Genomic DNA, 455230 nt, shown 5'->3' with positions numbered 1-455230 from the left:
CTCTCGTTCCCGGCCGATGCCTGGCTCGCCTTCGTCGCCGGCCTCCGCGTCGGCGACTTCACCGCACGCCGCTGAGACCGGCCGCACGCATACGGCGTCGGCCCGCACCGGGCGGTGCGGGCCGGCGCTACGACCGACGCTCCGGCACTCCGGCGACGAGCAGCGCCACCACGCTCGCCGCGGCTCCCACCGCGACCACGGCCGGCCAGCCGCCTTGCGCCCAGGCGATCGAACCCGCCAGGGAGCCCAGGGCGATGCCCAGGAAGCGGAGGGTGAACCAGCAGGTGTTGAGGCGGCTGTGGAGCGCCGGGTCGAGGGTGAACAGGACGCCCTGGCAGACGACCTGGTTGCCCCAGGTGCCGACATCGAGCACGACGACCCCGGCCGTCAGCCAGAGGATCCCGCTCCCGCCGGGCAGCAGCAGCGCCCAGGCGGCGGCCGTGACGGCGACCGAGGCGAGCACGACGCGGCGGCGGCCGAAGCGGTCCGCCACGCGCCCGGCGGCCGTGGAGGCGAGCGCCCCGGCCACGGCGACCAGGCCGAACAGGCCGACGACGGTGGAGCCGTAGTGGTAACGCTGTTCGAGGAGGAAGGTCAGCGCGGTCCAGAAGGCGCCGAAGGAGACGCCGACCAGGCCGCCGGAGAGGGTGACGCGGCGGACCTGCGGACTGGTGGCGAAGAGCCGGGGCACCGAGGCCAGCAGCTCGCGGTACGGCAACGCCCGGGCGGGCGGGGCGGTGAGCGGCCCGGTCGGCAGTGCCCGACGCAGGACCAGGGTCAGCAGCACGGTGAGCACGCAGGAGCACCCGTACACGGCGCGCCAGCCCGCCGCTTCGGCGAGGGCCCCGGAGTACGTCCGGGAGGCCAGCACCCCGATCAGCAGGCCGGCCTGGACGGTGCCGACGGTCCGGCCGGGGTCCCGGCCACCGGCCAGGGCGACGGCCAGCGGCGCCACCAGTTGCGGGACCGGGGAGAGCAGGCCGAGCGCGAGGGCCGCGACGACCAGCAGACCCGCCGTCGGGGCGAGCGCGGAGGCCGCAAGGGCGACGGCCGAGGCCGCGCACAGGCCCAGGATCAGCCGCCGCCGGTCCCGGCTGTCGCCGAGGGGGACGAGGAGGGCGATGCCCGTGGCGTAGCCGATCTGGGTGGCGGTCGGCACGGCGCCGAGGCTCTCGGGCGGGACGCGCAGTTCGGCGGCGGCGCTGCCCAGCAGCGGCTGGCCGAGGTAGACGTTGGCGGCGGTCAGGGCGCTGGTCGCGGCGAGCAGCGCGGTGACCCGGCGCGGCGGGAGCCCGGGCCGCGGGACGCCACGCGTCCTGCGGGCGTCAGGGATGTCAGGGGCCGCCAGGGCCTCACGGTCGGATTCGATCACGGAAAGAGACGCTACGGAGACCCTCCCGTGGCAGGCTTTCGCCGATCCGCCGTCCCCTGTCGAGAGTGCGCCAATGCATGGCAAGAGCGAGAACCGCGACGACTACCAGCACGTGCCGCGCCCGCTGGCGGCGATGGCGCGCGACCTCCCCGACGGCCACCACATCCCGCCGCACCACCACCGCCGGGCCCAGCTGATCTACGGCACGAGCGGGGCGATCACCGTCGTCACCGACCGGGGGACGTGGGTGGTGCCGGCCACCCGGGGCGTCTGGGTCCCGGCCGGGGTCGTGCACGCGATGACCTGCACCGGGCCGGTGCGGATGCGCACCCTGTACCTCGAACCCGGCGCCGCGGCCGGACTGCCCGAGGTGCCGACGGTCGTCGCCGTGCCGCCGCTGCTGCGCGAACTCGTCGACGCCGCCACCCGCATCCCGCTCGACTACCGGGTCGACGGCCGCGACGGCCGCCTGGTCGACCTGCTGCTGCTCGAACTCGCTCCGCGGCCCGTCCCCGCCCTGCACCTCCCGGTGCCGACCGATCCGGTCCTGGACGGGCTGTGCGCGGCCGTCCGCGCCGACCCGGGGGCGCGCTGGACGACCACGACCGCCGCCGCCCGCGCCCACCTCAGTCCGCGCAGCCTCCAGCGCAGGTTCCCGGCCGCGACCGGGATGACCCTCACCCACTGGGTCCAGCAGGCCCGGCTGATCCACGCCGTCACCCTGCTGGCGGGGAACACCCCGGTCACCGCCGTCGCCTCCGCCCTCGGCTACGCCACGCCGAGCGCGTTCACCGCGATGTTCCACCGCGCCCTGGGCGTGCCCCCGAGCGGCTGGTTCGGCACCCGGGACCTCGCCGGAACGCCGGCCGACCCCTGAGCGCACCCGAGCACGCCCGGGCAGCGACGGGAGCAGCCGGGTGCGGGGCACCGGCGAGCCGCACTACCGGCCGACCCGGCCGACACGGTAGTCATGGGACTCCGGAAGCCGCAGCCATGGGACGGAGACCCCGCATGTCGACGACGGACCGGCCGATCGATCGCCAAATCCAGGAACTACGAGCCGAGTTGGCCCCTTCGCCCGAGGAGCTGCCGACCCTGGTGACGGAGTTCACGACGGGACGCGGACGGATCGGCACGCTCGGCGTGCTCGCCGCGCAGCAACGGCGGATCATCACCTCCGACCGCCGCAGCCTGCTGCTGCTCGCCACCCGCTGCGCGGACGAACCGCTGGGCACGTGGTTCGCCGGACTCGCCGACGGGGAGAGCGCGGCGCTTCGGACGCTGCCCGCCCTGGCCGCGGCCTGCGGGCCGGCGGCGAACGGTGAGCCACTGGCGGGCTGCCAGGCGTACCCCTCCTACCTCGCGTGGCTCGCGCTGAACGGTCGGCCGGGTCCGGTCGCGGCGGCACTGGTCGCCAACTTCACCGCCTGGGGCGGCTACTGCGCTTCGCTGGCGGGAGCGCTGCGACGGTTCCACGGGTTCGGGGAGGACGCCTGCGCCTTCTTCGACTTCTTCGCGCAACCGGCCGCCGAACTGGAGCGGGCGGCGGCCGAGGCACTCGGCCCAGTGGGTCTCACCGGCCCGGACCTGGCCGCCGCCCGCGAGTACGGCCGGCTGCTGCAGAGCTACGAGGCGCAGTTCTGGACCACGCTGGCCTGAAGCTCGCCGTCCGACCGTGATCCACTGACCCGCAGCCGTCTGTCGCCTCGCCACTCTCCCTGCGTGCTCCGGTGGGGCCGCTGTCGTGCGTAGTGGTCAGGGGCGAGGTGCGGGCCACAGTCGCAGGACGCCGTTGTCACCGGTGGAGGCGAGGAGTCCGTCCTTGGAGAACGCCACCGACCTGATGTCGCCGCTACGGCCGGTGAGGGGTTCGCCGTGGAGTTGGCGGGTGCCCGGGTCCCACAACCGCACCTTGCCGTCGTTACCGGCCGTGGCGAGCACGCGCTCCCTCGGGGAGTACGCCACCGACAGGACGGTACCGGTGTGGGCGGTGAGGCTCCGCTCCACCGAGACCCAGAAGGCCGCCGGCTCCGGGACCACCGGGCCCGGTGACAACACGACGAGCGTTTGCTCCGGGCCCATCACGGGCGGTTCCGGCGCGTCGGGCCGCTGAGCCCGGGGACGCGGCAGGGGTTTCAGCCCGGCGTTGACCCGGAGGCGTTCGACCTCCTGCCATTTGCCCGCCGCTGACCACCCCGGGGCCGGGGTGGTCAGCGGCGGTCGGTGATCAGCTGCCCGTCCGCTCGGACCCGGCGGGAATGTTGCGAACACGCCCCAGCGTCCCTGAGGCGGTCATGCCTGCCAGTGCGGCTTGCCGCTGACCATCCGGCAGGTGATCACCCGGCCGCCGGCCTCGTGGGTGGTGCGGCCGAGGTCGGCGTCGCGGCAGAACTGGCCGGCCTTGTAGCAGTTGCCCGCGTTGGACTTGATTTCGCAGTCACCGGCGGCCGCGGGCTTGGTCTCGGCCGGCGCCGGGTCGGCGGGCGGCTGGGCGGCGGGCGGCTGAGTGGTGGTCGCCTTGGGCTGGGTCGCGGCCTTGCTGGGCGTCGGCTGGGCCTTGGGCGGGGCGGCGGTCGGCACGACCGGCGCGGGCTCGGCGGCGGGCTTGGTCGGTTCGGGTACGACGGCGGTCGGCACGGGCGCCGGGGGCGGCGTCTGGACCGGTGCGGCCGCCGGGGTGGTGACGACCGGGGCAGCCGGAGCGGCCGGGGGCGGGGTGGTGACCGCGGCCGGGGTGGTGACCGCGACGGTGGCGGTGTCGGCCGCCGTCGGGTCACAGCCCGTGAGGGCGAGACCGACCGTGAAGACGAGTCCGGCGACAGCGGCGAGACCGCGACGACCGCCGCGCATCCGTGAAGGCATGGACGTGAACGCTCCGTTCCACTTGAAAGAGGATCGTGAGTCAATCAGTCCCATCACATGGTCTGTACATACTTCAAACACTTGTAAGCAGATCGAGACCTGGCGATCACGCAGCGTCGATCGAGCGGCCGGCCCGATCACGCACCGCCGAACCCGTGCCGCCCTCGCCGATCGGGCCGGTGGGCCGGTGGGCCGGCCGATCAGTCCGTCGGCGAGGAGCGGCGCTCGAACACCTCCGGCCGGGCGAGGTCGAGCGCCGTGGCGACGGCGCCCAGCAGGACCGCCTCCTCCCCGAGGCGGCTCGCGGCGAGCGTCGGCCGCATCGGTGTGAGCCGGTGGAGGGCCTGGCCGACGGGTTCCAGCAGGAGGTCCGCGCTCCCTCCTATGCCGCCGCCGAGGACGATCAGGTCCGGGTCGAGGACGGCCGACACCACGGCGAGCGCGTAGGCGAGCTGACCGGCCGCGCGGTGCACGGCGGCGGCGGCGAGCGGGTCCCCGGCACGGGCCCCGTCGAAGACCTGCTTGGCCGTCAGCGGTCCCGTCATGCCGAGGTCCAGCGCCGTCCGGACGACCGCCTCCGCCGCGGCGACCTGCTCGACGGTGCCGCCCGGGGTGCCGTCGGGGTGCGGCGGGAGCGGCACCATGCCCACCTCGCCGAGCGCGCCGTGGGCGCCGAGCAGCGGCTCGCCGTCCTTGACCAGGCCGACGCCGAGCCCCGTCCCGGCCACCAGGTAGGCGAACATCCGGCTGCCGCTCCCCCGCCCGGCGCCCAGGGTGTACTCGCCGAGCGCGGCCAGGTTGGCGTCGTTGCCGACGGTGATCGTGGTCTCCAGCCCGGCCGCGATCCGGTCGAACAGCCCGGGTCTGCCCCAGCCCGGCAGGCTGGTGGCGTACCGCACGCCGCGCCGTTCCTCGTCCCAGACGCCCGGGGTGGCGATCACGGCGTGAACGATGTCGGCCGCCGCGACCCCGGCCTCGGCGGTGGTCTCCCGGGCCGCGGCCACCACGGCGTCGGCCACCGCGTTCGCCGTCCGCCCCTTGTTCGGGATGTCGCGGCGGGCCACGATGTCCCCGGCGAGGTCGGCGACGGCGACCCGGAGCCGGGCCCGGCCGATGTCGACGCCGAGCACGTGCCCGGCGAGCGGGTCGGGCTCGTACAGGACGGCGGTCCGTCCTCGCTCGGGCACGAAGCGCCCGGCCTCGCGGGCCAGCCCGGCCTGTTCGAGGGCCGCCAGCGCGGCGGAGACGGTCGGCTTGGACAGACCTGTGTCACGGGCGAGCTGGGCCCGCGAGGAGGGGCCGCCGAGGCGCAGCCGTTCGAGCAGCAGCCATTCGTTGTTGCTGCGCAGCCGCTGCCGGTTCCACGGCTGCGCCGGCGTGGGGCCCGGCGGAACGGTGGTCGGCAGGTCGCGGCTCATCAGGTTCTCCGGTCTGGGGCGCTTCTTCCGGGCACGCCGGTCGGCGCCCCGGCCTGGACACCAGCCAGTATGACCCGTGGTCACACCGCTCACCGGAGGGGTTCCGTCCAGGGACTGGGCCGGGGCCGACGGAACGCATCGGAGCAGGACGGGAGGGGGAAGCGCGGCGGGAGCGGTACGGCCTCACACTCCTCTTGCCACTCTCAACTTATAACGCAAGGGGGGCCTTGCCGCAAGGCCCTGGTCCTGGCGCACAATCGTGCACCTGAACCCGGAACCAGCCCCCTGGGAGTTTTGCTCAGTGCACCAGCCTCAGTCGGACCAACGGATCGGATCCGCTGCCATGACCACCCCCACCACCAGCGTGTTCGACCTTCCCGACCGTCTCGCCGCCAAGGCGGACCCGGCCCTGGTCGGCCCGGACGAGCGGCACTTCGCGGCCGTCGCGGAGAGCCTGGAGCGGGCGATCGCCGAGGCGTCCGACAGTCTCGACGCCGCCCGCCGCGCACCCGGCGGTGCCGGCCGGGCCGCGATGGACCGGGACCTGGAGGTCCACCGGCTGACCGGCCGCCTGCGCGCCCTGCGCCGCTTCGGGCTGGACCTGTGCCTGGGGCGGATCGTCCCGGCGGACGGCACCGAGCCCGTGTACATCGGGCGCCTCGGCCTGACCGACCCCGAGGGCCGCCGGCTGCTGATCGACTGGCGCTCGCCCGCCGCCGAGCCGTTCTTCGGCGCGACCCACGCCGGCCCGATGGGCCTGGTCAGCCGCCGCCGCTACCGCTGGACCGGCGGGCGGATCACCGACTACTGGGACGAGGTGTTCGTCACCGAGGGGCTGGACGGGCACGCTGCCCTGGACGACCAGTCGGCGTTCATCGCCACCCTGGGTGGCAGCCGTACGGCGCAGATGCGGGACGTGCTGGCCACCATCCAGGCCGACCAGGACGCCATCGTCCGGGCCGGCTCGCGCGGCGCGCTGGTCGTCGACGGCGGCCCCGGCACGGGCAAGACCGTGGTCGCCCTGCACCGCTCCGCCTACCTGCTGTACTCCGACCCGCGGCTCGGGCACCGGCGCGGCGGCCTGCTGTTCGTCGGCCCGCACCAGCCCTACCTGGACTACGTCGGCGACGTGCTGCCCAGTCTCGGCGAGGAGGGGGTGCAGACCTGCACCGTGCGGGACCTGGTCGCCGAGGGCTCCGGCGCGGTGGCCGAGTCCGACCCGGAGGTGGCCCGGCTCAAGGCATCGGCGGACCTGGTGCGGGCGGTGGAGCCGGCCGTGCGGCTCTACGAGGAGCCGCCCACCGAGGGCATGACGGTCTCGACCGACTGGGGGGACCTCCGGCTGGACCCCGAGGACTGGGCCGAGGCGTTCGAGGCCCCCGACCCGGGCACCCCGCACAACGAGGCGCGCGAGCAGGTGTGGGCGGAGCTGGCGGAGATCCTGCTGACCAAGCTGAAGGGCGGCGAGGACGTCCCGGTCGAGCTGTTCCTGCGCTCGCTGCGGCGGGACCGGGAACTGGTCGAGACCCTGCACCGGGCCTGGCCGCTGCTGGAGGCCGCCGACCTGGTCGGCGACCTGTGGACGGTGCCCGCCTACCTGCGGATGTGCGCCCCCTCGCTCGCCCCCGAGGACGTCCGCCGGCTGCAGCGCGCCGAGCCGCAGGCGTGGACGGTGTCGGACCTGCCGATCCTGGACGCGGCCCGGCAGCGGCTCGGCGACCCGGCGGACGCCCGCCGCAAGCGCCGGGAGCAGGTCGCGCTGGCCGCCGAACGCGACCGGATGGCCGAGGTCATCACCCACCTCCTCGACGCCGACCACGACGGCGAGGGAGCCGTCGCCATGCTGCGCGGCCAGGACCTCAAGGGCACCCTGGTCGACGGGAGCTCGCTGCCCGCCGTCGACCCGGACCGGTTGGCCGGGCCGTTCTCGCACATCGTGGTGGACGAGGCGCAGGAGCTGACCGACGCCGAGTGGCAGATGCTGCTGCTGCGCTGCCCGTCCCGGAGCTTCACCATCGTCGGCGACCGGGCCCAGGCCCGGGACGGTTTCACCGAGTCCTGGCAGGAGCGGCTGGCCCGGATCGGTCTCGACCGCGCCGAGGTGGCCTCGCTGAGCGTCAACTACCGCACGCCGGAGGAGGTCATGGCGGAGGCCGAGCCGGTGATCCGGGCCGCCCTGCCGGACGCCAACGTCCCCACCTCGGTGCGCCGCAGCGGGGTGCCGGTCACCCACGGCCCGCTCGCGGACCTGGACGGTGTGCTGGCCGGCTGGCTGGAGGCGCACACCGAGGGCACGGCCTGCGTCATCGGTGACGCGGCCTTCGCGGCGGAGTTCGGCGCGACCTGCCGCGAGGAGTTCCGGGCGAGCGGCCGGATCCGGGCGCTGACGCCCCGGCTGGCGAAGGGGCTGGAGTTCGACCTGGTCGTCCTGGTCGACCCGGCGGGCTTCGGCGAGGGCGTCGGCGGCGCCGTGGACCGCTATGTCGCGATGACCCGGGCGACCCGGCAGCTGGTCGTGCTCACCGGGGAATGACCGGGGCGCGCGCCGGCGGCGGGGCGACGGTCGCCCCGCCGCCGTCACCGCCGCCGGGCGTCCGGAACCGCCGCGGCCGGGCTCAGGCCACCCAGCCGGCCGTGATGCCCTGAACGGCGGACCCGTCCAGGTCGGCGAGCTTGGCCCCGGCGAAGGCCCGGGCCCGGTCCGAGGTCTGGAGGCGGAACGGCGGCCGCTCGGCGGTGAGCGCGGTGACGATGCTCGCCGCGGCGTCCTCCGCGCTCTGCGCCTGGTCGAAGGCCGCCCGGGTGCGGGCCGCGTAGGCGTCCAGGGCGGGTGCGTACGGTCCGGCGGCGGCCAGCAGGGCCGGCAGGTCGATGCCCTGGCTGGCGACGAACTCGCTCGCCACCGCGCCCGGTTCGACGACGGCGACGGTGACGCCGACGGTCGCGGCGACCGGGGCGAGCGACTCCATGAAGCCCTCGACCGCGAACTTGGCCGCGCAGTACGCCTCGTTGAAGGGCTGGCCGACCACACCGCCGACACTGGTCACGGTGACGACCCGCCCGCCGCTCGCCCGCAGGTGCGGCAGCGCGGCCCGGGTCACCTCGACCACACCGAAGAAGTTGACCTCCATCACCTCGCGGACGGGGGCGAGCCCGTCCTGCTCGACGGTGCCGACGCGCCCGGCGCCCGCGTTGTTGACCACGGCGTCGAGCCGGCCGTGCCGGGCGAGGACGTCCGCCAGGCACCCGGCCACGGAGTCGGCGTCGGTGACGTCGAGCCGGGCGATCTCGATCCGGTCCGCGACCCCGGCCGCCTCGGCCGCCTCGGTCAGCGGGCCGGAGCGGCCGGTGTCGCGCATGGTGGCGACGACGCGGAGGCCGGCGCCGGCCGCGGCGACCGCGGCGGCCAGGCCGATGCCGCTGGAGGTGCCGGTGATGAGAACGATCCGGTCGCTGGTGGTCACGGGGACTCCTTGCCTGGCCGGAGCCGGGCCGTCGGAGAACGGCCGCGCCCCGGAGCGGGAACTTGTGTGCGTGCACACACACTATAGCAGGATGTGTGCGCGCACACGCAAAAAGGTAGGCTCACGGCATGTCGCACCGCACCGACCTCTCCCTGGGGGACCTCACCGCCCGCGACCACGCCTTCTACGGCCTGGTCTGGGCGGGCACCACCCTGAGCGCCCGGGTCGACCAGGCCCTCGCCCGGGCCCACGACCTGCCGCTCTCCTGGTTCGAGGTGATGCTCTGGCTGCGGGGCCAGACCGAACCCGTGGCCGCCTCCGACCTGGGCGCCAAGACCCTGCTCAGCCGCAGCCAGGTGTCCCGGGTCGCCGACGCCCTCCAGGCACGCGGCCTGGTCGAGCGCGCCCCCTCCCCCACCGACGCCCGCTCGGTGCGGATCGCCCTCACCCCCGAGGGACGACGGCTGTTCGCCGAGGCCGACGCCACCCGCCGGGCCGCCCTCGCCGAGGTCTTCGACGACCGCCTCGACGACGGCGACATCGCCGCGCTGGAGGCCGTCTGGGCCAAGCTCAAGCGACCCGCCGGGGCCTGAGCCCCTGGGGCCTGCCTCCTGGACCCCGGGGCGGGGACGCCGCGCCGGGGCACGCTCCACCGCGATCGTCCCATCGCGACGGCCCCACCGGCACCGCCCTACCGGAACCGCCCCGGCCGGTCAAGGACCCGCCACTCCCTGGGCGAGCCGCGCCGGGGCGCGTGATCATGGACCTATGCGGTTCCGGCACGGCGACGGAGGAGAGGGCGGCACCCCCACGGACGCGGACACCACCGCGCTCACGGCGGCGGCCGCGGCGCTCGCCGGGAGCGACCCGGACGCTACCCACAGCGACCGTCCCGACGTCCTGCGTGAACTGCTCGACGCCCTGCCGGCCGGCGTCGCCCTGCTCGACCCGGACCTGCGCTGGAGGTACCTCAACCCGGCCTTCACCGCCGTCACCGGCCTGCTCCGGACCGAGCTGCTGGACCGACCCGCCGCCGACACGGCCTTCGCCGACGCCGCCGACACCCTGCGCCGGGTCCTGGCCGACGGCCGCGACCGCGAGCGCGTCACCGGGGGCCCCGACGGCCCGGGCGCGCCCGTCCCGGTGGGCCTGCGGGTCCGCTACCGACCGCTCGCCACCGGCGGCCGCGTCACCGGCGTGATCGTGCTCGTCCTCGACGATCCCGACCCGGTCCAGGATCTGCGCCGCGAACTCACCCGGGCCCGGACCAGGCTCGCCCTCCTGGAGGCCGCCGCCGAACGGATCGGCACCACCCTCGACATCGACACAACCGGCGCCGAACTCGCCGCGTTCGCCGTACCCCGGCTGGCCGAGTTCGCCACCGTCGACGTCCTGCCTCCGGACACCGCCGCCCGGCCCGGCGGGGCACCGGGCCTGCGGTTCCACCGGGCCGGACTCGCCGCCTCGGCCGCGCTTCGCGCGGACGTCGGCGCGCTGGCCCGGCCGGGCGAGTCGGTGCGCCACCGGGAGGGATCGCCGGCGGCCCGCGCCCTGGCCGCCGGGGTAGCCGTGCTGCTCGCCCCACGCGATGCCGGGGAACTCGCCGCGGCGGCGCCCGATCCGGACACCGCGGCCGTCTTCCGCACTGTCGGGGTCACCTCGCTGCTGGTGCTGCCGCTCACCGCGCGCGGCCAGTTGGTCGGCCTGCTGACCCTGGCCCGCACCGGCGCCTCCCCCGGCTTCGACCCGGACGACGCGGTGCTGGTCGGCGACCTCGCTGCCCGGGCCGCGACCGGCATCGACAACGCCCGCCGCTACAGCCGCTCCCAGGGCATCGCCCTCGACCTCCAGCGCGCCCTGCTCAGCGAACCGGGCAACCCGCACCAGAACCTCGAACTCGCCTCCCGCTACCTGCCGTCCGGCAGCAGTTCGGTGGTCGGCGGCGACTGGTACGAGACCGTCCGGCTGCCGTTCGGGCGCACCCTGCTGGTCATGGGCGACGTGATGGGCCACGGCGTCGAGGCAGCCGTCGACATGAGCACCTACCGCTCCACGCTGCGCGACGTCGCGGGCATGGACCTGCCGCCGCACCGGATCCTGCGCCAGCTGGACACCGTCATCGCCGCCAACGAGTCCGCCCGCCCCGCGACCTGCCTGCTCGCGCTCGCCGACCCGGGCCGGAGCCGGTGGACCTTCTCCTGCGCCGGTCATCTCCCGCCCGCCCTGGTCGCGCCCGGCCGCCCCACCGAACTGCTGCGGATCCCGACCGGCCCGCCGCTGGGCACCGGGGTCGGCGGCTACGAGCAGACCACCCGGGCACTGCTGCCCGGCGAGACCCTGTTGCTCTACACGGACGGGCTGGTGGAACGGCGCGGCGAGGACATCGACGTCTCGCTGGCCCGGCTGGCCGCCCTGCGCCTGCCCGCCACCGGCCCGCTGGACGACCTGCTCGACGCCGCCCTGCACGCCCTCGGCCCGGCCTCCGGGCACCCCGCCGAGGACGACATCGCCGTCCTGGCGGCCCGGCCGAGGCACCGGCCGCCACCCCGGGGGTAGCGGGCCGGGGCGGCGGGGCGGCGGTCGCGGGCCGGAGGCAGCGGGCCGGAGGCAGCGGGCCCGCGCGGCGGCTTCGGAGAGGGCGGGGTCTCGGCTCAGACCTTGCCCAGCGCCTGCTCCAGGTCGGCCCAGAGGTCCTCGGGGTGCTCGATGCCGACGGCGACCCGGACCGTGCCGGGGCCGATCCCGGCGGCGGCCAACTCCTGGTCGGAGAGCTGCCGGTGCGAGGTGCTGGCCGGGTGCATGACGAGGGTGTGCACCCCGCCGAGCGAGGGCGCGAGCGAGGCGAGCCGGAGCGCGCCGACGAAGGCGCCCGCGGCCTCGCGTCCGCCGGCCAGGTCGAAGGCGAGCACCCCGCCCTGGCCGTCCGGCAGCAGTCGGCGGGCCAGCTCGTGGTCCGGGTGGCCCGGCAGTCCCGGGTGGTGCACCGCGGTGACCGCCGGGTGGGCGGCGAGCCGTCCGGCCAGGTCGAGCGCGGACTCGCAGTGCCGGCGCATCCGCAGGCCCAGGGTCTGCATCCCGCGCAGGGTCAGCCAGGCGGCGAACGGGTCCAGGGAGGCGCCGAGTTCGACACCGTGCTCCCAGACCCGGTGGTGCAGCGCGGCGTCCGCGAAGACGGCGATCCCGGCCAGCACGTCGGAGTGCCCGCCCAGGTACTTGGTGGCCGAGTGGAGCACGACGTCGGCCCCGTGCTCGATCGGTCGGCAGAGCAGCGGGGTGGTGAAGGTGTTGTCCACCACGCTCAGCACCCCGGCCTCCCGGGCGACGCCGATCAGGGCCGGCAGGTCGGTGACCCGCGCGGTCGGGTTGGAGACCGTCTCCAGGTACAGCAGCCGGGTGTTGGGCCGCAGCGCGGCCCGGACCTCCTCCGGGTCGTCGCCCCGGACGTGGGTGACCGCCACCCCCCAGCGCGCGGCCAGGTCGGCCAGGGCCGCGAACGTGCCGCCGTACAGGCTCTCCTGGGCGATCACATGATCCCCGGAGCGGAGCAGGGCGAGCAGCACGGTGTTGATCGCGCCCATCCCGGAGGAGGCGGCCAGCGCGCCGCTGCCGCCTTCCAGTCCGGCCACCGCGCGCTCCAGCGAGCGGACCGTCGGGTTGCCGAACCGGTTGTAGAGGAAGGCCCCGTCGGGCCCCCCGAAAGCGTCCGCGAGCGCCTCGCCGTCGGGGAACGCGAAGACGTGGCCCTGGTGGATCGGCACGCCCAGCGGCCGGCTCCCGACCACCTCCTCGACGGGCGGGTGGACGATCCGGCTCTCGGGACGCAGCCCGTGGTGGAAGTCGCTCATCCCCCCATCCTGGCCGGGTCCGCCGCCACCGGGCCAGGGCCAATTCCATCCCGGTGGCCCCGAATCCTCCCTCCGGCCACGGCCGCTGCTGCCCGTCCGTCCCTCCGCACCCCTGTTGCGGAGGGACGGACGGTGCTCGGACCCGGGGGCCGGTCCCGCCCCGGAGCCGGCCCGGGTCCCGGGTCCCGGGTCCCGGGTCCCAGGGTCCGGGGTCCGGGGTCCGGTGTCGCGTGTCAGCGGCGGCGGCCCCCGGGGCGCCCCGGTCCGCTCACAGCGGCTCGGGGACGCCGGGGGTCAGCAGGCGCAGCCGCCCGGCCAGGTCGGGGGCCGAGAAGGCCCCGGTGATGGCGGTCGGGTCCTCGCCGAGGTGCTCCCAGGACTCGTAGTGCACCGGGACCACGGTGCGGGCGCCCAGGACGCGGGCCAGCTCGGCCCCCTCCCGGGCGCTCATCGAGAACGCCCGGTCGCCGGTGGACGGGAAGTGGGCGTCGCCCAGATGGAGGAAGGCGGTGTCCACGGTGAAGCGTTCGGCGATGCCCGCCAGCGCGTCGTGGCGGACGGTGTCCCCGGAGAGGTACAGGGTGCCGCCCTCGTACTCGACCACGAAGCCGGTGACCGGGCCGGTGACCTCCTCGGTGCCGGGCGGCCCGTGCCGGGCGGGCGTGGCCGTGACGGTGACGGTCGTGCCCCCGGCGGTGATCCGGCGACTCTCCCAGGTCGCCAGCCCCTCGGCCGCTCCCCCGAGCCGTTCGGCGGCCTCGGGGGTGGTGAGCACGGTGGTGGCGCGGGCCAGGACGGTCCGGCCGGTCGGGTCGAGGTTGTCGGCGTGCTGGTCGTGGGAGAGGAGGACGAGGTCGATCGGCGGCAGGCGGTCGGCGGTGAGCGCCGGGCCGGCGGTCCGGCGCAGCGGGCGGGCCGCCGGATAGTCGGCCGGGCCCGGGTCGAGGGCCGGGTCGGTGAGAACGGTCAGGTCGCCGATCCGCAACAGGACGGTGGCGGTGCCCAGGTGGGCGGCGGTGACGGTGACCGGGGCGGCGGACGTGGTCGTGGTCGCGTTCGTGGTCACGTTCGTGCTGGGTGCTGGTTCGCTGTGGTCGGACATCTCTTTCCCCCGTGGTGCGTGCGGTGCGGCGGGGCGGACCGTCAGCCGCGGTCCGCGCGCTCGGCCTTGGCGTCGATCTTCTCCTGGAGCGCGGTCAGCAGGCCCTGGATCAGGCCGATGGTGATCTCGTCGGTGAGGTTGCCCTCCTCGTCGAAGCGCTCGTGCGCCCGGAAGACGATGACCTCGGGCTTCACCACCACATCGGTCTCGGTCCAGACGAAGACCTGACGGAGGGCCAGCTGCGCGCGGACGCTGCCGAAGTTGGTCGGCGCGGCGCCGAGGATGGCGGTCGGCTTGCGGTGCAGCGGCAGACCCTCGGTGCGGGTCCAGTCGGTGCTGATCCAGTCGATCGCGTTCTTGAGCACGCCGGGGATGGAGTAGTTGAACTCGGGGGTGGCGATCAGCAGGCCGTCGGCCTCGGCGACCCGTCGGCGCAGGTCCTGGACGACGGCCGGACGCAGCTCGGGGGTGTCGAGGTCCAGGTCGTACGGCGGGATCTCGCGCAGGCCCTCGTAGATCTCGATCTCCTGGCCGCCCGGGTTGAACTTCTGGGCGGCCTTCAGCAGGCGGGTGTTGTGCGAGTCGGCGCGCAGCGAGCCGGAGATGGCGAAGATCCTGGACGCGGTCATGAGGTGCTCCTCGGTGGTGATGTGACGGATCGTGATCCGACAGATGGTGATGTGACGGGTGGTGCGGTGGTGACTGTCGGGGTCGACACCGAGAAAACTAGACGGATCAGTTCATCCTGTCAACTGAACTGTTCAGTCTTGACACTGAACTGAATGGTGTAGTTCAGTTCTTTCCATGACCACGACCCCCGCACCCACCGCCCCGACCGCGACCACCACCCCGACCGCCGGCCGCTCCGTCGCCCGCGTCGTCTCCCCGTTCCACACCTTCGAGGGCGCCGGCTTCCCCGTCCGCCGCCCCTTCCCCACCGAGGACCTGCCCTTCCTCGACCCCTTCCTGATGGTCGACCAGGTCGGTCCGGTGGACCTCGCCCCCGGCGAGGCCAAGGGAGCTCCCCCGCACCCGCACCGCGGCTTCGAGACGATCCAGTACGTCATCGACGGGGACATCGCGAACGCCGACTCCCGGGGCCACCGGGCCGTGGTCCGCGGCGGTGGCGTCCAGTGGCTGACCGCCGGCTCGGGCATCGTCCACGAGGCCCTGCCCACCCCGGAGTTCCTCGCCGCCGGCGGCCGCCAGCACATGCTGCAGATCTGGGTGAACCTGCCCGCACGGCTCAAGGGCGTGCCGCCGCGCAGCCAGAACGCCGAGGCCGCCGACCTGCCGGTGGTCCGCACCGCCGAGGGCGCCGAACTGACCGTCCTCGCCGGAACCACCCACGGCTCGACCGCGCCCTTCGAGACCCACACCCCGCTCCTGGTGGTGCACGCGCGGCTCGCGGCCGGCGGCTCGGCCACGTTCACCGCGCCGGCCCACCACACCGCCGCGCTCCACACCCTGACCGGCCGGGCCGAGACCGCCGGGGTCGCGCTGCCCGACGGGCACCTCGCCGTGCTCGACCACGACGCCGGGAGCTTCACCGTCCGGGCCGTGGACGGGCCGGCCGAGGTGCTCGTCCTGGCCGGCGAGCCGATCGGCGAACCGGTCGCCCGCAGCGGGCCGTTCGTGATGAACACGGTCGCCGAGCTCCACCGGGCGCAGCAGGACTTCGCGCGCGGTCTGATGGGCCGGATGCCGGTATGAGCGCCCTGCCGGTCCGGCTGGCCCGTCCCGCCGCGCCCACCCGCCCGCGCGCCACCGCGCCCGCCGCTCCCACTCCTCCCGTTCCCGCTCCCGCCGCTCCGCGGTCCACCGCGCCGGCCCGACGGGCGCCGGGGGCGGCCGCCGCGGCGCTGCTGATCGCCGCCGCCGCGAGCGGAATCTCCGGGCCGAGCCTGGCCCTGCCCACCGCCGCCCACGCCCTGCGCGTCCCGACCGCCTCGGCGGCCTGGCTGATGACGGCCTACGGCCTCGGCCTGCTGGCCGGGACCCCGCTGCTGGCCGCGACCGCGGGACGGCGCGGCCCCGCCGCCCTGGTCCGGGCCGGCGCGGTCCTGGTCGCCCTCGGCGCCGCGATCGTGCTGGCCTCGCCCTCCGCCCTGCTGCCACTGGCCGCCGGGCGGGCGGTGGAGGCCGCCGGAGCGGCGGGGCTGACCGTCGCGGCCTTCCGGATCGCCGGCCGCGACCACTCGGGGCGCTCCACCGGACTGGTCGCGATCGGCAACGCGGCCGGCGGCACGCTCGGCCTGTTCGTCGGCGCGGGCGCCTCGCAGCTGCTCGGCTGGCGGGCCGCGCTGGTCATGCCGCTGCTCGCTCTCGCGGTTGTCCCCGCCGTGCTCCTCGCCGTGCTGCGTCCGACCGGGCAGGCCGGGCGGGTCGGGCGGACCCCTCGGCCCGATCGGCCCGGGAACATCCGGCCGGGGGCGCCCGGCGGTCGGTTCCGCGACGCCCTTCCGCTGGGTCTGCTGCGGCGGCCCGACTTCCGCCGCCCGGCACTGCTCATGCTCGCGCTGGCCACCGTCAACTTCGCCCTGGTGTACGGCGCCCCGCGCCGGGTGACCGCCCTCACCGGCTGGGGTCCGCTGCCCACCGGCGCCGCGGTCGCGTCGGTGGCGCTCGGCGGCGCGCTGCTCTCCTGGCAACTGGTGCGGCTCGCCCCGGCCCTGGGGACGGGACGGGTCCGGGTGCTGCTGGCGGCGGGTTCGACCGCGGCCGCCGTCGCGGCGGCCTTCGCACCGTGGCCCCCGGTCGTCCTGCTCGGCTCCGCGCTCAGCTCACTGGTCACGGCCGGCGGGCAGGGAGTGCTCACCGGCTCGGCGGTCGGCGGTCTCGCCCCGGAGCGGCAGGGCGGCGCGATCGGACTGTTCAACCTGGCCTTCCCGGCCGGCGTCGCCGCAGGTCCGGTGCTTGCGGGCTTTGCGGACCAAACGGTTCAGTTCCTATACTGAACGGTCCAATCACCCGGACCGGTCACTACCACCCCAAACGGTCGGTACCATCCCGTCGCAGTAGCCCACCCCCGCCAGGGAAGCCCCCTTTCCCACCCCGACGCAGGACGAAGGACGGACGCATGGGAGCCGAGCGCCAGGACGCCACGGACGAGTACGGGATGCCGATCATCCCGGCCCCGGGCGACGCCGCGGCCCGCAAGCGCCAGGCGATCATCGACGCCGCCCTCGCGGAGTTCCTCGCCGAGGGGTACTCGGCCGCCTCGATGGACGTCATCACCAACCGGTCCGGCGTCTCCAAGGCCACCATCTACAAGCATTTCGGCAGCAAGGAGCGCCTGTTCCTGGCCGTCGTCAGCGGGGTGCTGCCCAAGACCTACGCCGACCTGACGCCGCCCGCCCGCGCCCTCGCCACCGCCCCGGACCTGCGCACGGCCCTGGTCCGCCACTCCACCGAGCTCGCCCGCATCCTGCTGCGCCCCGAGATCATGCTGCTGCGCCGACTGGTGATCGGCGAGATCGACCGCTTCCCGCAGCTCGGCCAGCTCTGGTACCGGGTCACCTACGACATGAACAACGGCCCGCTGGTCGAGGTGCTCACGGACCTCACCGCCAAGGGCGAACTGCACGTGCCGGACCCGATGCTCGCCGTCCAGCAACTGGTGGCCACCACCGTCGGCATCCCGCAGCTGGTGCACACCTTCGCCCCCGCCACCCCGGTCGACGACGCCGAACTCGCCCGCACCATCGGGGCCGGCGTCGACCTCTTCCTCGCCCGCTACGGCCGTCCCCCCGGCTGGCACGGCCCGCTCTGAACCGGACCGCCGCCGGCCCCGGCCCCGGGAGGACCGGGGCGGAGACGGCGGCGGACACGTCACCAGGTACTCAGCGGTCGGCGTCCCCCGTGCGCCCGGTCGGCTCCGTCCGGTCCGTCCGCCCGGTCGACTCCGTCGGCTCCGTCGGCTCCGCAGGCTCGACCCGCTCTGCCCGGCGGCGCTGCCGGAGCACGAACGGAACGGCCGCGGCCATCAGAGCGGCCTCCGGCGCCGAAGGATCGGCCGGGCCCTCCCCGCCGCGCCCGCCGAGGCCGTCCGGCGCACCCGCCGCCGGGGCGCCCGTCGCGAGGCCCTTCTGGTCGAAGGTGTCCGGTACCGACAGGGTGTCCCAGCGCGACAGCGGCCAGGCGATCACGAACGCCCGGCCGATCACGTTCTTCACCGGGACGAACCCGCCGCCGGGCTCGTTGACGTGGAACCGCGAGTCGCGGGAGTCGTTGCGGTGGTCCCCCATCACCCACAGGTGGTCCTTGGGCACCGTCACCGTGCCCACCGGCGCGTCCCCGCACGGCGTCGCGCCCGGGTAGAGGTACGGTTCGTCCAGCGCCGCGCCGTTGACCTTGACCGGGCTGCCCTCCCGGCACTCGACGGTGTCACCGCCGACCGCGATCACCCGCTTGATGAGGTCCTTCTCGTTGTCGGAGGGCAGCAGGCCGACCGTGCCGAGCGCCGTCCGGATCCCCTCGACGAACGCGTTGCCCTTGACCCGGGGCGCCGAGTCCAGCCAACCGCCCGGATCCTTGAAGACCACCACCTCACCGCGCTCGGGCTCGGCACCGAACCACGGGGTCAACTTGTCGACCAGGACCCGGTCGTCCTTCTCCAGCGTGTGCTGCATCGAGCCCGAGGGGATGGAGAACGCCTGGACGAAGAAGGTCTTGATGCCCAGTGAGAGCAGCAGGGCGATCCCGATCAGGATCGGCAGCTCCTGCCAGAACGGGCGCTTCTTCCTCGCCTTCCCGCGCCCGCCCTTGCCGCCCTCGCTCGCACCGCCGTCCGGGCCACTGTCCGGGGCACCGTCCGGGCCGCCGTCCCGGGCGGTGTCGGCCCCTCTCCCGGTGTTCGCCTCCACGCCTCCAGCGGCGTCGCCGTCCCCGGTGGCCGTGGCCACCGCCTCCGGAACCTCCGCCTCGCCCGGCCCCCGGCCCTCACCACTGCCCTGACCCCTGCCCGCCGAACCGGCGGTCTCCTCCACGCTCATCCCTGACCCCCTCCGGACGGCCCGGCGGGCCCCGTGCGGGACCCCCCGTTGTCAGCTAACGATCGACGGTTCCCGCAACCGGGCCGGGCCGCAGTCGTCCGCCCCCGCCCGCCACCGACCCGTCAGAACGTACACCCCGGGCCCCGGCGCTACGACACCCCACCACCCAGCATGATCCGCGCGACCAGCTCCCGCCGGCTGGCCACACCCGCCTTGGCGAACACCGACTTCAGATGGTCCTGCACCGTGTACGGCTTCATCGCCAGCAGCCGTGACACGTCCCTGGTGTCGCACCCCCGCACCAGCAGCAGCGCCACCTCCTGCTCCCGCGCCGTCAGGCCGTACGCCGAGAGGTACAGCGGCATCGCGTCGGCGGGCGTCGCCGGCGCCGCCACCACCGTCACCAGGTCGTCGGCGGCACCCTTCATCGCCGAGCCGTGCAGCACGAACCAGCGGCCCGCCCGGTCCTGCACCCTGATCTTCGACTGCGGCACGGGCAGACCGTGGGCCACCCGGCGCGCCTGTTCGGCGGCCATCGCGACCGCCATGGGTACCCGCAGCGAGGTCCGGCTCGGGTCGGAGAGCCGGCTCAGCAGTTCCTCCGCCGGGCCGGAGATCGCGACCGGCCGGTTCCCCCGGCCGAGCACCACCACCGCCGGCCCCGCGTCCGCCGACCGGCCCGATCCGACGTCCGCCGACGGCACGTGACAGGCCCTCAGCGCATGGCCGAGGTGGCGCGCGGCGAGGTCCGCGAGCTCCCGGTGCCGGGCCAGGTAAGGCCCCCGGTCGGGCGCCCGCAGGAAGACCGCGCACCCCCACATCCCGCCGTGCGCGTCGAACACGGCCCGCAGCTCGTCCCCGAACCCCGCCGGCCGGATCTGCTCCCGGAACCGCACACTCTCCGTGAGCCGCCCCTTGGTCGCCCGGCTCAGCGTCTCCGCCCGCACCCCGCTGCGCCGGATCGCCGAGAACGTCGCCACGTCGTCCGCCCACACCTCCAGGCGCACCGCGTTCTCGAACCCCTCCAGACTGAGGTCGTCGCTCAGCACCGAGTTCACCAGCCCGGTCGCCGGATCCGCCGAGTGCCAGCAGACCGCGTCGTACTCCAGGACCCCCCGCAGCAACTCGTCCGCTCTGCGGAACACCCCCTCGGCCCCGAGCCCCGCCCCGGCGAGCTCCCGCAGCCCCTCGATCGCCTGTTGCGCCGCCACCCCACGTGCCGCACGTGATCCCATGCGCCGGAAACTAACACGCACACCGACCACCCGCCCATGCCCCGCCGGACGGATCCGCCCTCCACCTCCAGACGGTCCCCGCCCTCCCCCACCTCATCCTCCCGACGGTCGCCCGACCCCCGCCGACCGCCCCCGGGAACCGTCGGAGCGCGTTCGCTCCGACCGTCCGCGGCGGCGGGGGCGGTCGGGCGGCGCTACAGCCAGTTGCGGCGCTTGAAGATCAGGTAGAGGCTCGTGCAGACGAGGGCCATCAGGGCGATCGCGAAGGGGTAGCCGAAGGCCCACTTGAGTTCGGGCATGGTGGTGAAGTTCATGCCGTAGATGGTGCCGACCAGGGTCGGGGCGAAGAGGATGGCGGCCCAGGAGGAGATCTTCTTGATCTCGTCGTTCTGGACGTGGCTGGCCTCGGCGAGCTGCTTCATCTCCTCGTTCTGGCGCTGGGAGACGAGGGTGGCGTTGAGGGTGAGGATGTTCTGGAGCATCTGGCGGAAGCCGTCGACCCGTTCGGCCGCGTAGGTGGCGTGGTCGGCGACGTCGCGCAGGTAGCGGCGGAGTTCCTCGTCGGTGCCGTACTTCTCGAAGCCGGCCTCCAGACTCTGCATGATCTCCAGCAGCGGGCGGGTGGCGCGCTGGAACTCGATGACCTCGCGGGAGAGTTCGTAGATGCGCCGGGAGACCTGCGGGTCGCCGCCGAAGACCTCGGTCTCGATCTCGTCGATGTCGTGCTGGAGTCCGGCGATGACCGGGGCGTAGCCGTCCACCACCGCGTCCAGGACGGCGTAGAGCACGGCCTCGGGGCCCAGGGCCAGGAGTTCGGGGTCGGCCTCCAGGCGGCGGCGGACGGTGGAGAGGTCCGGGGCCTGGGAGTGGCGGACGGTGAGGACGAAGTCGGGGCCGACGAAGAGGTGGATCTCGCCGAAGTCGACCTCCTCCACGTCGTCCAGGTAGCGGGCGGCGCGCAGCACCACGAAGAGGGTGTCGCCGTAGCGCTCCAGCTTGGGGCGCTGGTGGGCCACGATGGCGTCCTCGACGGCCAGTTCGTGCAGGTTGAACCGCTCGGCGGCTTCCAGCAGCTGGGCCTCGGCCGGGCGGTAGAGCCCGATCCAGGCCATGGTTCCGGGCTTGCCGGGCAGTTCGCGGTAGACGCCGGCGAGGTCGGTGGCCGAGGCGAGCCGGTGCCCCTCGCGGTAGACGCCGGCGTCGACGACGGAGCGCTCCAGGCTCACGTGCTCGACCGGCTGGTCGGGGCGCGGGTCCATCGAGTGCTCGGGGGCGGGCTGGGCGGGCGTGGTGCCGCCACCCGGGTTGGTGGGACGGGAGAAGGGGAGCTTGCTCGCACGCACTGCGCGCACACGCCAGTCGGACATGACGGGGTACCTCCGCGGTTCGGGGGCCGCCGCACCGGACACAGCAGGTGGGGGGTGCGGGGCGGGCGGGAGGCGCCCGGCCGTCCTCCACCACGCACGGCGACCGGGCCGCGCGGCCGCGCCGGATCAGCGGCGGGCGGTGCGACGGCTGGGGTCGGGAGCCGTACGGGAGGAGGGGCGCCGGGTGCCGGGAGACGAGGTGAACGTCCTGGGGCGGGGCCTACTTCGACCCGGACTACTACTGCACTCCACCGCTCTCACCTCCTCGCCGTCGGGGCGCCCACGCGGGGTCGCCGTTGTCGGGCCGTCGGGAGGGTCCACACCGCCGGGCGGGCGCGCACGGGCGCCGCAGCGTCGGGTGGGCACCCCTTGATCTCGTCAGAGCTTTGGCACGCCACGGCGTAGCACCCGGGATGGTCCCGAGGGGTGCAGCCACTTGGGGTCACCCCTTAGGCCGGGGAGACCTGTCCTGACCCTGGGCGTCTCTCGACGTCGTGGGGTCAGTGGCCTGTGTCCATGGCGACGCCTCACCGAACGAGGTGCCTTCACAACCTCCACGAGTGTAGTACCCGGCGGAGGGGGGCTTCGACCAGGGGTACGGCCACGATTCGGCGCGGAGCGTGCGACGGTCGACGCGCGGGTCTCGCGGAGGGCTCGCGCGGACGGTCCGCGCCCCGGGCGCGCGCCGGTCCGGAACGACGTCAACTCGTCTGCGCCGGAGGCCGGTCGGGTTCGCCGCGGTGGCGACGCGGGCGTCAGGCCGTCGGCGCCAGGTGGGCGGCCACGTACGGCACGGCGACCGCCTCCAGGGCGCCGGGCGAGCCGAACGCCGGGTGGACGTTGACCTCGAAGACCGCCCCGCCGCTCTCCCCCGCGAGGTCGACCGCCGCGAACGGAAGCCCCACCGAACGGGTGGCCGCGACCGCCAGTTCCGCCAGCCCGGCGGGCAGCCGCTCGACCGGCAGCGGGGTGGACACGGCGCCCCGGGCGAGGTTGCACGGCTGGTCGGGGTCGTCCTGCACATGTTCGACGGCGCGGAGCGCCCGGTCGGCGAGCACGGTCACCCGGTACTGGTGGCGCCGGCCGTCCGCGGTGAAGTTGCGGGCGTCGGCGGCGAGCAGCCAGGCGGTACCGGCCTCGGCGTAGCGCTCGGCCGCCTCGGCGAGCTGGGCGCGGGTGGTGACGTGGAACACGTCCTGGCCGCTCATCCCGAGGGCCGGGCGGGCCCAGATGTCGCCGCCGAGCCGTTCGAACACCTCGACGGCCTCGGCCCGGGTGGGCCGGGAGAGGGTCACCGTGGGCATCTGGCGGACGCCGTCCCGGGCGAAGCACTCGACGGTGAGGCGCTTGTCGGTGGCCGCCCGCCAGCCGTCGGCGGCCGTGCCGAGCGAGCGGACCCGGTGTTCGCGCAGGAGCCGCTGGCAGTCGACGAGTTCGTGGCGGCGGTGCGGCGGTATCTCGTACAGGAGCACCGTCCGGACGGTCAACGCGATTCCCTCGGAGGGGACTTCGAGGGCGACCCCGTCGCCGGTGCCCCGTATCCGTCCGCCGCCGGCGGGGCCGTCCTCGCCGCCGGTCATGAAGTGCCGGGCGTCGAGCAGGAACGGCGCCTGCCCGGTCAGCCGTCGCACCGCGGTGGCCAGCGTCTCCCGGCTGCCCTCGGTCGAGCCGTGGTCGGTCATCAGAACGAGCTCGCTGCGCCCCATGACCCCATGGAACATGTCGCGGACATGTCCAGGCAAGGGCTTCCCGGCACCCGGGCGGGGAAGGTGCTCCGGGAGCATTCACGTACGCCCGAACAGCACCACGCGTTCACTCCGGCGCCATGTCACCGCCCCGTCGGCCGACCGCACCGGGAAAACCGTTTGGCACGCCCGGGCGGCCGCTGTTAGATTCCCGATGGCCGTGCGAGAGAACAAGGAGGTGGTACCCGTGAACGCTGTATCGACATGGGTGCTCCCTTCCGGAGTCATGGTCGGGCGATAGGTCGTCCGGGAGCGCCCTTCCAGGAGCACTCCCGAAAGGCACGACCATGCGATTCACCTCCGAGCAGCGCCTCGACGACGGCGTCCTCGAACGCGAATTCACCCTCGACGGAATTCCCGGCATCCTCTGGACGCCCGCGTCCGCGTCCCCCTCCGCGCCGGTCCCGCTGATCCTGATCGGCCACCCCGGCGGGCTGGAGCGGATGTACCCCCGGTTGCTGGACCGGGCCCGGCAGTCCGTCGCGGACGGCTTCGCCGCGGCCACCCTCGAACTCCCCGGCAGCGGCGAGCGGCCCCGTTCCGCCGTCACCGAACAGGCCCGCGCCGACCTGCGCCGGGCCATGACGGCCGGTGAACCGATCGGCGCCGAGATCGTCGACCGGCTCGTCCTCCCCCTGGTCGAACAGGCCGTCCCCGAGTGGCAGGCGGCCCTGGACGCCCTCCTGGCACTGCCCGGGGTCGGCGGCCCGGTCGGGTACTCGGGGGGAGTGATCGCCATCGGTACCCGGCTGGCCCTGGTCGAGCCGCGCATCGCGGCCGCCGTCCTGTTCGCGGGCAGCTTCGTACCGGCCGCCACGTTCGAGGAGGCCCGCCGGGTCACCGTCCCGCTGCACGTCCTGCTGCAGTGGGACGACGAGGGCAACGACCGGCAGGCGTCCCTGGACCTCTTCGACGCCTTCGGCTCCGCGGAGAAGACGCTGCACGCCAACCTCGGCGGGCACACCGGTGTCCCGAAGTTCGCGGGCGACGCCGCGGCGCAGTTCTTCGGCCGGCACCTGAGGTGAGGCCGGACCGTCGGGCCGCCCGCGGGCGCTGAGCGCGGCGCCCGAGGAACCGAGGGCTTGGGGTCTCAGGGCTTACGGGCCTCGACCAGGAACCGGGCGGAGTGGGCCACGAACGGCCCCTCCGCCCGGATCCGGGCGTCCAGTTCACGCAGCCGCTCCCGGTGGGCGTCGACGGTGAACCCGGGCACCATCCAGATCACCTTGCGCAGGAACCACACCACCGCGCCGATGTCCCGGAACTCGATCCGCAGCCGCTCCGCGCGCAGGTCGACCACGTCGAGACCGGCGGCCCGGGCGGCGTCCGCGTCGTCCTCCGGCCGCCGGGCCCGGCGCGCCTCCGGCTGCGGTCCGAGGAAGTACTCGACCAGTTCGAACACCGAGGCCGGCCCCACGTGCTGGGCCAGGTAGCTGCCGCCGGGGCGCAGCACCCGGGCGATCTCGGACCACCACACCGTCACCGGATGACGGCTGGTCACCAGGTCGAAGGACCCGTCGGCGAAGGGCAGCGGCGGCTCGTCCGGGTCGGCGACCAGGGCCGCGCCGAGCGGGTGCAGCAGGGCCGCAGCCTTGGCGACGTTCGGCGGCCACGCCTCGGTGGCGACCATCGTCCGCGGGAAGCTCGCGGCCACTCCCGCCAGTACCTCGCCGCCCCCGGTCTGCACGTCCAGCGCGGCCGACGCCTGTGCCAGCCGCTCGCCCAGCAGCCGCTGGTACCCCCAGGAGGGCCGCTCCTCGCTGGCCCGGCCGTCCAGCCAGGAGAAGTCCCAGCCGTCCACCGACGCCGCGGCCGCCTCCGCCGTCAGGTCCTCGAAGGTTCGCTCCATGCCGTTCATCCTCTCCCACCGGCCACCGGTTCGCCGCCGGGGCGGCTGCGGACCGGTGGGGCGTCGGGGCGGGTCAGTAGCCGGTGGTGCCGTCGAGCAGTTCGCGCAGGATGTCGAGGTGGCCGTTGTGGCGGGCGGTCTCCTCGGTGAGGTGGAGCAGGATCCAGCGCAGGTCCACGTGGAGGCCGTCGCGGATCGGCCGCTTCGCCCGGTCGGCCAGGTCGCTCGCGGCGACCAGTTCGCGGTAGCGGGCGCTCTGCTCGGCGTACTCGTCGAGCAACTGCGGCAGCGGGAAGTCGACGGCGATCCGCATCTCGCGGTCGGGGTCCTCCTCCGTCCAGGGGCCCTGGTCCTCCTCGCCGAGGAAGACCATCTGGAACCAGTAGTACTCGACCCAGCGGAGGTGGTTCACCACCCCGCTCAGGGTCATCAGCGGCGAGCCGGGCAGGAGTGCCTTGCGCGCGTTCTCCGGGGAGACGCCCTCGCACTTGGCGCGGGTGGTGTCGCGGGCGTAGTCGAGGAAGGTGGTCAGCTGCGTGCGCTCGTCCCAGGCGGGAGGCGTGTCGTCGATTCTCGTCATCGGAGGACAGCATTCCGAATCACCTGACCGCTGTCGACATGTTTACGGACCGGTCGCCCCCGGACCGCGTCCGGCCGTGGCGGGGCGGGCCGGGTCCTGGCGGCCCCCGGCGTACCGGCTGGCGGCCGTCCAGGCGGCGGTGACGGCGTCGTGGGCGCGGGCGGTCGCCTCGGCGGTGTCGGAGGGGAGGTGGAGCGGGGCGCCGAGGTGGACGTGCAGGCCGGGGCGGCGGAGCGGAGCGGTGGCGAGACCGGCGAGCTGCTTCGACGTCCCGCCCGAGGTGAGCCGGCGGGAGCCGGCCTGGCCGAGCGGCACGACGGGCGCGCCGGTGGCGTGCGCGAGCCGGGCCAGGCCGCTGCGGAAGGGGCCGGGCGGCAGTTCGCCGGAGTCCCGGCGGCGCGGCAGCCCGCCCTCGCCGTAGATCAGCACGACCCGCCCGGCCGCCAGTGCCCGGGCCGCCGCGTCGAGCGACTCCGCGGCCCGCGCCGTGCCCCGGTGGACGGCGATGTGCCCCTCGTGGCGCAGCAGCGACCCGAGCAGGGGGATCCGCCACAGACCGGCGGTGGCCAGCACGACCGGCCGGGCGCCGAGCCGGTGCAGGGCGGCGAGCACCACGACGGGGTCGGCGAGCGAGGTGTGGTTGGCCGCGACGATGCTGCCCGGCGCGACGGCGGGCACGACGGGGACGGCGTCGTCGGCGGGCTCGGGGCCGGGGACGGCGTCGTCGGCGGCGCCGGGCTCGGGGTCGGCGGTGATGCGGAGGCTGCCGAAGGCGGGCAGCAGGAGGGCGGCGGTGCGGCTCAGCATGGCGTGGGTCGTCCTCGGTGACGGTGGAGCGGGGTGCTGTCCGACAGTCTGCTCGGGTGCGCCGGACGGTGCCTGAGTACCCGTACTCAAGCCGGGAGCAGGGCTTCGGAAGGCCGTCTGCCGACCGTGTACGAACCATGTGACGGCCGTTCGGCGCGCGCTCGGCGCCGAACACGTCTAGGCTCGGTCGGATGAGGCGACTGGACGTCATCGACCAGGCATTGTTCCATCGGATCGCCGTGTCCGAGCACCCTTTCGGGGCCGGATCACGGGGCGGCGAACTGCTGCGCCGGGCCAGCCGCGCCGCCGACCACGGGAAACTGTGGTTCGGCACGGCCGCCGTGCTCGGGGCCATCGGCGGGCGGAGCGGACGGCGGGCGGCACTGCGCGGGGTCAGCGCGCTGGCACTCGCGTCCTTCACGGCCAATGTGGCCGCCAAGCAACTCACCCGGCGCCCGCGGCCCCTGCTCGACGCGGTTCCGGTCGCCCGGCGACTGCTGCGCCAGCCGATCACCACCTCCTTCCCCTCGGGGCATTCGGCCTCGGCGGCGGCCTTCGCGACGGCGGTGGCGATCGAGTCCCCGGTGGCCGCCGCCGTCGTGGCGCCGGTCGCGTTGGCCGTGGGGGCCTCCCGGGTGTACACCGGCGCGCACCACCCGAGCGACGTGCTGGCGGGCTTCGCGCTGGGCTCGGCCGTCGCCGCGCTGACGCTGCGCTGGTGGCCCCGTTCCTCGGACCTGCGGCCCGCCGCCGGGCCCGCGCGCCTCCCGGCCCCGGCCCTGCCCGAGGGTCAGGGCCTGTCGGTCGTGGTCAACTCCGGCTCCGGCAGCGGCGCGTTGGCGTCCTACGGCCCCGAGGAGACGGTCGCCGTGCTGCGCGACCTGTTGCCCCGGGCCGAGATCAGCCTCTGCGGGCCGGACGACGACCTGCCCGCCCTCCTCGCCGAGGCCGCCGACCGGGCCGAGGCCGCGGGCGGGGCGCTCGGGGTCTGCGGCGGAGACGGCAGCGTCAATCTGGCGGCCGGGCTGGCCGTGGAGCGGGGCCTGCCGCTGGCGGTCTTCCCCGGTGGCACGCTCAACCACTTCGCGGTGGATCTCGGCATCGAGGACTTCGAGGCGACGGCGACGGCCGTGATCGCCGGCAACGCGTGCGGGGTCGACCTCGGTCTGGCCGCCGACGGCACCGAGCAGCGCTACTTCCTCAATACCTTCAGCCTCGGTGTCTACCCCGAACTGGTGAAGCTGCGGGAGTCGCTGGAGGACCGGATGGGCAAGTGGCCGGCCCTCGCGGTGGCCACCGCGAAGGTGCTGGTGAACGGCGAGCCGGTCACCGTCCGGGCCGGCGGGCGGGACCGGCGGCTGTGGCTGCTGTTCGCGGGCAACGGCGCCTACGATCCGCCGGGCTTCGCCCCGACCCACCGGACCGGGCTCGCGGACGGCCTGCTGGACGTCCGGGTGGTCGACGCGGGCCGGCCGTTCGCGAGGACCAGGCTCGCCGCCGCGTTCCTCTCCGGCACGCTCGCCCGGTCCCGGGTGTACCACGCGGCCCGGCTCCGGGCGCTCGACCTGGAGGCGCTGGGGGACGCCGACCGGATGGCGGTCGACGGGGAGTCGGTTCCCGCGAAGGGACCGCTCCGGCTCGCCAAGTCCGGACGGGCGCTGACGGTCTACCGGCCCGCCGCGGACTGAACGCCGTCGCCGGCCGGTGGTCCGGTGGCCCGGTGGTCCGGTGGTCCGGTCAGCGACGGCGTGCTCGGCCTGCGCGCCGGGCCTGCGTGTCCGGCCTGCGTGTCCGGCCGGTCTGGTCATCCGGTCTGTTCAGCCGGTCTGTTCAGCCGGTGTGCAGGACCCGGAAGCGACCGGGGTCCGCCGGGTCGCGGTCGGCCACCTGGACCGGAGCCCAGACCCACTGCCACACGCCGGTGCCGGGCGCGCGGGAGAACCGGACCGGCCCCCGGGTGCCCTCGACCGCGACCTGCGGCCAGCCCGCCGCGATCCGGTCCCGGTCGGTGCCGTGCGAGCGCAGCAGTTCGGCGAGCACGGTGACGGTGTCGTAGCCCTCGAAGGCGACGAAGGAGGGCTCCTCCCCCAGCCGCTCCCGCAGCGCCGCCCCGACCCGGGTCCCGAGCGGGCCGAGGCGTTCGGGCAGGTAGCGCAGGAACGGGACCCCGGCGCCGTCCTCGCCCAGCAGCGCCGCCCAGTCGGCGAGTTCCGGCTGCCCCGCCGGAGCGCCGATCAGGACTCCGGCGAGGCGGTGGTCCCGGCGGACGGCGCGGACGATCGGCACCGCCGGGTCGGGGTGGCCGGCCAGGAGCAGGAGGGCGGTCGCGCCGTCGGCGGCGAGCCGATCGCAGACCTGCTCCGGGGTGAGGGTGCGCAGGTCGAGTTCGACCAGGGTGCCGCCGCGCGGCGTGATCCGATCGCGGAGGATGCCGGTCCCCGCCGCCCAGTAGACACTCGGGTCGGCCGCCACGGCGATGCGGTCGTGTCCGGCGCCGAGAAGGAAGTCGGCGTAGACGCGCCACCCGTGGGACTGTGCCGGGGCGAGGCGGGCGACCCGTTCGGACGGCCGGTCGGTGAGCGCGTCGAGCACCGCGGAGGAGCACAGGAAGGGGAGACCGAGGGCCTCGGCCCGGGCGGCCGCGGCCCGCGCGACCACGCTGTGGTACTCCCCCGCCAGGGCGGCCACCCCCAGGTGGACCAGTTCCTCCACGGCCTTCTCGGCCCGCCCGGGATCGGCGGCGGTGTCACGGACCACCAGCTCGACGGGCCGGCCGGCGATCCCCCCGGCCTCGTTGACCTCGCGGGCGGCCAGGTCGAGTCCGGCGAGCAGGTGCCGACCCGCCGCCGCCCAGCCGGGACGGGTCAACGGCACAAGGGTCCCGATCCGGACGGACCGCCCGTCGGCGGGCGCCGCCCCGTGCGGCCTGGGCTTCCGGTGCGCTTCTTCCGACCCCGCGAGGTCCGGTGATGTGCTCATGCGACGGTCTCTCCCCGTGGTCGTCCCGGCGGCTCATGATCGGGACCCGCAGCCTACCCACGGCCGGACCACGCTTCCGGGGCGCGGCTCCGGGGCGCCACTCCGGGACTCGGCGCCCGACCGGCCGGGGCCTGACGGACGGCCACCGCACGACGAAACCGCCCCGGCGACACGCAGGTCACCCCGTTCAGGTGACATTCCCCCCTTTCGCCCCGGATCGGTCCCTAGGGTTCGAAGCACCGTTTGCCCACGAAGGGATTTACGCCATGTACCGAACCGTCCGTACGTTCGCCGTCCTCATCGCCGCCGTCGGCGCCATTTCCGTCCCCACCCAGGCGTTCGCCGACGACACGGTGACCGTGCACACCACCACCATCACCGTCATCGGCACCGGCAACCAGCTCGCCGGCGGCGAGATCACCAACGTCGGCGGTGACGCCGTCATCGGCTCCTTCGACGGCATCGACGTCCACTGACCCGGTCCCTTCCTGTCCCCCGGTTCCACCACGGAACCGCACCGCCCGCGCCCGTCCCCGGCGCGGGCGGTGCCGTGTTCCCCGGCCCCGCCCCCTCCCGGCCCGTCCTCCCGCTCACGTCTCGCGCTGGGGCCGGTACTCCGCCTCGGTCGTGCCGAAGGTCCAGGCCACACCGGCGCGGGCGGTGCGCGTGTCCGGCGGCACCCGCAGCCAGTAGGTGCGGAAGGTGCCGTCCGGCTCGGCGGTCGAGTTGACCACCTCGACCATCACCACCGGCTCGTCGTCCGGCAGTTGGATCCGCCAGAGCACACCGGTCTCGTCCCGGTGCAGCGGCTCGGCGCCGGAGTCCGCGAGGTAGCGCTCGTAGCCGTAGTGCTCCAGCAGGACGCGGCGCAGCTCGGCGTTCTCCTCGGCGCGGATCCGCTCGGCGGTGACGGTGCCGAGCCCGGCCAGGAACTCTGCGGGGACGGGCATGCCCCGCCAGGCGTGGAGGGCGAAGCCGTCGGAGTATTCGAGGGCCGGTCCGTCGGCGCGGTCCAGGCGGCCGGCCTCGTCGCGGTGCAGGGCGATCGGGCGCTCGCTGATCAGTACCGTGTCCGCGTAGGGCCACCACCAGCCGGTGGCGCGCGCCACCTCGGCCAGCGCCGCGATCCCCGCACCGGCGGCGGCCATCCCGCCCGGCGGGCCGTCCGGCACCTCGCCCAGCACACCGGCGGCCTCGAAGGCGGCGAACCAGGGCGCGTCGTGCTGCCCCCGGACGGCGTCGAGCAGCGCGAGCCGGGCGGCGGTACGGCGCTCGCGGGGCGCCCACGCCTCGCCCGGCGGGTGGTCCCCGGTGGCCGGGTCGGGGGCGAGCCGGTCGAGCAGGGCGCCGCGGATCCGGTCGGCGAGGGCGTTCGTCACCGGGCCGAGCTCTCCGCCGGTCAGCGCCCAGAGCGGCGCCCAACCGACCACGCCGGTCCGCTCGACCGCCTGGCGGCGGACCGCGTCCCACGGCAGGGTCCTGACCGCCTCCCGGACGGTCGAGGCCCCGGCCGCGCGCAGCTCCAGAGCAGCCTCCGCCGCCGCCAGCGGCGAGCCGAACCACCTGATGCCGGTCGGTTCGGCCAGGCCGGCGGCCCGGTACGCGGACCGCACCGCGCGCTCGACGCCGACCCGGTCGGCCGGGCCGGTCGCGGCGGCGGTCGCCCGCCAGCGGGCCGTCACCTCTGCCGCCACCTCGGTCGACGCCGGTGCCGGCGCCACGGCCGGTGCCGTCTGTCCGGTCCCCATCCTCATCACCCTCTCCGTTCCCGGCCGCGCGCCCCGCCCGGCCATGGCGCGGACGCCGTACGCCCGCACCTTCTCGTGCTTCCCCGCCCCGTTTCCCGTCCCGCGCACCCGCCGGGCGCGCACCCGCGCACGGCCTCCGTCAGTCGGCGACGATCCGCACCGCGCCCGGCACGTACTCGCGCTGACGGACCACCCGGAACCAGCCCTTGGGCAGCGGTATCGCCGCGTGCTCCTCGTGCACCACCCGGCCGCCCTCCGGGAGGTGCAGCCACGCCGCGCCGAACGGACCCGCCTCGCGTCGCAGCTCCCCCGGCCCGACCACGGCGTGCGCGTGCCCGGTCACCTCGCCCAGGGCCAGCACCAGCCGACCCCGGGCATCCCTCGGCTGCCCGGCCAGCGAGGCCACCCGGGACGGGACCACCCCTTCCTCCACCGGTACCAACAGCACGTCACCCTGACGGAACATCAGCTCTCCCTCGTCGATTCGACGACGCATCGGATTCCCACACCACGGACCATAGGACAGGGGTCCGACAACGGCCCCGGTGCCCGAGTGACCCCGGTGGACGCCGGGACCGTCGGCGCTGTCGGGATCATCGGGACTGTCGGGACAGGTGGTTCGCGCCGGTCGACGGTCGCTGCGGCCGACGACGGGAAGCAGGAGCCGGAAGGGCCCGGGAAGAGCCGGCTGTTCCGCCCCGGAGACCGAGAGCCGGCTCCGGCGAGAACCGGACCGGACCGTGGTGGTCGGCGAGCTGGTACGCCTCGCTCAGGTGCACCAGAAGAGGAACGGCGTACAGGTGGGCGTCGGTCGCGGGGTGGGTGATCCGGACGGCGTGCCGGTGGCGGTGCCGCCACCGGTGGCCGGACCCGTGGGCGAGCCACCGGTCGACGGGGGCGGGCCCGGCGTCGAGGGCGTGGCCGGCGGCGGGGCGGTGACCGGCGGCGACGGGACGGCCGACGCGGTGGCGGGTCCTCCCTGCTCCGGCGAGCCTCCGCCGGTCGGCGCCGTGGCCCCGCCGCCCTTGACCGCCGAGGACGACGGCGCCGCCGGGCCGGACGCGGTGGGTGACCCGGAGGGCGACGCGGACGCCGTCCTGCTCGCGGACGGCCTGGTGGTCGACGGGCCCGGGGCCGGGGCCGTCACCACCGGGGCCGCGGTCATCGTCGGACCACCTCCCGCCGCCCCGGCGGTGACCGGGGCCGGCACGGCCGCCTCGGCCGGTACGTCCTCGGAGCCGTTCGCCACCAGCGTCGCCGCACCGAGGCCCACCACCGCGACACCGAGCACGGACACCACGATCCGTCCCGTCCGCCGACGCGCCCGCCGTGCCGTCCGGCGGCCCGGTCGGCTGCCGCCCGGGCCGACGCCGGGCGCGGCCGGTCCCGCCGCCGCCACCGGTTCCGGCAGCGGGCTCGCGGACGCCGGGGCGCGGTCCGGGCCGGTCGCGGGCGCCCCGCAGCCGGGGCAGGCCAGAGCGCCGTTCAGATGACGGCGGCAGGGCGCGCAGTAGTTCATAGGATCTTTCCCGTGCTGCCGGACGGCAGGCCCGCACCGGTCGGTGTCCTCCGCCGCCGGCCGCGCACGTTGTCGTCGTGCACATGCGGAGCCTAGGCAGCGCGAACGCACGGGTGCCATGCCTCCTTGTGAGGCTTCTGGAGAGATGCCGTGTCAGTCGGCCACGCACCACCCGCCCGGATCCGCCCCGGGAGCGGCCCGGGGCACCCCGGCGACAGGTCCCGGGCCGACCCGGGCGGGGAACTGTCGGTCCCGGCTGGTAGACAGTTGTTCGGTCCGCACCGACGCCCCAGGAGCAGCGCATGACGGTCAACAACCACATCGAGGACTTCCACGGCCTGCCGGTCCTCGACTTCGTCACCGCCGTCGACGCGGGCGACGAGCTGCCGGATCCGGGCGCCGTCGCCTGGAAGATCCGGACCGAGTTCGACGCCGCGGGGGAGTGGACCGCCCGATGGGGGCAGTTCCTCGACCGGGTGGACACCACCGCGGTCACGGCCGTGGTGATCGGCGACTGGTCGCACGACGGCCCGGTGAGCTTCGCCGGACCGCTGGCCGCCCTCCTGGGGGCGGCCGACCGCCTGCCCGCGCTGCGCGGCCTGTTCATCGGCGACATCACGTACGAGGAGAACGAGATCTCCTGGATCGAGATGGTCGACGTGACGCCGGTGCTGACGACCTTCCCGCTGCTCACCGAGCTGGTGGTGCGCGGTGCCTCCGGCGAGTACGCGGAGGGTGAGGGGCTGGCGCTCCAGCCACTGCGGCACGAGCACCTGCGGGCGCTGCGCTTCGAGTCGGGCGGCCTCCCGAAGGCGGTGCCGCGGGCGGTCGCGGCGAGCGAGCTGCCCGCGCTGGAGCGGCTGGAGTTCTGGCTCGGCGTGCACGCCTACGGCGGCAGCACCCGCCCGGCCGATCTGGATCCGTTCCTGGACGGTGGCCGGTTCCCCGCGCTGCGCCACCTCGGCCTGCAGAACAGCGAGTTCCAGGACGAGATCGCCGCCGCCGTCGCGCACGCCCCGGTGGTGGCCCGGCTGGAGTCGCTGAACCTGTCGATGGGCGTGTTCACCGACGAGGGCGCGACGGCGCTGCTCGACGGCCAGCCGCTCACCCACCTCAAGCGCCTCGACCTGCACCACCACTACCTCAGCGAGGGCATGCTGCGGCGGCTGCGCGAGGCCCTGCCCGGGGTCGAGCTCGACCTCTCCGAGGCGGGCAGGCCCGAGGAGCGGTGGCAGTACGTGGCGGTGGCCGAGTAGCCCGCCCGGCGGACGGCCGCACTGTCCGGCCCGTCCCCGTCCGGCCCGTCCTTGTTCAGCCCGTCCGACCGCGCCAGCACTCGCCGATTCCGCCGCCCAGGGGGCACCCGTGATCATCACCAGCACCACCGACCGCTTCCTCCACCTGCCGGTCGTCGACTTCTCGGTCGACCGGCCCCGCCGGCCCAACCGGGGTGACCGGATCGAGCTTCCCGAGCCGGGCACCGTCACCTGGCGGCTCGCCGTGGCGTACGGAGCGGAGGGCGGTTTCGACGCCCTCTGGTCCGCGTTCCTGGAGGCGGTCGACCCGGCCACCGTCCGCGGTCTGATCCTCGGCCCCTGGTGGATCCAGGACTACACCCCGGTGTCCGAGGCGCTCACCAGGATCGTCGCCGCCGCCGACCGGTTCCCCGCCCTGGAGGGCCTGTTCATCGCCGACGTCTCGTCCGAGGACTGCGAGATCTCCTGGCTGGAGATGTCCGACGTCACCCCGGTCCTGACGGCCTTCCCCGGACTGACCGACCTCGTGGTGCGCGGCGGCAACGGGCTGCGGCTCGAACCCTTCCGGCACGAGCGGCTGACCCACCTGCGGCTGGAGAGCGGAGGGCTGCCGGCCAAGGTGGTCCGGGCGGTCGCCGCGAGCGAGCTGCCCGCCCTGGAGAGCCTGGAGCTGTGGTTCGGCGTCGACGAGTACGGCGGTGACGCGACGATCGACGACATCGCGCCGCTGCTCACCGGCAGCCGGCTGCCGGCGCTGCGCCACCTCGGCCTGCAGAACAGCGAGTTCCAGGACGAGATCGCCGCCGCCGTCGCGCACGCCCCCGTGGTGGCGCAGCTCGGCACGCTCAGCCTGTCGATGGGCGTGCTGAGCGACGAGGGCGCGGCCGCGCTGCTCGACGGCCAGCCGCTCACCCATCTCAAGAGCCTCGACCTGCACCACCACTACCTCGGCGAGGCCATGCAGGAGCGGGTCCGGCAGGCCCTTCCGGGCGTGGACGTCGACCTCTCCGACGCCGAGGAGGAGGACGAGGACGAGGACGAGTGGCGCTACGTCGAGGTGTCCGAGTAGGCGCGGGCCGATGCTGACGACCCCGTGGGGCTCCGGCCGGGCTCCGGCCCGGGCCTGCCACCGCCTCCCGCCGGACGGGCGGCTGACCGTGCTCGGCAATCCCGGCCACCGCCGGGTGACGCTGTTCGCGGCCGCCGCCCGGGCCGCCGGGCTGCCCGAGCCCGCCGTCCTGCCCTGGATCGACCTGCTGCGCGGCACCCACCGGCTGTCCCCGGGCGCCGTGGTGCGGATCGACTCCCCGGGAGAGGACGCCGCGGTGGACGCGCTGCTGCGCGGCCCGGTGCTCGGCGCGGACTACGCGGCGACCCGGGTCGAGGGCGGCGCGGCCTGGTACGCCGGGGTGACGGCCGCGCTGCGCACGCTGGCCGCGACCCCGGGGGTCGGGCTGCTCGGTGATCCGGAGGAGATCGCCGTGATGTTCGACAAGCGGCGGACGCACGCCCTGCTGTCGGCGGCCGGGGTCCCGGTGCCGCGGGCCCTGACGGGCGCCGCCGTCGCCGGCTGGGAGGACCTCCGGGCCCGGCTGGACGCCGCCGGGCTGCGCCGGGTCTTCGTCAAACCGTCCCACGGCTCCTCCGCCTCGGGCGTGGTGGCGCTGGAGTTCGGGCCCCGCGGCCAGCTCCGGGCCACCACCTCGGTGAAGCTCGCCGACGGCCGGATGCACAATTCGCTGCGGGTCCGCCGTTACCAGGAGGAACGGCAGGTGGCGGAGCTGATCGACCGCCTCGCCCCGGACGGTCTGCACGTCGAGCAGTGGGTGCCGAAGGCCGCCCAGTCGGGCCGGTCGGCCGACCTGCGGGTCGTGGTGGTCGCCGGGCGGGCGACCCACGTGGTGGTCCGCACCAGCGACCGGCCGATGACCAACCTCCACCTCGGCGGTACCCGGGGCAGTCCGGAACTGGCCCGGGAGGCCGCCGGAGCGGCCTGGCCGGACCTGCTGGAGACGGCGGAGCGGGCGGCCGCCTGTTTCCCCGGCTCGCCGATGGTCGGCGTCGACGTCCTGCCGACCGCCGCCTGGCGGCGCGCGGTGGTCGGCGAGGTCAACGCCTTCGGGGACCTGCTGCCCCGGCTCACCGGCCTGCCGGACGGTCCGGCGGAGGGCCTCGACACCTACGCCGCCCAGCTCGCCGCACTCGGTGCCGCACCGGTCGCACCCTCCGGACCGGTCGCGCCAGCCGGACCGGGCCCGTTCCACCTCGCACCGCCGAACCACCCGAACCGCCCGAACCACCCACGTACGGAACAGTCCTGATGAGCCACCGCACCACCGTCAACGCCCCCGCGACCGACGCCGCCGCCCCGGGCTCGGCGCCGGACGCCTCCCCGGCTCCCGCCGCACCCGCCACGCCCGCCACGCCCGACATGAACGCCGTGGTGGGCAGCCACGACCTGTTGCTGGTCACCCTGGACACCCTGCGGTTCGACGTCGCCGAGGAGTTGGCCGCCGCCGGGCGGATCCCGCACCTGGCCGCCCACCTCCCCGGCGGGCGCTGGGAGCGGCGGCACTCCCCCGGCAGCTTCACCTACGCCGCCCACCAGGCGATCCTGGCCGGCTTCCTGCCGACGCCGGCCTCGCCCGACGGACCGCACCCGCGGCTGTTCGCCGCCCGGTTCGCCGGGTCGGAGAGCACCGCGCCGCGTACCTGGGTCTTCGACGCCCCCGACCTGCCGGGCGCGCTCGCCGCCGCCGGGTACCGGACGGTCTGCATCGGCGGCGTCGGGTTCTTCAACAAGCAGGGCCCGCTGGGCTCGGTGCTGCCCGGGCTGTTCCAGGAGAGCCACTGGACGGCGGAGATGGGCGTCCCCTCGCCGACCTCCTTCGAGGCACAGGTCGACCGGGCCGAGCGGGTGGCGGCCGAGCAGCCCGCCGGGCAGCCGCTGTTCCTGTTCGTCAACGTCCCCTCGCTGCACCAGCCGAACTGGTTCCACCTGCCCGGCGCGACCCGCGAGCACGGCGACAGCCGGGAGAGCCACGCCGCCGCGCTGGAGTACGTGGACGCCCACATCGGCCGGCTGTTCGCGGCGATGAGCGCGCGCCGGCCGTGCTTCGCGATCGTCTGCTCGGACCACGGCACGGCCTACGGCGAGGACGGCTACACCGGCCACCGGATCGGTCACGAGGTGGTCTGGACGGTGCCGTACGCCCATTTCACGCTGCCCGCGCCGGCCACCCCGGACACGCCGCCCGCCACGACCGCACCGGACGGCCCCGCCACGACCGCACCGACCGCACCCGCACCCGCACCGACCGCCGAGGAGACCGCATGACCACCGCCCCCGCCGCGCCGGCCGTCCTCCCGGTCCTCCTCCCGGACGGGGCCTCGGCCGCCTCCCCGTACCAGTCGTACGTGTACGCCTACCCGCACAAGACGGCGTACCGCGAGCTGCCGGACCGTCCACCGCTGCGGGAGCTGTGGGCGGGCGAGTCGCAGCACGCGCTCTCGCTCTATCTGCACATCCCGTTCTGCGAGGTGCGCTGCGGCTTCTGCAACCTGTTCACCCGGATCGGCGGCCCGGACGGACTGACCACCGCCTACCTGGACGCCCTCGACCGGCAGGCGGGCGCCGTCCGCGCGGCGCTGGACGAGGGGGCCGGGTTCGCGCTGGCCGCGTTCGGCGGCGGCACCCCGACGTATCTCAGCGCCGCCGAACTGGAGCGGCTCTGCGACATCGCCGAGCACCGGATGGGTGCCGACCTGCGGGCGATCCCGCTCTCGGTCGAGGCGTCGCCCGCCACGGCCACCGCCGACCGCCTCGCCGTGCTGGCCGAGCGCGGCACCACCCGGCTGAGCCTGGGCGTGCAGTCCTTCGTCGACGCGGAGGCCCGCTCGGCCGTCCGGCCGCAGAAGCGCGCCGAGGTCGAGGCGGCGCTGGGCCGGATCCGCGAGGCGGGGTTCCCGGTCCTCAACATCGATCTCATCTACGGCATCGACGGCCAGACCGAGGCGAGTTGGCTCCGGTCGCTGGACGCCGCACTCGCCTGGCGGCCCGAGGAACTGTACCTGTACCCGCTCTACGTCCGGCCGTTGACCGGGCTGGCCCGGCGCGGTGAGGCGGAGGGCCCCGACCGGTGGGACGCCCGGCGGCTCGCCCTCTACCGGGCCGGCCGCGACCACCTGCTCGCCCAGGGCTACGAGCAGGTGTCGATGCGGATGTTCCGCCGGGCGGCCGCGCCGCAGGCCGGGGTGAGCGAGTACGCCTGCCAGACGGACGGCATGGTCGGCCTCGGCTGCGGCGCCCGCTCCTACACCTCCCGTCTGCACTACTCCTTCGACTACGCGGTGGACGCGACGGAGGTGCGCCGCATCATCGACGACTACGTGGCGACCCCGGCGTTCGACCACGCCGTGGTCGGCCGGGCGATGACGCCGTCGGAGGCGCGGCGCCGCCACCTCGTGCAGTCGCTGCTCCAGGCGGAGGGGCTGGCACTCGCGGACTACCGGTACCGCTTCGGCAGCACCCCGGCCGAGGACTTCCCGGCCGAGTTCGCGGCCTTCGCCGCCCGCGGCTGGCTGGCGGAGGACACCCCCGACGCGGGCGCCACCACGGGCGGCACGAGCGACGGGAGCGGCGCGGCCGGTGCGGCCGCCGGTCCCGCGGATCGCGCCGAGCGGCTCAGGCTCTCGCCCGAGGGGCTGGCGCACTCGGACGCGGTCGGTCCGATGCTGTTCTCCCCCGAGGTCCGCGCGCTGATGGCGGAGTACGAGGCGAAGTGACCTTCCTCGGCATGCCCGCGTCCGGTCCCTCCCCGGTCCCGGCCTCGCCCCCGACGCCAGGACCGGGGCCGACGCCGGGACCGCTCGACCTCGGTCTGCTCTACCGCGGCCCGCTGGCCTCCTGCGACTACGACTGCCCGTACTGCCCGTTCGCCAAGCGGCGCGACACCCCCGGGCAACTCCGGGCCGACCGGGCCGCGTTGGAGCGGTTCACCGGCTGGGTGGCCGGCCGCGGCGGGTCCGGGGACACCCTCTCGGTGCTGTTCACCCCCTGGGGCGAGGGGCTGGTGCGGTCCTGGTACCGGCGGGCCATGGTCGAGCTGAGCCGGCTGCCGCACGTGCGCCGGGTCGCGATCCAGAGCAACCTCAGCTGCCGCACCGGCTGGCTGGCCGAGGCGGACCTCGACACCCTCGCGCTCTGGGTCACCTACCATCCCGGCCAGGTCGCGCACGAGCGCTTCCTCGCCAAGTGCCACGAGCTCGACGCGCTCGGCGTGCGGTACAGCGTCGGCGTGGTGGGGCAGCCGGAGCACCTCGCGGCGGCCCGGCGGCTGCGCTCCGAGCTTTCCCCGGCGGTCTATCTGTGGATCAACGCCGCCGAGGGCCGGAGTTACACCGATTCCGAGGCCGCCGACTGGACCGCCGTCGATCCGCACTTCGGGTACAGCAGACATGCCCACCCGAGCGCCGGCCGGGCCTGTCGCACCGGCGAGTCCGTGGTCTCGGTCGACGGCGACGGCACGGTCCGCCGCTGCCACTTCGTGCCCGAGGAACTGGGCAACCTCTACGACGGCTCCTACCGGGCCCGGCTCGGCCCGCGGCCCTGTCCGCTGCCGGTCTGCGACTGCCACATCGGCTACGTGCACCTGGAGACGCTGCCGCTGTACGACGTCTTCGCGGGCGGCGTGCTGGAGCGGATCCCGCACGCCCGGTGACGCCGCCGCCACACTGCGGGGTATCTCGGGCCGGGCCCGGCTCCGGCCTGGCCCGCTCCCGGTCGACGTACCTACGCTGGAGGGAGGAGGAGGCGATCAGCATGCTTGGAGACGCACCCCTGGTGGCGATCATTCCCGCCGCCGACGTGGCCCGGGCGAAGGCTTTCTACACCGACACCCTCGGCCTCAAGCTCAAGGACGCCGGCCCGCACGGCGATCTGACGTTCGAGTGCGGTGGCACCGAGTTCGGTATCTACGAGACACCGAGCGGTGGCCAGGCCGCCCACACCCTGGCCAGTTTCGAGGTCTCCGACCTGAACGCGGAGATGGCCGCGCTGCGCGGAAACGGCGTCGTGTTCGAGGAGTACGACATGCCCGGCCTGAAGACGGTCGACGGCGTCGTCGAGGACGAGGGCATGCGCGCGGCCTGGTTCAAGGACTGTGAGGGAAACATTCTCTGCCTGCACGAGCGCACCGCCGGCTGACCCGGCCCGACCGATCGTCCCGCTCGGTCGCTCGCACCGAACGGGACGATCGGACCGGACCGGACCGACACACGCCCCGGCCGGGCACCGCATCGCGCGGTGCCCGGCCGGGGAACGGAGGGGCGGGTGCCGCGGCGGGCGTCAGCCCTCGGCGGCCAGACCGGGAACGGCGGTGTCGAGCGCCTCGGTGACCTGGTCCAGCAGCACCCGCAGGGTGGCCAGCTGTTCGACCGGGAGCCCGGTCGCGACCAGCAGCCGGCGGGGCACCTGTCCGGCGCGCTCGCGCATCGCGGAGCCCTCGCCGGTGAGACTGACGGTGACCGAACGCTCGTCCTCCGGACTGCGCTTGCGCCGCACCAGGCCGGCCGCCTCCAGTCGCTTGAGCAGCGGGGAGAGGGTCCCCGAGTCCAGTCGGAGGTGTTCGCCGATCCGTTTCACGGGCAGTTCGCCGTGTTCCCAGAGCACGAGCATCACCAGGTACTGCGGATAGGTCAGGCCAAGATCCTTGAGCAACACCCGGTAGACACCGCCGAAGGCGCGGGAGGCCGCGTTCAGCGAGAAGCAGATCTGTCGGTCCAGGAGGAGCAGGTCGGCATCGTCGGGAAGGTCGGGCAGCACGGTCATGGGTCCATCGTAGCGACGACATGTGCACCATTCAGTTGTGCGCAATTGAATGGTGTGCTCTACTTGTTTCCGGAAGGCGGCCCGAGCGGGCCACCGGACCACGACTTCGCACGCAGGACCGAAGGGAACGGACCATGGACGCGCTCTACACCGCAGTCGCCACCGCCAACGGCCGGGAGGGCCGTGCCGTCAGCTCCGACGGGCAGCTCGACCTCGCCCTGGCGATGCCGCCCGCCCTCGGCGGCAGCGGTCAGGGCACCAACCCGGAGCAGCTGTTCGCCGCCGGCTACGCCGCCTGCTTCGCCAGCGCGCTGGGCCTGGTCGGCCGCCAGGCCAAGGTGGACACCGGCGACGTCTCGGTGGCCGCCGAGGTGTCGATCGGCAAGGACGCCGAGGGCTTCGGCCTCTCGGTCGTGCTGCGGGTCGAGCTGCCCGAGGCGCTCGCGGGCGAGACCGGCCAGCTGCTGGTGAAGAAGGCCCACGAGGTGTGCCCGTACTCCCGCGCCACCCGCGGCAACATCCCGGTCGAGCTCGTCGTCGAGTAGTCACCGGCCGGTCGGTCCCCGGCCGAGCGGTCGACTGCGGGCCGAACACCGAGGACGCCCCGTCGCGCGACCGCGCGGCGGGGCTCCGTCGCGTCAGCCCGGTCCACCGGTCGGCGGCGGGTAGGACCGACCGGGCGGCGGCGGGGGCGCATCCGGCGGACCCGGCGGGACCTGGGGCGGGGGCGACGGCGCGGCCGACGGACCGGCCCCCGGTGACCCCCCACTCCCCCGCAGGACCTCCAGGCGGTGCCGGTACTCCTCCGCGTCGATCTCGCCACGGGCGAACCGCTCCGCCAGGACCTGTTCCGCCGACGCCCAGGACGGCGGCGCTCCGCCCACCGGGCCGCCGGGGCCGCCCGCCCACCCGCCCTTGGGCGGCGGCGGACCGGCGATCCGCGACCTCCGGGTCAGCAGCACCGCGACGACCACCAGCGCCACCACGGCCAGCAGCAGTCCCAGCGCGAACAGACCCAGGCCCCAGGGCCCGATGCCATGGCCGTAGCCATGACCGTTCCAGTGCCTCATCACGACCTCCTCACCACCCCGGTCCATGGGCGGCCGCCGTGTCCGACGACCCGCCCCGGGGCGCTCGGCGCCTCACCACCATCGTGCGCCCAGGCCCGTCGGAGTGGCGTGAGGAGGGGATGAGGCGGGAGTGAAGAGGCATCGGCGCGCCGAAAGGCGGGGTCGGGGCCGAGGCTCACGGGAGGCGGGAGGCGGGGGAAGGCCGAGACACGGAAGAGCCGCCGAGCATACGCCGCCCCGAGGCCGCCGGAGCGGGAAAGCGCCCGGGGCCGGACCGGCCCGCGCCCGGCCGGGTAGCGTTCGCCCCATGAACCACCACCCACCGGCCGACGACCGCGAGCGCCTCGTCGCGGCCGGGGTGCTGCTCCGCTACGCGGACCACCGTCCCCACCCGGCACTGGGCCACTCCACCATCGGCTACGTCTCGACAGCGCTCTGGTACGAACTCACCGCGCTGGCCATCTCCCCCGACGCCGCGACCGCCACCGCCCAGGCGCTGCTCCGCGCCATCGCCGCCGACGCGGTGGACGCCGCTCTCTCACCCGGCAACGAGACCGCGCCGCGCGACGACCTCTATGTGACCCACCCCGCGTACATCGGCCCGCGCCGCCGCACGGTCTGGTTCCAGCGCTCCGGACCGCGCGGCCTGGTGACGGCGACGTTCCCGCCGTAGGGCGCGCCGTCCCGGCCACGCCGCCCCAGCGCCGATCACGCGCCGTCCGGACCGCCCCGCTCGATCCGCAGGCTGTGACAGCTCCAGCTGAGCAGGTCTGACCCGAAGATCGGCGGCCGGTCGTGGTAGGTGCCGTCCGCCACGGACAGGTTGACGATCAGGAAGGCGTGCCAGCCCGCGCCCACACCGCGCCGGTCGGCGTGGATCAGGGTGCCGTCGACGAACCAGTCGACCGAGTAGGCGCCGAAGACCGTCCGCAGGTCGAAGGTCGCGCCGGGGGCTATGCCGGCCTCGGCGCCGTGCCAGTAGCGGTAGCCGCCCAGGACGTGGTTGGAGATCTCCAGCAGGTCCGGATGGTCGGGGTGGTACTCGAAGACGTCGATCTCGTTGCCGCCGTCCCGCCAGGTCCAGATCGCCGGCCAGGCGCCGAGCTCGCGGGGCAGGGTGATGCGCGCGCTCAGCACGTCGCCGGTGCGGACCTGGAAGCCCTCGGGGCTGCCCTCGGTGGTCAGCAGATTGCACGTCCAGAGGTCGCCGCCGTGGCGCCGGACGGCGGTGAAGACCCCACCGGGGCAGTAGGCGCGACTCAGGAAGTCGAGTTTGTGGTCCCCCCGGTTGGTCGGCCCCATCCGGGGATAGGCGCTGCTGCGCCCCGCGATCCACTGGCTGGTCGATGTGAAGTCCGCGTCGAACACGACGGCCACGGCTGCCTCCCCGGTCACCGGCGGCGCGGCGGCCCTCTACCGCCGCACACGCAGGGTGATATGCCCGATACGCAGCGCAGTATTCGAAGCGGACGCTCCGGATCCAGCCGATCCCCCGATCGAACGGAGTGGCGACGGACGCCGGGCGCGGGCGTACCGGGTCAGCGGACCGGCGCAGGCGCGCCGCTCCCGCGCGCGCTGCCCTTGCGCGCGCCCCCCCCGTCGCGCCCGGCGGTGACCCCGCCGGGGCCCTCGGCGCCCCCATCGGCGCCGGTCCCGTCCGGTCCGGCCCCGTCCGCGCCGCCCGGAGAGTCGTCCTCCGGGCCCAGGCCACCGAAGGTGTCGGCACTCAACCGGTCGGTCACCGACACCACGCCGTCCACCGAACGGCAGAGGTTCAGCACGATCGGGACGAGGTGCGGCTCCGGCACCGTGCCGCTGAGCACCACCCGGCCCTGGTCGACCTCGACCCCGACCAGGGCCGGGCTCACGCCCTCGACCCGGCCGAGCACCTCCTCGACGATCTCCCGGCGGATCACCCGGTCCTCGCGGAGGAAGACCCGGAGCAGGTCCCCCCGGCTGACCATGGCGAACACCCGGCCGTCCTCGTCCAGCACCGGCAACCGCTTCACACCGTGCCGCCCCATCAGCCGGGCCGCCACGACGACGCTGGTCGAGGGAGTGATGCAGACGACCGGCCCGCTCATCAGATCGGCGGCGGTGACCGCGCCGTCCGGACCGGGCCTGGCGGCACCGGGCGGTGGCATCAACGTCCCCTGGTCCTCCTGGGCGGCCAGGGTGAGCAGCAGGTCCGCCTCGGAGACGATGCCGAGCGGCCGGCCGTCGTCGTCCACCACCGGCACGCCGGTGATGTCGTACTCGGCCAGCAGCGCGACGATCTCCCGGAAGCCGGTCTCGGGCATCACCCGGACCACGGGGCTGGTCATCACTGATTCGACGGTGGCATGCCGCACGCCGGTTCACCTCGTCCGCGAGCACCGTCCGGCCGGACCTCGGTCGTCCGGTCGGCTGTACCAGGAGCATCTCCCCCGACCGGCCGATCCGCCAGGGGCCAAGGGGCTGAATCACGGGGACCAACGGCCTCTGGCCCCGAACGCCGAGTTTACCGGCCCCGCACCGCCCGGGGGCGGGACCGGACCGGCGCCCGCCCCCGCCCCGATGGGCCGGACGGGGCGAACCGGCCGATCCGGGGTGCGCACCCCACCGGCGGTTCGGGTACGCCTTCCGGCCGGACCGCCCACCGCCGCCCCCGGGAGCCACCGTGACCGAACCCTCCAGCCCCGGCGACCCCGACCGCCCCACCGGACCCGACGCCCCGCACGACGACCGCCCCGACGCGCCGCACGACGACGGGCCCACCCCGCCCGGCGACCACCCGGCCGCCGGGCCGCTGCGCTGCCTGGTCACCGGGGCCACCGGCTACATCGGCGGACGGCTGGTGCCGGTCCTGCTCGACGCCGGCCACACCGTGCGCTGCCTGGTCCGCGCGCCGGACCGGCTGCGGGACCACCCCTGGCGGAGCCGGGTCGAGGTGGTCACCGGGGACGTCACCCGCCCCGAGAGCCTCCCCGACGCCTTCACGGACGTCGACGTCGCCTACTACCTGGTGCACTCGCTCGGCACCGGCCCCGGCTTCGAGGCCACCGACCGGGCCGCCGCCGAGGCGTTCGGGCGGGCGGCGGCCATGGCCGGGGTGCGCCGGATCGTCTACCTGGGCGGCCTCGCCCCCGCCGGGATCCCGGCGGGGCGGCTCTCGCCGCACCTGCGCTCACGGGTCGAGGTGGGCCGGGTGCTGCGGGCGAGCGGCGTGCCGACCGCGGAACTGCGGGCCGCGGTGATCATCGGCTCCGGCTCCGCCTCCTTCGAGATGCTGCGCCACCTCACCGAGCGGCTCCCGGTGATGGTGACCCCGCGCTGGGTGGACACCCGGATCCAGCCGATCGCCGTGCGCGACGTGCTGCGGCTGCTGGTCGGGGCCGCCACACTGCCGCCGGAGCTCGACCGCGCCTTCGACATCGGCGGCCCCGACGTGCTGACCTACCGACGGATGATGGAGCGGTACGCCGCGGTGGCCGGACTGCCGCGCCGGCTGATCCTCGCCGTGCCGGTCCTCACGCCCCGGCTCTCCAGTCTCTGGGTCGGCCTGGTCACCCCGGTGCCGGGGTCGATCGCCCGGCCGCTGGTGGAGTCGCTGCGGTACGAGGTGGTCCGCACCGAGCAGGACCTCGACCGCCTCCTGCCCGCACCGCCCGGCGGCGCGGTCGGCTTCGACGACGCCGTCCGGCTGGCGCTGCGGCGGATCCAGGACGCGGACGTCGCCACCCGGTGGTCCTCCGCCTCGCTGCCCGGCACCCCCAGCGACCCGCTGCCCACCGATCCGGAGTGGGCCGGTGGCAGCCTCTACCAGGACGTCCGGGAACTCCGGGTGGACGCCGACCCGGCCGCGCTGTGGCGGGTGGTGGAGGCGATCGGCGGCGACAACGGCTGGTACTCGTTCCCGCTCGGCTGGGCCGTGCGCGGGTGGGTGGACCGGCTGCTCGGCGGGGTCGGCCTGCGGCGCGGGAGGCGGGACCCGGCGCGGCTGCGGGTCGGCGACTCGCTCGACTTCTGGCGGGTGGAGGAGATCGAGCCCGGACGGCTGCTGCGGCTGCGCGCCGAGATGCGGCTGCCCGGCCCGGCCTGGCTGGAGCTGACCGTCGCCCCGGACGGCGCGGGCGGTGCCCGGTACCGGCAGCGGGCGCTGTTCCACCCGCGCGGGCTGGCCGGACACGCCTACTGGTGGTCGGTGGCGCCGTTCCACGCCGTCGTGTTCGGCGGGATGGCCCGGCGGATCACCGAGGAGGCCGCGCGCGGCAACGGGGTCGGGTCCGGGGGCGGTACGGCCTGAGCCGAGTGCGGAGCCGACCGGGCCGAGTGCGGACCGAGCCGGGGCGGCCCGGCCCGGACCACCGGTCGCGCGGGCACCGACCGGCCGCTTGTCCGTCCGTCCGGCGGCAGGTCGCCCCGCCGGTCAGCGGTCCCGGCGCAGGTCGGCCAGCTCACCGGTGATCCGGCCGAGGAAGCGCGCCACCGCGGCGAGTTCGGCGGAGGTGAACTCGGCCCGCACCGTCTCGGTGCGCCGGGCCACCGGAGCGAACCACTCCGCCGCCATCCGCCCGGCGCCCGGCAGGTAGTGCACCAGGACCAACCGTCGGTCGGCGGTGTCCCGGCTGCGGCGGATGTGCCCGGCCCGCTCCAGCCGGTCCAGCACGGCGGTGACCGCCCCCGAGGAGAGGCCCAGCTCCTCGCCGAGCCGCCCGGGCGTGATCCCGCCGCCGGACCGGCCGGGCTCCGGGGCGGCGCGCATGATCGCGAGCAGCGCCTGCACGTCGGTGGTGTGCAGGCCGCTGGCGCCGGCGAAGCCGTGGCCGAGCAGGTTCATCTCGGAGGCGAGGTCCTGGAGCAGCCGGCCGAGCGCCGGCCCCTCGGGCGGCGCCTGCCACTGCTCGTGCTGCTCCCCCTGCTCGGACAAGGCGTGTTCTCCGGTCGCGTACGGCGTCGATCCAACCCGTTCAGCCTAACGGCGCGGTGTCACTGCGCCACGCCGCCCGCCGCCCCGGACCCGGCCTCGGCCGACCCGGCCCCGGACCTGCCGTCCGCCGACACCGGGACCGCCCCCGGCGCCGCCACCGGGCGCGACGCCGCAGGCGGGGCGCCGCGGCCGGTCCGGGCGGGCCACCAGACCCGGTCGCCGAGGTCCCGGACCAGCGCGGGCACCAGCAGCGAACGGACCAGCAGGGTGTCCAGCAGCACCCCGAACGCCACGATGAAGGCGATCTGTGCGAGGAAGGCCAGCGGGATCACCCCGAGCGCGGCGAAGGTCGCGGCCAGCACCACGCCCGCCGAGGTGATCACCCCGCCGGTGGCGGTGAGCCCGCGCAGCACCCCCTCCCGGGTGCCGAGGCGCAGCGACTCCTCCCGGACCCTGGTCATCAGGAAGATGTTGTAGTCCACCCCGAGCGCGACCAGGAACACGTACCCGTACAGCGGCACCGAGGGATCCACCGCGGAGAACCCGAACACGTGCGGGAACACCACCGCGCTGACCCCGAGCGTGGCGAGGTAGGAGAGCGCGACGGTGGCGGCCAGCAGAAGCGGCGCGACCAGGGAGCGCAGCAGCAGGACCAGCACGGCCAGCACGCAGAGCAGCACCACGGGGGTGATCAGGCGCCGGTCGTGGGCGGCCGTGGTCCGGGTGTCGTCCTGCTGGGCGGTGTAGCCGCCGACCAGGGCTCCCGCCCCGGGCACGGCGTGCACCGCGTCCCGCAGCCGGTGGACGGTGGCGATGGCCGCGTCGCTGTCGGCCGGGTCGGTGAGCGTGGCCTCCAGCCGGACCCGGCCGTCCACGACCAGCGGCGCGGCGCCCGGGGCCCCGGCGGTGGTGGCGCGGACGGCGGCGACCCCGGGCACGGCGGCCGCGGCCGCGGTGACGGGAGCGGCGCTGTCGGCGGCGGCGATGATCACGGCGGGGTTGCCGCTGCCGCCGGGGAAGTGCGCGGAGAGCAGCCGTTGGCCGGCTGCCGAGGGCTGGGCCTTGACGAACAGTTCGCTCTGCGGGACACCGCCGGCGTCCAGGGTCGGGGCGAGGCCGGCGAGCGCCGCCAGGACCACCAGGCTGCCCGCCCACAGTGCGCGCGGGCGGCGGGCGACGAGCTCGGCCACCCGGGCCCAGACGGCGTGCACCGGGGCGTGCCCGTCGGCCGGGGGCCGGGCGGGCCAGTACGCGGCCCGGCCGGCCAGCACCAGTGCGGCGGGCAGGAAGGTGAGCGCGGAGAGCACGGCGCAGGCGATCCCGATCGCGCCGACCGGGCCGAGGGCGCGGTTGTTGGTGAGGTCGGAGAGCAGCAGGACGAGCAGGCCGAGGGCGACGGTGGCGCCGGAGGCGGCGATCGGTTCGACGGACTGCCGCCAGGCGGTGCGCATGGCGGCGAACCGGTCGCCGTGCAGGTGGAGTTCCTCCCGGAAGCGGGCGGAGAGCAGTAGGCCGTAGTCGGTGGCGGCGCCGATGACGAGGATCGACAGCAGGCCCTGGACCTGGCCGTCCACGGTGACCAGCCCGTGGTCGGCGAGCAGGTAGACCAGGGCGCACGCGATGCCGAGGGCGAAGACGGCGCCGAGGATCACCAGCAGCGGCAGCAGGACGGCCCGGTAGACGGCGAGCAGGATGAGCAGGACGACGCCGAGGGCGACGCCGAGCAGCAGGCCGTCGATGCCGGCGAACGCGCCGCCCAGGTCGGCCATGATCGCGGCGGGCCCGGCCAGGCCGACGGTGGTGCCGGGGACCTGTTCGGCGAGCCCGCGGACGGCGTCCACGGTGGCGCCGGTCTCCCGGCCGAGGTCGGAGCGCAGCTGGACGACGCCCTGTAGGGCCTGTCCGTCGGCGGCGGGCAGGGCGGGCGAGACCCGTCCGGTGGCGCCGGGCAGGGCGGCGGCGGCGCGCAGGGCCTGTTCGGCGGCGGCGCGCCCGGTGCCGTCGAGGGGGCCGCCGCGGCTCTCCCAGACGATGATCACGGGCACCGCGTCGTCGGCCCGGAAGTCGGCGCCGAGCAGGGCGGCCTCGGTGGACTCGGCACTGCGCGGCAGGAAGGCGGCGCGGTCGTTGGTGGCGACCTCGCCGAGCCGGCCCGCGTAGGAGCCGAAGGCGCCGCCGAGGCCGAGCCAGACGATCAGCAGTGCGAGCGGGACGAGCAGCCTGGCGCGGCGACGCCCGGTGGACGGACCTGCGGGTGCCGGGGTCGGCCGCACCGGGGCGGACGGCGGGGTGGCGTGGGGACGGTCAGCGGGCATGGTGGGGCACGCTCCGGGCCTGGGCGGGGTCGGGACAGCCCGGATCATATCTCTCGACGGTCAAGAGACTTCACCGGTGGAGGGATTCCGCGGCCGCGCCAGGAGTCCGGCCACCGAGATCGCGCCCCAGCCGACCGACACGGCGACGGCCATCACCCGGTGCCGGCGGGCCGGGAGGGCGGTGGCGAGCAGCGCGGCGTCGCCGAGGTCGGAGGCGATCCGCACGGCGGTCGCGGTGCGCAGGGCGGCGTCGTTCGGGGCGAGGGCCATCGCGAGGCCGCAGGCGGCGTCGCGGAAGGCCAGCGGGCGCAGGCAGGCGGCGACCGCCGCGGGCACCGAGCCGTCCGGAGCGGTGAGGCCGGACGGCGCGGCCAGCAGGGCGGGTCGGCGGGCGACGGCGATCCCGTAGACGGCGGTGGCGGCGCCGGTGAGTCGCAGCAGACGTCGGTGCATGGCGGTGGCCTCCTGGGTGGCGGGCGGACGGGTCGGATCCCGTCCCCGACAGTCAAGTGCCTCGGCGCCCGGAGGGCACCCGTCCGCGCCGTCGGTTCCGGGACGAAAGGCCGGGCCCCCGGCGCCACCCGGCTTCCGGCCCGCGCCGCTCCGGCGCTCCCGGCCCCCGGCCGGCCCGTCGGTACGGCCCTCCGGTACGACCCTCCGGCACGGCTGACCGGTACGGCCCGCCACCGGTCCGCACTTCCCGTCGTGGCACGCCGACGGCCCACCGGTACGGGACCGGTGGGCCGTCGACAGGTCGCCCGCAGGGAGCCGGCAGGGGCGGGGTCAGGAAACGCGCTTGATCTGCCAGGCGTTGTTGTTGAGGCTCGGCACGGCGGAGTACCGGCAGTTGCTGTTGTAGAACGCGGACAGCTGCACCCAGCCGGTCGGCTGGTAGGTCGAGGCGCAGACCGTGAGCGTGGTGCCGATCGGCAGGCCGGTGAGCTGCTTGATCTGCTTCTTGTTGGGGTTGAAGGTCGAGGAACAGCTGATGTCGTTCCACCACTGGACGTCGACCCACCCGGTCGGGGTGAGCTGGCTGCTGCACACGTTCAGGGTGTCGCCGGGGGCGGCGTGCGCACTGGTGGTGGTCATGGTGAGCGCGGCGGCGGCACAGCCTGCGGCCACGGCGAAGGCGCGAATACGGGACACGGAGCGGCTCCTCTCCACGGCGCGGGCGGTCCGCGCCGGCCACCCATTCCTATCGTCGGAACGACGGGTACGGACAGCGCCTTTCCGGTCCACCGCCCCGGATCGCCCGTCGCATTAGCGACGGTTGACAGTACGCCGTCGCACTTGTTCGCGGCATATGCGCCCGGACGGGGCGCCGGCACGGACGTCCGGGACGCCGGCACGGGCACCCGGGGCGTCAGTACACGCGCTTGATCTGCCAGGAGTTGTTGTTGAAGCTCGGCGAGACCGAGTACCGGCAGCTGCTGTTGTAGAACTCCGAGAGCTGCGTCCAGCCGGCCGGCGGCAGCGCCGAGGCGCAGACGGTGAGCGTGGTGCCGACCGGCAGACCGTCCGCCTGCTGGATCCGCTTCGCGTTGGGGCTGAAGCCGGATCCGCAGGCGTACTCGTTCCACCACTGGACGTCGACCCAGCCGCTCGGGGTCAGCTGACTGCCGCAGACGTTCCGGGTGTCGCCGGGGGCGGCGTCGGCGGTGGTGGCGGTCAGGGTGAGCGCGGCGGCGGCGCAGCCGACGGCCAGGGCCGCGGCACGGAAGCGGGACACGGGGGGCTCCTCTCCACGGCGCGGGCGGTCCGCGCCGGCCACCCATTCGTACCGGCGGAACGACGGGTACGGACAGCTTCTTTCCGGCCGGTCCGCCCGGGGCCCGCCGGGCCCACCCGCATCGCGACGAGGCCGCGATCCGGTTGGGCCCGAGCAGACTTGACGATGCGTCAGGAAACGCGGGTGATCTTCCAGGAGTTGTGGTTCAGGCTCGGCACGGCCGAGTAGCGGCAGCTCTGGCTGTAGAACTCGGAGACCTGGGTCCAGCCGGCCGGCGGCCACGCCGAGGCGCAGACGTTGAGGGTGGTGCCGATGGGCAGGCCGGCGACCTGCTCCATCGTCTTGCGGTTCGGGGTGAAGGTGCCGCCGCCGCAGCTGTAGTCGTTGGCCCAGGCGATGTCGACCCAGCCGGCGGGGGTGTACTGGTTGGCGCAGATCGACACGATGTCGCCCGGGGCGGCCTGGGCGACGGTCGCGGTGGTCGCGGCCAGGGTCAGGGCGGCGGCGGTACAGCCGAGGGCCAGTGCGGTGGCGCGGAGACGGGACACGGTGCGGCTCCTCTCGCGGCACGGACGTTCCGTGCCGGGCCCATTCCTACCGGCGCGCCAGGGCGCGCGAACAGGCGCTTTCCGGTCCGGTACGCCGGAGCGCGCGTCGCGTTCGCGCCTGTTGACAGTCCGTCGGCGCACTTCCCGGGAGCGCGAACGGCCCGTCCGGCCCCGGGAGTTCGGGGACGGACGGGCCGGTGCCCGGCGCGGGCGTCGGGCCTCAGGCGTCAGGCGTCAGGCGTCAGGCGTCAGGCGTCAGGCGGTGATCGGCTTCACGTCCAGCCGGATGTGGTCCACCGCCCAGAACCAGTTGTTCCCGGCGTCGAACATCCGGAACTTCAGCGTCACGCTCCGCGCGCCCGCCGGAACGGCGAACTGCTTGGTCACGAAGGCGTTCTGGACGTCGGCCCCGCGGTTGTCGTTGCCGGTGGCGTCCGAGCTGTAGTACACCAGCCGGGTCTCGGTGCCGTTGTCGAACACCGCCGTGACCGCGGCCTTCTGCGGGGCCTCCTGGCGGTAGTGCGAGTCGAAGCCCAGGTACAGGGTGGTGGCCCCGGCCGGGACGGGCACCGCGGGCGAGACCAGGGTCGAGTCGAACACGCCCTTCTTGGACGGCGCGCCGGTGTCGTCCCAGTCGTCCGGGTCGGCGACGGCCAGGATGCCGAGGCCCCGGGTGAAGTTGCCCCGGTCCTGGCCGGCCGGGTTGGACCACTCGCGCTTGGTGTGGAAGGTCCAGCCCTGGAGCCGGACGGTGCCCTGCGGCATGGCCGGCGCGTTGACCACCGACCAGCCCTGCGGCGCCTGCGGCGTCCAACCGACCACCCCGGCCACCGGCTGGAGCGCCCCGGCCAGCGACTCGAAGTCCTCGCCGAGCAGGTGGCCCGCCATCACCGGCGCGGTGCGGGCGGCGAGTTCGCCGTCGGCGACGGCGAAGCGGTTGCCGGCCAGCGCGCGGGCGGTGACCAGGACGCGGTGGGTGGCGCCGTCCGGCAGCTGGGCCGGCGGGGTGACGTCCCACTCGGCGGTGGCGCTCGCCCCGGCGGCCAGCGTGGCGGGCGGCGCGGTGACGGCGGCGACCGTCCAGCCGGCCGGGACGACCGGCTGGGCCTCGATCACGGTCAGCGCGTCGGTGGTGCTGAAGCGGGCGGTGACCCGGGCCGGGCGGCCGGGCAGCAGGATCGCCTCGTCGATGGTGGTGGAGGCGGCCTTGAGCGCGACGTCCACGGTCAGCGGGTCGGCCTGGCCCATCGCCGGGTCGGTGAGCAGGTGCTCGCCGTCCCACGGGAAGCGGCCGGCGATCCGGCGGCGGAAGCCGAGCTCGCCGCGCACGCCGACCGCGACGTCGTACCAGCCCTCGGGGCCGACATTGAGGTTGACGGTCTTGTCGTCGCCCGCGGCGACCCGGACCTCGCGCAGGCCGTCACCGTAGGCGAGGTCGCCGACCAGGAAGGTCTGGGCGGTGCGCGAGCGGTTGATCACGTCCACCTCCAGCACCTTGCCGTTGCGCTCCTCGGAGAGCGAGATCTCGTACGCGGCGTCGACGGTGCCGCGCAGGTGCCAGAGCGCGCCGTTGGGACCGTGCACCCGCAGGTCGTAGCCGTCCTGGCCGACCGTCCAGACGTCGGAGGTCCGGGACTTGGCGCCCACGGTGTAGTGGCGCGGCAGGGCGCCGGGGGCCGGGTAGACCGCGAGGACGGCGCCCTGCTTGCCCTGGTTGATGAAGTCGATCGTCAGCTGGTCGCCCTTGAGGCGCGGCTTGACGGTGAGGTCGTACGGCGCCGGGCGGGCGGCGCGGGTGCCGCGCGCCTGCTGCGGGAAGGACTGCGGGTTCGGGACCGTCGGCGCGGGCAGCTTGCCGGTGTCGACGACCTTCTGCCGGTTGCCGCTGGTGTCGGGGAGCCCGGGCCAGAGCGGGTCACGGCCGGAGAAGTCGAACACATTGGTGAGGTCGCCGCAGACGGAACGCCGCCAGGGGCTGATGTTGGGCTCCTGGACGCCGAAGCGCTGCTCCAGGAAGCGCAGCACCGAGGTGTGGTCGTAGACGCTGGAGTCGACGACGCCGCCCCGGGTCCACGGGGAGACGACGACCATCGGCACCCGGACGCCGAGGCCCATCGGGTACGGGCCGGAGACGACACTCTCGCCCGCGGGCAGGGTGTCGGACCAGCCGAGCGAGCCGTCGGCCGCCTTGACCCGGTACTTGCCGTCCTGGCTCACGACGCGGTGGTAGGTGGAGCCGCCCTTGCTCACCCGGACGACGACCTCGCCGTCCACCGGGACGGTGGACTTGCCGCGGCCGGCGGCCAGCGGCGGGACGGGCGGCAGCTGGTGGTCGAAGAAGCCGCCGTGCTCGTCGTAGTTGAGGATGAAGACGGTCTTCTCCCACACCTCGGGCTTGGCCGCGAGGGCGGCCAGCAGCCGGGCGGTGAGGTGCTCGCCGTTCGGCGGCGCGTAGTTGGCGTGCTCGGACAGCGCGGCGGGGGCGACGATCCAGGACACCTGCGGGAGGGTGTCGGCCTGGATGTCGGCGGCGAACGCCTCGACCAGGGCGTCGCCCATCGCGAACGGGTCGCCCTTCTTGGCCGGGTCGCCGACCGCGCGCATGCCGCGCTCGTACAGCGGCTCCCCGGGCTTGGCCTTGACGAAGGGGGCGAACCAGGCGAGCGCGTTGTCGTCGAAGTTGTCCAGCGCCTGGTAGGTGCGCCAGCTGACGCCGGCCTTCTCCAGGCGCTCGGCGTAGGTGGTCCACTCGTAGCCACCGGGGATCTCGGTGTTGTCGGTGACCGGGGTGTCCCGGACGGTGCCGCCGCTGGTGCCCGTCATCAGGTGCTCGCGGTTGGTGTTGGTGTTGCACTGCACCGACGCGTAGTAGGCGTCGCAGGTGGTGAACACCGAGGCGAGCGCGTGGTAGAAGGGCATGTCGGCGCTCTCGTAGTAGCCCTGGCCGAGCCAGCCGCTGGAGCGGCGGGTGACCGAGCCGTCGGCGAGACCGTCGTTCCACGCCTTCATCGAGTCGACGAAACCGAAGGCGGGGGCGCCCTGCTGGTACGCGTTGGTGTGCGCGGCGTTCATCGGGAACGGCAGGAGGTGGCCCTCCTTGCGGCTCGGGTCGGGCTGGTGGAAGACCGAGCGGCCGTTGACGCCCCGCACCGCCGTCCGGTCGCCGAAGCCGCGGACGCCGGCCTGGGTGCCGAAGTAGTGGTCGAAGGCGCGGTTCTCCTGCATGAACACGACGACGTGCTGGATGTCCGCCAGGCGGCCGGGGCGGGCCGGCGCGGCGAGCGCCTCGCGCACGCTGAGGGGGAGGGCGGACAGCACGGCGGCGGCGGCAGCGCCGCCGAGCAGGGTGCGGCGCGACAGTTCGGGCTTCGGACTCATCGGGGGTGACTCCTTGTACACAACGGGGGGCGCCTGGAGCTGTGGTCCAGACCCGTTATGTGTACGGGCCCCAGATGGACGGCAACGGGGGGTTCGATGGCGTACCGATGACGGACAGTGAACCCATAGCTGTACAGACAACTTGCCGTCGACGGGCGCCCGCGGCCGCCCGTCCCGCCCGGAGCGCCGCGGCCGCCGTCCCGGCGGTCCCGCCGGTCGCGCCAGACTCCCCGCGACGGAAGGTGGTTGACGAACCGTCGGCAGTCTCCGGCCAGGTCGTGGACAACCCTTGACGAGGCATGTGGTCTGTGGAAATCTCACGGCAGGTCCAGGCCAATGATCTTCGTACGGGGGTAGGGGATCGCATCGCCTGACGCTTCAGGGGGGAAACCTGGGAGTCGGGTCCGGCCGGGCCTCGGCGCCTGCCGACCGGTCCGCGGGGCGGGCCGGCCACCCTTCGGCAGCCGCGCCGTCCGACCGCGCCGTGTCGCGCCCGCGCCACCACGGCCACCGCTCGGACGGGTGCCCCGCAGCTCCGTCTCCGACTCCCGAATCGAGCACAGCATGTCCGACTCCACCGACCGGCCCGGCCCCTCCTCCGCCGCCGGGGACCCCGCGAGAGCGACGGACGCCGCACCGCCCGCCACCCCCGCCCAGCACGGCATCTGGCTCACCAGCAGGCTCACCCACGTCCCCGAGGTCTTCCACCTCGCGCTGCGGATCGGCTTCGACCGGGTCGACGCCGACGCGCTGGCCCGCGCCGTCGCCGCGACCGTCGCCCGGCACCCCGTGCTCGCCTCCGCGCTGGTCGAGCGGGACGGCGTGCTCCGTCCCGTCCCGGCCGGACGGGCACCCGCGCTCACCGTCCTGGAACCGGCCGGGGACCGGACCGCCGCCCCCGGCGATCCGCTCGGGGACCGGACCGGGGACCGGCCGGGGGATCCGCTCGGCGAATCGCTCGGCGACGCCCTCGTGGACGACTGCGCCGACGCCCGCGCCAAGCGGCTCGCCGAGGAACTCGCCCTGCCGTTCGACCTGGCCCGGGGACCGCTGGCCCGGTTCACCCTGGACCGGCGGGCCGACGGCGGCGCCGAGCTGCTGGTGGTGGCGCACCACGCCGTGTTCGACGGCAACTCCAAGGACGTGCTGGTCGCGGACCTCGCCGCCGGGTACGCCGCCGCGCTCACGGGGCGGCCGCCGACCGGGGACGTCACCGCCGCCGGGGCGGACGTCGGCCCCGGCGCGCGGGCCACGCCGCCCGACCCCGAACTCCTCGCCCGGGCCGCGGCGTTCCACGGACCCCGGTGGGCGGCCGCCACCACCCCGGTGCTCCCCAGCGGCCCCCGCGCCGTGACCGACGCCGGTCCCGGCGAGTCCGTCGCCTGGCGGCTCGACGCGACGGCAGGGGCCGCCCTCGCGGAGGCCGCCCGGACGGCCGGGGTCACCCGCTTCGAGTTCCTGCTCGCCGCCCTGCACGGACTGCTGCACCGCTACGGCGGCGAGGCCGTCCCAATCGCCGTCCCCTTCTCCACCCGGACACCCCGGCAGCGCGGCACCGTCGGCCTCTTCGTCAACGAGCTGCCGGTGTACGCCCCCGCCGGCCAGGACGGCGACACGCCGTTCGCGCGCTACGCCGCCGCCGTGCGCGCCGAGGTCCGGCTCGTCTCCGCGCACCGCGCCGTCCCGTTCGGCGGCGCGGTCCCCGGCCTGACCCCCCGGGCCGGGCTGGCCCCGGTCTCCTTCGGCTACCGCCGCCGCACCACCGCCGCCCCCGTCTTCCCCGGCAGCGCCGTTTCCGTCGACTGGGCCGTCTTCCCGCACGCGGCCCGCAACACCCTGCACCTCCAGGCCGTGGACGGCGCCGACGGGATCGACCTCTCGCTCCAGTACGACCCGGCCGTGCTCCCCGCCCCCACCGCGCGGCGGATCGCCGGGCACCTCTCCTCCCTGCTCGCCGCCGCCGTGACCGACCCCTCGACCCCGCTCGGCGACCTGCCCCTGCTCGACGAGGCCGAACGTCACCTCGTCACCACCGCCTGGAACGACACCGCCCGCGCCTACCCGGCCGACCGGACCGTGCTCGACCTGGTCCGCGAGCGCGCCACCGCCGCCCCCGACGCGCTCGCCGTGGTGGCCGGCCCGGAGCGGCTGACCTACCGGGAGCTGCTGCGGCGCGCCGACCGACTGGCCGGGGAGCTCACGGCGGCCGGCATCGGCCGGAACGACCTGGTCGGCCTGCACCTGGCCCGTACCGCCGACCTCCCGGCCGCGCTGCTCGCCGTGCACGCGGTCGGCGCCGGGTACCTCCCGCTCGACCCCGGGTACCCGGCCGAGCGGCTCGCCTTCGTGCTCGCCGACTCCGGCGCCGCCCTGCTGCTGGCCGACCGCGAACCGGCTCCCGAGGTGGCCGCCGCCGCGCGGGCGGTGCTCCGGCCGGGCGGGACCCCCACCGCCGACGGCACCGAGAGCGACACCACCGGCCCCGGCGCCGAAGCCGCCTCCCGCGCCGGGGCCGACGCCGGTCGACTGGCGTACGTCCTGTACACCTCCGGCTCCACCGGCCGCCCCAAGGGCGTCGAGATCGGCCACCGGGCGCTGGTCAACCTGCTCACGGCCTTCGCCGCGCGGCTCGGCTCCGGCCCCCGGGACGTCTGGCTCGGCCTCACCTCGCTCTCCTTCGACATCTCCGCCCTCGAACTGCTGCTGCCGCTGACCACCGGCGGCCGGCTCGTGCTGGCCCCCGACGGTCTGGCCGTGGACGGCCAGGGGCTGCGCGCGCTGGTCGAGCGTGAGGGTGTCACCCACGTCCAGGCGACGCCCTCGGGCTGGCGGGTCCTGCTCGGCGCCGGGCCGCTGCCGTCCGGGCTGACCGGCCTGGTCGGCGGGGAGGCCCTGCCGCTGCCGCTGGCCCGGCGGCTGCGGGCCGGCACCGACCGCCTGTTCAACGTCTACGGGCCGACCGAGACCACCGTCTGGTCCACCTGCGCCGAACTCCCGGCCGACCCGGAGGCCGTCCGGATCGGCCGGCCGATCGCCAACACCCGGGCCCTGGTGCTCGACCGACGCCGCCGGCCGCTGCCGATCGGCGTGCCCGGCGAACTCCACCTGGGCGGCGACGGACTCGCCGACGGCTACCTGGGCCGGGCGGAGCTGACCGCCGAGCGCTTCGTCGACGACCCCTTCGGCGCCCCCGGCGACCGGCTGTACCGCACCGGAGACCTGGTCGCCTGGAGCCCGGACGGCGAACTGGAGTTCCTCGGCCGGCTCGACGACCAGGTCAAGGTCCGCGGCCACCGGATCGAGCTGGGCGAGGTCGAGGCGGCACTGCTGACCCATCCGGCGGTCGCGGAGGCCGCCGCCGCGGTGCACCGCGACGAAGCCCTCCCGCCCGGGGCCGAGCCGGCCGGGGCCGAGGCCCCCGCGGGCGACGCCGAGCCGTTCGTCGCCGGCTATCTCGTCCCGGCCCCCGGCCAGGACGCTCCGGCCCCCGCCGAACTGCGCGCCTTCCTCCAGCGGCTGCTGCCCGGCGCGGCCGTCCCCCAGCGCTTCCTGGTGCTCGACCGGCTGCCGCTCACGCCCAACGGCAAGCTGGACCGGCGCGCCCTGCCCGTCCCGCCGGTGCCGGTCGAGGCCCCGGCCGGCCCCGCCGCCGGGCCGGAAGCCGAGGACGAGGTGCTCGCCGCCGTGCTCGCGGTCTGGTCCGAGGTGCTGCGGCTGCCCGGCCTCGGCCCCGAGGACGATCTCTTCGAGCTCGGCGGACACTCCCTGACGATCATTCAGATCACGGCCAGGATCCGGGACCTGCTGGGTGTCGAGCTGGACTTCGACGTCTTCTTCGCCACCCCGACCCCGCTCGGCATCGCCGCCGCCGTCCGCGAACTGCGGTGAGCCCCTGGTGGCGCGGCCGGACCCGCGCCACCGGGGGTTCCCTCCCCGCACCCGCTCCCCGCGCCCTCCTCCCTGCCCCGCGCCCCCTCCCCCGCGGCGGCCCGCCCCGTGGCGATACCGCCCGCCGGCACCGCAGCCGCCGCCCGACGTGCGCCGAATGGAACAACCCATGACCGACCTCCAGGACCCCGCGGCCGGGCTCTCCGCGACCAAACGCGCCCTGCTCGCCCAGCGCCTGCGCTCGGCCGCCGGCACCGCCGCCGCGGCGGACACCCCCGCGCCCCCGACCGAGGGCACCGGCCCGGCCACCACCGCCGCCGTCGCCACCGTCCCCGTCCGACCCCCCGGCAGCGCGGTTCCGCTCTCCAGCGGCCAGGAACGCCTCTGGTTCATGGACCAGTTCGCGCCCGGCTCCACCGCCTGGGCGCTGGCTCCGGCCCGCCGGCTGCGCGGCCCGCTGGACCGCGCCGCGCTCGACAGCGCGCTCACCGCCCTGCTCGCCCGGCACGAGGCGCTGCGGATGACCTTCCCCGCCACCCCCGAGGGCACCGCCGAGGTCCGGATCGCCGAACCCGGGCCGCTCGCGGCCGAGTTCGTCGACGCCACCGGCGACCCCGACCCGGCCGGGCGGGCTGCCCGCGAGGTCGGCGAGCGAGTGGCGCGACCGTTCGACCTGGCCGAGGGGCCACTGCTGCGCGCCCTGCTGGTGCGCACCGCGCCGGACGAGCACGTGCTCGCCCTCGTCATGCACCACATCGTCAGCGACGGCTGGTCGCTCGACATCCTGCACCGCGAACTCGACGCGCTGTACGCCCGCCACGCGCACGGCACCCCGGACCGGCTGCCCGAACTGCCGGTGCAGTTCGGCGACTACGCGGGCTGGCAGCGGGAGCGGCTGGCCGGGGAGGCGCTGGCGGGATCCCGCGCCTACTGGCGCGAGGAGCTGCGCGACGTCCCGGCCCTGGAACTGCCGACCGACCGGCCCCGGCCGCCGGTACTGACCTTCGAGGGGGCCGCCACCGAGTTCCACTGGAGCAGCGAACTCGGCCGCGGTGTCGCCGAGCTGGCCCGCGCCTCGGGCGCCTCGGGGTACATGGTGCTGATGGCGGCGCTGCAGACCCTGCTCGGCCGGCACGCCGGGCGGCGGGACTTCGCGATAGGTTCCGCGGTGGCCGGCCGCCTGCACCGGGAACTGGAGGGCGTGGTCGGCCTGTTCGTCAACATGCTGCCGATCCGGGCCCGCCTGGAGGGCGATCCGACCTTCGCCGAACTGCTGGGCCGGGTCCGCGGCACCACCCTCGACGCGTACACCCACCAGGAGGTGCCGTTCGAGCAGATGGTGGCCGATCTGGACATCGAGCGGGACGTCAGCCGCTCCGCCGTGTTCCAGGTCAGCTTCGCCTACCAGAACTACGGCGAGCGCGGCGCCGCGTCCGCCCCGGACGCCGCCGGCGCGCCGACCGCCGAGAGCTTCGGGCACGAGGCCGCCACCACCCGCACCGACCTCGCGTTCTACCTGCGGGAGAAGTCCGACGGCGGCCTCTACGGACTGCTCACCTACCGCACCGACCTGTTCGACGCCGCGACCGCGCGCCGACTGGTCGAACGCTTCGAACTCCTCCTCACCGCGGCGGTCGCCGACCCGGACCGGCCGGTCTCCCGACTGCCCCTGGCCACCCCCGGCGAGCGGCGGGACGTCCTGGAGCGCTGGGCCGTCGGGCCCGCGCTGCCCGACCCGGACGGCGCCCCGGCCACCCTGACCGCCCTGCTCGCCGCCACCGCCCGCGCCCACCCCGACCGAACCGCCCTGGAGGCCGAGGGCCGGACCGTCACCTACCGCGAGCTGGACGAGCGCGCCACCGGGCTCGCCCGCCGGCTGCGCGCGCTCGGCGTCGGCCCGGACGACCGGGTCGCCGTCTGCCTGGAGCAGTCGCCCGAGCTGGCGGTGGCCCTGCTCGGGGTGCTGAAGGCCGGCGGCGCCTACCTGCCGCTGGACCCGGAGCAGCCGCCCGCCCGGCTCGCCCACCTGGTCGCCGACGCCGGGGTCCGGGTCCTGCTCACCGAGACCGCCCTGCGCGACCGCTTCCCCGGCCACGAGGGCGCCGCGCTGCTGCTGGACACCGAACCGCCGGAGCGGGACGCCGAGCCGCTGCCGGAGCTCTCGGGACCGGACCACCTTGCCTACGTCATCTACACCTCCGGTTCCACCGGCACCCCCAAGGGCGTCGCCGTCCAGCACCGCCAGATCCTCAACTACCTGGCCGGGGTGGGGGAACGGCTGCGGATCGAGCCGGGCGCCGGCTACGGGCTGCTGCAGTCGCTGGCCTTCGACTTCAGCATGACGATGCTCTACCTCGCGCTCAGCACCGGCGGCCGGGTCCATCTGCTGCCGCGCCGGATCGCCGGGGCCGAACTCGCCGAGCGGATCGAGGCGCTGGACCTCGACCACCTCAAGATGACCCCCTCCCACCTGGCCGCGCTGAGCGCCGACGCCCCGATGGAGCGGCTGCTGCCGCGCCGGTCGCTGGTGCTCGGCGGCGAAGCCTCGGTCTGGCCGTGGGCCGCCGGCCTGGCCGCCCTCGGCCGGTGCGCGGTGTTCAACCACTACGGCCCGACCGAGGCCACCGTCGGCGTGACCGTGCACGAGGTGACCGCCGACGCCGCCGGACCGGGCAGCACCCCGATCGGGACCCCGCTCGCCGGAGCCCGCTGCCACGTCCTCGACGAGGCCGGGCAGCCGGTACCGCCGGGCGTCACCGGCGAGTTGTACCTCGGCGGCGACCGGCTGGCCCGCGGCTACCTGGGCCGGCCGGACCTCACCGCCGAGCGCTTCGTCGACGACCCCTTCGGCGCCCCCGGAGACCGCCTCTACCGCACCGGCGACCTGGCCCGCTGGCGCGCCGACGGCACGCTCGACTACCTGGGCCGGGCCGACGACCAGATCAAGGTGCGCGGCTACCGGGTGGAGCCGGGCGAGATCGAGGCCGCCCTCACCGCCCTGCCCGGGATCGGCCAGGCCGTCGTGCTGGCCCGGGGCGAGGGCCTGCGGCAGCTGCTGGTCGCCTACCTGGAGCGGACCGGCGACGTCCCCGTGCCCGCCGCGGCCGAACTGCGCGACACCCTGGGCGAGTCGCTGCCCGACTACATGGTCCCGGCCCGGTTCGTGGTGCTCGACCGGCTGCCCCTGCTCGCCCACGGCAAGGTCGACCGGCGGAACCTGCCCGAACCCGAGGAGCCCGCCGCGAGCGGGGAGTTCGTCGAACCCGAGGGCGAGGCCGAGGAGTTCCTCGCCAGCCTCTGGGCCGAACTGCTGGGCGTGCCCCGGGTCGGCGCCCAGGACGACTTCTTCGAACTCGGCGGACACTCGCTGCTGGCCACCCAGGTGGTCGCCAAGCTCCGCCGCGCCTTCCCCGAACTCCCCACCCCGGTCGGGGTGATGGACCTCTTCAAGTACCCCACGGTGCGCCGGCTCGCCGCCCTGGTCAGCGACCCGCACGCCGACCGGGGCCCACGCAGCCTGCTGCACCTGCTGACCCCGGCCGGCCGCCGGACCACCGCCAGCCTGGTGTGCACCCCGTACGGCGGCGGCAGCGCGCTCATCTACAAGCCGCTCGCCGACGCCCTGCCGGCCGACTGGGCCCTGCACTCGCTCGCCGTCCCCGGGCACGAACTGGGCGAGGAGGCCATGGACATCGACGAGGTCGCGGCCGGCTGCGCCCAGGAGATCCTGGACACCGTCGAGGGCCGGATCGTGCTGTACGGCCACTGCGGCGTCGGCGTCCGGCTGGCCGTCGAGATCGCCCGCCGGGTGGAGGCGGCCGGCCGCGAGATCGACGCCGTCCACCTCGGCGGGATCTTCCCGTTCGCCCGGCCGCGCGGGCGCGGCGCCGCCGTCGGAGAGTGGTGGGCCCGCACCGCCGACCGGATGCGCAGCGACCAGGGCATGATCAACGCCCTGGCGGCGGCCGGGCTGGACACCGACGAGGTCGGCACCGAGCAGCTGCGGCTGATGGTCGCCAACCGCCGGACCGGCACCCGGGAGGCCGAGCAGTACTTCACCCGGCTGTTCGAGAGCGAGGACGGCCGGATCGCCGCCCCGGTGTACGCGGTCTGCGGCGACCGGGACCCGGCCACCGAGTTCTACGAGGAGCGGTACCGGGAGTGGCACCGGCTCAGTGACACCACCGGCGTCGTCGTGCTCGACGAGGCCGGACACTTCTACCTCAAGTACCGGGCCGCCGAACTCGCCGAGATCGTCACCGGTGTGCACCGCTCGGTCGTCGACGGCGAGGAGGAACGGCACCGGCGTACCGAGGGCGCGACCTGGTGGCTGGCCGGGCTCTCCCGGGACGCCGCCGAGCCCGCGCCGGCCGCCGCCTCCCGCACGGTGCGCCCCACCATGCGCCGCTTCCTCGGGGTCGCCGCCGGCCAGCAGATCTCGATGATCGGCTCGGCGCTCACCGAGTTCGCCCTGCCGATCTGGATCTACCTGACCACCGGCTCGCTCGTCCAGTTCGGCCTGCTGGCCGCCTGCGGCCTCGTCCCCGGCATCCTCACCGCCCCGCTGGCCGGGGCACTGGTGGACCGGGGCGACCGGCGCCGGATCATGCTGTACGGCGATGTCGCGGCGGGCCTCACCCAGGCGGTGATGCTGCTGCTGTACCTGGCCGACTCGCTGGAGGTCTGGCACGCCTACGTGCTGATCGCGGTGCTGTCGACGGCGCTGACCTTCCAACGGCTGGCCTGGAACTCGGCCGTGCCGCAACTCGTCCCGAAGCGCTTCCTCGGCCGCGCCAACGGCGTCGTCCAGATGGCCTTCGGCCTCGCCCAGTTCCTGGTGCCGCTGTTCGCGGTCGGCCTGCTGTCGGCGATCGGCCTCGGCGGCATCCTCGCGATGGACGTGGCCAGCTACGTCGTCGCCACCGGCGTGACGCTGGCCGTGCGCTTCCCCGACATGATGGCGGCGCGGCGCCGGGAGAGCGTCGCCGCCGAGATCCGGGCCGGCTTCCGGCGGGCGCTCGGCAGCCGCAACTTCCGGGCGATGCTGCTGTTCTTCGCCATGCTCAACATCTTCCTGTCGCCGCTGTTCCTGCTCACCACCCCGCTGGTGCTGTCCTTCGCCCCGCTGGCCGCCGCCGGCTGGGTCTCGGTCGCCGCCGGGCTGGGCGCCGTCCTCGGCGGCCTGACCCTGCTGGTGTGGGGCGGGCCACGCCGACTGCGGCTGCGCGGCGTGCTGCTCGCCACCCTCGGCCTGGCGGCCGCCTGCCTGGTGACCGGGCTGCGGCCGAGCATCCTGCCGGTCGCGCTCGGCGCCTTCGGCATGGCGTACGGGCTGGCCCTGGTCAACGGCGTCTACGCGACGATCGTGCAGACCAAGGTGCCGCTGCGCTTCCACGGCCGGGTGATCGCCGTCAACACCATGGTCGCCTGGTCCACCCTGCCGGTGGGTTTCGCGCTGGTCGCACCGCTCGGGCCGCGTCTGGTCCAGCCCTGGGTGGACGCGGACGGCCCGCTGGCGGGCAGCGTCGGCCGGCTGATCGGCACCGGCGAGGGCCGCGGCATCGGCCTGCTGTACCTGCTGTTCGGGCTCGCCATGGCCCTGCTGGTGCTGGTCTGCCTCGCCGTGCCCGCCCTGCGGCACTTCGACCGCGACGTCCCGGACGCCGAGCCCGACGACCTGGTCGGCCTGGCCACCCTCGCGGCCCGCACCGGAGCCGCGGCCCCGGCCGCGCCGCCCGCCACCGCTCCCGTGCCCTCCGCCGTCCTCTCCACACCCGCAACAGCACCCGAACCCGCACCCGAACCCGCACCCCGCACCGGAACCGAGGCCGCCGCCCGATGACCACCACCGACCGGACCGCCGGCCCCGCCCGCCCCGTCGAGGCCGTCCACCCGCTCACCGAGGAGCAGCGCCGGCTCTGGTTCCTCCAGCAGCTCCACCCCGCCGACGCCGGCTTCAACATGTACCTGTGCCGCCGGTGGAGCGGCCCGCTCGACGTGGCCGCGCTGCGCGCCGCGATCGACCGGCTGACCGCCCGGCACGAGCCGCTGCGCACCCGCTTCGCGCTGGACGGCGAGGCACCGGTGCAGCTGGTCGAGCCCGCCGGGCCCGTCCCGCTCGATCTCGTCGCGCTGGCCCCGGGCGCCGGCGAGGCGGACTTCACCGCGGCCTGCCGGCCCGCCGTCAACGCGCCGTTCGACCTCGGCGGGCGTCCGCCGCTGCGCGCCGTCCTGGTCTCGGCCGGGCCGGGGGAGCACGCGCTCGCGCTGGTCGTCCACCACATCGTCTCGGACGGCTGGTCGTTCCGGATCCTCTGGCGCGAACTGCTCGCGCTCTACCGGGAGGCCCTGGGCGAGGCACCGGCCGCGCTCGCGCCGCTCGCCCTCCGCTACGGCGATGTCGCCCGCGCCGAACAGCAGCGCGCCGGGGCGGGCGGCACCGAGGCCGCGTTCCGCTACTGGGCGGAGAAGCTGGCCGGCACCGGCCGGCTGCGGCTGCCGCTCGACCGCCCCCGCCCGGCGGACCCCCGGCACCCGGCCGGGTTCGCCACCACCGCCCTCGGCCCGGAGCTCACCTCGGCCCTGGACGCCCTCGCCCGGCGCGAGCGCTGCACCCCGTTCATGGTGCTGCTCGCCGCCTACCAGTGCGTCCTGGCCCGCTGGACCGGCAGTGCCGACTTCGTGGTCGGCACCCCGCTCGCGGGCCGCACCGAAGCCGCCCAGGAGGAACTGGTCGGCTACTTCGCCCGCACCGGCGTGCTCCGCGCCGACCTCACCGGCGAACCCGACTTCCGTACCGTCCTGCACCGCGTCCGCACCGCCACCCTCGGCGCGCTGAGCCACCAGGACGTGCCGCTGGAGCGGCTCGCCACCCACCTGGGCCTGCCCGCCGAGGCCGGAGCGGCACCGCTCTACCAGGCGGTGTTCGTGCACCAGAGCCAGTACGACCTGGCCGACGGGGACGGCGGCGCCCCCCTGCCCGGCGGCGTCACCACCGCCTCCATGGACTCGGGCTTCGAGCGCGCCAAGACCGATCTGCTGCTGGACAGTTGGCGTACTCCGAACGGCGGGCTGACGCTCTCCTTCTGCTTCGACCGGGAGGTGCTCCAGACGGAGACGGTGGCGGCGCTCGGCACCCGCTGCCGCGCGCTGCTCACCGCCGCCGTCGCGGACGTGACGGTGCCGCTGCACGGTGACTGGCTGATCGGGCCGGACGAGCGGGCCGAACTCCTCGCCCTCGGCACCGGTCCGGCCGTGTACTCCGCCGCCCGCCCGGTGCTCGGCCGCTTCGCCGACCGGGTCGCCGCCGCGCCGGACGCGCCCGCCCTGGAGTGCGCCGGCCGAACCCTCTCCTACGCCGAACTCGACCGGCGCTCGGACGCGTTGGCCGCACGGCTGGGTGCCGTCGCGGGCCGGCTGGTCGCCGTCCGGGTGGCTCCCTCCTTCGAGCTGGTGACGGCCCTGCTGGCGATCTGGAAGGCCGGCGCGGGCTACCTGCCGCTCGACCCGGCGCACCCGGAGGAGCGGCGGCGGCTGATGCTGCGCGAGTCCGGGGCCGCCGTCCTGCTCACGGACGAGGACGGCTCCGGCCTCCGCGTCGTGCCCACCGCGGCCGCCCCGGGTACCGCCGAGGACCTCTCCGGGCTCGCCTACGTCCTGTTCACCTCCGGCTCCACCGGCACCCCCAAGGCCGTGGCCGTCGACCACGCCGCCCTGGCCGCCCGGGTCGACTGGATGGCCGGGCCCGACGGCTACCGGCTCACCCCCGGGGACCGGATCGTCCAGTTCGCCTCGGCCGGCTTCGACACCCACGCCGAGGAGCTGTGGCCCGCCCTCGCCTCCGGCGCGTGCGTGGTCCTGCTCCCCGGTGGCGGCCGCACTCTGCCCGAACTGCTGCGCGGCCCGCACGGCGCCTCCGTCACGGTCCTCGACCTGCCCACCGCCTACTGGGAGGAACTGGTCTCGCACGACGACCGCACGCCGTGGCCGGCCGCCCTGCGGCTGGTGGTGCTGGGCGGCTCCGAGGTCCGCGCCGAGGCGGTCGCCCGCTGGCGGGAGCGGCACGGCGACACCGTCCGGCTGGTCAACACCTACGGCCCGACCGAGGCCACCGTGATCGTCACCGCCACCGACCTCGGCGCCCCGGACGCCGCCCGCCGCCCGTCCCTGGGCCGCCCGCTGCCGGGCGTGCGGCTGTACGTGCTGGACGAGCGCGGCGCCCTGCTGCCGCGCGGCTCCGAGGGCGAGCTGCACATCGGCGGCACCGGCCTCGCCCGGGGCTACCTGGGCCGCCCCGACCTGACCGGCGCCGCCTTCCCCGACGACCCGTTCGGCGGCGGGCGGATGTACCGGACCGGCGACCGCGCCCGCTGGCGCGGCGACGGCACGCTCGACTACCTGGGCCGGGGTGACGAGCAGATCAAGCTGCGCGGCTACCGGATCGAACCGGCCGAGATCGAGTCCGCCCTGACCGCCCGTCCGGAGGTGGCCCGGGCGGCTGCCGTGGTGCGCGGCGGCCGCCGCCTGGTCGCGTACGCCGTCCCGGTCCCGGGCGCGGAGCCCGACGCCGCCGCGCTGCGCGAGCACCTCGTCCGGGGCCTGCCCGCCTACCTGGTCCCCGACACCGTCGTCCTGCTGGACACCCTTCCGCTGACCCTCAACGGCAAGCTCGACACGGCCGCCCTCCCCGAACCGGCCGCGGTCGGCGGGCCCCCGTACCTGGCGCCGCGGACCGACGCCGAGCAGCTGGTCGCCCAGCTGTGGCAGGAGGTCCTCGGGGTGCCGCGGGTCGGCGCCCTGGACGACTTCTTCGAACTCGGCGGTGACTCCCTGCTGGTCACCCGGGTGGTCGCCCGGATCCGCGCGGGTGTCGGCCTGGACGTCCCGATCCGCGACGCCTTCGAGCTCTCCACGGCGGCCGCGCTGGCGGCCCGGGTCGAGGAACTGCTCGTCGCCGAGATCGAGGCCCTGAGCGAGGACGAGGCCGCCGACCGCCTCGACGGCTGACCACCGCCGGGGTGCGGGCGCCTACCTGCGCGCCCGCGCCTCGGCGGCGGCCTTCAGGTCACCCAGCCAGGCGTCGAGTCCCGCCCGCAGGATCCCGGTCGCCAACGGCACGTTCGCGTCGACCTGCGGCCCGGTGTGGGTCTCCTCGGTGCTCACCCGCACCCCGCCGCGCACCTTGGTGAAGTTCCAGACGTGCACGCCGTCGATGTGCAGCCCCTCGCCGTCGGCCGGGCCGGTCCAGCGGACGCAGGCGCGGCCCTCGACCTGCCGCACGGTCGAGGTGATGTCCAGCGCCGTGGCCGGGATCCCGGCCTCGGGCGGGATCGGCGTCGTCCAGTGGAACGCCGACCCGGCCCGGAACCGCCCGTGGTCCAGCCGCTCGGCACCGCTGACGGCCCGCTGCCAGGACGGCCAGCGGGCGACGTCCGTCTGGAGCTTCCAGATCACGTCCAGCGGCGCGTCGATCACGGCATCGGTCCGGTAGCGGACCTGCGCGGCGGGGTCGACCCCGGCGCCCCGGCAGGTGAGGCCCTTGGCGGGCTGTGCCCCGGCGGGCACCGTGGCACCACCGAGCAGTGCGGCCACCAGCGGGACCGTGATCGCGGCGACCCGGATTCCGGCCTTGCGCATACCGAACATGATGTTTCCTTCCCTAGCCCTCGTTCTGCCTGTTAGAAGTTCTAACTCCAGTCGCCCCAAGAGTCAATAGCTTCCGTGATACCCTCTAACCAACGGATTCGAGAGGCGACCCCCACCATGGCGAAGAGCGACCCCACCACCCCCCGCGAGCGCTACCGCACCCAGGTCCGCGCCGAGGCGATGGAACGCGCCTGGGAACAGATCGCCACCGCCGGCGCCACCGCCATCTCCCTCAACGCGATCGCGAAGCAGATGGGCATGAGCGGCCCCGCCCTCTACCGCTACTTCGCCAACCGGGACGAGCTGATCACCGAACTCGTCCGCGAGGCGTACCGCAGCCTCGCCGACACCCTCCGCACGGCCGCCACCGACGGCGCCGACCTGGCCGGCCTCGCCCGCGCCCTGCGCACCTGGGCCCTCGCCGACCCGCAGCGCTACCTGCTGGTCTACGGCACGCCCGTGCCCGGCTACCAGGCCCCGGAGGACACCAGGGCGATCTCCCAGGAGATCGCGGTCACCCTGATCGACGCCTGCGCCGCGACCCTCCCCCCGGCCGCCCCCGGGTCGCCGCTCGCCATCCACCTCGCCGACCACCGCACCTGGGCCGCCGACCACCCCGCCCCGCCCGAGGCGCTCGCCCTCTTCCTCGCCTTCTGGACCCGCCTCCACGGCGTCCTGTCCCTGGAACTGGCCGGCCACTTCACCGGCATGAAGTTCGACCCCGAGATCCTCTTCGAGTCCGAACTCGCCACCCTGCTCGGCTGACTCGACCCACTCCTCCGGCGGCCGCCGGCCCGGACCGCTCCTGGCCCGGAAGCCGCGCCACGCCCGCAGTCGGGCGTGGCGCGGCTGTGGATCGCGGACGGTGCCCCCGGCTGTGCCCGACCGGGGGCATCCTGGCGAACGGACCGTCAGGTGATCGAGCCCTGTCGGGTGTACATCCCCCAGACGTTGTCGTCGAAATACGGGGTGTCGATCTCGACGCCGTCGTGCGCCCGGGTGACCCCGTTGACCGCCGTCTGCAGGGTGTTCGGATCCACCCACAGCCACGGTCCGCCGCTCGAACCCTCCCCCAGGGTCCGGCAGGGCAGGTCCAGCAGGATCGGGTAGAGGATCAGCCGCTCCAGCGTTCCCGCGCAGCTCACCTGGTGGGCGGCATCGTCGATGTTCGCCGGGTACCCGACGGCGGTGACGAAGGTCTCCTCACGCCGGTTCACCACCAGCCCGTTCCCGCCGGTGGCCTCGACCACCTTCTGCCCGTTGGCGTTGGGGTTGAGGGTGACCATCGCGACGTCCCACTCGGGAGGGTCGGACTCGTCCAGCCAGTTATTGAACACCCGGGCCTGCTTCCAGGTGAACATGCCGTACGGGTACGGAACGGTGCCGTCGTACGCGGGTACGTAGATCCAGTCGACCTTGAACCACTCCGCCTTATTGCCGTTCATCCGGCTGCCCTTGCCCGCGACGCAGTGCGCCGCCGTGATCACCATCATCTTCGAGGGGCTGTTGAGAGCGCTGGCCGTGCAGCTCTTGTTCACCTGCTCGACCGTGTTGAAGTAGAAGACCCGCCCCACCGTCCGGTCCACCGACCGGTTGACCGCGAAGCGGGCGGCCGCGGCGTCGATCTCGGCCCGGTCCGCGGCGTCGCCACCGGCGGCCTTCGCCTCCTCGGCGACGGTGGCCGCCATCCGCTCGGGCGTCCAGTACGCGCGGGCCGCCGCGTCGTCCGCCGCGCTCGTCTCCGAGGTCGACGTGCCGGCAGTCCGGTCGGGCCGGGGCGCAGCCGCGTCGGCGGCCCCGACCGTCCCCAGTCCCAGAGCGAGCGCCAGCGCGGCGCCGCCAAGAGTCCTCAGCAACTTCACTTCGTTCCCTCTTCCGTGTCCGTCGGGCGGCCGGGTGGCCGCCGTTCTGGCAGCGTGGCACCGGACCCGGGCGCGCCGCCTGAGTACGGATACTCAAAGAAAGCGCACGAACAGGCTTGGCGGGAAGAGGAATTCACATCTCTCAAGCCGACGCCGCGGCGGCTTCCCACCGCCGGGGCGACCGCTCGGCGGGACGGTCAGCGGGCGGTCAGTGAGTAGGCCGGCAGCGGCGTGTTGCCTTGGTGCTTCGCCAGGGACCGGAGCACGTCCCCCTGGCTCAGCACCAACTCCTTCACGGCACGGGGAAGTCGGTCCAGCCGGTGCGTGTCGTCGAGCAGCGTCGTGCAGGCGTCCACCTCCCAGTCGCCGTCCTGGAGGCCGGCCGTGTCGACGGCCCGCGGCCGGGCGGGGTTCCAGCCTGTCGCCGGGAGGGTCCGCAGCAGGCTCTCGCGCGAGAACGGCGTGCGCACGTTGCCCTCGCCCCGTGAGCCGCCCGCCTCGATCTGGCCCTGAATCAGAACGGCGAGCAGATGGGGCAGTTGTTCGTCCGATCGGGGTTCGAGGTCCCACTCGGCGAAGCACAGGTTCCGCGCCCAGCGGCGGACCCGGACGAGGGTGGCCGCGAGCTGGTCCAGCGAGCCGAAGTACCAGGAGCAGTGCGCCAGGACCACGTGGTCGAACCCGTCGTCGGGGAAGGTCACCGCCTCGTCGAGGACGTCCAGGCCGAAGCGGATGTCGATGCGGGAGCCCAGCGGCGTCGCCTTGAGGTGTTCCGCCGACTGTCCCAGGGTGACCGGGGCACCGTACGAGGGATCGGCGATGTCGACGGCGACCACCCGGCCCCGCGGGCCGACGGCCTCGGCGAGGACGGCCGTGGTGTCGCCCTGTCCGCAGCCGACCTCCAGGACCGACGCTCCGGCCGGGATGTCCCAGCCGGAGACCAGTGCGGCCCGGTAGCGGGTCTGGGCCGGCTGGATTCCGGGAGACACGTCGGAGGTGGCCATGGCGGCCGCGATCGAGGATGCCTTCGCCGTCAGTTCGGTCGCGCTCACGGGATCCTTCCGGTGCCGGGCCGTCCGCGGAGCGGCATCGGCCCGAGGTCTTCGGGTACGGGGAGCGAGGGCCCGTCGGTCCGTCCGTGACGACGAACCCCAGAGCCATCGCGGGCACCCTACGTCGGGATCGACGACTCTCCGGCGGAATTTCGGGGCGGGCCGTCCGCCCGCCGAGGCCCACCTGCCGTGAACACGGCTCGCCTCACCCTTGACGGGAGTCGGCCGGGTCCAGCAGGGTGTGGCCCACTCCCTCGCACCGCTGCCCCCATCGGTACTCCCCCACCCGGAGACGGCATGCGTGCACTCGTTCAGAACAGGCCCCGGCGGCGTGGCGGAATTTCCGTCGGGCTGGCCGTGGGTGCGCTCACGGCGGCGGCCGCGACCGTCGGGCTGGCCTCCGGGGCCGGCTTCGCCGCCGGGGCGGCGGACCCGTCGCCCAACGTCGATCTGGTCCTCAACGGGGGTTTCGACTCCTACCCGTGGATCTGGAAGTGCGACGGGAAGGTCTGGTCCAGCAGCATCCCGCACGACCACTACGTGACGGGGTCCCCGAGCGCCGACAACAACGCGCGGTGCTCGCAACGGGTGCGGGTGCTGCCGAACTCCAGCTACCTGCTGAACGCCACGGTGCGCGGGGCGTTCGCCTTCGTCGGCGCCACGGGGGCGGGCGGCGAGAACGCCTCGACCTGGTCGAGCGGGAGCGGCTGGAACAACCTGTCGGTGCAGGTGCGGACCGGGCCGGACACCACCGAGCTGACCGTGTACTTCCACGGCTGGTACGAGCAGGCGGCCTACGACGTGCGACGGGTGTCCTTCTCCGGCCCCGGGTACCCGCCGCACCCGTGCGGCGAGTCGGACAGCCCGTCGCCGACGGCGACCGGCGGCGGTCCCGGGTCGGCCTCCCCGTCCCCCACCTGCCAGCGCACCTACATCCCCTGACCGGACCCGAGGAGGTCACGGGGCGAGGCGGCGACGGCGAGCGCGCTGGCGGCAGGTGGCGCCGCAGTAGCGGGCCGGGCGGCCGGTGGCGTGGACGGTGAGAGCGGCTCCGCAGTCCTCACAGGCCGGGGCGGGGTGGGGGTTTCGGCTGTCACGCAACGAGCGGCTTTCCGTGACAGTCGGGCCGGACGGGCGGAGGCCGTCCAGGGTCAGCCGGACCAGCGCGAGGCCGGCCGCGCGGTCGTGCCGGGCCGTCAGCATCGCGGCGCACCCGACGGTGATGGCCACCACGTCGTCGGGGTCGAGGTCCGGCCGGACACCGCCGGCCCGCTGCGCGGCCCCGAGCAGCGCCGTCAGCAGCTGGTGCAGCCGCGCCACCGTGGCGGTCAGGAGCGGGCGCGGCCAGCTCGCGTCGGCCGACATGACGTCGCAGACGGTCACCCTGCTGTTGGAGGTGCCGATGACGTCCAGCAGGAAGCCGAAGAAGGCGTCGGTGGGAGCGGACCGGGCCATCCGCCGCTCGCCGGAGACGACGAGTTCGGCCAGCTGTTGGGTCATCACCGCCTCGACGAGGGCGTTCTTGCTCGGGAAGTGCCGGTACACGGTGCCGGCGCCGACGCCCGCCCGGCGGGCGATGTCCCCGAGCGGGACGTCGAGCCCCCGCTCGGCGAACGCCTCGGCCGCCGCCGCCAGCACCCGGGCCCGATTGCGGCGGGCGTCGCTCCGGTCGCCCGCGCCGATCACCGTCGTCATGTCACGAAACCCCTTGCGCCCCCGGAGTCAAACGGGTTGGAGTATCCCAGATCCCCGGCGCCGAAGCACAGGCCGGGACGAGGGAGGACGAGATGACCGAACACACCGAACACGCCGAACGCAAGGACACCGCCTGGAGCGTCGTCGCCGTGACCGGCGCGACCGGGAAGCAGGGCGGCGCGACGGCCCGGCGGCTGCTGGCCGCCGGGCGGCCGGTGCGCGCCCTGGTCCGGGACCCGGCCGCGCCCGCCGCCGTGGCGCTCGCGGAGGCCGGGGCCGAGCTGGCCGTCGCGGACCTCGACCGTCCGGCGAGCCTGGGCCCGGCCCTGGCCGGGGCCGGCGCGCTGTTCGTCGTCCCGCCGGTGGCCTACGGGTCGGCGGGCCTCGACGAGGAGTTGGAGTTCGGCCGCGGCCGGGCCCTGGCCGACGCCGCCGCCGACGCGGGGGTCCGCCAGGTGGTGTTCACCGGTGTCGCCCCGACCACGGGCAGCGCGTTCTCGGCGCCCGGGAAGCGCCGCACCGAGGAGTACCTGCGGCAGCGAATCGAACGGGTCACGGTGCTGCGGCCGGTGCGGTTCATGACCAACTATCTGGGCGTGGCCGGGATCGGCCTCGACGGGTTCACCGGCGGCGTCCACCGGCACCTCTTCCCGCCGGACGAACCGCTCCAGATGATCGCCCTGGAGGACATCGCCGAGTTCGCCGCCCTGGCCTTCGAGCAGCCGGAGCGGTTCGCCGGGCGGACGCTGGAACTGGCCGGTGACGCCCCGACCCCGGTCGAGGCCGTCGCCGCGATCGGCGCCGCGACCGGGCGGACGCTGCGCTACGAGCAGGTCGGCCACGACGAGGCCGCCGCGCTGCACCCCGGGTTCGCGGAGGTCCGTCGGCAGTGGGCCGAGGGTCACCGCTGGCGGGTCGACATCGAGGCGTTGCGGGCGGTCCACCCCGGTCTGCGCACCCTGGGCGACTGGCTCGCCGAGGGCGGCGCCGCCGCGCTGCGGACCCGGTTCGACGCCGCCGACGGCGAGGCGCGGGCGGCCTGACCGGCCATCAGGAGGCGTCGACCGTAACCTCCGGACCCGGTCCGGCCACCGGGGCGAGGACGTCGCGCAGTGCCTGGACGGCGCGGCGCCAGGCGGGACCGTCCTCGGTCTCGTCCCAGAGTTCGGCGAGTTCGGACTCCTCCGCCACGGTCCGGTCCAGGGCCGCCACGGCGAGCGGCCGCAGGTCGGCGGCGAGGACCGGGAGGGGCTCGCCGGGGCCGTAGGCGGTGGTCACCGGCTCGCCGCCGGGGCACTGGGCCGCGACGAGGGCGGCGGCGGCCAGCGCCCTCACGGCCTCGTCACTGTCCAGGTAGTCCTCGGCGCCCGCTTCGGCGGTCAGCGTCAGGGCGTGGCGGAGCAGACCCTCCCGCTCGCCCGGGGGCGCCTCGTCCAGGGCGCCGCAGTAGTCCGCGGCGGTGTCGTTGTCGAAGTGGCCGATGTCCCAGGTACCCATGACTATCTCCTTCGGTCGGGTCGTCGACATCGTGGCACCGACCACCGACAATCACGCCCGCCCACTCCCCGTCAGACCCCCGCGGCCTCCGCGAGGCGGGTCTCCAGGGCGGTGGCCAGGGCCTCGACGGCGGCCGGGGTGAAGGCGTGCTCGTTGTGGCGGAGCCAGCAGACCAGGGAACCGTCGGGCTGTTCGGTGGCGGCGAGTTCGGGGACGTGCCGGTCGCCGCCGGGTATCGGGTAGGGGACGGTGGCGCCGCGCGGGACCTCCCAGGCGGTGCAGGCGAGGCCGGGGAGCTGGGCCGGGGCGTTCCAGCTCTCGTAGCGGAGCCAGGCCGCGAACGGCACCAGTGGGCTGAACTCCGCGAAGGGGTACAGCTGGTGGTCCAGGGCGGCGGTGGCGGTGTCGCGGACGCGGGCGAGGAGTTCGGCGAAGCCGGGCGCGCCGGAGGCGTCGACCCGCAGCAGGAGCGACTGGACGAAACAGCCGACGGCCTGTTCGGCCTCGGGCGTGGTGCGGCCGGGGACGGGGGTCATCAGGACCAGGTCGTCCTGGCCGCTGAGCTCGGCGAGCAGGCCGAGCCAGACGGTGGCGAGGGCCTGGAAGGGGGTCGCCCCGGCCGCGGCGGCCCGGGTGCGGAGGGCGGCGGCCCGCTCGGCGGGGACGGTGAGCCGGTGGGCGGCGCTGAGCACCGTCTCGGTGTCGGCGCGGCCCGGGAAGGGGTGCACCGCCTCCGGCGCGCCGGCCAGGGTGCGGGCGAAGTGGGCGCGGGAGACCGGCCAGTTGGCGTTGGACCGGGTCACCAGTTCGCCGAGCGTGGGCATCGGCCGGGGCGGGGGCGCGGGGCGGCCGCGGCGCAGGGCCGAGTAGATGACGCCGAGGTCGCGCAGCAGCACGCCGACCGACCAGCCGTCGCCGACGATGTGGTGGACGGCGAGCAGCACCGCGTGGTCGTCGGGGCCCCGGCTGACCACCGCGAGGCCGGTCATCGGGCCCTCGCCGACGTCGGTGAGCCGGTCCCGGACCGCGATCAGCCGGGCCGACACCTCGTCGTCGCTCTCGCCCGGGGCGTCGACGAGGACGGCCTCCAGTTCGGGCTCGGCGTCGACGACGGCGCGCCGCACGCCCGGCAGCGCGCCGGGCACGGGCACGAAGCGGGTGCGCAGCGCGGGGTGGCGGCGCACCGCCTCCCGCAGGGCCTCGGTCAGCAGGCCCGGGTCCAGCGCCTCGGTGACGCGGAACATCACGGCGACGGCGCCGACATTGCGGCCCTCGGCCTCGGCCATCCAGCGCAGGAAGTTCTCCTGCTGGGAGGTGAGCGGGAGGTCGTGGGGCTGAGCGCGCAGTTCGCGCAGGAACGGGGAGAGCGCGGAGTCGTCGCCCGGGGGCGCGGCCCCGGCGGTCCTGGGCGCGGCGGTCACCCAGGCGGCCTGGGCGCGCAGCGAGGGGCGTTCGAAGACCAGGGCGGTGGTGGCGGTGACGCCGAACTCGGCGGAGACGGCGGCGGCGAGCTGGACGGCGCGGAAGGAGTCGCCGCCGAGGGCGAAGAACTCGTCCTCGACGGCCGCGACCGGCCGGCCGAGCACCTTGCGCCAGACGGCGGCGAGGGCGCGTTCGGTGCCGGTGCCGGGCGGGGTGCCGGCCGGCGCCTCGGCGGGGGTGTCGAAGCGGGCGCGCAGCTCGTGCTTGACGACCTTGCCGCTGGGGTTGCGGGGCAGCCGGTCGGTGAGCAGGATCCGGACCGGCAGTTCGGCGCGGCCGAGGCGGGCGGCGAGGAAGAGCCGCAGTTCGTCGAGGTCCAGGCCGCCTGCGGCGGGCACGACGGCGGCCACCGGCACGGCGCCCATGACGGGGTGCGGGAGGCCGAGCGCGGCGGCGTCGGCGACCTGCGGGTGGGCGTGCAGGACGTCCTCGATCCGCAGCGTGGAGACCTTGAGGGCACCGGACTTGATGATGTCGCTCTCCCGGTCGACCAGGTACAGGTAGCCGTCGGCGTCGAGCCGGCCTAGGTCTCCCATCCGTACCCAGCCGTCCCGGAAGACGGCGGCCGAGAGCTGGGGTCCGGCCGTGTAGCCGCGCGGGGGGCCCGGCTGGCGCAGCCAGACCTCGCCGACGGCTCCTGGCGCGACCGGCTGCCCGGCCTCGTCGAGCAGCCGCAGGTCGGCCGGGTTGGCGGGGCGGCCGACCGAGCCGGGCCGGCGGGCGTCGACGACGGCGGAGATCTGGGCGGGCGACGCCTCGGCGGAGGTGTAGGTGTTGACCAGGGTCGCGGTCGGCAGGGCCGCGCGCAGGGCGGTGGCGACGGGGGCGGGCAGGGCCGCGGCGGAGGAGCTGATCAGCAGGACGCTGCTCAGGTCGTGGCGCCCGGTCGCGCCGGAGTTGAGGAGTTCGACGGCCATCGAGGGCACCAGGAAGACGGTGCCGGCCCGGTGCTCGGCGACGGTCCGCGCGAACTCCTCGGCGTCGAAGCGCGGCAGGCAGATCGTGGCGGGCGCGGCGACCAGCGCGTTGACCAGTACCACCTGGGCCGCGTTGGTTCCGATCGGGAAGGCGTGCACGGCGTGCGCGGAGTGGGCGTAGGGGCGGGGGCGCGGGTCGAGCCGCTGGCCGGCGGTCAGGCTGGCGTGGGCGGCGTGCACGCCCTTGGGCGCGCCGGTGGTGCCGGAGGTGCCGATGACCTGGGCGAGGTCGCCGGGGGCGGGGCGGTGCGGCGGGTCCTGGGCCCCGTCGCCGTCCGCCTCCAGGTCGGCGAGCCGCAGGGTGCGGAGGCCGGCGGCGCGCTCGTCCTCGGCCTCGGGGGCGACGGCGAGGACGGCCCCGCTGTCGCCCGCCAGCCGCGCGGTGTCCTCGGCGCTCAGGTCCTCGCGGACGACGACGGCCGCCGCGCCCGCGTAGTGGGCGGCCAGGAAGGCCACCGCGTAGGCGTCCCAGGAGCGGTTGGGGAAGAGCAGCAGCACCCGCTGCCCCGGCCGGACGCCCGTCCGGGCGAGCCCGTGGGCGGCGCGCACGGCCCGTTCCCGCCACGTCCGGTAGTCGAGTGCGGGGCGGCCGGGGGCGATCAGCGCGGGCCGGTCGGGGTGGCGGGCCGCCCGGTCGTCGAGCAGGTCGGTCAGGGTGAGCGCGTCGGGCGTCGCGGGTGCCGGAGCGGTGGTGGCGGGAACGGCGCTGACGGTGGATCGGGTGCTGATGACGACTCCCGGAAGTGGCCAGGACGGGGCGCGGCCGATCGGCCGGACGGGTGGCTGGTCCAGACCGTAGCGGCTGGGCACCGCCCGCCGCCAGAGTCGTCCGCCCGCGGACCGCACCCGGTCGGACCGGCCGGACCGGTGGGACCGGCCGACGGGACGCCGCGCCGGAACGGGTCCGACCGGGGCGGCGGGCGCCGCCCGCGTCGCGGCGCCACCGCGAGGTCCGCGGGACTCGTCGGCGGACGGCCCCGGAGCGACAGCGGCAGCGGGGACGGCAGCGGCAGCGGCAGCGGCAGCGGGGAATGGTCCGGCGCGGTCGGGGCAGGCGGGGCCCGGACGGCCCGCACCCCGGCGGCCGTCGTCTGGACGTGCCGTGCCGCGCGGTTCGGGCGATCATGAGGGAACGTGCCTCGAAAGGTGGAATGCGATGTTCCAGCTCCTGTGGATTCTGCTCATCGGCTTCGTGCTCGGTGTGATCGCCAAGCTGATCCTGCGCGGCCCGCAGGCCATTCCGTGGTGGCTGACCATGCTGCTCGGCGCGGCCGGGGCCTGGTTGGGCAACGCGGTCGCCGGGTGGATCGGTGTCCGGCACACCTCCGGCATCGACTGGATCCGCCATCTGCTCCAGCTCGGCTTCGCCGTCCTCCTGATCGGCGTCGTCGCCCCCGCCTGGAGTTCCCGCCGGTCCAGGTGACCGGCGGCCCCGACGGCGGCCCCGGGCCCGGGCCCGGACGTGAGCACGGACCGCTCCCCGGCCCCGGGTCCGGGGAGCGGTCCGGCTCGACGGTGTTCGAAGCAGCGCGGCTAGACTCGCACGGCCGCCGCAGCCCGACGGCAGCGCCGCCGAACTCGCGAGGGAACAGAACATGGTCGAGGCCGCCCCGAAGGTCGTTGTGGTCGTGCCCACCTACAACGAGCGGGAGAACCTTCCGGTGCTCGCCGGCCTGCTGGCCGGGCTCGACCTGCCGAACCTGCACCTGCTGGTCGTCGACGACAACTCCCCCGACGGCACCGGCGAGGTGGCCGACAAGCTGGCCGCCGGGTCCGAGGGCCGGGTCCGGGTGCTGCACCGCACCGAGAAGGACGGCCTCGGCCGCGCCTACGTGGCCGGTATGGCCCGGGCCCTGGAGGACGGCGCGGACGTCGTGGTCCAGATGGACGCCGACCTGTCGCACCCGGCCGCCGTCCTGCCGCTGATGGTGGAGACCCTGCTGGCCGACGACACCGCCGTGGTGATCGGCTCCCGGTACGTGCCCGGCGGGTCCACCGCCGAGGAGTGGCCGTGGCACCGCAAGGCGCTCTCCTCCTGGGCCAACCTCTACGTGAACACCATCCTCGGCCTGGGCGTGCGCGACGCCACCGCCGGCTTCAAGGCGTGGAAGGCGCAGACCCTGCGGGCCATCGACCTGCCGACGGTGCACAGCAACGGGTACTCCTTCCAGGTCGAGCTGAACCACCGGGTGGTGCGTCAGGGGCTCACCATCAAGGAGGTGCCGATCCGTTTCGAGGAACGGGTCGAGGGCGCGTCCAAGATGAGCCTCGGGGTGCAGGTGGAGTCGGCGCTGGCGCCGTGGAAGCTGCTGCGCGAGGGGCGCGGCAAGCAGTAGCCGCCGCCCGCCCGGCCCGTCACCCGGACGGCCGTCCGGACCCGGGCCGGTTTCCCGGACGGGTCAGGACGGACGGAACCGGACCGGTGGGATCCGTGGGACGGGGAAGGAGGTGCGCATGGCCCTGCTACCGGACTCCGTGGTCGGCCTGCTGCGCCGCGCCGCCCGTGAACCCTTCGCCGTCCAGACCGCCCGGGCGACCGTCGCCGCCACCCTCTCCTACGTGGTGGCGACCTGGCTCAGCAGCGAACCGGCCCCCCTGACGGCCCCGCTCACCGCGCTGCTGGTCGTCCAGGTCACCGTCTACTCGACCCTCACCACCAGCATCCGCCGGGTGAACTCGGTGGTCGTCGGCGTGCTGATCGCGATCGGCTTCAGCGCCGTGGTCGGGCTCTCCTGGTGGAGCCTCGGGCTGATCATCCTGGCCTCGCTGGTGATCGGCCGGTTCGTCCGGGTGGACGAGTTCGTCCAGGAGGTCGCGATCAGCGCGATGCTGATCCTCGGCGTCACCAAACTCGCCTCCCAAGCCTGGGACCGGGTGCTGGAGACGCTGATCGGCGCGAGCGTCGGCCTGCTGTTCAACCTGCTGTTCGCCCCGCCGGTCTGGGTGGACACCGCGGGCGAGAAGATCGAGGACCTGGCCCGCCGGGCCCGGCAGCTGCTGCTCGACCTCGCCGACCAGCTGGGCCGGCCCACCCCCGTCGCGGACGCCGCCGAGCGCCTGCACGAGGCCCGCCGGCTCGACCAGGCGATCGCCGACGTCGACGCGGCGCTGCGCCAGGCCGAGGACAGCCTGCGCTTCAATCCCCGGATCAGCGAGGGCCTGCTCTCCCGGCTGGTGCTGCGCACCGGGCTGGACACGCTGGAGATCTGCGTGGTGGTGATCCGGGTCATCTCGCGCTCGCTCACCGACCTCGCCAAACGGCGCGGGCCCGGCGATCCGCTGGTGGCGCCGGACCTCGCGGTGGCGATGGAGGAGCTGCTCGCCCATGTCGGCGGCGCGCTGGTGAGCTTCGCCGTGCTGGTCACCACCCAGGTCAGCCGGAACGCCGAGGAGGCCGAGCAGCGGCTCGCCGCCGAGCTGACCGCCGCCTGGGCGAGCCGGGAGAACGTCGCCCGGCTGCTGCTGGAGCAGGTCCGCGCGGACCCGGAGAGCTGGCACCTGCTCGGTTCGCTGCTGACCGAGGTCGACCGGATCCTCGACGAACTGGACCTGGAGCACCGCTCCCGGCGGCTGATGGAGGAGCTGGACCGGGCGTCGGTGGCGGGCCGGGAGCGGTTCTCCCGGCTCGGCCGGCTGCGCCGCTGGCTCCGCGGCGAGCGCCCGGTCCTCGCCCGGGTCCGCCGCCGGCGCCGGAAGGACCCGACGGGCGCCCGGAGCTGAGCCCGCGACGGTGCCCGCGACAGGGGCTCACCCCCGCCGCCGTGCCTCAGCCCGCCGCGGCGTCCAGCAGCAGCTGGATGTCGATCCGGCGCATCTCCAGCATCGCCGCGGTGACCCGGGCGGCCTTGGCCCGGTCCGGGTCGGAGACCAGGTCGATCAGCACCTGCGGGGTGACCTGCCAGGACAGGCCCCAGCGGTCCTTGAGCCAGCCGCAGGGCCCCTCCTGGCCGCCGCCCTCCAGCAGCGCCGCCCAGAGCCGGTCCACCTCCGCCTGGTCGTCGCAGTGCACCTGGAGCGAGACCGCCTCGGTGAACGGGAAGAGCGGGCCGCCGTTGAGCGCCACGTACGGGTGACCGCCGAGTTCGAAGGCGACCGTCAGCACGGTGCCGGGCGTGCCCGGGCCGGCCTCGGTGCAGTGGGTGATGCCGGTGATCCGGGAGTCGGGGACGACCGAGGTGTAGTACCGGACGGCTTCCTCGGCCCGGTCGTCGAACCAGAGACAGGGTGTGATCTGCTGCATGGGCCGACGGTAGCCGCGGGCCCCGGTGTCCCCGGGCACGCCACGCCACGACCGGTGCGGCAGGACGCGCCGCGCCACGACCGGTGCTCCCCGGTCGTGGCGCGGCGCCCGGTATCCGGACTCAGTGCACCCAGCCCGCGTACCGGCGGGTGAAACGCTGACCGGTGGCGGCGGTGACCACCACGTCGTAGCGGCCCTGCTTGTCCAGCGGCCAGACGAGGTTGCTCTGCTTGCCCGGCCGGACCCAGACGGTCTGCGCGGTGCCCGCGAAGTCGTTCGGCACCGCGGTGAAGCAGACGTCGGTCATGCCGTCGTTGACGAGCTGGAGGGTGAGCCGCTTGGAGCCGGACAGGTCGGCGGTGACGATCGGCACCGCGATGTCGTTCTGTCCGGACGGCTGCTCGGCGCCGCCCTGGCCGTCGCGGACCACGGTGCCGGCGAAGCGGCGGACGAAGCCGTCCGGGCCGTGCACGGTGAAGTCGTAGCGGCCGTTGGTCCTCGCGGCCTCCCAGACGTACGTGGCCGAGGCGCCCGGGGCCACGGTGAACGGCGTTCCGGCGAAGGGCTGGACGATGTTCGGGTAGACCGTGTACGGGAAGGCCACCGAGCCGTCGTTGCTCATCGTGCAGGTGACCCGGCCGGTGAGACGGTCCACCTCCGCCTCGGCCCAGGGCTGGTAGGGCAGGTGGCGGTGCGGGCGGTCGCCCCGCTCGGGCACCGGCATGGCCTGGGCGCCGACGGCGGGCAGCTGCACGCCGGGGAGCTTGGTGCCCGCGTCGGCCTTCGCCATCAGGGCGTTGGTGTCCGGCAGTTGCGGGATCGACTGGTCCGGGGCGGCGAAGTCGAAGCAGCTGGTGAGGTCGCCGCAGACGGCGCGGCGCCAGGCGGAGATGTTGGGCTCGGCGACACCGGTGACCTGCTCCATGAAGCGCAGCACCGACGTGTGGTCGAACACCTGGGAGTTGACCCAGCCGCCGCGCGACCAGGGCGAGGCGACCCAGAGCGGGACGCGGTTGCCGAGACCGATGGCGCGGCCCTGGGTGAACTCCTCCGGGGTGCCCGGCTCGGGAGTGGGCGGCACCATGTGGTCGAAGTAGCCGTCGTTCTCGTCGTACATGACCAGGAAGACGGTGTGCCGCCACACGTCCGGGTTGGACATCAGCGACTGCAGGGCCTGGTTCACCCAGTGCGCGCCGTAGGCCGGTCCGGCCTCCGGGTGCTCGGAGAACAGGTACGGCGCGACCAGCCAGGAGACGGTCGGCAGGGTGCCGTCCTTGCAGTGGGCGTCGAAGGCCGCCGGGTCGAACTTGGTCATCGCGTTGATGTAACGCGGGTCGTCCTTCGGGAAGTCGTGGAACTGCTTGAAGTACGAGAGCGCGTTGTCGTCGTAGTCGCCGGTGCGGTCGTCCTTGCTGGGGTTGTGGTAGACCCGCCAGGTGACGCCCGCCGCCTGGAGGCGCTCGGCGTAGGTGGTCCAGTCGGCGACCGGGTTGTCGGTGACCGGGGTGTTGTCGATCCACGGGCCGGTGGTGCCGTCCCGGCCGGGGCCGGAGGTGCCGGTCCACAGGTAGAGCCGGTTGGGGTCGGTCGGCCCGGCCAGCGAGGTGAAGTAGGCGTCGCAGAGGGTGAAGGCGTCGGCGAGCGCGTACTGGTAGGGGATGTCCTCACGGGTGAAGTAGCCCATGGTGCGCTCGCCCTTGGCGGCGATCCACTTGTTCATCGCGCCGTTGTTGATGGCCTGGTGGCCGGTGGCCCAGTCGTGCGGCAGGCCGCCGGCGTTCTGCGCGTTGTACTTCGAGGTGTCCATCCGGTAGGGCAGCATCACGTTGCCGTCGCTGCGGCGCGGGTCGGGCTGGCGGAACACGTCGGTGCCGTCGGGGAACTGGAGCCCCTGCTTGTCGCCGAAGCCGCGCACGCCGTTGAGGGCGCCGAAGTAGTGGTCGAAGCTGCGGTTCTCCTGCATCAGCACCACGACGTGCTTGACGTCCTTGATGGTGCCGGTGAGGCGGGCCGGCGCGCCGGCGGGCTGGGTGGGCGCGGCCTGGGCCGGGGTGCCCTGGAGGCCGGTCAGGGCGGCGGCGCCGGCGGCCGCGGTGGCGCCGACGAAGGTGCGGCGGGAGAGCTCGGACATCGCGAACTGGCCTTTCAGAGCTGGAAGGTGGCGACCGCGGCGGCGGTGTCGGACGGCCACTGGTTGGCGGCGAGGGCGGCCGGGTCGGCGGCGGTGGCCGGCCAGTCGGCGACCAGGGTGTGCGCCTCGACGAGCCGCAGCTTCCCCCGGTACAGCACGTAGTCGGTCCGGTCCTGCGGCTCGGCCTTGCCGGCGGCGCGCTGCTTGCGGACCGGCGACCAGGTGGTGCCGGGCGCCTTCGCCGGGTCCCGGTTCTCCTCGCGGAAGGTGTCGGTGAGTCCGGCCGCCTGGAGAGCGGTGGTGACCGGCCAGGCGAGCGCGCCGGCGCCGCCGTGGGCCGCGGCGGTGGCGGCCGTCCAGTCGAGGTGCGAGGGCGAGGCCAGTCCGCCGGCGAGCACCACCGGGGCACCCGCGGCGGCGTCGGCCGTGACGGCGGCGGCCAGCGCCCGGGCCTGACGGAGCCGGACCGAGGCGTTCTCGGCGGCGAGGACCTGCGCGGCGGTGCGGCCGTCCTGGAGGGCGTACGGGCCGTAGTCGGACTCGTCGAGGTGCGCGGTCCAGACCCGGACGGCGCGGCCTCCGGGCAGCTGCACGGTCGCCGCGGCGGCGGGCAGTTCGGCGGTGGCCGGGGTGACGGCAGTCAGCGGGTAACGGCTGAGCAGGCCGACGCTGCCGGCGCTCTGGTGGGCGTACCAGCCGAGGGCGTCGGCCAGCGCCTGGGCCGCCTTGCCCGCGGTCTCCTGGAGCGCGAGCACGTCCAGGCCCTGGGCGAGCACGACCCGCAGCTGCTTCTCGGTGGCGTCGGTGAAGGCGGCACCGGCGTTGGCGAGGTTCCAGCTGGCGACCTTGAGGCGGGGCGCGGTGGCCGGGTCCACGACCGGGAGCAGCACGGTCACGGTGTCGGTGGCGCCGGCGCTGTCCTTGACGCCGACGACCAGGACCTCGGGGGTGCGCGGCGCGGCGCCGCCCGGCGCGGTGCCGGTGACGGTGCCGTCGGCGGCGACCGCGAGCCAGGACGGTCCGGAGACCTTGCGGAAGGCCGCGCTGCCGGCCGGGTTCCCGGCGGGGCGGGCCCAGAGGCCGCCGAGCTTGACGGTGACGGCCGCGCCGGGGGCGACGGGCGTGGCGGTGAAGGAGTCCACGACGGCGTGCGGGCGGACCACGGCCGGCTTGGGCCGGAAGGTGAACGGCTGGGTCCTGGCGAGGACGCCGTAGCCGTCCTTGGCGAGCAGGTACGCCGTGTACGGGCCGCCGGTCAGGGCGGAGGTGTCGAGCTGGACGTCGCCGTCGGCGGCCGGGGTGTACTTCCAGAGCAGGGAGCTGCCCGTGCCGGGCTGACGGTCCCCGTCGTAGATGCCGACCCAGTTCTTGGCGTCGGGGGCGTCGGTGGTCCAGTGGAAGGTGAGGCGGTCGCCCTCGACGGGGCTGCTCGACGACGTGATGGTCAGGGTGCTGCCGGTGGCCACGGATGTCCTGTCCGCCGCTCGGGCACCGGGCCGTCGGGGGGTGCCGGGCCGGGGCCGTCCGCGGCTGGTGACGGAGGCTTGGGAGGGTCGGCCCGTCGACAGTTGGCTGTACAACTGCGGGGCCGGGCCCATTCACCCGAAGGTCGGCGACCGGGACATGAACGAAGCGTGACGGGATGTCGGGCGGCGCGGGAAATGTGGGACGGGGGCGGCGCCGGGGCCGCTCCCGGAGCAGTGGCGCGGGCACACGACGCGGGCACACGGCGCGGGGACACGGCCCGGGGACGCCGACAGGACCGTCGGCAGGGGCGGCGACAGGAGCGGCGGGGCGGCGGTCCGTCAGGCGAGGGTGAGGAAGAGCTTCTCCAACTCGGCCTCGGTCATCGGCGCCGCGCCCTCCTCGGCACCGGCCAGGCACTGGCGCATGCCGCTCGCCACGATCTTGAAACCGGCCCGGTCGAGCGCCCTCGACACGGCGGCCAGCTGGGTCACCACGTCCTTGCAGTCCCGGCCGGCCTCGATCATGGCGATCACGCCCGCGAGCTGACCCTGGGCACGCCGCAGCCGGTTCAGGACGGCGCCCACGGCCTCCTCGTCCACCTGCATGTCCGGACCGCCCTCCACGTCGACCACCGGCCCTCCAGTGTACCCCGTGGGGTATCCGGACCTCGGTGGCCGACCGCTCCGGGCACCGGTCGGGACGGGCGCTCGGGTGGGCGCTCGGGTGGGCGCCGGGCGCCCGGCCCGGAGCCGGGCCCGGGCGGGCACCGGTGCCGGGCCCGGGCGGGCACCGGTGCCGGGCCGGGGTCAGCGCCGGGCCGGGGTCAGCGCCGGGCCGGGGTCAGCGCCGGGCCAGCCGCCGTTCCCCGCCCGCCCCGGTGACGTACTCCAGCTTGTAGTGCGCGAACACCTCGGGCTCGTCCTCGGCCGGCAGCACGTCGTCCACCCCGATCGAGGGCGCCTGCTTCACCAGCGCCTTGGGGAACGCCACTCGGAGGTATCCCGGCCCCAGCACCGCGCCGTCGAGCGGGACGAACACCAGCCTGCGCTTCACCGCCAGACCGACCGTGACCGTCACGAAGTACGGCTCGTCGCTGGCGGTCTCGACATAGACGGACTCCAGGGTGCCGATGCGGTGGTCCTTCTCGTCCACGACGGCCTGCCCCCGCCACTCCCTGATGTCGGCCGGAACGATCTCGGCTACGGCCACGTCAACCTCCCACTGTCGCTCCACGGCGGCACGCCTCGCTCGCGGGCGGCGCCCAGGACCCTCCCATCCTGCGCCTGTCCGCCCCGGCCCGCCCGCCGGGGCGGGAAACGGCGGGCGGGGCGAGGGAGCCGCCGCCACGAGAATCCACGGCGGGCGGTTTCACTGGATCAGGGAGGTGTGCGGGTGCTCCGGGGACTCCGGGCAGACGGAGAGCTGCTCGTCGTCCTCGACGACCTCCGGCGCGGGCGGCGAGGCGAGGAGGTCGGTCACCGCCGCCGCGGAGCGCCAGACGAGCGTGGTCGGCGGCTTGTAGTCCGGCTCGTGCTCGATCGGGCACCAGAACACCTGGAGGACGCGGCGGGGTGGTACGGGGGACATTCATGATCGCGATCGTGCCAGGAGCCTCCGACAACGGACGAACGGCCCCGAACCGCCCGCCGGGCGACGGCCGTTCCGGCCCAAGCCCTCGCAACGCGCCCATTGCGCACAAGCGGGGGTGAACCGACCTCACCCCACCACGGGCGTACCCGACCACCTACGCTGTCCGCCGACGGATCATCGGTTCGGCCGGGTGCGGAGGCGTGCGGACAGTGGTGGGCTACAACGAGATGTGGGAGCCGGGCGAGCCCGGCGTCCCCGCCGACCTCCGGCCGGAGATTCCGCACCCCGCGCGGATGTACGACTACTACTTGGGCGGCAAGGACAACTTCCCGTCCGACCGCGAGGCGGCCGAGCGGGCGCTGGCGGCCAACCCGGAGTTCAGATCCACCGCGCGCGCCAACCGGGGCTTCCTGAACCGGGCGGTGCGCCACGTGGCCGGACTCGGCATCGACCAGTTCCTCGACATCGGCACCGGCATCCCGACCGCCGGCAACACCCACGAGATCGCCCAGGCCGTCGATCCCGGCGCCCGGATCGTCTACGTCGACAACGACCCGATCGTGCTCGCCCACGCCCGGGCCCTGATGGGCGGCACCGCCGTCGGCCGGACCACCGTCATCCAGGCCGACCTGCGCGAGCCGCTCGACCTCCTCGCGGCCGCCGAGGCCGAGAAGCTGCTCGACTTCGAGAAGCCGATGGCCCTCGTCCTCGCCGCCGTGCTGCACTTCGTGCCGGACGAGAGCGGACCGTACGAGATCGTCCGCACCCTGCTGGACACGCTCGCGCCCGGCAGCCACCTGATCCTCTCGCACGGCACCGCCGACTTCATCCCCGCCGCGGTCCGCGACCGCGTGACCGGCGTCTACAGCAAGGCCACCGCCCCGCTGGTCGGCCGCAGCCGGGAACAGGTGACCGCTTTCCTCGACGGCCTGGACGTCCTCGACCCCGGGGTGGTCACCGTCCCGTTGTGGCGGCCGGAGGGCGACCCCGTCCCCGGCGCGGACCGGGTCAGCATGTACGGCGCGGTCGCCCACAAGCCCTGACGGCACGGCATGCCGCGGGTGGCGGCCCGGATCCGTCCGGCCGCCACCGCGGACCTCATCCCGCGGCCGCACCCACCGACGACCGGGGCGCGGGTTCGGACCGGTCGTACGGCAGTTCGCGCATCCGGCGCAGCGGTGAGCAGAGCACCGGCAGGACGGCCAGCAGCTCGCCCACGGCGCCGGCCCAGAGCGCCTGCCGGACACCGAGGCTCTGCCCCAGCACACCGCCGATCAGCGCGCCGACCGGCATCACGCCCCAGACCAGGAAGCGCACCGTCGCCGTCACCCGGCCCAGCAGCGGCTTCGGGCAGAGCCGCTGGCGGAAGGCGACCGAGGTGATCCTGAAGGTCATGAAGAGCACCCAGCCCAGGGCCTGGAGCAGGACGGCCAGTACGAAGCGGCCGTCGGCCCGGAACAGCGGCACCGCCAGCAACCAGAGCACGGCACTGCCCGCGACCGCCGCGCACATGGCCGGTCCCTGACCGAGCCGGGCGGTGAACCGCACCGTGAGCAGGCTGCCGACCAGGCCGCCGACGGCCTCCGCGGCGAAGACGAGCCCGCACAGGAACGGTGACAGGTGCAGTTCGCCCGCCAGGAGCACCACCAGCATCGAGGCACCGACCGTGCCGCACAGGTTGGAGACGGCCGCGGTGAAGGTGACCGCCCGCAGCAGCCGGTCACCGAGGACGAAGCGCAGGCCCTCCGCGATCTCCGTCCGCAGTCCCGCCCCCGGCCGGGTCGTCGGCCGGGTCGTCGGCCGGGCCCCGGAGCGCCGGATCCGGCCCAGCAGCAGTGCCGAGACGCCGAAGCTCAGCACATCCGCCGCCAGCGCGACCGGCGCCGTCAGCGCGCCGACCAGCGCACCGCCCACGCCCGGACCGCCGACCTGGACCGTGCTTCGGCCCGCCTCGATCCGGACGTTCGCCGCCACCAGTTGCTCGTCCGGCACCAGGTGCGCGAGGTAGCTGCCGTGCGCCACGTCGAAGAACGCGGTGCAGACCGACATTCCGAACGCCACCGCGTACAGCTGGGGCAGGGTCAGCACGCCCAGCCAGGAGGCCGCCGGGACGGAGAACAGCAGCACGGCCCGGACCACGTCCGCGGCGATCATCACCGGCCGCTGCCGCACCTGGTCCACCCAGGCGCCCGCGGGCAGTCCGATCAGCAGGAAGCCGAGGTACTCGAAGGCGACCAGCAGGCCCGCGTCGAACGGCGTGGCGTCCAGCGTGCCGACCGCCACCAGCGGAAGCGCGACCAGGGTGACGGCCGCGCCCGCCTGACTGACGGTGTCGGCGGCCCAGAACCGCCGGAAGTCGGCGTGCCGGAAGAGGCCGGTGGGAGGAGGAGTCATGTCCGCCAGCATCCTGAGCATGATCACCGTGCGGCCAGTGTTTTAGTCTGGGCGAAAACGTCGACCGGGGGTGCGGATGGGCGAGCTGCGGTTCGGGACGCACGACCTGGGCAATCTCAGATTCGCGATCTCCCCGCTCTGGGAGACCGCGGCCGGCGCTCGCGCCGTCACCGATCCCGGCCGGCACGTGGTGCACCTGCCCTGGCTCCGCCGGGCCCCGGCCCTGCCTCAGGACGGCGGCCCCGGTGGGCGGACCGCACCGCTGGCGGCGCTCGCCGGCCGGTTCGACGCGGTGGCGGGGCGGCTGCTGCCGGCTCCGCGCTGCCCGCTGGCCGAGATCGAGGAGGAGCTCTCCGCCCTGCTGGTCACCCCTCCCGAGCAGGTCCGGGATGCTCTCGCCACCGTGCCGCGGCCCGTGCCGACCGGCTTCGAACAACGCCTGGCCGAGGACCCGGAGCGCGTCCTGCCCGAGCTTGCCGAGGCCCTGCACTCCTGGTGGGAGGCGGCCGTCCGGCCGCACTGGCCGCGCATCCGCGCCGTCCTGGAGGCCGACATCGCCCACCGGACCCGGCTGCTCGCCGAGGACGGCATCCACGAGGTGCTGTCCTCGCTCCACCCCGCCCTGCACCGGGACGGGGACCTGCTGCGCTCGCCCGACCTCCCGGCGGACGGCGAGGACCTCGGCGGCACCGGACTCACCCTCACCGCGAGCGCCTTCGCCGACCGCTGCCGGGTGCTGACCGGCCGCCGGGGAACGCCGCCGGCCCTGGTCTACCCGGCCCGCGCCCTCGGGCTGCTCTGGGAGCGCCGGGAGAACACGGACGACGCGCTCGCCCGGCTGCTCGGCCGAAGCCGCGCCCGGCTGCTCGCCTGCACCGGCTCCCCGAGCACCACCACCCAGCTCGCCGCCCGCACCGGGCTCAGCCTGGGCGCGGTCTCCCAGCACCTCGCCGTCCTGCGCGACGCCGGTCTGGTCACCGGCCACCGCTACCGCCGCGAGGTCCACTACACCGCGACCGAGCTGGGCACGGCCCTGCTCACCCGGGCGTAGGACCGCGCCGGACGGCCGTGCCCCGGGCCGGCCGGCTTGTCGGTCCCGTCGGCTTATCGGCCCCGTCGGCTCGTCCGGCGGGCCGGGTCGTCCGGCGGGCCAGTCGTCGGGCGGGCGCCAGACCGTCAGGCCGGCTTGCTCGCGCGGATCGAGTACATCAGCGGGACCCGGGGCTGACCGGCCGGGAAGCGGAAGCCCCGGTCGCGCTCCAGGACCGGGAACCGCGGGAACAGCGTGAAGTCGTGCTCGTGCAGGAACTCGACCCGCAGGCCCTCCGCCACCAGGGCGCTGAGGACCTCGCCGATCCCGTGCTGCCACTCGACGGTCGTGGTGGCCGAGGACGACACCTCGCCGTCGGTGTAGGTGCTGGGGTCGTCCCAGACCGTGGCGTCGCGGTCGAAGTAGTCGTACTCCACCGTCCGGCCGTCGTCGCCCAGGGTGTCGCCGAAGGGGTGGAACTCCGCCAGGTAGAGGAAGCCGCCCGGGGCCACCAGGGACGCCGCGGTGCGGGCCCAGCGCTCGATGTCCGGGAGCCAGCACAGCGCGCCCAGGCCGGTGTAGACGATGTCGAAGGTCTGCCCGTCGAGCGCCGTCACCGCCTCGTACACGTCGGAGACGACGAAACGGGCCGTGTCCGCGCCGATCTTCCCGGCCAGCTCGGTGGCGGCCTCCACCGCCGGCGCGGAGAAGTCCAGGCCGGTCACGGTGGCGCCGTGCCGGGCCCAGGACAGGGTGTCCAGGCCGATGTGGCACTGGAGATGGAGCAGGGACTTGCCGCTGACGTCACCGACCTCGGCCAGCTCGAAACCGCGTAGTGCCTCGTCGCCGGACACGAAGCCGGGGAGGTCGTAGAAATCGCTGGCAGTGTGGACCGGGACGCGGCCGTCCCAGTTGGCGCGATTGGTCGCGAGCCAGTCCTCGGGGGCAGGGGTCTTCTTCATACCGACCACGCTGTCAGAGCCGGGAACGCCGCTCAAACGCTTTTCGCCACCGCCACCGCCACCGGCCGTCGGCGGCGGGGAGGTCGAGGACGGCGAGGAGGGGCGGGTCCAGCGGCCAGGGGAAGTCCGGGGCGTCACTGCCGTCGGCAGTGACGGCAGTGACGGCAGCGGCGGCGGCCAGGCGGAGGGCGCCGAGCAGGGGCGGCCCGTCCGGCGGGCCCGGCCGGGCGGCCGGGAGGCGGACCGCGAGCGCGTCCAGGGTGGCCCGGCGCAGCGGGTCGAGGCGGAACAGACCGCCGGTCAGGGCCAGCCGGGGCCCGGCCTGTCCGGTGGCCGCGGCGGCGGCGGTCGCGGTGACGGCGATCTCCTCGCCCGCGCGGCGGACCAGGCCCGCCGCGACCGGACAGCCGTCCTCGGCGGCCGCGACCACCGCCGGGGCGAACTCCGCGAGCAGCGCCGCCCGGTCCGGACGCGGCTGGAGGGCCGCCGGGAGACCGGCCACCGGACCGTAGTGCCGCTCGGCGGCGGCCAGCAGGACGGGCGAACCCCCGTTGCGCCCGTCCTGCGCCCGCAGCGCCGCCTCCAGCCCGGCCCGGCCGATCCAGGCACCGCCACCGCAGTCCCCGAGCAGCTGGCCCCAGCCGTCGGCGCGGCACCACGGTCCGCCCGGGCGGTGGCCGATCGCGACCAGCCCCGTCCCCCCGGCCACCACCACCCCGGCGGCGGTGCCCAACCCGCCCACGTAGGCCGTGATCGCGTCCCCCGCGAGCACCAGCCGCCGGGCCCCGGTGGCCCGGGCGAGCGGACCGGGCAGCCGGGCGGCCAGGTCCCGGCCGAGCAGGGCCATCCCGGTGGCGCCCACCGCGACCGCGCCGATCCCGGCCCCGCCGGGCAGGCCGCCGACCAGGGTGTCGAGCGCGGGCAGCAGTCGGTCGAGCAGCGCCCGCGCGTCCTGTCCGCCCGCCGAGGCGGACACCCGTGCGGCGGCGGCCGACTCGACCGTCCGCACCGCCGTCGGACCGACGGGCCGACCGGCGGGCACCGCCCCGACCCGGATCCCGGAGCCGCCGACGTCGGCCCCGACCACCCAGCACTCCCCCGCCGCCCGCTCCATCCAGCCTCCGCCCGCCGCGCCATCGACCGTCCACCCCATGGTGCCCCCGGCGGAGGGCGGAGAGCGGAGAGCGGCGTGACGGGAGGCCGGCGCGGACCCGGCCGTCCCTGCGGCCCCCGGTGGGGCGGGGGCCGCAGGGGGATCGGACGCGCGGCGGCTTCACGGAGCGGCGGCGTGAGAGAGCGACGGCGTGACGGAGCTGCGGCGTGACGGAGCGGTGGCTGCCCGGTGCCGCCCCGGCCGAGGGCCCCGCCGGTGATCGCCCCCTTCCTGATCACGTCGATCTCCTTCGCTGCCGCGGTGGTTCGGATCCGGTCGCTCCGGACCCGGTCGGCACTGATCCATGGAATCGCCCGCCGGGGGGCCGGGTCGAATGATTCGATGAGGATCGAATGCACGGGCGGAAGGGGATGCGGTGCTCCGGATCGAGTTGGACGCGCGGGCCCTGGCGAACACCCGGTTCGTGATCTCGCCGCTCCACACCGTCACCGACAGCCTGTGGCTGCTCCGTTCGGCCGCCGGAGCGGGCGGACGCGGCCCGGGCGGGCCCGGCGCGGGCGGACGCGGCCCGGGCGCGCTGGTCCGGGAAGCGGTCCGCGAACGGCGGCTGGCCCTGCTGGAGTGCTTCTTCACCGGGGCGTGGACGTACATCCCCGATTTCCTCAATCCCCAGCCCGAGCAGCACGAGGAGTCGCTCGAACGGGAACTGCACGCGGTCGCCACGGTCGCCCCGGAGCGGCTGGCCGGGGAGATCAGGACGATGCTCGTGGGCGACGCGGGGCTCGGCATCACCGGCGGCCGCGCGCCGCGCGCCCTGCTGCGGGCACTCGACCGGGGCGAGACCGCGTTCGCCGAACTGGTCGCGGCCGAGCTCCACCAGCTCTGGCAGTCCGCCGTCGGACCGCGCTGGGCCGGCCTGCGCGCCCGGATCGACGCGGACATCGCCCGGCGGGCCCAGCTCTCCGCCCGGCAGGGCCTGGCGAGCGTGCTCGCCGGACTGCACCCGCGCGTCCTCCACGACGACGAGGGCGTCCGGCTGCTCGTCGAGGCCAGGGCGGAGCTCCCGGCGACGGCGCTGTACCTCACCCCGACCGTCTTCAGCTCCGACCTGCACGTCTCGGTCGACCCGCTGCCCGGCGCCCGGCAACTGCGGCCGATGATCCTGTACCCGGCGTTCCCGGACCCCGGTGCCGGCCCGGAGCCGGCTTCGGCGTCGGCCTCGCCCGCCGGTGACCTGATCGGCGCCACCAGGGCCCGGATCCTGGCCGACCTGGACTCCCCCCGGAGCACCACCGAACTGGCCGACCGCCACCGGCTCGCGGCCGGCACCGTCTCCTACCACCTCGGTGTCCTGCACCGCGCGGGCCTGCTGGTGCGGACCAGGTCCGGACGCCGGGCCCTCTACCAGCAGACCCCCCGGGCCGGGGCGCTGCGCCCGGAGGGCTGATCAGGCGGCCGCGGCGGGGAGGCCCACGAGTTCGGCGGAGCCGCTGCGGTTGTGGCGTTCCTGCCACTGCTCCAGGGCGCTGCGGCAGGCGTGGTCGAGATGCCGCACCCCGGCGAGGTCGAGCCGGACCGGGCGGTCCGCCGGCAGGCCCTCCAGGGCTTCGAGGGTCTCCAGGAGCCGTGGCAGCCGGAGGAAGGTGGCGCTGCCGTGGAGGGTCACCCGGACCGCGCCGTCGGGCAGTTCGGCGACGACGACCTGGAGGTGGGAGGTGTCCCAGGCGCTCTTGAGCACGGCGAGGAGGAGGCCGAGCAGGACGCCTTCGAGCAGGTTGGTCAGCACGATGGCGATCGCGGTGACGGCGAGGATCGCGGCCTCACCCCGGTCGGCCCGCCAGAGCGGGCGCAGGGTGCGCAGCGGGACCAGCTTGGCGCCGGCGTGGACCAGGACGCCGGCCAGGGCGGCGAGCGGGATCACGGAGAGGGCGGCGGGGACCAGCGCGGCGAAGAGCAGCAGCCAGACTCCGTGGAGCACCCGGGACGCCTTGGTCCGGGCGCCGGCCTGGACGTTGGCCGCGCTGCGGACGATCACGGCGGTCATGGGCAGGGCGCCCAGCAGGCCGCAGACCGTGTTGCCGACACCCTGGGCGAGCAGTTCGCGGTCGTAGTCGGTGCGCGGGCCGTGGTGCAGCCGGTCGACGGCGGCGGCGCTGAACAGGCTCTCGGCAGAGGCGATCAGCGCGAAGGCGAACGCGGTGCCGAGCACGCCGATACTGCCGAGAGCGGCGAGGTCGGAGACGGCGGGCAGGTCGACGACGCCGGCGAGGCCGGCCACCTCGACCCGGGCGACGGGCAGGTCGAACAGGGCGGTGACGGCCGTCGCGGCGGCGACGGCGGCGAGCGGCGCGGGGACCGTCCGGACCCGGGCGGGCAGGCGCGGCCAGAGCAGCAGGACGGCGATCGTGCCGGCGCCGATCGCGGCGGCGGCGAGCGCCCGTCCGTCCCCGGCGATGTCGGCGGCGAGGCCGGGCAGCCCGGCGAGTTTGGCGGGGCCGCCGGTGGGGCCCTTGATGTCGGCCAGCGCGTAGAGCTGACCGGCGATCAGGATCAGGCCGATGCCGGCCAGCATGCCCTGGACCACCGAGACGGAGATCGCCCGGAACAGCCGGCCGAGGCGGGCGGCTCCCATGGCGAGCTGGAGCAGCCCGGCCGCGGCGGTGATCACGCCGAGGGTGGCGAGACCGTGCTCCTGGACGGCGGCGAGGACGAGGACGGTCAGCCCGGCGGCGGGGCCGGACACCTGGAGGCTGCTGCCGGGCATCAGCCCGGTCACCAGACCGCCGACGATGCCGGTGACCAGGCCGAGTTCGGCCGGTACGCCGGAGGCGACGGCGACGCCCACGCAGAGCGGGAGCGCCACCAGGAAGACGACGAGGGAAGCGGGGAGGTCGGAGCGCAGCGTGCTCAGCCGAAGCGCGGGACGACGAGTCATCGGGTCCTCGGGAGAGTGTCGGTTCGGACGGCGGTCGCGGGACATCGGGCCGCGAGTCATCGGACCGCGGGACATCGGGCCGGAGGGCGGCGGGGCGTGCGGCCGCTGATCGTGCGGCGGCCCGTGCGGATCGGGGCTCACAGCGGGAGGAACAGACCGCTGTCGGGCCGGTGTTCGAGCACCAGACCGGTGTGGATCTCGTAGAACCAGCCGCGCAGCCGGATCCGCCCCTCGCGCAGCCGCCGGGCGACGGCGGGATAGCCGCGCAGCCGGTCGAGCTGGGCGAGGACGTGCCGCTGCACGGGGCCGGCGACGGTCGGGTCGAAGACGTCGGCCGCGTCGGCGCGGAGCACGGTCGGGTCGGCGTGGCGGAGCCAGTCGCGGACGGCGGGCACCACGCTGAGGTCCTCGTCGCGGACCACGGCGCCGACGGCGCCGCAGTGCGAGTGGCCGCAGACGACGATGTCGCGCACGCCCAGCACTTCGACGGCGTACTCGACGGTGGCGGTCTCCCCCGAGGCCCCGTCGGCCCGGTAGACGGGGACGATGTTGCCCGCGGTGCGCAGCTCGAAGAGGTCGCCGGGGTCGGCGTTGGTGATCAGGGCCGGGACCACCCGGGAGTCGGAACAGGTGATGAACAGGGCCTGCGGGCTCTGGCCGGCGGCGAGACCGGTGAGTTCGCGGCCCGCGTCCCCGACCCGCTGCGGGAACGCCCGGGCCCGGTCGATGAGCGGTTCCATGGGAGTGGCTGCCTCCTTCGGTGACGTCAGGTGCTGCTCTGCTCACCTGACGTTGCGTCAAGAGCGAGTAAAACACGGGTATGGGGCAAGCAAAAGTGAGTTCTGGGCGCAGAGTGTGCCGATCCGGTTAACATCCTGTTGCCGCGAACGAAATGCCGTCCTCCGCTACGGAATTCGCAGGTCAACCGGTATCGAGCAGTCCGGTCGGCAGTCGGCGCGCAGAATTCTCCGTGCGCCCCTACGGCAGCTGCGCGCCCTCCCCGCACCCCCCGGGCTACCGCCGTCCGGGTGAACGGCGGCGACCCGGGAGGAGCACTCGGGGCCGCGGTGACGGCCGGTCAGCGCCGCAGCGTCGTGACGGTGAGGCCCGGGGCGGAACGGATCTCGGCCTCGGTGAACCGTTCGGTCACCCACTGCTTGCGGGCGTAGCGGCGGGTCTGGTCGGTGAAGTGCGGCGAGGTCGGGTCGGCCGACTCCCCGTAGGTGAGCAGGGTCCGGGTGCGCGGGCCCCGTTCGGTCAGCTCGGTGGCCATCAGGAAGGTCCCGCCGTGCGGGACGCTCCGGACGTCCGTCGGGTAGGTGCCGCCGCCCGCGCCCGAGTCCGGGGCGGCCGACAGCGCGTTGAAGCAGCCCAACTCCCCCGGGCAGCCGTGCAGCGGGATGCCCGCCCAGCGCTGCACCCGGCCGATCGGGGCGGCCACCGGCAGGCCCCGGGCCGCCAGATCGCGCACCGCGTCGGCGAGGGCCCGCTGCGCGTCCGGGTGGCCGGGGTCGATGCCGCGCGGGGTGGTCAGCGGCCGGGCCGGGTCGTAGGGAACGGTCTGCCAGGCCGTGCCGCGGGTCGCGGCGAGCCGCTCGCGGAACGCCTGCCAGAGAACCGTGCCGGGACTGTCGGCGTCCGCCCGGGTGTCCCAGGCCGCGAGCACGCCGCAGGCGGCCCGGACGTCGACCCGGGTACCGTCCCCGGCCGTGAGCACGGGGTGGGCGCGGCACAGGGCGACGGCGTCGTCCCGGTCGAGCTCGGCGCTCTGCACGCGGTTGCCGAACATGGTGGCCTGGAGCGAGGCGAGGGTGAAGCCGGGCGCGCCGAGGCCGTCGGTACCGGCCCGCCGGTCGGCGATCATGCGCAGACTCAACTGCGGCCGCTGGTCCAGCTCCCGGCCGGGGTTGTAGACGGCGGGCAGGCCCGCCATCGGGGCCTCCGCATTGGTCAGGTAGGGGCCGTTGTTGGCGTTGGCGACGTAGTCGGTCCGGGTCAGCGCCGGGTGACTGGCGGGGCCGAAGACGCCGGGCACCAGGGCGTCCGGGTCGCCGCCCAGGTCGCAGGCGGTCGTCGAGCCGTCCAGGACGCCGTCGACGATCGGGTCCGGGACGGCGCAGCGGGCGCGCAGCTCGTCGGTCACCCGCGGGACGGCGGAGGAGTCGGTGAACCAGGTGGTCCCGGTGGAGTCGACGGCCGTGGTGTACACCCACGGCGCGCCCTGGAAGGTGCGCTGGGCCTGCCGCAGCTGGTCGAGGTTCTGCGCCCGGCCGACCGCCATCCACTCGTCGACGGAGCGGAGGTTGTCGGCGTTGGCGTCGCGGAGGGTGTAGGCGTGGTCGGCGGTCCACCCCTCGGCGATGACGAAGCCGTGACGGGACCGGTAGACGGTGCGGTCGACGGTGGAGAGCGCGCCGTCGGCGGCCCGGACGGTGACCGGAACGGTCTGCCGCTCCATCCGCTCGACCCTGCCGTCCACCACGTAGGCGGTCGGGTCGCCGGGGACGAGGTTCAGCCGGTAGGCGGTGAGGTGGTCGGCGTAGCTGGTGGTGTGGCTCCAGGCGAGGCCCCGGGTGTGGCCGATCTGGAGCACGGGCAGGCCGTGCAGCCCGGCACCGGCGACGTCCAGGACGCCGGGGATGGTCAGCTGGGCCTGGTAGAACCGCAGGGATCCGGCCCACGGGAGATGGGGGTTGGCCAGCAGCAGGCCGTTGCCCTCGCGGGTGGCGTCCCGGCCGATCGCCCAGGCGTTGCTGCCGAGATCGGGGCTGTCGGCGGCGCGGGCCGGGCCCGGGCCGCCGAACGCGACGGGTCCGCCGGGCCGCGCGCCCGCTCCCGGGACGGCCGTGCCGACCGACCCGCGCGGGCTGCCCGCGAGGGTGTCGATGTCGAGGGCGATCCCCCAGACGTCCTCGGCGGTGATCGGCCCGACCCATCCCTTCCCCCGGCAGGACGGGTCCGACAGGCGGTCGGCACCGGTGTCGCGCAGATAGCGGTTGTAGCCCGCGACGTAGCCGTCCACCAGCGTCCGCGCCTGGCCGGTCGGCCCGAGCGGCGCCGGGGCGGCCAGCAGGCGCCGCACGGTGCCGGACCGCACCACGGCCTGCTGGTAGGTGTCGCTCACCAGGTTGGGCACGCCGTCGAGGTTCACGCCGTCGGCCCCGAACCACCGGGAGCGCTCGCCGCGCACACTGACCACCTGGTCGGCGAGCGCGCATACGTTGTCCTGTGCGAAGGCGTACCCGTAGCCGTAGCCGAGTCCGCCGTAGTCGTGCGCCAGGACGTGCGGGACACCGAACTCGGTGCGGCGGACCTTGGCCGTCCAGCCGCCGCCGTCGGCGGTGAGCTCGCCGCCGTCACCCGCGGCGGCCCGCGCCGATCCCGGCACCAGCCCGGCGAGCAGCACCGAGGCCAGGCCGAGGGCGAGCGTGGATCCGGTCAACCTCCTTGTTCGCCGGAGCGCCTGACGATCCTTCATTTCTCTTGACTCCGTCATGGCCCCACGCTGTCGCGCCGCCCGCCCGCCGGTCATCGCTCCCCGGGACGACCCGCCCGTCGGCCGCAGGTCCGAGACGAACACCCCTCACGGAGGGGGCACGCCCGGCCCGGACCATCCCCGTGGGGGACGAACCGCCGGACGGTCCCCGGCTCCACTCACGGGGACGGAGCGGCCGGTCGTTCGGGGAGCGTCCCGGTCCGATCCGGACCGCTCGCGGCGATGAACCGCAGGAGGCGTTCGTTGACCAGGTCGGGGCGCTCCAGGTTGAGGCCGTGGCCGGCCCGCCGGACGGTCTCGGCCCGGACGCCCGGGATCAGGGCGGTGACCCGCTCCAGCACCCGGCGGGGGCGGAGCAGGGCGCTGCGACTGCCGAGCAGGACGAGGACGGGCAGGCGGATCGAGCGCAGTTCCTCGTCGGTGAAGGGCCGGGCCGCCGGGCGGGTGTTCGGCTTGTAGGTCCGCATGCCCAGCATCAGCGGGGCGATCATCTCGGGCGGCGAGCTCAGGGCGGGATTGGCGAGCAGGCGCCCGACCGCGGGCCGGAGCGGACGCGGGACGAGCAGTCCGAACAGTCCGGCGACCATGTGCGCGTAGAACCGCGCGGGGACCTTCTCGATCCCGCCGGGATCCAGCGGTGCGACCGAGGCGAGGCGGTCGGGCGCGCGCACGGCCTGGTTGAGGGCCAGCCATCCGCCGTAGGAGAGGCCGACCAGGTGGACGCGCTCCAGCCCGAGTCCGGCGAGCACCTCCCCGAGCCAGGCAGCGTTCTCCTCGGGACCGGCCGCGACAGCGCGCTGCACGCTGCGGCCGGGGTCGTCCAGGGTGTCGATCGCGTAGACCGGGTGGTTCTCACCCAGGGCGGCGACCTGCGGATACCAGTTGGAGGCGTGTCCGGCGTGTCCGTGCAGGAGCACGACCGGCTCGCCGGTCCGGGCGCCGTAGCGGTGGACGTGGACGGTGCCGTAGGCGGTTTCGACGTCCAGTTCCTCGCGCGGCCCGGGCCACAGCTCCATGGCGCGGTCGTATGCCGCCAGGAACTTCCCGCGGGCTTCCTCGCTGACGAAATGTCCGATACTCGCTCTGGTCATGGCCCCTCCCGGACGCAGAACCGCAGAATTTGATGGTACGTTTGTACCATAAAAACGTTCGAGAGGAACCCGATGCCGAAGCTGGTCGACCATGACGAGCGCCGGGCCCGGATCATCGACGCCCTGCTCCGCACGGCCGCCGACACCGGGCTGCACGCCGTCACCATGCGGTCCGTCGCCGCCGGGGCGGGCATCTCTGTGCGGCTCGTGCAGTACTACTTCGACACCAAGGAGCAGTTGCTGCTCGCCGCGATGGACCGCCTGACGACACGGATGGGCGAGCGGGTCCGCGACCGGGTGCGCGCGGCCGGACCGTCACCGACTCCGCGCGACATCGTCGAAGCGGTCCTGCTCGAAGCCGTCCCCACCGACGAGGAGGGCCGGGTCTTCCACCTCGTCCACACCGAGTACGCGGTGCTCTCCCTCACCGACCCCGCCCTCGGCGGCCGGGACTTCCTCGTGGCACCCGACGAGATGGAAGCCTTCCTCGTCGGGCAGCTCGAAGCCGCCCAGCGGTCCGGCGAGGCCGACCCGCGGCTCGACGCCCGCCAGGAGGCCGCGATCCTCCTCGCCGCCTCGGCCGGCCTCGGCCTGAGCGTCCTGCTCGGCCAGCGCACGCCGGCCGAGGCGGTCGCGGCCCTCCGCTACCACCTCGGCCGGCTGTTCACCGGGGCGTGAGCCCGCCGGGGGCGCCCGCGGTCAGCCGTCGACGGCGGCCGGGACCGGGTCCGGGGCGCAGGTGAGGTCGCGGGGCGGGAGGGTGCCGGTGGTCAGGAAGAGGTCGGCGGCGGTGACCGCGCAGGACGGGGTGGAGCGGTCGTAGGCGCCGTGGTTGCCGCTGTCGACGGTGACCATGCGGGCGCGCCCGCCGAGGGTCGCGCGCATGGCCAGGGCGCCGACCAGGGGCGTGGCCGGATCGCGCTCGGTCTGGAGCAGCAGGATGTTCGCGGGCCCCCGGCCGGTGATCCGGACGGCGGGCTCGACCGGGGCCGGCCAGAACGCGCAGGGCCAGATGTTGGCGCCCATGCCGGCCACGATCGGGTTCCGCTGCCGGCTGTCGGCGACGGCCCGCCGGTAGTGGCCGAGGTCGCGCGGTGCCGGGGTGTCGCCGCAGAGCACGGCGGTGAGCGCGGCCACGTCGTTGTCGTCCGGGATGCCCGGGGTGCCCTTGGCCAGCCACCAGTACGGAACCGGGCCGGCGCCGTCGTCGGCGAGGAAGCGCCACCAGTCGGCGATCTCCTGGAACAGCGCGGTGTGGTAGGAGTCCAGCCGGTAGAGGGTGCGCCACAGGTTGCCGTTGACCGGCCCCGCCACCGGGTGGGTCACCGGGGTCCGGTCCAGTTTCGCGGCCAGGGCGAGGTAGCTGGCGCGGACGGCCGCCGGGGTGGCGCCGAAGCGCAGGGCGCTGTCGCGCTCGGCCGCCCAGCGGGCGAAGTCCTCGAAACGCAGCTCACCGGCGCGGTCCCAGGTGGCCAGCCGGTCCTGCCAGGTCGCATTGGGACTGACGTTGCCGTCCAGCACGAAGCGGTCGGCCCGCCCCGGGAACAGCTCGGCGTAAACGACGCCCAGGTAGGTGCCGTAGGACGCGGCGCGGTAGGAGATCCTCGGCTCACCGAGCGCGGCCCGGATCCGGTCCAGGTCGCGGGCCGTGTTCGCGGTGGTCAGACGGCGGATCCACTCGCCGTTGCGGGCCAGGCAGTCGCGCGCCAGGTCCCGGGCGAACCGCACGTTCGGGGCGATCGAGCCGTCCGGCGCGGGGAACGGGAAGACCAGCTCGTACGGCACCTCGGAGGCCGTCCGCCCGCAGCTGACCGGGGTGCTGCGGCCGACCCCGCGCGGGTCGAAGCCCACCAGGTCGTAGCGGTCCAGCACCTCCCGCGGGTAGCCGGACTCCTGGGCGCTCGGCAGGTGCAGGCTCGCCACCCCCGGGCCGCCGCCGTTGTGGACCAGGATCCCCCGGCGCAGCCCCGGCTTCGCGGTGGGGAGCCGGGACACCGCGATCCCGATGGTCCGCCCGCGCGGCTCGCGGTAGTCCAGCGGGACCTTCAGGGTGGTGCAGCGCAGCCGGGGGTCCACCGGGGCCCCGGACGGGTCGGCGGGGCAGTCGGTCCAGACCAGCGGGGCGGTCGGCTGCTTCGGTGCCGCTTCGGCGGCGCCGGCGCCGACGGTCACTGCGGCGAGGGCCAGGGCGAGGGCGAGGGCCAGGGCGGTGCCGACGGTTCTCAAGGGGCCGGTGGGTCGTAATCTCCTCAACATAGGTCTGGACCATAGGGATGACACCGCCGGGTGTCATCCCCCCGGAGCGGTACAAATCAGCGGCCACGGATCAGCGGTACGGGTGATCGGTACGGGTGAACGGTGCGGCCCGGCGGCGGGGATCACCCGTGCGGATCAGTCGTTCGGTCGGCCCGGGGCCGGGCGGGGCGTCCGGACCAGACCGGTCTGGTAGGCGAGGGCGACGAGTTGGGCGCGGTCGCGGGCGTCCAGCTTGGCCATCGCCCGGTGGATGTGGGTGCGCACCGTGAAGGGGCTGACGAACATCCGGGCGGCGATCTCCTCGTTGCCGAGCCCGGTGGCCGCCATCGCCATCACCTCGCGCTCCCGGGCGGTGAGCACGGCGAGACGCTCCGGGGTGGCCGCCGGGGGCCCGTCCGGGTCTGGCTGGGCGAGCAGGCGGTCGATGACGGCGCGGGTGGCGGCCGCCGACAGCAGCGGTTCGCCGGCCGCGACCCGGCGCAGGGCGGCCAGCAGTTCGGTGGGCTCGGCGTCCTTGCCCAGGAAGCCGCCGGCCCCGGCGCGCAGGGCCTGCGCGACGTAGTCGTCGATCTCGAAGGTGGTGAGGATCAGCACCCGCGTACCGGTGAGGTCGGGGTCGCCGCAGATGGCGGCGGTGGCGGAGAGGCCGTCGACCCCGGGCATCCGGATGTCCATCAGGACCACGTCGGGGCGGGTGGTCCGGGCCAGTTCGACCGCCTCCCGGCCGTCGGCGGCCTCGCCGACCACCTCCATGTCGTCCTCGGCGTCGATGAGGACGCGGAAGGCACCGCGCAACAGGGCCTGGTCGTCGGCGAGCAGTACTCGGATGGTCACGCGGGTTCCTCTCGGGCGGCTGTGCGCAGGGGCAGTTCGGCGGAGACCAGGAAACCGCCGCCGGGACGGCGGTCGGCGGTGAGGCGTCCGCCCACGGCGGCGGCGCGCTCGCGCATGCCGATCAGGCCGAAGCCGCCGCCGGCGGGGGCGGACGCGGGCCGGACCGGGCGCGGCGGGCGGTCGTTGGCGACGGTCAGCAGGAACCGGCCGCCGGAGTAGGTCAGGGTGACGTCGGCGGCGCTGCCCGCGGCGTGCTTGGCCACGTTGGTCAGGGACTCCTGGAGGATCCGGTACGCGGTGAGGTCGACGCCCGGGGAGAGCCGCTGCCGCTCCCCCTCGACCGTGAGCCGCACCGGCAGCCCCGCCCGTTCGAAGGCGTCGACGAGGTCGGGCAGCCGGTCCAGGCCGGGGGCCGGTTCGAGCGGGGCCTCCGGGTCGTCGGGGCGCCGCAGCAGGCCGACCGTGGCCTTGAGCTCGCGCAGCGCGGAGCCGGTGGCGTCGGTGAGATGGCTGAGCATCTCGCGGGCCTGGGCCGGGTTGCGGTCGAGCAGGTGGACGGCGATCCCGGCCTGGGCGTTGGCGAGCGCGATGTGGTGCGCGACGACGTCGTGCAGGTCGCGGGCGATCCGGATGCGTTCGTCGGCGACCCGGCGGCGGGCCTCCTCCTCCCGGGTGCGTTCGGCCCGTTCGGCGCGTTCCTCGATGGCGGCCAGGTGGGCCCGGCGGGTGCGGACCGAGTCGCCGATGGCGCCGGGCAGCAGGATCCAGGCGACGAAGCCGATCCGGGCGCCGATCGGGGCACCGGGCTCGGCGACGAACGTGGCTCCGGTGACCAGGGCGGCCGAGACGGCGGTGGCGACCCGCGCGGTGGTGCGGTCGGTGTGGACCGCGAGGAAGTAGAGCGCGACGATCAGCGGGGTGACCAGCCCGACGTTGAGCTGGGTCGCGACGAGGCAGATGGCCAGGGCGCCGGCGAAGGCGATCCCGAACAGCGCGCGGGGGTGGCGCCGGTGGAGGAAGACGGCGGCGCTGGTGACGACGGCCAGTGCCAGTGCCCGCGGGTTGGGCGCCAGGTGGTTGCCGAGGCGGTCGACGGTGGTGGTGCCGGCGGTGGCGGTGAAGACGCCGAGCACGAGCAGCGTGTCGAGCAGGCGGGGGTGGCGGCGGCGGAAGCGGCGCGGCCAGGTGTCGGTCATGCTCGGTTCTCCACGGGCCCGGACCGATCGGCGAGGGGTACGGGCGGTTGGGCGTGTACTGCGGACGCAGTACACGGTCGTTCGGTTCGACTACGGTCCGCCGGTGGCGTTCGCCTGCGGTTCGTACCATTTTGACCGGTCGGGCGCGGCGGCCGGAACGCGGGCCGCCCCGCCGCGGTCCCGGGGAGAGGGATCGCGGCGGGGCGGAGCACTCAGACGCCGACCGAGTGGCGGGCCGGTTCGGTACCGCTCCCGTCGCCGGGGGCGACGGGAAGCGGGGGCTCGGTCCGCAGGTTGGCGCCCTCGACGTCGATATCGGGGACGATCCGCTCCAGCGGGCGCGGCAGCCACCAGGCCCGGCGGCCGAGCAGCGCGAGGGCGGCCGGGACGATCGCCATCCGGACCACGAACGCGTCGAAGGCGACGGCGGCGGCCAGGCCGAAGCCCATCATCTTGATCATCGGCTCGTTCATGCCGATGAAGCCGGCGAAGACGCTGATCATGATGAGCGCGGCCGCCGTGACCACCCGGGCGTTGTACCGGAAGCCGGTGACCACGGCCTCGCCGGGCTCCTCGCCGTGCACGTACGCCTCGCGGATCCGGGTGACCAGGAACACCTCGTAGTCCATGGCCAGACCGAACACCACCCCGATCATGAAGATCGGCATCATGCTCATCACCGGGCCGGTCTGCTGGATGCCGATCAGCTCGGCCAGCCAGCCCCACTGGAAGACCGCGACGACGGCGCCGAGCGCGGCGGCCACCGAGAGCAGGAATCCGGCGGCGGCCTTGATCGGCACGAGCACCGAGCGGAAGACCACCAGCAGCAGCACCACGGCGAGGCCGACGACCACCGCCAGGTAGGGCAGCAACGCGTCGTTGAGCTTCTGCGAGACGTCGATGTTCATCGCCGTCGGACCGCTGACCAGGACGGTCGCACCGGTGGCCGACTTGAGGCCCGGTGCCTTGTCACGGATGGCGTGGACCAGGTCGGTGGTCGCCGCCTCGCTCGGCCCGGTGGTCGGCATGACGGTGACCAGCGCGGTGTCCCCGGCCTGGTTGAAGGCCCCCGGGGTGACGGCCAGTACGCCGGGCAGGCCCTTCACGGCGTCGCCCACCTGCTGGGCGGCGGCCTTCGGGTCGGGCGCGCCCTTGGCGTCGACCAGCAGGGTCAGCGGACCGTTGAAGCCGGGGCCGAAGCCCTCGGAGAGGTGGTCGTACGCGCGGCGCTGGGTGGTCGAGGTGGGCTTCGCCTCGTCGCCCGGCAGGCCGAGCCGCAGGTCGAGCGCGGGCAGGGCGAGCACACCGAGCCCGATCACACCGCCGACCAGGACGGCGACCGGGCGGCGCAGCACGAACCGGGCCCAGCGGGTACCGCCGTTGGGGCGACCGGCGGCGCCCGCCGCGGCGGCCCGCCGCGGGGAGCGGAGCTTGCGCGGCAGCACCCGCTGGCCCATGAAGCCCAGCAGTGCCGGGACGAGGGTGAGTGCGACCAGGACGGCGATCACCACGGTGCCGGCCGCCGCCAGGCCCATCTTGGCGAGCAGCGGGATCCCCACCACGGAGAGCCCGGCCAGCGCGATGATCACGGTGAGTCCCGCGAACACCACGGCCGATCCGGCCGTGCCGACGGCCCGCCCGGCGGCCTCCTTGGGCGCGTACCCGTCAAGCAGCTCGGCCCGGTAGCGGGAGACGATGAAGACCGCGTAGTCGATCCCGACGGCGAGGCCCAGCATCATCGCCAGGGTGCTGGTGGTGCTGGACAGGCCGAGCACGCTGCCGAGCCCGGTGATCAGCGCGATGCCGAGGCCGACGCCGATCACCGCGGTGAGCAGCGGGAGGCCGGCGGCCAGCAGCGAACCGAAGGTGATCACCAGGACCACGGCCGATATCGCCATGCCGATCGCCTCGGCGGATCCGCCCGCCTCGCCCCCGGCCATCAGGGCCGTACCGCCGATGTCCACGGTCAGACCGGCGTCCCGCGCGTGCTGGGCGGCCTGCTCCAGGGCGTCGGTGGCCCCGGTGGAGACCTTGCCGGGCTTGGCGTCGTAGCTGATCGTCGCGTACGCGGTGGTGCCGTCCTGGGACACCGCGCCGGTCTTGAACGGGCCGCTGGCCCCGACGACCTGCTCGCCGTGGGCGAGCTCGGCGACCGCGTTCTCGACCGTCTGCTGGTTGGCGGCGGCGGTGATCTTCTGGCCGGACGGCGCGACGAAGACGATCCGGGCCGAGGCGCCGTCGGACGTCGCGCCGGGGAAGCGCTCGTCCATGAGGTCGAACGCCTTCTGCGCCTCGGTGCCGGGCATGGCGAAGCCGTCGTCGGGAGCGGCGGGCGCCTTGGCGGCCAGCACCCCCACGGCGGCCAGCAGGGCGACCCAGAGCAGGGTCACCAGCCGGCGCCTGAGGAAGGACCATCGGCCCAGGCGGTAGAGGAAAGTGGCCACGGGAGAGCGGACTCCTTCGGATGTCGGGGGTCTGTGCGGTGTCGGGCGTCTGTGCGGTGTCGGGTCTGCGGTGTCGGGCGTGTGCTGTCGGGCGTGCGGTCGGGTTTCGGACGGCACGGGCCCGACAACAACAGGTCCGCCGGTCGGCGGGCGGGAGGTCGGTGACCGGGAACGCCGTCCGGCCGGCACGGCCAGGGGTTCCCGGAGCATGGCAATCCTGCGTCGGCGGGGGTCTCGTCGGCGTCGGCCCTGTGCAGGCATTCGGGGCTACTGCGGACGCAGCAGGACGACCCGGACGGCGTAGTGCCCGCGGCGCGACGCCGTCCGCCCGGCTCCGACCTGCGACCGAGGGGCGGCGGTCCGGCTCCGACCCGCGGCCGAGGGCCGGGTCACCCGGGCGGAGGCACGGACGGGCCGCGCCCCGGTGGGCGAAGTAGCGTGAGGTGCCTGGGCCGGACGTTCTGTGCCGGATTGTGCCGACCTGTCCGTCCAGACCCGTCCGTCGACGGTGACCGGAAGCCGCGGGCCCCGGAACACCGCCCGTCCGCAGCCCGTCCCGCAGCCGGAGGTGGCCCATGGGCGTTCCCGCCGCTCGCATCGTGTTCGACGAGAACGACCGCGCGACCGTCGCGGAGGCGGTGAGCGAGATGCTCGCCACCGGCGCGCTGACCCTCGGCCCCTGGACCGAGCGGTTCGAGCAGTCCTTCGCCGCCGAGCACGGCGCCACCCACGCCGTCGCCGTCGCCAGCGGCACCGCGGCGCTGGAGATCGTCCTGCGCGGCCTCGACGTCCGCGGCCGCGACGTGGTCGTCCCGGCCGTCACCTTCTACGCGACGGCCGGCGCGATCCTGCACGCCGGCGGCCGGCCGGTCTTCGCCGACGTCGACCCGGCGACGCTCGCGCTCGGCCCCGACACCCTGGCGGCCGCGCTCACCCCCGACACCGCCGCCGTGGTGCTGGTCCACATCGGCGGACTGATCACCCCCGAGGTCGACGCCCTGCGCGCGATCTGCGACGCCCGGGGCATCCCGCTGGTCGAGGACGCCGCCCACGCGCACGGCAGCAGCTACCTCGGACGCGCCGCCGGCACCTTCGGGGTGGCCGGGGCCTTCTCCTTCTACCCGACCAAGGTCACCACCAGCGGTGAGGGCGGCATGATCCTCACCGAGTCCGCCGAACTGCGCGACGAGGCCCGGATCCACCGCGACCAGGGCAAGGGTTCCTTCACCACCAACCACCACGTGCGGCTCGGCGCGTCCTGGCGGATGAGCGAGCCCAACGCCGCCATCGGCACCGTCCACCTCCGCCGGCTCAAGGAGTTCGTGGAGACCAGGCGCCGGGTCGCCCAGCGCTACGACGCGGCGCTCGGCGCGCTGGACGGCCTGACGCCCGTCACCGAGCCGGCCGGCTGCCGCGGCAACTACTACAAGTACGTCGCCCTGCTGCCGTCCGGGGTCGACCGCGCGGCGTTCAAACGGGCCGTCGCCGAGGAGTACGACGTCCGGCTGTCGGGCGAGGTCTACGACCTGCCGCTGCACCTGCAGCCGGTGCTCGCCCCGTACCGGCGGACGGCGCTGCCGGTCGCCGAGGACGTCTGCGCCCGGCAGATCTGCCTGCCGGTGCACTCCGACATGACCGAGGACGAGACCGAGCTGGTGATCGCGGCGGTGTCCGCCGTCCATCACCGCTTCACGGGCTGACGGACCGCGCCGGTCGGACGACCCGCGGCAGTCGAGAGAAAGGGAGAGAACCGTGCGGATAGCGGTCACCGGAGGATGCGGCTTCATCGGCTCACACGTCGTCGACCGGCTGCTCGCCGCCGGGCACGAGGTGCTCGCGGTGGACTCCACCGACAAGTACCTCAACCCCGACGCCGACCACGCGCGGATCGACATCCTCGACCTGCCCGCCCTCACCGGCGCCCTGGACGGCTGCGAGGTGGTGTTCCACCTGGCCGCGCAGGCCGACGTCGAACGGGTCGCCGCCGACCCGGTCGGCGCCGTGCGGGCCAACATCGACGGCACCGAGGCCGTCCTGGAGGCCGCCCGCCGCAACGACCTCAGCCGGACCGTCCTGGCCAGCACCGTCTGGGTGTACGGGGCGGCCCTCGGCGAGGCCGGGATGGAGGACGAGGAGCAGGAGCTCGACGAGCACGTGCCGATCGAGCTGGACCACAGCGGGCACCTCTACGTCGCCACCAAGCTGGCCGCCGAGATGCTCGTGCACAGCTACCGCCAGCTGTACGGACGGCACTTCACCATCCTGCGGTACGGCATCCCGTACGGGCCCCGGATGCGCGACGAGCTGGTCGTCGCCCGGTTCGTGCAGGCCGCGCTCGACGGGCGGCCGATCACCATCGCGGGCGACGGACGGCAGAGCCGCAACTTCGTCTACGTGGAGGACCTCGCCGACGCGCACGTCCGCGCCCTCTCCCCCGCCGCCGAGGACCAGACCTTCGCCCTGGAGGGCTCCACCCCGGTCTCGGTCCGCGACATCGCCGACACCGTCGACCGGCTGCTCGGACCGATCGCCATCGAGCACATCGAGGCCCGCACCGCCGACTACGCCGGGCGCCGGATCTCCGCCGCGCAGGCCAAGCGGCTGCTCGGCTGGTCTCCGCGCACCAACTTCGCCGACGGCGTGCGGCGGTACGCCGACTGGTACCGCTCCGAGGCCGCGCCCGGCTCCGGCCCCGCGGCCGGCCCCCGCCGGGGCGCCTGAACCGGGCCCGGGACGTGCCGCACGCGCTCCTGGTCTCCGGCTCGCTCGGCCAGGGCCACGACGTGATGGCCCGGGCCTGCGCGGACACGCTGGAGGCACGCGGCTGGACCACCAGCACGGTCGACGCGATGGCCCTGCTCGGGCAGCGCGCCGGCAACGCCGGGGAGGCGGTGTTCCGGCGGCTGCTGGAGCTGCCCGGCGTCTACGACGCGTTCCACTTCTCCGCCCTGCGCCCCGGCGCCCGGATCGCCCTGCTCGCCGACGCGGCGGCCCGGCGGCGGCTGGTCCCCGCCGTCCGGGCGCTGCTCGCGGAGCAGCGCCCGGAGCTGGTGGTCTCCGTGTTCGCCACCGCCACCTCCGCCGTCAACGAACTGCGCGGCGACCCGCCGGCCTTCCGGCACCTGGTGCTCTGCACCGACGTCACCCCGCACCGGCTCTGGGTGCAGGACGGCACGGACCTGTTCCTGGTCACCTCCGAGGTCGCCGCCTGCGGCGTCCGCCGCTACCGCCCGGACGCCCCGGTCGCCGTCCTGCCCGCACCGCTGCGGGCGCCGTTCTACCGACCTCCCTCGCGCGCCGGGGCCCGGGCCGAGCTGGGCGTGCCACCGGACGCGCGGTGCGTGCTGCTGATGTCCGGCGCCTGGGGCCTCGGCCCGCTCGCCCGCACCGCCGCCGAACTGGCCGACGCCGGACCGCACGTGCTCGCGGTGGCCGGCAGCAACACCGACCTCGAACGCCGCCTGCGCCGCGCCGCCGCTCGCCGGCCCCGGCTCCACCCCTTCGGCTGGACCGACCGGATCCCCGCCCTGATGGCCGCCGCCGACCTCGTCGTCACCAGCTCCGGCGACACCTGCAGTGAGGCCCGCGCCCTGGGCCGACGCCTCCTCCTCCTCGACGTCGTCCAGGGCCACGGCCGCGACAACCTCCAGCACGAACTGGAGTTGGGCCACGCCGACGTCGTCTCCGCCCGCCCGGCCGAGGTCGTCCGCTCCGCCCTCGCCGCCGCCGAACGCCCCGCCCCACCCCCCTCGCCGGGCGCCACCCCGGAGGGCTGGCGCACCGGCTTCACGGCAGCCCTCGCCGAAGTGGGCCTGGCCTGACACCACTGCGGGGCGCGAACAACCCGGGGTGGGCCGGGCCTTCCGCGGCTCATCGGCCGGGGTGGACGCCGTGGTCGCGGAGGGGGCCGAGGGTGAGGCCCCGGGTGCGGCAGTGGGTGGCGAGGAGGGGGAGGGCGGCGAGGGTGGCGCGCCAGGAGTCGGGGGCGGAGGTGCAGTCGGAGTCGTGCAGGAGGAGGGTGGCGCCGGGGGTGAGCTGGGCGCGGGCGGTGGCGAGGACGGAGGGGCCGGTGGCGCCGGGTTCCCAGTCGCGGCCCCAGGCCGTCCACAGGACGGTGCGCAGGCCGAGGCGGTGGGCGGCCAGGGCCTGGCCCGCGGCAAGGACGCCGTAGGGCGGGCGGTACCAGACCGGCGGGGTGCCGGTGAGGGCGGTCACGGCCTCGGTGGCGCGACGCAGTTCGCGCAGGTCGCGGGCGGGGGCCGGGTAGTACTGGCGGCGGTGGTGCCAGCCGTGGACGGCGACCTCGTGGCCGCGGGCGACCAGTTCGCGGCCCAGGTCCGGGGAGCGTTCGAGCATGGCGCCGAGGAGGAAGAAGGTGGCGCGGAGGCCGAGGGTGTCGAGGGCGTCGAGGATCGGCGGGGTGCCGCGCGGGTCCGGGCCGTCGTCGAAGGTGAGGGCGACGTGCCCCGGGGCGGTGCCGCGGCCGGCGGTGCGGCGGGCCAGCCGGCGCTCGACGGGCGGCAGGCGGACGGCGGCCGGGGCGAGGTGGAGCAGTTCGACGGCGGCCGCGGCGCCGAGCAGCGGACCGGTGCCCCTCGGGACCTTCACCCGAACCGTGCCGCCATCCGCCGGAAGAAGCCCGGGGCGGCGCCGTGGATCCGGGCCGGGAAGTCCAGCCAGTGCGGGAGGAAGGCCCGGTCTCGTTCGGTGGTGATCGCCGTGTGGACGAGGTCGGCCACCGCTTCGGCGGTGACGGGGCGGGGCCGTTCGCGCTGGTACTCGGTGCCGCGGGTGACGAAGAAGGGCGTCGCCACCGCTCCCGGGAGGATCAGGCGGACGCCGACGCCGGTGCCGCGCAGCTCGTACCAGAGGCTTTCGGCGAACATGGTCAGCCCGGCCTTGGTGGCGGCGTAGGCGGCCTCGTCGCGGACGCCGACCTGGCCGGCGATCGAGCCGAGCAGCACGATCCGGCCCCGGCCGCGCTCCAGCATGGCGGGCAGGAGCAGCCGGGCCAGCCGCAGCGGGGCGGCGAGGTTGACCTCCAGCATCCGGTCCAGGGTGTCGGTGGGGGTCTGCGCGAACGGGCCGCGCCAGCCGAGCCCGGCGCTGGCGATCAGGGCGTCCACCCGGCCGGTGGTGGCGAGGGCGGCTTCGGCGAGGCGCTGGGCGCCGTCGGGCTTGGCGAGGTCCGCGGGGAGCGGGCGGCCGCCGGTGCGGGCGGCGACGGCGTCGAGGCGGGGCTGGTCGGTACCGGAGAGCAGCAGTCGCCAGCCCGCGGTGGCGAGCCGGTCGGCGGTGGCGGTGCCGATGCCGGAGGAGGCGCCGGTCACGAGGGCGATCGGCGGGTTGTCGGCGGGGCGCCGCCGGGGCCTTCGGGACCGTCGGGAGCGTGGACGGGCGTCGTCCATGGCGGCCATGGCGTCCGTGCGGGCCGTGGCGTCCGTGGCGTCCGTGGTCATGGCACCTGCCGCTCTGTGCGCATCTTGCCGTCCGTTTTGTCCGGCAAATCACCTTTGCATGGCGGAGCCGTCCGGGCGACCGGGGTGCTGTCCGGGCCGCTCCGCGTCCGGAGCGGCCGGCGGGGACGGCGGGGACGGCGACGGCGGGGACGGCGACGGCGGGGACGGCGGGGAGAGCGGCGAGGGGCCCAGCTCGGACTCCACCTCGCCGAACCGGGACAGCACGAAGGTGCCGCCGACCGCCACCGCGAAGCCGGCCACCGCGCACCAGCCGTAGCCGGACCTGGCGGTGTCGCCGAGCGCCACCACCCCGACCAGCGCCGGGCCGAAGGTCTCCGACACCGTCCCCGCGGCCGTCACCGCGGTCACCGTGCCGCGCTGGAGCGCCAGCGCGTAGGCGAGGTAGCCGCCGAGACCGCCCAGAGCCAGCCCGTACGCGGCCGGGTCGGTGAACACGTCGAGCGGGCCGGAGACGTCGAGGACCCGGACGGCGAGGCTGGTGACACCGAAGCCGACACCCGCCAACAGGCCGAGGCCGACCGCCGCCGCGTTCCCGCCGCGACGGGCGAGGACGAGCGTGAGCAGCAGCATCAGCACGGTGGTGGCGAGCAGCGCCCAGTGGAACGCGGCGGCCGCGTGGTCGCGGCCCACCTGTCCGGAGCCGAGGGCCAGCAGGGTCAGTCCGACCACCACGGCGGCGATGCCCAGCAGGTCGGCGCGGTGCAGCCGGGCCCCGAGCAGCCGGGCGGCGGCGAGCGCGGTGACGGCGAGGCTGGCGTTGGTGACGGCCTGGACCAGGAACAGCGGCAGGGTGCGCAGGGCGACGACGCTCAGCGCGAAGCCCGCGATGTCCAGGCCGGTGCCGAGCAGGAACCGCCAGGACCGGAGCAGGGCGGCCAGCAGGCCGACCCGCACCCGGTCCGCGTGCGGCGCCTCCCGCGCGCCGCCCGCCTGGAACACCGAACCGAAGCCGAAGCAGACGGTCGCGACCAGGGCGGTGGTGAGTCCGAGCAGCATGGCCCTCCCGGCGTCGGGGCACCCCGGGGGCCGGGGTCCGTCCCCAGTCTCCGCCGGGCCCGGCCGGGCCGCAGCGGAGAAGCCGGGAGGAGGGGAGGGGAAGTGGAGAGGGAGAAGCCGTCCCTACTCCGCGAGAGCCTCCTCCGCCCGGCCGGAGCCCTCCGCGTCCGCGTCCAGGGTCGGCCAGGTGAGCAGCGGCAGCGGCCCGGGGTGGTGGTGGACGGCGTAGTGGTGCGGGGCCATCGCGGTCTCGCGGCCCGGGAGGGCGGCGACGACCGCGCGGTGGGCGTCGGCGGGGGTGAGGTCCCGGTCGGCGGTGGCGATCCGGGCGGTGAGGCGGCCCTCCCGGTGGCCGAGGTCGACCGCCGTGGCCCGCGCGCCGAGGGCGTCGGCGACCAGTGCGCGGACGGCCGCGAGGTCGATCCAGTCGGTGCCGACGCGCAGCCAGTCACCGGTGCGGGCGACCGGGCGCAGGCCGCTGAGCTCGGCCAGCCGGGCGAGCGGGAGCGGGCCCCCGGCGGCGGCCGCGAGGACGGCGGGGACGGCGCGGGCGAGGCGCTCGGCGTCGGCGCGCTCGAACACCTGGGGGCAGGCCAGCAGCACGAACTCCAGGCTGCCCGCGGTGCGCAGGATGTTGAACATGAGGCGCACCGGCAGCGGCTGGTCCGGCAGCCACTGGACCTCCGGGTCTGCGGTGGCGGCCGGGCGGGCGTCGGAGAGGGTGTCCGGGATGGCGAGGCTGAGGTCGTTGACGACGATCTGGCGGTTGAAGCGGGCGCCGCGCCGCTCGGCGACGTCCTCCACCAACTGCCAGACCTTGTCGGCGTTGAGCGTGCTGTGCCAGTAGCCGGTGAAGGAGGCGACCTTGGTGCGGCCGATCAGGGCGTCCAGGTCGTCGTCGGCGGAGACCGGGCCGACCTCCAGGGCGATCAGGGCGTCCTGGGCCAGGGTGCCGATGTGGTCGGCGAGGGCGGAGCGCTGGCGGTTCGCCGACAGGGCCGAGATCACCAGATCGGTGCGGGCGGCGCGGTGCGCGGCGAGGGCGGCGAAGACCGCGAAGAGGACGGCCGAGGGGCCCGCCGCGGTGCGGCGGCAGACCGCTTCGAGGTCGGCGGCGGCGGTCCGGGAACGCAGCAGCAGGGTGGCCATCCCGTCGGGCCGGCCGGTGCTCATGCCGTCGGCGGAGAAGGAGCTCGACGGTCCGGTGGTGAGGACCGCCTCCCAGTGCTTGAGCGCGGCCGCGGTCTTGCGGCGCCCCTGGGCGCTCTGCTCCAGGGCGGCCAGTTCGAGCGGAGTGCGGGAGCCGGACGGCGGCAGCTCGGTGCCGGTGGCCAGGGCCAGCCAGTCGCGGATCAGCAGGGTGACCGCGACGCCGTCGACCCCGGCGTGACAGCCCACCACGACCAGCCGGTGGACGAGTTCGCCCTCGGCGACGAGGGTGAAGCGCAGCCGCGGGGCGGCGGCCAGGTCGAACGGCAGGGCGACGTCGGCCCGGCCCACCTCCGCGGCGAGGGCGTCGACCTCGGCGCCCGTACGGTCGCCCACGGGAACCAGGGCGACGGTGAACTCGCCCTCGGCGCGCACCTCCTGGCGTTCGGGGAAGCCGTCCTCGCCGGGGCCGGGCGGGAACGCGGTGCGCAACGACTCGTGCCGCTCCAGCAGTTGGCGCAGGGCGTCGACGGCGGTGGCCACGGTGGTGCCCTCGGGGACGGGCCAGACCGACTCGCGGTTGATCTGTTCGGGCCGGTCGCGCCGGATGCAGCGGATCATGTTGTCCTGGCCGAGGGTGAGCGGGCCGGAGCCGCCTCCCACGCCCTGGAAGCGGGCCGTGATCAGGCCCCGGGTCTCGGTCACGTCGTGCGTCATCACGTCGAACGCGCCCTTCGGTTCGCAGGTCTGGGCGGGGTGCGGTCGGGACGCTACCAGCGGGCCGATCATGTGGTCCAGACCAGAAACCTGGGATACCCGCGGGCCTTTCGTGACGTACCCGAGACTTCGTCAACTACCTGACATGGCAGGTCAAACGGGTGGTGACCAGATCCGGTGGCGAACGACGGTCGGGCGGGCGCCGACCGCCGCCACCGCGGCCCGGAACGCGCCGGGGGCGGGCACGTCCTCGACCCGGCAGGGACCGGGGCCGAGCGCCCCGGGGTCGGCGAGCAGCACCGGCGACGGCCCGTCCAGCGGCAGCCCGAAGCCCTGCACCAGCCGCCCGCCGTACGCCTTGACGCACGCCTCGCGGCGGCACCACAGCACGGTGAACCGCCCGGCCGGGTCCGGGTCGGCGGCGACCGCCCCGGCCTCGCCGGCCGGGAAGTACCGCCGGGCCATCCGCACCGCGACCCGGGCGTCACGGACCTCCTCGACGTCCACCCCGACGGCGCGCTCCTCGGTGAACGCGACGGCGGCGAGGGCGCCGGAGGCGGAGTGGTTGACTGCGAGGCCCTCGATCCCGGGCTTGCCGTGCGGACCGTAGTGCCAGGCGAGTCGGGCGGGGTCGCGGCCGAGCCGGGCTCCGGCGAGCAGGCGGACGGCGCCGTGGGCGACGGCGAACCGTCGCCCGAAGCGCCGGTCCGGCCCGTCCGCGCGGGCACGTTCGACCGGGTCGAGCAACTCGCGCAGCGCGCGGACCACCGGCTCCGGCTGGTCGGTGGGGATCAGCCACACGTCGACGAGGTCGGCGCGGTCCGGCGGAGCGCCCGAACCGTGTTGACCGGCGGGGCTGTTGGAAGCGGCGGACGCGATGGAAGCGGCGGGCCCGGTGCCGGCCGGAGCCGCACCGGGGCCGATCATGACGGCGGGCCGGCGCGCAGGGTCAGAGTGGAGAGCACGCCGAGCCTCGGGTCGAGGTCGGCCAGCAGTACGGGTCGCCGTTCGGACCGCCAGGCGGGCAGCCGTTCGGCGAGCGCCGACCACAGTCCGGTGAACGGCTGCCCGGCGGGGGTGTGCACGGCGTCCGGACCCGGCACCTCCAGCCCGGCGGCGAGCAGGACGGCGACTTCCCCGCCCCGCGTCTCCTCCCTCAGCGCCTTCACCTGTCGGCGGACCTCCTCGGCGGCCGATTCGGCCGTCGCACCGCTTTCCTGATGAATCGTCAGTTCTTCTCCGGGCAAGGTCTCGCAGACCAGGACGACCGCGCAGTGGCGGTCCGGCAGGGTGACCGGTTCGGGCGGCCGGTGGTGCAGGGTGGTCTGCTCGGCGAGGACGACCACGGCGCGCCCGGCGACACCGGTCCGCTGGTACGCGAGCGCGGCGCGCAGTGCGGCGAACGCGCCCGCGGTGCCCTGGTCGCAGAGCGCGAGCGCGGTGGGCGTGCCGGCGCAGGAGCGGCTGAGCGCGAGCGAGGTGGGCGCGCCGGGCCGGACGTCGGGCGAGTCGAACGCCTGGATCAGCACGTCCGCCGGTTCGTCCGGCCCGAGCGCCTCGGCGAGCAGGCCGGCGGCCAGTTCCTCGTAGGCGTGCCCGACCCCTTCGGCCAGCAGGTCCTCGCGCAGCGGCAGGCCGTACGGGCGGACCAGGTCGGCGACGAAGACCCGGAGGTCGGGGTCGAGGGAGAGCTCGGAGCGGCCGTCGGCGTACCGCGTCAGCACCCGGGTGAGACCCGGGGCGGCGGACACCGGTCAGTCCTCGGCGATGACGTGCGAGGCGACGTAGTCGGCCAGGTTGGTGACCGAGCGCAGGTCGTCCTCGGTGATCTGCTCGACGTCGACCTGGATGTCGAGCGCCTCCTCGACCTCCAGGATCAGCTCGATGGTGCCGGCCGAGGTGAGGCCGAGGTCGTCGAAGAGGCAGGCGTTCTCGGGGATCTCGAACGGGTCCCGCTTGAGGACGCGCGGGATCAGCTCGCCGAGGCTGTGCAGGATCCGGACGCGCAGCTCGGTGTCGGTGGTCTGGACCACTTGGTCGGACATGGGTGGGACCGTCCCATCGTGCGTGGTGGAGTGGGGCGGAGCGGCCGGAGGACCGGCGCCCGGGGGAGAGAACAAGGACCGGGGAGGACGGACCGACGGCGGGTCGGCCGTCCGGCGTCAGTGCTCGACGACCATGGCGGAGAAGGTCGCTCCGATACCGGCGGCCGCGAGGAGGTAGCGGTCGCCCCGCTCCAGCAGTCCCCGCGTCGTGGCGGTGTGCAGATTGATGAGCCCGTCCGCAGCGAAACTGTGCCCCACCGACGTCACGTTGTCCAGCACCACCTTCCCGATCGGGAAGCCGATCCGGCGCGCGATCGTGCGCCAGGATGCCTGGTTGACGTTGTGCGGAAGCACCAGCGCCAGGTCGGAGAGGTCCAGACCTGCCTGGTCCAGGGCGGCCTCGATCGCCTCGACCATCACGTCCGGGTACTCCCGCTGGTAGCGGGCGAGCAGGTCCGGGTCCTCGGCCAGCCGGCCGTCGAACTCGGGGCGCTGGCGCACCGCGTAGGACAGCACCCGGTCACGTTCGCCGTCGGCGCTGACCAGACAGGCGGCCGCGCCCTCGGCGAAGATACCGGTCTCCGGCACCACCTGGGCGTCCTTGGTGAAGGTCTTCTCCCCGGCCAGCACCAGGGCCAGCGCCCGCGGGTCGGGATCTCCGGCGAGCAGGCGCCCGGCCAGGTCGACGGCCAGCAGGCCGACGGCGCAGGCGTGGTGGGTCACGGTGAAGCCCTGGGCGTGGCCCAGGCCGTAGCGGTGGAGCAGGTCGTGCAGGGGGTTGAGCGGGTACGGCACAGCCACCGGCATGCTGCGCGCGTGGATCACGAAACGGACGTCCCGTTCGCGTCCACGCAGCTCCGGAAGGGCGTCGACGGCGGCGTTGAGCAGGTCGGGCAGCTTCCCGTCCGGGTCCAGTCGCAGCTGGTCCAGGCCGTGGAAACGGCGGAAGAGTCTGAGTTGACGTGGGGTCAGGCCAAGTCGCTCGCCCACTGCCTCGATGGGCACAGTGTGGTGGGGGAGGTGGACGGCCACTGCCTCCAGTGCGGTCACGCGGGCTAGTATTCCCACGCCCGACGGGTCCGCACAAGTGATCTCGGGCGGTTGCGGCACACAAGTCCGCACAGCTCACCCCACGGAACGCGCACTCCCTGTGCCGCCGTCCCCCGCCCCCGCGTCGTCGAGCCGGTGGAGTCCCTGATGAATGATCGTGAACGTCCCGTCCCGGTACCGCCGGTCCGTCCGGCCCTGGTGGCACTGCTGGCGGAGGCCGCCCAGGCGCCGCCCGGCTGGGCCGCCGGCGTGACCGCGTCGTCCCGGCTGGACGGCGACCTGTTGCTGGACGAGACCGAGCTCGCCGCACTGGACGAGGGCCTGCGCCGGAGCTTCGGCCCGGCGGCGGACCTCGCCGCGCTGCGGGCCGGCCTGGACCTGGCCGCGCTGGAGGCCCTCACCGTCGCCGATATCGAGCGGCTGCTGCCCGCGGAGGACGCCCGATGAGCCGATTCCTGCTGGTGGTCCCGCCACTGACCGGGCATGTCAATCCGACCGTGGGCCTGGCCCGGGAGCTGGTGGCGCGCGGCCACGAGGTGGCCTGGACGGGCACCGAGTCGGCGCTGCGTCCGCTGCTCGGGCCGGACGCGACCGTGTTCGGCACCGGCACCCGGGCGTTCCGGGCGCAGGGCGGGCACGGACTGGCCGCCGTCCGCTCGCTCTGGGAGGGCTTCATCGTCCCGTACGCGCGGTTCACCACCAAGGCGCTGGACGCGGCGGTGCGGGAGTTCCGGCCGGACGCGCTGCTGGTGGACCAGCACACCCCGGCCGGAGCGCTGGTGGCGCACCGGCACCGGCTGCCCTGGGGCACTCTGGCGCCGGGGGCGATGGAGCTGGGGCGGCCGTTCCGGGGGCTGCCGCTGCTGGAGGAGTGGATGACCGGCCTGCTCCTGGGCCTGTGGCGGCGGGCCGGGCTGCCCGAGGAGGAGTACGTCGACCCGCGCTTCTCCCCCGCCCTGGTGCTCTCCTTCACCGGTCCGGCGCTCACCGGTCCGGAGTCCGCTCCCGCTCACCACGCCGCGGTCGGACCGGTGCTGACGGAGCGGCCGGCCGATCCGGCGTTCCCCTGGGACGAGCTGCTCCCGGGGCGCCGCCGGGTGCTGGTCACCATGGGCACCCTGTCCGGCGAGCTCGGCGCGGACTTCCTGGGCCGGGCGGTACGGGCGCTGGAGCTGTGCGGGCCGGACGTGCAGCCGGTGTTCGCGGCGCCGGGCGGGCTGCTGCCCGAGCTGCCCCCGCACGTGGTGGCGGTGGACCGGGCCCCGGTGCTGGAGCTGATGCGGCGCGGGGTGCTGGACGCGGTGCTCTGCCACGGCGGGATGAACACCGTCGGCGAGGCCCTGGTGCACGGACTGCCGCTGGTCACGGCGCCGATCCGGCACGACCAGCCGTTCGTGGCGGCCCAGGTGGCGGCCGCCGGGGCGGGACCGCGGGTGCCGTTCGCCCGGGTGACACCGGATCACCTGGCGGCGGCCCTGCGGAGCGTGCTGGACGAGCCCGGGTACCGGGCGGCGGCGGCCCGGGTCGGGGCGGAACTGCTCGCCGGCGGCGGGGCCGCGGCGGCGGCCGACCGGGTGGAGGCACTGGTCACACCGGGTGCCCCTCTGGCCAATCCATTGGTCTAGGCCATTGTTTCCGGGGTGCCGGAACCCCTAGGGTGGCGCGCAGCACCACTTCCCAGGTGTCCCGCGCGCCGTCTTCCGGCGCCCCGGCAACCCCATCCCCGCACGGGAGTTCTGGTTGATCGAGACCAAGGGGCTCAGAAAGTCCTACCCCTCCAAGAAACGCGGCCAGCCCCCCGTGGACGCCGTCCGAGGCATCGACCTCGACGTCGCTCCGGGTGAGATCTTCGGTTTCCTCGGCCCCAACGGCGCCGGGAAGACCACCACCCTGCGGATGCTCGCCACCCTGATCCGCCCCGACGGCGGCGAGGCCCGGATCGCCGGGGCCGACCTGTTCGCCGACCCCGCCGAGGTCCGCCGCCGGATCGGCTACGTCGCCCAGGGCGGCGGCACCACCGACGCCGTCACCGCGCGCGAGGAACTCGTGATGCAGGCGCGGCTGCACGGCACCGGCAAGGCCGAGGCCGTCCACCGCGCCGAGGAGGCGCTCGCCGCCTTCGAGCTCACCGAGTTCGCCGACCGGCCGTGCCGCACCTACTCCGGCGGCCAGCGCCGCCGGGTGGACATCGCGCTCGGCGTCATCCACTCCCCCAAGGTGCTGTTCCTGGACGAGCCCACGGTGGGCCTCGACCCGGCCAGCCGCGGCCACGTCTGGACCGAGATCCGGCGACTGCGCGGCGAGGGCATGACCGTCGTCGTCACCACGCACTACCTCGACGAGGCGGACGCGCTCTGCGACCGGGTCTCCATCGTCGACCACGGCGGCATCGTCGCCGAGGGCACTCCGGAGACCCTCAAGCGCGAGATATCCGGCGACGTCGTGCTCATCGGCCTCGGCGCCGGCGAGGCCGAGCGCGCCGCCAAGGCCCTGCGCGAGCAGCCCGGCCTGCCGGAGCTGCACCGCCTGGAACTGCGCGACGAGGACGGGCTCCGGCTCTACCTGGACGACGGCGCCGCCGCCGTCCCGCACCTGCTGCGCGCCCTCGACGGGGCGGGCGTCACCACCGGCACCGTGCAACTGCAACGCCCCAGCCTGGACGACGTGTTCCTGGCCCGCACGGGCCGCTCCATCGAGCAGTCCTGACCCTCACCTCCGATCATCCCCGAGGAGGGGCTCCGATGAAGCTCGCCCGCGACACCTGGCTGGTGTTCCAGCGCCAGTTGCTGCTGATGTGGCGAACCCCGGTCTGGATCGCCGTCGGCGTGGTCCAGCCGATCTTCTACCTGCTGCTGTTCGCACCACTGCTGAAGCAGGTGCTGGCGCCGATGGGCGCGACCACCTACGCCGAGGCGTACCAGATCTACGTGCCGGGCCTGTTGGCGGTGCTGTGCATCTTCGGCGGCCTGTACACCGGCTTCAGCCTGCTCGGCGAACTCAAGGCCGGCATCATCGAGCGGGCCCGGGTGACCCCGGTCAGCCGGCTCGCGCTGCTGCTCGGCCGGGCGCTGCGGGAGACCGTGGCGTTGCTCGTCCAGGCGGTGATCATCACGCTGATCGCGCTGCCGTTCGGCCTCCGGGTCGGCCCGCTGAACCTGCTGCTGGCCTTCCTGCTGATGGGCCTGCTCGCGCTGATGACCTCGGCGATCTCGTACGGGATCGCGCTGGTGCTGCCGGCCGACGAGGCGATGGCGCCGGTGGTGAACACCCTCGCCCAGCCGATCGCGCTGCTCTCGGGGGTGCTGCTGCCGCTGGCGCTGGCGCCGATGTGGCTGCAGACGATGGCCAAGTGGAACCCCTTCTACTGGGCCGTGGAGGGCATGCGCGCGCTGTTCTCGGGCCACGTCGGGGACAGCGTGGTCTGGCAGGGGCTGCTGGTGGTCGCCGTGATGACGGTGGCGGCCGTGTACTGGTCGGCCCGGCTGTTCTCGACCCGGGTGCGCTGAGCCCGGCCCCGGACGGACCGGCGGACGGGGAGAAGGACCAGCGGGAGGCGGGCGGGCCGGGCCGGAGGGGATCCGGTCCGCCCGCCTTCCGGTCTGTCCGGAGGCGGTTCGGAGGCGCCTCGGACGCTGTCCTGACGCACCGCCGACACCACTCCGGAGGCCGGCGGTCGGCACCGTCCGGCCGGTTGTGGGGCGGGTGTCGCGGCCCTATCGTCGGGACCGCCCGACCGTCCGTCCCCGCCCCAGGAGGAACCGTATGAGCCCCCGGTCCGAGAACAGCCCGGCCCCCGCACGACGTCGCGGCGCCCGCCTGGCCATCGCGGGCGGGGCCATCGCCGCGCTGCCGGTGGTCGGCCTGCTCGCCGCGGGCCCGGCCGCCGCCAAGCCGCCGGTCAAGGCCGCCGAGGTCGCGCCGGAGGTGGTGGCCGCGAAGCCGCCGACGAAGGCCGTCGCCGCCAAACCGCCGATGAAGGCCGTCGCCGCGAAGCCCCCGGTCAAGGCACTCGCCGCCAAGCCGCCGATGAAGGCGGTCCCGGCGAAGCCGCCGACGAAGGCCGTCGCCGCGAAGCCGCCCGTCAAGGCCCTGGCCGCCAAGCCCCCGATGAAGGCCGTCCCCGCCAGGCCGCCCGCCAAGGCCACCGCGAGCGACCCCCGGGCCGCCCTGGGCCGCTGACGCCCCGCCGGACCTCGCCGCGCACGACAGAACGGCGGTGCCCCTTCGTGCAAGGGGCACCGCCGTTGGTCGTGCGCGAGCCGCGTGCTAACCGGCCGTACCGCTCCCGGCCCGCAGGAATCCCGCCAGTCGGGCCACACCCTCCGCGATCCGCTCGGGCGTCAGCGAACTGATGGAGAGCCGCAGTCGGCGCTCCCCGCCCCCGGCCGGGTAGAACGGCGCCATCGGCGTCCACAGCACGCCGAAGTCCCGCGCGCACCGCTCCATCGCCGCCTCGTCGGCCGCGAACGCCACCGTGAGCACGGCGAAGAACCCGCCCTCCGGCAGGTTCCAGGACACGCCCAGGCGGTCCCGCTCGGCGGCCGGGAGCTGCCGTTCCAGCTCGGCCAGCAACGCGCCCATCGCGGCCGCGTAGTGGGCCGTCGCGGGGGCGTTGGCGGCCCGCAGCCGGCAGTCGTGGGTCAGCAGCATCCCGCCGATCACCGCCTGGCTGAGGGCCGGGGTGTTGACCGTCGTCATGCTCTTCAGCTTGGCGATCTCGTCGGCCAGCAGGGTGCGCCGGCCCCCCGGACCGACCACATCCTGGTCCGCGACCAGGTAGCCGAGCCGCGCGCCGGGGAAACAGGTCTTGGCGAAGGAACCCAGGTAGACGACCCGGCGGTCGCGGTCCAGCGCCTTCAGGGTGGGCCTGCTGCCGATGTCCCGGGCGAAGAAGCCGTACGGGTTGTCCTCGACGATCAGCAGGCCCTCCTCGGCGGCGGTCTCCAGCAGCCGGGCCCTGGCGGCCACCGGCATCGAGGTGCCGGAGGGGTTGGCGAAGTCCGGCACCACGTACAGGGCACGCGGGCGCCGGCCGGCGGCGCGGACCTCCCGCGCGGCGGCGCGGACGGCGGCCGGGTCCGGCCCGCCCTCCGGCCCCTCGGGAACCGGCACCGTGGTCAGGTCGAGCAGTCGCGCCGCCCCGGTGACGCCGACGTAGCAGGGCGAGCTGACCAACAGGACGTCGTCGGGGCCGGCGCAGAGCGCGCGCAGCGTCAGCAGCATGCCCTCCTGGGCACCGACGGTCAGCACCAGCGCCTCGGGGGCCACGGTGAGGCCCTCGTCGTGGGCCAGGGTGCGGGCGACGAGGTCGTTGATGATGCCCTTGGTCGGACCGTACTGGAACAGCGTGGTGCGGATCGCGTCGCGGCCGAGACCGGTGGCCGCCAGGTGGTCGAGGTAGGCGTCCAGGTAGGCCGGGACGTCCTCGGGCTCGAAGAAGCCCTCGTAGGGGCGGCCGGGGGCGAAGGAGATCGCCTGCGGGTAGCGGGTGGTGACCTCGTTCAGGAAGGTCATCGCGTCCAGCAGCGGGTCCGCGAGCGAGCCGTGCAGCTCCGCGAGCGGGAGGGTGACGGGCCCGGTGGCGGTCCCCGCGGACGGGCCGGACGGCGTGGCGGGGGCGGCGGCGGGGGCGCTCACGCGAGGGCCTCGCGCAGTCGCGCGGCCGCGTACGCCTGGGCCTCGGCGGCGCCGTCCAGGGTGCCGGTCATGGCGAAGAAGCCGTGCGGCATGCCCTCCCAGCGGCGCAGCTCGACCGGGACCCCGGCCGCGCGCAGCGCCTCGGCGTACTGCTCGCCCTCGTCGCGCAGCGGGTCGTACTCGGCGGTGACGACGGTGGCGGGCGGCAGGCCGGTCAGGTCCTCGGCCCGCAGCGGGGAGGCGTGCGGGTGCTCGCCGTCGGCCGGGTCGGCCAGGTAGTTGCCCCAGTACCAGGCGACCGAGCGGCGGTTGAACAGCGCCGGGTCGTCGTGCTCACGCAGCGACGGGGTGTCGGCGCGGGCGTCGGTGTTGGGGTAGACGAGCAGCTGGTGACGGAGCGCGGGGCCGCCCCGGTCGCGGGAGAGCAGGGCCAGCACGGCGGCGAGGTTGCCGCCCGCGCTGTCCCCGGCGACGGCGAGGCGCCCGGTGTCGAGGCCCAGTTCCTCCCCCTGGGCCGCGAGCCAGTCGGCCGCGGCGGCGCAGTCCTGGACGGCGGCGGGGAAGGGGTGCTCGGGGGCCAGCCGGTAGCCGACGGAGGCGGTGGCGCAGCCGACGGCGTTGGTCAGCGCGCGGCAGATCGCGTCGCTGGTGTCGGGCGAGCCGAGGGTCCAGCCGCCACCGAACAGGTAGAGCAGGACGGGCGGTCGGCTGCCGTCGGCGGGCGGCGCGGGGCGGTAGAGGCGGAGCGTGAGTTCGCCGCCGGGGCCGGGGAGGCGGTGCTCCTCGACGGACTCGACCGGCTCGGGCGTGCCCGCGGCGGCGCGGATGTCGGCGAGGTCGGCGGCGCGGGCCTCGGCCACGGTGAGGCGGTAGAGCGGGGGTGTGCCGGCGCTGGCGCGGCGGTCGCGCAGGGCCTGGGCCTGGGGGTGCAGGGGCATCGGGGTTCCTCGGGACGGCGGCCGGCCGCGGCGGCGGCCGGCGGTCGGAATGGGCAGCCGGGACGGCCTCGGGGTCGACGGCCGGTCCGGCCGTCGGTCGGCGGCCGCGGTGGCCGTCGGGCGGGCGGCCGTGGCGGCCGCCGGGTCAGCGGTCGGCCTCGACGTAGATGGTCTCGTCGGTCCGGAAGGCGGTGTCGAGGTCGGCGACGTCGCCGCGCACGCCCTCGCGGTAGGCGCAGTGGCGGATCCGCCGCTCCTCGAAGCCCGCCTCGGTGAGGACGTGCCGCAGCTCGTCCAGATCGTAGATCCACTGGTGGCCGTAGTAGCGGAAGATCTGGTTGACCAGGAACGCCGGTCGCTGCGGCATCGGCGGGCCGAAGCCCATGGTGGTGAGCCGGCGGTGGTGCTTGGCCAGGAAGCCGTCGCCCGTCGCGTAGCCGTTCAGGTAGCGGGCCAGGTCGGGGGTGGTGATGCGGAGGACGCCGCCGGGGCGCAGGATCCGGCGGGCCTCGCGCAGCCAGCCGATCGCGACCGGCATGGTGACGTGCTCGATCAGGTGCTCGGCGTACACCCAGTCGACGCTGGCGTCGGCGAAGGGCAGCGGGCGGGAGATGTCGAGCTGGGTGAACCAGCGGTCGCCGTCGACCCGGTAGAGCGTGCCGGGCTCGGTGGTGGCGTCGGGGCCGCGGAGCGCGGTGAGGTCGCTGCCGAGGCCGCCCGGGTGGGCGGTCCGGAAGGCCGCGAACTCGATCCCGGTGAGGCCCAGGGCGGTGAAGTCCTGGTGCTCGAAGGGGAGCCCGCCCTCGGCCGGTTCGAGGCTCCGGCACGTGGCGACGTCGGCGCTGAAGCGGTCGAGCTGCTCGGCGAGGCCGTCGGGGTCCTCCCAGTCCCAGCCGGGGAAGGCGTCCTGTCTGTTCATGGTCTCGGTCTTTCGGTCGCTGCGGTCGGGGCGGGGGTCGGGCTCGGGGCCGGCGTCCGGCGGTGGTCGCTCCGGTCGGTCGACGGGCCACTTGACAGGCCGTTTGACGGGCCGTTTGACGGGCCGATCGGTGGGCCACTTGACGGGCCACTTGACGGGGTGGTCGGCGAGCCGCCCGACGGGGTGGCCCGCGGGTCGGTCGGCGCGCGCACGGTCAGACCGGCCAGGGGGCGAGGGCGGTGCGGTCCAGGTCCGCGACCGAGGGTCGGCCCAGCAGGGCCATGGTGTGCTCCAGTTCGTCGCGCAGCAGGTCGAGGACCTGTCCGACGCCGGCCTCGCCGCCGGTGGCCAGACCCCAGAACACCGGACGGCCGACCAGGACGGCGCGCGCGCCCAGGGCGAGCGCGACGGCGATGTCGGCCCCGCTGCGCACGCCGCCGTCGAGCAGCGCCGGGATGTGCGGCGGCAGGGCGTCGACGACCTCGGGCAGTGCGGCGAGGGCGGGCAGCACACCGTCGAGTTGACGGCCGCCGTGGTTGGAGACCACGACCGCGTCCACGCCGTGGTCGGCGGCGCGGCGGGCGTCCTCGGCGGTCAGCACGCCCTTGAGGACCAGCGGCAGCCGGCTGCGTTCGCGCAGCCAGGCGAGATCGGCCCAGGTCAGGGTGGGATCGAACTGCTCCTTGGCGTGCTCGGCGATGCCCGAACTGCCCCGGCCGGCGTGGTGGCTGGCGGTCATCAGGGCGGGGTCGAGGTTGACCGCGCGGATCTCCGGCGGGACGGCGAAGCCGTTGCGCAGGTCGCGCAGCCGGCGGCCGATCCGGGGGGCGTCGACGGTGAGCAGCAGGGCCGCGTAGCCGGCCGCCTCGGCGCGTTCCACCAGGGCGGCCAGGGCCTCGCGCCGACGCAGCCAGTAGAGCTGCAGCCAGAGCGGCCCGGTGGCGGCCTCGGCGATGTCCTCCAGGGTGCGGCTGGCGAAGATTCCGGCGACGAGCAGGGCGCCGGCCTTTCCGGCCGCCCGGGCGGTCGCTGTTTCCCCGTCCGGATGGACCAACCGGTGGTAGGCCATCGGGGCAATTCCGACCGGGACTTGCAGCGTGGAGCCGAGCAGATCGACGGCCGGGGCGCACACGGAGACGTCGACGAGCGCGCGCGGGCGGAACGCATGGCGTCCGAACATTTCCCGGTTCGCCGCCAGCGTGCGTTCCGCGCCGCTGCCGCCTTCGACGAAGTCCCAGATTTCCGGGGAGAGTTGATCGCGCGCCGCGCGTTCGATCCCGGCCAGCGTGAGTGGTGCCACGGGCGTCCTCGTTCCCGGACCGGCCGCGTTCGGACCGGCCCACGGATCGGCAGCGTAGGAGGTCTGGACCTGATTGGTATAGACCTTGATTTGACCAATCGTCTGTGCAATCGTCTGGCAACGGAATTGGACGTATTGCCTGGTGCCGCCGACGGCCCGGGAAAACAGCGACCAAGTGTCCATGACAAATCTCCTCACGTGTGGAGTGGCGTTGACCGGCTTTTCCTCTTCTTCACCGGCGCCCTTCTCACCCCCGCACGCCGATGCTCCCGCCGACTGGGTCGACCGGGTGCTGCTGGCCGGCCCCGGGGGTGAGGAGTGCCTCCGTTTCGGCACACCCGTCGACCGCGACGCCCTGCGCGCGCTGATCACCGAGCAGACCGAACGACTGGCCTCGGCCGGACTCGGCCCGGGCGGCAGCGCCGCCCTGCGGCTGCCGCCCTCCCTGGGCTTCGTCGCCGTCCTCCTGGCCACCTGGCGACTGGGGGCCCAGGCGGTTCTGCTCGACCACCGGCTGACCGACCACGAGGTCGAGCGGGCGGTCGCCCGGCTGCGCCCGCAGGTCCTGGTCGGCTCCGCCGGACGGACCGCCGCCTCCGCCCTGCGCGGCTGGTCCCAGGTCGACCCGGTGGCCGTCGCCCGGCCCGACGGCCGACCCGCCGCGACCGGCCACGCACTGGTCCAGCTCAGCTCGGGCTCGACCGGGCCGGCCAAGGTCATCGCCCGCACCGCGAGCGACTTGATCCGTGAACTCGACTGCTACCGCCGACTGGTGGCCTTCCCCGGCGAGGGCGAGCGGGTGGTGCTGCTCTCCTCGGTGGTGCACGTGCTCGGCCTGGTCGGCGGGCTGCTCAACAGCCTGCACGCGCACGCCCCGCTCACCGTCCCGGACCGGATGACGGCGGCCGGCATCCTCGCCACCGTCGCCGCCGACGACCGCCCGACCACCGTGATCGGGGTGCCCTTCCACGCCGAGCTCCTGGCCGGCGCCAACGATCCGCCGCAACTCCCGCAGCTGCGGCGGATGGTGGTCGCCGGCGAACTGGTCCGACCGGGCCTGGCCGCGGCCTTCACCGACCGCTGGGGCGTGCCGCTCGGCACCATGTACGGGATGACCGAGCTCGGGGTGATCGCCACCGACCTGGACGGCACCCTGCACCCGGCCAAGCAGCCCGTGCACGGCATGGAACTGCGACTCGTCGACGGCGAACTGCAGTTGCGCACCGAAGCCTCGCCCTACCCCGGACTCGACGACCCGACCCGCTGGGCGGACGGCTGGCTGCACACCCGCGACGCCGCCACCGTCGACCCCGGTACCGGCCGGGTCACCGTACTCGGCCGACGGGACTCGCAGGTCTCGATCGGCGGCCTCAAGGTCGACCTCACCGAGGTCGAGCAGACCCTCGCCGCGCTGCCCACCGTCCGGGAGGCCGTCGTGGTCTTCGACGAGGGCGCGATCGAGGCGTACTTCTCCGCCGAGGACGGCGCCGACCCGGCCCTCGTCCAGGACGGGCTCGCCCGGCAGCTGGCCGCCTACAAGCGGCCGCGCCGGCTCGCCTTCCTCCCCCAGCTCCCCCGTACCGCCACCGGCAAGCTGCTGCGCGACCCGGCCGCCCTGCGCGCCGCCGCCGGCTGAACCGGGCGCGCCGCGACCCGGCGCGCCCGCCCGCCACCCCGCACCACCGGCCCGGGCCACGAACCCCGGCCGCCACGAACCACCCGGAAGGGCCGGGCGGGATTCCCCAATGGGCAGCCACGGCCTGCCCATTGAGCCCCGAGTCCGCCCCGACGGGCCGCTTTCCCCTCCCCGACGACCCCGTGCGCACCGCCTGCGCCCGGGCACAAGGAGCACACCATGCAGGACCGCATCCGCGCGTTCGTCCTCGCCGCACTGGCCGAGATGCAGTACGACGTCGAGGGCGTCACCGGCGACACCGACCTCGGCCCGGCCGGCCTGGACCTGGAGTCCCTCGCCCTCGCCGACCTCTCGGTCCAGGTCGAGGACGAGTTCGGGGTGAAGTTCGACCTCGACGAGATGGAGACCACCGCGCTGATGACGCTGGACCAGTTCACCGCCGATGTCGAGGCCCGGATCACCGCCGCCGCCGCCACCTCGGGCAGCCCGGCGTGACCGACCTCGCCCGCCCCGACCGGGCCGAGGTCCTGGAGATGCTCGCGGCGTTCGGGCAGCGCGCCGCCGAGGACGTGCCCGATGAACTCGGATCGCTCGAACTCACCTGGCTGATAGCCGAGTTCGAGCAGCGTTACGGCATCGAGCCGGATCTCGACGACGAGGCTTTCGAGGCCGTCCGGACAGTGGACGACGCCGTCACGGTGTTCCGCGCGGCCGTGCTCGCGGCCGGTGGGGACGGGGCCGACGCGCCTTCGGACAGCACCGGACCGGGCCGTACCGACTCCGCCGTCACCGCGGGAGCCGCGCGGCCATGAACCGCCCCGACCCGACCGCCGTCCGGCCCGTGGTGACCGGCGTCGGCGTGCTCAGCGCCGCCGGCGAAGGGACCACCGCGCTGGCCGAGGCCGTCGTGCACGGAAAGGCCGCGTTCGGCCCGGTCACCCGGTTCGACGTCTCCGCCCGCCGCACCACCCGCGCCGCGCTGCTGCCCGAACCGCGCCCGCTCGCCGACGCGGTGCTCGCCGCCGTCGACCAGGCTTGCCGCCGGGCCGGACTGGACCCGGCCGACCCCGACGGCGGCCCGCCCGTGCTGCTCGCCCTCCACAGCGACCGGCACACCCGGGCCACCCTCGCCGAGGTCTCCGCCGGGACCGCCGCCCGCTGGGGCGGCCCGGGAGTCCAACGGGCCTACACCGGCGCCTGCGTGGCGGCCGGCACCGCCGTCGCCGACGCCGCCGCGCTGATCGCCGCCGGCCGCCGCCGGCGGGTCCTGGTCGCCGCCGGGCACCTGGTCGAACCGGGCGTCTTCGCCGCCTTCGACGCCGGCCGGGCACTCGCCCGCGACGGCGAACTGCGCCCGTTCAGCGCCGGCCGCAGCGGCACCCTGCTCGGTGACGCGGCGGTCGCCGTGCTGATCGAGGCCGAACCGGAGGCAGAACGGCGCGGCGCCCCCGTGCTGGCCCGGCTGGCCGGCTGGGGCCGGGCCGGCGACGCCCACCACGTCTGCCGCCCCGAACCCGAGGGCGACGGCGTGGCACGGGCGATCGAGGCCGCGCTCGGCCGGGCCGGAATCGCGCCCGAGGAGGTCGACTACGTCAACGCCAACGGCACCGGCTCGACCCTCTCCGACCACGCCGAGGCACTCGCCCTGCGGCGGGTCTTCGGCGCGCACACCGACCGGCTGCCGGTCAGCTCCAGCAAGGCCGTGCACGGCCACGCCCTGGAAGCCTCGGCACTGCTCGAACTCGTGGTCACCATCGGTGCGTTGACCGACGGACTGCTGCCGGTCAACGCGGGCTGGCTGGGACCGGACCCGGAGATCGGCCTGGACCTCGTCCTGGACGGCCCGCGCGCCGCCCGGCCCCGCCACGCGCTCACCCTCAACTCCGCCTTCGGCGGGGCCAACACCGCACTCCTGGTGGCCGCCCGATGACCGCACTGCGCATCCTCGCCGAGGCCGCCTGGCCCGACCCCGAAGCCCCCGGGCCCGAGCAACTGCCGCCGCTGCCCGGCTTTTCCGCGTCCACCTTCAACCCGCTCGTCGCCGAGACCGCCGAACGCTGCCTGCGCGCCCGCCACGGCGCCGCCCCCGCGCCCGGCCGGACCGCGCTGCTGCTGGCCAGCGCGAGCGGCGACCTCGCCACCGCCCGCGCCATCGAGGAGGGCGCCGCCGACACCACCCGGCGGATGCCCCCGCTGCTGTTCTTCCAGTCCAACCCGAACGCCGTGCTCGGCCACATCGCCGCCCGCTGGGGCCTGACCGGTCCCGTGGTGGCGATCTGCCCGAGCCAGCCCCCGCCCCCCGGACGGGTCCCCCAGGACGCGCTGGACCTGGCGGAGCTGCTGCTCGCCGACGGCGACGCCGACCAGGTGCTCGTCATCGCCGCCGAGCAGGCCGGGCACACCGGGCGAACCGGGCAGGCCGACGAAGCCGACACCACCGACCGGGCCGTGGCCCTGCTGGTCAGCACCGGCTGACCCGGAACCCCGAACCGACCGGAGCACCGACCCGAACCCGCCGATCGCCCCAGCACCACCCCTGCCGCACCCAGCGGCGCGAGCGGTCCCCCGCCCGCCGCGTCCCGCCGCAGCACACACCGCCGCACCCGAACGCCCTGCACACCCCGCACGCCCCGTACCTCGGGAGGGATCCACTCCGTGAGCATCCGCAGTATCCGCACCCTGCTGGCGGACGACCCGGCCGTCGGCGCCGGAAACGTCCTCACCCGCCGTCTCGAACTCGGCCTCGGCCTCGACGAGCCGCTGCTGACCTTCGACACCCCGGTGGACGAGCACCCCGCCTGGCACGCGCTGACCCTCACCGAGCTGGACCGCGCCGTCCGCGCCCGGGCCGCCGCCCTGCACGCCCTCGGCATCGGCCGCCGCGACCCGGTCGTGGTGTACGCCGGCGACGCCGCCGACCAGGTCCTCGCCTTCCTCGCGCTGGCCCGGATCGGCGCCATCCCCGCGCTGCTCAACCCCAACCTGGACGGCGAGCGGGCCGCCCGCTACATCGCCAAGCTCGGCCCGGTCGGCGTCCTCGCCGACCCGCCGCACCTGGCCGCGCTGGCCGGCCACGAGACCGGCGCCCCCGCGCTTCCGGAGATCGCGACGCTCGGCGCCGGCGACCCGGGGGCCGCGCCCGCGCCGTACCGGCACTCGGCCGACGACCCGGTGGCGATCACCCACTCCTCCGGCACCACCGGACTGCCCAAGGCCGTGGTCCACTCGCACGCGAGCCTGTACGCGGCGATCCGCCACCGGGCCCGGCTGCCCCGCCCGCAGGGCCAGGAGCGGATGCTCAGCGCCCTGCCGGCCCCGCACGCCGCCACCCTGATCGCGGTCAACCTCTCGCTCGCCTCGCACACCCAGCTCGCCATGCTCTCCAGCCAGTCCGGCACCGGGGTGCTGGACGCGATCGAGCGGTGGCGCCCCAGCGGCGTGATCGGCTTCGCCGCCACCTGGGCCGAGCTCGCCCACCACGACCTCACGGCACGCGAGCTGGACTCGGTCGCGCTCTGGTGGAACACCGGCGACTGCGCCCACGAGGTGCACATCCGCCGCCTCGTCGCCGCCGGCAGCCGTGAGTCGGTGACCCGCGAGGGCCGGGTCCGGGTCCCGGGATCGCTGTTCGTCGACGGCCTCGGCTCCACCGAGATGGGCCACTCCCACTTCTTCATCACCCACGGCCCCGGCACCGAACGCTACGGCCGCTGCGTCGGCCGGCCGCACGCCTTCGTCGACTGCGAGCTGGTCGGCCCCGACGGCGAACCGCTCGGCCCCGGCGAGGTCGGCGAACTCGCCACCACCTCACCGACCCTGGCACTCGGCTACTGGAACGACTCGGCCACCACCTACCGCACCCGGCTGCGCGGCCGCTTCCTCACCGGCGACCTCATGTACCGGGACGAGGAGGGCTACTACTACCACGTCGACCGGGCCGTCGACTCGGTCGAACTCGGCGACGGGAAGCGGCTGTTCACCGCCATGTCGGAGGAACGGGTGCTGGCCGCCCACCCCGACGTGCTGGACTGCACCGTGGTCGCGGTCCGCGACGGCGACCGGGTGGTCACCGATGTGCTGCTGGTCCTCGCCGCCGGCGCCGACCCGGAAGCCGACCGGACCGCGAGCGTCACCGCCGCGCTGGACCCCGCCGCGGCGGCCACCGTCCGCCAGGTGCTCGTGGTCGGCGGGGACGACATCCCGCTCGGCCCGACCGGCAAGGTCCGCAAGGTCCTGCTGCGGCAGCGCTACCTCGACTCGGTCGCCGCCGCGCCCGCCGCCGCCCCGGTGGCCGCCCGATGAGCGCCGCCCGCCGCCCGGGCGCCGTGGTCACCGGCATCGGCCTGGTCACTCCGGTCGGCCGCAAACCCGCCGAGGTCTTCGACGCCCTCACCGCCGGCCGTTCCGGCATCCGCGCCGTCCCCGAGGGCCACGCCGCCCACGGCTGGCTGAACGCCGCCGGCATCGCCCCGGCGATCGACGGCCGCGAGGTGCTGCCGCCCACGGAGACCCGCTGCGTGGACCGCTTCGTGCTGCTCGCGCTGGCCGCCGCCGACGACGCCCTCGCCGACGCCGGCCTGGTCGTCGGCCGGGACTCCGACCCGCACCGCACCGCCGTGGTGCTGGCCACCGGCGGCGGCGGACTGGAGACCTTCGAGCAGCAGTCGCAGCGCCGGACCGAACGCGGCCGCCCCGGCGTCAGCCCGTACCTCCTGCCCGGCATGCTCTCCAACATGGCCACCGCCCGGATCGCCATCAAGCACGGAATCCGCGGCTTCAGCACGGCCATCGTCACCGCCTGCGCGGCCGGCGCCCAGGCCGTCGCCGAGGGCCTGCGCCTGATCCGGGCCGGCGACGCCGACGTGGTGGTGTGCGGCGGCACCGAATCCTCGCTGCACCCCACCATCGCCGCCGCCTTCACCAACGCCCGCGCGCTGGCCTCCGGTTGGGACGACCCGGCGCAGGCGAGCCGGCCGTTCGACAGCCGCCGCAACGGCTTCGTGCTGGGCGAGGGCAGCGCCGTCCTGATCCTGGAGAGCCCCGAGCACGCCGCCGCCCGCGGCGCCGCCGGCTACGCCGAACTCACCGGCTGGGGCGCCTCCACCGACGCCCACCACCCGACCATGCCGCGCCCCGACGGCGCGGGCGCCGCCGACGCGATGCGCGCCGCCATCGCCAACGCGGGCCTGGCCCCGGCCGACATCGGCTACGTCAACGCCCACGGCACCGGCACCAAGCTCGGCGACGTCGCCGAGACCGCCGCCCTGCGGTCCGTCTTCGCCGGACACACCCCGGCGGTCAGCTCCACCAAGGGCGCCACCGGTCATCTTCTGGGCGCCGCGGGCGCGTTGGAGGCAGCGGTCACCGCCCTGGCGGTGGCCCGGGGGACGCTGCCACCGACCGTCAACCTCACCGAGCCGGACCCGGCCTGCGACCTGGACCACGTCCGGGGCGCCGCCCGTACCGGCCCACTCACCGCGGCCCTGAGCAACGCCTTCGCCTTCGGCGGGCACAACCTCAGCCTGGTCTTCGAGCCCGCCTCCACCCCGTCCCTCCGCTGACGCCGCCCTGCGGCGCGGCGCGGACACCCGTGTGAGGGGTTGTCTCGTGGATCCTTGCCGGGGCCGCGGCGGTGGGGCACGCACCTCGCCGCGTTGTCGTCAGTCGCCAATGCTCCGCAGTGGCTCCCTCCTCCGCCTTGCGATGCACGCACCCCACCGCCGCGGCCTCACCCGACAAAATCCACGAGACAACCCCTAGCCACTCGCCAACTCGCGATCCCCCGGGGAGATCCCGTTGTCCATCCAGTCCATAGCCCACGTCGAGTACCACAGCGCCGACGCCGACGCCACCGCGTCGGAGCTCTGCGCCGACTACGGCTTCACCGCCGTCCCGCCCGAGCCCGAACAGCTCGCCGCGGCCGAGTCCGAGAACGCCCGCACCGTCCTGGTGCGCCAGGGCAGCATCCGGTTCCTGCTGCGCTCCGCCGCCGACCCGGCGCACCCGGTGGCCCGCTACGCCGCCCGGCACGGCGAGGGCGTCGCCGCCCTCGCGCTCTCCTGCCCCGACCCGCAGGCCGCCCTCGACCGCGCCGAGCGGCACGGCGCCCGCGTCCTGGACCGGGCCGGCGGCCTGGTCGCCGGCTTCGGCGACACCGCGCTGCGGTTCGTCCCCGAGGTGCCCGCCACGCCCGAGCCGGCCGAGGCGGGCCCCCGGCTGCTGGACGCGCTCGACCACGCCGCGATCTGCCTGCCGGCCGGTCAACTGGCCGACGCGGTGCGCTTCTGCGAGGCCGCGCTCGGCATGCACCGGATCTTCGGCGAGTACATCGAGGTCGGCGAGCAGGCGATGGACTCCAGCGTGGTGCAGAGCGCCTCCGGCGAGGTCACCTTCACCCTGATCGAGCCCGACACCAGCCGCCGCTCCGGCCAGATCGACACCTTCCTCGCCGACCACGACGGCGCCGGCGTCCAGCACCTCGCCTTCCGCACCGGGGACATCGCCACCGCCGTGCGCAGCGCCCGCGAGCGCGGCGTGGCCTTCCTGACCACGCCCGGCACCTACTACGACGCGCTCGCCGAGCGGCTCGGCGCCACCGCCATCCCGGTCGAGACCCTGCGCGAGCTGGACGTCCTGGTCGACCAGGACCACGGCGGGCAGCTGTTCCAGATCTTCGCCCGGTCCACCCACCCGCGCCGGACGTACTTCGTGGAGCTGATCGAGCGCCAGGGCGCCGGCACCTTCGGCACCGCCAACATCAAGGCCCTGTACGAGGCTGTCGAACGGCAGCGCGCCGCCGCCTCCGTCTGACCCCACCCGCACCACCCAGAAGAGGAGGCCCGACCCCCATGACCACCGCACCCGAGTTCCACCTCACCGAGGCCGAACGCGCCCTGCTGCCCACCCCCGAGGAGGTGGCCGGCTACCTGGAGCACGGCTGGTACCTGTCGAACCGGCTGTTCAGCGACGAGGAGCTGGACACCCTCCAGGCCGCCACCGAGCACTACTACACCGGCCACCGCGACCGCGAACTCCCGGTCCGTCCGCCGCGCCTGGCCGCCTGGGACGCCTCGCACGGCCCGGTCCAGCGGCACAACGACTACGTGCACTACGAGAGCGACGCGATCGGCGCGATCCTGCGCAAGCCGCTGCTCGGCGCCGTCGCCGCACTGCTCGCCGAGGCCGAGGAGACCCGGATCTTCCAGGCCACCCTCATCTACAAGCCCCCGGTGCCGGGCGAGCCCAGCAACCAGGTGCCGTGGCACTTCGACAAGCACTACTGGCAGACCTCCTCCTCGGACCGGATGCTGACCGCCTTCCTGCCGTTCCACGACTGCGGCGAGGAGAACGGCACCATCACCATGGTCGACGGCAGCCACCGGTGGAAGGAGCTGCCCTCCGGGGAGGACTCCACCCGGCACTTCGCCGAGCGCGACAACTCCGAGCTGGACTCCATCCTGGACGCCAACGCGGAGTACAACGGCACCACGGTCCGCAAGGTCCCGATGATCATCCCGCGCGGGCACGTCAGCTTCCACCACTGCCGCACGTACCACGGCAGCGGCCCCAACCTGGCCGACTACCCGCGCCGGGCGGTGTCGCTGCACCTCCAGGACGGCGGCAACGCCTACCAGGCCGCCACCCGCCCGGACGGCGGGACGGTGGTCTACAACCACGACGTGCTGGTCCGCCGCACCCCCGACGGCCGCCCCGACTACGCCGACCCGGACTTCTGCCCGACCGTCTGGCGGGGAGCGCTGTGACCCCTGCGGCTCCCGTCGGCACCGGGCCGGGAGCCTCGTCCGTCGGCACCGGGCCCGCCGACAGCGCGCCGACCGCCCGGCCCGCCGACGCCCCGCCCGCCGTGGCGGCGCTCGACACGCCGGAGCGGCGCTACCGGATGCTGCGGCTGATCCGTTCCTTCGAGGAGCGGGCCCTCGGCCTGGTCAAGTCCGGGGTGATCACCGGCGGCATCCACCCCTACATCGGGCAGGAGGCCGTCGCGGTCGGCGTCTGCGCCGCGCTCGGTGCCGGTGACCGGCTCGCCTCGACCCACCGGGGCCACGGCCACGTGCTGGCCCGGGGCCTCGACCCGGCCCGGATGCTGGCCGAACTCGCCGGGCGGGTCGGCGGCTCCAACCGGGGCCGGGGCGGCTCGATGCACGCCGCCGACCTCCGGCTGGGCATCCTCGGCGCCAACGGCATCGTCGGCGCCGGTGCCCCGATCGCGGTCGGCGCCGCCTGGGCCGACCGGCAGGCCGGCTCGCACGCGGTCGCGGTCGCGTTCTTCGGCGACGGCGCACTCAACCAGGGCGTGCTGCTGGAGTCGCTCAACCTGGCCGCGATGTGGCGGCTGCCGGTGCTCTTCGTGTGCGAGAACAACGGCTACGCCACCACCCTGCCCGCCGGCACCGCGGTGGCGGGCAGTGCGATCGGCCGGGCCGCCGCCTTCGGCATCCCGGCCACCGAGGTGGACGGCATGGACACCGAGGCGGTGCGGGCCGCCGCCGAGGAGGCCGTCGCCCGGGCCCGGAGCGGCGGCGGGCCGAGCTTCCTGGAATGCCGGACCTACCGGTTCGAGGGCCACCACACCATGGAACGGCTGATGAAGCTGCACTACCGCACCCCCGAGGAGGTGGCCGCCTGGCGCGAGCGCGACCCGCTCCCCCGGGCCGCCGCCGCGATCGACGCCGGGCGCGCCGCCGCCCTGGACGCCGAGGTCGACGCCGACCTCGCGGCGGCCGAGGAGTTCGCACTCGCCTCGCCGCACCCCGACCCGGCCGGCGCCGCCGACCACCTCTACGCCTCCGGCCTGCGTCCCCGGGCGGGGGCGGTCGTATGAGACTGTCGTACACCAAGGCCCTCAACCGGGCGCTGGCCGACGAGTTGGAGGCCGACCCCGCGGTCTGCGTCTTCGGCGAGGACATCGGCGCCGGGATGGCCGGGCCCACGCTCGGACTGCTGGACCGGTTCGGGTCGGAGCGGATCGTCGACACCCCGCTCTCCGAGCAGGCGTTCACGGCGATGGCGGTCGGCGCCGCACTGGCCGGGCGGCGGCCGGTGCTGGAGTTCCAGATCCCGTCCCTGCTCTTCCTGGTCTTCGAGCAACTCGTCAACCAGGCGCACAAGTTCTCGCTGATGAGCGGCGGGCAGGCGGGCGTCCCGCTCACCTGCGTCGTCCCCGGCTCCGGCTCCCGGAGCGGCTGGGCGGGCCAGCACTCGGACCACCCCTACAGTCTGTTCGCGCACTCGGGGGTGAAGACCGTCGTCCCGGCCACGCCGACCGACGCCTACGGGCTGCTCCGCTCGGCGATCCAGGACCCGGACCCGGTGGTGGTGTTCGCCCCGGCGGCGGCGCTGCCGGTCCGCGAGACCGTCACCTGGGACCTCGTCCCGGTGCCGCTCGGCCGGGCCCGGGTGCACCGCGCCGGTACCGATGTCACCCTGGTGGCCGTCGGACACCTGGTGCACGACGCGCTCGCGGTGGCCGAGGAACTCGCCGGTGAGATCTCGGTCGAGGTGTTCGACCCGCGCACGCTCTACCCGTTCGACTGGGCCGCGCTGGGCGAGTCGCTGGAGCGGACCGGGCGGCTGGTGGTGATCGACGACTCCAACCGCAGCTGCGGGATCGGCGCGGAGGTGCTGGCCACCGCCGCCGAGGAGTTCCGGCTCACCGCTCCGCCCCGTCGGATCACCCGGCCGGACGGCACGGTGCTGCCGTTCGCTCCCGTGCTGGACCGGGCCCTGCAGCCCGAGCGGGAGCAGCTTCGGCACGCGCTGCGCGCCGTCATGAAGTGAGCCACACGGCGAATCGGTATCGAACGTCGACGGGGGCGGCCACCACGGCCGCCCCCGTCGGCGTTCGGAGCACCCGGCCGGAGCACCCGTCCGGAGTGCCCGTTCGGGTACTCCGGACGGAGTGACCGGACGGAGTGACCGGACGGAGCCTCTGGACGGGTTGCCCGGATGGGGCCTCCGTGCGGAGCGACCGCTCGGAGGCCCGTCCGACCTGTCCGTCCGGAGTACCCGCTCAGAGCACCTTGGGCACGGCCGCGAGCAGCGCCGGCAGCGGGTCCGACGGGTCCCGGTAGCGGTGCAGGGCCGCCCGGCCGTCCGTCCCGCGCAGCCGCGCTGCCAGCCTGGCGGGGACCACCAGCGTGGTGAGCAGTCCGGTGCCGCCGAACCCCTCCACGCTCCAGGAGACCCACGGCAGCGGGTAGTTGGCGGTCGGACTGAAGAACACCGGCCGCTGCCCCTGGAAGCTGGCGTCGTAGAGGCCGAACCGGCTCCAGTTGGAGAAGCTGAACCGGCGGTGCTGCGGGTCGAAGCCCAGCGGCACGCACCCGGCCAGCCCCGCGCGGCCGAGCTCGGCCAGGAAACGGAGGTTGGACCGCAGGTTGAGGTGCTCCTCGGCGTAGTCCCGGACGGCGGTGCGCAGCGCCCCGGCGAGGGCGGCCGGGCCGTCGGCGGGCGTGTACGGCAGGTGGATGTCGCCGAGCAGATTGCCGATCAGGCTGTCCGAAAGGCCGAGCGGGCGGCGGACGTTGACCGGGACGGTGAGCCAGCGGGTCTCCTGGTCCGCGTCCAACTCCCTGACGGTGTGCACGACATGCGCGCAGACGGCGTCACCGGCGGAGACCTTGACCCCGGCCGCCGCGCCGAACTCCTCGCGCATCCTGGCGATCTCGTCGTCACCGAAGTACAGCTGCACGGTCCGGTTGGCGCGTGGTCCGGCCGCCACCTCGCGCTCCAGCAGCAGGCGTTCGTCCTCGCCGGGCACCCGGAAGCCGGGCTGCCCGCAGTCCTCGGCGGGCAGCACCCGGTCGAGCAGCGCGTCCTGGTCCTCGACGAGTTCGGCCACCGGCAGTTCCTCGCCCTCGACCGCCGCCGACCAGGCGCGCAGCAGCAGGGCGAAGCTCTGCAGGTCGCCGATCGCGTGGTGCCAGGAGCAGCCGAGCACGGTGCCGCCGTCGCCGGTGCGGGTGACCCGGACGCCGAACAGCGGCCCGTCGCCGGTCCGGGCGGCCCGGGCGTCCAGCGGGTCGACGTGCTGGGCGCCGGGCGCGGTGACCCGGCCCATCGACTCGGCGAGGGTGCCGTCGACCCGGTAACTCACCATCGGGACACCGGAGTCGTCGCAGACGGCCTCCAACACCCCGTCGACGGTGCGCAGTCGGCCGGCGAACACCGGGACGCGTTCCAGCGCCCGGGCCAGTCCGGCGGCGAGCCGCTCCTCGTCGAGGGTCCGGTCGAAGAAGAGGACGACCGAGACGGAGAGGTCGGCGAGCATGGTGTCGACGAGACCGCAGCGGAGCACCGTCCCGGGCGCGACGCCGGCTCTGACCGTTCGGGTGTCGCGCAACTGCGGCCAGACGCTCAATGGATCCATCCCGGGGCTCGCGTGGCGTGTCGTACGGAGTGCCCCGACGACCGTACAGATCTCCCCGAACGATAGGGCAGTAACCGGGCGACGATCCAGTGGTCCAGTCCAATTGCATGGTATCGGATTGGGTCGCGGGCCCCGCCCGGCCCGGACCCGGCCCCGACCCGGCGTGGCCGGGCCGCGCGGGCGCCACCGGACTAGACTCCGAACCATGGGAGAGCGCCCGGGCGCGCCCGCCGCGCCGCCCCTGGTCCTCGTCACCGACACGGATTCGCAGCTGCTCGATCCGCGCCGGGCGTACCACGTCGGCCGCGACCCGACCAGCGAGATCGTCCTCGACGACCCCCGGGTCTCCTGGCACCACGCCGTGCTGCGCGCCACCGACGGCCGGTGGCAGCTGGAGGACGTGGGCAGTACCAACGGCACCTTCGCCGACGGCCGCCGGATCCGGGCCGCGGAGATCGGAGCCGGCACCAGGCTGCGGTTCGGCAACGTGGCGGACGGGCCGTCCGCCACCTTCGCCGGCCTGCCCGCCGCCCCGGACCCCGGCCCCGCCGCTGCTGCCGCCGCTGGTCATGCCGCCCCCGAGCGGCCCTCGCTCGTCGCTCCCGGCCTCTCCGGCACCTTCCGCCGCCCCAGCGCCGTGCTGCGGCTGCCCGGCCGGACGGTGCGGATCGGCCGGGCCCCCGACAACGAGCTGGTGCTGGAGGACCTCGTGGTCTCCCGGCACCACGCCGAACTGCGCACCCTGCCCGACGGCGGCCACGAGATCGTCGACCTGGGCAGCCACAACGGCACCTACCTCAACGGCCGCCCGGTCCAGCGGGCACCGGTCGGCCCGGCGGACATCGTCGGCATCGGCCACTTCGCGCTCTGCCTCTCCGGCGACGAGCTGGTCGAGTACACCGACACCGGCGAGGTCTCGCTCAATGTGCAGAGCCTGGTGGTCCGGGTCGGCTCCGACCGCCGGGTACTGCTGGACGACGTCTCGTTCCCGCTCGCCGAGAAGGCCCTGCTCGCCGTGGCCGGCCCCAGCGGCGCCGGCAAGTCCACCCTGCTCAACGCCCTCACCGGGCTGCGTCCGGCCGACGAGGGCACCGTGCTCTACGACGGCCGCGACCTCTACCGTGACTACGCCGAGCTGCGCCGCCGGATCGGCCTGGTGCCGCAGGACGACATCCTGCACACCCAGCTCACCGTCCGCCGCGCCCTCTCCTACGCCGCCGAACTGCGCTTCCCCGGCGACACCGCCAAGGAGGAACGGGAGGCCAGGGTCTCCGAGGTGATCCACGAGCTCGGCCTCGACGCCCGGGCCGACCTGGTGATCTCCAGCCTCTCCGGCGGCCAGCGCAAACGCGTCAGCGTCGCCCTCGAACTGCTCACCAAGCCCTCGCTGCTCTTCCTCGACGAGCCCACCTCCGGCCTGGACCCGGGCATGGAGCGCTCGGTCATGCAGATGCTGCGCGGCCTGGCCGACGACGGACGCACCGTCGTCGTGGTCACCCACAGCGTGCTCAGCCTGGACGTCTGCGACCGGCTGCTGGTCCTCGCCCCCGGTGGTCGTACCGCCTACTACGGCCCGCCCGACGAGGCCCTGCCGTTCTTCGGCTTCACCGAGTGGCCGCAGGCTTTCGAGGCGTTCGAGAACGAGGACCACGAGGCTTGGCAGCGCCGGTTCCGGGAGTCGCCCCAGTACGAGCGGTACGTCGCCGCCGGGGCCCTGCCGCCCGCCCGGCCGGTCCCGGTGGCCGGCCCCGGGGCGGAGCGGGCCGCCGACAGCATCGGCCCGGAGCAGCCGCAGGGCTGGTTCGCCCAGCTGGGCACGCTGATCCGCCGCTACACCGCGGTGCTCGCCGCGGACCGGCTGTTCCTGACCGTGATGATCGCCCTGCCGTTCCTGATCGGCGTGATGTGCCGGGCGATGGCGGGCAGCCGCCTCTCCTCCGACAACGCGCTGAACTGTCTGCTCACGCTCTGCATCGGCGGCCTGCTCACCGGCTCGGCCAACGCGGTGCGCGAGATCGTCAAGGAACGGCCGATCTACCAGCGGGAACGCGTGGTCGGGCTGTCCAGATCGGCCTATCTGGTCTCCAAGGTGGTGGTGCTCGGCACGATCACGGTGACTCAGGCCGCCGTCCTGACCGTGGTCGGCCTGGCCGGGGTCGACCTGAGCCCGACCCTGGCCAACGGGGTCACGGTGCACAGCGGGGTACTGCTGCCACCCCTGGCCGAGCTGATCATCGCGGTGGCGCTGCTCTCCTTCTCCGCCATGATGCTCGGCCTGCTGGTGTCCGCGCTGGTCCGCAAGGAGGAGGCGACGATGCCGCTGCTGGTGCTGCTCTCCGTGGTGCAGATCGTGTTCAGCGGCGCCATGCTGAAGCTGCACGACGTTCCCGGCCTGGAACAGTTCTCCTGGCTGGTGCCGTCACGCTGGGGCCTGTCCGCGATGGCCCGCACCGTCGACCTGCACACCGTCCTGCCGACCGCGATCACCGCCGACCCGATGTTCCGGCAGGAGCGGGCCGGGTGGCTGCTGGCGCTGGCGCTGCTGCTCGCGCTCGCGCTGGTGCTGGCCCTGGCCGTGCTCGCCCTGCTGCGCCGGCAGGAACCGGCGATCATGCGGAAATGAGTCGGCGGACGTGAACCGGCCGACGTGAACCGGCCGACGTGAATCAGCGGAAGACCAGCGGAAGCGACCCTGCGGGAGTGGACCTGCCGATGGACGAGTTCGGGTTCCGCCCCACCCATGTGGCCCCGCCCGACGGCCTGCCCAGCTGGGCCGCCCCGGACCCGGCGCAACCCGCGTCCCCGCTGGACCCGCTGCTGCCGCTGCAACTGCTGGCCCGGGCCGGTGACTGGGCCCAGGTGCTCTGCTCCAACGGCTGGACCACCTGGGTCGACGGCCGGCTGCTGCTCTCCCTCCCCGGCGCGCCGCCCGCCGCCACCGGCCCGCCCGCCCGCACCGCCGACCCGCGCCCCGCCCTCGCCGAGGCGGAGGGCGCGCTGGCCCGCTACCGCGCCCTGCTGGAGGACCTCGCCGCCGGCGGCGTGGACCTGGAGACCTTCCGGGACCGGGCCCGCGGCCTGCGGATCGGGCTGGTCGTCGACGGCGAGCGGCTCTGGGTGTTCGACCCGGTGCACGACCGCTGGTGCTACTGCGACGGCCTCCAGCTCCACACCTACGCCGTCGGCGACCGGCCGCGCCACCCGGACAGCGGCACGCCCGACCGCGGGACACCGCACAGCGGCACGCCCGACGCCGGGACACCGGACGGCGGGCGGCCCCCGGACGCGGACGAGCCCACCCGGCTGGTGCAGCCATGAGCCGGCCCCCCGAGCCGCTCCCGGGCCCGGCCCCGGAGCCACCCGCCGAACCGTCCCCGCACCCGCTCACCTCGGTCGGGTCCACCGAAACCCCCGGGGCCGGCCCCACCGCGGCGGCCGCGCCCCCCGGTCCCGCCGACCCGGCGCCCGGCCCCCCGGCGGCGCCGGGCGCGGACCCCGAGGACGACTCCGCCCTCGCCCCGCCCAGCCTGCCGGCCGGCCTGGTCGGACGCCGGGTCGCCGGGTACCGGCTGGAGGCGGAGATCGGCCGCGGCGGCATGGCCGTCGTCTACCGGGCCAAGGACCTGCGGCTGGGCCGCACCGTCGCAGTCAAGCTGCTTGCCCCCGAACTGGCCCGCAACGAGGTGTTCCGGCGCCGTTTCATCCACGAGTCGCAGGTCGCCGCCGGGATCGACCACCCGCACATCATCCCGGTGTTCGAGGCGGGCGAGGCGGACGGCATCCTGTTCCTCGCGATGCGCTACGTCGAGCGCGGCGACCTGCGCGGCCTCATCTCCCGGGGCGGCCCCGTCACGGTCGAGCGGGCCGCCGGGCTCGCCCTGCAGATCGCCTCCGCACTGGACGCCGCCCACGACCACGAGCTGGTCCACCGGGACGTCAAGCCCGGCAATGTCCTCGTCGCTCCCGGCACCGACAGCGAGCATCCCGAACACCTCTACCTCGCCGACTTCGGCCTCACCAAGAAGTCCCTGTCGCTGAGCGGCCTGACCGGCGTCGGCCAGATCGTCGGCACCCTCGACTACGCCGCGCCCGAGCAGATCTCCGGCCGGCCGCTGGACGGCCGGTGCGACCAGTACGGCCTCGGCTGCGTCGTCTTCGAGCTGCTCTCCGGGGCGCCGCCGTTCCGCCGGGAGAGTGACCTGGCACTGCTCTGGGCCCACCTCAACGACCCGCCGCCCACCGTCCGCGAGCACCGCCCCGACCTGCCGCCCGCCGTCGACGAGGTGGTCGGCCGGGCCCTCGCGAAGTCCCCCGAGGAACGGTTCGCCAGCTGCCTGCAGTTCGTCGCCGAACTCCGGGCCGCGGCCGCCGGTCCCCCCGGCGCCCAGTGGGGCACCGCCGGCCCGCCGACCCAGGTCGTCCCCGCCCTCCCCAGCACCCCCGGCGTCCCCGACCCCCCGGCCTGGGCCCTCCCCGCCGTCCACCCACCCGGTCCGGGCCACGGGCGCTGACGCCCGGGCCGAACGGCGTCCGGCCGGTTGTCGGTGCGGCCTGGTTCGATGGCGTCGACGGCAACGGCGGGGCAGCGAGAACCGAGGAGAATCCGTGGGCACGTGGGGCAGTGGGAACTTCGAGAGCGACACCGCGCTGGACCACCTGTCGGCCGTCGTCGGCCGGCTGGTCGGCGAGGTGGCCGAGGCGATGGCCGGCGACCCGGTCGAGCTCGAACCCGACGAGTACTGGGGCGTCGCCGTGCCGTGCCAGCTGGAGCTGCTGCACGTGCTCGCCCAGGCCGGCCACGCCGGCGGCGAGCTGCCGCCGGCCGAGGTGGTGGAGGGGTGGCAGGAGACGTTCATGGCGGTCTGGGAGCGCACCATCGACGGCCTCGAGCCCAAGCCCGAGTACAAGGTAGAGCGCCGGAAGGTGCTGAACCGCACCTTCGAGCAACTGGCCGCCGCCGCGCGCCGCGGCGACAACTCCTAGCCGGCCGGTCCCGCCCGGCGGGGCAGGCGGGTCGCGGCGAGAGCGCCCAGGGCGCCCGTCAGCAGGCCCCAGCCGGCGGCGAGCGGGACGGTGATCCAGAGCACCGGGTCGAGCGTCAGCGTGCCGCCGGTCAGGGCGGCGGCCGGGCCGACCGGGCCCGCGTCCGGGCCGAGGACGGAGCCGAGCAGGTCGCCCAGTCCGCCCTCGCCGAGGCCGACCCCGAGGACCGAGAGGCCGTAGTCGGCGGAGATCCTGGTCCAGACGCCGACCAGCAGCATGGTGACGGCGGCGGCCGCCGCCAGCCGCACCGCGTGCTGCCACAGCCGGACCCCGAGCGGTGCGCGGTGCGCGGCGAACACCCCGGCGGCGAGCATCAGGACGGCGGCCGCCGGGAGCAACCACCAGGCGTAGGCGTTCTGTTCGGCGAGGGTGCCGAGGCTCACCGTGCCGTCCTGGCCGTCGCCGACGCGCAGCACGGCGGCCAGCGACTTGGGCACAGGCAGTCCGATCGCGCCGACCAGGTGGCCGTTCCACTCGCCGCCGAGGCCGACGCCGAAGGCGAGCCAGACCAGATTGGGCAGGGCGAGCAGGGCGACGGCGGCGACCTCGCGGGCGTTCCCGTTCACCACGGCGGTGACGACCGCGGCCACCACCCCCAGCGCCACGCACCCGAGCAGGACCAGCAGCATCGCGAACCCGGCCGGGCGGACGGCCTGTTGGAAGGGCACCAGGGAGCGCGGCAACGGCGCGCGACGGGAGACGGCGAAGGTCGCGGCCAGCACCACCAGCAGCCAGAGCAGCCCGAGGCCGAGGGTGGGCGCGGGCTCCGCGTGGAAGCCCACCTCGGGGTCGATCCCGAGCGCGCCGCCGAGCTGTTCGACCAGTCCGCCACCGAGCGGCACCGGGAAGGTGTGCCGGGCCGCGACGCAGAGCAGGGCGAGGGCGACCAGCCAGACCACCGCCGTCCGGGTGGCCCGGCCGAGCAGTTCCCGGCCGCCCGCGACCGCGCGGAACCGCAGTTGGCGCAGGAACACCTCGGCCACGGCCAGGGCGCCGACCAGGCTGACGGACAGCGGCATCGCGACGATCCCGGCATCGACGGAGGCGAAGAAGCCGGCCCCGCCGTCGAGGCCGACCGAGCCGCCGACCGCGAGAGTGAGGGTGGCGGCGAGCACGTACGGGAAGCCGCCGCCGGGCAGGTCGTTCGCTCCGGCCGCCCAGAGTCCGAGCGCGGCGACGGCCGCCATCGCGGCGAACCCGGCCACGACGACCGCCACCGCGTCCAGCCAGCCGCGCACGGCGCCGGGCGATCCGGCCGCCCCGGTGCGGGCGGGCCCGTTCGAACGGGCCTGCTGGTCCATGCGGGCCTCCCTGTCGGCTCGGTGTTCCCCTGCTGTCCCCCGGGGTGCTGCTCGCGGTGTTTCCCGTGCTGTCTCCGGCGCTGTCTCCGGCGCGGTCCCTCGTGCGTCCGGTTCCGGCCCCCACGCCTGCCACCAGGGTGGCCCAGGACCGGCCCGCCCGCCTGTCCGTCGCTTCGCCACCGTCGGTCCGGCCCGGCCCGGACGGTCCCCCGGCCCACGCGGTCCACCCGGTCCACGCGGTCCACCCACCGGCGGCCGCTGCCGACGGCCGCTGTTGCCCGCTGCTGTTGCGGCGGACGGACGCCCGGGGCAGAAATGGATGCCAGTGGCAGGAGCCTCCTGCGCCGGCCGGGTCGACCGGCCGCCTGCGAAACGGAGCCTCGATGAGTTCCCAACCGCCTTCGTCCGGGCCGCCCCTCGGCCCGCCCTCCGGACCGCCGTCCGGGCCGCTCTCCGGGCCGCCGTCGGGCGGCCGGTCCGGCCCGCCCGGTCCCCCGTCCGGCCCGGCCTCCGGCGGAGCCGGCGGACCCTCCGGTGGCGGCGGGCCAGGCGGCTCGTCCGGCTCGGGCGGGCCGTCCGGGGGGCGTCCGACGCCGTGGTGGCGCTCGGGGCGGAAGGCCGCGCTGGTGGCCGGCACCGCCGCGCTGGCCGTGGTGGCGGCCGTGCTGATCGTCAACAACAACAGCGGCGGCGGCGGCAGCAAGGACACCACGGTGCCGACCGCGAACGAGGTCGCGCTGCAGGGTCCGCAGGACCCGGGCCCGGCGCCGTTCACCCCCTCGGTGCAGACGGAGGCGGTGCAGGCCCCGGCCCCGGCGCCGTCCTCGGCGACCGCCACCCGAACGGCCGGTGCCACGGCCGGCGCGAGCGCCGGACTCCACAACGTCGAGGGGACGTCCGCGGGCGTCTACGGCGGGACGATGAACAAGCCGAGCTGCGACGTGGACCGGCTGATCTCGATGACCTCGACCGGCGACACCGGCCGGGCCTGGGCCTCGGCCCAGGGCATCGAGCAGTCCGCCGTCCCCGGCTACCTGCGCTCGCTGACCTCGGCCTACCTGCGGGTGGACACCCGGGTCACCAACCACAGCTACCAGGGCGGCGCGGCCGTCGCCTACCAGTCCGTGCTCCAGGCCGGCACCGCCGTACTGGTCGACGCGCAGGGCGTGCCGCGGGTGCGCTGCAGCTGCGGCAACCCCCTGAAGGCGCCGACGCTGGTCGCGGACGCCAAGTACGTCGGCAAGCCGTGGACGGGCTTCCAGCCGAGCACGCTGGTCATCGTGGTCGCGGCGCCCCGGCCGGTGACCGAGATCGTGCTGGTGGACATCGTCACCGGCGGTTGGTTCGCCCGGGTGACGGGGCAGATCAAGGTGGTCGACAAGGAGGTCCGGGAGCCGCGAGGTCCGCTGGCACCCGGCGTCCCGCCCGCGACCTCCTGGCCGTCCGCCTCGCCGAACCCGTCGACCTCGGGCTCCACCTCCGCCTCGACCTCGTCCTCGGCGCCCAGCTCGGGCGGCACCTCGACCTCGGGTTCGCCGTCCGGCTCGACCTCCGGTTCCACCGGGCCGTCCAGCAGCTCGGCGACCGCCTCCACCTCGGGCGCCACCTCCTCGGGCGCGACCTCGTCAGGTGCCACGTCCTCGGGTGCGAGCTCCTCCGGGGCCACGTCCTCGTCGGCCTCCACCGAGTCGGCGAGCTCGAAGCCGACGGTGACCAGCACCCCGGCCGCCACCACGACGACCACGAAGACGGCCGCGTCCACCACCTCGGCCCAGCAGCCGGCGACGGCCACGGCGACCTGCGCCACCACCTCGCCGTCCACCCTGCCGCCCTGCACCGCCCCCGGGGTGACCACCGGCTGACCTCGGCCGGGCCCCTCGGGCCGTCCCCCGCCCCGCCCACCGCACCGGTGGGCGGGGCGGTCAGGGCGTCAGGGGCTCCGCGACACAGGGCATCAGGGCATCAGGGCATCAGGGCATCAGGGCATCAGGGCATCATCTCGACGTCGTTCGGCCCCAGGACCCGGACACCCGCCTCCCGGCCGCCGGACCCCGCGTCAGCCGGTGATCGCGAGTTCCGCGACGACCGCCCGGTGATCGGTTCCGGGCACCCGGTGCTCGGCCACCGACACCGCGCGCAGCGCCTCCCCGTGCAGCACGTGGTCGATCTGGATCACCGGCCACAGACCGGAGAAGTAGGTGTCGGACTCCGGCCAGGTGGGTGCGACCCCGCGCCCCAACTCGGCGTGGCTGTCGGTGAGCCCGGTGTCGAGCAGGGCGCGCATCGGCGTGTGGTCGAGGGTCGCGTTGAAGTCCCCCAGCAGGACGGCGTTCCGGGTGGCCCCGGCCACCGCCGCCCGCAGTCCGTCGAAGTCCGCCGACCAGCGCCCGGAGTCACCCAGCGGATAGTAGGTGTGCACGGCGGTCAGCCGGACGGCCCGGCCACCGACGGTCACCTCGGCCGCGATCTGCTCCCGGGCGGCCTCCGAGGCCGAGCCGTCGAGCGGCGTCAGCGGGAGCCGCGAGTAGATCGCGGTGTCCCGCCCCGGCCGCAGTTCCCGGTGCGGCAACACGTCGGCGATCCCCGCGCGGTCCAGCCGAGCGATCGAGCCCGGTCCCAGTTCCTCCATCGCGAGGACGTCGACGCGCTGTTCGCGCACCAGCCGGACGATCTCGGCGGCATCGGCCTGCCCCACGAAGGCGTTGCTGGTGGCGACCCGCAGCCGGGGCGCGTCGGCGGCCGGCGCGGCACCCCCGTCCGGCACCAACCTCGGGACCAGCCAGAAGAGTTGCACCACCGCCAGGAGGCCGGCGACCGCCGCCGCCCACCACGAACGGAGCGCCAGCAGCACCCCGAGCGCGAGCACGCCGCCCAGGGCCGCGTACGGCAGCACCACGACGGCGAGCGCGAGCGGCGTCCCGTCGTCCCACCCACCGAAGCGGACCGCCACCAGCCCCGCCGACACCGCCGACACCACCCAGCCGGACCACTCCAGCACCCGTCGCCCCCACACCCACCAGCGTGCCCGCTCCACCGACTTCCCCACCCCTCGCTCCGGCCCCTCGCCTCTGCCTCAGGACGCCCCCGTCCGCGGAGCGGTTCCGGACCGCCGCGCGCACGGCGCCGTCCACCCGGAGCCCAGCGCGCCGAGCGCCGAGCACCGGACGTCGGGCGTCGGGCGTCGGGCGTCGGGCGTCGAGTACCGATCACCGAGTGCCGAACTCCGAACACCGAGTACTGAGCCATTGAGGTGATCATTTCTGCGTGTCCGGACATACCGGTCCGGAGGCCGGGCGAGGGTGGGGCCTGCTCCCGTCCCCTTGCCCGCTGTGAGGCCACCCGTGGTTCATCGACCTTCCCCGCGCCGCAAACGCCTGTACGCCCTGTGCGCGGCGGTCCCGCTGGCCGCGGGGCTCGCGACCCCGTTCGCCCTCGACCGGGCCTTCGCGGCGCCGGACCTGCCGCAGCGCCAGGCGGCGGTCCGCGGGGCCGGCACCCAGCGGCCGATCGGCCCCGACCCGGTGCTCGACCTGCTGACCCACGGCAACCTGACGATGGCCTCGAACTCCGTCCTGACCTGTGACGACAGCGACGGATCGGTCTGCAACGACACCGAGGGCACCAACAACGGCCGCACCAAGTACGTCAAAACCGACCCGACCGCGCCCGGGAACAACGCCTCCTCGGCCCAGCTGGTGATCCCGGCCGGGGCCGAGGTGCTCTCCGCCCGGTTGTACTGGCAGTTCAACCCGACCAACACCAGCACCGCCGGCGGCACCTCCGGGGACATCGACAAGGGCAACACGGTGTCCTGGAAGGTCCCGGGGGGCGCCTCCTACGAGCAGGTCACCGCCGACACCTACGACTGGTTCGACCAGCAGGTCGGCGGCAACCCTCCCGAGCCACTGCTGGCCGGCGCGGGCGTGAAGGACGTCACCGCCCGGGTGAAGGCCGCGGGCGCGGGCAGTTACACCGTCGCGGACATCCAGGCGTGCGCCGGGCGCTCCTCCGCGCAGAACTTCGGCGGCAACAACGTGGGCTGCTGGGGCGGCTGGTCGCTCGTGGTCGCCTACCAGGACCAGGCCGACCCGCTGCGCTACCTCCAGGTCTGGGACGGCTTCCAACTGCTGCGCGACCCCGACAACCTGGCGACGCTCACCCTCGCCGGCATCCGCACCCCGGCCACCGCCCCGCCCGCCACGATGGGCGTCACCGTCGGCGACGGTGACGTCCCGATCTCGGGCGACCAACTGCTGGTCGGCTCCACCATCGACGACCTGACGCTGCTGCCGATGCCCGGCCCGGCCGGTGTCGTCACCGACAACGCCTTCACCAGCCGGATCGACCGGGTCGCCGCAGACGGCACCGGCAGCAACATCACGACCCGCGACCCCGCGCCGGTCAACAACTACGGATACGACGCCCGCACGATCGACGTCACCGGCAGGATCCCCGCCGACGCCACCCAGGCCGTGCTCCGGATCAACGGCGCCGGCGACGCCCTGCACCCGCAGGCCGTCTGGCTCGCCGTCGACGCCCTCGAACCGGACCTGCAGATCACCAAGGCCAACACCCCGGCCGGCACCACCGACAACAACCCGCCCGGTGATGTCGCCCCCGGCGACGACATCACCTACACGTTCACCGTCGCCAATCGGCGCGCCGACGGCAGCACCGGCGACCTCGACACCGCGACCGGCGTCACCGTCACCGACCAGTTGCCCACCGGCACCGCCTTCGTCGCGGACTCCAACCTCTCCTGCTCCGCCGCCGGGCAGACCGTCACCTGCCGGGTCGCCGACCTCGCCCCGGGCGCGAGCACCACCGTCGCCTTCCGGGCCACCGTCGACCGGGCCGCCACCGCCGGAACCGTTCTGGACGACAGCGCCACCCTCACCTTCCGGGGCAACCAGACCCGGCGCGAACAGACCCGCACCAGCAACACCGTGCGCAACACCGTGATCGCCACCCCGGTCTACTCGATCGAGAAGACCGCCACCCCCACCTCCACCACCCCCGGCCGGACCGTCGACTACCGGATCGAGGTCACCAACACCGGCAACGTCGCCGCCCCCGGGGTCACCCTCGACGACAACCTCACGGACGTGCTCTCCCGGGCCTCGTACAACGGTGACGCCGCCACCGACCTGGGCACCGTCACCGTCACCGGCAGCACCCTGCACTGGACCGGCGACCTTCCGGTCGGCGGGAGCGCCACCATCACCTACTCGGTGACCGTGCACAGCTCGCTCACCAGCGACACCGCTCTCGACAACACCGTCACCTCCGCCACCTACCGCAACAACTGCCCGCCCGGTGAGGGCGACGCCCGTTGCCACGCCGACGTCACGGTGACCGTCCCCACGCCGTCACCGTCCCCGACGACCTCGCCCTCACCCACGGCGTCCCCTTCCCCGACGGCGTCCCCGACGGCATCGCCCAGCCCCAGCGCCTCGGCGTCACCCACGGCGACGCACAGCCACCGGCCGACCACCGGGCCGACGCACTCCCCCGGACCTGACGGGGAGCTGCCCAGCACCGGCTCCGGCGCGCTCCCGGTTCTCGCCTTCGGCGCGCTCGGCTGTCTGATGATCGGCCTGCTCGTCCTGCGCACCCGGGGCCGCCGGCACTAGGCTCCCGCACCGCCCCTCTCACAGACCGACAGCGAGCTCGTACCGGGCGCATGGGCCCGGTACGAGCTCGCTGTCCTGGAACGGCGCCTCGGGTTCAGTCCACGCAGGGGATGCCCCCGGCCTTCACCGCGGGGCCCTGCATGGGGAGGTCCGGGGTCGGCTCGGCGGTGGACCCGGTCGACGGGGCCTCCGGCGAGGCGGACGGGCTCGCGGTGAGGGGGGAGTGCGTGGAGCGGGGTGCGGCCGGGGTCGTCGTCCGGGTGGCGACGGGAACCGCGAACGCGGCCTTGGCCTTGGCCCCGGCCGTCGACGGCCCGGCCGAGGCGGGCGGTGCGGCGGGCGTGGTCGCCCCGGGCTGCTCGGCCGGGGCGGCCGGGGAAGCCTCCGGTGGGACCTCGTGGCCGAACAGCTGCTTGACGATGCGCCTGATCTGCCCCGGATCGACGGTGTTGACCTCCTGGCCGCCGATGTTCTTGAACCCGGTGATCGGCAGCGTGTTGAACTCCACGTTGCCGCCGGTCAGGTTGGGCGCCTGCTGGGCGAAGTCCAGGACGTTCCAACGGTCGTCGATGACCACGTCCTTCTTCACGGCGTCGAACAGCCGCTGGAGCCGTCCGAGGTCACCGACGACACCGTCCTGCTTCAACTTGTAGACGACGGAGGAGATGAACGCCTGCTGCCGGTGGGTCCGGTCCAGGTCGCCGTTCTTCAGGTGGTGGCGCTGGCGGACGAACGACAACGCCTGCCGGGCGTCGAGCGAGCTGACGCCCGCCGGGAGCCGCAGCCCCGTCCCGCCGCCCTCGTGGGTCGCCGTGCGGGAGACGATCGGGTCGTCGACCGGATTGTTGAGGCAGACCTGGATCGGCTCCACGGCCTTGGCGATGTCGTAGAAGCCGATCAGGTTCACCTCCGCGAAATGGTCGATCGGGATGTCCAGGAAAGCCTGGACGGTCTGGAGGGTCGCGGCCCGCCCCGCCTCCCGGCTCTGCCGCTCCAACTCCGGCTTGGACAGGCCCTTCCCGCTCAGCTTCTGCTCGGCGGTGCCCTTGGCGATGCCGTACGCCTCCTTGATCTTGTGCATCTTCCCGTCCGCGCCGACGGTCTGCACGTAGTCGTCGCGCGGGACGGACAGGGCCGTCACCCTGCCCCCGTTGGCCGGTATGTGCAGGACGATCAGCGCGTTGGTGTTGTACCCGCCGATCTCGCTGGAGCCGGCGTGCAGTTCCTCCTCGACGAACTCCTTGGGCAGGTCGTTGCCGTCCATGTCCTTGCGGCTGTCGAGGCCGATGAGCAACAGGTTGACGGACTGGTCGAGGTGCGGCGGCGCGTTCTTCCGGGCCTCCGCCAGCGCGCCCGACTTGACCATGCCGCCGTCGAGTTGCCGGTACTCGTACCAGACGAGGCCGCTCGCGCCGAGGACGGCCACCGAGAGGGTGCCGGCCAGGACCCGGCCGACGACGGTCAACGGCCCGGTGCGGGGCTCAGCCATGACGGTGCCTCCGGTCGGTGGTCGGCCCGGCGGCAGCGGCGGCGGCGCGGGCGCGGGCGCGGGTGGAAACGGGGGGCGGGGGTGGGACCTGGGCCTGCGCCGGAATCAGGGTCGGGGCCGGGGACGTGGCCGGGGACGTGCTGGGGCGCGAGGAACGGCCGGTGCGGGCCGACCGCGCAGACCGGGCCGCGAAGGCCGCTCGCCCGACGACGACCGACAGCGCCACCAGCACGGCCGCCGCCATCACCGGGAAGGCGTCGACCACCCAGCGCACGGCCGCCGAGGCGAGCGCCTTGCCCCCCGCGGCGTCGGCGGCCCAGGCGGTGCCGACCCTGGCGGCCAGGACGACGAGCGGCGCGGCGATGACGACCCACCAGCGCCCGGGGCGGGTGCAGCGGGCCGCCGCGAAACCGGTGCCGAGGACGGCGCCGAGGGCGAACAGCGGACCGCCGCCGTTCCCGGCCAGCTCGCCCGCGACCGCGCCGGCCAGCGGCAGCCCGGTCGCGGCCAGCAGGACCGTCGCCGTCCCCCCGGGGCGGGACGGCGGGAGCGCTCCGACCGCCCCTCTCGCGTGTTGTCCGGCCATGCCCCGCACCCCTTCCGCCGTGCCCGTCGATGAACTTCTACAATGCTGTAGAGGAAGATGTGAGCATACAACCCGCCCCGCGGAGCCACCCCGGCCCCACCCGCCACTCCGCTCCCACCGCACCCGTCCGCGGGCCTCCCGGGCGGGAAAACGGCAGGTCAGGGACGGCTAGGATGACCACGAACCGCGCGGAACGAACAGAAGGACCATCATGTTCGAACACCTCAAGAACCTCGCCGACAAGGCCACCGACCTCGCCCGCGAGCACAGCGGCGCCGTCACCCAGGGCCTGGACAAGGTCGCCGGGATCGTCGACGACAAGACGGACGGCAAGTACAGCGGCCACATCGACACCGCTACGGGCAAGGCCAAGGACTTCGTCAACGGCCTCGACGAGTCCAAGTAGCACCGGGGCGACGCGACCCGGCCCGGGCCGCAACGCCCCGGGCCGGACGGTGGCGCGTCAGACCGCGGCGGCCAGGCGCTCGATCCACCGGGCGCGCCACGCGAGCGCGTCCCGGACTCCCTCGGCGATGGTCCGGCGCGGCTCCCAGCCGAGCAGTTCCCGCGCCGCGGTCACGTCGCTGTAGCAGCCGAGCACGTCGCCGGGGCGCGGCTCCGCCTCCCGGACGTCCAGCTTCTCGCCGATCGCCTGCTCGAAGGCCGTGACCAGCTCGCGCACCGTGGTGCCGTCGCCGGTACCGATGTTGACGACCCGGTAGCGGTCCTCGCCCCCGGGCCGCACCACCTCGTCGAACCGGACCAGCGCGGCGACATGGGCGTCGGCGACGTCCTGGACATGGATGTAGTCCCGGATCCCCGAGCCGTCCCGGGTGTCCCAGTCGACACCGGTGATGGTGAACGGCGTGCCGTTGACGTGCGCCTCGATCAGCTTGCCGAGCGCATGGCTCGGCGCGAGGTCCTGGAGACCGGTCCGCAGTCGCGGGTCCGCGCCGATCGGGTTGAAGTAGCGCAGCGCGACGACCCGCGTCCCGTCGGCGTCCGCGCCCCGGGTCCAGTCCTGGAGCACCTGCTCCATCATCTGCTTGGTGCGGGCGTACGGGCTGCTCCCGTCGACGGGGCAGCTCTCGTCGACCCGGCCGGTCGGGGTGGGGCGGTAGATGGAGGCGGAGCTGCTGAAGACCACCCTGGTGCAGCCGTTGCGCTGGAGCGACTCCAACAGGTCGACGGTCTTGCCGACGTTCTCCCGGTAGTAGAACAGCGGCCGCGCCACCGACTCGGGGACGACGATCCGGGCGGCGCAGTGCAGCGTCGCGTCGATGTCGGGATGCTCCGCGAAGATCCGGTCGACCAGCGCCGCGTCCGCGATGTCACCCTGGTAGAACTCCCGGCCCTCGACGAACTCGGCCCGGCCCTTGGAGAGATCGTCCAGGACGACCGGGGTGATGCCCGCGTCCAGCAGCGCGGACGCCACGGTGCTTCCGATGAAGCCTGCCCCGCCGGTGATCAGTACCTTCCGCACGATCCGCCTGCTCCCTTGCCTCGGTACGGGCGCCCAGTGGCGCCCGTTGGCGGGGAGGACGAGCGGTTCGCACCCGGTGGTTCCCGCCGGGAGGCGGTCGCGGTGCCGCCGGAACACCCCGGCGGCGGGAACGGGCTCAGGGGCGGCGGTCGCGGCGGCGCAGCACGAGGCCGCCGACGAGCAGGGCGACGGCGGCGATCGCGGTGCCCACGGCGGCCCGGGTGGCGAGGCCGGACCCGTCGGATCCGGTGGGCCCGGTGGTGCTGCCGGCGGTGGCGGCTGTCGTCCGAGCCGCGGGCCCGCTCGGGGTCCCGGTCGCGGCCCCCGTCGTGGTCCCCGTCGCGGGACCGGCCGTGGGAGCTGCCGTGGGGCCGACCGTGGAGCCGCCCGTGCCCGGACCGGTTGGCGTCGGCAGCGTCGGGTCGGAGATCACCGCGGCCTCGACGTCGAGTTCCCGCTCGCCGTGCCCGAGCGAGGGGAACGCGCAGTCCACCGCGATCCGCCAGTGGCCGGCCGGCAGGAACTCACGCGTGGTGTAGGTGCCCGGCCGCCCCGGCACGGCGACCAGTCGCCACGGCCCGGCGGCACGGCCGTCGGCCGAGGTGGCGGAGAGCGTCCCGGCGAACTGATCGGTGACCGGGTCGCGGTCGTTCTCCCAGGTGGCAACGGTGGTGACGTGCCCGTTCTCCTGTCCGGACACCTCCAGGTGGACGGTGTCCCCGTGCGCGGCGGCGGGGACGGCGGCGGGGGCGAGCACGACCGCCCCGGCGAGGGCCAGGGCGGCGAGGGACTGACGGGTGCGGGGCATCGCGGGTCTTCCTCGTGGAGTGGAACGGGCCGGGTGCGGCCGCCGTTTCAGCGGCGGCCGCACCCGGCTCGGGGGTGTCCGGGGGTCGGGGGTCGACCCCCGGGCGTCAGGTGGTCTTCTGCAGGTTCCAGTGCTGGTACGCCTGGCCGTTCGGCTTCTGCAGCTCCAGCAGCCAACCGCCGTAGTACCAGCGCTTGCTGGCGCCGAGGACGAGGTCCGAGCCGTCGGTGGTCAGGACGACCGCACCGCCCGCGGCGGCGACCCGCCACTTCTGGCCGGCCGCGTCCGAGCACGGCCGCTGCGCGACGTACTGTCCGGCGACCGGGTTGCCGCCGAGCTGCAGGCACTTCTCCGAGCGGACGGACTTGATCCGCAGCGTGCCCGAGCCGGCGTCCTCGAAGGTCCACTTCTGGTTGGCGTAGCCGGTGCGCTGGTAGGCGATGGCCACCGTGCCGTCGTTGAGCGAGCTGCCCCAGAGGTCGGCGGCCTGGCCGGTGAGGCCGTTCAACAGGCTGTAGCGGGTGCCGGGCTGCGGCTTCCCGGCGTCGGCCGCGGTGCGGAAGGCCGCCGCGCGACCCGGCTTGGAGACCGTTCCTCCGGCGTCCCGGACGGCGACCGCGACGGAGTACGAGGTGTCGGGGGCGAGCCGGACCAGGCCGACCACGGTCGCCCGGACGGTGCCGATCGGCTGGCCGTTCAGCAGGACGTCGTAGCCGCTCGCGCCGTTGACCGCGGGCCAGCTCAACACGGCCGAGGTCTGAGTCACCTGACTGACCGTCATGGCCGGCCCGGTGCCGCCGCCGGTGGGCGAGGCGGTCGGGCCCGGGGTCGGCGTCGTCGAACCGGTGGGGCTCGGCGAACCGGTGGAGGTCGGGGTGCCGGTCGGCGTCGGGGTGCCGGTGCCGGTCGGCGAGCCGGTCGGGGTCGGGGTGGCCGTCGGCGAGGCGCCACCGGTGGCGGTCGGGCTCGCGGTGGGCGAACCGGTCGCGGTCGGTGTCCCGGTGGGCGTCGGGGTGCCGCCGGTCGCGGTCGGCGACGGGCCGCGGGTCGGTGTGGTCGTCGGCGGCTTCGTCGGGGTCGGCGAAGCGGTCGGGCTCCGGGTCGGGTCGGGGGTCGGCCCGGTGCCGCCGCCGGCGATCAGGAAGCGGTTGCTGGCGACGTTCCAGTGGGTGGCGAGGTAGCTGCCCGGCGCCGGGTCGGTGTGGTAGTAGTCGTCGTGCCGGCAGTCCAGGCGCATGTCACTGGCGTTGTCCGGGCAGACCGTGCGCATCGCCGGGTAGTACGGGGCGTCCGAGTAGCACATGATGTCCCACTCGTCGACGCAGTGGCCGCCCTTGCTGGAGTTGGGCGCGCTGTTGCTCACCGCGCCCAGGTTGTGGCCGAGTTCGTGCGCGGCGGTGTGGCCGCCCCAGCAGCCCGAGTCGGTCCGGCCGTACGAGGGACCGAAGTTGCTCAGGTTGTCCTGGCCGGGACGCTCGTCGCCGGCGAAGGTGCCGATGCCGCAGTACACCTTGGCGTCGGCGAAGATCATGTACTTGCGGTCCTTGCGATTGAGGCCCTGGGCCGCGATCGCACGGTTGCTGGTGTTGAAGTCGGCCATCTCCGCGTCGGACACCTGGATGTTCAACACCGAGGCGGAGCAGTCGGATTCGGTGACGAACCGGACGTGCCGGACCCCACCCGTCTCCTGGGCGCTCGCGTTGTAGATGACGTCGACGTCGGCCGCCCACTTCTTGAAGGAGGCCAGGTACTGGGCGAAGCGGTCGTTGCCCGGGGTGTGCGCGTAGACCACCTGGACCCGGTTGCCCACGCTGCCGTCACCCTCGCAGACGACGCCCTGGCCACCGGCGGCGGGCGCGGCGGCGGCAGCGGCCGGGTCACCGGCGGCGTCGGCCAGCAGCGTCTTCGTCGTGGCGTCCAGGATCGGCATCGATCCCTTCACCAGGTCGGCGGCGGCGGGCGGTTGGGCGTCGGCCGGAGGCGTCAGCGCGGCCGGCTGGGCGGCCGCGGCGGCCACCGGCGGGACGTCCTTGCGGATGTCCACGTCCTTCGGCGGCGCGTCCGGGCCGTGGCTGCACAGTTCGCCGCCGGTCACCTCCAGGGAGCCCGCGCAGCGGTCGCCGGCGGGCAGGTTCAGTCCGGCGTAGACCAGGCCGCGCTCGGGCTGGTCCTTGGGTATCTCGCTGATCGGCGCGGCCTTCTGGTCGCGCTTCGGCCCGGGTGCCTTGGTCGCGTTCTCGGCCGTGCCGGTCTCGCCCGTGCCGTCGTCGGCGATCGTGCCGGCCATGGCACCGCCCACTCCGTCGGCCGAACCCGCCACCGCGCTCGCCGCGGCGGTGTCGTGGACCGCGGACGAGTCCATGGCGGTGCTGATGCCCAGCGCCCCCGCGACCAGTCCGGCCGCGACCGCCAGGGATATCAGTGCCGTGCGCTTGCCCGTCCGTCGACGCCGCCGACGGCGGAGCTCCGTGCTCCGGTGCCCCATCGGGTGTCTCCTCTCCTCGTGCGAGGCTCCGACCACCGCTCGGGGTGATGGCCTGAACCTTCCGACACTCCGGAGACCGGCCCGGGCGGGCCGGATAACAAAAACCTCTTTTCGAAATTCGCGCGGGCGGACGAGGGGGTCCGGGACGGGATGCCCGGGGCACCCGGTGACGTGCCGTCGGCGCCTGCCGGACGTGGAGCGTCGGACGAGGGCCGTCGGACGTGGACCGTCGGCCGAGAGCCGTCGGACGTGGACCGTCGGGCGAGAGCCGTCGGACGTGGACCGTCGGCCGAGGGCCGTCCGGCGCGGCGTGGGCCGCCGACGAGGGGGCGGTCCGCGCACGCGTCGGGCGCGGCGGCGCGGGCGGAGCCCACGGGTCACGTGGGTCACACAGATCACGTGGGTCTCGTGGGTCACGCGGTCGGACCGGCCGGATCCGGCCGGTCCCCGGAGGTCGGCGCGGCGTCTCAGGCCGCGACGTCGAGCCGCTGCGCGGCGAAGCCGGGGCTGCCCTGCCGGTGCAGCCCGGCGAGACCCGCCGCGAGCCGCTGCGGATCCCCCGCCAGCCAGTACCGGAGGGCGGCCGACAGGGCCGCGCTCACCGGGCCGATCCGCAGCCCGGTCACCGCCGTGATCCGCTCCCCGACCAGCGGGAGCAGCTCGGCGACCGGCGCCGGCAGCCAGAGCGTGACCGCGCACGGCGCGGGCCGGGCCAGCACCCGCAGCAGTCGCAGCACACCCGCGTCCCCGACCCCCGACGCCGGCCCGGCTCCGGTCCCGGCTCCGGTCGCGGTCCCGGCTCCGGTCGCGGTCCCGGTCCCGGTCGCGGTCCCGGTCGCGGCTCCGGTCGCGGCCCCCGGAGCGACGGGGAGCACCGCCGGCTCCGGCCGGACGGCGAAGACCGGGAGGACGTGCAGACTGGGGACAACGTCGATCAGGCCGTCCGCCGCGACGTCGGACATGTCGGCGCCGTGGCCACGGGCGAGTTCACGCAGCAGGGTCCGCTCGGCGGCCGCGATCCTGACGGTCAGCATGACTTCTTCGCAGTCCATGGTCCCAGTTCCCGTCCAGAGCGTGAGGGTGTGCTCGTCCGTTGTCGGTCGTGTACCGGTCAGCCCTTACCGATCATTACCTGCCCGTCAGTAGGGGTCCGCTATCGGCGTGATCAAGCCATAGTGGCCGTCGTAGCGGCGGTACAGGATTCGGCCGCGCCCGTCGCCGGGGTCGGTGTGGAAGACGAAGGGCCAGCAGGTCAGCCAGAGTTGGCGGGCCGCCCCGAAGGTGTCCAGCCGGGGCGCCGGGTGCGCGCTCTCCGTCAGCGGCAGCCCCGAGCCGCCGAGCCGGGCGGCGGAGTGGGCCCGGACCAGCCGGAATCCCCCGTCGGCGGGCATCCGGTGGACCACGCAGTCCTGGCCGGTGAGCGCGTCCGAGAAGAGGTGGAACCGCCGGTCCAGGGCCAGCAGCTCGCGCACCGCCTGCTCGGGTGCGCACCGGGCGAGGAGTACCGACTTCCGCCGGACGATCCGCCGTTCGGCGAGCGGGCGCGGCGTGTACTGGGGGCGGTAGGAGCTCTCGTACGCCGTCGCGAGCCCGATGTCGCCCAGCTCGCGCAGTCGGACGGCGCGCCCGGCGAGGGTGCCGAGCGCCAGGTCGACCGCCTCCCGGACGGTGACCGCGGCCAGCTCCACCCGGACCCGTCCCACCCCCGCCAGGTCCAGCGCGGCCTGGGCGACGGCGGGCCTGGTCAGCGACCGGTCGCGCGGCCGGGTGAGCCGCAACCGGGCGGCGCGCGCGTCCGGCCCGAGGTCCGCGACCAGCTCCAGGCACCGGCTCCGGGCGTACTCCGCGTCCTCGCGGGGCAGTTCGCCCCGGATCTCCACCCGGAGGTCGGGGGCGGGCCGGTGGCGCAGACGGGTCATCAGGGGATCCTCCTCGGTTCGGCACCATGCTGACCCCCCGCGCACCCTCCCGCCGAGGGTCGAAAGGCCCTGCCCACCGGGCAGGACGGCCCGGGCGGAGCCGGGACGGCGCCGGGACGGTCCCCGCTCCGACGGCCTCGCCCGCGAGCGCCCGGCCGACCCCATCGGGACGCCACGCGTACACCTTGAGGACACTCCACCGATGGGGTGATCCACCCGGGTACGGCGCAACGCTCGCGGGACCGGCGCGTTTCCCATGGCGTGCGCCCTCTGGCAGCGGCGCGCGCGGGGTCCGCGTCGACAGGCCCCCGGAACCCGGCTGTCGCGGCGGCGGCTCCGGTGGTACCGCAGCGCCGGACCGTTCGACCGGTCCGACACGACACCCGACCGGTCGCGCCGGACCGTCCCACCGGTCCGCCCCCGGTCCATCTGGTGAGAGGTGATGTCATGATCCTGACGAACGAGACCCGCAGACCGCCCGCCCCGCCCAGAACCCCTGCGGCAGGGCCCCGCCGAGCGGTCGTTCCCCCGCTCGCCCCCGGCGCCCTGCCGGGGCTCGGACACGCCCCGGCCCTGCTGCGGGACCCGCTCGGCTTCCTCGGCTCCCTCTCCCGGTACGGCGACGTGGTCCGGATCCGCCTCGGCCCGCGCACGGTCTGCGTCGTCACCGACGCCGGACTCGTCCACACGCTGCTGGTCGCACTCGCCCACGACTGCCCGCGCGGAGCCGTCCAGGACACCCTCAGGACGGCCTTCGGCGACGGCCTGCTGATGTCCGAGGGCCGAGCCCACCGTGACCGCCGCCGGACCGTCCAGCCCGTCTTCGGTCCCGACCGGATGGCCGGATACCTGGCCGTCATGCACCGGGTCACCGAGGAGCGGGCCGACCGCTGGCGCCCCGGCCAGCTCCTCGACGTGGCCAAGGAGATGAACCATCTCGCGCTGGAGATCGTGACCCGCGCGCTGTTCGACGCCCGGCTGAGCGAGGACGCCACCCTCGCTTTCCACCGCGCCCTGCCCGACCTGGTGAAGGGGCAGATCGTCCAGTCCCTCTACCCGCATCCGGCGCTCGCCCGGCTGCCGCTGCCGGTCAACCGGCGCTTCGACGCGGCCGTCCGGGTGCTCAACCGGGTCGTCGACCAGGCCGTCAACGGCACCGCGCCCGGCGGCCGGTACGGCGGTCACGGTGGGCCCGGTGTTCACGGTGGGCCCGGTGGTCACAGCGGTCATGGCGGGCCCGGCGCCGGTGGATCCGGCGGCTGCCCGATGGCCGGGGGCGGAGGCGGCACCCGGCGCCCCACCCTGCCGGCCCTGCTGCGCGCCGCCGTCGACCCCGCCACCGGCCGGCCGCTCACCGAGGCGGACGTCCGGTCCGAGGCGATCACGATGTTCGGCGCCGGCACCGAGACCGTCTCCACCACGCTGACCTGGCTGTTCGACGAACTGGTCCGGCACCCCGGGGTCGAGGCCCGCGTCCTGGCCGAGCTGGACGAACACCTCCCGGCCGGGACGGTGCCCACCACGGAGGCCCTCGCCCGGCTCACCTACACCCGCGCCGTCACCCAGGAGGTCGTCCGGCTGCACGCGCCGAACGCCTTCCTGATGCGCACCGCGCGGGTCCCGGTCACGCTCGGCGCCTACCGGATCCCGGCCGGCACCGAGCTGCTCTACAGCCTCACCGCCGTCCACCGCGACCCGGCGCTATACCCGGACCCGCTCCGGTTCGACCCCGGCCGCTGGTACGACGCCGACGGGGCGGAGGGCGGGGGCACCGGCGGCACCGCCACGGCCCGCCAGGCGTTCCTCCCGTTCGGCGCCGGAAAGCACAAGTGCATCGGCGAGACCTTCGCCTGGGCCGAGTTGATCGTGGCGACCGCGGCCATCCTGCGCCGCTGGCGCCCGACGGCCGTCCCCCACGCGCGGGCCCGCGAGGTCGTCTGGACGACCGTCCAGGCCCAGGGCCTGCGGGTGCGACTCGAACCGCGCGGCGACGACCGGCCCCCGCACGCCCCCGGCGCGCGCCGCACCCCCGCGCCGGGCGGCCGGGACGACACGCCGGCCCGGTGCCTGCCGATCACCGGTCCGCGCCGGTCCACCCTGCTGCCCGCCCGGTCGACCGTCCTGCCCGGCCGCTCCGTTCCCGCCCGCTCCTACCCGGAGGCGCTGCACACCACCGCCCTGCGGACCGCCGCCCGGACGGTCGCCCGCACGGCGTCACGGACCGCTTCGCGCACGGCCGCCCTGCGCACCGCGAAGGCCCGGACCACGGACACGCGCACCTCGGACGCACGCACCGGGTCACGTGCCACGGACGCGCGCAGCGGGTCGCGCACCGCCGATTCACGGACCACCTCGCGCACCGCCGAACGCACGGGCCCGCGTCCCCGCAGCGGTGGCGGTGGTGGCGGCGAGGCACTCGCCCCGGGCGCGGGCACCGTCCGGTCCCCCACCTCCCCCCGGCGCCTCGTCCTGCTCGGGCCCACCACGGCCGTCCCCCGGCCCGCACCGTCCTCCCGCACCGCACCGACGCCCCGGCCGGGGCACACCGACGCGACCGCCTCCCCGCTGCTCCGACCGGGCACCGAGGCGGCCCGCACCCCGGCCGAACTGCGCGCCGCCACCGCCCGGCACGGCGACTGGGCGCTCGCCCACGGCCTGCTCGCCCCGGCCGACCTCAGCCGCTACCAGTCCTACGCGCTGCCCGAGTTGATCGGCCACGCCTACCCCCGCGCCCGCGGCGCGGAACTGGACCTGCTGGTCGACATCCTGGGCTGGTTCACCATCCTCGACGACCACTTCGACGGCCCGCCGGGTCGCGACCCCGCCCGGGCCCGCGCCATCGTCGGCCCCATGCTGGCCGTCACCACCGGCCGGCCCGTCCCGGTCGGCGGTCCGCACCCCCACCTGCTCGACGCCTGGCGGGAACTGTGGCAGCGCCAGACCGCCCCGATGTCACCGGAGTGGCGCCGGCGCAGCGCCGAGGAATGGCGCTCCTGCCTGGAGACCTTCCTCGCCGAAACCGCCCACCGGGCCGCGCGCACCCACCCCGACCTCGCCGAGACCGTCCGGCTGCGCCGCCACGCCAGCTGCCTCTATCCGTTCATGGGCATACTGGAGCACGTCCACGGCGGTGATGCCCCGGCCGCCCTGCACCGGGACCCCGCGCTGCACCGACTGCGCGCGAACACCGCCGACGTGGCGACCCTGATCAACGACCTCTACTCGGCCGACCGCGAGGAACGCCAACAGGTCGCGGCCTTCAACACCGTGCTCACCCTGCAACGGGTCCGCGGCTGCACCCGGGCCCGGGCGGTCCGGTCCGTCGGGACGAGGATCGCCCGGCTGACCTCGGAGAGCGAGGCCCTGCGCCGTCGGCTGCTGCTCAGCCACCCGGAGGGCGACTGGTACCTCCGCGGCACCCGGGAACTCGTCGCGGGCGTCCACGCCTGGACCAGCACCAGCCGCCGCTACCGCGGAGCGGACGCGGCGCGCTGACGCCGGGCGGTCCAGGTCACTTCCGGTCGCCGAGGGCGAAGAGCAGCAGGACGAAGCCGGCGAACAGGTGCGTGGCGAAGATGTAGATGCCCGCCCGGATCAGCATCGCCCGACGCCGCGCCTTCTCCTCCAGCGTCGCCCGCTCCCCCGGCACCGGGGCCCGGGAGGGGGACGGGGCCGTCGGGCTCACCGGGCCCACGGTCCCGTCGGGGCCGCTCGTGGTCCCGTCCGGGCTCATCGGTGGCCCGCCGGGGCCACCGGGGCCACGGGCGCGCGCAGTTCGCCGAGCAGCGCGTCCTGGTCGGCGATCAGCTCGGTCAGGATCCGTCGGGCGGCCCGCAGCAACTCGGCGACGTCCGGTGTGCCGAGGGCGTAGACGACGGTGTTGCCCTCACGGGTCGCGGTGACCAGCTGGGTCCGGCGCAGGACGGAGAGCTGCTGGGAGAGGTTGGAGGGCTCGATCCGGATCTCGGCCAGCAGCTCGCGCACCGGTCGTGGTCCGTCCTGGAGCAGTTCCAGGACACGGATGCGGACCGGGTGTCCGAGCGTGCGGAAGAACTCCGCCTTCGCCTGGTAGAGCGGAACCGGCATCGTCCGTTCTCTCCTGCGGATCGGGGAAGGGGCCGTTCGCCGCCTGGCGGCGTGAAGCATCATCCTTGCGGATGAAGATTTCTTCAAGTCGTCATCACCGAATCGGGAGAACAGCGTCGCCGACCGGCACTCGGCCGGACACCGCGAGGAACGGCGGTGGAGCAGCCGGTCGGCGACCGGCAACCGATCCGACGCGGTCGGACGGCCGGGGCACGGACGCACAACGTACGGCGCACGACACACGGCGCATGACACACAGCGCATGACACACGGCGCACGGCGCACGGCGCACGGCGCACGGAAGCAAAGCGGAGGGAAGGAAGAAGGAAGGAGGGAGCGGGCGGCCGGACGGCGAGGGGAAAGCGGTCGGACGACAGTGCGGGCCCGGGATCCCCGGACCCCGGGCCCGCACCGCCCTACCGGGCGCGCGTCATCAACACGGCACCGCGACGTCGACGGTCACCGGAACGGGACCCCACGGGTAGGCGGCGGCACTGAAGCTGCCGTGCACGATGGAGCCGCACGGAACGGTGCCACCGACGCCGCGCACCTGCACGGTGCTGGCGGTGAAGCGGGTGTAGCCGCTGATCGAGCCGAGCGACGCGCCGCCGACAACCTGGCCGGACAGGCCGGTGATCAGCTCGACGGTCTGCGGCCACGGGGTGCCGGGGCTCGGCGGGCCGGCCAGGCTGATCTGCCCGTACAGCTGGACGCTGTCGCCGGTGATCTCGGCGCACACCCGGGTCGACAGGCCGGCCTGCAGGCCGGAGGCGCCGCAGGTGGTGGTGGTGCCGATGATGCCCGTGGTGCTGGCCTGGGCAGCGCTCGCCTCGGCCGGCACGGCCAGCAGGGCCGCCGCGCCGACGATCCCGGCCGCGGTCAGGGTGAGTCGGTTCATCCGCATGTCCGCTCCTCCTCTTCTCTCTTTGATTGCAAGGAATCAGCTGGCCACATGTGACATTTCACATGTGGCATGTCGTAAGACTTTCATGCGATTCCAATGCAGAAAAGGACCAAGATCCGAACACCCGATGATCAGACTGGAAACTGGCCTTCAATGGCGTGATGTTCCGCCCTCGCTGGCTTGAATCACTACTCACCCAGCGGCAATCGGCCAACACTCAGCCGCTGGGCACTCTCGATCGCCATGTCCATGAATGCGAGAGCGTCGGCCCGCCGGATGAACGGGTTCGGATAGAGGGAACGGCGCCGCCCGCCGTCCCGGACCCGCAGGCACTCGTCGACGATCCGGTGCCACCGCTCGTCGAACACCGCCCGGGCGTACTCACCGGCCCCCCTCTTCGAGGCGATCCGCCCGGTGGCCAGCGTGTAGTGCGCGCGGCTCACCCCGAGCACACCGTGGGCCGGGCCGGCGCCTCCCAGAAGGGCCAGCCCCGACCGCGAGGCCAGCCGCGAGGAGCGGCGACGCCACGGACGCCAGTGCTCCTCCAGGCTCCCCGCAGTCCACACCGCCAGCTCCCCCGGCCCGGTGTCGATCATCAACTCCTGGGCCCGCGGACCACAGAGCGTGACGCCGTGGCGGGCCAGCGTGTGCCAGAGCACCGGGGTGCGGTCGGTTCTGACCCGGTGCCGGACCGTCCCCCCGAACACCTGCGGCCCCGGCGCCGCCTGCGCGGGCGGGCCCGCGAGCTCGTGCCAGGTCAGATACGGGCCGTCGAACGCGGGGCGCGGATAGCGGGCCGCCAGCCGGGCGTGGGCGCGCTCCAGCCCCGCGAGCTGCGCCGCCGTCACCGGATCGGCGGACACGGCCACGAAGTCGATGTCGCTCCGCGACGGGTGGAAGTCCCCCAGGGCGGTGGAACCGACCACGTAGAGGCCCTCGACCAGCCCGGGTGCAGCGGCGTCGACCAGGGTCAGGTAGGCGTCGGCGATCTCGTGTACGAGAGGGTGCACAGTCACGGCCGCAAGCCTGCCACCCGGATGACCCTCCGTGTCCGCTCGTTTCCGCTAAGGATCGGCGCGTGTTGGTCAGCCGTGCACCCTCTTCGCGCCACCCTCACCCCCTTTCGCGCCACCCCCTCGCCACCCTCGCCACCCGCGCCACCCCGGGCGGGGGCGGGCGGACAGCGACGGACGGGGGCGGACGGACACCCGGCGGGCGCCGGTGAGCGGGTGCCGGACGGCAGGTACCGGTGAGCGGGTGCCGGACGGCGGGTGAGGGGCGGGGCTCCGGGCTCAGACCTCAGGGGCGGCCGAGGGAGGCACGGAGGGTGTCCACCCGGCCGACCGCACCGCTGAACTCCGCGGCGTCCAGACGACCGCTGTCGAGAGCGACCGCGAGGGCCTCGGCGGCGGCGTCGCCCTGCTGGATGTCGCGGGCGGAGCAGAGCAGGAGGTCCATGCCCGCCCCGGCCGCGGCGACGGCACGGTCCCCGGTGTCACCGAAAGCGGTGAGAGCACCGGCCTCCAGGGCGTCGGTGACGGTCACCCCGCGGAACCCGAGGCGCCGGCGCAGCTCACCCTGGACGACCGCGCTCGACAGTCCGGCCGGACGGTCCGCGTCGAGAGCCGGGTAGACCGCCCAGGAGGCCATCACCAGCCGGACCCCGCCGGCGATGGCGGCACGGTAGGGTTCCTCGCCCCGCGCCCGGAGTTCGGCCAGCGGAACCGGCAGGACGACCGGCCGCTCGTCGGTGTTCTCCCCACGGGCCGCGGCGCCGAGGCCGGGGAAGTGCTTGGCGGTGGCGGCCACCCCCGACCGCTGCTGGGCGGTGAGGAACGCCGTGCCCAACTCGGCCACCAGGTCCGGCTTCCCCCCGTACGACCGCCCGAACTGGTCGATGAAGTTGTCCGGCGTGTCGAAGACGTCGAGCACCGGCGCGAGGTTGACGTTCAGGCCCGCCCCGGCCAGGGTGCCGGCCGCTCCCGCGCCCGCCCGGGCGGCCTCCCCGACCGGATCCGCGGCGGCCCGGGCCTCACCGGCCGGGCCGACCGGGGCTCCGGGCAGTCGGCGGACCTTCCCTCCCTCCTGGTCGGTCATCAGCAACAGCGGGGCACCGGACGGGGACTCCTTCGCTGCGGCCTTCAACAGCACTACCGCCGCGCCGAGTTGCTCGGGCGACGGGGCGTTCTCCTTGAACAGGATGACGCCCGCGGCGCGCCCCGCCCGGATGGTGTCGAGCAGCTCGGGCGGAGGGGTGTCGCCCGGGTAGGAGTAGACGATCCGACGGCCGGCGAGCCGGAGCGACGCGGTGGTGGGCACGGTCGCGGTCCTCTCGGTGGGAGTCTCGGTCCCCGGGTTGGTACCGGCCGGGCCGATGCCGGTAGCGGTACCGCTGATGGTGCCTGTACCTGTACCTGTGCCCGTGCCCGGGTCGGCCGAGTCGGTTTCCTGGCCCACCGACGTCGGCCGGTCGGGCGGCGCCGGTGCGGCCAGGGGACCGACCGGGCCGAGCGCGGCCGCCGGGCCCACCGCCGCCAGCAGCAGGGCCAGGAGCGCGAAGCGGAGCGGCCGACGGACCGGTCGACGGGTCCGTCGCGGTGGGCGCGGTGGGCGGGGCGTGGGGCGTCCACGGTCGGGTGTCGACATCCGGCCTCCCTCGGTCGATCGGGTCCGGGCCGGTCGGGCGAACCGGTCCCGCGGTGCGCCGGTGGCGCAGGACGTCCGGGGTTCGCCGACCGCCCGGGCCATCGGTCCGGGACGACGACGAACCGGGCCGGCGACCCGGTCGGGACACCTGTCCCGGACCGCCAGGATGCGGGATCCGTGCGCGGGAGTCGACGGTTCGACGGCGGACACGCCGCCGGTGCGCCGGGCGCCGTGCTGCGGTGCCGTGCCGCCACGGCGCCGTGCCGACGGCCGTGGCGACAGCCGTGGCGGGACACGGTGAAGCACGACTGCCGGACGAACCCTCTCCCTTGTCCCACGTGCCGGCGCGGACGAGTGACAGCAGCAGCCTCACCCCGGGAGCGGTGGTCCCGCCTCCCGGAGCAGCCGTCCGAGGACGGCGATGCCCTCCTCGATCTCGCCCGGTGCACCGGCCGCGTATCCGAGGACCAGCCCCGGCGGGTGCGGCAGCCGGGCGTGCCAGGACAGCGGGTGCAGCTTCACTCCGTGGGCCAGCGCCGCCGCCGCGAGCTCGGTGTCGGTACAGGGCAGGCCGCCCGGGAAGGTGAGCATGAGGTGCAGCCCGGCCGCCGCACCGTGGACCTCGGCACCGGGCAGATGGGCCGCGACAGCGGCGGTCGTCGCGTCACGTCGGCGCCGGTGACGGGTGCGCTGCAAGCGGAGGTGGCGCTCCAGCGCGCCCGATTCCATCAGATGGGCGAGGACCAGCTGCGGGAGCGCGGCGTTGCCGAGGTCGCTGAGCCGCTTGGCGTCGACCAGGGCGTCCCGGTAGCGGGTGGGGGCGAGCACCCAGCCGGTGCGCAGCGCGGGAGCGAGCAGCTTGGAGACGCTGCCCAGGTAGAGGACCTGCTCGGGGAGGGCGCCGCGCAGCGCCGGCACGGGCGGGCGGTCGTAGCGGTGCTCGGCGTCGTAGTCGTCCTCGATCACGAGCCCACCGTCGGCCGCCCACTGGAGCAGCTCCCGCCGGCGGGCACCACCGAGCACCACGCCGGTCGGGAACTGGTGCGCGGGCGTCATCAGTACGGCGCGGGCGCCGACGGCACGCAACGCGTCGACCCGGATTCCCTCGGCGTCGACGGGGACGGGCGGGGTCGCGGTGATCCGGTGGCCGAGGTGCTGCCGGGTGCCGAGGGAGCCCGGATCCTCGACGGCGACCACGTCGAGACCGTCCGCCCGGAGCACCTCGCCGACGAGGGCGAGCGCCTGGGCCGCCCCGGCCACGACGAGGATCTCCGCGGGGTCGGCGCGGATGCCGCGGTTGCGGGCCAGCCAGTCCGCGACGGCACGGCGCAGGGCGGGTGTGCCGCGCGGGTCGCCGTAGCCGAAGTCCGGTGCGGCGAGGTCGCGCAGGACGGCGCGTTCGGCGCGCAGCCAGGCGGCGCGGGGGAAGGCGGCGAGGTCGGGGACGCCGGGTGTGAGGTCGATCCGGGCGGGGGCGGTGCGCAGGGAGTCGAAGACGGTCGTGGCGGGTTCGCCGTCGAACGGCGAGGCGGGCGCGGGACCGGTGACGCCGACGGCTCCGGGGCGGGCGGCCCCCGGGCGGGCGCCCCTCGGGTGAATGGGCTCCGGGTGTACGGGCTCCGGGTGTACGGGCTCAGGACGGGCGGGCTCAGGACGGGCGGCCGTCAGTGGGGCCCGAAGGGACGGCGGGGTCTGCGCGGTCGGCGGCGCGGCCCCCGGGGCGAACTGGTCGACCACGACGGTGCCGCCCCGGCCCAGGCCCGCGATCCGCCCCTCCTCGGCCAGCCGCCGGTAGGCGTCGGTCACCACACCGCGGGAGACCCGCAGGTCGGTGGCGAGCACCCGGGTGGCGGGCAGTCGGCTGCCGACAGGGAGGCGGCCGTCACCGATCGCGTCGCGGAGCTGCCGCGCCAGCCAGTCGGCGAGCCCACCGGCGGGCGCCTGCCCGGGGTCGAGCTGGAGGAAGTCCGAACCCGCCGTTCTGGACCTGTCGATCGAATGATCATTGGACCTGTGCACCGGTCCATTGTGCCGAGAGGGTGAAGGCATGACGACCACCACAGCCTCCGCCGCCACCTCCACCACCCCCTCCGCCGTCGCCGCCCCTTCACCGTCCGACCCGGGCCCCTACGTGCACGGCTACTCCCCCACCGAGGCCCGCCGCTTGGGTGACCAGGCCGACGTCCTCGCCGGACTGCTGCACGCCGGCACGGCGTACCCGGCGGGCAGCCGGGTCCTGGAGGCCGGCTGCGGGGTCGGCGCCCAGACGGTGCACCTGCTGGAGTCCAGCCCGGGACTGCTGCTGACGGCCGCCGACGTCTCCGCCGACTCGCTGGCCCGGGCCCGGGCCCGGGTCGCGGAGCAGTTGCCGGAGGCCCAGGTCACCTGGCACCACGGTGATCTGCACCGGCTGCCCTTCCCCGACGGAGCGTTCGACCACCTCTTCGTCTGCTTCGTGCTGGAACACCTCGCCGACCCGGCGGCAGCACTGACCGCCCTGCGCCGGGTCCTGCGCCCCGGCGGCACCGTCACGGTGATCGAGGGCGACCACGGCTCGGCGTTCTTCCACCCCCGCGGCGAGGCCGCGCAGCGGGTCGTCGGCCACCTGGTCCGACTCCAGGCGGACGGCGGCGGGGACGGCCTGCTAGGGCGCCGGCTGTACCCGTTGCTCGCCGAGGCCGGGTTCCGGGACATCTCCGTCGCCCCGCGCACGATGTACGCGGACGGCGCCAGGCCCGACCTGGCCGAGGCGTTCACCCGGCGCACCTTCGTCGCGATGGTCGAGGCGGTCCGCGCCGACGCCCTCGCGGCCGGCCTGGACACGGCCGAGGAGTTCGACCGCGGTGTCACCGAGCTGCGCCGCACGGCCGAGCCGGACGGGTCGTTCCACTACACGTTCTTCAAGGCGGTGGCGGTCAACCCGTGACCGGTCGTCGACGGTGGGGCGCCGGTCACTCCGGATCGTCCCCGAGGGTGCCGAGGAGGGTGCGCAGCGCCGCGACGAAGTCGGCGGTCCTCGCCCCGTCGAGGTCGCCCAGGATGCGGCGCTCGGTCGCCAGGTGGTCCGGCAGGGCACGGTCGATCAGGGCGTAGCCCTCCTCGGTGAGCTCGACCTCGCGGCTCCGGCCGTCGGAACCGCTGGGGGTGCGGGTGACCAGGCCCCGCGCCTCCAGCCGGTCGAGGCGCTGGCTGATCGCCCCGGAGGTGACCATCGCGGACTGCATCAGCAGAGTCGGCGTCAGCCGGTACGGCGGGCCGCTGCGGCGCAGGGTGGCGAGCACGTCGAAGGAGGCGAAGTCGAGGTCGTGCCGGGCGAAGGTCTCCTTCAGCTCGGCGTCGACCAGTCGGGACAGCCGCTTGAGGCGGCCGATCACCTCCATCGGCGAGACATCCAGGTCGGGGCGCTCGGCGCCCCACTGCTGCACGATCCGGTCCACATGATCCACGCGCTCTGCCATGCCCTCAGCCTAAACGATGCCTTAGCGGTGAGATACCTCACAGCACCCACCCTTCGAACAAGCCTTGCCGAGATGCCTTAGCACTGAGATATATTGGCTTAGTGCTAAGGAATCGACTCGCCATCGTGCTACTGACCGCCCTCGCCCCCGCCATCTGGGGCTCCACCTACCTCGTCACCACCGAACTCCTCCCGCCGGGGCGCCCGCTGCTCGCCGGTGTGCTCCGCGCCCTGCCCGCCGGACTGCTGCTGATCGCCCTCACCCGCCGCCTGCCGACCGGCAGTTGGTGGTGGCGCTCGCTCGTCCTCGGCGCCCTGAACATCGGTGCCTTCTTCGCCCTCCTCTTCGTCGCCGCGTACCGACTGCCCGGCGGGGTCGCCGCCACGGTCGGCGCCGTGCAGCCGCTGATCGCCGCCGGCCTCTCGTCCGCCCTGCTGGGCGACCGACTCTCTCCCCGCATCCTCTTCTCCGGCATCGCCGGGGTGGCCGGCGTCAGCCTGCTGGTCCTGCGTGCCGGCGCCCAGTTGGACACCCTCGGCCTCGTGGCCGCACTGGGCGGCGCGGTGGTCATGGCGACCGGCGTCGTCCTCTCCAAGCGCTGGACGTCACCGGCGTCACTGCTCGCCACCACCGGATGGCAGCTCACCGCCGGCGGCCTGCTGCTGCTCCCGGTCGCCCTCCTGGTCGAGGGGCCGCCCCCTTCCCACCTCACCGGCGCCAACCTGCTCGGCTACGGCTACCTGAGCCTCATCGGCGCGGCCGTCGCCTACGCGCTCTGGTTCCGCGGCATCCGCGCCCTGCCGCCGACCTCCGTCACCTTCCTCGGTCTGCTCAGCCCCGTGGTCGCCACCGCCCTCGGCTGGCTCGCCCTCGGCCAGGACCTCTCGCCGGTCCAGGCCCTCGGCGCGCTGATCGTGCTCGGCTCCCTCGTCGCCGCCCAGACCCAGCACCCGCGCACCCCGTCGACGCGGACGCCCGGACGCCCCGCCGACGTACCCTCCGACGAGAGCGGTCGGCCCGTCAGCAGCCGTACGCACCAGTCCGCCTGACCGGGCACTCGCTCACATCCCTTCCCCCTCCCTTCCTCGTCGCACCAAGGAGAACCACCGTGAACATCACCGTTTTCGGCGCCACCGGCAACGTCGGCAGCCGGGTCGTGGCCGAGGCCCTCTCCCGCGGCCACCACGTCACCGCCGTACTGCGCGACCCGCACCGCCCGCACGCGTTCCCCGCCACCGTCCGGGTCGCCACCGGTGACGCCCGCGACCCCGAGGACGTCCGCCGCCTCGCCGCCGGCCAGGACCTCCTGATCACGGCCACTCGCCCGGCCCCCGGGCGGGAGGACGAACTGGCCGTCGCCACCAAGGGTCTGCTCTCCGGACTGGCCGGCACCGGCGTCCGACTGCTGGTCGTCGGCGGCGCCGGAAGCCTCACCCTGCCCGACGGCTCCGGCGTCACCCTCGCCGACTCCCCGGACTTCCCCGCCGCTCTGCTGCCCATCGCCAACGCCTGCGGCGAGCAGCTCTCCCTCTACCTCGCCGAGACCGAGGTCGACTGGACCTACCTCAGCCCCTCCGCCCTCCTCGCGCCGGGCGAGCGCACCGGACACTTCCGGCTCGGCCGCGACGAACTTCTCGTCGACGCCGACGGCGCCTCGACCATCTCCATGGAGGACCTCGCCGTCGCCCTCCTCGACGAGGCCGAGCGGCCCGCCCACCGCCGCACCCGCTTCACCGCCGGCTACTGAGTGCCGCCCACCGGCATGCCTCCCCCCACCCTCTCCGCCCGAAACACCCCATCGCCGACACGATGGGGTGTTTCGGGCGGAGAGGAGTGACGACACGTCAATTACGTGATGGGGAGGTACTTCCATGGAGTGCGGGGCTGTACCGGGACACCCTGTCGAGGTGGTGCAGGCACCACCGGAAAGACGGGTGCCCGCCTGATCGACCACGATCGATCCAACCGTCAGGATCGTGCCATGACCACAGGAGACCTGACCCGTACCGCCAACACCTCCACCACCGAAGCCCCCTGCAGCGAGATCTCCACCGACCGCACCCGCCGCACCCGCCGAGGCACGCTCGGCCGGCGCACCGCCGCACTGCTCGCCCTCCTCACCGTCGCCTCCGCGACCGGCACCACCGGTGCCGTCGCGGCGCCCGCCGGAGCGGTCGGCCCCGCCGTCCCCACCCGCTACGCCCACCAGCAACTCACCTGGCAGACCTGCGCGGAGGAGGCCACCCTGGAGTGCGCCACCATGACCGCGCCGAGGGACTGGCACCACCCGGGCCGCGGCCCGGACATCACCGTCGCGGTCTCCCGGCACCGCGCGACCGATCCGGCCCGGCGGATCGGCACCCTGATCACGGCCGCGGGCGGCCCCGGCGGCCAGGGGCTGCTCCGCCCGGCGGACCACGTGCGCAACGCGCCCGCCCTCGGCGCCTCCTACGACATCATCGGTTTCGACCAGCGCGGCGTCGGCCACAGCACCCGGGCCGTCTGCCAGACCCCCGAGGAGTTCCGCTCCTTCTTCTCCGGGGACTTCCGCGACGACACGCCGGCCGACCGCGCCCGCGTGATCGCCAACTCGACCGCCCTCGCCGCCGGCTGCGAGCAGCGCAGCGGCGGCCTGCTGCCCTTCCTCACCACCGAGCAGACGGCGCGGGACATCGACCTGCTGCGCGCCCTCCTCGGCGAGCGCCGGATCAGCTACTACGGACCGTCCTACGCCACGATGATCGGCGCCTACTACGCGACACTCTTCCCGCACCGGATCGAACGGATGGTGCTGGACAGCAACATCGGTTTCGACGGCACCTGGGAGCGGTTCCAGCTGGGCCAGCCGATGAGCTTCCAGCGGCGCTTCGACGAGGACTTCCTGCCGTGGCTCGCCGCCCGCGACGCCACCTACCACTACGGCACCACCCCCGCCGAGGTGAAGGCCCGCTGGGAAGCCCGCCGCGCCGCCCTGCACGAGCACCCGATCGTCGACGGCCAACTCACCCTCGGCCCGAACCAGCTGGACAACGGCACCATCCAGGGCATCTACCGCGAGAACAACGGCTTCACCCTGCTGGCCACCGCGCTGACCGCGCTCGACGACTGGCCGGCCGCCGACCCGGCTGCCCGCACCACGGCCCGGCGGGTCTTCGGCGACTACCTCAGCCCGGAGTTCCTGGCCGAGTTCTTCGCCGTCACCTGCGGCGACACCCCCTGGACCCGGGACCTCTCCCTCTGGGCCGACCGGGGCGCCGAGAACACCGCCCGCTGGCCGCTGGTCGGGGCCCGCAGCCTCGCCTTCGCCGCCGTCTGCGCCTCCTGGCCGACCCCCACCGCACCCCGGGTCCGGGTCACCGGCGCGGGCCTGCCCCCCACCCTGATGCTCAACTCGGTGCACGACCCCGCGACGTACTACGAAGCCGCGCTCTCCGCCCACCGGGCCCTGCGTGGCTCCCGCCTGGTGACCGTCACCGGCAACGGCGACCACGGCCAGTACCCCGGCCCCAACACCTGCGTCCGCGAAGCCGTCGAGTCCTACCTCCTGGCCGGCACCGCCCCCGCCGGCGACCTCACCTGTCCCTCCCCCGGGACGTCCTGAAGCGGCCCGGACCGTGGTCGGGCCGGACCACGGAACGGTCCGTCGCCGGGTCTCCCCCCGGAGGACCCGGCGACGGCGCGCACGGCGGACGCGGGCGGCGGCCCGCCGGTTCAGCGGCTCAGCAGATCAAGGGACGAGGGGCTCGGGCAAGCGAATCAGGGGCGGTCCAGGGTGATGGAGTTGATCGGGGTGAGGTCGGCGTAGACACCGGCCTGGGCGGCGATGTCGTAACCGCAGCCGCCGCCGTTGTAGCCGGTGCACAGGTGGGCGTGGGCTCCGCCGGACTGGTTGTTGAGCACCCAGTGCCAGCCGTTCTGGTTGCGGAGGTTGTGGGCGCCGTAGCTGTAGAAGACATCGGTCGGGGGGCGGCTGGTGTCGGAGTCCTGGGGGTAGATGCAGACCGCCCCGTACGGGCACCCGTCCCAGGAGCCGTCGGCCGCCTGGGCGCCGGAGCTCCCCATCGTGGTGACGGCGGCCGCCGCGAGGGCGAGCGCGGCGAAGGTGTGCATGATCTTGCGCATGGTGGTGCTCCCTCAGATGCAGGTCCGGTCCGGATCCGGCCGGTGTTCAGCAGCGTAGGAAGCCACCACCCGCAGCGGTCCCTGACGAATGACAGGGTGGTGCGGAGCCAGGGGCGCGGTGCACGGAGCGCGGTGCACGGGGCGCGGGTCAGCTTGCCGCCGCGAAGGTGTCGCAGCGGGCCGGGTCGCCGAAGCGGTAGCCGGCGGTGAACCACGCCTTGCGCTGGTCCGAGGAGCCATGGGTCCAGGTCTCCGGGTCGATCCGGCCGGTGGACTGCTTCTGGATCCGGTCGTCACCGACGGCAGCGGCCGCGTCCAGGCCCTGGGCGATGTCCTGATCGGTCAGGGTGCGGATCAGCGGCCGTCCGGTGGACGCCTGCGGGGTGGTGGTCGCATGGTGCGCCCACACACCGGCGTAGCAGTCCGCCTGGAGTTCGAGCTTCACCGAGGCACTGTTGGCGCCCTGCCGGTCGCGGCCGACCTTCTGCATGGTGCCGGTCAGGTTCTGGATGTGGTGCCCGTACTCGTGCGCGACGACATATGCCTCGGCGAACGGGCCGCCGGAGGCACCGAAGCGGGTGGCCAGCTCGTCGAAGAAGCCGAGATCGAAGTAGGCCCGCCGGTCGGCCGGGCAGTAGAACGGGCCGACCGCCGAGCTCGCAGCACCGCAGCCGGTGGACACCCGCCCGGTGAAGAGGACCGTCTCGGCGGGACGGTAGGCCACACCGGACCGGGGCAGTTGGCCGCCCCAGTAGTCCTGGAGGCTGTTGGTGACGGCGACGATCCGGCAGTCCTGGCGGTTGTTGGCGTCGGCACCGGTCCGGCAGACCTGTTGCACCTCGCCCGCCGTGGTGCCCCGGCCGGACCCGGCACCCGTGTCTCCCCCGCTGTCGGAGAGCCCGAGGACACTCGGGTCGACACCGAAGAGCACGGCGATCAGGACGGCGATCAGACCGGCCGCACCACCCCCGACGGCGACCTTCCCCCCGGGGATGCGGCGCCGGTCGTCGACCTGCGAGGTGTCGAGGTCGCCCTGATCGTCGAACTGCATGCCTGCCGTCCCTCGTGGTGCCGACGGCGTCCCACGACGCCGCGCGACCGGCCACGGCCGCCCGGCCACGCTAACCGCTCGACCGACCACCGCCGAGGAAGGACGCGCAGGTCAGGGGCGGTTCTCCAGCCCCTCGGGCGGAGCGCCGCCGAACGGACCGTCCCGCCCGGCCGAGCACGCCCCACCGGACCCACCGGACCCACAGAACCCACCGGGCCCACCGGGCTACCGGACCCAGACCAACTGAACCCGCCGGACCCACCGGCGGTACCGCAGGACCCGCGCCGGGGCGGGTCCTGCGGTCGGCCCGCCTACCGGGCGGCGGCCGGAGCCGGGGCGTACCCGGCCGGCCGGGCGGTGAACGTGCCCCGGCCCTGGGTGCGGCTGCGCAGGGCGGTCGCGTAGCCGAACAGCTCGGCCAGCGGCACGACCGCCGTCACCGTCGCCGCAGTACCGCGCGGGTCCGAGCCCTGGACCCGGCCCCGACGGGCGGCGAGGTCACCGAGGACCCCGCCCACCGCCTCCTGAGGCACGGTCACCGCCACCTCGACGACCGGTTCCAGCAGCACCATCCGGCAGAGGCGCAGCGCGTCCCGCAGCGCCGTCCGCCCGGCGGTGCGGAAGGCGAGGTCCGAGGAGTCCTTGGTGTGGGTGGCCCCGTCGGTCAGGGTGACCCGCAGGCCCGTGACCGGGTGGCCGCCCAGCGGGCCCTCGGTGAGTGCGTCCCGGCAGCCCGCCTCGACCGCCTGGACGTACTCCTTCGGCACCCGGCCACCGGTCACGGTGGACGCGAACACGAAGCCCCCTCCCTCCTGCGCGCCGACCGGTCCGTCCAGCGGCGTCACGTCGATCACGACCTGGGCGAACTGGCCGGCGCCGCCGTCCTGCTTGACGTGACGGTGGACATGGCCGGTGACGCCGCGTTCGACCGTCTCCCGGTGGGCGACCTCCGGGCGGCCGACGGTCACCTCCAGGCCGTTGTGGTCGCGGCGGATCTTCTCCACCGCCACCTCCAGGTGCAGCTCGCCCAGACCCGAGAGCACCCGCTGCCCGGTCTCCGGATCGGTGCGGACGACCAGGGACGGGTCCTCCTCCGCGAGCCGGGCCAGCGCGACCGCCAACCGGTCGGTGTCGACCGAGCGCCGCGCCTCGACGGCCACCGTCACCACCGGCTCGGCGGTGACGGGCGGTTCGAGGACCAGCGGCGCGCCGGGCGCGCAGAGCGTGGCTCCCGTGCGGGCGGCCTTGACACCGATCACCGCGACGATGTCCCCGGCGACCGCCGAGTCCGTCTCCGTGTGACTGTCCGCCTGCACCCGCAGGATCCGGGCGATCCGTTCGGTACGGCCGGTCGTGGCGTCGAGCACGGTGTCCCCCTTTCGCAGTGTTCCGGTGTAGAGACGGAGATAGGTCAGACGGCCGGAGGCGGTGACGTTCACCTTGAACACCAGCGCGGTGAGCGGCCCGGCCGGATCGGCGGCCCGCTCCAGCTCGGCGCTCTCGGCATCCTCGGCGCCCACCGAGCCGGCCACTCCCACCGAGCCCGCGGCACCCACGGCGGATCCGCGCACCGCGGGGACGTCCAGCGGCGAGGGCAGGTAGGCCGTGACAGCGGCCAGCAGCGGTTCGACACCGCGGTTGCGGTAGGCCGATCCGCACAGCACGACCACGGCCTCGCCGCTGTGGGTGAGGTCCCGCAGCGCCGCGGTCAGGGTCGCGGTGGAGAGCGCCGTGTGTTCGTAGTACTCCTCGAGCGCGGCCGGATGGAGTCCGGCCACGGCCTCGTCCAGCCGGCGGCGCCGGTGCTCGGCCTCGGACCTCAGCTCCTCCGGTACCGGACCCTCCCGCAGGACGTCCCGTCCGGGACCGTCGTCCCAGGTCAGGGCACGCATCGTCAGCAGGTCGACGACGCCGATGAAGTCGCCCTCCCGCCCGACGGGCAGCTGGACGGCGAGCGGGACCGGGTGCAGCCGTTCCCTGATCGAGGCGACGGCCGCGTCCAGGTCCGCGCCGGCCCGGTCCATCTTGTTGACGAAGGCGATCCGGGGCACGCCGTGCCGGTCGGCCTGGCGCCAGACGCTCTCGCTCTGCGGCTCCACTCCCGCGACGGCGTCGAACACCGCGACCGCTCCGTCCAGCACCCGCAGCGAGCGTTCGACCTCGTCCGCGAAGTCGACGTGCCCGGGGGTGTCGATGAGGTTGATCCGATGACCGTCCCAGAGGCAGCTGACGGCGGCGGCGAAGATGGTGATGCCGCGTTCGCGCTCCTGCGGGTGGCAGTCGGTGACGGTGGTTCCGTCGTGGACCTCGCCGCGCTTGTGGGTCTCGCCGGCCAGGAAGAGGATCCGCTCGGTGACGGTGGTCTTGCCCGCGTCCACGTGGGCCAGGATCCCCAGGTTGCGGACGGTGGTGATGCCGGCCAGGACGGCGGCGGCAGTGTCGGTGACGGCGTTGTGCGTACGGCGGACGTCGGTGCGCATGGCCCGGTGCCTTTCGAGGTGGAGCGAGGTGCTGGGGCAGCGCGATTACGGCGACGACGCGCACGGGAGCCCTGTCGGCCTCCGGTCCACCCCTTCCGGCCCCGGCCCACCCCGGTCCCGACCCCGCCCGGCTCACCCGGCGCGCCAACCCGGTCGGCCCGGTCACACACGGGCACAGCCACGGGACAGCCACGGGCACAGCCGCCGCCGAGCACCCGGACCCACAGGACCCCGGGCACTCGAAGCAGACAGAAGGGCAAGAAGGACAGAGGAACAGGGACGGAAGAGAAGGCAGAAGTGCCGGAAGGCGGCGAACGGCCGAAAGGACGACCCGAGGTCAGCGGTGCGTCGCGCTGGTCCGGTGCCGGCCGCGCAGCGGGCACCGGAGGGACGAGGACACCAGGATCACCTCGAACCGGGACGAGGGGATGACGGCAGCGATGCGGTGTCGCACGACCGGTCCTCCCTCAGCTCATCACGGCGGCACCGCCACCGGAACCACGGCGGTGCGTCTCTGGATGCCGAGTGTAGGGAGCGGACCCCCTCCGGGTCACGCGGTTTTCCCGGTTCCTCGCGGCCTCGCCTTCCACGCACCGACCTTGTGACAGGCGGGTCTTGATCCTGCAACAGCACCGCGTACGCACCGACCGGGCCTCCTAGGCTGCGCCGCATGAGTCTTTCAGCCACCGATGTGGCCGCCGCCGGCGCGGCCTGGGTATGGAAACCGGACGACGCCGAGGTGGTCGAGACCGACGAGTACACGATCCTGCGACTGCCCGAGCACGTCGCGTTCGACCTCTCGGTGGTCTCCTTCACCCCGGCCGGACCCCTCCCCGCCGCCGTCGACGCGGTACTGGACCGCGCCCGCGCCTTCGGGCCGCCGATCCTGGACTGGCAGGTGCTGGTCGGCTCCCCGGCCGGTCTGGCCGCCGAACTCGCGGCCCGGGGCGGACGGGTGAAACTCGGCCTGGAGCTGCTGGCCGCGGACCTGAGCGGGGGCACGCCCGCACTGCGGCCGCCGACGGTGGACGTGTCGCTCCGCTGGGCGACGGACCTCGCGACGGCGCGGGACGCGGCGGCGGTCGAGGTCACCGGGTTCCGCGGCACGCTCCCACCCGAGGAGCGGATCGAAGCGAACGCGGCGAGGGTCGCGAAGGCCCTTCCGGCCGGCGAGGGCGGCGTGGTCGTCGCGTACGTCGACGGCGAACCGGCCGGTTGCGGCGGCGTCTCGATCGTGGAGGGGGTCGCCCGCCTCACCGGCGGGGTGGTCGCACCGCCCTGGCGGGGCCGGGGCGTGTACCGGGCGGTGCTCGCCGCCCGGCTCGACTACGCGGCGGCGCACGGCTCGGCGATGGCCCTGGTCAAGGCCAACAGCACCACGTCCGGCCCGATCCTGCGCCGAGCCGGTTTCACGACCTTCGGCCCGGAGCCCGTCTACGCCGTCCCCCTGCACTGAGCCCACGCACCCGCCGGTACAGCGGCCCCGAACGCGGAACCACCTCGCACCTCCCGCGCGTCGGAGGGCGTGTGCGTACGCACCGGCCGCCCGGCGCGGCCGTGCGGAGTCGGAGGAATCCGGGGAGGCTCTCCAGGTGTTGATCCCACTCGTCCTGCTGATCGCCGGTGTCGGCCTGGTCCTCATGGGCGTCGACAAGCTGAACGCCGCCGAGCCCACCTGCTACGGCCGGCCCATGTCACCCGGCGACGTCTGCCACGTCCAGGTCAAAGGTTCCTTCGGCGACGGCATGCCGGAACCTCACGACACCACCTACCAGGAGCAGTTGGACAGTCTGACCAGCGGTGGCTGGACGGCGGTCGGCGTCGGCGCCGTCCTGCTGGCCCTCGCGGTCGTGATCATGATCTCCTGGTCCGTCACCGCCGCCCGCCAGGACCGGGAGTACTGAGCCCGGGTCGCCCGCCCGCCGCACCGACCCCCGCCGCACCGACCCCCGCACCACCGACCCCGGCCGCTCCCGCAGGCACATGAACGCCCCGCGGGAGCGGCCGGAGAATCGTGGGCGGCCCGAGCGGGCCGAGCGGCGCCCGTCAGCCTTTCGCCGCGCCCGTCAGCCCTTCGCGGCCGCGTAGGCCGTTTCGGCGGCGAAGCCCCAGCCCGGGGCGGCGTCCCACGGCACCAGCAGCGCGTCGTCCGTCGCGTAGACGTAGCCGGCGCCCCGGGTGAAGGCGGCGTCGAGAGTGGTGCGCATCGCGGCCTGGTCCGGAGTGTCGTACACCAGGTGCCAGAAGGCCGTGCCGCTGACGTCGAGGGCCGCGCCGGAGTAGTAGCCCGCCGTGGGATTGAAGACGTTGCCGCCCAGCCAGGCCCCGGTGTAGTCGTCGTAGTCCCCCTCGAAGGTCACGAAGACGTCGGCCGTGCGGTGGCCGGGTTCGAGGTAGCAGTCGGCGACGGCGGTGCCCGGGTTGTTCACCACCAGGTCCTGGGCCTGCGGGGCGACGGCGTAGACGGTCTCCTGGACGTAGTGGCGCAGGTCCGCGTAGTAGTCGCGGGCGGCGTTGTCCGGGCCGCAGTCGCGGCCGGTCTGGTCGAAGAAGATGCCGTCGACGTGCAGCCGGTGGTCCGCGGTCCTGAGGTAGTTGTCGACCACCGCGCGGACGGCGGATGCCGTGAGCGAGCCGTGGCCGGTGTCGACGTAGCCCAGCACCCGGGTGCGGGTGCCGTGCGCGGTGGTCCCGGCGCGCAGCGCGTCGGCCTGCGCCTGCCAGGCCGCGTCGAAGGGGGCGTAGCCGTTGGACGGGTTGAGGACGACGACCGACGGCGCCGGGCGGGCGCTCGCCGCGGCGGCCAGCATCGGCTCGCCGGGCAGGACATAGGCCGGAACAGCGACCTCCAGACCGTGGGGTCTCTCGGCGGTCGCCGCGTCGGCCCCGCTGGGGGACGCCAGCGCGGCCGCGGTGAGCGCCACGCCGACCAGCAGGACGGGCAGGGTCTTGGTGAACGAACGCATCGGGTCCCTTGCTCGCAGAAGACAAAGAAGCGGGAGAGGGCTCCCCCGCGGCGCCCGGGCAGGTCCGTCCAGCCCCTGGCGCCCCGCCCCCTCCACCCGCCCCGGCCGGGTCGGGCGCTCCCATTCCTACCGGTCCGATCCGCTCCCAGTGGCCAACTTCTGGTGAACGCAAGGAAGTTCGCACAAGCACCGACGTCACCGCGAATCCCTCCGGACACCTCCGCCACTACTGCCACCACTGCCACCACTGCCACCCGCACCACCCACCCGCTCTCCTGCCGCACCACCCGCACCGGCCGGCGCGACGCGCCCGACGGACCGCACCGGGCGCGAGCGCGCCGAACGCGGGCGCGCCGAACGCGGGCGGCCGAGCGCCACCCCCGCCAGCACCAGCAGCAACCCGGCGAACTGGGGCGGGCCGAGCCGCTCGCCCGCCACCGCGGTGCCGAGCAGCACTCCGGTCAGCGGATTGAGCAGCCCCAGCAGCCCGACCGTGCCCGCCGGCAGCCGTCTCAGGCCGGTGAACCAGGCCGCGAAGGCCAACGCGGTCGCGACCAGCGAGACGTAGCCGAAGGCCGCCAGCTCACGTCCGGCGGGCACCGAGGGCGCGCCCTCGAAGGCGACGGCCAGGGGCAGCAGGACCAGCCCGCCCGCCAGGAGCTGCCACGCGGTGGTGGCGAGGACGTCCGCGCCCTCGCGCCACCGGGCGGCCAGGACGTAGCCGAGCGAGGAGACCAGCATCGCCGCCGCCGAGGCGGCCAGGCCCGGCAGGCTGACCGGCTCACTCCTGGTCAGCAGCATCAGCCCGACACCGGCCAGACCGACCAGCGCGCCGAGCAGGTGCGCCCGGGCGGGGCGGGCGGCGGTCAGGATCCAGGCCAGGAGCAGCATCGCGAGCGGCGAGGCCGCCATCACGGTCGAGGCGACACTGGTGGCCAGGGACTGCGAGGCGATGTAGAGCAGGACGAAGAATCCCGCCGTGTTGAGCAGCCCGAGGACGGCCGTCCGCCACCACCAGGCTCCCCGCGGCCGACGCGGGCGCAGCGCGAGCAGGAGCAGCCCCGCGGGCAGGGCCCGCAGAGCGGCTCCCCAGAGCGGGCGGTCCGCCGGGAGGAACTCGCGGGTGACGAAGTAGTTAGCTCCCCACGCGACCGGCGCGACGGCGGTCAGCAGCACCCATCGAAAACTGGCTTCCATGGAAGACAATATACCTTCCATGGAAGCTACTGCGCTAGGATGGAGCCATGGCACCCACCGCCTCCACCTCCGGCCCCGACGACGAGCGCGACCACGGACCCACCGACGCCGTCACCGACCACGTCACCGACCACGTCGCGGCCATCCAGGCCGCGTGGCACCGGGAGCGGCCCGACCTCGACGTGTCCCCGCAAGCGGTGATCGGGCGGTTGCACCGACTGTCCGGCCGGCTGACCGAGGAGCTGTGCCTGGTCTACGGCCGCTACGGCCTCGGCGAGGGCGAGTTCGACGTCCTCGCCGCACTCCGCCGGGCGGGCGCGCCGTTCGAGCGCGCACCCGGAGAACTCGCCGCCCACACCATGGTCACCACCGGTGCCATGACCAAACGGATCGACCGGCTGGAACGGGCGGGCCTGGTCACCCGCCGTCGCAGCGAGGCCGACGGCCGGGCCCGGGTGGTGGCCCTCACCGAAGCCGGACGACGGCTCTTCGACGAGGCGTTCACGGCGCACATGCGCAACGAGCACCGCCTGCTGGGCGTCCTCACCCCCGAGGAGGCGTCCACCTTGGAAGCCCTGCTGACGGCCTGGCAGCGCCGCCTCGACCACCCCGACCCGCCCCGGGCCGGGCACCTCGCCCAGGAGAACCCGGCCGGGTGATCACCGGGACGCCGGGACGCGTCGCCACGCGCCGACGGCCCTCCCGTCCGCTCGTCCCCTCTCCTCCCCGTCCGTCGACGGCCCCGCCCGACCCGATAGCCTCATGGCGAACCGCGACCAAGGGGGTGGGTGCGTGTCCGAGTTCTCCGTGCGGAACTTCTACGACGAGTTGGCCCGTGACTACCACCTGATCTTCCGGGACTGGGACGCGAGCATGGCGCATCAGGCCGGAGTGCTGGGCGAGTTGCTCGGCCGGGGCCTCGGGGCGGGGCCGCAGCGGATCCTGGACTGCTCGTGCGGGATCGGGACCCAGGCGATCGGGCTGGCCTCCGCCGGACACCGGGTGGTCGGCAGCGACCTCAGCCCGGCCGCCGCCGCCCGGGCCGCGGCCGAGGCGGTGGCCCGGGGTGGCCGGCTTCCGGCCGCGGCGGCGGACATGCGCCGACTGCCGTTCGCGGACGAGGTCTTCGACGCGATCGTCTGCGCGGACAACTCGCTGCCGCACCTGCTCTCCGGTGAGGACCTCCGGGCCGCGCTCCTCGGTATGAGGCGGGTCCTCCGGGAGGACGGCCTGCTGCTGCTCACCGTCCGGGACTACGACGAGGCACGGCGCACCAGGCCCACCGCGACACCTCCGCAGGTCTCCGAAACGAGCGCGGGGAAGGTGATCACCTTCCAGCTCTGGCACTGGCACGAGGACGGCGAACGCTACGACCTGGAGCACTTCCAGCTCGTCCCGGAGGAGAACACCCCGGACGCCCCGGACGCCCGGGACACCTGGGACACCCGGGTCCGCCGGACCACCTACTGGGCGCTGACCCGCTCACAACTGACAGCGTTCGTGGCCGAGGCAGGCTTCGCCGACATCACCTGGCACCATCCGGAGTCCAGTGGGTTCTACCAACCCGTGCTCACCGCCCGCCGCGGTGGCCCGGACAGCGGCTCCGTCGCGACCGGGCGCTCCGTTCGCCCGTGACGGACCCGCGGAGCGACGGAGCGGCGAACCGACGACGGACGAACACGCGGACCGGCGAACACCCGGACAGGCAGAGAAATCCGGATGATCCGGCCCGATCCCGCACGATAGTGTCACCGGATGGCGAATCGGACCTGGGAGCTCGTACTGCTCGGTGGCGCCTCCGGCGTCGGGAAGAGCGTGGCGGCCGCCCGGATCGCCGGGGCAACCGGTGCCTTTGTGGTGGAGTTCGACGACGTGGTCGCCGCCCTCCAGGAGCTCACCACTGCCGCACAGCACCCGGCGCTGCACCATTTCGACGGACCCGGCGCGCCCGAGCAGCCGGAGGAAGCGTGGCCGCCCGGGCGCGTACTGGAGCTCCAGATCGCCACCGCCGAGGCCCTGGAGCCGGCCGTGCTCGGCGTGGTCCGCAACCGGCTGACCGTCCCCGTTCCGGCCGTGATCGAGGGCGACTACCTCACTCCGGCCGCCTGTGCCCGGGCGGTCGCCCTCGGGCGGGCGACGGGCCGGGACGTCCGGGCGGTGTTCCTGCACGAGGGCGACGCGGACCGGATCACCGCCAACTACGCGGAGCGCGAACCGGCGAGCGGCCCCCAGACGGGGCGCGCCGAGGTCGGCGCCCGGTACTCGCACTGGCTCGCCCAGCAGGCCCGTCGACACGCGCTCCCGGTGGTCGACTGCCGCCCGTGGAGCACCCTCGCCGACCGCCTGGACGCCGCCCTGGCCGACACTCCGGCCGCCGGCTTGTCGACCAACGCACCGACCGGCGCGTCGGCCGAGGGCCCGAGCGGTCAGACCAGCGTGTAACCGCCGCTGCGGAAGGTCGAACCGACGTTGCTGCAGTAGGCGTAGGACCACACCCCGCCCGAGCGGGTGGGTCCGTACACCACCTGGTTGTTGGCACAGACGGCCCACGCGTAGTAGCCGCGGGTGCCGTCGCAGGAGGCGCCGTAACTCACGTAGTTGCTGTACGTCGAGCAGGTGGCCACCCGCGCGGGCGCGGCCGAGGCCGGGACGGCGGCGAGGACCGGGACGGCGAGTGCGGCGGTGGCGGCGACGGCCGCGGCGACGGTACGGATGCTCATGACTTTCCCTCCGGTGAAGGTCACTGACGAGGACCTGCACCCACTGTCGGGCACTCACTCGCGCCGAAACCGGCACCAGGACGGGAAACGGCGCCCCGACCCCGAACGCCCCGACCCCGAACGCACCGATCCCGAACGCACCGGCCCCGAACGCCCCGACCCGGAAGACCGCGGAACGGAGCGGCCCACCACCACCCCCGCCCCCGGCCGTGGTCCGGGGGACACCGCCGGCCCTGGCATGATCGCCGTATGAACGACCGAATCATTGCCGCCTGTGACGGGGCGGCCAAGGGAAACCCGGGCCCGGCGGCCTGGGCCTATGTGGTGGCGGACAGCACCGGGGCGCCGCAGCGCTGGCAGGCCGGACCTCTTGGGCACAGCACCAACAACGTGGGCGAACTGACCGCGCTGGAGCGGTTGCTGGCTGCCACGGACCCCGCCGTGCCACTGGAGGTCCGACTGGACAGCACCTACACCCGTGATTCGGTCACCAAATGGCTGAAGGGCTGGAAGCGCAACGGCTGGAAGACCGCCGCGGGCAAACCGGTCGCCAACCAGGAGCTGATCCAGCGGATCGACGAGCTGCTGGACGGCCGGGACGTCACCTTCGTCTACGTGCCCGCCCACCAGGTGGACGGCGACCCCCTGAACGCCGTGGCCGACAAGGCCGCCAGTGACGCCGCCCGGACCCAGGAGGCGGCGGGCGGGACGGCCGCCGACCTCCCCGTACCGGACCCGGCCGCGAGCAGCCCCGCCCGCGGTGGAGCCTCCCGCGGCGGCGCGGCCCGGAGCAGCACCCGGAGCGCGGGAACGGCCGCCCCGGCAGCGGCGAAGCGCCGGCCCTCGGGCGGCGGCGCTCCGACGCTGTCCGCGCGCTTCCCCGGCACCTGCCCGTGCTCGCGGCCCTATGCCAAGGGTGACAGGATCACCAAGGTGGGCAGCAGTTGGGGCCACCCGGAGTGCGCGACGGCAGCGCAGGACTGAGGTCCCGCGCCAGGGTCCTCCGGCGGGCCCGAACGACCCGGGCGACCTGAGCGGCCAGGGCGACCCGCGCGGTCGAACCGCCCTGGCCGCCCTGGCGCCTCAGGTAGCGTCCGGGCGCCGGTCCGCGCGGCGGGCCCTGAGCCAGCCCACGGCGGCGACGAGTCCGACCGTGCCGCCCACGCCGATCTTCACGGCCCCCTTGGCGACCAGCCAGCCGAGGCCGGGAGCCGTCCAGCCCAGCCCGTGCAGCACGAGCAGCATCACCAACCCGCCGCAAGCCGCGGCGAGTACGGTGACCAGGACGGCCGGACCGGTCGACAACTCGTGCTCCACCGGCGCCGCGCCTCCCACCTCGGGCGACAATTCCTGGGCCCTGGGCACCGGATCGTTCGTTCCCCCAACATTCATGGGGCGAGTCTAGCGAGGCGTTCGATCCGGCCGAACCCCGCCGATCGGCCCGTCCGTCCGCCCGGCACCAGCAGCTCCGAGCGTCAGCGCCGGGCGTGGTGGGTGTCCCCGGCGTGCTCGCCGGTCTCCCGGTCGGGAAAGCTGACGGCCAGGGTGACCCGGTACTCGAAGACGTCGTCGCGATGGCCGGGGACGCGCGCCCAGGCCAGCGAGTGCACCTCGGCCTCCGGTGCCTGTCGGCACCAGGCGGCAGCCTCCTCCAGCGCGCGGGCCGCCGACCGCCCGGTGCACACCACCGCGGTGTACGCGGCCACCGCGAGGTCCCCTCCGGTCCGTCCGGCCCGGGAGGCGGCCCGGACGGCGGCTGCCGCATGGGTGAGGTCACGGGCGAGGTCGTCCACGACCCGGGGCGGCGCGGGCAGCGCGGCCGGGGCCTCGACCACGGTCTCCGGCAGGTTGGTGCTCATGTCAGGGCCTCCGTCCCTCAGGTGTTCCCACTGGTCGCGCTCCCCGCCCCGTCCCGGGATCCGCCTGATCACGGGCTCAGAATGCCGGGCCACCGTTCCTGGCATGACCACTTTCACCAGAACGTCACCCGTCCGGGGAAGACGCCCTCCGGTCCTCGACAGCGACCCGACCGCACTGGTATGGAGGGGTTCCGCATCCGGCCTGGTCAGTCGCCCGGCCGAGGGCGCCGCCGGGAGCCCGGCCGCACGTGCGCGTACCACCCCCGTGCCCCGGACCGCCGTCCCGGCCTCCGGACGCGCCCGCTCCGCGACCATGGCCGCGCCCGTGACCGGGCTGTCCAACTCTCGTAGCAGGAACGGGAAATACCGGCTCGATCCGGGCCGTAGGATCCTGCCACCACGCAGTCCGCCGCACCGGTGGACGACCATCGGAGGGGATTCCATGGACCGCAGGACACCGCTCACGTCCGGCCGCCGGTACGCCTGGCTGCCCGCGCTGGCCCTCGCGGCCGTCGCGGTGGCCGGCTGCTCGTCCTCGGGCGGTGGATCGACCGCCGCCTCCGCGCCGCCGAGCACCGCCGCGACCACCGCGCCCACGACCCCCGCCGCACCGCCCACGTCCACGTCCACCGCCACCGCCACCGCCACCGCGACACCGACGACCCCGCCCACCGCCGCGCCCGCGACCACCCCGGCCGGTGCCGGCAAGCGCCCCGCGGACGCCTGCAGCCTCCTCACCTCCCCGCAGGTCATCGCCGCCGTGGGCACCGCGGGCCCGTTCACCGGCACCCACCCCGACCCGGTGGACGGCAAGCCGGTCTGGGGCTGCACCTGGGGCTCCCGCCAGTCCTACGTCCACATCCGGGAGTCGTCCCCGTCCACCCTCGCCTCGCTGAAGGCCAACCCGGACTACACGGCCACCCCGCTCCCGGGCGCCGGCCGCGAGGCATACCTGATCCAGCGCAAGGACGGCTTCCGACCCTCGGTGATCTTCGTCGCCGACGACAACCGCGTCTACGACATCGAGGTGGTCAAGGACCGCGGCCCGAACGACGACGCCAACGCCCCGGCCGAGGCGGCGGCCGCGAGCGGCCTGGCACTGGCCCTGTCCAAGCTGGTCTGAAGCTTTCCGCAGAAGTCCGGTGCGGGCAGCTCGGCGTCTGCTCCGGCCTGCGTGTTCATCCGGTTCGGGTGAGGTTGTGCAACTGCGCGACGGCCCGCACCACGCGGACGCCGTTGGTCGACTCCGCCTCGCCGGACACTGTCCGGCGAGGCGGAACGACACGAGGGGCGAGGCCCGGATCCTGGCGAACGCTCTGCCGCTGAGAACTCCCAAGAAACGATCTTCGGCACGCTTGGATCACTCCGGAGCCGGTGATCTGGAGGTGCGAAGTGGCGCGGCCGAAGCCGTGGGAGGTGGACGAGGGACCGTGGGCAGTGATCGCCCCGCTGCTGCCTGAGATCCAGCGTCGCACTCGATATCCCGCTCGCAGGCGGCATCCGAACCCGTTGGTGTTCCGGGGCATCCCCTTCGTGCCGCACACCGGGATCTCCTGGGAACACCTGCCGCAGGAGCTCGGCTTCGACTCGGGCACGACCTTCTGGCGTCGCCCGACGAATCCCCCTCGAATCAGCCAGCGCTGCCAATGGCAGCCTCGTAGCCGCGATCCCGTGTGACCGGGAAGGCCCACTCCACCATGTCGGCCCACGCATCGATCTCGGCGTGGCCCGCCCTGACGGCGCTGATCAGTTCCTCGATGACGTCGAGCTTCGGTCGGCCGACGTACTGGCCGAGTTGCTCCATCGACACCTCTTGGTACGTCATTCCCAGCTGCCACCAGAAACGCATGAGGTAACGACACTCCTGGGGGTCACGGTCATCCGCCAGGCGATCATGAACGACCCTCCGGGCACGCCGGAGCTGCTCATCGTCACGGAAACCGTCGCGCAGGTCAGTCAGAGACACGCCAGGACCCTAGCAAGCCCGTGCAACTGCGCCCCTGGTGGCGAGCCAGGTGACCCAACTGCACAGCGGGTCCGCGAACTTCTTCACCACTCGCTTCGTGCCGGAATTCACCGTGTCGTCGCCGACCGGCCCGAGCCGTGGTCGAACCCGGCGCTGGGCGTCGGCGGACATCCTGCCGGATCGCCCCACCGACGACTGTTGGGAATTCCAACTCCGTTGCACCACTTAATAGTTGACCAAACTCACGATAGTGGAATCCTCTGGGCTTCGGTCCAGCCGGTGCCCGGTGCGGCGCACCGACCGACAGGGGGAGGAGATGATGAGGACTGCGGCAATCGCGTTACGGCGCGGATCCCGTTGGGCCGTCTCGGCGGCGACGGCGGTGGCCCTGTTGCTCGGTGGGGCGGGTGTCGCGAGGGCGGCCTCCTCCGGCGATCCCGGGCCACCGACCCGGACGGCAGGACCGTCCACGTCGGCCAGTCCGGGCCCTCCGGTCCCGCCGGACAGGAGGAGCCGGGGCGGATCCTGGAATTCGGGGCCGGCCGCGGTCCTCCCCCGGGAACGAGTCCCGCCGGCATCCCCACCGGGCAGCCGTCAACCCTGTCGGAGTCGCTCCGCGGCCTGGGCAGGCGTGTCGTAGTAGCCGGGCCGTGCCAGCAGGACCGAGCTGAAGTAGTAGCCCTGCTCCTCCTCCGGCTCGTCGTCGGCCGCGAACGGGCGCCAGAGACTCAGCAACAGGTCGAAGGCGACGAAGGACGCCGGATCGTCCGGGTCCGCCTCGATCGCGGTGTACTCGCCCATGCGTCGCACCAGCTCACGGGCCGGAGTCGCGAACACGTCCAGGTCCCGGAAGGCGACTCGGTCCCCCGGGAACGACGGCCTTCCGAGCTCAATGGCTTCGAGCATGTCCCGTGTGCAGTGGATGCCGATCATCAGTCCACCGGGACGGAAGACGTGCTGACCCGGCCGGTCGGATTCCGAGACCGTGGAGGGGTCGCGCAGTGAGTCCAGCGCCGCGCCGGCCGCCTGCCGATCCATACCGATCCGCAGCGGGCCGACGCCGTACGGCGGGGTGAGGTCGAAGTCCATGCGGACATCATCCCGAACGGGTCTGTCAACAGGTCGCTCCGGCCGGTGGTCAGCGTCGGTTCACGATCCGGTCACCGGTTACCGCTCGCCGTCCGGCGTCATGCCTCCTCGCACCCATTCGTCACGGACCGCACGGTGATTCCGGCGCCTCCACCCTCTACTCGGTTCGGGTGAAGGTCCGTCCACCGATCGAGGCGGCGAGTGCTCGGCACCCTAGTCTCGGTGACGGACCGTCACTGTTGTCGGCACCGTCACCACTCGGATGTCCACGGTCCGTTCGCAATCGCGGGAACGCGTCGATCCGGAAGGGCCACCGGCACCATGACACATTCATCGGACGGACACCGAGCGACGGCCGGCGGGCCCTCCCGACGCGGGCTGCTGCGGATCGGCCTCGGGGTCGCGGCGGGAGCGGGGGCTCTCGGTCCGGGGGTCCTCGGTCCGGGCGCGCCGGCGGCGAGGGCCAACGGCCCGTACGACCCGACCGCCCCGACCGTCGCGGCCAAGGTGCGGAACCTCAGCGGCCCGGCCGAGACCGGACCGTTCTCGGCGCCGTGGACGGACCTCGGCATCCCCGTCCGCTGCCCCGACGGCACCCTGCTCTTCGTCTGCGGCGACACCTTCGGCGGCGACGAGGTGGGCGCGGGCGACTGGAACGCCCCGGTCGGCCTGCGGTCCAGCAGCGCGAGGCTCGACAACCTGCGCATCGACGGCGTCGTCCGCGGGGAGCACGGCATCAGCCTCGTCGACGAGCCGCACAACCCGGTCGGCGGCGCCTTCACGACCGCGATCCCGTCCGACGCCTTCGTCGTCGACGGGGTGATGTACATGCACCTCATGCGCGGCGTCATCTACGACACCCACCACACCGACTTCTGGCGTTCCACCGACAACGGCGAGACCTGGGAGTACCTCTGCCAGTGGCCGGGGGACCTGCACGGCGGGCAGTTCCAGCAGAAGACGTACGCCGTGGCCGACGACGGCTACTGCTACGTGCTGTCCACGGTCTTCGACCGGGAGGCGGAGTCGGGCATGCTGCTGCACCGGGTACGGCAGGACCGTCTCGGCGAGCCGGACGCCTACGAGCCGTGGGGGTTCGCGGACGGCGGCTGGCGGTGGAACGCGCCCGCCCCGACGACCGTGCTCGGCACCCGCAGGTGGGGCGAGCTGTGCTTCCGCGCCATGGACGGGAAGTACGTGCTCACCTGGCTCAACATGGACCCGCTCTCGATCAGGGCGATGGTCTTCCCGCTGCCGACCTCCGACCTGACCAGGACGCTGGAGCAGACCATGATCCTCCCGGGCAGCCCGGGCCAGGAGGTGGGCGGCCTCGTCGCCAGCCCGTACGGGGGGTTCGTCGTGCCCGGATCGACCTTCGGCGACTTCCACATCGTCGTCAGCCAGTGGTACGACACCAGGAACTACCGGATCATGCAGTACCGCGTCGCCATGCTGTCCTGATCCCGGCCCCGGAGCCCGCCCCGCCCCCGTCCGACGGCCCCCGCCCCGTCGACGCTCCTCGCCCCCGGCCGGCGCCCCCACCCCGGGGCGGGGGCGCCGCCGCCCGGCGCAGCGCGTTCCCCCCGGGGCGTGAACGGGGCGGGCTCCGGGGCACCGGGCGGATGCGGCCACGGCCCGGGCGTTCGCAGAATGACGCCACGGCGCCGTAGCCGTACTCCTCCCGACAGCCAAGGCGGATCGCATGAGCCGATCTCACCCACCCGCGCACTCCACCGGACCGGACTCCAGTGGTCCGGACCCCGCCGGAGCCGGCCCCGCCGGTCCGGACCTGGAACCGATACCCCGGGCCGCGATACCCGGCGCCGCGACCTCCCGGATCCGCACCTCCCCGCCGTCGGGCCCCGCGCCCGGGCCGACGACGGTCCCCCGGCGGAAGCGCTCCGGGGCGGCCCTGCTCTCCGGCTTCGCGCTGCTCGCCCCGGCCCTCGCGGCCGGCGCGCTCGGCGGCGCGGCCCCCGCCCGGGCCGACAGCCCGACCGTCTCGGTCAACACCATGCGCACCGCCTGGGACGCCAACGAACCCGGCCTCGGGCCCGCCCAGGTGTCGGGCTCCGACTTCGGCCGCCGCTGGTCGACCGCCGTCGACGGGGCGGTGTTCGCCCAACCGCTGGTGGCCGGTTCGACCGTGGTCGTCGCCACCGCGACCAACCACGTCTACGGCGTCAACGCGTCGGACGGGAAGATCCTCTGGCAGCGTGCGCTCGGCACCCCGGTGGCCTCCTCCAGCGCCTGTCTCTCCCCGGGCACCGGCATCATCTCGACCCCGGTCTACGACAAGGCGACCAAGACGGTCTATCTGGTGAGCAAGTCGAGCGAGGGCGGCGCGCACTTCTCGGTGCACGCCCTGGACGCCGCCACGGGTGCCTCGCGCAGCGGCTGGCCGGTCACCGTCGCGGGCTCGGCCGTGAACAGCCCCGGAGTGGCGTTCAACCCCAACACCTCCGCCCAGCGGGCCGGGCTGCTGCTGCTCGACGGCGCGGTCTACTTCGGCTTCGCCTCGGACTGCGGGATCGGCACGTACGTCGGCACGGTGGCGGGCGTCAACACCAGTACCCGCAAACTCACCCTCTGGTCCACCGAGTCCGGCTCCGCCTCGCAGAACGCGGGCGTCTGGATGAGCGGCGGCGGCCTGGTCTCGGACGGCTCCGGACGGATCTTCATCGCGACCGGCAACGGCGCGGGCGAGGGCTCCTCGCCGCTGAAGGGTCCGGGCGACAAGCCCGGCGGCCACTTCGCCGAGTCCGTCGTCCGGCTGGGCGTCAACAGCGACGGCAGCCTCGCCCCGCGCGACTTCTTCAGCCCCACCAACAACCGCGAGATGGACCACGGCGACGTGGACCTCGGCTCCGGCGGCCCGGTCGCCCTGCCGTCCGGTTTCGGCAACGCCGCGCACCCGCGCCTCATGGTGCAGGTGGGCAAGGACGGCCGGATCTTCCTGCTCGACCGGGACAAGCTCGGCGGCATGGGCCAGGGCCCCAACGGCACGGACGGCGTGGTCGGCACCACCGGCCCGTTCAAGGGCGTCTGGGGCCACGCCGGGGTCTGGGGCGGCGACGGCGGCTACGTCTACCTGGTCGAGAACTACGGCTCGCTGCGCGCCCTCAAGTACTCGGTGAACAGCGCCGGGAACCCGCAGCTGACCAGCGCCGCGACCAGCCCCGAGGGCTTCGGCTACGCCTCCGGCTCCCCCGTCGTCACCTCCAACGGGACGGTGAGCGGCTCCGCCCTGGTGTGGTCGGTCTACTCGGGCACCGGGGCCGGCGGCCAGAACGGCGAACTGCGGGTCTACGACGCGCTTCCGGTCAACGGTTCGCTGAAGCTGCGGCGCAGCTTCGCGCTCGGCACGGTGACCAGGTTCTCCGTCCCGGCGACGGACGGCGGGCGGGTGTTCGTCGGCACCAAGGACGGTCACCTGGTGGCCTTCGGCCGGTCCACCTGAGCCGGTCCGTCCGGGCCCGACGGTCCCCTTCCGAACTCTCCGCCGCATCCCGCCGCACCCCGACACACCCCGTGACGCCCACTCGACACGGCACTGCCGGACCGGCACACTCGACACCGGTTTCCCTCCCGGGCCCCGCCCGGGTGCGGAGTCCGTCGCGTCACCCGTTCGAGCGCGAATGTCCTGCGATCGCACGGTTCGGACCGGCGGGCGGACCCGGTGGCTCGTAGCGTCCTGCTCCAGGGGCCGCCGGGCCCCGACCCCCACCCCCACTTCACCGAGGAGGGCAACTCCCATGAAGTCCACGCTCACGCCCCAGCTGCCCGTCACCGCCGCCGCCGCGCCGACCGCTCCGGCGGCCGCCGCCAAGCCCACCTGGTCCGCCCCGTCGGTGGTGTGCCACCGCACCGGCGCCGAGGTCACCGCGTACGCCGCGCGGACCACTCGGTGACCCAGGCTTCCACCGACGCGTCGACCCGCGAGGAGTTCGCGGCCAGGCTGTACGGCCTGCGGGGACGGTACTGGGACACCCACCCGTTCCATCTGCGCCTGCACTCCGGTGGCTGCACGCCACCGGAGTTGCGGCGCTGGGTCGCCAACCGCTGGTACTACCAGCTGTGCCTGACCCGGAAGAACGCCGCGATCATCGCCAACTGCCCGCTCCCGGAGGTCCGCCGGGAGTGGACCCGGCGGCTCGGCCAGCAGGACGGGCCGCAGGACGGCGAGGGCGGGCTGGCCGACTGGCTGGTGCTCGCCGAGGCCGTCGGCCTGGACCGGGCCGAGGTCCTGGACGAACGGCACGTGGCGCGCGGCGTGCGCTTCGCCGTCGACGGCTACCTGCACTTCTGCCAGACCCGCCCGTGGACCGAGGGCGTCGCGGCCGCGCTGACCGAGATGTTCTCGCCCGACCACATGGCCGAGCGGGTGATCGCCTGGCAGAAGCACTACGACTGGATCGATCCGGCCGGCTACGCCTACTTCGAGCACCGGATCCCCGACGCCCGCCGGGACAGCGCCCGGACGCTCGACGTGGTGCTGGACCACTGCGTGACGGCCGAGCAGCAGCGCGCCGCCGTGGCGGCGCTCGCCTTCAAGTGCGACGTGCTGCGGGCGATGCTCGACGCGGTCGACTACGGCCCGGAGGCCACCGCCACCGGCCCCGTGGGCACCGTCAGTGCCGTCGCTGCCGTCGCTGCCGTCAGTACCGCCGCCACCGGGACCCCCGTTCCCGCCGGGAGCGGCCGGTGACCGCCGCACCCGCCGCCGCGGCCCCCGGGCTGCGGCGCGGGGTGCGGCTGGTCCACGACCCGGTCCGCCGACAGGACGCCCTGCTCTACCCGGAGGGCGTGCTGCTGCTCAACGGCACCGCCGCCGCCGTCCTGCGGCACTGCGACGGACGGCGCGAGGCCGCCGAGATCACCACCCGGCTCGCCGAGGAGTACGAGGGTGTGGACCCCGGCCAGGTGCTCGCCCTGCTGACCGATCTCGCCGAACGACGGCTGCTCGCCCTCGACGGCACCGGCGGCCCGGCCGACCCGCGCCCCGCCGCCGGCCTGCCCGGGGTCGCGGCCGGCGGACGTGCCCCCGCGCCGCTCGGCCTGGTCGCGGAACTCACCCACCGCTGCCCGCTGCAGTGCCACTACTGCGCCAACCCGGTCGAGCTCACCCGGCAGCGGGACGAACTGGACACCGAGCAGTGGCTGCGGGTGCTGGACCAGGCGCGCGGGCTCGGTGTGCTCCAGGTCCACCTCACCGGCGGCGAGCCGCTGCTGCGCCGCGACCTGACCGCCATCGTCGCGCACGCCCGCGAGCTCGGCCTCTACACCAACCTGATCACCAGCGGTCTGCCGCTGGACGGTCCCCGCGCCGCCGAACTCGCCGCGGCCGGCCTGGACCACGTGCAACTGTCCGTCCAGGACGCCGACCCCCGGCAGGCCGACGTCATCGCCGGGCTGACCCGGCTCAAGGGCCCCACCGGGCACGAGCGCAAGCTCGCCGCCGCCGCCCTGCTCACCGCTGCCGGGCTGCCGCTCACCGTCAACGCCGTGCTGCACCGCGCCAACGTCGGGCGCCTCGGCGAGATCGCCGACCTCGCGGTCGAGCTCGGCGCCGACCGGGTGGAGCTGGCGCACACCCAGTTCTACGGCTGGGCCTGGGTCAACCGGGCCCATCTCGCGCCGGGCGACGACCAGGTCCGGCAGGCCGAGCGGGACGTCGCCGCCGCCCGCGCCCGGCACGGCGACCGGATCGAGATCACCCATGTCGTCGCCGACCACCACAGCGGCACCGCCAAGCCGTGCATGAACGGCTGGGGGAACGAGCAGTTGGTGGTCGCGCCCGACGGCGCCGTGCTGCCCTGCCTGGCCGCCGCCCAGCTGCCCGGGCTGCCGGTGCCGAACGCCGTCACCGACGGCCTGGCCGCCAGCTGGCACGACTCGCCCGCGTTCAACCGCTACCGCGGCACCGACTGGATGCCCGAACCGTGCCGCAGCTGCGACCTGCGCGAGCAGGACTTCGGCGGCTGCCGCTGCCAGGCGTTCCAGTTCACCGGCGACGCCGGGGCCACCGACCCCGCCTGTCGGCTCTCCCCGCAGCACCACCTGGTGCACGCGCCCGACCCGGAGGCCGGCCCGGCCCCGCTGCCGCGCCGGTTCACCGCGCCCGTCCCGGACCTCCCACCCGTCCCGGACCCGGCCTAGAACCCCTCCCCAGGAGCGAGCACTGAAGATCCGGATCCTCGGCACCGCCGCCGGCGGCGGCCTGCCCCAGTGGAACTGCGGCTGCGCGGGCTGCGCCACCGCCCGCCGCACCGGCGCCGCCCGCGGCCAGGACTGCCTCGCGGTCAGCGCCGACGGCGCAGCCTGGTACCTGGTCAACGCATCGCCCGACCTGCGGTCCCAGCTCCTCGCCGCCCCCGAGCTGGCGCCGCCGCCCGGCACCCGGGACACCCCCCTCCGCGGCGTCCTGCTGACCAGCGGCGAACTCGACCACACCCTCGGTCTGGTGACCCTGCGCGAGGCCGCCGAGCTGACCGTGCACACGACCGCCCCGGTCCGGGCCGCCCTGCACGAGGCGTTCCCGGTCGGTCCGCTGCTCGCCCCCTACACCAAGGCGCACTGGCACACCGTCGTCCCCGGGGAGCCGGTCGAACTGGCCGGAGGGCTGATCGCCGAACCGCTGGCCCTCGGTGGCAAGCGGCCCCGGTACGCGGCCGACCTGGCCGCCCTGCCGGCGGGCGCACGGGCCGGGGAACCGCCCGACGGGCGCTCGGACTGGGTGGTCGGCTACCGCTTCTCCGAGGCCGGCGGCCGCGCCAGTGCCGTCTACGCCCCCGGCCTGGCCGCCTGGACGCCCGCCGTCGACCGGGCGGTGGCCGAGGCGGACGTGGTGATCCTGGACGGCACCTTCGCGACGGACGACGAGCTCGCCGAGCGGACCGCCGGCGCCCGCGGCTCACGCGGCATGGGACATCTGGCGGTCGCCGACTCGCTCCCCCACCTGGCCCGCCGGCCCGGACCGCGCTACCTCTACACCCACCTCAACAACACCAACCCGCTGGCCCACCCCGGTTCGCCGGAGGCCGTCGCCCTGGCCCCGGCACTGGCGGCGGCCGGCGCGGCCGTGGCCGAGGACGGGATGCTCCTCGAACTCTGAAGCACGGCCCCGTCCCGGATCGCCGGCCCGTCCCTGACCGTGTCCGGTCGAACGGGTCCACCGTCCGTTCACCGAACCGTGGCGCCCGGTATCGCCCCAGGCCACCGGGGGCCTGTCAGATCGTCGTGATACTAATCATTCGGGTCATGAGATCTGTCATGCACCGGAAGGCACGATGGTGACAACCCGTCCGTTCCAGGGGGACCGGACGGTGACGGGGAGGGGCAGGGCATGGTGAGCAGGAACGGCGCGGCCACGCGAGGCGGCGGCGAGCCGGCGGGGGCGGAGCGACCGACCGGTGGCACGACCCGCCGCCGACTGCGCCTCGGCAAGCGGCTGACCGGCATGCTGGCGGTCTTCACCGCCCTCGCGGCGCTGACCGGCTCCCAGGTGACCGGCCTCCGGCTCGCCCCGGCCGCCGCGGCCGAACCCGTTCCGGACCAGCCCGGCGGCACCGCCGCCCTCGTCCCCGGCCTCGGCCCGGACGGCACCGCCTCGCCGTTCGGCTCCGGCGCCACCCCGCTCCCGGGCACTCTCGGCACCGCGCCGGTCGACGGTGGCGGCACCCTGCCGCTGGCCCAGCCGCCGCTGGCGCCGCTCACCTCGCCCTTCGCGGATCCGCTGCGCTCCGGGCCGGCCCTGCCCGAGACGGTCTTCGCCGCCTACCGCAAGGCCGAGGCCGCGCTGCTCCTGCGCTCCCCCGGCTGCCACCTGCCCTGGCAGCTGCTCGCCGCGATCGGCGAGGTGGAGTCCGGCCAGGCCGGCCGCGGCGCGGTCGACGCCGGCGGGACGACGTTCCGTCCGATCCTCGGCCCGGTGCTGAACGGTGCCGGCTTCGCGGCGATCGGCGACACCGACGGCGGCCGCTACGACGGCGACACCCAGTGGGACCGCGCCGTCGGGCCGATGCAGTTCATCCCCTCCACCTGGGCCTCCTGGGGCGTGGACGCCAACGGGGACGGCAAGGCCGACCCGAACAACATCTACGACGCCGCCGAGGCCGCCGGCCGGTACCTGTGCGCGGGCGGCCGCGACCTGTCCGACCCGGCCCAGCTGGACCGGGCGATCCTCGGCTACAACCACTCCGCCGAGTACCTGCGCACGGTCCGGAACTGGATGGCCCACTTCGGCACCGGCAGTCCGGTCACCACGCCGAACCGCCCGGGCACGCCGAGCCCGCTGACGCCGCTGCCGCCCGTCGTGCCGGTGGCGCCGCTCGTCCCGACCGCTCCGCCGTCCCCGGTAGTGCCGAACCCGACCACGACGCCCACGCCGACGCCGACGCCGACGCCGAACCAGAGCACCGCGCCGACGACGCCGGGCACCCCGAGCACCACCCCGACCGTCCCGGCCACCACGCCGTCGGGCGAGCCCTCGCCGGGCGCGACACCCTCCGGCACCCCCTCGCCGTCCGCGTCCGCCTCACCGTCCGCCGAGCCGAGCGGCACCCCGAGCGGCACGCCCACCACCCCCGTCACCACGCCGTCCGGGAGCCCGAGCCCCAGCGCGACCGCGACCCCGACGACGACCCCCACCACGACGCCGACCGCCACGCCGACGGCGACGCCCACGGACACCCCGACCACCTGCCCCACCCCGACCGGCACGCCGACCGCGACCGCGAGCCCCTCCGCGACGCCGTCCGGCACCCCGTCGGCCACCCCGAGCGCCACGACCACCCCGAACGCCCCGGGTTGCCCCACTCCCACCCCCACTCCGTCGGACACCCCGTCCGCAAGCACTGCCCCGAGCGCCACGACCTCCCCGTCCGCCGCACCGTCCCCATCGGCCCGCTAGTCCACTTCGGCCCGCCAGTACTGAGCCGCGCTCCTCCGTTCCCCGGGCCAACGGCAGGGGTTGCGGGGCGCGGTGGCACGGAAGCGGTACCCGAGGGCCCGGCGCGACCGCCGGGCCCTCGTCGGTCATCGAGCTGATCGGATGAACGTATGTCCGTGCTCGTCGACCTCGTCGAGGCCGGGGCGAACCAGGTGGACGGTGTCGAGTTCGACGTGAGCGCGAAGAAGGAGCTGCGCGCGCGGGCCCGAGCGGCCGCGGTGGCCGCCGCGCGGGAGAAGGCCGAGCTGTACGCCGAGGCCGCCCAGGTCCGGCTCGGTCCGGTCGTCCACATCAAGGACGTGGACTCCGAGCGGGTCCAGAACAGCTACCGCCGGCACGGCGGCGGCGCGGACGGCGACACCGACGGCGACCTGACGCCAGGCAGGATCAGTGTCACCGCGGGTGTGGTCGTCGGCTTCTCGCTCATCGGGGGCTGACCGCACCCGTCCGGGGTGGCGGTGCCCGGCCGCGCGCGGGGCCGGACACCGTCACCCGTCGACCGGGAGCGGACGATCAGCGCTCGGCCCGCTGCTCCAAGGTCTCCTCGATGACCTCGGCACCCCGGACGACGCGCGGCCGGACCTGGTCGACCATCTCGTGCGGCAGCACATCGGTGATCCAGACCGGTCGGCAGCGCCCGGGGTGGCGATGGCCGTTCTCCCCTGTCCGTAGCACTGACCGACGGTCCGTGACGATCATCGCCGGTCGGCACGGCGGCGGTGGTGGCGGGGTGGGGACGGGCTTTCGTCAGACCGGGCTTCCTGGCTCCTCGGCGGCGTCCTGGTCCTCCTCGTTCCCACCCTCGTCCTCGTCCTCGGCGTAGCGGATGCCCGCCGCGCGGTCGCGCTGTTCCTGGACCCGCAGCGGGAGTTCCGGGTCCCAGTCCGAACTGCGGGGCAGTTCGGGGCCGTCGGGGCCGAGGCGGACCACGGGCTCGACCCGGACCAGGCGGAAGTGGCGGTCCGCGGCCCGGAGTTCGTCGGAGCGCTCGGCGTCCAGGCGGTCGGCGGCCTCCGCGTAGCGGGCGAGTTCCTCCTCCCCGAGGCGCGGGTCCAGCCTGGGGGCGAACTCGCGGAGGTAGGCGGCCAGGGTGTCACGGGCGTGCTGCGGGGTCTCGCACGCACCGGTCATCGGGCCCCAGCCGCCGTCCCGGTACTCCGCGACCGCGCAGTGCACGGGCAGCACCAGTACGTTCGGACAGAGGTGGGAGGAGCGCCGGGCCTGTTCCCGGACGTCCTCCGGGATGGAACGGCCGGTCGGCACCAGCGACATCATGTCCAGCCGCAGGATCCCGTCGACCAGGGTGACGCCCGCCGCCGGGTCGATCACGAACCCGTTCATCCGGGACGGCAGCCGGTGCCCCTCGCCGACGGCGGCCGGATCCGGGTCGGTCGGCCGGGGCGGCTCGATTCCGTCCGGGCCCGAACGCAGCACCTGCTCGGCGCGGAAGATTCGGTAGTCACGCCCGCCGGCGGAGATCTCGTCGAGCGCCTCCCACTCCAGCCGGTCGTGGGCCGCGCCGTAGGAGGCGCGCTCCGCCTCGTCGAGATCCCGGTCGGCGGCCTGGCTCGACCCGGGTTCGGCCAGTGCCCAGGCCCGGAACGCGTGCCCCAGATCGTCACGGGCGGCCTGCGGGGTGGTGGCATGGAATTCGACGATCCGCCAGGTGCCCGAGCCGGTGCGCTCCAGGCTGCCGAAGACCGGCGGCATCATCATCAGGTTCGGGTACTTCTCGCGGGATGCCCACGCCTCCAGGCCGGCCACCGCGGCAACCGGGTCGTCCGTGTGGGTGACCCTGATCGTCAGATGTTCCGGCAGCTGCACAGCGTCATCGTCCATGCGGCCAGTGTTAGCGGACCCGCCGAGAGCTCCGCAGGGTTATCACGGAACTCCACCCGACCGGGCCGCCCGCCGCGGGCCGGTCGCGCGGGCACACCGACCGGCCCGTCCGGAACTCCCGGGCGGGCCGAGTGGCCGGGGCGGTTCAGAGGTGCTTGACCAGCTCCGGCATGAGGTCCTGGAAGGTACGGCCACCCGCCGGCTGCCCGATCGCGATCATCTGCCAACCGGCCTGGGTGCGCTGCATCTTGGCCATGATCTGCGCCGTGTAGGCACCGCCACCGGTGAGCGTGTACCGGGCCAGCTCGGTGCCGGTCTGGGTGTCGACCAGCCGGCAGAAGGCGTTCTCGACCTCCTGGAAGGTCTGGCCGGTGAAGGAGTTCACGGTGAAGAGGATCTGGTCCACCTCGGCCGGCACGGCGTTGAGGTCGACGGTGATGGTCTCGTCGTCGGTCGCGTCCCCGGCACCGCCGGTCAGGTTGTCACCGCTGTGCCGCACCGAGCCGTCGTTGCTGGTGAGGTGCTGGAAGAACACCACGTCGACCGGCTTGCCCGCGGCGAACAGCACCGCCGAGGCGTCCAGGTCGATCTCCTGGGAGGCGAACAGCTTGGCGAGGAAGCCCTTGCGCTGCGCCGCCCGCCAGCCGAGGCCCATCCGTACCACGCCCAGTCGGCCTCCGCCCGGCTTCTCCAGGCTGAGCTTCTGCCCCTTCGCCAGCGAAACGCTCATGGCGCCCTCCTCGTCGATCGCTCCAGCGCCTTGAATCTACAGCACTGTAGATCTTTTTGGCGCCGCGGGACGCCTTCGTCCCGGGACACCTGCATACCCCGCGCACCCGCCGCGGATGCGGGCGACGACGGACCGCACCCGGGCGGATCGGGCCGGGTCGGGTCGGGCCGGACCGGGCCCGACCGGGGCAGGACAGGCCCGTTGGGGTCAGGCAGGGACCGTTGGGGTCAGACCGGCCGCTCCAGTCGGACCAGGGCGTCCACCGCCGTCGCACCGACCGCCGCCGGCCCTCCCCCGTGGCCGGCCTCGGCGGCGACCGGGCGCAGGGCCCGTTCGGCCCGGACGGTCCGCAGGCCGCTGCCGGCCACGTCCGCGAGCACGTCCTCCGGGGTGTAGAGCACGGCCGGGTCGCGCGGGCCGCCGACACCCTCGGTCAGGTTGGTGGAGTCGTGCCCGACCACCAGCAGGGTGCCGCCGGGCACGAGCGCAGCCGCGGCGCGCCGCAGTGCCGCCCGGCGGTCCTCGGCCGCGAGCTGGAGGTAGGCGACCACGACCAGGTCGTAGCCCTCCGGCGGGGCCTCGAAGACCCGGGCGTCGCCGTGCCGCCAGGTCAGCCGGTCGGCGACCTCGTCGGGCAGGGAGGCGGTGAGTCGTTCGGCGCGGCCGAGGGCGACGGTGGAGAAGTCGAGTCCGGTGACCTCCCAGCCGAGACCGGCGAGCCAGATCGCGTTGCGGCCCTCCCCGGCGGCCAGGTCCAGGGCCCGTCCGGGGGCGAGCCCGGCCAGCTCACGGACCACCCAGCGGTTGGGCCCGGTACCCCACACCAGCTCGCTCGCGGCGTAGCGCTCGTCCCAGGCGCGACTGTCCATGCCCGTTCTCCGTTCGACGCGGGGACTGCTCGGGAGGCCACCGTACCGGTCCTCCCGGCTGCCGCACCGGGTGCGCGAGCGGTGCGCGATCCACTGACCAGGCACCCTTGACGGCGAATATTGGTCCAGTCCAATCTGTGATGTCGTGATGCGTCGGCCCCGGCCGGTCCGGGTCGAGGCTTCCGCACGTCCGTACCTCCTGTCGTACCGCACCGCGCCCCACCCCGCACCACCCCGCACCGCACCGCACCGCCGCTCAGCTCCCACCCGGCCGCGCGCCCCCACAGCGCCCGGCCCGGCTCCCCCGGCCCACCCGGGCCGTCGCACCGCCGGAAACCCCCACTCCTCCGGAGGACAACCGCATGCACGACCGTGTCATGTCCGCGCGCCCTGCCGAGCGCCGGGCCGTCGCGCCACGCCGCAGAGCACTCGCCCTCGCCCTGGCCGCCACGCTCAGCACCGGCGGCGCCGCCCTCGCGCTGACGCTCGACACCGCCTCGGCGGCCGCCGTCAACCTGCTGACCAACGCGGACCTCGAATCCGGCACCCTGGCCGGCTGGACCTGCGCCAACGGATCCGTGGTCACCACCCCGGTCCACGGCGGCGGTTACGCCCTCAACGGCGCCGCCTCGGCCTCCGACACCGCCGAGTGCCGGCAGACGGTCACCGTCCTGCCGAACACCACCTACACCCTGGCCGGCTGGGTCCGGGGCAACTACGTCTACCTCGGCGCGACCGGGACCGGCGTCAACTCCCAGAGCTGGACGCCCGGTACGGGCGGCTGGACCCAGCTGAGCAGCACCTTCACCACGGGTGCGAGCACCACCTCGGTGACGGTCTTCACCCACGGCTGGTACGGCACCGGTGCCTACCAGGCCGACGACCTGAGCCTGACCGGACCGGCCGGGCCGACCGGCACCGCCAGCCCGACGGCGACGAACAGCCCCACCACGACCAGCAGCCCGACGACCACCACCAGCCCCACGAACAGCCCGACCGTCACGACCAGCCCCACCGCGACCAACAGCCCGACCACCACCACCAGCCCCACCGGGACGTCGACGCCCACCACGACGCCCACCGCCACCTCCACGGCCACCGGCCCCGCCGGGGACGGCAAGGTCACCACCCCGGCCGGCGTCACCGTCACCAAGGTCACCCACAACGCCGTGGTCCTCAGCTGGCAGGCGTCCACCGCGACCACCGGCGACGCCCCGGTCGCCTACAAGGTCTACGCGGGCGACCAGTTGGTGGCCACCTCGATGGGCACCTCGGTGGCGGTCAGCTCACTGCTCCCGGCCCGCGGCTACGCCTTCACCGTCCAGGGCTACTCCGGCAGCCACGCCTCCGCCCAGTCGGCCCGGGTGAGCACCACCACCGCCGCCGCGCCCGCCAGCAGCCCGTTCCGCTCGGCCTACTTCGACCAGTGGGGCGTCTACGAGAACGCGTACCACGCGAAGAACGTCGACACCAGTGGAGCCGCCGGCAAGCTGGACGTCATCAACTACGCGTTCGCCAACATCCACCCGAGCAACCTCACCTGCTTCCAGGCGGTCAAGGCGTCGGACTCGGCGAACGAGAACAACCCCAACGCCGGTGACGGCGCCGGTGACGCCTACGCCGACTACCAGGCCGACTACAACGGCGCGACCAGCGTGGACGGCAGCGCCGACACCTGGGAGCAGCCGCTCAAGGGCAACTTCAACCAGCTGCGCCAGCTCAAGGCCAAGTACCCGAACCTGCGGCTCACCATCTCGATCGGCGGCTGGACGTACTCCAAGTACTTCTCGGACGCGGCGGCCACCGACGCCTCCCGGAAGAAGTTCGTGTCGTCCTGCGTGGACATGTTCCTCAAGGGGAACCTGCCCGCCAACGTCGCCGGTGACCCGGCGGGCGGCGCGGCCACGGCGGCCGGGCTCTTCGACGGGGTCGACCTCGACTGGGAGTACCCGGGTTCGGCCGGAGGCCACACCGGAAACCACACCTCGCCCGCCGACAAGCAGAACTTCACCCTGCTGCTGAAGGAGTTCCGCACCCAGCTGGACGCCCTCGGCAACGCCCAGGGCAAGCGGTTCCTGCTGACGGCGGCGCTGCCCAGCGGCCAGGACAAGATCGCCCAGCTGGAGACCGACAAGATCGGCGCGTACCTCGACTACGCCGACATCATGACCTACGACATGCACGGCTCGTGGGACGCCAAGGGTCCGACCAACCACCAGGACCCGCTGCACGACAGCCCGGCCGACCCGACCACGCCGATCACCCCGGGCAACCGGAAGTACAACATCGACACCACCCTCACCGCGTACACCACCGGCCTGCCGGAGTACGGCATCGCGGGCGGGTTCCCGGCGGCCAAGCTGGTGCTGGGCGTGCCGTTCTACTGGCGCGGCTGGACCGGGGTGCCGGCCGGCTCCAACTTCGGCCTGTACCAGAGCGCGACCGGTCCGACCCCGGCCAAGCCGCTGAGCGCGGAGGCCGGCCTGGCCGCCTGGAAGGAGCTCAACCCCACCGCCGCCAACACCCATTGGGACCCGGTGACGGAGTCCTCCTGGGTGTACGACGGCACCAACTTCTGGACCGGTGACACCCCGCAGGCCGTCCAGGCCCGCGGCGCGTACGCCAGGAGCAAGGGGCTGGCCGGGATGTTCGCCTTCTCGCTGGAGAACGACGACGCCGCCGGGACGATGCTCAACGCGATGAACAGCAGCCTGCACTGACGTCGAGCGGTACGGCGGGGCCCGACCGGGACGATCCGGTCGGGCCCCGCCCGCGTGTGCTTCGGCCCGCCGGGCGGGATCAGCGCTCCGGCACCGGGTCGACGCCGTTCCTGCGCCGGGCCGCCTCGGGGCGGCAGCGCAGCAGCCGGCCGGCCGTCAGGCGGGCGCCGCGCACCGCGCCGTGTCGGTGCAGCGCCTGCACCGCGTAGGTGGAGCAACTCGGCGTGTACAGGCAGCAGGCGGGACGCTTCGGGCTGATCTCGGTGCGGTAGTGGCGCACCGCGCCGTACAACACCCCCGCGACCAGCCCGCGAGGCGGGGGCGCCGCCGGGTCGGTGCCGCGCGCCGCTCCCCGGGACCGCCCGCTCCGGCCGCCGGTGAGGGCGAACCGCAGGCCCGCCACGCTCATCACCGGGAGCAGGGCGAGCAGGCAGGGACCGTCGCACCCGCCGCCGCCCCCGCACCCCCCGTTGCCACCGCCGCCACCACAGCCGCCGTTGCCGCCCCGGCCGCCGTTGCCGCAGCCGGAGGGCAGGTAGTCGTCGAGGTCGTTGTCCTTCTTCCGCTCCCCGTGCCTGCGCAGGTACGCCTTCCACTCCTGCTGTCGGCGCTTGCGGTCGCGCCGTTCCTCGGCCGGCAGCCACCACCAGGCACGTCCGGGACGCTCGGTCGTCGGGAACTGTTCGCCCTGGCCGGGCTGCTGGTACGCCACTGCTCGCGATTCCTCTCGGCGCGCACGCCGGGGCCGACCCCCAACGGCCCGATCAGATTATCGAAGGCCCGGATCGTGGAGGTCGGCCCGTAGGAGGATCCCGCGCGGTGCGCTCAGCCGCTGCCGCCACCCAGGGTGGGGAACAGGTCGGTGAACGTCTGCGTGGTGACCGAGACGCTCCGGCCGAACGGGTCGTCGAAGTCCCAGATCAGGAACAGCAGGAAGGCGATCAGCGCGCTGAACGCACCGGCGAGGATCAACTCCCTCGGGGAGCGCCGGATCTGGAGGAAGAACACCATGCCCACCGTGACGACGGCGCCGACGATGAGGCCGAACCAGACCACGCCGGGCATGCTCGGCCCTGCGTTCTGGCCGCGCGCGTTGCGGGCGTCGTCGACGACGCTGATCCGGTCCAGGATCGGCTGGTACGCCTGGGCCTCCAGGTCGGTGGCCGGGGGGCGGGTCGCGACGTCGGTGCGCAGCTTGTCCAGCAGCTCGGTGCCCCGGTCGGAGATCTCGCCGTTCTCGCGCATGTACGACCACTCCACGTCGACCACGTAGGAGACGTAGGCGTCGACGTCGGCGCGGACCTTGTCGCGGAACTCCACCGGGTAGATCTGGGCCCGCGCGCTCACCTCGTGCAGCGCCTGCGCCTCGCGGAAGACGTCGTCCTGCGCGGCGCCGCGGGTCTCCCAGACCCCGGCGATGGCCAGGCCGAGCACGATCGCGTAGACCACGCCGATCATCATCGTCATGTACTCGATGACGTCGGGTGTCTCGTCGGTGTCCTCGTCCTCACCGGCGCGGCGGTGCCTCAGCAGCACCACCGCCACCACCACGGCGCAGGCCGCCAGCATGGCGATGGCCAGCGCCAACCATTCGGACATCGGGGACTCCTCTCTCGGTCGGGGATCGACCGGAGTCGATCGGAATCAGTCGGACCAACAGGTCCGGACAGACAGGGCGGACAGGGCGGACGGACACAGGTCGAACTGCATCGCGCCGGCCCGTCGGAAACAGGAACACCCGGGCCGGCCAGGGCCCGGAAACGGGAAGGGCAGCCGGGGAAGAGCGGGGTAACGCGGGGCGGAGCGGCGTCAGGAGCCGCTCGAACCACCGGAACCACCGGCTCCACCGCGTCCTCCGGCCCGGCCCCGGCCGCCTCCCCCACCGCGCGGGCGCAGTGCCGCCACGGCGAGTACGGCGGGCACGGTGACCACCAGCATGGTCCGCGTCGGCGAGCTGCCGTGGTGCACGGGCGGCGCCGGCAGCGGCTGGGACTTCGGGACCGGCCGCAGCGTCGGGACCGGGCGCACCGGGCTCGGTACCGGGGACGCCGGGGTCGGCGTCGGGACCGGGGGCGGCGGTACGGGGGCGGCGGGTGCCGGGGGCGGGACGACCGGCGGGGACGGCCGCGGGCTCGCGGGTCTCGGCACGGGTGTCGGCGTCCGGGTGGGCGCGGGCGGCCGCGGCGACGCGGGCGGCGGGGTGGGCCGCGGCGTCGGGACCGGCGGTGCGGGCGGCACCGGAGCCGGGGTCGGCGGCGGCGTCGGAACCGGGGTGGGTGTGGGACCGGGCGTGACGGTCGGCGTGGGCGTCGGCGTCACCGTGGGGCTGGGGGTGGGTGTCGGAGTGGGCGTCGGCGAGGGCCGGGTGCTCGACGGCGTCGGCGTGGGTGTCGGCGTCGGGCAGGGGTGGTGGTGCGTCGGCCTCGGCGGCCAGGGCTTGGTGGGCCACGGCTTCGGGTGGTGCAGGATCCCGGAGAGGTCGACGCCCACGCCGACCTCCACCTCCACGTCCACCTCGGCGCCCGCGCCGTCCCGGCCCGCCCCGACCGACACGCTCGTGCCGGTGCGGACGCAGGTGTCGACGACCGGCCCGTGCGAGTGCCCACCGCTCGGGGCCGTCGAGGAGCGGGCGGAGGCCGAGCCGGTCAGCAGCGCGCAGAGCGCGACCACCCCGGCGGCCGCTCCGACCAGTCGAACCCTCCGCGCCCGCGGGTCGGCGTCCCCGGCGAGACCGGTTCCGGATAACTCGGCGCGGCCGCGGGGGGCGACGGCCGCCCGCGCCCGGTCCGCGGTCACGGTGCCCCGTCCATCGGTATCGGCCGGGGCGGCTGGTGCTGCGACATGGGCTCCATGCACCTCTCGTGTCGTCAGGAGGGCCGGCCCACGCCGTAAGAAGGGGGGCCGACACCGGACGGCCCGCCACAGAGGGCGGGCCGTCCGGCATCAGGTGAAACGATCATGCGCAGATCCGGTTACGGCCGGTCCGGGCCGACCTCGGGGGACGGCGGGCCCGGACCCGCGGCTCAGTGACGGCCGTGCGCGATCTCGACGTTCTCCAGGACACCGACGGCGTCCGGCACCAGGATCGCGGCCGAGTAGTAGGCGCTCACCAGGTAGGAGATGATCGCCTTCTCGTCGATGCCCATGAAGCGGACGGACAGGCCCGGCTGGTACTCGTCCGGCAGGCCGGTCTGGTGCAGGCCGATGACGCCCTGGTTGTCCTCGCCGGTCCGGATCACCAGGATGGAGCTGGTGTTCTCCTTGCTGATCGGGATCTTGTTGCAGGGCAGGATCGGCACACCGCGCCAGGCCGGCACCTGCTGGCCGCCGAGGTCGACGTGGTGCGGGTAGATCCCGCGCGCGTTCAGCTCACGGCCGATCGCGGCGATCGCCCGCGGGTGGGCGAGCAGGTAGTCGGGGTCGCGGCGGCGGCTGAGCAGCTCGTCGAGGTCGTCCGGGGTGGGCGGGCCGGAGTGGGTCTGGATCCGCTGGGCGAAGTCGGCGTTGTTGAGCAGGCCGAACTCCGGGTTGTTGACCAGCTCGTGCTCCTGGCGCTCGCGCAGCGCCTCGATGGTCAGCCGGAGCTGGTGCTCGATCTGGTTCATCGGCTGGTTGTAGAGGTCGGCGACCCGGGTGTGCACCTTGAGGATCGTCTGCGCGACGCTCAGCTCGTACTCGCGCGGCTTCAGCTCGTAGTCCACGAAGGCGCCCGGCAGCTGGTACTCGCCGTGGTGGCCGGCGGACATGGCGATCTCGGCCTCGCCGCGCTCGTTCTGGCGCTGGAGCGGCAGGGCGAGGAAGGCGGTGAGGTGCTCCTGGAGCGCCGGCGAGTTGTCCCGGATCTGCTCGAAGTCGCGGCGGGGAAGCGACAGCACCGTACCGGCGGTCACCGTCTTCGCGGTGAACTCCCAGACGGCTGCCTGGTCGAGCACGGACTGCTCGCCGAAACGGTCGCCGTCACCGAGCACGCCGACCACTGTCTCGTCACCGTACTTGCCGATGCCGATCTGGTTGATCTTGCCGTGGGCGATCAGGTAGATCCGGTCGGCCGCCTCGCCGCGCTCGGCGAGCACCTCGCCCGGGCCGAAGTCGCGCTGCTCGCAGCGGTCGGCCAGCGCGGTCAGCACCTCCTCGTCCTCGAAGCCGCGCAGCAGCGCCAGCTCGCCCAGCTCCTGCGGGATGACCCGGACCTCGGAACCGGTCTTGATGAACTCGACCCGGCCGTCACCGACGGTGTAGGTCAGTCGGCGGTTGACCCGGTAGGCGCCACCGGCGGCCTGCACCCAGGGCAGCACCTTGAGCAGCCAGCGGGAGGTGATCTCCTGCATCTGCGGCGCGGACTTGGTGGTGGTGGCGAGATTGCGGGCAGCGGCCGTCGTCAGGCTCGACTGCGCCACCTGCGGTGTCTCCGGGGCCGTCTCCACGGTCATCGGCAGGGTTCTCCATTCGTGTGATCAGTCACGCCGATCCGTCGCGCGACCGGCGGTGGCCGGGGCAGGTATCGACGGATCATCAGATACGCGTATCGGTGCGGGTGTTGACTGTCTTCGAGATGCGGGTGCGCCCGCTCGGGCGATCCATCGGAACCCTAGATCACCACCGCGCGAGCCATCCCGTACGACAACCGAGTGCCCCCCGATTGGGTGAATCTCTCCGATCGGAAGGTTTGAATCCGTGGCCCGCGCGCCGGTGGGCCGTCACGTTTCTGCGCATGCGAATCATCCAGACATAGGAACGATTCACTCCACCCGAACGGAGCAGCGCGGAGGCCCGCACCCCTGCCGGTGGGGCGCGGGCCCCGCGTACAGATGTTCGAGCTTCGAACAGAGTGCGAATCGGGGTGCCGGTCAGCCCGACACAGGTGCCGCCGCGGGTGCCGTCACCGACCCCGCCCCGGCGCCGGACCAGGGCCGAACCAGGACCGCCGGTCGAACGAGGCCGGCCTCAACTGATCGAACCAGGTGGCCCGTTCGTCGCGATGGGCGAAGCGCGGGCCACCCACCCGCCGGCCGAGCCGTCCACCGGCGGAGCGGTCCGCCGGCCGAGCGGTCCGGGGTCACCCCCCGGTGCCGTGCTCCGACCGGGCCGCGCGCCTCGCCGCCCGCAGGTTGCGCCGGTGCACGATCCACCACAGCGTGCCCACCGTGACGGACAGGACGATCAGGACCAGGGCCAGCACCGGCCAACGGCTGTCGGCGAGCCGGATGTCGGCCAGCAGCAGCCCGGCCACCGCCGCGACCGGGACGAGCAGGGCCGCCAGGGCCCGGCCCGTCGCGGCCACCACCCCGGGGTCCGCGCGGGCCCGGTGCAATCCGGGCCAGCCGGACGGGTCACCGCCGAAGTAGTGGGCCACCCCGCGGACCGCCAGCCGGTCGGTGGCCCAGGTGTAGGACAGCGCCATGTACGGGAGCCAGACCAGCGGGGCGACGGTCCCCATCAGGAGCACCAGGGCCAGCAGCGACCACTCCCCCGCCGACCGCCAGCGGGACGGCGGCGGGACGGCGTCCTCGCTGGTGATGCCGAGCAGCCGGGCCATCCGCCGGACCAGTTCCCAGGAGCCTCTGAGGCGGCCGGGCGACCGGGACGCGTCGGCGGGCTCCGGCCCCGCCGCGAGCGCCCGCTCGGCGGCGGCGAGGTCGGGGTGGGCGCCCTGGAGGACGAGCAGTTCGGGGGCACGGGCCCGGTCGGCCGGATCCTTCCCGGCGAGGGCGGCGAGCTCCAGCAGCAACTGCGCCTGGGCCAGCAGGGCGGTGCAGAAGGCGAACGGGATCAGCCAGAGGAACGGCCCGCCGACGAACGCGCCCTCGCTCTGGCTGACCAGCCGGGCGTGGTCGACGGCCCGTGCGGCGAGGTCGCCGGTCGTGGCCCCGGGGTGGGCCGCGCGCAGTGCCGCGACCCGGCGTGCGGCGCGGGGGCCGCGGTGGCGGACGGCGAAGACGGCGAGCAGCTCCGGCAGCCGGGCGGGGTGCGCCCGCATCGAGCGCACCAGCTCGGCGACGGGGGCACTCTGCTTCGCGGCCCCGGAGGAGGACGCGGACGACGCCGCGGGCGGGCGCGCGGCCCCCTGGCGCCCGGGGGGTTCCGGTCGTGCGGGGTCCGGGTGCTCGGGGTCCGCGTCTGTCCTCGGGGCCACGTCCGTCCCACCGCTCCGCCGCGCGCTCCGGCCGTGCCCGGACCGGCGTCCGACCGCTCGCGTCCGATCGCTCGCGTCCGTCCGCTCACCCGGGCCTTCCTCCACCCTAGGCCCCGCCCTCGGGCTCCCGCCTGCCGGACGGGCGGGAGCGGCGGGCGGGAGCAGCGGGCGGGAACGGCGAAGGCCCCGCCAGGTGCCGGTACGGGGGGATGATCGGCACCTGGCGGGGAGCGGGCCGGCCGCCGGTCGGCCGCACGGCCCGGCTTCGGGAGCGGTTCAGGAGCAGGTGACCTCGTTGCCGGGGACCTGGAAGATGCCGGAGTCGTTGGCCGCACCGGCGGCGTACTCGTAGTAGAGGTACGTGTAGAAGTCGATCCGGGCGCCGTTGCCGCAGACCGAGTCGGCGCCGATGGTGTACGTCAGGGTGACGGTGGTGGTGGCACCGGCGGCGACCGGGACGGAGTGGTGGACCAGGCCGCCGGTGGCACCGGTGTCACAGGAGGTGACGCCGCCGCCGCAGGAGGAGAAGGCGTACTTCAGGCCGGTGTTCAGGGTGGTGCCGTAGGTCGGCTGGATCGACTCGTAGACGAAGTACGCGGAGGTGTCGTGCGGGTTGGTCAGGGTCAGCGTCAGGGTGACGTCCGAGCCGGGGGTGGCCGTCGTCCTGTCGACGGAGACCGAGAGCAACGGGGTGGCCGCGTGGGCGGGGGTGGCCGACAGCAGCAGGCCGAGGAGGAGGGCGAGGATCGCGGGCAGGCCGAGACGGCTCAGAAATGAAGTGCGCATGACCAAAGAGCGTAGGCGGCCGTGCGCGCGCCGTGGGCCGCCTCCGCACCGGCCCGTACCGGCATATGACAGGGGAGCGGACACTCCGGACCATTACCTCCCGGTTCCGCCCGCCCGCCGGCATCCGGCGCCCTACCCTCCGCGTCCCGTCCTCCGCACCCGGCATCCTCCCCTCCCCCGGACCCGCCGCCCCGGGTCTCAGAGCGGCGGCGGCAGAATGGCGCAGAGCGCCTCCAGTGCCGCCGGGTAGCCGTGGTCCGGCGGGGTCGCGTAGCCCACGACCAGGCCGTCCGTCGCCGGCATCGCCGCCGCCGCGAGCAGCGGGTGCCGGTAGTCGGCCAGGCCGTCCAGGACCAGCCCCCGGTAGGCGGCGGCCTTGAGCACCGAGCGCTCCGTCCCGGGCGCGAGCCGTAGCACCGCGTGCAGCCCGGCCGCGATCCCGGTGACCTCGATGTGCGGGGCGTGCTCGGCCAGCGCGCCGACCAACCGGTCCCGGCGGTCGCGGTAGCGGCGGCGCATCCGCCGGACGTGCCGGTCGTAGCCACCGGAGTCGATGAACTCGGCGAGGGTCAGCTGGTCCAGGGCACTGGCCCACGCCTCCCGCTCGCCCTTCGCGGCGAGCACCCGGTCCACCAGATGGTCGGGGAGCACCATCCAGCCGAGCCGCAGCGCGGGGCTGAGGCTCTTGCTCGCCGTCCCCAGGTAGACCACCCGCTCCGGGTCCAGACCCTGGAGCGCGCCGACCGGCTGCCGGTCGTAGCGGAACTCGCCGTCGTAGTCGTCCTCCAGCACCAGCCCGCCGCGCCCGCGCGCCCAGTCGACCACCGCCGCGCGGCGGCCCGGGTGCAGCGGTCCGCCGGTCGGGAACTGGTGGGCGGGGGTGAGCAGCACCGTGCGGAGCTCCGGATCCTCCGCGAGCCCGTCCACCCGGGCGCCGTGCTCGTCCAGCGGGAGCGGGCGGGTGGTGGCCCCGGCGGCGGCCAGCAGCCCGCGGTGGAAGGCCAGTCCGTAACCCTCGACGGCGAGCGGTCCGGCCGTCCGGGCCGGGAGGACGGCGCGCGGGCCGTCGAACAGCAGCCGCAGGGCGTGCGCGAAGCCGGAGCAGACCACGATCCGGTCCGGGTCGGTGCGGACGCCGCGGGCCCGGGCGAGGTAGTCGGCGAGGACTTCCCGAAGTTCGCGCCGGCCCTGCGGGTCGCCGGGTCCGAACGCCTCGTTGGGCGCGGCGGTGAGTGCGCGGCGCCCGGCGGCGAGCCAGGCGGCGCGCGGGAAGGCGGCGGCGTCGGGCTGGCCCTGCCGCAGGTCGTGGGCCGGGCGCGGCGGGCGGGAGGAGCGGCGGGCCCGGGTCGGGGGTACGGGTTCGGCCCGTTCGGCGACGGTGGTGCCGGAGCCCTGACGGGCGGTGAGCCAGCCCTCGGCGACCAGCTCGGCGTAGGCGTCGGCGGCGGTGTTGCGGGCGATGCCGAGGTCCGCGGCGAGCGCGCGATAGGGCGGCAGCCGGGTGCCCGGGGCGAGCCGGCCGCTGCGGATCGCCTCGCGCAGGGCGTCCATCAGGGCGGCCCGGCGGCTGCCGGCGGCGGGCAGGTCGAGGTGGAGGTCGGTCCCGGCGGGCGCGGCGGCCGCCGCCGCGCTCGCGGCATCCGCAGCCGCTGCGGCTTCGGCGAGTTCGGTGGGCCCGGTGGGCTCTGCCGGCTCCGCGGCCTCGGCGGTGGAGCGCTCGGGGGGCCGGGCGGCGGTGGGCCGGAGGCCGGCGGGGCGGGTGGCGGCGGTGGCGTTCCCGTCGTCCGGCCGGGTGGTGCCCGGCCGGTGGCCCCGCCGGCCGGCCGGGCGCGGTGCCTCGGCTGCTCCGGCGGGGCTGCGGCGGGGTGTCCGGGGCGGATCGACCGAAGTGTCCGTCATGGTCACGCAGCCTAGCGCCGCGCCCCGGTGGCCCCGGGGCCGGGCCCTGCGCCCCGGGAGGGCCGCTCCGGTCCGGCGCCGGTCCGACATCGGTCCGGCTCCGCACCGGCGCCGGTCAGTCGATGCGGATCGAGCTGACGATGAACGAGCGCACGTCGTTGCGGGTGCGCTCGGCGAGCGCCGAGTCGGTGGAACAGGCGCTGACGGTCAGCCAGACGTTCCCGGACTGCGGGACGCAGACGACGATGGCGATCACGTCCGCGTTGCCGCCGATCACCTGGTAGTCGCCGTCGCCCGCGAGGTCCCAGACCTGGAAGCCCTGGCGCAGCAGCGCGGTCTGGGCCAGGCCGAGGCAGTCGCCGAGGGTGTCGTTCTTGGTGAAGGTGCCCCAGTGTGCGTACATACGGGTCTCCCGTTCGTGCCGTGGTGGCGGCCGCCGCCGAAGTGGTGCGACCCCGGTGGCGGCCGTACGTCGAGAGTCGGGGAGCGGCTGTCCCGGACGCACGGGGCCGGGGTCCTGTTCCGGCCCGACTCCCGGGCCGGGACAACATCCGGGACGACACGGCGGCAGGGCGGGAACGCGGGCGCGGGGAGCACGGCCGCGGGAGGTCGGATCGCTTCCCGGGGAGCGGGGCCGCACCACAGTGGCGGCCGGACCGCCCCTCCGGTGCGCCGGCCGGGCGGCGGGACTCCTGCATCGGTGTGCGGTTCCGCCTGCGATCGGGTGACCCTGTGGTCGGATTATGTCGTCATAGGCGTGTCGACTGGCTATTCCTTCGCCATGACCAACTCCAGGAAGTACCTGCTCGCCGCCGGCCTCAGCGCCGCGCTGGCCGTCCTCTCCGCCGGTCCCGCCTTCGCGGTCGACTGCGACACCCCGGTGCACCACGCCCCGACCGCCCCGATCCACACCGGCTTCCCGGGCGGCGGCGGCAACGTCTGCATCAACGAGGGCGGCGCCTACGCCAGCGGCATCGTGGCCAACTCCCCGGGTGTGCTGTCCGGCAACCAGATCCAGATCCCGATCAACATCCAGACCAACATCTGCGGCAACGGCCTCTCCATTCTCTGACCGGTGCCCGGCGCGCGCCCGGGCGGTCCGCCCGGCGCCCTGGCACCGACAGCACGAGGGCGGTGACCCGACACCCGTCGGGGTCACCGCCCTCGTTCCTCGCTCTCCCCGGCTACGGCACCACGGTGACCGGCCAGCGGCCCGCCTTGACCAGCCGCACCGCGACCGAGCCGATCACCCGGTGCCCGGCCTGCTCGGAGGCGCCGACGACCACCGCGTCCGCCCGCAGCTCGTCCGCCAACCTGGCCAGGCCGGTGAAGGGGTCGCCGCGCACGGTGAGGAAGCGCCAGTCCACCCGCCACACGTCGCGCAGCCGGTGCTCGGCCTCCCGGAGCGCGTCCAGCAGCTCGTCGGCGATCTCCTGGGTGGTCTCCTCGACGGCCGCGCCGGCGAGCGCGGTGGCCGCGCCCAGCACCGGCTGGATGTACGCGACCGCCAGGGTGGCGTTCTGCCGCCGGGCGAGGCCCGCCGCGTAGGCGGTCGCCCGCCAGGAGGAATCCGAGCCGTCCAGGCCCGCCACGATCATCCTGGGTCCGTCGGTCCCCAGCTCGAACCCGGACGGCGCCACGGCCGCGCCCGGCTGCTCGGCTCCGTCGGGGGCCGCCGCCTGCTCCGCATCGCTCTCATTGCTCATGGCCCGAGGCTATGCCGGACACGGCGGGTGACCGAAGGGGGCACGGCCCGTGAGGGCTGTGGTCCGGGCCACCCGGGTGGGGGTCGTGCCGTCACCGGTGGTGCGGGCGGCCGTCACGGGGTGTCGAGGATGTGCGCGGGCTCACGGGGGGAGGGGTGTGGGCTGGGCCACCTTCGGCCATCTTCGATCTTGAAAATCGGGGCATTTGCCTTCAAAACAACCCATTCTCATGATCCATACCAGCGGTAACCCCCCACTGACGTGCCCGAACCTGCGAATCCTTGAAACACCACCCCCACCCCCGTAACTTCGAATGCGTCGCACCGAACGAGCACACGCTCACCAGGAACGCCGTGCGAGCCCCGCGAAACCACAAGCCCCCAGGGCCTGGTTCCGCACGCCCGCACACCTCCGAAAGGAACCGCATGACCTTCCGTAACGAGACCGCCACCGCCACCACCGCCACCAAGCGCCGCAACCGCGTCCGGACGGCACTGATGGCCGGGGCGGTCCTCGCCCTGCCCGTGGCCGGCCTCGTCACGGCGAACGCCGCCTCCGCCGCCCCCGCCACCGTCTGGGACAAGGTCGCGGCCTGCGAGGCCACCGGCAACTGGGCGATCAACTCCGGCAACGGCTTCTACGGCGGCCTCCAGTTCACCCCCTCCACCTGGGCCGCCTTCGGCGGCACCGCCTACGCCCCCCAGGCCCACCAGGCCACCAAGGCCCAGCAGATCTCCGTCGGCGAGAAGGTCCTCGCCGCCCAGGGCCCCGGCGCCTGGCCCGTCTGCTCCGTCAAGGCCGGCCTCACCAAGTAACACCCCCGCCCCTCCCCACCACGAGGGGCACACCACGACACACGCCGCTGACACCCGACCACCCCCACCCCAGGGGAACAGTCCGGTGCCAGCGGCGTCGTGCATTCCCGGACCGGACCAGCCGGACCGGACCGGGTCACACCGCCCGGTCGCGCGCCCAGTCGTAGAGACGGTGCGCGCCGTCACCGAGGCGGGTCGCGTAGAGCGTGCCGGCGCTGCCGCCCGCGAGTTCCTCGGTCGTGGTGGTGACACCCACGACCGTGCCGGTTCCCGTCCGGGGGTCGAAGCCGGTGAGGTGGGGGCCTCCGCTCGCCCCGTGCGACATGTCGCAGGACTCGCCCCACAGCAGCGGCGCCGCCGGACCGGGACGGGCGGATCCGGCGCAGTGGATCACGCGCGAACCGGTGTACCTGCCGGCGGGATCGTTGAGCCGGTCCTTCGGATACCCGAAGGTGTCGACGAACTCGCCCGCCACCGGCCGGGTGAACGCGATCCGCTGGCTACCGGTGACCTCGGCGACCCGCCGCCCGTCGGCCGAACGGTTCAGCACCAGCATCCCGGTGTCGTGGCCGGCCGCGGCGACGGCGTCCGAGCCGGTGCCGCCCGCTTCGGCGTCCCAGTGGGAGGACGTGGCCATGCTCCGGACGCTGAAGCCGCCGAGCGGCTTGGTGCCGTTGCGGTAGCCCGGGACGAAGTACAGGTTGTGGCGCCAGGTGTCATCGGCGGCGGGGGACCCGACGCCCCGCAGGCAGTGCGCCGCGGTGACGACGGTGCTGCGGTTCGCGGCGGTGACGACCGTGGCGGTGCAGCTGCCGTCGTAGCCGTCGGAGAAGGTGAAGAACAGCCGGCCCACGCTGCGGTCCACCGCTCCGCCGTGGGTCCAGACGGTCCCCGGGTCAGGGGTGCCGACGGGCAGCGGCCGGGGGTCGTCGGGCGTGTGGTCGTCCTCCGGCACGGGCGTGATCTCGGGGACGAGGGCGCCCGCGAGCCGCATCCGGTCGGGGGTCCAGTAGGCGTCGATCCGGTCGCGCTCCTCGGTGGTCGTGGCGCCGGCGCGCACCGTGACGGATCCGCGGTCCGCGGCGACCGCCGCGGTCGGCAGCAGCGCCGCCGGGGTCGCGCTCAGCAGCAGGGCCGCCAGGGCGGCGCGCCCGCGCGTCAGGGTTCGGTCGGTGGCAGGGGTTCCAGGTGTCTTGGACATGGGCGGGACGCTAGCCGCGCCGCATCAGGCTTCTGTGTGGACGGCGTCGCGGCCACCCGTCGATCGGGTCAGGATCCGGTAAAGGGGTCTCGGTCGCGTATCGGCGCACCCGCACCGGCCGGAACCCGGCGGCCGGAACCGGACTCGGCACCCGGACTCGGGCTCGACGTCGGGCGTATGCGGTGGGCCAGTATCCTTTACGGACTGTCGGGTCCGATGGAACACCAGCACGAGGGAGCGCATCCGTGGCGGACACCGGGCTGTTGGCCCACCAGCGGCAAGCGCTGATCGCCGAGATGGTGCGCCGCAGCGGGGCCGTGCGCGTCGCCGAACTGGTCGACCACCTCGGCGTCTCGGACATGACCGTGCGGCGCGACCTCGACGCCCTGGAGCGTTCCGGCGTGGTGAAGAAGGTGCACGGCGGCGCCGTCGCCGCCTCCGGCACCGCCATCGACGAACCGGGCTTCGAGGCCAAGTCCGGCCTGGAGTCGGCCGCGAAGGCCGCGGTGGCCGAGGCCGCCGCCACCCTGGTGGAGCCCGGCAGTGTGGTCGCCGTCGCCGCGGGCACCACCACCTACGCGGTCGCGGCCCGGCTGCTGCACATCCCGCGCCTGACCGTGGTCACCAACTCGCTGCCGGTCGCGGAGCTGATCCGCTCGGCCGGGGACGAGCACGGGACGGGCGCGCCCTCGCTGCTGCTGACCGGCGGCTCGCCCACGCCCTCGGCCGCGCTGGTCGGGCCGCTGGCCGACCAGGCCGTCCGCTCGCTCCACGTCGATCTGCTGATCCTGGGCGCCCACGGGGTCTCCGAGAAGTCCGGTCTGACCACGCCCAACCTCGCGGAGGCGCAGACCAACCGGGCGCTGGTCGCCTCCGCGCGCCGGGTCGCCGTCGTCGCCGACCACACCAAGTGGGGCGTGGTCGCGCTCAGCGGCTTCGCCACGCTCGACGAGATCGATGTGTTCGTCACCGACTCGGCGCTCAACGCCCAGGCCCGGGCCGCCCTGACCGAAGCCGTCGGGGAGCTCGTCGTCGCTCCGGTCGCCGAAGCCTGACGGGCCCGTACCCCTGGTCGGCCGGGTCAGTAGCCGCCGAACCCGCCGTAGGAGTGGCCGCCGCTGAAACCGCCGGTTCCTCCCATGCCGGTGCCGCCGTAGCCCGGCCCGCGGCTCTGGAGGCGGCGGCGCGCCTCCGGTGACAGGAAGTACGGCCGGGGACCGTCCGGCCCGGCCGACCAGCTCCCGCCGGCGAGGTCCTGCCACCACTCCAGGAAGGTGACGGGCACCGCCCTCGCCCGGCACTCCTCCTCGGTCGCCACCCTGGCGCCCTCGTCCCACCCGACCTCGACCGGGCTCTCGGCCGACCGGTTCAAGGCATTCAGCGCGTCCGCCAACTCCCTGGCGGTCAGCGGCTCCTGGCTGCCGTCCTCGGCCTCCGGCCAGCCGTCGGGCCGGGACAGGTCGACCCGCCGGACCCGCACCGGCTCCCCCGCCGCGCCCTCCCGGTACTCCCACACCCGGTGGCCGGCCAGCTCGTCCAGGACCGCCCGGCGGTGCCGCTCGGCCCGGAACGCGGCCACCCGGGCCTCCTCGCGGACCACCCGCTCCGCCTCCACCCGCAGGGCGATCTCCTCCAGCACCGGCCGGTACTCCTGGACGGCCCGCCCCACCTCCAGCGCCAGGACCTGCTGGGCACGGGCCGACCGTTCGGCGACCCTCCGCTCCCACCCCGGCCAGCGGCGCGGCCGGCCGATGCCCCAGCGGACTCCCCGGCCGGTGGCGAGGTCGATCTCGATCCTGGTGCCGCCGTGCGCCCAGTAGAAGTCCTCCAGTGCCCGCGACAACCGGTCCAGGCAGGCCAGCGCGGCCGACTCCCATCGCTCGTGCTCGGCCGGCGTGCAGGGCAGCGGCTCACCCCGCCCGTCCAGGATCCGGTAGACCTCCACCCGCTCCGGCAGCACCACCGCGGGGTCCGGGCGGAATCTCGTCCCGCCGATGGCGGCCACGTCGAGCCGTACCCGGTCCAGCGACACCCCGGTCCACTTCGTGGTCACCGCTGCGCCCTCCCGTCCTGTTGACGGGCGGTGAGCCGCCGGACGCCGCCGGACCACCCCTGACGGCCCGCCCTGGCGGTCACCCACCACGACGGGTCACCTGCCCGCCGACCCCGCCCCGTACACGCCCGATCCGTACCGGACGGAGGCGGCAGGCGGCGGACGGAGGCGCACGGCGGCGCGGGGCCGGGGTACGGGCGCGCGGCGGACGGCTACCCGGGCAGGCCGACGGCCCGTTCGCCGGAGCGGGACTGCTGGATCACCACCGCGACCACCAGCAGCGAGCCCTGGGCGACGTTCTGCCAGAAGGAGTTGATGCCCTCGACGGTGAGGCCGTTCTCCAGCGCGCCGAGCAGCGCCACCGCCAGCAGGGTGCCGCCGATACCGCCCTTGCCGCCCTTGAGCGCGCAGCCGCCGAGGGCCGCCGCGGTGATCGCCTTGAGCTCCAGGCCCTCGCTGCCGGAGACCGGCTGCCCGGAGCCGGTGCGGGCGGTGAGCAGGATGCCGGCGACGGCGGCGACCGCGCCGATCAGGGCGTACACGGCGACCAGGTACTTGTTGATGTTGATCCCGGCCAACCGGGCGGCGGTGTCGTTGCCGCCGATCGCGTAGAGGTTGCGGCCGAGATCGGTGTACTTCAGCAGGACGTGCACCGCGAGCGCGACCACGATCAGGATCCACACCATCACCGGCAGCCCGGCGATCCTGCCCCGGCCGAGGAACACGAACACCGGGTCGCCCAGGACGTAGCCCTGCGCCCTTCCGTCGGAGACGAGTTGGGCGACGCCCTTGTAGGCGGCGAGGCCGGCCAGGGTGGCGATGGTGGCGTTGACCCGGCCGAAGACGATCACCAGGCCGTTGACGGTACCGACCAGGACACCGACGGCCACCGCGGCCGCCATTCCGGCGAAGGCGTTCGACCCGGCCGAGGTGAAGGCCATCGCGCTGACCACCGAGGCCAGACCCGCCTGCGAGCCGACCGAGATGTCCAGGCCGCCGCAGATGATCACCACGGTCTGAACCACGGCGAGCAGGCCGGTGATGGTCGCGGCCTCGGCGATCACCTGCACATTGGTCCAGCTGAGGTAGTTCTCGTTGAGCGAGCCGAAGACGGTGAGCACCAGGGCGAGGGCGCCGAGCAGGCTGAGGTTCTGGCCGCCGAGGGCGGCCAGAACGGCGAGCGGACGGCCGCTCCCGCGCGCGGACCGGCCGGGCGGCGCGGGCCGGTCGACGGCGGGCGGGGTGGTGGCGCTGGTCATGGGGCTGCTCCCGGGGGCGTCGTACGGGTGATGTCGTCGGCCATCGCGAGTTGGAGGACGGCCTCCTCGGTGGCGTCGGCGCGGTCCAGCTCGCCGGTGACCCGCCCGCCCTGCATGACCACGATCCGGTCGGCCAGGCCGAGGACCTCGGGCAGTTCGGAGGAGATGACCAGCAGGGCGACGCCCTCCTCGGCCAGGTCCGCGACGATGCGGTAGATCTCCGCCTTGGCGCCGATGTCGATGCCGCGGGTGGGTTCGTCGAGGATCAGCAGTTTGGGGCGCCGGGCCAGCCAGCGGGCCAGGACGACCTTCTGCTGGTTGCCGCCGGACAGTTTGCGGACCTCGTGCTCGATCGAGGGGGTCCGCACCCGCAGCCGGCCCGCGTACTCGGCGGCCAGCTCGCGTTCGGCGCCGCGCCGGACGAAGCGCCAGCGGCGCAGCCGTTCGAGTACCGCGATCGAGGTGTTGTCGCGGACCGAGCGGTGCAGGAACAGCGCCTGGGCCTTGCGCTCCTCGGGGGCGAGGCCGAGGCCGGCCCGGATCACCCGGCCGGGGTGGCCGAACGGCAGTGGCTCGCCGTCGAGGGTGACGGAGCCGGAGCGGACCGGGAGGTCTCCGGCGAGCGCGAGGGCGAGTTCGGAGCGGCCGGCGCCGATGAGCCCGGCCAGGCCGACCACCTCGCCGGCCCGGACGGTCAGGTCGACGTCGCGGACGTGGTCGGTGGTGAGACCCCTGGCCTCCAGGACGACCCGGTCGGTGGCGACGTTGGCGCGGGTGAACACGGCGGAGAGGTCGCGGCCGACCATCTGTCGGACGAGTTCGGCCTCGCCGGTGTCGCGGGCGTCCTGGACGCCGACCAGCGCGCCGTCGCGCAGGACGGCGATCCGGTCGGCGAGGCGGAAGATCTCCCGCATCCGGTGGGAGACGTAGACGACCGCGATGCCCCGCTCGCGGAGCCGCCCGATCAGCGCGAACAGGGCGTCCACCTCCTGCTCGGACAGCGAGGAGGTGGGCTCGTCGAAGGCGATCAGCTTGGCCTCGCCGGTGAGCGCGCGCAGGATCTCGACCAACTGCCTTTGTGCGGGGGTGAGTCGGGAGCCGAGCAGGTCGGGGTCGAGGACCCCGGCGAAGCCGAGCCGCTCCAGGTCGGCGGTGATCCGGCGGCGCAGCTCGGCCCGGTCGAGCCGACGGCCGCGGCCGGTGGGGAGGGCGCCGGCGTAGACGTTCTCGGCGACCGAGACGTGCGGGACGATCTCGGGTTCCTGCGGGACGATCCGGATGCCGAGGGCGCGGGCCTGGGCGGGGGAACGCAGGTCGACGGGGCGGCCGTCGAGCAGGACGTGTCCCTCGGTGGGCTGGTGGTCACCGGTGAGGATCTTCAGCAGGGTGGACTTTCCGGCGCCGTTCTCGCCCATCAGCGCGGTGACCGCGCCGCGGGGGAAGTCGAGGGTGACGCCGGTGAGGGCCCGGACGCCGCCGAAGGTCTTGGTGACGGCCGCGACGCCGGTGACGCCGGTGACCGCGGTGGCGCCGGCCGCTTGCGCGGCGGCCGGCGTCCGGGGCTCCGGCGTCGGTCGGCCCGGAGCCCGGGAGCCCGGTGTCCGGGGGTCCGGCCGGGGGGAGGCCAGGTCAGCCACAGGTGACGCCCGCGCTCTGCCAAGTGGCCGCGTCGACCATGGTGGTGGGGGCGAACTGCTCGGCCGGCAGGTCCTTGCCGTTCTTGAGCCTGTCGACCATGCTCTGGACCGCGAGCGCGCCGACCTCCTTGCCGTTGATGAACAGCGCCGCCTTCATCCCGGTCGGCTTGCCGCCGCTCCAGTCCTTGCAGGCGAGGTAGGCGCCGAGACCGATGCCGATCACGTTGTCGGCGCCGACGCCGGCGTTCTGGAGGGCGGTGACGCCGCCGTGCACGTTCTCGTCGTTGCAGCCCCACACCACCCAGTGCTTGACGCCGGCGTTGGCGGTGATGGTCGCGGCGACCTTGTCCTGCGCGCCGGTGGGGGTGTTGTCGGTGGCGACGTCGATGTTCTGGACGCCGGGGACGGCCGCGTCGAACGCCTGCTTCGCGCCCTTGACGCGGTCCCCGCAGACGGTGACGTCCTGCTTCCAGGCCGAGATCACCCGGGTGTCGGCGGCCGTCCAGCCGGCCTTGGTGTACTCGGCGGCGGCGCGCTTGCCGACCTCGGCGCCCATCTGGGCGCCGCTGAAACCGACCCGGGGCACCAGGTCGGTCCTGGCGCAGACGGCGGGGTCGGGGCCGGTGGCGCAGACCTGGTCGTCGGAGGTGAGCAGGGCGATCTTCGCGTCCTTGGCGGTCTGTACGACCTGCGGGCCGACGGCCGGGTCCGGGACGACGATGATGACGCCGTTGGTCTTCTGCGCGACGGCGGCCTGGACCTCGCTGACGGTCTTGTTGGCGTCGTTGCCGAGGTTCACCACCTTGAGGTCGACGCCGAGTTCGGCGGCCTTCGCCTTCGCCCCGGCGGCCTCGCCGATGAAGTACTCCTGGTCCCCCTGTTTCTGCAGGTAGGTGATCGAGATCTTCCCGCTGACCGGGGCCACCGAGGCGTTGGCGCCAGTGGTGTCCTGACCGTCGGAGCAGGCGGCGACCAGACCGAGGGAGAGCAGGAGAGAACCTGCCGCGGCAGCGCGGCGGTGGGTGCTTCGGATCATGGAGGGGACTACTCCTCATCAGCAGAACCAAACACATTCAAACGCGATGTGAAATATCACACCTCGCCCTGACGGGCCGTCAAGTAGCGTTCGCCGCCGAGATCAAGTCGTGACACGCCATATGGGACAAGTAATGACAACGGCCTCCATGACCCGCACGCCCTCTTGAGCGACGGCTTCAGCCGTGTCTATGCTGCGTTGCTTTCTGTTCGAAAAACAGACAGAAAGCATCATGGCGACTCCCCTGCACGCCGCACCTCAGCGCCTCCGCGCACCTCCACCCCACCCCCACTCGCGCCCTGGAGCGCCCATGCGCAGAACCGCGCCGCACCTCCCCCACGCCCTCCCCCAGGTCCACGCCCGCTCCCTGCCCCGCTCCCTGTCCCGAGCCGTGCCCCGCGTCCTGCTCACGCTGGCCCTGGCCTCGGCCGGACTCGGCACGCTCGCCCTCGGCCCCTCGGCGACCCCCGCCGCCGCCGTCGAGAACGGGCAGGCCCTCACCCCGCCGATGGGCTGGAACTCCTGGAACACCCTCGGCACCGCCGTCACCCAGGAACAGGTCGTCCAGACCATCGACTTCATGGTCTCCCGCGGCCTGGTCGCGGCCGGCTACAACACCGTGACCATCGACGACGGGTGGTCGCTGGGCCACCGCGACGGCCAGAGCGCCGACTTCGCGAAGACCGCCGAAGGCGCGATGCAGCTGTACGACGCCAACCGCAACCCGGTCAGTGGCACCGACGGCAACGGCTTCGACCTCACCAGCGGCCACCTGGTGCCCGCCCCGGACCGGTTCCCGGACCGCACCGTCAACGGCCGCACGCTCAACGGCATCGAGTACCTGTCCTGGTACGCGCACAGCAAGGGCATGAAGTTCGGCCTCTACGCCACCACGACCTACACCACCTGCCAGGGCCGCCCCGGCAGCCTGGGCCACGAGAGCGTCGACGCCGCCGACTTCGTCGCCTGGGGCGTCGACTACGTCAAGTACGACGACTGCCCCTACGGGCCGAAGATCATCGGCCCCGACGGCCACGACTACTACACCCAGGGCATCGGCCGCGAACTCACCCGCTCCATCTACGCCCGGGCGCAGGACTTCCGCCGGGCGCTGGACGCCGCCTCGGCCGCGCTGAACCGGCCCCGGGTCACCCTGAGCGTGTCCGCCCAGCCGGTGCACAGCGGCGTGCCCTACCTGCTGGCCGGCGACGACCCGGCCCGCACCGACCCGGTCGTGGTCGCGGCCGGCACCCCCGAGCGCGAGGCGCCCGGCTACGCGCCGACCGGCAAGTGGTGCGGCCAGGTCGCCAACCTCTGCCGGATCGGCGGCGACCGGGGGCCGGACCTGGACGGCGTGCTCTACAACGGCCAGCTGCGGACCGCGCTCCAGTACCCGGGCAACGTCCGGCCCGGCAGCTGGAACGACATGGACATGATGTTCGCGGGATGGCTGAACCCCTACGGCATCTACGGCACCACCGACAGCTGCGTGTGCCACAAGCCGATGACCGACGACGAGTCGCGCAGCGAGATGTCCGTCCTCGCCATGATGGCCTCCCCGCTCATCACCGGCGCCGACCTGCGCACCGCCGCCGACTCCCAGCACAGCTACCAGGGCTGGAACTGGTCCACCGGCATCAGCGACTCCGCCCTGGCGGTCTACAAGAACGCCGACGTCATCGCGGTGAACCAGGACCGTCTGGCCAAGCCGGCCACCCTGGTCGGCCACGCGCCCGACAAGGCCACCGACCCGATCGTCCTCAAGCGCCAACTCGCCGACGGCGACACCGCGGTACTGCTGCTCAACCAGGACCCGTCCGGCTGGCGCTACATCACCCCCACCCTCACCGACCTCGGGCTGACCGGCCCCGGCTACACCACCAAGGACCTCTGGACCGGCGCCACCGGCACCACCTCCGGCTCCCTCGGCGGCTGGGTCCCGGCCCACGGCGTCACCATGTACCGCCTCAAGGCGCTGCCCACCACCGTCCCGGCGGCGGTCGTCGGCGACGGCCGCTACCACGGCCTCGGCGCCGGCGGCACCGGCGGGCAGGCGCTGGAGGTCCGCGGGACGTGCTCCGCGCCCGACGGCTCGACCACCGACATCAACACCTGGTGGGACTGGCACACCTCGGAGCAGTGGAAGTTCTCCCCGAACCCGGACGGCACCGTCCGGATCACCGACAACTGCGACACCCCCACCCAGACCCACGGCACCCTCACCGGCGGGAGCGGCAACGGCTCGGCCGCCTGGGTACTCAACCGCTGGGACCCCAACAGCCCCAACCAGAAGTGGCGGGTCACCCAGAACGCCGCCACCGGCGCGCTGACCATCACCAACGTCGCCAGCGGGCTCGCCCTGGACGCACCGCAGTCCGCGCCGACGTCGTCCGTGGTCCTGAACCCGCCCGCCCCGGCCGCGGCCGGCCAGTCCTGGACGCCGCTGAACTGAGCGGACCGCTCCACCGGACCCGCCCGCCCCGACCCCTCCCGCCGGTCGACCGGCCTGCCGCCCGGCTCCCCCGCCAGGCCGGCCGGTCTGTTCCCCCTGCCCAACTCCGATCCCTCACAGGAGGATTCGTGCGAACCCCCGACGCCCGACCGGCGCGCCGTGCCGCGTCCGCGCTCACCGCATTGGCCCTGTTCGCCGGCGGCGGCGCCGTGACGGTGGGGCTCCAGCTCGCCACCGCACCGGCGGCCGCCGCCCTCGACAACGGCATCAACCTGACGCCGCAGATGGGCTTCAACAACTGGAACTCCACCTACTGCGGGGCCCAGTTCAACGAGGCGATGATCAAGGGCATCGCCGACATCTTCGTCACCAAGGGCCTCAAGGCGGCCGGCTATCAGTACGTCAACCTCGACGACTGCTGGGCCCTGCCCCAGCGCGACGCGGGCGGCAACCTGGTGGCCGACCCGGTCCGCTTCCCGCACGGCATCAAGGCGCTCGCCGACTACGTGCACGGCAAGGGCCTGAAGTTCGGCATCTACTCCAGCGCCGGCGACCACACCTGCGACGTCAAGGGCTTCCCCGGCGGGCTCGGCCACGAGCAGCAGGACGCCGACCTGTGGGCGTCCTGGGGCGTCGACTACCTCAAGTACGACAACTGCAACAACAAGGGCGTCGACGCGCGGACCCGGTACAGGGCCATGGGCGACGCGCTGAAGAAGACCGGCCGCCCGATCCTCTACAGCATCTGCGAGTGGGGCAGCACCGGGCCGTGGAACTGGGCCCAGCCGGTCGGCAACTCCTGGCGCACCACCGGTGACATCAGCGACAACTGGCAGAGCATGATCTCCATCGCGCAGGCCAACCAGGGACTGGCGAACTACGCCAAGCCCGGGGCGTTCAACGACCCGGACATGCTGGAGGTGGGCAACGGCGGCATGACCGGCACCGAGTACCGGACCCACTTCAGCCTCTGGGCGCAGATGGCCGCCCCGCTGATGATCGGCACCGACCTGCGCACCGCCGAGCCGGAGACCCTGGAGATCCTCACCAACACCGATGTGATCGCGGTGGACCAGGACCCGCTGGGCAAGCAGGGCTCCGTCGTCTCCCGGGAGAACGGACTGGTGGTGATGAGCAAGCCGCTGGCGGACGGCAGCCGTTCGGTCACCCTCACCAACGAGGGCTCCTACGACGCCACCATCAGCACCACCGCGCAGGCGGTCGGGATCGGCGGCGCCGAGTCCTACAAGGTCAAGGACCTGTGGTCGAAGAAGAGCAGCACCGGCAACGGTGCGATCAGCGCGGTCGTGCCCGGCCACGGCACGGCGATGTTCCGGATCACCCCGAGCTCGCCGGTCTCCCCGCCCTCGGGCGTGACCCGGCTGAGCGACCTGCCGTTCACCGCGGTCTCCAACTTCTGGGGCCCGGTGGAACGTGACCGCAGCAACGGCGACCACGTGGCCGGCGACGGCGGCACGATCACCATCCGCGGCACCCAGTTCGCCAACGGCCTCGGGGTGCACGCCCCCAGTGAGATCGGCTTCCACCTCGGCGGAACCTGCCGCAACCTGGTCACCGACGTGGGCATCGACGACGACGCCTACGGCAACGGCTCGGTGGTGTTCCAGGTCTTCAAGGACGGTGTGAAGGCCGCCGACAGCGGTCCGGTCACCGGCCAGGACCAGGCCCGACGGCTCACCGCCGACCTCACCGGGGCGCAGGAGTTGAAGCTCGTCGTCACCGACGGCGGCGACGGCACCTCCTGGGACCACGCCGACTGGGCGAACGTCCGGGTCGCCTGCGGCGACGGCCCGGCCGCCGGGACGTACCAGGTCTCCGACCTCAACTGGTCGGCGGCGGGCAACAGCTGGGGACCGGTCGAGCGCGACATGAGCAACGGCGACAACCAGGCGCGGGACGGCGCCACCATCACCGTCGGCGGCACCACCTACGCCAAGGGCCTGGGCGTCAACGCGTTCAGCGAGATCGTCTACTACCTCGGCGGCGCCTGCTCGTCGATCAGCACCGACGTCGGCATCGACGCCGAGGCCCAGGGCCGCGGCTCGGTCTCGTTCGAGATCTACGCCGACGACACCAAGGTCGCCGACAGCGGCCGGGTCACCTCCGCCTCCGGCGTCAAGCACCTGACGGCGGCGCTGACCGGGGCCAACGAGCTGCGGCTGGTGGTGACGGACGGCGGCGACGGCACCAACAGCGACCACGCGGACTGGGCCGCCCCCGTGCTCACCTGCTGAAGCCGAGCCGCCGACGCCGACCCACTGACAGCGATCCGCTGATGCCGACCCGCTGACACCCGCTCGGCGGCGACCGCCGGCGCGGTCGGGGTCGGGGGTGGGGGGCGAGGTCGAGGGCGGGCGCGGTGCCGGACTCCCGGCGCCGCGCCCGCTCGCCGTCCGTCCTCAGACCCTGGTCACGTCACGGGTCCCCGTGCCCGGCCGGACGACGTAGATCCCGGACCCGGGCAGCGTCTCCCGGGAGTCCGCCCGGAGCTGGTCGACACTGATCGCGGCGGGCCACCGGGTCCGCGACTCGGACCAGCGGACCCCGGCCAGATCGACCCCGGCCAGATCGACCGAAGTGAGGTCGGCGGTGGTGAAGTCGTCCAGCACCTCGGCCAGGAACTCCAGGTCCAGGGTCTCCGGTTCACCGAGCTCCAGCAGTTCGCCGACCTGCTCGACCAGCACCCGGGACAGGTACTCCACCTCCCGCACCGCCCGGGTGAGGTCCCCGCCGAGCACGGCGTACATGAACACCTCGCAGGCGCGCAGGAATTCGGCGATGGCCGGGTGGTCCGCCGTCCGCACCCGCTTGTCGATCGTGGTCACCATCTCCCGGACCAGCAACTGCCCGACCCGGCGCGCCCGGTCGATCTCCGGGTAGTGGGGTTCGAGCAGCGCCACGATCTGGTGGGCGAGGTCCCGCAGGTCCCAGGCCAGGGCGGCCCGCCGGTCGAGCTCCTGCGCGATGCCCCGGGCCACCCCCTGGGCGGCGAACACCGCCCGCCGCAACGGCATCCCGTGGTACCGGCCGAACCCGAGGCCGTAGGTGAGGTCCTGGGCCAGCACCACCGTGCGGATCAGCAGGTCCGCCAGGATGGCCGAGGTGACCAGCGGGTGCCCGCGCAGCACCAACCGCTGCTCGGGGCCGATGAGTTCGAACCGCTGGTGCATCAGGCCGACCTCGTAGAGAGGGGCGGCCGCTTCCTCGAACTCCGTCCTGGCCGCACCCCGGGACAGCACGGACACGAGCCCGGCCTCGATGTCGAGCACGGCGTCCAGGCCCTCCGCCAGCTCCTTGTGGCGGGCGCACAACATCACCTCGCGCAGCCCGGCCTCCACGTCCAGATGCGTGTCGAGCCCGTGCAGGAAGGACTTCCGCAGCGCTGCCATCCGGTCCGAGAAATCACGGGTGCGGCGCTCGGGAGAACCGCGCTCGGCCATCATTCCCCCTCTCGATCGGTCATTCTGCCGGTGACGGCCAGCCGCGCCTTGAACAGGCTGGCGCGGACCGCCGCGGGCCGCATGCCCAGCTCGGCGGCGATCTCCGTCGGCGTGTAGCCGTCCAGCGTCCACGCCAGCACCTGGCGCTGGCGGGCCGGCAGGCCGCCCAGCAGCCGCAGGATCTCCTGCCGGTCCTCCCACTCGGCGGCGTGCCCCGGGGCCGGCAGCAACGAGGTCGGTTCGAGCGCGAGTTCCTCGATGCTGTCCTCGACCTGGCTGAAGGCGCGGACGAGTTCACGGGAGGCGACTCTTCGGCACCACGCCTCCGGCGACTGGATCCGGTCCCACCGCTCGTACGCCTTGACCATGGTGTCCTGGGCCAGGTCCGCGGCCAGCGCCGCCGGGGCGCCCTGCCACATCAGGAACGCCACCAGCCTGCGCAGGCAGGTGCGGTAGAAGTACGCGAACTCCCCGTGCCGGGTACCGGTCCCGCTCCCGTCGGCAGGGGCCGGAAGGTGGCCGAGGGACGCCGCCGACGCGGCCTCCCCCTCCGGGCCGGTCTCACTCATGCGCGTCGCGGCCCCGCTCCTCGTGCGGCGCCGGCCGCCCCGGGCGCCGGTCGTCGTCCCCGCCCCGGCCCGTGCGGAGCGCGAGGACGACGACGACCGCGCGGGGCGGGGGCGGCTGGGGCCGGTCCCGTCGACGCGGCCGCAACTGCCCCACCAGGGTGACCAAGGCGCCCACCAGCCCCAGCACACCTGCCACCACCGAGCCCGTCACGGGATCCACCAGCACTCCTGTCGTCGTGCCAACACTTCTACGACCAGGAGTCCCGGGAGGGCGAACGCGTTAACCGGTGCGGGGATTCTGTTACAGACCGCCGGGAGGGGCGGGCTCCCGCGCCGGTTCCCCCGCGCCGGTGCGACACGGGGGAACCGGCGCGGGGGAACCGGACGGCTCTGCCGGGGGTGACGGCGTCAACGGCGGTGCCGGCGTCGGCGTCAGCGCGTCATGTAGACGCTGTCCATGAAGTCGACGATCTGCTGGTCCGTCAGCCGCTGGCCCTCCCGGTGGCCCGTCGCCAGGTCGGCCTCGCTGATCATGCCGACCAGCCGGTCGCCGTCGATGACCGGGATGCGGCGGATCTGGTGCTGCTCCATCTTGTGGAGCACCGCGTCCATGCTGTCGTCCGCGTGGACGCAGTGCAGGTGCCCCGCCAGCTCCATCGCCTTCGTCCTCGCCGGGTCCCGCCCCTCGGCGATGCACCGGACGATGATGTCGCGGTCGGTGATGATGCCCTTCAGCTTCTGGTCGTCGCCGCAGATCGGGAGGGCGCCGACGTTCATGTCGCGCATCATCCGGGCGGCGTCGGCGAGGCTCTGGTCGGCAGCGACGCACTGGGCGCCGGCGTGCATGATGTCTCGGGCAGTAGTCACGGGGACTCCTCCTCAGGATCTCCCCCGAGCACCGGGTGTTCCGGTGCGCCCACCCTAGGCACGGGTGCCGGGGGTCCGCGAGCGCATCCGGGGGGGTGTCGCCGAGCGTGGCCGGGGCCGGGGAAGCACGAGGGACGGGACGATACTGGAGGCGTGACGGAGGAGTTCGCCGGGGCGCGCGGTGCGGTACGGGCGCCGGACCGGACCGGGCTGACGACCGCCCCCGACCTGGTCGACGAGGCGGTCCGGGTACGGCCCGCGACGGCGCTGCGCCCCTATGTGGCCTGGTACTCGGGCTACCGCCAACAGGGTCTGCCGCCCGCCCTGCACCGGGGCCTGCCGTCCCCGTACCTGACCTTCATCGTGACCCTGGACGAACCGCTCACCATGGCGGGTCACCCGGACCCGGCGCAGCCCCCCGGCCGGTTCGCCACCCTGCTCGGCGGCCTGCACACGGCCCCGGCGCTGATCAGCCACGACGGACGGCAGTCCGGTATCCAGGTCGCCGTCCACCCGCTGGCGGCGCGGGCCCTGTTCGGGCTGCCGGCCGGGGAGCTCGCCGAACTGGACGTGCCGGCCGAGGAGGTGCTCGGCGCGGTGGCCGAGCGGCTCCAGGAGGCCGTGCGGGAGGCGCCGACCTGGCCGGAGCGGTTCGCGGCACTGGACGGCGCGCTGCTGCGGCTCGCCCACCCGTCCGGCCGGGTGCCGCCCGAGGTGGTGCGGGCCTGGGAGGCGCTGCGGCGCAGCGGCGGGGCGCTGTCGGTGGCCGCGTTGGCCGAGGAGACCGGTTGGAGCGGCCGCCACCTGTTGGACCGGTTCCGCCGGGAGACCGGGCTCACGCCGAAGGCCGCCGCCCGGGTGGTCCGGTTCGACCGGGCCCGGCGACTGCTGGCCGCACCTGGTCCGGCGCCCCGGTTGGCGGAGCTCGCGGTGCGCTGCGGGTACTTCGACCAGGCTCATCTGGCGCGCGAGTTCCGCGCGCTCGCGGGGTGCGCGCCCTCGGTCTGGCTCGCCGAGGAGGGGCCGGACGCGGTGAAGTTCCGAATCGTCCAAGGCGGGGCGGCCGGGCCCGGGCCAGAGTGGGAGGCATGACGGCGGACCGGCCCGGCCCCCACCCGGGCCGGTCGCCCCGAACCGAGGAGGTACCCGGTCATGGACACCGACACCGCGGGCACGAGCGGCACTGGCGACGCGGGGAGCGGCGGGGCGGGCGGAGGGGCGGGCGGAGGAACGGCGCCCGCTCCGCAGGTCTGGCCCAGTCTGCGGGCCCGTGACGCCCGGGCGCTGATCCGCTTCCTCTCGGAGGCGTTCGGCTTCGAGGAGGTCGTCGCCTACGGCGAGGGCGAGTTCGTGGCCCACGCCGAACTGGCCTGGCCGGAGGGCGGCGGGATCATGCTGGGCTCCGACCGGCCGGCACCCGAGGGCGGCGAGCCCTGGCCGGGCGGCCCCGGGACCTTCTCGGCCTACGTGGTGACGGCGGACCCGGACGCCCTGCACGCGCGGGCGGCCGCCGCCGGGGCGCGGATCACCACCGCGCCGTACGACACCGAGTACGGCTCGCGCGACTTCGCGGCCGCCGACCCCGAGGGCAACCACTGGTACTTCGGCACCTACCCGGGTGCCCCGCGCCCCTCGGCGGGCTGAGCCGTGCGGGCCACCGAGCGGCCGGGCCGGGCAGCGACGGACGGCGGGACGCCGAACCACGGCGGGGCGCTCACGGACGGCGGGGTGCCGAACGACGGCGGGGCGGTCGTGGAGCGGCTGCGGGCCCTCTGCCTGGCCCTGCCCGAGGTGGACGAGAGGGTCAGCCACGGCGAGCCGACCTGGTTCGCCGGCGCCGGTCGCCGGGCGCGGGTGTTCGTGATGCTCGCCGACCACCACCACGACGACCGCCTCGGATTCTGGTGCCCGGCGGCCGCGGGCGCGCAGGAGTTCCTGGTCGCGGAGGCGCCGGAGCGCTTCTTCCGCCCGCCCTACGTCGGCCACCGGGGGTGGATCGGCGTCCGCCTGGACGTTCCGCCGGTGGACTGGGAACGGGTCGAGGACCTGGTCGCGGACGCGCACGCCCTGGTGACCGGCCGGGGCGCCCGGGATCCGTCGCGCCCGGGGTCCCCGACCTCCTGATGGACTTTTTAGGTCATGTGACCTAGTTTTTGCTCATGACCACTTCGGAACACCTCCAGGCCCCCGACCTCCTCGCCACCGCCCCCACCCCCGACAGCCCCGACCTCCTCACGCTCGATCCCCGGGGACCGGTCCTGCTGGTCGGCGGCTACGGGACGGTCGGCGGCGAACTCGCCCGCCTGGTCGCGGCCGAGCGCCCCGTCCTGCTCACCGGCCGCTCCGAGCAGCGCGGCGCGGCCCTCGTCCGCGAACTCGGCGGCGCCCCGAACGCCGCCGTCCGCCGCTGGGACCTCGCCGACCCGACGCCCTTCACGGCGGCGGTCAGCGCGGTCGTCGGCGTCGTCAACGACCCCGACGACCGGGTCCTGCGGGCGGCGGCACGCGCCGGCGTCCCGTACGTCGACGTCACCCGCTGGACCGCCCGGCTCCAGCGCGCCGCCACCGTGTCCGGGCTGCTGCGCCCCACCGCGCCGGTCCTGCTCTCCTCCGCCTGGATGGGCGGCGTGGTCGGACTCGTCGCGGCCGCGCTGGCCGAGCGCCTGGGCGGCGCGGACCGGGTCGAGACCGCGATCCGCTGGGACCTCGCCGACCGGGCCGGCGCGGACTCGGTGGAGTTCATGGACCGGCTGGGGCTGGACTACGAGGTGATCAGCGACGGCTGGCGCCGCACCGTCGCCCCGCTGACCGAGGCCCGCACCGTCCGGATCGGCGACCACCCCACCCGGGTCGCCCGGATCGACACGCCCGAGCAGTTCACCCTGCCGCTCACCCTCGGCACCACCACCGCCACCACCCGGATCGGCTTCAGCTCCGACCTCAGCACCCGGGCCCTGCTGGCCGCCAAGCACACCGGCTTCTTCCGCTGGGGCCGGGGCGACCGCTGGCAGTCCGCCCGCCGCGCCCTGCTGTACTCCCCCGGCGAGGGCGGCACCGCGCGGCTGCGCGTCGACGTCGGGCACGCCGGCCGCACCCTCACCGCCGTCGTCGAGGACCGGGCCGGCCAGGCCCACCTCACCGCCGTCGGCGGCCTGCTCGCCCTGCGGCGCGTCCTCGGCTCGGACGGCGCGCCCGCGGCACCGGCCGGTGTTTCCTTCCCCGAGCAGACACCCAGGCCGGCCGGAGTCCTGGCCGACCTGGCCGCCGCGGGGGTCACGGTCGACATCGGCTCCGCTCCGGGCTTGGATGCTGCCGCATGAGCACCGCACCCGACCCGACCCCCGCCCCGACGAGCGACGGCACCCCGCCCCCGCCCCCCGAGAACGGGCCGCGACGGCCCCCCGGGGCCGCGCCGACCGCCGCGACCGACGCGGACCGGCCCGCCAGCCCCACGGACGGGAGCGCCGACGCGCCGGCGGGGCGACGGCGGACGGCGGCCGCCGTGGGCGGCGGCGGCACGCCGGGCCGGGGGCGGAAGGGGGCGGAGCGCCGGGAGGCCCTGCTGGACGCCGCCGAGGAGGTGCTCGTCACCGAGGGCGGGCCGGAGTGGACGATGCGCGCCGTGGCCGCGGCGGCCGGGGTCAGGCTGGGCCACCTCCAGTACTACTTCCCCACCCACGCGGACCTGGTGGCCGCCGTCCTGGAGCGGGTACTGCGCCGGTCGGCGGAACGGCTGGCGCCCCTGCTCTCCGCCGACGCCGACGCCCCCGAGTCGGCCGCCGGGGTGGTCACCGCCCTGCTGGCCGAGCAGGAGGACGCCCGGCTGATGCGGCTGTTCGTCGAAGTGTGGGCCCTGGCCGCCCGGGACGCGACCGTGGCGGCGGCGGTGGGCGGGTTCTACGACGACTACCGGGCCCAGGTGACCGACTTCCTCGCCCGTCGCCACCCCGACCTTCCGGAGGAGGAACGCCGGGCCCGCGCCGGGGTGTTCATCATGCTGATCGAGGGCGCCTCCCTGTTCCGCTCCGGCGTGGCGGGCGAACGCGCCCCCGCCACCGACGGGACCCTCGTCCGCACCGCGCTCGCCCTGCTCGGCCCCTGACCGCCGGAGGCGCGGTACCGCCCGGCACCAAGCCACCGCTGCCCGGGCCGGCCGGTTCCCCACTGCCGGCGCCCGCGCGGACGGTCGGACCGGGTCCGACGGTCCCGACCGGGACGGCGGCCACCGATGGCCACCGTCCCGGTACCCCACCTGGCTGTCAGGCCAGGTCGGTGAGGAGTTGGAGGTCCGGCGGGCCGGACAGCAGGGTGGCGCCGGCGGCGAACGCCTCGGCCATGTGCGGCGCGGCGAGGTGGGCGTCGAAGTCCGCCCGGCTCGCCCACTGTTCGACGACCACCCAGGACGCGGGGTCGAGCGGGTCCTGGTACGGGCGGTAGAACAGGCAGCCGGGCTCGGCGAGCGTCGGCGCGACCAGTGACAGCGCCTGGGCCCGGACCGGCTCCTCCTGCCCCGGTGCGGCCCTCAGTCTGGCGACAGCGGTGATCGGTCCACTCATGGCATCCCCCTCGATACGGTGATCATCTGCGATCACCGGTCAGCAACAGGGCCGGGGCGGCACCTATTCCGGCCCGCGGGCCCAGCGGGACGGCTCGCGCCGCGCCCCCGGCGCGGGCAGACTGGCCGCGACGGGCCCGGTGGACCCGGGCGGCCGAGCAGGGCCGTGCCCGGGGCCGGGGACGCGCGCAGCCCCGGAGGCGGCGATGCCGCAGATGACGGTCGACGGGCGCACCCTCGCGCTCTCGCACCTGGACAAGGTCTACTACCCCCGGACCGGCACCCTCAAGGGCGAGGTCCTGCGCTACTACGCCGCCGTCCACACGGCCCTGTTGCCGCACCTGCGCGATCGTCCGGTGTCCTTCCTGCGCTGTCCGGACGGCGTGGCGGCCGAGGTGTTCGTGGCGAAGAACCCGCCGCCCGGCACGCCCGACTGGGTGCGCGCGGTGGAGGTGCCGAGCAACAGCGGCGAACTGCGCCAGGTGGTGCTGGAGGACGGCGCCGCGCTGCTCTCGGTGGTCAACCTGGGCTGTCTGGAGCTGCACGTGCCGCAGTGGCACGCCGCCGCGCCCGGGCTGGCCGACCGGCTGGTGCTGGACCTCGATCCGGGCGCTGGGGCGGACGTCCTGACCTGTCGCACCGTGGCCGGGCTGCTGCGCGAGCGGCTCGCGGCGGACGGCCTGGATGCCTGGGTGAAGACCTCCGGCGGCAAGGGCCTCCATCTGCTGGTGCCGCTGGAGCCCACGCCGAGCGCCCGGGTGTCCGCCTACGCGAAGGAGCTGGCGGCCGAGCTGGCGGCGGCCCGGCCGGAACTGGTCGTGCACACCATGGCGAAGGCCCGCCGCACCGGCCGGGTGCTGGTCGACTGGTCCCAGAACTCGGCCAAGAAGACCACGGCCGCCCCGTACACGGTGCGGGCCCGGGAGCGACCGACGGTGTCGGCGCCGCTGTCCTGGGCCGAGCTGGACGCGGCCGGGTCGGCGGCGGAGCTGGTGTTCACGATCGCCCAGGTGCCGGAGCGGCTGGCGGCCCACGGCGATCCGCTGGCGCCGCTGCTCGACCCGGCGCGGGCCCGGCCGCTGCCCGCGGCCGTCCCGCCCGGGGCGGCGCGTGGGGCCGGAGCCGGGACCGGGACCGGTGCCGGGACCTCCGCCGCCCGGCCCCCGGGCGGCCGCGAACCGGTGGTCCTGACGCCTCCGCTGGAGGTGATGCGGCCCGCCGCCGTGCCCGCCGTGCCGCCCGCGGACGGCCTCGGCGGCGCCGGGGTGCTCTACGAACTGAAACTGGACGGCTTCCGCTGCGTGGCCTTCGCCCGGGGTCCGGCCCGCCCGCCGTTCCTCCAGTCCCGCTCCGGACGGGACCTCGCCGCCGAGTTCCCGCCGATCGCCGCCGCCGTCTCCCGGCTGCCGGCCGGGTTGGTGCTGGACGCGGAGCTGGTCGCCTGGCGCGGCGGCCGGTTCGCCTTCGAGGAACTGCTGCGGACCAGGCGGGACGGGGCCGCCGAGGACGTCGCACTGGGGCTGATCGCCTTCGACGTGCTCGCCCTGCCCGGCCGGGACGTCCGGCCGCTTCCGCTGGCCGACCGGCGGCGGCTGCTGCTGGCCGCGCTGGCCGAGGTCCCGCCGCCGGTCCAGCCGGTCCTGGCGACCACCGACCGGGCCGAGGCGCTGACCTGGATGGAACAGCTCGCCGACACCGGGGTGGAGGGGCTGGTCTGCAAGGCCGCCGGTTCGGCCTACCGGCCGCGCGGGGCGGGCCGGGTCTGGGTGAAGTACCGGCGGGGCGACACCGTCGACGCCACGGTCCGCGCCGTGACCGGACCGCCCGCCCGGCCCCGGGCGGTGGTCCTGGAACTGGACGACGGCCGGGTGCTGCTCTCCTCCCCGCCGCTGTCACCGCCCCAGTCCCGACAGGTCGCGGAGCTTTCGTCCGGCCGGCTGGGCTCGGCCGTCCACGATCCGCAGTACGGCGACGTCCGACCGCTGACCGTCCCGCTGCGGGCCGAGGTGACCGTCACCGGCCGGCCGCCGACGGCCCGCTTCGTCCGCCTGCGCGGTGACTGAGGGCCCGCGCCGAGGCCCTCAGTCCTCCTTCCCCTCCGCCGCGGCGTGGCGGGACGGGGCCGGCTCGTGGGCGACGGGCCACGGCGGGTGCGGGCCTGCGGCCGGGCGGGCGTGCGCGAACTCGGTGACCAGGGCCTCGGTGTAGGCCGGGAGATCACTCGGACGGCGGCCGGAGACCAGCACCCCGGGGCCGTCCCGGCAGACGTGGACCGGTTCGTCGACCCAGTAGGCGCCGGCGTTCACCAGGTCGGTGCGGATGCTGGGCCAGGAAGTGAGGGTGCGTCCGCGCACCGCGTCCGCCTCGATGAGTGTCCACGCGCCGTGGCAGCTCACCGCGACCGGCCGGCCGGCGGCGGCCAGTTGGTGGACCAGGGCCACGGCCGCGCGATCCAGGCGGAGGAAGTCCGGGTTGGCGACTCCCCCGGGCAGCACCAGGGCGTCGTAGGCACCCGGGTGCGCCACGCCGACCACGTCGTCGACGGGGAAGGCGTCCGCCCGGTCGAGGTGCCGGTACGCGTGGACCCGACCGGGGCGGGTGGACAGCAGCCGGGGCGTGCCGCCGGCCTCCGCCACGGCCTGCCAGGGCACGGTCAGTTCCACCTGCTCGGCGCCCTCGGGGGCGAGCAGGAAGGCGATCGTCCGGCCGGTGAGGACGGTCGGCGTCATCCGGCCCACCCCGTTCTCCGCCCGCCCGAGGACCCGGCCGCCACCGGTTCAGCTCCCGGGGCGCGGGCCGGGCCGGTTCGCGAGGGCGGCGGCGGCCGGGCCGCCCCCGGTCAGCTCGACGGCGGCGGGCGGCGGGGCGATCCGGATCCGGGCGCGGTGGCAGTCGAGGTGGACCACCAGCTCCAGGTGGTCGACGCGGGCGACCGTCCCGATCGGCACCAGGACCGGGGCGCCCGGCACCCACGGCCGGGTGTCCACCAGCAGGTGGTCCCCGGCGTCCTGCTCGACCCGGCCGAGCGGGCCGTCCGTCGCCTCGACGTCGTAGCCGACCAGGGTGAGGTCGGCGGCGGAGTGGGAGCCCGGGCGGTACTCCCGCAGTTCGGTGGTCATCACGCCTCCGGGTGGTCCCACGGGCGGCGCTCACGGCGGCCCCGGCCGTAGCGGCCGTCCCCGGGGTCGCCGCCCGGGCCACCACCCGGACGGTCGTCCCGGTACGGGCCCCGGCTCCGGTGCCCGTCCGGCCACATCCCCCGGCCCCCGCCGTCCGGCGGGCCGTCCGCCGGATCCACCCGGTGCCGCCGGTGGCGGCGCAGCACGACCGACAGACCGGCCGCGATCATGACGCTGCCGACCCAGACGGCGGCCGTGGCGATCGCCACGACGGCCGTCGGCTTGCGCACGGCGATGCTGAGGCACAGCGCCGCCATCACCAGCGCCGTCATCAGGACGCCGGTCGGCAGGCGGCGGCCGAAACCGCGCAGGGCGCTCCCGAAACGGCGTGGGTGTTCGGCTCCCATCGTGCTCAACCGCCGGTCCAGGCGGGTGTCGCGGCGCAGATCGCACTCGATCTCGGCGAGGAGCCGCCGCTCCCGTCCGCTCAACGCGGGTCCGTCCATCTCGGTCACCTCCGGCACGTCCGGTGACGACGACATCCCGTCCGGGCGACTGCCCGGTGGGGGGTGCGCTAACCGCTCCGGCCCGCGAGGGCGACGGAGGCGGCCGGGCGACGGTCGCCGAACGCCCGCGGACGCGCGAGCAGGCTGTCGTCCAGCACACACAGCAGGGCCGCGGCGTCGGGGTGCACCTCGGCGGCGCCCGCCGCCCGCACCTCCGCGGCCGTGGCACCGGGGCCGGGACCGAGCACCGCGACGCAGGGCACGCCGGCCAGGCGGGCGACCCGGACCTCGGGCGCGCTCGCGGCGACGAACACGGCGTGCGACGGCTCGCCGTCGACCAGGTGGAGCGCCATCCGGACCGGATCGCGGCCCGGATCGGTCACGGTGAGTGCCGGGGCCCCGGGCGGACCGGGCGCGGTCAGCAGGACCGTCCAGCCGCGGGCCGCGCACTCGCGCAGCAGGTCGGCGGAACCGCGTGACGTCGCACGCCAACCGGCCCCGAAGAGTGCCGCAGAGACGACCGTCATGGCCCACCGTTCCCGTTCCGCACCACGCACCGGCGCGCCCTTCCAGGTTAGGCCCGCGCCCCCGGCTCCGCCCGGCGCGGCCACCGCGGGCCGGGCCCGGGGCCCAGCCAGGGCTCAGCCCGGGCCCGGCCCGGGCGCCGACCGGAGGCCGACCGGGGCACCCGCCGTCCCACTACCCCGGGTGACGACTCGCGGCTGTCCGGAATCCGCCCGGTACCGGCTCCGGAACGTGCCACGATCGGGCCATGATCACGCTGCGCGCCGCCCGCACCCCCGCGCCGGACCGGGCACCCGCCGCCCGCGCCGGGGGCTTCCGGCGGCACGACTCCGGTGGGACCCGCGCGGACCGGTCACCGGGGGCGCGCGGCCTGTCCCGTCACGCCCCCAAACCCGGACCGGAACAGCCCCCGCAACCAGCGGCGGACGGTGACCGCGCCGACGCGGAGCGCATCCGTTCCATTGACAGCCCGCCGGACCGGCCCGATCCTCGCCGGTACGACCCGGCCACCGGCCAGGGCCGCTCGACGACCGGGGGTGGTCAGCGATGACGGACCAGTGGACGGCGCGGCGCATGCCGCCGACGGTCAGGTGGGCGGTCGCGGGCGTGTGGGTGCACGCCGCCCTCAGCGGATTCGCGGGCCTCATGCTGCTCGCCGCCCTCGGCCGCAACCAGGGCGGGGAGGTCGCCCCGGTGCGGTTCATCGCGATGGCCTCCGTCCTGGTGGCCCTGCTGCTCGCCACCTGCGCCGGCCTCGCCTCCCGTCGCGCGGGCTGGACCAGGACCACCGTGGTCGCCGTCGAGGCCCTCTCGGTCGTGACCGCCGCCGCCCTCCTCCTGACCGGCTCCCTCGCCGCCCTCACCGGCATCGCCCTCGGCGCCTTCGTCCTCCGCACCTTCCTCTCCCCGGCCGGCCGCGCCTGGTTCAACGACCAGTAACAGCCTGCCGGGCGGACGAGGTCGGACCCCCGCACGGCCCGTCCCCCGCCCCCACCCCGTCCGTTCCGTACGGCGCGGCGGCAGTCGCAGCGGCGTCCCCTCAGAAGCTGCCGCCCTCGGCGGATTCGGCGGCGGAGCCCTCGTACGGACCGCCCCCGGATCGGGCGACGGTCTCCCGGACGGCGCGGCCACCGAGCAGACCGGCACGGGCGGCGAACTCCGGCACCAGCAGACGCAGGGCCCTGCGCCCGTGGAGCGCGACCAGGAGTCCGGTCTCCGCCGGCGCGGCCGGGGCGGAGGCGGGACGGGGATGCAGACGGCGCAGCTCGCGCAGCAGTCGGTGGCCGGCCAGGGTCCGCGCCGGGCCGCACAGGACGGCGAGCGACAGGACGGCCAGGGACAGTCCCGCGGGGAGAGATCCGTGTGCCGCGGCGGCCACGGCCGTGCCACAGGCCGTCAGGAACAGCAGGCCGGCCACTGTCGACCGGGCTCGACCGCATCGCAGGCCGCGCCCGGCCAGTTCGGCGTTCAGCTCCTGCCGGGCCCGCCGCACCGGCGGAGCGGTGGCGGCATCGGCCAACGAGAGGTCGCGACCGAACACCGTCCACGCCGCCCGGTGCAGCGACGTCACGTTCCGCCCCGGGCCGCCGTGCGTCACCCGCCGCAGCCGTCCCCCGCGGCCGGTGACGATCACCTCTGCCAGGTGGAGTTCCACGACTGCCACTGCCAGCGCGGCCTTCGAACCACCCCGCACTCCCGCGACACCGGCCGCCGTCACACCGGCCGTCCGCCCCTTGACCGGAAGCCATCGCAACAGCCCCGCCACCACCAGCGCGGCCAACACGCAGAGAACACCGATCGATCCCATCACGCCCCCCGACGGACAGCGGACCCCCCGGCCCTCCTCCCGAAAGGATGACACGGCCGGACGGCCGCTCGGCGGGACGGCCGCTCGGCAGTCGGTCCCGGCAGCAACTTCTCGCCGCCGGAAGGGATTCCGACGGTCGATCGAGCCCTTGCGGAATCCCGATCGATCCGTGAATCGATCCGTGACCGGGGACGGCCGTCGGCGATCGACGGTCGACGGCGACGGCAAGGAGGAGCGTCCGGCGGCAACTCGGACCGGCGTCAGCCCCGGCTGCTGGGGGCGAGGCGGCCGAGGAGGTGGAGGAGGCGGTCGAGCGCGTCGCGGGAGTTGGGCTCGGTGAGGTTGACCATCAGGCGGAAGGCGGCCCGCAGGACCGCGGGGTTGCCGAGACCGGCGGCGCCCGCGGCGCCGAGCAGCCGGGGGCGGCTCAGGGCGGCGGCGGTGAGGCGGCCGAGGGCGAAGTAGCCGTCGTAGGCGGCGCGGAGGGCCTGGGGATAGGCGTGCAGGGCGAGGTCGCGGCCCCGGTCGGTGCGGCGGGCCAGGGCCTGGACGACGGTCTCGGCGGCGTAGCGGCCGGACTCCATCGCGTAGGCGATGCCCTCGCCGGTGGCCGGGCTGACCGTGCCGCCCGCGTCGCCGATCAGCAACAGGCCGTCGGCGTAGTGGGGTTGGCGGTTGAGGCCCATCGGCAGGGCGGAGCCCCGGATGGGTTCGGTGACGGCCTCGGGGCGGTAGCCGTAGTCGTCCGGGAGGTTCTCGCACCAGTGGCGGAGCAGGTGCTTCCAGTCCACGTCGCGGGTCACCGCACCGGTGTCGACGACGCCCAGGCCGACGTTGGCGGTGCCGTCGCCCATGCCGAACACCCAGCCGTAGCCGGGCAGGAGGCGGCGGTCCGGATCGGCGGGGTCGCGCAGGTCCAGCCAGGCTTCCAGGTAACGGTCCTCGTGGCGCGGGGTGGTGAAGTAGGTGCGGTAGGCGACGCCCATCGCGCGGTCGGTGCGGCGGTAGCGCTTCATCGCGAGGGAGAGCCGGGTGGAGTTGCCGTCGGCGGCCACGACGAGGGGCGCCCGGTAGGTGACGGGGCAGCGGTCCTCCCCGAGCCGGGCGCTGACGCCGGTGATCCGGCCGCTCCGTTCGTCGATCAACGGACTGTCGACGTTGGCCCGTTCGACCAGCCGGGCGCCGGCCGCGGCGGCGCGGCGGGCGAGCAGTTCGTCGAAGTCCGCGCGGCGGCGGACCAGTCCGAAGCCCGGGAAGGCGGAGAGTTCCGGCCAGTCGAGTTCCACCCGGCGCCCGCCGGCGACGATCCGCAGCCCCCGGTTGTGCAGCCAGCCGGCCGACTCCGAGACGTCGATGCCGAGATCGATCAACTGCCGTACCGCGCGCGGGGTGAGGCCGTCGCCGCAGACCTTCTCCCGGGGGAAGGCGGACTTCTCCAGCAGGAGGACGTCCAGGCCGGTCCGCGCGAGGTGGTAGGCGGCGGTGGAGCCGGCGGGGCCCGCGCCGACCACGATGACGTCGGCGGTGTCGGCGCCGTTCCCGGACGCCTCGGCGGCGGCGGCGGCCGGTTCGGCGGCGGCCCCGCCGGACGGCTCGGACGGGCGGGCGGGGCGGGTGGACGACTGCTGTGCTGGGCCGGGCATGCGACGCTCCCACGGGTCTCGGTCCTGCTGCGGACTCGGCTGATTCGGCGGACACCCGACGATATGGAGCCCGGCGGTCGTGCCGCACCCGACACGCGGGCATCCGGCGGCCCGCCCGGCCGCTCCGGGAGGATCCGGCGCGCGGGCCCCTCGCTCCCGAGCGACCGGATGATGACGGTGTCTCAGTCCGACCATCATCTCGCCTGCGCCGTAAATCGCCCTGCGCCGTGGATCGGCCCTGCGCCGCGGATCGGCCCTGCACCGTGGATCGGCCCTGCGCCGCGGATCGGCCCGTCGTCCTGGATCCGCCCGGCGCCGCCCCGGCCGGGACGGACGGACAGACGGACGAAGGGCCGGCGACCTCATCAGGTCGCCGGCCCTTCCGGCCGTCCCGCTCCGCCCCGCACGGGCGCGAGCCGCACTCAGGGGACGATCGCCAGCTCCACGTACGCCGCCAGGATCGCCAGGTGCACCGCCCCCTGGAGCGGGGTCGCCCGGCGCGGGATGACCGTCAGCGTGCCGACCACCAGGGTGAGCGTCAGGAGCACCAGGTGCGCGGGGTCGAGGCCGAGGACCAGCGGACCGGAGAGCCAGTGCGAGGCGATCGCCACCGCCGGGATGGTCAGGCCGATGCTCGCGAGGGCCGAGCCGAGCGCCAGGTTGAGGCTGGTCTGGACGCGGTTGCGGGTGGCCGCGCGCACGGCCGCGATGGTCTCCGGCAGCAGGACCAGCAGGGCGATCACCACACCGACGACCGAGGACGGCAGCCCCGCCGACTCGACCGCCGACTCGATGGTCGGCGACACGCCCTTGGCCAGGCCCACCACCGAGATCAACGCCACGCCGAGCAGCACCAGGCTGAACACCATGGCCCGGGAGCTCGGCGGATCGGCGTGGTCCTCCTCGTCCAGCACCTTGCCGTCGGAGGTCACCGGCAGGAAGTAGTCCCGGTGCCGGAACGTCAGCGTGGCCACGAACAGGCCGTACAGCACGAGCGAGGCGGCCGCCGCGAAGGCCAGCTGGGCGGGGTTGAACTGGGGGCCGGGCGAGCTGGTGGTGAAGGTCGGCAGGACCAGGCTCAGCGTGGCGAGGGTCCCGATGGTGGCCAGCGCCGCGCCCGTCCCCTCGGCGTTGAAGACCGCCACCCGGTGCTTGATGGCCGCGGCCAGGATGGAGACGCCCAGGATGCCGTTGCACGTGATCATCACCGCGGCGAACACCGTGTCCCGGGCGAGCGTCGCGGACTTGTCCCCGCCGTCCGCCATCAGGGTGACGATCAGCGCCACCTCGATCACCGTGACCGCGACCGCGAGCACCAGGGAACCGAACGGCTCCCCCACCCGGTGGGCGACCACCTCCGCGTGGTGCACGGCGGCGAGCACGGCGCCCGCCAGGAAGCAGGACACCACCCCCACCACCCAGCCGGGGAGGTCGCGGTGCCAGGTCAGGACGAGGACGAGGAGGGCCAGCAGCGGGACGAGGGTGGTCCACTGCGTGACGAGCGGTCGGAGCTTGGTGAACATGCCGCCGAGCATCCCATCCGGAAGCCCGGGTTCCGCGGCGACGCCGCCGGGGAGGCGACGGATGTGGCCGACCTCATGGCCCCGCCACGGTACCTCCGCCGTACTCGGCGAGGTAGCCGAGCACGCGTGCGACGTGCGCTTTCACCCGTTCGGGTACGCCGCCGGCGTCGGCGACCGTCTTGTCGCTCGTCCGGTAGCCGGCCGTCACCAGGGCCGGCAGGTCGGCGGCGGGGAAGCCCCGCAGCTTGAACCGCTGGGCGAGCCAGCAGACGTAGCCGCCCATCGCGGCGATGGCGTCGTCCGGGTCCAGATAGCTCTTGACGCCGTCGTGGTCGGCGTCCTGCGCCCAGGCGTTGAAGACCGTGGGCGTCCACATCGCCACCCCGTACTCGCCCGTGGCGGGACGGGCGGCGGCCGGGTCGAAGCCGGACTCCGCCTTGAGCATGGCCGCCAGCAGCACCGGCGTGATCTCGGGTTCGGGGCAGCGCCGGGCGGCGTCGTCGATCGGGCCGCGCAGGGCGGCGGGCACATCGGCACCGGGCGGGACGGCGCCGGGGCGCGCGGGAGCGGCGCGGACGGGGCCGACGGACGTGGGGCCGACGGGCTCGGACCGCTCGGGTGCCCCGGTGAGGACGAGCAGGGCCGCGGCCGCGACGAGCAGCGGCGTCGCGCGTGTGACGGTGCGTCGCCGGGGCCGTCGCCGACCCGGTACGACAGGGCCGAGCACGACGGGCCCGAGTGCCACCGGGCCGAGTACCACCGGGCCGGGTCGGGCGTCGGCACCACCGCTCCCGCCCAGGGCGGCGGCGAGAAGGGCGGCCAGGTCCAACTGCGCGCGCCGCTGCCGGTCGGCCGTCAGGCAGGCGGTGACCAGCGGCCGCCACCGCTCCGGCAGCGCCGCGTCGAGCCGCAGCGGGGCACTGCCGCGCGCGTAGGCGACCGCGGCCAGCGAGCGGGCGCGGGCGGTGGCGCCGAGGAAGGGGTGGAGTCCGCCGGTCAGCAGCTGGTGGGCGAGCACGCCGAAGGCCCACAGGTCGGCGCTCGGGCGGAGCGCCGCGCCGCGCGCGCCGGTCCGCTCGGACCACCACTCGGGCGGCACGTGGTCCGGCGAGCCGAGCGGCGGGGCGTAGGCGTGGGTGCCCTCCAGTTCCGCGGTCAGCCCGAAGTCGGCGAGCTTGGCGGTGCCGTCGGCCATCAGCAGGACGTTGCCGGGCTTGAGGTCCCCGTGCACCCAGCCGGAGCCGTGCATGTGCCGGAGCCCGGCGGCGACCTCGGTCAGGATCCGCTCGGCTCCCGGCGGCGGGTGCGGTGGCCGGGCCTCGGCCAGGAGGTCGTGCAGGCTGCGCGCGGCGCGTTCCATCACCAGGGCGACGGCGCCGTCGAGTTCGGGCCGGTCCGGGTCGGCGAGGGTGAGCACGGCGAAGGTGCGGATCAGGTGCGGGTGGTCGGCGCGGCGGCTGAACCGGATCTCGCTGCGGGCGACCTGGGCGACAGCCTGCCGCTGGCCCGGTCCGAGCCGCCCCGGATGCAGGAACTTGACGGCCACTTCGGCGGGTTCGCCGTCGGGCGCGCGATCCGGACCGGCCGCGCGGGCGACGTGGACAGTGCCCCAGCCACCTGCCCCGATCCGCTCCCCGACCAGGTAGCCGGCGACCGGGTAGCCCGCCGGCACCGCGAACCCGGCACCTCCGCCGGACGGCCGGGCTCCGGGCGGGTCCACCGCGCGTGGCGCCACCGCCCGGTCACCCGCCACGCCGGGGCGGGAGCAGCACCAGGTGCTCCTCCCGAACCAGGTCGAACCGCAGCGCCAGCGCGACGAGTTCCTCCCGCTTTCCGCCGCCGGCTCCCCCGGGGTCGACCGGTTCCGCCGGGTCGCGCAGCCGGAGCTTGCTGCCGACCAGGTAGTCGATGTGGTAGTTGACGGCCGATCGGGTGAGGTCGCGGCAGGAGGGCAGGTCCCGCAGCCGGGCCAGCACCTCGGTGACCCCGGGGACGGCCGCCGCGGAGGGCGAGCGCAGGCGCGGCTCGCAGAGCGCGAGCAGGACGAGGAAGTACTTGGCACCCGGGTCCAGGGCGAACGGGCTGACCGTCGGCTCCCCGTGCCCGGCCGCCGACACGCCTTCGTCGTCCGGACCCTCGGATCCACCTGCCAGATAAGCGTGTTGGGGTGCGAACACCTTGAACGCGACCGGCTCGCCGAGGGCCGGCAGCAGCACCCGGGAGAACTCGAACGGGACGGGCGCGCCGAGCCGCCCCGGCGCGACCTTGACGTGCTCGCCGGCACCTTCGAGGTTCTCGACGACATAGGTCGCGGTGGCGCTGAAGTTGGACAGCCGCCAGTAGTCCTCGGCGGCCGTGATCGCGCCGGCCCGACGCGACACGCCGGGGTCGGGGATCGGCACGGCAAGCGGTCGGCCCGGCTCGCCGCGCCCGAACTCGACGCTCTCGCCCGGCCCGAGGTGCAGCAGGGCCGGTCTGGCGGGCGGGGCACTGCGGGGCGGTCGCGACAGCCGGGCGAACCGACGGTCGGCTCGGACCGGCGGACGGGGTTCGGGCAACTGCACGATGACCGTGTTCACCCAGGTCACCTCCGAGGGTCGGCCCGATCGTAGCCGTCCTAACGAGCCACTGGCGTGACGCCACCCGAACGAGTGAACGCCGCGCCGCACCCCGCGAGTTGCGCGGTGGGGCCGGGAGCGGCGACCGGATTCCGGGACCGGAGGGCGGCACCCGTTCGTCGACGGAGTGACATCCGACGGTAATCACAAGGTCACTGGCGAGATTTCGAAGCGTAGTCGAGCGATCACCTTGAGTGTGATGCAGCACACATGGGACGCGTCCATATTTTGTGCAAGACTCATCCCACAGAGTGAGATTCCCTTTCATTCCAAGGAGGTTGACATCATGAACGCTCGGATCGCAGCTCTTATGGTCGCGGCGGCAGGGATCACGGCGGCCACGATCGCCCCGGCCACGGCCGCGACGGTCACCGGCGGCGGCACGACGCAGGCCATGAACCCGGCGGGCGGTGTCTCCTGTACGACGGTGCTGAACCAGCCGTGCGTCTGGCAGGAGAAGGACGGCGGAGGGTTCGTCGGCGTCGCCCAGGTCTCCGCCGCCCCCGGCCAGTTGACGATCGTCAAGGTCGAGGTGCGCACCCAGCGCGCCTGGGGCAGCCCGTGGCTGACCACCGCCTCGGCGACCACCGTCACCAAGGGCTCCGCCAAGGCCGTCACCCCCCGCGTGGTCACCACCGACCTCAAGATGGTCTGCGCCACCGCCGGCCCGGCCCTGGAGGCCGAGCAGCAGGTGACCACCTGCACCTACCCCTTCTGATGCCCCGTCGGGGACGGGAGGGGTGACGCGGTCGGGGCCCCGCATGCCCCGGCCAGGCCGGCCGCCGGGTCCGCAACCGGCGGCCGGACCACTCCCCTCCCGCCGCACCCACCCCCGCTCCCACCAGCAATCACTCAGAATGCTCACAGCCGTCGCACAGGCCACCGGCGCGTCGCCAAATGCGCCAACCTCCCCCCGGAGCCCGTTCGCGACGCACAACCCGGTTCGGAGCATGGGTTTTTGCACTATCTTGGGAATTCGTGGACGGTGCGGGCCGCCCACCGGGCAGCCTGTGCGGAACGGCGGGAACTGCCGGTGCGACGCGTCCCACCCCCACCACCGCAGCATCACACGGGGAGGAAGGGGGGAGCGTGTCCATGCCCGAGGGGACCGCGCGATCGACCGGGACCGACCACGGCCCGAGCACCGGAACGGCCGACCGGACGGCCGACGGAACGGCCGGCGGAGGGACCACCAGAACCGCGTCCAGAACGGGCCCGGCCGTGGATCCGAGTACGGATCCACCCGCGAGCCCGGCCGGGGAACCGAGTACCGGCCCGCTCCCGGCCGCCGCCCCGCGCAGGACACGGCTCGCGGGCCGCCGCGCCACCGTCGACGCCGTCCTGCGCAACTCGCCGCTCCAGCCGCTGTTCCGGCTCGCCGCCACCCGGCGCCTGGCCGTTCTCGCCTACCACGGCGTGGACGACCCCCGGGTGTTCGCGCTCCAGATGGAGCGGCTGGTCCGCGTCGCGCGCCCGGTCCCGCTCGCGGCCGTAGAGGAGTCCGTGCGCACCGGCCGGGCCCTGCCTCCACGCAGCGTGCTGGTCACCTTCGACGACGGCGACCGCACCGTGCTCACCGAGGGCCTGCCCGTACTGACCCGGCTCGGCATCCCCGCCGCCGCCTTCGTGGTCACCGACCTCATCGGCGGCGACCAGCCGTTCTGGTGGTCCGAGGCCGCCTTCCTCGCCGCCCACGGCGGCGCCGCCCGCGGCCTGGCCGACTGCCCGCCGGGCGCGGCCGTCCACCGGATGAAGACCCTGCCCGACGGCGAGCGCCGCACCGCGCTGGCCGAACTCCGGGAGAGCGCGCGGTCCGGCGCGCCCCGCCAGGAACAGCTCACCCCCGCCGACCTGTCGACGCTCACCCGGAACGGCGTCGCGGTCGGCAACCACACCGCCTCCCACCCGTGCCTCGACCACTGCGACGGCGGCACCGTGCGGGACGAGATCCGACGCGCGCACGACGCGCTCACCGGCTGGCTCGACGGCGAGGCGCCCACCGCCTTCGCCTACCCCAACGGCAACGTCGACCCGCGCGCCGACGCCGAACTGCGGCTCCTCGGTTACCGGATCGGCTTCCTGTTCGACCACCGCCACGACCGGCTGCTGCCACCGCACCCGCTGCGGATCAGTCGACTGCGGGTCAACTCGACCACGGGGCGGGACCGGTTCGACACCATCCTGTCCGGACTCCACCCCGCCGTGCACCACCTGCGCGGCGGCAGCTGACACCCCGCACACCGGCGCGCCAACTCCCCCGCCGCTGAGGCCCGGTAACGGCAGGGGAACAAGCCGAACCGCGTCGTTCGGGGGCGGGAATCCGGGAGAATGCGGACCTGACCGCGACCGGAGCGCCGAGCGGCGGCGCACCGGAGCGGCGGAGACCTGGGGGCAGGGACGTGGGGGCACAAGACGTGGGGGCGGGAGAGCTCGGAACGGCGCTCCGTACTTCGGCCGCGGCAGGCACGGTGCCGGTGCGCCACCGGACACCCGCGCTGCCGCAGGAGATGGTCGACGGCTGGCGCGAGCTCGCCGCGGGCGAGGCCGGCGGCTCGTGGTTCACCACACCGGAGTGGACCCTCGCCTGGTGGGAGACCCTCGGCGCGACCGCAGGCGACGGCGAGGTCGTGGTGTGGCGGGACGGGGACGGCCGGATCGACGCCGTGCTCCCCCTGCTGCGCACCGTCCAGCGGCTCCACCCCCGCGCACCGCTGCCCGTCCCCTGTCTGACGGTGCTCGGTTCCGGCGCGGGCGCGGCCGACCACTGCGGCTTCGTGGTCGCGCCGCACCGCCGCGCCGAGGTGGCCGACTGGCTCGCCCGACGCGGGCGGCGGACGAGCCTGCTGCTGGCCGACCTGGATCCCGGACAGTCCGCCCTGCTGCCGCCCGGCGCGGTGGAGATCGGGCGCACCGCCTGCCCTCGCGCCGATCTGGCGGCCGGTCCGGAGACGCTGGGAAGTCGCCAGTTCCGCGCCGACCTCCGCCGCTACGGCCGGAAGCTGGCCGCCGAGGGGATCACCTTCCGCTGGGTACCGCCCGCCCTCGCGGTGGCGGAACTCCCGGCCCGCTTCGAGCTGCTGCACACCGCCGTCCGGCTGCACCGGCTGCGCCGGGCCGCCCTCGGCCTGCCGACCACCTTCGACGAAGCCAGGGCGCCGCTGCACCTGCGGGTGATCGAGCGGGCGGCCGACACCGGACGCGGCGAGGGCCCGGCGTTCCTGGTCGCCGAGCGGGCCGGCGAGGTGGTCGGCGTGCTGTACGGGTTCCAGTGGCGGGACACCTTCGCCTACTACCAGATCGGCTGGGACCAGACCTGGGCTCCGCTGCGGCTCGGCACCGCGGTGATCGCCGAAGCGATCCGGGCGGCCGCCGGGCAGGGGCTGACCGTCTTCGACTTCCTGCGCGGCACCGAGCCGTACAAGTACCGCTTCGACGCGGTGGACCGGGAGGACGTCTCCTGGCTGGTCCCGAACGGCCTGCCGGGAGCGCTGCTGGGGCTCAAGTACCGTGCGAAGGAAGCCCGTCGGGCGTCCGACCGATCGATCGTCGTCCAGTGATCCGGCTCCCCCACGGGTACGAGCGGGTCTAGTCTCTTGGCGAACACGACGGGACGGGCCAGGGGGGAACCGGGCCCGCCCGTCCTCGATCGAGGGGCTCGTCATGCCGCATCCCAAGGACCAGTACCTGCCCGGGGACAACCCGCCCGACCTGGTGGGCCAGGTCGACAAGCGGATCCGCTCCTGTCCGGACGGCAGCCGCCTCCCGGACCCGGCCGACCTCTTCAACCCCCTGGTGGCCGCTCTCAACGCTGCGGTTCCGGCCGCCCTCCCGGCCAACCCGCACGCGCTCGCCAACGACACCCAGGTGTTCCAGGAGACCGTCCGGTTCTTCCTGGCCCACGAACTGGCCAGCACCCACGACCTGATGATCCTGCACTCGAAGCTCGCCGGCTGCGCGGTGTCCGTCGTCGACCAGCACGACCCGCTCTACGGGAACCACACCCCCGTCCAGCTCCAGCTGCTGCTGGAGGGCCAGCTCGACGGGATCGCGCAGCAGGTGGTCGACGGCTGGTACAACGCCGGGCACGGGGCGCTGCGCCGCCGGCCGAGCGCCGACATCGTGACCCTGTTCCACCGCTTCGGGACACTGGCGCGGTTCGCCGACCCGATGAACCAGGACGCCCTGGGCACCGCCTACCTCGCGGCGCACCCCGTCGCGCCCGGGTTCAAGGCCGTCCTGACCGAGCAGCTGCGGGGCTCGCTCGAACAGACCCTGCGCAAGCTCCCCGCCGTGGTGGCGGCCCTGAAGGGGGCCTCGACCGTCCCGCTGCGCGGCGGGGTCGATCCCCGCTGGGCGACGGCTCCCCTGGTCGAGGCGGACCACTCCGAGCACGACACGGTCAGAACCGGCCTGTTGGTGGACAAGGCCCTGCCGAAGAGCGTGGAAACTATCAAGAAGGCCCTGACGGCCCTGAGCAACGTGATCTCGCCCGGCGTCCAGCAGCAACTGCCACTGCCCAGGTTCACCGTGGTGAAGACCAGCGGCACGGACCTGAACGTACGGGCCTTCACCAGCGCCGGGGGCATCAACATCACGATCGGGGAGACGGACGAACCGGACGTGGTCGCCCACGAGGTCGGCCACGTGATCGAGAACGTCCTGCCGATCGGCTGCTGGCTCGACCTCGTCCGGCTGCTGCACGCCCGCCACACCGCCGCGGGCGGCGGTACCCTGCTGCCGATCTACCCCGGGCACGCGGACCCCGAGGTGGCGAAGGAGTGCGCGTACCGGGCGGTGATGCCGGTCTCGCCCCCGCGCTCGGCCACCAGCGGCAGCTACGCGGCCAAGGTCTACGGGGGCGAGAGCGCCACCGAACTGCTGTCGACCACGCTCGAACTCCTGGTCACCGCGAAGGGCACCGAGACGCTGCTGATCAAGGACCCGCAGCTGCTTGCCGTCGTGCTGCGCTGGCTGCTCGGCCCGGTCGGCATCCAGGCGGCGGGCAACACCCTGATGCTCTCCTGGGTCCTGCCCTCTCCGCTGTGACCGTGCCGGGGCGGCGGTCCGGACGGTCCGCCCCGCCGCCCCGCGGCGCACGGTGCAGGGCGTCCGCTCAGTGCCGGCCCTTCAGCCAGTCGGCGAAGGCGTCGATCGCGGGGGCCGGGTCGCGGCGGCCGAGGCCGATCCGGAACCGGTCGGCGGGCGTCGGGGTCAGCTCCGAGCCGAAGATCGAGGCCGGCAGCAGCAGGACGCCGGCCTCTTCGACCAGCCCGGCGCAGAACGCCTCGACGCCGTCCGCGCCCAGGTAACGCGGGTACGCGACGCAGCCGCCGTCCGGGGCACGCCACTCGAACAGGTCGTCGAAGCGGGCGAAGAACTCGTCGAACAGCGGCAGATTCGCCGCGATGATCGCCCGGTTGCGGGCCAGGATCGGCTCCCGCGCCTTGATCGCGATCCTGGCGAGGATCTCGCTCGGAGCGGCGTTGCAGATGGTGGTGTAGTGCTTGGCGCGCTCCAGTTGTCCGCGCAACTCCCGGTCGCGGCAGGTGATCCAGCCGATCCGCAGACCGGGCAGGCCGAGCGACTTGGACGTGACGTTCAGCGAGAGGGCGCGTTCGGACAGGTCGGCGGCCTGGGGCAGCGTGCGGGCCGGGTCGCGCTCCAGGCCCCGGTAGACCTCGTCGCTGAAGAGGTGGATGCCGCGCTCGTCGCAGATCTCGGCCAGCCGGACGAAGTCGGCGGCGTCGATCACCGCCCCGGTGGGGTTGTTGGGGAAGTTGACGGACACCACCCGGGTGTTGGGGCGCAGCGCGGCGGTGAGTTCGTCGAGGTCGAGCGCCCAGTCGCGGCCGGGGTCGAGCGCGACGCCGGTGACCTCGCAGAGGGACAGCGGAACGGTCTCGGCGGACTGGTAGTTCGGCGTGAGCACCACGGCGTGGTCCTCGGGGCCGAGCAGTACCTGCATCGCCAGGTTGAGCCCCTCCTGCGCGCCGCCGAAGCAGATCACGTCATCGGCGTCGGCCCGCTCGTAGAGTCCGGCGATCGCCTCGCGCAGGGCGGGGTCGCCGAAGGTCTCGGTGTAGCCGAGCGCGAGGGTGTCCCAGGCGTGGCGGTCCTCCGGGTCGGCGAGGGCGAGCAGTTCGGACATCGCCATGGTCTGCGCGTCGGAGGCCGTGAGGTGGTGGCGGGCGGTGAACTCCCAGCGGGAGAAGTACGTCTCCAGGCGGAAGTCGGGGAGCCGGGTCATGGCGGGTCTCCTTGGTCGGTGCGGGTCAGCTGCCGGGGCGGGCGGACGGACCCGGCGGTTCGGGGGTACCGGCCGTCCTGGGTGTATCGGCCGCCCCGGGGGTCTCGCGCAGTTCGGCGAGCAGGGTGTAGACGGTCGAGCGGGACACCTCCAGTGCCCGGGCGACGGCCGGGATCGCGCGCCGGACGGCGAGCACCCCGGCCCGGTCGAGCTCGCGGAGCACGGCCAGCCGGTCCTCGCGCCCGAGCGACTTCAGGGGCCGGCCGTGGGCGCGTACGTAACCGCCGACGACCTCGTTCAGCCGTTCCGTCCAGTCCTGCTCGAAGAGCGGCTCGGGGCGCGGCGCGGTCGGCGCGGCGAAGGCGGCGAGCAGGGCGGCGGCGTGTTCGAGCGGGCCCCGGTCGAGGTTGACGCACAGGACGGCGGCGGGCCGGCCGTCCTCGTCGCGCAGCACCGCGCTGACGGAGGAGAGCCGTCGGCCGTCGGGCAGCAGCTTCGGGTAGGGGCCGTAGACGTCGGGGGCGGCCTGGTCCAGCGCGTCCAGCTCACCGAGCAGCGAGGGGTCGCCCGGCCCGCGTCCGCCCATCGGGTTCCAGATGGCGAGGACCTCGTCACGTGCCGCGTCGTGCAGCACCACCTCGGCGTAGGGCCCGAGCAGCAGGGCCACCGCCTGGCAGACGGGGGCCCAGGCGCGCAGGCGCGGGTCCGGGGTCTCGGTGGTCATGATCTGGACTGTACGTCCAGACTGGATGTTTCGTCCAGGACGGGTCACGGAACGGGCCCGCCCCCCGGGTGAGGAACCCCGGGGGCGGGCCCGTCCGCGTCAGGTGCGACCGGGGCCGATCAGGCCGGACCCGTTCCGATCGGGCCTGCTCAGCTGCAGGTGATCTGGATCAGCGCCACCTTGCAGGTGCGGGTCGCCGAGTCGTTGCCGGGCACCGGGTCGGCCGGGGTGCCCGCCGTCCGGGCGGTGGTGACGGCGAAGGTACGGCCGAGGTCGAGCAGGCCGGCCTGCACGGTGAAGTGCCGCGTGGCGCCCGCGCCGACGGCCAGCGGCCCGGCGATGGCGCAGGTCAGCCGGCCGGCCGCGATGGTGCAGTCGCTGCTGGTGGCGATCATGCCGGCCGGCAGCGCGGCCGTGACGGTGACCGCGGTCACCGGGTCGGGGCCCCGGCCGGTCACGGTCAGCGTGTAGTCGACCCGGCCGCCGAACAGGGCGGACACCGGCGAGGCGGCGAGCGTGACGGCGGCGTCGGCGGTCGGCGCGACGTAGCCGAACCGGTCGGCGGCCACGACGGCGCTGGTGCCGCCCGCCGTGGTGACCCGGACGTCGACCGTCCCGGAGACCGGCGAGGCCGGCGCGGTGGCGGTGCAGGAGGTCGCGGTGCAGGAGAAGGACGCGGCGTTGTGCCCGCCGAAGCTCACCGCGGTCGCGCCGGCCAGGTCGGTGCCGGTCACGGTGACCGCCGTACCGCCGGCCTGCGGGCCCGTGGCCGGGCTGACGCCCGTGACCACCGGCGCGGGCGGCGGGATGTCGAGCACGCTGACGGCGGCCCCGTCGAAGTCGGCCACGTACCCGTGCCGGCCGTCGGCCGTGATCGCCAGGCCGAACGGGCTCGCGCCGACCTGGACGGTGCCGGTGACGGTCCCGGTGGCGGCGTCGATCGCGGTGACCGTGTTGTCCGCGTAGTTGCTCGCGTAGACGGCCCGGCCGTCGGGGGCGGCGGCCACCGCGTACGGGTTGGTGCCGACCTGGACCGTCGCGGTGACGGTCCGGTGCGCGGTGTCCACCACACTGACGGTGGAGTCGCCGCCGTTGCCGGTCCACAGCCGGGAGCCGTCGGGGGCGAGCGCCAGGCCGAACACACCGTGGCCCACCGGTATCGAGGCACCGACGGTGGCGGTGGCCGTGTCGATCACGTCGATCCGCTGGTCACCGGAGGCGGCGACGTACACGGACCCGCCGTCCGGGGCGACGGCCACACCGTGCGGCTCGGCGCCGACCGGGACGGTCGCGGTGACCGTGGCGCTCGCGGTGTCCAGCACGCTGACCGTGCCGGCCTCGGCGTTGGTCACGTACGCGTGGGCACCGTCGGGGGCGACCGCCACACCGAAGGCCCCGGCGCCGACCGCGACGGTGGCGGCGACCGCGCCGGTGGCGGTGTCGACCACACTGACCGTGCCGTCGAGGTGGTGGGTGAGGTAGGCGCGCCGACCGTCGGGCGCGACCGCGACGGCGTAGGAGCCGGTACCGGCGGTGAAGCTGCCGGCGACCGTTCCGGTGGCGGTGGACAGGACGGTGACCGTGCCACTGCTCTGACTGGTCACATAGGCCCGGGCACCGTCCGGGGCGAGCGCGACGCCCGCCGGGTACGGGGCGACGGTCACGGTGGCCGCCACCGCGGGCGGCAGCCCGGCGGCCGCGGCGACGCCCGCGGTGTCGGCGGACGCGGCGCCGGGCTGGGACAGCAGGGCGGCCGTGGCCGCGCCGACGGCGGCTACCGCCGTCCAGAATCGGCGCGGGGACGGGCGTGTTGTCACGGGATCTCCAGACTCGTCGGAACCGTCGGAACCGGACGCTTCACGGCCGCACCGGGCCTTCCGGGCGACCCGGGGGGACCGTCCGGATCGCCCGAAGCGTAGAAGGTCGATTGACGAAGCGTCAGGAGATGACCGGGATTGTTGCCAACCGTTCAAGTCTGTTCAATTGGTCACCATTCGAACCGTCCCGACGAATCGGCCCGGGTGCCGCCCCCACCGGCCGGACGACACCGGGGTGATGCGTCGACGAAGCGCCTCACCGACGAAGCACCGAACCGCAGAACCGACGGACCCGGCCCCCGACGCGCCTCACCAGGAGTCGAACAACGCCTCCAGGCGGACCGCGGCCCGGGCGCCCTGCTTCCGCGGAGCGTCGTCGGGTGTCGGGACGCGCTCCTCGGGGCCCCGGATGCCCCGCCTCCGGTACTTGGCGGCCACGTCGTGGACGCGGGCGGTGAGGGCGGTGACGACGGTGGTCCAGCGGTCGGGGTCGCGGTGGAACGCCAGGGCGGCCGCCGGGACGAGCAGCCGGGCGCCCGCCTCGCCTCCCCGCGGGAGGGACGTACGGCGGAGCAGCGCGTCGGCCGTCCTGCGGAGCAGCGCGTCGGAGACGGCCGGGAACAGTCCGAGCAACGGCGTGCCACCCAGTCCGTCGAGCGGAGTCGTCAGGAGGGTGCGGACGGTGGGCCGCAGGGCGTCGGGCACGCGATGGTCCGCCGCCGCCTGCGCGTCCCAGTGGGCCCGCAGTTCGACGGCCGCCTCCTCGTGCCCGGCCTCGGCGAGGGTGTCCGCGACCAGGGCCACCCGGACCCTGGGCACCGGGTAGCGGTCGCTCGGCGGCCCGCCCGGGGTCAGCGCCACGAACTCGGCCAGCGTGAAGGCGAATCCGGAGCCCCCGCACAGCGTCCCGTAGAGGTCGGCGAACACCTCGGGCAGTCGGTCCGTCCACCAGTCGGCTCCGTCGGTGGTCCGCCGCAGCAGCGCGTTCAGCTCCCCGGTGAGCCCGAACGCGTCCAGCACGCAGTGGCCGACCTCGTGCGCGGTCAGCACGGTCTCCGGGAGGTGCCGGGACTGCACGAACGGCAGCCCGACCAGCGGAACCGGGAGCGCCCGCCGCAACTCGCCGACCTGCGCCCGTCGCCCGTCGGTCGCCAGCCGGGGCAGGGCGAACGGCACGGCGTGCGACGTGAGGTGGACGAGTGGGGGCTCCACCGCCGGTGGTTCCGCGCGGACCGCCGAGCGGGCGGCGGTGAGCGCGGGCAGGTAGCAGGACCACGCGAAGTCGTCGGCCAGTTCCAGGAATTCCGCCGTGGAGCCGTCCCAGCGCTGGGCCAGCGCGTCGCGCAGTCGGCACCAGACCTCCTGGAGCAGGGCCAGTTCGACGTCGGAGCGCCGCGGTTCGCCGTCCCGGACGCGGGTCAGCAGCGGGCGCAGCGCGGCGTCGAGCGCGCGGACCTGGGTGTGGTGCCGGGGGAACGGCGCGTCGGCGTCGGCGGTGAGGGCGAGCCAGTGGTCGAGGTCGGCGGCCAGCCCGTCGGCCCGGGCGAGCAGCGCGACGCGGCGGCGGCGGTCGGCGGGGGTCATGAGCGGCTCCGGGCGGTCACGCCGAGGCCCACAGGGGGACGAGGAGGTCGGTCGGCAGGGTGCTGAACAGCGCGGGGAGAGTGAGCATCGGCGGGCCCTCCGCCCTCACCTGGTCCCGGGTCAGTTCCTTGAGGGCGAGCGCGGGATGCACACCCTCGACCAGGCGCTCGACGAAGTGCCACCGCGCCAGCTCGCTGCCCGTCGCCGAGCGCGGGAACGGACCGATCGCCAGGACGGCCGACACCTCGCCGCGTGCGAGCAGTTCGGCGGCGAACAGGTTCCGCAGGAGCACCTGCCGCACGGCCTCGTGGTGGGTGCCGGGGTCCAGAGCCTCCAGCACCACCACCGGGTTGGGGCCGCTCCTGACGCCGAGGAACTCTCCCAGCCCGGCGGCGTTGCTGTCCTCGCGCGGGTCCCAGCGGATCCGGGGATCGGCCGCCTTCTCGTGGAAGGTGCCCTGGACGTGCACGAGCTGGGGGAGGCCGCGGCGATCGCCACGGCGGGTCGGATCGACCATCCGCACCGATCGGTGGTTCTCGTAGACGACGAGGAGGTGCGACATCGCCGACCGGCCGGTGAAGTGCTCGGAACTGCCGTCGGCCCGCCCCCGGGCGAGCACACCGACCCGGACCGGGCGGGGCGCGAGCCCCCACAGGTGTGCGACGAAGTCACGGAGGTCCGTGGGGGGGGTGCCGCCCGGCACGTCCTCGGCCAGGGCCCGCAGTCGGCCGAGCGCGGCGGCCTCCGTCGGATGGCCGGCGAGTCCCCGGTAGACGAACGTCCTGTCGCGCCGCAGCACCGGAATCGCCTCCGGGCTCACCACGGCCTCCCACGGTGCGGCCAGCAGGGCCTCCTGTCCGACGGCCGCTTCGAGTCGGAGGTCGAGCTCCCGGGGCTCGTTCGACTGCCCCGGCCCGGTCCGGCCGGGCAGGACCGTACCCACCAGGGCTCCGGCTTCCTCCACCCAGCCCGCCGGCGACCCGGAGAGCGCGGTGTGCAGCGCGTCCAGGCCACCGAGCCACTCCGGGGCCGCCGCGTGCCGCTGGGTCAGGCGTCGGCGGGCTCCCGGGCCGGTGGATTCGAGGAACTGGAGGGACAGGGAAGCGACTCGTCGCGAGAGGGGCATGCCGCCGTCCAGCTGGAGGACGTTCTCGTGCCACTCGACGGCCGGCTCCGGCTCGTCACTGCCGAGTCGGGTCGTCGGGCGGTAGCGCTCCTCGGGCGGGCGGCCCAACTCCTCGTAGACCTCCAGGGACCGCCGGGCCAGGCGCTGGACCTCGGGACGCGTTCCCCCGGACCAGGCGGCCGTCACCGCCACCGCCCCCGCGCACCGGGCCTTGGTGAGGCTCCCCGGGCGGCCCTTCAGCATCAGCCAGGCACGGACGGCCATGGTCCGGGCCCCGGTCCCACCGTCCTTCCACGGCCCGTGCAGGGCCTGCTCGGTCAGCACGGCCGCCGCCGCCTCCGGAAACGCGTCGTAGTCCCGGCGGAGAACGTCGGCGAGATCCTCCGGGACGTCTCCGGGGCGGCGGACCTCGGACACCGTGCGGTCGAGGTAGCGCAGCCAGACCGCGCTCTCCGTCCGGGCGAGCTCCTCGGCGCACGCGCGGGCCAGGTCCGACGCCTCCCGGGGCCGTCCGACGAGGCGCAGGAGTTCCGCGTAGGTGAGCCCGAGCGCCGCGGCATCGGCACTGTCGGTCCACCGCACGTCCGGGGTACAGAGCCCGGTCAGCCGTTCGGCGGTCTCCGGGAAGAGCCTCAGCCACCCGGGCACCCGGTCGAGGCGTTCCAGTGCGACGAGCCGGGCCTCCGCACGGCCCAGTGGGCCGAGGGCGTCGATCAGCTCACCGGCGAACGCCTCATGGTCCTGGGGACGGCCGTGGGCCAGCGCGCCGACCAGCCACCCCACCCGGAACGGCAGCGGGGCGGCGGCGAGGGGCTCGTCGGCGAACACCGACGGCTCCCCCGGGGCCTCCTCCGGCCACCACGCGAGTTCGGCGAGCAGGTCGGCGGCCGTACCGTCCGGTCCGGCGCCGGCCAGCCTCCGGGCGCGGAGGATCAGCAACCTCACCTCCTCCCGGTTGCCGCCGGCCGTGTCCAGCAGCTGGGCCGTCCGGAGCAGCAGGATCGCCAGGGGCGACGCCGGGAGCCTCTCGGCGGCCAGTTGCTCGGTCAGCGCGGTCACCTCGCGCACGGGCGCGCGAAGCATCACGTGGGCGGCGCCCCGCGCCAGCAGGCTCCCGGAGGCCCCTTCGAGGACCGCCGTCGCGCCGGGCGGAGACCATGCCGACGGGTCGGTGAGCGCCAGCACCTCGGCGGGGCGGTGGAGCCGCAGCGCCGCGAGCGCGGCCTGGTCCGTCGTCCGGAACCGAGCGGCGGGACCGAGCGAGGCGTGGGCCGCCAGCGCCTCGGTGGGACGGCCGACGGCGAGCAGCAGGCGCAGGTACAGCTCGGGATCGGACCGCGCGTCCAGCCGCGGCAGCCAGTGGGCCGCGTACCCGACCCAGCCCGCGTCCAGCAGACGGGCCACGTCGGCCCGGGTCTCGGCGGCGACCTCGCCCCCGGTGGGCCGCAGCACCCGGTCGGCCCGCTCGAAAGCCTGCTGGGCGAGGTCTCCCCGCCACGCGGCCAGGGCCACCGCACCGGTGAGACGGTGGTACTCGGCCACCGTCCCGGGGGCGGCGAGGTCGAGGTCGGCCGCCGCCGCGGCGAGACGGCGGCGGGCCCCGGCGAGGCGGTCGAGCCGGATCAGCTGGCGCGCGGCGGTCAGCTCGATCGCGCGCCGGACCTCCCGGCCGACCGGACCGGCGGAGATCGCGGCCTCCGTCTCCAGCAGCAGGTGGTGGTCGCCGCCCTCCGGAACCGCCCGGCAGACGATGAGCACCGCCCGCGCCAGCGCGTCCGGGGGAAGCGTCAGCTCACCGGCGCCGGCCAGCTGCAACACCTCTTCGGCCAACTGGACCAGCGATGGGTCCGGTTCACCGAAGCCGGGCTCGCCGACCAGCCGGGCCCACGCCTCCGCACCCCGCTGCTGGTCCCCGGAGAAGCGGTGGTAGTACTCCTCCACCGTCCAGCGGACCCACTCCGTGGAACCCTCCGCCGTCCTCGCCCGGTGGGCGAAGTACTCGGCGAGATCCCGGTCGAGGAGCTTCGACACCGGATGGTCGGCCAGCAGGGCGCGCAGCGGATCCCGCACGGTCCGGTCGATCACCAGGCCGTCCGGATCGCGCGGGTCGCGGCCGACCCAGACCGAGTCGCCGGCGTAGCGCGTGAGGGCCGCCCAGAGCTCCGGGAGTTCGTCGGCCTCGTCGGTGAAGCCGGGCTCCGCGCGCAGGAAGATCGGGAATCGCATGACCGGACGCTCGTCCCGGCCGGGATCGTCGGCGGTGCCGCTGCCCCGGATGCCCTGGCGCAGATGGGGGAGCATCACCTCCTGGACGATGCTCAGCGACAGACGCCTGGGGATCACCCCGTACCGCAGCAGCCAGCGGAGGCGGTCGTCGTGCACGCGTTCCAGGACCCGGTCGATCGCGTAGAGCAGGCCGGGGCCGGAGGCGGAGCGGATCTGTTCGGGCGTGAGGTCGGCGGCGAGGTCGGCGAAGAGGGCGAGGGTGTAGGGCAGGCCGTCGCCGCTCTCGGCGATCGCCCGGCGCAGCGCGGGGTCGTCGATCGACCGGACGTCGCGCAGGTACGCGTCGGCCTCCTCCGGGTCGAAGGGGTCGAGCCGCAGGGCACGGGCCCGGAGCGGGAGGGCCTCGGACAGGTCGTAGCGGCCGGAGACGACGATCCGCAGCTCGGGGACGCCGGCAAGGAGGCGTTCCAGGACGTTCGCCAGTCCGTCCAGCTGCGCCCCGTCCCGGAGCGTGACCTCCTCCAGGGTGTCCAGGACCAGGACGGCCCGGGCGCGCCGGCGGTCGAGCGTCTCGTGCAGGACGGCGATGAAGTCACCGACCGTCGTCACCTCGCCCTCGGCTCCGGTGCCCGGCCGTCCGAGGCCGGCGTCGGCGGCCCGGTCGCGGTTGCGCGGCAGCAGGGCGAGGTACTCGCGACGGGAGGCGAGGAGTTCGTCGAACGGCGTGTCGACCAGTTGCTCGTTGAGCTGCGCCGCGGCCTCCAGGACGAGCAGCCACGGATGGGTGACGGCCAGGGCGGGGTCGCAGTGGTCGAAGTCCAGGTACGCGCAGGGCACCGGGACCGGCAGCTGTTGGCAGTACCTGGCCATGAACCATCGCAGCAGCATCGACTTCCCGGAACCGCCGGTGGCCTGGAGGCGCAGCAGCCGGGGGTCGCGCTCGGCGAGCAGGGTCAGCAGCGGTTCGTCCGCCCGCGGGCGCCGGAAGTACCCGGCGGACTGGTGGTACGCCGGTCGCCACAGGGCGCGGGCCCTGATCCGGACGCGGGCCTCGGCGACCGTCCGGCCGATGGCGGGCTGGAGCAGCGGGGCGACCTGGGGGTCGGTGACGGCGTTGACGAGGTCCTGGCAGCGGGCGAGGTCCAGGCGCCGGTCGGCCTCGTCGAAGGCGGCGCGGAAGGTACCGGGGTCGAGCTCACCGGCGATCGCGAGGTGACGGAGCCACCCGGGTTCGTCGTCGCAGTCCGCGCTGTCCGCGGCCAGCCGAACGGCCAGACGCCGCAGCGCGGCCGGGGCCTCGGTGGCCGGTCCGGTACTGTCGCGCCACCACGAGTCCCAGCAGGCGAAGCGGAGCGTTTCGGCAATCCGGTAGCGGCCGGGACGGGCGGCCGGTTCCAGCAGGCCGTGGTCGAGCAGCTCGGTGACGGCGGGGCCGTCGGGCACCGTGCACAGGAGGGTGCGGTAGAGGTCCTCGGTGAAGTCGGGGACGACGCTGCAGTGCCGCAGGACCTCGCGCCAGCCGGGGCCGATCAGGTCGAGCAGGATCCGCTCCAGCGGGTCGCCCTGGTGGAGGCGCTCACCGAGTCCGTCGAACGGTGCGCCGGGGCGGTCGGTCATCGGGACCTCTGCTTCAACTCGAAAACGTTCATGCTGTCCCGGAGCAGAGCCGGCGTCAGTTGTCCGTGGTGGTTGGCAAGCAGGGTCATCAGCTTCTCCCAGCTGGACATGTGGCTGCTGGACACTCCCCGGGCCCGGCCGTAGTCGCCGATCACCTCCCCGACCTCGGCGGCGGCGAACGGCCCGAGGGTGATCCAGCGGGCGGTGTCCCGCAACGCGAACGGCAGTAGCTCCGCCTCGTCCTCGGAGACGACCAGGACGACCTTGGCCCTGGTGTCCGGCCGGGCCACGAGCGGTGCGATCAGGTGCGGGGCGAGCAGTTGCTGAACGGTCAGCTGCTCGACCTCCCGGGAACCGAGGCCCGCCAGGGCGAGGACCAGCCCGTTCTCCTCGCCGAGTTCGTGGAGCGCGTCCGCGAGGTGGTGCAGCGCGGTGTGCCGGCGGTCGGCGGTGCGGCCGACGCTGTTTCCGGGGACGGTCTCCTGCCAGACCAGATCGGCGCCGAGGGTGAGCCACGGCTGCTCGTCGTCGGTGGTCCAGCGGTCGTGCAGTTGAGCCAGCCGGTGTTCCAGAAGTCGGAGCGGGCGTGACTTGGCGTCGGCCTCGCGCAGGCCGTCGACGACGCAGTGCACGAGGTCGAGCCAGGTGGCGGTGCGGCCGAGGGTGCGCAGATCGGTCCAGAGGGTCAGTGCGCCGTTGCGGTACCAGGTGTGCAGCGCGGACCGGACCAGGGTGGCCTTGCCGGTGGCGGCGCCGCCCGTGACGACGGTGACCGGGGCGGCAGGTCCGGTCGGCGCGAACCCGTCGAACAGGGCGCGCCGTTCGGCGACCCGGTCGACGGCGTGCCGCAGGTTCCACCGCTCGTCGGCGAACCGCGCGTCGCTCTGCGCCGCCGGGCGCAGCGCCGGTGAACGGTGCAGCACGGCGTCCGGGTGGGTGCGGACGGCCAGCACCGGGCGGGCCCAGTCGACCCCGTCGAGGTCGGCGCGCAGCATCGCGTGGCGGGCCGCGAGAACGGCGCGGTCCACGGTCTCGGCCCGGCCGAGGGCGGCGTAGAACTCCTCGCTGAAGCACCCGGCCGGCGTCGAGCCGATGCCGCCGCTCATCCCGACCACGGCCGTGACACCGGCGCTCAGCAGCGCGGTGAGCAGCGACTCGGTGGCGCTCCCGGCGGTGTCGCAGGCGTTCAGCACGACCAGGCTCGGCACGTGGGCGGTGAGCAGTCCGTGGACGGTGGCGCCGGTGACGGCCCAGGGCTCCTGCCCGTGCGGGCGTACGGTGAGCGCGCCCGGGTCACCGCCGTCGCGCTCCTGGTGGCCGATGAAGTGCAGGACGTGCGGGGTGATGTCGCGCAGTGCGGTGGCGAGTTCGGCCGAGGTCGGGGTCCGCACCACCTCGATGTGCCATTCGCCGAACGGCACGGCCAGCCGGGCCCGGATCCGTCCGACCTCCTGGTCGGCGAGCAGTCGGGGATCGGTGTCGCCGATCACCACGAGCAGGCGCAGCGGCAGGTGGAGCGGGGGGAGCCAGGTGTCCGTGACGGCGGACGCGGGCCGCAGCAACCGGGTGAAGGTGCACCCGGGGCCGGGGCGGACGCAGAGCGGGGCCGCGTCCCCGGGGACGGCGACCAGCTCCCAGGGGAGGGTGCGCAGGCGTGGGCACAGGATGTCGAGCAGGGTGCGGGCGGGGCGGCCGTCGTCGTGGCACTTGCGGATCGCGTCGAGCCAGGGCTCCAGCAGGTCGGCCGCGCGGAGCGCGTCGCCGACCAACTCGGCGGCGGTGCGGACGGCTTCGGGCGTCGGGACGTCCTGGGCGAACAGCTCCTGGCAGGCGCGGAACTCCTCCTGGCCGAGGAATCCGACCGGGAGCGGGCGGCCGTGGTGGACGGCGCCGGGCGGGTCGTCGGCGCCGAGAGCGAGCAGGGTCGGATGGCCGCTGCCGTCGGCCGCCGGGGTGCCGATCCGGATCAGCGCGGTGTGGGGCGGGAGCCAGGCCGTGCCGTCGACGCCGGGGCCGGTCGCGCTTTCGGTACCGGCGTCATCGGGGCCGGGGCCGACCCCGCTCTCGGCACCGGGACCGGCGTTGTCGGAGCCGGGCGCGATCTCGGTATCGGTGTTCAACGCTGTCAGCCGGTCCGTCGCTCCGGCTGTGTGCGGTCCCGCAGGGTCCGGGCGAACTGCTCCAGCTCGGCCATGCTCCAGGCCCGCGGCGCACCGGCGAGCGGGCGGGCGCCGTACGTTCCGGGCGGCAGCTCGGCCGTCCGGTCCGCGTCGCCCCAGCCGCTCTCCGGGGCGGTCCCCTGCCCGTCCCGCTCGGCGGCGGCAGCGACCGAGATCGCGGCGAGGACCCCGTTGAGGACCTCGCTGTCGCCCCGGGCGGCCTCCACCGCCGCACCCTGCCGGCCCGCCTCCGCCCGCGCGGCCGCCGCGTCCTCCCGCGCCGCGTTCAGCGCGCCGCGCTGCACCGAGCCGCCGAAGGCGAGGCCGGCGGCGGCGAAGACGATCGCCTCCAGGCCGGAGAAGAGGAAGACCAGGCGGTCCCAGTTGGCATCACCGCGCTTGACCGCCAGGAAGATCATCATCGCCGCGTAGCCGACCAGGACCACGCAGATCAGCGCGTAGATCGTCCGGTGGATCGGCGGCGGGGACGAGGCGGCCGCCGGTTCGCCGGGGTCTCTGCCCGCTTCCGCCCTGGGCTCCGTACCCGACATTCCCACGCCCCCTCGATCCGCACACCGTCGTCCCCACGACGGCGTGCAGGCGAGTATGCCAGAGGCGACATGATCGTCTTCCCCCTTCCCCCGTAGTGGAGTTGGGAATCCGAAGGAGTCGGTCACAACCGACGGCGGATGTGCCAGGGGCCGGATCCGCCCCGCCCCGGGCGGTGCGCCGGGATCAGCGCTTGACCGCCACACCGCCGTACATCGCGATGTCCTGGTCCCGGATCGGCGCGGCGTCCGGGTCGGGGTGCCAGTGGTGGACCAGGGTGACCCCGGGGTCCAGCAGCTCGTAGCCGTCGAAGAAGGCCAGGGCCTCGGCCCGGTCGCGGATCTGCAGCGGGATGCCCCGGGCGTTGTACTCACGGCCCACCCCGCCGACGCCCACCGGATCGGTGTCCCCGGTGAAGACGGTCAGCGCGAGGAAGCTCCCCGGAGCCAGTCGGTCCATCAACCGCCGCACCAGGCCCTGCGGGTCGTCCGCGTCGAGGACGAAGTGCACGATCGCGATCAGCGACAGCGCGACCGGCCGGGACAGGTCGAGCACCTCGCGCAGCGCCGGCGAGTCCAGGATCGAATCGACGTCGCGCAGGTCGGCGTCCAGGTAGGCGGTACGGCCCTCCGGCGCGCTGGACATCAGCGCGCGGGCGTGGGTCAGCACGATCGGGTCGTTGTCGACGTACACCACCCTCGACTCCGGAGCCACCGCCTGGGCGATCTCGTGCACGTTCGGCGAGGTGGGGATACCCGTACCGACATCCAGGAACTGCCTCACCCCGTGCTTCTCGGCGAGGTGGCGCACCACCCGCTCCATGAAGGTCCGGGTCGTCCGCATCGAGGTGGGCAGCGCCGGCCACGCCTGCACCGAGGCGTGGGCGGCGACCCGGTCCGGCGCGAAGTTGGTCTTGCCGCCGATGAGGTAGTCGTACACCCGGGCCGAGTGCGGGACGTCCATCCGCAGGTCCACCCCCGTCCACGACTCCCGCCCCGACCCGCCCGGCCGGTCCCCCGACACCCAGTCAGCGCGCCCCATATCGCTCTCCCGCTCTTCCCCGTCGAACGTCCCGTCACCCCAACTGGACGGCGAACACGCCTTCGTGCGCACGGTAACCGACCGTACACCAGGCACCCGGGCGGCATCCGAACAGGTGGCGCGATCGGGCAGCGGCTCAGGTCTGTCCGAAGAGGGCGGCGAAGGCCGACTCCAGGCCGGTCACCGCGGCCGCCAGGAGGGCGACCGTGCGCAGGGCGTCGAGGACGGTGCTGACGCGGCGACGGAGGGGGCCTTCACGGGGTTCGGCGAGGGAGGTCTCGGTGAGGATGTCGGCGAGGGCGGCGTCCGCGTCGGCGGCGTCGGCTTCGGGGACGGCGCCCGGGTGTTCGGCGCGGAGGCGGCTGAGGGCGGCGCGCAGGGACTCGGCGGCCGCGCGCAGGGACTCGGGGCCGGGTGGGAGCGGTGGAGCCGCGCCCGGGCCGATGTGGACGGTCGAGCCCTGGCCGCCGGCGACCGGGCCGTGCACGGTGGAGCCGACCACCTGGATCCCGCCGGTGTTCCAGTTGGCCGCGGCGGGCGGGTGGTTCGCCTCCGGGTGTGCGTCCGGGGGTGCGTCCGCGTCCGGGTTCTCGGTCATGAGCTCTTCCCCTTCCCCTTGCCGATGTCGACCTTGGCCCCGGCACCGCCCGCGACCGGTCCGTGCACGGTCGAGCCGACCACCTGGACACCGCCGTTGTTGATGTTGGTGATGCTCTGCGACTGCTCCTCGAAGGCCGCGCTGTCGTAGCCGCGCGCCCTCAGTTCGGCCCCGACCGCGCTGAACACCCGTTCGGTCACGGTGCTCAGGAAGCGCTGGACGTCGTGCTCCTGGAAGATGTTCTGGTAGGTCGCGCCGGCGCCGAGTTCGCGAACGCTCGACCGGGGCGCGTAGTCGACGGCGTAACCGGCCCGGGTCAGGTGACGGTACCGGCGGGCGAGCCGGGCGGCCCGGCGGCGCGACTGCCAGATCTGTCCGAGCTGACCGACGGCGATCGCCGTGTCGCCGCCGAACCGGCGCGCTGACCAGCCGAGCGCGTTCATCGCGTGCATGAAGCCCGAGCGGTGGCCCAGCAGGTCGACCACGTGGTACTCCTGCGCCACCGGGCCGAGCACGTACGGCAGCCACTCCAGGTACAGCAGGCCGCCGCGGGTGCTGGCCCGGACCAGCACGGTGACCACGACCTCCTCCTGCCAGGAGCCGACCCGGATCGCCAGATAGTGCCGGAGCCGTTCGTGGCCGGACCGGCTCAGCAGGTCGGCCCAGGCCGGTTCGAGCAGGACCTGCTCCCCGGCCCGGCCGGACATCGCGCCCAGCCAGCTCGCCGGGGCGTCGTCGCGCAGGCTGGGGCGGAACACCCGGTCGGTGACGGAGAGTCCGCGCAGGGAGTCCTCCGGGTAGCGCGGGTCCTGGGCGAGCGCGCGGACCCGCGCCGCGACGGAACGGTAGAGCGTGGTGGTGTCGATCGGGTCCGGTGCCCGGCCCTGCGCGGCCCGTTCGGCGGAGGGGCGCAGCTCGAAGGTCATCCGCCAGATCCGACCCGCGTCACCGAGGCCGACCAGGGGGGCCTGACGTTGGTAGAGGAGTTCCGGCCCGGCCTGCTGCTCGCCCAGCCGCTCGTACACGGCGGCGGCCCTGGCGCCCCGGGGTTCCGGCGGTGGGACGGGGGTGGGGTCCATCCCGACGAGGGCGGACAGTCGCCGCCGCAGCCGGTAGCGCAGCCGGGCGGCGGCCAGCCAGAGCACGGCCAGTTCGACGAGCAGGCCGGCACCGACCGGGCCGAACAGGTCGGGAACGAACACCCGGTCCAGGTCGGAGCCCTCCAGCGGGCCGTAGAGGTAGGTGGCGGCCGCGACCACCAGGGCCAGGCCGGCCAGGATTCGGCCGACGCCGGCGACGGTCCCGCGCCAACCGGTGGCGCGCGGGGCGCGCGGGGTGATCATCAGCCGCTCGACCTCCAGGCCGAGTCGGTGGTCCATCCGGCGGGGGCCGAGGCCGCCGGCCAGGGTGAGCAGCAGGATCAGCACCAGGGCCGCGAGTCCGGCGCCGACGCCGAGCACCGGCAAGGATCCGAGGAGGACGAGAAGGCAGAACAGGCCCGTCCCGGCCTCCCAGCGGCGGGCGGTCAGGGCCTCGTGCAGTACCCGGACGAGATCGGTTCCGGGCGAGGGGGCGGGGATCCGGAAGGACTGTTCGACCAGTTCCTCGATCAGCGCGGCGCGGAAGCGGCGGTCCAGCCAGGCGGCGGCGCACAGGTAGCGGGTGGCGTCGCCGGGGACGGTGCCCGCCTGGTGGTGCAGGTTCTCGGGCGTCGCCGGGACGGCGGGGCCGGGGCCGGAGGCGGCGGCGGAGAAGGAGGCGGCACCGGGGACGGAGGAGGAGGCGGGACCCGGCACGGCGGCCGAGGTGAACGAGGGCCCGAGGTAGGTCGGCGTGTCGTACTGCTCCGGGGGCTCGTAAGGCTCCGGCGGTTCGTACCCGGCGGGCGGCTCGTACGTGGCGGGCGGCTCGGGCGGCCCGTACGTCCTGGGCCGCGCGGGCGGCACCGGCCTCGACGGGCGGACCGGCCCGGTCCGGATCGGCGGCGACGACGACGGCGGCGGCGGCGGTGACGGCGGTGCGGACGGCGGTGGATACCCCTGTGGCGGGGCGGGCGGACGCGGCGGCGGGTAGGGCGAGGGCGGAGGGTAGGTCGGTGGTGTCCGCGAGGGTTCCTGTGGCGGAGGTGGCGGTGGGGTGCCACTGTCCATACTGTCCCCATTCCCCAGGTCGAATTCCGGCGAACGAGCTTGGCCAGTAAAGCAGTTGACCTGCCCGACGGACAGCGCCCGGGAGGCTTCGGCGGGTAACGGTTCGGCTCCGTCGAGTGGCGTGTGCAGGAAATTGGAGTCTTGGAGTCGTATTCGCTAGCCTCTCGACCGTGAGGCTGACCAAGAGCACCGACATCGCCCTCCGCATCGCCATGCGGCTGGCCGTCCTCGACGAGGAGGCCAACCCGACCACCCGCGAGGTGGCCGACGCGGTCGGCGTGCCCTACACCCACGCCGCCAAGGTGGTCAGCCGACTGCAGCACCTCGGCGTGGTGGAGGCGCGGCGCGGGCGCGGCGGGGGCCTGTCCCTCACCGCGGCCGGCCGCACCGGCTCGCTCGGCCCACTGCTGCGCGAGCTGGAGGGAGTGGGCGACGTGGTCGGCTGCGAGGACGAACCACCGTGCCCGCTGCGGTCGGCCTGTCGGCTGCGCGGGGCGCTGCGCACCGCGCAGGAGGCGTTCTTCGCCGCCCTGGACCCGCTCTCGATCGGCGACCTGGTGGCCTCACCGACCGGGCCGGTCCTGCTCGAACTCACCCTGCGCCCGGGCCTCGGCGCGAGACCCGACGGTGGCGCCGGCCCCTCCGACTGACCGCACCGCCACCCCGCACCGACCCGTCACCGGCCTCGACGCACCACGCCGATCACGCCGGTCACGCCGCACCGACCGCACCAGGCCGGTCACGCCACGCCGGTCCGCGCATCCGCACGGGCTTTAATACGAGTTTCAGATACCAGTTTGGAGCACCTACGATGCTGTCCGCCAAGTCCGCCGAGGTCGTCGAAGCCACCCTGCCCGTCGTGGGCGGCGCGATCGGCGAGATCACGCCGCTGTTCTACGACCGGATGTTCGCCGCCCACCCGGAGCTGCTGCGCGACCTGTTCAACCGCGGCAACCAGTCCAACGGCAGCCAGCGGCAGGCGCTCGCGGGCTCGATAGCCGCCTTCGCGACCGCCCTGATCGCCACCCCGGACACCCGCCCGGACGCGCTGCTCGCCCGCATCGCGCACAAGCACGTCTCGGTCGGCATCAGCGACGAGCAGTACCGGATCGTCCACGAGCACCTGTTCGCCGCCATCGTGGAGGTGCTCGGCGAGGCCGTCACGCCGGAGGTCGCGGCCGCCTGGGACGAGGTCTACTGGCTGATGGCGAACGCCCTGATCGCCATCGAGACCAGGCTGCGCGCCGAGACCGCCGCCGCCCAGCACCTCGACCCCGCCGACCTCTGGCGCCCGTACACCCTGGTCGCCCGCTACCCGGAGACCGACGACGTCACCACCTACCTGGTCCGCCCGGCCGACGGCGGCCCGCTGCCGACCGCCCGGCCCGGCCAGTACCTCTCGGTTCGCGCCGAACTCCCCGACGGCGCCCGGCAGATCCGCCAGTACAGCCTCTCCGGCGTCGCGGACGGCGCGCTCCGGTTCACCGTCAAGCGGGCCACCGCCGAGGCCGCCGGCGGCCCGGCCGGCGAGGTCTCCAACCACCTGCACGAGCACCTGCGCGCCGGGGACGTCCTCGACATCGCCCCGCCCTTCGGCGACGTCGCGCTCGCCGACGGCGAGGGCCCGCTGCTGCTCGCCTCGGCCGGGATCGGCAACACCCCGATCACCGCGATGCTGGCCCACCTCGCCGCCACCGGCTCCACCCGCCGGGTCGTCACCGTGCACGGAGACCGCGACCAGCTGTCGCACGCCTTCCGGGCCGATCTCTCCCAGCTCACCGCCAAGCTGCCGGACGCCGCCGCCCACGTCTTCTACGAGCGGCCGCTCGGCGACTGGCCGGCCGGGCGGACCGGCCTGGTCGACCTGTCCACGGTCGACGTCCCCGAAGGCGCCACCGCCTACCTCTGCGGCCCGCTCCCCTTCCTGCGCTCGGTCCGGGCCCAGCTCCTCGCGGCGGGCGTCCGGGCCGCCGACATCCACTACGAGGTGTTCGGCCCCGACCTCTGGCTCGGCCAGGACGCCTGACCCCGGCGCCGTTCCCCGTTCCCCGCCCACCCGTGCGCGCCGCGCGGGCGGACGGGCGGACGACCCCGCACCCCGGCGAACGGCCCGGTGCGGCACCGGCACCGACCTCGGGCGGGTGCGCGGGCGCTCAGGGCCGGAGTTCGAGCGTGCAGCACTTGGGGCCGCCGCCGCCCTTGAGGAGTTCGGAGACGTCGACCGGTACCGGCTCGAAGCCCTCGTCGGCGAGCCGGGCCGCCAGCGCCTTCGCGGCCTCCGGCAGCAGCACCCGGCGGCCGTCGGACACGGCGTTCAGGCCGAACACCTCGGCGTCCTCCAGGTCGGCCAGGACGGCGTCCGGGTAGAGGCTGCGCAGCAGCGCCTGGCTGTCCGGGGTGAACGCCTCCGGGTAGTACATGACCTGGTCGTCGTCGAGGACGGCGAGCGCGGTGTCCAGGTGGTAGAAGCGCGGGTCCACCAGGGACAGGGTGAGCACCTGGCGGCCGAAGAGGTCCCGGACCTCGGCGTGCGCGGCCGGGTCGGTGCGGAAGCCGCTGCCGGCCAGCACCCGGCGTCCGGCCACCAGGTGATCGCCCTCGCCCTCGTTGACGTGCGCGGCGCGCCGTACCTCGCGGTAGCCGCCGGCCTCGAACCACGCCTGGTGGGCGTCGGACTCGCCGGCCCGCTCGGGGTGGCGGAAGCTCGCGACCAGCACCCGGCCGTCGAGCACGGTGGCGCCGTTGGCCGTGTAGACCATGTCCGGCAGACCGGGTACCGGGTCGATCAGCTCCACGGTGTGGCCGAGCTGTCCGTACAGCGCGTACAGCCGCTCCCACTGCCGGACGGCGAGCGCGGTGTCGGTCGGCTGCCCGGGGTCCATCCAGGGATTGATGGCGTACTCGACCGTGAAGTGCGTCGGCCGGCACATGAGGAAGCGTCGCGGCCTCGCGGCGCGCTCCGGGATTCGGTACGGCATGCGACGACCTCCGCGGTCTGGAACGGGACGGGGCGGGGAGGAACGAGGAGGGGCGGGGACGGAGCCGACGGGCCCCGGTACGGGGCACGGGCGCTGCCCGCCACCTACGTCCGTACGCTCCAGAGGGCGGCTGCCCCGGCCACGTCGTTCCCACACCCGGGCGGGCGCACCGGGTGGCGCAGTACCCCGCGCATCCGGTGCGCCCGCCCGCGCGCCCCTGGCGCACAAGGGCGCGCACGAGCCGTTCCGGAACGTCCGGGCCCTTCGTTCCGGCCCCCGCACGCCTCCCGCCCGGGGCCGTCCGCCCCATCCGCACCGGCCGTCCCGCCGGACCTTCCGACCGCACGTGGCCGATCTCACGTACCGCCACCGGCCACCTACGGTGGCGTAGGTCACTTGAGACAGTGAACTATCTCTTTCATGTCGCACCTCCAGGAGACTCTTGACCTCGATTCGTACGTCGCCCTCGGGGACAGCTTCACCGAGGGGCTGAACGACCCCGGCGCCGACGGCGCCTTCGCCGGCTGGGCGGACCGGCTGGCGGGGCTGCTCGCCGACGACCGGCCGCCGGGCGGCTTCCAGTACGCGAACCTCGCGGTGCGCGGCCGGCTGCTGGACCAGATCATGGCCGAGCAGGTGCCGGAGGTCCGCCGCGTCCAGCCCGACCTGGTCACCTTCTGCGCCGGCGGGAACGACATCCTGCGCCCGGGCAGCGACCCGGACGAGGTGGCCGAGCGCTTCGAGGCCGCCGTCGTCCAACTCGTCGAGGCGGCGGGCACGGTGCTCATCTGCACCGGCTTCGACACGCGCGGCGTGCCGCTGTTCAAGCACCTGCGCGGGAAGATCGCCACCTACAACGGCCACATGCGCGCCGTCGCCGACCGGCACGGCTGCAAGGTGGCCGACCTCTGGTCGCTGCGGGCCGTCCAGGACCGCCGGGCCTGGAGCGAGGACCGGCTGCACCTCTCCCCCGAGGGCCACCAGCGGGTCGCCCTGCTGGCCGCCCGCTCGCTGGGCCTGCGCACCGAGCAGGACCCGGAGGCCCCGTGGCCGTCCACCCCGGAGCTCTCCCCCGCCGAGCAGCGCCGGGAGAACCTCCAGTGGGCCCGCGAGTTCCTGCTGCCGTGGGTCGGCCGCCGGCTGCGCGGGGAGTCGTCCGGTGACAACGTCGAGGCCAAGCGCCCCGAACTGATGCCGCTCTGACGATACGTCAGCTGACGGATCGTCGGAGAGCGACCCGGCCGGCCGCCCTCGTGCCCGCGCGGACACCCGCGTGCGCGAGGGCGGCCAGGCCGGCGCCGACCAGGTACCAGAGCAGGTCCGGCGGGTTGAAGGTGGATCCGAGCACCAGCCGGGCGAGCGTGCTGCGCCGGGCCAGGTCGTCCGGGACGCCGGTGAGCTGGAACAGCTCGACCGCCCAGCTCGGAGCCGCCGCCCAGGCGGCCGCGACCGGCGGCCGCAGCCGGGGCGCGACCAGCACCGCGAGCGCGTACAGCAGCACGGTGTAGAGGGCGTCGCCCGCGTACTTGGCGACCTCGCCGCCCGCCACCGTCCGCGTCCCGAGCCCGGCGCCGACCGTCAGCACCGCCGCCGTGGCAGCCGCGCCCCTGACCGCCCACCGGCCCCGCAGATCGTCCATCCCCGCACCCTAGGGCCGGTCGGCCCCTCCCCCGACCACGGGCCGGCCTCGGACCACCGGCCGACCTCGGAGCACCTCGTGCGCCACCGCCCCGCCGGAGGCCGTCGCTCCACCGCGGGAACCGCGGCCGCCCCCGCAGCGTCCCTCCCTGCCGGAGCACCGGACGGGCGGACCGGTAGCCTGCTGGCCGGCCCGTTCCCGGGCCGGGTCCGCGCAGGTCGCGGACGGGAACGACAGAGACAGGGCGGGGCGCAGTGACGCAGCTGACCGAGACGGTGAACGGGTCCGGGATACCGGCGGACGTGGCGGGGGCCGGGCAGGGGCCCGGACGGCGGTTCACCGTCGAGGGCTTCGCGCCGCGCCAGGACGGCGACGCGCGGCAGCGCGGCAAGGCGCTGCGCGCCCGCACCCCGCGCGAGCGGCACGCGGAGTTCCCGCCCACCGCCGAACGCCCGACCGCCGTCCAGGCGATCGAGTCCTCCAACGAGGGCCGGCTGGCCGAGCTGGTGCCGATCCGGCTGGGCCGGATGGCGGCCACCCCGTTCGCGTTCCTGCGCGGTTCGGCCGGGCTGATGGCCGCCGACCTCGCGGCCACCCCGACCAGCGGCATCGTCGCCCAGCTTTGCGGGGACGCCCACGCCGCCAACTTCGGTCTGTACGGGGACGCGCGCGGCCGGCTCGTGATGGACATCAACGACTTCGACGAGACCGTCCCCGGCCCGTGGGAGTGGGACCTCAAGCGGCTCGCCGCGAGCCTGGTCCTGGCGGGCCGGGAGATCGGCGCGGACGGGACGACCGCCCGCAAGGCCGCCTTCGACGCGGCCGGCGCCTACCGCCGGACCATGCGCGCCCTGGCCAAGCTGCCCGCGCTGGACGCCTGGAACGCCGTCGCCGACGAGCAGCTGGTCTCGTTCGCCGAAGCGCACGACCTGGCCGAACTGCTGGAGAAGGTCGGGGCGAAGGCGCTCGGCAACACCAGCGCCCGGTTCGCCGCCAAGTCCGCCGTCCGCGAGGAGGACGGCTCCTGGCGCTTCACCGCGGCGCCGCCGGTGCTCAGTGAGGTGACGGACGCCACGGCCGCCGCCGTCGCCGCCTCGCTCGGCGACTACGTGCGGACCGTCCCCGGCGAGCTGCACCCGCTGCTGTCCCGCTACCGGGTGCAGGACGTGGCGTTCCGGGTCGTGGGCACCGGCAGCGTCGGCACCCGCTCCTACGTCGTCCTGCTGACCGACCACCGTGAACAGCCGCTGGTGCTCCAGGTGAAGGAGGCGCGCGCGTCGGTGCTGCTGCCGCACCTGGCCCGGGCGGGCCACCCGGTGGCCGGGGCGGACGTCCACGAGGGCCGCCGGGTGGTGCGCGGGCAGAAGCGGATGCAGGTGGTCAGCGACACCCTGCTCGGCTGGACCACGGTCGACGGACTCCCCTACCAGGTGCGCCAGTTCCGCAACCGCAAGGGCAGCGTCGACCCGGCCGCCCTGGTGCCCGCGCAGCTGGACGACTACGCCCGGATCACCGGCGCCCTGCTCGCCCGCGCCCACGCCCACACCGCCGACCCGGGTGCGATCAGCGGGTACTGCGGCAAGAACGAGGCCCTGGACGAGGCGGTGGCCACCTTCGCGGTCGCCTACGCCGACCGTACCGAGGCCGACCACGCCGACCTCGTCACCGCCATCCGGGCCGGCCGCCTCCCGGCCGAGCACGGCGTCTGACGGACGCCCGGCCCCCCTGAGGTCCCGGCCGGGACCTCAGGGGGCGAGGAAGGGAGCCACCGCGGCGACGAAGCCGGTCGGGTCGGTGCGGTGGACGAGGTGGCCGGCGTCGATGGTCACCAGGCGGCAGTCCGGGATCAGCCGGGCCAGTTCGGCCGCGCCGGACTGGGGAACGTGGCTGGTCGGGCCGCCCGCGACCAGCAGGGTGGGGGCGGTGATCGCGCTCATCCGCTCCAGCCAGCGCGGGTCCGGCCGGTCGATCTGTCCCTTGACCGCCCGGACCACCGCCCAGTCGAAGTCGACGGGCGCCGCCGGGGCGTCGGCCACCGGGCTCGCGGGGCGCGGACGCGGGGCGGGGACGTCCTCCAGGACCAGCCGGCCGATCCGCCCGGGCCGTTCCTGAGCGACCAGGTAGGCGACCGCACCACCCAGCGAGTGACCGACCAGGTCGACCCGGTCCAGGCCGTGCGCGTCGAGCAGGGCGAGCACGTCGTCCCGCATCGCCTCCAGGCTGTACCGGCCGGGGCGGCCGCTGTCGCCGTGGCCGCGCAGGTCGAGGGCGTGCACGCGGTGCCGGGGGGCGAGATCGGGGAGCACCGCGTCCCAGTCGGTGGCCCGCTCGCCGAGCGCGTGCAGCAGGACAAGCGGCGGGCCGTCGGCCGGGCCGCTCTCCCGGCAGGCGAGGGAGAGACCCGGCAGGTCGACCATCAGGGGTTGGGTCATACCGGCCACCGTAGACCGCGCCCGGCCGGGCCCGGCCGGGTGTTCGCCCAGCGCTCAACGCGTCGGCGCTCCACCCGTCGGCGCTCAACGCGTCTGCACTCAACCCGTCGGCGTGGTCTCCCGAACGGAGCCGCCCGCCGCCGCTCCGCCCGCCGCGGCCGCGGCCTCCCCCGCCGCCGCGGCCTCCCGCGCCGCTTCCCGGGCCGACGCCCGCCCCGCCAGCACCGAGGCGACCACCGCCAGCGCCGCCACCGCCGCGCAGACACCGCTCGCCCACGCGTACGCCGCCCGGTGCCCGCCGCCCCCGCCGGTCGCCCGCAGATAGACGCCGGACAGCGCCGAGACGCTGACCGCCGCCGCGATCCGCTGTGCCATCTGCAGGATCGCCCCGCTCACCCCGGCCGCCTCGGCCGGCGCGTGCCGCAGCACGAACGCCTGGTTGGAGGCCGCCATCAGCCCGACCGAGGCGCCGCCCAGCAGCTGGAGCAGCGCGAGCAGCCAGGGCAGCGGACCGGTCGGCGCCCAGCGCGCGACCAGGCCGCCCGCGAGCATCACCAGCGCCGAGCCGGCCATGCCCGCGGTGACGGTCCGTCGGCCGAAGCGCTGGACGACCCGCCAGGCGAAGGCCGAGGCGAAGCCCATCGCGACCGCCGACGGCAGCGCGACCAGGGCCGCGCCCATCGGCGAGAGGCCGAGCCCGTCCTGGAGGAACATCGTGAGCACCAGTCCGGCGGCCATCGAGGAGCCGAACTGCGCCATCGCCACCGCCGTCCCCAGCGCGTACGGCGCGGAACGGGTCAGCGCCGGGTGGATCAGCGGGTGACCGCCGCGCCGGGCGTAGCGGCGCTGCCACCGGGCCAGGGCGCCGAGCAGGGCCGCCGCCACGGCGGCGAACCCGAGCCAGCCGACCCAGCCGGGGGGCTGGACGAACGGCAGCATCAGCGCCAGGGTCAACGCGGCGACGAGCAGCAGTCCGACCAGGTCGAGGTCGGCGTGCCGGGCGCTGGGGCGCGGGCGCGGCAGGTGGCGGACCGCCAGCAGCAGGGTGACCAGCCCGAACGGCACGTTGAGCAGGAAGGTGATCCGCCAGCCCTGTTCCGGTCCGACGGCGGCGAGCACCGCGCCGCCGATCGGCGGGCCGAGGGCGAAGGCGAGGCCGCCGGTCACGGCGTACATCCCGAGCGCGCGGGCCCGCAGCTGGCCCTGGAAGACGTCCTGGAGGGTGCCGATCATCTGGGAGTTCACCAGTCCGGCGCCGGCGCCCTGGAGCAGCCGGGCGGCGACCAGCACCCAGGGCTCGGTGACGGTGGCGGAGAGCAGGCTGACGACGGTGAACAGGGCGAGGCCGCCGACGAAGAACCACTTGCGGCCGCGCACGTCGCCGAGCCGGCCGCCGGGGATCAGGGCCAGGCCGAACGCCAGCGAGTAGCCGGCGACGATCCACTGCAGGTGCGCGGGCTGGGCGTGCAGCGACTCGCGCAGCGCGGGGATCGCGGTGTTGAGCACCGACTGGTCGATGAGGGTGGTGAAGCCGCCGGCGACGCAGACGAGCAGCACCCGCCGCCCGGCCGCGTCGAAGCGCTCCTTGACCGGCGGCGCCGGTATCGCGCCGGTCGCGCTCACGGTTCGACCACCACCAGCGCGTACCGGGCGCCGGCCGGGCCGGGGCAGTGGAAGCGGCTGGTCTCGGCGGTGAACCGCAGGCAGTCCCCGGCCTCCAGCAGGTGCTCCGTGCCGTCGACGGTCATCGACAGCAGGCCGTCCAGTACCCAGAGGTGGTGCTCCCGGCCGGTGTCGTCGGGCTTGTCGTAGGCGATGACGGCGCCGGCCGGGAGCCGTCCCTCGATCACCTCGGCCCGCAGCGAGCCGTGCGGCGGCGAGACGGAGCGCCGGACGTAACCGGTCGCCTCGTCGCACCAGACCCGCTGGTCCCCGGCCCGCACGAGCCGTGCGGGCGCGGCCTCCACCTCGGCGAGCAGCCGCGACATGCTTCGTCCGTAGACGGCGCAGAGCCGCCCGAGCAGCGCCGCCGTCGGACTCACCTCGGCGCGCTCGACGCGGGACAGCGTCGAGCGGCTGACGTCCGCCCGCCGGGCCAACTCCTCCAGTGTCCAGCCGCGTTCGACCCGCAATTCGGCGAGTCGCTCCGCCAGCCGCTCGTCGGCGGCCGTGTCGATTCCCATATCCGTGATGCTATCCCGGATTCGGGAATTCCCTGGGCCGGAGCCCTGTACCCGGGCGGAGGCGAGGCGAGCCGGGGCCGACCCTTCGCCCCGGGGGCGAACAGCTGGCCGCGCCGGCCGCACCGGCGGTGAACTGCTGCCGGACGCCCCGTGGGTGCCCGCCACCCGCAGGTGATCCAGTCCTCGTTCCTGTTCCTGTTCCTGTCCCGAAAGGACCGCCCATGCTCTCCGCCCGTGCCGCCCGTCTGCTCGCCGTGGCCACGCTGGGACTCGGCGCCACCCTCACCCTCAGCCCCGGCCAGGCGTTCGCCGCCGAGGGCAGCTTCCCGATCGGCTCGGGGTCGTGCCAGGCCGTCGAGAAGATCGAACTGCACTGGGTCAACGGCGCCTGGCACGACGAGATGGCGAACAACCCGACCCAGAACTCGGCGAGCGACCCCTACTGGTGTCGCTTCACGGTCTACGACAACGGCAACGTGATCTGGAGCTACGCCCCTCCCACCGGCAGCGGGAACCAGTCGCCGTGGTTCTACGACGGTCCGGGCCACAGCATGAAGGCGTGCGTCCAGCGGTTCTACAACGGCACGCCGCAGGGCAGCCTCAGCTGCGGCCCCCTCAACTGACCCGGCCCCTCCCGGGTCCGCCGGCCCCGGTCGCCCCGCGCGGCCGGGGCCGGTCCGCCACCGAGCGCGGTGGCCGACCCGCCCGTCGGCCCACCGGTCCGCCATCGGCCGACCGCCATCGGCCGACCGCCATCAGCCGACCGCCATCAGCTGCCCGCCATCAGCAGGGCGCGCCCGAGTGGTGCCAGGAGATGGCGGACCTGACGCCCCTGACGCTGGGTGGTGATCACCCCGGTCGTCCGCAGGGCGGTGGCGTGGGCGCTCGCGGTGGACAGACCGACACCGAGGCGGGCCGCGAGTTCGGTGGTGCTGCAGGGTGCCAGCCCGACGGCCCGGAGGACGCGGGCGCGCGCCGGGCCGATCAGGCCGGTCAGCGGATCGGCCGTGCCCGGTCCGCGTTCGTCCGCCGGTCCGGTGGTCGGGTGGATCAGCACCGCCGGCCGGCCCGGCACCAGGACGGCGCCGTCCTGGACGAAGAAGTTCGGGCGCAGCTCCAGGCCGCCACCGTCCAGGTCGACGATCCGGTCCGGTCCGCCCACCGCGCACCGGAGCACCCCGTCCTCCTGCCAGCCGGCGCGGTGGTGGAGCCCTCCGAGCATGGCCCCGATCCCGGCCTCGCCGCAGAGGTGGGCGCGATGGGCGACGTCCGTGCGCAGATGGCGCCGGATGTCGGACCAGTCCTCGGCGAGGCAGGCCCGGAACAGGGCCCGGGCGCCGTCGGCGATCCGGCGCAGTTGGCGGGTGTCGCCGTCGCGGAGTTCGACCACGATCCGGGGCGTCCCCCGCCCGGCGCCGTATCCGGAGAGGGCCCGCCGCAGCTCGGCCGGGGTGACGGCCGTCAGGGCGTCGAGTTCGTCGGCGAGCTGCCGGTCGGTGCCCGGCGGGCCACCGGGCGCGGCGTCCGGCAGGCGGGTCACCAGAAAGTCCGGGACCCCGGCACCGCAGGCACCGACCACGTCGAGCAGCGGTGCGGCGCTGTACGGTACTCGTCCGCGCATCCGCGTCCGCCAGCGGGCGCGGCGGGTGCCGGCCCAGGCGGGGGATCCGGCCACGGCGGTCAGGACGTGGTCCATCGGCGAGACGACGAACCGGGTACGGGCGAGATCCGGGACACCGAAGTTGACAGTCAGCACACATCCCCCAGAGGCCCGGCCGTGTCGGCCTGTGCTTCGCGGTGCGACAGCTGTCCCCGGCCGGGTTCGGCGACAGGTCGGAACCGGCGCGGCCCGACCGGGGCGGTCCCGGCCGGGCGCGTCGACGTCCCGGACCATCGTGGGCCTCGACCGCTGTTCCTTCCATGGCGCTGACTTGGCGTTCGCCCGACACTCCTGGCACCCCGAAGCCCCGACAGCCACCCGGCCCGGCGCAGGGTCGTTCGCCGGGCCGGGTCCCACCCTCGACAGCACGCCGCCCCGCCGGGGGTCGCGGCGGGGCGGCGTGCTGTCGGCGGACGTCGACCGGCAGTACTCGGAACTCGGACGACCGGCAGGCTTCGACCGGCAGTCCTGCGACGACCGGCGTCAGGCCAGGGCCTCCACGCGGGCGCGCAGCTTTTCGAACTCCGGCCGTTGGCCCGGGTGGACCTTGGTGACGTGCAGGGCCGTCTGCTTGATCGCGGCCGCCAGTTCCCTGATGTCGTCCCGCGGGACCGGCGTGCGGCCGTGGACGGCGCCGAGCACCTCGACGTCCTCGGCGAAGTACGCGGCGAGACCGATCAGGACGTGCCCGTCCGGCTCGTCCGGCAGCGCGAGAACGGCGGGGGTGCCCTTCGCCAGGCGCTCCCAGCGGAACCGCATGTCGCTGAGGACGACGGCATCGAGCTCGACCGCCAGGGCGGCCCACCCCGCGACGCTCGGCTGAACGGCCGGCACGGCCGCGAAGACGCTCCGGAGCGTGGCGATCCCCTGTCCCTCCACCTCCCGGTCCTGGTCGACCAGGGCGCGGACGAGTTCCCGCGCCCGCTGGGCGAAGGGCTTCGCCTCCGCCAGACCGGCGGTGCCCTCGATCACGGCGTCCAGCAGGAGTTCGGCGAGCGCCAGCGGCGCGCAGTCGACCGTGCCGCGCGGGATCCGCAGGGCGCCGGAGGCGGCGTCGAAGGTGATCCGGCCGCTGCCCTCGGCCAGGACCGGAACGATCCGGTCCAACGCGTGCTTGAGCTCGCTGAGGTACGGGAACAGCTTGGCCACCACGGCCTGGTCCTTGGGAAGCAGTACGGCGACGCCGTCGCGCACGGTCCGCTGGGCGATGTACCCCCAGGAGACCAGTTGGTTCTCCAGGGCGAGCAGCCGGGCGTAGCGCTTCCAGTCGGACCACTCGGGCTTGGTCGTCCACTTCTCCTCGCTGAAGGTGGTCCGGGCGAACCCCTCGCAGTCCGAGGCGCGGACCCAGGCCCGGTTGACCATGATGTCGAGCCAGGCCAGCGCGCCACCGAGAGTGGTGGTCCCCGACCGCTTCGCCAGCAGCCCGCGCCGGGCCACCAGCTGCCCGAACTTCTGGTACTCGCCCCAGGCGTTCTCGCTCCGCTCGACGAGCAGCGCGGCGGCGGCCGCGTAGGTGTCGGCGTTGTTGCGGGCCAACTCGGCGGACAGGTACGTCCAGGCCCAGCCGCCGCGGTACGCGTAGTCCTTGACCGGGTGGTTCCCGACACCCTCGTCGAGGCTGTGGGACAGCTCGTGCACCAGGGTGAGGACGCGGTTGGTGAGGCCCCGGGTGCCCGGGCCGACCAGGCTCGGGCGGAGCTGGATCTCCCGCACCGACGGGACCGCCCCGTTGGTGATCACCGTGTTCGCCCCCATCGTGGCGGGCAGGTCGTCCCGCACCACGAACGTGACCTCGCGCATCCGTTGGCCCAGCCGGGCGAAGCGCTGATGGAAGGCGTGGTAGTCGGGGGCGGCTCCGGGGCCGTTCAGCACCGTGGTCGCGGTCAGCTCCGTCACGGTGCCGAGAGCGACGATCGCGTCGATCCGGGCGGTGATCGAGGCCAGCACCTGTTGCTCGGCCGGGGACAGGTCTCGGGTCAAGGGGGGTCCTCCGCGAATCGGTTCGCCAACCGGCTTTCCTGGCAGGCCGGTTCACTCGGCGACGTGCGGACGGAATGATGACAGGAGCGAATGGACAACGAATAAACACCGGGCGCCCGGTTTTCGTCCGCGCCCCGACGGACCGGGCCCGGCGGGCCCGGGGGCCCGTTGTCGGTTCCGGAAGAACGGTCTGTCGATCATATGATGTCCGCGATCGAGGGCCGGGTGGCCCAGGCAAAACACGGGGGAACCACATGTTCGGCATCATCAGACCCTGCCGCCATCGGCTCTCGGAGCGGCTCCAGGCGAGCTGGATGGCCCATCTCTGCGGCCTCTGCCTGGCCCTGCGCGACGACCACGGGCAGTTGGCGCGGACCGCCACCAACTACGACGGGCTGATCATCTCGGTGCTGGTCGAGGCCCAGGCCGACGCCGGGCACACCGCCGACGGCGCCGGACGTCGGACCGCCGGGCCGTGTCCGCTGCGCGGCATGCGGACGGCCTCGGTCGCGCGGGGCGAGGGCGCCCGGCTGGCGGCCGCCGTCTCGCTGGCGCTCGCCTCGGTGAAGATCCGCGACCACGTCGAGGACCAGGACGGCGTGTTCGCCCGGCGCCCGGTCGCGGTCGGCGCGCGGGCGGTCACCCGGCGCTGGGACCGCAAGAGCGCGGGCAGCGCCTCGGTGGTCGGCTTCGACACCTCGGTCCTGCTGGACGCGGCCGCCCGCCAGGGCGAGCTGGAGCGCGAACTGCCGGCCGGCGGCTCGGTGCTGCTGGTCACCGAGCCCACCGAGACCGCCACCGCCGCCGCTTTCGCGCACACCGCCGTCCTGGCCGGACGGCCGGGGAACGAGGCTCCGCTGGCCGAGGCCGGGCGGCTGTTCGGACGGCTGGCGCACCTGCTGGACGCCGCCGAGGACCAGGAGGCCGACGCCGCGAGCGGCGCGTGGAACCCGCTCGACGCCACCGGCACCGAGCGCGCCGAGGCCGAACGCCTGTGCCGGGACGCCGTGCACGGCATCCGGCTGGCCCTGCGGGACGTCGAGCTCGCGGACCGGGCGCTGGTGCACATCCTGCTCGCCCACGAGACCGAGCGGGCCGTCGAGCGGGTCTTCGGCCGGCCCGGCCACGCCGCCTGCCGGGTCGGGCACGAGCCCGGAGCGCCGTCGGCCGGCCACCCGCCGCACGGCCAGGCGCACCAGGGCCCGACCGGCTCCAACCCGTACCAGGCCCCGCCGCGGCACGAGCCGGACCGGACCCCGCCGCAGGGCCCGGGCGCGCCCGTCCCGCCCTGGGTGCCGCAGGGCCCGGGCTTCACCCCGCCCGGCGCGCCGCCGCCCAACCGCCGTAATCTGCTGGCCGGTTGCGCCGCCTGGGCCCTGATGGGCTGCACCTGCCAGCTGCTGTGCTGCGAGCACAACCACCCGTTCACGGGCGAGCGCCGCGAGGGCTTCTGCGCCCGCAACGAGTGCTGCGACTGCGGGGACTGCTGCGACGGCTGCCAGTGCTGCGGCGAGAACGCCCAGTGCTGCAACGACTGCGGCTGCTGCGACGGTTGTGACGGCTGCGACTGCGGCTGCGACTGCTGAGGCCCTTCCGGCCGACGGAAGCCTGACGCCGGGTCCGGGGCACTGCTCCGGACCCGGCGGCGACCGGAGCGGTGCCCGAACGCGGCGTCAGGCCGCGAGGCCGACGCCCAGGGTGACGGCGACGGGCACGAGGTAGAGCAGCGGGAAGGGCACGGTCCTGAACGAGCGGGCCCGGACATTGGTCAGCACGGCCCCGGCGAAGTAGAGGATCAGACCGACCGCGGCGGCGACACCGATCGCCGGGACCGCGAGGCCGACCAGCAGGCCGGCGGCACCGGCGAGCTTCGCCGCGGCGAGCCAGCTCCACCACGCGCGGGGCACGCCGTAGTCGACCAGCGGCTGGGTGACGAACTCGGCCCGGCGGGCCAGCGAGACGCCGGAGAAGCCGACCCAGAGGGCGCTGACGACGGCGAGCACGACGTGGGCGACAGACATGGTGGTACCTCGTTCAGGTGGAAGGACGGCGGGAGGCGGATCGAGCGCTCCCGCCCGGTGACTCGTGGGTCGACGCTTCACTGACCCGCGGCACGCGCCCGGTGTGACAGCACTGCCGGGGGAGTTCCTCGCGGGACGGTCCGACGCGGTGGCGGTCCCGCAGGGCCGGACGCACCGGCAACAGGAACCGCACCATCGGCAACGGGTGCCATCCGCACCCGGCCGCTCGTCGGACTCGACGCGGTGGCGGTCCCGCAGGGCCGGACACACCGGCAACAGGAACCGCACCATCGGCAACGGGTGCCATCCGCACCCGGCCGCTCGTCGCGTCTGGACAGAATGATGAAGGAGATCGGCCTCCCCCGCGACCAAGATCAATCACCACAGTCCCCCCAAGGGCCGACCAATGGGACGCGCCGTGACCGAATCGAGACCGACCGGCCACCACCGCGAGCTCCCGACCGGCCACCACCGGAGCCGACCACCGTCGAGCCCGGGGCCGCGGGAGCGCGGGGCCACAGCTCCCCCAGGTGGAGCCGGACCCGGTCCGACGGCGTGTCCCCGGCCCGGCCGGCTCCGCCTCGCGGCGTATCCGCCGTCCCCCGACGGGGCGACGCGCCGGAGCGTGCCCCCTCCCTAACGTGGCGTCATGTCGAAGACCGTCCGGTGGCGTTCCGCCGCCCTGCCGATCGCCTCCACCGCCCTGGTACTGGCCCTCGCCGGCCCGGCCGCCGCCTCCGCCCCGGCCGCCACCGCCGCCTCCCCCACCGCGGACGCCACCGCCGCACCCGATGCCTCCGGCCCCCGGGTGCCGGCCACCAGCACCCGCCGGCCGGTCGGGACGACCTCGGCGCGCCTGGTCGACCGGGACCGGCCCGACCCCTGGCGCCCGGACACCCCGACCCGCGAGCTGATGGTCACCTTCTGGTACCCGGCCGACTCCGCCCGCGGCGCCCACGCGCCCTACCTGTCAGCGGAGTTGTCCACCGCCCTGTACGGCACGAGCGAACCGGCCGGGGTACGGACCGGTGCCGTGGCCGGGGCCAGGCCCGAGCCGGGGCGCCATCCGCTGGTCCTGCTCTCCCCCGGCTTCGGCCTCAGCCGCACCACCCTCACCGCGCTCGGCGAGGAACTCGCCGCCCGGGGCTACGCGGTGGCCGCCGTCGACCACACCTACGAAACCTCGGTGGAGTTCCCCGGCGGGCGGATCGAGCCCTGCCTGGCCTGCGGGCAGGAGGGGACCGACCCGGACTTCGGCGCGAAATCGTCCCGGGCCCGGGCGGCCGACCTGCGGTTCGTGATCGACCGGCTCGCCGCCCCCGGCGGGCGCGGCCCGGTCCGCGGGCTCGCCGTCGACCCGGGCCGGATCGCCGCGGCGGGCCACTCGCTCGGCGGCGCGGCCGCCCTGGAGGCGATGGCCGAGGACCGCCGGATCCGCGCCGCCGCGAACCTGGACGGCTCCGTCTGGATCCCGCCCACCGGCCTCCGCTCCCGCCCCGTGCTGTTGTTCAGCGCCCAGCTCGGCGGCTCCCCGGAGGCCACCGGGAACTGGGAGGACACCTGGAAGCGGCTCGGCGGTCCCCGGTACTGGGTGGACCTGCCGACCGCCGGACACCTCTCGTTCTCCGACGAGCACTGGGTGGTGGACGCTCTCGGCAGCCGCGACCAGCTACCGGCCGACTCCGGGCCCGGGCTCTTCGGCACCGTCCGGGGCGACCGCGCGCTCGCCGCCACCCGCGCCTACCTCGGCGCGTTCCTCGACCGGCACCTGCTGGGCCGCCCGGCCCCGCTGCTCGACCGGCCCTCGCGCGCCTTCCCCGAGGTCCGCTTCGCCAAGTAGCGGTCCGGGCACGGCGTTCCGGGCGGGTTCGGCCGTCCGGGCGCCGCGCTGCCACAGCGGCAGCACCTCGACCCGCGCGGCCGGGCGGCGGCCCACCGGGCGGTGGTCCGCCGGACGGCGCTCACCCATCGCGGCCCACCGCCGGTCTCGGCGCCCCGATGGTGGTCGCGGCCGCCGTCACGACCGGCGGCACCGTCATCACCGGCGTGGCGCGGCGGTCGGCCGCCAGCGAGTCCTCCAGCCGGGCCAGCAGCACCCGGAACCGGTCCGTGTCCTCGGCCGTCATCCGGCCGCCCTCGGCCGGGGTCCGCGTGCCCCGGCCGCCCCTCGTTCCCTCGATCATGCCCCGACGCTAGGCGACGACGATCAACGCCGGATAAACGGAGGGCACCCGGCCGAACGGAACCCCGTCCACCGGGCGCGCCGGGGTCCGCTCAGGCCCGCCCGAGCACCCGGTCCACCGTGATCTCGACGACCACCCGGTCCGGATTCACCCGGGGCTCGCGGTAGCGCTCGGCGTACCTGCGCTCCGCCTCGGCCACCTCGGCCGGCTCCTGCCGGACCACGGCCACGCCCTCCAGCGTCGACCAGCGCGCCCGGTCCACCTGGCAGACCGCGACCCGCTGGCCCTCCGCCCCGGCCTCCAGCACGTTCCGCACCTTCCGGCTGGTCCGGCTGCTGATCACCCGCGCGATCCCGGTCTCCGGGTCGAAGGTCACCCCCACCGGCACCACGTGCGGCGACCCGTCCGGGCGCAGGGTGGTCAGGGTGGCGATGTGCCGCTCCCGCCAGAAGGCGAGGAAGGCGTCGTCGAGCGCGCGGGGATCATGGGCCATGCCCGCGATCGTACGTCGCCGGGCCCGGCGGACGGCCGCCGGGCCCGGGCTCGCGTCCCACGTCCGGGCCCGGACACCGGTGTCGGAGCCGGGCCCCGGAACCGGGTACGCGCGGGTGTCCTCAGTGCCCTCGGGCGATCCACTCCGGCAGGGCCGGGCCCTCGGCGCCGATGGTGGTCGGGTCGCCGTGGCCGGTGCGGACCACCGTCTCCGGGGGCAGGGTCAGCAGGCGCTCCCGGATCGAGTCGATGATGGTCGGGAAGTGCGAGAAGGACCGGCCGGTGGCTCCGGGGCCGCCGTGGAAGAGGGTGTCACCGGTGAACACGGTGCCCAGCTCCGGGGCGTACAGGCAGACCGCGCCCGGCGCGTGGCCCGGGGTGTGCAGGACGGTCAGCGCCGTACCGGCGACCTCGATCCGCTGGCCGTCGGCCAGTTCGCCGTCCGGCAGCCGGTCGGGGTGGGTGAGCTTCCACAGCGGCAGGTCGTCCGGGTGCAGCAGGATCGGCGCGCCGGCGCGCTCGGCGAGCGCGGGGGCGGCGTCGATGTGGTCGTTGTGGGCGTGGGTGGAGACGACGGCGAGCAGCCGGCGCCCGCCGAGCGCCGCCTCGATCGCCGCGGCGTCGTGGGCCGCGTCGATCACCACGGCCTCGGCGTCGTCGCCGACGATCCAGACGTTGTTCTCCACCTCCCAGCTGCCGCCGTCGAGTTCGAAGGTGCCGGCGGTGACGAGCCGGTCGATCCGGAGGGCGCCGGTGCTCACAGGACCACCACCGAACGGAGCACGTCGCCATGGTGCATGCGCTCGAACGCCTGCTCCACCGCGTCGAGTTCGATGGTCTCGCTGACGAACGCGCCGAGGTCCAGTCGGTCCTGGAGGTAGAGGTCGATCAGCATCGGGAAGTCCCGCGAGGGCAGGCAGTCCCCGTACCAGGAGGACTTGAGCGCGCCGCCGCGCCCGAACACGTCGAGCAGCGGGAGCTCCAGCCGCATCTCCGGCGTCGGGACGCCGACCAGGACGACGGTGCCGGCCAGGTCGCGGGCGTAGAACGCCTGCTGGTAGGTCTCCGGGCGGCCGACCGCCTCGACCACGACGTCAGCGCCGTGCCCGCCGGTCAGTTCGCGGATCGCCTCGACCGCGTCGGTGGCGGTCGAGTTGACGGTGTGGGTGGCACCGAGCTTGCGGGCGGTGGCGAGCTTGCGGTCGTCGATGTCCACCGCGATGATCTTCGCCGCGCCGGCCAGCCGGGAGCCCAGCACAGCCGCCCCGCCGACCCCGCCGCAGCCGATCACGGCGACCGTGTCGCCCCGGCCGACGTTGCCGGTGTTGATCGCGGCGCCGATGCCCGCCATCACGCCGCAGCCGAGCAGTCCGGCGACGGCCGGGTCGGCGGCCGGGTCCACCTTGGTGCACTGGCCGGCGGCGACCAGGGTCTTCTCGGCGAACGCGCCGATGCCCAGGGCCGGGGACAGCTCGGTGCCGTCCAGCAGCGTCATCTTCTGCTTGGCGTTGTGGGTGTTGAAGCAGTACTGCGGACGCCCGCGCTCACAGGCGCGGCACTGGCCGCAGACCGCGCGCCAGTTGAGGACCACGAAGTCGCCGGGCGCGACCTCGGTGACGCCCTCGCCGACCGTCTCCACGACGCCCGCGGCCTCGTGGCCGAGCAGGAAGGGGAACTCGTCGTTGATCCCGCCCTCGCGGTAGTGCAGATCGGTGTGGCACACGCCGCAGGCTTGGATCCGCACCACCGCCTCGCCCGGCCCGGGGTCGGGTACGACGATCGTCGTCACCTCCACGGGCGCGCCCTTCGCGCGTGCGACGACTGCCTTGACCTGCTGGGCCATCCGATCCACCTCCGTCGGCCGGTGCCCCTGCGCACCGGCGTGACCTGCGTCGACGCGAGTCCGGTGACTCGCCCACGCAGCCTAGCGTCCGCCGCGGCGGGCGGCCCGGGAACACCCCTGGTGATCCCCCTCACCGCCCGGCCGGGCCGCTCCCGGGCGCGCGGCGGGGCGCGCGGACACCGTTGAGCGCCCGTCAGTACCGCCGCGCCCTCACCGCGCCCTCCCCACCCCTGCGTTGGCTGGAATCGTCGCTGACTGTGGCCCGTCGCCCACGTACGGTCGTAGCGAACCCGGCCTACTCGGCACGCCGTCGACCACGCCGCCCTTCCCCGCGCACCGCCCGGATCCACCCCCCGTCGGCCGCCCTCCGCGCGGCCACCGCCCTGGAGTCTGGAGTACGGATGTCCGCCGAGAACAGTGCCACCCGTGCCGGTACCGCCACCGCCCCCGGCCCCGCCGCCCAGGCCGTCCTGCCGCCGCTGCACTGCCTGCGGCTGCTCGAACCCGGCCCGCCCCGGCTGGCCGCCCTTCCGACCGGCACCCCCGTCTGGCTGGTCAGCCGGCACGCCGACGTCCGGCAGGTGCTGACCGACCCGCGCCTGGGACGCGCGCCGCTGCACGCCCCCGGTGCCCCGCCCGTCTCGCTCACCCCGAACCTGCTCGACGACCCGGCCTCGATGCTCAACATCGACGGCGCCGAGCACCAGCGGCTGCGCCGCACCGTGCAGCGCGCCTTCACCCCGCGCGCGATCGCCCGCTGGCGCCCCTGGGTCGCCTCCGTCGTCGAGGGCCTGATCGACGAGCTGATCGACCGGGGCTCGCCCACCGACATCGTGGCCGGCTACACCCGTCAGCTGCCGGTCGCCGTGATCAGCCGGCTGATGGGCCTCGACGGACTCGACAGCAAGCGCCTCGAACACTGGAGCGACCACGCCCTGTCCGCCACCGCGTACTCGGCCGAGGCGATCCGCACCGCGATGACCGAGTTCGCCGGCTTCGGCGCCGAGGTGATCGCCGAACGCCGTGCCGCGCCCGGCGACGATCTCGTCAGCAGCCTGCTCGCGGCCGCCGCCGACACCCCCGGGATCACCGAGGAGCAGATCGTCACGCTCGTCATCGGCCTGGTGGTGGCCGGGCACGAGACCACCATGACCTCGCTCGGCAACGCCCTGGTCTACCTGCTCAGCGACGGGCACGACGCCTGGCAGCAGCTCGCCTCGGACGAGCAGAGCGCCGCGGCCGCCACCGAACAGCTGCTGCGCGCCGTCCCGCTCGGCGACTCCGACGTCCTGCCCGGACTGCTGCGGCGGGCCGTCGAGGACCTCGACATCGGCGGGGTGCGGATCCCGGCCGGGAGCGTGGTCGCCGCCGACACCGGCGCCGCCAACACCGACCCCGAGGTGTTCACCGGCGACCTGCTGACCGAGCTGTTCTCCCCGCTCGCCGCACCGATGTACACCTTCGGCGCCGGGCCGCACCACTGCCTCGGGGCCTGGCTGGCCCGGATGGAGCTGGAGCTCGCCCTGCACCGGCTGGCCCGCCGGCTGCCCTCGCTGCGGCTCGCCGGGCCGGCGGACGCGATCGACTGGCGGCGCGGCCTGCTCACCCGCAGCCCGCAGCAGCTGCGGGTCGCCTGGTGACGGGGCAGGGGGTGTCCGGCCGGGGGACGGCGGGTCAGGGGGTCACCGGAGCCGCGCCGGTGGTGGTCATCGTCCAGGTGGACCGGGACCGCTGCATCGGCTCGGGCATGTGCGCGGCCACCGCGCCCGCTTCGCTGGCGCTCGGCGCCGACGGGCTCGCCCGGCCGGTGCGCGAGCAGCCGACCGGCGCCGCCGGTGAACCGCTGACCGCGGAACTGGCCGACGCGGTCGACTTCTGCCCGGTCGAGGCGCTCTCCCTGTACGGGGTCGGGGACGGCCGCCGGATCGACCCGACGGGCTGAACCGCCCGGACTGCCCGGCCGGCCGAACCGGCCGAACGGCCCGGCCCGCTGAACCACCCGCACGCTCTCGGCGCCGCGCCCCGTCCGGCGCGGCGCCGACCGCTCCGGGCCCGGGCGGTCAGCCCGCCGCCGCCAGCGCCCGCCGGACCTCGTCCGCCGGATCACCCTCGTGGTACGGGCGCTCACTGTCCTCGATGTGGTCCAGGAACTCCTGGTACCGCAGCGCGTAGCCGAAGTGCACCAGCGGCCCGGCCAGCTCCAGCGCCCGTTCCGGCGCGCACCCCGGCACCCGCTCGCGCCAGGCCCGCGCCCACTCCTCGGCCGTCTGCGCCCAGCGCTCCCCGTCCACGAAGCCGCGCGGGCGCAGCCCGTCCGTCACCGGGTGACCGAGGCAGGTGTCGGCGAAGTCGATGACCACCAGCCCGGAGCCGTCGGAGCGCCAGTTCCCGGGGTGGAAGTCGCCGTGCACCACCGTCTCGGGCAGTCCGCAGGCGGCGAGCTCCCCGGCCAGCTCCGGCAGTCGCGCGGCCAGCGCCCGGGCGGCGGCCAGCTCCTCGCCCGTCAGCTCGGCCGTCGCGGCCAGCCGGTCGATCAGCCCCGGGGCGGCGGCGGCCACCGCGCGCGGGGTGCGGTCGGGCAGTCCGGCCGAGGCGGCCCGGCTGTCGGCGGCCAGCGCCACCTGGGCGGTGACCAGCCCCGTCACCGCCAGCGCCACCTCCTCGGCCGAGGGACCCCAGCAGTCCTCGCCCGGGACGTCGTCGAGCAGCACCCGCCCCCGCGCCGGGTCGGCGGCGAGCACCGTTGGCAGCAGCGCCGGGCCGGTGGCGCCGAACAGCGCGATCGCCTCCGCCTCGGACGCGTTGAAAGCCGGGTCGATCACCTTCAGCCAGGCCGGTCCGGCGGCCGTGGGCAGCCGGAACACCCCGGAGAGGTTCCACGTCCGCACCTGCTCGGCCGGCCCGGTGACCGGACGCCCGGCGGCCGTCAGCGCCCGCTGCGCCCAGTCGAGCGCCGCCCGCAGCCCGGCGGGCGTGGCCCACCCGGCCCGCCGCTCGGCCGGGCCCAGCAGCGCGTCCACCTCCGGTCCGGCCGGCCGCGGTGCCCGGTCCACCGGCTGCTCCAACGCCTCGGCGTGGTACACCGTCCGCCCGCCCGAGCAACCCTCGCCGCCCGTCGCCCCGACCAGCCGCAGCACCGCCACCGGCACCCCGGCCTCCGCCGCGAGGCGCTCGGTGAGCGTGCCGACCGACGACCACCACGGGTCCGTCAGCGCGAAGGGTCCGAGCTCCCCCAGGTAGTCGCCGTCATGGGTGAGATGGACGGCAGCTGTCCGACCTGTTTCTTGATCCACCCACGCAGGGTCCCCCACCCACCCCGTCCGCGCGACCCATTTTCCCGGCCGGAGGCGCGGGCCCCGGCGACACAGCCGGTTCACCGACGTCGTCGGACCCGGCCCCTACCCTCGGGAACATGACGATTCAGCGCATGGACAACGTCGGCATCGTCGTCGACGACCTCGACGCCGCCGTTGCCTTCTTCACCGAACTCGGCCTGGAGCTGGAGGGCCGGATGCCGATCGAGGGGAGCTGGGCGGGAGACGTCGTCGGGCTCCGGGGCATGCGGAGCGAGATCGCCATGATGCGGATCCCGGGCGCCCCCGGCCGGCTCGAACTGGCGAAGTACCACAGTCCGGAGGCGATCGTCCCCGAGCCGCGGCCCTCCCCGGCGAACACCCTGGGCCTGCACCGCGTCATGTTCGCCGTCGACGACCTCCAGGACACCCTGGCCCGCCTCCGCCCGCACGGCGCCGAACTCGTCGGCGAGGTGACGCGGTTCGAGGACAGCTACCTGCTCTGCTACCTCCGCGGACCGAGCGGGATCGTCCTCGCGCTGGCGGAGCAGCTGGGCTGAGACCGCGCCCGGTCCGTCGGGCTCCGGGGGCGGCGGGAACGCACCCGACCCCCGGCCGCCTGTGCGGTGGCCGGGGGTCGGGATGCGCGGGGCTCGGGACCGTCAGCCCTCGGCGGAGCGACGGCGGCGGGACACCACGACCAGCGCCGCACCCGCGGCGAGTGCCGCGGCGGCGCCGCCGGCCTCCAGGCCGAGGCCCTCGGTGCCGGTGGCCGCGAGCTGGCCGGAACCGGCGGTCACGGTGGTGCCGGTGGTGGTCCGGGTGACGGCGGCGGTGCCGGTGCCCTTACCGGTGGTGGTGGTGACAGCCGCCTGGACGACCTGGCCGCCGGTGGCACTCTGGCCGGTCTGCGCCGCCGGGGCGCCCGCCGGCTGCTCGGTCGGACCGGCCGTCGGCCCGGTACCGGCCTTGGCCGCGGCCTCGTCCTCGGCCTGCGCCTTGGCCCAGCCCTCGATGAGGAAGGTCGCGACCGCCTGGTCGTTGCCGTTCAGCGCGGCGAGCGCGGCCTTCTTGACGGCCGCACCACCCGTCGCGGCGATCTCCGAAACCTGCGCCCGGTTGTCCTCGGCGCGGGCCGTGTACTGGGTCTCCTGGAGGAACTTGACCACGTCGGCGTAGCTGCCGTCCATGGCGGCCGACGCGGCCTTGTACACCGCCGGACCGCCCTTGGCCATGATCTGGCTGAGCGCCACCCGGGCGTCGTGCTCACGCTGGACGGGGAGCTCGACCTCCAGGAAGTGCCGCAGCGCGGCGGGCGTACCGGCGTCCAGCGCCTTCTGGCCCGTCTCCCGCACGCCCCGGCCGGTCGCCGGGTCGGCGAGCAGCCGCGAGATCTCCGTCCGGTCGTCCTCGGCCCTGGCCGTGTACTGGCCCTTCTCGACGAACGCGGCGATCTCTTCGTACGTCCCGAAGAGGGCGGCCTCGCCCGCCTTCCGCACGGCCGGGCCGCCTACACCCATGATCTGGGCGGTCCTGACCCGGTAGTCGGTGTGACGGAAGCCCTGGAGATCCTCCGTCAGAAACTTCCGCAGCGCGGCGGGAGTCCCGACGGCCAGCGCCTTGCCGCCCTCCTCCCGCACCTTCGACCAAGCCGGGAGGTCCGTCAGGATCGCCTCGATCTCCGCCCGGTCGTCCTGCGCGCGGGCCACGTACTGGCCCTCCTTGAGGAACTTGACGATGTCCTCGTAGGAACCCCGCAGCGCGGCCTCTGCGGCCTTCTTCACCGCCGGGCCACCGACGCCGAGGATCCGGAACGTGTCCACCCGGTAGTCGATGTGGCGGGCGTTCTGGAGGCCGGTGGTCAGGAACTCCCGCAGCGCGGCGGCGGTCCCGGCGGCGAGCGCCTTCTCGGCGGCCTCGCGCACGGACACGCCGCTGGCCTTGTCGGCGAGCAGCCGCTCGATCTCCGCCCGGTCCTGCTCCTCCTGGGTTCCGGAGCCGTCCGGCTTGTCGGCGGCGGTGTCCGCCCCGGAGGCCCCGGTGGGCCGGGGGGCGTCGGCGGCGGAGGCCGACGACGGGAAGAGGACGGCGGGGGCCAGGACGGCGGCCGCGACCACGGCGGACACCTTGGGAAGCTTCATCCAGGCAGACCTTGCTTCGTGCGAAGACATCGTGAACGCACGAAGCATAGGGCCTACAAAGATCTCTTCACACCACCATATTCTCGGCTCGCACTAACCCACCGCCGAGCCCCCGGCCCGCCCCCGCCTGACTCTCCCTCAACAGTCAGGAGCCGGAATTCTCCTGGCCGATCGCGACCCCCGCGCCGGAGACCCGGACCCGAGGCGCCGCACTGCCCAGATCGACCTGGAGGGTGCCCGGACGGCCCAGGTCCTCGCCCTGGTGGAGGGTGAGCACGGCCGGGGCAGCCGGATCGAGGTCGCGGAGGTAAGCGCCGAACGCGGCCGCCGCCGCGCCGGTGGCCGGGTCCTCGACCACCCCGCCGACCGGGAACGGGTCGCGGACGTGGAAGACGTCGGGGGCCGCCCGCCACACCAGCTGGAAGGTGACGAGGTCCCGGGCCGTCATGAAGGCGGCGAGCCCGTCGAAGTCGTAGTCGAGCCGGGCCAGCCGGTCGCGCGTCCCGGCGGCGAGGACGAGGTGGCGGGCGCCCGCGTAGGCGTAGCGGGGCGGCAGTGCGGGATCGAGGTCCTCGGCCACCCAGCCCAGCAGGGCGAGCGCCTCCTCGACGTCCGCCGCGTCGGCCTCCTCGACCCGCGGCTCGACACTGGTGAGGGTGGCCCGCAGGCCGCCGTCCGCGTCCGCCGTCACCTCGACCGGCACCTCGCCCGCCGCGGTCCGGTAGAGGTAGCGGCCGGGGCCGATCCGCTCGGCGAGGGCCACGGCGGAGGCGACGGTGGCGTGGCCGCAGAACGGCACCTCGACCAGTGGGCTGAAGTAGCGGACGGCGTACTCCCCGGCGACCGGGTCGGGGATCAGGAACGCCGTCTCGGAGTAGCCGACCTCGGCCGCGATCGCCAGCATCCGCTCGGCGGTCAGGCCGGAGGCGTCGAGCACCACGCCCGCCGGGTTCCCACCGGCGGGGTCGGTGGCGAAGGCGGCGTAGCGGAGGACCTCGGGAGCGGCGGGAGCGGTGTCAGCGGCGGAAGTGGCGTCAGTGGTCATGCCCGCACGAACGCGCTCGGCCGGGCCGGTGTTCCCCGTCGGCGCGGCCCGTCACCGCAGCACCGCCTCCAGCAGGTCGGTGCCCAGCCGGGCGCCGACCTGCAGGTCCAGCTGGTACAGCATGTAGCGCCCGCGCCGATGGGTGGTCAGCAGCCCGGCCCGGCGCAGCACCGCCAGGTGCCGGGACACCTCGGGGGCGCTCAGCTGCCAGGCGGCCGCCAGTTCGCCGGTGGTGTGCGGGCCCCGCGCGATGGTGCGGGCGAGCCGGAGCCGGACGGGGTGGGCGAGCGCCTCCAGCCGCTGCTGGACCAGCGCGAGCGAGACCGGCTCGGGCACACCCGGCGCGGCCACGGGGTACTGCACCACCGGGCGCCAGCCGGTCGCGGACACCACCAGCAGGTGCGGTCGGCCGAACGCGGTCGGGATGAAGGTGGCACCTCCCGCGCCGGTCGCACTGGTGGTGTTGTCCTGGAGCTTGTCGACGACGATCCGGCGCCGTCCCTCGCCCGCGTCCTCCAGGAGGATCGAGGAGGAGACGGCGGCCAGCGCCTCGACCGCGCCGTGCCGCACCAGCAGGTCGGTCTTGTGGCGGGCGTCGGCGGCGAGTTCTGGCAGCACCCGGCGCCAGGCGTCGGCGAAGAAGGCGTCCGCGCAGTCCTCCAGCAACCGCCGGACCAGGGCCCGGACGGCGGGCGGGTCCGTGAGCAGCCGGTCGGCGAAGTCCGCCTGCCGGGGGCCGCGCGCGAGCGCCAGCTCCCGGGCCCGTTCCTGCGCCTCCGGGTCGGTGAGCGGCGAGGCGGTCCGGTGCGCCAGCCGGGAGACGCCGCAGGCGGTCACGAGCGCGGCCCGGACGTACTGCTCGTCGTCGATCCGGTCGACGGCGTCGAGCTCCTGGGCGAGGGTGGCGCCGGGGATGCCGGGGACCAGGAAGTCGGCCCGCGAGGAGCGCCAGAGGAACTCCGCCTCGGTGAGGCGTTCGGCGAGTGCCGGCGGCACGGTGGCCGTGGTGCTCGCCGCCCAGCCGTGCAGCTCGGGGTGGTGCGCCGGTTCGGCGAGCACGTGCAGCATGGCGCTGAGTTCGGCCAGCGGCGAGGGTGTGAAGAGCAGCCGCTCGTCGGGCAGGCCGGAGATGTCGATGGTCAGGCTCACGCCCCGATCCTGTCACCCGCGACGACCCGGCCCCGCGTCGATTGACGGGACTCGTCAATCGACGTGCGTACGGGCCGGGTGCGGGCGGACGGTACCGGCCATGAGCCTGATCCAGAGCCCGAAGCGGCAGCCCGACGCCCCGTCCCCCGTCCCCGGACCCGCCTCCCCCGCGTCCCCCTCCTCCCCCGTCGTCGAACGTCCCCGGAGCGGACCGGCCGCGCTGCTCCGCCTGCTGACCGCCGCCGGCGGACCCCGCTACGCCGCCGCCCTGCTGGTGGACGCCCTCGGCACCGGACTGCTGCGGCCGTTCCTGCTCCTCTACGGCATCGGCGTCCTCGCGCTGGACCCCGGGACGGCGGGCCTGGCGATGTCCGCCGGCATGGTCGCGGGGCTGCTGGTGCTTCCGCTGACCGGCCGGTGGATCGACCTCGGCGCGCGCAGCCTGCCCGCCGCCGCGACGCTGCTGGTCCGGGCCGCCGGGTCGGTGGCGCTGCTGCTGGCCGACGGGGTCGCCGGGTTCACGGCGGCGGCGGTCCTGCTCGGCGTGGGCAGTCAGTCCTGGCCCGCCACCCACGCGGCCGTGGTGTCGACGCTCACCGAGGGCCGCACCCGGGACGCCGCCCTGGCCGCCGGGCGGACGCTGCGCAACGCCGGGCTGGGCGCGGGCGCGCTGCTGGCGACGCTGGCGGTGGCGGGCGGCACGGGGACGCTCAAGCTGCTCGCCGGAATCACGGCGGCCGCCTGCCTGCTGGCGGCGGGGCTGGTGCACTCACTCCGGGTCACCGCACCGGCGACCGAAGCCCCGCAGCCCCGGACGTCCACCGCGACCACTGCCCCCGCCACCGCCTCCGCCTCGGCCTCGGCCGATCCGGCACTGCGCCGGATCACCCTGCTCAGCCTCGCCAACCTCCCCTTCGCCTTCACCTTCGACGTCCTGGAGGTGGCGCTGCCGGCCATGCTGGTGCTGCACCTGCACGCCTCCGCGGCCTGGTCCTCCGGAATCTTCGTCGGCAACACCGTGCTGGTGATCACCCTCCAGCTGGCCGTGGTGCTCCGGCTCGGCGAACGGTCGCGGCACACCGTGCTGGCCGCCGGCGGGGTCGCGCTCGCCGCCTCCTACCTGGGCTTCTGGGCGGCCGGAGGGCTCGGCGGCACCGCCGCGGCCGGCACGGTGGCAGCGGTCTCGGTGCTGTACACGCTCGGCGAGATCCTCTACTCCGGCTCGGGGACGGCGCTGGTGGCCGCGACCGCCCCGCCGCACCTGCTCGGCCGGGCGCTGGCGCGCTGGGAGCTGTCGATGGGCGTCGGCCGTGCCCTCGCCCCGGCGGCGCTCACCGCGCTGCTGGCCGTCGGCCCCGGCGCGCTCTGGCCCGTACTCGCCGGTGCCACCTTGCTCTCCTCCGTCGCGGTGGTCCGGCTCCGACCGCGCGGGTGAACCGCCGGCCACCTTCGCCGGGCACGGGCGGGCGTCGTCCCCGGGTGCGGGTGTGCGTCGGGTCGCCGATGCTGGGCGGCAAGGCGTGCGCACCCGGCACGCCCGACGTACCCACTCCGGCCCGCCCGGCATGGACACCCGGTACGCAGGACGACGCGCCCGGCCGCGAGGAAGGACACCATCCATGAGCGCCCTCGACTTCGAGGTCATCGACAGCCCGGACAGCTCGCTCAACAAGACCTCGGTGCTGGTCACCGGCCCCCAGGACGCACTGCTGGTGGACGCCGGGTTCACCCGGTCCGACGGCCGGCGGCTGGTGGAGCGGGTCCGGGCCACCGGCAAGCGGCTGACCACGGTCTTCGTCAGCCACGGTGACCCGGACTTCTACTTCGGCGCCCAGGAGGTGCGGGACGCCTTCCCGGAGGCCCGGTTCCTGGCCACCGCGTCGACCGTCGAGCACATCCAGGAGACCTTCGAGCCCAAGCTCCGCGCCTGGGCGCACCTGGGCCCCGAGCTGCCGACCCGGCTGGTCCTCCCGGAGGTGCTGCCCGGCGACGAGCTGGTCTTCGAGGGCCACCGCTTCGAGCTGCGCGGCGCCGACTTCCACCTGCCGGACCGGCACTACCTCTGGCAGCACCACCACCGCGCGCTGTTCGGCGGGGTGCTGCTGTTCCAGGGCCTGCACGTGTGGACGGCCGACACCCCGACGCCGGAGCAGCGCGCGGCCTGGATCGACCTGCTGGACGGCATGGCGGCCCTCGATCCGGCGTTCGTGGTGGCCGGGCACCGGACGGCGGACGCGCCCACCGACCCCTCCTCGATCGACCACACCCGCGACTACCTGCGGGCCTTCGAGACCGAGGTCGGCCGGGCGCCGGACGCGGCCTCGGCCCGGGAGGCGCTGGAGCACCGGTTCCCCGGTCTCGGCATGCCGCTGGCGGTCGACCTCGGGACGAAGGTCGCCAAGGGCGAGCTGGTCTGGGGCTGAGCGCGATGATCGAGATTCCGAGGTCCGCGGCCGCGTTCGCCGAGTCGGACGCCCCGGCGGACGTGGTCCGCCGCCAGTACCTCGCCTCGGCGCGGGGCGACCTGGCCGCGCTGCGGGCGACGCTCGCCGAGGACGTGGAGTGGACGGAGATGGCGGGCTTCCCGCTGGCCGGCACCTACCGGACGCCGAAGGGCGTCACGGGCGGGGTGATGGACCGGCTGGCCGCCGACTGGGAGGACTGGACGGCGCACGACGACCGGTACGTGGTCAGCGGCGAAGAAGTGGTGGTGCTGGCCCGCTACACGGCGGTGCACAAGGCCACCCGGCGACCGCTGAACGTGCGGGTGGCACATCACTTCACGGTGCGCGGCGGGCGGATCGTGCGGTTCGAGCAGTTCACGGACACCGCCCTGGTCCGGGACGCGATGACGCCCTGAGCCCTCCCCCACCCCGTCCCCCGGGCTCTGTCACCCGTTCGGGGGAGTCGGGGCGGCGCGCCGGACGCCGTCTCGACACACCCGCCGGCCGGCGGCAGGCTGTCCGTGGTTTCCGCCGCAGAGCGAGGAGTTCAGCATGGCCACGGACAGTACGGGCACCGACGGCGCGGGGCGGCGGCGTCCCATCGTGATCGTCGGCGCCTCCCTCGGCGGCGCGAAGGCGGCGCAGGCGCTGCGCGAGGCCGGGTACACCGGCGGCATCACGCTGATCGGCGAGGAGCACGAGCGCCCGTACGAGCGCCCGCCGCTCTCCAAGGGCTATCTGCAGGGCAAGAGTTCCCGGGAGAAGATCTACGTCCACCCGCCGCAGTGGTACGCGGAGCACGACGTGACGCTGCGCCTCGGCACCCGGGTGGTGTCGATCGACCCCGCCGCGCACACGGTGACGCTGTCCGACGACGGGCGGGTGGAGTACGCCAAGCTGCTGCTGACCACCGGCTCGGTTCCGCGCCGACTGCCGGTTCCGGGTGGGGACTTCGAGGGCGTGCACTACCTGCGCCGGGTGGAGGACAGCGACCGGATCCGCAAGGAGTTCCGGCCGGGGGCCCGGATCGTGGTGATCGGCGCGGGCTGGATCGGCCTGGAGACGACGGCCGCGGCACGGACGGCGGGCGCCGAGGTGACGGTGCTGGAGGCGGCCGAACTGCCGTTGCTCCGGGTGCTGGGCCGCGAGGTGGCGCAGGTCTTCGCCGATCTGCACCGCGCCCACGGGGTGGACCTGCGGTTCGGGGCGCAGGTCGCCGAACTGACCGGCGCGGACGGCCGGGTCACCGGCGTCCGGCTGGCGGACGGCGCGACGGTCCCGGCGGACGCGGTCGTGGTCGGCGTCGGCATCTCCCCGGACACCGAACTCGCCGAGGCCGCCGGGCTGGAGGTGGAGAACGGCGTCAAGACCGACGAGCACCTGCGCACCTCGGACCCGGACATCCACGCGGCGGGCGACGTCGCCAACGCCTACCACCCGCTGCTGGGGCGGCACATCCGGGTCGAGCACTGGGCCAACGCCGTCAACCAGCCCCAGACGGCGGCCCGCGCGATGCTCGGCGAGGACGCGGTGTACGACCGTGTCCCCTACTTCTTCTCCGACCAGTACGACCTCGGCATGGAGTACGTCGGCTGGGTCGAGCCCGGCGGCTACGACCGGGTGGTGTTCCGGGGAGACCCGGCCACCCGCGAGTTCATCGCCTTCTGGCTGAGTGAGGGGAAGGTCCTGGCCGGTATGAATGTCAACGTCTGGGACGTCACCGACCCGATCCGCACCCTGATCCGCTCCGGCCGCGTGGTCGACCCGGCCCGCCTGGCGGACCCCGAGGTGCCGCTCGGCGACATCTGATCCCGAACGGCCCCGGTCGGCGCAGCGTCCGACCGGGGCCGTTCGGAAGTCGGCCGGCCACGGGGACGTCCGGCCGGCCGCTGACAGACGGAGCCCCGGCCCACCGGCTCAGTCGACCCCAAGGCGGTCCATGAGGTCGGCAACGCCGTCAACCTGGTGGTAGGGCTTGAACGCCGGGGCGAGTTCACGCACCAAAGTGACGCACCGGTCGGCACCGATCCGGGTGGCGAGGTCGAGAGATTGGTTCGTCACAACGAGAGCCTGCTCGACGTCGCGCGCCTGTAGCAGGCTCCGGGCCTCATAGGTCAGGAAAATGCCTCGGGTCTTGTCGCGGGAGCGTGGCAGCAGACTCATGCCTTCGTCGATGCGGGCGTGAGCCTCGCCGGTGCGGCCGAGGTCGAGCATGCACTGGCCGGAATCGACGGCGAGGTCCGCTGCTCATCCACCGGCACCAGGCGGGAGCCGGGTCGGGGCTGTCGGTCAGCAGGGCGGTCTCGGCGGCCGCGAGGTCGCGATGACAGTCGGCGGCGGCGCCGAGGGCGGCATGGGCGCGGGCCCGGCGGAGGTGAAGCAGGGAGCGGGCAGTGGGGTGGCGCGTGTGAATGAGGGCCTGGCTGAGTGGCTCGACGGCGGCGTCGGGCCGGGTCAGCCAGATGGACTGGTAGGCGAAGTCGGAGAGGACACCGGCGCCGAGGTCGCGGTCATGGGCGACGTGCGCGTTGGTGAGGGCCGCGTTCCAGAGCTTGCCCGCCGCGTGATGCCGGCCCTGGTCGAAGCGGTGCCAGCCGCAGGTGCTGGCCAGGGAGGCGGCGAGGAGGTGCAGACGCCGACCGACGGGTTCGGTGTACCGGCCTTGTTCCAACAGGTCGGTCACCGTGTCGAGCTGCGCGTCCATCAGCTTCGCGGTGTGCTGGCGCTGTTCGGTGGGCAGGGCAGTCAGCTCGGCGCTGGTGTCCTCCAGCCAGTCGACCAATTCGGCGTCGACGTGCTTGCCGTTCAGGGTGGTGGTGAGCCGGTCGGGTTCGAGGGCGGCCCACTGAGTGGAGAGCCCGGCCAGCGCGAACGCGCTGAAGGTCATGAAGGTGCGGCGGCGATGGTCCATTGCGGCTCTCTGTGCATCTCGAAGGGCGAAGACGGAGAATGCCGCTCCGAGCGGCACCGGCTGCTCCTGCCCCGGCAGCCAATGAGGCCACTCGAAGGCTTCCAGGTCGGCGATCGGGACGTCGAAGGCTTCGGCGATCAGGAGCTGGGATTCAATGCTGGGCGTCTTGCGCCAGTTCTCCCACTTGCTGACGGCGGCCTTGTCCGTGCCTGAGCGAAGGCCCTCGGGCCGGCTCCTGGCAGCGTGGTGGATGCGGGCCGCAAGGTCGCTCTGGGACCAGCCGCGAAGCGTGCGGGCGTACGCGAGGGGGTGCCGGATCTGGTCGTCCACGGGGCCAATCCCATCATCGACTGTGACCGTGAGCGTACTGCGCGTATGGGCGGGACTACCCCGGGACTACGGACAACGTCTGTATGGTCACAGCGAGTTGAGCTCTACTCGTCGTGCACCGACAAGTTCCTTCACACGGCAGAAGGAGTCCGCGCATGAAACGACGCGTTGCGGTCATCGGCCTCGGCCACCAGGCGCTCGAGGACCACCTGCCCGGCCTGCTCGGCTCCAGCAGGGCCGAGCTCGTCGCCATCTGCGACAACAACCCCGGCACCCTGCGGCAGCGGCAGGAAGCTCTCCGGGTCCCGGGATTCACCCGTGCCGGTGAGCTGCTGGACGCATTGTCCCCGGACTTCGCGGTCGTCGCCGTCCCGCACCACGCCGGCCGGGAGGTCGTCCAGGAGTGCGCCGCACGGGGCGTCCACATTCTCAAGGAGAAGCCGTTCGCCACCTCGGTGGAGGAGGCCCGGGAACTCGCCCGGGTCTGCGAGGCCGGTCAGGTCGAGCTGATGGTCACGCTCCAGCGGCGGTTCAACCCGATCCACAGCAGCGTCGCCGGGCTGCTGGACCAGATCGGTACCCCGTTCCTGATCGACGGCCAGTACACCTTCCACACCGACGACCCCGGAGGCGGATGGCGCGGAAACGTCCGGCAGGCCGGGGGCGGCTGCATCATCGACATGGGCTACCACCTGATCGACTTGCTGCTGTGGTACTTCGGCATGCCCAACCGGGTCATCGCCGAGTTCTCCACTGCCGCCGTCCCCGGCGCCGGATATGACGCGGAGGACACCGCCGTCATCCAGCTCGGCTACGACACCGGCCTGTACGGCTCGGTGCTGCTCTCCAGGTGGGTGGCCCCGAAGACCGAGCGGTTGCACGTGGTCGGCACCCGCGGCTCGGTGCTGCTGACCAGAGGCCAGGTCCAACGGCTCGACCTGAGCGGCACGATCGTGGAGGAGCTGACGCGCCCGCACGCGCCCGCCTCGACATCGGCTGCGCAGATCGACTACTTCTGCCGGGTCCTGGACGGCGAGCGGCCCAACACCTCCAGCCCGGACCAGCACCTCGCACACGCCGCGTTCATCGCCTCCTGCTACCGGTCCAAGGCAGCCGGGCACTACATCGACCCGAAGGAGATGCTGTGACCAGCCCGCTCGCACTGCTCGGCGGCGAGCCCGCCGTCACCGCCGCCGGCCCGCACTTCGCCTGGCCGCCGATCGACGACACCACTCGCGCCAAGGTCGCCGCCCAGTTGGAGGCGGCGATCTCCATCCCGGGCCGGTCCGGCATCGTCGCCGACTTGGAGGACGGCCTGCAGGAGTACTTCGGCGTCCGGCACGCGGTCACCACCAGCTCCGGCACCGCCGCCCTGCACGCCGGCTACTGGGCCGCCGGGATCGAGCCCGGAGACGAGGTGATCGTCCCGGCCTTGACCTTCCACGCCACCGCCTCCCCGCTCTTCCACTTCCGTGCGGTGCCGGTGCTGTGCGAGACCGGGCCGGACGGCAACATCGACCCGAACCGGATCGAGGAGGTGATCACTCCCCGGACCCGGGCGGTCATGGTCACCCACCTCTGGGGCAAGCCCGCTGACATGACCGGCATCCTGGCTGTGGCCGACGCCCGCGACCTCATCGTGCTGGAGGACGGCTCCCACGCGCACGGCGCGAGCATCGCCGGGCAGAAGGTCGGCACGTTCGGCCTCGCCTCGGCGTTCTCCCTCAACGGCCCCAAGCCGCTGTCCGGTGGCGAAGGCGGGTTCGTCCTCACGGACGACGACGACACCTACTACCGGGTCATCACACTCGCGCACTACAACAAGCGGGCCAAGTCCGAGATCCCGGAGGGCCATCCGCTCGCCCGGTACGCGGTCACCGGGGCCGGCCTCAAGCTCCGCATACACCCGCTCGCCGCCACCATCGCCCACGACCAGCTCACCCGGCTCGACGGCTACCTCGCCGAACGCGGGGAGATCGCCCGCTTCCTCACCGGCCAGCTGGCCCGGATACCGGGCCTGGAGGTCACCGAGATACCCGAAGGGGTGGTCCCGTCCTGGTACGGGTTGACGTTGACCTACCGGCCCGACGAGCTCGGCGGTCTGCCGATCGAACGGTTCCACGAGGCGCTGATCGCCGAGGGCGCCACCGAGTTCGACCGACCCGGCTCCACCTGCCCCATGAACCAGCTGCCGCTGTACCAGGAGCCGAGCCCACTGTTCCCCGACCACCCTCGCTCCCACCGTCGCTACAAGGCCGGGGACTTCCCCGTCGCCGAGCACGCCCACGCCCATACGATCAAGCTCCCGGTCTGGCATCGTGAGCAGGATCTCGAACTGGCCGAGGGATACCTCCGCGCGGCCATCAAGATCAGCGACCACTACAAGGAGCTGCTTTGATCACCTCCCCCGAGTTCGTGGCCGGCCTGGCAGCCGAAGCCGAAGCCGCCGGAATCACCGGCTTCGTCGCCGCCGCCGTGATCAACCACGACGGCCGGGTTCTGCTCGTGCGCCGCAACCCCCACGACTACATGGGCGGGATGTGGGAGATCCCCTCCGGCACCGTCGAGCCCGGGGAGACGATCCTGGAGGCGATGTACCGGGAGACCGCTGAGGAGACCGGCCTGACCGTCGACCAGGTCACCGACTACATCGGGCACTTCGACTACCGGAACAGCCGTGGTGGGACCACACGCCAGTTCAACTTCGCCGTCACCGTGGAGAAGACCGAACCGGTCGTACTCACCGAGCACGACGCCCACCAGTGGGCCCTGCCCGGTGAGCTGCCCGAGGTGAGCGACGCCGTGCGCGGCCTGCTGACCTCCTGACGCTGCGCGCCGCAGGCTGGACGCCCCCGCCGGGGTGATCTCCACTGGCGTTCGGCAGGAAAGCGAACGGGCCCCGGTCGGCGCAACGTCCGACCGGGGCCCGGGGACTACCCGATCACGTGGTCCGGGTCGTCCAGCCAGGCACGGTGCTCACCGGCCACCGTCACTGTGAGACCGAACCGGTCCAGGCCAGGCCGCCGTTGGCGCTCCCACCAGTGGTACGCGGCCGTCACCTCGTCCCAGAGGTCCCGCGGACCGGACTGCGAGACGGCATGGCCCGCTCGCCGGTCCGCCAGGCGGCAGTGTGCGTACGACACCCCGTCCCAGACTTCGAACCGGCCCGTGCCGAGCCGGTCGTAGCCCGCCCAGACGTCCTGCCGGAACAGACCCGGCAGCCGGAGTCCGATCGCGAACGCCGCGTCGGTGGAGTCCGCGATCTCGGCAGGGTCGATCTCGGACGGGCCGTGGCGGACCTCGTCGATGTCGAACTCACCGCTGTCGGGCCGCTGGTCGCGCACCCACATGAAGGCGACGTCCTCGACGAACGGGCCGGTGGCCGACCTGCCGTCGTCCGCGACCACCAGACGCGCCAGCGCGCCGTTGCAGAACGCCGTCCCGTAGGGCACGAGGAGCACGCCGCCCGGTCTCGTCTGCTCGATCAGCGTCCCGGGCAGCCGCTGCACGGCGGCCGTGAGGTGTACCCGGTCGTAGGGTGCCCCGGCGGGGTGGCCGAGCATCCCGTCCGCGACCAGCACGTCCGGGTGCAGGCCCATCGCGGCGAGCCTCGCACGAGCGTCGATCCCCAGACCGGGGTCCGTCTCGACGGTGACCACGCGGTCCGCGCCGAGGCGGCGTGCCAGCAGTCCGGCCGTCCAGCCCGTTCCGGTACCGACCTCCAGGACGCGCATGCCGTCGGCCACGTCCAGGTGGCCGAGCATCTTCGCGACCACGGTGGGCATGGAGCTGGAGGACGACGCCGTGGCGGTGCCGTCGTAGACCTGCGTGACGAGGGGCTGGTCCGACACGACCGCCTCCGTCCACCGGCGCGGGTCGGTGAGACGGTCGATCCACGCCCCGTCGACACCGATCCGGTCCGGGGTGAGCCGGTAGCGCGGGGTGGACCGGAAGACCTTCTCCCAGTCGGCCGGGAGCGCGCCGGAGTCCCGGAGCGCGTCGGTCAAGGTGTCCCAGGTCATGCTGCCTCCTCAGGGCTTTTCGGGCTTGGGCAGGTTCTTCGGCGGCGCGTCCCGCTGTTCGTCGTGACGGGAGGTTTCCGGCGCCCCCGAGTGACCGCCGCCCTTGCCTCCGCCCGCCTTGCCGGGGGTCCTCTCGCCCATACCGGTTCTCCTCTCACTGGTGGTTCCGGTCGTCGAACGACGCCGGGGCCGTTTGGTGTTGCGGGCCCGCTCCGGCTGCTCTCCGACAAGATCGCCGGCCGGCAAGGGAGTTCAGTGGCGCGTGGGTCGCCGCCGCACACTCTCCGGCGGGCGGTCGTGCCGGGCGGCCTCGTAGGGGTTCTGCGACGGCACCGGTCCGGCACACCTCAGAGCCCAGAAGGCTCCCCTGGCACGGGCACGCACGTCACGGAAGGCAACGATGGTGAAGGCGACCCGCCCCGTGACCGGATCCCCGTGCCGACGCCGCCCGAGGAAGATCCCGACCCGGCCGTCCGGGTGCTGATAGACACCCAGCAGCGGTGGAAGCGGGAGGTTGTCGACGCATCCGCCGTCGGCCCGTCTGACGCACTCGCACCCTGCAATGTCCATCAAGGTCAGCGCGGGGGGATCGTCATCGGGTCCGTGGAACCCGCTCCCTCGGTCGGACCGTGGTTCCGTGCGCACGCTAGCGTCCCTCCCGACGAAGTCGCGACGCCGTCCGGTTCGCGTTGTTCGCGTAGGTGATCTGCGTGTGCGCGCTCTGGCCGCGCTCATGCTTCCTGCGCGCGTCGTCGGTGTGCGCCGTCGCGGCCTGCCGGTGTCCCTCGCTCACCGTCGGGTGAACGGCGAGGTCCGGGTCGGGGTCGCGGTTTCGTGCCATCAGGTTCGCTCCCTGGAGTTCGGTCGGAGGACCCGAGCCAGCGGCAGTGATTGCCCGTCACCGGCCCTGGAGTCTGCGGGCGCGCGTCAGCGGATCGTGGGGTGATTGGCCCGGCGGACGCGGGCGAGTATGTCGGCCCGGCGCTCCCGCTCGTCCGGTGCCAGCGGGCCGGGAGCGTGTTCTTCCGGGCTCAGCACCGGCCGGGGTCGGGCCTGTGCGGGCGGGACCGTCGGCTTCGCGATGAGGTCGTCCACGTCATCCACGGTGGTGGGCCTCCTGGTGCCGGGCGGCGCTCAACCGGGCGTCCAGGGCCCGGGAGTGGTCGCCGGATTCCGAGGAGACGCGCTCCAGCGCGTCCCATGCTGAGCACATGAGGCAGACGGGGGCTTCCGGCTCCGAGTCAGTAGAAAGGTGCACCATCACGGCTCCTCCGCCGGCACCATGAGCCAGGGCGTGCGCACGATGTGCTCGTAGGAGCGGTGGTTCTGTTCCTTCCGCAGGTGCTCCGCGGGCCACTTCTGGGCTGTGGCGAAGTCGCTGCTCTCCGGCCCCTCTGCGCCGCAATGGGTCCCGTCCTCCGCCTCACCGACGCACCGGTAGCGGTGCATCCTGGGCGGCCGGTCCGGCTCCAGATCGGTCCGGAGCGTCCACGCGATGAAGCGGAAGATCTGCCGCGGGCGGGGGCGAGTGCCGACCGACTGTTCTCCGAGGCCCGCGCGGATCCGGCGAGGATCGAGACGCTGCCACGGATCCACGGGCTCCAGCCCGCCCGCCGTCACGCGGCCCGCCGAGCGGCGCACTGCGGACACGAGCAGTGCGCACGAATGGCGTCCCGCTGGACGACTTCGGCGACACCCGGCGCCGTTCGCGGAGTCGACCGGTAGTCGTCCAGCGGGCTCCAGTCCACCGGCACCCGCGCGGTAGCCGTGCGCTCGGCGAACGGCTTCTTCGCGTCTCCGTACTGCCGTCCTGCTGTCGCCATCCGTCGTCTCCCTCACGCAGCGAACCCGTATCGTCACAGGACGCTACGGGCTCGCGGTGAGGCCAGGGGCCCCAAACTGGGGCCCCTTGTCAACGATCTTCAGGCGGCCACTCCGACCTCTTCCGCCAGGGCCACGGCATCGCTGCGGAGCGGCCCCTGAGCGACACGCGTCAGGTCAACCACCAGTGCGCGAGCGGGCGGCACGTAACGCACCGCCTCCGGGCTCGTATCGAAAGCGCGACGGATGTAGTGCAGCGCACCGGCGTGTTCCCGGCGGGCGAATTCGGATCGGGCCGCGTCCACATAGAGCCGACTCCGACGCTCCGTCGAGGGGATGGACTCGGGCTGCACGTCTGTCAGGCGTCGAAGCGCGGCTCCCGGCGTTCGCAGTTCGACACCGAGCGTCACTCCGTGGACGGCAACGTTTCCTGTGCCGAACATAGTGAACGGGTGCGCATAGTGGCCGAGTCGGCGCGCGGTCCGATCAGCCTCGTCCCACCACCGCCACGTGTCTCCCTCCCGCCCTTCCTTCGCACATGTGACAGCAGCGTGGAGGCAGAGAGCGCCGAACGTGCTCCGCAGCAAATCGGATCCGGCCTCCAAGTGCGGCCGGAGAGAGTCGGCAGCGTCGGACACGAGATGGAGCGCCTCATCCCCTCCCCCGGAGTCCCGCAGCCCGTTTCCTACGATCCACGCCGCTATGGCCAGCATCACCGGATCGTCGGCTTCCTCCGCCGCCATGCGGGCGCGGTCGACCGTCAGCCAGTAGAGCTCCGCTTCCGTCGTGTGAGCGGCGTACTGCTGCGCAAGCGCGTACGTCTCCGCCATGACCCGATAGGCCGCTCGCCGCTCCGCGCCCTCACGACCCTTGACGAGCGCGTGTGTCGCCGTGATCAACTCTGGCAGCAGCGCGCCCACCTCCGTGCGCTGATGAGGAGAAACGTGCCAGACGGTCCATGCCTGACGGACTCGGCCGGACAACTCCTCCGCAGTTGTCGGCAAGTCCGTCGGCCGGCGGTAGATACTCGCGAGAACGGCGTCGCGAAGCGCCGGGACCGACGCATGCGACAACTTCCCCCAGGATCCGACAGGGACCGCCCCCGGAGTTCCGGTCAGGGCACCCAACTCAGGCAGCCGCAGCACTTGCGCCAAGCGAACCAGCATGCCGACGTTCCTCAGGTCGCGTTCGCCCAGCTCAATCTTCTTCAGCCATCCCTCCGACCGTCCAACGAGCCCGGAGAGAACGGCACGGGTCAACCCCGCTCGCTCGCGATAGAGCCGGATGCGCTCGCCTGTGGTCAGTTCTGCTGGCAGTTCGCTCATGGTCGCTCCCTGACGGTGTCACGCCTAGTCGGAGGGTACGCCCTCAGCGCCCACGAGGGGAGGAGCGAGGTCGACCGGCAGCCACCCAGCGGGGCCCGGTTCGGCGGGGGCGGCGCATGCCTCCCCCGCCGCTCGGGGAACAGCTGCTTCGGAGCGCGGGCAGGTTGCTTTGCTCCGCGTGGTCATTACTGCGAGCAGATCGGGCCACTCGACGGCAGTTGGAGCGTGGCGCACGCGAAGTTCGCCTCACCCGCCTCCGCGAGGGCGCCATCCTGGAGAAAACCGTCGACCGCACCCTGTCGGCCCCACCCCCAGGTGCATCCGTTGGAGGCTCGCCATTGGGCCCGCGACCGGAGCCGGTCCGATCCGTCTGCACGGATCGGTCACGAGTACGAAGACGATGAACTACTCGCCCTGCCATGTCGGACGCGGAGTCGTGTCGGTGGGATCACGACCAGCGACGTCCCTCGGACGATCGGATCGACCACCTCTGTCGCACCTGTTCCACACGTCCAGATCGTCTCGGCTTCGGCCGGGACTACAGTGGACGCATGTTGGGACATCTGGAGTCGTCCGGTCTCCAAGACCTCTTTCCGCTGACCAACGCCGACTCGAAGACCGATCTCGTCCACCGCATCAGCGGTGCCCGGTCGAGAATCACCATGTTCGGCCTGACACGCAACTTCTATGGCACTGACGAGCTACGTGAACTGCTCGTCGCCAAGTCGCTTGAGGTGCCGGTCCGAGTCTTTGTCATGGATCCCTTCTGCGCCTCACGAACAGACAGATACCGACTGGAGCCGGCCGAGGCTGCCATGGAGGACCCAGCTCGGTACATGCGCGAGGTTCTCACCCCGCTGGTCACCGCCGCCCGGGCAGGCGGCGGTGACTTCAAGATCTACTTGTTCGACTTTCCGTGCAATTTCGCCATGGAGATGACTGACGACACCATGCGCGTCATGCTCTACGGCCACGGGAAGCGCGGCACGGACGGGCCGATCCTCATTTTCGACAAGGGAACTGCCGAGGCCGGACCGACACCCTATTGGGATTATTTCGAAAGCCAGTTGGCATGGATTCAGCGTCTCGCCGACGCCGACGAAGCGCCGGAACCGTGGCAGTCCAAGGGTATCCACGTCACACAGTGCTGAAGCCGGACCAAGCCGGCGTGGGTGAGAACACTCCTGGGACTCCGTTCGCGGCAATCAAGGTGCCTTCCACATCAACAGCCGCCCCACGCCCGTCGCCGGGCGTGGGGCGGCTTGCGGACCGAGCAGCGATCCTCGGCGTCGAACGATGCCGCACACTGTCGCGACGGAGGTTCCGAACAGCAGCGCAACCGGAGCATCGTGAGGCTCGCCCGGTAGTACACCGCCGCCAGTGGGATCCGGTCGGGCGGCGGCAGGCGTCAACGCCTGGCCGCCGGCCGACATTTTGCCCCGCCCAGGCCGGAGGTGCGACGGCGCGGTGGTCTGCGGCACGTGCCCCGGCCGCCCGCGGGTTCATCGCCTTCCGAGTGTCCGAGGGCCGGGCCCGGCGGGCTTGGACGTGAACGTCCGGGGCGTCACCGACCCGATCCAGATGGGCAGTCGACCCGCCCCCCGACCACCGCCTTGCGCCCCGTCACCGGCACCGCACGGCCGAACGGCCCGCTCCCGGAAGGCTGTTTCCGGGAGCGGGCCGTTCGGTGTTTCCGGGGTGGCGTCAGGCGACGGGCGGGAACGCCTCGGCGTCCGGCTTCAGCAGCTGGCCGGGGGCCGGGGCCTTCTGGTTCACCAGGTAGTCGGTGACCAGCTTGTTCAGCGCCGCGCTGCGACCGACGGCGCAGTGCTCGACCACGTCGACGGAGACCAGGACCGCGTTGCCCAGCTGGCGCTGCATGCGCTGCGCGAAGCCGTAGTTGGTGGCCGGGTCGTAGAGGTTGCCGATGACCATCACCGGGGTGGCGGTCCTGCGGTTCCACGGGCCGGTGAAGCGCTCGGCGTCGCGGGCCGGGGCCGGCCAGGAGGCGCAGGTCGGACCGTCGAACGCCTGGTAGCGGCCGAAGGTCGGCGACTCCTTCTCCCACGGCTTGGCCAGGTTCGCCAGGGTCCACGGGTTGGACGGGTACGGCTTGTCCTGGCAGTTGACGCCGTAGTAGGAGTCGTCGGCCGAGTACGGAGTCTCCGGCAGCGCCTCGCGCAGGGCGTTCGGCACGGTCTTCGCCAGCACCTTGGCGTTCTCGACCACGGCCGGGTCCACGGCGGCCGGCGCGGCGGCGGCCAGGCCCTGGGCGGCGGCGGCCGGGGCGTTGAACACCTGGTAGGCGGCCTGCAGCGACACCGCGAGCGGCGCCTGGAGGCGCTGCGCGTAGAGGGAGCTGGCGACCTGGCTGGTGAAGCTGGACAGGGTGACCTGGCTGCCGTCCGGCAGGGTGATCGGACTGGTGCGCAGGTGGTCGCGGAGGGCGTCGAACTTGGCCCGGGTGTCGCCCTCGCCGAAGGCGCAGCGCGGGGCGCCGGCGGTCTGGCAGCGCTTCAGGAACTCGGTCAGGGCGACCTCGAAGCCGACGGCGCGCTGACGGTCGTACTCGACGCCGTCGTGCATCCGCAGGTTGGGGTCGACATTGCCGTCGACGATCAGGGCGCGCACCTTGTCCGGGTACATGCCCGCGTAGGTGGCGCCGATCAGGGTGCCATAGGAGAAGCCGGCGAAGTTCAGCTTGCTGTCGCCGACGGCGCGCCGCATCCGGTCGAGGTCACGGACCACGTTGATGGTCGACATGTGCTCGATGAGCGGGCCCGCGTTGCGCGAACAGGCGTCGCTGTAGTCCTCGGTGGCGTCGATGGTCTGCCATATCTCGGCCTTGGTCACCGGGACACCGATCATGCGGTCGTTGACGCCCGCGGCCTCTTCGTCGGTGGTGAAGCACTTCAGCGGGTTGCTGCGGGCGACACCGCGCGGGTCGAAGCCGACCAGGTCGAACCGGTCCTGGACGTCCTTGCCGAAACGGGTGGTGGTGGCCCACAGGTAGCCACTGCCGCCCGGGCCGCCGGGGTTGAGGAACAGCGAACCGATCCGCTTGGCCGGGTCACTCGCCCGCCGGCGCATCATCGCGATGCCGGTGGTCTCGCCCTTGGGGTGGTCGTAGTCGAGCGGCACCTGGTAGACGGCGCAGTCGTAGATCTTCGGGTCCGGCTGGCTCGGATCGGGGTTGCACGGCTTCCAGTCGACCGGTGCCACCTTGGCCTCGGCGGCGACGCCGGGGGCCGGTGCTGCGACGGCCGCCGCGGCCGAGCCGGCGACGAGGGCGAGGGCACTGGTGACCGCCAGTACCGTGCCGGTGAATCGGGACACGAAACCTCCTCCGGTTCTACGAACGCCGGACAGCCTGTCAGCCCTCGATCAACAGGGGAAGACGTGGGTGGCCGCAGATTCTTGCGAGGAGCGCCCGAATGGCCGTCAATATCCTTTATCGGCGCCGGATTGACGGGAAACAGTGCGGTCGATGGCCGAAGATCATCATTAACCGTATGGTCTGGCGGCCCGGGGGCGCGCCCAGGGGCGGCGGACGCCGGGTCGTGCGCCCGCGCTCCGTTGACCGTGTACAGCGCCGAATCGATACTCGGCGTTGCGAAACCCTGACCGACCCCTGCCTGATGATTCGCCGGCCACCACCGGCGGAGAGGTGGACACCCATGGGCTTCCCGGCCACCCACGACGACGATCCCGCACCCGACCCGCGGGCCCGGCCCGGCCGCCGCGCGGTACTGACCCGGGCCCTGGGCCTCACGGCGGTGGCCGGCCTGGGCGCCGTCGCCGCGATCGGGGCGACGGCGGGCCCGGCCGCGGCCGAGGGCGCCTCGATCCTGGCGAGCCAGGCCGACTGGCGCTTCTGCACCAAGTGCTTCGGCCTCTTCTTCCGCGGCTACTCCACCGACGGCGCCTGCCCGGCGGGCTCCGGCCACGACGCGGCCGGCTTCGACTTCAACATCCCGCACGACATCCCCGAGACGCCGACCGCCCAGCACAAGTGGCGCTTCTGCACCAAGTGCTTCGGCATGTTCTTCTGGGGCTACGCCGACAACGGCCGCTGTCCCGCCGGAAACGCCCACGCGGCCGCGGGCTACGACTTCGTCCTGCCCCACGACATCCCGGAACCCCCCGGCTCGCAGCGCAACTGGCGCTTCTGCCCCAAGTGCTACGGGCTCTACTTCTACGGCTACCCCACCAACGGCGTCTGCCCGGCCGGGAGCGCCCACTCGGTGGCCGGCTACGACTTCGTGCTCCCGCACCTCTAGGTCCCGAGGACCGGGGCCTGCGCAGCTCCCACTCCTTGCCGACCCCCCGTCCCAGCGGAGGTGCGTCCGGGCGGGGGCGAGGACCGAGGCGACTTGCGTGGCGCCGAAGGCCCGCTCCCCCGGAGCCACCGATCGGCCGGGGTCAGAACAACCTGCTCACATCGAAGAATCCGACCTCGTATGTCGGGGGCAGTCCAAGCACGGGGCGGGGGTCGGTACCGTCGAGCGCGCAGCCGAACAGACCGCCGGGCAGCTGCTGGACCAGCCGTCCGGCGGCCACCGCGGACACTCCGCCCACCTGGCCGGGCACCCGGTCGAAACGCCGGACTCCCCCGGTGGCCACGTCGTGGAGGAACAGCGGGGGGACGCTCTCCTCGGGGAACTCCTCGACCAGCAGAAGCTCCCGCTCGCCGGTCCAGGCCCCATTGGGGCTGCTCAGGGCCGTCAGCCCCTCGTAGCGGGCCAGGACCGAACCGTCCGCCAGGGACACCACCACCGTGTCGGTGCGGTCCTCCTCCTCGTCGACGCAGCCCACCGCCAGCAGGGCACCGTCCGGCGACCACGCCAGCCCGGCGTCCGACCGCCAGCCCTCGGTCGACCACAGCGTCTTCCGCGCACCCGTGCCCAGCTCGGTGACGTCCACCCGCACGCCGCCCTCGTCCGTCAGCGTCGCCATCGAACGGCCGTCGGGCGAGAGCGCCGCCTGGTGGACGAGGCCGTCCGCGTCCGCGTCGAACACCCGCTTCTCACCAGTCGCGAGGCGGAGCAGCACCAGGTCCCGGTCCGGCCGGTCCTCCGGTCCGGTGCGGACCAGGAGGTGGGCGCCGTCCCGGGCCAGCGCCAACGGCACCGGCACCGGGTGGCGCGGCAGACCCGTCACCTCGACCGGGTCACCCGTGTCCGCGTCCGACACCACCAGGGTCGAAGCCCCTTCCGGGGGGCGCACGAGTGCCGCGAACGCGGCCCGCCGCACCGGCCGATCCGCGATCGCCCCGGGCCTGAACTCCGCCGACCTGTCCGCCATCACGGCACCTCCACGGCATTCCGCCGGGCCTTTCCCAGCCGCGCCGGAGCATAACGACCGGGGGTGTCCGGCCCGGGATGGAGCGGTCTGCCCGGCGGGACGTCCGCGCCCTCCACCGCCGGCCTCAGCCGGTCGGGGTGAGCGGCGCGGGCGTGGGAGCGGGAGCGGGGGTGAGCCAGGGACGGTCTCGTTCGGCGTGACGGACGGCGGGGGCCATGGCGCAGCCGGCGGCGAGGAAGAGGACGCCGAGGACCAGCCAGCCCGGGCCGCCGCCGTCGAGGAGGAGGGTGGTCAGCAGCAGGGGGCCGGCGGTGCGGGCGACGGCCACGCCGGTGCCGAAGAAGCCCTGGTACTGGCCGAGCCGGTCGGCCGGGGCCAGGTCGAAGGCGATCTGCCAGGATCCGGCGGACTGCTTCATCTCGCCGACCACCTGGAGCACCGCGCCGCCGACCAGCAGGGCGGCCATCGCCCAGACCGGGACCGGCGCGGCCGAGAGCGCGAAGACCGCGCAGGAGGCGAGCAGGACGGCGCCGGCCTGGCGGACGGCGCGGGCCGCCGAGGGGAGGCCGGTGACGGCACGGGCGGTGCGGACCTGGAACAGGGTCACGCCGACGGTGTTGAGGACGAAGAGCGCCGAGCCGAGCCAGCCCAGCTGCGGGGCGCGGTCGGCGATCCAGAGCGGGATCACCAGGCTGAGCAGGGGCATCCGCAGCAGCAGCACGGTGTTGACCAGCGTCACGAGCGCGTAGCGGCGGTCCGCGAGCACCGCGAAGCCGCCGTCCCGGCCCCGGACACCGGACGCCGCCGAGCCGTCCGCCGCCGTGCCGTCCACCGGTCCGGCCTTCACCGCCGGGACCACGGCCGGCAGCCGCAGCAGGATCAGCGCGGTGGCCAGGAAGCCCAGCGCGGTCAGGGTGAACGCGGCGAGGAAGGCCGCCCTGGTCCCGACCGTGAGCGCGACGCCTCCGAGCGCGGCGCCCACCGCCAGCCCGGCGTTGAGGGTGGCCTGCAACCGGGCGAGTGCCGCCGTCCGCTCGCCCTCGGGGACGAGTCCGCCGACCAGCGCCTGCCGGGCCGCGCTCAGTCCGGACTGGGCGGTGGCGTAGAGGCAGGCGGCGACCAGGAACGGCAGGAAGTCGTCGACCACGAGGAACGAGGCCGCCAATGCCGAGGTGGCGAGCGCGAGCACCGCAGCCGTGCCCCGGGGGCCGCGCCGGTCGGCGAGGTGACCGAGCGGGACGCCGGCGATCGAACCGATCGCCCAGGCCACAGCGAGGCCGAGGCCGAGCCGGGTGGGCGAGAGACCGACGATCCGGGTGAAGTAGAGAGCGGAGCTGGTGTAGTAGGCGCCGTCGCCGATCGCGCTCACCAACTGGGCTGTCGCGAGGGTTCGTTGGGATCCGGACGGCGGGGTGCGGCGGGACGGCACGATGCTCCTGGGGTGGTGGGCCATCAGCGGTACTTCGGTGTGGACACCAGTCTGCGCCGACGGCGGACCACGCGGAAGGTCCAGTGGATCATCATGATCCTGGGCCACTTCGGCAACCGTTTTTCCGGACGCCCGCGCTCCGGACCGCCCCCGCGCCGGCGCCGGCCGCGCCCCCGTCCGCCCCCGGCGACCGCTGCGCGCCCCCCGGGGGCGTGTCACCCGGACGGCGGTACCGTGCGCCCCGCGCGGCGTGTCCCGCACCCTCCGTGTCCGCCCCGTCCGGCATCCGCACAGTTGTCCGATCATGCCCCAAGTGCCCGTGTTGACCGGCCAGTAGGCCCCTCCTATGCTCATCCGCGTTCTCGTTCGCGAACGTGGACACGACCAGAACGTGCCCGCCCTCGCGAGCACCGTCCGGCACCGCCCGGCACCGGGGCGGGACCCTCACGGCCCGCCCGTCCGGAGCCGTCACCCGGCGAGAGGGGCTCCTCCCATCAGCATCTCCATCGTGCCCCCGGCCGGCACGGGCCCCACCGCCGAGCAACCGCCCGCCGGGACCGACACCGACCGCACCGGCCAGGCCGACCGCCGCACCGACCGCACCGACCAGACCGACCAGACCGACCAGACCGACCGCCGACGCTTCCTCACCTACCTGCTCGCCGCGCCGACCCTGACCGTCGCCGCCCGGGCCGGAGCCGACGCCGTCGCACCCGCCACCGCCCGGGCCGCCGAAGCCGCCGCGGCGGCCCCCGCCCCCGCCGCCGCCCCTTCCCAGTTGCTCGGCCTGCCCGGCATCCCGGACATCGTCGACCTCGGCGAGGCCCTCCAGGTCGCCGGCCTGCCGACCGCGCACCTGCTCGTCCTGGAGATCACCACCGCCGGCCGCGCCGTGCTCCACCTGCCCCGGCTGGAGGTCGGCCAGGGGCTCACCACCACGGTCGCCATGATGGTCGCCGAGGAACTCGACGCACGGCTGACCGACGTCGACGTCCCGCTCTCCGACGGCCGCCCCGACCTGCTGTTCAACCAGCTCACCGGCGCCTCCAACTCGGTCCGCACGCTCTTCGACCCGGTGCGCGGCGCGGCCGCCGCCGCCCGGGCCCGGCTGGTCACCGCCGCCGCGCGCCGCTGGTCGCTGCCCGCCGGCACCCTGCGCACCGCCGACTCCGCCGTGATCGCCCCCGACGGCCGCCGGGCCGGCTACGGCGAACTCGCCGTCGAGGCCGCCGGCGTGGCCGTTCCCGCCGTCCCCGCCACTCCCAAGCCGGCCGAGCAGCGCCGGGTGATCGGCCGCCCGACCGGCCGGATCGACGCCCGCGACATCGTCACCGGCCGCGCCGAGTACGCCGGCGACCTCGCCGTGCCCGGCGCGGTGCCCACCGTCGTCGCCCGGCCCACCACCATCAACGGCACCCTCGCCTCGCTCGACGCCTCCGCCGCCCGCACCATGCCGGGCGTGCTCGCGGTGGTCACCGTGCCCAGCGGCGTGGCCGTCCTCGCCGAGACCTTCGACCAGGCCCTCAAGGCCCGCGACGCGCTGCGCACCTCCTGGAACCCGGGCCCGGTCGCGGCGCTCTCCGATCCCGACATCCGGGCGAAACTGCGGGCCGCGCACGCGCCGTTCCTCGTCCCGCCGCTGCTCACCCAGTACGTGGACGGCGAGTTCGACTTCGCCTTCGTCAACCACGCGCCGATGGAGGTGCTGACGGCGGTCGCCGACGTCCGCCCCAACCGCGCCGAGATCTGGTTCGCCGCGCAGACCCCGATCGTCGCGCAGCAGACCATCGCCGCCGAGCTCGGCCTGCCGCAGGACGCGGTGACGGTGCACGTGGTGCGCGGCGGCGGCTCCTTCGGCCGCCGGCTGTTCTACGACGCCGCCGTCGAGGCCGCGCAGATCTCCCGCGCCGCGGGCCGCCCGGTCAAACTGATGTGGACCCGCAACGACGACATGCGGCACGGCCGGATGCGCCCCGCCAGCCACCACCGGGTCCGCGCCACCTACGGGCTCGGCCAGGTGCTCAGCTACGAGCACCGCGCCGCCACCGTGACGACCGACTTCGGGCACGGACTCGGCGAGGCGCTCACCGCCGCCGGCTTCCAGCTCTCCGTCGCCGGGCTCTCGCTCGCGCAGGCGTTCTTCCTGCTCAGCCAGAGCAACCCGTACAACGTGGGCATCCCGACCCAACTGCTCGCCGAGGTGCCGCTGAGGATCCCGACCGGCAGTTGGCGCTCCGTCTACTCGGGTACCGTCCGGGTCGCCGACGAGATCATGGCGGACGAGCTGGCCCGCCGCCTCGGCCAGGATCCGGTGGCCTTCCGCCGCGCCCGGCTTCGGGAGCCGGCCGGCCGGGCCGTGCTCGACACGGTCGCCCGGGCCGGCGGCTGGGGGCGCGCCATGCCCGCCGGACAGGCCCAGGGCATCGGCTACCACGCCGAGAACGGCGGCCGCGCCGCCTACCTGGTCGAGATCGACGCGTCCGACCCGAAGCAGCCCCGGGTCACCAAGGCGGTGATCGCCGCCGACGTCGGCACGGTGATCAACCCCACCGGTCTGGAGGCCCAGCTGACCGGCGCGCTGATCGACGGGATCTCGGTGATCCTCCAGGCCGGCAACCACATCGACCGCGGCGCCGTCCGCGAGGGCAGCTTCGGCGACTTCCACTACGCGCGGCAGCGGCACACCCCGCCGGTGGTCGAGATCCACCTGCTGCCGACGGGCGGACCGCCCGGCGGCGCGGGCGAACTGGGCGTCCCGGCGGCCTCCGCCGCCGTCGCCAACGCCTACGCCCGGGCCACCGGGACCAGCCCCCGCTCCTTCCCGATCAACTTCTGACCGCCCCGGTCACCCCCCACCCGCTCCCCCGACCCCGAGGAACGCGCTTCCGATGCCCAGCCACACCTTCGTCCTCAACGGCCGGCCGGTCACCGTCGAGGCACCGGACGACATGCCGCTGCTCTGGGTGCTGCGCGACAAGCTCGGCGTCACCGGCCCCAAGTACGGCTGCGGCGTCGGCGTCTGCCGCGCCTGCACCAGCCACCTGGACGGCGAGGAGATCCAGCCCTGCACCGTGCCGGTCAAGGACTGCGCCGACCGCCGGGTCACCACCATCGAGGGCCTCGCCGACGGCGACTCCCTGCACCCTGTCCAGGAAGCCTGGCTGGACTGCGACGTCGCCCAGTGCGGCTTCTGCCAGCCCGGCCAGATCATGACGGCGGTCGCGCTGCTGCGCCGCAACCCCGCGCCCACCGACGCCGACATCGACCAGATCCAGAACATCTGCCGCTGCGGCAGCTACCCCCGGATCCGCGAGGCCGTCAAGCGCGCCGCCGCCCGGGCCGCCTCCGGCGGCTGAGTCAGGACTGGTCCCAGGCGTCGACGGTCAGCAGCGCGTCCGCCGGGCAGCCGGCGATCCGGTCCGGGTGCAGCTCGCGCGAGCTGCACCCGGCACCGGGCACCGAACCGTCGGCGAGCAGCGGCAGCACCTCACCGGCCCGGACGGTGAACCGGTGCGGGTAGCCGTCGAACCGCGACCGTTCCGCCCGCCCGGCCGCGACCAGTCCGGTGATCCAGTCGATCCCGTCGAGCCCGGCCTCCCACTTGGCCAGCACGACGTCCTCGCCGTCCCCCGGCACCGGCAGCGTCACCACGAACCACCAACCGAGCATCCGCGCACCCCTCCCCCGCCGGCCCCGTGCGGGCCGCCACGAGCGTACGCGCTGGCGCGCGTATCCGGCGCCCGTTCGCCGCGCGCGCCCCGACCATGATCGAATCGTCCGTCGGGAGCGGTCGGGGGAGCGGGGGAGACGGACATGGGGACCAGCGGCAGGCGGGTGGCCGTGCTGGGCGGCGGGGTGGCCGGGCTCACGGCGGCGACGGAACTCGCCGAACGCGGCTACCGGGTCACGGTGGTGGAACCGACCGGCTGGGGCGGCAAGGCGCGCAGCTCCGCCGTCCCCGGCACCGGGACCGGCGGCCGCCTCGACCTGCCGAGCGAGCACGGCTTCCGGTTCTTCCCCGGCTTCTACCGGAGCCTGCCGGACACCTTGCGCCGGATCCCGGTCACCGGTCGGCCGGACGGCGTCGCCGGAAACCTCCGCGAGGCCACGCACATGCTGACGGCCCGCTCCGGCCGGGTCGGCGAAGTCCTCACGGACGTCTCGCTCGCGGCCGGGGCCCGCAGCCCGCTGGAGTTCCTGCGCGCCACCGGCCTGCGCCCCGGCAACGGAACCGCCCTCGGTCCCGGCCTGACCGACGGGGAACTGCTCTACTACGCGAACCGGCTGCTGGTCTACATGACCAGCAGCGACGAACGGCGGCTCGGCCAGTGGGAGTCCACCTCCTGGTGGGACTACACCCGCGCCGACGGCGCCTCGGAGGAGTACCGCCGGACATGCGTGGTCGGGAACACCCGGACGGTGGTGGCCGCCCGGGCCGAGGTGTGCAGCACCCACACCGTCGGCGGCTTCCTGGAGGCGTTCGGCTACGGCTTCCTCGGCCTCGGCGAGGTCCAGGCCGCCGACCGGGTCCTGAACGCCCCGACCAGCACCGCCTGGATCGATCCCTGGATGGCGCACCTCGGCGCCCTGGGCGTCCGGACCGAGCTCGGGTGGGCCGTGGACCGGCTGACGGTGGCCGGGGGCGCGGTCACCGGCGCGGTCCTGCGCGGACCGGGCGGGCGGCGCGAGGAACTGACGGCCGACCACTACGTCTGCGCGCTGCCGGTCGACCGGATCGGCACTCTGCTGGAACGCGGACTGGCGGCCGCCGACCCGGAACTGAAGAGCGTCACGGAGCTGCGGACCGACTGGATGGTGGGCATCCAGTTCTATCTGACCGAACCGGTGCCGGTGGTCCGCGGCCATGTGCAGTACCTCGATTCGCCCTGGGCGCTGACCTCGATCAGCCAGGCACAGTTCTGGGACCGCGACTTCCGCGCGACGTACGGCGACGGCACGGTCGCCGACTGCCTGTCGGTCGACATCTCGGACTGGGACACCCCGGGCATCCGCTACGGCAAGCCCGCCCGCGAGTGCACCCGGGCCGAGGTCGCCACCGAGGTCTGGGCCCAGCTCCGCGACGGACTCAACGGCCCCGGCCGGCCGACCCTGCACCGGGGGCTGCTGCACTCCTGGCACCTGGACCCGGCGGTGCGCGGCCTGGACGGACCGGGACCGGCCGTCAACGACGAGCCGCTGCTGATCAACACCACCGGGTCCTGGGCGCACCGCCCGGGCGCCGCGACCGCGGCGCCCAACCTCTTCATGGCCGGCGACCACGCCCGGTGCCCGGTCAACCTGGCCACCATGGAGGGCGCCAACCAGGCGGCGCGGCTGGCGGTCAACGCGCTGCTCGCCGCCACCGGGCACGACGCCGCGCCGGCCGAGGTGCACGAGCTCCACCGGCCCGCCGAACTGCGTCGCCTGAAGGAGGTGGACGCCGAACTGTACCGCCAGGGCCGGGCCCACATCCTGGACGGTCCGGCGCCGTGGGAGGAGGCCGGACCGCGCGCTTGACCGGGTGGTCCGCGGTCAAGCGCCCCCCGCGGTGCCCCCTTCAGCACTCCCGGTCAGCACTCCCGGTCGGTGATCAGTGCTGTCAGCGCCGCCAGCTCGGCCGCGGCGGCACGGTCCCCGGTGAGCTCGCCCAGCCGGTCACGGGCCGCGGCCGCGTGCCCGGCGGCCCGCTCGGTGGTCCACCGTCGCCCACCGGCCCGCTCCACCAGCAGCGCCAGCCCGGCCGGATCCACCGGTTCGCCCGCGGCCGCCCGCCGGTACTCCTCGGCGAGCCGGTCACCGGCTGTCGTGCCGGAGTCGAGCGCCGCCACCACCGGCACCGAGAGCTTGCGCCGACGCAGGTCGTTGAAGACCGGCTTGCCGGTCACCGCCGGGTCGCCCCAGATCCCCAGCAGGTCGTCCACCAACTGGAAGGCCATGCCGAGATCGTGACCGAACGCCGCCCACCCGGCCACCGCCCCGGGCCCGGCCACGCCGTACAGCGCGCCCAGGCGGCAGGCGCAGGAGAACAGCGAGGCGGTCTTGGCCGCCACCATCTCCAGGCACTCGTCCGGACCCACCCTCGCCCTCCCCTCGAAGGCGAGGTCGAGGCTCTCCCCCACGGCCAGGTCGACCAGCGTCGCCAGTAGCGCGGCCGACGCCTCCCGGCCCACATCGTCCCCGGCGCCGTCCACCTCACCGTCCTCGTCGCCGTCCACCAGGACATCGAGGACGGTGAGCAGCAGCCCGTCCGCCGAACGTGCGGCCGCGGAGGGCCCGAACACCCGCCAGGCGGCCTCCCGGTGCCGCCGCACGGTGTCACCGTCCAGCACGTCGTCGTAGAGCAGGGAGAGGTTGTGCACGGCCTCCACCGCGGCGGCGGCGGGTACCGCCCGCCGCCGGTCCCCGCCGACCGCCCCCGCGCAGGCCAAGGTCAGCGCCGCGCGGACGAACTTCCCGCCCTGCCCGGGACCCTCCCCGGACCAGCCGAACTGGTACGCCGCCACCTCGCCGGCGCTCCCGCCCAACCGGTCCACCCATGCGCGCAGTTGACCCTCGCACGCCGCCCCGGCCGCCCGCAGCAGCCGCTCGACCGACACCTCTCCCGTCACAACCCCGTCCTTCCGTCCGTTCCCCGCGCTGCCACCCGCGCCCGACAACGATCTTCCCCCGCCCCGCTCCCCCGGAGCACCGAGGTCCCGGCCGGGCGGACACCGGTGGATCCGCCGCACCGGCGGCACCGCGCCGGGGCGGCACCGCGACCACTGCTCCCCCCTGGCCCGCCGCGGGCCCGGCCTGGCGGGAGCCGAAAGGCACGCCCTAAGGTGAGGCGGCACCAACATCGCCGACACTAGGGGTGGTTGAGGATGATCCGGCGTCGATCGCTGCTGACGTTCGCGGGCGTGGGAGGCGCGGCGCTGACCCTGCCGGGTGCCGCCGCCGCGCATGCCGCCCCTGCTCCCGTGCCCGACGCCGCGCCCGCCGCCCGGCCGGGGCCGATCGACCTGCCGGGGCCGACCGGGCGGCACCCGGTCGGCACGGTGTCGCTGCGCCTGGTCGACCAGGACCGGCAGGACCCGTTCGCCCCGGCGGCGGGGCCGCGCGAGCTGATGGCGCAGCTCTGGTATCCCGCGACCGGGACCGGCGGACGGGCGCGCGCGCCGTACACGACCGCACGGGTGGCGGCGGCGCTGGAGCGGACCGCCTACCTCGACCCGGGAACGCTCGGCCGGCTGCGCCCGACCGCGCGGGCGGCCGCGCCGACGGTTCCGGGGGCCCTCCCGCTGCTGCTGCTCGGGCACGGCCGCAAGGGCGGGCGCAGCAACTGCACCGCGCTCGCCGAGGAGTTGGCGGCGCACGGCTACCTGGTCGCGGCGATCGACCACACCTACGACGCGGCCGCCGTCGAGTTCCCGGACGGCCGGGTGGTGACCAGTGCGCTGGAGGACGAGCCCGCCGACTGGGACGCCGCCGAGCGCAAGGAGATCGGCGTCCGGGCGGCCGATCTCCGCTTCGTGGCCACGGAGTTGACCACCGGCCGGACGGCCCGGTGGCACTCCGGACTGCCCTGTGCCGACCCGGCGCGGATCGGCGTGCTCGGCCACTCCATGGGCGGCGCGGCGGCCGCCGAGGCGGTCCGGCAGGACCGGCGGTTCGCGGCCGGGCTGGACCTCGACGGCGGGCTGTTCGGCTCACCGGTTCCGGAGCAGGGTCTGGACCGGCCGTTCCTGCTGCTCACGGCACTGGACGACCACGACACCTGGCGGCGCTGGCGGGAGCACCAGCGTGGATGGGGGCGGCAGCTGCGGCAGCGCGACTCCGGCCATCTGAGCTTCACGGACCTGCCGCACACCGCCGGCCCGGGACACGTGGCCGACCACCTGCCGCCGGAGGTCTACGCCCAGCTGTTCGGCACCGTCGCCCCGGAGCGCGCGACCGAGCTGGCCCGGACGTATGTGCGGGCGTACTTCGACCGGTTCCTGCGCGGGCGCCCCTCGCCGCTGCTGAACGCGCCCTCGCCGCGCTACCCGGAGATCTCCCTGCTCTGGAGCCGCGGCTGAGCCGGAGGGCCGAGCCGGTCCGCACCTTCGCGCCCGGGGGCGCCGGACGCCCCCCGGGCCCGCCCCGCGCTACCCGGCGGCCCCGGGCTCGCGACCGAAGAACGCGGCGAGCCGGTCGTACACCGGCGCGTCCTCGGCGACCGCGATCTCCGGGCCGAAGGCGTGCCGCTCCTCCTCGCTCCCCCGGTACTCGGGCCGCAGCGCGCCGCGCGCCCAGGCGAGCGCCGCCAGGCCGACCTCCTGGTCGAGCCCGGCCGTGGACTGGCCGGTGGCCCGGGCGAGGTCCCAGCCGTGCGCGGCGAACTCGGCGATCTGCTGGTCCACCGGGAAGCGGGCCGGCAGTTCCCCGACACCGGGGATCTCGATGACGCCGTCGAGGTCGCCCGCCTTCCGCCAGGCGGCCACCAGCCGGTCCGCGCCGGACTCGAAGCGGTGCAGCCAGTCGTCCTCGACCCGGTCGAAGGGCTCGGACCAGTCGGGGTTGCCGCCCTCCGCCCGGACCGTGAACTGCCGCAGATCGTTCAACAGATGACTGATCAGCTGTCCGACGTCCCAGGAGTGGCAGGGGGTCGGGTGATCGGCGAGTTCGGCGCCGACGCCGTCGATCAGCCCGGCGGTCTGTGCGAGCGCGCGGGCGAGCAGCTCGATCGGGTCTTCGGCTCCGGTCATGACGCACCTCTCGGTCGGCGGGGCCGCGGCGGCCCCTCACCCGGGACCCGTGCGCGGGCGCGCGGCCGTCGGGACGCGCGCCCGCCCACGTGGTCGGTCCGGCCGATCGTAGACGCGGGCACCGACAACCGGCCCGGAGGAACGCCCCGGGCCGGCCGTCGGCGTGTCCGGCCGCGGATCAGCCGGCGAAGCCGCCGTCCACGGCGATCTCGGCGCCGGTGATGTACCGGCCCTCCGCACCGGCCAGGTGCGCGACCGTCGCGGCGATCTCGGAGGGCCGGCCGAAGCCGCCGACCGCGGTGAAGCCCGACTGGAAGTCGGCACCCGGGCCGTCGGCCGGGTTCAGCTCGGTGTCGACCGGGCCGGGGTGGATCACGTTGACGGTGATCCCGCGCGGTCCCAGCTCGCGGGAGAGCGTCTTGGTGAGCCCGATCATCGCGGCCTTGCTGGTGGCGTAGAGGCTGCCGCCCGCGAAGGCGGCCCGCTTGGCCATGCAGCTGCCGATGGTGACGATCCGTCCGCCCTCGGTCAGGTGGGGCACCGCCGCCTGGGCGAACAGGTACGGCGCCCGGACGTTGACCTCCAGCACCCGGTCGATGTCGGCGAGGGTGGTCTCCTCGATCGGGCCGACGTGACCCACCCCGGCGTTGTTGACCAGGATGTCGAGGCGCCCGAAGCGCTCGGCCACCGCCGCGACCACGGCGCGGACCTCCTCCGGGTCGGCGCTGTCGGCCCGGACCGCCCAGCCGCGCCGGCCCATCGCGGTGATCTTGGCCGCGACGGCCTCGGCCCGCTCGGCGCTGCCCAGGTAGGTCACCACCACGTCGGCGCCGTCCTCGGCGAGACGCAGGGCCACCGCCTCCCCGATCCCCCGGCTGCCGCCGGTCACCAGGGCCACCTTGCCGTCGAGCGGGGCGATACCGGCAGTGATCGTCATTTCTTCGGAACTCCTTGTGTCGTTCGTGGACATGACTCGATCCTCGACCGTGACGACCCGGGAGTCCGGCGGTATTCGGACGTCGCGCTTCAACGTTCAACTACCACTGGCGCGCACCCCGCCCCGCGCACCCCACCCCGCACACTCCGCCCGCGCGCCACCCCGCACGCCGACTCCGCCCCGCGCGCCGCCTCCGCCCGCCTCGCCCCCGACACGCCGAACGGCCGCCCCGGGGGCAGGGCGGCCGTTCGGTCCACCGGAGTGCGGGACCGGTGGTGCGGGGTCAGAAGGACAGGGTCTGACCCGGGAAAATGAGGTTCGGGTCGGCACCGATCGCCTTGAGGTTCCGGGCGTGCAGGCCGGCCGTGTCGAGGCCGAACTTGGCGGCGATGCCGCTCAGCGTGTCGCCGCTCTTGACGACGTAGCCACCGCCGGCGAAAGCCTTCTCGGGCGCGGCGGAGCCGGCGGCGGACGCGGCGGGCTTCGCGGCACCCTGCGGCGGGGTCTGCACCGGGGCCTTGCGGGCGGGGGCCTTCTGGCTCTGGGCGGGAGCCTGGGCCGCCTTGGCGGGCTGCTGCTTGACCGGCTGCTGCTTGGCCGGCTGCTGCGCCTTGGGCTCCGCGTCGGGCGCGTCGGCGACGACGGCGGGCGCGCCGCCGCGGCTCAGGCCCGCCCTGACCGAGCAGACCGGCCAGGCACCGGGGCCCTGCGAGGCGAGGACCTTCTCGGCGACGGCGATCTGCTGCGCCCTGCTCGCCTGGTGGGCCTGCGAGGCGTAGGCGGCGCCGCCGTACGCCCTCCAGGTCGAGGGGGCGAACTGCAGTCCACCGGAAAAGCCGTTGCCGGTGCTGATGCTCCAGTTGCCGCCGCTCTCGCACTGGGCGACGGCGTCCCAGGCGGTGGCGGGGGCGGCAGCGGCCGAGGTGGCCGTGACGAGGCCGGCCACCGGCAGGGCCGCGAAGGCGGCGCCCGCCACCACGGCCATCCGAACGCGGTTGCGCTTGGTGGCGGCGGTGGTGGTGGCAGCGGCGGTCTCGTGACGGGGATTCATGGAAGTCCTCTCGACAGACCCCGGGCAGGCATGCGGAACCAGGCCCCTGCCGGGGCCGGTTGTCGCTCCCTCACTCGCTGGGCGACCGCACACGTGTCCGACGTGCCGTGCCGCCCCGGCCACCCTCCGCTCGCCGACAGCCTGTTGAGGCCGGTCACGTCGGCTGCCACCGCCCTGGTGCCGATGGTCGGTCGGCGGGCCGTGGGTCGGGGGTGAACCCGGGTGGTGCTCGTTGCACCGCCAAAGAAGCTACGGGCGCTACCGGGCCGCATCAAGCAATTCTTGGTCGTCCCAGGTCAGTCGACTGTTACCGGCGGTATCGATCATGAAACTGACCCGGAAACGACCGCCTTTGACCGCATTCCCCAGCCCAAACGGTCGATTTCCGTGCGCTCGCTCACATCGGGTCGGCCGAAAGTCCGGGCGCTTTGTCGACTTACCGTCACTGATCACTGACGCCCCGTCATGTCCGCGACCGGAGTTCCCGATTCCGCCGACCGCCGGGGTGGCGTTCGCCACTCCGACTACCGAGCGTGAGCGAAAAATCGCTCAGCGCATGGCACACGACCCGTCCTTGCACGCACCAAACGGTCCGGCGCCCCGTCCGCCGAACGCACCGTCAGTCGCCGTCCGGGCCCCGCCGCCGCCCTCCCGACAGCCCGTCGGCGCGTCCTCAACCGACGTCGCCCAGCCCGGCGTCCCGGGCCAGCAACGCCGCCTGCACCCGGTTCTCGCAGCCCAGCTTGGCCAGGATCCGGCTGACGTACGTCTTCACCGTCGCCTCGCTCATATGGATCCGGGCCCCCGCGTCCGCGTTGGACAGCCCCTCGCCCAGCAGCGCCAGCACCTCCAGCTCGCGCCCGGTCAGTACCTCCAACCGCTGCCGGGCCCGGGCGCCGCGCGCCGCGACGGGGCCCGACCGACCGCCCGCCAGCGAGTCGACGATGTGCCGGGTCGCGGCGGGCGACAGGAAGGCGTGCCCGGTGGCGGCCGCCCGGACGGCCTGGATCAGCTCGGCCGGCGCGGTGTCCTTCAACAGGAAGCCGGCACCACCGTCGCTCACGGCGCGCAATACGTTGTCGCGCTCCCCGAAGGTGGTGAGGACGATCGCCCGCGCGCCGGGGGCGACCCTCGGCAGCTCGGCGAGCGCCGACAGGCCGTCCAGGACCGGCATCTGGATGTCCAGCAGCACGACGTCCACCCGGTGCGCGCGGGCGAGGTCCAGCGCCTGCCGACCGTCGGCGGCCTCGGCCACCACGTCGATGTCGTCGGCGGAGGACAGGATCATCCTGATCCCGGCCCGGATGAGCGGCTCGTCATCGGCGACGAGGACTCGGATCACTGCTGGTCATCCCCTTGGTACTGGTCCTGGCGGGCTGCTCCTGACGGTGCGGCGGCGGACCGGCCGGTGCCCCGGGACCATCCTGGCATCCCCGTCGTTCACTGCTTCACCTGGTACTGCTGCTTCTCGACCAGCACCCCGTCCTTGAAGCAGAACCGGACGACGGCGTCCTCGCCCCAGGCGGTCCCCCCGTTGTCGTCGAAGAGATAGCGGACACAGTCCGCCCCATCCGGCGGCGTGGGGCCGGTGCCCTCCAGATTCCTCAGGAAGAAGTCGCTGCCCCGCGGCAACTGCTTCCGCACCTCCGCCTCCGGGGTGCCGGGCACGGCGCTCTCGTAGACCGACCGCTTCACCGTGGAATCCTCCGCGCCCCGGACGAAGCCGGCCACGCCCCAGACCAGCAGCCCGAGCACGGCCGCCAGCACCGCCACCCCGCCGACCGCGCAGCCGATCGCCGGACTGCGCCGCTTCGGCGGCCCGGCCGCCGCCCCGGGCATCCCGCCCGGCCAGGCGTCCGGCTCCGGGTACGAGGCCCCGATCCCCGGTCCGGCCGCCGGCCCCGCGTCGACGCCCTGGGCCCCGGCGCCGTCCGCCCCCTGGTACGGCAGCACGGCGGCCAGCCGGAAGCCGGCCCCCGGGGTCGGACCGGCGTGCACCATGCCGCCGACCAGCCGCGCCCGCTCGCGCAGCCCGGTCAGTCCCTGACCGCCGCTGACCACCGCCGGGGCGGCGCCACCGGCGCGCACCCCCACCGGCTCGGGCGCCGCCGGGTTCACCACCTCCACCACCAGCGCGTCCGGCTCGTAGCGCAGCGCCACGGTGATCGGCGCCCCGGGGGCGTGCTTGTGCGCGTTGGTCAGCGCCTCCTGCACCACCCGGTACGCCGCGTGCCCGGCGGACGCGGCCAGCGGACGGCGCTCGCCGTCGCGGACCAGCGAGACCGGCGTACCGGCCGCGCGGGAGGAATCGACCAGTCCCTCGATCCCGTCCACGCCCCCGGTGCCGACGCCCCCCGCCCCCGCTGCTCCGGCTCCGACTCCGGCTCCGGCGACCGACGGGGACCCCGGCCCCGGCGGGAGCGCCGTCGACTCGTCGTGCAGCACCCCGACCACCTCGCGCAGCTCCCGCATCGCCGCGACCGCGGCCAGCCGCAGCACCCCGACCGCCTCGCGCTGCCGGTCGGTCAGCGTCCGGTCGACCTCCAGCGCCCCCGTGTGCACCGAGATCAGGGCCAGCTGGTGGCCCAGGCTGTCGTGCATGTCCTGGGCGATCCGGTGCCGTTCGCGCAGCCGCGCCTGGTGCGCGATCATCGCGTGCTCGCGCAGCAGTTGCTCGTTGCGCTCGCGCAGCGCGTCGGTCAGTGCCCGGCGCTGCGCCCGGTACCGGCCCCAGAGCGCGGGCAGCACCGCCAGCAGCAGATAGCCGCCCAGCGAGAATCCGACGATCAGCTTCACCGGGATCTGCCCGGCGTCCTTCAACAGCCCGAACACGGTCATCAGCGCCCAGCCGGCCGCGAACGAACCGGCCAGGACCCCGACCCGGCGGATCCGGGCACCGGCCGACCAGCCGACGCAGACCAGCAGCGGCAGGGTGCCGCCGCCGAGGCCGCTGGCGACGGCGGTGAGCACCAGGGCGGTCGCGGGCAGGCCCCGGCGCAGCAGGAAGAGGACCGCGGAGGCCAGTGCCGTCGGCAGGGCCAGCCCGGTGCGGCTGAGCACCTCGATCGGCGCGGCCAGCCCGGCGATCAGCAGCGCTCCCACCAGCTCGCGGACCACCAGTCCGGGCCGCCAGGGCCCGGGCAGTGCCGTTCGAACCGCCTTCGACCAGGCTCTCGCTATGACGTCCACCCGTCGAGGCTAACGAATCACCCCTGGTCACCGCCGTCACCGTTCGTCGCCGCCGGCTCCGACGAAAGTCGTTCCCGCCGCCGGGACGGACCGGCAGGGGACCCCGCACCCCACACCCCGCAGCACCCCGCCCCACCCCGCGCACCCCACACCCCGCAGCACCCCGCCCCCACCCCGCGCACGTCCCACGCACCCCGCGCCGGGAGTCAGCTGTACCCGGTCAGCAGCAGCGCCACGTCGTCCACCCGGTGCGTGGAGCCGACCTCCCGCAGCACCCGGTCGGCCAGGCCGTCCAGCCCCGCCACCGCGATCAGCCGGCCCGCCTCCGGCCCGGCCAGCGCCGCCCGCAGCCGGTCCACGCCCGCGTCGATCTCCACCGCCGGGTCCTCGACCAGGCCGTCGGTGTAGAGGGCGAGCACCGAGCCGGGCTCCAGTCGCAGGTCGCTGACCGGGTACACCGCGTGCTGGTCGACGCCGAGCAGCGGTCCGCCCGGCACCTCCAGCGCCTCGGCCCGCCCGTCCGGGTGGCGGAGCACCGGCGGCAGATGGCCGGCCCTGGCGACCAGGGCGGTGCCCTCCCCCGGGGTGAGGCGGATCAGGCAGCAACTGGCGAGCAGCCCGGGGTCGAGGTCGAGCAGCAGCTGATTGGTCCGGGCCAGCACCTCGTCCGGCGGGTTGCCGCCGGTGGCGAAGGCCCGCACGGCGCTGCGCAGCTGACCCATGGTGGCGGCGGCGCCGACGCTGTGGCCCTCGACGTCGCCGATGACCAGGCAGAGGTCCCGCCCGGTGACGATGGCGTCGTACCAGTCTCCGCCGATCTCCATGCCCTGGGTGCCGGGCAGGTAGCGGGCCGCGATCCGGACCCGCTCCAGCCGGGGCAGCCGGTGCGGGAGCAGCGCCTGCTGGAGGCCCCGGGCGAGGGTGAACTCGGCGTCGTACAGCCGGGCGCGTTCCAGGGCCTGGGCGATGAAGCCGGCCAGCGCGGTGAGCAGGCCGCGCTCCTCCAGGGTGAACGGCCGGGGCCGGTCGAAGCCGAGGATGCAGCTGCCGACCGGGTGGCCGGAGGCGATCAGCGGCAGGAACGCCCAGGCGCCCATGTCGTCCAGGGCCAGTCCGGGGTAGGCGGCGGCGAGCTGCCCGACGTTCTCGAAGAAGATCGGGGTGCCGGTGCTGAGCGTCTCGGCCCCGGGCACCCGGGCGCCGACCGGGGTGCCCTCGAAGCGGTCGAGGAAGCCGTCGGGGTAGCCGCTCTGCGAGACCAGGTGCAGGTGCTTCTCCCGGATCGTGTAGATGGCGAGCTCCTGTCCGCCGAGGGCCGGGAGGATCTCGTCGGCCACCGCCCGGCAGACCTCGCGGACGGTGACCGCCTCGCTCAGCGCGCTGGCCAGCTGGAGCAGGTGGTACATGACGCCGAGGCCGGTCCAGGCGCCGGGCGCGGCGGGTTCGGGGGCGGGCGCGGCGGCGTCGGGCGGCGGGTCGGCGGCGACCACCCGGCCGGTGACGCCGTGCGCGTCGGGGTAGAGCGAGAAGGCCAGCCAGTGGTCCGGCGGCCGGCGGGCGAGGAAGGCGGTGGGCTGCTGGGACAGCAGGGCGGCCCGGTAGCGGTTCTCGTACACCGGGTCGGACAGCCAGGGCAGCACCTGCCACGGCTGGTGGCCGACGAGGTCCTCGCGGCGGGCCTGGAGCAGCAGCTCGACGCTGTGGTTGGCGTAGGTGATCCGGCCGTCCGGGTCGAGCGAGAAGACGCCCTCGCGCAGCCGCTCCACGGCGGCGGCCGCGGCGGTGCCGGTCCGGGTGTCGAGCACGGCGCCGACCAGACGCCCGCGGGCCCCGGGACCGTCGCGGGGCACCCGGGCCCAGAGTTCGACGGGGTAGGGGTGGCCGTCCCGGTCCAGTACCCGCAGCCGCGCGGCGAGCACCCGGCCCCGGTCGAGGGCGCCGCGCACGGCGGCCCGGAACTCCGGCAGGTCGCCGGGGGCGATCCGGGCGGACAGGGTCTCGGCGCGGCCGTCGAAGTCGCCCGGCGCGATCCCGAAGATCTCGCAGAACTGGTCGTCGGCGGCGACCTCGCCGAGCGCCACGTCCCAGTCGAACAGGCCGACCCGGGTGGTCGGCGCGGACGGCGGGGTGAGTTCGACGACGGTGGTCTCGCCGTTCGGCTCCACCGGGTGGCCGGCCTCCTCCAGTCCGGCCAGTCCCGCGGCCAGCCGGGCGGCGACCGCGCGCACGTGCCGGCGCGCGCCCTCGGGCACGCCGTCGTCCGAGGCGGCCCACAGCACGCCGAGCACCCCGAAGACCTCCTCGCCGGCCCGTACCGGGACGCTGGCGGAGGCGAAGTCGTAGGGCAGACCGACGGCGAGCTGCGGGAAGCGCCGCATGGTGTCCTCGGTGTCGGCGAGCAGGACCGTGCGGCCGGTGCGGTAGCTGACCGCGATCGGCAGCGGGCCGGCCGCGGCGACCCGCCGGAACGGCCCGAGCACCGACAGCGGCACACCGGCGACCGCGCACAGCACCAGCGAGCGCCGGTCGCGGGAACGCAGGTAGACGGTCGCGCCGTGGGCGTCGGTGCCGCCGAGGACCGTCCGGACGGCGGAGGTCAGCAGGACCTCCCGCTCGCGCGCGGGGTCCCGTTCGGCCGGCCCCGCCGGATTCGGGGCAGCACCCGGCCCAGGGCGGCGCGGGTCGGGACGCACCGCCCGGGCATCCCGGCCGCTAGGTGGCGGACCGGGCGGGTCCGCCGGAACACCCTGGCGCATCCTCTCTTGCTACGCCGGGCCCCAGGGGCTGTCAAGACGAACCCCACCCGCCCCGGGGTGCCCACCGGTCCCGACCGCGTCACCATCGTGCCCATGGCACCCCGTACCCCGGGCCCCGGCCCGACCACCGTGGTCAATCTCAAGGGCCACCGCGACGACCCCGCCCTCGGCGACGTGCTCTACGTCGGCCGGGCGATGCACCGCGGCGGCTGGCAGCTGGCCGAGTCGCCGCTGCACTGCCCCTTCCGCCCGGGCCCCGCGCTGCCGCGCGAGGAGATGCTGGTGAAGTACCGGGCCCACCTGCTCGCCCGCCCCGATCTGCTCGCCCTCGTCCCCGACCTGCGCGGCCGCCGCCTCGGCTGCTGGTGCGCCCCGCTCCCCTGCCACGCGGACGTGCTCGCCGACCTCGCCGACCACGGCCTCCCCGGCTGAGTCCGGGACCGCCCGCGGGAGCGGCCCGGGCCCGTGACTTGGGTATTCTCCGTGGACAGTGCAGCGCGACGGCTGCCCCGGGGGAAGACGAGTGGCGAAGCATGGGGAGCACACCGGCCGACCGACCGGCGGGCGAGGCGTCCTGGCGGTGGGACGGCGAGGACGAGGACGGGGCGACCGCGCCCGCCGACGTGGTGAGCGGTGGCGGCGACGGCGGTGACGGGCCCCGGCCGAACCGGCGGCGGCTGCTGATCGGCGCCGGGGTGCTGGCGGCGGGCGCCGCCGTCTGGGGGGTGTCCCGGCGGGCGGGCGGTTCCGGGGCGGAGACCGCGAAGCCGCAGCCCCTGCCCAGCCGGCTGACCGGGGCGGAGCCGCTCTGGGTGTACCGGGGGTCCGAGCCGATGACACCGGAGCGGCTGAGCGGGCGGCTGTTCGCGGCCGCCTACGTGACGGCCGGCGGCCTGCGGATCCTCGACGCGGCGAGCGGCGCCGTGATCGGCAACGTCGACGAGGCGGCGGTCCGGGGCCGGCCGGAGGACTCGCCGCTGATCGTCGGGGCTGGGCGGCTGTTCACCGCCTCGACCGGCCATGTGGACGCCCGCGCGCTGACCGGCCCGGCGGCCGGCTGGAGCCAGCCCCTTCCCCCCGAGCTTGGCGAGCGGATCACCCTCTTCGGCTGCGACGGGGCGCAGGTCTACGGCACGGTCGGCAGCCGGGGCGACACCCGCGGCACCCTGTTCGCCGTGGACGCCACCGGTCGCGGCCTGCTGTGGTCCCGCCCGGCCGCGGAGCGCGGCGAGGACGCCGTCAGCGTGCTGCCCATCGGCGGGCGGCTGCTGACCTGGGGCGCCGACCCGACGTCCGGCATGTCGCTGCTGGACGGCACCACCGGGCGGCGGCTCTGGACCACCGCGGGCTCCGCCCCCGCCTGGTCGATGATGGACCAGCGGCACGTCTACCTGCCGACCCCCGGGGCCGGCGGGGTCCAGGCCCTGCGCCTGGAGGACGGCTCGCCGCGCTGGTCGGTGCGCCCCGGCCCGGGCGAGGAGTGGCGCGCCCTGCCGCCGCTCAGCGACAGCTACCGGGTGTACGTGCCGCGCGACAACGGGCTGATCACCGCGCACGAGGCGGGGAGCGGCGAGCAGACCTGGCAGTGCCAGTTGCCGTTCCGGCTCGACCGCCGCTGCCGACCGCTGCTGCTCAGCTCCGGTCTGGTGGTGCCGGGCCCGGCCGGCGCGGGCGTCCTCGTCGTCGAGGCGGAGCAGGGAAAGCTGTCCACGATCTTCAACGACACCGGCCCGGGGGTCGACGTCTGGTCGGTCGCCAGCGACGGCACCCGGCTCCTCGCGGGCCACGACACCACCCTGTACTGCCTGGGGCAGTTGCCCGTCCCCTGAACGACGGTCGCCTTCGACGACGAACGCCGACCCCACAGGCCCGCTGGCTCCCCGACCGCAGGATGACGCCGTGCCGATTCGCCCGATCTCGCCCGAACTCCTCGTCGAGCTGCTCGCCGACCGGATCGCCGCCCTGCCGGGGGCCGGCACCCGCCGGCTGCGGGTCGCGGTCGACGGCGCCCCGGCCGCCCGCCCCGGGGAACTGGCGGACGCCCTGGTCGAACCGCTGCGGCTGCGGGGTCTGCCGACGCTGCGGGTCCCAGCGGCCGGCTTCCTGCGCCCGGCCTCGGTCCGGCTGGAGTACGGCAAGCGGGACGCGGACGCCTACCACGACCTGTGGCTCGACGACGGGGCGCTGCGACGCGAGGTCCTGGACCCACTGGAACCGGGCGGCAGCGGCCGGGTGCTGCCGTCACTGCGGGACCCGGTGACCGACCGCGCCACCCGCGCGCCCTACACCGCGCTGGCGCCCGGCGGGGTGCTGCTGCTGGACGGCGCGCTGCTGCTCGGCCGCTGGCTGCCGCTGGAGCTGACCGTCCATCTGGCGCTCTCCGCCGCCGCGCTGGAGCGCCGGACGGCGCGGGAGGAGCGGTGGACGCTGCCCGCCTTCGCCCGCTACGCGGCGGAGACGGTCCCGGCGGAGGAGGCCGATCTGACCGTCCGTTTCGACGACCCGCGCCACCCGGCCCTGGTCGAGCGGGCCTGAGGACCCTGCGGGCCCGCGCGGGTGGGGCGGGCGGGGCGGGCTCCGTCCCGGGGCCTCAGCGGCGGGCGCCCCGGCCGCGCGCGCCCGGGTCCCGGCCCTGCGGCGCCGGACCGCGCTGGCAGTACGGACACCAGTACGCCGGGCGGTCCTGCGGCGGGGTCCCGTGCTGCGCCGTCTGCACCAGCGTCCCGCAGCGGGCGCAGGGGCGTCCCGCCCGGCCGTAGACCCAGTGACCCCGGCCGCGCCGGGTGTCCCCGGTGGTGATGTGGCCGGGGCGCAGCCGGTTGGCGTCCAGCAGCAACCGCGCCCGGGCCGCCAGCCGGTCGAGGTCCGGCAGCTCGCCCACCGGCGTCCACGGGGTGACCCCGGCCAGGTAGCAGAGCTCATTGGCGTACACGTTGCCGATGCCGGCCAGGTTCCGCTGGTCGAGCAGGGCCTCGCCGACCGGTCGGCCGGGGTCCGCGCGGAGCCGACGGACGGCCTCGGCGCGGTCCCAGTCGGGCCCGAGCAGGTCGGGTCCGAGGTGGCCGACGGCGCGCTGCTCGTCGGCGGTGCGGAGCAGTTCGACGACGGGCATCCGGTAGCCGACGGCGGTGCCGAGCCCGGTGCCCAGGACGACGCGGATCTGCGCGGGCGGCCCGCCGGTCCAGCGCTCGCCGGGGGCGAAGACCACCCAGCGGCCGTCCATCCGCAGGTGGGTGTGGAGGGTGAGGCCGCCTTCGAGGCGGGTGAGCAGGTGTTTGCCGCGCGGGACGACCTCCAGCACCCGGCGCCCGGCCAGCACGGCGGTGGCGTGGGCGGGCACGCGCAGTTCGGCGGCGGTCAGCACCTGCCCGGCGAGGACGGGGCGCAGGCGGGCGGCCGCACGGAAGACGGAGTCACCTTCGGGCACGGGTCCATCCTCCCCGGCGCCGCCGTCCGCCGTGCCACCGCCCCGCGGTCACCCGGCGTCGCCGGCCGTGCCGCCGGCCACGCCGTCGCGGACCACGACCACCGGGCAGGCGGCGTGCTCGGTGACGTGCCGGCTGACCGAACCGAGCAGGGCGCCGGCGAAGCCGCCCCGGCCGCGGCTGCCGACCACCAGCAGCGCGGCGCCCCCGGCGGCCTCCAGCAGGGCCTGGGCGGCGTTGCCCGGCAGCACCGACTCGGTGACGCGCACCTCGGGCCGCGCGCCGGCGACCCGGGTGACGGTCTCGGAGAGGACGCGGTGGGCGAGTTCCTCGGGGTTGAACTCGGCGGAGGGGAGGCTCGCCCCGGCGAAGCCGTAGAACGCCGGGTACTCCCAGGCCGCGACGGCGTGGACGGTGCCGCCCGCCACCCGGGCGTAGTCGAGCGCCCAGCGCAGGGCCTGCTCGGAGGCGGGCGAGCCGTCCACACCGACGACGATCCTGGGGTTCGCGCTGTTGGCCATGCCGCTGCTCCTTGCTCGACGGGTTCGTCCTGCTGGTATCCCGCCGAACTTAGATCAACCAGGACATTCGGCCGCCCTGGCCGCGCCGGTCCGGCCGGGAACCGGCAGCTGCCGCCGGGTGGCGCTCACGTGCGGCCGGAACTGGTACTGGCGGGTGCGCGGCGTCGTCGCCACGCACCCGCCAGCGTCTCGGGGTGCGGCCCGCGCGGGCCGCGAGGGGCCGTCAGGCCCGGTAGGCGGCCCAGGAATTGGCCATCCGGGCGACCTGACCCGGGGTGAACTGGGTCATGCAGGAGTCGTAGGTGTAGTCCATGAAGTTGTGGATCGGGTCGACCCCGGTGGCCGTGCAGGTGTCCCGGCCGGCCGGGCACTGGTAGGCCGCGCTCTGCTCGGCCGGGGTGTCGGCCACGTAGTCGCCCTGGCCGGAGCAGCCGCCCTGGAAGGTGTGGTAGAGCCCGAGCCAGTGGCCGACCTCGTGGGTGGCGGTGTCGCCCTCGTTGTAGTTGGTGGCGGAGCCGCCGGGGAACGAGGAGTCGAGGATGACCACGCCGTCGTCGGTCGGGTTGGAGCGGTAGGAGCTGGGGAACGTCGCCCAGCCGAGCAGCGACTGGCCGAGCTTCGCCGTGTACAGGTTGAGGGCGTTGGCCGCGCCCTTGCGCAGCTTGGTCTTCATCGCCTTCTCGGCGCTGGAGCCCGGGCTGACGCCGTTGTACCAGGAGGAGTTGTCGGTGTAGTCGGTGGCCACCAGCTGGAACCGGAACTGGCTCGCGGTGTTGCCCGCACCCTGGCCGCTGTACGCGGCGTTGAGGACGTCGATCTGCCTGGTGACGGTGGCCGCCGACAGCTTGCCGGTGGTGCCCGAGTGGACGACGTGCACGTACACCGGGATGGTCGTGGTGGCGGCCAGCTCGCCCGGGGCGAGCAGGGTGTTGCCCTGCGCGGAGTGCGCCAGCTGGGCCAGCCGGCCCTGGAGGTCGCTGTCCATCGCGTTGGCCTGGGCCTCGGTGACGGCGTTGGGCTCCTGGCCGGTGGGGTGACCGGCGGGCTTGCGGGCGGCGGAGTCCTGGGCCGCTTCGCCGGTGCTGCACTCGGTGGAGGTCGGGGCCTTGGCGGCCGCGCTGGCGGTGGTGAACGCGGCCGGGGCCGCGAACTGGGTGAGCCCGAGGGCGGCGGCGACGGCGGCCGCGCCGAGGAATCTGCCGGCGGCACGCGAGGAAACACGGGCGGAACGACGCATCTGCGCTCCCGAGGGGGGTGGTGGGGGACGGCGGTGAGGGGGGCCGCCGAGCCACAGGCTACGCAGGGTCGCGTGTACGCGTCAGATGCGTTCCGGCCTGGAACTTCTGACGGCAAATCGGACATAACCAGGAAGTTTGAGCGGTTGAACCACACCGCACATGGAGCATTTCCCGTCGCGCGCATGCGCACAGTACCGGCCCCGGCCTGTCCGAAACGTGACACCCCGTCTGCCCCGCGACGCGGCGGGCCACTGGCGGAACGGGACGAACGGGGTGAACCGGGCGCCCGGACCGCCTCGGCCGAGACTACGACGCCGTGAAGACGATCTCCCGCAGGGCACGCGCACCGGCCCGGTCGAGTACCACGGCCGACGCACAGCCGGCCGGAGGCCGCCCCGTCCCGGCCAGGCGGCGGCGCAGCCGGTGCGCGGCGTCCCGGTGCCGGGCGAACGCGTACGCGGAGACGGCCTGGCCCCGCGCCCGCTGGCCGTCGCGGGCCTCCTCGGCGCTGGCGTCCAGCAGCACCAGGTGCACCCGGCGACCCTGCCGCTCGGCGGTCCGCGCCAGCCACTGCCGCACGTACGGCACCGCCCCGCAGTCGTGCACGGTCAGCGGCCCGCCGGCCAGCACCGCGCGCCGCAGCCGCCGGTAGTGGGCCAGCCGCACCAGCGGGCGGTACACCGCGTACGGGAGCCAGGACGGGACGCGGGCGGCGAACTCCTCGCGGACCAGCTGCGAGTCCACGACCGGCGTGCGCACACAGCGGCGCATGAGCGTGCTCTTGCCGCTGCCCGGCAGTCCGGAGACCACCAGCAGGTCGCCCGCCGGGTAGTGCAGGGCAACCGGCGCGGCACCCGGGCCGCGGCCGGAGCGGAGGTCCTGGAGGCCGCGCGGGCGCAGCACGCCGGGCGAGGGCTCCGTCGCGAGCTCCCGGCAGCCGGGGCGCGGCACCGTGCGGGCCGCCCGGTCACGGGCCGCGACCCGGTCGGCCGGGACACGGTCGGTCGGGACACGGTCAGGCGCGGCCCGGTCGGCCGGGACACGATCAGTCGCGGCCCGGTCGCTCGGGGCCCGGTCGCGAGCCGCCTCGAAGACCTGCACGTCCGACATCGGCACTCCCCCTGCTCCCCACCGGGCCGGGCTCTCCCGGACCCTCCTCCAGAAGAGACTGCCCCCTTCAAGAGAGAGTAAAGACTAATGGTCAGACCGGGTCCCGGCCGAGTCCTCCATCGCCCCAGGATCGTCACAGAAGTGATCCGGGAGCGTCACAGACCCGGGCCCCGGCCGGGAGCCGTTCAGGACCGGGCCCCGGCCGGGAGCCGGCTCAGCCGAGCTGCGGGGCGATCCGGGAGGCGATCAGCTCCAGGTGGTCCAGGTCGTCCAGGTCCAGCAGTTGCAGATAGATCCGCTCGCTGCCGACCGCGGCGTAGCGGCCGATCCGCTCCACCACCTCGTCCGGGGTCCCGGCCAGGCCGTTGGCCTTCAGCTCGTCCACGTCGCGGCCGATCACCGCGGCCCGGCGGGCCACCTCGGCGTCGTCCCGGCCCACGCAGGCGACCAGGGCGTTGGAGTACACCAGGTCGTCGGCCTTGCGGCCGGCCCGCTCGACGGCCGACCGGACCCGGCCGAACTGGGCCTCCGAGTCGGCCACCGACACGAACGGCAGGTTGAACTCGTCCGCGAACCGGGCGGCCAGCGCCGGGGTGCGGGTCGGCCCCGTGCCGCCGACCAGGACCGGGATCCTCGGCTGGACCGGCTTGGGCAGCGCGGGCGACTCGCTCAGCCGGTAGTAGGTGCCCTCGAAGTCGAAGGTCTCGCCCAGCCCGGTGCTCCAGAGGCCGGTGATGATCTCCAGCTGCTCCTCCAGCCGGCCGAACTTCTCCTTCGGGAACGGGATGCCGTAGGCGGTGTGCTCCTCCTCGTACCAGCCCGCGCCGAGGCCGAACTCGACCCGGCCGCCGCTCATCGCGTCGACCTGGGCGACCTGGATCGCCAGCACGCCGGGCAGCCGGAAGGTGGCCGCGGTCATCAGCGTGCCGAGGCGGATCGTGCTGGTCTCGCGGGCCAGGCCGGCCAGGGTGATCCAGGCGTCGGTCGGGCCGGGCAGGCCGCTGACGCCGCCCATCCGCAGATAGTGGTCGGAGCGGAAGAAGGCGCTGAAGGTCCCCAGCTCCTCGGCGGTCCTGGCCACCCGGAGCAGGGTGTCGTAGCTCGCGCCCTGCTGGGGCTCGGTGAAGATTCGAAGATCCATAGCGGCCATTCTGGTACGGACCACCCCGTGCCCGGGCCCGAAGCGGGGAAGCGGCCGCGTCGACCGGGTTCCGGCGGGGCCGGGCGCCCCGGGGCCGGCGGACCGCGCACCGGGGATCCGGGGGAACCGCGCCGAGGATCCGGCGGTACCGCGTGCCGAGGTGGCCAAGGTCTCCTCCCCGGGCCGCCTGCCCCGGCACCACGCTCGCCTACCGTGGACGGATGTCCGCCACGCCCGACGAGTCGCCCCGGCGCCTCCCCTCCGACTCCGCCGCCCCGCGCCCCCGGCCGGACGACTGTCCGCTGCCCGGGATCGTCGCCGCCTTCGGCCCCCGGCTCGCCGAGCTCGCCTTCGAGCCCGGCCTCGTCGCGACCGTCGACCAGCACGCCGCCGAACTGCGCGAGCTGCTGTACGCGCAGGGCCCGGAGCTGCGGCAGCGGAGACTGAACCGCGCGGAGCTGTCCGACTACGCGCGCGGCTTCCTGCACCGGCTCGCCGAGATCGGCTGGCGCGAACCGGTCGGATACGACTTCGCGGTGCACCGGCTGACCGCGATCTGCTGGCTGGTGCGACAGAACGGCCTGCTCACGGCCTGACCGGACCGCCCCGCGGGAGCACTCGCGCCCACGGCCCCGAGGGAATATGGAGAACGGCTAGGAACACCCCGGCACCCCGTGCGTACAGTGGCGGTCCACACGGCACGGACGGCCGTCCGCGGCACGACCCGGACGGCGGGCGGGAACGGGACAGCGTGAGCGGCAACAGGACGGACGGCAGCGGCGGCGCCGGGAACAGCGGCCGCGGCGGTGGCGGCGGGCACCGCGCGCTGGTCTGGCGCGCCCTGCCCGAGCGGCCAGGCGCCGCGGTGCTGGTCCTGCACGGCGGCCAGGAGCACAGCCTCTCCCGCCCCGGCCCGGTCAACCTGGCCGGCCTGCGGATGGCCGGCTTCGTGCACGCGCTGCGCCGGGAGACCGGGGGCGCCGGGGTCGCGGTCGGCACCGTCCGCTACCGCCACCGGGGCTGGAACGGCGAGCGGGCCGACGCCGCCAAGGACGCGATCGCCGCCCTCGACGACCTCGCCGAGGAGCTGGGCCCGGTCCCGACCGTCCTGGTCGGCCACTCCATGGGCGGCCGCGCCGCCCTCCGCGTCGCCGGCCACCCCACCGTCACCGGCGTCGTCGCCCTCGCCCCCTGGTGCCCGGCCGCGGACCCGTGCGAGCAGCTCGCCGGCCGCGACGTCCTGATGCTGCACGGCGATCTCGACCGGATCACCTCCCCCGCCGACACCCGCGCCTTCGCCGCCCGGAGCCGGGCCGCCGGAGCCCGGGTCTGCGGCTACACCGTCCTCGGCACCGGCCACACCCTGATGCGGCGGATCAACGACTGGCACCGCGCCACCGCCCGCCTGTCGGCCGGCCTCCTCGGCCTGCGCGACCTCCCGCCGGAGGCCGCGACCGCCCTCGCCCTCCCGCCCGGCTCCACCGCCGCCCTCGACCTCCCCCTCCCCACCCAGCCCCGCACCGCCCCACCGGCCGACCACCCGGCCAGACCGCTCCCCACGGACGCCTGACCACCCCCGCCGGGCCGGACTCCCCGACCGGCGAACCGACTTGGTCATCCCGGCCACACGGTGCGAGGACGCCGGTATGGTGAGGGACCGTCGGGGGGCGGATCTCCAAGGGGGCGGACAGACATGGCCGAAACGGTGACGATCGATCTCGGGGACGGCACGACCGTCCGGGCCGAGGTCCTCGGCGAGGTGAACTTCCAGCAGCCGGAGACGCCTTCGGACGTCTGGGGGGACTCCGGCGACGCCGGTTGGAGCGGGGGCCGACGGGCCGCCTCGCAGCTCGGATCGGCCGTGGCACTGACGCTGGACCAGGTGCGCAGCACCGTCCAGGGCGTCGGCCGCTGGGCGGCGGAGAGCATCGCGCAGGACGCGGCCGGGTCCCCCGACACCTTCGAGGTCGAGTTCGGGCTCAAACTGGCCGTCAAGTCGGGCCAGTTGCTCGGTGTCATCGCCGAGGCCGGCAGCGAGGCCGGGCTCACCGTCCGGCTGTCCTGGGACCTCGCCGAGCGCCGTCGGCAGCAGGAGGCCGCGGCCGCCGCCGCAGACCCGGCGGGCACGGCGGCCACCACCACCACGCCCCCGTCGGCGCGGAACGCGTCCGACAGCGCGAGCGCCCCGGCCCCCAGAGCGGCCGACGCCGAGTGACCGCACCCGCGCGGCCCGACCTCGCCGCGGCCGAGGCGCTGCGGCGCAGCACCGTCGTGATCACCGTGGCGGGCGACTTCCGCGGCAGCGGCTTCCTGGTCGCACCGGGGCTCGCCGTCACCGCCGCGCACGTGGTCGCACGGGCGGTGCGCGCGGCGGAGCCTGTGGGCGTCCGGCACGAGTCCGGCGAGCACGCCGTCCCCGCAGACCGGATCCGGCTGGCCCCGGAGCCGGGCGAGGGCGACGAGCGGGGCAACTACCCCTTCCCCGACCTCGCCCTGCTCGGCGTCCCCGACTGGACCGGCCACCCGGTGGCGCGGCTCGCGACCGCCGAGGCCGAACCGGACACCGTCCTGACCGCCCTCGGGCACTCCACCCACACACCGAGCCCCGGCGCCCGGCCCGACACCCTGCGCCTGCGGGTCGTCGGCCTCGCCGACCGGTACCTCGGTGTGCGCGGCGACGGCATCCGCGAGGGCCACAGCGGCAGCATGCTGGTCGACGGGGACGGCCTGGTGCGGGGCGTGCTCAAGGGCAGCCGCGCCTTCCAGCGGGACGAGGGCGGCTGGTACACCCCGGTGGGCGCGCTGACCGCGCTGCTGGACGCGGCGGGGGTCGTCCTGCCCGGCCCGCCGTCTGCGCCTGCCGCACCGCCCGGGAACGGCGAGCTGGTCGACGCCCTGATGGCCTTCGAGCTGCTGCGCCGCCCCGACGGCCGCTTCGACCTGCTCGACACCATGGGCCGGCACCTGGATCTGAAGCACTCCTTCGAGGCCGAGGAACGCCCCGACCGCCGCACCCACCTGCACCAGATCGTGCGCGCCTGCCGCGGCTTCCGCGACGGCCGGACGGCCCTGCGGGCCCTGCGGTCCGCGATGGCCGAACTCGCCCCGGACGACGGCGCGCTCGACGCGCTCGACGCCGTGGTCGGGCGCGCCCTCGGCGAGCGGGAGGACGGCTAGCCGGATGCGCGTGACACCGTTCCCGCCCCCGGGCGGCCGGGGGCCGTGGCCGGAGGGGGCCGAGGAGGTACTCGTCGAGATCCTCTTCGGCTTCCGGAGGATGTCCCGCCTCACCTTCCGCCAGGACGTGCTGGAGACCATGGGAGCGTCGGCGAAGGCCCGCGGCATCCAGGGCGACATCCGCGAGGACGACACCCCGCGACCGCATCTCCGGGAGATACTCCGGGCGATCCACGCCTCCCGGGATCCCCGGGCCGCGCTGGACGCCCTCGCCGAGGCGCTGGAGGAGCTGACCCGGGACCAGGGCGCGCAGGACTGGCTGGACCTCGCCCGTCGGGTCCTGAACCGCGGTGACGACCTGCCACGTGGTGAACTGATCGCGGTGATCGGCGAGTTGCACACGATCCAGCCGCCGAAGGAGCCCGCCGGGTTCCTGCCCGAGGACACCCCGGGGCTGCGGCAGCGCGCCACGGCGGGGATGACCCTGCCGGCCGTCCTGGACCTCCTCCTCAACCGGATCGGCGACGACCCGCTCGGCCCACTGGTCCTCTTCCTCCGCGCGCTCGCCGACAGCCCCGAGGCCGGACGGCAGCACCCGCTCCCGGTCCTGCGCCGGTTCCTCGCCGCGCACGCCGACCGGGCCCCCGCCCCCGCCGCGGTGGCGGGGGTCCCCGGCGAACGGCTGATCGTCCAGATCCGGCTGGACGAGGAGGGCCCCGCCCACAGCAGCGACACCCAGTACCGGCTGCACGTCTCCTACTACCGCCAGCCCCTGACGGGCGGGCCGTTCCGGCGGGTCGGCAGCCACCACGACGACCGGGCGTTCACCAGGAGCGAGCTGCTCAGCTCGGGCGGCGCGCGGCTGGCGGCGTGGAAGGAGCTGAATCTGGCGTTCCGCACGTCCGACCCGGTCCGGATCGAGTTCCTGCTGCCGCGCTCCATCCTCGGCTACACCGCCGAGCTCTGGTCCACCGGCGCGACCCGCCGGCCCCTGGGCGAGTTCCACCCGGTGGTGGTCCGGCAGCTCGAACGGTACTGCGAGCCCCACCTGGGTCTGGCGCTCTGGCGGCGGCGCTGGGCCAACCTCCAGACCCAGGGCGTCGATTCGGAGGAGGTCCTCGAACGGATCGAGTGGCCCGCGCTCGACCGGGCGAGCGCGAAGAAGCTGCTCGGCTGGGTGACCGACCGGCAGAGCCTCGCCTGCCTGGGCCTCACGGTCCCGTACGAACAGCTCGACCCCGAGGTGCAGTACGCGGTGGACAACACGATGTACTACGGCGGGGTCCCCGTCCTGATCTGGCGCCGGGTCGCCGGTGACCCGGACCCGCTCGTCACGGCCCTGCGCGAGCTCGAACCCACTCGGTTGGCCGAACTGCCCGACGCCGTCCACCGGTACCGGCTGGAGGTCGGCGGCCCGGAGCCGGACCCGGACCGCACGGTCACGCTGCTCTGGGACGACCCGGACTGCGTCGACCCCGATCAGGACTACTCCTTCCCCGGGATCGTCGGATGACCGCGAACCCCCCGGCGACAGAAGACGACGAGTCAGGAGCGTTCATGGCCGAGGACTGGTGGATCTACCGGGGCACCGGCGTCCCCCACGACGGGATCGCCGGGCTCCCCCCGGCACCCCCCTGGCGCGCCCGCGGGGGGCCCCCCCCCCCCCCCCCCCACCAGCCCGGGCCCCCCCCCCGCGGCCCCGCGCCCGCCCCCCCCGCCCCCCCGCCCCCGCCCCCCGAGAACGGGCCGCGACGGCCCCCCGGGCCCGCGCCGACCGCCGCGCCCGACGCGGACCGGCCCGCCAGCCCCACGGACGGGAGCGCCGACGCGCCGGCGGGGCGACGGCGGACGGCGGCCGCCGTGGGCGGCGGCGGCGGGGCGGCCCCCCCGGGCCCCCCCCCCCCCGGGGGCGGCGGCGCCCCCCCCCCCCCCCCCCCCCCCCCCCCCCCCCCCCCCCCCCCCCGACGCCGATCCCGCACTCCTGCCGGGACCGCCCCCGGAGGACTCCGCGGCGGCCTCCACGGCCCGCCGGCTCGGCCGGATCCGGCAGGCGGCCGCGTACCAGGCGGACGAACGGGAGGTCGACCTGGTCAACCTCGCCCTGCACCTGCGCCGCCCCCTCCTGATCACCGGCAAACCGGGTGTCGGCAAGTCGACCCTCGCCTATGCCGTCGCCCACGAACTGCGCCTCGGCCCGGTGCTGCGCTGGTCGATCAGCAGCCGGTCCAGCCTGCGCGACGGGCTGTACAGCTACGACGCGATCGGGCGACTGCACGAAGCCGGGCTGTCGCGGGAGAGCGACCGGCGGGCCGAGCCGGGGACCGACCCGCGGCTCGGGCCGCAGGCGGCGGCCGAACCGGACGAGCGCCGGTCGCCCGCCATCGGCAGGTTCCTGCGGCTGGGCCCGCTCGGGACGGCGCTGCTGTCGTGGCGGACGCCGCGGGTACTGCTGATCGACGAGATCGACAAGAGCGACATCGACCTGCCCAACGACCTGCTGAACGTCTTCGAGGAGGGCGAGTTCGAGATCCCCGAGCTGCTGCGGCTCGGCCCCGACCCGCAGGAGGTCGGCACGGCCGACCACGGCCGGACGGCGGTGGTGCGCGGCGGTGTGGTGCGCTGCGCGCAGTTCCCGCTGGTCGTCCTCACCAGCAACGGCGAACGGGACTTCCCGAGCGCGCTGCTCCGGCGCTGCGTCCGGCTGGAGATCCGGGCGCCGGACGAGCAGCGGCTGGCCGCGATGGTCGCCGCCCACCTCGGTGCGGAGACGGCCGCCGCGACGGAGACCGCCGATCTGATCGCCGAGTTCCTCCGCCGGCAGCGGCAGGACGGGGCGGAGCTGGCCAACGACCAGCTCCTGAGCGCCCTGCTGATGGCCGGACGCCTGCTCAGGACCGACCAGCTGGGACGGGAAGCCGTGCGGGACGTCCTGCTCCGTCCGCTCAACGAGAGCTGAGCGGGGATGGGTTCGGCATCGCCGGGCGGGTCGGCGGAAGGACTGACGGAGGCGCTCGCCGGGCTGCTCCGACCGGCGGCGGACGGCGGACCGCTGCCGCAGGACCTCGCGGACGTCCTGTGGATCGCCGGGCTGACCGGTCTGCTGGACCCACCGCCGTCCGCACTGCCGACGTCCTCCGTGCCACCACCGGCCGCGGAACCACCGCCCGCCCGTCCCCGGCCGCAATCGACCACCGTGCCGTGGCGGTCTCCGCCGCCCCGGCAGAACGGGCGGGCCGCGACCGGTCCGACACCCACCACCGCCGCCGCACCGCCGCACCCGCCGGGCACCGACCGGACCGGACCGGACGCCGCCGCACCGCCGCCCGTGCGATCACCCGCCGGTCCGCAGGCCGCCCTGCACCATCGCCACGACACCCCGGAGGAGGGCGGTACGGACCGGCCCGGCGGTCACGTCGTCCAGGTCACCCAGCCCGCCGCGTTGGACGGTGCCCTCGCCCTGGCCCGGGCCCTGCGCCCGCTGCGCCGCGCGGTCGACGCCCCCGGCCGGGCCACCCTCGACGAGGAGGCGACCGCCGAGGCCACCGCCGAGACCGGCGTCCTGCTCCCGGTCTGGCGGCCGGCCCAGCAGCCGCGCTTCTCGGTCGACCTGCTGGTGGACACGGGCGCCACCATGGCCGTCTGGCACCGGCTGGCCGGAGAGCTGAGCACCCTGCTGGAGCGGCACGGCGCCTTCGCGGACGTGCGGTGCTGGGCACTCGACACCGACCGGTCGACCCCCACGCTCGCACCGTTCCACCGCCGCCGCCCGGACGCGCCCACCGCCGCCCGGGCCGACTGGTCCCGGCCCCTCAACGACCCGACCGACCGGCGGATCCTGCTCGTCCTCACCGACGGCGTCGGCCCGGCCTGGTACGGAGAGGCGCTGCCGGACTTCCTCGCCGGCGTCGCCGCCGCCCGGCCCGCGGCGGCGCTCCAGGTGCTGCCCCGGCGGCTCTGGCACCGGACGGCCCTGCGCACCGCCCTCGTCTCCGCTCGTGCCTCGGTGGCGGGCCGACCCGTCCCGGCCTTCCGCTCGGACGCCGCCCTGCCCGGTGTCCCGCCCGGCAGCCGGGGCGCCGAACTCCGTTCGGGCATCAGCTGGTTACCGGTACTGGAGGTCGACGCCGACTGGGTCACCCCGTGGGCCGACCTGACCGCGGGCCGCACCTCCGGGTGGACGCCGATGCTCGCCGCACCGATCGCCGGCGTACCGCGCCCGCAACGCCCGACCGGCCCGGCCAACGACCCGGCCACGCCCGCCGAACGCGTCGCCCGGTTCCGGGCGGGCAGCTCGCCGAACGCCTACCGGCTGGCCTGCCACCTGGCGGCGGCGCCGCTCAGCCTGCCGGTGATGCGCCTGGTCCAGCGGGCCGCCGCGCCGGAGTCCGGGCAGACCGACCTCGCCGAGCTGTTCCTCTCCGGGCTGATCGCGCCCCGGGGCGGAACGGCCACCGACCCGGACGCGCAGGTCTACGACTTCCGGGACGGCGTGCGGGAGGAACTGCTCGCCGAACTGACCCGCACCGAGGCCGTCGACGTGCTGCGGCACGTACTCACCAAGGTGTCCGGCCGGGTCGCGGCGACCTTCGGCGGCACCCGCGACTTCCGCGCCGTCGCCAGGCTCGTCGGCGCGGACGGGACCGGCGGGGAGGTCGACGGTGAAGTGCGGCTGTCGGCGCGGAGCCTGCCGTTCGCCGAGGTCGCGGTGACGGTCCTCGCGAGCGCGGGCGGCCAGCACGCCGCACTGGCCGCGCGGCTGGCCGAGGCGGTCGGGCGGACGGCCGGCGCGGCAGCCGGGACAGCGCCACCCGCTCGGGAGCCGCTGCCCGTCCGACCGGAGTTGCTGCTGCCCGTCCGACCGGCGCTGAGCCCGCCGGAACCGGTGCGCATGATCGGACGGCAGCGCGAACTCGCCGCGCTGGCAGCAGCCTTCGACCCCGGCCGGGCGGCGTCGACACCGGAGCGTCCCGCCCTCGCGGTGATCGTCGGCGAGGCGGGCACCGGGCGCCGCCGACTGGTCCAGGAGTACGCCCGGGCCCACGGTGGACGGCACAGCTTCGCCCACTGGATCGACGCGCGCCGTCCCGACAGCATGGAGCGGGGGTTCGCCCGACTGTGGTCCGCCTTCGCCCCGGCCGACGGCATCCCCGACGAGCCGCACGCACTGTGGGAGCAGCTGGCCCTGCACCGGGACTGGCTCCTCGTCCTCGACGGCCTTCCCGGGACCGCCTGGACCAGTGCTCCCGATCTCCCCTTCCCCCTCCCCCCGCGCGGCCGGGGCTGCGTGCTGGTCACGACTGCCTCCGTCGGCAGTTGGTCCGCACCGGCGGCCACCGTCATCCGCCTCGGGGCGCTCCGGCCCGAGGAGGTGCTGGAGGAGCTGCGCGCCCGACTCGGCCCGGCCTACGACGCCGATGACGCCGAGCAGGCCGCCGCCCTGCGGAACCTGGTCCGGCGGTTGCCGAACCGGCCGGACGTCCTGGCCGACATGGACCTCGACGCGGAGCTGGCGAGCGCCCCGGCAGCCCTCCACGGCCGGTCGCCGACCCGGACGAGCAGCGGCCGGGTCGTCGTCCACGCCACGGTCCACGACCTGCCGGTGACGCTGCGCCTACCGGCTCCGATCTCCGCCGCGTGGTCCGGCCTCCCCGCGCCGTCCCCCGCGTTCACCGGCCGCGCCGAGGCGATGGCCATGCTGCTGTCGTTCCTGGAACGCATCGAACCCGAGCAGATCCTGACGCGTACCGCGGTGCTCACCGGTCTCCCCGGTGTGGGGAAGTCCGAACTCGTGCTCCGGGCCGCCGCCACGGCCCTGGAGCGCGGCTGGTACCCCGGCGGGGCGCTCTACCTCGACCTGCGCGAGCACTCGAACACCCCCGCGGCCTCCGCCACCCCGGGGCTGGGCGCCCTGCTGCGCGCCCTGGGTGTTCCGGGCGAGATCGTGCCCCAGTACCCCCAGGATCAGGCCAAGCTCTTCCGAACGGTCGTCGCGGCGCTCGCCGGAGAGGCCGGACCGATCCTGCTGGTGCTGGACAACGCGCGGCCGTCCGTCGAGCTCGGGCCGTTCCTCCCGGTCGACGGCCCGGTCACCGTCCTCGCCACCTCGCGCCATTCGCCGACGATCGACGCCACCCGCTTCGACCTGCTCACGATGACCCTGGAGGATTCCGTCCGACTCCTCCAGAACCGGGTGGAGGCGTCGCTGCCCGGTGACGAGCGCGTCTGGGGCCAGCCCGGTCCCTGGCTGGCGCTCGCCGAGCTGTGCGACGGCCTGCCGCTGGCGCTGACGATCTGCGCGGACCGGCTGGCCGATCGGCCGGCTCTCCCCGTGGCCGCCCTGGTCCGGGAGCTGAGCGACCCCCGCTTCCTGCTCGACGGGCTCAGCCACGGCGAGCGGAGCCTGCGGGTCGCCTTCACCGAGTCGTACCCGGACCTGTCGAACAGCGAGGGCCGGTTGTTCCGCCTGCTCTCCGTGTACCCGCACCCCGAGCTGTCCACCGACGTCGCCGCGGGCCTGGCGGACCTCGACATCCTGGTGGCGGAGCGGCTCATGGCGGCGCTGGCCCGGGCCCACCTGCTGGAGCCGGGCCCGACCAGGGACCACTGGCGCTTCCCGCCGCTGCTCCGGCTCTACTCCATGAGCCGGGGCGAGGCCAATGCCGAGGTCGACGACCGGGCGACCGCGCTCGACCGGCTGCTGGACCACTACCGGTCGGAGACGGAGGCCGCCGTCTCCGTGGGCCTCCGGTCCACCGTCCGCTTCCGCGATCCCGAACGGGCCAGGGCCTGGCTGGAGGCGGAGCGGCCGATCCTGGTCGCCCTGGTCGCGTACACGGCCGAGCACCATGGCACCGACACGGCCTTCGGGTTCACCCGTTCCCTGGTGCGGATCCTCCTCGGCGACCGGCGCTTCGACGACCTGACCGCCGTGGCCGAGGGGCTGCGGGCGATCGACCGACGCCGGAGCGACAGCACCGTTGCCGACTGGTTCCTCCGCGCCCTCGTCCAGTACATGGAGGAGAGCAGGGTCCGGTCCGCGTATCCTCCCCCCGAGGATCGGGCGGCGCTCGATCGGCTGTTCGTGGCCTTCTCCGGAGAGGCCCGGGTCAACCAGCTCTACCTGGCCGTCCAGGTCCCGGACGCCGACGAGGCGGCGGTCCGCCTCCTGGAGCGGATCCTCGGCGAGGTCCAACTCGTCTCGACCGACGACAGCGGGCTCACCCGGCCGCCGTCCGGGTTCGGGGCCGAGCTGCTGCTCACGTTCGTCGAACCGGGCGATCCCCTGGCCACGGCCGGGCGCGCCCTCCTGGGCATCTGGGACCGGCTCAAGCGGCTCGATCCCGAGCACCGGCCGCGCACCCCGATCGCGGTGTCCGTCCTGCACGGCCAGTACCCCGAACGCCTGCCCGGAGCAGACCGGTTGAGGAACAGGATCACCGGGGAGCGCTACGGCCGGGACCGGCCCGTCGCGGCCGTCACCGTCTCCCGGGCGGTGTTCGACATGCTCAACGAGCAGTTCGGCACGGACATCACCATGCGGTTCGACCTGCTGCTGGTCGAGGGCGCGGAGCCGCCGCCCGAGGAGGCCGCCTACCTGTACAGCGGCGATCCCCAGCTCCTGGGCCTGATCCTCTCCCACCCGACGGCGGGCCGGATCATCGAGTCGTGAGCCCGCCCGCCCCACCGGTGGCGACGGGGCGGGCGGCGTTCCGCTTCGGATCAGGCGAGGCAGACGGAGTCGGGCAGCGCCTCCAGGTACTTGCGGTCCAGCAGGGTCTTCACGTTGTACGCGTCGGTCCCGAACTCGGCGGGCTTCAGCTTCTCGTTCAGGTACTGCTGGAGGCCCTTGCCGGGCTGGGCGAAACCGGAGGCGATGCCGCCCTGTTCGACCTTGAAGGGCAGCTTCACGCCGTAGCAGTGGTAGCTGTCGACCTCCTTGCCGTCCTCGACCACCGGGTTGAGGCTGTCCGGCGGGAGCGCGCGCTCGGGGAAGGAGGTGCCGGGCTTGGAGAGGTAGCGGCCGAAGTAGAGCCCGAAGCGGTCGAGCCTGGTGCCGGTGGGGATCTCGACGGTGCTCCGGTCGATGGTGCCGTTGACGTCACGGAAACCGTCCTGGCCCGGGTACTTCCAGTCGAGGCCGTCGCGGTACCAGGACAGGAACTGCTGGGGCGTCAGGCCGCCGAAGCGGTCGTAGTGCTTCAGCAGCTTCGCCACCCCGGTGGGCAGGTTCCTGGGGCCGAGCTCCTTGAAGCCGCAGTAGAAGTTCTTCTTGTCCTCGGCGGTCGGCCGGTACTGCTCGCTGGGACAGTCGGCCGGGTCGGCCTGGACTTCGCCGGTGCGGGCCGTGGTGGCGGCGGCGCTCTGGGTGACGGCGGTGCCGGTCACCAGCAGGGCGGCCGCCAGGGACAGGGCGGCGAGGTGGCGGGAGCGCATGGGGGGTGTGTCCTCCGGGGGGTCGGAGAGGCGAGGCGCGCCGCCGGGCGCGCAGGGACGCCCGGCGGCGCGGAAGGGACTGATCGGCACCGGAAGCTACACGGACCGGGCCCGTCGATTCGTGGACAAAACACCCGCCCCGCCCTCGTTCACCCGAACAGCGGGGCGCGGCGGGGCGCACGCCAATTCGGCCGACGGGCGGGGAGGTTGGCACCGGTGCCGATGAATGCCGGCGATCGGCCCCGCCCACCCGGACGGCAGATAGTTCATAGAGAGAAATATTCAGGTACTCATGAGTGTTGACCCGGGAAGTCGGCGGGACGGACCCGCCACCAGGCGAGAACAGGAGCGACCGTGCGCGTCGAGATCTGGAGCGACATCAACTGCCCGTGGTGCTACATCGGCAAGGCGAGGTTCGACCGGGCGTTGGAGCGCTTCCCGCACCGGGAGGCCGTGGAGGTCGTCCACCGGTCGTTCGAACTCGACCCGAGGTCGCCGCGCGAGGCCAGGCCGGTGGTGCCGCTGATCGCCGCCAAGTACGGGCTCGGGCTGGAACAGGCCGAGGCGGCGGAGCAGCGGATCGCCGACAACGCCGAGGCGGAGGGGCTGGCGTACCTCCGCTCGGGGCGTGACGCCGCGAACTCCTTCGACATGCACCGGCTGCTCCACTTCGCCGCCGAGCACGGGCGGCAGGCCGAGTTGCTGGACGCCCTCTACCGGGCGAACTTCGCCGAGGAGCGGTCCGCGTTCGCGCCCGGGCGGCTGGCCGAGCTGGCGGTCGAGGCCGGTCTGGACGGGGCGGAGGCGGCCCGGGTGCTGGCCGATCCGGACGCCTACGCGCAGGCGGTGCGCGAGGACGAGGCGACGGCGAGCGCGATGGGGGCGACCGGGGTGCCGTTCTTCGTGCTCGACCGGCGGCTCGGGGTCTCGGGCGCGCAGCCGACGGAGACCTTCGCCGCCGCGCTGGAGCAGGCTTGGGAGAGCCGCCCGGTGTTCCCCCTCGTCAAGGTCGGTGGCGACGCCGGCGCGGCGGACAGCGGCGAGGTCGGCGGGCCGGACGGGTGCGCGGTGCCGCGGCACTGACGGGCGCGCGGCACCGCAGCGCCGTAGCGCCGCCGGCACGCGACGGCGGCGGATGCGGGATGCTGGCCGCATGAGTACCGCGGTAGTGGTGGGCGCCGGGCCGAACGGGCTCGCCGCCGCCGTCCGGCTGGCGCGGGCGGGCGTGCGGGTGACGGTGCTGGAGGCCGCCGGGGAGATCGGCGGCGGCGCTCGCAGCGCGGAGGCGATCGTGCCCGGTCTGCTGCACGACCACTGCTCGGCCATCCATCCGATGACGATCGGCTCGCCCTTCCTGAGCCGCCTCGGCCTGGACCGGTTCGGACTGGAGTTCCGGCTGCCGGAGATCGACTGCGCGCACCCGCTGGCGGACGGCACGGCCGCGGTCCTGCACCGTTCGGTCGCCGCGACGGCCGACGGGCTCGGCGGCGTCGACGGGCGGCGCTGGCGGCAGCTGTTCGAGGGGCCGGTCGCGGGGTACGACCGACTCGCCCACGACCTCATGGGCCCGCTGCTGCGGCTCCCCCGCCACCCGGTGCGGCTGGCCCGCTTCGGCGTGCCGGCCCTGCTGCCGGCCACCGCCGTCGCCCGGGCCTTCGCCGGGGAGCGGGCGCGGGCGCTGTTCGGCGGGGCTGCCGCCCACGCCTTCCAGCCGCTGGACCGGCCGCTCGGCGCCGCCGTGGGACTCGGGCTGCTGACCGCCGGGCACCGGTACGGCTGGGCCGTGGCCGTCGGCGGCTCGGGGGCGATCACCCGGGCACTGGCCGCGCTGCTCACCGAACTGGGCGGGGTCGTCGAGACCGGCGTACCGGTCCGCTCGGCGGCGCAGCTGCCGCCCGCCGACCTCGTCCTGTACGACCTCGCCCCCGGCGCCGTCGCCACGATCCTCGGCGACCGGCTGCCGCCCCGGACCGCCCGCGCCTACCGCCGGTTCCGGCACGGGCCGGGCGCGTTCAAGGTGGATTTCGCGGTGGCGGGCGGGGTGCCCTGGACGGCCGAGCCGGCCCGCCGCGCGGGGACCGTCCACCTCGGCGGCGGCTTCGCCGAGATCGCCGCCGCCGAGCGCGACGTGACCGCCGGGCGGATGCCGGAGCGGCCGTTCGTGCTGGTCGGCCAGCAGTACCTGGCCGACCCCGGCCGTTCGGCGGGCGACGTCCACCCGCTGTGGACGTACGCCCATGTGCCGCACGGTTGGACCGGGGACGCCACCGAGGCGGTGATCGCCCGGATCGAGAGCTTCGCGCCCGGCTTCCGCGAGCGCGTCCTCGGCATGGCGGTGCGCGGCCCGGCCGGCTTCGAGGCCGACAACCCCAACTTCGTCGGCGGCGACATCATGACGGGCGCCAAGGACGTCCGCCAACTGGTCCTCGGCCCCCGGGCCACCCTGCACCCGTACGCCACCGGGCTGCCCGGCCACTTCCTCTGCTCCGCCGCCACTCCGCCCGGGCCCGGTGTCCACGGCATGTGCGGCGCCAACGCCGCGGCCGCGGCCCTGCGGTGGCTGGGCGGACGTCCCGCGGGCGGGCGGGCGCGGGGCGCCGCACACGGCTGACGGCCGGGGCGGGCCGCGACCCGGGACCGGTCGGGCCGGGGGACCGCTCAGGCCGGACGCCCGGCCCCGGCACCCGCCGTCCGGGAGAAGGATCGGCGGTAGACCCGGGGCGGGACGCCGCGCCGCCGGACGAAGCGGTCCCGCAGGACGGCCGCACTGCCGTAGCCGACCCGGCGGGCGATCTCCTCCACCGGCAGGTCGGTGGTCTCCAGGAGTTCCTCGGCGGCGGTCAGCCGCAGCTCGCCGAGCCAGGCGTGCGGGGTGGTGCCGGTGGCGGCGGTGAAGCGGCGGAGGAAGGAGCGCTTGCTCATCACGGCCCGGCGGGCCGGTTCGGCGACCGGCAACGGCCGGTGGAGGTTGGCGCGGGCCCAGCCGAGCGGTTCGGCCAGCCGCTCGTCCTCGCCGTCCCCGGGCACCGGCGCGGCGAGGTACTGGGCCTGGCCGCCGTCGCGGTGGGAGGGCAGCACCATGTCCCGGGCGATGTGGTTGGCGACGGCGGCGCCGTGCTCACGCCGGATCAGGTGCAGGCAGAGGTCGAAGCCGGCGGCGGCCCCGGCGCCGGTGGTGATCCGGCCGTCGTCCAGGTAGAGGGCCTCGGGTTCGACGGTGACGTCCGGGTGGCTGCGGGCGAGCAGTGCGGCGAAGCGCCAGTGGGTGGTGGCGCGGCGGCCGTCGAGCAGCCCGGCGGCGGCGAGCGCGAAGGTGCCGACGCAGTGGGCGGCGACCAGGGCGCCGCGCTCGTGGGCGGCCACCAGGGCGTCCAGGACGGCGGGCGGGGGCGGGGTGCACGACCACCGGGTCGAGTACCGGGGCCACGGGTGGACGAACCGGGACGCCGAGGGGTACGAGCTGACCCCGTCCCTCCGCCTGATCCGCACCCCCGGGCACAGCGCCGAGGACATCACCCTGCTCGCCGGGACGCCGGAGGGGGTGGTCGCGTTCGCCGGCGACCTGTGGTGGCACGCGGCCGGACCGGCCGAGGACCCGGTGGCGCCGGACCGCGAGCTGCTGCGGGCCTCCCGGCTCCGGGTGCTGGCCGTCGCGGACCTCATCGTGCCCGGTCACGGCGCTCCCTTCCGCGGCGACGAGTCCACCCCGCGCTAGCCGTACCGACCCGCACGCTCCTCCGGTGGCGCCGGGCGGCGAGCGGAACTGGGCCGAATGCGTGTATCGCTCTCTTGACTGGCGTCACCGAAGCGCGATACTTGCCTCACTCCCGCTCGCCCGATGAGGTGGCCCACCCATGGAGCTCTCGCCTTCTGCGCACGTGGACACGTTCTGTCGAGACAACCTGCCCCCCTTCGAGGAGTGGCCCGAATTCCTTTTCGAACTACCGGAGTTGGCCTATCCCGACCGGCTCAACTGCGCGCACGAGCTGCTCGACGCGACGATCGAGCGGTTCGGCCCGGACCGGCGCTGCCTGGTCACGCCGGACGACGCGTGGACGTACGGCGAACTGCGCGGACGCGCCGACGCCGTGGCCCGGCTGCTGACCGGGCCGCTGGGCCTGGTGCCCGGCAACAGGGTCCTGTTACGAGGACCCAACGCGCCCTGGCTGGTGGCCTGTTGGCTCGGCGTCCTGAAGGCCGGCGGGGTGGTGGTGACCACCGTTCCACTGCTGCGGGCCGCCGAGCTGACCGCCCTGCACGAGGTCGCGCGGCCCGTCCTGGCCCTCTGCGACCACCGGTTCCTCGCGGAGCTGGAGCAGGCCACCACGCCCGGCCTCACCGTGGTGCCCTACGGCGGCGCCGGGCCCGAGGACCTCATCGCGCGGTGCGAGCGGACCGCCGGGCCGTTCACCGCCGTACCGACCGCCGCCGACGACGTCGCGCTGATCGCCTTCACCTCCGGCACCACCGGACGGCCCAAGGCCACCCTGCACTTCCACCGCGACGTGCTCGCCAACGCCGACACCTTCTCGCGCCACCTGCTGCGGCCCACCGCCGACGACCTGTTCGCCGGCACTCCGCCGCTCGCCTTCACCTTCGGGCTCGGCGGACTCGTGGTCTTCCCGCTGCGGGCCGGCGCGGCCACCCTGCTGCTGGAGCAGGCCACCCCCGAGCAGTTGGCCGAGCACGTGCACCGGCACGGGGTGGACGTGCTGTTCACCGCCCCGACCGCCTACCGGGCGATCCTCGCCGCCGGGCTGGCCGACCGGCTCGCCGGGGTGCGGCGGTGCGTGTCGGCCGGCGAGCACCTTCCGGCCGCCGTCTGGGAGTCGTTCCGCGCCGCCACCGGGCAGCGGCTGATCGACGGCATCGGCGCCACCGAACTGCTGCACGTGTTCATCTCCGCCGCCGACGGCGACATCCGCCCGGGCTCGACCGGCCGCCCCGTGCCCGGCTACCGGGCGGCGATACTGGACGAGCGCGGCCGCCCGGTGCCGGACGGACAGCCCGGACGGCTCGCCGTCAAGGGCCCCACCGGCTGCCGCTACCTGCGCGACGACCGCCAGCACGAGTACGTGCGCGACGGCTGGAACCTGACCGGGGACACCTATGTCCGCGACCCGGACGGCTACTTCTGGTACCGGGCACGCAATGACGACATGATCGTCTCCTCCGGCTACAACATCGCCGGACCCGAGGTGGAGCAGGTGCTCGCCGAACACCCCCACGTCGCCGACTGCGCGGTGGTCGGGGCGCCGGACGAACGGCGCGGCACCGTGGTCAAGGCGTACGTGGTCCTGCGCCCGGGGGTCGCCGCCGGCGCCGACACCGTGCGGGCGCTCCAGGAGCACGTCAAGCGGGCCATCGCGCCCTACAAGTACCCGCGCGCGGTCGAGTTCGTCGACGCGCTGCCGCGCACCGCGACCGGGAAGCTGGCCCGGGCCGAGCTGCGCCGACGCGCGGCGCCCGGGACGGCGTCCGGTCCGCAGCCCGCCAGTGTGACCGTCGAGCGGCGGGTCGAGTGGTCGGACACCGACGCCGCCGGGCACTACCACTTCTCCGCCGTCCAGCGCTGGGCCGAGGCCGCCGAGGCGACGTTGCTGCGCCGGCTGGGCCTGGACGGGCTGTTCGGGCGCATCCCCCGGGTGCACTTCGAGGCCGACTACCGCGAACGGCTGTGGTTCGGCGACCTGGTCCGGGTCGAGCTGCGGGTCGAACGCGTCGGCGGCTCCTCACTGCACTACGCCTTCGAGGTGCACGGCCCCAACGGCCCGGCCGCCGGCGGGCGGATGTCGGTGGTGCACGCCGCCCCGCACGCCAAGGGCACCGAACCCTGGCCGGAGCCGGTGCGGCTGGCGCTGGCCGGGGCCGGGCGGCAGGAACCGGAGGCGATCCGGTGACCGGGGACGGAGGCCGTCCGGCGGTGGGCACCGGAGGCGGTCCGGCGATCGGGGCCGCCCGGCGGGTGGCGGTGATCGGCGGCGGCCCCGGCGGGCTCTACTTCGCCGCGCTGGCGCGGCAGCTGGCACCGGACCGGGAGCTCACCGTCTTCGAACGGGACGCCCGGGAGGACGAGTTCGGCTTCGGGGTGGTGTTCTCCGACGAGACCCTGGACGGCATCGCCCAGGCCGACCCGGCCGTTTTCGCCGCGCTGAGCGCCGAGTTCGCCCGCTGGAGCGACATCGACGTCCGCCACGCCGGGCAGCTGCGCACCAGCGGCGGGCACGGCTTCGCCGCGCTGGACCGCAACCGGCTGCGGGCGATCCTGCAACGGCGCTGCGACGAGCTGGCGGTGGACGTCCGCTACCGCACGCCCGCGCCGCCGGTCGAGCGGCTCGCAGAGGAGTACGACCTGGTGGTCGCCGCCGACGGCATCCACTCGGCCACCCGCGCCGCGTACGCCACCACCTTCCGGCCGCAGCTCGACGAGCGGCACGCCCGCTACATGTGGCTCGCCACCGACAAGGTCTTCGACGCCTTCACCTTCCTGGTCGAACGGTTCGACTTCGGGGTGCTCCAGGTGCACGCCTACCCGTACAGCGCCGAACGGTCCACGTTCATCGTCGAGATCGGCGAGGACGCCTGGCGCCGGGCGGGCTTCGAGTCCCTGGCCGACCGGGAGTTCGCGCGCGGCGAGAGCGACGACGAGAGCGTGCGGCGCTGCGCGGCACTGCTGGCCCCGCACCTGGACGGACACCGGCTGATCCCGAACGCCTCCCGCTGGATCCGCTTCACCACGGTCCGCAACGCCGCCTGGCGGCATCAGAACGTGGTGCTGCTCGGTGACGCGGCGCACTCGGCCCACTTCTCCATCGGCTCGGGCACCAAGCTGGCCCTGGAGGACGCCCTCGCCCTCGCCGCGAGCCTGGGTGAACAGCCCACCGTGGAGCAGGCGTTGGCCGCGTACGAGACCGAGCGGCGACCGGTGGTGGAGTCCACCCAGCGGGCGGCGCAGGCCAGCCTGGAGTGGTTCGAATCGATCGACCGGCGGACCGGGCAGGACCCCGACCGGTTCGCCTTCAACCTGCTCACCCGCAGCCGCCGGGTCACCTACGGGAACCTCCGGGACCGCGACCCGGGATTCGTCGCGGCGGTGGAGGCGGCGTTCGCGGGCGGCGCCGATCCGACCGGGGCGGCGGCGGTCCCCCCGATGTTCCGGCCGCTGAAGCTGGCCGCGCTGGAGCTGCGCAACCGGGTGGTGGTGCCGCCACTGGCCACCTTCACCTCCCCCGACGCGCTGCCCGGCGCCTTCGACCGGGCCCAGCTGACCGCGCACGCGCTCGGCGGCGCCGGGCTGGTGATCGCCGGAATGACGGCGGTCACCCCGGAGGGCCGGGCCACCGACCACTGCCCGGGCCTGTGGAACGACCGGCAGGAGGAAGCCTGGCGCGAACTCGTCGCCGCGGTCCGGGCGGTGAGCGGCACCCCGCTCGGGATCCAGCTCACCCACGCCGGACGGCGGGCGGCCACCTCCGTACCGGGACCGGACGGGATCGGCCGTTCCCTGGGCGCGGACGGCTGGCCGCTGCTGGCCGCCTCGCCGCTGCCCTGGGACGCCGACAGTCCGCCGCCGCACGAGGCAAACCAGATCGAGCTCGCCGCCGTGGTGGCGGACTTCGCGGCCGCCGCCGAACGGGCCGCGCGGATCGGCTTCGAGGTGCTGGAGCTCCAGTTCGGCCACGGCCACCTGCTCTCCGGCTTCCTGTCCCCGCTCACCAACCGGCGCGCCGACCGCTACGGCGGCCCGCTCGCCCAGCGGCTGCGGCTGCCGCTGGAGGTGCTGGCGGCGGTCCGCGCGGTCTGGCCCGCCGGGCGGCCGCTGCTGGTGCGGATCTCGGCGAGCGACTGGGCGCCGGGCGGCACCACCGAGGCCGAGGCCGTCGCCCTCTGCCGGGCCCTCGGGGACGGCGGGGCGGACGCGGTGGACGTCTCCACCGGCGAGGTGGTGGCGCACCAACGGCCGCCGTACGGACGCGGCTACCAGACGCCGTTCGCCGAACTGGTGCGCGCGGGCACCGGCCTGCCCACCGTCGCGGTCGGCGCCATCTCCGGGCACGACGACGCCAACTCGGTGCTGCTGGCGGGGCGGGCCGACCTGGTCGCGGTGGGCCGGGCCCAACTGCACGACCCGCTTTGGACGTTGCATGCCGCCGCCGAGCAGGGGTACACCGGTCCCGGTGCCCGTTGGCCCGGGCCGTGGGCGGCGGGCAGCCGGCGCCCGCCCGGTCCTGGCTCCGACCGGGTGGCGCCCCGGCTGCGACTGGTGCGAGAGCCCGAGCCGCCGGTGCACCGCCGCTGGCGCCCCGACGCCGACAACGCCGGCCACCCGGGCCGGGCCGACCGCACCGAGGAGGAACGATGACCGAGCCCGTCGCCGCCGCGCTGCGGCGCCCACGCTTCACCGCGGCCGCCGTCCAGGCTTCGCCCGTCTTCCTGGACCCCGCCGCCACCGTGGCCAAGGCGGTCGCCCTGATCCACGAGGCGGCCGAGCACGGGGCCACCCTGGTGGTCTTCCCCGAGGTGTTCGTCCCCGGCTACCCGTACTGGAACTGGACCATGAACCCGGTCCAGGGCTCGCCCTGGTACGAGCGCCTCTACCGCGCCTCGGTGGACGTGCCGGGCCCGTACGTCGACGCGCTGCGCGCCGCCGCCCGCCGGGCCGGCGTGGTGCTGGTGATCGGCGTCAACGAGCGCGGCCGGCACAGCCTCGGGGTGCTGTACAACACCGTGCTGGTGATCGACGCCGACGGCGAACTGCTCAGCGTGCACCGCAAGCTGGTCCCCACCTGGGCCGAGAAGCTGACCTGGACCCCGGGCGACGGCAGCACACTCCGGGTCCACGACACCGCCGTCGGCCCGCTCGGCGCGCTGGCCTGCGGCGAGAACACCAACCCGCTGGCCCGGTTCACCCTCCTCGCGCAGGGCGAACTCGTGCACGCGGCCTGCTACATCGCGCTACCGGTCGCCCCCGAGGACTACGACATGGCGGAGGCGATCGCGCTGCGCGCCGCCGCGCACTGCTTCGAGGGCAAGGTCTTCACCGTGGTCTCCTGCTCGACGGTCTCCCCGGAGATCGTCGACGCCGTCGCCGGCGAGGACCAGCAGCTGCGCAAGCAACTCTCCCGCCCGCGCAGCGCGTTGTCCGGGATCTTCGGCCCCGACGGGCGCGCGGTGACCGAGCCGCTGGTGGACGAGGAGGGGATCGTCTACGCCGAGATCGACCTCGGCCGCTGTGTCCAGCCCAAGCAGATGCACGACATCGTCGGCCACTACAACCGCTTCGACGTCTTCCGGCTGCACGTGGACAACCGCCCGCTGCGGCCGCTGACCCTTCCCGAACCGCCCCCGAAGGAGGAGGAATGACCGACTACGACGACGACCGGCTCGGCCGCGCCCGGGTCACGGACAGCCCCGAACTCGCGGCCTACTACGAGGAGCTGGCCAAGGTCGACGCGGGCGCGCTGTGGACCGTGGCGAACAAGATCGAGCCCTGGTACCCGCAGCCCCGGTCGGTGCCGGTGCTCTGGCGCTACGCCGACCTGCGTCCGCTGGTCCGCAAGGCGCTGCCGCTGGTCCGGGCCGACGACGCCGGCCGACGAGTGGTCATGCTGGTCAACCCCGGCCGCCGCGAACTCAGCGCCGCCGTCGGCCTGCTGTACACCGGCCTGCAGATCATGGGCCCGGGCGAGGCGATGACCGCGCACCGCCACCAGGCGTCCGCGCTGCGCTTCGTGCACGAGGGCACCGGCGCCTGGACGATCGTCGACGGCCAGAAGCTCAAGGTCGGCCCGCGGGACTTCGCGATCACGCCCAACGGCGCCTGGCACGAGCACGGCAACGAGTCCGAGGACGCCCCGGTGATCTGGCAGGACGGCCTGGACATCCCGCTGGTCAACATGCTCGACGCCAACTTCTACGAGGTCCACCCCGAGCTGCACCAGCGCCCCGGACCGGTGGCCAACTCCTCGCTGCTCACCTACGGCGGCAACCTGCTGCCGTACGGCGTCGAGAAGTGGACCCGGCCGTACTCGCCGCTGCTCGGCTGGCCCTGGGAGCCCAGCTACCACGCCCTCACCCGACTCGCCCGCGCCACCGAGGGCTCGCCCTGGGACGGGGTGATCATGGAGTACACCAACCCGGTCACCGGCGGATCGGTGATGCCCACCATGGGCGCCCACCTCCAGCTGCTGCGGCCCGGCCAGGCCACCCGGGCCCACCGGCACACCGGCTCGGTGGTCTACACGGCCGCCAAGGGACGGGGCGTCTCGGTGATCGCGGGCCACCGCTTCGGCTGGCAGCAGGGCGACATCTTCGTGGTGCCGTCCTGGGCCTGGCACGAGCACGCGAACCTCGACCCCGGCGAGGACGCCTGCCTGTTCTCCTTCAACGACTTCCCGGTGATGCACTCGCTCGGCCTGTACCGCGAGGAGCCCTACCCGGAGCACGACGGGCACCAGCCCACCATCACCCCGTGACCAGGAGCCCCCGACCATGCGGCTGTTGACCTACTGCGTCCCCGGCGACGACACCCCCCGCCCCGGCGCCCTGCTGGCCGGGGACCGGGTCGCCGACCTGTCCGCCCTCGCCTCCGCCGCCGGCGTCCGGCTGCCCCCCGACCTGCTGGGCCTGGTCGCGGGCGGCGAACCGGCCCTCGCCGCCGTCCGCGAACTGCTCACCGACGCGGCGGTCGAGGGTGCCGCGATCCGCCCGCTCGCCGAGGTGTCCCTGCGCGCCCCGCTGCGGCCCGGCAAGATCGTCGGGGTCGGGCTGAACTACGTCGAGCACGTCGCCGAGTCGCACCGAACCCTCGACACCGAGCGCGAACTGCCCGACCGGCCGGTGCTGTTCAGCAAACCCGCCACCGCCGTCACCGGCCCCGGCCAGCCGATCCTGCACAACGCCGAACTCACCGATCAGCTCGACTGGGAGTGCGAACTCGCCGTCGTCATCGGCACGCCCGCCTTCCGGGTGGCCGAGGCCGACGCGCTGCGGCACGTCTTCGGCTACAGCATCGTCAACGACGTCAGCGCCCGCGACCAGCGCCGCTCCGGCCAGTGGTTCTTCTCCAAGGGCCAGGACAGCTACGCGCCGTTCGGCCCGGTCGTGGTCACCGCCGACGAGATCCCCGACCCGCAGCGACTGGACCTGTCCCTGCGGGTCAACGGCGAACTGCGGCAGGACTCCAACACCCGCCACATGCTGTTCGGCATCGCCCGGCTGATCGCCGACATCTCCTCCGGCGTCACCCTGGAACCCGGCGACGTCATCGCCACCGGCTCGCCGTCCGGCGTCGGCGCCGGGATGGTGCCCCCACGGTTCCTCCGGCCCGGCGACCTGGTCGAGGCCACCGTCGAGGGGATCGGCACCCTCGCCAACCCCGTGGTCGACGCCCGCTGACCGGCCGCCCACCCCCGCAGAGGAGCCCACCCCGATGACCACCAGCTACCGGATAGGCCAGATCGTCCCGAGCTCCAACGTCACCATGGAGACCGAGGTCCCGGCCCTGCTGCGGGCCCGCGAGCGGGTCGCGCCCGAGCGCTTCACCTTCCACTCCAGCCGGATGCGGATGACCCGGGTCACGCCCGAACAACTGCGCGCCATGGACGCCGAGTCCGACCGCTGCGCCGCCGAACTCGCCGACGCCCGGGTCGATGTGCTCGGCTACGCCTGCCTGGTCGCGGTGATGGCCACCGGCCCCGGCTACCACCGGGAGGCCGAGCAGCGGCTGCACCGGCGCACCGTCGAGAACGGCGCCGCCGCGCCCGTGGTCACCAGCGCCGGCGCGCTGGTGACCGGGCTGCACACGCTCGGCGCCCGGAAGGTCGCCGTCGTCACCCCCTACCTGCGCCCGCTGGCCCGCACCGTCGTCGACTACCTCGGCCACGAGGGCATCGAGGTGGTCGACTTCGCGGCCCTGGAGATCGCCGACAACCTCGACGTCGCCGCCCACGACCCGGCGAAGCTGCCGAGCATCGCGGCCGGCCTCGCGCACAGCCGGGCCGACGCGGTGGTGCTGTCCGCCTGTGTGCAGATGCCCTCGCTGTCGGCGATCGAGGAGGCCGAGCAGCGGCTCGGCAAGCCGGTCGTCTCGGCGGCCGTCTGCACCACCCACCAGCTGCTGCGCGCCCTCGGCCTGCCGGCCTTCGCCCCCGGCGCGGGCCACCTGCTCTCCGGCGCGTTCGCGGAGGTCTGAACGGAACCGGCCCCCGGGCGGGGCACCCGCCCCGTCCCGGACCGCCCCGTCCCGGACCGCCCCGTCCGGGTGCCGCCGCTATGATCACCACGAGCCGTCGGGAGGAGATCCGGATGACCGAGAGCACGCCCCGGCCGAGCTCGCTGATCCACACCGTCTACGGCGAGTTCGTCCGCCGCCTCGGCGGCTGGATATCCATCGCCGACCTGATCGCCCTGATGGCCGAGCTGGACGTCGACGCACCCGCCGTCCGATCGGCCATCTCCCGTCTCAAGAAGGCCGGCACGCTGCTCCAGGAGCGCGGCGGCGGAACCGGCACCGGCTACCGCCTCTCCCCCACGATGGGCCCGGTGTTCGAGGAGGGGGACCGCCGGATCTTCCGCAGCCTGGAGCCCGCCGAACTCGCCGACGGCTGGGTGGTGGCCGTCTTCTCCGTCCCCGAGTCCGCCCGCGCCCACCGCCACACCCTGCGCTCCCGGCTCAGCTGGCTCGGCTTCGGCAACGCCGCCCCCGGCGTCTGGCTGGCGCCCGCCCGGGTCCTGCCCGACGCCAGGCGCCTGCTCGAACGCCTCGGCCTGGACGCGTACGTCCACCTCTTCCTCTCCGCCGAGTACGCCGGCTTCACCGACCTGCGCACCGCCGTCGCCGCCTGGTGGGACTTCCCCGCCATCGAGGGCCGGTACGCCGACTTCACCGACGCCTGGCAGCCCGTGCTCGCCTCCCGCGCCGGCAGCCCCGACCCCGCACCGGCCGCGGCGTTCCGCGACTACGTCCCGATGCTCACCCAGTGGCGGCGGCTGCCCTACCTGGACCCCGGCCTGCCCGCCCCGCTGCTGCCGCCCGACTGGAACGCCGTCGCGGCCCGGACCGTCTTCACCGGACTCCACTCGCTGCTCGCCGGACCGAGCCTGCGCCACGTCGAAGAGGTCACCGGGCTGGTGACCGCCGCCCACCACCGCCAGGAGCCGTGATGACCCCGCAGCCCCACCGGCCCGACCCGACCGACCCGACCGACCTGGCCCCGGCCGACCTGCTGGTGCGCGCGGCCGCGGTGCACACCCTCGTCCCCGGCGAGCCGCCGCGGCGCGCCGTCGCCGTCACCGGCGGCCGGATCACCGCCCTGGCCGCCGAGCCGCACGGCCTGGACGGGCTGATCGGCCCCGCCACCGAGGTCGTCGACGCGCCCGGCGCGACCGTGCTCCCCGCCTTCGACGACTCCCACACCCATCTGATCCTCGCCGGGCACAGCGTGCACGGCGTGCCCGTCCACCGCGCCGACGACCTGGCCGGGTTCCTCGCCCTGGTCCGCGAAAGCGCCGCCACCACCCCCGCCGGGCAGTGGATCACCACCACCGTCAACTGGCAGGAGGTCAACCTCGCCGAGCAACGGATGCCCACCACCGAGGAGTTGGACACCGCCACCGACCGCCACCCGGTGCTGGTCCGCCGCGGCGCCTACAACATGGTGCTCAACTCGGCCGCGCTGCGGCTCGCCGGCATCACCGCCGCCACCCCCGACCCGCCCGGCGGCGTGATCGAGCGCGACGACGAGGGCAACCTCACCGGCCGCCTGATCAACAAGGCGATCGAGCTCGCCGAGCGCGTCCTGCCCAGGCCCGCGCTCGCCGAACGGATCGACGGACTGCGCGCCGCCTCCGCCGCCTACGCCGCCACCGGCATCGGGACCGTCCGCGACTGCCTCGTCCCGGTCGAGGACCTCGACGTGCTGCGCGCCGCCCGCGGCGAGGGCGCCCTCGCCGTCCGGGTCCGGGCGCTGGTCTCCGGCTTCGCCGTCCGCACCCCCGAGGAGGTGGACGCCCTGCTCGACCGGGTCGAGGACTGGCGGGCCGCCGGCCACGAGGACGACCGGCTCTCGGTCTGGGGAGTGAAGTTCGGCATCGACGGCGGCTTCGAGGCGGGCGCCCTGGAGGAGCCCTACCAGGGACAGCCCTGCTACCACGGCCGGCTGCTGTGGGAGCCGAAGGAACTGGCCGAGGCCGTCGACCGGGTGGTCGGGCGCGGACTGCGGGTCGGCGTGCACGCCTGGGGCGACCGCGGCCTGCGCACCCTGCTCGACGTCTTCGAGGAGGTGCTCGCGGGCCGCCCCGGACTGCCCGCCGGCACCCTGGTCGTGGAGCACGGCGGGCTCGCCCGGGCCGACCAGCGGGCCCGGGCCGTCGCCCTCGGCATCCCGGTCACCGTGCAGCACCCGCTGCTGCACGACGGCGCCCCCACCCAGCGGCGGGCCTGGGGCGAGGAGCGCACCGCGGCGCTGTTCCCGCTGCGCGAATGGCTCGACGAGGGCGCGCAGCTGGCCGCCGGTTCGGACTTCCCGGTCGGCCCGTACGGCGCGATGCTGTCCGTCTGGGGCATGACCACCCGGGCCACCGTGGCCGGGGTGGTCGGGCCCGAGCACGCGATCGGGCGGTCGGAGGCGATCGCCCTGCACACCTCGGCGGCGGCCCGGCTGACCGGGGAGAGCGGGGACCGGGGCACCCTGCGGCCCAGCGCGTTCGCCGATCTGACCCTGTGGCCCAGCGATCCGCTGACCTGCCCGGTCGAGGAGCTGCGGGGGCTGCTGCCGGACCGCACGGTGGTCGGCGGGCGCACGGTGCACCGGCGCTGAGGCGCGTCGGCGTACGGTCGTCGACACGGGGTCGTCGGTCCGCGGCCGTCGGTCCGCAGCAGTCCATCCGCGGACGTCAGTCCGCAGCCGTCGGCGCGGGGCCGTCGATCGGCCGCACCTCCTGGAGCAGGCCCCAGGTGAAGTCCGCCGTCAGCGCCCGCGGGCGGCCCCGCGCGTCCGGCGCGGTGAAGTCCAGCCGGAACCGGTTCGGCGCGCTGCCCTCGCGCGGCACCGCGGGCGGGAACGCCGCGCCCAGGTCCGCCACCACACAGCTCCACGGGCCCAGGTCGTCGAGCGTGCGGAGCACCGGCGGCGGGGTGTCCGGCGCGCGCACCAGCCAGGCGTTCAGCACCGGCGCGCCCGCCTCGGCGGGACCGGCCAGGACCTCGAACCGCAACCCGGGCCAGAGCGGCAGCGCCCACTGCCGGGCGGAACAGGCGAGGTCCCCGATCCTCCGCGCCACCACCGCCTCCGGCGGACCGAGCACCGCGCCGTAGCGCCGCCCGCCGCCCGGGGATCCGGGCGCCCTGAGCATCGCCTGCCAGCGCTTGTTCGCCTCCCGCATCCCCGCCCGGGTCTCCCCCAGCCGACGGACGGCGTCCTCGACCAGGTCTGGCCGGAAGTCCGCCATCCGTCGCAGCAGGACCAGTTGGAACTCCGTCACTCCGAACCCGTGCACCCAGGCAGGCTACCGGGCGGACCGCCCCGACCCGGCCGGGCGGGAGCGTCGGTCAGCCGGTGTCGCCGGGCCGGGTCGGGTACGGCGCGAAGGTGCTGCTGTGCTCGTCCACCGCGAGCGGGCGGCCGATCGACGGGGCGGAGCGCTGCGGGCAGGCCGCCCGTTCACAGACCTTGCAGCCGAGTCCGATCGGCGTGGCCGCCGCCTCGTCGGTGAGGTCGAGTCCGGCCGAGTACACCAGCCGCGGGGCGTGCCGCAGTTCGCACCCCAGCCCCAGGGCGAAGGTCTTGCCGGGGCGCCCCCAGCCGCCGGGCGAACGGGTGACGGCGCGGGCGGTCCACAGGTAGCGGCGGCCGTCCGGCATCGCGGCCACCTGGACGTGCACCCGGCCCGGGGCGGCGAAGGTCTCGTAGACGTTCCACAGCGGGCAGGTACCGCCGGTGCGGGAGAAGTGGAAGTCGGTGGCGGACTGCCGCTTGGACACGTTGCCCGCCCGGTCGACCCGGACGAAGGAGAACGGCACCCCGCGCAGCGCGGGCCGCTGCAGGGTGCTGAGCCGGTGGCAGACGGTCTCGTGGCCGACCGAGAAGTGGTCGGCGAGATGCTCCAGGTCGTAGCGGGACGTCTCCGCCTCGTCGTGGAACACCCGGTAGGGCAGCACCAGCGCGGCGGCGAAGTAGTTCGCCAGGCCGATCCGGGTGAGCGCGAGCGCCGGGGCGCCCTCCGGGCCGTCCTGCGCGGCGAGTCCGGTGAGCAGCGCGTCGTGTTCCAGGTAGCCGAGCTGGGTGGCGAGCCGGAACGCCTGCTGGCCGGGCCGCAGCCGGGGCGAGAGGTACAGGGTGCGGCCGACCGGGTCGAAGTGGTGCAGCCGGTCGTCCTTCCCGCCCGGTCCGGTGCTCACCCGGACGGAGTGCGTCTCGGCGAGCCGGTCGGTCAGCGCGGTCCGCACCCGGCCCCGGCGGACCCCGATCCGCGTCGCCAACTCCTCTGCGGCCCGGTCGAGTTCGTCGACGTAGTTGGCCCGGCGGTAGAAGAACTCGCGGACCTGCTCGTGCGGGGTGCCGGCCTCGGTGAGGCCCGCCGCCGGGCCGCGGTCCTCGGCGAGGACGGCGAGCCGCTCGGCGGCGGTGCGGCGCCGGCGGTCCACGTCGAGCAGCAGCGCGGCCACCGCGGGCAGCCGCTGGGCCAGCTCGGCGAGGTCCCCGGCGGTGACCCGCCCGGCGGCGACCTCCTCGCCCAGGGAGTCACGCAGTTCGGCGGTGAGCCGGGCGGTGTCGGGCGGGGCGAAGTAGCCGGCCTCCACGCCGAACGCCTCCGTGAGCCGCAGCAGGACGGGGACGGTCAGCGGGCGGGCGTCGTGCTCCAACTGGTTGAGGTAGCTGGGTGAGAGGTCGAGCAGCCGGGCGAGCGCGGCCTGGCTGAGGCCGCGTTCCTCGCGCAGCCGGCGCAGCCGCGCCCCGGCGAAAGTCCTGCCCATGTGTCCCGGCCTCCCTGGTCGACGGGCGCCCACCCTAGCCGTTCGGGTCCGTCCCGGTCTTCGCAACCTTCGCCGATTCGCGGTTCCTCCTTCGCAGAACGTGGCATCCGTCCAGCGGTGACGGCACCACTGCCGACCTGCCAGAGTCGGACCGCGGCCGGGTCCCGAACCCGGACCACGCCGACCGACCTCCACAAGAAGCCTGTTGGCGCCGGTCCCCGGCGGATCCACGTCCCGCGGTGCAGCACCGCCCGCCCGGCACCCCGGCCGCACCCGCCGTCCTGGTGGCGGACATCACAACCTTCGCGGCGCACCTCTCACAGCACCATCCACCACAGCACACGGCAACGAGCCCGGGAGCGGATCACCATGACCGAGTCGGTACGGCGGCAGCAGGAGCGGAACGCGGCGGAACTGGCCGCCCGGTGGGCATCCGACCCGCGCTGGGCGGGCATCGAGCGCAGCTACACGGCGGCGGACGTGGTCCGCCTGGCCGGGTCGGTCCGCGAGGAGCACACCCTCGCCCGGCGCGGCGCCGAGCGCCTGTGGCGGCAGTTGCACGAGCAGGACTACGTGCACGCCCTCGGCGCGCTCACCGGCGGCCAGGCCGTCCAGATGGTGAAGGCCGGACTGAAGGCGATCTACCTGTCCGGCTGGCAGGTCGCGGCGGACGCCAACCAGGCCGGGCAGACCTACCCCGACCAGAGCCTGTACCCCGCCGACTCGGTGCCGAAGGTGGTGCGCCGGATCAACAACGCGCTGCTGCGCGCCGACCAGATCGACGCCGCCGAGGGCACCGACGGCGGCCCGGACTGGCTGGTGCCGATCGTCGCCGACGCGGAGGCCGGCTTCGGCGGCCCGCTGAACGCCTTCGAGCTGACCAAGGGCATGATCGCGGCCGGTGCGGCGGGCATCCACTACGAGGACCAGCTCGCCTCCGAGAAGAAGTGCGGCCACCTGGGCGGCAAGGTGCTCGTCCCCACCGCGCAGCACGTCCGCACCCTCAACTCGGCCCGGCTCGCGGCCGACATCGCCGACGTGCCGACCCTGATCGTCGCCCGTACCGACGCGCTCGCGGCCAACCTGCTCACCACCGACGTCGACGAGCGCGACGCCCGCTTCTGCACCGGTGAGCGCACCGCCGAGGGCTTCTACCGGGTCGAGCCCGGCATGGCCCCGGTGATCTCCCGGGGTCTGGCCTTCGCCCCGTACGCGGACCTGATCTGGGTGGAGACCGGCACCCCGGACCTGGCCCAGGCCCGGGAGTTCGCCGAGGCGATCAAGGCCGAGTACCCGGACAAGATGCTCGCCTACAACTGCTCGCCGTCCTTCAACTGGAAGGCCGCGCTGGACGACGACCGGATCGCCAAGTTCCAGCGGGAGCTGGGCGCGATGGGCTACCGCTTCCAGTTCATCACCCTGGCCGGCTTCCACGCGCTCAACCACTCGATGTTCCAGCTCGCGCGCGGCTACGCCGAACACGGCATGACCGCCTACGTCGACCTCCAGGAGGCCGAGTTCGCGGCCGTGCCCGACGGCTACACCGCCGTCAAGCACCAGCGCGAGGTCGGCACCGGGTACTTCGACCAGGTCTCCACCGCGCTCAACCCGAACGCCGAGACGCTCGCCCTGACCGGTTCCACCGAGGCCGAGCAGTTCCACTGACCCACCCCGGCGGCCTCGTCGGGGACGAGCCGCCGTCCACCCCACGCCCGGGACCCCGTTGAGGGACGGGGCCCCGGGCGCCGTCCACCTGCCTCCTGGAGAACCCGGATGAGCCAGCCCAGCCGCATCGACGTCCTCGGCGAGCACGAGGACCGCTTCGACGAGATCCTCACCCCCGAGGCGCTCGCCTTCGTCGCCCGCCTGCACCTCCCCTTCGCGGCCCGCCGCACCGCACTGCTCGCCGAGCGGCGGCGCCGGGCCGAGGCCCTCGCCGCCGGCGGCACCCTGGACTTCCTCCCGGAGACCCGCGCCGTCCGCGAGGACCCGAACTGGCGGGTCGCGGGCGCGGGTCCGGGCCTCGACGACCGCCGGGTGGAGATCACCGGCCCGCCCGAGCGCCGGATGGCCGTCAACGCGCTCAACTCCGGTGCCAGGGTGTGGCTCGCCGACTTCGAGGACGCCACCTCCCCCACCTGGCACAATCTCGTCACCGGCCAGCTCAACCTGATGGACGCGATCGAACGCCGGATCGACGACACCACCGCCGCGGGCAAGCGGTACTTCGTCGGGGACGACCCGGCGACCATCGTGGTCCGCCCGCGCGGCTGGCACCTGGACGAGGCCCACCTGCTGATCGACGGCCGCCCGGCGATCGCCGCCCTGGTCGACTTCGGCCTCTATCTCTTCCACTGCGGCCGCCCGCAGATCGCGGCCGGCTCCGGCCCCTACTTCTACCTCCCCAAGCTGGAGAACCATCTGGAGGCCCGGCTCTGGAACGACGTGTTCACCGTCGCCCAGGCCGAGTTGGGCATCCCCCACGGCACGATCCGGGCCACCGTCCTGATCGAGACCATCACCGCCGCGTTCGAGATGGACGAGATCCTGTACGAGCTGCGCGAGCACGCCGCCGGGCTCAACGCCGGCCGCTGGGACTACCTGTTCAGCCTGATCAAGAACTTCGCCCACCACGGCCCCCGGTTCGTCCTCCCGGACCGCGCCTCCGTCACCATGACCCAGCCGTTCCTGCGCGCCTACACCGACCTGCTGGTGCGCACCTGCCACCGGCGCGGCGCGCACGCCATCGGCGGCATGGCCGCCGCGATCCCCCAGCGCGACCCGGACGCCAACGAGGCGGCCCTCACCCGGGTCCGCGCCGACAAGGAACGCGAGGCCGGCGACGGCTTCGACGGCTCCTGGGTGGCCCACCCGGGGCTGGTCGGCACCTGCCGCACCGCCTTCGACGCCGTGCTCGGCGAACGGCCGCACCAGCTCGACCGCCGCCGCGAGGACGTCGAGGTCACCGCCGCCGACCTGCTCGGCGTCCACCGGCTCACGGTCGGGCTGCCGACCGAACAGGGCGTGCGCGCCAACGTCGCCGTCGCCCTGCGCTACCTCACCGCCTGGCTCGGCGGCACGGGCTCGGTCGCCGTGTTCGGCCTGATGGAGGACGTCGCCACCGCCGAGATCGCCCGCTGCCAGCTCTGGCAGTGGCAGCACCACTGCACCCGGCTCGCCGGTGGCTCACTGGCCAGCCCGGACCTCGTGCGACGGCTGATCGACCGGGAACGGTCCACCCTGCTCGCCGAGGGCACCGACCCGGGGCTGCTGGACGACGCGACGCGGATCCTCGCCGACACCGCCCTCGGCCCCGAACTCCCGGCCTTCCTCACCACCGAGGCGTACGCCCGCCACCTCGTCCGCACCACCGCACCGGCCGTCTGACACCGCCGCGGCCGTGCGCCGCCGCCCCGGCCGTGCGACACCGCCGCCGTCCGACACCGCGGCCGTCCGACACCGCCCCGGAAGGGAACGCCATGAACGACATCCGACGGGTCGCCGTCGTCGGCGCCGGGCAGATGGGCTCCGGCATCGCCGAGGTCTTCGCCCGCGCCGGTCTGGACACCATCGTCTGCGAACACGGATCCGCCGCCCTGCGCGCCGCCCGCGCCCGCATCGACCGCTCCCTGCACCGCGCCGTCGACCGCGGCCGGCTCACCGAGCGGCAGCGCACCGACACCTGGGCCCACCTGCTGTTCGCCGACGACCTCGAAGCCCTGGCCGACCGCCAGCTCGTGGTCGAGGCCGTGGTCGAGGACGAGCGCGTCAAGGCCGACGTCCTCGGCGCCCTGGACAAGGTGCTCGCCGCCGACGACGCTGTCCTCGCCACCAACACCTCCGCCATCCCGGTCACCCGCCTCGGTATCGCCACCGGCCGGGCCGCCCACGTCCTCGGCCTGCACTTCTTCAACCCGGCGCCGGTGATGCCCCTGGTCGAACTGGTCGCCTCCCTGCACACCGACCCGACCGTGCTCGACCGGGTGGAGACCTTCGCCCGCGAGACCCTCGGCAAGCACGTCGTCCGCTCCCGCGACCGCGCCGGATTCGTCGTCAACGCCCTGCTGATCCCCTACCTCCTCTCCGCGATCCGCCTCGCCGAGGCCGGCCACGCCACCGCCCAGGACATCGACACCGGCATGGTCCACGGCTGCGCCCACCCCATGGGTCCGCTCCGACTCGCCGACCTCATCGGCCTCGACACCGTCCAGGCCATCGCCCGCTCCCTCTACGCCGAGTACAAGGAACCCCTCTACGCGCCCCCGCCCCTCCTCACCCGCATGGTCGAAGCCGGCCTCCTCGGCCGCAAGACCGGCCGCGGCTTCCACACCCACCGCACGGACTGACCCCGCCTCCGCCCGCCCTCCCCCGCCGGGCCGCCCCGGAGGGGCCCGGGGTACCCGTTTGGTCCGCGCCGACCTCGACCGGGCAGAATCGGCGGCATGCGGCACATCTACGTCATCGGCATCGGTGCGGGCGACCCGGACCACCTCACTCTGCAGGCGGTCAAGGCCATCGCCCGCACCGACGTGTTCCTCCTCCTCGACAAGAACGAGCAGCGGCAGGACCTCATGCGGCTGCGCCGGGAGATGATCGGGGAGCACGCCCGCCCCGGTCACCGGGTGGTCGAGGTGCCGGACGCCGAGCGCGACCGGACCACCCCGGCCTACACCGAGGCCGTCGAGGACTGGCGGCGGCGCCGGGCCGAGCTGGTCGGCCGGCTGATCGCCGAGGAACTGGGCCCGGACGGCACCGGCGCGCTGCTGGTCTGGGGCGACCCGAGCCTCTACGACAGCGTGACCGCCGTCCTCGACGAGGTGCTGGCCGCCGAACCCGGCGCGTTCGGCTACGAGGTGGTGCCGGGGATCAGCAGCGTCTCGGTACTCGCCGCCCGGCACCGCACCACCCTCACCCGGGTCGGCCGGCCGGTGCGGATCACCACCGCGCGCCGGCTCGCCGCCGAGGGTTTCCCGCCGGGGGCCGAGGACACGGTGGTGATGCTGGACGGCAGGGCCGCCTTCGAGCGGATCGACCCCGAGGGCGTGCACATCCACTACGGCGCCTACCTGGGCGGCGAGGACGAGATCCTGGTGTCCGGTCCGCTCGGCGAGCGGGCGCCGGAGATCGCCCGGCTGCGGGCCGAGGCCCGCGAGCGCAAGGGGTGGATCATGGACACCTATCTGCTGCGCCGCACCGAGGACTGATCCCTCGCCCGCCCGGCCCACGGCGGGCCGGGCGGGACCGGGCGGACGGATCAGCCGGCGGGTTCCTCACCCCGGAAGAAGGCGAGCATCCTCCGGGCGGCGTCCGGCCGCCTCAGCACCGCCTGCATCTCCGTGGACATCCGGGCGGCAGCGGCGGTGCGCTCGAACATCTCCCGTTCGTACTGCTCGACGCCGGCGGGGAGGTCGTCCGGGTGCGCGGCCAGCGCGAGACCGAGCAGCGCGCCGTCGAGCAGCGCCATGTTGGCGCCCTGCCCCACCGGGGGCATCAGGTGCGCGGCGTCGCCCACCAGGGTCACGCCCGGCGTCGACGGCCAGGTCAGGCCGACCGGGAGCGTGGTGATCGCCCGCGGCACGATCGCGTCGTCGCAGGCCGCGATCAGCGCGGTGACGCGCGGGTCCCAGCCGGGGAGCAGCTCGATCAGCCGCGCCCGGGCGGCGGCCGGGTCGTCGAACGGGATCCCGCTGGTGGCGAGCCAGTCCTCGGTGGTGTCGTAGAAGCCGAGGCCGATGCGGACCCGCCCGTCCCCGTTGCGCTGCGCCGCCAGGGACAGCCCGTCGCCGAGCACCCAGTAGGTGCCGCGGCCGACCATCGCAGCCAGGTCGGGGCGCGTGCGGTCGATGTCGGGGATGCCGACCTCGACCACGTTGTGGCCGGTGTGTGCCGGCCGGGCGTCGGTGAGCAGCGCGCGGACCCTGGAGTTCGCGCCGTCCGCGCCGACCAGCAGGTCGTAAGGCGCGCTGCCGCCGTCGGCGAAGCGCAGCAGGCCGCTGTCGGCGGATTCGAACGCCTGCCCCCAGCGCACCACGCCCTCGGGGAGGGAGTCGAGCAGCAGGTCGCGCAGGTCGGCGCGGTCGACCTCGGGCCGCGCGAGCGGGGCGTCGTCGGGCGTGTCCTCCTGGAGCAGCAGGGTGCCGTCCGGCTCCAGCAGGCGCATGTCCTGGCCCTCGCCCCGGGCGATCGCGAAGAACTCGTCGATCAGGCCGGCCTCGCGCAGCGCCCGCTGGCCGGAGTGGATGTCGAGCATGCCGCCCTGGGCGCGCGCACGGCGCGACGGCTCCCGTTCGTGGACGACGCAGTCCAGGCCGTTCACGTGCAGCACCCGGGCGAGCGCCAGCCCGCCGAGGCCGGCTCCGACGATGGCGATGGTCATGACCGTCTCCCCTTCGACAGACCTTCGGCATGCCTTCGGACACCTCCGGCACGCCCGATACACCGTATTGGTCGATACACTGTATCCCCTGCTGCGATGTATGGTGAGCGGCATGTTGGTGTGGGAGCGGCCGGAGCCGGAGAATCGACCCGTGCCGGCCCCGCTGAGCCGGGAGCGGATCGTCCGGACGGCGATCGGACTGGCCGACGCCGACGGCCTGGAGGCGGTGTCGCTGCGCAAGGTCGCCACCGCGCTGGACGTCCGTCCGATGCGGCTGTACGGCTACATCGCCAGCAAGGACGAGTTGCTCGATCTGATGGTCGACGCCGTCCACGCCGAGATCCGGCCGACCGGCGAGCACTGGCGGGAGGTGCTCCGGACCCATGCCGAAGCCACTCGCCGCGCCGCCCACGAGCACGAGTGGCTCGCCGACCTGCTGGGCGGCCGGCCCCAGCTCGGACCGCAGGCGCTGGCCGCCGGGGAGACCCTGGTCGCCGCCCTCGGCGGCCTCCACGTGGACGCCGTCATGCCGGTGGTCGCCGCCGTCAAGGCGTACGTGGTCGGCGCGGTGCGCCGGGAGATCGCCGAACGGCGGGCCGAGCGGGCCACCGGGACGGACGAGAAGCAGTGGCAGGCCGAACTCGGGCCCTACCTGGAACGCACCTTCGCCACCGGCCGCTTCCCCGCACTGGCCACGGTGGTGCGCGATGCCGCCCACCACGACGCCGACCACACCTTCCGGATCGGCCTCGCCTACCTCCTGGACGGCATCGAGGCCCACGTCTCGCGGTGACGCGCACGGCCGCGACCGCGTCACGCGGTCGCGGCCGTGCGCGTCGGCCCCGGTCGGCGGAGGGAGTCCGGGCGGGACGCGATCAGTGGTGCTCGAACACCGGGGGGCGCTTCTCGGTGAAGGCGGCCATGCCCTCCTTCTGGTCGGCGGTGGCGAAGGTGGCGTGGAAGAGGCGGCGTTCGAAGCGGACGCCCTCGGCGAGGGTGGTCTCGAAGGCGCGGTTGACGCTCTCCTTCATCATGGTCGCCGCCGGGGCGGACATGGCGGCGATCGTGGTGGCGGTGGCGAGGGCCTCGTCGAGCAGACGGTCGGCCGGGACGACGCGGGAGACCAGGCCGGCCCGTTCGGCCTCCTCCGCGTCCATGGTGCGGCCGGTCAGACAGAGGTCCATGGCCTTGGCCTTGCCGATGGCTCGGGTGAGCCGCTGGGAGCCGCCGATGCCGGGGATGACGCCGAGCGTGATCTCGGGCTGGCCGAACTTCGCGGTGTCGGCGGCGATCAGGACGTCGCAGAGCATGGCCAGTTCGCAGCCGCCGCCGAGGGCGTACCCGGCCACGGCGGCGACGACGGGCTTGCGCAGGGCGCCGAAGCGGTCCCAGGCGGCGAACCAGTCGCCGAGGTAGGCGTCGACGAAGTCCAGGGACTGCATCTCCTTGATGTCGGCTCCGGCGGCGAAGGCACGATCGGAACCGGTGAGGACGACGGCGCCCACGTCGGGGTCGCGGTCGAACTCCGCCGCCGCCCGGACGACTTCGTTCATCAGCAGGGTGTTGAGGGCGTTCAGGGCCTTCGGCCGGTCCAGGGTGATCAGGCCCACTCGGCCGTGGCGCCCGACCCGGATCGTCTCGTGGCTCATGCGGTGTTCTCCCGAAGGGTGGTGATGATGGCCGAGAAGTCCCGTCCGGCGCCTTCGCCCTGGGCGAAGGCGGTGAACAACTCGGAGGCGCGGCGGCCGAGTTCGGCGGGGACGGCGGAGGCGTCGGCGGCGTCGGCGGCCAGGCCGAGGTCCTTGGCCATCAGGGCGGCCGCGAAGCCCGCCGGGTAGCCCCGGTTGGCGGGACTGGCCGGGACCGGGCCGGGGACGGGGCAGTTGCTGGTGAGCGCCCAGCACTGGCCGGAGGCGGTGGAGGCGACGTCGAAGAGTGCCTGGTGGCTCAGTCCGAGGCTCTCGCCGAGGACGAACGCCTCGGCGACCGCGATCATCGAGACGCCGAGGATCATGTTGTTGCAGATCTTCGCGGCCTGCCCGGTGCCGGACTCGCCGCAGTGCACCACCTTGCGTCCCATCGCCGCCAGCACCGGTTCGGCGGCGGCGAAGTCCTCCGCCGCGCCACCGACCATGAAGGTGAGGCTCGCCGCCTCGGCCCCCGGGACCCCGCCGGAGACCGGGGCGTCCAGGGCCCGGTGTCCGGCCGCCCGGGCGAGGTCCCGGGCGGTCCGGGCGTCACCGACCGCGATCGTGGAGCAGTCGACGAACAGCGCGTCCGTCGTCACGGCGGTCAACTCCCGGTAGACCTCCAGGACATGGCGTCCGGTCGGCAGCATGGTGAGCACCAGTTCGGCGTCCGCGACCGCCGCCGCGGCCGAGCCCGCGATCCGCACGCCGTGACCGGCCGCGCGTTCCCGGGCCTCGGGCGCCAGGTCGTGGCCGGTGACGGTGTGACCGGCCACGACCAGGTTGGCGGCCATCGGGCCGCCCATGTTTCCGAGTCCGACGAATCCGATCCGGTGGGTCACCAGCGCTCCAGGGGGGTGAGGTCGGCGAGGCCGAGTTCCCGCTCGCCCAGTGGGGCGAACCAGCGGGCCACGGCGGCGGGGTCGACGGCGTCCAGCGTGGCCGGACTCCAGTGCGGGGTGCGGTCCTTGTCGATGACCTGGGCCCGGATGCCCTCGGCCAGGTCCGGGGTGGCCAGGGCCGCGCAGGAGCTCCGGTACTCCTGGTCGAGCACCGCTTCGAGCGGGCCCAGGGCGCGGGCCCGGCGCAGCGCGGCGAGGGTCGCCTTGACGGCCGTCGGCGCGTTGGCGGTGATCCGGTCGGCCGCCTCCTTCGCCTCCGGTTCGCCGCTCGCGCCGAGCCGTTCGAGGATCTCCTCGACGGTGTCGGCCGCGTAGCAGCCGTCGATCCACTCCCGCTGCCGCTCCAGCCGGCCACCGGACGGCGGCGGCCCGACGTGCCGGGCGAGCGCGTCGTGGACGGTCGAGTCGGCGAGGTCGTCGAGCAGGGCGGGCAGTCGCGCGGACGGCACGAAGTGGTCGGCGAGGCCGCAGAGCAGCGCGTCCCCCGCACCGGCGGAGCCGGCGGTCAGGGCCAGGTGGGTGCCCAGTTCGCCGGGTGCCAGGGCGAGCAGATAGGTGCCGCCGACGTCGGGGACGAAGCCGATGCCCGCCTCGGGCATGGCGATCCTGGTGCGTTCGGTGACGATCCGGACGCTGCCGTGGGCGGACACGCCGACCCCGCCGCCCATCACGATGCCGTCCATCACGGCGACGTAGGGCTTGGGGTAGCGGGCGATCCTGGCGTTGAGGCGGTACTCGTCCCGCCAGAACTCCTCGACCTCGCGCGGGTCGCCGCCGGTCGCGGCGCGGTGGATGGCGACGATGTCGCCGCCGGCGCAGAAGGCCCGGTCGCCGGCGCCGGTGACGACGACGGTCGTGACCCGCGGGTCCGCCTCCCACGCGTCCAGCGCGGCGGAGATCCGCCGGACCATCCCGTGGGTGAGGGCGTTCAGGGCCGCGGGACGGTTGAGGACGATCAGCCCGGCCCGGCCCTCGCGCTGGACCAGGACCTCCTCGATGTCGGTCCCGGCCATCAGGCGGCCCCGGTCAGGCCGCGGGCCACGATGACGCGCATGATCTCGTTGGTCCCTTCCAGGATCTGGTGCACCCGCAGGTCGCGGACGATCTTCTCGATGCCGTACTCGGCCAGGTAGCCGTAGCCGCCGTGCAGTTGGAGCGCCTGGTTGGCCACCTCGAAGCCGGTGTCGGTGGCGTGCCGCTTGGCCATCGCGCACAGCTGCGGGGCGCGGGCGTCGCCCCGGTCCAGGGAGTCCGCGGCCCGCCACAACAGGGCGCGGGCGGCCTCCAGTTCGGTGGCCATGTCGGCCAGGCGGAACTGCAGCGCCTGGGCGTGCAGCAGCCGGGCGCCGAAAGCCTCGCGTTCGGCCAGGTGGGCCACGGTGCGCTCCAGCGCGCTCTGGGCGCCGCCGAGGGAGCAGGCGGCGATGCCGAGCCGGCCGCCGTTGAGCCCGTTCATGGCGATCCGGAAGCCCTCGCCCTCGGCGCCGAGCAGCCGGTCGGCGGGCACCCGCACGCCGTCCAGGACCACCTGCCGGGTCGGCTGGGCGTTCCAGCCCATCTTGCGCTCGTTGGCGCCGAAGGAGAGTCCCGGGTCGTCCCGGTCGACCAGGAAGGCCGAGACGCCCTTCGGCCCGGGGCCGCCGGTGCGCGCCATGACCAGGTAGACCTGGGCGCTGCCGGCACCGGAGATGAACTGCTTGACGCCGTCGAGCACCCAGTGGCCGCCGTCGCGGACGGCCCGGGTGGTGAGGGCGGCGGCGTCGGAGCCGGCGCCGGGTTCGGTCAGGCAGTAACCGCCCAGGTGTTCGGCGGTGCACAGGCGCGGCAGCCAGCGGGCGCGCTGGGCGTCGTCGCCGTGGCGGTCGATCATCCAGGCGACCATGTTGTGGATGGAGAGGTAGGCGGCGATGGACGGGCAGCCGGTGGCGAGGGCCTCGAAGGCCACCGCGCCGTCGCGGCGGGTGAGGCCGGAGCCGCCGGACTCCTCCCGGACGTAGACGCCGGCCAGGCCGAGGTCTCCGGCCTTGCGCAGCACGTCGACCGGGAAGTGCTTGGCGAGGTCCCACTCCACCGCGTGCGGGGCGAGGTGCTCGTCGGCGAAGGCCCTGGTGGTCTCCGCGATCGCGCGCTGGTCGTCGGTGAGATCGTGCACGGCGCTCATCCCATCGTCGGCATGGTGAAGCTGGCGCCCTCCTTGACCCCGGAGGGCCAGCGCGAGGTCACCGTGCGGGTGCGGGTGTAGAAGCGGATCGAGTCCGGGCCGTGCTGGTTGAGGTCGCCGAAGCCGGAGCGCTTCCAGCCGCCGAAGGTGTGGTACGCGATCGGCACCGGGATCGGCACGTTGACACCGACCATGCCGGTGTTGACGCGGCGGGTGAAGTCGCGGGCGGTGTCGCCGTCGCGGGTGTAGATGGCCACGCCGTTGCCGAACTCGTGCTCGCTGGGCAGGCGCAGGGCCTCCTCGTAGTCGGCGGCGCGGACCACGCTCAGCACCGGGCCGAAGATCTCCTCCCGGTGGATCCGCATCTCCGGCGTCACCCGGTCGAACAGCGAGGGGCCGAGGAAGAAGCCCTCCTCGTGGCCCTCCAGCCGGAAGTCGCGGCCGTCGACGACGAGTTCGGCCCCCTCCTCGACGCCGAGGTCCAGGTAGCCGCGGACCCGCTCCAGCGCGTCCCGGCCGACCAACGGGCCGAAGTCCGCCGCCGGGTCGTCCGAGCGGCCGACCTTCAGCGCGCCGATCCGCTCGACCAGCTTGGCCACCAGCGCGTCGGCGGTCTCCTCGCCGACCGGGACGGCCACCGAGATCGCCATGCAGCGCTCGCCCGCGGAGCCGTAGCCGGCGCCGACCAGCGCGTCGGCCGCCTGGTCGAGGTCCGCGTCGGGCATCACGATCATGTGGTTCTTGGCGCCGCCGAAGCACTGGGCCCGCTTGCCGTGGGCGGCCGCGGTCGCGTAGACGTACTGGGCGATCGGGGTGGAACCGACGAAGCCGACCGCCTGCACCCGGGGGTCCTCCAGCAGGGTGTCGACGGCCTCCTTGCCGCCGTTCACCACGTTCAGCACGCCGGGCGGCAGTCCGGCCTCCAGGAACAGTTCGGCGAGCCGCAGCGGCACCGAGGGGTCACGCTCGGACGGCTTGAGGACGAAGGCGTTGCCGCAGGCCAGCGCGGGCGCGGCCTTCCAGAGCGGGATCATCGCCGGGAAGTTGAACGGGGTGATGCCGGCGACCACGCCGAGCGGCTGGCGCATCGAGTACACGTCGATGCCGGTGCCGGCGTTGTCGGTGAACTCGCCCTTGAGCAGGTGCGGGATACCGGCCGCGAACTCCACCACCTCCAGGCCGCGCTGGAGGTCGCCGTGGGCGTCGGCGACGGTCTTGCCGTGCTCGGCGGAGAGCAGCCGGGCGAGCGTGTCGCGCTCCTGCTCGACGAGCTGGAGGAAGCGCAGCAGCACCCGGGCCCGGCGCTGCGGGTTCCAGGCCGCCCACGCGGGCTGGGCCTGGGCCGCGTCGGCGATCACGGCCTCGACCTCGGCGCGGCTCGCCAGCGGCACCCGGGCCTGGACCCGGCCGGTGTTGGGGTCGTGGACGTCGCCGAAGCGGCCGGAGGTCCCGGCGGTGCGCTTGCCGCCGATGAAGTGGGTCAGCTCGGGAACGGCCGGGTGGGGCACGATCGGGTCGGGGGTGGTGGACTCGGGGACCATCGGTTCCTTCTCTCGTCAGGATGGGGAGAGGAGGAGTGGAGGCCGCGCCGGTGCGCGGGAGCACGGTGGTGCGCCCGGCGGCAGGGACGGCGGCGGCGGACGAACCGTCAGCGCGGGTGCGCCCCGGGGTTCGTCGGCACGGCACAGCCGGGGGCGGTGGAACGGGAGCAGCCCGGATTCATGCGTGTCGTCTCCATCCTCGTGGAAAACACGGACCATCCGCGGCCGGTATCCTGACTCCCGGATCGACGCGCGCCCCCGGGCCTTCCCGGCTGGCTGCCAGTGGCCGAACTCCTGCGAGGACGAACTCCCCGGTCACAGTGGCGGGACCGTGCCGGACTCACACCGGCTTCCCTGACACCGCGGACCTGTTCCGACCATATAGTTGGACGTCCTAGTAAGTCCAGAGCGCCTCACCGCCCGGGCGCGGCGGCGGTCTCCGCAGGGAACGCGACGGGCCCCGGGGGACAGCGCCCCGGGGCCCGGACGGACGTTGACGCGACGTCAGTCGATGGCGTGGACCAGCTCGCCCCCGACGTAGGTGCGCAGCACCCGGGCCGACGCGATCTCCTCCGGCGGGCCGGTGAGGATGTCGCGGTCCAGCACGACCAGGTCGGCCAGCAGACCGGGCGCGAGCACCCCGGCGTCGTCGTGCCCGTTCACATGGGCGGTGCCCGCGGTGTAGGCGGCGATCGCGGACGCCAGGTCGAGCCGCTGCTCCGGCAGGAAGACCCGGTCGTCCCCGGCGTCGGGCTCGCGCCGGTTGACGGCGACGTGCAGGCCGGCCAGCGGGTCCGGGCTGCTCACCGGCCAGTCGCTGCCGGCCGCCAGGGTGGCCCCGGCCCGCTGGAGCGCGCCGAACGGGTACTGCCAGGAGGCGCGCTCCGGGCCGAGGAAGGGGATGGTCAGCTCGTCCATCTGCGGCTCGTGCGCCGCCCACAGCGGCTGGATGTTGGCGATGGCGCCGAGCCGGGCGAAGCGGGGCACGTCGTCGGGGTGGACCACCTGGAGGTGGGCCAGGTGGTGGCGGGTGTCGCGCCACCCGTTGGCGGCGCGGGCCGCCTCGACCGCGTCCAGCGCCTCGCGCACCGCCCGGTCGCCGAGCGCGTGGAAGTGCACCTGGAAGTCGAGTGCGTCGAGGGCCGTGACGTACTCGCGCAGGGCGGTGGGGTCGACGAAGCTGAGGCCGGAGTTGGCGGTGGCGCAGCCGCAGCCGTCCAGGTAGGGGCTGGTCATCGCGGCGGTGAAGTTCTCCGCGATGCCGTCCTGCATGATCTTGACCGAGCCGGCCCGGAACCGGCCGTGGGCGAGGGCGGTGCGGCGCTCGACGAGCTCGGGGATCTGCTCGGCGCCCCGCTCGCGCTCCCACCAGAGGGCGCCGTTCACCCGGGCGGTCAGCGCACCGGAGCGCGCCGCGGCGAGGTAGGCGTCGGAAGGGTCGGACATGCCGTTGAACTCGCCGAGCAGGGCGTCCTGCCAGCCCGTGATGCCGAGGGAGTGGAGCAGGCGCTGGGCGCACAGCAGTCCGTCGAGGCGGTCGGCGGCGGTGATCGGCGGGATCAGCCGGGCCACCAGGGCGCTGGCGCCCTCCTGGAGGACGCCGCTGGGGGTGCCGTCGGCCTCGCGCTCGATCCGGCCGTCGGCCGGGTCGGGGGTGTCGCGGTCGACACCGGCGAGTTCCAGGGCGCGGGTGTTGGCCCAGGCGCCGTGGTGGTCACGGTTGGTGAGGTGGACCGGGCGGTCGGGGACGACGGAGTCGAGCAGCTGCCGGGTCGGCAGGCCGCCCTCGAAGCTCTCCATCGACCAGCCGCTGCCGGTGATCCACTCCTGGTCGGGGTTCGCGTCGGCGTAGGCGCGGATGCGCTCCAGGTAGTCGGCGACGCCGACGGTGCCGGTGAGGTCGCAGGTGGCCAGTTCGGTGCCGCCGCCGACGGCGTGGATGTGGGCGTCCTGGAAGCCGGGCAGCAGCAGCTTGCCGGTGAGGTCGACGACCTCGGTGCCCGGGCCGATCAGGTCCCGGACCTCGTCGTGGCCGACGGCGGTGATCCGTCCGCCGGTGACGGCCAGGCCGGTCGCCCGGGTGCGGGCGGCGTCGCCGGTGTGCACGGGGCCGCGGGTGAAGACCAGATCGGCTTTGGTCATGGGTGGTGCTCCGTTCTCGGGTGGTGCGGGTGTGCGAGGTACGGGTGGTGCGAAGGACGGGTGGTGCGGGCGGTGCGGAGTTCGGGAGTGCGGGCGGTGCGGGCGGTGCGAAGCGCCGTGTGCTGCCGGGAGCCCCCTGTGCGGTGTGCCCCCGGCGGGGGACGAGGCGCGGGCCGGGCGGGTGGGGGTCCGCCCGGCCCGCGTCCTCGGCCGTCCTCGGGTGCCCCGGGGCGCCCTCGGACGTTCCGGGACACCCTCGGCGCCCTCACCTCAGCCGTGCTCGGGCGTCCCCGCGGCCTCGCCGAGGAAGTACGCCGAGCGCCGCCGCCAGCGCGCCCAGGCCGCCGCCGGCAGACCGGTGACGATCATGAGTACCACGACCGTGAGCTCGAACCAGCCGTTGTCGGCGGAGAGTTCGAAGTGGTCGGTGGAGTCGTAGAAGCTCCAGGCGAGGTAGCCACCGACGACCAGCAGGACCGTCGCGCCGAGCAGCGGGCCGACCACCGCGCGCAGCCCCTCCACCAGGTCGGTGCGCAGCAGGTGGCGGAACCGGACGGCGGCCGCGACCGCGGTGAGCGCGTAGTAGAGGGCGACGATGATGCCGATCGCGTTGACGGCCGCCGAGATGAGGTCGTTGACGGTCGGGATGACGATCGAGCACAGCGCCAGGGCGACCGCGACCCCGGTGATCAGCAGGGTGCCGACCGCGGGCGTGCGGTGCTTGGGGTGCAGCCTGGTCCAGACGGGGCCGAGCACGCCGTCGCGGCCCATCGCGAACAGGCCGCGGGCGGTGGGGATCACCGAGGACTGCAGCGAGGCGACCGCGGAGAACATCAGCGCGATCAGGGGCAGCGCGGCGAGTGGCTGGTCGGCGAGCCGGGCGCCGAAGTAGGTGAGGCCGTGCGCGCCGTTGTCGGCCAGTTCGTCGAGCGGCAGGACCCGCTGGAAAGCCGTGCCGGCGAGCAGGAACAGCAGCAGCATCACGACCAGGGCGAGGGTGCCGGCCCGGGAGGCGTCCCGGGGGTCGTGCACCTCCTCTCCGACGCTGAACACCGATTCGAAGCCCCAGTAGCAGAACACCGCGAGCACCATGCCCTGGGCCACCGCGTCGAAGGACGGGATCGTGAACGGGTTGAACCAGTCCAGCGAGAACGGCTGGTCGCCGGCGAACAGCCCGTAGCCGCAGAAGCCGAGCAGGACCGCGTACTCGAACACCAGCAGCGCCTTCTGCAGCCGCGCCGCCAGGCCGAGCCCGCGAACCGCGACCAGCGCGGCGCCGACCAGGACGACCAGGCCGATCAGGGTGCACTGCACGGTCGAGTCGGCGTCCAGCCGCAGCCCGGCGACGCTGCGCAGGTGCGCCTCGTCGAGGAGCTGGACGATCGAGGAACCGGTCACCGTGGTGGTGTAGGCCATGAACACCACGGTGCCGACGGTGTTCACCCAGCCGGTGAGGAAGCCGAGCCAGGGGTTGAGCGTGCGCCCGACCCAGCGGTAGCTGCTGCCGGCGTCCGGCTCCGAGCGGTTCAGCCGCCCGTAGCCGCCGGCGATGGCCAGCACGGGGAGGAACGCCAGCAGCATGATCGCGGGCAGGTGGAGGCCCACGACGCCGGCCATCAGACCGAGGCCGATGCCGATACTGCTGGTCGCGGCGGTACTGGAGGCGGCGATCGCCGCCCCGTCGATAAGGCCGAGGGACCGGGGCATGGAGTCCTGGGGGCCGTAGCTGTCCGTTCTCGGACCGCTGCCCGTGGCCTTCGCCGTCGATGCCAAGGGATCACCGCCTTGCTGGTGGGGGGTGTGGGGGTGGGGGTGAAGTGCGTGCCATGAAACCGGCGACCGCGAGACACGTCAATGCCGTTGTCATAAGGACGGGACACGACCGGGGCCGCCGCACGGCCACGTGGCCGGGGCCGCCGAACGCTCCGCACGGTGCGCGGGGGCGCCGCTGGGGGCGTCCGGCACACCGCCGGGCGCCCTTTCCCCACCACCGCACCCGCCGTACGGTCACAGACGGCCGGTCGTCCGGCCCGCCGCTCCCCGACCGAGGAGGGCCCCGTGGAACCCCGCTGCCCGTTCACCCACGTCCTCGACCCCCACGCCGCCGACCCGCACGCCGAAGCCGCCCATCTGCGCACCCACGGCCCGGCCGTCCGGGTCGAACTCCCCGGCAAGGTCCTCGCCTGGTCGGTGACCCGCGCCGAGGTCGCCCGGCAGCTCCTGGCCGGCCCCCGGCTCGCCAAGAACGCCCGCCGCCACTGGCCCGAGTGGATCGACGGCCGGGTCGGCCCGGACTGGCCGCTGGCCAGCTGGGTCGCCGTCGAGAGCATGTTCACCAGCGACGGCGAGGACCACCACCGCCTCCGCACCCTGACCGCCCCCGCCTTCGGCCCGCGCCGGGTGGAGGCCCTGCGGCCCCGGGTGCGCGCGATCGTCGCCGCCCTGCTCGACGAGCTGCGCGCCACCGCCCCCGGCGAACCGGTCGACCTGCACACCCGGCTCTCCTACCCGCTGCCCACCACCCTGATCTGCGACCTCTTCGGCGTCCCCGAGGAGCAGCGCCCCGAGGTGCGGCGGGTGGTCGACGGCGTGCTGGAGACCGGCGCCACCCCCGAACGGGCCGAGGCCCTCCTCGGCGACCTGTTCGCCGCGATGGCGCACCTGGTGGCCACCAAACGGGAGACTCCCGGCGACGACATGACCAGCGAGCTGATCGCGACCCGGGACGCCGCCGGCACCCGGCTGAGCGAACAGGAGCTGGTCTCCACCCTGATCCTGATGATCGGCGCCGGCTCCGAGACCACCGTCAACCTGATCGACCACACCGCGGCCCTGCTGCTCACCCACCCCGAGCAGCTCGCGCTGGTCCGGAACGGCTCGGCCACCTGGCGGGACGCCATCGAGGAGGCACTGCGCCTCGAAGCCCCGGTGATGCACCTGCCGCTGCACTTCGCCGCCGAGGACATCGACCTCGGCGAGGGCGTGCTGATCCGCACCGGCGAGCCGGTCCTGATCGCCTACGGGGCGAGCGGGCGCGACCCGGAGCTGCACCCCGACCGGCCGGACGCCTTCGACCTCACCCGGCCCGACAAGAGCACCCTGGCCTTCGGCCACGGGCGCCACTACTGCCTGGGCGCCGCGCTCGGCGTACTGGAGGCCGAGGAGGCCCTGACCGCGCTGTTCGGCGCCTTCCCCGAGATCGGGCTCGCGGTGCCGGCGGAGGAGCTGCGGCACCAGGAGTCCTTCATCGTCAACGCCCTGCGCGCCCTCCCGGTGCGCCTCTCCCCCGCCCGCTGACCGGGCGCCCGTCGACCACCGACCGCCGACCGCCGACCGCCGACTGTCGGAGGCGGGCGCTACGGTACGGCCATGGACGACGACCGCACCCCCGCCGTGCGCCTGGAGCCCTGGTCCGAGGGCGACGCCGGACTGCTGCGCGCCCTCAACGCGCCGGAGCTGACGACCCACCTCGGCGGCCCGGAGTCCGAGGAGGCACTCGCCCGCCGCCACCGCCGGTACGTCGACCTGAGCGCCGACCGCACCGGCGCGGGGCGGATGTTCCGGATCGTGCTGCTGTCCTCCGGCGCGCCTGGAGCACCGGAGGAGACCGCCGGGAGCATCGGCTTCTGGGCCCGCGAGTGGGCCGGCGAGCAGGTGCACGAGACGGGCTGGGCCGTCCTGCCCGCCTTCCAGGGCCGGGGCGTGGCCACCGCCGCGACCCTCGCGGTGGCGGAGCGGGCCCGGGCCGCGGGTCCGCGCCGCCACCTGCACGCCTTCCCCTCGGTGGACCATCGGGCGTCGAACGCGGTCTGCCGCCGAGCTGGCTTCGAACTCCTGGGGCCGCAGGACTTCGAGTACCCACCGGGCCACCCGATCCGCTGCAACGACTGGCGCCTCGACCTGGGCCGCCCCTGACCGACCGGTCGGGTCTCAGCCCAGCCGGAGGTTCCAGCGGCCGGACCGGCCGGTCAGTTCGACCACCGCGAGCGGGGGTACGTCCAGGCGGCGGAAGGCGTGGTCGGGGACGCCGAGCGCGTGCACGGCCGCGGCGCGGACGGTGTCCGGCTCGGCGACGACCAGGAGGCGGCCGGTGAGTCCGGCCGCGGTGCCGTCCAGCCAACCGGCGACCCGGGCGCACAGCTGCCGGACCGACTCGCCCCCGTGCGGGGCGGCGGCCGGGTCGGCGAGCCAGGCCATCAGCGCCTCCGGTTCCTCGGCGGCCACCTCGTCCAGGGTCCGCCCGCGCCAGCGTCCGGGCGCGCAGCCGCTCAGCGCGGGTTCGGCGAGCGCGTCGGCCAGGCCGAGCTCCTCGGCCGTACGGCGGCAGCGGGCGGAGGGCGAGGCGAAGCGGCGGGACGCCACCGGGAGGTCCGGCCGGAGGGCACGGGCCGCGCGCGCCCCGGCCTCGTCCAGCGCGTCGCCGCCGTGCGGCGCGCCACCGTCCGCCGCGCCGCCCCCGTACGCGGAGGCTTCGTCGGCGAACCGTGCCTGCCGCAGTTCGGGTCCGATCGCCGGCGAGACGAAGATCACCCGTACCGTCACGCGTTCTCCCCCTTCGTACACCTGTCACCCTTGGGGCCGCCCGGAACTCCCCGCTCCGGACCGCCCGGGCGCGCGAATCCGCAGGTCGCGCCACGACAACGATTCCGTGCGCGCCCTTGGCGCCGTCGGCACCGGGCGCTACGGTCTCCCCCGACAACTGAAGACGACGGCGAGACGGAAGTCCGGTGGGAATCCGGCACGGTCGCGCCACTGTATGCCGGACCAGGCCACCTCACGCAACGGCGGGGCCCGGCAAGTCAGACCCGATGGCCGTCGTCCGAGCTCCACCGAACGGGACGCGTGTTTCCCCCAGGAGGTCCTGCCATGGCCCAGTCCGCCCTGTCCCCCAGCCTGCCCTCGGCCGGCTCCGCCCCCGCATCGCTGCCGATCCGCGCGATCCTGCCGTGGGCGCTGTTCCTCGGCACCCTGATGCTGGTCCTGCTCTACTTCGTCGGCGCCGAGCAGGGCGCCACCTCGGTCTTCTCCGGTGCGACGGTGCACGAATGGGTGCACGACGGTCGGCACCTGCTCGGCTTCCCCTGCCACTGATCCCGGAGAACACGCACCGATGAACAACTCCGCAACCATGCCGTCCGGCACCGTGGGCAGGCTCCTGCTGCGCGGTCTGCTGGCCGGTCTGATAGCCGGGCTGGTGGCCTTCGTCTTCGCCTACACCGTCGGCGAGGGCCCCGTCTCGGACTCCATCGCGCAGGAGCAGGCGCACTCGGCCCCGGCCGGGCACCACGACCACGGCGGCGGCTCCGCGGCCGCGGCCGGCGGTACCGAGGACGCGGCCGCGCACGAGCACGCGGCCGCCGACGCCGGGGACGAGGAGGAGGAACTGGTCAGCCGGGACCTCCAGTCCACCGCCGGTCTCGCCACCGGCGTGCTGGTGTACGGCGTCGCGGTCGGCGGGATCGCCGCGCTGGCGTTCTGCTTCGCCCTCGGCCGGGTCGGCCGCTTCGGCCCCCGGGCCACCGCCGCGCTGGTCGCGGGCGCGGCCTTCGTCACCGTCTACTTCGTGCCGTTCCTCAAGTACCCGGCGAACCCGCCGGCGGTCGGCAATCCGGACACGATCGGGAAGCGCACGGCGCTGTTCTTCCTGATGATCGCGCTCAGCGTGCTGATCGGCGTCGCCGCGGTGATCCTCGGCAAGCGCCTGGCCCCGCGCCTGGGCACCTGGAACGCGGCCGTCGCGGCGGGCCTCGGCTACGCCGTGGTGATGGCCGCGCTGGCCTTCGTCCTGCCGCCCAACGACGACGCGATTCCGGAGGGCTTCCCGGCCGCGCTGCTGTGGGACTTCCGACTCGCCTCGATCGGCCTCCAGGTGGTGCTGTGGACGGGGTTCGCCCTGCTCTTCGGCGCCCTGGCCGACCGGGCCCTCGCCCCGGCGGCCCCGGCCGCCGAGCGCGCGCCGGTAGCCGCCCCGGCCGTCTGACCCGGCCCCCACCGCACCACCCGCGCCACCCGTGACGCACCACGTACGACTGATCGACCCCGCCGAAGGCGCGCCGGCGGGGTCGATCAGTCGTATCCGTCGTATTCCGTCGTATCCGCGGCACGGCGGGCCGGACGGCCGGGAGCACGAGCGCGGTGGACCCGCCGGAGCCGTGGCCGACGCACCGGTGGCGGGTGACGACCGGCGCGACGGCGTCCGGTCCGACGCGGACCCGTGTCCGTGGGAAATTCTCATCCGGCGCCCGGGCTCCGGCGCCCCGGCACCGCGCCTCCGCCGAAGGGCCAGGTCCGTGCCATTGGTGCGTGTGCGCCGCCCGACGGAGCCGTAACCGGTCCGCCGACCGACCGGAATCCCTTTCACGACAAGGCCATTGACGAGTACGCGGAAACCGTCGCTAGGATGTCGGCGCCCTCGACGGCGGCCGGTCAGCGGGCCGCCCCGGGTGGCGATCTCCGTTCCGTCCGCACGCCGGTTGGAGGGGGCCATGCTGCCGAACGACCCGGCCGGGCGGCCGGACTACCCGCCCGTCGCACCCGGCGACACCGTCGACCGGCTGGGCGGGCGCGACGTCCCGGACCCGTACCGGGCCCTGGAGGACGGCGACGCCCCCGCCACCCGGGAGTGGTCGGCCGGCCAACGACGCCTGTTCGACCGGCTGCGCGACGACTGGCCGGCCGTGGAAGCGTTCCGGACCGCGATGACCCGGCTGACCGCCTTCGAGCAGCTGACCCCGCCCCGGCCCGCCGGCGAGCTGGCCTTCTTCACGGTCCGCGGACCGACGGACGAGCACCCCGCGCTGGTCGTCGCCGACTCCTCCGGCACCCGCAGGATCCTGTTCGACCCGCACCGCCACGACCCCACCGGCCGGACCGTGCTGGGTGGTTGGACGCCCGACCCGACCGGCGCACGGGTCGCCGTGCAGACCGCCGAGGGCGGAGCCGAGGAGTTCACCCTGCACGTGCTGGACGTGGCCACCGGCCGCACCGTGGACGGGCCGATCACCGGCTGCCCCTACGGCGAGGTCGCCTGGGTCGGCGGGCCGGACGCCTTCTACCACGTCCGCGGCGGGCCCGGCGGCGACGCGGAGGGCCCCGGCGGCGGCCGGCTGTACCTGCACCGGATCGGCGGGCACCCGGCGGACGACACCGAGGTTCCCGGCGCCGCGGCCGCCACCGACGGCGGTACCGGGCCGGGCGCCGAACTGGACGTCCTGACAGGGACGGACGGCCGTCTCCTGGTGACCGCCACCGCCGACGGGCTCTCCAGCGGCAACCGCGTCCGGCTCGCCGACCTGACCCGCGGCACCCCGGAGAAGCCCGACTGGCACCCGCTGTCCGCCCTGGACGGCGGCTGGAGCTCCCCGTGGCCCGCCACCGACGGCCTGCTGTACGTGCTCACCGACCTCGACGCGGACCGGGGCCGGATCCTGGTCCTGGACCCGGCGGCGCCGGAGCGGCCGCGCGTCCTCGTCCCGCAGCACGAGCACGAGGTGCTGGAGTCCTTCGCCGTCCTCGACGACGCCGCGCTGCCGGTCCCGCTGCTGCTGGTGCTCCGCTCGGCCGGCGGGCACGGCCGGATCACCCGGCACGACCTGCGCACCGGCGCACCGCTCGGCGAGGTCCCGCTGCCCGGCACCGGTGTCGTCACCGATCTGACGTTCCGTCAGGGTGGCCACGAGGCTTGGTTCTGCTACTCCGACCCGACCACCCCGGAGACCGTCCACCACTACGACGCCCGCCCCGGCACGACCGGGGTGTGGCGGGCGCCGGGCACCCCGGACGTCCCCGCCGTGCTGGTCTCCGAACTGCGCTGCGCCGCCGCGGACGGTACCGAGGTGACGGTGCTGCTCACCCGCCCGGCCGCCCGCCCGACCGGCCCGCTGCCCACCGTGCTCCAGGGCTACGGCGCCTTCGGCGAACCCCAGGTCGCCGACTACTACGCGGCGGCGCTCGCCTGGGCCGGTCTGGGCGGCCAGTTCGCGGTGGCCCGGGTGCGCGGCGGCGGCGAGCACGGCGAGAGCTGGCACCGCGCCGGGATGCGCGAGCACAAGCGGAACGGCATCGACGACTTCCTCGCCGCCGCCCGCGCGCTGCACGACCGGGGGCTGTGCCCGCCCGGCGGGCTCGGCGCGTTCGGCCAGAGTGCCGGCGGCCTCCTGGTCGGTGCGGCGATGACCCGCTCCCCCGACCTGTTCGCGGCGGTGGCCGCCACCGCCGCACCGCTCGACATGGCCCGTTACGAGCTGAGCGGCTACGGACCCTACTGGACCGACGAGTTCGGCACCCGGGAGGACCCGGAGGAGCTCGGCTGGCTGCTCGGCTACTCGCCGTACCACCACGTGGCGGCCGGCACCGCCTACCCGGCCGTGCTGCTGACCGCGTTCGAGGACGACGCCAGGGTCGACCCGCTGCACGCGCGGAAGATGTGCGCCGCACTCCAGCGGGCCACCTCCTCCGACCGCCCGGTCCTGCTCCGACTGGAGGCCGGGGTCGGGCACGGGGCCCGCGCCCGCACCGGGCGGCTCGCCTATTTCGCGGATGTGCTGGCTTTCCAGGCCGAATACCTGGGGCTTTCCGTCCGCCCCGCCGGAAACTGAAGATCCCCCCGGGAAAAGCTGTTCTGACATCTTGTCCGGGAAGTTCGACGATGAATAGCATGGAGTCCGATCGGAGGGGGGAGGTGATTCCAATGATCAAGAAGTCCACCAAGCGCTACAGCAGCGCCGCCAGCACCGCCAAGGGCTGAGCCTGAGAATGCGGCGGGGCTTCCTTCGAAACGATGCCCCGCCGCACCCGTCCGGAACTCCGCACATTTCCGGAACCGGAATTTCCATGATTTCCGCCGCCCAGTCCCCGAGGGGTATTCGTGGCACGTCCCGCGCTCAAGACGAGCATCCCCTACTTCGTTTCCGACGGGTCGGTCCACTTCCGCCTCGGCGGTGAGCTGACCTCGCTGGAGGACACCGACGGCCGCGTGCTGAGGCTGCTCCAACTCCTCGACGGCACCCGCGACCTGGACGCCGTCCACCGCGACCTCGGCGCCGACTACCCGGACCTCACCGCCGAGGACGTGCGCGAGGCCGTCGCCGACCTGGACGCGAGCGGCCTGGTGCAGGACACCGCGGACCGGGGCGAGGACTTCGACGCCGCCGCGCGCGAGCGCTGGTCCAACAACCTGGGCTTCTTCGAGACCTACGCCTCCCTGGGGACCTCCAAGTACGAGTTCCAGCGCCGCATCCGCGATGCCAGGGTGGCCGTGCTCGGCGTCGGCGGCATCGGTTCGCACACCCTGATCGACCTGGTCGCGATCGGCTTCACGGACATCCGGATCGTCGACTTCGACAAGATCGAGGTCTCCAACTTCAACCGCCAGATCATCTACGGCGAACCGGACGTCGGCCGGACCAAGGTCCACGTCGCCGCCGAGCGGGCCCGCCGGCTCAACAGCCGGGTGCGGATCGACGCGGTCGAGACCAAGCTGATGTCCGCCGACGACGTCTACGCGGTGGTGCACGACCGGGACATCGTGATCGCCGTGGTCGACCGCCCCAAGGTGCACGTCGCGCACTGGCTGAACGAGGGCTGCGTCCGGGCCGGCACCACCCTGATCGGCGGCGGCGTCGACACCCAGCGGGCCATCCACTACACCATGGTGCCCGGCGTCAGCGGCTGCGTGGAGTGCTGGTACGGGCAGGTCCGCCGGGACGACCCGACCTCCCGGATGGTGCTGGACGTCCTCGACGACATCGACCGCGAGGGCAGCGCCTACGGCGAGGACACCGCCGCCTTCAACGGACTGGTGGTGGTCGCCGCCGCCCACATGGTCTCCGAGATGGTCCGGCTGGCCTCCCGGGTCTGCCCGCCGCTCGCGGTGGGCCGGCTGCTGGAGCAGACCTTCCACAACCCCCGGGTGCACCCGGCCGAGACCTGGACCCGCGACCCCGACTGCGTCGTCTGCCGCGACGCCCGGCCCGCCGCGCACGCCGAGTGGCTGACCCGGGTCGACCGGGAGGACCTCCCCTTCTGAACCCGCGAACCGCGACCCGTGAACCGCGGACCGCGCCCCGCGGACCGGGGCCGCCCGGACCCACGGCCCGCGACCGGCCGGGAACCCGGCGGGAATGCCGTACCGACGGCACCCGCCGGGATTTCCGCGCGCCACCGGAACCGTTCCGGAACATCTTTTCCCCGCCATCGACCGATCACCGAGAAAAGTGCATAGGAGAACGCCGGTGCCCACCGCGAAGCCGATCGAGGAACGTCCGACCCCGGGCCCGGCGGACATCCGCCTGCGCGCCGCATTCCTGGTCTCCGGAATCGGCGACTGGATCTACCGGCTGGCCATTCCGGTCCTGGTCCTGAAAATCACCGGATCGGCCACCTCGACCGCCCTCGCCTACGCGATCGAGTTCATTCCGTACATCGTGATCGGCCTCTTCGCGGGCGTCGTCGCGGACCGGTTCGACCGCCGCCGGGTGATGATCCTCTGCGACCTCTCCTCCGCCGTACTGGCCCTCGCCGTCACCGCGCTGGCCACGCTCGACCGTCCGCCGCTGGCCGCGATCTACCTCTGCGCGTTCCTGCTCGCCTGCGTCCGTCCGTTCTACTTCCCGGCGTTCCAGGGCTTCCTGGTCGACGTGGTGCCCGAGCGGCGACTCGCCCGGGTCAACTCCTGGACCCAGACGGTCGACAGCGCGCTCGGCTTCATCGGCCCGGTGGCCGGCATCACGGCCGTCGCGGCCCTGGGCGTCCCGGTCTCCGCCCTGGTCAACGCGCTCTCCTTCGGAGCCTCCGCCCTGCTGATCACCGCCATCTCCACCACCCCCGCCGCCGGCTCGGGGCCGACCACGGCCGCCCGGATCGCCAAGGACTTCGCCGACGGCCTTCGCGCCCTGCGGGCGATGCGGGCGGTGCTCTGGGGAACCGTGCTGATGGCCCTGTCCAACCTCGCCGCCTGGACGGTCGAGGGCAGCCTCTTCTACCTCGTCCTGGAGGTGGAGCAGAAGCCGAAGGTCGTGCTCGGCCTCGTTCTCGGCGCCCAGGGCCTCGGCGCCGTGGTGGGCGGGGTGCTCGCGCCGCGCCTGACGGACCGCTACCGCCTCGGCCCGCTGCTGGCGTTCGGCATGGGCCTGTCCGGGGCCACGATGGTCCTGCCCGCCCTGGTGCCCACCTGGTGGGCGGTGCTGATCGCCTGGGGCGTGGAGGGCGTCGCCACCTCGCTGGTGATCGTCAGCTGGTTCACCGCCCGGCAGAAGGTGGTGCCCTCCGCAGTGATCGGCCGGGTGGTGTCGGTCAGCCGGGCCGCCGCCTACGCGACCATCCCGCTCGGCGCGGTGCTCGGCGGCCGGCTGGTCTCCGGCGCCTCCCCCACCCGAACGCTCTTCGTGTGCGCGGCCGTGGTGCAGGCGGTAGTGTTCCTCGGCACCGCGCTCTCCCCGGTGGTGCGCATCGACCCCGGCCCCGGGGCCGGCCCGCACGGCCCCGATTCCGCCACCGGCACCGGCGACGGAGCGGCCGAGGCCGACGCGGTCGAGGCCGGCTGACACCCGAAGGAGGCCCGGCATGACGGAGACCGGCAGGACGGAGACCGACGTGACGAAGACCGGAACGGCCGCCACCGGAGCGACGGACACCGGCACGCCGCGCGAGCGGCTCGCCCGGCGCTACCTCGCCGTCAACGGCGAGCACCCGATGACCGAGGCCGACGACGCCTACGTCGACCGGCAGTTCGCCGCTCTGGAAGCGCTCTGCGCCCGCCACGGCGCGGACCCGGACGAGGTGCGCGGCCACATGCTCGCCGGACGCCTCCCGCTCCCCGGCTACCTGCGCTCCGACGGCACCGAGATGGTCGCCCCGGACCTGCTCGAACTGGTCGACGAGGCGGGCGGGTTGACGAAGCTGCCGGACTGGTTCCGGAGTCACTGGGCGGACCGGGAGGAAGGCGCGGAGGAGTACGAGTCGTACCTCAGCGGCCAGAACGTCTGCCTGCACCGCCTGCACCCGGTCACCATGCGCCGCAAGGGCGAACTCGTCCGGGACATCACCTCGGCCCTCGGCGACCCCGCCCGCGAAACGCCGGACCGGCTGCCCGCCCTGCACGCACTGGTCGACGAACTCGACGCCCTGGAACCGGAGTTCACCGCCTACGACCGCCTCCGCTTCGGCGGCCCGGTCTCCCGGGACACCTGCATCGACGCCGTCCGCCGCGAGCACCCGCTCGGCTGAGACCCGCCGGCCCGCCCGGGCACCGGTGTCACCACCGGGCGTGGGCCCCGATGTCGGACCGGAACGCCGCCACCATGGCGGCCGTCACCGTGGGACGGCTCGCGCCGATCGCGGCCAGGTGGTCCGCGGTGGTCGCCCCGGGCACCGCGTCGTCGCGCTCGAACGCCGTCTGGGCGGCGAGGCGCGCCGCGTGCTCGATGTCGGCGGGCGAGAAGTGCTCGCTCGCGGCCACCAGCGCGGGGACGTCCACGTCGCCGCGGTCGGTGCCGAGCGCGTAGCGCGCCCAGATCGCGGCCCTGGCGGCCGGGTCGGGCGTGCCGATCGGCAACACGTAGTCGAACCGGCCGGGACGCAGGAACGCCGGGTCGAGCGAGCGGACCGAGTTGGTGGCGCAGACCAGCAGCCGGCCGTCCCGCTCGCGGAACCCGGGGATCAGCTTGAGCAGTTCGTTGGTCACCCCGTGCGTCGCCCCCGCCCGGCCGGGCTCGCCGCGCACCGGGGCGATCTCCTCCACCTCGTCGATGAAGACCACCACTCGCTCCAGCTCGCCGATCCGGGTGAACGCGCCGCGCAGCGCGGCGGCGAGGTTGCCCTCGTCGGCCAGACGGGACGGCAGCAGTTCGACGAACGGCCAGCCCAGACGGGAGGCGATGGCCCGGGCGAAGGTCGTCTTCCCGGTGCCGGGCGGCCCGAACAGGGTGATCGCCCGCGGCGGCCGCACGCCGTGCCGCGCGGCGCGCTCCGGTTCGGCGAGCGGCAGGACGACCCGCCGCTCGATCAGCTCCTTCTCCGCCGTCATCCCGGCCACCTGGTCCCACAGGTCCCCGCTCAGCACCCGCCCGCCGAGTTCGTCCAGCGCGCCGGCGGCGGGGCCGGCCGCGGGCTCGGTCTTCTCGAAGTACGCTGCGGCGGGCCGCCGTTCGTAGCCGGCGTTGCGCAGCCCCTCGCCGAGCAGCTCCTCCTCCGGCAGCACGTAGGCGATCCGCCGCACCCGTGCCTCGACCAGTCGCCGTTCCAGTTCCCGCAGCAGCGCGCTGGCCAGGCCGCGCCCGCGCCAGGCCGGGGCGATCGCCACCCGCATCACCCACGCCCGCTCGCCCGCCCCCGCGACCTGCGCGAGCGCCGCCCCGATCGGCGCGCCGTCGTGCACGGCGACCACCGCGGGCTGGCGGGCGGTGAGCGCGCCGATGCACTCGGCGAGCGAGAACACCGACTCCTGCCCGAGTCCGGCGGTGCTGTCGATCAGATGGACGACGGCGGCCAGGTCGTCCTCGCGGTAGTCGTGGATCAGCCAGTTCACGTGCTTCGCTCCCTGCGCTCGCCGGTCGTGGTGCGGACTTCGGCGACGGTAGGCGCGGCGGCGCGGCCACGTCGCGCGCCACTCGGGACAACCGCGCGTGCGCGAACCGTACACGGGGACGACTTGCCCCGAACGTGGCGAACCCCTGCATTGACTGAAAAATCAGTCACGTTCTACGCTGGCACGGAACCCGCCGACGACAGCGATACGGAAAGGCCCGGTGAGGGAATGCTGCGCAACGGTCTGGAGCCCTGGCACCTCTTGGTGGTGGTGGCCGTCGTGGTCCTGCTGTTCGGATCGAAGAAGCTGCCCGAGATGGCGCGCGGGCTGGGGAAGTCGATGCGCATCCTGAAGGCCGAGACGGCGGCGATGCGCGAGGACGCCCCCGTCCCCGAGGAGACCCCGGCGCCCGGTTCCGCGGCCGCTCGGGCGGCCACCGCTCAGGCCGCCACCGGCCCGGCCACCGCCACCGCGCCGCTCCCGGGCGCGAAGGCCGACACCCGGCCGGTCTGAACCGGCCGGCCGCCCGTCACCGGCGGACGCGCAACTCCTTCAACCCGTTCTGGAAGTTGGAGACCAGCCGCGCCGGCGGCGGGCCAGGCGCCAGCTCCGGCTCGGGCCAGGCCGCGACGATCCGGCGCAGCAGCGCCGCCATCTGGACCCGGGCGAGCTGCGCGCCGACACAGAAGTGCGGCCCGAATCCGAAGCTGACATGGTCGTTCGGTGCGCGGGTGATGTCCAGACGGTCCGGGTCCGAGAAGACCGACTCGTCACGGTTGGCGGAGGCGTGGTGGACGACCACCTTGTCCCCTCCGGAGATCCGCCGCCCGGCCAGGACGACGTCCCGGACGGCGGTGCGCCGGAACGACACGACCGGCGGCCAGAACCGCAGCAGCTCGTCCACCGCCGAACCGGTCAGCTCCGGCCGCCGGCGCAGCAGTCGGTACTGGTCGGGGTTCGCGAGCAGCGAGTACAGGGCACCGGGCAGGCCGTTGCGCAGCGTCTCGTTCCCGGCCACGGCGAACAGGAAGAACATGGTCTCGAACTCGGCGGCGCCCAGCCCGGCCGCCCGCATCCGGGCCACCATGCTGCCCGGCGGCGGCTGTTCGGCGAGCGCGTGGGCGTAGGCGAACATGTCGGCGAGGGCCGCCCGGGAGCGCGGGTTCAGCGGGCGGCCGTCCGGGGCGGTGAGGTCGGCCGGCCGGCGGCCGAGCGCGTCCCGGCCCATCGCGGTGAGCCGGGACGGGTCCGCCGTACTGGAGCGGGCGTGGTCCGGGTCCTGGTAGCCGATCACCCGGTTCGACCAGTCGACCAGGAGGGCGCGGTCCTGCTCCGGCACACCGAGGATGCGCGCCAGCGTCCACACCGGCAGGTCGGCGGCGATCGGCACCACGTCGACCTCCCCGGACGGGGCGATCCCGGCGACGATCTCCTCGGCACGCGCCTCGACGGCCGCGGTCAGCTCGCGCAGCGCGCGCGGGGTGAAGGCGGCGGCGACGGCGCGGCGCAGCCGGGAGTGGTCGGGCGGGTCCTGGTTGAGCATCATGGCGCGGGCGAAGTCCAGGTCGGCCGACGTGTCCGGGTCCCGGATCTGGGTCGCGCCGAGGTGCGAGGAGAACAGCTCCGGCGTGCGCAGCACGTGCTTGACGTCGGCGTGCCGCAGCACCGCCCAGTACCCCGGACCGGCGGGCCACGCCCCCACCGCGGGTTCCTCCACCCAGCGGACCGGCGCCTCGGCGCGCAGTTCGCGGAACAGCTCGTACGGCACACCCTCGGCGTAGGTGCCGGGGAGGAAGATCCGGTTCGCCCGCGCCTGATCGAAGCCCATACCGAGGGACCGTACGCCGCGCCCCGGCCGGGGACCAGCACGCCGACCGGCCCGCCCGGTCCCGTCGGGATGCCGCGCCCGGGCCGCCGGCGGTCGCGGCTGCGCCCGACGGTCGCCGGGGTGTCGTAGGGTCGGCCAATGGCGAAGTACTTCGACGTGCATCCAGAGTCCCCCCAGCCGCGCACCATCAGCACCGTGGCGGCCAGTCTCCGGTCCGGGGCCCTGATCGCGTACCCGACCGACTCCTGTTTCGCGCTGGGCTGCCAGCTGGACAACCGTGACGGCCTCGACCGGATCCGGTCCGTCCGGCGCCTCGACGAGCGCCACCACTTCACCCTGATGTGCGAGGACTTCGCGCAGCTGGGGCAGTTCGTCCAGCTCGACAACAACGTGTTCCGCGCGATCAAGGCCGCGACGCCGGGCAGCTACACCTTCATCCTGCCCGCCACCAAGGAGGTCCCCCGCCGCCTGATGCACCCGAAGAAGAAGACGGTGGGCGTCCGGATCCCCGATCACGCCGTCACCCGGGCGCTGCTCGCCGAACTCGGCGAGCCGCTGGTGTCCAGCACCCTCCTCCTCCCCGGTGAGGAGGAGCCGATGACCCAGGGGTGGGAGATCAAGGAGCGGCTCGACCACGTGCTGGACGCCGTGGTGGACTCCGGCGACTGCGGCACCGTACCCACCACGGTGGTCGACTTCTCCGAGGGTGAGCCCGAGATCGTCCGGCGCGGGGCCGGCGACCCCAGCCGCTTCGAGTAACACCCCGGGGACGCGCGCGGGCCGGGGCCGACGGACTCCGGCCCCACGGCTCCGCCGGCCTCAGGCCGCCGCGAGCGCCGCGAGTTCGCGCAGGTCGACGCCCCGGCGCAGCGCGCGCAGGTCGTCCTGGAGGTCCGACGGCGGCACGGCGAGGACGGTGCAGCGGGCACGGGCGAGGCAGTGGCGGCCCACCGAGCCGCCGCCGAGCATCCGCCGCACCGCTCCGCGCACCACGCCGTGCCGGCCGGCGCCCACCACCAGCAGGTCCCCCGGCCGGTCGGCCAGCCCGGTCAGCACCGGCCCGGCCGGGCCGCGCACCACCCGCGGCTCGACCCGCACCCCGGCCGGCAGCCCCCCGAACGCCTCGTCCAGCGCCCGCTCCAGCCGTGCGGCGGCCATGCCTTCCCAGGCCCGGAGCAACGGCGGGCAGGGCCGCAGCCGGTAGTTGTGCTCCCCGCCCGCCGGCGTCCACGCCAGCACCGGCACCAGCACCGCACCCCGATCACGCGCCTCGTCCACCGCCCGGTGCAGAGCGGTCAGGCTCCCCAGCGAGCCGCTGACTCCGACGATGACGCGCGCGCCGTCCGACATGATCCTTCACTTTCCGGTGTTCGATTGCCCTAATACTTGGGGATCATCGTTCCACAAGGGATCGTGGCCTGCAAATCAAAGGCTTTAACTGTATGCAGCCTTGCATCGTGCTGCACGCGAAGGCTCCGCCCCACCTCGGCCCCGATTCGGCCTCCGCCTTCGCCTCCGGTCACGCCCTAGCGGCGAGGCCGCTCGGCGCTACGCCCACGAGTGGACGGTGTCGATCACCGACCTCACCCCGCTCGTGCGGCGGATCCACGGACACCTGCGGGACGGCGGGACGGAGGCGGCCCGCCGGTTGCTGCCCGACGAGCGGCCCTACCCGATGGCCGGCGGCCTGCCGCCCCACCTGGGTGGCCGAGGCCCGACGGCTGACACCCGGCGGGCCGGGGGCGACGACCCGGCCGTGCGGCGGCGGCATACGATCAGCGGATGAGCAAGCGTAGTGATTCCTCGTCATCCTCCCCGAAGACGGTCTCGCACGGGTGGGCGCTGCCGTCCGGGGACTCCGTCCTGTCGATCGGCTCGGTCGGGTCGGTGCTGTCGATCGGCTCGATCGGCTCGGTGCTGTCGGTCGGCTCCGTCGGCAGCTTCCTGTCGATCGGCTCGGCCGGTTCGGCGGCCTCCGCGCTGTCCGTCGGCTCGTGGCTGAGCGTCGGCTCGCTGCTCTCCGCGAACTCCCGGTGGTCGGTGATGTCCTGGCGCTCCCGGCGGGGCGTGATGGTGGCGGGCGCGGTCGCGGTGGCCGCCGGAGCGGTGCTCGCCGGCGGGTCGGCCGCCCCCCGTCGCCGCCGGTAGGCCCGGCATGGCGACGAGGCTCCCGCCGCTCGGCCCCGGCATCGGCCTCCGGATACGGCGACTGCCGCGCAATCCGGCGTTCTGGTACGTGGCCGCGCTGGCCGCGATGTGGCCGGTGCTGCGGCTGCTGCCGCCCGAACGGGTGCACGCGCTGCGCACCTGGGCGTCCACCGACCTCGGCAATCTGCGGCTGTGGCCGGACGGCCACCCGATCGAGTCGCTGACCGTCTCGGTCTTCGTGCCGCAGGACACCATCTGGGTCTGGCCCGTGTTCGCGCTGTCCCTGTTCGCGGTGGTCGGGGCGCTCGGCGCGCGCCGGGCGGTGGCCTCGGTGGCGCTCGTCCACCTCGCGGCGACCGCCCTCACCGAGGGCCTGGTGTGGTGGCGGATCCAGCAGGGCTCCCTGCCGGCCGAGGCCGCGCACGCGATGGACACCGGCCCGTCCTACGTCGTGGTCACCGCCCTGACCCTGGCCGCCGCCCGGGCCCGACCGGCGTGGTCGCGAGTGGTCTGGCTGCTGATGCTGGCGATCGCGGCGCCCGCGCTGCTGGCCGGCCTCCCCGACGGCGAGACGGCCGCCGTCGGCCACCTGGCCTCCCTGCTCGGCGGGCTCGCCATCGCCGCCGCGCACCGCTTCGGTCTGCGCCCGATGGTGGGCCGGAGCGCGCCGCCCGTCACCGGGGCCGACCGGCGTGACGCCGTGGCCCGCGTGGAGCCGTAACCCGCGCGCGAACGAGGGGCCGCGCGGATCGCGCGGCCCCTCCGCCCTCGGTCCGGTCCGGTCCGGGCCGGTCGGATCCGGTCGGGTCGGGTCAGAACTCCAGCACCTCGCGGTCGAGCGGGTACTTCGAACGGTGCGGGCCCTCGTACGGCGAGGGCGTGATCGGCAGGACTCCGGTCGGCTGGAGGCCCAGGTTGTCGTCCCAGATCCGGGGTTCGACCTGTCCGACGACGCGGAACGCCCGGAAGGTGAACGGCGGGCTGTCGGTCGGGAAGAACTCGGCCGTGGTCATCACCTGGAAGTGCAGGTGCGGCGTGGTGGAGTTGCCGCTATTGCCGATCAGCCCGAGGGTCCCACCGGGTTCGACGCAGTCGCCCTCCCGGACGGTCAACGAGCCTGGCTCCAGGTGGGCGTAGAGCAGGTACCGGCCCGGCGCCACCTCCACCGTGACGTGGTTGCCGACGGTGTCCTCGATCGGCGGCACGGGCGGCGTGACCGGCGGCGGGTTGTCCGGGACGCCGTCCTGCACCTCCACCACCCGCCCGCCGAGCGCCGCGACGACCGGTTGCCGGTAGCTCAGGTAGCTGGTGAGCCGCGCTGGGTCGCCCTCCCAGGTCTGCCCCCGCTCGCCGACCTTGTACCAGTCGATCGCGAAGCGCTGCGGCACCCCGAACCGGCCGTTGACCGGCCCGAGGCCGCGCCGGTGGTGGGTGTTGCCGCAGCACGACTCGCTGGCGTACCAGGCGCCGGGCAGCACCGGCGGGTCCAGGTCCAACGGCGCGGTGCGGCCGGTCGGGGTGGTCTGCACCGTCTCCTCGAAGGCCGAGGGCCCGGTGGGGGTGAGGACGGCGCCCGCGAGGTGGTGGTCCAGCACCTCGGGCGCGGGCCGGCCGGGGTCGAGAGTCAGGTCGATCCAGATGATCCACTGCTGGGAGCCCTGGATCACGGTCGGCGTCGGCGCCGGGGGCGGCGGGGTGTAGCCGTCCGCTCCGGGCAGCGGGTCGCCCACCGGATTGGCGGCCTCGGCCAGCGCCTGGCCGCTCAGCGAGCCGACGACCCGCTCGGTGCCGGCCTCCCGGACCTCGACGCGGTCGAGCCGCAGCGGCGTGGCGCTGGACAGCGCGCTCGTGGCGAGCAGTTCGTACGAGAGGTGCGTCCTGCCGTCCGTGGCCTCGAACGGCGTCGGTTCGGTCAGCACCGCCGCTGTCAACGGCGTGAACTGGGTGCCGGGCGCCAGCCGGGCCGTGCCGGTCCCGTGACCGGGGCCCGCCGAGGCCAGCAGCGTGACGGCCGCGAGCGCGGCGGCGGCGAGGCCGCGCGCCACGGGTCCGCGGCACGTGCGGCGGCGGGGATCGCGCTCTGCCATGGTGCTCTTCCGTTCGTCGGCTCCGGGGCCGCGACGGACACCGGTACGCCCCGCCGACCGGGGCGCAGGCCCATGTAACCCGGCGGCGCGCGGCTCCGGGCCGAGGCCGCCGCGGCCGGGCGCCGAACTGCACCCGTCCAGCCGCATCCGGCGCCGGCCCCGGGCGCGGCGTCCGGCCCCGGCATCGGGCCCGGCCACCCCCGTGTCCGAATGTGACAGCGAATCGTCATTGCCGCCGTCGGGCCGCCCGGCCGAGGATGGACCCATGCCCACTCCGCACCGGGTCGTCATCGCGGTCTTCCCCGATGTCGACCTCCTCGACGTCACCGGCCCGGCCGAGGTGTTCGCGCTGGCCAACCGGGAGACCGGCGGCCGGGCGGGCTACCGGGTCCGGCTGGCCGGACCGGCCGGCGGCGTCGTCCGGACCTCGGCGGGGGTCCGGCTGCTCGCCGACCTCTCCTTCGCCGAGGTCGGCGCGGACGTGGACACCCTGCTGGTGCCGGGCGCGGTCGAACCGACCGCCCACGGCCCGGTGGCCAAGGTCGACACCACCGTCGTCGACTGGGTGCGGGAGACCGCGCCGCACGCCCGCCGGGTGGCCTCGGTGTGCGTGGGCGCCCACGTCCTGGCGGCCGCCGGTCTGCTGGACGGGCGGACGGCGACCACCCACTGGTCGACCGCCGCGCAGCTCGCCGCCGAACACCCCGAGGTGACGGTCGACCCCGACCCGATCTTCGTCCGCACCGACCGGGGCCGGCTGTGGACCGGGGCCGGCATCAGCGCCTGCCTGGACCTCGCCCTCGCCCTGGTGGCCGAGGACCAGGGCGAACGGACCGCGCTGGCGGTGGCCCGGCAGCTGGTGATGTACCTCAAGCGGCAGGGCGGGCAGAGCCAGTTCTCCGTCCCGCTGAGCCACCCGGCCACCGAGCGTCGCGACATCGACGAGCTGCTGCGGTGGATCACCGAGCACCTCGACGGCGACCTCTCCACCCCGGCCCTGGCGGCCCGGATGTGCCTCAGCGAGCGGCACTTCGCCCGCGTCTTCACCCAGGAGACCGGCACCGGCCCGGCCGGCTACGTCGAGGCGGCCCGGGTGGAGGCGGCCCGGCGTCTGCTGGAGACCACCGACCGGCCGCTGGACCAGGTCGCGGCGGCGGCCGGACTCGGCTCGGCGGAGACCCTCCACCGGGCCTTCCGCCGCCGACTCGCCACCACTCCGGCCGCCTACCGCCGCCGCTTCCGCACCCCGTCCGTCTGAGCCCTCTCCCTCTCCCTTTCCCCTTCCCGTCCCCTTCCTCCGCGCCGTTCGCTTCCTTCCCCATGCCCTGGAACAACCGAAATGTCCTGGAAAGGCACCATCGTGACCACGCACACCACCCCGTCCACCCCCCTGCGCACTGTGATCGGCCTGGACGACCGACTGCCCAGGCTGGCCGAATCCGTTCTTCTCATGATCGACTTCCAGCACACCTACCGCACCGGTGTGATGGCCCTGGACGGCGCCGAGGAGGCCCTCGTCTCCGCCGCCGACCTCCTGCGGCGCGCCCGCGCGGCCGGCACCCCGGTGGTCCACATCGTCAACGACGGCGGCCCGGGCACCCCGTACGACATCCGCGCCGAGATCGGCGCCATCAGCCCCGAGGTCGCACCTCTCGACGGCGAATCCGTGGTCGTCAAGACCTTCCCGGACGCCTTCCACGCCACCGAGCTCACCGCGACCCTGTCCGCCCTCGGCTTCGCCCCGGACAGCGGCAAGGACCTCGTCCTGGCCGGCTTCATGACCCACATGTGCGTCACCTTCACCGCCCAGGGCGCCTTCCGCCTCGGCTACCGCCCCACCGTCGTCGCGTCCACCACCGCCACCCGCCCGCTCACCGCCCCCGACGGCACCCTCGTCCCCGCCACCGCCCTCCAGGCCGCCGCCCTCACCACCGTCACCGACCTCTTCGGCCTCGTCGCCCCCACCCCGGCCTCCCTCCCCGCCTGACCGGACCCCGCCCGATCCGCCGGAGGGCCCCGCACCGGGTGGTGCGGGGCCCTCCGGCGGATCGGGCCCGGGCGGAGCGCGGATCAGGCCCGGCGGCGGACGGTGCGGACGGCGTGGACGAGGACACCGGCGAGGAGGAAGAGGGTGCCCTGGCAGACGGCGGTCCAGCCGGCGCCGACGACGAGCCAGGCGGAGAAGGCGAAGGCGCCGAGGGCGAGGGTCAGGTCCCGGGCGAGCCGGGCGGGGGCGACGCGGGCGCGGTCTCCCCGCAGCAGCCAACGGAGTTGGGCGGCGGTGGAGAGGAGGTAGGGCACGGTCGCGGTGAAGGTGGTGACCAGCACCAGGGTGTCGAAGGCGGACTTCGCGCCGGAGGCGAAGTCGAGCACGGTGAGCAGCGAGGCGAGGGTGACACCGGCCAGGACGCCGACCACCGGTACGCCGCGGCGTTCGACGGTGAAGACGGCGGGGAACAGCCCGTCCTTGGCGGCTGCGTAGGGGGCCTGGGCGGAGAGCAGGGTCCAGCCGTTGAGCGCGCCGGCCATCGAGACGAGGGCGGCGACGGCGACGGCGGTTCCGCCCCAGGAGCCGCCGAAGACGGTGTTCACGGCGTCGGAGAAGGGGGCGGTGGAGCCGATCAGCCGCTCGTGGGCCACGGTGCCGAACACGGCCAGCGTGCCCAGCAGGTAGACCACCGCGGCGCCGACGGTGCCGAGCACGCTGGCGCGGCCGACGTTGCGCTCGGGATCGCGGACCTGGCCCGCGCTCATGGCGGCCGACTCCACCCCGAGGTAGCTGAAGAGCAGGATCGCCGCGGCGGCCGTCGCCCCACCGAGCCAGCCGTCGCCGGTCGCGTCGAAGGGACCGAGGTTCGCCGGGTCGAAGGCGGTCAGACCGGCCACCGAGACCACCAACAGGGGGACGAACTTGAGGACGGTGGAGACGAGTTGGACGGCTCCGACGTACCGGGTGCCAGCCAGGTTGGCGAGCGCGGGCAGCCACTGCACGGCGAGCGCGCAGGCCAGGGTGAGGCCGGTGGAGTGGCCGACCGGCCACAGTACGTCCAGGTAGCCGACGGCGGCGACGGCGAGGGCGGCGTTGCTGACCCAGGTGGTGATCCAGTACGACCAGGCGGCCAGGAAGCCCGCGAAGTCGCCGAACGCCTCGCGCGCGTAGACGTACGGGCCGCCGGTGCGCGGGTCGCGGCGCGCGAGTCGGCCGAAGACCAGGGCCAGGGTGATCGCCCCGACCGTCAGCACGGCGAAGGCGAGCAGGCTGACCGTCCCGTAGGGGGCCACTGCGGCGGGGATCATGAAGATGCCGCCACCGATGATGTTGCCCATCACCAGCGCGGTCGCGGTCGGCAGGCCGAAGCGGCGGCCGCTCACCGGGGCCTCCGCATCCGCGGCACGGGCGGTGCGGGACGGGAGCGGCGGCGCGGGCGCCGGGTCGACGTCCGGCCGCGCGGGTCGGGGTGCCTGCCGGGTCGCGGCCGGGCTGGTCTGCATGGGGGTGTGGGCCTTTCCTGTCCTGCGCGCTCGGTGGAGCGGACGCCCATGCTGGTCCAGGCGGCACCTTGTACCAAATCGGTGGGATTTGTTCTCCGGACGGGCCCGCCCACCGGAAAACCTGCGGCCGCGCGACACCCGGACGGTCACTCGTCCGGCACCGCCGCGACGACCGGAGTCAACCGGTCGCGGCGTCCACCACGTCCACCACGTCAACCGCCCCGACCGGCGCGTCCGGCAGGAGGTGCGGTGGCAGCTCGGCGCGGCGCCTGACCCGGAGTTTGCGGTAGGAGCTGGTCAGATGCTGTTCGACGGTGCTGACGGTGATGAAGAGCTCATGGGCGATCTGACGGTTGGTGCGGCCGCGCGCGGCCAGCTCGGCCACCCGGAGTTCGGCGCGGCTCAGGACGACGGGCGGCGGCGCGCCGGGCCCGGTTCCGCCGCGTTCCGCGAGTGCGCCGGGCCGACCGGGCACGCCGGCCTCCCGTTCCTTCTCCACCGACCACATGAGCTGTCATCCCCCGATGAACATGTGTGACCGCACGCTTCCGGACCACGGTGACGGCGGGCGGGCCCGTCCGGCATCCTCCCGGTACGGAGCACGGTGCGGCGGGCGTGGCGATTCTGCCACGCACCCGGCAGGACGGGCCACCGGTCACGCGGGCGCGGGCGGGCGGCGTCGCGGCCGCCCGCCCGCCGGCCCCGCGTCAGCCCGCGGTGTGCCGCAGGACGTCGAGGACCTCGCCGGTGATCGCGACCTCGTTCTGCTCGAAGGCCGGACCGGTCAACAGCTCGGACTGCTCCGGGAGGCCGGTGAGCACCGGGGTGTGCAGGTGGCCGCCCGGAAGCTGCGGCGCGAGTTCCAGGCGCAGCCGGTTGGTGCGGTAGGCGACCTCGTTGGAGAGGTAGCCCCCGCCGCCTCCGGCGACCGCCCGCGAGCCGGGCGTCGGGCCGTCCTCCCGGTCGACCGGGGCGGTCCCGCCGGCCGGGATCTCGGTGACGGTGGTGTTCAGCAGCACCGGGTAGGGCTGCTGGACGGCGGTCATCGGGCCGGTGGGCAGGCTGGTGGCGATGAACTCGGCGCCCGGGCCGAGCCCGGGGGCGGTGACGGGGTGGTCCCGCGTGCCGCCGGAGAGCGCGCCGACGTTGTCGGGGTAGGGGTCGGCGGAGCGGGAGCGGCCGGCCCATGCCTCCAGGGTGAACAGTCCGGGGTAGCCCTGGCTGATGGTGGTGATGAGGTCCGCGGCGCGGGGGCCGCGGGCGAGCCGGGGGGCGTAGGCGCGCTCGACCATACCGAGGTCGAAGTCGCCGTAGCGGACGGGGAAGAGCACCGAACGGATCTCGGCCGGAGTGCCGTCGGTGAGGGTGATCCGGCGGCCGTCGAGTTGCAGGGCCGCCGAGCCGGAGGGGTTGGCGCGGCGCGGCTCGGCGTCCAGGCCGAAGGGGTCGAAGCCGCTGACGAAGATCCGCCGCACGCCCGGGCGGCCGCTGAACCCGCCGTCGGCCAGTCCGCGCGAGGCGTCCTCGAAGCGCTGCCGCAGCGCGACCGGGTCGACGGTGAAGCCCGGCTGCCAGCGGGCGAGCCGGACGGTCATGGCGACCCTGGCCCAGTAGAGCGGACGGTCGTCGGCGGTCGGCAGGTCGCCGCCGACCCGGCGGCCCTGGGCCCGGTCGACCCCGGCCCGCCAGAGCGCCCCGCCCCAGGCGTCGAGGAGCCGACCGGCCTCGGCGGCGTTGCGGGTGGTGCACAGCGCGGCGGGGAACCGGGCGACGAAGTCGCCGAAGCCGCCGCGCTCGGTCAGCGCGGCGGTCCGCGGGTCGGCGGTGCGGGCCTGCTCCTGGTCGAGCGGCGCGGACTCGACGGTCCGGCAGCCGGGGCCGGCCGCGTGGGCGGCGGTGGCGGTGGGGAGGATCGAGGCGGCGAGAGCGCCGATGAGGGTCGCGGTGAGCGCGACCCGGCGCCGAACGGTCGTCATGGCGTGGACATTACAGATGCACTCCGAGGTCCACCAGAGCGCCCCACCGTCGCTACCCACAGTGCCCATGGGCCGTGCCGGCCTCCGGGGACCCCCGGCAGAACCGGCTCCCGTCCCCCTGGCGAGTCACGCCCCGTAGCGGTTTACTGGGAGTGAGCATGGGCAGAAACGGAGGCCCGGCGATGGAGTGTCCCCACCCTCCCGGATTCCACACCGAGGTCCGCGAGCACTACGCGGTCACCGGCGCCGAAGTGGCCCGGCTGCTGCGCTCGGCACCCGAGGACCTATGGACCGCACCCACCCCGTGCCGCGACTGGGACGTGCGCACGCTGGTGAACCACCTCGCCGCCCAGCACCTCTGGGTGTGCCAGGCGATCGCCGGGTACACCCCGGCCCAGATCGGCCACCGCTTCGAGGGCGACGTCCTCGGCCGCAACCCGCTGGGCGTCTGGGCCATGGCCGTACGCAGCGCGCAACGCGCCCTCGCCCGGCCCGGCGCCCCCGACCTGCTGGTCCACCTCGGCTACGGGGTACGGGACGCCGGCGGCTACGCCCGCGAGCTGGTCGCCGAGACGGTCGTCCACGGCTGGGACCTCTCCCGGGCCCTCGGCGAGCACGGCCGGATGCCCCCGGGCTCCGCCCGCTACGCGCTCACCGAGTTCCGCGGCTACCGCGACCTGGCCGGCACCGGCCGCTTCGACCCACCGTTCGCCGCGCCACCGGGCGCGGCCGCCGAGGACCAGCTGCTGGCCCTCACCGGCCGCGACCCGGCCTGGTCCACCGACCGCATCTGACGCCCTCGCACCCCTCGCGGCCGGCGGCCGGCGGTCACCGGGCCAGGCGGCCGAGGAGGGCCGAGGCGGCGGTGATGCCGAGGGCGGTGGCGAGGGTGAGGACGGCGAAGTCCAGGGGGAGGTGGGCGGGGGTGCCGATCAGCAGGCCGCGCAGGGCGTCGACCTGGTAGCTGAGCGGGTTGGCCAGGCTGATCGCCTGGAGCCAGCCCGGCATCAGGTCGACCGGGTAGAGGGCGTTGGACCCGAAGAACAGAGGCATCGTGATCGCCTGACCGATACCCATCAACCGGTCGCGGGTGAGCACGATCCCGGCGATGGTCATCGAGAGGCAGGAGAAGAAGGCCGAGCCGAGGACCACCACCACGACGACTCCGAGCAGCCGCAGCGGGTTCCAGGTCATCGCCACGCCGAGCAGCGCCGCGAGCACCACCACCACGACGGCCTGAAGCACCGCCTTGACCCCGGCCGCGAACGCCTTGCCGGTCACCAGCGCGGCTCTCGGGGTCGGCGTGACCAGCAGTTTGGTGAGCACCCCGGAGTCACGCTCCCAGATGATCATGATGCCGTAGAAGATCGCCACGAACATCGCGGACTGCGCGATGATCCCGGGCGCCAGGTAGTCCAGGTAGGGGATCCCGCCGGTGGGGATCGCCTTCAGCCGGGTGAAGGTCTCGCCGAAGATCAGCAGCCAGAGCGCGGGCTGAACGGCCCGGGTGTAGACCTCGGTGCGGTCGTGGCGCAGCTTCTGGAGCTCCACCACGCACATCGCGGCGACCCGGGCGGGCACCTGCCGCCAGCCCGTACGGGGCGGCGGGGGCACCAGCAGCAGCCCCAGGTCGGGTGCGTCAGCCGACGCGGTTGGCCGTGCGGCGGGTCCGGCGGACATCGTTGAAGTCTCCTTCCGCGCCCTCGCCGCGGGCCAGCCCGCGACCGGAGAAGTGGCGGAACACGTCGTCGAGCGTGGGGTCGGGCAGCGCGGCGTCCTGCTCGCGGACCCGCTCCTTCAGCTCCCCGGGGGTGCCGAGGGCGCGGATCCGGCCGCGGTCCATCAGGGCGACGCGGTCGCAGTGGCGGTCCGCCTCGTCCATGTAGTGGGTGGTCACCAGCACCGTCATGCCGGTGGCCCGCCGAATGGCGTCGACCCGGTCCCAGACGCCCGCGCGGGCGATCGGGTCCAGGCCGATCGTCGGCTCGTCCAGCACCAGCAGCCTCGGAGCGCTGACCAGGGCCTGGGCGAGCTCCAGCCGTCGCACCATGCCCCCGGAGTAGGTGCCGGCCAGCCGTTCCGCGGCCTCGGTGAGATCGACGGCGGCCAGGGCCTGGGCGACCCGGGCGGCCCGTTCGGCGCGCGGCACGTCGAAGACCCGGGCGAACAGGGCGACGTTCTCCCGGCCGGTCAGGCCGGAGTCGGCGGAGAGCTGTTGCGGCACGTAGCCGAGCAGGCGGCGGACCTCCGAGCGCCGCCGGGCCGCGTCGTGGCCGAACACCCGGACCATGCCGGAGCCGGTCGGCAGCAGGGTGGTGATGGCCCTGATGGTGGTGGTCTTGCCGGCGCCGTTGGGGCCGAGCAGGCCGAAGACCTCCCCGGCCCGCACGGTCAGGTCGACGCCGTCGACGGCCCTGGTGCCGGGGTCCTTCCGCCGGCCCCGGTGGAAGGTGTAGGTCAGCCCGCGGCAGACCACCGCCTCGTCCGTTCCGGATGTCATCACCCGCTCCTCCCTTCGGCGGCCGCGACGGCCCCCGGCTCGCCCGACGGCCGGCGCAGGCCCGCCGCCACCCCGCGCAGCGCGGGCAGCGCCGCGGCCAGTGCCGCCCGGTCCTCGGCCGACAGGCCCGCCACCACGTCGCCGACCAGCGCGTCCCGGCGGGCCCGCCAGTCCGCCAACCGCTCCACGGCCTCACCGGTGACGTACAGCAGGGCGGCCCGGCGGTCGGCCGGGTCCACCTCGCGCCGCAGCAGGCCGAGCGCCACCAGTTGGTTGACCAGGGTGGAGACCGAGTTGGCGGCGAGGCAGAGCTCGGCGGCCGCGTCCGAGACCCGCAGACCGGGGAAGTCCGCCACCAGGCGCAGCAGTTCGACCTGGGCGCCGCGCAGACGGGGCTCGCTCAGGCCCTCCCGCAGCCGCCGTCGCACCAGGCGCTGGATGCCGACGAGGAGGGTGGAGAACTCCTCGCCCGGCGCCGGGTCCGGGAGGTCGGGGGCGGTCGCACTCATACCTCCGATTTTAGCTCTCAGTGAGAGCCATGTGTCGAGAGGCCGGGACCGTTGACGTCCGATTCACGCCGGACCGACCCCCTCCGCCCTGGTGGACTGCGATTCCCCGACGCCGGCCCCGGCACGTCACCGGACCACCCGCGTCCGCCCCACTCCCCCGAAGAACGGGGGAGCGGCCTACGGCGCCGTGCCGGTCTGCTCGCTGGGCTGGTTCCTCGCCGCGGCGCCGCACGCCCCGGAGGCGGCCGGGGTGCTCTTCACCTCCGTGTTCCAGGCCACCATGGGGATCGCCGCGCTGGCCGGCGGCGGCGTCGTGGACCGGACCTCCCCCGGGACCGTCCTCGTCCTGGCCGGCCTCACCGCGCTGCTCGCCGCCGGGACCGCCCTGGCGACCTCCGCGACACCCCCGGGCTCCGCGACCTCCGCGACCTCCGTGGCCGCAGAGGTCGCCGAGGTCGCCGAGACCGAGGAGGCCGCCGAGGCCGCACCGGTCACCGCTACGACAGGGCGATGAGCACGCCCGTGGGTACGAGGGTCAGCAGGGCGCTGGTCGTCCAGTACGGTCCCGCCGCCGCCGGGTCCGCACGGCGCCGACGGCGGTTCAGCCAGTGGTTGGCCGACCACCAGACAGCGAGGAACACCGCCAGTACCGGCACCGCGAGCATGAACCACGGCAGCATCCCGTCGTTCTCCGTCGGCTCGCGCCGGGTCCAACCGAGCCCGGCGAGCGGCCAGTTGGCGGCGAAGTACCAGAGCAGCCAGACCGGCACCACCGCCGGCACGCCGAGCAGCAGGTTCACCACGACGGCGGCGGGCGGGTACGTGCGCATCCGATCAGTATCCACGGGCGCCCGACCGGCCGGGCGGGCCGGTGGGGTCAGCCCAGGCCGGGCGGGCGGCGGTCGGCCCAGGGGTGGGCCAGCTCCAGCGTGCGCGACACCTGGAGCAGCAGGTCCTCCCGCCACGGTGCGGCGACGAGTTGGACCCCGACCGGCAGACCGGTCGCGTCGTCGTGGTGGACGGGCAGCGACACGGCCGGCTGGCCGGTGACGTTGAACAGGGACGTGAACACCCCCATCGGATAGCTGTTGCGCAGCGCCGCCAGCGGGTCCTCGGCGGTACCCGCCCGCCAGGCGCCGACGCGCGGCGGCAGGCACGCCATGGTGGGTGTCACCAGGAGGTCGAACCCGGCGACGAAGCCCTCGACGATGCGCCGCGACATCCTCTGCGCCCGTTTCACCCCCTCCGCGTAGTCCCAGGAGTCGAGCGCGTGCGCCGCCTCGCGCAGCGACCGGTTGTGCGGCTCGATCCGCTCCGGGTCGGCCAATGGCACCCCGGCGGCGCCGAGGTTCCACATGGCGGTGAACCCGGTGACCAGTTCCTCGGTCGGCGGCAGCGGCAGCCGGGCGTCGACGAGGCGGTGGCCCGCCGCTTCGAGCGTGCGCAGGACGGTGTCGACGGCCGCGACGCAGGCCGGGTCCACCCGGAGCCCGGCCACCGGCGGGTCCACCAGGACGCCGATCCGCAGCCCGGCCGGCGGGTCCGCCCACATCGCGTCGGCGAAGGAGCGGTCCGGGGCCGGGGGCGACCACCAGGCGGCCGGGTCATGACGGGCGAGCACGTCGAGCACGGCCGCGGTGTCGGCCACGGTGCGGGTGACCACGCCGCCGATGCCGAGCCCCTCGACGACCACGGTCCCGTTGGTCACCCGGCCCCGGGTGGGCTTGAGGCCGACCAGACCGGTGCACGAGGCGGGGATGCGGATCGACCCGCCGCCGTCCTCGGCGTGGGCGAGGGGCGCCATCCCGCTGGCGACGGCGACGCCCGCGCCGCTGGACGAACCGCCCGGCGTCCGCTCCCGGTCCCACGGGTTGCGGGTGATGCCGAGCGCCTCGCTCTCGGTGAACGGCAGGCAGCCGAACTCGGAGGTGGTGGTCTTGCCGAGCAGGACGAACCCGGCGGCGAGGAACCGTCGGACGAGCGGCGCCGAGACCTCGGCCGGCGCCCGGCCGGCACCCGCGGACCCGTACGTGGTGGGCCAGCCCTCGACCTCCAGCAGGTCCTTGATCGGCAGCGGAACGCCGTGGAAAGGCGGGAGTCCGTCGACGGACCCGGCCCGGACGACCGCGTCGGCGGCGGCGGAGGCGGCCGCGCGGACGGCGTCGTCGTCCCGGAAGCAGAAGGCGTTCAGCGCCGGGTCGAGGGCGTCGACGCGGGCGAGGCAGTCGTCCACGATCTCGACCGGGCTCACCTCCTTCCGGCGGACGGCGGCGGCGAGTTCGACGGCGGAACCGTAGGCGGTGGCGGCGGTGGTGCCGTGGGACGTGACGGTGGTGCCGGTCCCGGGAGCGGGAGCGGTACCGGCCTCGGTCTGTGGGTTCATCGCGAACTGTCCTCTCTCGACGGGGCGGTGGGCCCGTGGCCCCAGCCTCGCCCCGCCCGCGCCCCCTCGTCTTGGACGAATGTCGCGTAGCCTGGCGGCATGCGCCCCGTCGATCCGGCCCGCGCCCCCGCACCGGTGTGGGACATCGCGACTCCCGCGCGCCCCTGCCGCATTCCCGGCATCGGCATGGCCGGCTTCCACGCCCTGGCCCCGGTCGACCTGGACGTGGTGCCGTATCCCGCCGTGACGCTCGCCCTCGACCTGGGCGACCCGCCGTTCGCCGTCGACGACGCGGCCGGCCACCGGACGCGGGGCAGCGTCGTGGTCGGACTCGCGCCCGGCCGGGTACGCGGGCACGGCAGCGCCATCACCTGCTTGCAGCTCCGGCTGGCGCCGCCGGTCGCGCACCGGATCCTGGGCGCCTCCTCGGAGTTGGGCGGGGCGGTGGTCGGGCTCGACACGCTGTGGGGCCGCGAAGCCGCCCGGACCGAGGAGCGCCTGCGCGCCGCCGCCTCCTGGGACGAGCGCTTCGCGATCGCCGAGGCCGCGCTCGTCCGCCGCTACCCGGACGGCCGACCGGTCGACCCCGAAGTCGCCTTCGCCTGGAAGCAGTTGACCATCCACCGGGGGACGGTGCGGATCGAGCGGATCGCCGCCGAGGTCGGCTGGAGCCGCAAACGGCTGTGGTCCCGCTTCCAGGCCCAGACCGGCCTCGGCCCCAAGCACGCGGCCCGGCTCGTCCGCTTCGACGACGCCGCCCACCGCCTCGCCGCGGGCCACAGCGCCGCCCGGGTCGCGGCCGACACCGGATTCACCGACCAGTCCCACCTCCACCGCGACATCAGGACCTTCACCGGCACCACCCCCACCGCCCTCGCCGCAGCCCCCTGGCTCACCGTCGACCCCACCGCCTGGCCCGGCACCCGGCCCGCCGCCGACCGCCCCTGAACCGGACCCTGCCGAACGACACCCGCACGGATTCGCCCTCGGCGTGCGGCTGCGGCCGGTGTCGCGGCCCGGTACGCGTTTCCGTTCGAACCGCCACAGCGACCGTTGAGCGAACGCCGGGACGGTCGTCCGACCTCCGCCGACCGCCCGTCAGCTTTCGGGTCGCTGTGCCCAGAACAGGACATGGCCGCCGTCGCCCTCGGGGACGAACTCCTCGTGCCACACCTCCAGACCGGCCTGCGACAGCCAGGACCGGCTGGTGTCCGCGTCCGCATGGCTCCACCACATCGCGGCTCCGCCTCCGAGCCAGTTCTCGTCCGTCCCGGTCCAGGCCCGATACCCGGTGGTGACCAGGAACCAGCCTCCCGGCCGCAGCCACGATGCGATCCGACCCAACAGGGCCGGCTGTTCCTCGACAGGAATATGGATCAGCGCGTACAAACAGATCACGGCGTCGAAGGTCTCCGGCGGGAACGCCAGGGTCGTGGCGTCCGCTCGAACGAACGCGGCCTCCGGCACCAGTTCCCGAGCCCGCCGGACCTGGACGTCGCTGATGTCGACACCCGTGACACGATGCCCCGCTGCGGCGAGCGACCGGACCACGGGGACCCCGGTCCCGCACCCCACATCCAGCACAGTGCCCGGCGTCGGGAGACGCCCGAGCACCTCCTCGATCCACGATCCGTACTTCGTCTCGCTGTTGAACACCCGCTCGTAGCGCACGGACAGCATGTCGTACCCGCGCCGGACCAAGTCCTTCGGATCTCCAGCATCCACAACAGCGCACCGTACCGATCACCGGCCGGTGGAGCGACACCTTTTCCGGCTGCCTCCGGCGGCCACCACGGCCCAACAGATCGCCGTCCGCGCGGGCCACCGAGTGGGAGTCGATGCTGCCGCTCGGCCCCGCCGCGACCGGGAACCCGGCCGTAGCACCCGCCGTAGCCCCGGCCGCAGCAGCCACTGCGGTGCCCGCCGCGGCGCGCGACAGCGCCGCGGCACCCGTGCACGGCTGTTCCGGAGGAGCCGGTCGCGGCGTACCGTGACCGCATGGCTACGAGCGTGTCCTCGCGGTACGACGCCGTGATTGTCGGCGGCGGGCACAACGGGCTGGTCGCCGCGGCGTACCTCGCCCGGGGCGGGTACCGGGTGCTGGTGCTCGAACGGCTGGCGCGGACGGGTGGGGCGGCGGTGTCGGCGTCGGCGTTCCCGGGGGTCGACGCCCGGCTGTCGCGGTACTCCTACCTGGTCAGCCTGCTGCCGGCGAAGGTGGTGCGGGAGCTGGGGCTGCGACTGGAGCTGCGACGGCGGCGGATCTCCTCCTACACCCCCGTCGTCCGGGACGGGAAGCCCACCGGCCTGCTGGTGGACGCCGGCGATCCGGGCCGGACCGGGGAGTCGTTCCGGGCGCTGACCGGGTCCGACCGGGAGTGGCTGGCCTGGCGGGAGTTCTACGGGGCCACCGGGCGGGTCGCCGAGCGGGTGTTCCCGACCCTCACCGAACCGCTGCCGTCCCGGGCCGAGCTGCGCCGGCGGATCGGGGACGAGGCCGCCTGGACGGCACTGTTCGAACGGCCACTGGGCGAGACGGTCGAGCGGACCTTCGCGGACGACCTGGTGCGCGGTGTGGTCCTGACGGACGCGCTGATCGGCACCTTCACCCACGCCCACGACCCGGCGCTCCGGCAGAACCGCTGCTTCCTCTACCACGTGATCGGCAACGGCACGGGCGACTGGGACGTCCCGGTCGGCGGGATGGGCGCGGTGACGGACGCGCTGGCCGGCGCCGCGCTGGCGGCCGGCGCGGAGATCCGGACCGGGCACGAGGTCACCGCCGTCGCGGGCGACGGCCGGGGCGACGCCGAGGTGACCTACCGGACCGCCGACGGCGAGGCCACGGTGGCGGCGCGCCGGGTACTGGTGAACGCCGCACCGGCGGCTCTGGCGCGACTGCTCGGCACCGGGCCGGAGCCGGGGCCCGCGCCCGAGGGCGCCCAGCTGAAGGTCAACATGGTGCTGCGGCGGCTGCCGCGCCTGCGCGACCCGGCCGCGGACCCGCGTGACGCCTTCGCCGGGACGTTCCACATCGCCGAGGGCTACCGGCAGCTGGAGACGGCGTACGCGGAGGCGGCGGCCGGGCGGATGCCCTCGGCGCCGCCGTCGGAGATCTACTGCCACACCCTCACCGATCCGTCGATCCTCGGCCCGGAGGCCGTCCGGCGGGGATTGCAGACGCTGACCCTGTTCGGTCTGCACATGCCGGCCCGGCTGTTCGGGGACCCGGCGGCCAAGGAACGCGCCCTGGCCGCGAGCCTGGCGCAGCTGGACGCGGTACTGGCCGAGCCGATCGCCGACTGCCTGGCCGTGGACGCCGACGGCCGGCCCTGTGTCGAGGCGCGGACGCCGCCGGAGCTGGAGCGGGAGCTCGGTCTGCCGGGCGGGCACATCTTCCACCGCGACCTGGCGTTCCCGTTCGCCACCGGGGAGCCGGGGGCCGAGGAGGGGACGGGAGCGGGAACGGCCGCCGCGCGCTGGGGCGTGGCGACGGCCCGCCCGGACGTACTGCTGTGCGGGGCGGGGGCGGTCCGGGGCGGCGGCGTCAGCGGCGTCCCGGGGCACAACGCGGCGCGGGCCGCGCTGGAGGACCTCGCCCGCTCCCGCTGAGGCCGGGGAGGGGCGGCGCCCGGTCGGCGCCGCCCCCGGGCGCGTCAGGCGCGGGCGAGCACCCAGGCGCCGAGGCCGTTGCAGCCCCCGGCCTGGTAGGTGGTGGACCTGAAGCCCGCCGGGACGGGCGAGCCGGGACAGGTCAGCAGGCCGACCCGGGCGATGTTGTGGAGCCACGCACCGGCGCCGTCACAGCCGGTCCGCTGGTGCCCGGTGATGACGTAGCCGGTGACGACCGGGGAGCCCGAGCAGGTCCAGATGCCGTCGTGCGGGAGGTTGTGCTGCCACGAGCCGATGCCGCCGCAGCCGGCGCGCAGGTGGTTGCTGATGACGTAGCCGGGCACGACCGGCGAGCCGGAGCACGTCCATATGCCGTCCGAGACGACGTTGTGGCGCCACGCGCCGATCCCGCGACAGCCGGGCTTGCTGTGATCGGTGATCACGTACCCGGGCACCACCGGGGAACCGGAGCAGGTCCAGATGCCGTCCCTGACCGGCTGCTGGTACCACGAGCCCCGGCCGCCGCAGCCCTTCGGGTCGTAGTCGGTGTTGACGTTCCCCGGGTCGACCGGCTCGCCGCCGCAGGCCCAGCGGGCCGACGCGGCCGCACCGGCGGGCTTGGCCTCGGCCGCCGTCGCGCCGGCCACCGTACCGCCGAGGAGGACGGCCACGACCAGTGCGAAGGCGGCCGCGACGGCGCCGGTCCCCCGGGCGGCGACGGTGGCCGCCACCCGCTTCCACATCCGATGAGTACTCATGTTCGATCCAATCCGGTCCGGTTCGGGAACGAAGGGGCGTCCCGGGCGCCGGGGTCTCCGGCGGGGACGGGGCAACCCTAGAGTGGTCACGGGGTGATGATTCGGTGCAGACCCCGAGAAAGTCCGTCACGGGGGCCACTTTGTCCGAAATCCGTCCGTGCACCCCCGAACCTCCACCTGACGGGACTTTCAGCAGGTGGGCGCAGCGTCGCACACGCCCCGGGTAAGGTGGTGGATCGTGGCCAGTCGTAAAACGTCGATCATGGAAGCAGCCGCGCGGGTGATCGCGCGGCGCGGGGTGCGCGGACTGCGGGTGGAGGAGCTCGCGGCCGAGGCCGGCGTGTCCACCGCGCTGATCTACTACCACTTCAAGGACCGCACCGGGATCCTCCGGCAGACGCTGGAGTTCATCAACGACCGGGCCGAGCGGTACACGACCGAGCGCGACCCGGACGCCCCGCCGCCGACCGCCCGCGAGGAGCTGGAGCAGACGCTGCTGCTGGAGCTCCAGGACTCGGTGGAGGTGCGGGAGAACAGCACCGCCTGGGGCGAGCTGCGGGCGAGCGCGGTCTTCGACGAGACCCTGCGCGAGGACCTGGCGCGGGCCACCCGGATCTGGGTCCAGGAGATCGCCGAACTGCTGGGCGTGGTGCGGCCGATGTCCTCGGCGGTGGCCCTGGCCGGAGCCGCCGAGCGGCTGACCGCGCTACTGGAGGGCCTGAGCACGCGCTGGCTCAGCGGGAGCCTTCCGCTGGCGCACGCCCGGACGCTGCTGGTCGAGGCGATCGACACCGAGGTGGACCGGCTCGACTCCTGAGCGGAGTCGCCGAACCGGGCATCAGCCGACAGAACACCCCTGACTATCACTCTCCGTGATCAGATCGGCGGCACAGGTCATATTGTGCCGAGAAGTTTGACTGAACTTTCAGTCAGTGCGACGCTGACACCGCAGGCGGGGTGCAGCCGTCGGCCGTTCCCGTGGTGCGCCGGTGCGCAGCGACGCGAAGAGTGGATCCGACGGCCCACGCGCCCCGTGCGGCCCCACGGACCCTCCCGGCCCTGCGCCCCTCCCGGCCCCGTGCCCCTCCGGCACCGTCGCACGATCGGAGAACCCTCATGAACCGCTTCCACCACGACCGCTCCGCCGAGGACTTCCCCTGGGTGCCGGCGGACGACGTGCCGCACGCGCGGACCTGGATGTCCTGGCCCTCCCGCCGGGGTGTGTGGGGGCTGCGACTGGGCGGGGTCCAGGAGGACATCGCGCTGATCGCCCGCACCATCGCCGAGTTCGAGCCGGTGGTGATGTGCGCCCCCGACGACTGGACGGCGGGCAAGGCCCAGGACCGGTGCGGCTCCGCGGTGGAGGTGATCACCGCGATCCCCACCGACGACCTGTGGATGCGCGACACCGCGCCGGTGTTCCGGCTGGACGGCCGCGGCGGCCTGGACGCCGTGGTGCTCAACTTCAACGGCTGGGGCAACAAGCAGGTCCACCACGACGACGCCCTCGTCGCCGAGCGCCTGGCCACCCGGCGCGGTCTGCGGTACTCCTACGCGGAGTTCGTCGGCGAGGGCGGCGCGATCGAGACCGACGGCGACGGCACGGTGATGGCCACCGAGAGCAGCCTGGTCAACAAGAACCGCAACCGGGGCATGAGCCGGGACGAGATCGAGGACGCCGTGCTGGAGGCGTACGGCGCGGACGCCATGATCTGGCTGCCCGGCATCAAGGGCCAGGACATCACCGACGACCACGTGGACGTCACCTCGCGCTTCGTCCGCCCCGGTGTGGTGATGGTCCAGCTGCCGCCCGCCGACCGCAACGACGCCTGGGCCAAGGACGCCCGCGAGCAGTTCGCCGTCCTCTCCGCCGCGACCGACGCCCGGGGCCGCCGGCTCCAGGTGATCCCCGTGCACGGTCCGGACACCGTCCGCTCCCGCAGCTCCAAGTTCGTCGACTCCTACCTCAACTTCCATGTCGTCAACGGCGGTGTCGTCACCGCCCAGTTCGGCGACGCGTACAAGGACGCCGCCGCCAAGGAGGCGCTCGCCGCGGCCTACCCGGGCCGCGAGGTGGTGCAGATCGACGTCGACCGCCTGATGGCCGGGGGCGGCGGCATCCACTGCTCGACCATGCACGAGCCCCTGCCGTAGCCCGTGCCGTAGCGCCTGCCACGGCCACCACCCCCACCGACCCCGCCCCAGCCGGAGGATCCGTATGACCAACGCCATGTCCCGCCGTACCGTGATGCGCTCCCTCGCCGGCGCCGGAGTCGGCGCCCTCGTCCTCGGCCTCACCGCCTGCGACCCCACCGGCGCCGGTGACCCCGACGGCACCGGTGCCCTCCCGCCGTCGGGACAGCCCTCCGGGCAGCCGGGCGGCCTGCCCACCGGCTCCCCCACCGGTTCGCCGACCGACACACCCGGCACCCCGACCGCCACCGCCGCCCCGACCACCGCCGCGCCGACCGCCACCGGCACGCCCGGTGCCCGCCGTTTCGGCGCCGAGTGGGAGAACCACCTGCGCACGGTGATGTCCTGGCCCTCCTCGGAGAACATCTGGGGCGAGCAGCTCGCGGAGGTCCGCCGGGACGTGGCCGGCCTGGCCCAGGCGATCGCCGCCCGCGAGCCGGTCGTCCTGATGGCCCGCCCCGACCAGAAGGAGGCGGCGCAGAAGGCGTGCGGCGCGGCGGTCGAGGTCGTCCCCGTCACCGTCGACGACCTGTGGGCGCGGGACACCGTGCCGGTGTTCGTCGAGGAGGGCGGCAAGGTCAAGGGCGTCGACTTCAACTTCAACGGCTGGGGCCGCAAGCAGCAGCACGCCAACGACGCCAAGGTGGCCCGGGCCGTCCTGGCCAAGTACGGCGTCGAGCGGATCGAGACCCGGCTGGTCGCCGAGGGCGGATCGTTCGAGACCGACGGCGAGGGCACGCTGCTGGTCACCGAGAGCTCGGTCGTCAACGACAACCGCAATCCCGGGATGAGCCGCGACCAGGTCGAGGCGGAACTCAAGAAGGCCCTCGGCGTCACCAAGGTGATCTGGCTGGCCGGCGTCAAGGGCAAGGACATCACCGACGCCCACGTCGACTGCCTGGTCCGCTTCGTCGCGCCGGGCGTCGTCGTGCTGGACAAGGCGTTCCCCGGCACCCCGGCGGACGTCTGGTCCCGCTCCGCCGACCAGGCCCGGTCGGTGCTCAGGAACGCGACGGACGCGCGCGGCCGGAAGCTGGAGGTGGTGGAGCTGCAGCAGCCCGACCCCGACCGGATCACCGGACGGGGCGACGCCTTCGTCTCCTCCTACATGAACTTCTACATCGGCGCCAAGGGCGTCTATCTGCCGAAGTTCGGGGACCAGAAGGCCGACGAGCACGCCCAGCAGGTGCTGAAGAAGTACTTCCCCACCCGCGAGATCGTCCCCGTGAAGATCGACGGCATCGCCGGCGGCGGTGGCGGGATCCACTGCGCCACCCACGACATCCCCGCCCACGGCTGACCGGCCGGCCCTTCCTCCGGGGCCGGGTCCGCCCCACCGGACCCGGCCCCGCCGGTTCACCCGGCGGGCTGCTGCTGGGTGACGCAGTGGATCCCGCCGCCGCCCGCCCCGAGGCGGTCGATGTTGAGCTGCTCGACGGTGCGGCCCGGGAACAGGCGGGCGAGGGTGGCCCTGGCCGCGCTGTCGGCCCGGCTGTCGCCGAACTGGGCGGATATCACCGCGTTGTTGCACAGGTAGTAGTTGGCGTAGGAGCCGACGAAGTTCGGGTCGGTGGAGCGGATGAGGTTGTAGTCGGGCCCCTGGATCTGGCTGACCGAGTACCGCGACCCCTGGGCGTTGGTGGCGGCCGAGAGGATCTTGTACTGCTGGCGCGCGTCCTGCGACCAGGCGTCGGTGTCGCCCGCCAGCGGCATCTGGACCAGGCCCGTGGTGCCGCCGAGGTAGCGGGAGGTGGCGTCCACGTGGTCGTCGGTGATGTCCTGGCCGGCGATGCCCGCGAACCAGATCACCTTGGAGGCGCCGAAGGCGGCGCACAACGCGCTCTCCACCTGCGCCTGGGACTTGCCGGGGTTGCGGTTGGAGTTCAGGATGCTGCTCCGGGTGGCCATCAGCGTGCCACTGCCGTCGGCCTCCACGGCGCCACCCTCGGCCACCAGCCCGGCGGCCGTGAACGGCAGGCCCAGGTAGGCGGCGAGCCGCCGGGCGACCTGGGCGTCGTTGGCGTGGGTCTGGTGGTTGCCCCAGCCGTTGAAGTTGAGGCCGATCGTGTCGAGGCCGCCGGCGCCGTCGGTGCGGAAGACGGGGCCGGTGTCCCGCATCCAGCAGTCGTCGACCGGGATGTCGCCGATCACGGTGACCGCCGAGCCGCACATCGACCGGGCCTTGGCGACACTGGCCGGGTTGGCGCACATGGTCACCGGCTCGTACTTGGCGATCGTCTTCGCGATCAGCGCGATGTCCGACTGGACCCCGGAGAGCTTGTTGCGCCAGATGCTCGTGCTGTCCGGCCAGGCCATCCAGGTGCGGGTGTGACGCAGGGTGTCGAGCGGCACCCGGAAGCCGGCGGCGGCCGCGACGGCGGGGTCCGCCCCGCCGCCGCGGCGGCCGGCCGCGACGGCCGGGCCGCCGGTCGCGACGGTGAGCGCGGTGCCGGCGGCGGCCAGGCCCGCGACGGCCAGGAACCGGCGGCGGTCGAGGCTGTCGGCCGTGCTCCCGCCGGTCGTCCGGTCGGACCCGCCGCCGGTCGTGCCGTCCGTCGCGCTGCCGGTCGCTCTGTCGGATCTGGAGCGGTCGTTCATCACTACCTCCGTGTCAAGGTGCCCTGCTCGTCGAGCAGTTGACCGAAAAGGTAGAACTGACCAAGCGCTCGGTCAATACTTTGCGCAGCTTTGGCCCCACCTCCGGCCCCGGCAGTCGTTACAGTGACCGCCATGGCGACACAGGCGACGGGCGCGGACCCGGCCACCACCCCCGGCCCGGCCACCGCCCGGGGCGCGGCCACCGCACCGGCCGCACCGCGGACCGGCGGCACCGGCCGCGCCCGGACCTCGGCCAAGGGCGAGCAGACCCGGGCCCGGCTGATCGCCGCCGCCCGCACCCTCCTCGCGGGCGGCGAGGCGGGCCGGTTCACCACCCGCAACGTGGCCGCCCTGTCCGGCGTCTCGCACGGGATGTGCCACTACCACTTCGCCGACCGCAGCGACCTGATCGTGGCCGTGGTCGCGGACATCCGGCCCGAGTGGATCGCCCCGCTGGAGGCGGCCGTCGACGGGCCGGGCGGCTACGCCGAGCGGGCCGAACGGGTGCTGGCCCTGCTCACCCGCCCCGAGAGCCCCGACCTCGCCCGACTGCACGCCGCCCTGCACTGGCTCGCCCTGAACGACGAACGGGTCCGGGTCGCTCTGGAGGCCGAGTACGGGCGGTGGCGGTCCTGCTTCGTCCGGCTGTTCCGGGCGCTGGTGGACGAGCGCGGCGGCGACACCGACCCCGCGCCGCTCGGCGAGGCGTTCGCGGCGGCCGTGGACGGCATCGCCGCCATCGGCTCCCTGGACGGGACGGTGGACGCCGCGCGGGTACTGCGCACGCTGCTGGACTCCCTGGCCTCGACGGTCGGCCCGCGCCGCTGAGCCCGACGGGCCGCCGCGGTGGCAGACCGGCACCGCCCGCCGCCGGCACCGCACCGCGCCGACGGACCCCGGCCGACGCGCCCCGGCGACGCCCGTCGGCCCGCCCGTCACGGCCCCGCCCCCGCCGGACCCCCGACGTCACCCCGCTTCCGGTGCTCGACCCGGCTGCCCGAGACGACCGTGACCACCAGGCACGCCGCGATGATGCCCTCCGCCCAGAAGAAGGCGACGTAGTCGATCAGCGAGCCGATCGGCGGCGTCCCGGGCGCGGCGTTGCGCATGCCGATCAGCGCGAACAGCGTCGCCGCCATCCAGCCGAGCGAGGGCCACACCATGCCCTGCCGGCCCCGGTAGAGCACCTCCGCCCCGGCCAGGACCGCCAGCGCCAGCGCCAGCGCCCACATCGCCGCGATCATGAACCAGGCCAGGATGAAGGTGCTCCGCGCCCTGGTCACCCGCCCCTCGAACACCGTGCCCTCCGCCCCGTACGGGGTGCCGGCCGGGCGGACGAAGAAGAACGGGTCGGCGTCGCCGAACACCACCCCGACCGGGACGGCGCCGGTGGCGTCCGCGGCCGAGAACAGCACCTCGAAGCGGTAGCGGTCGAAGGGGTAGTCGGTCGGGGTGCCCCCGTAGAGGTTCGCCGGGACCGGCTTGGGTGTCGCCGCCTCCCCCGGTTCGGCCCGCAGCTCGGTGCGGGTCGTGGAGCGGACGGTGATGTCGACCCGGCGGGCGAAGGTGCCGGACTCCGGGTCCTGGGCCAGGGTGCCGTGCGGGACGGGCACGACGTAGAGCGTCATCTCCCCGCCGGCGGCGTCGATGTCCTGGGAGGTGACGTCGAGTTCGACCCAGTCGCCGGTGGTGGGGAGGGACAGCTCCCGGGTCTGTTGGCGGGTGTTGCGCTCGTTGAAGTAGAGGGCGATCCCGGCCGAGCAGAGCACGGCCAGGATCAGCAGGACCAGGAGGAAGCGGCGGTCCCGCAGCCGGCGCCCGCTCACGCCGGGCTGGTGCCGGGGGCGGCGGGCTGCTGCTGGGTGGCGCAGTGGATGCCCCCGCCGCCGGAGGCGATGTGGTTGATGGAGACCTGGGAGATCTTCCGGCCGGGGTGGAGGTCGCCGATGATGCCCGCGGCGCGGTCGTCGGCGGCCCCGTCCCCGAACCGCGGCACGATGACGCCGCCGTTGCAGACGTAGTAGTTGAGGTAGGTGGCGAGGAAGTCCTTGCCCGCGCCGGGGATCAGGTCGAGGTCGGGTTCGGGCAGGTCGACCACCTTGAGGGTGCGCCCCTTGGCGTCCCTGGCCGAGCCGAGGACCTGGAGCGCCTGGTCGGAGGCGGTGGTCCAGCTGTCCGGCGGGGTGTCCGGGCCGGGGCGGTGGATGACGACGGTGCCGGGCTCGGCGAAACGGGCGAGGGCGTCGATGTGGCAGTCCGTGATGTCCTGCCCGGCGACGCCCTGGAACCACAGCACGGTGCTGACGCCCAGCAGGTCCTTGAAGGCCGCCTCGATCTGGTCGCGGCTCTTGCCGGGGTTCCGGTTGGGGTTGACCCAGGAACTCTCGGTGGCCATCAGGGTGCCCTCGCCGTCGACCTCGATGCCGCCGCCCTCGCCGGTGACCGGTGCCTGGATCCGCGGGATGCCGTAGTGGTCGAGGAGGTTGCGGGCGACCTGGCTGTCGTTGGCGTGGGTCTGCTTGTTGCCCCAGCCGTTGAAGTTGAAGTCGATCCCGGCGAGCCCCTGCGGGCCGGTGACGAAGGTCGGGCCGGTGTCGCGGGCCCACAGGTCGTCGACCATCAGCTCCAGTACCTCGACGGTGGAGCCGCACGCCTGCCGGGCCTGCTCGGCCTGGTCGGGGCGGGCGAGCAGCACCACCGGCTCGAAGCCGGCGATGGCGCGGGCCAGCCCGGCGATGTCCTCCCGGACGCCGGGCAGTTGGTCGCCCCACACCTCCTCCAGGGCCGGCCAGGCCATGAAGGTGCGGGTGTGCGGGGCCGACTCGGCCGGCATCGCCCGGGCGGCCGCGGCGCTCGGGCCCCCGGAGGCCGGCGGACTGCCGTTGGCGGACGGGGCCGAGGCGGTGCCGGAGGGGCTGGGCGGCTCCGCGTCGCCGCCGCCGGAGGAGCAGCCGCCGGTCAGGGCCAGTGCGGCGAGCACCGTCCCGGAGCGCAGGAGCGAACGGCGGGACGGCCCGGGGTGAGCCGGGTGGGCCGGGTGAGCCATGGGGCCTCGTTCCGGTAGTGCCTGCGGGGTACGGTCCCGCACGCTACTGAGAAGCGGGTCAGGATCCGCGGCAGCAGGTACCCGCCATCGGGGTGAATCCGCGCGGGGACGGTGACCCGGCCGGGGACGGCCCGCCCGAACGGCGGCGGGGACCCCGGCCCGGCAGACCCCGAGCGGCTGCCGGGCCGGGGGGCTCACAGGGCGCGGCGCGCGGCGGCGATCCGGTCGGGATCCCAGCCGGGCCGGGGGACGGACTCCAGCAGCAGCCGGGTGTAGGCGTGCCGCGGGTCGTCGAGGACCGTCGCGGTGGGCCCGGCCTCGACGATCCGTCCGTGCCGCATGACCACGACCTCGTCGGTGACGCACCGGACGACGCCGAGGTCGTGGGTGATGAACAGGTAGCCGATGCCGGTCTCCTCGCGGATGTCGGCGAGCAGGTTGAGCACCTGCGCCTGCACCGAGACGTCGAGCGCGGCAACCGCCTCGTCCAGGACCAGGACGGCCGGCCGAACGGCCAGCGCCCGGGCGATGGCGACACGCTGGCGCTGGCCGCCGGAGAGCTGCCGGGGAAGTGCCTCGGCCGCCCGGGTGCCGAGGCCGACCTGGTCGAGGAGTTCCTTGATCCGGGCCGGGTGGTCGGTGCCGGGGAAGTGCAGCCGCAGGGTCTCCCTCAGCGCGGCCTCGACGCTGGTGCGCGGGTCCAGCGAGAGGTACGGGTCCTGGAACACCATCTGGACCTCGCGGGCGCGGGCCAGCCGTTCGGCCTTCCCCCGCGCGCCACCGGTGCGGGCCCGGCCCTTCACCAGGACCTGACCCGCGTCGGCCCGTTCGAGGCCGACGACGATCCTGGCGGTGGTGGTCTTGCCGGAGCCGGACTCGCCGACGATGCCGAGCGATCCGCCGGCGGGGAGGGTGAAGGAGACCTCGTCCACGGCCCGGACGGCGCCGAAGGTCCGGCACAGGCCGGTGATCTCCAGCGCGGCGGCACCCGGCGCGGCGGTGTCCGGGGCGACCGCCCCGGCGGAGATCCCGGACGAGGTCCCGGAGGCGGCCTCAGACATCGGCGGGGCTCCCTTCGAGCGGGTGGTGGCAGGCGGCCGGCTGCTCGGGCCGCCCCGGGGCCGGCCGCAGCGCGGGGGCCTCGGCCCGGCACGCGTCGGTCGCGTACCGGCAGCGGGCGGCGAACGCGCAGCCGGTGAGCTCCTGCCGCAGGTCCGGCGGCTGTCCGTCGATGGCGGCGAGGCGGCCGGTCGGGCCGTCCAGCCGCGGGGTGGAGGCGAGCAGCGCCGCGGTGTAGGGGTGCCGGGGCCGCTCGAACAGCGCCTCGGCGGGGCCGGACTCGACGATCCGCCCGGCGTACATCACATAGACCCGGTCGCTGATGGCGGCGGCGAGGCCCAGGTCGTGGGTGACGAACAGCAGGCCGGTGCCGAAGCGTTCGCGCAGCCGGTCCAGCAGGGCGATCACCTCGGCCTGGCTGGTGACGTCGAGCGCGGTGGTGGGCTCGTCGGCGAGCAGCAGGACCGGGTCGCCCATCAGGGCGGCGGCGATCATGACGCGTTGGAGCATGCCGCCGGAGAGCTGGCCGGGGTAGCGGCGCATCAGCTCGGGCCCGAGGCCGACGGCGTCGAGGAGTTCGACGGCGCGCCGGTCGGCGTCGGCGGCGCTCATGGTCCCGGTGAGGCGGACGCTCTCGGTGAGGAAGTCGCCGATGCGGCGCAGCGGGTTGACGGCCGCCCGCGGGTCCTGGAAGACCATCGCGGCCCGGCCGGTGCGCAGTTCGCGCAGCCGGGCGGCGTCCATGGTGAGGACGTCCAGGCCGTCCACGAGGACCTCGCCGGTGGGGACGGCGCCGGGCGGCAGCAGGCCGAGGGCGGTGCGCGAGGTGAGGGACTTGCCGGAGCCGGACTCCCCGACCAGGGCGACGGTCTCGCCGGGGGCGACGGTGAGATCGACCCCGTCGAGCACCGGGCGGGCGGTGCCGGGCAAGCGCAGGCGCAGCTCCCGGACGTCGAGGGCGTTCACGGGGTCCTCCGGGCGACCTGGTCGGCCCAGCGCTCGCCGACGACGTTGAAGGCGACGACGGTGAGCACGATGAGCACGCAGGGCAGGATCGCGGAGAGCGGGTAGCCGTGCTGGATCGCGGTCTGGCCGTCGAAGACCATGCGGCCCCAGTCGGGGGTGAGGGCGGGGACGCCGAGTCCGAGGAAGGACAGGCCGGCCAGGTCCATGAGGGCGTATCCGAAGTTGACGGTGGACTGGGCGAGGACGATCGGCGCGATGTTGGGCAGGACGTGCCGCAGGCAGATCTGGAGGGCGGAGTGCCCCTGGACCTGGTAGGCGGAGACGTAGGGCCGCATGCGTTCGGCCAGCACCAGGGAGCGGGTCAGGCGGGAGACGTAGGGCAGGTAGGCGATCGCGAGCGCCACGACGGGGGCGAGCAGGCCCTCCCCGTGGACCGCGACGATCAGGATGGCGAGCAGCATGCCGGGGAAGGCGAAGACCAGTTCGGTGCTGCGGGACAGCACGGAGTCGATCCAGCCGCCGCGCCAGCCGGCCAGGAGGCCCACGGCGACACCCGCGACGGTGGAGAAGACGACCACCCCGAGCGGGCCGAGGAGCGAGGTGCGGGCGCCGATCAGCAGCCGGGCGAGGGTGTCGCGGCCGGCCGTGTCCACGCCGAGCAGGTGGTCGGCGGAGGGGCCGGCGAGGGCGTTGCCGAGGTCGACGGCGTTCGGGTCGTCGGGTGCCAGCCAGGGGGCGAGCAGCGCGGCGAGCACGACCAGGACGGCGAGGCCGAGGCAGATCCGGTAGAGCGGGGCGCGGGCGGCCTTGATCCGGCCGAGGCCGGGCCGCCGGGCGAGGGCGACACTCATGCGTCGGACCTCCTGGAGCCGAGGGTGACCCGGGGGTCGACCAGCGGGTGGAGCAGGTCGACGACCAGGTTCACGGTCATGAACAGGGCCACGATGATCAGGGAGATGGCCTGGACGGTCGGGAAGTCCTTGGTGGTGGTGGACAGTTCGAGGAGCTGGCCGAGGCCGCCGACGCTGAACGCGGACTCCACCAGGATCGTGCAGACCAGCAGGGTGGAGACGATCAGGCCGCCGGTGGTGAGCACGGTGCCCAGCGAGTTGCGGAACACGTGCCGGCGGATCACCTCGCGCTCAGGCACGCCCCGGCTGCGGGCGACGGTGACGTGCTCGCCCTCCAGGGCGTCCAGCATCGCCGAGCGGGTGACCCGGGCGAGCATGCCGATCAGGTAGAGCGCGAGGGCGATCGCGGGCAGGGTGAGGTGCCAGGCCATGTCCAGCAGGCCGTCACCGACGCCGCTGGTCGGGAACCAGCCCAGCTTGACCGCGAACAGGCCCTGGAGCAGCACCGCGGCGACGAAGGAGGGCGTGCCGACAGCGAGGGTGGTGGTGACCAGGATCGCGGAGTCGGTCGCGCCGCCCCGGACGGCGCCGATCCAGCCGAGCACGAGGCCGATCACGACGACCACCAGCAGGGCCATGGCCACCAGCAGCAGGGTGGCGGGCAGACGGTCGGCGAGCAGGTCCGACACGTCGGTGCGGTAGGTGAGGGAGCGTCCGAAGTCGCCCTGCAGCACCTGGCCGAGCCAGCGGAGGTAGCGGACCAGGAAGGGGTCGTCCAGGTGGTACTGCTCGTTGATCGCCTGCAGGGCGGCCGGGGAGGCCGAGCGCCCGGACAGCAGGAAGCTCGCCGGGCTGCCCGGCGCCAGGTACATCGCCCCGAAGACGACGAACGAGGCGCCGAGCAGGGTGACGGCCATTTCGACCAGCCGTCGGACGGCGAATCGCAGGAAGGTCACCGCGCGGCCCCCACGTCGGCGGCCCACGGGTGGTACAGGTAGGAGATGGTGGTCGGGGCGCCGGTGATCCGCTTGTTCAGGAAGACGGCGGTGGGCCACTCGGCGACCGGGATCCAGAGCAGCTGCTCGGAGGCGGTCCGCTGGAGCTGCGCCTCCAGGGCGCCCCGCTCGGCCGGGTCGTACTCGCCGGAAGCCTTGTCGACCAGGTCGTCGTAGGCGGGGTCGCTGTAGCCGGCGAAGTTCTGGTAGGCGCCGGTGCGGAAGTTGGCGAGCAGGTCGAGCGGGTCGGTGATGGAGTCGTAGTACGTCTCCGGGAACATGTCCAGGCCCTCGCGCGCCTTGGGGTCGGTGAACAGCGAGGTGAAGGCGTTCGGGGCGATGGTGCGCAGCTGGACGTTGAGACCGATCCGGGCACCGGCGGACTGGACGGCGGTGGCGAGCAGCGAGACGTCCTGGCCGATGCTGCTGGTGGCGACGGTGAGCGTCCTGCCGCTGGCGCCGGCCTCCTTGACCAGGGCCTTGGCGCGCTCGATGTCCTGGGCGGTGGGGGTGAGGTGGGCGAACGCGGTGGCGCGGACGTCCTCGGGCAGCCCGGCCCAGGCGGCCCTGGTGGTGAGCGAGCCGGTGACGGTGCCGGCGCCGGCGAGGCCGGTGCGGACGAAGCCGGTGCGGTCGAGGGCCAGCGACAGCGCCTGGCGGACCCGGAGGTCGCCGAGCGGGCCGTCCATGCTGGTGACGTTGAGGTTGACGGTGCTGAGGCCCTCGCCGAAGTAGAGGGTGCCGGTGCCGCCGTTGCGGAGCCGGTCGTAGCTCTCGGTGGGGATCAGGTAGCCGCCGTCGACCTCGCCGCTGAGCATGGCGTTGGTGCGCGCGGAGGGGTCGGTGAGGAAGCGGACGACGACCTTGCCGGCCTTGGCTCGGTTGCCCCAGTAGCCGTCGAAGCGCTGGAGTTCGATCGACTGGCCCTTGGCCCAGGTGCCGAGCTTGAACGGGCCGGTGCAGTCGAGGCTCCCGCTGGTGCCGTAGTCGCGGCCGGCGGCCTCGACCCCGGCCTTGGCGGCGACGGTGCCGGCGGCGGTGGCCATGTACTGCGGGAACTGGGAGTCGGGCCGCTTGAGCTTGACGGTGACCTGGAGCGGGCCGGTCGCGGTGACGGTGTCCACGTTCTGGAAGGACTGCGCCCAGGCCGCCGCGTTGTCGGGGTTCATCTGCCGGCCGAGGCTGTACACCACGTCGTCGGCGGTCATCACCGAGCCGTCGTGGAAGTGCACGCCGGAGCGCAGGTCGTAGACCCAGGTGGTGGGGTCGGGGTTGGACGCCTTCTCGGCCAGGCCGGGGGCCAGGGTGAGCTGGGGCGTCCAGCGCATCAGGCTCTCGCAGACGTTGGACAGCACCGTGTTCTGCGGGTAGTCGAACGCCTGGAGGTAGTCCAGGGTCGGCGGCTCGGCGTAGGTGGCCCAGGTGAAGGAGTCGATGTCGCCGGCGGCCGGCGGACTGGAGGGCGACAGCTGGATGCCGGCCCCGTCGGTGGAGCCGCCGCGGGGCGGTCCCGAGCAGGCGGCGACCAGGGCGGCCGCGCCGAGCAGCGCGGTGGCGACGGCGAGCGGGCGCCGGGTCCGGGTGCGTCCGGCGGGTGCGGTGGGAGTCATGAGGGTGTTTCTCCGTTCGCTGGCTGGGTCAGGCGCGGGCGGCCGGGAGTTGCTGGGTGATGCAGTGGACGCCGCCGCCGCCGAAGGCGATCACCCGGGCGCGCACGCCGACGACCTTGCGGTCGGGGAACGCGGCGGCGATCACCGCGAGCGCGCCGGCGTCCTCGGGGTGGTCGGCGACGGGGACGACGACACCGCCGTTGGCCAGGTAGAAGTTCAGGTAGCCGACCTCGACCCGGACGTCGTCCACCTCGACGAAGGCGGCCTGGGTGACGTCGACGATCTCGAACGGACGGCCCTGGGCGTCGGTGGAGTGCTCCAGCACCGTGCGGTTGGCGCGCATCCGCACGTAGTCGGGGTGCGCGGGGTCGGCGGGCAGCTGCACCACGACCTTGCCGGGGGCGGCGAAGGCGCACACGCCGTCGACATGGCCGTCGGTCTCGGTGTCCAGGGCGCCGCCGTAGGGCAGCCAGATGATCTTGGTGACGCCGAGCCGGGCCTTCAGCTCGGCCTCGATCTCCTCGCGGCCCAGCTCGGGGTTGCGGTTGGGGTGGAGCAGGCACTGCTCGGTGGTGATGAGCGTGCCCTCGCCGTCGACGGTGATCGCGCCGCCTTCGAGGATCATCTCGGAGCGGACCGCCGGCACGCCGAGGTGCTCCAGCAGCAGGCCGCTGATCCGGTCGTCCGCGTCCCAGGGGTGGTGCTTGCGGCCCCAGGCGTTGAAGCGGAAGTCGACACCGGCCCGGCGGCCCTCCTCGTCCAGGACGAAGATCGGCGCGGAGTCGCGGAACCAGGAGTCGTCCAGCGGGAGTTCGACCACGGTCAGGTCCGGGCCGCACAGGGCGCGGGCCTCGTCGCCGTGGCCGGGCGGGGCCACCATGGTGACCGGCTCGAACTCCGCGATGGCCCGGGCGACGGCCGCGTACTCGCCCTTCACCTCGGCGAGGTTGTCGCCCCACAGGTCCTGCCGGACCGGCCAGGCCATCAGGCAGCCGTCGTGCTCGGTCCACTCGGCGGGCATGCGGTGGGTCACGGGGATCCTCATTCTCTTCGGGCCCGGCCGGGGCGCGGGACGCGCGGTCCGGCCGGGTGGTGCGGGGTGGGTGGGTGGCACCCGGTGGTGCCGGGTGGGAGTTTCGGGGAGCCCCGGCGGCCCGCCTCCGTGGGGAACAGGACGGGCCGCCGGGGAGTCAGCGGAGCGGCGGGACGGACGGCTGCGACTGGGTGGCGCAGTGGATGCCGCCGCCGCCGGAGGCGATGTTGTCGATGTCGACCTGGACGATGTCGCGGGTCGGGAACTCGGCCTGGAGGACGGCGCGCGCCTTCGCGTCGGCGGCCGCGTGGCCGAACTGCGGGACGAACACGGCGCCGTTGGCGACGTAGAAGTTGCTGTAGCTGGAGAGGAACTCCTTGCCGAGGTCGCGGCCGCGGATCCGCCGCCGGTCCGGGGCGGGCAGCTCGATCACGGTCAGCGCGCGGCCGCGGGCGTCGGTGGCGCTCCGCAGTGCCCGCGCGGCCTGCTCGTAGACCTTGACCCAGACCTGATCCGTCCCGGGGCCGGGCCGGTCGAGCAGGACCCGGCCGGGCGCGGTGAAGCGGGCCAGGCAGTCGACGTGGGCGTCCGTGATGTCCTGGCCGGCGACGCCGTCCAGCCAGATCACCTTGTCCATCCCGAGCGTCGTGCGCAGGGCGCGGTCGACCTCGGCCCGCGACATGCCGGGGTTGCGGTTGGGGTTCACCCAGGAGCTGACGGTGGCCAGCAGGGTGCCCTCGCCGTCGGTCTCCAGGGCGCCGCCCTCACCGACGAAGGGGGCCTGGATCCGGTCCACCCCGTACTCGGCGAGCAGGGTGCCCGCGACGGCGGCGTCCTCGGCGTACCGCTGGTAGTAGGGGGTGCCGTCCTTGCCCCAGCCGTTGAAGTTGGTGTCGACGCCGGCGATCGTGCCCGGCCCGACCAGGAAGGTCGGCCCGAAGTCGCGGATCCAGAGGTCGTCGTTGGAGATCTCGACCACGGTGATGCGGTAGTAGGCGCCGGGTCCGCAGTAGTAGCGGGCGTCGGCGGCCTGGCCGGGGCGGGCCACCACGACGACCGGTTCGTAGCGGGAGATCTCGTGGGCCAGCTTCGCGATGTCGTCGCGGACGGCCGACAGCTGGGTCCGCCAGACCGACGGCAGGGCCGGCCAGGCCATGAAGGTGCGGTCGTGCGGGTCGGTCTCGGCGGGCATCCGCAGCAGCGGCGCGGCGGCCGCGACGGCCTCCCCGGCGGAGGCGGAGGACGCTGGTGCGGCGGCCGCCCGGGCGACGGCCGGGACGGCGGAACCGAGGGCGATCAGGGGTACCGCGGCGGCGCCGAACCGGAGCAGGCCGCGACGCGAGGGGGTGGGGGTGTGCATGTCGCGCTCCCTGGCAGAAGGTGGGAGGTGGGGGTTGCCCCGTGGGAGTTGCCCCGTGGGTCGCCCTGTGGGGAGGGTCGCCCGGTGGGGGTTGCCCTGTGGGGGTTGCCCCGCATCCTGCACCGAACTGAAAATTCAGTCAAGCATTTGGTTCGGGACTTACCAAGAACCCTGAAACGATCATCAGGAACCTGTCCGACCAGCCAGGAAGCGCGTAGAGTGGGCGCCCATGTCGGACCGTCGGACAGAAATTCTCAGAGCCGCCACCCGCGTGATCGCCCGCCGGGGCGTCCGCGGACTGCGGGTGGGCGAGCTGGCCGCCGAGGCCGGCGTGTCCACCTCGCTCATCTACTACCACTTCACCGACCGGGCCGGACTGCTGCGCCGGACCCTCGACTTCATCAGCGACCGCGCGGACCACTACACCGCCGAACCGGACCCCGCGCCCCGCACCGAGGACCCCCGGGCCGACCTGGAGCAGGTGCTGCTCCTGGAGCTCCAGGACACCGTCGACGTTCGCGAGAACAGCATCGCCTGGGGCGAGTTGAGGGCCACGGCGGTCTTCGAGCCGGACCTCCGGGAGGACCTCGCGCGGACCACCCACACCTGGGTGCACGATGTCGCCGAACTGCTCGCCCGGGCCGACCCCGGCGGCACCGCCCCGGCCCACGCGGCCGCCGCCGAGCGGCTGACGGCGCTGGTCGAGGGCCTCAGCGTGCGCTGGCACAGCGGCTCGCTGCCGGTCGCGCACGCCCGACTGCTGCTGCGCGGGGCGATCGAGGCGGAGCTGGACCGCCACCGTCCGGCCGGCCGCGGCGGCGACACCGGCCCGGCGGCCGTGGTCGGGGCCATTGCCGGGGCGGGCTCCGGGGCCGGATTCGGTCGATCCTGACGAAACCTCTAAACTCGGCGGCACCGCGCGGGCCGGACCTCCCGTTCGCGGGTCCGTTCGGCCCCCGGTCGTTCCGGCATCCGGTCCGTCCGGTCCGCGGTCCGTTCGACCCCGGGACCGGCCGGGCGTCCGCACCCCGCCCCGCCCGGTCCCACCCGGTCCCGCCCAGCTCAGCCCGCCGAGAGAGGCAGCCCGCATGTCCGCTGACCGATCCCCCTTCGCCACGCCGCCGGTCTTCCAGGAGCTGACCCCGGACGACCCCCGCGAGGTCGGCGGCTACCGGCTTTACGCCCGGCTCGGCGCCGGCGGCATGGGCCGGGTCTACCTCTCCTACACCCCCGGCGGGCGGCCGGTCGCCCTCAAGGTGGTCCGGCCCGAACTCGCCGAGGACCCGGAGTTCCGGGCCCGCTTCGCCCAGGAGGTGGCCAGCGCCCGGCGGATCCACGGCCTCTTCACCGCCCAGCTGGTCGACGCGGGCGTGGACGCGGCCACCCCGTGGCTGGCCACCACCTATGTGCCGGGCCCGTCCCTGCAGCAGGTGGTGCAGCGGTTCGGTCCGCTCCCCGAACGGACGGTGCTGCTGCTGATCGCCGGTATCGCCGAGGCGCTCCAGGCGATCCACGCCACCGGGGTGGTGCACCGCGACCTCAAGCCCGCCAACGTCCTGATCGCCCCCGACGGCCCCAGGGTGATCGACTTCGGCATCGCCCGGGCCGCCGACGCGGGGGCACTCACCGGCACCGGCCTGCGCATCGGCTCACCCGCCTACATGGCGCCCGAGCAGGCCACCGGACGGCCCGCGACCCCGGCCACCGACGTCTACGCGCTCGGCGCACTGGCCGTCCAGGTGGCGACCGGCGCCCCGCCCTTCGGGGACGGCCCCGACCCGGCGACGCTCTACCGGACCGTGCACGAGGAGCCCGACCTCGGCGCGGTCCCGGAGGGCCTGCGCGGACTGCTGCTGGGCTGCCTCGCCAAGCGGCCCGAGGACCGCCCGACCACCGCCGAGGTGATCGCCGCCGTCCGCGAGCACCCGGCCGTCGCCGGGCACCTGCGGTTCGGCGAGGACTGGCTGCCGCACCCGCTGACCAGCCAGATCACCCGGCACGCCGAGCTGCCGCAGGTGCCGGCCGAGGCTGTCGGCGGGACGACCGGCGGCCGGCCCGTCGACAGCCGCTCGGACCAGGCCCTGACGGTGCTCGCCCCGGCGGCGGCCCCGACCCTGCTGGCTCCGACGTTCCCGGTCACGGCCACCGCGCCGCCGCCCCGCGCCAGCGCCCGCTCCGCCACCGCCGCCCCGGCCAACGGCCACCCGGCGCCGGGCGACCGCACGCGGGCGGGGAAGAGCCGCGGCCGGAGCCTCGGGCGCACCGCGATGACCGCCGCCGTCGCGCTGACGGTCGGCGCCGCGGCCACGGTACTGCTGCTGGACACCCCGGAGACGGTGGAGGCGGCGACCGCCGAGGACCGGGTGTCCGCCACCCCCTCGCCCGGCGTGCCCGCACCCACGTCCGTACCGGCCTCCCCGCCGGCCCCGGCCGTGCCCACCCCGTCCGCCACCGCGACGCCGTCCGCCACTCCGAGCCCGGGCGCGGAATTCGCCCCCGCCTACCGCGCGGCCGAGCTGACCTCGGCGGACGCCGGCTACGAGGTCGACCTCGCGACCGGCACCGTGGTCCCGGCCGACAGCGTGTCCTGGTACCTCGGCCGGGGCGAGAACGAGTTCCTGATCCCGGAGACCGCCACCTCCTACATCGGCCGGGACGCCTCCCTGGGGGTGGCCGAGTGCGTCAAGGGGCTGAGCGGCCGGCCGACCGGACGGGTGCCGTTCGGCGCCGTCGGGCCCCGGGGCGCCTTCTGCGTCCGGTCCGCGGACGGCCGGTCGCTCGCCGTGGTCCGGGTGCTCTCCACCGCGGGCACCGAGGGGCCGGTCAGCGTGGCCGTGGACCACTACCGCCGCAGCGGCTGAACCCGCCCACCGCGCCTCCCGGCACAGCCGGACCCACCCTGCCCGGAGCCCCGACCGGGCCACGACCGGGGCCCCGACCGGACTGCTCCCGGTCGGGGCTTCACTCTTCTCTCCCATTTGACTGATTTTTCAGTCAATGCGACAGTGCAGTTCACGGCGATGCCGGACGACTCGTCCGCCGCCGGTCCGGCGCCGCCCCGGCGCTCCCCGGAGCCCCGCCCCCTCCGCGCCGGACCGAACCGCTCCCAGCCCCACCGGAGTCCACCGTGTCCCACTCCCCCCTCGCCCGCCGCACCGTTCTGCGTTCGCTCGCCGGAGCCGGTCTGCTCGCGCTCGCCGCCTCCGGCTGCGCCGCCGTGGACGACCTGGTCGACCCGGCCGAACCCTCCTCCCCCGCCACCGACGGGCCGGCCGGAGGCACTCCCGGCGGCACCCCCGGGCGGGGGCGCCGCCTCGGCGCCGAGTGGGAGAAGCACGAGCGGACCGTGATGTCCTGGCCCGCCTCCGAGGACGTCTGGGGCGAGCAGCTCGCCGCCGTCCGGAAGGACATCGCCGAGGTCGCCCGAGCCGTCGGCGAGCGCGAGCCGGTGGTCCTGCTCGTCCGGCCCGGCCAGGAGTCCTCGGCCCGCAACGCCTGCGGCTCCGACGTCGAGCTGCTCACCGTCCCGGTCGACGACCTGTGGGCGCGGGACACCGTGCCGGTGTTCGTCGAGGAGGGCGGCAAGGTCAAGGGCGTCGACCTCAACTTCAACGGCTGGGGCCGCAAGCAGCAGCACGCCAACGACGCCAAGGTGGCCCGGGCCGTCCTGGCCAAGTACGGGATCGAGCGGATCGAGACCCGGCTGGTCGCCGAGGGCGGATCGTTCGAGAGCGACGGCCGGGGCACCCTCCTCATCACCGAGAGCTCCGTCGTCAACGACAACCGCAACCCCGGAATGAGCCGCGACCAGGTCGAGGCCGAGCTCAAGCAGCTCCTCGGCGTCACCAAGGTGATCTGGCTGGCCGGCGTCAAGGGCAAGGACATCACCGACGCCCACGTCGACTGCCTGGTCCGCTTCGCCGCCCCCGGCGTCGTCCTGCTCGACCGCGCCTTCCCCGGCACTCCGCCGGACGTCTGGTCCCGCTCCGCCGACCAGGCCCGGTCGGTGCTCGACGGGGCCACCGACGCCACCGGCGCCCGGCTCAAGGTCGTCGAACTCCAGCAGCCCGACCCCGACAAGATCACCGGGCGCGGCGACGCCTTCGTCTCCTCCTACATGAACTTCTACCTCGGCAACAAGGGCGTCTATCTGCCCCTGTTCGGGGACCCCCGGGCCGACGACCACGCCCACGACGTCTTCCGGGAGCACTTCCCCGGGCGCGAGCTCGTCCCGCTCCAGATCGACACCATCGCCGGCGGCGGTGGCGGCATCCACTGCGCGACCCACGACATCCCCTCGGTCGGCTGACCGGGAGCGGCCCAGGACCCGTCCGTACCGGTCCCTACCTGCGCAGACACGTCATACAGTCAGATGACTGATGCGCCCACGCTTTCCCCTCCCGCAGGCTGATCGTGCGGCGGGCCCAGGACGGGCCCGCCGCCGATGCGCACTGTCAACCAGCCCGGGTCGAGGACCCGGGCGGTCCCCGGAAAGCGAGTTCCACCGTGGCCCTGAAATCGTTCAAGTCGGCTGCCACCGTCGTCGCGGGTGCCGTCGCCGGAGCGGTCATGCTGCTCACGGCGACCCCGGCCTCCGCCGCCAATCCCCCCTACGACGGCTGCCCGGCCTGGGCCCTCTGCCTCTACCAGAACGGCGGCGGCCTGGGCTCCAAGGCGATCGTCGTCCCGCCGTCGGCCGGCGGCGGGACGGAGATCGTGCGCCTCACCAAGGTCCACTTCCTCAACGGCGACCTGGCCAACGACCAGGTGTCGTCCTGGATCAACAACTCCCAGTGCCAGATCGAGTTCTGGGACGACGCCTACGGCGAGCTGCACCCCTCCCAGATCGACTTCGCGTCCTCCTGGAGCTGGGGCACCAAGGGCGACTACAACGCCGGCACCAGCACCTACTACAACAACGACCGGATCTCCGGCCTGCGCTTCTACTGCCCGTAACCCGTACGGCGCATCCGGCGCTCCGGCGCCGTTCGCCCCGACGCCCCCGGCTCCCGCACGGTGCCGGGGGCGTTCCGGCGCGGTCTCCCGGCCCCTCTCCCCGGCCGGGAACACCACCTCGACACGGAACGAGATCCGATGACTCGCCTACGACCGGCGGCCGTGCTGCTCTCCGGCCTGCTGCTCTCCCTCACCCTGCCCGCCCTCTCCACGACCGCCCCCGCCACGGCGGCCGACACCGCGGCGGCCCCCGTCGCCGCGGTCACGGCCGGCCCCGGCGCCGAGGGCCCGGACCTGAGCTCCGCCAACCGGACCGGCCCGCCCCCCGGCATGCCGGACTGGTCCCGGGCCGGCTACCGGGGCGGCCTGCCGCTGCCCGACGACGGCAGCCTGACCGACGACCCCGCCTGCCGGATCACCCCGGACCGGCTGGCCTCCCAGTACGCGGTGCGGCCCAACGACGGCGCCGACGACACCACCGGCCTGCAGCGCGCCATCGACGACATCAAGTCCTCCTGCTCGCCGGGCGCCAACTTCGACCGGCTCTCGCTGATCTCCCTGCCGGCCGGCCGGATCGACCTCTCCCGGCAGATCTACGCCGACGCCGACTACCTGGTCCTGCGCGGCCAGGGCTCCGGCGACGGCGGCACCCGCCTGGTCTTCCGCCCCGACCTCAACACCCGCTACGACACCCTGGTCAACGGCCGCTGGGACCAGGACAGCATGAAGGCCGGCAGCGGCGCCGACGTCGGCACCGGCGGCTGGATCTGGCCCGGCCGCGGCCTGTTCCGCGTCCAGACCCGCGACATCGCCGAGCGCTACCAGGACGACTGGGCCGCCGCCCCGGCCAACCGCAAGGACATCTTCGAGGGCAGCGTCAACCAGCACTGGGCCTCCGGCATCAAGGTGGGCGCCCAGGCCGCCGACCCCGGCTGGGCCGGCCGGCAGGGCCAGAACCTGGTCCAGCTGGACGCCAAGGCCGACATGAAGAAGTTCTCGCCCGGCGGCTACGTCTGGGTCGGCGCCGCCAACAGCGTCAGGTTCTACGAGCAGCAGGGCGTCTCCGACCGCAGCCAGATGGACAACCTGCACATGCGGCAGCAGATGTTCCGGCTCACCGCGATCGACACCGCGGCGAGGACCGTCACCCTGGACCGCCCGCTGGAGTGGGACCTGCCGGTCGACTCCGTCTCCGACGGCTCGGCCCCGCTCGGCGACAAGCCGTACGCCAGCAAGATCACCCCGCTGAAGGTGGTCCAGGGCGTCGGCTTCGAGAACTTCGCCTTCACCCAGGACATGACCGGCCTGCCCAAGCTCGGCGGCGGCACCTACAGCCCCACCCCCGCCCAGGCCGTGCACAACTACGGCAACATGGCGCCCGAGTACGCGATGCACGGCATCGTCTTCAAATGGGCCGCCAACGACTGGGCCCGCGGGCTGAAGGCCGAGATGACCGGCTCGCACCCGGTCGTCACCGAGGACGCCCGCAACCTCCAGATCGAGCGCAACAGCTTCGACGGCGCCTGGAACAAGGGCAAGGGCGGCAACGGCTACCTGCGCGGCAGCCGCGTCTGGGACTCCCTCTACGCCCACAACCTCAGCCGCAACCTGCGCCACTTCACCTTCCAGTGGTCGGCCAGCGGCAACGTCGCCTTCCGCAACGACCTCGACTCCGACCTCAACCTGCACGGCGGGTGGGAGCACAACAACCTGTTCGAGCAGAACACCCTGCGGGTCCCCTACGAGCACCGCTCGGGCAGCTGCGAGACCAACTGCGGCGGCGAGGGCGGCGAGATCGACGAGGGGACCTGGTACCCGGTCTGGTGGGCCGCCGGCCCCAAGGCGGTCAAATGGTCCGGCTCCTCCGGCCCGCAGAACGTCTTCTACAACAACACCATGGTCAAGCAGACCACCCCCGGCGGCGCCTACCTCCCCTACACGCCCTACGGCAACCGGACGGGTACCGCCTACCAGTTCGGCTCCGCCAACGGCACGCCGAGCCGGTTCCAGCCGCTCGCCCAGGGCGGCCAGGCCATCCCCGACTGGGGCGGCCGCGAAACCCTCGACTACACCGGCCAGGGCGTCGTGGCCACCGACGTCGGCAAGCGGCCCTCACTGTTCCTCCAGGACACCGGCGGACTCGACCCCCGCGACAACCACACCCGCCGGGTGGCCACCTGGAACATGCAGGGCGCGCTGACCCCCGAGGGCAACGGCAGCCGCTACACCAACGACCTGCCCCGGCTGTACGGCACCAGCCAGCTCGACGGCCGGGCCGACATCATCGCCCTCCAGGAGGCCGGCGCCCCGCCCGGCGGCGCGACCTTCCTCCAGGAGATCCACACCGCCAACACCCAGTACGTCGACAACCTCGGCTTCACCGTCCCGGTCCGGGAGTACCGCCTCGGCGGCGCGAGCCGGCCCGCCGGCTACCTGTACTGGCTGCGCACCGACACCAGCAACAACCAGTTCGGCCGGGTCAACCTGGCCGTGTTCAGCCGCACCCGGGTCCCGGCGAACGGCGTGTTCACCACCCGCGAGGCCGTCATCGCCGACAACTGGGACTCCCGGCCCGCGCTCGGCGTCAACGTCGACGGCGTCGTCTACTTCTCGGTGCACGGCAGCTCCGGGAGCTCCGGCAGCGACGACCCTCAGCTGCTGAACATCATCCGGGACCGGATGACCGCCGCCGGCCTGCCCTGGATCGCCCTGGGCGACTGGAACCGCGCCCCGGACAGCCTCCAGGCCGCGGTCGGCGACGAGTTCACCGTCCAGGCCACCAACCTTCCGACCCACCCGGTGGACCGGATCGCCGGCACCCGTCGGACCCTCGACTACGCGGTCGTCCCCACCGCCCAGGCGGAGGCGGCCGTCACCGGGGTCCAGCGACTGGGCCTCGACTCCGCCGACCACTACCCGGTCGCGTACGCCCTCACCGGTCTGCCCAACCCGCCGGCGGCGGGCGGCGTGGTCGCACCGGCCAGGCCGAACCAGATCTTCCTGCGCAACGCCGCCACCACCAATGTGGCCGGCCCCGTCAACGCGACCAACCACGCCGTCAACGACCAGCCGCTGAGCCGGACCAACTCCGCCTCCCAGGTGTTCAGCCTCACCGACGACCCCGAACACCCCGGCTTCTTCCGGCTGTTCCACCCGCACGCGCCCTTCGCCGGCCGTTACCTGGGCCAGGAGGGCGGCGCCCGCGACGCCCGGACGGTGCTGTGGGCGAGCGCGGCCCTGGACCAGCTCTGGGCCCGGGCCTACCAGGGCGACGGCACCTACACCCTGGTCAACTACGTCACCGGGCAGTTCCTCACCGACCTCGGCCCCGGCCAGGGCATCGTCGCCCGGGACTGGAACGGTACGGCCAACCAGCGCTGGTTCCTCCAGGACGTCCAGGAGGGCACCAACCTCACCGAGATCGTCGCCACGGACGCCGGCGGCTCGGCCCCGGCCCTCTCGGTGGACGACCTGGAGACGGCGCCCTACCCGGTCTTCCTCGCCCCGGACGCGCACGGGAGCCACCAGCAGTTCAGCAGCATCTCGGCCGGACCGAGCGGGAGTTCCTCCAACTGCGGCTACCTGGTCTACGGCGGGCAGTACGTCAACTCGACGGCGGCCACTCCCGGGAACCCGCAGAACGGCAACTACGTCACCATGGGCGCCTTCCGTCCCAACGACGACGGCTACCTCTGGTGCAGGACGCCCGACGGCCCGAACGGCACCCTGCTGTCCAACTTCTCCGACCCCTACGAACACCTCGACCTGACCCGGAGCACGACGGTCGACACGGTCACCGTCACCCGCCCCGGCACCGGGACCGCCCGCCTCCACTGGCTCTTCCGCACCGCGAGCCAGTGACAGCGGCACCCTGACCGGCCCACCACCACGGCGGCCGCGGTACCCCGTTCCCCGGGTGCCGCGGCCGCCGTCCACGTTCGCGGCCCCCGGGACGCTACCGGTCGGGCGCTACCGGTCGGGCGTGGGCGGGAGGAGTTCGGCGGCGCGTTCGGCGACCTCACGGTGCAGGGCGTCGCGGACGGCCCGGACGGCGGGGTGGGTGACGGCCTCGCGGCGGACCGCGAGGGTGATCGGGAGCCGGATGTCGACCTCCTCGGGCAGCAGCCGCCGCAGCCCGGGCGCCCGGTCGGCGAGGAAGGCCGGGAGCACGCCGACGCCCGTGCCCAGCCGGGTGGCCTCCACCTGGGCGAAGACATTGGTGGAGGAGAACGCCGCTGTGGTGCCCGGCAGATGGCGCTCGATGTCGAGATCGCCGACCTGGAGCATCGACTCGATGTAGAAGACCAGCGGGTGCTCCCGCAGTTCGGCCGCCGCGGCCGGCGCCCCGCACCGGGCGAGGTAGTCGTCACCGGCGTACAGGCCGAGGGCGTAGTCGGTGAGGTGCTCGGTGACCAGTCGGCTCCGGGGCGGTCGGCCGATCGTCAGGGCGAGGTCGAAGCCCGCCGGGCGCAGCGGCAACTCCCTCGTCGCCGTGACGAGTTCGACCTGCAACCGAGGATGGCGCCGACGCACCCGGGCCAGCGCCGGAGTGACGAAGTGGGTTCCGAAGCCGTCCGGCGCGCTGACCCGGACGGTGCCGTGCAGGGACGGCGGGTCCTGGCCGGAGACCGCGTCCACGACCCGGACCAGGGCCTCCTCGATCGCACGGGCGTTCTCGGCGACCGCCCGGCCGGCGTCCGTCAACGCCCAGCCCTCGGTGCCGCGTTCCATCAGCCGCACACCGAGGCTCCGCTCCAGCGCGGTGATCCGGCGGGACACCGTGGTGTGGTCCACGCCCAGCGCGTCGGCGGCGCTCACCAGGCGCCCGGTGCGGGCGACGGCGAGCAGGTGGCGCAGGTCGTCCGCGCGCAGGTCGCGCGGATCGGGCCCACCGGGCCGATCCACCACCGCCGGCTCCGGTGCCGGTGCCGGAGCCGTGGCGTCCGGACGGGGGCGAGGGCGGGGCCGGGGAGGCATCGGGGCAGCCTATCTGCATTTCCGCACACCCCCTGTGCGCGATTGGTGGTTGAACGCACACCCGCACCGGGGGCAGAGTCGGATCGGCCCGCCCGTGCCGGGGCCTCCGTCCTCCCACCGCCTAGGGGTTGCCCGTGGTCGCCAGTCTGTCCCTGCCCCGGATCCTGCGCGTCGGCCGCGGCGCGGCCGAACACCTGGGCGACGTCGTCGCGGGCCTCGGCCTGCGCCGCCCGCTCCTGGTCACCGACGCGTTCCTGGTCGGCACCGGCGCCGCCGAGCGGCTGACGGAGATCCTGCGCCGGGCCGGGCTCCAGCCCGCGCTGTTCGACGGCACCGTGCCCGACCCGACGACCGACTCCCTCGTCCCCGGCCTGGAGGCGCTGCGCGCGCACGGGGCGGACTCGGTGATCGGGTTCGGCGGCGGCAGCCCGATGGACACCGCCAAGGCCCTCGCCCTGCTCGGCGTCCAGGGCGGCCGGATGCGCGACCACAAGGCGCCGCACGTCAACCTCGGCCCCGCCCTCCCCGTGATCGCCGTCCCCACCACCGCCGGCAGCGGCTCGGAGGCGACCCAGGTCACCGTCATCACCGACAGCGCCACCGACGAGAAGATGATGTGCCTGGGTCCGGCGTTCCTGCCGATCGCCGCCGTCGTCGACATGGAACTGACGCTCTCGATGCCGCCCCGGCTGACCGCCGACACCGGTGTCGACGCGCTCACCCACGCCGTCGAGGCGTACGTCAGCCGCAAGTCCGGCCCCTTCACCGACGGTCTGGCCCTCACCGCGATCGCGACCATCGGCCGCCATCTGCGCCGCGCCTACGCGGACGGTTCGGACTCCGAGGCCCGGGAGGCGATGATGCTCGCCGCGACCCAGGCCGGCATCGCCTTCTCCAACTCCAGCGTCGCCCTCGTGCACGGCATGAGCCGCCCGATCGGCGCCCACTTCCACGTCGCCCACGGCCTGTCGAACGCCATGCTGTTCCCGGCCGTGACCGCCTTCTCCGTCCACGCCGCGCCCGAGCGCTACGCCGACTGCGCCCGCGCCCTGGGCGCGGCCACGACCGCCGACTCCGCCACCGCGGCCTCGGCCAAGCTCGTCGACGCCCTGCACACCCTCTGTCGTGACCTGGACGTCCCCACCCCGCGCAGCCACGGCATCGACCACGCCGCCTGGACCGATCTCACCCCGCTGATGGCCGAACAGGCCCTGGCCTCCGGCTCCCCCGCCAACAACCCGGCCGTGCCCACCGCCGCCCAGATCGAGGAGCTGTACGCCCGCGTGTACGCGTGAGCCCGCGGCCTCGGCGCCGGACCGTCGGCCTGTCCGGGGCGCTCCCGCCGGCGCGGCCTTCCCGGACTGAACCGCCTTACCGGCCGGGCCCGTTCCCCTGCTCGACGGCAACCGGCCGGCCGGGTCCGCGGGATCCGGCGCGGCGGGCAAGGGAGGACACAGCCATGGCGGAACGGCACGGAGTGACCAGCGGGACCGGGCGGCGGCGGGCGGGCCTCGCCGCGCTGGTCGTGGGCGGCCTCGGCGCGGCGGTGGGCGGCGCCGCACTCACGGCCTGCGGCCCGGCGGATCCGGCGCCGGCCGCCGCACCGGCGGCGTCCCGCCCCACCGCGCCCGGCATCGAGGGCATCACGGCCGCCACCCCGGCCCCGGATCCGGCGACCGTCCCGTCCGTCCCGACCGAGCCGCCCGCCGGGACACCGGGCGCCGCGCCCGCCGGCCGTCCGAGCCCGTCGGCGGCCGCCCCGACGACGGCCAAGGCTCCGGCCAAGGCCCAGGTCCCGCCCGCCCCGGGGACGGCGGCGGGCCGGCCGGCCACGACCGCCGCCCGGGCGCCCCAGCCAAGCCAGGCACCCCAGTCCGCCCGCACCACCCAGCCCGGTCCGGCGACCGGTGCCCCAGGCGGTCCGGGCGCCACCGTCCCCGAGCCCCCGGCCGCGCCGGCTCCGGTCGCACCGAGCAACCCGCCGGCCCCCGGCCCGGCCGTCCCACCGCCCGGCCCCGTGACCCCCGAGGGCGGCACCGGCCTGAACAGCCCGCGGCTCAAGGACATCGCGCAGCAGCTGGTCTCCAGCGCCGAGAACTCCTCCCTGAACTGGCGTGCCCAGTACACCTACATCGAGGACATCCACGACGGCCGCGGCTACACCGGCGGCATCGTCGGCTTCACCTCCGGCACCGGCGACATGCTCCAACTCGTCCGGCGCTACCAGGTCCTGAAGCCGGGCAATGTGCTCGCCCGCTACCTCCCGGCCCTGGAGAAGGTGGACGGCTCCGCCTCGCACTCCGGCCTGGACCCGTCCTTCGTCGCCGACTGGCACCGGGCCGCCCAGGACGCGGCCTTCCAGCAGGCCCAGAACGACGAGCGCGACCGGGTCTACTTCGACCCCGCCGTCGACCAGGCCAAGGCGGACGGCCTGCACGCCCTCGGCCAGTTCGCCTACTACGACGCCCTGGTGATGCACGGGCCCGGCAGCGACCGGCTCAGCTTCGGCGGCATCCGGGCCGCCGCCCTCGCCAAGGCCAAGCCGCCGTCCAGGGGCGGGGACGAGACCGCCTACCTGAACGCCTTCCTCGACGCCCGCCGCGCGGCGATGAAGGCCGATTCGTCCCACCAGGACACCGGCCGGGTCGACACGATGCAGCGGGTCTTCCTCAAGGCCGGCAACCTCTCCCTGGCCACGCCCCTGCGGTGGACGATCTACGGCGACGCGTACAGCATCACGTCCTGACGGCTCCCGGGGCGCTCCCGCACCGGGAGCGCCCGTCGCGGGAGCGCCCGTCGCGGGAGCGCCCGTCGCGGGAGCGCCCGTCGCGGGAGCGCCCGTCGCGGGAGCGCCCGTCGCGCGCCGGGCCGCGCACCCGGGCCCCGGCCTCAGCGCCGGACCGTCAGCCCGTCCAGGGTGAGGTCGAGCAGCCGCTCGGCCTGCGGGCGACGGTCGGCACCGGCCGAGGTGAGGGCGATGCCTTCGAGGGCGGCGGCGAGGTCGGCCGGGCCGATGTCGGTCCGGATCACCCCGGCGGTCGCGCAGGCGTCCATCAGCGTCGCGACCGCCTCCCGGATCAGCTCCCGGCTGCGACCGTAGGGGCTCTCCCCCACGGCGGCGGCGGCCCGCAGCGCGTCGATCATGCCGTACTTGGCCGTGACGTAGTCGAGGAACAGCCGGGTCCAGGCCCGCAGGGCCTCGGCCGGCGGATGCTCGGCGAGCAGCGCGGGCGCCGCCTCGCACAGCCGGGCCACCTCGTTCCGGTAGACCGCCTCCACCAGGGCCTCCCTGGTGGGGAAGTTGCGGTACAGGGTCGCACTGCCCACACCCGCCTCCTTGGCGACGCGCTCCATCTGCGCGTCCAGCCCCTGCTCGGTGAACACCCGCACGGCGGCCGCCAGGATCTTCTCCCGGTTGCGCCGCGCGTCGGCCCGCAGTGGCCGCCGCGCCCCGTCGTCCGTCAAGACCGTCCCTCCTCGCACCACCGACCTGCCCGAACCACCGACGCCCGAAGCACCGACCCGCCCGAAGCACCGACCTGCCCGAACCACCGAACCCTCTCGAACCACCGGCCGGATTGCCAAACGGGGACTCCCCCACTTAGCCTGCGGAGAAACGGGGATGCCCCCGTTTCCACTTCGCGACGGCGCACCGAGCCGCCGCACACCCACGAAGGGACGGCCGGCCATGTCGGGAATCCGGGGCAAGGTCATCGCGATCACGGGCGCCAGCAGCGGGATCGGTGAGGCGGCCGCGGTCCACCTCGCCGAACGGGGCGCCCGGCTCGTCCTCGGCGCCCGCCGGGAGGACCGGCTGACCGCGGTCGTGGACCGCATCACGGCCGAGGGCGGCACCGCCACCGGCGTCCTCGTCGACGTCACCCGCCGCCAGGACCTCCGGCGACTGACGGACACCGCCGTCGAACGGTTCGGCCGACTGGACGTACTCGTCTCCAACGCCGGCACGATGGCCGTCTCACCGTTCGACGACCTGCGCCAGGACGACTGGGACGCCATGGTCGCGACCCACATCACCGGCTTCCTCAACGGCATCGCCGCCGCGCTGCCGCTCTTCCGCCGCCAGCGCTCCGGGCACTTCGTCACCATCGGCTCCACCGCCGCCCACACCGTCCGGTCGCCGCAGGGCGTCTACGCGGCCACCAAGACGGCGGTGAAGGTCCTGACCGAGGGCCTGCGCCAGGAGTCGGGGCCCGACCTCCGGGTCACCCTGGTGTCACCGGGCTTCACCCACACCGAGGGCGTCGGCAAGGGCGCCGGCCCGGCGGTCGCGGCGGCGCTGATCGAACAGCGCGACGCGATCGCCATGCCGCCCTCCGCCGTCGCCGCCGCCATCGGCTTCGCGATCGAGCAGCCCGACGGCGTGGACGTCGGCGAAATCGTGGTCCGGCCCACCGCGCAGAGCTGACCGCACCCGCCCCGGGCCTCCGCGGCCGCCCGGCCGGGCGGCCGCCGTCACCCGAGCGGCTCGGCCACCCGGCGGACAGCGGCCCACGCGGCACGCCGGGCGGCGAAGGGGTCGGCGACCGAACGGGTGGGGGTGCCGAGGACCAGGGTCTCCCGCCCGTCCTCGGTACAGGCGGGCCAGGGTCCGACGCCGGGAACCTCGGGCCGTCCGTCGCGGCAGTACGTGATCCAGGCGGCACTGGCCGCCCGCGCCAACGCGGCGTTGGCCGGACTGCGGGACACCAGCGCCGCGTGCCGCAGGTTGTCGAAGAAGAAGAGGACGTCCTCGCCGTGACTGCCGGTGCCACCGGCGAAGACGTACGCGTAGGTCGGAGCGGTCGCGTTGGCGCTCCGCGCCGAGGCCAGGTCCAGGGCCGGGAAACGGTACAGCGCGTCGGTGGTGACCGCGACCGCGATCCGCCGCGCCGGGTCGCGCGGCCGCTCGCGCCGGTACTCGGCGATCAGCCCGGTGACGTCGCACCGGGCGATCCGCGAGCAGCGCCGCGCGAACTGCGCCTCGCTCAGGCCCTCCCAGGAGGCCCGGTCCGCGTCGATGGTCCGGGTGGTCTCGTGCAGGGAACTCCCGATCAGCAGCGGCACCTCCGGGGCCGCGCCGGCGGCCAGGTCCGCGTAGCACCGCTCCTCGACCGGCTCCCCGTCGACCGAGGGCTGGAACGCGAAACGGTCCCGCGCCCGCAGCACCGCCTGGGCCTCCAGAAGCCGGGCGGCCGGGACGGCGGCGAGCAATTCGGTCCGCTCCGCCGGGACGTCCAGCAGCCGCAGCAGGCTCCGCGCGGCGTCCTCCGGTGTCGCCCCGAAGGCGCGCCGGGGCGGGGGCGGACTGCTCAGCACCGCACGCCGGAACGGCGGTTCGGGCGCGCCGTCCGACAGCAGGGCGGCCACCCGGGAGGCGCCGCGCGAGCCACCGGCCAGGGTGAGGTTCGCCGGGTCGCCGCCGAAGGCCGCCACGTTCTCCCGCAGCCAGTCCAGCGCCGCCCGCAGGTCCAGCAGCCCGGCCCGGCCGGAGGACGCGTACTCGGGACGTCCGGTCCAGGACAGGTCCAGGTGGCCGAGGACACCGAGGCGGTGGTTGACCGTCACCACCACCAGATCGCCCGCCCGGGCGAGGGCGGCCCCGTCGAACCGCGGCCAGTCGCCCGCGCCGAAGTCCGTACCGCCGTGCAGCCAGACCAGCACCGGACGGGACGCCGGAGGGCGGACACCCGGCGTCCAGACGTTCAGCACCAGACAGTCCTCGCCCTGCGCGCCCGCCTCGGCGGGGATGCCGAAAAGCGGCAGCAGCGAGACCACCGCCGGGCGCGCCCCGAACGCCTCGGCCAGTGGCCGCTGCGGGCAGGCCGGGCCGTAGGCGTCCGCGTCCCGCACCCCGGCCCAGCCCTGGTGCGGCCGGGGCGGCCGGAACCGGGCCGCACCCCCGGTCCCCGCCGCGTACGGGACACCGAGGAAGGCCGTCACCCCCTCGGCCTCCACCCCGCGCACCCGGCCCGAACCGGTCTCCACCACCGGCGCCCCGGCTCCCGGCTCAGAGCGCATCGGCCAGCTCCCGCAGCCGGCCGAGATCGACCTTGCCCGAGCCGGTGTGCGGCAGACCCGGCGTCGCGCGCAACGCCAGACACTCGGCCGGCAGTCCCAGCTCGCGCAGCACGTCCAGCCACGCGTCCCGGAACGGCTCGGTGCGGCCCTCGACGAAGACCACGGCACTGTCGGCCGCCGTCGGCACCACCGCCGCCGGGCCGACCGCCGCCAGCCGCCGCTCGATCTCGTCCGGGAGGACCCGCTTGCCGTACAGCTTCAACTGCCGGTCCTTGCGGCCCAGGACGTAGAGCATCCCGCGCTCCAGCCGGCCGAGGTCGCCGGTGTGCAGCACCTCGGGCACACTGCGCCCCTCGGCCAGGTCGGCCCGGCCGGACGCGTAGCCCAGCATCACGTTGGGCCCCTCGTAGACGATCTCGCCGACGCCGTCCGCGTCGGCGCCCTCCAGCCGGATCCGGCCGCCCGGCACCGGACGCCCGACCGAACCGAGGTGCTCGAACAGCTCGTCCGGGTCGAGACAGCACATCCGCGCCGTGGCCTCGGTCGCCCCGTACATCGGGCAGAACCCGCCGCCGCGCCCGGCCATCAGCCGCCCGAAGTGCTCGACCAGGGCCGGTTCCAGCGGGCCGCCGGCCTGGTAGGCGAGCCGCAGCGCGGGGAACGCGTCCGGCCGCCAGCCGGTGCTGTGCAGCAGGCGGTAGGTGAGGGGGACCGCCCCCAGGTCGGTCACGCCCGTCCGCGCGACGAGCTGCCAGAACCGCCGCGAAGTCGGGCTGAGCCGGGAGAGCACCAGCGGTGCGCCGGCCACCAGGTGGGAGTTCACGACGGACAGGCCGAAGCTGTAGTCGAACGGCAGCGAGGTGACGCCGACGTCCTGCGGCCCGATGCCCAGCGCGGACGCGACCGCCCCGGCGTTGGCCGCCAGATTCGCGTACGACAGCCGGACGGCCTTGGGACGGCCCAGCGAGCCCGAGGTGGTGATCAGCGCCGCCAGCTCGGGGTGGATCGCGCTCCCGGCGGCCCCGACCCGGCCGAGCAGCCTGGCCCCGCACGGCTCCCCGACGGCGCGGTACCCCGCCGGGACCGGCTCGTCACCCGCGTCGAGCGCGAACTCCGGCCGGTAGGCGGCCAGCAGGGCGTCCCGGGTGGCCAGGTCCGGCCGCTCCTTCACCAGGACGGCGTGGCCGAGGTCGAGGGCCCCCAGATACGCCAGCAGTCCGGCCGGGCCGCGCCCGGTGAGGATCGCGACCAGGGCCTTGTCCGGCCCGGCGAGGCCGCGCCGGACCGCTTCCAGGCCGGCGGCGACGGTCGGGGCGGGTACGGCGTCGACGCCGTCCACGAGCGCGGGCGCCGCCGCGAACCGGAGCGCGTGCACGTCACGCCACCCGCGGGGCGGCCAGGGGCCGTGCGGCCAGCAGCCGGGCGATCCCGCGGACGGTGCCGGCGGTGAACAGCTCGACCACGCCCAGCGGCGCGTCGTACGCCTCCTGGACGGCGTGCAGGAAGGCCACCGCGACCAGCGAGTCCCCGCCCAGCTCGACGAAGTCGTCCAGGGCGCCGACCCGCGGCAGGCCGAGGAACCCCGCGAGCCGGCCCGCCAGGTCCGCCTCCGGCCCGTCGGCCGGCGCCTCGTAGCGGGACACCTCCGCGCCGCCGGACACGGCGGCCCCGGCCGCGAGTTCCTCGAACGTCCCGAGCGGCGGCGCGGGGATCCGGGCCACGGGCAGCACCGCGGGCTCGGTCTCCAGCCCGGCCGCGACCAGCGAGGCGCGGAGGTCCTCGCGGACCTCCAGCGCCGTGGACATCTCGTCGAGCACCACCAGGACGCCGACCCCGGCGCCGACGGGCGCCACCACCGCGTCCAGCACGCCCGGGTGCGCCGCGAGCGCCCGCTCGACCACCACCGTCGGCGTCGGAACCGGTGCTGGCGCCGGTACCCGTACCGGCTTCTCGACTACCCCACCCATGACGCTCCAGTCCCTGGTCTCCGGCTTGACGGCCACCAGTCTGCACAGCTGCTGACGGCCAGTCATATTCGCTCACCCCAATGGGTGATCTCCGTCGGCCGGGTGCCGCGCTCCCCCGGCCCGACCGCCAGGATGTCGGGTGCCGTCACCGATTCCGGAGGTCAGATGAGCCTCGCCGTCCGACACACCCAGCGGCTGGAGCGCGGCCGGACGCCGTTCCTCGCCTGCCGGGCGGATCCCCGGTTCTCCTACTGCCTGTACGTGCCGCCCGTGTCTCCCGGGGCCCCGGACCGGCCCCGACCGCTGCTGGTCGTCGTGCACGGGGACCGTCGCACCGCCGAGCGCTACCGGGACGCGCTCACGGACTTCGGCGACACCCACGGGTGCGTGGTCCTCGCACCGCTGTTCCCGGTCGGCGTCCCGGAACCGGAGGACGTGCTGAGCTACAAGCGACTCCGCCGCCGTGACGTCCGGTTCGACCTGGTGCTGCTGCGGATGGTCGAGGAGGCCGCCGCCCGGTGGCCGGTGCGCGCGGACCGCTTCCTGCTGCACGGCTACTCCGGCGGGGGACAGTTCGCCCTGCGCTTCTCCTACCTGCACCCCGAGCGGCTGGCCGGGGTGTCGGTCGGCGCGCCGAGCTCGATCACCCGGCTCGACCCGGCGCTGCCCTGGCCCGCCGGAATCGCGGACGTGGCCGAGAAGTTCGGCGTCGAGCACCCACTGAACACGCCGCACTCGCCGATCACCGCGCTCGCCCCGCTCGCCCCGCTTCCGCCGTCGATGCCGGTACCGTCTGCCCTGCCAATGCACCTGACCGTGGGAGCGCTGGACACCCGGCCGCTCCGCAGTCCTCCGCACGCCACCCGGCTCGGCCAGACCCTGGCGCTGCACCAGCACCTCCTGGAGCGGGACATCCCGGCCACCCTGGAGGTCGTCCCCGGCATCGCCCACAACGGCTTCGCCCTGCTTCCGGCCGCCACCCGTTTCCTGAGCACCCTGCTCCCCGCCGTCTGAACGCCCGTCGTCCGCCCGGCCCGACACGCCACGGGCGGCGGACCATCGCTCACCACCCCCGATACCGCACCTACTGTCACCTCTGTACCGATCAGGAGCATCCTCGGACAGAAGCGGAGAAACCTCATGAACCGTCACATCGGCCGGACCCTGGCCCTGCTCGCCGTACTCGGCCTCGCCGCGATCCCGACCGCGGCGAGCGCCGACGTCGTCTCCGGCGGCAACCACGGGACCGTCATCGTCGGTGACGGCAACCAGGTCGCTGGATACGACATCATCGACGCCGGCCACGACGCCACCGTCGGCTCCCACAACGGTTCGAGCGGGGTGGCCGGCACCGCCGTCGACTCGGCCCAGGCCGCCGGCGGCAACTACGGGACGGTCATCGTCGGTGACGACAACCAGGTCGCCGGGGACGACGCCATCAACGCCCTCAACGACGCCACGGTCGGCTCCTACAACGGCTGACGCGCCGAAAGCGGAACGCACCGAGAAGCGTCCCATAAACGCAAAGAACCCCCGTCGGTTTCCCGACGGGGGTTCTTCACAATGATTGTTCGGCGGCGTCCTACTCTCCCACAGGGTCCCCCCTGCAGTACCATCGGCGCTGTGAGGCTTAGCTTCCGGGTTCGGAATGTAACCGGGCGTTTCCCTCACGCTATGACCACCGAAACACTATGAAACTGTCAACCGCACCCGAATCCTGGCCAGGATCGGGGGTCGTTGTTTCAGAACAACACAGTGGACGCGAGCAACTGAGGACAAGCCCTCGGCCTATTAGTACCGGTCAACTCCACCCCTCACAGGGCTTCCATATCCGGCCTATCAACCCAGTCGTCTACTGGGAGCCTTACCCTCTCAAGGAGGTGGGAGTGCTCATCTCGAAGCAGGCTTCCCGCTTAGATGCTTTCAGCGGTTATCCCTCCCGAACGTAGCCAACCAGCCATGCCCTTGGCAGGACAACTGGCACACCAGAGGTTCGTCCGTCCCGGTCCTCTCGTACTAGGGACAGCCCTTCTCAACACTCCTACGCGCACAGCGGATAGGGACCGAACTGTCTCACGACGTTCTAAACCCAGCTCGCGTACCGCTTTAATGGGCGAACAGCCCAACCCTTGGGACCTACTCCAGCCCCAGGATGCGACGAGCCGACATCGAGGTGCCAAACCATCCCGTCGATATGGACTCTTGGGGAAGATCAGCCTGTTATCCCCGGGGTACCTTTTATCCGTTGAGCGACGGCGCTTCCACAAGCCACCGCCGGATCACTAGTCCCGACTTTCGTCCCTGCTCGACCCGTCAGTCTCACAGTCAAGCTCCCTTGTGCACTTACACTCAACACCTGATTGCCAACCAGGCTGAGGGAACCTTTGGGCGCCTCCGTTACTCTTTAGGAGGCAACCGCCCCAGTTAAACTACCCACCAGACACTGTCCCTGATCCGGATCACGGACCCAGGTTAGACATCCAGCACGACCAGAGTGGTATTTCAACGACGACTCCACCATGACTGGCGTCACGGCTTCAAAGTCTCCCACCTATCCTACACAAGCCGAACCGAACACCAATATCAAGCTATAGTAAAGGTCCCGGGGTCTTTCCGTCCTGCTGCGCGAAACGAGCATCTTTACTCGTAATGCAATTTCACCGGGCCTATGGTTGAGACAGTCGAGAAGTCGTTACGCCATTCGTGCAGGTCGGAACTTACCCGACAAGGAATTTCGCTACCTTAGGATGGTTATAGTTACCACCGCCGTTTACTGGCGCTTAAGTTCTCAGCTTCGCCTGG

The 455230-nt window shown here is 74.7% G+C and carries 394 protein-coding genes, 2 rRNA genes, 5 pseudogenes and 3 riboswitches (1 of these 404 cut by a window edge); of the genes and pseudogenes, 184 read left to right on the top strand and 217 right to left on the bottom strand.

The genetic code is table 11. The features are described from left to right. On the top strand, positions 1–75 hold the 3' portion of the coding sequence (locus ACIQ9P_RS07080; protein ID WP_402350981.1) for a DUF397 domain-containing protein. The gene continues 144 nt to the left of window position 1, outside the view; the window shows 75 of its 219 coding nt (coding positions 145–219); the start codon falls outside the window, past its left edge; it ends in the stop codon at positions 73–75. 52 nt (positions 76–127) lie between these two features. Here the strand turns inward: ACIQ9P_RS07080 and ACIQ9P_RS07075 are convergent, their stop codons facing one another. Beyond that, positions 128–1372, bottom strand: a complete 1245-nt coding sequence (locus ACIQ9P_RS07075) for an MFS transporter (protein ID WP_402350977.1) — start codon at positions 1370–1372, stop codon at positions 128–130. A gap of 73 nt (positions 1373–1445) precedes the next feature. Between ACIQ9P_RS07075 and ACIQ9P_RS07070 the strand changes: the two genes are divergently transcribed. Further along, positions 1446–2249: an AraC family transcriptional regulator gene (locus ACIQ9P_RS07070; RefSeq protein WP_402350974.1), complete on the top strand. Its 804-nt coding sequence runs from the start codon at positions 1446–1448 to the stop codon at positions 2247–2249. A gap of 134 nt (positions 2250–2383) precedes the next feature. Beyond that, positions 2384–3031: a transcriptional regulator gene (locus tag ACIQ9P_RS07065; RefSeq protein ID WP_402350971.1), complete on the top strand. Its 648-nt coding sequence runs from the start codon at positions 2384–2386 to the stop codon at positions 3029–3031. A 96-nt stretch (positions 3032–3127) separates the two neighbouring features. On the opposite strand, the gene ACIQ9P_RS07060 is transcribed toward ACIQ9P_RS07065, so the two are convergent. The 3 genes from ACIQ9P_RS07060 to ACIQ9P_RS07050 all read right to left on the bottom strand — a co-directional run bounded on the left by ACIQ9P_RS07060 (position 3128) and on the right by ACIQ9P_RS07050 (position 5652). Further along, positions 3128–3427, bottom strand: coding sequence for a WD40 repeat domain-containing protein (locus ACIQ9P_RS07060; protein WP_402350968.1), 300 nt, complete (start codon positions 3425–3427; stop codon positions 3128–3130). A 237-nt stretch (positions 3428–3664) separates the two neighbouring features. Further along, positions 3665–4234, bottom strand: coding sequence for a hypothetical protein (locus ACIQ9P_RS07055; RefSeq protein ID WP_402350965.1), 570 nt, complete (start codon positions 4232–4234; stop codon positions 3665–3667). Between the two features lie 200 nt (positions 4235–4434). Next, a complete protein-coding gene (locus tag ACIQ9P_RS07050) occupies positions 4435–5652 on the bottom strand; it encodes an ROK family transcriptional regulator (protein WP_402350962.1) in 1218 nt (405 codons plus the stop codon). Positions 5653–5995: 343 nt separating this feature from the next. On the opposite strand from ACIQ9P_RS07050, the gene helR reads away from it, so the two are divergent. Further along, positions 5996–8185: an RNA polymerase recycling motor ATPase HelR gene (gene helR, locus ACIQ9P_RS07045; protein ID WP_402350959.1), complete on the top strand. Its 2190-nt coding sequence runs from the start codon at positions 5996–5998 to the stop codon at positions 8183–8185. An 82-nt stretch (positions 8186–8267) separates the two neighbouring features. Here the strand turns inward: helR and ACIQ9P_RS07040 are convergent, their stop codons facing one another. Continuing rightward, a complete protein-coding gene (locus tag ACIQ9P_RS07040) occupies positions 8268–9116 on the bottom strand; it encodes an SDR family NAD(P)-dependent oxidoreductase (protein ID WP_402350956.1) in 849 nt (282 codons plus the stop codon). A gap of 128 nt (positions 9117–9244) precedes the next feature. Between ACIQ9P_RS07040 and ACIQ9P_RS07035 the strand changes: the two genes are divergently transcribed. After that, entirely contained in the window at positions 9245–9709 is a 465-nt protein-coding gene (locus ACIQ9P_RS07035) for a MarR family winged helix-turn-helix transcriptional regulator (protein ID WP_402350953.1), read from the top strand. Between the two features lie 175 nt (positions 9710–9884). Beyond that, on the top strand, positions 9885–11672 hold the full coding sequence (locus tag ACIQ9P_RS07030; RefSeq protein ID WP_402350950.1) for a SpoIIE family protein phosphatase: 1788 nt from the start codon (positions 9885–9887) through the stop codon (positions 11670–11672). A gap of 95 nt (positions 11673–11767) precedes the next feature. Here ACIQ9P_RS07030 and ACIQ9P_RS07025 read toward each other — a convergent pair whose 3' ends face one another. The 3 genes from ACIQ9P_RS07025 to ACIQ9P_RS07015 all read right to left on the bottom strand — a co-directional run bounded on the left by ACIQ9P_RS07025 (position 11768) and on the right by ACIQ9P_RS07015 (position 14692). Next, positions 11768–12961, bottom strand: coding sequence for a trans-sulfuration enzyme family protein (locus ACIQ9P_RS07025; RefSeq protein WP_402350948.1), 1194 nt, complete (start codon positions 12959–12961; stop codon positions 11768–11770). Positions 12962–13229: 268 nt separating this feature from the next. Then, complete coding sequence (locus ACIQ9P_RS07020) at positions 13230–14027, bottom strand: MBL fold metallo-hydrolase (RefSeq protein ID WP_402350946.1); 798 nt, start codon at positions 14025–14027, stop codon at positions 13230–13232. A 77-nt stretch (positions 14028–14104) separates the two neighbouring features. Beyond that, on the bottom strand, positions 14105–14692 hold the full coding sequence (locus tag ACIQ9P_RS07015) for an NADPH-dependent FMN reductase (RefSeq protein ID WP_402350943.1): 588 nt from the start codon (positions 14690–14692) through the stop codon (positions 14105–14107). A gap of 175 nt (positions 14693–14867) precedes the next feature. On the opposite strand from ACIQ9P_RS07015, the gene ACIQ9P_RS07010 reads away from it, so the two are divergent. From ACIQ9P_RS07010 to ACIQ9P_RS07000, 3 genes are all read left to right on the top strand, one after another. Then, complete coding sequence (locus ACIQ9P_RS07010; RefSeq protein ID WP_402350940.1) at positions 14868–15776, top strand: pirin family protein; 909 nt, start codon at positions 14868–14870, stop codon at positions 15774–15776. After that, positions 15773–17020, top strand: coding sequence for an MFS transporter (locus ACIQ9P_RS07005; RefSeq protein WP_402350937.1), 1248 nt, complete (start codon positions 15773–15775; stop codon positions 17018–17020). Before ACIQ9P_RS07010 ends, ACIQ9P_RS07005 begins: the two co-directional genes overlap by 4 nt. Before the next feature lie 122 nt (positions 17021–17142). Beyond that, positions 17143–17835: a TetR/AcrR family transcriptional regulator gene (locus ACIQ9P_RS07000; protein ID WP_402350935.1), complete on the top strand. Its 693-nt coding sequence runs from the start codon at positions 17143–17145 to the stop codon at positions 17833–17835. Between the two features lie 70 nt (positions 17836–17905). Here ACIQ9P_RS07000 and lepB read toward each other — a convergent pair whose 3' ends face one another. The 4 genes from lepB to ACIQ9P_RS06980 form a co-directional block, all read right to left on the bottom strand. Further along, positions 17906–19057, bottom strand: coding sequence for a signal peptidase I (lepB, locus tag ACIQ9P_RS06995; protein WP_402350932.1), 1152 nt, complete (start codon positions 19055–19057; stop codon positions 17906–17908). 149 nt (positions 19058–19206) lie between these two features. Then, on the bottom strand, positions 19207–20292 hold the full coding sequence (locus ACIQ9P_RS06990; protein WP_402350929.1) for a helix-turn-helix transcriptional regulator: 1086 nt from the start codon (positions 20290–20292) through the stop codon (positions 19207–19209). Between the two features lie 194 nt (positions 20293–20486). Beyond that, positions 20487–21659: a magnesium and cobalt transport protein CorA gene (locus tag ACIQ9P_RS06985; protein ID WP_402350926.1), complete on the bottom strand. Its 1173-nt coding sequence runs from the start codon at positions 21657–21659 to the stop codon at positions 20487–20489. A 359-nt stretch (positions 21660–22018) separates the two neighbouring features. Further along, positions 22019–22205: riboswitch (M-box (ykoK) riboswitch) on the bottom strand. Positions 22206–22414: 209 nt separating this feature from the next. Next, positions 22415–23365: a RimK family alpha-L-glutamate ligase gene (locus tag ACIQ9P_RS06980; protein WP_402350923.1), complete on the bottom strand. Its 951-nt coding sequence runs from the start codon at positions 23363–23365 to the stop codon at positions 22415–22417. A gap of 326 nt (positions 23366–23691) precedes the next feature. On the opposite strand from ACIQ9P_RS06980, the gene ACIQ9P_RS06975 reads away from it, so the two are divergent. Next, positions 23692–24429, top strand: coding sequence for an alpha/beta hydrolase (locus ACIQ9P_RS06975; protein WP_402350920.1), 738 nt, complete (start codon positions 23692–23694; stop codon positions 24427–24429). 65 nt (positions 24430–24494) lie between these two features. Here ACIQ9P_RS06975 and ACIQ9P_RS06970 read toward each other — a convergent pair whose 3' ends face one another. The 3 genes from ACIQ9P_RS06970 to ACIQ9P_RS06960 all read right to left on the bottom strand — a co-directional run bounded on the left by ACIQ9P_RS06970 (position 24495) and on the right by ACIQ9P_RS06960 (position 26640). Continuing rightward, positions 24495–25253, bottom strand: a complete 759-nt coding sequence (locus ACIQ9P_RS06970; RefSeq protein ID WP_402350917.1) for a class I SAM-dependent methyltransferase — start codon at positions 25251–25253, stop codon at positions 24495–24497. 73 nt (positions 25254–25326) lie between these two features. Continuing rightward, positions 25327–25833, bottom strand: a complete 507-nt coding sequence (locus tag ACIQ9P_RS06965) for a DinB family protein (RefSeq protein WP_402350915.1) — start codon at positions 25831–25833, stop codon at positions 25327–25329. A 42-nt stretch (positions 25834–25875) separates the two neighbouring features. Further along, complete coding sequence (locus ACIQ9P_RS06960; protein WP_402350912.1) at positions 25876–26640, bottom strand: lysophospholipid acyltransferase family protein; 765 nt, start codon at positions 26638–26640, stop codon at positions 25876–25878. A 191-nt stretch (positions 26641–26831) separates the two neighbouring features. On the opposite strand from ACIQ9P_RS06960, the gene ACIQ9P_RS06955 reads away from it, so the two are divergent. Further along, complete coding sequence (locus ACIQ9P_RS06955; protein WP_402350909.1) at positions 26832–28328, top strand: bifunctional phosphatase PAP2/diacylglycerol kinase family protein; 1497 nt, start codon at positions 26832–26834, stop codon at positions 28326–28328. Positions 28329–28470: 142 nt separating this feature from the next. On the opposite strand, the gene ACIQ9P_RS06950 is transcribed toward ACIQ9P_RS06955, so the two are convergent. Continuing rightward, positions 28471–29619, bottom strand: coding sequence for an ABC transporter substrate-binding protein (locus ACIQ9P_RS06950; RefSeq protein ID WP_402350907.1), 1149 nt, complete (start codon positions 29617–29619; stop codon positions 28471–28473). A gap of 266 nt (positions 29620–29885) precedes the next feature. On the opposite strand from ACIQ9P_RS06950, the gene ACIQ9P_RS06945 reads away from it, so the two are divergent. Beyond that, complete coding sequence (locus ACIQ9P_RS06945) at positions 29886–30095, top strand: hypothetical protein (RefSeq protein WP_402350904.1); 210 nt, start codon at positions 29886–29888, stop codon at positions 30093–30095. A gap of 114 nt (positions 30096–30209) precedes the next feature. Here the strand turns inward: ACIQ9P_RS06945 and ACIQ9P_RS06940 are convergent, their stop codons facing one another. Together ACIQ9P_RS06940 and ACIQ9P_RS06935 are read right to left on the bottom strand one after the other, a co-directional pair. After that, complete coding sequence (locus tag ACIQ9P_RS06940) at positions 30210–31367, bottom strand: DUF6745 domain-containing protein (RefSeq protein ID WP_402350901.1); 1158 nt, start codon at positions 31365–31367, stop codon at positions 30210–30212. Between the two features lie 139 nt (positions 31368–31506). Next, positions 31507–31833 carry a hypothetical protein gene (locus ACIQ9P_RS06935; RefSeq protein ID WP_402351481.1) on the bottom strand — a complete coding sequence of 109 codons (327 nt, stop codon included), beginning with the start codon at positions 31831–31833 and terminating at the stop codon, positions 31507–31509. Between the two features lie 334 nt (positions 31834–32167). On the opposite strand from ACIQ9P_RS06935, the gene ACIQ9P_RS06930 reads away from it, so the two are divergent. From ACIQ9P_RS06930 to ACIQ9P_RS06895, 8 genes are all read left to right on the top strand, one after another. Next, positions 32168–32860 (top strand): hypothetical protein, encoded by a 693-nt coding sequence (locus ACIQ9P_RS06930; protein WP_402350898.1) that lies wholly within the window; start codon positions 32168–32170, stop codon positions 32858–32860. A 328-nt stretch (positions 32861–33188) separates the two neighbouring features. Next, complete coding sequence (locus tag ACIQ9P_RS06925; RefSeq protein ID WP_402350896.1) at positions 33189–34142, top strand: STM4015 family protein; 954 nt, start codon at positions 33189–33191, stop codon at positions 34140–34142. A 109-nt stretch (positions 34143–34251) separates the two neighbouring features. Further along, positions 34252–35211: an STM4015 family protein gene (locus ACIQ9P_RS06920; RefSeq protein WP_402350893.1), complete on the top strand. Its 960-nt coding sequence runs from the start codon at positions 34252–34254 to the stop codon at positions 35209–35211. 10 nt (positions 35212–35221) lie between these two features. Beyond that, positions 35222–36463, top strand: coding sequence for an STM4014 family protein (locus ACIQ9P_RS06915; RefSeq protein ID WP_402350890.1), 1242 nt, complete (start codon positions 35222–35224; stop codon positions 36461–36463). Between the two features lie 110 nt (positions 36464–36573). Next, a complete protein-coding gene (locus ACIQ9P_RS06910; RefSeq protein ID WP_402351478.1) occupies positions 36574–37479 on the top strand; it encodes an STM4013/SEN3800 family hydrolase in 906 nt (301 codons plus the stop codon). Beyond that, positions 37476–38927, top strand: coding sequence for an STM4012 family radical SAM protein (locus ACIQ9P_RS06905; protein WP_402350888.1), 1452 nt, complete (start codon positions 37476–37478; stop codon positions 38925–38927). Before ACIQ9P_RS06910 ends, ACIQ9P_RS06905 begins: the two co-directional genes overlap by 4 nt. 11 nt (positions 38928–38938) lie before the next feature. Continuing rightward, on the top strand, positions 38939–39862 hold the full coding sequence (locus ACIQ9P_RS06900; RefSeq protein ID WP_402350885.1) for an STM4011 family radical SAM protein: 924 nt from the start codon (positions 38939–38941) through the stop codon (positions 39860–39862). A 101-nt stretch (positions 39863–39963) separates the two neighbouring features. Further along, positions 39964–40347 (top strand): VOC family protein, encoded by a 384-nt coding sequence (locus tag ACIQ9P_RS06895; RefSeq protein ID WP_402350882.1) that lies wholly within the window; start codon positions 39964–39966, stop codon positions 40345–40347. A 141-nt stretch (positions 40348–40488) separates the two neighbouring features. Here the strand turns inward: ACIQ9P_RS06895 and ACIQ9P_RS06890 are convergent, their stop codons facing one another. Further along, on the bottom strand, positions 40489–40971 hold the full coding sequence (locus ACIQ9P_RS06890; protein ID WP_402350880.1) for a MarR family winged helix-turn-helix transcriptional regulator: 483 nt from the start codon (positions 40969–40971) through the stop codon (positions 40489–40491). Positions 40972–41105: 134 nt separating this feature from the next. Here ACIQ9P_RS06890 and ACIQ9P_RS06885 point away from each other — a divergent pair, with 134 nt between their 5' ends. After that, on the top strand, positions 41106–41516 hold the full coding sequence (locus tag ACIQ9P_RS06885; protein WP_402350877.1) for an organic hydroperoxide resistance protein: 411 nt from the start codon (positions 41106–41108) through the stop codon (positions 41514–41516). A 93-nt stretch (positions 41517–41609) separates the two neighbouring features. On the opposite strand, the gene ACIQ9P_RS06880 is transcribed toward ACIQ9P_RS06885, so the two are convergent. Continuing rightward, positions 41610–42041 carry an SHOCT domain-containing protein gene (locus tag ACIQ9P_RS06880; protein WP_402350874.1) on the bottom strand — a complete coding sequence of 144 codons (432 nt, stop codon included), beginning with the start codon at positions 42039–42041 and terminating at the stop codon, positions 41610–41612. A 307-nt stretch (positions 42042–42348) separates the two neighbouring features. On the opposite strand from ACIQ9P_RS06880, the gene ACIQ9P_RS06875 reads away from it, so the two are divergent. Further along, complete coding sequence (locus tag ACIQ9P_RS06875; RefSeq protein ID WP_402350871.1) at positions 42349–42714, top strand: hypothetical protein; 366 nt, start codon at positions 42349–42351, stop codon at positions 42712–42714. Positions 42715–42749: 35 nt separating this feature from the next. Here ACIQ9P_RS06875 and ACIQ9P_RS06870 read toward each other — a convergent pair whose 3' ends face one another. Continuing rightward, on the bottom strand, positions 42750–43418 hold the full coding sequence (locus tag ACIQ9P_RS06870) for a beta-glucanase (RefSeq protein ID WP_402350868.1): 669 nt from the start codon (positions 43416–43418) through the stop codon (positions 42750–42752). Positions 43419–43579: 161 nt separating this feature from the next. Next, positions 43580–44365: a CBS domain-containing protein gene (locus tag ACIQ9P_RS06865; RefSeq protein WP_402350865.1), complete on the bottom strand. Its 786-nt coding sequence runs from the start codon at positions 44363–44365 to the stop codon at positions 43580–43582. A gap of 464 nt (positions 44366–44829) precedes the next feature. Here ACIQ9P_RS06865 and ACIQ9P_RS06860 point away from each other — a divergent pair, with 464 nt between their 5' ends. After that, complete coding sequence (locus ACIQ9P_RS06860; RefSeq protein ID WP_402351476.1) at positions 44830–46326, top strand: SDR family oxidoreductase; 1497 nt, start codon at positions 44830–44832, stop codon at positions 46324–46326. 123 nt (positions 46327–46449) lie between these two features. Here ACIQ9P_RS06860 and ACIQ9P_RS06855 read toward each other — a convergent pair whose 3' ends face one another. From ACIQ9P_RS06855 to ACIQ9P_RS06825, 7 genes are all read right to left on the bottom strand, one after another. Then, positions 46450–46950, bottom strand: a complete 501-nt coding sequence (locus ACIQ9P_RS06855; RefSeq protein ID WP_402350862.1) for a MarR family winged helix-turn-helix transcriptional regulator — start codon at positions 46948–46950, stop codon at positions 46450–46452. 59 nt (positions 46951–47009) lie between these two features. Further along, positions 47010–49265: an MMPL family transporter gene (locus tag ACIQ9P_RS06850; protein WP_402350859.1), complete on the bottom strand. Its 2256-nt coding sequence runs from the start codon at positions 49263–49265 to the stop codon at positions 47010–47012. Between the two features lie 60 nt (positions 49266–49325). Beyond that, positions 49326–49718, bottom strand: coding sequence for a hypothetical protein (locus ACIQ9P_RS06845; protein WP_402350857.1), 393 nt, complete (start codon positions 49716–49718; stop codon positions 49326–49328). Positions 49719–50048: 330 nt separating this feature from the next. Beyond that, complete coding sequence (locus tag ACIQ9P_RS06840) at positions 50049–50414, bottom strand: hypothetical protein (RefSeq protein ID WP_402350854.1); 366 nt, start codon at positions 50412–50414, stop codon at positions 50049–50051. A 217-nt stretch (positions 50415–50631) separates the two neighbouring features. After that, complete coding sequence (locus ACIQ9P_RS06835) at positions 50632–50997, bottom strand: hypothetical protein (RefSeq protein WP_402350851.1); 366 nt, start codon at positions 50995–50997, stop codon at positions 50632–50634. A gap of 170 nt (positions 50998–51167) precedes the next feature. Beyond that, positions 51168–51545 (bottom strand): hypothetical protein, encoded by a 378-nt coding sequence (locus ACIQ9P_RS06830; protein ID WP_266314789.1) that lies wholly within the window; start codon positions 51543–51545, stop codon positions 51168–51170. A gap of 255 nt (positions 51546–51800) precedes the next feature. Further along, positions 51801–54923 carry a phosphocholine-specific phospholipase C gene (locus ACIQ9P_RS06825; RefSeq protein WP_402350847.1) on the bottom strand — a complete coding sequence of 1041 codons (3123 nt, stop codon included), beginning with the start codon at positions 54921–54923 and terminating at the stop codon, positions 51801–51803. A gap of 564 nt (positions 54924–55487) precedes the next feature. Between ACIQ9P_RS06825 and ACIQ9P_RS06820 the strand changes: the two genes are divergently transcribed. The 3 genes from ACIQ9P_RS06820 to ACIQ9P_RS06810 all read left to right on the top strand — a co-directional run bounded on the left by ACIQ9P_RS06820 (position 55488) and on the right by ACIQ9P_RS06810 (position 67817). Then, positions 55488–58811 carry an amino acid adenylation domain-containing protein gene (locus ACIQ9P_RS06820; protein ID WP_402350844.1) on the top strand — a complete coding sequence of 1108 codons (3324 nt, stop codon included), beginning with the start codon at positions 55488–55490 and terminating at the stop codon, positions 58809–58811. 169 nt (positions 58812–58980) lie between these two features. After that, positions 58981–64653, top strand: a complete 5673-nt coding sequence (locus tag ACIQ9P_RS06815) for an amino acid adenylation domain-containing protein (protein ID WP_402350841.1) — start codon at positions 58981–58983, stop codon at positions 64651–64653. Beyond that, positions 64650–67817: an amino acid adenylation domain-containing protein gene (locus ACIQ9P_RS06810; protein ID WP_402350838.1), complete on the top strand. Its 3168-nt coding sequence runs from the start codon at positions 64650–64652 to the stop codon at positions 67815–67817. Before ACIQ9P_RS06815 ends, ACIQ9P_RS06810 begins: the two co-directional genes overlap by 4 nt. Before the next feature lie 21 nt (positions 67818–67838). Here ACIQ9P_RS06810 and ACIQ9P_RS06805 read toward each other — a convergent pair whose 3' ends face one another. Next, positions 67839–68456 carry an SRPBCC family protein gene (locus ACIQ9P_RS06805; RefSeq protein ID WP_402350835.1) on the bottom strand — a complete coding sequence of 206 codons (618 nt, stop codon included), beginning with the start codon at positions 68454–68456 and terminating at the stop codon, positions 67839–67841. Between the two features lie 117 nt (positions 68457–68573). Here ACIQ9P_RS06805 and ACIQ9P_RS06800 point away from each other — a divergent pair, with 117 nt between their 5' ends. After that, positions 68574–69221: a TetR/AcrR family transcriptional regulator gene (locus tag ACIQ9P_RS06800; RefSeq protein ID WP_402350832.1), complete on the top strand. Its 648-nt coding sequence runs from the start codon at positions 68574–68576 to the stop codon at positions 69219–69221. Between the two features lie 146 nt (positions 69222–69367). Here the strand turns inward: ACIQ9P_RS06800 and ACIQ9P_RS06795 are convergent, their stop codons facing one another. Continuing rightward, positions 69368–70318, bottom strand: a complete 951-nt coding sequence (locus ACIQ9P_RS06795) for a trypsin-like serine peptidase (RefSeq protein WP_402350830.1) — start codon at positions 70316–70318, stop codon at positions 69368–69370. A gap of 197 nt (positions 70319–70515) precedes the next feature. Continuing rightward, on the bottom strand, positions 70516–71370 hold the full coding sequence (locus ACIQ9P_RS06790; RefSeq protein WP_402350827.1) for a class I SAM-dependent methyltransferase: 855 nt from the start codon (positions 71368–71370) through the stop codon (positions 70516–70518). A 357-nt stretch (positions 71371–71727) separates the two neighbouring features. On the opposite strand from ACIQ9P_RS06790, the gene ACIQ9P_RS06785 reads away from it, so the two are divergent. Next, positions 71728–72312, top strand: coding sequence for a hypothetical protein (locus ACIQ9P_RS06785; RefSeq protein ID WP_402350824.1), 585 nt, complete (start codon positions 71728–71730; stop codon positions 72310–72312). A 15-nt stretch (positions 72313–72327) separates the two neighbouring features. On the opposite strand, the gene ACIQ9P_RS06780 is transcribed toward ACIQ9P_RS06785, so the two are convergent. Beyond that, positions 72328–73065, bottom strand: coding sequence for a TetR/AcrR family transcriptional regulator (locus ACIQ9P_RS06780; protein ID WP_402350821.1), 738 nt, complete (start codon positions 73063–73065; stop codon positions 72328–72330). Between the two features lie 92 nt (positions 73066–73157). Between ACIQ9P_RS06780 and ACIQ9P_RS06775 the strand changes: the two genes are divergently transcribed. Then, positions 73158–74108 carry an NmrA family NAD(P)-binding protein gene (locus tag ACIQ9P_RS06775; RefSeq protein ID WP_402350819.1) on the top strand — a complete coding sequence of 317 codons (951 nt, stop codon included), beginning with the start codon at positions 73158–73160 and terminating at the stop codon, positions 74106–74108. Positions 74109–74115: 7 nt separating this feature from the next. On the opposite strand, the gene ACIQ9P_RS06770 is transcribed toward ACIQ9P_RS06775, so the two are convergent. Further along, positions 74116–74562 carry a DUF4259 domain-containing protein gene (locus tag ACIQ9P_RS06770; RefSeq protein ID WP_402350816.1) on the bottom strand — a complete coding sequence of 149 codons (447 nt, stop codon included), beginning with the start codon at positions 74560–74562 and terminating at the stop codon, positions 74116–74118. A 71-nt stretch (positions 74563–74633) separates the two neighbouring features. Further along, positions 74634–77831, bottom strand: coding sequence for an AMP-binding protein (locus tag ACIQ9P_RS06765; RefSeq protein ID WP_402350813.1), 3198 nt, complete (start codon positions 77829–77831; stop codon positions 74634–74636). Positions 77832–78177: 346 nt separating this feature from the next. On the opposite strand from ACIQ9P_RS06765, the gene ACIQ9P_RS06760 reads away from it, so the two are divergent. The 3 genes from ACIQ9P_RS06760 to ACIQ9P_RS06750 all read left to right on the top strand — a co-directional run bounded on the left by ACIQ9P_RS06760 (position 78178) and on the right by ACIQ9P_RS06750 (position 80741). After that, on the top strand, positions 78178–78444 hold the full coding sequence (locus ACIQ9P_RS06760) for a GlsB/YeaQ/YmgE family stress response membrane protein (RefSeq protein ID WP_402350810.1): 267 nt from the start codon (positions 78178–78180) through the stop codon (positions 78442–78444). A gap of 172 nt (positions 78445–78616) precedes the next feature. Next, complete coding sequence (locus ACIQ9P_RS06755) at positions 78617–79357, top strand: polyprenol monophosphomannose synthase (protein WP_402350807.1); 741 nt, start codon at positions 78617–78619, stop codon at positions 79355–79357. A gap of 118 nt (positions 79358–79475) precedes the next feature. Beyond that, positions 79476–80741 (top strand): aromatic acid exporter family protein, encoded by a 1266-nt coding sequence (locus tag ACIQ9P_RS06750; protein WP_402350804.1) that lies wholly within the window; start codon positions 79476–79478, stop codon positions 80739–80741. Positions 80742–80787: 46 nt separating this feature from the next. On the opposite strand, the gene ACIQ9P_RS06745 is transcribed toward ACIQ9P_RS06750, so the two are convergent. From ACIQ9P_RS06745 to ACIQ9P_RS06720, 6 genes are all read right to left on the bottom strand, one after another. Beyond that, positions 80788–81261 (bottom strand): VOC family protein, encoded by a 474-nt coding sequence (locus tag ACIQ9P_RS06745; protein WP_402350801.1) that lies wholly within the window; start codon positions 81259–81261, stop codon positions 80788–80790. Between the two features lie 121 nt (positions 81262–81382). Next, positions 81383–83392 (bottom strand): phosphocholine-specific phospholipase C, encoded by a 2010-nt coding sequence (locus ACIQ9P_RS06740; protein ID WP_402350798.1) that lies wholly within the window; start codon positions 83390–83392, stop codon positions 81383–81385. Between the two features lie 14 nt (positions 83393–83406). Then, complete coding sequence (locus tag ACIQ9P_RS06735; protein WP_402350795.1) at positions 83407–84858, bottom strand: endonuclease/exonuclease/phosphatase family protein; 1452 nt, start codon at positions 84856–84858, stop codon at positions 83407–83409. 339 nt (positions 84859–85197) lie between these two features. Further along, positions 85198–85464: a metal-sensitive transcriptional regulator gene (locus ACIQ9P_RS06730; RefSeq protein ID WP_402351473.1), complete on the bottom strand. Its 267-nt coding sequence runs from the start codon at positions 85462–85464 to the stop codon at positions 85198–85200. Positions 85465–85699: 235 nt separating this feature from the next. Next, positions 85700–86068, bottom strand: coding sequence for a PRC-barrel domain-containing protein (locus ACIQ9P_RS06725; RefSeq protein WP_402350792.1), 369 nt, complete (start codon positions 86066–86068; stop codon positions 85700–85702). A gap of 159 nt (positions 86069–86227) precedes the next feature. Continuing rightward, on the bottom strand, positions 86228–86446 hold the full coding sequence (locus ACIQ9P_RS06720) for a hypothetical protein (RefSeq protein ID WP_402350789.1): 219 nt from the start codon (positions 86444–86446) through the stop codon (positions 86228–86230). A gap of 203 nt (positions 86447–86649) precedes the next feature. Between ACIQ9P_RS06720 and ACIQ9P_RS06715 the strand changes: the two genes are divergently transcribed. Continuing rightward, on the top strand, positions 86650–87492 hold the full coding sequence (locus tag ACIQ9P_RS06715) for an SAM-dependent methyltransferase (RefSeq protein ID WP_402350787.1): 843 nt from the start codon (positions 86650–86652) through the stop codon (positions 87490–87492). A gap of 55 nt (positions 87493–87547) precedes the next feature. Here ACIQ9P_RS06715 and ACIQ9P_RS06710 read toward each other — a convergent pair whose 3' ends face one another. After that, the gene (locus tag ACIQ9P_RS06710; protein WP_402350784.1) at positions 87548–88843 is read right to left on the bottom strand and encodes an MFS transporter; all 1296 of its coding nucleotides are present in this window, start codon (positions 88841–88843) and stop codon (positions 87548–87550) included. 76 nt (positions 88844–88919) lie between these two features. On the opposite strand from ACIQ9P_RS06710, the gene ACIQ9P_RS06705 reads away from it, so the two are divergent. After that, positions 88920–89894, top strand: coding sequence for a DUF5937 family protein (locus ACIQ9P_RS06705; RefSeq protein ID WP_402350781.1), 975 nt, complete (start codon positions 88920–88922; stop codon positions 89892–89894). 125 nt (positions 89895–90019) lie between these two features. Here ACIQ9P_RS06705 and ACIQ9P_RS06700 read toward each other — a convergent pair whose 3' ends face one another. After that, a complete protein-coding gene (locus ACIQ9P_RS06700; protein ID WP_402350778.1) occupies positions 90020–90835 on the bottom strand; it encodes a class I SAM-dependent methyltransferase in 816 nt (271 codons plus the stop codon). 13 nt (positions 90836–90848) lie between these two features. Continuing rightward, complete coding sequence (locus ACIQ9P_RS06695) at positions 90849–91949, bottom strand: BadF/BadG/BcrA/BcrD ATPase family protein (RefSeq protein ID WP_402350775.1); 1101 nt, start codon at positions 91947–91949, stop codon at positions 90849–90851. A 415-nt stretch (positions 91950–92364) separates the two neighbouring features. Between ACIQ9P_RS06695 and ACIQ9P_RS06690 the strand changes: the two genes are divergently transcribed. Then, complete coding sequence (locus ACIQ9P_RS06690; protein ID WP_402350773.1) at positions 92365–93396, top strand: ArsR/SmtB family transcription factor; 1032 nt, start codon at positions 92365–92367, stop codon at positions 93394–93396. On the opposite strand, the gene ACIQ9P_RS06685 is transcribed toward ACIQ9P_RS06690, so the two are convergent. From ACIQ9P_RS06685 to ACIQ9P_RS06670, 4 genes are all read right to left on the bottom strand, one after another. Beyond that, entirely contained in the window at positions 93397–94884 is a 1488-nt protein-coding gene (locus tag ACIQ9P_RS06685) for a SulP family inorganic anion transporter (protein WP_402350770.1), read from the bottom strand. A 137-nt stretch (positions 94885–95021) separates the two neighbouring features. Next, the gene (locus ACIQ9P_RS06680) at positions 95022–95624 is read right to left on the bottom strand and encodes a carbonic anhydrase (protein ID WP_402350768.1); all 603 of its coding nucleotides are present in this window, start codon (positions 95622–95624) and stop codon (positions 95022–95024) included. A gap of 338 nt (positions 95625–95962) precedes the next feature. Then, entirely contained in the window at positions 95963–98326 is a 2364-nt protein-coding gene (locus tag ACIQ9P_RS06675; protein ID WP_402350765.1) for a penicillin acylase family protein, read from the bottom strand. A gap of 212 nt (positions 98327–98538) precedes the next feature. After that, the gene (locus ACIQ9P_RS06670; RefSeq protein ID WP_402350762.1) at positions 98539–99471 is read right to left on the bottom strand and encodes an alpha/beta fold hydrolase; all 933 of its coding nucleotides are present in this window, start codon (positions 99469–99471) and stop codon (positions 98539–98541) included. A 72-nt stretch (positions 99472–99543) separates the two neighbouring features. Here ACIQ9P_RS06670 and ACIQ9P_RS06665 point away from each other — a divergent pair, with 72 nt between their 5' ends. Next, positions 99544–100149 (top strand): TetR/AcrR family transcriptional regulator, encoded by a 606-nt coding sequence (locus ACIQ9P_RS06665; RefSeq protein WP_402350759.1) that lies wholly within the window; start codon positions 99544–99546, stop codon positions 100147–100149. Positions 100150–100170: 21 nt separating this feature from the next. Here the strand turns inward: ACIQ9P_RS06665 and ACIQ9P_RS06660 are convergent, their stop codons facing one another. From ACIQ9P_RS06660 to ACIQ9P_RS06645, 4 genes are all read right to left on the bottom strand, one after another. Beyond that, positions 100171–101697, bottom strand: coding sequence for an alpha/beta hydrolase (locus ACIQ9P_RS06660; protein WP_402350756.1), 1527 nt, complete (start codon positions 101695–101697; stop codon positions 100171–100173). A gap of 165 nt (positions 101698–101862) precedes the next feature. Next, positions 101863–102561, bottom strand: a complete 699-nt coding sequence (locus ACIQ9P_RS06655) for a response regulator (RefSeq protein ID WP_402350753.1) — start codon at positions 102559–102561, stop codon at positions 101863–101865. Further along, positions 102558–103757, bottom strand: coding sequence for a sensor histidine kinase (locus ACIQ9P_RS06650; RefSeq protein ID WP_402350751.1), 1200 nt, complete (start codon positions 103755–103757; stop codon positions 102558–102560). The genes ACIQ9P_RS06655 and ACIQ9P_RS06650 overlap by 4 nt, the downstream gene beginning before the upstream one ends. A 212-nt stretch (positions 103758–103969) precedes the next feature. Further along, positions 103970–106201 (bottom strand): MMPL family transporter, encoded by a 2232-nt coding sequence (locus ACIQ9P_RS06645; protein ID WP_402350748.1) that lies wholly within the window; start codon positions 106199–106201, stop codon positions 103970–103972. A gap of 575 nt (positions 106202–106776) precedes the next feature. On the opposite strand from ACIQ9P_RS06645, the gene ACIQ9P_RS06640 reads away from it, so the two are divergent. From ACIQ9P_RS06640 to ACIQ9P_RS06630, 3 genes are read left to right on the top strand one after another with little or no spacing between them, the layout of a single operon-like run. Further along, positions 106777–107901: a DegT/DnrJ/EryC1/StrS family aminotransferase gene (locus tag ACIQ9P_RS06640; protein WP_402350745.1), complete on the top strand. Its 1125-nt coding sequence runs from the start codon at positions 106777–106779 to the stop codon at positions 107899–107901. Positions 107902–107953: 52 nt separating this feature from the next. Then, on the top strand, positions 107954–108922 hold the full coding sequence (locus ACIQ9P_RS06635) for an NAD-dependent epimerase/dehydratase family protein (RefSeq protein WP_402350742.1): 969 nt from the start codon (positions 107954–107956) through the stop codon (positions 108920–108922). A gap of 14 nt (positions 108923–108936) precedes the next feature. Further along, positions 108937–110022 carry a hypothetical protein gene (locus ACIQ9P_RS06630; RefSeq protein ID WP_402350739.1) on the top strand — a complete coding sequence of 362 codons (1086 nt, stop codon included), beginning with the start codon at positions 108937–108939 and terminating at the stop codon, positions 110020–110022. 49 nt (positions 110023–110071) lie between these two features. Here ACIQ9P_RS06630 and ACIQ9P_RS06625 read toward each other — a convergent pair whose 3' ends face one another. The 8 genes from ACIQ9P_RS06625 to ACIQ9P_RS06590 form a co-directional block, all read right to left on the bottom strand. Beyond that, positions 110072–110809 carry a polysaccharide deacetylase family protein gene (locus tag ACIQ9P_RS06625; protein WP_402350736.1) on the bottom strand — a complete coding sequence of 246 codons (738 nt, stop codon included), beginning with the start codon at positions 110807–110809 and terminating at the stop codon, positions 110072–110074. Continuing rightward, complete coding sequence (locus ACIQ9P_RS06620; protein WP_402350733.1) at positions 110806–111660, bottom strand: SDR family NAD(P)-dependent oxidoreductase; 855 nt, start codon at positions 111658–111660, stop codon at positions 110806–110808. The genes ACIQ9P_RS06625 and ACIQ9P_RS06620 overlap by 4 nt, the downstream gene beginning before the upstream one ends. A gap of 48 nt (positions 111661–111708) precedes the next feature. After that, positions 111709–112677 carry a hypothetical protein gene (locus tag ACIQ9P_RS06615; RefSeq protein WP_402350730.1) on the bottom strand — a complete coding sequence of 323 codons (969 nt, stop codon included), beginning with the start codon at positions 112675–112677 and terminating at the stop codon, positions 111709–111711. Positions 112678–112800: 123 nt separating this feature from the next. Beyond that, on the bottom strand, positions 112801–114531 hold the full coding sequence (locus ACIQ9P_RS06610) for a condensation domain-containing protein (protein ID WP_402350727.1): 1731 nt from the start codon (positions 114529–114531) through the stop codon (positions 112801–112803). A 165-nt stretch (positions 114532–114696) separates the two neighbouring features. Beyond that, on the bottom strand, positions 114697–115470 hold the full coding sequence (locus tag ACIQ9P_RS06605; RefSeq protein WP_402350724.1) for a 4'-phosphopantetheinyl transferase family protein: 774 nt from the start codon (positions 115468–115470) through the stop codon (positions 114697–114699). After that, positions 115467–116294, bottom strand: coding sequence for a hypothetical protein (locus ACIQ9P_RS06600; RefSeq protein ID WP_402350721.1), 828 nt, complete (start codon positions 116292–116294; stop codon positions 115467–115469). The genes ACIQ9P_RS06605 and ACIQ9P_RS06600 overlap by 4 nt, the downstream gene beginning before the upstream one ends. A 3-nt stretch (positions 116295–116297) precedes the next feature. Beyond that, on the bottom strand, positions 116298–116588 hold the full coding sequence (locus ACIQ9P_RS06595; protein ID WP_340632990.1) for an acyl carrier protein: 291 nt from the start codon (positions 116586–116588) through the stop codon (positions 116298–116300). Between the two features lie 117 nt (positions 116589–116705). Then, positions 116706–117638 (bottom strand): 3-oxoacyl-[acyl-carrier-protein] synthase III C-terminal domain-containing protein, encoded by a 933-nt coding sequence (locus tag ACIQ9P_RS06590; RefSeq protein ID WP_402350718.1) that lies wholly within the window; start codon positions 117636–117638, stop codon positions 116706–116708. Between the two features lie 147 nt (positions 117639–117785). Here ACIQ9P_RS06590 and ACIQ9P_RS06585 point away from each other — a divergent pair, with 147 nt between their 5' ends. From ACIQ9P_RS06585 to ACIQ9P_RS06565, 5 genes are all read left to right on the top strand, one after another. Next, complete coding sequence (locus tag ACIQ9P_RS06585; protein WP_402350715.1) at positions 117786–118085, top strand: hypothetical protein; 300 nt, start codon at positions 117786–117788, stop codon at positions 118083–118085. After that, complete coding sequence (locus ACIQ9P_RS06580) at positions 118082–119263, top strand: glycosyltransferase (RefSeq protein WP_402350712.1); 1182 nt, start codon at positions 118082–118084, stop codon at positions 119261–119263. Before ACIQ9P_RS06585 ends, ACIQ9P_RS06580 begins: the two co-directional genes overlap by 4 nt. A 115-nt stretch (positions 119264–119378) precedes the next feature. Further along, entirely contained in the window at positions 119379–120344 is a 966-nt protein-coding gene (locus tag ACIQ9P_RS06575; RefSeq protein WP_402350709.1) for an ATP-binding cassette domain-containing protein, read from the top strand. A 35-nt stretch (positions 120345–120379) separates the two neighbouring features. Continuing rightward, entirely contained in the window at positions 120380–121144 is a 765-nt protein-coding gene (locus ACIQ9P_RS06570) for an ABC transporter permease (RefSeq protein WP_402350706.1), read from the top strand. A 256-nt stretch (positions 121145–121400) separates the two neighbouring features. Then, entirely contained in the window at positions 121401–121817 is a 417-nt protein-coding gene (locus ACIQ9P_RS06565) for a hypothetical protein (protein ID WP_402350702.1), read from the top strand. Positions 121818–121904: 87 nt separating this feature from the next. On the opposite strand, the gene ACIQ9P_RS06560 is transcribed toward ACIQ9P_RS06565, so the two are convergent. From ACIQ9P_RS06560 to ACIQ9P_RS06545, 4 genes are all read right to left on the bottom strand, one after another. Next, positions 121905–123275, bottom strand: coding sequence for a PLP-dependent aminotransferase family protein (locus tag ACIQ9P_RS06560; RefSeq protein ID WP_402350699.1), 1371 nt, complete (start codon positions 123273–123275; stop codon positions 121905–121907). Further along, positions 123272–124213, bottom strand: a complete 942-nt coding sequence (locus ACIQ9P_RS06555) for an alpha/beta hydrolase (RefSeq protein ID WP_402350696.1) — start codon at positions 124211–124213, stop codon at positions 123272–123274. The genes ACIQ9P_RS06560 and ACIQ9P_RS06555 overlap by 4 nt, the downstream gene beginning before the upstream one ends. A 145-nt stretch (positions 124214–124358) precedes the next feature. Next, positions 124359–125132 carry a class I SAM-dependent methyltransferase gene (locus ACIQ9P_RS06550; protein WP_402350693.1) on the bottom strand — a complete coding sequence of 258 codons (774 nt, stop codon included), beginning with the start codon at positions 125130–125132 and terminating at the stop codon, positions 124359–124361. Between the two features lie 214 nt (positions 125133–125346). Then, positions 125347–126432: an alpha-hydroxy acid oxidase gene (locus ACIQ9P_RS06545; protein ID WP_402350690.1), complete on the bottom strand. Its 1086-nt coding sequence runs from the start codon at positions 126430–126432 to the stop codon at positions 125347–125349. A gap of 205 nt (positions 126433–126637) precedes the next feature. Here ACIQ9P_RS06545 and ACIQ9P_RS06540 point away from each other — a divergent pair, with 205 nt between their 5' ends. From ACIQ9P_RS06540 to ACIQ9P_RS06490, 11 genes are all read left to right on the top strand, one after another. Next, the gene (locus ACIQ9P_RS06540; protein WP_402351470.1) at positions 126638–128068 is read left to right on the top strand and encodes a class I adenylate-forming enzyme family protein; all 1431 of its coding nucleotides are present in this window, start codon (positions 126638–126640) and stop codon (positions 128066–128068) included. A gap of 219 nt (positions 128069–128287) precedes the next feature. Beyond that, complete coding sequence (locus ACIQ9P_RS06535; RefSeq protein ID WP_402350687.1) at positions 128288–128563, top strand: acyl carrier protein; 276 nt, start codon at positions 128288–128290, stop codon at positions 128561–128563. Continuing rightward, positions 128560–128880, top strand: coding sequence for an acyl carrier protein (locus ACIQ9P_RS06530; RefSeq protein ID WP_402350684.1), 321 nt, complete (start codon positions 128560–128562; stop codon positions 128878–128880). The genes ACIQ9P_RS06535 and ACIQ9P_RS06530 overlap by 4 nt, the downstream gene beginning before the upstream one ends. Continuing rightward, entirely contained in the window at positions 128877–129998 is a 1122-nt protein-coding gene (locus ACIQ9P_RS06525; protein WP_402350681.1) for a beta-ketoacyl-[acyl-carrier-protein] synthase family protein, read from the top strand. The genes ACIQ9P_RS06530 and ACIQ9P_RS06525 overlap by 4 nt, the downstream gene beginning before the upstream one ends. Then, positions 129995–130543, top strand: coding sequence for a hypothetical protein (locus ACIQ9P_RS06520; protein WP_402350678.1), 549 nt, complete (start codon positions 129995–129997; stop codon positions 130541–130543). The genes ACIQ9P_RS06525 and ACIQ9P_RS06520 overlap by 4 nt, the downstream gene beginning before the upstream one ends. A gap of 180 nt (positions 130544–130723) precedes the next feature. Then, positions 130724–132370 (top strand): class I adenylate-forming enzyme family protein, encoded by a 1647-nt coding sequence (locus ACIQ9P_RS06515; protein ID WP_402350675.1) that lies wholly within the window; start codon positions 130724–130726, stop codon positions 132368–132370. Then, on the top strand, positions 132367–133629 hold the full coding sequence (locus tag ACIQ9P_RS06510; protein ID WP_402350672.1) for a beta-ketoacyl-[acyl-carrier-protein] synthase family protein: 1263 nt from the start codon (positions 132367–132369) through the stop codon (positions 133627–133629). The genes ACIQ9P_RS06515 and ACIQ9P_RS06510 overlap by 4 nt, the downstream gene beginning before the upstream one ends. Positions 133630–133864: 235 nt before the next feature. After that, positions 133865–134878, top strand: a complete 1014-nt coding sequence (gene hppD / locus ACIQ9P_RS06505) for a 4-hydroxyphenylpyruvate dioxygenase (RefSeq protein ID WP_402350669.1) — start codon at positions 133865–133867, stop codon at positions 134876–134878. A 38-nt stretch (positions 134879–134916) separates the two neighbouring features. Continuing rightward, positions 134917–135831, top strand: coding sequence for a phytanoyl-CoA dioxygenase family protein (locus ACIQ9P_RS06500; protein WP_402350666.1), 915 nt, complete (start codon positions 134917–134919; stop codon positions 135829–135831). Then, positions 135828–136910, top strand: coding sequence for a thiamine pyrophosphate-dependent dehydrogenase E1 component subunit alpha (locus tag ACIQ9P_RS06495; RefSeq protein ID WP_402350663.1), 1083 nt, complete (start codon positions 135828–135830; stop codon positions 136908–136910). Before ACIQ9P_RS06500 ends, ACIQ9P_RS06495 begins: the two co-directional genes overlap by 4 nt. Then, a complete protein-coding gene (locus ACIQ9P_RS06490; protein WP_402350660.1) occupies positions 136907–137866 on the top strand; it encodes an alpha-ketoacid dehydrogenase subunit beta in 960 nt (319 codons plus the stop codon). Before ACIQ9P_RS06495 ends, ACIQ9P_RS06490 begins: the two co-directional genes overlap by 4 nt. Positions 137867–138098: 232 nt before the next feature. Here ACIQ9P_RS06490 and ACIQ9P_RS06485 read toward each other — a convergent pair whose 3' ends face one another. Then, positions 138099–139448: an acyltransferase gene (locus ACIQ9P_RS06485; RefSeq protein WP_402350657.1), complete on the bottom strand. Its 1350-nt coding sequence runs from the start codon at positions 139446–139448 to the stop codon at positions 138099–138101. Between the two features lie 214 nt (positions 139449–139662). Between ACIQ9P_RS06485 and ACIQ9P_RS06480 the strand changes: the two genes are divergently transcribed. The 4 genes from ACIQ9P_RS06480 to ACIQ9P_RS06465 all read left to right on the top strand — a co-directional run bounded on the left by ACIQ9P_RS06480 (position 139663) and on the right by ACIQ9P_RS06465 (position 144440). Continuing rightward, positions 139663–142080, top strand: coding sequence for an FHA domain-containing protein (locus ACIQ9P_RS06480; protein WP_402350654.1), 2418 nt, complete (start codon positions 139663–139665; stop codon positions 142078–142080). Positions 142081–142157: 77 nt separating this feature from the next. Then, positions 142158–142775, top strand: a complete 618-nt coding sequence (locus ACIQ9P_RS06475; RefSeq protein WP_402350651.1) for a hypothetical protein — start codon at positions 142158–142160, stop codon at positions 142773–142775. Further along, positions 142772–143968, top strand: coding sequence for a serine/threonine-protein kinase (locus ACIQ9P_RS06470; RefSeq protein WP_402350649.1), 1197 nt, complete (start codon positions 142772–142774; stop codon positions 143966–143968). Before ACIQ9P_RS06475 ends, ACIQ9P_RS06470 begins: the two co-directional genes overlap by 4 nt. 94 nt (positions 143969–144062) lie before the next feature. Then, positions 144063–144440: a DUF4259 domain-containing protein gene (locus ACIQ9P_RS06465; RefSeq protein ID WP_402350646.1), complete on the top strand. Its 378-nt coding sequence runs from the start codon at positions 144063–144065 to the stop codon at positions 144438–144440. Here the strand turns inward: ACIQ9P_RS06465 and ACIQ9P_RS06460 are convergent. Then, positions 144437–145801, bottom strand: coding sequence for a streptophobe family protein (locus ACIQ9P_RS06460; protein ID WP_402350643.1), 1365 nt, complete (start codon positions 145799–145801; stop codon positions 144437–144439). The two genes, ACIQ9P_RS06465 and ACIQ9P_RS06460, sit on opposite strands and share 4 nt — an antisense overlap. Positions 145802–146427: 626 nt before the next feature. Between ACIQ9P_RS06460 and ACIQ9P_RS06455 the strand changes: the two genes are divergently transcribed. Beyond that, on the top strand, positions 146428–147663 hold the full coding sequence (locus ACIQ9P_RS06455; RefSeq protein WP_402350640.1) for a DUF6777 domain-containing protein: 1236 nt from the start codon (positions 146428–146430) through the stop codon (positions 147661–147663). 194 nt (positions 147664–147857) lie between these two features. Here the strand turns inward: ACIQ9P_RS06455 and ACIQ9P_RS06450 are convergent, their stop codons facing one another. Next, positions 147858–148847: an endonuclease/exonuclease/phosphatase family protein gene (locus ACIQ9P_RS06450; RefSeq protein ID WP_402350637.1), complete on the bottom strand. Its 990-nt coding sequence runs from the start codon at positions 148845–148847 to the stop codon at positions 147858–147860. 295 nt (positions 148848–149142) lie between these two features. Between ACIQ9P_RS06450 and ACIQ9P_RS06445 the strand changes: the two genes are divergently transcribed. Further along, positions 149143–151434, top strand: coding sequence for a hypothetical protein (locus ACIQ9P_RS06445; protein ID WP_402350634.1), 2292 nt, complete (start codon positions 149143–149145; stop codon positions 151432–151434). 94 nt (positions 151435–151528) lie between these two features. On the opposite strand, the gene ACIQ9P_RS06440 is transcribed toward ACIQ9P_RS06445, so the two are convergent. Together ACIQ9P_RS06440 and ACIQ9P_RS06435 are read right to left on the bottom strand one after the other, a co-directional pair. Continuing rightward, positions 151529–152923: an LCP family protein gene (locus ACIQ9P_RS06440; protein WP_402350631.1), complete on the bottom strand. Its 1395-nt coding sequence runs from the start codon at positions 152921–152923 to the stop codon at positions 151529–151531. Continuing rightward, the gene (locus ACIQ9P_RS06435; protein WP_402350628.1) at positions 152916–153509 is read right to left on the bottom strand and encodes a DUF6542 domain-containing protein; all 594 of its coding nucleotides are present in this window, start codon (positions 153507–153509) and stop codon (positions 152916–152918) included. The genes ACIQ9P_RS06440 and ACIQ9P_RS06435 overlap by 8 nt, the downstream gene beginning before the upstream one ends. A gap of 211 nt (positions 153510–153720) precedes the next feature. Here ACIQ9P_RS06435 and ACIQ9P_RS06430 point away from each other — a divergent pair, with 211 nt between their 5' ends. Next, on the top strand, positions 153721–153915 hold the full coding sequence (locus ACIQ9P_RS06430; protein WP_402350625.1) for an antitoxin: 195 nt from the start codon (positions 153721–153723) through the stop codon (positions 153913–153915). Positions 153916–153972: 57 nt separating this feature from the next. On the opposite strand, the gene galE is transcribed toward ACIQ9P_RS06430, so the two are convergent. From galE to ACIQ9P_RS06405, 5 genes are all read right to left on the bottom strand, one after another. Then, positions 153973–154992 (bottom strand): UDP-glucose 4-epimerase GalE, encoded by a 1020-nt coding sequence (gene galE / locus ACIQ9P_RS06425; RefSeq protein WP_402350622.1) that lies wholly within the window; start codon positions 154990–154992, stop codon positions 153973–153975. Positions 154993–155128: 136 nt separating this feature from the next. Continuing rightward, a complete protein-coding gene (locus tag ACIQ9P_RS06420; RefSeq protein WP_402350619.1) occupies positions 155129–155800 on the bottom strand; it encodes a hypothetical protein in 672 nt (223 codons plus the stop codon). A 106-nt stretch (positions 155801–155906) separates the two neighbouring features. After that, positions 155907–158285 (bottom strand): RICIN domain-containing protein, encoded by a 2379-nt coding sequence (locus ACIQ9P_RS06415; RefSeq protein ID WP_402350616.1) that lies wholly within the window; start codon positions 158283–158285, stop codon positions 155907–155909. Between the two features lie 467 nt (positions 158286–158752). Next, the gene (locus ACIQ9P_RS06410; protein ID WP_402350613.1) at positions 158753–159337 is read right to left on the bottom strand and encodes a hypothetical protein; all 585 of its coding nucleotides are present in this window, start codon (positions 159335–159337) and stop codon (positions 158753–158755) included. A gap of 87 nt (positions 159338–159424) precedes the next feature. Continuing rightward, a complete protein-coding gene (locus ACIQ9P_RS06405; protein ID WP_402350610.1) occupies positions 159425–160204 on the bottom strand; it encodes a sigma 54 modulation/S30EA ribosomal C-terminal domain-containing protein in 780 nt (259 codons plus the stop codon). Between the two features lie 447 nt (positions 160205–160651). Here ACIQ9P_RS06405 and ACIQ9P_RS06400 point away from each other — a divergent pair, with 447 nt between their 5' ends. Further along, positions 160652–163699 carry a cytochrome P450 gene (locus tag ACIQ9P_RS06400; protein ID WP_402350607.1) on the top strand — a complete coding sequence of 1016 codons (3048 nt, stop codon included), beginning with the start codon at positions 160652–160654 and terminating at the stop codon, positions 163697–163699. 16 nt (positions 163700–163715) lie between these two features. Here ACIQ9P_RS06400 and ACIQ9P_RS06395 read toward each other — a convergent pair whose 3' ends face one another. The 6 genes from ACIQ9P_RS06395 to ACIQ9P_RS06370 all read right to left on the bottom strand — a co-directional run bounded on the left by ACIQ9P_RS06395 (position 163716) and on the right by ACIQ9P_RS06370 (position 169889). Next, positions 163716–163889, bottom strand: coding sequence for a DUF6126 family protein (locus ACIQ9P_RS06395; RefSeq protein WP_402350604.1), 174 nt, complete (start codon positions 163887–163889; stop codon positions 163716–163718). A gap of 44 nt (positions 163890–163933) precedes the next feature. Then, positions 163934–164290: an ArsR/SmtB family transcription factor gene (locus tag ACIQ9P_RS06390; RefSeq protein ID WP_402350601.1), complete on the bottom strand. Its 357-nt coding sequence runs from the start codon at positions 164288–164290 to the stop codon at positions 163934–163936. Positions 164291–164723: 433 nt separating this feature from the next. Then, complete coding sequence (locus tag ACIQ9P_RS06385) at positions 164724–165188, bottom strand: hypothetical protein (RefSeq protein WP_402350598.1); 465 nt, start codon at positions 165186–165188, stop codon at positions 164724–164726. Between the two features lie 194 nt (positions 165189–165382). Further along, entirely contained in the window at positions 165383–166210 is an 828-nt protein-coding gene (locus tag ACIQ9P_RS06380) for a nucleotidyltransferase domain-containing protein (RefSeq protein WP_402350595.1), read from the bottom strand. 283 nt (positions 166211–166493) lie between these two features. Further along, a complete protein-coding gene (locus ACIQ9P_RS06375; RefSeq protein ID WP_402350592.1) occupies positions 166494–167513 on the bottom strand; it encodes a glycoside hydrolase family 3 N-terminal domain-containing protein in 1020 nt (339 codons plus the stop codon). A 696-nt stretch (positions 167514–168209) separates the two neighbouring features. Next, complete coding sequence (locus ACIQ9P_RS06370; protein ID WP_402350589.1) at positions 168210–169889, bottom strand: aminotransferase class I/II-fold pyridoxal phosphate-dependent enzyme; 1680 nt, start codon at positions 169887–169889, stop codon at positions 168210–168212. Between ACIQ9P_RS06370 and ACIQ9P_RS06365 the strand changes: the two genes are divergently transcribed. Next, complete coding sequence (locus ACIQ9P_RS06365) at positions 169888–170766, top strand: methyltransferase domain-containing protein (protein ID WP_402350586.1); 879 nt, start codon at positions 169888–169890, stop codon at positions 170764–170766. The two genes, ACIQ9P_RS06370 and ACIQ9P_RS06365, sit on opposite strands and share 2 nt — an antisense overlap. Positions 170767–170791: 25 nt before the next feature. Here ACIQ9P_RS06365 and ACIQ9P_RS06360 read toward each other — a convergent pair whose 3' ends face one another. Beyond that, positions 170792–171298: a MarR family winged helix-turn-helix transcriptional regulator gene (locus ACIQ9P_RS06360; RefSeq protein ID WP_402350583.1), complete on the bottom strand. Its 507-nt coding sequence runs from the start codon at positions 171296–171298 to the stop codon at positions 170792–170794. Between the two features lie 125 nt (positions 171299–171423). Here ACIQ9P_RS06360 and ACIQ9P_RS06355 point away from each other — a divergent pair, with 125 nt between their 5' ends. The 3 genes from ACIQ9P_RS06355 to ACIQ9P_RS06345 all read left to right on the top strand — a co-directional run bounded on the left by ACIQ9P_RS06355 (position 171424) and on the right by ACIQ9P_RS06345 (position 174899). After that, entirely contained in the window at positions 171424–172347 is a 924-nt protein-coding gene (locus tag ACIQ9P_RS06355) for an EamA family transporter (RefSeq protein ID WP_402350581.1), read from the top strand. 59 nt (positions 172348–172406) lie between these two features. Continuing rightward, positions 172407–173045, top strand: a complete 639-nt coding sequence (locus ACIQ9P_RS06350) for an NAD(P)-dependent oxidoreductase (protein WP_402350578.1) — start codon at positions 172407–172409, stop codon at positions 173043–173045. Positions 173046–173279: 234 nt separating this feature from the next. Next, on the top strand, positions 173280–174899 hold the full coding sequence (locus tag ACIQ9P_RS06345; protein ID WP_402350575.1) for an alpha/beta hydrolase: 1620 nt from the start codon (positions 173280–173282) through the stop codon (positions 174897–174899). Between the two features lie 155 nt (positions 174900–175054). Here the strand turns inward: ACIQ9P_RS06345 and ACIQ9P_RS06340 are convergent, their stop codons facing one another. The 3 genes from ACIQ9P_RS06340 to fusA form a co-directional block, all read right to left on the bottom strand. Then, complete coding sequence (locus tag ACIQ9P_RS06340) at positions 175055–175420, bottom strand: hypothetical protein (RefSeq protein ID WP_402350572.1); 366 nt, start codon at positions 175418–175420, stop codon at positions 175055–175057. A 148-nt stretch (positions 175421–175568) separates the two neighbouring features. Next, a complete protein-coding gene (locus ACIQ9P_RS06335) occupies positions 175569–176471 on the bottom strand; it encodes a neutral zinc metallopeptidase (protein ID WP_402350569.1) in 903 nt (300 codons plus the stop codon). 311 nt (positions 176472–176782) lie between these two features. Continuing rightward, positions 176783–178951, bottom strand: coding sequence for an elongation factor G (gene fusA / locus ACIQ9P_RS06330; protein ID WP_402350566.1), 2169 nt, complete (start codon positions 178949–178951; stop codon positions 176783–176785). 670 nt (positions 178952–179621) lie between these two features. Between fusA and ACIQ9P_RS06325 the strand changes: the two genes are divergently transcribed. Both ACIQ9P_RS06325 and ACIQ9P_RS06320 read left to right on the top strand, forming a co-directional pair. Further along, complete coding sequence (locus tag ACIQ9P_RS06325) at positions 179622–180407, top strand: GNAT family N-acetyltransferase (RefSeq protein ID WP_402350563.1); 786 nt, start codon at positions 179622–179624, stop codon at positions 180405–180407. A 136-nt stretch (positions 180408–180543) separates the two neighbouring features. Next, positions 180544–180855, top strand: a complete 312-nt coding sequence (locus tag ACIQ9P_RS06320) for a hypothetical protein (protein ID WP_402350560.1) — start codon at positions 180544–180546, stop codon at positions 180853–180855. A 162-nt stretch (positions 180856–181017) separates the two neighbouring features. Here ACIQ9P_RS06320 and ACIQ9P_RS06315 read toward each other — a convergent pair whose 3' ends face one another. Both ACIQ9P_RS06315 and ACIQ9P_RS06310 read right to left on the bottom strand, forming a co-directional pair. After that, positions 181018–181917 carry a spherulation-specific family 4 protein gene (locus ACIQ9P_RS06315; protein WP_402350557.1) on the bottom strand — a complete coding sequence of 300 codons (900 nt, stop codon included), beginning with the start codon at positions 181915–181917 and terminating at the stop codon, positions 181018–181020. Between the two features lie 195 nt (positions 181918–182112). Then, positions 182113–183114, bottom strand: coding sequence for an EamA family transporter (locus tag ACIQ9P_RS06310; protein ID WP_402350554.1), 1002 nt, complete (start codon positions 183112–183114; stop codon positions 182113–182115). A gap of 47 nt (positions 183115–183161) precedes the next feature. Between ACIQ9P_RS06310 and ACIQ9P_RS06305 the strand changes: the two genes are divergently transcribed. From ACIQ9P_RS06305 to ACIQ9P_RS06295, 3 genes are all read left to right on the top strand, one after another. Beyond that, entirely contained in the window at positions 183162–183773 is a 612-nt protein-coding gene (locus ACIQ9P_RS06305; RefSeq protein WP_402350551.1) for a MarR family winged helix-turn-helix transcriptional regulator, read from the top strand. Between the two features lie 133 nt (positions 183774–183906). Next, positions 183907–184749 (top strand): class I SAM-dependent methyltransferase, encoded by an 843-nt coding sequence (locus tag ACIQ9P_RS06300; RefSeq protein ID WP_402350548.1) that lies wholly within the window; start codon positions 183907–183909, stop codon positions 184747–184749. 120 nt (positions 184750–184869) lie between these two features. After that, a complete protein-coding gene (locus ACIQ9P_RS06295; RefSeq protein WP_402350545.1) occupies positions 184870–185556 on the top strand; it encodes an AAA family ATPase in 687 nt (228 codons plus the stop codon). Here ACIQ9P_RS06295 and ACIQ9P_RS06290 read toward each other — a convergent pair. Then, the gene (locus ACIQ9P_RS06290) at positions 185541–185834 is read right to left on the bottom strand and encodes a hypothetical protein (protein ID WP_402350542.1); all 294 of its coding nucleotides are present in this window, start codon (positions 185832–185834) and stop codon (positions 185541–185543) included. The genes ACIQ9P_RS06295 and ACIQ9P_RS06290 overlap by 16 nt on opposite strands. Before the next feature lie 249 nt (positions 185835–186083). Between ACIQ9P_RS06290 and ACIQ9P_RS06285 the strand changes: the two genes are divergently transcribed. After that, a complete protein-coding gene (locus ACIQ9P_RS06285) occupies positions 186084–186818 on the top strand; it encodes a ribonuclease H (protein WP_402350540.1) in 735 nt (244 codons plus the stop codon). Between the two features lie 99 nt (positions 186819–186917). Here ACIQ9P_RS06285 and ACIQ9P_RS06280 read toward each other — a convergent pair whose 3' ends face one another. After that, complete coding sequence (locus tag ACIQ9P_RS06280) at positions 186918–187226, bottom strand: hypothetical protein (RefSeq protein ID WP_402350538.1); 309 nt, start codon at positions 187224–187226, stop codon at positions 186918–186920. Between the two features lie 83 nt (positions 187227–187309). Beyond that, on the bottom strand, positions 187310–187693 hold the full coding sequence (locus ACIQ9P_RS06275) for a hypothetical protein (RefSeq protein WP_402350536.1): 384 nt from the start codon (positions 187691–187693) through the stop codon (positions 187310–187312). Between the two features lie 442 nt (positions 187694–188135). Here ACIQ9P_RS06275 and ACIQ9P_RS06270 point away from each other — a divergent pair, with 442 nt between their 5' ends. Next, a complete protein-coding gene (locus tag ACIQ9P_RS06270; RefSeq protein WP_402350534.1) occupies positions 188136–188816 on the top strand; it encodes a hypothetical protein in 681 nt (226 codons plus the stop codon). A 251-nt stretch (positions 188817–189067) separates the two neighbouring features. Beyond that, positions 189068–189370 (top strand): transposase, encoded by a 303-nt coding sequence (locus ACIQ9P_RS06265; protein ID WP_402350532.1) that lies wholly within the window; start codon positions 189068–189070, stop codon positions 189368–189370. Here ACIQ9P_RS06265 and ACIQ9P_RS06260 read toward each other — a convergent pair. Beyond that, positions 189324–189659 carry a hypothetical protein gene (locus ACIQ9P_RS06260; RefSeq protein ID WP_402350530.1) on the bottom strand — a complete coding sequence of 112 codons (336 nt, stop codon included), beginning with the start codon at positions 189657–189659 and terminating at the stop codon, positions 189324–189326. The two genes, ACIQ9P_RS06265 and ACIQ9P_RS06260, sit on opposite strands and share 47 nt — an antisense overlap. Positions 189660–190253: 594 nt before the next feature. Beyond that, positions 190254–190748, bottom strand: coding sequence for a hypothetical protein (locus ACIQ9P_RS06255; RefSeq protein ID WP_402350527.1), 495 nt, complete (start codon positions 190746–190748; stop codon positions 190254–190256). A gap of 321 nt (positions 190749–191069) precedes the next feature. On the opposite strand from ACIQ9P_RS06255, the gene ACIQ9P_RS06250 reads away from it, so the two are divergent. From ACIQ9P_RS06250 to ACIQ9P_RS06215, 8 genes are all read left to right on the top strand, one after another. Next, positions 191070–192209 carry a DUF4185 domain-containing protein gene (locus tag ACIQ9P_RS06250; protein WP_402350524.1) on the top strand — a complete coding sequence of 380 codons (1140 nt, stop codon included), beginning with the start codon at positions 191070–191072 and terminating at the stop codon, positions 192207–192209. A gap of 241 nt (positions 192210–192450) precedes the next feature. After that, on the top strand, positions 192451–194208 hold the full coding sequence (locus ACIQ9P_RS06245; RefSeq protein WP_402350521.1) for a PQQ-binding-like beta-propeller repeat protein: 1758 nt from the start codon (positions 192451–192453) through the stop codon (positions 194206–194208). Positions 194209–194503: 295 nt separating this feature from the next. Next, the gene (gene pqqA / locus ACIQ9P_RS06240) at positions 194504–194659 is read left to right on the top strand and encodes a pyrroloquinoline quinone precursor peptide PqqA (RefSeq protein WP_402350518.1); all 156 of its coding nucleotides are present in this window, start codon (positions 194504–194506) and stop codon (positions 194657–194659) included. Further along, positions 194656–195456: a pyrroloquinoline-quinone synthase PqqC gene (gene pqqC, locus ACIQ9P_RS06235; RefSeq protein ID WP_402350516.1), complete on the top strand. Its 801-nt coding sequence runs from the start codon at positions 194656–194658 to the stop codon at positions 195454–195456. Before pqqA ends, pqqC begins: the two co-directional genes overlap by 4 nt. Beyond that, positions 195453–196907, top strand: a complete 1455-nt coding sequence (gene pqqE / locus ACIQ9P_RS06230) for a pyrroloquinoline quinone biosynthesis protein PqqE (protein ID WP_402350513.1) — start codon at positions 195453–195455, stop codon at positions 196905–196907. The genes pqqC and pqqE overlap by 4 nt, the downstream gene beginning before the upstream one ends. Before the next feature lie 22 nt (positions 196908–196929). Beyond that, the gene (pqqB, locus tag ACIQ9P_RS06225; RefSeq protein WP_402351467.1) at positions 196930–197862 is read left to right on the top strand and encodes a pyrroloquinoline quinone biosynthesis protein PqqB; all 933 of its coding nucleotides are present in this window, start codon (positions 196930–196932) and stop codon (positions 197860–197862) included. 231 nt (positions 197863–198093) lie between these two features. Then, positions 198094–199659: a lytic transglycosylase domain-containing protein gene (locus tag ACIQ9P_RS06220; protein ID WP_402350510.1), complete on the top strand. Its 1566-nt coding sequence runs from the start codon at positions 198094–198096 to the stop codon at positions 199657–199659. Between the two features lie 149 nt (positions 199660–199808). Further along, complete coding sequence (locus tag ACIQ9P_RS06215) at positions 199809–200135, top strand: SIMPL domain-containing protein (RefSeq protein WP_402350507.1); 327 nt, start codon at positions 199809–199811, stop codon at positions 200133–200135. A gap of 76 nt (positions 200136–200211) precedes the next feature. Here ACIQ9P_RS06215 and ACIQ9P_RS06210 read toward each other — a convergent pair whose 3' ends face one another. The 4 genes from ACIQ9P_RS06210 to ACIQ9P_RS06195 all read right to left on the bottom strand — a co-directional run bounded on the left by ACIQ9P_RS06210 (position 200212) and on the right by ACIQ9P_RS06195 (position 203136). Continuing rightward, on the bottom strand, positions 200212–200373 hold the full coding sequence (locus ACIQ9P_RS06210; protein ID WP_402350505.1) for a hypothetical protein: 162 nt from the start codon (positions 200371–200373) through the stop codon (positions 200212–200214). Positions 200374–200445: 72 nt separating this feature from the next. Beyond that, the gene (locus ACIQ9P_RS06205) at positions 200446–201537 is read right to left on the bottom strand and encodes a DUF5954 family protein (RefSeq protein ID WP_402350502.1); all 1092 of its coding nucleotides are present in this window, start codon (positions 201535–201537) and stop codon (positions 200446–200448) included. Positions 201538–201682: 145 nt separating this feature from the next. Further along, the gene (locus tag ACIQ9P_RS06200; protein WP_402350499.1) at positions 201683–202267 is read right to left on the bottom strand and encodes a TerD family protein; all 585 of its coding nucleotides are present in this window, start codon (positions 202265–202267) and stop codon (positions 201683–201685) included. Positions 202268–202494: 227 nt separating this feature from the next. Beyond that, complete coding sequence (locus ACIQ9P_RS06195) at positions 202495–203136, bottom strand: class I SAM-dependent methyltransferase (protein ID WP_402350496.1); 642 nt, start codon at positions 203134–203136, stop codon at positions 202495–202497. Positions 203137–203498: 362 nt separating this feature from the next. Here ACIQ9P_RS06195 and ACIQ9P_RS06190 point away from each other — a divergent pair, with 362 nt between their 5' ends. Beyond that, positions 203499–205856 (top strand): glycosyl hydrolase family 18 protein, encoded by a 2358-nt coding sequence (locus ACIQ9P_RS06190; protein ID WP_402350493.1) that lies wholly within the window; start codon positions 203499–203501, stop codon positions 205854–205856. Between the two features lie 79 nt (positions 205857–205935). Here ACIQ9P_RS06190 and yidD read toward each other — a convergent pair whose 3' ends face one another. From yidD to ACIQ9P_RS06155, 7 genes are all read right to left on the bottom strand, one after another. Then, positions 205936–206568, bottom strand: coding sequence for a membrane protein insertion efficiency factor YidD (gene yidD / locus ACIQ9P_RS06185; protein ID WP_402350490.1), 633 nt, complete (start codon positions 206566–206568; stop codon positions 205936–205938). Between the two features lie 113 nt (positions 206569–206681). Continuing rightward, positions 206682–207455, bottom strand: coding sequence for a hypothetical protein (locus tag ACIQ9P_RS06180; RefSeq protein WP_402350487.1), 774 nt, complete (start codon positions 207453–207455; stop codon positions 206682–206684). 1424 nt (positions 207456–208879) lie between these two features. Then, a complete protein-coding gene (locus tag ACIQ9P_RS06175; protein WP_402350484.1) occupies positions 208880–210286 on the bottom strand; it encodes a family 2B encapsulin nanocompartment shell protein in 1407 nt (468 codons plus the stop codon). 626 nt (positions 210287–210912) lie between these two features. Next, the gene (locus ACIQ9P_RS06170; RefSeq protein ID WP_402350481.1) at positions 210913–211833 is read right to left on the bottom strand and encodes a hypothetical protein; all 921 of its coding nucleotides are present in this window, start codon (positions 211831–211833) and stop codon (positions 210913–210915) included. 432 nt (positions 211834–212265) lie between these two features. Next, positions 212266–212775 (bottom strand): hypothetical protein, encoded by a 510-nt coding sequence (locus tag ACIQ9P_RS06165; RefSeq protein WP_402350478.1) that lies wholly within the window; start codon positions 212773–212775, stop codon positions 212266–212268. A gap of 198 nt (positions 212776–212973) precedes the next feature. Continuing rightward, entirely contained in the window at positions 212974–214674 is a 1701-nt protein-coding gene (locus ACIQ9P_RS06160) for an aminotransferase class I/II-fold pyridoxal phosphate-dependent enzyme (RefSeq protein WP_402350475.1), read from the bottom strand. Between the two features lie 115 nt (positions 214675–214789). Further along, positions 214790–215077, bottom strand: coding sequence for a hypothetical protein (locus tag ACIQ9P_RS06155; RefSeq protein ID WP_402350472.1), 288 nt, complete (start codon positions 215075–215077; stop codon positions 214790–214792). A 378-nt stretch (positions 215078–215455) separates the two neighbouring features. On the opposite strand from ACIQ9P_RS06155, the gene ACIQ9P_RS06150 reads away from it, so the two are divergent. Continuing rightward, positions 215456–215746: a chaplin gene (locus ACIQ9P_RS06150; protein ID WP_402350469.1), complete on the top strand. Its 291-nt coding sequence runs from the start codon at positions 215456–215458 to the stop codon at positions 215744–215746. A gap of 112 nt (positions 215747–215858) precedes the next feature. On the opposite strand, the gene ACIQ9P_RS06145 is transcribed toward ACIQ9P_RS06150, so the two are convergent. Then, positions 215859–216272, bottom strand: a complete 414-nt coding sequence (locus tag ACIQ9P_RS06145; protein ID WP_402351464.1) for a universal stress protein — start codon at positions 216270–216272, stop codon at positions 215859–215861. A 533-nt stretch (positions 216273–216805) separates the two neighbouring features. Between ACIQ9P_RS06145 and ACIQ9P_RS06140 the strand changes: the two genes are divergently transcribed. Then, positions 216806–217195 carry a transglycosylase family protein gene (locus ACIQ9P_RS06140; protein WP_402350466.1) on the top strand — a complete coding sequence of 130 codons (390 nt, stop codon included), beginning with the start codon at positions 216806–216808 and terminating at the stop codon, positions 217193–217195. Between the two features lie 136 nt (positions 217196–217331). On the opposite strand, the gene ACIQ9P_RS06135 is transcribed toward ACIQ9P_RS06140, so the two are convergent. After that, positions 217332–218396: a trypsin-like serine peptidase gene (locus tag ACIQ9P_RS06135; RefSeq protein WP_402350464.1), complete on the bottom strand. Its 1065-nt coding sequence runs from the start codon at positions 218394–218396 to the stop codon at positions 217332–217334. 245 nt (positions 218397–218641) lie between these two features. On the opposite strand from ACIQ9P_RS06135, the gene ACIQ9P_RS06130 reads away from it, so the two are divergent. Beyond that, complete coding sequence (locus ACIQ9P_RS06130; RefSeq protein WP_402350461.1) at positions 218642–219451, top strand: DeoR/GlpR family DNA-binding transcription regulator; 810 nt, start codon at positions 218642–218644, stop codon at positions 219449–219451. A 26-nt stretch (positions 219452–219477) separates the two neighbouring features. On the opposite strand, the gene ACIQ9P_RS06125 is transcribed toward ACIQ9P_RS06130, so the two are convergent. The 4 genes from ACIQ9P_RS06125 to ACIQ9P_RS06110 all read right to left on the bottom strand — a co-directional run bounded on the left by ACIQ9P_RS06125 (position 219478) and on the right by ACIQ9P_RS06110 (position 224381). Continuing rightward, positions 219478–220449, bottom strand: a complete 972-nt coding sequence (locus tag ACIQ9P_RS06125; protein WP_402350458.1) for a hypothetical protein — start codon at positions 220447–220449, stop codon at positions 219478–219480. Positions 220450–220661: 212 nt separating this feature from the next. Next, positions 220662–221708, bottom strand: coding sequence for an ABC transporter permease (locus tag ACIQ9P_RS06120; protein ID WP_402350455.1), 1047 nt, complete (start codon positions 221706–221708; stop codon positions 220662–220664). Then, positions 221705–223345, bottom strand: a complete 1641-nt coding sequence (locus tag ACIQ9P_RS06115) for a sugar ABC transporter ATP-binding protein (RefSeq protein ID WP_402350452.1) — start codon at positions 223343–223345, stop codon at positions 221705–221707. The genes ACIQ9P_RS06120 and ACIQ9P_RS06115 overlap by 4 nt, the downstream gene beginning before the upstream one ends. After that, on the bottom strand, positions 223338–224381 hold the full coding sequence (locus ACIQ9P_RS06110) for a substrate-binding domain-containing protein (protein ID WP_402350450.1): 1044 nt from the start codon (positions 224379–224381) through the stop codon (positions 223338–223340). The genes ACIQ9P_RS06115 and ACIQ9P_RS06110 overlap by 8 nt, the downstream gene beginning before the upstream one ends. A gap of 310 nt (positions 224382–224691) precedes the next feature. On the opposite strand from ACIQ9P_RS06110, the gene ACIQ9P_RS06105 reads away from it, so the two are divergent. Both ACIQ9P_RS06105 and ACIQ9P_RS06100 read left to right on the top strand, forming a co-directional pair. Then, positions 224692–226833 (top strand): alpha-galactosidase, encoded by a 2142-nt coding sequence (locus ACIQ9P_RS06105; RefSeq protein WP_402350447.1) that lies wholly within the window; start codon positions 224692–224694, stop codon positions 226831–226833. 128 nt (positions 226834–226961) lie between these two features. Beyond that, positions 226962–229088, top strand: coding sequence for an NPCBM/NEW2 domain-containing protein (locus tag ACIQ9P_RS06100; protein ID WP_402350444.1), 2127 nt, complete (start codon positions 226962–226964; stop codon positions 229086–229088). Positions 229089–229253: 165 nt separating this feature from the next. Here ACIQ9P_RS06100 and ACIQ9P_RS06095 read toward each other — a convergent pair whose 3' ends face one another. The 4 genes from ACIQ9P_RS06095 to ACIQ9P_RS06080 form a co-directional block, all read right to left on the bottom strand. Then, on the bottom strand, positions 229254–230243 hold the full coding sequence (locus ACIQ9P_RS06095) for a hypothetical protein (protein WP_402350441.1): 990 nt from the start codon (positions 230241–230243) through the stop codon (positions 229254–229256). A gap of 50 nt (positions 230244–230293) precedes the next feature. Continuing rightward, positions 230294–230863, bottom strand: a complete 570-nt coding sequence (locus ACIQ9P_RS06090; protein WP_402350438.1) for an RNA polymerase sigma factor — start codon at positions 230861–230863, stop codon at positions 230294–230296. After that, positions 230856–231083, bottom strand: a complete 228-nt coding sequence (locus ACIQ9P_RS06085; protein WP_402350435.1) for a hypothetical protein — start codon at positions 231081–231083, stop codon at positions 230856–230858. Before ACIQ9P_RS06085 ends, ACIQ9P_RS06090 begins: the two co-directional genes overlap by 8 nt. 212 nt (positions 231084–231295) lie before the next feature. Continuing rightward, the gene (locus tag ACIQ9P_RS06080) at positions 231296–231730 is read right to left on the bottom strand and encodes a CBS domain-containing protein (protein ID WP_402350432.1); all 435 of its coding nucleotides are present in this window, start codon (positions 231728–231730) and stop codon (positions 231296–231298) included. 153 nt (positions 231731–231883) lie between these two features. Here ACIQ9P_RS06080 and ACIQ9P_RS06075 point away from each other — a divergent pair, with 153 nt between their 5' ends. The 5 genes from ACIQ9P_RS06075 to ACIQ9P_RS06055 are packed head-to-tail and all read left to right on the top strand — an operon-like array spanning position 231884 to position 235832. Continuing rightward, on the top strand, positions 231884–232822 hold the full coding sequence (locus tag ACIQ9P_RS06075) for a helix-turn-helix domain-containing protein (RefSeq protein WP_402350429.1): 939 nt from the start codon (positions 231884–231886) through the stop codon (positions 232820–232822). A 60-nt stretch (positions 232823–232882) separates the two neighbouring features. Continuing rightward, positions 232883–233374, top strand: coding sequence for a VOC family protein (locus ACIQ9P_RS06070; protein ID WP_402350426.1), 492 nt, complete (start codon positions 232883–232885; stop codon positions 233372–233374). A gap of 3 nt (positions 233375–233377) precedes the next feature. After that, complete coding sequence (locus ACIQ9P_RS06065) at positions 233378–233854, top strand: MmcQ/YjbR family DNA-binding protein (RefSeq protein ID WP_402350423.1); 477 nt, start codon at positions 233378–233380, stop codon at positions 233852–233854. A gap of 35 nt (positions 233855–233889) precedes the next feature. Then, on the top strand, positions 233890–235050 hold the full coding sequence (locus ACIQ9P_RS06060; protein WP_402350420.1) for a saccharopine dehydrogenase: 1161 nt from the start codon (positions 233890–233892) through the stop codon (positions 235048–235050). After that, complete coding sequence (locus ACIQ9P_RS06055; protein WP_402350417.1) at positions 235047–235832, top strand: TetR/AcrR family transcriptional regulator; 786 nt, start codon at positions 235047–235049, stop codon at positions 235830–235832. Before ACIQ9P_RS06060 ends, ACIQ9P_RS06055 begins: the two co-directional genes overlap by 4 nt. A 157-nt stretch (positions 235833–235989) precedes the next feature. Here the strand turns inward: ACIQ9P_RS06055 and ACIQ9P_RS06050 are convergent, their stop codons facing one another. After that, complete coding sequence (locus ACIQ9P_RS06050; protein WP_402350414.1) at positions 235990–236286, bottom strand: putative quinol monooxygenase; 297 nt, start codon at positions 236284–236286, stop codon at positions 235990–235992. Positions 236287–236491: 205 nt separating this feature from the next. Between ACIQ9P_RS06050 and ligD the strand changes: the two are divergent. Beyond that, a pseudogene (gene ligD / locus ACIQ9P_RS06045) lies at positions 236492–237373 on the top strand (non-homologous end-joining DNA ligase); the annotation flags it as partial. Between the two features lie 120 nt (positions 237374–237493). After that, positions 237494–238348, top strand: a complete 855-nt coding sequence (locus ACIQ9P_RS06040) for a DNA ligase (RefSeq protein WP_402351461.1) — start codon at positions 237494–237496, stop codon at positions 238346–238348. Between the two features lie 18 nt (positions 238349–238366). Here ACIQ9P_RS06040 and ACIQ9P_RS06035 read toward each other — a convergent pair whose 3' ends face one another. From ACIQ9P_RS06035 to ACIQ9P_RS06020, 4 genes are all read right to left on the bottom strand, one after another. Next, entirely contained in the window at positions 238367–239014 is a 648-nt protein-coding gene (locus ACIQ9P_RS06035; RefSeq protein WP_402350411.1) for a DJ-1/PfpI family protein, read from the bottom strand. Between the two features lie 48 nt (positions 239015–239062). Next, positions 239063–239404 (bottom strand): PRC-barrel domain containing protein, encoded by a 342-nt coding sequence (locus ACIQ9P_RS06030; protein ID WP_402350408.1) that lies wholly within the window; start codon positions 239402–239404, stop codon positions 239063–239065. After that, on the bottom strand, positions 239404–239910 hold the full coding sequence (locus tag ACIQ9P_RS06025) for a hypothetical protein (protein WP_402350406.1): 507 nt from the start codon (positions 239908–239910) through the stop codon (positions 239404–239406). The genes ACIQ9P_RS06030 and ACIQ9P_RS06025 overlap by 1 nt, the downstream gene beginning before the upstream one ends. Before the next feature lie 68 nt (positions 239911–239978). Next, complete coding sequence (locus ACIQ9P_RS06020) at positions 239979–240437, bottom strand: hypothetical protein (protein ID WP_402350403.1); 459 nt, start codon at positions 240435–240437, stop codon at positions 239979–239981. Positions 240438–240981: 544 nt separating this feature from the next. Between ACIQ9P_RS06020 and ACIQ9P_RS06015 the strand changes: the two genes are divergently transcribed. After that, positions 240982–241374: a hypothetical protein gene (locus ACIQ9P_RS06015; RefSeq protein ID WP_402350401.1), complete on the top strand. Its 393-nt coding sequence runs from the start codon at positions 240982–240984 to the stop codon at positions 241372–241374. A 100-nt stretch (positions 241375–241474) separates the two neighbouring features. On the opposite strand, the gene ACIQ9P_RS06010 is transcribed toward ACIQ9P_RS06015, so the two are convergent. From ACIQ9P_RS06010 to ACIQ9P_RS05990, 5 genes are all read right to left on the bottom strand, one after another. Further along, complete coding sequence (locus ACIQ9P_RS06010; RefSeq protein WP_402350398.1) at positions 241475–242242, bottom strand: hypothetical protein; 768 nt, start codon at positions 242240–242242, stop codon at positions 241475–241477. Positions 242243–242502: 260 nt separating this feature from the next. Further along, positions 242503–243885 (bottom strand): geranylgeranyl reductase family protein, encoded by a 1383-nt coding sequence (locus tag ACIQ9P_RS06005; RefSeq protein ID WP_402350395.1) that lies wholly within the window; start codon positions 243883–243885, stop codon positions 242503–242505. 422 nt (positions 243886–244307) lie between these two features. Next, positions 244308–245408, bottom strand: a complete 1101-nt coding sequence (locus ACIQ9P_RS06000) for a calcium:proton antiporter (RefSeq protein WP_402350392.1) — start codon at positions 245406–245408, stop codon at positions 244308–244310. A gap of 73 nt (positions 245409–245481) precedes the next feature. Further along, entirely contained in the window at positions 245482–247143 is a 1662-nt protein-coding gene (locus ACIQ9P_RS05995; RefSeq protein ID WP_402350389.1) for a serine/threonine-protein kinase, read from the bottom strand. 7 nt (positions 247144–247150) lie between these two features. After that, positions 247151–247987, bottom strand: coding sequence for a serine/threonine protein kinase (locus tag ACIQ9P_RS05990; protein ID WP_402350386.1), 837 nt, complete (start codon positions 247985–247987; stop codon positions 247151–247153). Positions 247988–248336: 349 nt separating this feature from the next. Here ACIQ9P_RS05990 and ACIQ9P_RS05985 point away from each other — a divergent pair, with 349 nt between their 5' ends. The 4 genes from ACIQ9P_RS05985 to ACIQ9P_RS05970 all read left to right on the top strand — a co-directional run bounded on the left by ACIQ9P_RS05985 (position 248337) and on the right by ACIQ9P_RS05970 (position 253072). Next, on the top strand, positions 248337–248744 hold the full coding sequence (locus ACIQ9P_RS05985) for a hypothetical protein (protein ID WP_402350383.1): 408 nt from the start codon (positions 248337–248339) through the stop codon (positions 248742–248744). A 503-nt stretch (positions 248745–249247) separates the two neighbouring features. Beyond that, positions 249248–250255: a polysaccharide deacetylase family protein gene (locus ACIQ9P_RS05980; RefSeq protein ID WP_402350380.1), complete on the top strand. Its 1008-nt coding sequence runs from the start codon at positions 249248–249250 to the stop codon at positions 250253–250255. 245 nt (positions 250256–250500) lie between these two features. Next, positions 250501–251583, top strand: coding sequence for a GNAT family N-acetyltransferase (locus ACIQ9P_RS05975; RefSeq protein WP_402350377.1), 1083 nt, complete (start codon positions 250501–250503; stop codon positions 251581–251583). A gap of 103 nt (positions 251584–251686) precedes the next feature. Next, positions 251687–253072 (top strand): hypothetical protein, encoded by a 1386-nt coding sequence (locus tag ACIQ9P_RS05970; RefSeq protein WP_402350374.1) that lies wholly within the window; start codon positions 251687–251689, stop codon positions 253070–253072. Positions 253073–253139: 67 nt separating this feature from the next. Here the strand turns inward: ACIQ9P_RS05970 and ACIQ9P_RS05965 are convergent, their stop codons facing one another. The 10 genes from ACIQ9P_RS05965 to ACIQ9P_RS05920 all read right to left on the bottom strand — a co-directional run bounded on the left by ACIQ9P_RS05965 (position 253140) and on the right by ACIQ9P_RS05920 (position 269660). Beyond that, the gene (locus tag ACIQ9P_RS05965; protein ID WP_402350371.1) at positions 253140–254273 is read right to left on the bottom strand and encodes an aminotransferase class I/II-fold pyridoxal phosphate-dependent enzyme; all 1134 of its coding nucleotides are present in this window, start codon (positions 254271–254273) and stop codon (positions 253140–253142) included. Between the two features lie 25 nt (positions 254274–254298). Further along, positions 254299–254997, bottom strand: coding sequence for a transcriptional regulator (locus tag ACIQ9P_RS05960; protein WP_402350368.1), 699 nt, complete (start codon positions 254995–254997; stop codon positions 254299–254301). 149 nt (positions 254998–255146) lie between these two features. Beyond that, on the bottom strand, positions 255147–256814 hold the full coding sequence (locus tag ACIQ9P_RS05955) for a beta-propeller fold lactonase family protein (protein WP_402350365.1): 1668 nt from the start codon (positions 256812–256814) through the stop codon (positions 255147–255149). Between the two features lie 309 nt (positions 256815–257123). Further along, positions 257124–258398, bottom strand: coding sequence for a hypothetical protein (locus tag ACIQ9P_RS05950; RefSeq protein WP_402350362.1), 1275 nt, complete (start codon positions 258396–258398; stop codon positions 257124–257126). Positions 258399–258414: 16 nt separating this feature from the next. Then, entirely contained in the window at positions 258415–263367 is a 4953-nt protein-coding gene (locus ACIQ9P_RS05945; protein WP_402350359.1) for a hypothetical protein, read from the bottom strand. Then, complete coding sequence (locus ACIQ9P_RS05940; protein ID WP_402350356.1) at positions 263364–265487, bottom strand: CHAT domain-containing protein; 2124 nt, start codon at positions 265485–265487, stop codon at positions 263364–263366. Before ACIQ9P_RS05940 ends, ACIQ9P_RS05945 begins: the two co-directional genes overlap by 4 nt. A gap of 5 nt (positions 265488–265492) precedes the next feature. Next, positions 265493–266077, bottom strand: a complete 585-nt coding sequence (locus tag ACIQ9P_RS05935; protein ID WP_402350353.1) for a hypothetical protein — start codon at positions 266075–266077, stop codon at positions 265493–265495. A 184-nt stretch (positions 266078–266261) separates the two neighbouring features. Beyond that, positions 266262–267038 (bottom strand): SAM-dependent methyltransferase, encoded by a 777-nt coding sequence (locus tag ACIQ9P_RS05930; protein ID WP_402351458.1) that lies wholly within the window; start codon positions 267036–267038, stop codon positions 266262–266264. A gap of 214 nt (positions 267039–267252) precedes the next feature. Beyond that, the gene (locus ACIQ9P_RS05925; protein ID WP_402350350.1) at positions 267253–267714 is read right to left on the bottom strand and encodes a hypothetical protein; all 462 of its coding nucleotides are present in this window, start codon (positions 267712–267714) and stop codon (positions 267253–267255) included. After that, positions 267711–269660, bottom strand: coding sequence for a hypothetical protein (locus tag ACIQ9P_RS05920; RefSeq protein WP_402350347.1), 1950 nt, complete (start codon positions 269658–269660; stop codon positions 267711–267713). Before ACIQ9P_RS05920 ends, ACIQ9P_RS05925 begins: the two co-directional genes overlap by 4 nt. A 374-nt stretch (positions 269661–270034) precedes the next feature. On the opposite strand from ACIQ9P_RS05920, the gene ACIQ9P_RS05915 reads away from it, so the two are divergent. After that, entirely contained in the window at positions 270035–270514 is a 480-nt protein-coding gene (locus ACIQ9P_RS05915; protein WP_402350344.1) for an RrF2 family transcriptional regulator, read from the top strand. A 161-nt stretch (positions 270515–270675) separates the two neighbouring features. Beyond that, a complete protein-coding gene (locus ACIQ9P_RS05910) occupies positions 270676–271890 on the top strand; it encodes a globin domain-containing protein (RefSeq protein WP_402350341.1) in 1215 nt (404 codons plus the stop codon). A 127-nt stretch (positions 271891–272017) separates the two neighbouring features. On the opposite strand, the gene ddaH is transcribed toward ACIQ9P_RS05910, so the two are convergent. Further along, entirely contained in the window at positions 272018–272842 is an 825-nt protein-coding gene (gene ddaH, locus ACIQ9P_RS05905) for a dimethylargininase (RefSeq protein WP_402350338.1), read from the bottom strand. Between the two features lie 420 nt (positions 272843–273262). Here ddaH and ACIQ9P_RS05900 point away from each other — a divergent pair, with 420 nt between their 5' ends. Next, positions 273263–274045 carry an SGNH/GDSL hydrolase family protein gene (locus ACIQ9P_RS05900; RefSeq protein ID WP_402350335.1) on the top strand — a complete coding sequence of 261 codons (783 nt, stop codon included), beginning with the start codon at positions 273263–273265 and terminating at the stop codon, positions 274043–274045. 7 nt (positions 274046–274052) lie between these two features. Here the strand turns inward: ACIQ9P_RS05900 and ACIQ9P_RS05895 are convergent, their stop codons facing one another. Beyond that, complete coding sequence (locus ACIQ9P_RS05895) at positions 274053–274481, bottom strand: DUF2809 domain-containing protein (protein ID WP_402350332.1); 429 nt, start codon at positions 274479–274481, stop codon at positions 274053–274055. Positions 274482–274735: 254 nt separating this feature from the next. Here ACIQ9P_RS05895 and ACIQ9P_RS05890 point away from each other — a divergent pair, with 254 nt between their 5' ends. After that, positions 274736–276190, top strand: a complete 1455-nt coding sequence (locus tag ACIQ9P_RS05890) for a DUF2252 domain-containing protein (protein ID WP_402350329.1) — start codon at positions 274736–274738, stop codon at positions 276188–276190. Positions 276191–276226: 36 nt separating this feature from the next. Here the strand turns inward: ACIQ9P_RS05890 and ACIQ9P_RS05885 are convergent, their stop codons facing one another. The 3 genes from ACIQ9P_RS05885 to ACIQ9P_RS05875 form a co-directional block, all read right to left on the bottom strand. After that, the gene (locus ACIQ9P_RS05885) at positions 276227–276913 is read right to left on the bottom strand and encodes an alpha/beta fold hydrolase (protein ID WP_402350326.1); all 687 of its coding nucleotides are present in this window, start codon (positions 276911–276913) and stop codon (positions 276227–276229) included. Positions 276914–277012: 99 nt separating this feature from the next. Beyond that, complete coding sequence (locus ACIQ9P_RS05880) at positions 277013–278536, bottom strand: MFS transporter (RefSeq protein WP_402350323.1); 1524 nt, start codon at positions 278534–278536, stop codon at positions 277013–277015. Continuing rightward, a complete protein-coding gene (locus tag ACIQ9P_RS05875) occupies positions 278533–279096 on the bottom strand; it encodes a helix-turn-helix domain-containing protein (protein WP_402350320.1) in 564 nt (187 codons plus the stop codon). Before ACIQ9P_RS05875 ends, ACIQ9P_RS05880 begins: the two co-directional genes overlap by 4 nt. A gap of 221 nt (positions 279097–279317) precedes the next feature. Between ACIQ9P_RS05875 and ACIQ9P_RS05870 the strand changes: the two genes are divergently transcribed. After that, positions 279318–279719 (top strand): hypothetical protein, encoded by a 402-nt coding sequence (locus tag ACIQ9P_RS05870; protein ID WP_402350317.1) that lies wholly within the window; start codon positions 279318–279320, stop codon positions 279717–279719. A gap of 146 nt (positions 279720–279865) precedes the next feature. On the opposite strand, the gene ACIQ9P_RS05865 is transcribed toward ACIQ9P_RS05870, so the two are convergent. Next, positions 279866–280852: an ArsR/SmtB family transcription factor gene (locus ACIQ9P_RS05865; RefSeq protein ID WP_402350314.1), complete on the bottom strand. Its 987-nt coding sequence runs from the start codon at positions 280850–280852 to the stop codon at positions 279866–279868. A gap of 387 nt (positions 280853–281239) precedes the next feature. Further along, on the bottom strand, positions 281240–282739 hold the full coding sequence (locus ACIQ9P_RS05860) for a hypothetical protein (RefSeq protein ID WP_402350311.1): 1500 nt from the start codon (positions 282737–282739) through the stop codon (positions 281240–281242). A gap of 254 nt (positions 282740–282993) precedes the next feature. Between ACIQ9P_RS05860 and ACIQ9P_RS05855 the strand changes: the two genes are divergently transcribed. Beyond that, complete coding sequence (locus ACIQ9P_RS05855) at positions 282994–284325, top strand: DUF5685 family protein (protein ID WP_402350310.1); 1332 nt, start codon at positions 282994–282996, stop codon at positions 284323–284325. 87 nt (positions 284326–284412) lie between these two features. On the opposite strand, the gene ACIQ9P_RS05850 is transcribed toward ACIQ9P_RS05855, so the two are convergent. After that, positions 284413–284760 (bottom strand): DoxX family protein, encoded by a 348-nt coding sequence (locus ACIQ9P_RS05850; protein WP_402350307.1) that lies wholly within the window; start codon positions 284758–284760, stop codon positions 284413–284415. 649 nt (positions 284761–285409) lie between these two features. Here ACIQ9P_RS05850 and ACIQ9P_RS05845 point away from each other — a divergent pair. After that, on the top strand, positions 285410–286600 hold the full coding sequence (locus ACIQ9P_RS05845; RefSeq protein ID WP_402350304.1) for an alpha/beta hydrolase family protein: 1191 nt from the start codon (positions 285410–285412) through the stop codon (positions 286598–286600). 121 nt (positions 286601–286721) lie between these two features. Here ACIQ9P_RS05845 and ACIQ9P_RS05840 read toward each other — a convergent pair whose 3' ends face one another. From ACIQ9P_RS05840 to ACIQ9P_RS05825, 4 genes are all read right to left on the bottom strand, one after another. Next, positions 286722–286943: a hypothetical protein gene (locus tag ACIQ9P_RS05840; RefSeq protein WP_402350301.1), complete on the bottom strand. Its 222-nt coding sequence runs from the start codon at positions 286941–286943 to the stop codon at positions 286722–286724. A 91-nt stretch (positions 286944–287034) separates the two neighbouring features. Further along, on the bottom strand, positions 287035–287436 hold the full coding sequence (locus tag ACIQ9P_RS05835) for a pyridoxamine 5'-phosphate oxidase family protein (protein WP_402350298.1): 402 nt from the start codon (positions 287434–287436) through the stop codon (positions 287035–287037). A gap of 121 nt (positions 287437–287557) precedes the next feature. Then, positions 287558–288196, bottom strand: a complete 639-nt coding sequence (locus ACIQ9P_RS05830) for an MBL fold metallo-hydrolase (RefSeq protein ID WP_402350295.1) — start codon at positions 288194–288196, stop codon at positions 287558–287560. Continuing rightward, a complete protein-coding gene (locus ACIQ9P_RS05825; protein ID WP_402350292.1) occupies positions 288193–289278 on the bottom strand; it encodes an S-(hydroxymethyl)mycothiol dehydrogenase in 1086 nt (361 codons plus the stop codon). The genes ACIQ9P_RS05830 and ACIQ9P_RS05825 overlap by 4 nt, the downstream gene beginning before the upstream one ends. Before the next feature lie 401 nt (positions 289279–289679). Between ACIQ9P_RS05825 and ACIQ9P_RS05820 the strand changes: the two genes are divergently transcribed. Both ACIQ9P_RS05820 and ACIQ9P_RS05815 read left to right on the top strand, forming a co-directional pair. Beyond that, complete coding sequence (locus tag ACIQ9P_RS05820) at positions 289680–290918, top strand: cytochrome P450 (protein WP_402350289.1); 1239 nt, start codon at positions 289680–289682, stop codon at positions 290916–290918. A 59-nt stretch (positions 290919–290977) separates the two neighbouring features. Further along, positions 290978–291220 carry a ferredoxin gene (locus ACIQ9P_RS05815; RefSeq protein ID WP_402350287.1) on the top strand — a complete coding sequence of 81 codons (243 nt, stop codon included), beginning with the start codon at positions 290978–290980 and terminating at the stop codon, positions 291218–291220. Positions 291221–291338: 118 nt separating this feature from the next. On the opposite strand, the gene ACIQ9P_RS05810 is transcribed toward ACIQ9P_RS05815, so the two are convergent. Further along, entirely contained in the window at positions 291339–292571 is a 1233-nt protein-coding gene (locus ACIQ9P_RS05810) for an aminoglycoside phosphotransferase family protein (protein WP_402350284.1), read from the bottom strand. Between the two features lie 119 nt (positions 292572–292690). Between ACIQ9P_RS05810 and ACIQ9P_RS05805 the strand changes: the two genes are divergently transcribed. Further along, a complete protein-coding gene (locus tag ACIQ9P_RS05805) occupies positions 292691–293131 on the top strand; it encodes a VOC family protein (protein WP_402350281.1) in 441 nt (146 codons plus the stop codon). A gap of 102 nt (positions 293132–293233) precedes the next feature. Here the strand turns inward: ACIQ9P_RS05805 and ACIQ9P_RS05800 are convergent, their stop codons facing one another. The 3 genes from ACIQ9P_RS05800 to ACIQ9P_RS05790 all read right to left on the bottom strand — a co-directional run bounded on the left by ACIQ9P_RS05800 (position 293234) and on the right by ACIQ9P_RS05790 (position 296906). Continuing rightward, positions 293234–294712: an ALF repeat-containing protein gene (locus ACIQ9P_RS05800; protein WP_402350278.1), complete on the bottom strand. Its 1479-nt coding sequence runs from the start codon at positions 294710–294712 to the stop codon at positions 293234–293236. 145 nt (positions 294713–294857) lie between these two features. After that, positions 294858–295757 carry a PhzF family phenazine biosynthesis protein gene (locus tag ACIQ9P_RS05795; RefSeq protein ID WP_402350275.1) on the bottom strand — a complete coding sequence of 300 codons (900 nt, stop codon included), beginning with the start codon at positions 295755–295757 and terminating at the stop codon, positions 294858–294860. 51 nt (positions 295758–295808) lie between these two features. After that, complete coding sequence (locus tag ACIQ9P_RS05790; protein WP_402350272.1) at positions 295809–296906, bottom strand: DUF5937 family protein; 1098 nt, start codon at positions 296904–296906, stop codon at positions 295809–295811. Positions 296907–297006: 100 nt separating this feature from the next. On the opposite strand from ACIQ9P_RS05790, the gene ACIQ9P_RS05785 reads away from it, so the two are divergent. The 4 genes from ACIQ9P_RS05785 (at position 297007) to ACIQ9P_RS05770 (ending at position 301159) form a co-directional block, all read left to right on the top strand. Continuing rightward, positions 297007–298341 (top strand): MFS transporter, encoded by a 1335-nt coding sequence (locus ACIQ9P_RS05785; RefSeq protein ID WP_402350269.1) that lies wholly within the window; start codon positions 297007–297009, stop codon positions 298339–298341. Between the two features lie 184 nt (positions 298342–298525). Next, on the top strand, positions 298526–299329 hold the full coding sequence (locus ACIQ9P_RS05780; protein ID WP_402350266.1) for an MBL fold metallo-hydrolase: 804 nt from the start codon (positions 298526–298528) through the stop codon (positions 299327–299329). Positions 299330–299334: 5 nt separating this feature from the next. Further along, positions 299335–299766, top strand: coding sequence for a nuclear transport factor 2 family protein (locus ACIQ9P_RS05775; RefSeq protein WP_402350263.1), 432 nt, complete (start codon positions 299335–299337; stop codon positions 299764–299766). A gap of 136 nt (positions 299767–299902) precedes the next feature. Next, entirely contained in the window at positions 299903–301159 is a 1257-nt protein-coding gene (locus tag ACIQ9P_RS05770; protein ID WP_402350260.1) for an NAD(P)/FAD-dependent oxidoreductase, read from the top strand. 108 nt (positions 301160–301267) lie between these two features. On the opposite strand, the gene ACIQ9P_RS05765 is transcribed toward ACIQ9P_RS05770, so the two are convergent. Together ACIQ9P_RS05765 and ACIQ9P_RS05760 are read right to left on the bottom strand one after the other, a co-directional pair. Then, on the bottom strand, positions 301268–301411 hold the full coding sequence (locus tag ACIQ9P_RS05765; protein ID WP_402350257.1) for a hypothetical protein: 144 nt from the start codon (positions 301409–301411) through the stop codon (positions 301268–301270). Positions 301412–301457: 46 nt separating this feature from the next. Continuing rightward, positions 301458–302591, bottom strand: coding sequence for a helix-turn-helix transcriptional regulator (locus ACIQ9P_RS05760; protein ID WP_402350254.1), 1134 nt, complete (start codon positions 302589–302591; stop codon positions 301458–301460). 155 nt (positions 302592–302746) lie between these two features. Here ACIQ9P_RS05760 and ACIQ9P_RS05755 point away from each other — a divergent pair, with 155 nt between their 5' ends. Genes ACIQ9P_RS05755 through ACIQ9P_RS05745 form a run of 3 tightly spaced genes read left to right on the top strand, consistent with a single transcriptional unit; the run spans position 302747 to position 305417 of the window. Continuing rightward, a complete protein-coding gene (locus ACIQ9P_RS05755; protein ID WP_402350251.1) occupies positions 302747–303739 on the top strand; it encodes a Gfo/Idh/MocA family protein in 993 nt (330 codons plus the stop codon). After that, positions 303736–304989 (top strand): DegT/DnrJ/EryC1/StrS family aminotransferase, encoded by a 1254-nt coding sequence (locus tag ACIQ9P_RS05750; RefSeq protein WP_402350248.1) that lies wholly within the window; start codon positions 303736–303738, stop codon positions 304987–304989. Before ACIQ9P_RS05755 ends, ACIQ9P_RS05750 begins: the two co-directional genes overlap by 4 nt. Continuing rightward, positions 304986–305417 carry an NUDIX hydrolase gene (locus tag ACIQ9P_RS05745; protein WP_402350245.1) on the top strand — a complete coding sequence of 144 codons (432 nt, stop codon included), beginning with the start codon at positions 304986–304988 and terminating at the stop codon, positions 305415–305417. Before ACIQ9P_RS05750 ends, ACIQ9P_RS05745 begins: the two co-directional genes overlap by 4 nt. Before the next feature lie 107 nt (positions 305418–305524). Here ACIQ9P_RS05745 and ACIQ9P_RS05740 read toward each other — a convergent pair whose 3' ends face one another. The 7 genes from ACIQ9P_RS05740 to ACIQ9P_RS05710 form a co-directional block, all read right to left on the bottom strand. Next, positions 305525–306613 (bottom strand): methyltransferase domain-containing protein, encoded by a 1089-nt coding sequence (locus tag ACIQ9P_RS05740; protein WP_402350242.1) that lies wholly within the window; start codon positions 306611–306613, stop codon positions 305525–305527. Between the two features lie 9 nt (positions 306614–306622). After that, positions 306623–306754: a hypothetical protein gene (locus ACIQ9P_RS05735; RefSeq protein ID WP_402350239.1), complete on the bottom strand. Its 132-nt coding sequence runs from the start codon at positions 306752–306754 to the stop codon at positions 306623–306625. 505 nt (positions 306755–307259) lie between these two features. Further along, positions 307260–307454 (bottom strand): hypothetical protein, encoded by a 195-nt coding sequence (locus ACIQ9P_RS05730; RefSeq protein ID WP_402350236.1) that lies wholly within the window; start codon positions 307452–307454, stop codon positions 307260–307262. Positions 307455–307540: 86 nt separating this feature from the next. Next, positions 307541–307717, bottom strand: a complete 177-nt coding sequence (locus ACIQ9P_RS05725; RefSeq protein ID WP_402350233.1) for a hypothetical protein — start codon at positions 307715–307717, stop codon at positions 307541–307543. Positions 307718–307873: 156 nt separating this feature from the next. Further along, positions 307874–308209, bottom strand: coding sequence for a hypothetical protein (locus tag ACIQ9P_RS05720; protein ID WP_402350230.1), 336 nt, complete (start codon positions 308207–308209; stop codon positions 307874–307876). A 20-nt stretch (positions 308210–308229) separates the two neighbouring features. After that, positions 308230–308436, bottom strand: coding sequence for a hypothetical protein (locus ACIQ9P_RS05715; protein WP_402350227.1), 207 nt, complete (start codon positions 308434–308436; stop codon positions 308230–308232). Between the two features lie 99 nt (positions 308437–308535). Next, positions 308536–309759 (bottom strand): helix-turn-helix domain-containing protein, encoded by a 1224-nt coding sequence (locus ACIQ9P_RS05710; protein ID WP_402350224.1) that lies wholly within the window; start codon positions 309757–309759, stop codon positions 308536–308538. A 551-nt stretch (positions 309760–310310) separates the two neighbouring features. Between ACIQ9P_RS05710 and ACIQ9P_RS05705 the strand changes: the two genes are divergently transcribed. After that, positions 310311–310910, top strand: coding sequence for a hypothetical protein (locus tag ACIQ9P_RS05705; protein WP_402350221.1), 600 nt, complete (start codon positions 310311–310313; stop codon positions 310908–310910). Positions 310911–311463: 553 nt separating this feature from the next. Here the strand turns inward: ACIQ9P_RS05705 and ACIQ9P_RS05700 are convergent. Continuing rightward, the gene (locus tag ACIQ9P_RS05700; RefSeq protein WP_402350218.1) at positions 311464–313095 is read right to left on the bottom strand and encodes an alpha/beta hydrolase; all 1632 of its coding nucleotides are present in this window, start codon (positions 313093–313095) and stop codon (positions 311464–311466) included. Positions 313096–313436: 341 nt separating this feature from the next. Between ACIQ9P_RS05700 and ACIQ9P_RS05695 the strand changes: the two genes are divergently transcribed. Continuing rightward, the gene (locus tag ACIQ9P_RS05695) at positions 313437–314039 is read left to right on the top strand and encodes a hypothetical protein (protein ID WP_402350216.1); all 603 of its coding nucleotides are present in this window, start codon (positions 313437–313439) and stop codon (positions 314037–314039) included. Positions 314040–314181: 142 nt separating this feature from the next. On the opposite strand, the gene ACIQ9P_RS05690 is transcribed toward ACIQ9P_RS05695, so the two are convergent. Together ACIQ9P_RS05690 and ACIQ9P_RS05685 are read right to left on the bottom strand one after the other, a co-directional pair. Next, the gene (locus ACIQ9P_RS05690) at positions 314182–315063 is read right to left on the bottom strand and encodes a WD40 repeat domain-containing protein (RefSeq protein ID WP_402350213.1); all 882 of its coding nucleotides are present in this window, start codon (positions 315061–315063) and stop codon (positions 314182–314184) included. A gap of 124 nt (positions 315064–315187) precedes the next feature. After that, positions 315188–316516: an MFS transporter gene (locus tag ACIQ9P_RS05685; RefSeq protein WP_402350210.1), complete on the bottom strand. Its 1329-nt coding sequence runs from the start codon at positions 316514–316516 to the stop codon at positions 315188–315190. A 484-nt stretch (positions 316517–317000) separates the two neighbouring features. Between ACIQ9P_RS05685 and ACIQ9P_RS05680 the strand changes: the two genes are divergently transcribed. Together ACIQ9P_RS05680 and ACIQ9P_RS05675 are read left to right on the top strand one after the other, a co-directional pair. Next, positions 317001–319328, top strand: coding sequence for a molybdopterin cofactor-binding domain-containing protein (locus ACIQ9P_RS05680; protein WP_402350207.1), 2328 nt, complete (start codon positions 317001–317003; stop codon positions 319326–319328). Between the two features lie 52 nt (positions 319329–319380). Further along, on the top strand, positions 319381–319848 hold the full coding sequence (locus ACIQ9P_RS05675) for a (2Fe-2S)-binding protein (protein ID WP_402350204.1): 468 nt from the start codon (positions 319381–319383) through the stop codon (positions 319846–319848). 1 nt (position 319849) lies between these two features. Here the strand turns inward: ACIQ9P_RS05675 and ACIQ9P_RS05670 are convergent, their stop codons facing one another. Further along, positions 319850–320161: a hypothetical protein gene (locus ACIQ9P_RS05670; RefSeq protein WP_402350201.1), complete on the bottom strand. Its 312-nt coding sequence runs from the start codon at positions 320159–320161 to the stop codon at positions 319850–319852. A 144-nt stretch (positions 320162–320305) separates the two neighbouring features. On the opposite strand from ACIQ9P_RS05670, the gene ACIQ9P_RS05665 reads away from it, so the two are divergent. Then, positions 320306–322009 carry an FAD-dependent oxidoreductase gene (locus tag ACIQ9P_RS05665; RefSeq protein WP_402350198.1) on the top strand — a complete coding sequence of 568 codons (1704 nt, stop codon included), beginning with the start codon at positions 320306–320308 and terminating at the stop codon, positions 322007–322009. A gap of 53 nt (positions 322010–322062) precedes the next feature. On the opposite strand, the gene ACIQ9P_RS05660 is transcribed toward ACIQ9P_RS05665, so the two are convergent. Beyond that, the gene (locus ACIQ9P_RS05660; protein ID WP_402350195.1) at positions 322063–323100 is read right to left on the bottom strand and encodes a polyprenyl synthetase family protein; all 1038 of its coding nucleotides are present in this window, start codon (positions 323098–323100) and stop codon (positions 322063–322065) included. A 255-nt stretch (positions 323101–323355) separates the two neighbouring features. On the opposite strand from ACIQ9P_RS05660, the gene ACIQ9P_RS05655 reads away from it, so the two are divergent. Next, positions 323356–324549, top strand: a complete 1194-nt coding sequence (locus ACIQ9P_RS05655) for an alpha/beta hydrolase (RefSeq protein ID WP_402350192.1) — start codon at positions 323356–323358, stop codon at positions 324547–324549. A gap of 69 nt (positions 324550–324618) precedes the next feature. Here the strand turns inward: ACIQ9P_RS05655 and ACIQ9P_RS05650 are convergent, their stop codons facing one another. The 6 genes from ACIQ9P_RS05650 to ACIQ9P_RS05625 all read right to left on the bottom strand — a co-directional run bounded on the left by ACIQ9P_RS05650 (position 324619) and on the right by ACIQ9P_RS05625 (position 333088). Continuing rightward, positions 324619–325218, bottom strand: coding sequence for a TIGR03086 family metal-binding protein (locus ACIQ9P_RS05650; protein ID WP_402350189.1), 600 nt, complete (start codon positions 325216–325218; stop codon positions 324619–324621). A gap of 178 nt (positions 325219–325396) precedes the next feature. Continuing rightward, complete coding sequence (locus tag ACIQ9P_RS05645; RefSeq protein ID WP_402350186.1) at positions 325397–326155, bottom strand: SDR family NAD(P)-dependent oxidoreductase; 759 nt, start codon at positions 326153–326155, stop codon at positions 325397–325399. A gap of 283 nt (positions 326156–326438) precedes the next feature. After that, positions 326439–327206, bottom strand: coding sequence for a transglycosylase family protein (locus tag ACIQ9P_RS05640; protein WP_402350183.1), 768 nt, complete (start codon positions 327204–327206; stop codon positions 326439–326441). Between the two features lie 673 nt (positions 327207–327879). Continuing rightward, positions 327880–328548 (bottom strand): response regulator, encoded by a 669-nt coding sequence (locus ACIQ9P_RS05635; protein ID WP_402350180.1) that lies wholly within the window; start codon positions 328546–328548, stop codon positions 327880–327882. 98 nt (positions 328549–328646) lie between these two features. Then, complete coding sequence (locus tag ACIQ9P_RS05630) at positions 328647–330395, bottom strand: sensor histidine kinase (protein WP_402350177.1); 1749 nt, start codon at positions 330393–330395, stop codon at positions 328647–328649. A gap of 206 nt (positions 330396–330601) precedes the next feature. Continuing rightward, positions 330602–333088 carry a SpoIIE family protein phosphatase gene (locus tag ACIQ9P_RS05625; RefSeq protein WP_402350174.1) on the bottom strand — a complete coding sequence of 829 codons (2487 nt, stop codon included), beginning with the start codon at positions 333086–333088 and terminating at the stop codon, positions 330602–330604. 156 nt (positions 333089–333244) lie between these two features. Here ACIQ9P_RS05625 and ACIQ9P_RS05620 point away from each other — a divergent pair, with 156 nt between their 5' ends. From ACIQ9P_RS05620 to ACIQ9P_RS05610, 3 genes are all read left to right on the top strand, one after another. Further along, positions 333245–333583: a DUF4326 domain-containing protein gene (locus tag ACIQ9P_RS05620; protein ID WP_402350171.1), complete on the top strand. Its 339-nt coding sequence runs from the start codon at positions 333245–333247 to the stop codon at positions 333581–333583. A gap of 101 nt (positions 333584–333684) precedes the next feature. Continuing rightward, positions 333685–334980 (top strand): PQQ-binding-like beta-propeller repeat protein, encoded by a 1296-nt coding sequence (locus tag ACIQ9P_RS05615; protein WP_402350168.1) that lies wholly within the window; start codon positions 333685–333687, stop codon positions 334978–334980. 70 nt (positions 334981–335050) lie between these two features. Continuing rightward, on the top strand, positions 335051–335686 hold the full coding sequence (locus ACIQ9P_RS05610; protein WP_402350165.1) for a uridine kinase: 636 nt from the start codon (positions 335051–335053) through the stop codon (positions 335684–335686). Positions 335687–335741: 55 nt separating this feature from the next. Here ACIQ9P_RS05610 and ACIQ9P_RS05605 read toward each other — a convergent pair whose 3' ends face one another. The 5 genes from ACIQ9P_RS05605 to ACIQ9P_RS05585 all read right to left on the bottom strand — a co-directional run bounded on the left by ACIQ9P_RS05605 (position 335742) and on the right by ACIQ9P_RS05585 (position 340586). Further along, the gene (locus tag ACIQ9P_RS05605) at positions 335742–336578 is read right to left on the bottom strand and encodes a DNA-formamidopyrimidine glycosylase family protein (protein ID WP_402350162.1); all 837 of its coding nucleotides are present in this window, start codon (positions 336576–336578) and stop codon (positions 335742–335744) included. Positions 336579–336626: 48 nt separating this feature from the next. Continuing rightward, positions 336627–337097, bottom strand: coding sequence for a universal stress protein (locus ACIQ9P_RS05600; RefSeq protein WP_402350159.1), 471 nt, complete (start codon positions 337095–337097; stop codon positions 336627–336629). Positions 337098–337320: 223 nt separating this feature from the next. Continuing rightward, complete coding sequence (locus ACIQ9P_RS05595; RefSeq protein ID WP_402350156.1) at positions 337321–338334, bottom strand: zinc metalloprotease; 1014 nt, start codon at positions 338332–338334, stop codon at positions 337321–337323. Positions 338335–338641: 307 nt separating this feature from the next. Then, the gene (locus ACIQ9P_RS05590; protein ID WP_402350153.1) at positions 338642–339445 is read right to left on the bottom strand and encodes an AAA family ATPase; all 804 of its coding nucleotides are present in this window, start codon (positions 339443–339445) and stop codon (positions 338642–338644) included. Positions 339446–339659: 214 nt separating this feature from the next. Continuing rightward, entirely contained in the window at positions 339660–340586 is a 927-nt protein-coding gene (locus tag ACIQ9P_RS05585; RefSeq protein WP_402350151.1) for an LLM class F420-dependent oxidoreductase, read from the bottom strand. A gap of 221 nt (positions 340587–340807) precedes the next feature. Here ACIQ9P_RS05585 and ACIQ9P_RS05580 point away from each other — a divergent pair, with 221 nt between their 5' ends. The 7 genes from ACIQ9P_RS05580 to ACIQ9P_RS05550 all read left to right on the top strand — a co-directional run bounded on the left by ACIQ9P_RS05580 (position 340808) and on the right by ACIQ9P_RS05550 (position 351432). Further along, positions 340808–341182 carry a DUF6401 family natural product biosynthesis protein gene (locus ACIQ9P_RS05580; protein WP_402350148.1) on the top strand — a complete coding sequence of 125 codons (375 nt, stop codon included), beginning with the start codon at positions 340808–340810 and terminating at the stop codon, positions 341180–341182. A 155-nt stretch (positions 341183–341337) separates the two neighbouring features. Beyond that, on the top strand, positions 341338–342156 hold the full coding sequence (locus ACIQ9P_RS05575) for an alpha/beta hydrolase (protein ID WP_402350145.1): 819 nt from the start codon (positions 341338–341340) through the stop codon (positions 342154–342156). A gap of 123 nt (positions 342157–342279) precedes the next feature. After that, complete coding sequence (locus ACIQ9P_RS05570) at positions 342280–342801, top strand: CU044_2847 family protein (RefSeq protein ID WP_402350143.1); 522 nt, start codon at positions 342280–342282, stop codon at positions 342799–342801. Beyond that, positions 342798–343763 carry a trypsin-like peptidase domain-containing protein gene (locus ACIQ9P_RS05565; RefSeq protein ID WP_402350140.1) on the top strand — a complete coding sequence of 322 codons (966 nt, stop codon included), beginning with the start codon at positions 342798–342800 and terminating at the stop codon, positions 343761–343763. The genes ACIQ9P_RS05570 and ACIQ9P_RS05565 overlap by 4 nt, the downstream gene beginning before the upstream one ends. Before the next feature lie 4 nt (positions 343764–343767). Continuing rightward, positions 343768–345276 carry a hypothetical protein gene (locus tag ACIQ9P_RS05560; RefSeq protein ID WP_402350137.1) on the top strand — a complete coding sequence of 503 codons (1509 nt, stop codon included), beginning with the start codon at positions 343768–343770 and terminating at the stop codon, positions 345274–345276. A gap of 684 nt (positions 345277–345960) precedes the next feature. Further along, a complete protein-coding gene (locus ACIQ9P_RS05555) occupies positions 345961–346719 on the top strand; it encodes a hypothetical protein (RefSeq protein ID WP_402350134.1) in 759 nt (252 codons plus the stop codon). A gap of 6 nt (positions 346720–346725) precedes the next feature. Next, on the top strand, positions 346726–351432 hold the full coding sequence (locus ACIQ9P_RS05550) for an SAV_2336 N-terminal domain-related protein (RefSeq protein WP_402350131.1): 4707 nt from the start codon (positions 346726–346728) through the stop codon (positions 351430–351432). Positions 351433–351482: 50 nt separating this feature from the next. Here the strand turns inward: ACIQ9P_RS05550 and ACIQ9P_RS05545 are convergent, their stop codons facing one another. Beyond that, positions 351483–352196 carry a TNT domain-containing protein gene (locus tag ACIQ9P_RS05545; RefSeq protein WP_402350128.1) on the bottom strand — a complete coding sequence of 238 codons (714 nt, stop codon included), beginning with the start codon at positions 352194–352196 and terminating at the stop codon, positions 351483–351485. 354 nt (positions 352197–352550) lie between these two features. Between ACIQ9P_RS05545 and ACIQ9P_RS05540 the strand changes: the two genes are divergently transcribed. Further along, positions 352551–353279, top strand: a complete 729-nt coding sequence (locus ACIQ9P_RS05540; RefSeq protein ID WP_402350125.1) for a DsbA family oxidoreductase — start codon at positions 352551–352553, stop codon at positions 353277–353279. 70 nt (positions 353280–353349) lie between these two features. Next, the gene (locus tag ACIQ9P_RS05535; RefSeq protein WP_402350122.1) at positions 353350–354807 is read left to right on the top strand and encodes a phytoene desaturase family protein; all 1458 of its coding nucleotides are present in this window, start codon (positions 353350–353352) and stop codon (positions 354805–354807) included. A 47-nt stretch (positions 354808–354854) separates the two neighbouring features. On the opposite strand, the pseudogene ACIQ9P_RS05530 reads toward ACIQ9P_RS05535, so the two are convergent. Continuing rightward, a pseudogene (locus ACIQ9P_RS05530) lies at positions 354855–355592 on the bottom strand (GlxA family transcriptional regulator); the annotation flags it as partial. Here ACIQ9P_RS05530 and ACIQ9P_RS05525 point away from each other — a divergent pair. The 10 genes and pseudogenes from ACIQ9P_RS05525 to ACIQ9P_RS05480 all read left to right on the top strand — a co-directional run. Continuing rightward, positions 355579–355911: pseudogene (locus ACIQ9P_RS05525) on the top strand (MBL fold metallo-hydrolase); the annotation flags it as partial. The pseudogenes ACIQ9P_RS05530 and ACIQ9P_RS05525 sit on opposite strands and share 14 nt — an antisense overlap. Positions 355912–356050: 139 nt before the next feature. Then, a pseudogene (locus tag ACIQ9P_RS05520) lies at positions 356051–357679 on the top strand (AMP-binding protein); the annotation flags it as partial. Positions 357680–357694: 15 nt separating this feature from the next. Then, positions 357695–358096, top strand: coding sequence for an acyl-CoA thioesterase (locus ACIQ9P_RS05515; protein WP_402351455.1), 402 nt, complete (start codon positions 357695–357697; stop codon positions 358094–358096). Then, entirely contained in the window at positions 358093–360558 is a 2466-nt protein-coding gene (locus tag ACIQ9P_RS05510) for an FAD-dependent monooxygenase (RefSeq protein ID WP_402350119.1), read from the top strand. The genes ACIQ9P_RS05515 and ACIQ9P_RS05510 overlap by 4 nt, the downstream gene beginning before the upstream one ends. Continuing rightward, on the top strand, positions 360555–361559 hold the full coding sequence (locus tag ACIQ9P_RS05505) for a carbon-nitrogen hydrolase family protein (RefSeq protein ID WP_402350116.1): 1005 nt from the start codon (positions 360555–360557) through the stop codon (positions 361557–361559). The genes ACIQ9P_RS05510 and ACIQ9P_RS05505 overlap by 4 nt, the downstream gene beginning before the upstream one ends. After that, positions 361556–362671 (top strand): cupin domain-containing protein, encoded by a 1116-nt coding sequence (locus ACIQ9P_RS05500; RefSeq protein WP_402350113.1) that lies wholly within the window; start codon positions 361556–361558, stop codon positions 362669–362671. Before ACIQ9P_RS05505 ends, ACIQ9P_RS05500 begins: the two co-directional genes overlap by 4 nt. 16 nt (positions 362672–362687) lie before the next feature. Beyond that, positions 362688–363593, top strand: a complete 906-nt coding sequence (locus ACIQ9P_RS05495) for a fumarylacetoacetate hydrolase family protein (RefSeq protein ID WP_402350111.1) — start codon at positions 362688–362690, stop codon at positions 363591–363593. A 34-nt stretch (positions 363594–363627) separates the two neighbouring features. After that, positions 363628–364389 (top strand): Asp/Glu racemase, encoded by a 762-nt coding sequence (locus tag ACIQ9P_RS05490; RefSeq protein ID WP_402350108.1) that lies wholly within the window; start codon positions 363628–363630, stop codon positions 364387–364389. A gap of 113 nt (positions 364390–364502) precedes the next feature. Continuing rightward, positions 364503–365360, top strand: coding sequence for a PaaX family transcriptional regulator C-terminal domain-containing protein (locus ACIQ9P_RS05485; protein WP_402350105.1), 858 nt, complete (start codon positions 364503–364505; stop codon positions 365358–365360). Continuing rightward, positions 365360–367015: an amidohydrolase gene (locus tag ACIQ9P_RS05480; RefSeq protein WP_402350102.1), complete on the top strand. Its 1656-nt coding sequence runs from the start codon at positions 365360–365362 to the stop codon at positions 367013–367015. The genes ACIQ9P_RS05485 and ACIQ9P_RS05480 overlap by 1 nt, the downstream gene beginning before the upstream one ends. Positions 367016–367091: 76 nt before the next feature. On the opposite strand, the gene ACIQ9P_RS05475 is transcribed toward ACIQ9P_RS05480, so the two are convergent. After that, positions 367092–367646, bottom strand: a complete 555-nt coding sequence (locus ACIQ9P_RS05475) for a hypothetical protein (protein ID WP_402351452.1) — start codon at positions 367644–367646, stop codon at positions 367092–367094. Positions 367647–367746: 100 nt separating this feature from the next. Beyond that, entirely contained in the window at positions 367747–369171 is a 1425-nt protein-coding gene (locus ACIQ9P_RS05470) for a short-chain fatty acyl-CoA regulator family protein (RefSeq protein WP_402350099.1), read from the bottom strand. Between the two features lie 369 nt (positions 369172–369540). Here ACIQ9P_RS05470 and aceA point away from each other — a divergent pair, with 369 nt between their 5' ends. From aceA to cobF, 4 genes are all read left to right on the top strand, one after another. After that, complete coding sequence (aceA, locus tag ACIQ9P_RS05465) at positions 369541–370836, top strand: isocitrate lyase (RefSeq protein ID WP_402350096.1); 1296 nt, start codon at positions 369541–369543, stop codon at positions 370834–370836. Between the two features lie 108 nt (positions 370837–370944). After that, a complete protein-coding gene (gene aceB / locus ACIQ9P_RS05460) occupies positions 370945–372558 on the top strand; it encodes a malate synthase A (protein WP_402350093.1) in 1614 nt (537 codons plus the stop codon). A gap of 92 nt (positions 372559–372650) precedes the next feature. Continuing rightward, positions 372651–373517, top strand: a complete 867-nt coding sequence (locus ACIQ9P_RS05455) for a 3-hydroxybutyryl-CoA dehydrogenase (RefSeq protein WP_402350090.1) — start codon at positions 372651–372653, stop codon at positions 373515–373517. Between the two features lie 96 nt (positions 373518–373613). Next, the gene (cobF, locus tag ACIQ9P_RS05450) at positions 373614–374375 is read left to right on the top strand and encodes a precorrin-6A synthase (deacetylating) (RefSeq protein ID WP_402350087.1); all 762 of its coding nucleotides are present in this window, start codon (positions 373614–373616) and stop codon (positions 374373–374375) included. A gap of 50 nt (positions 374376–374425) precedes the next feature. Here cobF and ACIQ9P_RS05445 read toward each other — a convergent pair whose 3' ends face one another. Then, positions 374426–375547 (bottom strand): FAD-dependent oxidoreductase, encoded by a 1122-nt coding sequence (locus tag ACIQ9P_RS05445; RefSeq protein ID WP_402350084.1) that lies wholly within the window; start codon positions 375545–375547, stop codon positions 374426–374428. 112 nt (positions 375548–375659) lie between these two features. Here ACIQ9P_RS05445 and ACIQ9P_RS05440 point away from each other — a divergent pair, with 112 nt between their 5' ends. Next, positions 375660–376340 (top strand): TetR/AcrR family transcriptional regulator, encoded by a 681-nt coding sequence (locus ACIQ9P_RS05440; RefSeq protein WP_402350081.1) that lies wholly within the window; start codon positions 375660–375662, stop codon positions 376338–376340. Positions 376341–376422: 82 nt separating this feature from the next. Here the strand turns inward: ACIQ9P_RS05440 and ACIQ9P_RS05435 are convergent, their stop codons facing one another. From ACIQ9P_RS05435 to ACIQ9P_RS05405, 7 genes are all read right to left on the bottom strand, one after another. Further along, a complete protein-coding gene (locus tag ACIQ9P_RS05435; protein ID WP_402350078.1) occupies positions 376423–377196 on the bottom strand; it encodes an enoyl-CoA hydratase in 774 nt (257 codons plus the stop codon). Continuing rightward, the gene (gene mmsB, locus ACIQ9P_RS05430; protein WP_402350075.1) at positions 377193–378077 is read right to left on the bottom strand and encodes a 3-hydroxyisobutyrate dehydrogenase; all 885 of its coding nucleotides are present in this window, start codon (positions 378075–378077) and stop codon (positions 377193–377195) included. The genes ACIQ9P_RS05435 and mmsB overlap by 4 nt, the downstream gene beginning before the upstream one ends. Next, positions 378074–379150: an enoyl-CoA hydratase/isomerase family protein gene (locus ACIQ9P_RS05425; RefSeq protein ID WP_402350072.1), complete on the bottom strand. Its 1077-nt coding sequence runs from the start codon at positions 379148–379150 to the stop codon at positions 378074–378076. Before ACIQ9P_RS05425 ends, mmsB begins: the two co-directional genes overlap by 4 nt. Beyond that, on the bottom strand, positions 379150–380298 hold the full coding sequence (locus ACIQ9P_RS05420) for an acyl-CoA dehydrogenase family protein (protein ID WP_402350069.1): 1149 nt from the start codon (positions 380296–380298) through the stop codon (positions 379150–379152). The genes ACIQ9P_RS05425 and ACIQ9P_RS05420 overlap by 1 nt, the downstream gene beginning before the upstream one ends. Then, on the bottom strand, positions 380295–381839 hold the full coding sequence (locus ACIQ9P_RS05415) for a CoA-acylating methylmalonate-semialdehyde dehydrogenase (protein ID WP_402350066.1): 1545 nt from the start codon (positions 381837–381839) through the stop codon (positions 380295–380297). Before ACIQ9P_RS05415 ends, ACIQ9P_RS05420 begins: the two co-directional genes overlap by 4 nt. Positions 381840–382044: 205 nt before the next feature. Then, positions 382045–382236, bottom strand: a riboswitch (cobalamin riboswitch). A gap of 107 nt (positions 382237–382343) precedes the next feature. Beyond that, on the bottom strand, positions 382344–383981 hold the full coding sequence (locus ACIQ9P_RS05410; RefSeq protein WP_402350063.1) for an amidohydrolase: 1638 nt from the start codon (positions 383979–383981) through the stop codon (positions 382344–382346). Positions 383982–384251: 270 nt separating this feature from the next. Next, on the bottom strand, positions 384252–385688 hold the full coding sequence (locus ACIQ9P_RS05405; protein WP_402350060.1) for an APC family permease: 1437 nt from the start codon (positions 385686–385688) through the stop codon (positions 384252–384254). 351 nt (positions 385689–386039) lie between these two features. Between ACIQ9P_RS05405 and ACIQ9P_RS05400 the strand changes: the two genes are divergently transcribed. Both ACIQ9P_RS05400 and ACIQ9P_RS05395 read left to right on the top strand, forming a co-directional pair. Beyond that, positions 386040–387278: a cytochrome P450 gene (locus ACIQ9P_RS05400; RefSeq protein ID WP_402350057.1), complete on the top strand. Its 1239-nt coding sequence runs from the start codon at positions 386040–386042 to the stop codon at positions 387276–387278. 72 nt (positions 387279–387350) lie between these two features. Then, positions 387351–387896, top strand: coding sequence for a GNAT family N-acetyltransferase (locus ACIQ9P_RS05395; protein WP_402350054.1), 546 nt, complete (start codon positions 387351–387353; stop codon positions 387894–387896). Between the two features lie 15 nt (positions 387897–387911). On the opposite strand, the gene ACIQ9P_RS05390 is transcribed toward ACIQ9P_RS05395, so the two are convergent. After that, positions 387912–388523 (bottom strand): histidine phosphatase family protein, encoded by a 612-nt coding sequence (locus ACIQ9P_RS05390; protein ID WP_402350051.1) that lies wholly within the window; start codon positions 388521–388523, stop codon positions 387912–387914. A 176-nt stretch (positions 388524–388699) separates the two neighbouring features. Continuing rightward, positions 388700–388786, top strand: a riboswitch (cobalamin riboswitch). Between the two features lie 61 nt (positions 388787–388847). Here ACIQ9P_RS05390 and ACIQ9P_RS05385 point away from each other — a divergent pair. The 6 genes from ACIQ9P_RS05385 to ACIQ9P_RS05360 all read left to right on the top strand — a co-directional run bounded on the left by ACIQ9P_RS05385 (position 388848) and on the right by ACIQ9P_RS05360 (position 396206). Further along, complete coding sequence (locus ACIQ9P_RS05385) at positions 388848–389072, top strand: CbtB-domain containing protein (protein ID WP_402350048.1); 225 nt, start codon at positions 388848–388850, stop codon at positions 389070–389072. Between the two features lie 37 nt (positions 389073–389109). After that, positions 389110–389961, top strand: coding sequence for a CbtA family protein (locus ACIQ9P_RS05380; RefSeq protein WP_402351449.1), 852 nt, complete (start codon positions 389110–389112; stop codon positions 389959–389961). 505 nt (positions 389962–390466) lie between these two features. Then, the gene (locus ACIQ9P_RS05375) at positions 390467–392578 is read left to right on the top strand and encodes a prolyl oligopeptidase family serine peptidase (protein ID WP_402350045.1); all 2112 of its coding nucleotides are present in this window, start codon (positions 390467–390469) and stop codon (positions 392576–392578) included. A 269-nt stretch (positions 392579–392847) separates the two neighbouring features. Beyond that, positions 392848–394008 (top strand): HesA/MoeB/ThiF family protein, encoded by a 1161-nt coding sequence (locus ACIQ9P_RS05370; protein WP_402350042.1) that lies wholly within the window; start codon positions 392848–392850, stop codon positions 394006–394008. Between the two features lie 205 nt (positions 394009–394213). Continuing rightward, positions 394214–395524 carry an MFS transporter gene (locus ACIQ9P_RS05365; protein WP_402350039.1) on the top strand — a complete coding sequence of 437 codons (1311 nt, stop codon included), beginning with the start codon at positions 394214–394216 and terminating at the stop codon, positions 395522–395524. A 19-nt stretch (positions 395525–395543) separates the two neighbouring features. After that, positions 395544–396206: a DUF6058 family natural product biosynthesis protein gene (locus tag ACIQ9P_RS05360; protein ID WP_402350036.1), complete on the top strand. Its 663-nt coding sequence runs from the start codon at positions 395544–395546 to the stop codon at positions 396204–396206. 28 nt (positions 396207–396234) lie between these two features. On the opposite strand, the gene ACIQ9P_RS05355 is transcribed toward ACIQ9P_RS05360, so the two are convergent. Then, positions 396235–397506, bottom strand: coding sequence for an ATP-binding protein (locus ACIQ9P_RS05355; RefSeq protein ID WP_402350033.1), 1272 nt, complete (start codon positions 397504–397506; stop codon positions 396235–396237). Between the two features lie 228 nt (positions 397507–397734). Here ACIQ9P_RS05355 and tatA point away from each other — a divergent pair, with 228 nt between their 5' ends. Continuing rightward, positions 397735–398019, top strand: a complete 285-nt coding sequence (tatA, locus tag ACIQ9P_RS05350; RefSeq protein WP_402350030.1) for a Sec-independent protein translocase subunit TatA — start codon at positions 397735–397737, stop codon at positions 398017–398019. A gap of 16 nt (positions 398020–398035) precedes the next feature. On the opposite strand, the gene ACIQ9P_RS05345 is transcribed toward tatA, so the two are convergent. After that, positions 398036–399334, bottom strand: a complete 1299-nt coding sequence (locus tag ACIQ9P_RS05345; protein WP_402350027.1) for a cytochrome P450 — start codon at positions 399332–399334, stop codon at positions 398036–398038. Between the two features lie 138 nt (positions 399335–399472). On the opposite strand from ACIQ9P_RS05345, the gene ACIQ9P_RS05340 reads away from it, so the two are divergent. Next, positions 399473–400093, top strand: a complete 621-nt coding sequence (locus ACIQ9P_RS05340) for an L-threonylcarbamoyladenylate synthase (protein ID WP_402350023.1) — start codon at positions 399473–399475, stop codon at positions 400091–400093. Between the two features lie 60 nt (positions 400094–400153). Here ACIQ9P_RS05340 and ACIQ9P_RS05335 read toward each other — a convergent pair whose 3' ends face one another. Further along, a complete protein-coding gene (locus ACIQ9P_RS05335; RefSeq protein ID WP_402350020.1) occupies positions 400154–400684 on the bottom strand; it encodes a universal stress protein in 531 nt (176 codons plus the stop codon). Positions 400685–400784: 100 nt separating this feature from the next. Between ACIQ9P_RS05335 and ACIQ9P_RS05330 the strand changes: the two genes are divergently transcribed. Genes ACIQ9P_RS05330 through ACIQ9P_RS05320 form a run of 3 tightly spaced genes read left to right on the top strand, consistent with a single transcriptional unit; the run spans position 400785 to position 402203 of the window. After that, complete coding sequence (locus ACIQ9P_RS05330; protein WP_402350017.1) at positions 400785–401120, top strand: DUF4291 family protein; 336 nt, start codon at positions 400785–400787, stop codon at positions 401118–401120. Further along, positions 401117–401482: a hypothetical protein gene (locus ACIQ9P_RS05325; RefSeq protein ID WP_402350014.1), complete on the top strand. Its 366-nt coding sequence runs from the start codon at positions 401117–401119 to the stop codon at positions 401480–401482. The genes ACIQ9P_RS05330 and ACIQ9P_RS05325 overlap by 4 nt, the downstream gene beginning before the upstream one ends. A 7-nt stretch (positions 401483–401489) precedes the next feature. After that, entirely contained in the window at positions 401490–402203 is a 714-nt protein-coding gene (locus tag ACIQ9P_RS05320; RefSeq protein ID WP_402350011.1) for a rhomboid-like protein, read from the top strand. Between the two features lie 91 nt (positions 402204–402294). On the opposite strand, the gene ACIQ9P_RS05315 is transcribed toward ACIQ9P_RS05320, so the two are convergent. Further along, positions 402295–403569, bottom strand: coding sequence for a M23 family metallopeptidase (locus ACIQ9P_RS05315; protein WP_402350008.1), 1275 nt, complete (start codon positions 403567–403569; stop codon positions 402295–402297). Between the two features lie 265 nt (positions 403570–403834). Here ACIQ9P_RS05315 and ACIQ9P_RS05310 point away from each other — a divergent pair, with 265 nt between their 5' ends. Continuing rightward, entirely contained in the window at positions 403835–404827 is a 993-nt protein-coding gene (locus tag ACIQ9P_RS05310; protein WP_402350005.1) for a GlxA family transcriptional regulator, read from the top strand. Between the two features lie 102 nt (positions 404828–404929). Further along, complete coding sequence (locus ACIQ9P_RS05305; protein WP_402350002.1) at positions 404930–405556, top strand: cysteine hydrolase family protein; 627 nt, start codon at positions 404930–404932, stop codon at positions 405554–405556. A gap of 83 nt (positions 405557–405639) precedes the next feature. Here ACIQ9P_RS05305 and ACIQ9P_RS05300 read toward each other — a convergent pair whose 3' ends face one another. The 3 genes from ACIQ9P_RS05300 to ACIQ9P_RS05290 form a co-directional block, all read right to left on the bottom strand. Continuing rightward, a complete protein-coding gene (locus ACIQ9P_RS05300; RefSeq protein ID WP_402350000.1) occupies positions 405640–407061 on the bottom strand; it encodes an amino acid permease in 1422 nt (473 codons plus the stop codon). A gap of 178 nt (positions 407062–407239) precedes the next feature. Further along, on the bottom strand, positions 407240–407560 hold the full coding sequence (locus tag ACIQ9P_RS05295; protein ID WP_402349997.1) for a response regulator transcription factor: 321 nt from the start codon (positions 407558–407560) through the stop codon (positions 407240–407242). Positions 407561–407768: 208 nt separating this feature from the next. Next, entirely contained in the window at positions 407769–409037 is a 1269-nt protein-coding gene (locus tag ACIQ9P_RS05290) for a pyroglutamyl peptidase (protein ID WP_402349995.1), read from the bottom strand. Positions 409038–409219: 182 nt separating this feature from the next. On the opposite strand from ACIQ9P_RS05290, the gene ACIQ9P_RS05285 reads away from it, so the two are divergent. Further along, the gene (locus ACIQ9P_RS05285; RefSeq protein ID WP_402349992.1) at positions 409220–409831 is read left to right on the top strand and encodes a TIGR03086 family metal-binding protein; all 612 of its coding nucleotides are present in this window, start codon (positions 409220–409222) and stop codon (positions 409829–409831) included. A 34-nt stretch (positions 409832–409865) separates the two neighbouring features. Here ACIQ9P_RS05285 and ACIQ9P_RS05280 read toward each other — a convergent pair whose 3' ends face one another. From ACIQ9P_RS05280 to ACIQ9P_RS05270, 3 genes are read right to left on the bottom strand one after another with little or no spacing between them, the layout of a single operon-like run. Beyond that, positions 409866–410717 (bottom strand): ABC transporter permease, encoded by an 852-nt coding sequence (locus tag ACIQ9P_RS05280; RefSeq protein WP_402349990.1) that lies wholly within the window; start codon positions 410715–410717, stop codon positions 409866–409868. After that, positions 410677–411537, bottom strand: coding sequence for an ATP-binding cassette domain-containing protein (locus ACIQ9P_RS05275; protein WP_402349987.1), 861 nt, complete (start codon positions 411535–411537; stop codon positions 410677–410679). Before ACIQ9P_RS05275 ends, ACIQ9P_RS05280 begins: the two co-directional genes overlap by 41 nt. Then, positions 411537–412046, bottom strand: a complete 510-nt coding sequence (locus tag ACIQ9P_RS05270) for a MarR family winged helix-turn-helix transcriptional regulator (RefSeq protein WP_402349984.1) — start codon at positions 412044–412046, stop codon at positions 411537–411539. The genes ACIQ9P_RS05275 and ACIQ9P_RS05270 overlap by 1 nt, the downstream gene beginning before the upstream one ends. Positions 412047–412233: 187 nt before the next feature. On the opposite strand from ACIQ9P_RS05270, the gene ACIQ9P_RS05265 reads away from it, so the two are divergent. Continuing rightward, a complete protein-coding gene (locus ACIQ9P_RS05265; protein WP_402349981.1) occupies positions 412234–412560 on the top strand; it encodes a hypothetical protein in 327 nt (108 codons plus the stop codon). Here the strand turns inward: ACIQ9P_RS05265 and ACIQ9P_RS05260 are convergent. Both ACIQ9P_RS05260 and ACIQ9P_RS05255 read right to left on the bottom strand, forming a co-directional pair. Beyond that, a complete protein-coding gene (locus ACIQ9P_RS05260) occupies positions 412544–412876 on the bottom strand; it encodes a hypothetical protein (RefSeq protein WP_402349978.1) in 333 nt (110 codons plus the stop codon). The two genes, ACIQ9P_RS05265 and ACIQ9P_RS05260, sit on opposite strands and share 17 nt — an antisense overlap. A gap of 47 nt (positions 412877–412923) precedes the next feature. Next, complete coding sequence (locus ACIQ9P_RS05255) at positions 412924–414429, bottom strand: amidase (RefSeq protein WP_402349975.1); 1506 nt, start codon at positions 414427–414429, stop codon at positions 412924–412926. Positions 414430–414528: 99 nt separating this feature from the next. Here ACIQ9P_RS05255 and ACIQ9P_RS05250 point away from each other — a divergent pair, with 99 nt between their 5' ends. After that, positions 414529–415377, top strand: coding sequence for a helix-turn-helix domain-containing protein (locus ACIQ9P_RS05250; protein WP_402349973.1), 849 nt, complete (start codon positions 414529–414531; stop codon positions 415375–415377). Between the two features lie 150 nt (positions 415378–415527). On the opposite strand, the gene ACIQ9P_RS05245 is transcribed toward ACIQ9P_RS05250, so the two are convergent. Then, a complete protein-coding gene (locus ACIQ9P_RS05245) occupies positions 415528–416109 on the bottom strand; it encodes a class I SAM-dependent methyltransferase (RefSeq protein WP_402351446.1) in 582 nt (193 codons plus the stop codon). A 318-nt stretch (positions 416110–416427) separates the two neighbouring features. On the opposite strand from ACIQ9P_RS05245, the gene ACIQ9P_RS05240 reads away from it, so the two are divergent. Beyond that, a complete protein-coding gene (locus tag ACIQ9P_RS05240; RefSeq protein ID WP_402349970.1) occupies positions 416428–418041 on the top strand; it encodes a phytoene desaturase family protein in 1614 nt (537 codons plus the stop codon). A gap of 44 nt (positions 418042–418085) precedes the next feature. Here the strand turns inward: ACIQ9P_RS05240 and ACIQ9P_RS05235 are convergent, their stop codons facing one another. Continuing rightward, the gene (locus ACIQ9P_RS05235) at positions 418086–418799 is read right to left on the bottom strand and encodes a hypothetical protein (RefSeq protein ID WP_402349968.1); all 714 of its coding nucleotides are present in this window, start codon (positions 418797–418799) and stop codon (positions 418086–418088) included. Between the two features lie 262 nt (positions 418800–419061). Here ACIQ9P_RS05235 and ACIQ9P_RS05230 point away from each other — a divergent pair, with 262 nt between their 5' ends. The 3 genes from ACIQ9P_RS05230 (at position 419062) to ACIQ9P_RS05220 (ending at position 422292) form a co-directional block, all read left to right on the top strand. Next, a complete protein-coding gene (locus ACIQ9P_RS05230) occupies positions 419062–419616 on the top strand; it encodes a TetR/AcrR family transcriptional regulator (RefSeq protein WP_402349965.1) in 555 nt (184 codons plus the stop codon). A 299-nt stretch (positions 419617–419915) separates the two neighbouring features. Beyond that, positions 419916–420953, top strand: coding sequence for an agmatine/peptidylarginine deiminase (locus ACIQ9P_RS05225; protein WP_402349962.1), 1038 nt, complete (start codon positions 419916–419918; stop codon positions 420951–420953). Positions 420954–421017: 64 nt separating this feature from the next. Next, complete coding sequence (locus ACIQ9P_RS05220) at positions 421018–422292, top strand: agmatine deiminase family protein (protein ID WP_402349959.1); 1275 nt, start codon at positions 421018–421020, stop codon at positions 422290–422292. A 56-nt stretch (positions 422293–422348) separates the two neighbouring features. On the opposite strand, the gene ACIQ9P_RS05215 is transcribed toward ACIQ9P_RS05220, so the two are convergent. Continuing rightward, on the bottom strand, positions 422349–423590 hold the full coding sequence (locus ACIQ9P_RS05215) for an agmatine/peptidylarginine deiminase (RefSeq protein ID WP_402349956.1): 1242 nt from the start codon (positions 423588–423590) through the stop codon (positions 422349–422351). Positions 423591–423722: 132 nt separating this feature from the next. Here ACIQ9P_RS05215 and ACIQ9P_RS05210 point away from each other — a divergent pair, with 132 nt between their 5' ends. Beyond that, complete coding sequence (locus ACIQ9P_RS05210) at positions 423723–424418, top strand: TetR/AcrR family transcriptional regulator (RefSeq protein ID WP_402349953.1); 696 nt, start codon at positions 423723–423725, stop codon at positions 424416–424418. A 107-nt stretch (positions 424419–424525) separates the two neighbouring features. Here ACIQ9P_RS05210 and ACIQ9P_RS05205 read toward each other — a convergent pair whose 3' ends face one another. The 9 genes from ACIQ9P_RS05205 to ACIQ9P_RS05165 form a co-directional block, all read right to left on the bottom strand. Then, on the bottom strand, positions 424526–425416 hold the full coding sequence (locus ACIQ9P_RS05205; RefSeq protein WP_402349950.1) for a DUF4436 family protein: 891 nt from the start codon (positions 425414–425416) through the stop codon (positions 424526–424528). After that, complete coding sequence (locus ACIQ9P_RS05200) at positions 425413–426636, bottom strand: agmatine deiminase family protein (RefSeq protein ID WP_402349947.1); 1224 nt, start codon at positions 426634–426636, stop codon at positions 425413–425415. The genes ACIQ9P_RS05205 and ACIQ9P_RS05200 overlap by 4 nt, the downstream gene beginning before the upstream one ends. 194 nt (positions 426637–426830) lie before the next feature. Further along, on the bottom strand, positions 426831–427697 hold the full coding sequence (locus ACIQ9P_RS05195) for an ABC transporter ATP-binding protein (RefSeq protein ID WP_402349944.1): 867 nt from the start codon (positions 427695–427697) through the stop codon (positions 426831–426833). Then, positions 427690–428661 (bottom strand): ABC transporter ATP-binding protein, encoded by a 972-nt coding sequence (locus tag ACIQ9P_RS05190; RefSeq protein ID WP_402349941.1) that lies wholly within the window; start codon positions 428659–428661, stop codon positions 427690–427692. Before ACIQ9P_RS05190 ends, ACIQ9P_RS05195 begins: the two co-directional genes overlap by 8 nt. Further along, entirely contained in the window at positions 428658–429512 is an 855-nt protein-coding gene (locus ACIQ9P_RS05185; RefSeq protein ID WP_402349938.1) for an ABC transporter permease, read from the bottom strand. The genes ACIQ9P_RS05190 and ACIQ9P_RS05185 overlap by 4 nt, the downstream gene beginning before the upstream one ends. Further along, complete coding sequence (locus ACIQ9P_RS05180) at positions 429509–430468, bottom strand: ABC transporter permease (RefSeq protein WP_402349935.1); 960 nt, start codon at positions 430466–430468, stop codon at positions 429509–429511. Before ACIQ9P_RS05180 ends, ACIQ9P_RS05185 begins: the two co-directional genes overlap by 4 nt. After that, positions 430465–432117 carry an ABC transporter substrate-binding protein gene (locus ACIQ9P_RS05175; RefSeq protein ID WP_402349932.1) on the bottom strand — a complete coding sequence of 551 codons (1653 nt, stop codon included), beginning with the start codon at positions 432115–432117 and terminating at the stop codon, positions 430465–430467. The genes ACIQ9P_RS05180 and ACIQ9P_RS05175 overlap by 4 nt, the downstream gene beginning before the upstream one ends. 28 nt (positions 432118–432145) lie before the next feature. Then, positions 432146–433150 carry an agmatine/peptidylarginine deiminase gene (locus ACIQ9P_RS05170; protein ID WP_402349929.1) on the bottom strand — a complete coding sequence of 335 codons (1005 nt, stop codon included), beginning with the start codon at positions 433148–433150 and terminating at the stop codon, positions 432146–432148. Positions 433151–433307: 157 nt separating this feature from the next. Continuing rightward, positions 433308–434510, bottom strand: a complete 1203-nt coding sequence (locus tag ACIQ9P_RS05165) for an agmatine deiminase family protein (RefSeq protein WP_402349926.1) — start codon at positions 434508–434510, stop codon at positions 433308–433310. A 229-nt stretch (positions 434511–434739) separates the two neighbouring features. Between ACIQ9P_RS05165 and ACIQ9P_RS05160 the strand changes: the two genes are divergently transcribed. The 5 genes from ACIQ9P_RS05160 to ACIQ9P_RS05140 all read left to right on the top strand — a co-directional run bounded on the left by ACIQ9P_RS05160 (position 434740) and on the right by ACIQ9P_RS05140 (position 443327). Next, positions 434740–435402: a TetR/AcrR family transcriptional regulator gene (locus ACIQ9P_RS05160; RefSeq protein ID WP_402349923.1), complete on the top strand. Its 663-nt coding sequence runs from the start codon at positions 434740–434742 to the stop codon at positions 435400–435402. Between the two features lie 196 nt (positions 435403–435598). After that, a complete protein-coding gene (locus ACIQ9P_RS05155) occupies positions 435599–437371 on the top strand; it encodes a serine/threonine-protein kinase (RefSeq protein WP_402349920.1) in 1773 nt (590 codons plus the stop codon). 266 nt (positions 437372–437637) lie between these two features. Further along, positions 437638–438819, top strand: a complete 1182-nt coding sequence (locus ACIQ9P_RS05150; RefSeq protein WP_402349917.1) for an agmatine deiminase family protein — start codon at positions 437638–437640, stop codon at positions 438817–438819. 197 nt (positions 438820–439016) lie between these two features. Continuing rightward, entirely contained in the window at positions 439017–439466 is a 450-nt protein-coding gene (locus tag ACIQ9P_RS05145) for a peptidase inhibitor family I36 protein (RefSeq protein ID WP_402349914.1), read from the top strand. A 138-nt stretch (positions 439467–439604) separates the two neighbouring features. Beyond that, the gene (locus tag ACIQ9P_RS05140) at positions 439605–443327 is read left to right on the top strand and encodes a hypothetical protein (protein WP_402349911.1); all 3723 of its coding nucleotides are present in this window, start codon (positions 439605–439607) and stop codon (positions 443325–443327) included. A 108-nt stretch (positions 443328–443435) separates the two neighbouring features. Here ACIQ9P_RS05140 and ACIQ9P_RS05135 read toward each other — a convergent pair whose 3' ends face one another. Then, the gene (locus ACIQ9P_RS05135) at positions 443436–444374 is read right to left on the bottom strand and encodes a LysR family transcriptional regulator (protein ID WP_402349908.1); all 939 of its coding nucleotides are present in this window, start codon (positions 444372–444374) and stop codon (positions 443436–443438) included. Positions 444375–444577: 203 nt separating this feature from the next. On the opposite strand from ACIQ9P_RS05135, the gene ACIQ9P_RS05130 reads away from it, so the two are divergent. Beyond that, positions 444578–445738, top strand: coding sequence for an iron-containing alcohol dehydrogenase (locus tag ACIQ9P_RS05130; RefSeq protein WP_402349905.1), 1161 nt, complete (start codon positions 444578–444580; stop codon positions 445736–445738). Between the two features lie 737 nt (positions 445739–446475). Beyond that, positions 446476–447189, top strand: a pseudogene (locus ACIQ9P_RS05125) (chitosanase); the annotation flags it as partial. A 143-nt stretch (positions 447190–447332) separates the two neighbouring features. Here ACIQ9P_RS05125 and ACIQ9P_RS05120 read toward each other — a convergent pair. Next, the gene (locus ACIQ9P_RS05120; RefSeq protein ID WP_402349902.1) at positions 447333–447908 is read right to left on the bottom strand and encodes a TetR/AcrR family transcriptional regulator; all 576 of its coding nucleotides are present in this window, start codon (positions 447906–447908) and stop codon (positions 447333–447335) included. A gap of 223 nt (positions 447909–448131) precedes the next feature. Here ACIQ9P_RS05120 and ACIQ9P_RS05115 point away from each other — a divergent pair, with 223 nt between their 5' ends. Continuing rightward, complete coding sequence (locus ACIQ9P_RS05115; protein ID WP_402349899.1) at positions 448132–448869, top strand: SDR family oxidoreductase; 738 nt, start codon at positions 448132–448134, stop codon at positions 448867–448869. A 47-nt stretch (positions 448870–448916) separates the two neighbouring features. Here the strand turns inward: ACIQ9P_RS05115 and ACIQ9P_RS05110 are convergent, their stop codons facing one another. The 3 genes from ACIQ9P_RS05110 to ACIQ9P_RS05100 are packed head-to-tail and all read right to left on the bottom strand — an operon-like array spanning position 448917 to position 452494. Beyond that, entirely contained in the window at positions 448917–450461 is a 1545-nt protein-coding gene (locus ACIQ9P_RS05110; protein ID WP_402349896.1) for a carboxylesterase/lipase family protein, read from the bottom strand. Further along, a complete protein-coding gene (locus ACIQ9P_RS05105; RefSeq protein WP_402349894.1) occupies positions 450451–451836 on the bottom strand; it encodes an AMP-binding protein in 1386 nt (461 codons plus the stop codon). Before ACIQ9P_RS05105 ends, ACIQ9P_RS05110 begins: the two co-directional genes overlap by 11 nt. Position 451837: 1 nt before the next feature. Continuing rightward, complete coding sequence (locus ACIQ9P_RS05100) at positions 451838–452494, bottom strand: phosphopantetheine-binding protein (RefSeq protein ID WP_402349891.1); 657 nt, start codon at positions 452492–452494, stop codon at positions 451838–451840. Positions 452495–452593: 99 nt separating this feature from the next. Here ACIQ9P_RS05100 and ACIQ9P_RS05095 point away from each other — a divergent pair, with 99 nt between their 5' ends. After that, positions 452594–453442 (top strand): hypothetical protein, encoded by an 849-nt coding sequence (locus tag ACIQ9P_RS05095; RefSeq protein WP_402349889.1) that lies wholly within the window; start codon positions 452594–452596, stop codon positions 453440–453442. Positions 453443–453568: 126 nt separating this feature from the next. Then, positions 453569–453910, top strand: coding sequence for a hypothetical protein (locus tag ACIQ9P_RS05090; protein ID WP_402349886.1), 342 nt, complete (start codon positions 453569–453571; stop codon positions 453908–453910). An 87-nt stretch (positions 453911–453997) separates the two neighbouring features. On the opposite strand, the gene rrf is transcribed toward ACIQ9P_RS05090, so the two are convergent. Together rrf and ACIQ9P_RS05080 are read right to left on the bottom strand one after the other, a co-directional pair. Then, a 5S ribosomal RNA gene (rrf, locus tag ACIQ9P_RS05085) occupies positions 453998–454114 on the bottom strand. A gap of 85 nt (positions 454115–454199) precedes the next feature. Further along, positions 454200–455230, bottom strand: a 23S ribosomal RNA gene (locus ACIQ9P_RS05080); the annotation flags it as partial.

Source organism: Kitasatospora sp. NPDC094019 (assembly GCF_044764505.1).
GTDB lineage: Bacteria > Actinomycetota > Actinomycetes > Streptomycetales > Streptomycetaceae > Kitasatospora.
The sequence above is the reverse complement of the archived record's forward strand: the minus strand, read 5'-3'. Positions and strand labels throughout refer to the sequence as shown.

Coding starts and splice junctions, on each gene's coding strand:
- ACIQ9P_RS06145 (WP_402351464.1), bottom strand. CDS start 216,272: ATGATCGTGGCGGGCCTGGACGGCTCGGATTCCTCCTGGCGGGCGACC.
- ACIQ9P_RS06195 (WP_402350496.1), bottom strand. CDS start 203,136: ATGGACAGTCGCGCCTGGGACGAGCGCTACGCCGCGAGCGAGCTGGTG.
- ACIQ9P_RS05445 (WP_402350084.1), bottom strand. CDS start 375,547: ATGACCATCGCCATCGTCGGAGCCGGCCTCGGCGGGCTGGCGCTCGCC.
- ACIQ9P_RS06030 (WP_402350408.1), bottom strand. CDS start 239,404: ATGACCACCGAACTGCGGGAGTACCGCCCGGGCTCCCACTCCGCCGCC.
- ACIQ9P_RS06595 (WP_340632990.1), bottom strand. CDS start 116,588: ATGTCCGACCAAGTGGTCCAGACCACCGACACCGAGCTGCGCGTCCGG.
- ACIQ9P_RS06740 (WP_402350798.1), bottom strand. CDS start 83,392: ATGTCCGAGCTCTCCCGCCGCACCTTCGTCGGCGCCACCGCGGCCGCC.
- ACIQ9P_RS05850 (WP_402350307.1), bottom strand. CDS start 284,760: ATGTCTGTCGCCCACGTCGTGCTCGCCGTCGTCAGCGCCCTCTGGGTC.
- ddaH (WP_402350338.1), bottom strand. CDS start 272,842: ATGCCGTACCGAATCCCGGAGCGCGCCGCGAGGCCGCGACGCTTCCTC.
- ACIQ9P_RS05845 (WP_402350304.1), top strand. CDS start 285,410: ATGTCGAAGACCGTCCGGTGGCGTTCCGCCGCCCTGCCGATCGCCTCC.
- ACIQ9P_RS05665 (WP_402350198.1), top strand. CDS start 320,306: ATGGGGACCAGCGGCAGGCGGGTGGCCGTGCTGGGCGGCGGGGTGGCC.
- ACIQ9P_RS05870 (WP_402350317.1), top strand. CDS start 279,318: ATGCTCTCCGCCCGTGCCGCCCGTCTGCTCGCCGTGGCCACGCTGGGA.
- ACIQ9P_RS05155 (WP_402349920.1), top strand. CDS start 435,599: ATGTCCGCTGACCGATCCCCCTTCGCCACGCCGCCGGTCTTCCAGGAG.
- ACIQ9P_RS06760 (WP_402350810.1), top strand. CDS start 78,178: ATGTTCCAGCTCCTGTGGATTCTGCTCATCGGCTTCGTGCTCGGTGTG.
- ACIQ9P_RS06620 (WP_402350733.1), bottom strand. CDS start 111,660: ATGACCACGGACGCCACGGACGCCACGGCCCGCACGGACGCCATGGCC.
- ACIQ9P_RS05485 (WP_402350105.1), top strand. CDS start 364,503: ATGACCGAGAGCACGCCCCGGCCGAGCTCGCTGATCCACACCGTCTAC.
- ACIQ9P_RS06275 (WP_402350536.1), bottom strand. CDS start 187,693: ATGAGCACCAACCTGCCGGAGACCGTGGTCGAGGCCCCGGCCGCGCTG.
- ACIQ9P_RS06640 (WP_402350745.1), top strand. CDS start 106,777: ATGGGCGTTCCCGCCGCTCGCATCGTGTTCGACGAGAACGACCGCGCG.
- ACIQ9P_RS05645 (WP_402350186.1), bottom strand. CDS start 326,155: ATGACGATCACTGCCGGTATCGCCCCGCTCGACGGCAAGGTGGCCCTG.
- ACIQ9P_RS05375 (WP_402350045.1), top strand. CDS start 390,467: ATGCTGCCGAACGACCCGGCCGGGCGGCCGGACTACCCGCCCGTCGCA.
- ACIQ9P_RS06500 (WP_402350666.1), top strand. CDS start 134,917: ATGACCACCGCACCCGAGTTCCACCTCACCGAGGCCGAACGCGCCCTG.
- ACIQ9P_RS06135 (WP_402350464.1), bottom strand. CDS start 218,396: ATGTCCAAGACACCTGGAACCCCTGCCACCGACCGAACCCTGACGCGC.
- ACIQ9P_RS05855 (WP_402350310.1), top strand. CDS start 282,994: ATGTTCGGCATCATCAGACCCTGCCGCCATCGGCTCTCGGAGCGGCTC.
- ACIQ9P_RS05590 (WP_402350153.1), bottom strand. CDS start 339,445: ATGTCGGACGTGCAGGTCTTCGAGGCGGCTCGCGACCGGGCCCCGAGC.
- ACIQ9P_RS06990 (WP_402350929.1), bottom strand. CDS start 20,292: ATGGGATCACGTGCGGCACGTGGGGTGGCGGCGCAACAGGCGATCGAG.
- ACIQ9P_RS06570 (WP_402350706.1), top strand. CDS start 120,380: ATGAAGCTCGCCCGCGACACCTGGCTGGTGTTCCAGCGCCAGTTGCTG.
- ACIQ9P_RS05535 (WP_402350122.1), top strand. CDS start 353,350: ATGAGTACCGCGGTAGTGGTGGGCGCCGGGCCGAACGGGCTCGCCGCC.
- tatA (WP_402350030.1), top strand. CDS start 397,735: ATGCTGCGCAACGGTCTGGAGCCCTGGCACCTCTTGGTGGTGGTGGCC.
- ACIQ9P_RS06650 (WP_402350751.1), bottom strand. CDS start 103,757: ATGACCGACACCTGGCCGCGCCGCTTCCGCCGCCGCCACCCCCGCCTG.
- ACIQ9P_RS05420 (WP_402350069.1), bottom strand. CDS start 380,298: ATGAGCGCCGTGCACGATCTCACCGACGACCAGCGCGCGATCGCGGAG.
- ACIQ9P_RS06915 (WP_402350890.1), top strand. CDS start 35,222: ATGCTGACGACCCCGTGGGGCTCCGGCCGGGCTCCGGCCCGGGCCTGC.
- ACIQ9P_RS06975 (WP_402350920.1), top strand. CDS start 23,692: ATGCGATTCACCTCCGAGCAGCGCCTCGACGACGGCGTCCTCGAACGC.
- ACIQ9P_RS06615 (WP_402350730.1), bottom strand. CDS start 112,677: ATGCTGCTCGGACTCACCACCGCCCTGGTCGCGACCGTCTGCTTCGGC.
- ACIQ9P_RS05315 (WP_402350008.1), bottom strand. CDS start 403,569: ATGGCAGAGCGCGATCCCCGCCGCCGCACGTGCCGCGGACCCGTGGCG.
- ACIQ9P_RS05335 (WP_402350020.1), bottom strand. CDS start 400,684: ATGTCGGACGGCGCGCGCGTCATCGTCGGAGTCAGCGGCTCGCTGGGG.
- ACIQ9P_RS07010 (WP_402350940.1), top strand. CDS start 14,868: ATGACCACGACCCCCGCACCCACCGCCCCGACCGCGACCACCACCCCG.
- ACIQ9P_RS05175 (WP_402349932.1), bottom strand. CDS start 432,117: ATGACTCCCACCGCACCCGCCGGACGCACCCGGACCCGGCGCCCGCTC.
- ACIQ9P_RS05800 (WP_402350278.1), bottom strand. CDS start 294,712: ATGAAGCTTCCCAAGGTGTCCGCCGTGGTCGCGGCCGCCGTCCTGGCC.
- pqqA (WP_402350518.1), top strand. CDS start 194,504: ATGAAGTCCACGCTCACGCCCCAGCTGCCCGTCACCGCCGCCGCCGCG.
- ACIQ9P_RS06940 (WP_402350901.1), bottom strand. CDS start 31,367: ATGGGGACCGGACAGACGGCACCGGCCGTGGCGCCGGCACCGGCGTCG.
- ACIQ9P_RS05090 (WP_402349886.1), top strand. CDS start 453,569: ATGAACCGTCACATCGGCCGGACCCTGGCCCTGCTCGCCGTACTCGGC.
- ACIQ9P_RS05275 (WP_402349987.1), bottom strand. CDS start 411,537: ATGACATCCGGAACGGACGAGGCGGTGGTCTGCCGCGGGCTGACCTAC.
- ACIQ9P_RS06310 (WP_402350554.1), bottom strand. CDS start 183,114: ATGGAAGCCAGTTTTCGATGGGTGCTGCTGACCGCCGTCGCGCCGGTC.
- ACIQ9P_RS06800 (WP_402350832.1), top strand. CDS start 68,574: ATGGCGAAGAGCGACCCCACCACCCCCCGCGAGCGCTACCGCACCCAG.
- ACIQ9P_RS06775 (WP_402350819.1), top strand. CDS start 73,158: ATGACCGAACACACCGAACACGCCGAACGCAAGGACACCGCCTGGAGC.
- ACIQ9P_RS05380 (WP_402351449.1), top strand. CDS start 389,110: ATGCCGTCCGGCACCGTGGGCAGGCTCCTGCTGCGCGGTCTGCTGGCC.
- ACIQ9P_RS05910 (WP_402350341.1), top strand. CDS start 270,676: ATGCTGTCCGCCAAGTCCGCCGAGGTCGTCGAAGCCACCCTGCCCGTC.
- ACIQ9P_RS06095 (WP_402350441.1), bottom strand. CDS start 230,243: ATGGCAGCGCTGCGGAAGTCCTTCCTGCACGGGCTCGACACGCATCTG.
- ACIQ9P_RS06315 (WP_402350557.1), bottom strand. CDS start 181,917: ATGCGTTCGTTCACCAAGACCCTGCCCGTCCTGCTGGTCGGCGTGGCG.
- ACIQ9P_RS05140 (WP_402349911.1), top strand. CDS start 439,605: ATGACTCGCCTACGACCGGCGGCCGTGCTGCTCTCCGGCCTGCTGCTC.
- ACIQ9P_RS06585 (WP_402350715.1), top strand. CDS start 117,786: ATGAATGATCGTGAACGTCCCGTCCCGGTACCGCCGGTCCGTCCGGCC.
- ACIQ9P_RS06285 (WP_402350540.1), top strand. CDS start 186,084: ATGAACGACCGAATCATTGCCGCCTGTGACGGGGCGGCCAAGGGAAAC.
- ACIQ9P_RS06965 (WP_402350915.1), bottom strand. CDS start 25,833: ATGACGAGAATCGACGACACGCCTCCCGCCTGGGACGAGCGCACGCAG.
- ACIQ9P_RS05160 (WP_402349923.1), top strand. CDS start 434,740: ATGTCGGACCGTCGGACAGAAATTCTCAGAGCCGCCACCCGCGTGATC.
- ACIQ9P_RS05440 (WP_402350081.1), top strand. CDS start 375,660: ATGTTGGTGTGGGAGCGGCCGGAGCCGGAGAATCGACCCGTGCCGGCC.
- ACIQ9P_RS05300 (WP_402350000.1), bottom strand. CDS start 407,061: ATGCAGACCAGCCCGGCCGCGACCCGGCAGGCACCCCGACCCGCGCGG.
- ACIQ9P_RS06245 (WP_402350521.1), top strand. CDS start 192,451: ATGAGCCGATCTCACCCACCCGCGCACTCCACCGGACCGGACTCCAGT.
- ACIQ9P_RS06755 (WP_402350807.1), top strand. CDS start 78,617: ATGGTCGAGGCCGCCCCGAAGGTCGTTGTGGTCGTGCCCACCTACAAC.
- ACIQ9P_RS05755 (WP_402350251.1), top strand. CDS start 302,747: ATGAAACGACGCGTTGCGGTCATCGGCCTCGGCCACCAGGCGCTCGAG.
- ACIQ9P_RS05320 (WP_402350011.1), top strand. CDS start 401,490: ATGGCGACGAGGCTCCCGCCGCTCGGCCCCGGCATCGGCCTCCGGATA.
- ACIQ9P_RS06150 (WP_402350469.1), top strand. CDS start 215,456: ATGACCAACTCCAGGAAGTACCTGCTCGCCGCCGGCCTCAGCGCCGCG.
- ACIQ9P_RS05925 (WP_402350350.1), bottom strand. CDS start 267,714: ATGACCGAGAACCCGGACGCGGACGCACCCCCGGACGCACACCCGGAG.
- ACIQ9P_RS05715 (WP_402350227.1), bottom strand. CDS start 308,436: ATGGCGACAGCAGGACGGCAGTACGGAGACGCGAAGAAGCCGTTCGCC.
- ACIQ9P_RS05425 (WP_402350072.1), bottom strand. CDS start 379,150: ATGGCCGGGACCGACATCGAGGAGGTCCTGGTCCAGCGCGAGGGCCGG.
- ACIQ9P_RS05780 (WP_402350266.1), top strand. CDS start 298,526: ATGAGCGCCCTCGACTTCGAGGTCATCGACAGCCCGGACAGCTCGCTC.
- ACIQ9P_RS05410 (WP_402350063.1), bottom strand. CDS start 383,981: ATGACCAAAGCCGATCTGGTCTTCACCCGCGGCCCCGTGCACACCGGC.
- ACIQ9P_RS05730 (WP_402350236.1), bottom strand. CDS start 307,454: ATGGCACGAAACCGCGACCCCGACCCGGACCTCGCCGTTCACCCGACG.
- ACIQ9P_RS05840 (WP_402350301.1), bottom strand. CDS start 286,943: ATGATCGAGGGAACGAGGGGCGGCCGGGGCACGCGGACCCCGGCCGAG.
- ACIQ9P_RS06535 (WP_402350687.1), top strand. CDS start 128,288: ATGCAGGACCGCATCCGCGCGTTCGTCCTCGCCGCACTGGCCGAGATG.
- ACIQ9P_RS05245 (WP_402351446.1), bottom strand. CDS start 416,109: ATGCTGTCCGTGCGCTACGAGCGGGTGTTCAACAGCGAGACGAAGTAC.
- ACIQ9P_RS06340 (WP_402350572.1), bottom strand. CDS start 175,420: ATGCGCAAGATCATGCACACCTTCGCCGCGCTCGCCCTCGCGGCGGCC.
- ACIQ9P_RS05935 (WP_402350353.1), bottom strand. CDS start 266,077: ATGTCGGGTACGGAGCCCAGGGCGGAAGCGGGCAGAGACCCCGGCGAA.
- ACIQ9P_RS05785 (WP_402350269.1), top strand. CDS start 297,007: ATGAGCCTGATCCAGAGCCCGAAGCGGCAGCCCGACGCCCCGTCCCCC.
- ACIQ9P_RS05240 (WP_402349970.1), top strand. CDS start 416,428: ATGGCTACGAGCGTGTCCTCGCGGTACGACGCCGTGATTGTCGGCGGC.
- ACIQ9P_RS05795 (WP_402350275.1), bottom strand. CDS start 295,757: ATGACCACTGACGCCACTTCCGCCGCTGACACCGCTCCCGCCGCTCCC.
- ACIQ9P_RS05405 (WP_402350060.1), bottom strand. CDS start 385,688: ATGCCCCGGTCCCTCGGCCTTATCGACGGGGCGGCGATCGCCGCCTCC.
- ACIQ9P_RS05480 (WP_402350102.1), top strand. CDS start 365,360: ATGACCCCGCAGCCCCACCGGCCCGACCCGACCGACCCGACCGACCTG.
- ACIQ9P_RS05615 (WP_402350168.1), top strand. CDS start 333,685: ATGGGGAGCACACCGGCCGACCGACCGGCGGGCGAGGCGTCCTGGCGG.
- ACIQ9P_RS06885 (WP_402350877.1), top strand. CDS start 41,106: ATGGACGCGCTCTACACCGCAGTCGCCACCGCCAACGGCCGGGAGGGC.
- ACIQ9P_RS06745 (WP_402350801.1), bottom strand. CDS start 81,261: ATGCAGCAGATCACACCCTGTCTCTGGTTCGACGACCGGGCCGAGGAA.
- ACIQ9P_RS06325 (WP_402350563.1), top strand. CDS start 179,622: ATGAGTCTTTCAGCCACCGATGTGGCCGCCGCCGGCGCGGCCTGGGTA.
- ACIQ9P_RS05825 (WP_402350292.1), bottom strand. CDS start 289,278: ATGGCCCAGCAGGTCAAGGCAGTCGTCGCACGCGCGAAGGGCGCGCCC.
- ACIQ9P_RS06280 (WP_402350538.1), bottom strand. CDS start 187,226: ATGAATGTTGGGGGAACGAACGATCCGGTGCCCAGGGCCCAGGAATTG.
- ACIQ9P_RS05345 (WP_402350027.1), bottom strand. CDS start 399,334: ATGGGCTTCGATCAGGCGCGGGCGAACCGGATCTTCCTCCCCGGCACC.
- ACIQ9P_RS05945 (WP_402350359.1), bottom strand. CDS start 263,367: ATGACCGACCGCCCCGGCGCACCGTTCGACGGACTCGGTGAGCGCCTC.
- ACIQ9P_RS05225 (WP_402349962.1), top strand. CDS start 419,916: ATGAACCGCTTCCACCACGACCGCTCCGCCGAGGACTTCCCCTGGGTG.
- ACIQ9P_RS06345 (WP_402350575.1), top strand. CDS start 173,280: ATGACCACAGGAGACCTGACCCGTACCGCCAACACCTCCACCACCGAA.
- ACIQ9P_RS05415 (WP_402350066.1), bottom strand. CDS start 381,839: ATGGTCCCCGAGTCCACCACCCCCGACCCGATCGTGCCCCACCCGGCC.
- ACIQ9P_RS05560 (WP_402350137.1), top strand. CDS start 343,768: ATGCGCGTGACACCGTTCCCGCCCCCGGGCGGCCGGGGGCCGTGGCCG.
- ACIQ9P_RS06525 (WP_402350681.1), top strand. CDS start 128,877: ATGAACCGCCCCGACCCGACCGCCGTCCGGCCCGTGGTGACCGGCGTC.
- ACIQ9P_RS07050 (WP_402350962.1), bottom strand. CDS start 5,652: ATGAGCCGCGACCTGCCGACCACCGTTCCGCCGGGCCCCACGCCGGCG.
- ACIQ9P_RS05640 (WP_402350183.1), bottom strand. CDS start 327,206: ATGAATCCCCGTCACGAGACCGCCGCTGCCACCACCACCGCCGCCACC.
- ACIQ9P_RS07005 (WP_402350937.1), top strand. CDS start 15,773: ATGAGCGCCCTGCCGGTCCGGCTGGCCCGTCCCGCCGCGCCCACCCGC.
- helR (WP_402350959.1), top strand. CDS start 5,996: ATGACCACCCCCACCACCAGCGTGTTCGACCTTCCCGACCGTCTCGCC.
- ACIQ9P_RS05255 (WP_402349975.1), bottom strand. CDS start 414,429: ATGAACCCACAGACCGAGGCCGGTACCGCTCCCGCTCCCGGGACCGGC.
- ACIQ9P_RS05290 (WP_402349995.1), bottom strand. CDS start 409,037: ATGACGACCGTTCGGCGCCGGGTCGCGCTCACCGCGACCCTCATCGGC.
- ACIQ9P_RS06175 (WP_402350484.1), bottom strand. CDS start 210,286: ATGACCGTGGAGACGGCCCCGGAGACACCGCAGGTGGCGCAGTCGAGC.
- ACIQ9P_RS06680 (WP_402350768.1), bottom strand. CDS start 95,624: ATGGAACCGCTCATCGACCGGGCCCGGGCGTTCCCGCAGCGGGTCGGG.
- ACIQ9P_RS06290 (WP_402350542.1), bottom strand. CDS start 185,834: ATGAGCATCCGTACCGTCGCCGCGGCCGTCGCCGCCACCGCCGCACTC.
- ACIQ9P_RS05885 (WP_402350326.1), bottom strand. CDS start 276,913: ATGACCCAACCCCTGATGGTCGACCTGCCGGGTCTCTCCCTCGCCTGC.
- ACIQ9P_RS06880 (WP_402350874.1), bottom strand. CDS start 42,041: ATGAGGCACTGGAACGGTCATGGCTACGGCCATGGCATCGGGCCCTGG.
- ACIQ9P_RS05690 (WP_402350213.1), bottom strand. CDS start 315,063: ATGGCGGACAGGTCGGCGGAGTTCAGGCCCGGGGCGATCGCGGATCGG.
- ACIQ9P_RS05435 (WP_402350078.1), bottom strand. CDS start 377,196: ATGAGCCACGAGACGATCCGGGTCGGGCGCCACGGCCGAGTGGGCCTG.
- ACIQ9P_RS05900 (WP_402350335.1), top strand. CDS start 273,263: ATGTCGCACCTCCAGGAGACTCTTGACCTCGATTCGTACGTCGCCCTC.
- ACIQ9P_RS05655 (WP_402350192.1), top strand. CDS start 323,356: ATGATCCGGCGTCGATCGCTGCTGACGTTCGCGGGCGTGGGAGGCGCG.
- ACIQ9P_RS06480 (WP_402350654.1), top strand. CDS start 139,663: ATGGGAGAGCGCCCGGGCGCGCCCGCCGCGCCGCCCCTGGTCCTCGTC.
- ACIQ9P_RS06365 (WP_402350586.1), top strand. CDS start 169,888: ATGACGACCACCACAGCCTCCGCCGCCACCTCCACCACCCCCTCCGCC.
- ACIQ9P_RS07055 (WP_402350965.1), bottom strand. CDS start 4,234: ATGCCTTCACGGATGCGCGGCGGTCGTCGCGGTCTCGCCGCTGTCGCC.
- ACIQ9P_RS05740 (WP_402350242.1), bottom strand. CDS start 306,613: ATGACCTGGGACACCTTGACCGACGCGCTCCGGGACTCCGGCGCGCTC.
- ACIQ9P_RS06700 (WP_402350778.1), bottom strand. CDS start 90,835: ATGAAGAAGACCCCTGCCCCCGAGGACTGGCTCGCGACCAATCGCGCC.
- ACIQ9P_RS06470 (WP_402350649.1), top strand. CDS start 142,772: ATGAGCCGGCCCCCCGAGCCGCTCCCGGGCCCGGCCCCGGAGCCACCC.
- ACIQ9P_RS06770 (WP_402350816.1), bottom strand. CDS start 74,562: ATGGGTACCTGGGACATCGGCCACTTCGACAACGACACCGCCGCGGAC.
- ACIQ9P_RS05470 (WP_402350099.1), bottom strand. CDS start 369,171: ATGGGCAGGACTTTCGCCGGGGCGCGGCTGCGCCGGCTGCGCGAGGAA.
- ACIQ9P_RS06985 (WP_402350926.1), bottom strand. CDS start 21,659: ATGTCCGACTGGCGTGTGCGCGCAGTGCGTGCGAGCAAGCTCCCCTTC.
- ACIQ9P_RS05230 (WP_402349965.1), top strand. CDS start 419,062: ATGGAAGCAGCCGCGCGGGTGATCGCGCGGCGCGGGGTGCGCGGACTG.
- ACIQ9P_RS05965 (WP_402350371.1), bottom strand. CDS start 254,273: ATGACCCGGCTCCCCGACTTCCGCCTGGAGACGTACTTCTCCCGCTGG.
- fusA (WP_402350566.1), bottom strand. CDS start 178,951: ATGCGCACCGACGTCCGCCGTACGCACAACGCCGTCACCGACACTGCC.
- ACIQ9P_RS06250 (WP_402350524.1), top strand. CDS start 191,070: ATGACACATTCATCGGACGGACACCGAGCGACGGCCGGCGGGCCCTCC.
- ACIQ9P_RS05960 (WP_402350368.1), bottom strand. CDS start 254,997: ATGACCACCGAGACCCCGGACCCGCGCCTGCGCGCCTGGGCCCCCGTC.
- ACIQ9P_RS06055 (WP_402350417.1), top strand. CDS start 235,047: ATGAGCACCGCACCCGACCCGACCCCCGCCCCGACGAGCGACGGCACC.
- ACIQ9P_RS06400 (WP_402350607.1), top strand. CDS start 160,652: ATGATCCTGACGAACGAGACCCGCAGACCGCCCGCCCCGCCCAGAACC.
- ACIQ9P_RS05210 (WP_402349953.1), top strand. CDS start 423,723: ATGGCGACACAGGCGACGGGCGCGGACCCGGCCACCACCCCCGGCCCG.
- ACIQ9P_RS05165 (WP_402349926.1), bottom strand. CDS start 434,510: ATGCACACCCCCACCCCCTCGCGTCGCGGCCTGCTCCGGTTCGGCGCC.
- ACIQ9P_RS05115 (WP_402349899.1), top strand. CDS start 448,132: ATGTCGGGAATCCGGGGCAAGGTCATCGCGATCACGGGCGCCAGCAGC.
- ACIQ9P_RS05970 (WP_402350374.1), top strand. CDS start 251,687: ATGCCGCATCCCAAGGACCAGTACCTGCCCGGGGACAACCCGCCCGAC.
- ACIQ9P_RS06440 (WP_402350631.1), bottom strand. CDS start 152,923: ATGGCTGAGCCCCGCACCGGGCCGTTGACCGTCGTCGGCCGGGTCCTG.
- ACIQ9P_RS05475 (WP_402351452.1), bottom strand. CDS start 367,646: ATGGCGGACTTCCGGCCAGACCTGGTCGAGGACGCCGTCCGTCGGCTG.
- ACIQ9P_RS06270 (WP_402350534.1), top strand. CDS start 188,136: ATGGACCGCAGGACACCGCTCACGTCCGGCCGCCGGTACGCCTGGCTG.
- ACIQ9P_RS06035 (WP_402350411.1), bottom strand. CDS start 239,014: ATGACGCCGACCGTCCTCACCGGCCGGACGATCGCCTTCCTGCTCGCC.
- ACIQ9P_RS05650 (WP_402350189.1), bottom strand. CDS start 325,218: ATGACCGGAGCCGAAGACCCGATCGAGCTGCTCGCCCGCGCGCTCGCA.
- ACIQ9P_RS05505 (WP_402350116.1), top strand. CDS start 360,555: ATGACCGAGCCCGTCGCCGCCGCGCTGCGGCGCCCACGCTTCACCGCG.
- ACIQ9P_RS06970 (WP_402350917.1), bottom strand. CDS start 25,253: ATGGAGCGAACCTTCGAGGACCTGACGGCGGAGGCGGCCGCGGCGTCG.
- ACIQ9P_RS06360 (WP_402350583.1), bottom strand. CDS start 171,298: ATGGCAGAGCGCGTGGATCATGTGGACCGGATCGTGCAGCAGTGGGGC.
- ACIQ9P_RS06010 (WP_402350398.1), bottom strand. CDS start 242,242: ATGGGATCGATCGGTGTTCTCTGCGTGTTGGCCGCGCTGGTGGTGGCG.
- ACIQ9P_RS06895 (WP_402350882.1), top strand. CDS start 39,964: ATGCTTGGAGACGCACCCCTGGTGGCGATCATTCCCGCCGCCGACGTG.
- ACIQ9P_RS06015 (WP_402350401.1), top strand. CDS start 240,982: ATGACGGACCAGTGGACGGCGCGGCGCATGCCGCCGACGGTCAGGTGG.
- ACIQ9P_RS06460 (WP_402350643.1), bottom strand. CDS start 145,801: ATGGACCAGCAGGCCCGTTCGAACGGGCCCGCCCGCACCGGGGCGGCC.
- ACIQ9P_RS06850 (WP_402350859.1), bottom strand. CDS start 49,265: ATGCCCGCTGACCGTCCCCACGCCACCCCGCCGTCCGCCCCGGTGCGG.
- lepB (WP_402350932.1), bottom strand. CDS start 19,057: ATGAGCGTGGAGGAGACCGCCGGTTCGGCGGGCAGGGGTCAGGGCAGT.
- ACIQ9P_RS05675 (WP_402350204.1), top strand. CDS start 319,381: ATGCCCAGCCACACCTTCGTCCTCAACGGCCGGCCGGTCACCGTCGAG.
- ACIQ9P_RS06105 (WP_402350447.1), top strand. CDS start 224,692: ATGCGCAGAACCGCGCCGCACCTCCCCCACGCCCTCCCCCAGGTCCAC.
- ACIQ9P_RS06845 (WP_402350857.1), bottom strand. CDS start 49,718: ATGCACCGACGTCTGCTGCGACTCACCGGCGCCGCCACCGCCGTCTAC.
- ACIQ9P_RS06040 (WP_402351461.1), top strand. CDS start 237,494: ATGCGGCCCGCCGCCGTGCCCGCCGTGCCGCCCGCGGACGGCCTCGGC.
- ACIQ9P_RS06060 (WP_402350420.1), top strand. CDS start 233,890: ATGACCACTTCGGAACACCTCCAGGCCCCCGACCTCCTCGCCACCGCC.
- ACIQ9P_RS06020 (WP_402350403.1), bottom strand. CDS start 240,437: ATGACGGTCGTCTCTGCGGCACTCTTCGGGGCCGGTTGGCGTGCGACG.
- ACIQ9P_RS06955 (WP_402350909.1), top strand. CDS start 26,832: ATGAGGCGACTGGACGTCATCGACCAGGCATTGTTCCATCGGATCGCC.
- ACIQ9P_RS06215 (WP_402350507.1), top strand. CDS start 199,809: ATGTCCGTGCTCGTCGACCTCGTCGAGGCCGGGGCGAACCAGGTGGAC.
- ACIQ9P_RS05500 (WP_402350113.1), top strand. CDS start 361,556: ATGACCGACTACGACGACGACCGGCTCGGCCGCGCCCGGGTCACGGAC.
- ACIQ9P_RS06935 (WP_402351481.1), bottom strand. CDS start 31,833: ATGTTCCGTCAGGGTGACGTGCTGTTGGTACCGGTGGAGGAAGGGGTG.
- ACIQ9P_RS05280 (WP_402349990.1), bottom strand. CDS start 410,717: ATGTCCGCCGGACCCGCCGCACGGCCAACCGCGTCGGCTGACGCACCC.
- ACIQ9P_RS06110 (WP_402350450.1), bottom strand. CDS start 224,381: ATGATCCGAAGCACCCACCGCCGCGCTGCCGCGGCAGGTTCTCTCCTG.
- ACIQ9P_RS06070 (WP_402350426.1), top strand. CDS start 232,883: ATGGACACCGACACCGCGGGCACGAGCGGCACTGGCGACGCGGGGAGC.
- ACIQ9P_RS07000 (WP_402350935.1), top strand. CDS start 17,143: ATGGGAGCCGAGCGCCAGGACGCCACGGACGAGTACGGGATGCCGATC.
- aceB (WP_402350093.1), top strand. CDS start 370,945: ATGAGCCAGCCCAGCCGCATCGACGTCCTCGGCGAGCACGAGGACCGC.
- ACIQ9P_RS06405 (WP_402350610.1), bottom strand. CDS start 160,204: ATGACCCGTCTGCGCCACCGGCCCGCCCCCGACCTCCGGGTGGAGATC.
- ACIQ9P_RS07025 (WP_402350948.1), bottom strand. CDS start 12,961: ATGAGCGACTTCCACCACGGGCTGCGTCCCGAGAGCCGGATCGTCCAC.
- ACIQ9P_RS06665 (WP_402350759.1), top strand. CDS start 99,544: ATGCCGAAGCTGGTCGACCATGACGAGCGCCGGGCCCGGATCATCGAC.
- ACIQ9P_RS06780 (WP_402350821.1), bottom strand. CDS start 73,065: ATGACGACGGTGATCGGCGCGGGCGACCGGAGCGACGCCCGCCGCAAT.
- ACIQ9P_RS06510 (WP_402350672.1), top strand. CDS start 132,367: ATGAGCGCCGCCCGCCGCCCGGGCGCCGTGGTCACCGGCATCGGCCTG.
- ACIQ9P_RS06090 (WP_402350438.1), bottom strand. CDS start 230,863: ATGAGTGAGACCGGCCCGGAGGGGGAGGCCGCGTCGGCGGCGTCCCTC.
- ACIQ9P_RS06155 (WP_402350472.1), bottom strand. CDS start 215,077: ATGTACGCACACTGGGGCACCTTCACCAAGAACGACACCCTCGGCGAC.
- ACIQ9P_RS07035 (WP_402350953.1), top strand. CDS start 9,245: ATGTCGCACCGCACCGACCTCTCCCTGGGGGACCTCACCGCCCGCGAC.
- ACIQ9P_RS05110 (WP_402349896.1), bottom strand. CDS start 450,461: ATGCGCTCTGAGCCGGGAGCCGGGGCGCCGGTGGTGGAGACCGGTTCG.
- aceA (WP_402350096.1), top strand. CDS start 369,541: ATGACCGAGTCGGTACGGCGGCAGCAGGAGCGGAACGCGGCGGAACTG.
- ACIQ9P_RS06220 (WP_402350510.1), top strand. CDS start 198,094: ATGGTGAGCAGGAACGGCGCGGCCACGCGAGGCGGCGGCGAGCCGGCG.
- ACIQ9P_RS05195 (WP_402349944.1), bottom strand. CDS start 427,697: ATGTCTGAGGCCGCCTCCGGGACCTCGTCCGGGATCTCCGCCGGGGCG.
- ACIQ9P_RS06925 (WP_402350896.1), top strand. CDS start 33,189: ATGACGGTCAACAACCACATCGAGGACTTCCACGGCCTGCCGGTCCTC.
- ACIQ9P_RS06730 (WP_402351473.1), bottom strand. CDS start 85,464: ATGCAGGTGGACGAGGAGGCCGTGGGCGCCGTCCTGAACCGGCTGCGG.
- ACIQ9P_RS06435 (WP_402350628.1), bottom strand. CDS start 153,509: ATGGCCGGACAACACGCGAGAGGGGCGGTCGGAGCGCTCCCGCCGTCC.
- ACIQ9P_RS06490 (WP_402350660.1), top strand. CDS start 136,907: ATGAGACTGTCGTACACCAAGGCCCTCAACCGGGCGCTGGCCGACGAG.
- ACIQ9P_RS06385 (WP_402350598.1), bottom strand. CDS start 165,188: ATGAACCGACTCACCCTGACCGCGGCCGGGATCGTCGGCGCGGCGGCC.
- ACIQ9P_RS06190 (WP_402350493.1), top strand. CDS start 203,499: ATGCACGACCGTGTCATGTCCGCGCGCCCTGCCGAGCGCCGGGCCGTC.
- ACIQ9P_RS06200 (WP_402350499.1), bottom strand. CDS start 202,267: ATGAGCGTTTCGCTGGCGAAGGGGCAGAAGCTCAGCCTGGAGAAGCCG.
- ACIQ9P_RS05805 (WP_402350281.1), top strand. CDS start 292,691: ATGACGATTCAGCGCATGGACAACGTCGGCATCGTCGTCGACGACCTC.
- ACIQ9P_RS06900 (WP_402350885.1), top strand. CDS start 38,939: ATGCCCGCGTCCGGTCCCTCCCCGGTCCCGGCCTCGCCCCCGACGCCA.
- ACIQ9P_RS05490 (WP_402350108.1), top strand. CDS start 363,628: ATGACCACCAGCTACCGGATAGGCCAGATCGTCCCGAGCTCCAACGTC.
- ACIQ9P_RS06825 (WP_402350847.1), bottom strand. CDS start 54,923: ATGAGTCCGAAGCCCGAACTGTCGCGCCGCACCCTGCTCGGCGGCGCT.
- ACIQ9P_RS05215 (WP_402349956.1), bottom strand. CDS start 423,590: ATGAACGACCGCTCCAGATCCGACAGAGCGACCGGCAGCGCGACGGAC.
- ACIQ9P_RS05985 (WP_402350383.1), top strand. CDS start 248,337: ATGGTCGCGGCGGCAGGGATCACGGCGGCCACGATCGCCCCGGCCACG.
- ACIQ9P_RS05835 (WP_402350298.1), bottom strand. CDS start 287,436: ATGGCCCATGATCCCCGCGCGCTCGACGACGCCTTCCTCGCCTTCTGG.
- ACIQ9P_RS06305 (WP_402350551.1), top strand. CDS start 183,162: ATGGCACCCACCGCCTCCACCTCCGGCCCCGACGACGAGCGCGACCAC.
- ACIQ9P_RS05595 (WP_402350156.1), bottom strand. CDS start 338,334: ATGCGTCGTTCCGCCCGTGTTTCCTCGCGTGCCGCCGGCAGATTCCTC.
- ACIQ9P_RS05360 (WP_402350036.1), top strand. CDS start 395,544: ATGACGGAGACCGGCAGGACGGAGACCGACGTGACGAAGACCGGAACG.
- ACIQ9P_RS06295 (WP_402350545.1), top strand. CDS start 184,870: ATGGCGAATCGGACCTGGGAGCTCGTACTGCTCGGTGGCGCCTCCGGC.
- ACIQ9P_RS06025 (WP_402350406.1), bottom strand. CDS start 239,910: ATGGACGGACCCGCGTTGAGCGGACGGGAGCGGCGGCTCCTCGCCGAG.
- ACIQ9P_RS06685 (WP_402350770.1), bottom strand. CDS start 94,884: ATGACTCGTCGTCCCGCGCTTCGGCTGAGCACGCTGCGCTCCGACCTC.
- ACIQ9P_RS05695 (WP_402350216.1), top strand. CDS start 313,437: ATGGGCTTCCCGGCCACCCACGACGACGATCCCGCACCCGACCCGCGG.
- ACIQ9P_RS06410 (WP_402350613.1), bottom strand. CDS start 159,337: ATGGACTGCGAAGAAGTCATGCTGACCGTCAGGATCGCGGCCGCCGAG.
- ACIQ9P_RS06960 (WP_402350912.1), bottom strand. CDS start 26,640: ATGCTGAGCCGCACCGCCGCCCTCCTGCTGCCCGCCTTCGGCAGCCTC.
- ACIQ9P_RS06140 (WP_402350466.1), top strand. CDS start 216,806: ATGACCTTCCGTAACGAGACCGCCACCGCCACCACCGCCACCAAGCGC.
- ACIQ9P_RS05875 (WP_402350320.1), bottom strand. CDS start 279,096: ATGGGAATCGACACGGCCGCCGACGAGCGGCTGGCGGAGCGACTCGCC.
- ACIQ9P_RS06580 (WP_402350712.1), top strand. CDS start 118,082: ATGAGCCGATTCCTGCTGGTGGTCCCGCCACTGACCGGGCATGTCAAT.
- ACIQ9P_RS05570 (WP_402350143.1), top strand. CDS start 342,280: ATGGCCGAAACGGTGACGATCGATCTCGGGGACGGCACGACCGTCCGG.
- ACIQ9P_RS06005 (WP_402350395.1), bottom strand. CDS start 243,885: ATGCCCGGCCCAGCACAGCAGTCGTCCACCCGCCCCGCCCGCCCGTCC.
- ACIQ9P_RS06820 (WP_402350844.1), top strand. CDS start 55,488: ATGTCCGACTCCACCGACCGGCCCGGCCCCTCCTCCGCCGCCGGGGAC.
- ACIQ9P_RS05585 (WP_402350151.1), bottom strand. CDS start 340,586: ATGGATCTTCGAATCTTCACCGAGCCCCAGCAGGGCGCGAGCTACGAC.
- ACIQ9P_RS06750 (WP_402350804.1), top strand. CDS start 79,476: ATGGCCCTGCTACCGGACTCCGTGGTCGGCCTGCTGCGCCGCGCCGCC.
- ACIQ9P_RS06170 (WP_402350481.1), bottom strand. CDS start 211,833: ATGCGGGCGCACCCCGCCCGGCTGCCGGAGCTGCTCGCCGTCTTCGCC.
- ACIQ9P_RS06205 (WP_402350502.1), bottom strand. CDS start 201,537: ATGGACGATGACGCTGTGCAGCTGCCGGAACATCTGACGATCAGGGTC.
- ACIQ9P_RS05220 (WP_402349959.1), top strand. CDS start 421,018: ATGACCAACGCCATGTCCCGCCGTACCGTGATGCGCTCCCTCGCCGGC.
- ACIQ9P_RS07030 (WP_402350950.1), top strand. CDS start 9,885: ATGCGGTTCCGGCACGGCGACGGAGGAGAGGGCGGCACCCCCACGGAC.
- ACIQ9P_RS05200 (WP_402349947.1), bottom strand. CDS start 426,636: ATGGCTCACCCGGCCCACCCGGCTCACCCCGGGCCGTCCCGCCGTTCG.
- ACIQ9P_RS05770 (WP_402350260.1), top strand. CDS start 299,903: ATGGCCACGGACAGTACGGGCACCGACGGCGCGGGGCGGCGGCGTCCC.
- ACIQ9P_RS06805 (WP_402350835.1), bottom strand. CDS start 68,456: ATGTTCGGTATGCGCAAGGCCGGAATCCGGGTCGCCGCGATCACGGTC.
- ACIQ9P_RS05100 (WP_402349891.1), bottom strand. CDS start 452,494: ATGACTGGCCGTCAGCAGCTGTGCAGACTGGTGGCCGTCAAGCCGGAG.
- ACIQ9P_RS06980 (WP_402350923.1), bottom strand. CDS start 23,365: ATGGGGCGCAGCGAGCTCGTTCTGATGACCGACCACGGCTCGACCGAG.
- ACIQ9P_RS06720 (WP_402350789.1), bottom strand. CDS start 86,446: ATGTCCCCCGTACCACCCCGCCGCGTCCTCCAGGTGTTCTGGTGCCCG.
- ACIQ9P_RS05545 (WP_402350128.1), bottom strand. CDS start 352,196: ATGCGCTCCCGCCACCTCGCCGCCCTGTCCCTGGCGGCCGCCCTGCTG.
- ACIQ9P_RS06430 (WP_402350625.1), top strand. CDS start 153,721: ATGTTCGAACACCTCAAGAACCTCGCCGACAAGGCCACCGACCTCGCC.
- ACIQ9P_RS06370 (WP_402350589.1), bottom strand. CDS start 169,889: ATGCCTTCACCCTCTCGGCACAATGGACCGGTGCACAGGTCCAATGAT.
- ACIQ9P_RS06160 (WP_402350475.1), bottom strand. CDS start 214,674: ATGACGGACACTTCGGTCGATCCGCCCCGGACACCCCGCCGCAGCCCC.
- ACIQ9P_RS07070 (WP_402350974.1), top strand. CDS start 1,446: ATGCATGGCAAGAGCGAGAACCGCGACGACTACCAGCACGTGCCGCGC.
- ACIQ9P_RS05950 (WP_402350362.1), bottom strand. CDS start 258,398: ATGACCCCCGCCGACCGCCGCCGCCGCGTCGCGCTGCTCGCCCGGGCC.
- ACIQ9P_RS05310 (WP_402350005.1), top strand. CDS start 403,835: ATGCCCACTCCGCACCGGGTCGTCATCGCGGTCTTCCCCGATGTCGAC.
- ACIQ9P_RS05495 (WP_402350111.1), top strand. CDS start 362,688: ATGCGGCTGTTGACCTACTGCGTCCCCGGCGACGACACCCCCCGCCCC.
- ACIQ9P_RS06945 (WP_402350904.1), top strand. CDS start 29,886: ATGTACCGAACCGTCCGTACGTTCGCCGTCCTCATCGCCGCCGTCGGC.
- ACIQ9P_RS06605 (WP_402350724.1), bottom strand. CDS start 115,470: ATGATCGGCCCCGGTGCGGCTCCGGCCGGCACCGGGCCCGCCGCTTCC.
- ACIQ9P_RS06255 (WP_402350527.1), bottom strand. CDS start 190,748: ATGGACTTCGACCTCACCCCGCCGTACGGCGTCGGCCCGCTGCGGATC.
- ACIQ9P_RS06695 (WP_402350775.1), bottom strand. CDS start 91,949: ATGGAGCGGGCGGCGGGGGAGTGCTGGGTGGTCGGGGCCGACGTCGGC.
- ACIQ9P_RS06165 (WP_402350478.1), bottom strand. CDS start 212,775: ATGCGCACTTCATTTCTGAGCCGTCTCGGCCTGCCCGCGATCCTCGCC.
- ACIQ9P_RS05670 (WP_402350201.1), bottom strand. CDS start 320,161: ATGCTCGGTTGGTGGTTCGTGGTGACGCTGCCGGTGCCGGGGGACGGC.
- ACIQ9P_RS06180 (WP_402350487.1), bottom strand. CDS start 207,455: ATGTCCGAATGGTTGGCGCTGGCCATCGCCATGCTGGCGGCCTGCGCC.
- ACIQ9P_RS06890 (WP_402350880.1), bottom strand. CDS start 40,971: ATGACCGTGCTGCCCGACCTTCCCGACGATGCCGACCTGCTCCTCCTG.
- ACIQ9P_RS05685 (WP_402350210.1), bottom strand. CDS start 316,516: ATGGCCCACCACCCCAGGAGCATCGTGCCGTCCCGCCGCACCCCGCCG.
- ACIQ9P_RS05930 (WP_402351458.1), bottom strand. CDS start 267,038: ATGGACGTCCCGCACTCGGCCCGGGTGTACGACTACCTCATCGGCGGC.
- ACIQ9P_RS05395 (WP_402350054.1), top strand. CDS start 387,351: ATGGACGACGACCGCACCCCCGCCGTGCGCCTGGAGCCCTGGTCCGAG.
- ACIQ9P_RS05455 (WP_402350090.1), top strand. CDS start 372,651: ATGAACGACATCCGACGGGTCGCCGTCGTCGGCGCCGGGCAGATGGGC.
- ACIQ9P_RS06670 (WP_402350762.1), bottom strand. CDS start 99,471: ATGACCAGAGCGAGTATCGGACATTTCGTCAGCGAGGAAGCCCGCGGG.
- ACIQ9P_RS05270 (WP_402349984.1), bottom strand. CDS start 412,046: ATGAGTGCGACCGCCCCCGACCTCCCGGACCCGGCGCCGGGCGAGGAG.
- ACIQ9P_RS06810 (WP_402350838.1), top strand. CDS start 64,650: ATGACCACCACCGACCGGACCGCCGGCCCCGCCCGCCCCGTCGAGGCC.
- ACIQ9P_RS05325 (WP_402350014.1), top strand. CDS start 401,117: ATGAGCAAGCGTAGTGATTCCTCGTCATCCTCCCCGAAGACGGTCTCG.
- ACIQ9P_RS05550 (WP_402350131.1), top strand. CDS start 346,726: ATGGGTTCGGCATCGCCGGGCGGGTCGGCGGAAGGACTGACGGAGGCG.
- ACIQ9P_RS06865 (WP_402350865.1), bottom strand. CDS start 44,365: ATGACCAGCCCCGTGGTCCGGGTGATGCCCGAGACCGGCTTCCGGGAG.
- ACIQ9P_RS06000 (WP_402350392.1), bottom strand. CDS start 245,408: ATGTTCACCAAGCTCCGACCGCTCGTCACGCAGTGGACCACCCTCGTC.
- ACIQ9P_RS06705 (WP_402350781.1), top strand. CDS start 88,920: ATGGGCGAGCTGCGGTTCGGGACGCACGACCTGGGCAATCTCAGATTC.
- ACIQ9P_RS05260 (WP_402349978.1), bottom strand. CDS start 412,876: ATGCGCACGTACCCGCCCGCCGCCGTCGTGGTGAACCTGCTGCTCGGC.
- ACIQ9P_RS05340 (WP_402350023.1), top strand. CDS start 399,473: ATGGCGAAGTACTTCGACGTGCATCCAGAGTCCCCCCAGCCGCGCACC.
- ACIQ9P_RS06905 (WP_402350888.1), top strand. CDS start 37,476: ATGACCACCGCCCCCGCCGCGCCGGCCGTCCTCCCGGTCCTCCTCCCG.
- ACIQ9P_RS06120 (WP_402350455.1), bottom strand. CDS start 221,708: ATGACCAGCGCCACCACCCCGCCCGCCGTCGACCGGCCCGCGCCGCCC.
- cobF (WP_402350087.1), top strand. CDS start 373,614: ATGCGGCACATCTACGTCATCGGCATCGGTGCGGGCGACCCGGACCAC.
- ACIQ9P_RS05710 (WP_402350224.1), bottom strand. CDS start 309,759: ATGAGCGAACTGCCAGCAGAACTGACCACAGGCGAGCGCATCCGGCTC.
- ACIQ9P_RS05185 (WP_402349938.1), bottom strand. CDS start 429,512: ATGAGTGTCGCCCTCGCCCGGCGGCCCGGCCTCGGCCGGATCAAGGCC.
- ACIQ9P_RS05775 (WP_402350263.1), top strand. CDS start 299,335: ATGATCGAGATTCCGAGGTCCGCGGCCGCGTTCGCCGAGTCGGACGCC.
- ACIQ9P_RS06875 (WP_402350871.1), top strand. CDS start 42,349: ATGAACCACCACCCACCGGCCGACGACCGCGAGCGCCTCGTCGCGGCC.
- ACIQ9P_RS05285 (WP_402349992.1), top strand. CDS start 409,220: ATGGAGTGTCCCCACCCTCCCGGATTCCACACCGAGGTCCGCGAGCAC.
- ACIQ9P_RS06520 (WP_402350678.1), top strand. CDS start 129,995: ATGACCGCACTGCGCATCCTCGCCGAGGCCGCCTGGCCCGACCCCGAA.
- ACIQ9P_RS05600 (WP_402350159.1), bottom strand. CDS start 337,097: ATGGCCAACAGCGCGAACCCCAGGATCGTCGTCGGTGTGGACGGCTCG.
- ACIQ9P_RS06710 (WP_402350784.1), bottom strand. CDS start 88,843: ATGACTCCTCCTCCCACCGGCCTCTTCCGGCACGCCGACTTCCGGCGG.
- ACIQ9P_RS05620 (WP_402350171.1), top strand. CDS start 333,245: ATGGCACCCCGTACCCCGGGCCCCGGCCCGACCACCGTGGTCAATCTC.
- ACIQ9P_RS05895 (WP_402350332.1), bottom strand. CDS start 274,481: ATGGACGATCTGCGGGGCCGGTGGGCGGTCAGGGGCGCGGCTGCCACG.
- ACIQ9P_RS05250 (WP_402349973.1), top strand. CDS start 414,529: ATGCGCCCCGTCGATCCGGCCCGCGCCCCCGCACCGGTGTGGGACATC.
- ACIQ9P_RS06390 (WP_402350601.1), bottom strand. CDS start 164,290: ATGCCGGTTCCGCTCTACCAGGCGAAGGCGGAGTTCTTCCGCACGCTC.
- ACIQ9P_RS05705 (WP_402350221.1), top strand. CDS start 310,311: ATGTTGGGACATCTGGAGTCGTCCGGTCTCCAAGACCTCTTTCCGCTG.
- ACIQ9P_RS07015 (WP_402350943.1), bottom strand. CDS start 14,692: ATGACCGCGTCCAGGATCTTCGCCATCTCCGGCTCGCTGCGCGCCGAC.
- ACIQ9P_RS05385 (WP_402350048.1), top strand. CDS start 388,848: ATGGCCCAGTCCGCCCTGTCCCCCAGCCTGCCCTCGGCCGGCTCCGCC.
- ACIQ9P_RS06420 (WP_402350619.1), bottom strand. CDS start 155,800: ATGCCCCGCACCCGTCAGTCCCTCGCCGCCCTGGCCCTCGCCGGGGCG.
- ACIQ9P_RS05820 (WP_402350289.1), top strand. CDS start 289,680: ATGTCCGCCGAGAACAGTGCCACCCGTGCCGGTACCGCCACCGCCCCC.
- ACIQ9P_RS06910 (WP_402351478.1), top strand. CDS start 36,574: ATGAACGCCGTGGTGGGCAGCCACGACCTGTTGCTGGTCACCCTGGAC.
- ACIQ9P_RS06050 (WP_402350414.1), bottom strand. CDS start 236,286: ATGAGTGGACCGATCACCGCTGTCGCCAGACTGAGGGCCGCACCGGGG.
- ACIQ9P_RS06815 (WP_402350841.1), top strand. CDS start 58,981: ATGACCGACCTCCAGGACCCCGCGGCCGGGCTCTCCGCGACCAAACGC.
- ACIQ9P_RS06555 (WP_402350696.1), bottom strand. CDS start 124,213: ATGCCCCTGCACCCCCAGGCCCAGGCCCTGCGCGACCGCCGCGCCAGC.
- ACIQ9P_RS06415 (WP_402350616.1), bottom strand. CDS start 158,285: ATGGGGCACCGGAGCACGGAGCTCCGCCGTCGGCGGCGTCGACGGACG.
- ACIQ9P_RS06335 (WP_402350569.1), bottom strand. CDS start 176,471: ATGCAGTTCGACGATCAGGGCGACCTCGACACCTCGCAGGTCGACGAC.
- ACIQ9P_RS06550 (WP_402350693.1), bottom strand. CDS start 125,132: ATGAACAGACAGGACGCCTTCCCCGGCTGGGACTGGGAGGACCCCGAC.
- ACIQ9P_RS05580 (WP_402350148.1), top strand. CDS start 340,808: ATGTCCGCCACGCCCGACGAGTCGCCCCGGCGCCTCCCCTCCGACTCC.
- ACIQ9P_RS05235 (WP_402349968.1), bottom strand. CDS start 418,799: ATGAGTACTCATCGGATGTGGAAGCGGGTGGCGGCCACCGTCGCCGCC.
- ACIQ9P_RS07065 (WP_402350971.1), top strand. CDS start 2,384: ATGTCGACGACGGACCGGCCGATCGATCGCCAAATCCAGGAACTACGA.
- ACIQ9P_RS06950 (WP_402350907.1), bottom strand. CDS start 29,619: ATGAGCACATCACCGGACCTCGCGGGGTCGGAAGAAGCGCACCGGAAG.
- ACIQ9P_RS05095 (WP_402349889.1), top strand. CDS start 452,594: ATGAGCCTCGCCGTCCGACACACCCAGCGGCTGGAGCGCGGCCGGACG.
- ACIQ9P_RS06565 (WP_402350702.1), top strand. CDS start 121,401: ATGAGCCCCCGGTCCGAGAACAGCCCGGCCCCCGCACGACGTCGCGGC.
- ACIQ9P_RS05735 (WP_402350239.1), bottom strand. CDS start 306,754: ATGGGCGAGAGGACCCCCGGCAAGGCGGGCGGAGGCAAGGGCGGCGGT.